Origin of the sequence: Haloferax larsenii, from assembly GCF_024730625.1 — an archaeon.
Lineage (GTDB): Archaea > Halobacteriota > Halobacteria > Halobacteriales > Haloferacaceae > Haloferax > Haloferax larsenii.
This window is the reverse complement of sequence record NZ_CP078063.1, coordinates 450,075-899,778: the sequence shown is the minus strand read 5'-3', so window position 1 is coordinate 899,778 and position 449,704 is coordinate 450,075. Positions and strand designations below refer to the sequence as shown.

Sequence of the window (449,704 nt, the reverse complement as noted above, 5' to 3'; positions counted from 1 at the left end):
GTTCTCTGTCTACGGTGTCGCTTCCAGCCACTGTCTCGGCGTTGGCCTCAGCAACTCTTCCGGCATCGGTCTCCGCGACTCTTCCGGCATCGGTCTCCGCGACTCTTCCGGCGTCAGCCTCGGCGACTGCCTCGGAATCAGCCTCGGCGACGGTCCGGGCGTCAGGTTCTGCACTCGCCTCGCCCGCGGCCTCCGCAGCACCCTCGTCCGCCGCGGCAGACTGCCCTCCGGCCTGACACGTGGGACAGAACTCCTCACCGTCGTACCGGAATATGGGGTCTCCGCACTGGTCGCAGTGCTTGTTGGTCATCGTCGCGCCCTTGAGGAGCAGTTCGCTCATCCGCTGTGTCGAGCGACGCTTTGCCTCGTCCTGCTCGTACTTCTCTCGAAGCCGTTGGCGCTCTGCCTCTTTGTCGAAGTCGCTCATGTCCAATCGGACGCCGCGTACGTCGAAAAACCCCACGGCGTCGGAGAGTTCGCTGGACGCCTCGTGAGTGGTGACTGCCTGCTTCCTACTCTCTACATGATTCGACGATTGTCGAATGAAAAATCGACAGACGGCGCGATGGTGTTCGTTCCGAAACGTTTACTCGGAATCCACGGCCTCGTTAATGTGGTATGACGAAAGTTAGCGTGATTGGCGCGGCCGGCACGGTCGGCGCTGCGGCTGGATACAACCTCGCGCTTCGTGACGTCTGCGACGAACTGGTGTTCGTGGACATCCCGAAGATGGAGGACAAGACGGTTGGACAGGCGGCAGACACCAACCACGGCATCGCGTACGACTCGAACACGGTCGTGAAGCAGGGTGGCTACGAGGACACCGCTGGCTCCGACGTGGTCGTCATCACGGCGGGGATTCCGCGACAGCCGGGGCAGACCCGTATCGACCTCGCGGGCGACAACGCCCCCATCATGGACGACATCGGTTCTTCCCTCGCTGAGTACAACGACGACTTCGTGTCCATTACGACATCCAACCCCGTCGACCTGCTCAACCGTCACCTGTACGAGACGGGCGACCGCGACCGCCACAAGGTCATCGGCTTCGGTGGCCGCCTCGACTCCGCACGCTTCCGCTACGTGCTGAGCCAGCGCTTCGACGCGCCGGTCAAGAACGTCGACGCGACCATCCTCGGCGAGCACGGTGACGCGCAGGTCCCCGTCTTCTCGAAGGTTCGCGTCAACGGCAACGACCCCGAGTTCTCCGCCGACGAGAAAGACGAGATTCTCGGCGACCTCAAGGAGTCCGCGATGGACGTCATCGAGCGCAAGGGCGCGACCCAGTGGGGTCCGGCGACCGGCGTCGCCCACATGGTCGAGGCCGTCCTGCACGACACCGGCGAAGTGCTCCCCGGTTCGCTCGTCCTCGACGGCGAGTACGGTTACGAGGACACCGCCTTCGGCGTCCCCGTCAAACTCGGCTCGAACGGCATCGAAGAGGTCGTCGAGTGGGACCTCGACGACTACGAGGCCGACCTCATGGACGACGCCGCCGAGAAGCTCCGCGACCAGTACAACAAAATCGCGTAAACTGGACGCTTCGGAGCGACTCCGCACTAAACTCCGGTCTAACACTGACTTTTTGGCCGCACTGGCCGACCCGCCGCGTCACGCTGACACACCTGCCTCTCTCGTCACGAACGAGACGCTCCCGCGGTACTCCAACGCGACAAAGGTTTTCTCACGTTCACCCGACAGTCCTCGTATGTCGACCGTCACCGACTCGTCTTTCGAGTCGCTGGAAACGCGGCGAATCACGATATTCCTCCTCGTCGCGTTCGGGCTTGCGGGTCTCACAGCACTGGTCGTCTTTTCGCTCGGTGGGCTGACCGACTCCCCCGAGGTAATTCCGGGCCTTCCACTCTGGCTCGTCCTCGTCAGTACGTTCTACATGTTCTCACCGGCCGTCGCAAACGTGGTCACGCGCGCTGTGACAGACGAGGGGTGGGACGACTTGCGACTCCGCCCTGCCATTCGGTCGAACGGTCGGACGTACCTCCTCGCGTGGCTCGCGCCGCTCGGCCTCTCGATTGCCGGTGTGGCGCTGTTTTTCGCGTTCTTCCCGGCGTACTTCGACGCGGACTTGACCGCCCTTCGGCAATTCCTCCCGCCAGGTGCGCCCATCGAGGTCGTGCTTGTCGCACAACTCGTGCAGGCGCTCGTCCTCGGGGCGACGCTCAACGCCGTCTTCGCCTTCGGCGAGGAGTTCGGCTGGCGGGGCTATCTCCTCCAGAAACTCCTCCCGCTCGGTCGCTGGCGCGCCATCGTCGGTCTCGGCGTGATTTGGGGCGCGTGGCACTGGCCGCTCGTCTCGCTGGGATACAACTACGGGGTCGGCTACGTCGGCGCGCCGTGGACTGGATTTCTGGCGATGGTCTGGATGACGACGGCGACCGGGACGTTTCTCGCGTGGGTCGCGCTCCGCGCGGAGTCAGTGTGGCCCGCTGCCGTCGCGCACGGCGTTATCAACGCGGTCGGCTCTCTCGGCGTGCTGTTTTCGACCCCGGAGACGCCCGCCCTTCTCGGGCCGACTGTCGTCGGGGCAGTCGTCGTCGTTCCGTGGACCGTGGTCGCCGTGGGACTTCTGCTTCGGTCGTCGGTGTTCGACGTCGACGCACTCGACTGAGGCTTCAAAGCCGTCGCCGAAGCTCGTCGGCGGTCTTCTCGCCGACACCCGGAACGTCTAGGAGGTCCTCGACTGACGCCTCGCGGATGCCTTCGACGCTTCCGAAGCGCGTCAGGAGTGCGCGCCGAGTCTTCGGCCCGATACCGGACACGTCGTCGAGGACGGTCTTCACCTCGTCGCGGAGGGTCTGGTGATACTGAACCGCAAAGCGGTGTGCTTCGTCGCGGACGCGTTGGAGGACGTGGAGGTGCGGCGCGTCGTCCGGCCAGTCGAAGGTTCGCTCGGGTGTGATGACCAACTCGCGGTCCTTGGCGATGCCGACCGCGGGCACGTCCCACCCCGTCGTTTCCAGTGCGTCGAGTGCCGCGTTCAACTGTCCTTTGCCGCCGTCGATGAGGAGTAAGTCGGGGTCAGGTCGGTCGTCGCGCCCCTCCAGTGCGCGGGTCGCCCGCCAGCGAATCAACTCGTGCATGTTGGCGAAGTCGTCGTTGCGCTCGGGGAGTCGCCGCCTCCGATAATCGCCGGTCTCGGCCGCGCCGTCGACGAAACACACGTCGCTTCCGACGACGGCTTTTCCCTGTGCGTGGCTCACGTCGAAGCCTTCGATTCGGGAGACGCGGCGCACGTCGAGATTCAATTCGCGGGCGAGCGTCGCGAGCCCGTCGTCGCGGCCAGCACGCCTGCGGGCGTTCTTCAGCGCGAGTTCGACCAGTTTCGCCTCGCGGCCTGCACCGGGCACGCGGACGCCGACGCCTTCGAATTCGAGCCAGTTCACCACGTCTCGGTCGTCTGGATGTTCCGAGAGGACGACCGCGTCCGGGAGGTCGCGCTCGGCGTAGAACTGCGCGAGGAACGCCGAGAGGACCGCTGCGGTTCGGTCCTCGCCTTCGGGTGCGTCGAGGTGGTGTCGCGTTCGGTCGACCAACTGGCCGCGTTCGGAGTGGAGACGGGCCACGGTCGCGTCGTCGCCGCGCAAGGCGACGCCGAGGATGTCTACTGCCCGTTCGTCTGACTGGGCGGCGACGGCTTCCTCGCCGCCACCGTGGAACGATTCGACTACGTCGAGGCGGTCCCGAAGGTTCGCGGCGCGCTCGAATGCCTCGTCCTGTGCGGCGGCTTCCATCTCGCGTCGCAAGGGGTCAGAGAGGACGCCCGTCTCACCCTGAAAGAACCGAACGGCCGATTCCACGTCTTCTCGGTAGGAATCGTGGGCTATCTCGCCCGTACACGGTGCCGTACAGAGACCCATCTCGTAGTCCAGACACGGCCGCTCTCGATTGGCGTACTTATGGTCCGAACACCCGCGAAGGCCGTAGGTCTCCCGGAGTGCCTTCACGACCGTCTCGACGCGTCCCTTGTCGGTGAAGGGGCCGAAGACGGTCGCCGAGTCTTCCGGGTCGCGCGTCACCTCGATTCGAGGCACGGGGTGGTCGGTCAACTGGACGAGTGGATACGATTTGTCGTCCTTCAGGCGAACGTTGTACCGAGGGTGGTGACGCTTGATGAGGTTCGCTTCGAGAAGGAGCGCCTGTGTCTCCGTGTCGGTCACGGCGAAGTCGATAGTCTCCGCCCGGTCGACCATCCGGGCGATTCGCTCGGAGCGAGGGTCTGCGTACGACCTGACACGGGCGCGAATGTCGACCGCTTTGCCGACGTACAGTACTGTCTCTCCGGCGACGAACTGGTAGACGCCGGGGTCGGCCGGTAACGCGTTTGCTCGCTCTGTGACCGCGCCTGCGTCCATCGTCGGGGCTTACTCCGCGAACGGCTTGAGGCTGACGCGTCGGGCCGTCACTCGGTGTCTGTGCTGCCGGTTTCTGCGTGTCGAAGACGACCTGTATCTCCCCTCGCCGAAACCTCGTGGCTGATACTGTTCAACAGTATTCAACAGACACCATGGTTGTTGGTTTATTATCGAGATTGATAATTATCACGAAAGTTACTCGTGTGAGGGTCGGCAACAACCGTGATATGCCAGTGGGAATCTTCGAACGTCTCCGCTCTTGGTTTGGCCGACAGACGCCGCTCACTGACGGTGGCACTGCGGCTGCGACTGCTGCACCGGATTTGAACGTCGACGACGACGTCCTTCTCGACGGCGTGGGCCTCCCGGCGTTCGTTCTCGACGAACAGGGACGAGTCGCCGCGTGGAACTCCGGCGTCGAGTCGCTGACGGGAACGTCCGACGACGCGGCACTCGGCCGGACAGACCTCGGCGAACTGTTCTACGGCGACCCCGCCCATTCGGTTCTCGCCGGGACAGTTCTCCAACAGCCCGAGACAGCGAGCGAAAACGACGGTATCGAACTCGACGACTCCTCGCGGATGCTCTACGCCGAGGAGGAGACGTTCACCGACGCGAGCGGTGCAACATGCCACGCGCGCCACACCGCGATGCCACTCTACGAGGGTGGCGACCTCGTCGGTGTCCTCCAGACCGTTCGGAACCGGACGGACGAAGTCGAGCGCCACCAGGAGGTCGCGGCGCTCGTCGAGGAAGTCGAGACGACACTGACCCAGTTGACGGCGGGGAACCTCGACGCTCGCGCGACAATCGAGCGCGAGGACGTCATCGACGACCAACTCCTCGTCGTCGTCGATTCCGTGAACGAGACGGCGCGCAAACTCTCGACGCTCGCGACGAACGTCGAAGAGGAGACGGACACGGCGACTGCGGCGGTCACTCGCGCTGCTTCCGCGGCGGACGCAATCGCCGAGAACGTCGAAGCCCAGCGGGAACTCCTCGACGAGGGGTCGACGCAGATGCAGCAGTTCAGCGCGACGATGGAGGAAGTGGCTGCCACGGCCGACGAGGTCGATACCGCGGCCGCCGAGGCTCGTCAGGCCACTGCAGAGGGCCGCGAAGCCAACAGCGAGGCGCGCGAGGCGACCGAGAGCGTCGTCACGATGGGTGACGAACTCGTCGACCGCGTGACCGAACTCGGCGAGCGGATGGACGACATCGAAGCCGTCGTCGAAGTCATCTCCGAGGTCGCAGAGCAGACGAACCTCCTCGCGCTCAACGCCAACATCGAGGCGGCACGCGCCGGAGAGGACGGCGACGGGTTCGCCGTCGTCGCAGAGGAGGTCAAGTCGCTGGCCGACGAGACCCGACAGCACACCGAAGACATCACCGAGCAAATCGAGGGTATCCAGGACCGAACCGACGACGCAGTCCACGCGGCGACCGAGTCCAACGACCGAATCGAACACGCAGACGAGAGCATCACCGAGATGCTGGAAGCGTTCGAAGAGATTGCCGAGGCTATCGACACTGCTGCCGACGGCGTCGCCGAGGTGTCGCGGGCGACCGACGAACAGGCCGAGTCGGTCGAGGACCTGACGATGACCATCGAAGACGTTCACGACCGAACCGTCGAGACCGAAGAGGCCGTCGAGAGCATCGTCACGGCGACAGAAGAGAGCACGCAGGCGCTGTCGTCGCTCGCGGTCGAAGTCGAAGAGCTGACTGGCGCACAGTCCTAAGCCGGAACCGACAGTTGGCCATTGCCGCGGGCAGTCGCGTGATGCGCCACTCGTAAGGGAGCCCCCGCCAAATGACGGGGCATGGCCGACACCGACGACAGTGTCCAGTTGTGGCTGGTCGAACGGTCGTACGACGACCGGGACCTCATCGTTCTCATCTACGCGACGACCGACGGCGAGTACGAACTTCGGAAGGAACTCGCGGCTGCCGTCATGCACCAGCGGCGGATGGTGACGACGGCCGCCATCGAAGCGCCGAAGAAGAACCTCGAACCCGTTACCGACGAGTCGCTTCAGGAGCGATACGCCGCCGAAGCGACGAAGATGGCCGAGTCGCACGCTCCCGACGACGAGGTCTGAGCGAAGACGTCTATCTTTCTTCGAGGAGAGAATCCCGCCGTTCACGGCGGGCGTGAATCCGACATGGGATTGACCAACCGCCGTCGATGGCTGGCTGAAACCCCAACGCTTAGCACACGCCGTCTCGTACACGTTACCAAGGGTTACGTCGGCTCTCGGAACTTGCGCGGGAGTACGAGACGCGCTGAAACCAGCGTCCCGAACATTTCGGGGCGTCGGTTCCCACGGGTCGGTTCTGCAACCGACTGCGGGGTTCGCGTCGTTCGTCAGCACGGGAACCCGGCCCACGGGTCGGGGAAGTGTGACCGAACCGACCGTGCCGTGAGGCATGACCGCTTGGGAGAGAGACGCCCCGAGAAACCGGGCGTCGATGACTCGCTTGCGGATGGGAGCGCCCGTGACAGCGCCACAGGACGCTCCCGAGCGAGGGACGAAACCCGTCTCACTGACCTCGGGAGAGAGGGTCCTAAAACCTGCTCGGCAACAGGCCGGGTTTCCTCGTGCGGGGGAAGTCCCGTCGTTTACGACGGGGAGGATGTCACTTGAACGAAGTCGCCGGTCTGCACGGAGCTATTGGGTCTCGACGGCGTACAACTGCTCAGTCAGGCTATCATTCCGTTATCCGAGTTGATTCTCGCACCTAAAACCCTATATCCCAGCACCACACAAGCCCGCCCATGGCCGCCATCGAACTGGACGGCGTAACGAAACGGTTCGGGGACGACAGTGGTGTCCTCGATTCACTTCGGTCCTCCACCGAAGCCGATGTCGTGACCGCCGTCAGAGACCTCTCGTTCACCGTCGAGGAGGGGGAGGTCTTCGGATTCCTCGGTCCCAACGGGGCCGGCAAATCCACTACGATAAACATGCTCCTCGACTTCGTGCGCCCGACGAGTGGCACAGTCCGTGTCCTCGGACACGACGCCCAAGAAGACAGTGTCGCCGTTCGTCGCCGTACCGGCGTCCTCCCCGAAGGATACGACGTGTACGACCGTCTCACCGGTCGCGAACACGTCGAATTCGCTATCGAGTCGAAAGAATCCGACGACGACCCCGACGAACTGCTCGCCAGAGTCGGCCTCAGCCAAGAAGACGCTGACCGCCGCGCTGGCGGGTACTCGAAAGGGATGTCGCAGCGCCTCGCACTCGCGATGGCGCTCGCTGGCAGTCCCGACTTGCTCATCCTCGACGAGCCATCGTCAGGACTCGACCCCGCCGGTGCGCGCGAGATGCGCGATATCGTCCGTGCCGAGGCCGACCGCGGCGCGACGGTGTTCTTCTCGTCGCACGTGCTCGGACAGGTCGAAGCGGTCTGTGACCGCGTCGGCATCCTCCGCGAGGGTGAACTCATCGCCGAAGACAGCCTCGACAGCCTCCGAGACAAACTCGAATCGGAGTCCGTCCTCAGACTGGAGGTCGACGGCGATGCGGACCTCGAAGCAGTCCGCGCCGTCAGTGGCGTCTCGTCTGTCGACCACGACGGCGACAAACTCGTCGTTGCCTGTGAGCCCGACGCCAAGACGAACGTCATCGAAGCCGTCGAATCGTCTGGTGCGACCGTCGCCGACTTCGAGACCGACTCGGCGTCGCTGGAGGACATCTTCCTCGCGTACACCGAAGACGACCGAGAGGAGGTCCCGGCATGACGCTCGAATCAGTCGCCAGAAAGGACTTCCGCGACGCGTTGCGCTCGCGGTGGCTCATGGGGCTGACGGTGTTCTTCGCGCTCCTCATCGGTGGTTCGACCGTGCTGTTCTACGGCGTCCTGCTCAAAGGAGCGGGTGCGAACTCCGAGTCGCTGTTCGGACTTACGACCGCGCCCGGTGGCCTGTTTAGCTTCTCCTACGCGGGGATGCTCGGGTTCGTCTTGGCGCTCATCGCGCTCGTGACCGCGCACGGCTCGCTCATCGACGAGCGCGAGTCCGGGTCGCTGAAGCTCCTGCTCTCGCTGCCGAACTCCCGCCGCGACGTGGTGTTCGGAAAGCTCGTCGGCCGGACGCTCGTCGTCGTCGCTTCGATGCTCGTCGGCTTCGTCATCGCGCTCTTCGCGATGCTCTTTACCGGCGCGCAGGTGGCGTTCGTCTCCTTCGCCGGACAGGTCGCCCTTTCAGGTCTGCTGGCGACGGCGTTCGTCTCCATCGGCATCTGGCTCTCGGCGTCGTCGAACACGCCGCGACAGGCGCTGTTCGGCACCATCGGCCTGTACTTCATCTTCGCCGTCCTCTGGTCTACGGTGGCGACGGGGATTCCGCGCCTGTTCAACTGGGCCGCGGGCAAGGTCCCCGGAATCGACCCGATGGCGGCCGAGCAAATCGTCCTCACGCGGCTGTTCATCAAGTACCTGAACCCGCTTCGGGCCTACGAGACGCTCATCGCGCAACTGTACGGGTCGGCCGCGGCCGCCCGTCTGTTCAAGGCCGGACTGCAGGAGTCGCTGGTTCTCCAGCCAATCCTCAAGGAGTCCATTCCGGTGTACCTCTCGGGGCCGTTCATCCTCGTGGTTCTGCTCGCGTGGATTGCGATTCCGCCGATTCTCGGCTACCGGTCGTTCCAGAAGTCCGACCTCTGATTCGGCTGCCGGTTTCTGACTCGGCTGCCGACCTCTACTTCGGCTGCCGACCTCTGATTCGGCCGCCGAACTGTTTCCCAGCTGCCGACCCGTTTTTGTAGGCTTACGCCGGCGGATACTCGATACCGCGTTCCGCCAACAACGCCGCGAACTCGTCTTCGTCGAGCGTCGGCACCCCGCGCTCGTCGGCGTCGTCCCGCTTCGACTGCCCCGGATTCTCGCCGACGACGAGGTAGTCGGTGTTGCCGGAGACGGAGCCAGTCACGTTGCCGCCGTGGGCTTCGACGAGTTCGCGGACGTCGCCTCGGCTCACGGCGAGCGCCCCCGTCACGACGAGGGTGAGGTCGGCGAGTTCGTCGCCGCCGGACTCGACAGACTCGGGTTCGACGCCGTGGTCGAGAAGCGAGCGAATCACGGCGCGGTTGTCCTCGTTCTCGAAGAAGTCGCGGACGCGGTGAGCGACCGTCTCTCCGATGTCGGGGACGGTCGTCAGCCGCGCTTCGAACTCGTCGAACCGGGACTCCGGAACGTCCTCACCGATGGGGAACTCGTCTATCGACCCGAACTCGCGGGCGAGCGCGCGGGCGGTCGCTTCGCCGACTTCGGGGATGCTCAGACCGACGAGGAACGAATCGAGCGATGGCTCGTTCGACTCTTCGATGGCCTCGACGAGGTTCCGGGCGCTCGTCTCGCCCCAGCCCTCTAACTCGACCAACTCCTCGACCGTGAGGTCGTAGAGGTCGGCCACTGATTCGACGAGTCCGGCGTCGACGAGTTGCGCCACGCGCTCTTCGCCGAGGCCGTCGATGTCCATCGCGGCCTTGATGGCGAAGTGGCCGATTGACGCCTCGCGCTGTGCGGGACAGGAGAGACCGCCGGAACAGAACGCCAGCGGGCCGTCGCGGTCGACGGGACTTCCACAGACGGGGCACTCGTCCGGGAACTCGTAGTGTCCGCTGGCGCTTTCGCCGGAGTCTGTCCGGCGGGCCGACGACTGTTGCTCGTCGGCTTCGACCACCTCGACGACTTGTGGAATCACGTCGCCAGCGCGCTTGACGCGGACGCGGTCCCCGACGGCGACGCCGAGAGAGTCGATTTCGTCCGGGTTGTGGAGAGTCGCCCGCGAGACGGTCACGCCGCCCACGTCCACCGGGTCGAGGAGGGCGACGGGCGTCAGGCGTCCCGTTCGGCCGACCTGCACGACGATGTCCCGAATCGTCGTCACCTCGTGACGGGCCGGGAATTTGTAGGCGAAGGCCCAGCGGACCGACCTGCTTTTCTCACCCAACTCCTCGCGGGCCGCCCGTGAATCGACCTTGATGACGGTCCCGTCGATTTCGTAGTCGAGGTCGTCGCGGGCCTCCAGCATGCGGTCGCGGTAGTCGATTGCTCCGTCCACGTCCTCGACGCGGTCGAGTTCGTCGGCGACGCGGAGGCCCCAGTCTCGGAGGTGGTCGAGCGACTCCCACTGCGAGTCGGGCGTCTCGCTCGCGTCGAGGATGTCGTAGAAGAACACCGCCATCGGGCGGTCGGCGACGACGCTCGGGTCGAGGTTTCGAATCGTCCCGGCGGCGGCGTTTCGGGGGTTGGCGAAGGGGTCATCGCCCGCCTCGACGCGGCGGCGATTCAGGTCGTTGAACGCCGGTTTGGGCATGTACACTTCGCCCCGAACGGCGAGTGTCTCGGGGTAGTCGCCCCGAAGACGGAGCGGAACCGTCGGAATCGTCTTCACCTGCGCGCTCACGTCGTCTCCGCGTTGGCCATCGCCGCGGGTGGCGGCGCGGACGAACTGCCCGTATTCGTAGACGACTTCGACCGAGAGGCCGTCGAACTTCGGTTCGCAGACGTAGGCCACGTCGCCAACCTCGCGACGGACGCGCTGGTCGAACTCACGTAAGTCCTCGGCGTCGGTGCTCTGGTCGATAGAGAGCATCGGTGCGACGTGTTCGACCGTCTCCAGCGCTTCGATTGGCTCGCCGCCGACACGACTCGTCGGGCTGTCGGTCGTGTCGAGGTCGAACGTCCCTTCGAGCGCGAGCAGTCGAGAAAAGAGGGCGTCGTAGGCGGCGTCAGAGATGAGCGGTTCGGCCTCGACGTAGTACCGGTGGTCGTGTTCGCGGATGGCGTCTCGGAGGAGTGACGCTTGCGCTTCTGCCTCCTCTCGTGGGAGTTCTTCGGCGGGTTCGAACTCCGTCGGCGGGTCGCGGAGATACGGGTTCGACTCGACGTCGGTGTCTGCCATTGTCCGTTGGGTCGAACGCAGGCGGCGTAAACACACCGGGGAAGCGATTGGTGGCTGACCGGGGAAACGATTGCTGACTAGTGACTCACCTACGTGCTCGATGACGGTAGATACTTCAAGTATGAATCTTCAGTGACAACAATGTCCGGAACGCTGAGACGTGACGACCGCGGTGTTTCGCAGGTCATCGCGACGATTCTTCTGGTGGCCATCGTCGTCATCCTCGCTGCGACGACATCGACGTTCCTCCTCGCCGAGGCGTCGTCTGCGCCGTCTCCAGCACCGACTATCGACGTTTCGCACAGACTCGTCGACGATGGTGAAATCGTCGCAGTCACGCTCGACGCGGGCGACTCCGTTCGGACCAATCGCCTCTACGTCATCGGCTCGAAAAAGCTCGATATCGGGAGCGCTCCCGGGAGCAGTACCGCGCCGAGAGACGCCTACGCAAGCACGCGCGAGAAGTTCACTGAATCGAGCGGCGGGAACCCGCCGCAGGTCGGCATCGGCGACACGTGGGAGGCCGGAGAGACGGTGTATCTCAATCCGGTCGGAGGCGACCCGAGTGGGACGACAATCGGTATCTACTGGAACACACAGCCGATAGAGGGCGTCAACCCCGGCACAGTCAACGGGGAAGACACGTACAAGCTATTCGAGTTCACCGTCTGAGAACGACGCTCCAGCGCGTCTGAAGCGACCTGCTACCGACGGTTGACGACCATCTCGACGGTGCCTTCCGGACGGAGGGTAATCGAGGGGTCGAATTCGAGTTCGTGCGTCGGGTCGACGGTCCACGACTGGGCGATGGTGGCGAGCGCGAGGCGGGCTTCGAGGAGCGCGAATCGGTCGCCGATACAGCGGCGCGGGCCGCCACCGAACGGGAAGTAGGCGAACTTCGGCAGGTCGCGTTTGAACTCGCTCGTCCACCGACTCGGGCGGAACTCCAGCGGGTCGTCGTAGAACCGGGGGTCGCGGTGGATGACCCACTGCTGAGCCGAGACGGTCTGGCCGGGTTCGATGTCGTAGTCGCCGAGCGTGTCCGGTTCGGCGGCCTCGCGGACCAGTTCCCAGACTGGCGGATAGATGCGCATCCCCTCTGTAATCACTTGCTCTGTGTATGGAAGGTCGTCGAGGTCCCCGAACGACGGGCTGTCGCCGTCGAGGACGCTATCGAGTTCCTCGCGGAGGGTGTCGGCCTGTTCTTGGTTGGTGCCGAGGAGGTGAAGCGTGTAGGTGAGCGCGAGCGCGGTCGTCTCGTGGCCCGCAAGCAGGATTGTGACCAACTCGTCGCGAATCTGCTCGTCCGGAAGCGGGTTGCCGTCCTCGTCGCGGAAGGTCAACAACAGCGAGACGATGTCGTTCGACTCGGGGTCGAGGTCGCCGTCACCGTTCCGGCGGTCCTCGATGATACTGCCGACGACTTCGGTGAGGTCGGAAAGCGCCTGTTTGTACCGGCGGTTGAGCGGCGTCGGCACCCACTGCGGTACGTCGACCGGGCGACGCATCGAGACCGACGAGTAGTCCATGACGGTTTCGAGCGCGTCGCCGACGGCCGACTCTTCTTCGCGAATATCCACGTCGAAGAGCGTCTTGGCGGCGATTTCGACCGTGAGGCTCATCATGTCCTCGTGGATGTCTCGCGTCTCGCCGTCTTCCCACGACGACAGCATGCGCTCTGTGTACTCGACCATGATTTCGCTGTACCGTTCGAGCATCTGCGGGAGGAACGACGGCTGCATCAGGTGGCGCTGTTGCCGCCAGAACTCGCCTTCGCTGGTGAGCAGTCCATCGCCGAGAACCGTCCCCAGCGACTCCTGAAAGAGTTCGCCCTTGATGTACTTCTGGTTCTCGTGGACGAGGACGTGTTCGACGAGTTCGGGGTCGCTCACCTGATAGAACGACATCCCGCCGATGTTGTACTCGGCGACGGGGCCGTATTCGCGGGCGACGCCAGTGATGAACTCCAGCGGGTCGTCCGCGTACTGGAACGTGTTGTGAACCACCGGGACGCCCGACGGACCCGGGGGCTGTTCGGTGTGTGTCTGCGGTGCTTCTGACATAGTTATAGAGACGGGGTCCTTCCGAATGGGGTTGCTGCCGATGCCCGCCGGCCCTTTATATGGTGGCTATCCAATACGGGTCAGCACTTTCGATTCCACTTTCCGCAAGTGTTCGGAGACGGTACTCGGTGAGCAGTCGAGTTCGGCGGCCAGTGTTTCGATAGACACCTGCCGCGGAATGTCGTAATATCCGTTCTCGACGGCGGTTTCGAGTACTTCGCGCTGGCGTCTGGTGAGTTCGGCTCGAACCCCGTTTCGAACCGGTTCGTAGTCGGAGAGTCCCTCCACGCAGAACGCGTCCCGAAACGACGCCGGTAGCGACGAGACGGCACCGGTGAGTTGGGTGTGCGTCCCGAGGACGTTGACGACGACGCCGTCGCGGGTGAGTCGAATCGGCGTGTCGAGAAGCAGGTCGTGTTCGTCGACGAGTTCGAGCAACCGCCGCACGTCGTCGTTCGGGTCGAGGTGGACGTGGCACGCGACACCGCCATCGGAGGTCTCTCCAACGTCGAAATCGACGATATCGGGGTGGTCTGCCAGCCGGGACTCCACGTCCGGTGGCGCGTCTTCGAGGATGCACAGCTCGACGACCGTCCCGTCGGGGCGGAGCCGAAGGTCCCGCAGTTCGCCGCACGGGTGCCGGTCGTCGACGGCAAAGAGGTCGTAGGGACTCCCGAACGGGTTTTGCTCGGCGTCGAAGTGAGCCCGGAGACACTTCATGTGCGTACTCACGCCCGCGAGCCTATGCAACTTCCTCTCTGTCTAAACTCGTTCAATCGTCGATGACAGTTCGAGGACCGGGCAACGCTTGCCGTGACTGTGAGTTATTCCCTTGTGTGGATTTATGCGTCTCATACATGACCCGAGGTTTCCGCACTCGCGGCCTGCACGCCGGACAGGACCCCGACCCGGCGACAGGGGCGCGGGCCCCGCCACTCTACCAGACCACGTCGTACATCTTCGACGACGCGGACTACGCTGCCGACCTGTACGCGCTCGAAGCCGACGGCAACGTCTACTCTCGTATCTCGAACCCGACGACCCGTATTCTCGAACGCCGACTCGCCGCTCTCGAATCGGGTGTCGACGCGGTGGCCACCGCCTCGGGGATGGCCGCCCTCGACGGCATCACGACCGCTCTGACCTCCGTCGGCGACAACGTCGTCCTCTCCGAAGAGATGTACGGCGGCACCTCGTCGTACTTCTCGAAGACCGCGAACAAACGCGGTATCGAAGCCAGAACCGTGCCGACGCTCGACGTGGACGCCTACGCGGACGCCATCGACGAGGACACCGCCTTCGTCCACGTCGAAACCGTTGCGAATCCGTCGCTGAAGACGCCCGACTTCGAGGCCATCGCCGACGTCGCCCACGAGAATCGGGTCCCGCTCGTCGTGGACAACACGTTTGCGACGCCCGCGCTCTGTCGTCCTATCGAACACGGCGCTGACATCGTCTGGGAGTCCACGACGAAGTGGCTCCACGGGTCCGGGACGACCGTCGGCGGGGTCGTGGTGGACGGCGGCACCTTCCCGTGGGACGCGGCCGACTACGGCGAACTCTCCGGCGAGAACCCCGGTTTCGACATCGACTTCGTCGAGCGATTCGGGGAGCGAGCGTTCGCCGAAGTCGTCCGCCACCGGGCGGTTAGAACCACCGGCGGGTGTCAGTCGCCCTTCGACGCGTGGCAGACGATTCAGGGCATCGAGACGCTGGCGCTTCGGATGGAAGCCCACTGCGAGAACGCCCGTCAGGTGGCCGAGTTCCTCCGCGAGCGCGACGGCGTCGCGTGGGTGACTTATCCCGGGTTCGAAGACCACGAGACGCACGACCTCGCCACCCGATATCTGGACGGGCAGTACGCGGGGATGGTCACGTTCGGACTCGCTGGCGAGGACGACGAGGCGGCCTACACAGCGGCCAAGACCGTCTGCGAGTCGGTCGACCTCGCGAGCTTCCTCGCCAACATCGGCGACGCGAAGACGCTCGTCATCCACCCGGCATCGACGACACACGCTCAACTCTCCCACGACGAGCAGCGTGCTGCGGGCGTCGGTCCCGACATGCTCCGCCTCTCGGTCGGTATCGAGGATGTCGACGACATCATCGCCGACCTCGACAACGCTATCGAAGAAGCGCAGTCCGCGACTGCGACGGCACAGGCGGAGCAACGGACACAGGCGACGGAGCAACAGACGCAGACGGCAGAGAAACAGACGCAGACGGCGGACCAACGGACACAGGAGGAACGATGAGTCGCACGCGAACCCCAATCGGTCGGCAGGTCGAATCGGACACCGTGAACGTCGGCGAGTTCCGCTTCGAGTCGGGCGAGGTCATCACCGACATGCAGGTCGCCTACGAGGCATACGGCGAGTTCACGGGCGAGAACGCGGTTCTCGTCTGTCACGGCCTCACCGGAAGCCAGCACGTCGCGGGGCGCGGCACCGACTCGGGCGTCTCCGGGCAGGCCAGCGCGTGGTGGTCCGACATCGTCGGCCCCGGCAAGGCAATCGACACGAACGAGTACTACGTCGTCTGCGTGAACGTTCCGGGGTCGTGTTACGGAACCAGCGGCCCGGCAAGTGAGGGTCCCGACGGGGAGCCGTGGGGAACCGACTTCCCGCCGGTCACCGTCGGCGACTGGACGCGCGCCCAGCGACTCCTTCTCGACCACATCGGCATCGGCAGACTCCACGCCGTCGTCGGCGGCTCGGTCGGCGGGATGAACGCCCTCGACTGGGCCGTGCAGTACCCCGACGACCTCGACAGACTCGTCGTCGTCGCGTCCGCGGCTCGCCTCGACCCGCAGTGTCTCGGCCTCGATGCGATTGCCCGTCGGGCCATCACGACCGACCCGAACTGGAACGGCGGCGACTACTACGGCGAAGACCGACCCGACCCCGAACAGGGACTCGGACTGGCCCGGCAAATCGGCCACCTGATGTACCTCTCGAAGGACTCGATGGACCGCAAGTTCGGGCGTCGGTCTGCGGGGCGCGGGGGTCGCGGAGACGCCTACCCCGCCGACCCGGCGGCGATGTTCTTCCCCTACCGCGAGGTGGAGTCGTACCTCGACTACCAGGCCGAGAAGTTCGCCGACCGATTCGACGCGAACTCGTATCTGTATCTCACCCGCGCGATGGACGACTACGACCTCGCGGAGGGCTACGAGTCCGACGCGGCGGCGCTCTCGGCGTTCGAAGGCGAGGCGTTGCTCCTCTCGTTTACGGGCGATTGGCACTTCACGACCGAGCAGTCCGAGTCGGTGGCGGAGGCCTTCCGCAGCGTCGACGTGCCCGTCGCGCACCACGTCGTCGAATCGGACCACGGCCACGACGCCTTCCTCGTCGAACCCGAGAAGGTCGGGCCGCCACTCGATGCCTTCCTCATCGCCGGTGTCGAGGGGCGGGCCGTCACCGACACCGCACCTGACGGGGGCGAACCGGACTCCGAGACGGACTTCGCGCCGGTCCACTCGTCGCTGTTCAGTCGCTAATCAGGCCGCCAACCGACTGTCGCTTTCAGCTGTTCGTCACCCGTCACGTGCGGCGTGGTTAGCATCGCGTGCCACCACATCTCAGACACCGGCGGGAATTGCGTCCGACACCCCGATTTACGCCCGTCCGCTCCGAGAGTCGAATCATGAGCGACGACGAGACGCCCGGGTTCCACACCCGGAGCCTGCACGCCGGACAGGACCCAGACCCCTCGACCGGTGCCCGTGCACCGCCACTCTACCAGACTACGTCGTACGTCTTCGACGACGCCGCCGACGCGGCCGCCCAGTTCGCCCTCGAAAAGCCGGGTCACATCTACTCCCGACTGATGAACCCGACCGTCGGGATGCTCCAAGAGCGCCTCGCGTCTCTCGAAGGCGGCGTCGGTGCCGCGGCCACGTCGTCCGGGATGGCCGCGTTCGACCTCGCGAACTTCCTGCTCGCCTCCGCGGGCGACAACATCGTCTCCGCCTCGTCGCTGTACGGCGGGACCTACACGTACCTCACCCACACGGTCGAGCGCCGCGGCGTCACCACGAAGTTCGTCGACACGCTCGACGTGGACGCCTACGAGGAAGCTATCGACGAGAACACCGCGTATGTCCATCTCGAAACCATCGGCAACCCCGCGCTCGTGACGCCCGATATCGAGGCCATCGCCGACGTGGCGCACGACCACGGCGTCCCGCTCGTCGTGGACAACACGTTTGCGACGCCGTATCTCTGCAACCCAATCGAACACGGTGCGGACATCGTCTGGCAGTCCACGACGAAGTGGATTCACGGCGCTGGGACGACCATCGGCGGTGTCCTCGTCGACGGCGGGACGTTCCCGTGGGAGGAGTACGCCGACGACTACCCCGAGATTGCGAAGCCGAACCCGGCCTATCACGGTGTCAACTTCGCCGAGACGTTCGGCGACGCCGCGTTCACCTACGCCGCCATCGCCCGCGGTCTGCGCGACCTCGGGAACGCACAGTCGCCGTTCGACGCGTGGCAGACGCTCGAAAAGCTGGAATCGCTCCCGCTGCGGATGCGGGCGCACTGCGAGAACGCACAGGCCGTCGCCGAGTTCCTCGACGACCACGAGAAGGTGTCGTGGGTGAACTACCCCGGTCTCGAATCGCACGAGACCCACGAGGAAGCGAGCGAGTACCTCGATGGTGGCTACGGCGGCATGATTACCTTCGGTCTCGCCGACGGCTACGAGGCCGCCAAAGGGACCGTCAACAACGTCGAACTCGCGTCGCTTCTGGCAAACGTCGGCGACGCGAAGACGCTCGTCATCCACCCGGCGTCGACGACCCACCAGCAACTCACCGACGAGGAGCAGGCCGCCGCGGGCGTCACGCCCGACATGGTTCGTCTGTCGGTCGGCATCGAGGACGTAGACGACATCATCGCCGACCTCGACCAGGCGATTCGGTCGGCGTCGGACTGAGTTCAGCGTCACGTTCCGTCGTCGGCCGAGGGTGAACTGGCCGACAGGACCACCGCTCCTTTTGTGTCTCAACAACAAGGACACGTCGTGGTAGAAGCACTCCTCTTCGTCGGACTCCTGGTCGCAGTGTTCGTCGGATTCAACATCGGCGGCTCGTCGACGGGAGTTGCCTTCGGCCCGGCCGTCGGGAGCCAGGTCCTCGGTAAACTCGCCGCCGCCGGGTTGATGACTGCGTTCGCCTTACTTGGCGGATGGACCATCGGTCGCGAAGTGGTCGCGAAGATGGGTGGCGAAATCGTCCCGCAGAGTGAGTTCACCCTCTTGGCGACCGTCGCAGTCCTCTTTTTCGTCGGTCTCGCTCTCCTCGTGTCCAACACGTTCGGCGTTCCGGCCTCCACGTCGATGACGGCCGTCGGAGCCATCGCTGGCCTCGGCCTCGCACGCGGCTCGCTCAACTCGGACGTGATGCTCGAAATCATCTCGTGGTGGATTGTCGCGCCGGTCATCGCCTTCTGGATTTGCGCCGTTCTCGGCCGCTACGTCTACCCCTATCTCGACGCGTGGCTCCAACTCGACCAGACGCCCGGCGCACTCGTCACCCTCGACCGTAGTTCGGTGATTCCGCGGGTTCGACTCGGTCCGAACACGACGATGCGAGAGTTCGGGAGTACCGTGCTCGTCGTCGTCGTCGCGTGTTACATGGCGTTCTCCGCTGGCGCGTCGAACGTCGCCAACGCGGTCGCGCCACTCGTCGGCAACGGCGCACTGGAGATGAACACGGGTATCCTCCTCGCTGGCGGCGCTATCGGTCTCGGGGCCTTTACCATCGCTCGCCGGACGCTCGACACCGTCGGCAACGACCTCACGGAACTGCCGATTCTCGCCGCGCTCATCGTCGAAACGGTCAGTGCGTCGCTTATCTCTTTTCTCTCGGCAATCGGCATCCCGGCCAGTCTCGCGGTCAGCGCGACGATGTGTATCGTCGGCCTCGGCTGGGGCCGCGCCACTCGGACCGTTACGCTCGGTGACGCACTCGGCGGCGAAGCCCCGCAAGTGTCGGTCAACGCGCTCACCGTCGAGCGAGAAGACGAAGTCCCGAAGATGGGTGAGGAAGCCCCCGACGAACTCTCCGCGCACGACCTGTTCGACCCCGGCACGACCGGTCGCGTCATCTTCTTCTGGATGCTGACGCCGTCGCTGTCGGCGATTGCCTCCTACGCGCTGTTCTCGTCGAACTTCTTCTGAGGCCGCAGCGGGTCGTCGGTTTCGCTGGCCATTTTGCAAGGTCATTTGTGACGAAAAACACCGTATGAGAACCGCTCACGCCGGTCGATTCCAGTCGGAATGAACAGCAAAGTCTAATGGTGTGGCCACCGAACCGCTTGTTGATGCCCACGGTAACCTACCTCAACTACGAAGCTCTCGACGACCAGGGATGGGACCTCGACGACGAGGACCTCTTCGAGAAGGCTGCTGACGCCGGTCTCGACGCTGAAGACTTCGGCGAACTCGAAGTCAACCAGGGCGAATACATCCTCGAAGCCGCCGAGGCGCAGGGCTACGACTGGCCCTTCAGCTGCCGCGCAGGTGCCTGTGCGAACTGTGCAGCTATCGTCAAGGAAGGCGACATCGAGATGGACATGCAGCAGATCCTCTCCGACGAGGAAGTCAACGACAAGAACGTTCGTCTGACCTGCATCGGTTCGCCTACTGCGGACGAGGTCAAGATCGTCTACAACGCGAAGCACCTCGACTACCTGCAGAACCGCGTCATCTAAGGCGCTAACTCAGTCTTTTCTTTGACGCTGCACGGGGAGCCACAGCTCTGTGATTCCTGCGACGCCAGACGCGGGAGGAAGTCAATACTCTCAGTTGAGTCCGAGGCTTAGTTTCAGTGCGTCGTCTACCTGACCCATCGTTCCCGCGTCCAGATTCCCGACGACCGAGTGAATCCGCTTCTCGATGGAGACGACCCGAATCTGGTCGAGACGGACCGACGAGTCCTTCTCGAACGGCGAGCTGTCAGCTTCGACCAGTACCTCGAACGGGTAGCCTCGGTACGTGCCCGTCGCGGGTGCGACGATGGTTGTACTCGCATTCGCGTTCCCGATGTCGTTCTGGACGACGACCGCTGGCCGTGTCTTCTTCATTTCGTGGCCTTCAGCGGGGTCCAACCGGACGATGACGACGTCACCGCGTCGAACTGCCGTCTCCTCGCTCATTCATCCAGTCCGTTCCACGCCTCGTCCGACGTGTCGTCCCACGCTTCGGCCAACGATTCCGCACTTTCCGACGCCTCTCGGTAGGCGGCGGCGAGTTCGTCCTCGTCGGGCTGGTCGTTTTCGACTTCTACTACGGCGACGGTCACGCGCTTGTTCGCGTACTCCGTCCCGAGGTAAATTCGACCCCGGTCGTCGGTGTCGTTGGTTCGCAGGTCTCGGGCGTCTACTTTCATCGTGTTGCCCACTATGACCCATTGCTGAATAACTCTTGCCCACTATTACCCACTACACGGGGTGGGTGAGACAACTGCTGAAAGAACCGCGTCATCTAAGACGCCAACTCAGTCTTTTCTTTCGACGCTACTCGGGGAGCGACAACTCCGGCACTTGCACTATCGACACTGAGAACCTTCCCGAACACCTAACTCCCCGGCAATCCGTCTGCCGGTATGTTCGGAATCGGAACGCTCCCCGACCTCCTGCGATTGGTGGTCGTCCCCGTCCTCGCGTGGACGGCGTGGCGCGACATTCGCACGCGGCGCGTCCCCAACATCGTCTGGTACCCGCTGGCGGCGTTGGGTCTCGTCTTGCTCGCGTGGGAACTCCTCGGCCACCTGCCACCGGAGACGGTCTTCGACCGCCTCTATCTCGTCCGCGTCGGCGTGAGCGTCTTCTTCGTCATCCCGCTTTCCTACCTGTTTTGGCGTCTCGGCGGCTTCGGCGGCGCCGACGCGAAGGCACTCATGGTCTTCGCGTTGTTGCTGCCGACCTTCCCGAGTTACGTCATCGGTGCGACTGAATACCCCCTCACGGAGACGACACTCGGCGTCTTCTCGATGACCATCCTGACGAACACCGTCATCATCGGCCTCGCGTATCCCATCGCACTCGCGGCCCGTAACCTCGCCGCCGGCGAGTTCGAACTCCCGCTTTCGTTCGTCGGGCGGCGCGTCTCGGTCCCCTCGTTGGCGACGGCGCACGGCCGTCTCTTCGAGTCACCCGACGGCATCACCCGAAACGGACTGGACCTCGACGCGCTCCGGATGTACCTGCGGTGGCGTGGTATCTCGCTTTCGGACCTCCGCGAGAACGCCGCGACCCTGCGTGACCCCGAAACTATCGGCGAGACGTTCGACCCGACGGACGGCGCGGTCCACCGCGAGGTGACGACCGACGGCGGCGTCTCCGACGTCGATGCCGAGTCCGCCGAAGACGCGACAGACGCCGACTTCGACGACCCGTGGGGTGCCGAAGCGTTCCTCGACGACATCGACGGGTCGGCCTACGGGACGACGCCCGAGAAACTCCGCGGCGGTCTCGAAGTCGTGGCGACCCGCGACGCGGTCTGGGTGTCGCCGGGCATCCCGTTCATCGTCCCGATGTTCGTCGGCCTCGTCGTCGCGTTCGTCTACGGGGACCTCCTCTTCGGCGTCCTCGGGGCCCTCGGAATCGTCTAATCGCAGACACGTCGGGCCATGACACGCGGATAACCAGGCGACGACGCATAAAGAGATAACACGCGGCATCCCGTGAGCCGAACCATGACGGTCGATGTCGACTTCGGCGACGACGGTCTCGTCCCGGCGGTGGCGCAGGATGCCGACTCGGGCGAGGTTCTCATGCTCGCGTACGTCTCGCCGGAGGCGCTGGAGCGAACCATCGAGACGGGGCGGGCGCACTACTACTCGCGGAGTCGCGACGAACTTTGGGAGAAAGGCGCATCCAGCGGCCACACACAGGAGATTCGCGAGGTTCGCGTCGATTGCGACGCCGACACGCTGTTGTACCTCGTCGACCAGAACGTCGGCGCGTGCCACACCGGCCACCGGTCGTGTTTCTACCGGACTGTCGACGGCGAGAACGTCGGCGAGCGCGTCTTCGACCCCGACGACGTCTACGACGAATGAACAGATGAACTTCGCACAGTACAGATGGTGAACGTCGTCGCCGTCGTCGCCGCGGTGCTCGGTCTCGTGTGCTTCGCACTCGGTGCGCGACTGCTCAAGAGCGACCTCGCCGCCCGTCGGGTGGCGCGCTCGGACGACCCCGAATTCGTCCTCGACCCGAACCGCGAGGACCCGCCTGACGACGAGATAGACGGCGACGGTCTCGAACGCGGCTTCATGTTGCTCGTCTTCGGCGGACTGTGCCTGCTCTTTGCGGCGCTCAGTCTGTGAGCGGCCGGTGCGATTTTTCCTGAGCCGGGTCAGTCTGTGAGCGGCCGGGCCATGAGCAACGCCGGATAGGATTCGTCGCCGACTTCGGTCTCGAATTCCTCGACCACTTCGAACCCTTTCGCCCGGTAGAACTGCTGTCCGACCTCGTTTTCGGCAAAGGTCTCTAAGACGAGACGGTCGTACTGCTCGGGAATTGCCGCAGTAACCGCATCGAGCAGTGCCGACCCGATGCCTTGCCCCCACCGGGACGGGTCGACGTAGATTGTCCACAATCCGGCTTCGTCGTCGCCGACGAACGACTTCGCCTCGGTGCCCCAGCGTGTGGCAGCGAAGCCGACGACAACCGGACCGCCACCGAATGGGGGTTCTTCGACTGCAACGACGTATCGCCCGGACTCGGTCTCGTTGAGCGTGGTCGCGTAGTCGAACTGCTCGCGAAGCCACTCCTCGCTGGGTTCGATTGTCGGGTCGGGAAGTGCCTCGTCCGGGAGGATGTGGTCGTAGGCTTCGACCCAGCAGCGCGCGTTCACCCGCCGGATGCCCCGCATCTCGGCGGTAGAACGTGGTGGTCGAACCTCGAACTCGTCGGCCATACGGTCGCTTTGCGGCGTCGGGTGAAAAATAGTCGTACGGCGTTACAATTCGTCCACTGCAGCGCGAAGCGCGTCGGCGGCTTCTTCGGCGAGTTCGGTCGCCCGCTCTTCGGTGTGGCCTTCGGCGTAGATGCGGACTTTCGGTTCGGTTCCGGAGGGTCGGACGAGTACCCACGCGTCGCCGTAATCGAGGCGGTAGCCGTCGGTCGTGTTCGGCGTCGCGTCGGCCGACTCGGCGTACTCGGCGGCGGCGTGCAGCATCGCCTCTAACTCGTCGTCGCTGTCGTACGAGAGGTTGATGCGAACGTTGTGGTAGTCCTGATACGGTGCGACAATCTCGCTCGCGGGGCGCTCGGCGACGAGTTCGAGGAACTTCGCCGCGATGTACGCGCCGTCGCGGACGAGGCGGTAATTGGGGAAGAAGACGCCGCCGTTGCCCTCGCCGGCGACGGGGACGTTCTCGCCCTCGCGCCAGAGTTCGCGGATTCGGGTGATGAGGTTCGTCGCGCCGATTGGCGTGAGTTCGAGGTCGGCACCGACTTCCTCGCACACGTCCACGAGTCGCTGGGAGACGTTGACGGCCGAGACGGTCACGTCGCCGGGTTCGAGGAACGCGGCGGCGAGCGCGGCAAGCGATGCCTCGCCGGAGATGACCTCGCCGTGTTCGTCCACGAAGATTGCCCGGTCGGCGTCGCCGTCGTGGGCGATACCGACGTCGGCGTCGGTCGCACGGACGAGGCGTTCGAGGTCGCGGAGGTTCTCGGGGACGGGTTCGGACTCGCGGCCGGGGAAGTGACCGTCGGGTTGCGCGTTGACCGTGCGGACCTCACAGCCGAGTTCGCGGAGGAAGTCGGGCGAGACGAGCGACCCCGCGCCGTGGCCGGGGTCGAGGGCGACGGTGAGGTTCGCGTCTGCGATTGCGTCGCGGTCGATGTTCGCGAGGAGTTCCTCGCGGTAGTCGTCGTTCGCCGTCTCGATGTGCTGTACCGAGCCGACGTCGTCCCACCTGCTCACGTCGAACTCCTCGGCGAGAATGTGGTCCTCGATGCGTTCTAACTGCTCGACAGAGAGTTCGACACCGTCGTCGCCGACGAGCTTGACGCCGTTGAACTCCGGCGGGTTGTGCGAGGCCGTGATGACGACGGCGGGGATTTCCTCCGTCTCACAGTATCGCACTGCGGCGGGCGTGGGAACCACGCCGAGGTCGTCGACGTCGACGCCGACGCTGGCCAGGCCGGACGATGCGGCGTTGACGAACATCTCTCCTGTCGTTCGCGTGTCGCGGGCGATGGCGACACGGTCGGTGTTCCAGACCGTGCCTGCGGCCTTTGCGACGCGGAGCACGAACTCCGGGGTGAGGCTCTCACCCACCACGCCGCGGGTTCCGCTGGAACCGAAGAGTTTCATCGAGTGTGTCTGTATCCCGGCGCGACAAAGCCGTTCCGAACTGATGCCTCACAGATTCCCTACAAGAGCATATTCCAATTGACACGAATGGGTTCGTGGCGGGCACAGTCACCGCATCCGGTGCGTTTAGGCCCGTCGCTCACCCACGGATGGGCATGTTCCCGGAGTTCGAAGTCGTCCCCGCCGTCGACATGCAAGACGGCGAAGTCGTCCAGCTCGTGCAGGGTGAACGCGGCACCGAAAAGACCTACGGCGACCCGGTCGAGGCCGCCCAGCGGTGGGTCGACGCTGGCGCGCGAACGCTTCACCTCGTGGACCTCGACGGTGCGTTCGAGGGCGAGCGCGCGAACGCGCCAGCGGTCGATGCCGTCCTCGACGCCGTGGACGTGCCGGTCCAACTCGGCGGCGGGATTCGAACTGCCGACGACGCCCGAGCGCTCTTCGACCGCGGCGTCGACCGCGTCATTCTCGGCACTGCGGCCGTCGAGAACCCGGACATCGTCGCCGAACTCGCCGAGGACTACCCCGACGGCGTGATGGTCAGTCTCGACGCCAAAGACGGCGAAGTCGTCGTCTCCGGGTGGACAGAAGGGACCGGTCTCGACCCCGCGGAAGCGGCCACGCGGTACGAAGACCTCGGTGCCGCGGCTATCTTGTTCACCGACGTGGACGTCGAGGGTCAACTCGAAGGTGTCCACCTCGACACCACCGCCCGCGTCGTCGATGCGGTCGATATCCCGGTCGTCGCGTCCGGCGGGGTTGCGTCGCTGGACGACATTCGCGAACTTCGCGACGCGGGCGCGGCGGCGACTGTCGTCGGGACCGCACTCTACGAGGGCCAGTTCACGCTCGAAGAAGCGATGGACGCCTGAGTTCGGTTGGGGCGTCGCGACGGCAGATGCCCGAGTTTCTCAGAACCGGATGTAGCGTGTGGCAACCTTAGCGAGGCTATCGACCGTCCCGTAGACGCCCACAGCCACGAAGAGCACCCCGATGAGGACGGTCTCCAAGCGGGACGTGTGGAGGAACGGCCCGCCGAGTGCGAGCATGCTGAGCGTCACGACGTCACGCTTCGGGTTCACGGTCGGTATTGGTACCGCCATCCGTATTGAACCCACGCCCACATACTGCTGTGGCTCATCGTTGGCTATCGTCGGCCCCGGCCCCCACCAGCGTCGCACCCACGGCCAGCACGACGAGCGTGATGCCGAGTGCGACTGCGACGTCGGTTCCGACGGTGAGCAAGAGCCCTCCCACGCAGATGGTGTACCCAGTCACCAGTGCCCCCTTCCGATGCATGAGCCACAGTATCCGTCGGAGAGTATGAATTTCCGGCAGACGGGCGTCAGACTGCCATTCAATCATTGACACGTTCATCGTTTAGCAGGTGGGTGACGCCCGTGAACACCGGTGCAGCACCTGCAACGACGCGAACCCATTTACGTTCGCCCACCCTCGAACGCGACATGAGCGACGCGGACAGAACTGCGGCCGTCTCCCGTGAGACCTCGGAGACGACTATCGACGTGACGCTGGCTATCGACGGCGATGGCGATGCGGCCGTCGATACCGGTATCGGATTTTTCGACCACATGCTGGAGGCGTTCGCCAAACACGGCCTGTTCGACCTGACGGTCCAGTGTGACGGCGACCTCCACATCGACGACCACCACACGGTCGAAGACGTGGCAATCGTCCTCGGCGAGGCGTTCGTCGAGGCGCTCGGCGACAAGCGCGGTATCGTCCGCTACGCCGACCGAAAAGTCCCGCTCGACGAGGCCGTCGCCTCGGTCGTCGTGGACGTGTCCGGACGACCCTATTTCGAGTTCTCCGGCGACTTCTCGCAACCCTACGTCGGCGAGTTCACGAGCCATATGGCCGAGCACTTCGCCATGTCGCTGGCGATGAACGCGGGTCTCACCCTCCACGCTGGCGTCGAGGGCGACAACGCTCACCACGAGGTCGAAGCGCTGTTCAAAGCACTGGCGCGCTCGCTCGACGATGCGACTCGCGTCGACCCGCGTCGGTCCGACACGCCGAGTACGAAAGGAAAATTGTAACGCCGCGTCAGGCTTTTCGAAGCATCTTCCCGTCTTCTTCCAACAGTCCGCGCTTGATTGCGTAGTCGAAGATGTCCGCGACCTGTTGGTCGTCGAGGTCGTAGGCACCCGACGCGAGGGCTTCGACTTCTGCTCGTTCCACCGGGAACTCGCGGTTCTGCAGGATGCGGATGACCTTTCGGAAGTTCGGCGGTTCGGGGCCGATATCCTCGGCGTCAGTTTCGTTCGACTCTTTGGCGTCGGTTTCGTTCGGCTCTTCGGCCAGCACGTCCTCGTCGGACGAGTCAGCAGCGTTGACAGCGGTTGTCTCGCCGTCAGTCGAGTCCTCGGTCTCTGTGCCCTCGTCTTTGGTTTTGTCTCCGTCTCCGTCTCCGTCTCCATCTTCGCCTTCGCTCGCGTCGCTGGCGTCGTAGTCGTCGGGTACCGACGGCGATGGCTCGGGTTCTGCTCCCACTGCCTCGGTGGCGCTGGCGTCGCCGACCGACCCCTCTGGCCCGGTGTTGGTGGTCACGTTGGCCCCGGTTTCGGCGGGTGCATCGTCGGCGACATCGACGCTGGCGTCGGCGTCGAGGCGGTCCAAGAGCGGTTTGACGGCGTCCGTGAGCGTCTCGCGGCAGCTCTCACAGAGGACGATTCGCCGCTGGTCGTCGGCCGGTGTGAACGCTGGCGGCAGCATCTCGAATACGCCGACAGCGTCGGCACCGCAGAAGTCGCACGTGCGTAGTTCGTGCATGGTCGAGTCGTCTTCGTGCCGACGGTTAAAGCCTCGTCTGACGCCTGTGGCCGCATCTCCTCGTGTCTCGTAGCCACACACCAAACCGCAAGCCCCCGACGTATCACTTAATGTGGCCGCCTACAAACGCACTCGATAACGAATGTTTGACGAGATTATGGAGAAGTTCGAAGGCAGTCCGAGTCAGCAGGCGGTCATCCGCCTGCTCTTGGAACGAGGCTTCTCCGTCAACGACGAAGGCCGAGTCGTCTCGGGCGGCATCGAGATTCCAAACACCGGAATCGCACGCGAGGCCGGTGTCGACCGCCGCGTCGTCGATTCGACCACCGATGCCATTCTGGCCGACGAAGAGTTGCGGCGTATCTTCCAGAACATCTCTGCGATTCCGAGTCTGATGGACCTCGCACCCGTCCTCGACCTCTCCGTGCTGACAGTCGAAGTCGGCAACGCCGACGCACCCGGCATCGTCGCAACCATCACGTCGGAACTCGCCGACGCGGGCATCTCCATCCGGCAGACGATAAGCGAGGACCCGGAGTTCACCGACGACCCCAAACTCTACATCATCACCGACGAGGCGATTCCCGGCGACTTACTCAACGACCTCTCGAACCTCGATTTCGTCCGGCGAATCTCCATCGCGTAGCTTCGACTGCGACGAAACTGCACATTCGTACGAGAAGACTCGATTTTGGACAAGTTTCATGTCCCAAATCGTGCTATAGTGGAACATGGATGAGTCGAATACCTGCCTGTGTTGTGGGGCACCGGTGTCGAAGACGCGCCACCTCTGTGGCGTCTGCGTCCAGAACGGCTGTACATCCTACGCCAACGCCTGCGGCCAGTAGCCGGTGGTCGCGACCTGATGGTCTCTCTTCTTGTGCGAATGCTTTTGAGTCCTGCACTGCCAACTCCGAGTCATGACTGACGCCTATCGTACCGTCGGCGGCCGGGCCGAAGCGCGATTCGAGGTACAGGGCTCGGAGTTTATCGGGTACATCTCGCCCGCCGAGACGGTCGAAGAGGCGGAGGCGTTCGTCGAGGAAATCAACGAGCGTCACCCGGATGCGACCCACAACGTCCCGGCGTACCGCGTTCCGGCAGGCGGCGCATCGTCGTCGGTTCCGGGTGGTGGGAACGTCATGCTTCGCGAGTACCAGAGCGACGACGGCGAACCGACCGGGTCGTCTGGCAAGCCGGCGCTCAACGTCCTCGTCCAGCAAGAGGTTCGCAACGTCGTTGCGGTCGTCACGCGCTACTACGGCGGGACCAACCTCGGCGTCGGAGGCCTCGCTCGCGCCTATTCGCGGGCCGTCAAAGAGGCGCTCGGCGAAGCCGGTATCGTCGAAGAGATTCCGCACGAGCGCTTCACGGCGACGGTCGACTACGACGACTCGGGGAGCGTCCGGGGCATCATCGAGTCGTCGGGTGTCGAGTTCGACGCCGACTACGACCAGCGCGTCTCCTTTTCGGTTCGCGTCCCGGTCGACGAGGCGGACGGCCTTCGGGATAGACTCCGAAGTGCGACGAGCGGCCGGGTCGAACTCGAATAAAAAGATCCGGACGTTCCGGCTGTGAGAGTTACTTAGTCGGTCGGTTCGGGCGAACCGGACGGCGTCGCCCGTTTTCCTTGGTCAGCCTCGCGGCGGTTCTTCAGCGCGAGCGCACCGAAGAGCAGGCCACCAGCCCCGCGCATCGCGAGGTCGACGATGACCGTCTCGGGTGCTGCGCCGACGAGACCGAGTGCGCCGCCGAGGTCGAACACGGCGTTCAGGAGCAGGCCGGGTGCCATGAGCAGGAACGCCGAGATGGCGTACAGACCGCGTTCGACGCGCGTCGCGCGACTGTAGAGGTACCCGATGACAGTCACACCAAGTCCGATGACGCCGACGAAGACGCCGAGGACGGGGATGACGACCTCGGGAACGAAGTACGAGAGTTCAGCGACGTCCGCTCCGGTGATAACCCGGGCAGCCTCCCCGCGACCGCGGAGGAGCAGGATGCCCGGCGTGAGTGCGAACGCGAACGGGACGATTGCCTTGTTGAGCGACAGCGAGAACGCCTTCGTCCCGGTTCGGAACGGATTCGACCGGGCGATACCACTCGCGGCGTACGCCGCCACCGCGACCGGCGGTGTGATGTCTGCAATCACCCCGAAGTAGAGGATGAACAGGTGAGCCGCGAGCAGCGGGATGTCCGAGGACTGCGCGATAGCCGGGCCGAGCAGCGAGACGAGGATAATGTACGTCACCGTTGTCGGCATCCCCATGCCGAGGATGATAGAGGCGATAGCGGTGAACAGGAGGAGCAGGACGATAGACCCGCCCGCAACCGCCTTGATGAGCGCCGTGAGGTTCGGCCCGAGCCCCGTCGCGCTGACGACGCCGGGGATGATACCCGCGGCGGCGACGGCGACGACGACTTCGGTCGAGGTTCGAGCGCCCGAGTCCATCGACTTACCGATGAACGTCACGTAGCGGAACGCTTTGACGTCTGCAAGCGACGGTCGGGAGACTGTCTCGGCGATTCGCTCGGACGCTTCGTCTGCCGCGTCGTCGAGTTGGAGCAGCGGTGTTTCGAGGTGCGGACGGAGGAGCATCGTCACGAGACTGACGAAGATGACGATGATGCCGAGGCTTCCTGCGGCCGAAAGCATCGCATCCACGAAGCCGAGGGCCTCACCGCTTTCGCCCATGATGGCACCGAAGATGCCGACGCCGGTCGTGAAGTACGCGCCGAACTGTGCGAGGAAGATGACCGCGATAGTTCCCACGAGTGGGACGCGGGTCCGCTCGTTGTACGCCGACACCACCGAGAGGAGCGCCATGATGGCGATGAGCGTGAACCACGCCGAGCGAGCGACGGTCAGACGCTCGACGAGGAGGTAGTACATCAAGAGGATGAGCGGGATGAGGTAGAACCACCCACGAGTGAGGTGCGTGCGGATGTCGATGATGTCGGCGGGGTCGAGACCGCCGATACCGGCCCGCGTCGCTTCGAGGTGGACCATCACCCAGACCCCGAAGAAGAACACGACGGCGGGGATGGCCGCCGCGATGATGATGTCGGCGAAGGGGACGCCGATGAACTCGATCATCAGGAAGGCGGCCGCTCCCATGACGGGCGGAAGAATCTGCCCGCCGGAGGACGCCGAGGCTTCGACAGCCCCAGCGAACTCGGAGCGGTACCCAGAGCGCTTCATCAGCGGGATGGTGAACGCACCGGTCGTCACCGTGTTCGCGATGGACGACCCGGAGATAGTTCCCATGAAGCCGGACGCGAGAATCGACGCCTTCGCCGGGCCACCCTTTCGGGTTCCCGTCGAGGCGTACGCGAGGTCGATGAACCACTGTCCCGCACCGGACATCTCCAGGAACGCCCCGAACAGGATGAAGATGTAGATGAACTGCACCGACACCGTGACCGGAATGCCGAACACTCCGTTTTCGGTGTTGTACCAGAGGTTCTGGATGATGTTCGCCCACGTTCCTTCTGGGATAGAGAGAACACCGATGAGGGGCATGTCCGGCGAGATGAGAAAGCCCCAGCGCGCGTAGACGATGAACGACGCGACGATGACCATCAGGTAGAACCCGAGGGAGCGTCGGGTCGCTTCGAGGACGAGCAGCACGCCCACGACACCGAGGAAGAACGGGTAGGAGACGTCGGCGAGCGGGATGCCAAGGGCGCTAATCGCCTCTGCAACGATTCCGAGCGGGCCGAGATATTCGGCCACGGTACGCCCTGCTTCCAGCCCGAAGACACGGAGTTGCTGAATCTCCTGCCACTCCATCACCATGTACGCCGCCGTCGCGGCAGCGAGGATGGCGAACAAGATGTCGAGCGGTGTCACGCGGTCGCGGTCGGGGTCGACTGCCAGCCAGCGAACGAACCGGCGGAGTCCCGCCGCGCCGCGCGTGATTGGATGGCTCTCACCGAACTGCGAGGCGAGCGTCGGCACGATGCGACCGAGTCGAGACGCAAACCTGCCGTGGCCCGTCGTCGGCGGGAAGAGGATAAACGCCAAGATGAGCGCGAAGGCGACGTGGACCGAGTTCACTTGCAGCAGTTGGAGCGCACCCAGCGACACCTCGCCCACGACGGGCAGGGTCGCCGAGAAGTCGAAGCCGCGGGCCGCCAGCCACGACTGGAAGGCCGAAAAGGAGATGGCGATAATCGAGGTGACGATGGCCGCCCAGCCGGTCAGCGACCGCTTTCGCTCGATGCCTTCGAGCATCTCTTGGGCTTCTTCCTCGGATATCTCCTCGTCTCCGGCTTGTAGCTCCTCTTCGGACAGCGCTTCGTCTTCGGATGTCGAGTCATCCTCGAACGTCTCTTCGTCTGTACCTTCGTCGCGGTCTTCCGGTGGTTCTCCGCCGTCTGTTCGGACCGGTGGTGAGTCGTCGTGACGGACCGACTGGTCAGACCGGACGTCGCCGCTATCGTCGTCGGGGTCGGCGGTTCGACCCTCGTCGTGTGTTCTCTTCGTCATTGATTGGTCAGTGGAGGGCGGCGTCGAGCACTGATTGCTCTGTCACGTGGAGACGAACAGAGCGGGCATCAGACAGTGCAACGAGGTCGTACGTGTGTTCACCCACGTGGAGCTTGTGACCGGCGATGTGGCCGGGCTTGACGTACAGCTCTCTGTAGCTCCCCTGTGGGTTGAAGACGAACGACCCGTTTTCCGTCGTCACGTTCGCTCGCGCGGGGAGACCAGCGCCGTACGATTTGAACTCCATCCTCGTCATCACGAGTGTTCCGTCCTGAACCGCGTAGGCGTCGAGGACACGCGTCTTTTCGACACTGTGCGTGTATTCGAGCGCGACAGTGGTGTTTTCTTCGACGGGGACGGTCTTGAGACGCTCGCCCGTCTCGGCGTCTTCGACGACGAGTGCCTGCCCGGCTGGAACGGCTGCGCTCACACCGACTGCGAGCGCGAGTACCGCGACTACGACGAGGATACGTGTGTGAATCGAATCAAGCATCGAAAGGATGGGTTGTATGTGGCGGCTCGCTCAGGTTAGTGGGCGATTAGCCGAAGTACGCCTGTGCACCGGGGTGCAGGTCGATGGACATGCCGTCCTGAGCGGTCTCCTTCGAGATGAAGTCCGTCTTGATGGTCAGGTCGTCGACGTTCTCGAAGATGGCCTCGGTGACCGCTTCGACCGTCGCCTCGGGCTGTTCGGCGTTGGTCGCAATCATCGCCTGGACCGAGACGGTCGGGGCGGGGTTTTCGAGACCGTAGGTACCGGACGGGATTTCGTCGTCCGCGTAGAACGGCGCGGCGTCCTTGACGGCCTGCCGGTTGTCGCCCTCGACGGGGACGATGTGGACGTCTTCGGTCGCGGCGAGTTCCTCGATAGCACCGACTGGCCAGCCGCCGACGACGAACGCGGCGTCGATGTCGCCGTTCTTCAGCTGGTCGGATGCCTGCGAGAAACCGGTGTTCTGCTCGGTGAAGTCTTCGATACCGAGGGCTTCGAGAATCTGGGTCGCGTTGACCTGCGTCCCGGAGCCGAGGTCACCGGTGTTGATGGTCGCGCCTTCGAGGTCCGACGGTTGCTCGATGCCCGTGTCGGCGAGCGTGACGATGTGGATGGTCTCAGGGTACAGCGTGGCGACGCCGCTGAGGTTCTCGACGGGGTTTCCGTCGAAGGCGTCGATACCCGTGCCGTTCTTTGCGAAGAACGCGACGTCGTTTTGAATCAGTGCGAAGTCGGCGTTCCCGCGGGCGAGGCTGCCGACGTTCTCGACGGACGCACCGGTCGACTGGACCTGAAGCGTGAAGTCCGTGTTCGCCTCGACGACGGACTTGAACTCGTTCGAGAGCGGGAAGTACGTGCCACCGGTTCCGCCAGCGTGCCACGACAGACGGCTCTCCGTCCCGTCACCGCCGGTTTCGGTGGTCGTCTCTGTCTCCGTCTCTTCGCCGTCCATGCCCTCGTCAGCGGTCGTGGTCGTCTCTTCGTCACCGTCTCCGCCACCGGTACAGCCGGCGAGACCTGTGATACCGATTGCCCCTGTCGCTGCGATGAACTCACGACGATCAAGTTTCCGTACCATACACTACTATTGGACTCAATAGATATATAGTGTTGTTCATGTTAATTACTGTAATGTGTATATTTTCACATTATTGTTGATAAATTATTGCTGTGGAACAATCTTTAAACTCTGAGAATAACGCACCTAGTACGATTAGACAGTTTTGCCTGTCGAATCGAACCAAACCGGCCTCTGTCACATAATTTCCACAATCTATTGATAGGATATGTACGAGTGATGTATGAGTTCTTCATAACTATTGTCTAACACCTCCAAGTAAATAGCCCGTCTCTCGGGGGTCACAAGACATCGGTCGATCGTCGGGGGCCGCGAGTTCGACTCGAAGTGAAGGGGTTGCCGCGTCGGGGGAATTCCCCCGATTCGTCTCCGTGCGAATGTCCCTCACAATAACTCTCTTGGGGTCGGTTTCGTCACGTCCGAGCCGAGTCGAACGGCGGCACTGTCGTGTGGTTTCGACTCGAAGAAAAGGGGTTGAAAATCAGTCGACGATGATGTCGGCGTCCGACGAGGTCGTACTCGACTCGGTTTTCGGTGACATCTGCTCTTCGTATCGAGTAATCCAGTCGGCAAAACAGGTCGGACAGAGTCGCTGGTCGTCGACGGCCGACCCATCGACTTGCAGGCGAACCCGTCGCGCGAGTGGGTCCTCGACTGCTCGGCCGCACCCGTCACACGAGTCGCTCACTGCCCGTCACCTCTCACGCCGCGAGTGTCGTCCATGCTTCGGAGGTGCGCGGGCGACGACTTATGGATTGCCCACGTAGAATCTCGACCAGTCTGCACTCGTCCGTTACGTGGTTCGGAACGCGCGGTCGCCAGCGTCGCCGAGACCGGGGACGATGTAGCCATCGTCGTCGAGGTAGTCGTCGATAGAGACCGTCAACAGGTCGACCTCGGGGAACTCGCCGTCGACGCGGAGGAGTCCGTCCGGCGCGGAGACGGCCGAGAGGACGAACAGTTTCTCGGGGTCGACACCGGCGTTTTCGAGGACGTGGTCGAGGACGGCGCACATCGTCGACCCGGTGGCGAGCATCGGGTCGGCCACGATGACGGTGTCGTCTTCGGTAATCTCGGGGAGTTTGACGTAGTCGATAGTGATGGGGAAGCCGCCTTCGTCGTCCATTCCGGCGTCTTCGTCGCGGCCCGCGGAGATGACGCCCTGCTTCGCTCGGGGGAACGCCTTGAGGAGTCCTTCGACGAACGGCGTCGCCGCGCGGAGGACGTTGATGATGACGACGTTGTCGAGGCCTTTGACGCGCTCGCCGGTCGTCTCTTCGAGCGGCGTCTGGATGGAGACGTACTCGGTCTCCATCGCGCCGTCGATGATTTCGTAGCCGCAGATACGGCCAAGCTTGACGAGGCCCTTGCGGAAGGCAACCTGCGTCGTCTCCACGTCCCGGAGGCGCGAGAGCGTGTCCTTGGCCAGCGCGTGCGTGATGAGGTACGCGTTGTCTCGGTCTTCGATGGGCATCTTACCGAAAATCGGACCCCCGAAGGACATAAATGCGGCTATCGGCCGCCAGCGGCCCCCTGCGGGTGGTTCACGAATCGAACGATATCGCGGTCTCCGGGCCTCGACGCTCAGTTAGTCACGAGATACGTCAGCGCCACGAGGACGAGCGCCGCCGAGGCGACGTTGACGAACGTGAACGCCGCGAGGTCGGCGTACGACAGACCGAACACGACGACCGTGGCGAAGACGGACGAGAGGACGACGTTCATCACGAGCAGCACGCGCGGGTCGCCTTCGCCCCACTCGATTTCACCGACGTCGTCGCTCATTGGCCCGCCTCCGGCTCTATCGTCATCTCTTCGGTCGTTGGCTCGGCTAACACGAGTTCGTCCCCCGGTTCGGTCGGGTAGCGAGTGTCGGTCACGGTTGCACCCGGTTCGAGGACGTGGTCGTCCAATGTTGCTGTCAACGCTTCCTCGTCCACGCCGCGGCCGATGAACACGAGTTCGGTGCGCTTGTCGCCGAACTCGTCGTGCCAGTCGAGTTCAGGGTGGTTGCGCCGATAGGTGTCCTGTTCGAACTCCGGCAGCGACGCAATCCACGGCCCGCTGGCGGTGACGTACGCCGAAGGACCAGCCTGACTGTAGGTGTAGTGAACGTCCTCCGCGCCCGCGACCCACAGCGACCCCTTCGCGCGGACGACCGACTTCGGGAGGTCGCCGAGGACCTCGGCGGCGCCCTCCGGGTCGAGGGGTGCCCGTCGGCGGTAGACGAACGAGGTGACGCCGTAGGTCGCCTCTGCGTGGGAGGTGTCGTCGTGAGTGTCGGTGTTGTGTTCGTGGTCGTCGTGGTGGCCGTGGTCGTGGCCGTCGGGGTGGCTGTGGTTCTCGTCTTCACTCGTGTTGTCTTCCTCGTCAAGAACTGCACGCCACCCGACCGGCGCGTCTGGGTCGTGGACATCGGACAGGAGCAGGTCTACGTCCACGGTGCTGTGGGTCGTCTCGACGACTTCGGCACCCGGACGCAGTGTCTCGACCACGTCGCGGACGCGCGACAACTCGGCGTCGGTGACGAGGTCACGCTTGTTCAGGACGACGAGGTCCGCGCTCTCGACCTGTTCGACGAGGAGGTCCGAAAGCGGTCGGACGGTTCCGTCGGCGTCCTCCGCCACGGTTCGCTCGGGGTCGCCACCGACGAAGGTGTCGGCGAAGAGCCGCGAGTCGACGACGGTCACAAGGCCGGAGACATCGTACAGCGCGGCCGCCCGGGATGTGACGAACAATCTGGCGACCGGTCCCGGTTCGGAGACGCCGGAGGCCTCGACGACGAGGTGGTCGAACGAGCGGTTCTGCGCAAGTCGAACGACGGCCGTCTCCAAGTCGTCCTGTAACTCACAGCAGATACACCCGTTCGAAAGCTCCGTCACACCGCCGCCGACGTCCAGTTCCGACTCGTCTGCGACCAGTTCGGCATCGACGTTCACCTCGCCCATGTCGTTGACGAGAACAGCGATGTCGCGGCCGCCAGCGTTCGTCAACAGGTGATTGAGGAGCGTCGTCTTGCCAGCCCCGAGGCTTCCGCCGAGCACTGTCACGGGGGTGACGTCCCGGGAAGTCATGGACGGGCCTTCCTCGCCATCGTATATCAAGTCGCGGGTATCCCACACGGTCAGTCATGAACGATACGCTTTTGTTTGATAACCAGTGTGTTGTTAACTAATGACGCTCGCCGCGCGCATCGAATCTTTTCTGGAACTCGCAGAAGAGTGGGCTCGCGGCCTCTACCACGGGATGGTTACGCATCCCGCCTACGAGAAGATAGAACAGCAGGCAGAAGACTACGAAGACGCCTTCATGCTGGCGTGTTTCCCCGACGCGTTTGGGATTCCGTCGCCGATTTCGTACTACACCGCCGAACTGCTCCCGTTCCTCGAAGACGAGTTCGAGGCGTGGGAACGGCGGATGTGGGACCGCGGGTCGCTTCTCGAACGCAAGGGCCACCAATATCACTTCTAACATGCGTAAGTTCGTCTTCTTCGGCGGGAAAGGCGGCGTCGGAAAGACGACGATGTCGAGCGCCTACGCGGTCAAGAGCGCCCGTGCTGGGGTTCGGACGCTCCTCGTCTCGACTGACCCGGCACACAGCACCCGCGACGTGTTCGACCAGGTCTTTTCTGACTCACCGTCGTCGGTCGAGGGCGAACCGAACCTCGACGCGATGGAAATCGACCCCGAGACCGAGGTCCGCGAACACCTGATGGAGACGAAGCGGGCGTTGAGCGACCAAGTGAGCCCTGCCATGGTCAACGAAATCGACCGGCAGATAGAGATGGCACACCAGACGCCGGGTGCCCACGAGTCGGCGCTGTTCGACCGCTTTATCGACGTGATGCGGAACGCCGACGAGTACGACCGCGTCGTCTTCGACACCTCGCCGACTGGTGGAACGCTTCGTCTGCTCTCCCTGCCGGAGTACCTCGATGGATGGATTCAGCGCCTCATCCACAAGCGCACGCAGTCTATCGAACTGTTCGAACGCGCGGCCATCGGGAACAACGAACCGCGGCGAATGATGGACGGCGACCCGATTATCGCGCGGTTGGAGAAGCGCCGCGACGACTTCTCGTTCGCGGCCGAGACGCTCCGCGAGGACGCGGCGTTCTATCTCGTCGTCAACCCCGACGAACTGTCGATTCGAGAGACAGAGCGGGCCGTCGAGCAACTCGACTCCTACGGTCTCGACGTGCGGGGCCTCGCAGTCAATCGGCTCACCCCCGAACCCGACCCTGACGAAAACGGCCGGGGTGCTCGGTTCCTCCGCGACAGGGTCGAGACCGAACGGAACCGACTCGCGCAACTCCGTGAGGACTTCGACGCGCCGCTCGTGGCCGAAATCGAGACACGCGTCTCGGAAGTGAAAGGCGACTTCCTCGGCGAGGTCGCGGACGAACTCGATATCGAGGTCGAACCGAGTTCGATACCGGCCGACTGAGACGCGCCTGCGGTTGGCCGTGTCGCCATCGACTACCTGCTGGTATCTATTTTCTTTTCAAAATCATTTTATGTTAATCGTTAACATTAAGGGTATATTATACGTGCCTGCCAGTGGGTCACACTAACATGGTTCAAGTCATTTGGCTGGTCGTCGCCGTACTTGCGATGTTCACGGCCGGGTATTTCGGCTATTCGCGCTATCTCGCGCAGTTCGTCGAACTCGACGATAGTCGAGACACACCCGCCCACAAGTACGAAGACGGACAGGAGTACGTACCGGCGAAAAAGCCGGTCTTACTGGGGCATCACTATTCGAGTATCGCGGGCGGTGCGCCGATTGTCGGTCCGATTACGGCGGGCGTGGTGTGGGGGTGGCTCCCCGCACTGGCGTGGATTGCTATCGGGAACCCACTGCTCGGTAGTGTCCACGACTTCGTGTCGCTGTCGAGTAGCCTGCGACACGAGGGCAAGTCTATCGGCTACATCATCGGCGAGTACGTCGGCGAGCGCGGCAAGAACATGCTGCTTTGGTTCGCGTTCCTGACCATCATCCTCGTCGTCGCGGTGTTCGCCCTCGTGGTGGCTATCGTCTTCAACGCCTACCCGGAGGCGGCGACGGCGAGTCTGGTGTACATCGCCCTCGCGGTGCTGTTCGGGATGTACCTCTATCAGCTGAACCTGCCGTTCCTCCCGGGGACGGTCGGATTCGTCGCAGCGATGTTCGCCGGCGTCTACGCGGGTATCCAGTTCCCCGTCGCGCTGTTCGAACCTGCGGCACGCGCACCGGCATCGACGTTCGTCCTGTTCGGCGAGATGAGTGGCTCGTGGCTCCCGGTCGCGGGGTCGTTCGGAGCCAACACCGCAGCGTGGATTCCGATTATCCTCATTTACGGGGCGTTCGCGAGCGCCCTCCCGGTCTGGGTCCTGCTGCAACCGCGCGACTACCTCTCGTCGTTCCTCCTCTACACGGGCGTCGGCGGGGCGCTCCTCGCGGTCATCGTCGGCACGCTGCTCGGTTCGTCCTCGCAACCGCTCGTGACGAACCTCGAACCGTTCTACGGCTTCATGGGTCGGACCGGAACGCCGTTGTTCCCGCTGTTGTTCATCACCATCGCCTGCGGGACCATCAGCGGGTTCCACTCGCTCGTCTCGTCGGGGACGACCTCGAAGCAACTGAACAAGGAGTCCGACGCTCGGGCGATTGGTTACGGCGGCATGCTCGGCGAAGGCCTACTCGCGACTGTCGCGCTCGCGACGGTCGCTATCGTCGCGCCCGAGGTGGGCAACGGTATCGGGCTCGCACTGCCGACGTTCGCCCAAGGTGGCGGCATCATCCTCACGAGCGTCGGCATCCCGGCGTCCTTCGGCGGGCCGTTCATGGCGCTCGTCCTCGTGAGCTTCCTGCTCACCTCGACCGACACGGCCGTCAGACTCGGGCGCTACATGATGGAGGAAATCGTGGGCACACCCGAGACGCAGGCACAAGCGCTGGCGACGAACCGCTGGGGCAACGCCGCGATACAGACGCTCCCGGCGTACGTCCTCATCGCCAGCGGGTCGTGGCTCACGCTCTGGCAGCTCTTCGGCGGTGCGAACCAGTTGCTCGCCGCACTGGCGCTCCTGACGGTGACCGTGTGGCTGGCTAATTGGGACGACTCGAAGCAACTCCTCAGCACCGGCGCGCCGATGGCGCTCATGGTGACCATCACGACCCTCGGACTGCTGTGGATTGCCATCCACGACAACATCTACGTGAAGTTCATGGACCCGAAGTGGATGGAGTCGGCTGGCCCGGTCGCGATGGCGTCGGCTGTCGTGCAGGTCGTCCTCGCGTTCGTGCTCATCTACTTGGCACTCTCACTCGCCAAGATAGGCTACGAGAATATCCAAGCCGTGCGGGGGTCGACCGGCGGTCGGCCAACGCCGAGCGACGACTGACGAACCTCCCGAGTTTCTTTTTATCGCCGAAGTCGCTCGACGAGTCGCTGCACCACGCCTTTCGAACTCGTCGGTGACGTGTCTGTCCAGAGAGTGAACGCAGCCACGGAGTCCGCGTTTCGGCTCGCGATGGCCGCTTCGTTTTCGGGTGCGACCACGGCGACGTTCATCTCGTAGTGGCCGTGGTAGCCGAATTTGATGAGCGTTCGGTCCGAGAAGTCGGCGACGAAGTCGTGAACGTCGGCGGGGATGTCGGGCGCGACGAGGACGAACGTGAAGTCGGTCCCGAAGTGCTCGGGACTCGGGTCGACCCACTCGTCGGCGAGGACGTGACCCAGTTCGACGAGGCGTTCGAGTTCGGCGACGGTCGCACTGTCGACTCGGCGGGCAAAGAGGTACTCCTTCGCGTGGTGGTTGGCGTAGTTGATAGACGGGTGGACGAACTGCTTTCGCGACTCCATCCGCATCGACCCGAAGAGGTCGAACTGCTCCCCGCGAACCGCGTCGTCTTTCTCCAAGTCGTAGTTGAAAAGCAGGCGGTCGGAGACGCGGTCGAGGTATTCGTCGTCCCAGTCGGGTGCGTCGGGGAGTGAGTCGGACTCGGGGCCGGGTTCTGCGTTGGACTCGGGGTAGGGTTCTGCGTCGGCCTCGGAGTTGGGGGCTGTCTCGGTCTCCGAATCGGAGTCACGCTCGCGAACTCCTGCGTGGTCTACGTCGCTCATTCGTCGTCGGGGTCGTAGCGTGCTGCATCGCCAGTCACCGCGGGCGCGCCGACGGCGAGCAGTTCGACTGGGTCGGACGCGTCCAAGGGGTTGTACGCGCGGTGTGGACTCTCGGGGTCGGCGACGAAGAGACCACCGGACGGAACCTCGAACGTCTCGTCGGGCGTCTCGACGAATAGCGTCCCAGAGAGGACGTAGAACGCCTCTTCTTGTTCTGTGTGGTAGTGATACATCAGTGGTATCTGGTCGCCGGGGGCCGCCCGAAAGTGGTTGAGCGCGACGTTTTCGGCACCGGCCTCGACGCCGATGCGTCGAAGTTCGCTCGGCCGGCCGGCGGTCGGTTCGACGTCGTCCGTGTCTACGACTCGGTATCCCATGTCACGGACCACCACGTTCGACCCTATAAGCCCGTCGTGACTCCCGGAAAACCAACATTTATTCCAGATTGTCACAAATGTCACCGTATGACAGGGACGGAGCGGGAGGCGTGCGGTCGGTGTTCGATGACGACCGTCGTCGATGCGGCCGGAAGCGAGGGTCACGACCCGTTCGGCGACGAGCGAATCGAACTCGACGAGTCCGAACTCCGGGCGGCGTCGCCGTCGGCGTGGTTCGAAGGCATCTCGAAGCGCCTCGACGCGCTCGCCGAGCGGATTATCTACAGGTGAGAGACGCGACTCTCGAAATACGATAGCGCGCCAACACGACAAGTCCCCTCGGAGAGTTTTTATTGTGGGGCACCTACCTCCGACAACGACATGGAAGAGAGCATCTCCGGGTTCAAGCGCCGCGGTTCCTGGGGCGAAGTCGTGGAGCACGGGGAGCGAATCACCCGTGCCCTCCACGATGCCGGCGTCGAGGGAGACGCCTTCACCGACTGGAACGAGTGGCGACCCAAGTCCCACGAGCGACTCGGTGAGGACGTCAACGAGAAGACGGCCCAACAGGCCAGCGTCGCCGAAGGCGAGGGGGAAAAGGCCGGGAAGACACCGAACGACGACCTCAAATCGGCGGGCGAGAAGCTGTCTCGCTCGTACGAGAAGGTCGAAGAGGGAGACAACGAGGCCGCCGTCGAGTCGTGGCAAGACTCCATCAACTACGTCGCCCACGCGGCCGACTCGGTCGGGCGGAAGGCGCTTCGGAAGGTCGAAGACACCGTCTACCGGAAGGTGATGACGCAACTCGCGCCGTACTACTTCGACAACGAACTCGTCAGCGCCAACATCCAGCAGGTCGGTCGCGGGACGGGCGACGAGGAGTTCGTCTTCGAGGTGAACGTCAACGACGACCACCTGAAAGAACAGGTCTCGGAGACGCTCAAGCAGTTCGAAGACGAGGTCGACCGCTGGCACATCGACACCGAAAAAGAGACCGAAGTCGCAGAGGCCGTCGAGGGCGTCGAGACGCCGGTGACAGACGAAAACAAGGACTCGAAATCGACGACGAACTGACGGCTCGCCCACCCCGATGAGACTGCGGTTTCCGGATGGTTTCCGGGTAGTTTCCGGGTAGTTTCCGGGCGGTTCCCGGGCGGTTCCACAGGGGTGTGTCGCCCGGCCGCGGTCTGGTTTTTCTCGCGCACTGGTGTTTCGGTTCGACAATACTGATACCGCTCGGCCGTGTTGGATGGTGTATGCCCGAACCGCTTCGAATCGAATCCGGGGAACTGACGGCTGACGAGATTCTCGATGCGCTCCGTGAGGGCCGCCGCGTCGTCGTCCAAACCGAGATGCTCGGCGGCGTCCACGAGGTGACGCTCCGTCACGACGGGTCTGTGTTCTACTGCGACACGCCGACGACACTCCACAAACACGAAGACGAAGACGGGATGCGGACGTGCGTGATGAACATGGGGTACGCCAAAGACGAGTAGTCGGGGTCGGCGGCGAAGGCGAGCGTGAGGGTTCGGTCGATTCGCCTCTAGGTGAGGCTTTAATCCGACGCACCCCGTACAGCTGTGCATGGCCGATGCACCGGATATGGACGACCTGATGGACACGGATGACCCGAATTTCGGGCACGTCCTCGCGTGCGTCTTCGGAATCCAGAGCCACGAGAGTCGGACGTATCTTGCACTCCTCGACAATCCCGGAAGCACTGTCGCGGAACTGTCGGAGGTTCTCGACCGCGACCGCAGCAACGTCAACCGCTCGCTGACGACGCTTCTGGACAAGGGACTCGCCGAACGGAAACGCCGACTTCTCGACCCCGGCGGATACGTTTACCAGTACACGGCGACGCCGCTCCCGGAGGCAAAAGAGATGATGCACGCCGCCCTCGACGACTGGGCAGAGGACGTTCACGCCCGCATCGAGGCGTTCGGCGAGTCGTAGCCGCGCGCATTCCGAAAAAGCGGTCGGCAGGTGCCGCCCGAACCCACCCGCTTTTATCCTTCTGGTGCCACCGCCCGAGCAATGAGCCTCGAACTCACGGCACCCACCCCCGAGGAGCCATCCGTCGCCGACGATGGCACCTGGCTCGAATGTATCGAGTGCGGCGCGCAGTTCGCGCCGTTCGAGGACGTCCGCTACACCTGCGACGACTGCGACGGACTCCTCGAAGTTCGCTACGCCACCCCACCCACGTGGGACGACTTCGACGGGCGCGGCGTCTGGCGCTACAACGCCGCACTCCCGTTTGAAGAGGGCGTATCCCTCCCCGAGGGCGCGACCCCGTTGCACGAAGTCCCCCGCCTCGAAGCGGCTATCGGCGTCGAGACGCTCCGCATCAAACACGAGGGAATGAACCCGACCGGGTCGTTCAAGGACCGCGGGATGACAGTCGGCGTGCGCGTCGCCAAGGAACTCGGCGTCGGCCGCCTCGCCTGTGCATCGACCGGGAACACCTCGGCAGCGCTCGCCGCCTACGGCGCTCGCGGTGGGATGGAGACGCTCGTCCTCCTCCCGTCCGGGAAGGTCGCCGCCGGGAAAATCGCGCAGGCCGCGCTCCACGACGCGCGCATCCTCGAAGTCGACGGCAACTTCGACTCCTGTCTCGATATCGTGCAGGACCTCGCCGCGCGCGGAGAGGTCTACCTCCTCAACTCGCTGAACCCCTTCCGCCTCGAAGGCCAGAAGACAATCGGTCTCGAAATCCTCGAAGAGTTCCACGAGGACTACGGCACCTACCCCGACCGCATCGTTCTCCCGGTCGGCAACGCGGGCAACACCTCGGCACTCTACAAGGCGTTCCGCGAACTCGTCCAGTCGGGCGCGCTCGACGCCGACGAGGTGCCAAAACTGACCGGCGTGCAGGCAGAGGGTGCCGCACCGATGGTCGAGGCCGTCGAAAACGGGTGGGACGACACGAAGCGCTGGGACGACGTCGAGACGAAAGCTACCGCGATTCGCATCGGCAACCCGGTCAACGCGCCGAAGGCGCTGCCCGGCATCCGCGAGACGGGTGGCACGGCCGTGTCGGTTTCCGACGAGGAAATCACCGAGGCGCAGCGCGACCTCGCGGCCGAGGGCGTCGGCGTCGAACCCGCCTCTGCGGCCTCGGTCGCGGGCCTGCGAAAGCTCCGAAACGAGGGTGTCGTCGGGGAAGACGAGCAGGTCGTCTGTCTCACGACCGGCCACCTGCTGAAGGACCCCGACGCGGCGTTCGAAGCGGGCGACGACCCCGAACCCGTTCCGAACGACACCGACGCGGTCCTCGACCACCTCGCCGAGTAGACCGCCTCGCCGTCGACACGGGCTGACGGCGTAGTCGACACGGGCTGACGGGAGACCGTGGCGGACGCGCGTCAGTTGTGCGTCTGACACATTCTTTTCATTCTGTGGTACGTTGTGCCACACGATGTCGCTCACCAGCATGCCGACCGGAACCGTGAGTCGGGACGGGACCGGGTCGCGAACGTACCCACTGGACGGGTCGGAATCCAGTGACACCACGGCCGAGTCCACCGTGACGCACCGTCGAGAACCAGCTTCCAGCACCGCATCCGTCGACGATTCGCCCGTCGGAGCAGCGCACACCGCGTCGCAGCCGTCTGGGTCGCCCAAAACTGCGCCAGCCACCACGGATGCGAGGTCACTCCGCCGCGAGAACGAGGCGCTCCGCGAGACCAACGCCCAGCTCAAGGCCCAACTCGAAGCGGCCTACGAGGACAAACAAAACGTCATCGACCGCTACGAACGAATCGTCAGCGAACTGCAATCGAGGTCGTCGCCGAGCGATGCATCTCTAAAGCGGCCGTCGAAGCAGTCGCCAAAGAAAGCGTCACGGAAGCGTCGGCGGGGCACCCCGCAATCACTTCCCGAACGTGTGATGGCCCACGTGTTGTCGGCCGTGGGACTCTACTGACCGGTTAGAGCGTGATGACGTCCACGTCGATGATGCGGTCATCGCCGAGGAGCGTTTCGCGGACGTCGTCAGGAATCTCGTCGTCGAGGTTGTAGACGGTCAGTGCCTCGCCGCCGGCTTTCGCGCGGCGAGCGTTGAACATCCCAGCGATGTTGACGTCGTTCTCACCGAGGACGGTGCCGATGAAGCCGATGACGCCCGGCTTGTCGTAGTTGCGCGCGACCAGCATGTAGCCGTGCGGAATTGCGTCGAGGCGGTAGCCGTCGATGCGGACGATACGCGGGTCCTCGCCCGCGAAGAGCGTTCCGGCGATAGTCATCTCCTCGTCGCCGTTGCGGACGGTGACCTCGACGAGACTCTGGAAGTCCTCAGACTGGCGAGACTTCGACTCGGTCACGTCGATGCCGCGTTCCTTCGCAATCTGCGGGGCGTTGACGGCGTTGACCTGCCATTCGAGCGGCGTGAAGACGCCTTTCAGCGCGGATGCCGTGACGAGTTCGACGTCCTCGGCGGCGATGTCGCCCTGATAGCTGACTTCGACTTCGCCGATACGACCATCGAGAAGCTGGGCGGCAATCTTGCCGGCGGTCTCCGCGATGTCGATGTACGGGCGAATGCGCGGGAAGGCGCTCTCGTCGACCGATGGCGCGTTGAGCGCGTTCATCACCGGCTCTTCGCGGAGCGCGGCAACGACTTGGTCGGCCGTCGAGACGGCGACGTTCTCCTGTGCGGCCGAGGTGGACGCACCGAGGTGTGGCGTGACGACGACATCGTCCACGGAGAGAAGCGGGTTGTCGGCCGAGACGGGTTCGTCGGCGAACACGTCGACCGCCGCGCCGTCGAGGACGCCGTCTTCGACTGCCTGCGCGAGGGCCGCCTCGTCGACGACGCCACCGCGGGCGCAGTTGATGAGGTAGCCGCTTCCCATCGTCTCCAGTTCGTCGGTGGAGATGAGACCTTCCGTCTCGGGCGTCAGCGGCGTGTGGACGGTCAGGAAGTCGGCGCGGGAGAGGCAGTCGTCGAATTCGACGAGCTCTGCACCGAGTTGCTCGGCGCGCTCTTGGCCGATGTAGGGGTCGTAGGCGACGATGTCCATTCCGAGGGAGTCGAACTTCTTTGCGACTTCCTGGCCGACGCGGCCGAGGCCGACGACGCCGAGGGTCTTGCCGTTGACTTCGTTGCCGAGGTAGTCGGATTTGGCCCACTCGCCGTCTTTCAGGCGGACGTGTGCCTGCGGAATCGAGCGAGCGGCGGCGAAGCCCATCGCGACGGTGTGTTCGGCGGCCGCACGGACGTTCCCTTCGGGAGCGTTGGCGACGATGACGCCGTGTTCGGTTGCGGCCTCGATGTCGATGTTGTCGACGCCGATTCCGGCACGACCGACGATGACGAGGTCAGATGCCGCCTCGAGCACTTCGGACGTGACCTGCGTTCCGGAGCGGACGATGAGTCCGTTCGCGTCGGAGACGGCTTCGAGCAGCGCGTCACCTTCGACTTCGTAGGCGGTCTCTACCTCGTAACCGGCCTCTCGTAACCGGTCCAGACCCGCGTCGGCAATCGGGTCTGTGACGAGTACCTTCATGCGCGTACGGAGTTACTCATGTGGGTTAAGAGTTGTCACAACGGCCGTTTTGGTGACAGTGTGAGTGTCTTGCATGGGAATGAATATGTGTGGATATTTTCACAACCTTCGGGATTCTGCCGACGCGGAAGCTTTGAAACCCCACGCGTCCGACGGACAGATATGCGAATCATCGCCTTCGACTTCGACGGCACGCTCTCGGACTCGGAGATGACCGTGTTGCTCGGCCGACGAAACGGCACCGCCGACGAGATGGCCGATATCACCGAACGCGCCATGAACGACGAGATTAGCTACGCGGAGAGCCTTCGCTCGCGCGCTCGCCTGCTCGAAGGGCTCGAAGAGGAACTCGCCGAGGAGGCCTACGGCGAGGTCGAACTCCGCCCGGGCGCGGCCGACCTCATCCAGCGACTCCGCGACTACGGCCACCACGTCGCCATCTTCACCGGCGGGTTCGAACGCGGCGTCCAGCGCGCACTCGAAAAAGAGGGGGTCGAAGTCGACGACATCGTCTCGAACCGCCTGCCTGTGAAGGGTGGCCGTCTCACCGGCGACGTCGAAGGCTCGCTCATCGAGGGGACGAAAGACACCGCGCTCGAAAATCACGCCGCCGAACACGACGTCCCACTCGACCGCACCGTTGCGGTCGGCGACGGCGCGAACGACCTGCCGATGCTCGAAATCGCCGGACTCTCGGTCGGTTTCGTCCCCAAAGACGCCGTCCGTCCGGCCTGTGACGTGGTCGTCTCCTCGATGGACCGACTCGGCAAGGTGTTCGAGGGCTACAACATCCTCGACGCCGACGACGCCTGATTGGCTGAACTCTGCTAACATTTATCACACTTCGAATCGTATCGGATTTCATGTCAATTAGTGACGTGAATACACCCGAGCTATGGGTAGCGGGGTTCGTTTTCGTGGCCCTCGCACTCGCCGCCCAGTTCGAGGGAGTTGTCCTCTTCGACTTCCGAACGCTGGGCATCGATAAATCGATTCCCGCCACCGTGGCAGTGGTGGGGACGATGTTGGGACTGTGGTGGTTAGAAAACGAGTAGCTTTTCGAGAATCGGTGTTCAATATTTAATTCGAATTTCAATTAAACAACTCACGCAGTACGATAACTTCCAACGACCGAATCAATCGCTCGACGGGCGAACACCGGTTGAGGAGGTCACTAACTAGACAGTGCCCAGTAAGTCGAAGCATCACTGACGAATAGTGTTCAAAACTCAGATGAGTTTCCGGTCGGTACGTCTCATGTATGGACCGCCGTACGCTCCTCCAGTCTGCCAGCACTCTCGTCATCGGTGGTTGCCTTGCTGGCTGTACTCGTTTTCCGCCTCGCTCGACTGCCGCAGCCGAGTGTGCACCGGGCTACCAGGCGACCGACATCGACGTTCCCACAGACCTGCCGGCAGCAACTGACGCTGGGGTCACACTCACTCTCACACCACAAACAGTGGCCCCTACAGAGGCAGTTACTGCCACCCTGCGTAATGGAACACAGACTGCGATTGACGTCTCTGCCACGCCCAGATTCACGATTCAGGGGTTGAACTCGAATGACGAGTGGACACACGCACTCGGCGTTGCGACGGACCACACGTGGACTGAGACCACCAACTCCCTCGCCCCGGGTGCTGTCGACCAATGGTCGTTCAAACCACAGCGTGGTGGCTTTCCAGAACCCTACGAACGGTGTCAGGCCTTTGTACCGGGAACCTATCGGGTCGTGTACTACGGCTGGGCAGCGTCGCGGCCACTACTCGCTGCAGAGTTCACCGTCACCGAGTCGTAGGTGCGTGATGTCTCACCCGACACTCACAGTTGAACGCCACTGCGACAGGGCGTAAAAAGGGCTCAGGAGTGTGCGATACGCCGCTCTGCTTGTTACGCTAGGGATACTCTCTTACGTTGGTGAGTCGCAGACGGCCGAGCGGCTAGCATCGAAGGACTTCGTTTCGCGGATGGGGAGTGTGGCTCGCTTCCAAGTCACTTCCAGCGGGGTCTCGACGGCAGTTTCCGTGCATGTACAATCGCTGCCGTCAAAGAGCGCGAGACTCCCTGGGTTGAAGATGGCATTCGTCTTGGCCGCTTTTGAGGACTCCTCAAGCTTCATTCGGTCCCGTCCGATGTTATCGCCTTGGCTGCTTTCGTAGGCGACGGCATCGATGGGGTTCGAGTACTCGTACGAGACACCGACTGAGCCAGTACTCAGTGCTAAACCTGTCGGGGAAACGACTAAGTGGGTGTGTAAAGCATCCTTTACTGTAAAGCACGCTTTACACACGGTGCTTTACACACAGCCATGACACAGGTCCAACAGACTTCGACACCTCGGCTCTCCAAGCAGCGACGGTATCGGTACTTGATGTACGCGTTCCTCCTCGGCGGCGTCGCCGTGGGACTCGGGCTTAGATCCCTCGACTACCACGTCCTCAGTGAAGCAGTCTACTGGGTCGGCATCGTCGGCGCACTCGTCGTCTGGAAAGGGACTTCGGTTACTCTCTTCGACGAGCGAGACAAAGCAATCGACCGACGGGCGAGTCAACTCACGATGACAGTCACTGCGGTACTCCTCATCGTCGGTGCGTCGGTCGTCCGACTCGGCACGCAACTTGGGATGGTGGACGCGCCCCCGATGGTCCACGGTGCGCTGTACGGCTACGTTTCGGTGGCCGTTATCTTCGGCCTCAGCTATCTCTGGGTCCGATACCGGCCATGAAGAACGCCGTGAGGGCACACCGAGAGGACGCGAATCTGAGTCAGGGAGAACTCGCGGAAGCGGTCGGCGTCACGAGACAGACCATCAACGCCATCGAACGCGAGCGGTACGACCCCTCGCTGGAACTGGCGTTCAAACTCGCCGCGCACTTCGAGTGTCGCGTCGAAGACCTCTTCGACCCGGAACTCGACGCCGATTCGACCGCGTAAAAAAGCCGCTTTTCTTCGCTGAATCTACCGGTTCAGCGTGTGAATCGCCTGTCCGAGCGCGTTCTCGGCGGCCTCCATGACCGCTTCGGCGAGCGTCGGGTGCGTGTGGATGGTCGAGGCGATGTCTTCGAGCGTCGCGCCCATCTCGATGGCGAGTGCGACTTCGGCGACGAGTTCGGACGCCTCGGGGCCGACGATTTGGGCACCGAGGACGAAGCCGGACTCCTCGTCGGCGACGATGCGCACGAAGCCGTCAGCGTGGCCCGTGGTGAGCGCGCGACCGGACGCGCGGAAGGGCATCTGGCCGACGACGGGCGTGAAGCCAGCCTCTTCTGCCTCCTCTTCGGTCATGCCGACCGTACCGATTTCGGGGTCGGTGAAGACGGCGGCCGGAACGGCCTGACTGTCGAAGGCGACGGGTTCGCCGGCGATGTGTTCGGCGGCGACGATGCCTTCCTTGGAGGCGACGTGGGCGAGCATCGGCGTGTCGGCGACGACGTCACCGACCGCGTAGATGTTCTCGGCTTCGGTTCGGCGGAAGTCGTCGACTTCGATGAAGCCGCGTTCGTTGGTCTCGATACCGGCGTTTTCGAGCTCCATCGTGTCGGCGACCGGCTCGCGGCCGACGGCGACGAGCACCTTGTCGGCGCGGTACTCGTTTTCGTCGCCGCCTTCCAGTTCGGTCGTGACGATGATGCCGTCGTCTTCCTCGCGCCAGCTACTCGCACCTTCGCCGAAGTGCATGTCGATGCCGAGGTCTTCCGCGCGTTGGCGGACGACGCGGGCGACGTCGGACTCGTAGCCCGGCAGGATGTCGTCGAGCATCTCGACGACGGTCACGTCGGAGCCGAGCTTGGCGAACGTCGTGGAGAGTTCCATGCCGATGTAGCCGCCGCCGACGACGACGAGGCGGTCCGGGATGGAGTCGGCCGCGAGAGCGTCGCGGGAGGACCACACGTGTTCGTCTTCGAACTCGAAGCCGGGAATCTGGATGACGCGCGACCCGGTGGCGATGATGCAGTGTTCGAACTCGATGGTCTCCGAGCCCTGTCCTTCGCCGCCGTGGGCGATGCGGACGGCGTTTTCGTCTTTGAACCGAGCGGTCCCTTCGACGAGGTTGACGCCGTTTGCCTTACAGAGCTTTTCGACGCCGCCGGTGAGCTGGTCCACGACGCCGTCTTTCCAGTCGCGCAGTTGCGACATATCGACGACGGGGTCGGCGTGGATACCCATCTCCTCGGCGTGGCCCGCCTCGTGGGCGAGGTCGGACCCCGTGATGAGCGCCTTCGAGGGGATACACCCGTAGTTCAGGCAGGTCCCGCCGTAGGCGTCGCGCTCGACGAGCGTGGTGTCGAGGCCCTGCTGTGCGGCACGGATGGCGGCCACGTAGCCGCCCGGTCCGGCACCAATGACCAGTACGTCGGTTCCGGTTGCGATGTCTCCGACGACCATTATTCGAGCACCAACAGCTTGGGGTCTTCGAGCAGTTCCTTGATACGGTTCGTGAAGCGGGCACCCTGTGCACCGTCGACGATGCGGTGGTCGAACGACAGCGAGAGCGTGAGCACCTTGCGTGGCACGATTTCACCGTCGATTACCCGTGGCTTATCCTTGATGGCTCCGACGGCGAGGATTGCCACTTCTGGGTAGTTGATGATGGGCGTGGCGTACTCGCCGCCGATGCCACCGATGTTGGTGATGGTGAAGGTGCCGCCGCGCATCTCGCTGGGCGAAATCTTGCGGTTGCGGGCCTTCTCGACGAGTTCGTTCATCTCGTCGGCGATTTCGAGCATGCCCTTGCGGTCGGCCTCGTCGACGACCGGAACCATGAGACCGGCGTCCGTCGCGGCCGCGACGCCGATGTTGTACTCGTCGCGGAGGACGATTTCCTCGTTCTCCTCGTCGAGTTGCGAGTTCATGTACGGGAAGTCCTTCAGCGCCGCGATGACCGCCTTCATCACGAACGGCATGTAGGTGAGCTTCGTGTCTTGCTCGGCCGCGACGGGCTTGAGCTGCTCGCGCAGTTCGACGAGCTCCGTCACGTCAACTTCGTCGTGGTGGGTGACGTGCGGCGCGGTGTACTTCGACTGCTGCATCTGGTCGGCGATGGCCTTGCGGACGCCCTTGAACGGGACGCGCTCGCCAGCGGCGGGGCCGGTGTCGGCCGTCTCGGCGCTCGCGGTGCCAGCCTCGGGTTCGGCGGAGACTGCCTGTGCGTCTGCGGCCTGCGCCTGCTGCTGTGCCTGGGCGTACTCTTGGACGGCTTCGGGAGAGACGAACGCCTGCCCGTCGCGGGTCTCGCTCGGGGGCACGGCGTTGATGTCGACGCCTTTCTCCTCTGCCATCGCTCGGGTCGCGGGCGCGGCGAGCGTCTTGTCGCGGTCGGCGCTCTCGGTCGTCACGGCCGCGCTTTCGCTGGATTGGACCGCCGCCTGTCCGTTGCCCTCGATGGAGCGCGGACTCTCGTCGGTCGCCTCCGCCGTTGCCTCGGATTCGGACTCGGCGGCTGCACGAACGTCGCCTTCGGTCACGCGGCCACTCGGGCCGGAACCGTCGACGGTCGAGAGGTCGACGCCGAGTTCACGGGCGAGACGCCGGACGCTCGGCGGTGCGAACACGCGACCGCCGGATTCGCCGTCGTCTTCCGCTTCTTCTGGTTCGGATTCGGTCTCTGGCTCGGGTTCGGCCGTCTCTTCGACGTCGGCGTCGTCACCGACCTGAATGGTGATGATGACGTTGCCGACGGGCACCATCTCGCCTTCCTCGGCGAGCAGTTCCTTGACCGTCCCGTTGAACGGGGACGGAACGTCGACGAGTGCCTTGTCGGTCTCGACCTCGGCGAGCACTTGGTCTTCGGTTACTTCGTCGCCGGGAGAGACGTGCCACGTTACGAGTTCGCCTTCTGCGACGCCTTCGCCAACGTCGGGGAGTTTGAATTCTTCGAGGGGCATTGGTTAGAAGTTCACAGTTTCGCGGATTCCTTCTTCGACGCGGGCCACGGACGGGAGGTAGTAGTCCTCCAGTGCGTACAGCGGGTACGGGACGTCGTAGCCTGCGACGCGCTTTACGGGTGCTTCCTGGTAGAGAAGCGCTTCTTCCTGAATCGTCGCCGTAATCTCGGCTCCGAGACCACCGTTCTTCGGTGCCTCGTGGACGGCGACCGCACGGCCGGTCTTCTTGAACGATTCGACGATGGCCTCGCGGTCGAGCGGCGAGATAGTTCGCATGTCGATGACCTCGGCGTCGATGCCCTCTTCGGCGAGGTTCTCGGCCGCTTCGAGCGTCGGGCGAGTCATCGCGCCGTAGGTGAACACCGACACGTCGGTCCCTTCTCTGCGGACGGCGGCCTCGCCAATGGGAACCGTGTAGTCGTCTTCGGGAACGTCACCGCGGAAGGCGCGGTAGATGAGTTTGGGTTCGAGGAAGATGACCGGGTCGGGGTCGCGAATCGCGGAGATGAGAAGCCCCTTCGTGTCGTACGGGGTCGAGGGGATGACGACCTTCAGACCGGCCTCGTGCGCGTAGAACATCTCCTTGGACTCGGAGTGCGACTCCGGCGCGCGGATGCCACCGCCGTAGGGTGCGCGGAGGACCATCGGGAGCGTGTAGCGCCCGCGGGTCCGGGTGCGGAACCGCGACATGTGGCTGATAATCTGGTCGTAGCCGGGGTACATGAAGCCGGAGAACTGAATCTCGGGGATGGGCTTGAGACCCATCGCGGCCATGCCGACGGCCGTGCCGATGATACCGGATTCGGCGAGCGGCGTGTCGATGACGCGGTTGTCGCCGAACTCGTCCCAGAGACCTTCGGTCGCGCGGAAGACGCCGCCGTTCTTGCCGACGTCTTCGCCCATGACTAACACGTCGTCGTCGCGCTGCATTTCGGTGTAGAGACCGTCCCGTACTGCCTGTACGATAGTAAGGTTCTGTTCCGTCATTCTCGGAGGAATCCTTCGTCGCCGAACTTCTCGTGGAGTGCCTGGAACTCCTCGTACTGTGCCTCGACCTCGGGGGTCATCTCGGCGTAGGCGTACTCGAACATCTCGCTCGGGTCCGGACGTGGGTCGGACTCTGCGGCGTCGATGGCGTCTGCGACCTGCTCTTTGACGCTCTCCTCGATGGCGTCGACCGACTCGTCGTCGAGTCGGCCCGTCTCGCGGAGGAACGTTTCGAGTCGCGGAATCGGGTCCTTCGCCTTCCACTTCTCGACTTCCTCGTCGTCGCGGTAGACCGTCGGGTCGTCCGCGGTGGTGTGTGCGCCGAAGCGGTACTGGACCGCCTCGATGAGCGTCGGTCGGCACTCGTCTTCCTGCGGGTTCTTGGCCTTGTCGAGGGCCGCCTGCGTCACGGCGTAGACCGCGAGTGGGTCCATGCCATCGACCTGAATCCCGTCGATGCCGTAGGCGACTGCCTTCTGTGCGAGGGTCTCGGATGCCGTCTGGCGCTCACGCGGGACGGAAATCGCCCACTGGTTGTTGTTACAGAAGAAGACGTTCGGCGTGTCGAAGACGCCTGCAAAGTTCAGCCCTTCGTGGAAGTCGCCTTCGGAGGTCGCACCGTCGCCGAAGTAGCACATAACCGCCTTGTCGGCTTCCTCACGGAGTTTGAGCGCCCAGCCAGCGCCCGTGGCGTGGGGAATCTGCGACGCGATGGGGACTGCGGGCGGGAAGATGTTCGCGCCCTCGGGCATCTCGTTGCCCTTCTCGTGGCCCATCCAGTAGAGCAGCGTCTGCTTCAGCGGAAGGCCCCGAACGAGTGCCGCACCGTGTTCGCGGTAACTCGGGACCATCCAGTCGTCTTCGGCGAGTGCAACGGCACTGCCGATTTGGGCACCCTCCTGGCCCGAAAGCGGCGGATACGTTCCCATCCGCCCCTGTCGCTGGAGGCTCACCGCCCGCGTGTCGAAGTGGCGGGCGAGTCGCATGTAGCGATACATCTCGACCATGGTCTCGTCGTCGATATCGGGTACATCGCCGACGACAGAGCCGTCCTCGTCGAGGACTCGTACTTGGTCCTGTGGGTCACGTTGAAGCACGCTCACGGGAGAACCCTCCTGTTCATAGCAAAATCGACACCCGCCGCCGTTATATTGTTTTCGTATATAATTTACTTTAACTCGGATTATCGCGCTCGCGGTCGTGCTATGTAAACTCACACGCGAGAAAATTGGACATCTTGACTTCTAAACGATTCTTCCTGATGGTCGTTAGCGTGAACCCGCACATCTCCGAGGAATAATCGGAAATATCCAGAAAATAGCACGAGTCATGTGACCTGCGGAGAGCGATTGGTATCGCTGACAGTCCGGATTTCTGACCGTTACTGACCAGCGGCCGCACGCGCCGCCTGCCGAGCCTCTTCGACGGACGACCCCTCGCGGAGGAGCGCGTCCACGAACAGTTCGCCCGCTTTGTACGACGACCGGACCATCGGGCCGGACGCACAGTACAGGAAGTCGAGTTCGTCTTCGGCGACTCGTCGCCACGTCTCGAACACGTCGGGGTGGACGTACTCGAACACGTCGAGGTGGCTCCGCGACGGTTGGAGATACTGGCCGAACGTGACGATGTCCACGTCGGCCTCGCGGAGGTCAGACAGGGTCTGGTACACCTCGTGGTGGTACTCGCCGAGACCGAGCATGATGGAGGTCTTCGTGTGGATATCGGATTCGTCAGTGACCTGCTGGAGGACCGACAGCGACTGCTCGTATCCGGCGCGGCGGTCACGAACCGGCCACTGGAGACGTTCGACCGTCTCGATGTTGTGGGCGATGACGTCCGGTTCGGCGTCGATAATCTTCCGAACGTGTTCCGGTTCGCCCTGGAAGTCGGGAATCAACACTTCGACGAGAATCCCGGGGTCGCGGCGTTTTATCTCCCGAATCGTCTCCGCGAAGTGGCTCGCCCCTTGGTCGGGGAGGTCGTCGCGGTCGACGGAGGTCAACACGACGTAGTCGAGACCGATTTCGGCGACCGCCTCGGCGACGTTGGCCGGTTCGTCGGGGTCGAGGGCTTCCATCCCACCAGTCTGGACGTCACAGAAGTTGCAGCCGCGGGAGCACCGGTCGCCCATGAGCATGAACGTCGCCGTGCCCGGCCCGTCGCGGCCGCTCCAACACTCACCGAGGTTCGGACAGTTCGCTTCCTCGCAGACCGTGTTGAGGTTTCGGTCGCGGAGCGTGGACTTGATGTCGGTGAAGCGCTGGCCCGAGGGAGGCCGCATCTTCAACCAATCGGGCTTCCGCCTCGTGCGCATGCCCAGTTCTTTCGCCCGCCCCGGCAAAAACGTGAGGGATTACATTGTCGCCCCGGTGTTGGCGGGGAATTCGACGCCATGTCCAGTGCTACCACACCAATCGAATAAGCGTTCAAATGACTACTACAATCACGGAAAAGTAAACGTTCGACTCAAATTCATCACGACTTTCGACCATAGTCCATGTAAAACCGTGCTAGATGTATCACGGAACTGAAAAACTTATATTCGAGTAAATATTTTAGAGTAGTATGAACTGGAAACACCGTCGCGACCTGTCGAAGGCCGAATCGAAGAAGCACGAGGCCACCGCGGGTACGAAGTGGTCGTTCATCGCCGCTCTCACCGTCGCTGCGTAAGCGACTGTCGGCCCCCACGACCCTGAACTGTCCCCGTATCGCCACTCGACTACTCCACCCCCCGGAGCCCCACCCGCTGTACAGCGCTGTCCCGCTGGCTGTTCTTTTTGTCCCAGTCGCCGAGCGTCGCCGCTAGATGGAGAAACGCCTTTCCCCCCGGACGACTCGGCTTCCAGTATGACTCTCGTCTCCGTCTCGCCCTCACCGCCGACACGACTGTGGAGGTGCATCTCGTGAAGGTCGTCGAAGCCGTCCCCGAGTTCGCCGACGCCTTCGGGTTCGACGAGTTCAACCAGATGCAACGCGAGGCGCTTCCGGCCATCTTAGAGACCGACCACAACGTCGTCGCGTCCGCGCCCACGGCAAGCGGGAAGACGGCGCTCGCCGAACTCGCCATCTGTCGCACGCTCCGCGACGAGGGGACCGCGCTCTTCATCGCGCCCCTCCGTGCGCTGACGACCGAAAAGGAGTCCGAGTGGGAACGCTTCGAAGAACTGGGCTACTCCGTCTACGTTGTCACCGGCGAGCGCGACTTGAACCCGCGTCGCGCGGCGCGCGCGGACATCCTCGTGATGACGCCCGAGAAGACCGACTCGGCGACGCGCAAACACGACTCCGCGCGCTACTCTTTCATCACGGACGTGGACTGCGTCGTCATCGACGAGGTCCACCTGCTCGACTCGGAGACCCGCGGCGGCGTCCTCGAAGTCACCGTCTCGCGCATGCGTCGCATCTGCGACCCCCGAATCGTGGCGCTCTCGGCGACGATGCCGAACATCGACGACGTGGCGGCGTGGCTGGACGCGCCCGACGAGACCACCTTCGAGTTCGGCGACGACTACCGCCCGGTGGACCTCCACGCGGGCGTCAAGACCTACACCCACGGCGAGAACTCCTTCGCCGACAAGTATCGCCGTCTCTATCGGGCGTTCGACCTTGCCGAGCCACATATCCGCGACGACGGGCAGGCGCTCGTCTTCGTCTCCTCGCGGCAGGACGCGGTTCGCGCGGCCGGGAAAGCCCGCGACGAACTCGCCAAACGCGACGTTCCTATCGGTGCCCGCGGCGACTACGACTTCCACAACGAGGCGAAGGAACTCGGTAACGACTCTCTCCGAAAGGGCGTCTTGGACGGCGTCGGCTTCCACCACGCCGGACTGTCGCGGGAAGACCGCGAGGCCGTCGAAGAGTGGTTCAAAGAGGGGAAGATTCAGCTCCTCTTCTCGACGTCGACGCTCGCGTGGGGTGTCAACCTCCCTGCGCGGTGTGTCGTCATCCGCGACACGAAGCACCACGACCCGCTCGAAGGCGAGGTCGATATCTCGCCGCTCGACATCCTCCAGATGCTCGGGCGCGCCGGTCGCCCCGGCTACGACGACGTCGGCTACGGCTGGGTCGTCTGCGACCACGCAGACCAGAACAAGTACCGTCGTCTCCTCCGTGAGGGCAAGGAAATCGAGTCCCGACTCGCCGAAGACCTCGATTCGCACCTCAACGCCGAAATCGCGATGGGAACCATCCGCGACCTCGACGACGTGATGTCGTGGTTGGAGACGACCTTCTACTACCGCCGGGCGCAGTCGAATCCGAGCGCCTACGACTTCGAGGACCTTCGCTCGCGCGTCCGCGACGTGCTCGACCGACTGGTGTCCCGCGGCTTCGTCGAAATGAACGACGACCTCGCCATCGACGCGACGCAACTCGGCCGCCTCACCTCGAAATACTACCTTCGTCTCGGCACCGCGACCCGATTCGCCGAGGTGGCGAACCGCGACCGAATCACCGCAGACGACATCCTCGAAGCGGTCGCCGGGGCCGCCGACTTCCGTCAAGTCTCTGCCCGCCAGTCCGAAGTGGACGCCATCGATTCGGTGCTTACCGGCGTCTCGACCTCACTCGATGGCGGCCCGCAAAAGGTTCTCGCCATCCTCCACGCCGGAATGGCCAACTCGACGCCGAGCGAACTCCGGAGCGACGCGTGGGTCATCCGCCAGAACGCGCTTCGCCTGCTCTCGGCGCTCCGTGAGTTCCTCGACACGTTCGCCGATGCCCGCGCCGCCAACCTCGCCCGCCGCGTCGAAGCACGGGTCGACCACGGCGTCAGCGGGGAGGCCGCCGCTCTCACCGCCGTCGACGGAATCGGTCCGCGTCGCGCCCGAAAGCTCGCAACCGGCGGTCTCGCCTCACCGACCGACGTGGTCGACGCCGGTGTGAAGGAACTCACTCGCGCGGGCCTCTCGCAGGGCGTCGCAGAGCGCGTCGTCAAGAGCGCGAAGAACCTCCCCGCGCCGGAAATCGACTGGGGTGCGTTCCCCGAATCCGTCACTCGCGGCGAGAGTGACATGCACGAGATTCGCATCACGAACTCCGCTGGCGGCGGGAAAGTCGGGATTCGTGTCACCGTCAACGGCGTCGAAATGTCCGAAAAAGAGTGCTACCTGACGGACGAAGTTGCTGTCCCAGTAGGCGTCTTCGGCGCGACCGACGACGAACTCGAATTCGCCGTCGAAGTCACCTTCCCCGACCTGCCGTTGCTCCCGATTCGGGAGACGCGGACGGTTCGGGTGGAGTAGTCGATACTCCGTCTTCGCTCAACTCACTTCTCGCCCAGCAACGCCGCCCGCAACGCTTCCGGCCCGTTCACGATTTCGTCCGCCCGCGACAGGTCTAACTCGGCGTTCTGGTCGCCGCGGTAGGCGATGGTGTACGCGCCCGACCGTACGGCCGCCTCGATGCCGTTGACGGAGTCTTCGACGACGACGCAGTCTTCGGGTTCGACGCCGAGTTCCTTCGCGGCCGCCTCGTAGATGTGGGGTTCCGGTTTGCCGGGCTTGTCGATGTCGTCGGCGGAGAGCACGAGGTCGAGGGGGTCGAGGTCGAAGCGCTCGCGGACGGTGGAAATCCAGTCCTGCGGGGCCGACGAGACGATGGCGACCTGTTTGCCTGCCGCGCGGAGGTCCGAGAAGAGTTCCTCCGCACCGTCCATCAGGACGACTTTCTCGCCGTAGAGGTCGACCGCGTTCTCGTTGTACGCCTCGACGAACTCGTCTTTGGTGACGGTCGTTCCGTACTCCGCGTCGAGGTAATCGTAGATTTCGCGGAAGCTCATTCCCGTGATTTCCTCGTGGGCCGGGTCACCGGACTCGATGGCCTCGGCGAACACCCAGTCGTCCTCGAAGGCGTGCCAGTACTGCTCGGAATCGACCAACACGCCGTCCATATCGAACAGCACCACGTTCGCGTCCATACCTCGGTCTGTGGCGCGGCCGACGAAAGGCCTTCGTGCCGCGGCATGGCTCGGATTCCCGATGCGGCATGGCTCGGACGTCCCGCCGCGTTCGTACATCAACCTTCGCGCGAAGGTTCAAATCCGAATTCGGGACCACCCCAGTCCATGGAATCTATCCGGGTCTTCGCCGGTGACTGTACCGTCCACTTCGAAGGGTCGCGCGAGCGGACACAGCGCGGCCGCGTCGTCGTGGTCGCCAAGCCAGACCGAACCGTCCTCGTCCACGACGCCTCTGGGTATCAGCCAGTCGCGTGGCTGACCCGTGCCGACTCGCTCACGGTCGAATCTGGACCGGGGTCGTTCGGCCTCGTCGCCCGCGCGGGCGAACAGGTTCTTACAGTCGAATCGCACGACGTACTCGGCCGCCCCGAGTACCCCGCGAGCGAAGCGGGCGTTCCGGTCGGAACCCACCCAGAGACGGGTGAACCGCTCGTCCGAACCAGCGGTTCGGTCACGGCTCTCGATTCGGGCGTCGAATTCTCGTTGCCCGCGGGTGCGACCGTCCGCGACGACACGTGTGACGACTGCGGCCTCCCGCTGATGCGCGTCGAGCGCGGGGCCGCTTTCGACATCTGCATCGACCGCCAGTGCGACCCGCTCGACGACCACGTAAAAGCTCGATTCGACGGCAAATGGGCCTGTCCGGACTGTGGGTCACCACTGCGAATCATCCGTCGAGGTGGGCGACTCCTCGCCGGCTGCGACGCCTACCCGGAATGCGAGACCGCCTTCTCGCTTCCAGCAGGTGTCGTCGTGGACGACTGCGAGTGTGGCCTCCCGATATTCGAGACTGCCCGCGGGCGTCGGTGTCTCGATTCGACCTGCGAGGTCGCATGACCGGGGACCCGCGTCGCCGCCCGTGGTCCCGGCGATGGCGACACGGTCTCCCACCGGTCTCGGCCGCTCGCATCGCAGGCCCTTTGTCGTCGCCCGCCCCCGACTCGGGTATGCAAGGACGCCTCGAAGACGGTGTCGTCCACCTCCCGGGCGACGCCCGACAGCGGTTCTACGACTCACGGGGGTACGGCCGACCGACGGGTGGCAACGACCTCGATGTCGCGCCTGTGGAGGCCGCACACCTCCTGTCCCGCGGTGATATCGACAGCGTGGATGGGATGGGTCTGCGTGACCTGCTCGCCCACACCGGAACCACGCTCGACTTTGTCGTGTACAAAGACCTCCGCGACCGGGGATTCTATCTCTCGCCTGCGCGCGAGGACTGGCCGGGCGTTGACGACCCGGCGGGAGCGGACTTCCTCGTCTACCCCCGCGGCAAGGGTCCGTGGGACGGCGACGTGGAGTATCGCGTCCGCGTCGTCGGCGAGCGCCAGCCGATTCCGGTCGATTCGCTCGGCGAGGTTGTTCTCGCCATCGTCGACGAGGACGGCGACCTGACGTACTTCGACACCGAGGGTGATTCGCCCGAGGGAACGGCCGCGGAGGACCTCCCCGCGGACCTCGACGCCGACCTGCTGTCGGACCGCGCGCTGGTCTCGACCGGGGTGGACCGCCTCTACCAGGACGGCTTCTTCGGTCAGCGCCTCTACGGCCGCAACGCCGACAGCGGGCCGCTCCAACTCTCGCTTCTCGAAGCGGCCTACCTCGCGCGACAGGGTGCACTCGACATCGACGCCGACGAAGTGGTCGAGCGCGGCCGGGAGGTCGAAGGCGACCGATTCGACCGCCGCCTGTCGGTCTACACTTCCCTTCGGGAGGTTGGAACGGTGCCCAAAAGCGGGTTCAAGTTCGGCTCCGACTTCCGCGTCTACACCGACTTCGAGACGGTGGACGACCTCTCACACTCCGAGTTCCTCGTGCGCGTGGTCACGCCCGACCACACGTTCGTCCCGCGGGACCTCTCGTTGGACGTGCGACTCGCCGGCGGTGTCCGCAAGCGAATGGTTTTTGCGCTAACCACCGCCAAGGGAGAGATAGACTGGCTTTCGGTCAGTCGGCTTACGCCATGACACGAGACGAACCCGCGGAGCGAATCCGCACCGACGGCGGTACAGCACAGGGAGCAGACGAAGTCGCTCTCGACCCGTGGGGCTCGTCGACCATCGCCGACTACCGGAAGTTGTTCGAGGAGTTCGGCATCGAGGAGTTCGACGAAGTCCTCGACGAGGTGCCGAACCCCCACTACCTGATGCGTCGCGGCGTCATCTTCGGCCACCGTGACTACCGCCCGGTCCTCGAAGCCATGCGCGACGGCGACGACTTCGCCGTCCTCTCGGGCTTCATGCCGACCGGCGACCCGCACATCGGTCACAAACTCGTCTTCGACGAGATAATCTGGCATCAACAGCAGGGCGGCGACGCCTACGGCCTCATCGCCGACATGGAGGCTCATTCCGCCCGCGGCATCGACTGGGAGGAAATCAACGAGCACAGCCGCGACTACCTGCTGTCGCTCATCGCGCTCGGGTTCGACACCGAGGAGGGTGAACTCTACCGGCAGTCGGACAACGACCGCCTCCAGCGACTCGCGTTCGAACTCGGAGGCAAGGCCAACTTCTCCGAGTTCGAGGGCATCTACGGCTTCGACGGCGAGACCAACATCTCGCACATGCAGTCGGTCGTCACGCAGATGGCCGACATCCTCTACCCGCAGTTGGACGAGCCACAACCGACGGTCATCCCGGTCGGCCCCGACCAGGACCCCCACGTTCGGTTCGCTCGCGACCTGACGACTCGGATGCGATTCTTCAAAGTCACCGAGGCGTTCGCGAGTTTCGAACTCGACGACACGGAGCGACTGGTCGTCGCCGCCGCCTACGACGCCCGCGAGGAGTACGCCGAAGACCCCGATATGCCGCGGTGCGGCGAAGCGGCCGACTGGGTCGCCGACGCCGACCTCGACGCGCACGGCGTTCTCGTGGCCGAGTCGGTCCGCGACTCGGCGGTCGAGAAGCTCGAAAATGCCGGGATGGAACCACTGCGCCGACGCATCCGCTTTTTCGCCCGACAGGCGACCGACGAGGCGTTCGAGGCGCTCATCGAGGATATCGAGGGCGAAAAACGCCGCTACGACCAGCACATCGACGCCTTCGAACTCGACGTTGCGGAGGCGGAGGAACTCGCCCGCGAGGTCGAGGCCAACCACGGCGGCTACGGCTTCATCCCGCCGTCGTCCATCTACCACCGCTTTATGACCGGCCTGACGGGCGGCAAGATGTCCTCGTCGATTCCGGCGAGTCACATCTCGCTGCTCGACGACCCCGAAGACGGCTACGACAAGGTCAAATCCGCCACGACCGGCGGCCGCGACACCGCCGAAGAGCAGCGCGAACTCGGTGGTGAGGCCGACAAGTGTCCTGTCTACGAACTGTACGCGTACCTCCTCACCGGCGACGACGACGAGTTCGCCAAGGAGGTCTACGACGAGTGTGTCAACGGGGAGCGTCTCTGTGGCGGGTGCAAAGAGCAGGCCGCGACGCTGATGCGCGAGTTCCTCGAAGACCATCAGGAAAAGCGCGAAGAGGCGAAGGACGTCCTCGATTCGCTCGATATCGACTTAGAGACGGAGCGACGAGGGGTTGCAGCTGAGCATTAGCGAAGCTGCAGCTCGCGGCGTCTGAAAGACGACGCGGTGTAGCCGCCGAACATTAGTGAGGCGGCTGCTCGTGAGGCGCGAAGCGTCTCACGGTGGTTTGTCGAGCAGAGCGAGACAAACGCCGAACATTAGTGAGGCGGCTGCTCGTAGCGCCCGGTGGGCGATACGGTGTTTCACCGAGCAGAGCGAGACAAACGCCGAACATTAGTGAGGCGGCTGCTCGCAAGCACCCACCCGGTTACAACCCGATGTCCTCACCGACGTCTCGTTCTTGTGCTTTGTTGTAGAGATACTCCGCGGTCGCCGCATCCAGAACCGCCGAGCCGACGCTTTCGACGACCAGAATCTCGTCGTCGCCGTCGCGGCCAGCAACTCCCTCGAACACGTCCGAGAGCGGGACGAGGTCGGACGCCGAGAGCCCCGCTTCGCGGATATCTCCAATTTCGGCGACTTCCTCGGGCACGTCGGCGAAGACCTGGGCTGCTCGGTCGAACACCACCGGGCCGAGTTCCTGCATCTCGCCGGTGTAGGCCCCGATGGCGACGACGAGCGTTCCGGGGTCGAGCCACTCGCCGGTGAAGACGGGTTCGACGCTGGTCGTCGCGGTGACGACGACGGTCGCATCCGAGACGGCTTCTTTCGGCGTCAACACCGCCTCGGCGGGTAGCCCCTCGTCGCGGAGGTCGGCCGCGCACGCCTCGCGACTCTCTTTGGTCGGCGAGAAGATGCTAATCGACTCGACTTCGGAGGCCGCAGCGATGGCGCGCGTCTGCCACCGGGCCTGCGTGCCCGCGCCGATGACACCGAGTCGAACCGGGTCCGCGGCGAGGTACTGTACGGCTAACCCGCCGATACAGCCCGTTCGGGCGTTCGTGAGCGTCGTTCCGTCGAGGAGCGAGAGTGGTAAGCCGGTCGTCGCGTCGGTCAGAACCACCTGTGCGTTCAGGGTGGGCAGTCCGTGTTCGTCGTTCCCCGAGTGGACCGAGACGAGTTTCGTCGCGTACACGTCGCGGCCGTGGATGTACGCGGGCATGGTCAGCGCCGTTCCGAGTGGTGGACACGAACTGGCTCCGCCGTCGGGGAGGTTCGGCCCGCTTCCGTCCCTCACCCGGTCGACGTCGATACCGACTGGAAAGTGTGGCCGGGCCGGCCGTTCCACCTCTCCCCGGCCTTGCTTCACGAACGCGTCTTCGACCACGGGAAACAACTCCGTGAGCGAGAGCAGGTCGCGAACGGCGTCGGTCGAGAGAATTCGGACCATACGTTCAGTACTCGTGGCACTGAGGTGAACTTTTTGCAGGATGGTGACTCACCTCGTGGTCTATGCTGCTGTGTGACAGACACACTCATGTTGGTGCACCAAATCAGAGACCACCATGCACGTTCTCATCGTCGGCGGCGGCGTCACCGGACTCGCTTGCGGGCACGCTCTCGCCGAACGCGGTGCCGAGGTCACCGTCTGTGAGGCGGGGACACTCGGCGGCGGAAGCACCGGACGGGCGGCGGGCGGGATTCGAACACAGTTCTCGACGCGGGTGAACGTGGAGCTCTCGCTGGCGAGTATTCCCGTCTGGGAGTCGTTCGACGACGAATTCGGGGTCGACATCGACTACCGGCGGCCGGGGTACCTCTTTCTCGCCCGAACCGAGGAGACGGCTGCGGCCTTCCGCGACAACGTCGAAATGCAGAACGACGCGGGTGCGCCGAGTCGCCTCATCGACCCGGAGGAGGCCTGCGAGTACGTCCCCGAAATTCGGACTGACGAGTTCGTCGCGGCGACCTACTCGCCCGCCGATGGCATCGCCGACCCGCACTCGGCGGTACAGGGATTCGCGGACGCGGTTCGCTCCGAGGGTGGTGACATCCGGACGAAGACGCCGGTGACAGACCTCATCCGGGACGGCGACCGCTGGTTGGTCGAGACGCCCGACGAGACACTCGAAGCCGACGCCGTGGTGAATGCGGCGGGCGCGTGGGCGACCCAGATTGCTGCGCTCGCGGATATCGACCTGCCAATCGCGCCGCGCCGCCGACAGATTGCGGTCGTCGAGCCCGAAGGCGACCTCCCCGAGGACGCGCCGCTTACTATCGACCTCGATACGGGGTCGTACTTCCGCCCGGAGCGTGAGGGAACCGCCATCGTCGGTGGGCACTTCTCGGAGTCGGACCCGGATGTCGACCCCGACCGATTCGACGAGTCGATGGACGTGGAGTGGGCGGTCGAGGCGACCGAGCGGGCCGACGACTGCGCGGCCTACTTCGGACCAGAGACGCGGATTCGAAACGGGTGGGCTGGCCTGTACGCCGTGACGCCCGACCATCACGCGATTCTGGACGAGGTCGAATCGGGGTTCGTCGTCGCGGCCGGCTTTTCGGGCCACGGGTTCCAGCATGCACCTGCGACGGGGGAGGCGGTGGCCGACATGTGCCTCGACGAGGACGCCTGCGAGGTGGACGTGTCTGCGCTGTCGCTCGACCGATTCGAGTCAGGCGAGACGCTCACTGAACAGAACGTGGCGTAAGAGGTCGTCAGAAATCCGTTTCAGCCGCTCATGTTGACGACGGCGCGGAGTTCTCCGAGTTCGCGAACGGGGTCAGCGACGTCGCGCGACGCGAGAACGCGAAACCGACCGCTCTCTTCGACGACCCGATAGGTCTGGGTGCCGTCGTCGAACTCGTAGGCCGGGTTCGACTGGACGAGCACGGCCTCGACGTCGTCCCTGTCGTCGGGGCGGTTCGGCGGTTTGACGATGAGCGACGCTTCTTCCCCGAGTCGAATCGTCTGCAGGTCAGCAGCCAAGTCTCGCATTCGTCTTCGTCGTCCGTGGGAGTGCTGCCGATATGAAGGTACCCTATCACCTCTGGCGAGTGAGCGGGAACGCCAGCGGGTACCCAGTCCGTCGTTGGCGACACCAGTGCAAGTCATGGCACCATCTCCCACGATTCCGGAATCGTTTTGAATGAACGCGGCATCCTCAAAGGTAATGACGACCGAACCTGTCAGTGATGGTGTCTGCGTCACTCGCGAACCGACCACCGACGGGTTCGGCTTCTTCTTTCTGACCGCCTGAGGTCGGCGGACTTCGCTCGGGCGTGACCGCGCCCGGCGGACGAAACCGACTCATTCGGTCAAACTCGCCAGACCGGCGAGGCTTCGAAACTGCTAACCGACTCCCAGACGGCTAACGCCACAACGAACCAGATGCGACTTCCGGAATCACAGGTCGCGGTGTTGAACGCCGCGAGCGCCACAGACGAACGGACGATAGCACAGCTAGCGGAGGCGACGGACCTGAAACCCGAGACGGTGACGGGTGCGGTCTTCGACCTCCGCGACGACGGCCTCGTCACGGTCACAGAGACCGTCGAAGAGGACGTCGAACTGACCGACGAAGGCGTCGAATACGCCGACGACGGCCTTCCAGAGATTCGGCTCTACCGCGCCGCCATGGACGTCGGCGGCGGCGACGCGGTCCAGATGGGCCAAGTCATCGGAGCCTCCTCGCTCGGCGGCCCACAGGTGGACATCGCGCTGTCGAACTTCGCGCGAAAGGGCTACGGCCACATCGACTCGGGCGAACTCGTCCCCGACGCGGACGCCAACCCCGACGCCGACGAGGAAGCGGCCGCCCTCTCGGCCCTCGTCGCGGGCGAGACAGTCGATACCGACGTGCTTGACCAACTCGAATCGCGGAACCTCGTCGTTCGCCACGAGCGAACCATCCGCGCCGTCACCCTCACCGACGAGGGCGTGACGGCGCTGATGGAGGGCGTCGAGGCGGCCGAGACGGTCGACCGACTCACGCCCGAGATGCTCACCTCCGGTGAGTGGGAAGACGTCGAGTTCACCGAGTACAACGTCGAAGCCGACGCGCCCGAAGTGCGCGGCGGGAAGAAACACATCCTCCGGCAGACCGCAGACCGGGTGAAGGACGTGCTCGTCGGCATGGGCTTTTCCGAGATGGAAGGTCCCCACGCCGACGCCGACTTCTGGATTAACGACTGTCTGTTCATGCCGCAGGACCACCCGGCGCGCACCCACTGGGACCGTTTCGCCCTCGACGTGCCGCCGATGGAGGACATCCCCGAGGACCTCATCGACCGCGTTCGCTCGTCGCACCTGAACGGTGTCGGCGACGACGGTGACGGCTATCACTCGCCGTGGAGCGAGGACTTCGCCCGCGCCGTCGCGCTTCGCGGCCACACCACGTCGCTGTCGATGCGCTACCTCTCCGGCCACGAAGTCGGCGAGTTAGAGCCACCGCAGCGGTACTTCTCGGTCGAGAAGGTCTACCGTAACGACACGCTCGACCCGACCCACTTGCTCGAATTCTACCAAATCGAGGGCTGGGTGATGGCCGAAGACCTCTCGGTGCGCGACCTGATGGGCACCTTCGAGGAGTTCTACTCCCACTTCGGCATCACGGACATCCAGTTCAAACCGCACTACAACCCCTACACGGAGCCGTCGTTCGAGCTGTTCGGCCGCCATCCAGAGACGAACGAACTCATCGAAATCGGGAACTCCGGCATGTTCCGCGAGGAAGTGCTTCGCCCGCTCGGCGTCGAGTGCGACGTCATGGCGTGGGGCCTCGCGCTGGAGCGCCTGCTGATGCTCATGTACGGGTTCGACGACATCCGCGACGTTCACGGAACGCTGTGTGACCTCGACTTACTCCGCGAGACGGAGGTGCTCCGATAATGCCTGTCGTAGACGTTCAACCAGACGAACTGCGCCGCTTGACCGGCCACGAAGAGAAGTCCGACGAGGAGTTCAAAGACGACCTGTTCGCGCTCGGCCTCGAATTCGAGGGCGTGACCGAAGACGGGGCGTTCCAACTCGAATTCGGCCCGGACCGACTGGACCGCCTCTCGGTCGAAGGCGTCGCGCGGTCGCTTCGCTACCAGTACGGCGACGCTCGCGGTGTCACCGTCCCGAAGACGAACGACCCTGACTGGACCATCGTCGTCGACGAGTCGGTCCCCGAAGAGCGCCCGTACGTCACGGGTGCGGTCGTCCGCGGTGTGGACTTAGACGAGGCCGCGCTCGACTCGCTCATCCAGTTGCAGGAGAAACTCCACGCGACGATGGGCCGCAAGCGCGCCAAGGGAGCCATCGGCATCCACGACCTGACGATGCTGAAAGGCGACGTGCTCTCGGAGCAGTCCACCGGAAACGCCATCACCTACACGGGAATCGAGCCCGACGGCGACACCTTCGTCGCGCTCGACTCCAACGAGGAACTCACCCCTGCAGAAGTGCTCGAACAGCACGACACGGGCCGGAAGTACGCCGACCTCGTCTCCGAGTACGAGCGCTATCCGGCTATCTACGACGAAATCGGCCTGTTCTCGTTCCCACCTGTCATCAACGGTCGCCGGACCGAGGTGACGACCGACTCCCGAGAACTCTTCGTCGAACTCACCGGGACCGACCAGTGGACTATCGACCGGATGTGCAACATCATCTGCTACGCGCTGGCCGCCCGCGGGGCGACCATCGAGGAAGTCGAAGTCGAGTACGAGGGCGGAACCGTCGTCCGCCCCGACTTCGAAGTCGAGACGAAGCGCGTCAGTCACGACCGAATCGAGACGGTCCTCGGCGTCGACTTGGAGATGGACGAGGTCATCGACCTCTTCGAGCGCTCCGGTCTCGACGCGGATGCGGAACTGGGCGATGAGACCGTCTACGAGGTCTCTATCCCGCCGTACCGCGTGGACGTGCTCCACCCGCTCGACCTCGTCGACGACGTGGGTCGCGCCTACGGGTTCAACGAACTCGAACCGCGCTACCCCGACGTTGGCACGGTCGGCCAGCGCCACGAGCGCTCTCGTCTCGAAGACGCCGCCCGGACCGCGCTCGTCGGCCTCGGATTCGAGGACCTGCTCAACTTCCACATGATTTCGGAAGAAGAGAACTACGAGCGCATGGACGTCGAACCCGGTTCCGGTAGTGTCCTCGGCGGCGGTGAACCCACCTCCATCACCGAACCCTACAGCGAGGACTACACCATGCTTCGGACGTGGGTACTGCCCTCGTTGACGATGGTTCTGGAGAACAACACCCACCGCGCGTACCCGCAGGACCTCGCGGAAATCGGCCACGTGGCCCACCGCGACGACGACGAGAACACCCGCGTCTCCGAGGCCCGCCACGTCGCGGCCGTCCTCGCCCGCCACGACGCGACCTACGAGGACGCAAAGGCCCGTCTCGCGACGCTCTGCAACGACTTTGGCGTCGAACTGGAGACGCCCGCGACCGAACACCCGTCGTTCATCCCCGGCCGCACCGCTTCGGTCGTCATCGACGGCGAGGAAGTCGGTATCGTCGGCGAGCTCCACCCGAAGGTCATCGTCGAGCACGACCTCGAACTTCCCGTCGCAGCGTTCGAGTTCGACTTGGCCGCGTTGCAGTAACGGCCTTCGTCCTGTTTCGTCACGCTTCGCCTACTTCGTCCTGCTGTCCCACTTCGTCCGTTTTGTCTCGCTTACCGACCCACGTTCTCGTATCAGCCGCCTTTCTCTTCGGCGCGCTCTTCAGCGAGGTTATCTACGCTCGCGCACTTCGGCGGAGTAATGAAAGTCCTCGTTACCGGCGTTCTTGGCCACCAGGGTCGCGCCGTCATCGAACACCTCCGCTCTGGCGAGTTCGGACGACACGAGGTGTACGGACTCGCCAGTGACCTCTCGTCGCCCCGTGCCCGCGACCTCCTCGACCGCGGCGTCCACGTCGTCGAGGGTGAACTGCACGACCGAGACCGAATGCGCGCACTCCTCGAAGGTGTCGACGGCGTGTTCTGTGTGACCGCCTCCGCGACCGACCCCGAGACGGAGACCGAACAGGGTCGCGCAGTCGTCGATGCCGCAGTCGATACGGGCGTCTCGCACGTCGTCTACTCGTCTGTCTCGCGGGCGAAGGGCGAACTTCCCGCGTCCGCCCAGCCGAAGTTCGCGGTCGAAGAGCACGTCCGAGACGCGGGTCTCCCAGCGACAATCGTCCGGTCGCCACTTTTCATGCAACACTTCCAGCGGCTCTCCGACGACATCGCCGCTGGGTCCCTCGAACTGCCGTTGTCACCGGAGACGACGCTTCCACTGGTCGATGCGAACGACATCGGACGGGCTGCTGCGGCGGCATTCGCCGACCCAGACCAGTTCGTCGGTGAGACTATCGACCTCGTCGGCGACGTCCTGACGCCGCCAGAGATTGCCGAGACGTTCTCCGACGCGCTCGGAGTACCCGTCGAGTTCGCCTCCATCACGCTCGGCGAGTACCGAGAACGGCACGGCGACGAACTCGCCGACGTGTACGAGTGGTTCGAAGACAGCGCGTCGGAAGACGTGACGCCGGACCTGTCCGCATTCGGCCTCGTTCCGCAGACGCTCGCCCAGTATCTGGCTGACACCGACACGTGGCGGTCCGCACCGGCGACGATGAAATAACGGGCAGTAATTTCAAACTAATTCTCATTCCTTTTGTGCATTTGGTCAGCTAACGATAGAAACCTTTAGGATGTATCCAGTTTCGGACTATTGCATGAACAATTATGAATTACATCCGGAGACGTTGGCGGTGACGCATGGCGAACGCGGGCAGGCCCCGGCCCCCGGCGTCGAGGATGTCGTCGTTCCGCTGCATCTGTCGTCGACGTATTCTATTCCCGATGTGGACCCGGACGCGGACCTGGAGACGCTCGACCCCGACGCTGGCGAGTATCTGTACTCTCGTCTGTCGAACCCGACGCGCAACGCGCTCGAACACCGGCTTGCGGCGCTCGAAGGCGGCGAGCACGCGCTCGCGTTCGTCTCCGGGACGGCGGCTATCGCCGCGACCATGACGGCGACGGTCAGCCCCGGCGACCACATCGTCGCGTTCGAGGACCTCTACGGCGGGACGAAGACGATGCTAACCCGGTTGTTCGACGAGCGTCTCGACGTCGAGGTGACTTTCGTCGATGCGACCGACACGTCGGAAGTCGAGGCCGCGATGCGCGACGACACGCGTCTCATCTGGATGGAGACGCCGTCGAACCCGCTTATGCACCTCTGTGACATCGAGGCGATTGCGGCTATCGCCGACGAGTGGGACGCCGTCTTCGGCGTCGACAACACCTTCCTCAGTCCGTACTTCCAGAACCCGCTGGCGCTCGGTGCCGACGTGGTCGTCCACAGCACGACGAAGTTCCTCAACGGCCATTCGGACTCTATCGGCGGTGCCGTCGTCACCAACCGCGACGACATCGTCGAGGAGATTACGTTCCTCCAGCGGGTCGGCATGGGGTCGATGCTCTCGCCGTTCGACTCGTATCTGAACCTCCGCGGCATCAAGACGCTCCCGCTGCGGATGCGCCAACACGAGGAGAACGCGATGCAGATTGCGGAGTTCCTCGAATCGCACGACGCCGTCACGCGCGTCCTCTACCCCGGTCTCGAATCGCACCCGCAACACGACCTCGCGGCCCGCCAGCAGTCCGGGTTCGGCGGCGTGCTCTCGTTCGAACTCGACACCGACCTCGACGGGACCGCCGAGTTCCTCGGACACCTCGACGAGTTCCCGCTCGCTGTCAGTCTCGGCGGCGTCGAGAGCCTTATCGAGCACCCGGCGACGATGACGCACTCGCCGTTGGCGCAGACCGAACGCGACCGTCTCGGTATCTCCGATTCGTTCCTCCGCATGTCTGTCGGCGTCGAACACGTCGACGACCTCCTCGCCGACCTCGAATCGGCGCTCTCGACCGTCTAAGACCGGTTCGACCGTCTCTCCCTCTCTTTTTGCCCCTCCTTTCCCGCTGGCGATCTCTCGGTCGCATTCCGTCCCCTCGGCGCTCTAACCGAGTTGTTTAACAGTCCGCCCGGTGGTAGGTACGCCAACGCAATGCCGAGCGGAGAATACGACCCGGAAACCGTCGAGGCGAACTGGCAAGAGAGGTGGGTCGACGAAGACCTGTACGCGTTCCCGGAGAGCGCGGTAGACCCCGACACTGTCTTCTCTATCGACACGCCGCCGCCGACGGTATCCGGAAGTCTGCACTGGGGCCACGTCTACGGCTCTATCCTGCAGGACTTCGTCGCGCGATTCAAGCGGATGCGCGGCAAGGAAGTCTACTACCCGTTCGGATACGACGACAACGGCATCGCGTCGGAACTCCTGACCGAGGACGAACTCGGTATCAAACACCAGGACTACGAGCGACGCGAGTTCCAGAAGCTCTGCCGCGAAGTCACCTCGAAGTACGAGGCGGAGTTCACCGAGAAGATGCAGCGTATCGGGACGTCCATCGACTGGAACCAGACGTACCAGACCATCTCGCCGGAGGTCCAGCGCGTCTCGCAACTGTCGTTCGTCGACCTGTACGAACAGGACCGACAGTACCGCCAGCGCGCGCCGGCCATCTGGTGTCCCGAGTGTGAGACCGCGATTTCGCAGGTCGAGACCGAAGACGACGAACAGGGCTCGCACTTCCACGACATCGAGTTCGACGTCGTCGACTCCGAGGAGTCCTTCGTTATCTCGACGACGCGACCCGAACTCCTCCCCGCGTGTGTCTCGGTGTTCGTCCACCCCGACGACGACGAGAACCAGCACCTCGTCGGCCAAGAGGCCGAAATTCCGATTTTCGGACAGCAGGTTCCCATCCTCGAAGACGAGCGCGTCGACTTGGAGACGGGGACGGGCCTCGTCATGTGCTGTACCTTCGGCGACCAGACCGACATCGAGTGGTATCAGGCCCACGACCTGCCGCTCCGCATCGCTATCGACGAGTCCGGCACGATGACCGATGTCGCTGGCGAGTACTCCGGCCTGTCGTCCGACGAGGCACGCGAGGAAATCGTCGCCGACCTCGAAGACGCGGGTGCGCTGCTCGACAAGCGCGCTATCACGCACACGGTCAACGTCCACGAGCGCTGTGGCACGAGCGTCGAGTTCCTCGTCAAAGACCAGTGGTACATCAAACTCCTCGACAAGCGCGAGGAGTACCTCGAAGCGGGCGAGGAGATGGACTGGTACCCCGAGAAGATGTTCACGCGGTACAAAAACTGGATTGAAGGTCTCCAGTGGGACTGGGCCATCTCCCGGCAGCGTTCGTCTGGGATTCCGTTCCCGGTCTGGTACTGCGGCGAGTGCGAACACGTCGTCGTCGCCGACCGCGAGGACCTGCCGGTGGACCCGCTTTCGGACGACCCGCCGGTCGATTCGTGTCCCGAGTGCGGCCACGACGAGTTCGTCGCCGAAGACGACGTGTTCGACACGTGGGCGACCTCGTCGCTGACGCCGCTCATCAACGCCGGGTGGGACTGGAACCCCGAGACGGAGGAGATGGAACTCGAACGCGACGAACTCTACCCGTTCGACATGCGCCCGCAGGGCCACGACATCATCTCCTTTTGGCTGTTCCACACGGTCGTCAAGTGCTACGAGCACACCGGCGAGGTCCCGTTCGACAGCGTGATGATAAACGGGATGGTCCTCGACGAGAACCGCGAGAAGATGTCGAAGTCGGTCGGCAACATCGTCTCGCCCGACGAAGTCCTCGACGAATTCCCGGTCGACGCCGCCCGCTACTGGGCCGCCGGAAGCGCCGTCGGCGACGACCTCCCGTATCAGGAGAAAGGTCTCGTCGCGGGCGAGAAGCTGATTCGAAAGCTCTGGAACGCGTCGAAGCTCGTCGAGAGCCTCACCGAGGACGCGCCCGACGAGTTCGACCACGACGACCTGAAGGCCATCGACCGCTGGCTCCTCGCGTCGCTCGACCGCGAAATCGAGTTCGTCACGGAGAAGCTCGACAACCGTGAGTTCTCGAAGGCTCGGGACCGACTCCGGAGCTTCTTCTGGCATACGTTCTGTGACGACTACCTCGAAATCGCCAAGCAGCGCCTTCGCGAGGGCGGGGACCCCTCGGCGGCCTACACGCTCCAGACCGCCCACCGGCGGTTCGTCCGTCTGTTCGCGCCGATTCTCGCACACATTACCGAGGAGCTCTGGCACGACATGTACGACGGCGAGAGCGTCCACGCGCAGTCGTGGCCCGACCCGCTCGGACTCGACGCCGACGTCGAGGCCGGTGAGACCGCCATGGCCGTCGTCGGCGCGCTGCGCAAGTACAAGAGCGACGCTCAGCTTTCGATGAACGCCAGCATCGACGAAGTCGAAGTCTACGGCACCATCGACGGCTTCGAAGACGACATCAGCGGCGTGATGCACGTCGATTCGCTCACCTCGACCGACGCGGAACCGCCTATCGAGTCCGTCATCTCGGGCATCGACCTCGACTACTCCATCGTCGGCCCCGAGTACGGGAGCAAAGTCCCCGACATCGAGGCGGCGCTCGCACAAGACGACTACGAACTCGTCGGCGACGAACTCCACGTCGCCGGCGTCGAACTCGGTCCCGACGCGTTCGAAGTCAACGAAGCGCGTACCTACTCCGGCGAGGGAGAATTCGTCGAGACCGAGGGCGCGCTCGTCATCGTGAAGAACGACGACTAAGCGTTCGCTGTCCTTTTTTCGAGTGTTTCGGCGGGTCTCGTCGCCCGTCTCACTTGGCTGTCGTCGTCAGTCGTCTCCACTCGACGTGAGCAGTCGTCTCCGTCCGACACCGAGTGCCTCAATTATTGTCTCGGCATCGTCGACGTGGGGGACGACCTGTGGATGGTTCGCGTTCGCGTCGTCTTCGTTGACTTCCTCGGGCTCCGGAACCGTGAGTTGCACGTCGGGCCCCGTCTCTAGGTCCGTGTCGAACTCCACCGTCTCGGTGCCGAACAGACGGTCGACGATGTCCGAACTCACGGTGACATCGGTGATTGCGTCGCGTTCGAGACGCGCTTGCGGCTCGTCTAACACCTCGTCGTAGACGACGAGCACATCGTCGTAACAGCGGTACTCGACCGTTCCGTACGTGAGATACCGCGTGGTCCCTCTGACTGCGGCGAACACCCCGGCGAGCGCGAGACACGCGAGCGCCCACGACTCTGCCCCAAAGACAGCCATCGCCACAGCAACAGCGTAGCACCAGAGCACGCCGCTCGAAAGGGTGTAGCGAACGCTTCGGTAGCCAGCGTCGGCGATGGCTGACACGCGCCCGAGTCGGACGCGGTGTGCTGGTTCTCCCTCGGGGACTGCGACCGGGACCGGTTCGATTTCGGTCTCTTCGCTTCCGTACAGTCGGTAGAACGCACCTCGTTTGTCGTCGTCGCGTTCGACTTGCAGCGTCCGGAGGTCGTACAGGAGCTTTCCGGCAGCGACGACAGTAACGGCAAGAACTCCACTCTCGACCGACCCGAGTAACGGCCCAGCGACGGCCAGAAGCACGGCGATTGCGACGAGCAATTTGAACGGAGACAGCAACACCGACCGCGCGGAGTGGTCGCGGTAGCCCTCTTTCACGAAGTACTGTGCTCCGGTTTCGACGCCCCGCCCGACGAACACTCCCAGTCCTCCGAGGAGGATTCGCCCGGCTGTCGCCTCGGTCACGACGGGGTCTATCAACCCGAATACCATGAACGCCGTTATCAGTTCGAGCGGCGCAAGCAGGAAGACTGTCACGAGCAAGACCGGAACGTTCCGGGGGTAAAACGGTGGGAACGGCCCCGGAATCGAGAGACTACCCCGCTTTTCCTGTAGTGGTCCGAGTAATCGATTGTCCTCGTCCATGGCGTTGTTCGGGCGTTTGGCAGCGAACGGGATTTTCACGCACGTCCAGAACAACACGGCCGCGACTTCGGCGACGAACACGCCGAAGAGCACCGACGGGGACCAGCCGAGCAACAGGACACCGACCGGAGCGACCGCGTTGGACGCGAGGACCGCGAGCGCCCCGGAATCGTGAGGGGAGGGAAGGCGCACAATCGGTCAACTGAGTGGGGAGAAAAACAGACTTCGGTTCGCTCCCGTCGTAAGTGGCCTGTCGCGGTCGACTTACAGGTCGACGCCGACCGCGTCGTCGATGGAGTCGAAGCCGTCACGTTCGAGGTGGTCGAGGAGTCCGCGGTTGATATCTCGCGCGAGAGACGGCCCTTCGTAGACGAGGCCCGTGTAGAGTTGGACCATCGAGGCTCCCGCGCGAATCTTCTGGTACGCCCCGTCCGCGTCGGAGACGCCGCCGACGCCGACGATTGGCACGTCGGTTCGCTCGGCGATGAAGCGAATGAGGTCGGTGGCGCGGCCTTCGATTGGCTTGCCCGAGAGACCGCCTCGTTCGGCCTGGTTGGGGTTCTGCAGCGAGTCGGGGCGGGTGGTCGTCGTGTTGCTCGCGATGATTCCGTCGAGTGCCAACTCGTCGACGACTTCGAGGGCATCTTCGATGGCCGGGTCCGGAAGGTCGGGCGAGAGTTTCACGAGAAGCGGGTCGGCACCCGCGTCTACGAGCGTTCCGAGAATCGCTTCGAGGGAGTCGCGGTTTTGGAGGTCGCGGAAGCCCTCGCTGTTGGGACACGAGACGTTGACGACGACGTAGTCGGAGCCGTCGGCGACGCGCTCGTAGGTGTACAGGTAGTCCTCGGGCGCGTCCTCGGCCGCGGTGACTTCGGAGAGCGCGAGGTTGACACCGACCGGGATGTCGGGACGAGGGCCGGCTTGGAGTCGGCGGCCGACTACGTCTGCGCCGTCGTTGTTGAGGCCCATTCGATTGATGATGGCCTCGTCTTCGGGGAGACGGAACATTCGCGGCCGTGGATTCCCGGACTGTGCTTTCGCGGTGACGCCGCCGACTTCGACGTGGCCGAAGCCGAGTGCGGCGAGGACGGTCGGGACTTCGGCGTTCTTGTCGAACCCGGCGGCGACGCCGACCGGGTTGGGGAAGTCGAGGCCGAACGCGGTCGTTTCGAGGCGTGGGTCCTCGACGCGGTACTGTCGTTCGAGGAGTGATTCGACGGGTGTTCCGCGGACTGCGCGAAGGAGTCCGTGGATAGTGCCGTGTGCAGTTTCTGGTGGGAGCGAAAAGAGGAACGGTTTGGCGAGGTGGTAAGGATTCATGCCTGTGGTGCGGGCGAGTCGCTAGGAACACTACTTCGCAGAACGGTCACGGCTGTCCGTCCTCAGAAGTCGTGTTCGACCTGCTCTGGGTCTGCTTTCTGGATGATGATTTTCCCGTCTCGGACACGAACGAATACCTCGTCGCCGATTTCCATGCCAGCGACCGCGAGTTCATCCTCGTGGAGGTTGACGTGGACGTTGTGGTACTCGCCGTTTTCGTCTTTGGCTCCACTCGGACTGAGCTTCTTTTTCCGGACCATCTGGGGGTCTATCCGTTGGTTCGCCGCAGGGAATACATAAGTGTTGTCTCCGCCCCTCAGATTGAGGGGGAAATCCCGGTTTCGGTGCTGTCTCGTTTCTAGATTGCAGACCAAATCGATACCGCTCTTCGAACTCGGCTCGACGGTGGAGTATATAAGTATGGCCCCGTCGTCGGTCGAAAACCGGCGATATATTTATCTTGTGCCATGTGGTTGGTTGCCATAGAGGTGGAAAATCATGGTACGCGAGGACGGTAAGCGGAACTTTGTGCTCCGAGAGGAGGACGGGACAGAGACGAGTGTATTTTCCGGAAGTATGCCCCGACAGGCAGCGCTCAAAGCAGCGCGACGCCTCGACCCGGCAGGCTCCGAAGACAATGCCCAGGCGAACGCGACAGAGATTCGCCTTCGCGAGAAGGGAACCGACAAGGTTCACATCTTCGACGCCTGGGCGTGGACGAGTGACGCCCCCGGTGACAAACCGGAATGGATGGAAGGCGAGATTACGAAAGGGAACGTCTCGAAGAAGGGAATCGAACACCTCGACGAGTAGGCGGTCGTCCCGAGTAGTCGGTCTGATTTTCTTTACGTCGTCCGCGTACGCGTGCGTGTAGGAAAAACAGGTGTCCGTAAGTCCACGTACTCCGTAGTCGATACGTCTTTGAGTGCGGCCCTGTCAGTTTCGCCTACGCGACCAACACCCGGTCAGACCGCACGTGCGATGCGAGGGATGAACGGCCGGCCTCCAGTCGCGTGATATCTACGCCTCCGAGCGACTGCTGTATCGTTTATGATTGCTCACGGCATGAAACCGCATGACGATGCGCCATCGGTTCGACGGCCTTTTATGTACCCGTGCCATTCGGAATAATGCGAAGAAGCGCACGGGGGCACTCCCCCCGACGGCTTCACTTTCGAACGCCCCACGACCCAAAGGCCGTCTGGCGCCTACCGGGATGATACACTCTCCCGGGGCCGCCGACGATACGACGGCCTTAAGTGGTCCAAGGCATTTCGGAAGAATGCGTACGACACACCGCGATTGCAGGGCGATTCAACGCGTCCTGCCACACCGGAAGCGAGCCAATGAAGTTCGACGGGTTTATACCCGACAACGGCATTGGTTCAAATCCGAAGGAAATGAGGATTCCGCCCCTGCGGTACGCCGCAAGACGGTATCTGATGTTAGCCCTAGTAGTTCGGTGACATCCGAACGGATGTCAACGAACTCGGACCTTTGAACGGTGATTTGACAGCATTACGCTGCCATTCACCCGCCAACACCCCGCGACCAGGTTTAAATGGTCGCGACCCATTCCGGTTGATCCTGCCGGAGGTCATTGCTATTGGGGTCCGATTTAGCCATGCTAGTTGCACGAGTTTAGACTCGTGGCGAAAAGCTCAGTAACACGTGGTCAAACTACCCTACGAAGACCCATAACCTCGGGAAACTGAGGCTAATAGGTCATAGGAGAGTCACGCTGGAATGCCGACTCTCCCAAACGCTCAGGCGTCGTAGGATGTGGCTGCGGCCGATTAGGTAGACGGTGGGGTAACGGCCCACCGTGCCGATAATCGGTACGGGTTGTGAGAGCAAGAGCCCGGAGACGGAATCTGAGACAAGATTCCGGGCCCTACGGGGCGCAGCAGGCGCGAAACCTTTACACTGCACGCAAGTGCGATAAGGGGACCCCAAGTGCGAGGGCATATAGTCCTCGCTTTTTCCGACCGTAAGGTGGTCGGCGAATAAGGGCTGGGCAAGACCGGTGCCAGCCGCCGCGGTAATACCGGCAGCCCAAGTGATGACCGATATTATTGGGCCTAAAGCGTCCGTAGCCGGCCACGAAGGTTCATCGGGAAATCCGCCAGCTTAACTGGCGGGCGTCCGGTGAAAACCACGTGGCTTGGGACCGGAAGGCTCGAGGGGTACGTCCGGGGTAGGAGTGAAATCCCGTAATCCTGGACGGACCACCGATGGCGAAAGCACCTCGAGAAGACGGATCCGACGGTGAGGGACGAAAGCTAGGGTCTCGAACCGGATTAGATACCCGGGTAGTCCTAGCTGTAAACGATGCTCGCTAGGTGTGGCACAGGCTACGAGCCTGTGCTGTGCCGTAGGGAAGCCGAGAAGCGAGCCGCCTGGGAAGTACGTCCGCAAGGATGAAACTTAAAGGAATTGGCGGGGGAGCACTACAACCGGAGGAGCCTGCGGTTTAATTGGACTCAACGCCGGACATCTCACCAGCTCCGACTATAGTAATGACGGTCAGGTTGATGACCTTGCCACGACGCTATAGAGAGGAGGTGCATGGCCGCCGTCAGCTCGTACCGTGAGGCGTCCTGTTAAGTCAGGCAACGAGCGAGACCCGCACTTCTAATTGCCAGCAACAGTTTCGACTGGTTGGGTACATTAGAAGGACTGCCGCTGCTAAAGCGGAGGAAGGAACGGGCAACGGTAGGTCAGTATGCCCCGAATGAGCTGGGCTACACGCGGGCTACAATGGCCGAGACAATGGGTTGCTATCTCGAAAGAGAACGCTAATCTCCTAAACTCGGTCGTAGTTCGGATTGAGGGCTGAAACCCGCCCTCATGAAGCTGGATTCGGTAGTAATCGCATTTCAGAAGAGTGCGGTGAATACGTCCCTGCTCCTTGCACACACCGCCCGTCAAAGCACCCGAGTGAGGTCCGGATGAGGCCACCACACGGTGGTCGAATCTGGGCTTCGCAAGGGGGCTTAAGTCGTAACAAGGTAGCCGTAGGGGAATCTGCGGCTGGATCACCTCCTAACGACCGAGACCACCCCGACGGGGTGGCTCACTTTCGATCTCCCGAGTTCCACGACGTCCGTTCGGACACCTTAGAACTACTAGGGCTGACACGGGCCCATAGCTCAGTGGTAGAGTGCCTCCTTTGCAAGGAGGATGCCCAGGGTTCGAATCCCTGTGGGTCCATGGTAAGCAGTACTCCACTCCGAAACAATCGTTCCCCTTAAGTGTGGGAAGACACTTCGGAAGAATGGATACTGACGACTGATGCACCAACCCGCGCAAGCGCGGTTGGGAAGGGTCGAAAACACGCCTCGGAGATCACCGAGGGTGTTTGATGAAACCGTGTGTACGTGCAATCCAGGCGTCCACTGGACCCGTTCTCCGGGTCACAGTGACATATATCAACTGGCTACTGTGCCAGCTGGTGGATAGCTCGGCTCGAGAGCCGATGACGGACGTGCCAAGCTGCGATAAGCTTCAGGGAGCCGCATGGAGGCTAAGAACTGAAGATCTCCGAATGGGAATCCCCACAGCAATTGCCTAGCGCAATGGGGAACGCTCCGAATTGAAACATCTTAGTAGGAGCAGGAAAAGAAAGCAATCCGCGATGTCGTTAGTAACGGCGAGTGAACGCGATACAGTCCAAACCGAAGCCTTCGGGCAATGTGGTGTACGGACTACCCATAACGGACCTGGATCTTACGTGAAGTCTTCTGGAATGGAGCGTGATACAGGGTGAAAACCCCGTAACGTAAGAGACAGGTCCCGGGGTTGTTCCAGAATAGCGGGGGTTGGATATCCCTCGTGAATTTTGCAGGCATCAACTGCGAAGACTAAATACTCCTCGAGACCGATAGCGAACAAGTAGCGTGAGCGAACGCTGAAAAGCACCCCGAAAAGGGCGGTGCAATAGGGCTTGAAATCAGTTGGCGATAGAGCGACGTGGCATAAAAGGTCGTTCGACGAAAGAACTGGGAGCGATCCCGTAGTATGACTCGAACGAAGCCGATGTTACGTCGTACGTTTTGAAAAACGAACCATGGAGTGCATCTGACTGGCGAGTCTAAGGGGTGAACCCCCGGAGGCATAGGGAAACCGATACGGCCGCAGTCTTTGACCAGGGCCACCGTCTTCAAGGGCGGGGAGCCAACCGGATGCGACCCGAAACCAAGTGATCTACGCCGGAGCAGGGCGAAGCGTGGCGAAAGCTGCGTGGAGGCCCGTTAGAGTTGGTGTCCTACAATACCCTCTCGTGACTCTGGTGTAGGGGTGAAAGGCCCATCGAACTTGGCAACAGCTGGTTCCAACCGAAACATGTCGAAGCATGACCTCTGATGAGATAGTTCGTGAGGTAGAGCGACCGATTGGGAATCCGGACTCCGAGAGGAGTTCGCTTCCCTGTCAAACTCCGAACTTACGAACGTCGTCGACTCAGGGAGTCCGGTGTGCGGGGTAAGCTTGTGCACCGTGAGGGAGACAACCCAGAGTTAGGTTAAGGACCCAAAGTGTGGATTAAGTGCGATTGAAGATTGTCTCGAGCCCTAAACAGCCGGGAGGTGAGCTTAGAAGCAGCTACCCTCTAAGAAAAGCGTAACAGCTTACCGGCCGAGGTTCGAGGCGTCGAAAATGATCGGGGCTCAAATCCACCTCCGAGACCTAACAGCGCCCATTAGGGCGATCTCGTAGGTTGGCATACTGTTTGGGTGGAAGCACGGGTGAGAACTCGTGTGGACCGAGCAGCAACGAAAATCATGGTCTCAGTAGCAGCGAGAGTCGGGTGTGAACCCCGACGGCCTTACGCGCAAGGGTTCCTCGGCACTGTCAATCAGCCGAGGGTTAGTCGATCCTAAGTCTATCCGTAATTCGAAATAGATGAAAGGGAAACTGGTTAATATTCCAGTACCTTCTTGCAGCGAAAGTCGACGCTTTAGGAAACACCGAGCGGGGCCTTCGCCCCGTCGAATCGTCGAAATCCGTGGAAGCCGTAATGGCACGAAGCGGACGAATGGCGAGATAGGGAAACTCGGCGGTACCTAGAGCCCGTGAAAAGACAAGCAAGAAGCTCGTACCGAGATCCGACACAGGTGCGCTGGCAGAGCAAGCCAAGGCCTGTCGGGATCAACCGACGTTAGGGAATTCGGCAAGTTAGTCCCGTAAGTTCGCGATAAGGGATGCCTGCTCTTGACCGAGCAGGTCGCAGTGACTCGGACGCTCCGACTGTCTAGTAACAACATAGGTGACCGCAAATCCGCAAGGACTCGTACGGTCACTGAATCCTGCCCAGTGCGGGTATCTGAACACCTAGTACAATAGGACGAAGGACCTGTCAACGGCGGGGGTAACTATGACCCTCTTAAGGTAGCGTAGTACCTTGCCGCTTCAGTAGCGGCTTGCATGAATGGATCAACGAGAGCGTCACTGTCCCAACGTTGGGCCCGGTGAACAGTACGTTCCAGTGCGGAGTCTGGAGACCCCCAAGGGGAAGCGAAGACCCTATAGAGCTTTACTGCAGGCTGTCGCTGAGACGTGGTCGCTAATGTGCAGCATAGGTAGGAGCCATTACACAGGTACCCGCGCCAGCGGGCCACCGAGGCAACATTGAAATACTACCCGTTAGTGACTGCGACTCTCACTCCTGGCGGAGGACACCGGTAGCCGGGCAGTTTGACTGGGGCGGTACGCGCTCGAAAAGATATCGAGCGCGCCCAAAGATTTCCTCACGCGAGTCGGAAACTCGTGGAAGAGCGCAAGAGCAAACGGAAGTCTGACAGTGTCATTCCCAACGAGTGACGCTGACGCGAAAGCGTGGTCTAGCGAACCTACGAGGTTCATTCATGGGACCCGTAGATGACAGAAAAGCTACCTTAGGGATAACAGAGTCGTCACCGGCAAGAGCACATATCGACCCGGTGGCTTGCTACCTCGATGTCGGTTCCCTCCATCCTGCCCGTGCAGAAGCGGGCAAGGGTGAGGTTGTTCGCCTATTAAAGGAGGTCGTGAGCTGGGTTTAGACCGTCGTGAGACAGGTCGGCTGCTATCTATTGGGGGTGTGAAGGAACTTGACGTGAACGTTCGTATAGTACGAGAGGAACTACGAATGGGTGCCACTGGTGTACCGGTTGTCCGAGAGGGCAGATGCCGGGCAGCTACGCACCACGGGGTAAGAGCTGAACGCATCTAAGCTCGAAACCCACACGGAAAAGAAGTTCCACTGAGGACACTCGTAGAAGACGAGTTCGATAGACTCGGGGTGTACGCAACGAGGCAACGAGTTGTTAAGCCCGCGAGCACTAACAGTCCAAGCCACATTCATACGCACTGAGACTCGGGAACGGGTCCAGGCGCAAACTGGATTGCACGTACACACGGAGACGAGGCCAGACCGATATTGGTATGGTATGAAGACGGTTCGATTCCGTCAATCGGCATTACGGCGGCCAGAGCGGTGAGGTTCCACCCGTACCCATCCCGAACACGGAAGTTAAGCTCACCTGCGTTCTGGTCAGTACTGGAGTGAGCGATCCTCTGGGAAATCCAGTTCGCCGCCCCTATTCATAGAAAGCCCACTGGACTGCTGTCCAGTGGGCTTTTTTCATTTACAGACGAGCGAGTGTGCAGCCGCACACTCACAATAAGTCTGCGAGCGGCAGCACTCTCGTAGACCTCTTCGCCTCTCCTCCCCCGCGGCTACTCGCGGACTAGAGATCACACCGTGAGCGGCATCGACGTGTGAACCGCCGCTGCACGTCTGCCAGCAGTGAGGCCCCCACAAAGCACCTGAGCGAGATACCACGGGAGAGCACGTCTTCCCGTACATCGTCAGGCTTAAGCACGAGACAGCGCTACGAAGAGGTGCGCCAAGGTGGCAGAGTCCGGCCGAACGCAGCGGCCTGCAGAGCCGCCCATCGCCGGTTCAAATCCGGCCCTTGGCTTTCTGACGACACAACACACAGAGTGACAACAGCGGTGTGTTTTGCTATCGAGTGAACGACGACAACCAAGCCAGATATGGTAATAGTTAACGTCTAACACACCGAACAGTCACCCGGTACTCGTCACCGAGAGGGGTGGAGGATTTCGCGGTGACGAGTACTATGGAGGAACAGGATGTCTTCAGCAACATCCCCGTCACCAACAGACGAGGCAAATGCGCTCGTCGCCCGACGCTTCCCGGAGGAAGTAGCGACAGAGGGCAAAATCGAGGTTATCGACGAAATCTGTGCGGAGAACGTCGTCGACCACAGCCCACTGGGGGACCGGCGGGGTCGCGAAGAACTGAAAGAACAGCTTAGAAAGTTAAACGAGGCGTTCGGTGACTTCTCGGCGACGGTCGAGGATATCGTCACGGAGGGTGACACGGTCGCGATGCGCGTCACCCTGCGCGGCACCCACGAAGGTGAATTCATGGGCTTTGAACCGACGGGCAAGTCCTTCGAGGCCGGGAACATGGTGTTCACCAGAATCGAAGATGGACTCATCGCCGAGCGGTGGGTTGAGCCAGACCTGCTCGGGATGTTCACGCAACTCGGTATCGTCGACGTCGACGTATCGGAAATGTAGATTCACCGAGCGGGCTTATTTTTGCTCGCCGAATCGGTTTGGAAGTTCCGCTGGCTTCACTTCGTCTTCGAGGTGTGCTTCGAGTGCTGCTTCGGTTTCGTCGTCGCCGAGTGACCGGGCGAGTTCGACCCCGCGGAGGGCAGTCTTCCGTTCTCGAACCCGGGCATCGACGGCGGAGAAACACTCGACACCTTGTTCAAGTTGGCTGAGCGCATCGGCGTCGAGTCCCGCCGACTGAAGTGCATCAGCAAGCTGCAACCGAACCCGGCCCTCTAGAGCCGTCGTCGGAGCGGTCTCGACTCCGGTTTCGAGATAGTCGATGCCACGGTCTATGTCTCCTTCAGCGACGAGGACGAGTCCAAATGCCGCGTTCGCACGGGCGTTCGGCTCTTCATCGTCGTGCGCTGTTGCACGTTCGAGTGCGTCGGCAGCGAGCGCTCGTGCGTCGGCGATATCGCCTCGACCGAGATGTGCACGGGCTTGGATAGTTAGGAGCTCTGTCAACTGTGATTCGTTGCCTTCGAGGAGGTTGGCTGCTTCGTCGGCGTGCTCGAGTACGTCGTCGTACGCTTCGAGCTCGAGGAGCACTTGAGAGAGACCGTGGTGGGAGTTCCCACGAATCCACCCCAACTCGTCGTCATCGAGTGAGTCGAAGACAGTAGTGAACCGGTCACGGGCAGCCTCCAGGTTGCCGCGGTCGAGTTCGATTTTGCCGTAGTTCGTCGACGACGATGCGGCACCCATCTCGTCACCGATGTCACGTCGTATCTCGAGTGCAAGTCGCGTATACCGCGCTGCCTTGTCGAGCGTCCCGTCGACGAGTTCGATAAGCCCGAGAATCGAGAGTGCCAGCGCTTCGCCCCATCTGTAGCCCTGTTCTCGTCGAAGTTGGTGGCTCTCTTGGGCGTGCTCACGTGCTTCGTCGTAGTCCCCAAGCACCTGTTCTGCCCGAGCGAGATTCGAGAGTGTGCTGGCGACTCGAACCGTATCACCGACGGAGCGACGTAGTTCGAGTGCGCGCTCGTAGTGCGTTCTGGCCCCCCCGAACTCCCCCGTGTGACTTGCAATCGACCCGAGCGCGTTCAGCACGTCGCTTCGCCCCACGTCGTCGTCGATTCGTTCGAAGCGGTCGAGCGCCGCCATCGCCATCTCACGTGCGCGCTCGAAATTACTATTGTGTCGCTCAACTTCTGAGAGCCCGGCGTATCCGTCCGCCCGGGCTCTGATAAGCGTCTCTTCGTCGAAACGGTCGTCGTCGTAGTCGCTGAGGGACTCGAACTCGCGCAGCGCGCGGTCGAGTTCGCCGCCGTTGACGAACATCCGAGCGCGCCACCGACGAACGTCGATACGCAACTCATCGTCACAGGCGTCGGGAACGCTGACGCGCGAGTAGTCAGTCTCGGCGTAGAGCGGGGAGAGCCGTGGGTTGTTGACGCCGAGTTCGAAGACGTTTCGAACGAGGCGGTTGCCCCACGCTCCGGGGTCGTCGGCAATCGTCCGAACGATATCTGCGGTCCCACCGAAAACCGATTGGACGGCTCTGCGGGCTTCGGCGTCGTCGGAAAGTGAAAAGAGGGCGTCGAGACACCGTTCGAACCGGCGGCGAGCGCGCCGCTCCGACTCGACTTCGAGGAGACGTTGGAGGAACTGTGTCGACCACGTCTCGTGGACGGTCCGAACCCGCTCGGGTTGGTCTCCGCCGAACGCCGAGTAGAGAACGGACCGTTCGAGCGCATCGAGCGCCGCTTCGACCTGTTGTTCTTCCGCGCCGGTTGACGCGAGGGCGTACGCAAGCGGTGTGTCGACACCGATACCCGACGCGTTCAGAAGGTTGACGAGGACGCCAACGTCGACGCCGACTTCCTCGTCGACTGCTCGAAGGTCGTCGTAGACGTTGTCGATGTCGTCGGCGAGACTCGTCGGCCCACCGGTGTCGCGCATCGCGGGTTCGACGTAGCGTGCGAGGCGGTGGAAAAAGAGGTACATCTCACCGGGGGCGAGTTCGTCGTCGTCACCGGGGCGCAGTTCCTCGGGGTCGATATCGACTGCTTGGTCGACCGTCGCTTCGAAGTGGTCGACGATTCGCTCACGCTCGCGCTCGTCAATCGGGGGAACAGTGACCTCCTCGATGGCGTGGATGCGGTGGGATTCCAGGCGGGCGGACCCCCGGAGTTGGCCGTCACGCCACTCGTTTTCGCGGCTGTCGAGGAGGAACGTCACGGTGGTGTCGTCTGCGAACTCCCGAACGAGTTCGAACACGGCGTTGGCCTCGCTTCGCGTCGCGTCTTCGACGACGACGAGTGCGTGACCGGGTGCATCCGCGAGGTACGACCCGAGATGCGCCGTCGCGGTCAGCGAGTCGCGCTCGCCACTCTTTCGGTAGAGGACGGGGCCGAGCTCGCGCTCGTACCAACGACAGGCGACGGACATACAGACGGTGCTCTTTCCGGACCCGGGTGGGCCGACAACGACGCGATCACGTCCATCACGGAGCGCATGGAATAGCTCTTCGGTGACGGTCTCACGCCCGCTCGACGTTGGACGCTCGCGGTCGAGCGCGTAGCCGACACGGACTTCTCCGAGGTCGAACCCCGCGCGCCAGCAGGCCAGCGGGGGCGAGATTCCGACACGGTCGAAGTAGTCGGCGGACAACCGAACGAGTCCCTGGGATTCGAGCGTCGTCGGGAGCGACTCGCCGCGGACTGACATCGCATTCGAAACTTCGGTGGCGTCGGTGTCGGTGTCAGTGCCAATGTGGATGTCGGCCTCGGTTTGGGTGTCGGTGTCGGCGTCGGCATCGGCGTCGGTGTCGGCGTCGGTAGCGCCGCCGGTGGCGTCAGAGAAGTCGGTTTCAGCATCGCGGTGAGCGTCGCTGCCACCCCCGTCGATAGCGTCGCGTTCGCGGGTGTCGTTTCCGAGTCGTCCTTCGAGGTCGAACGGAGATGCATCTTCCCACACCGATTGCGTGTGTTGGCGTGCCCACGTCACCGCCGCAGTCGACGTGTTACGGAGGACGCCACGAATCTGACCGCTGTCGTCGTAGATGACGACCGTCGACCGAGGGACCCCGTCGGCGACGGTGTGGCCAAACGCGTATGGCGGGACGTCGCCGACGCGGAGGTTGACGTCCGGCGTCGTCTGAATCGCTTCGAGAAGTTCCGGGAAGGCCCGCCAGAGCGCGGTCACGACTGCTTCGGGGACGACCAGTCGACACGCAGTCCCGCCGTTGATACACTCCGTCAGCCGTTCGACGAAGATTCGGTTCGGAAGTTGCGGAAACACCATGGTTCCGTATCCGGTCGCCGAAATCTCTTCGGCGAGGAGTTCGACCGGACGGTGGGGTGTGGCGCTGGCAGAGAGTTCGACGTCGGCGCCGAGAAGCGGCGTCGCCGGGAGTGGATAGTCGGTGGGGAGGTCGGACAGTACCGTGTCGAGTTCGAGCACGTCATCGACGTCGTTGCGGTACGACTCGAAGCGTTCCGTCAGGTACTGTCCCGTAAGGGACGTCGAGAACTCGGCGTTCGACTCCGTGACGAGTCCAGCGGCGACGAGGTCTCGAATCGCTCTATCGACGGTCGACCGCGAGTACGGGAGCGCCTCTGTCAATTCACGCTTGTCGAGGGACGAAGCGTCGAGCACCCGAAGGAAGTCGAAGCGGTCAGAGACGAGTTCGAGGTGCTCGGTCACGCGGTCTCTGTCGGGTGTCACTGTGCTCCTCCATCGTATCGCCAGTGGACACACAGACCGGCAGTCATGGTATCGGTGTTTTGGGGAGGGTCGCCAAAACCCTTCCCTGTCTCGGTATTCGGACCCTCAGTATTCGGGTGGGTGAAATGAACTTCGGCCGTCGGGTTTCCGGAGTCTCTCCGCGGAAAAGTAATCGTTATACGCCGTGTGGCCCATGCCGAAACCATGCAACGACGCGCCGCGGCTATCTCCGTCGTGTTCTTCCTGGTCATCGGTGCGGGTGCATACTCGCTCATCGCGACTGCATCGACACCGACGATCGGGTTCGAGAACCCAGAGTACTCGCTGGCACAGGGCGACGAGTTCACCGTAGCAGGCAGTGAGCAGACGTACACCGTGTCGGCTATCACCGAAGAAGAGGAGTCTGGCGGACACGGAGGCGGCACGACGCTCGTCCGGTCCGGCGAAATCACGTACGTGAACGACTCTGCCCGCTTCACCGAGACGTGGGACAACGGAAGCACCGTCACACTCGATGGTACGGACTGGCGTGTCGAGGTTCCCAACGCCTCCGACCCGTCCGAAGCGACGCTCGTCGAGCTTCGCAACAACACGGCCATCCTGATGAACGACCCGAACGCGGACAACGAGACCATCACCCGTGACGGCCAGAAGTACGTCGTCATCAACGACTCGGAACTCGTGCCCGCCGCGGAGTACTTCCCGGCCAACGAGACGCGCACCGTCGCCGAAGGTGACTCGGTCACCTACGACGAGACGCAAATGACTGTTGCCACGGTCGAGTCCTCGGGCGTCACGCTCGAATGGTTCGACTCCGAAGAAAACACCATCTCGGTCGGCGACGAGGCGAACGTCACCATCGGCGGTGAGAAGTTCCTCGCGCTCTTCCCCGACGACAGCACGCTCGTCCTCACGCAGAACTACGAGAGCTACGAGCGCCAGACCAAGGAGATAGACGAGTTCCACGAGACCGAAAACGGTCTGTGGGGCGTCTCCATCGCTTCGTTCTCGATGGTCATCCTCCTCATCGGTATGGCGTTCCTCCCGTCGCGGTACTAACCCACGCCGCCCGCTGTCACCGTTTTTCAGACCCGCTCGTCACGCCCAGCCACGCGACTGCCGCGCCGATACCGACAGTCGCGAGCGCCGCGAGTATCTGTATCGCCGCCGTGGCCGCGCCACCACCAGCGTAGCGCCATGGCATCCCCGCGAGTGTCCCGAGGCCGACGAGTGCGACGAACACACCGACGACAATCCACAGCCCACGTTGCTTCCACTGACTCGCCAGGCGTGTCATGATACCTGAGTATTCACCTTCTACAGAGAAAAACGAGACGGCGACATGCGGTATGGTCGTCGCGTCCCCGACGCGAAAAAACACTCGCGCGTGGAGGTGTTGTTCGAGGTGAAACGAAGGGGTTCAGCAGGGTGGACCGCCAGAAAACGCGGCTGGCGCTACCGCCGGAGGAAGTCGAGCAGGTGGTAGTCGTGGTCCGGCGTGTAGGTGCGGAACAGGAGGCTGTTCGTGAGCACCGACACCGACGAGAACGCCATCGCGGCGGCGGCGAAGACGGGTTGGAGTAGCCCCAGCGACGCCAACGGAATCATCGCCGTGTTGTAGCCGAGCGCCCAAAACAGGTTCTGCTTGATTTTCGCGAGCGTCCCCTCGGAGATGCGGATGGCCTTCACCACGTCGCGCGGGTCGTCGCGCATGAGCGTCACGTCGGCCGCCTCGATTGCCACGTCGGTACCGGACCCGAGCGCCGTGCCGACGAACGCGGCAGCGAGCGCGGGGGCGTCGTTGACGCCGTCGCCGACCATCATCACCCGCGTCCCGTCGGACTGGAGTGATTCGACGGCGTCGGCTTTGTCCTCGGGGAGGACGCTTGCGCTGACGTGTTCAGGGTCGATTCCGACTTCGTGAGCGACCGCGCGAGCGGTTCGCTCGTTGTCGCCGGTAATCATGTGGACCGTGGCACCGCGCTCGCGGAGGGCGGCGACGGCGTCGGCGGCGGACTCCTTTATCTCGTCGGCGTCGGCGACGACACCGGCGAGCGAGCCATCGACGGCGACGAGCATGGCGGTCTTCCCGTCGTCTTCGAGGTCCGCGAGGGCGTCTTCGGCTGGTGTGGGGTCGATACCCTCGTCCGATAGCAGTTTCCGGTTACCCACGAGGACGGTCCGCCCCTCGACCGTGGCGCGAATCCCGTGTCCGGGGACGTTCTCGAAGTCCTCGGGGTCGGCGAGTTCGATGCCGCGGTCTTCGGCACCCTCGACGATGGCGCGGGCGAGGGGGTGTTCGCTGTCGCGCTCGGCCGAGGCGGCGTACCGGAGGACCGCAGTTTCGTCGAGCGTTTCGTCCTCGCCAGTCGTGACGACGCCGGACCCGTCGGCGGCGGGGCCGAAGGCGACCACGTCGGTGAGGGTCATCTCGCCTTTCGTGAGCGTCCCGGTTTTGTCGAAGACGACCGTCTCCACGTCTTTGACGCGTTCGAGGATGTCGCCGCCTTTGAACACGATACCGTTTTTCGCGCCGATAGCCGTGCCGACCATCGTCGCCGCGGGCGTCGCGAGGCCGAGCGCGCACGGACAGGCGATGAGGACTGCCGACGCGAAGACGACGACGGCGAATTCGAACGTCGAGACGGCACCGCCCGCGGCGACTGGGCCGCCGGCGACCAGTCCCCAGAGGGGCAGCGACTGAATGACTCCCGCGAGCGTCTCGGGGAAGAGATACCAGACAGAGCCCCACAGGAGGGCGTTGACGATGACCGCGGGGACGAAGTACGCCGAGATGCGGTCGGCGAGGTTCTGAATCTCCGGCTGACGACCCTGTGCTTCCTTCACCAGCGAGACGATTTGCTGGATAGCCGTCTCGGAGCCGACTTTGGTCGCTTCGACGACGAGGACGCCGTTTTGGTTGACCGTCGAGCCAACCACCTCGTCACCGGGCTCTTTCGAGACGGGGACCGATTCACCCGTGACCATCGACTCGTCCACGGCTGAGTCACCTTCCACGACGACGCCGTCGGTCGGAATCTTCTCGCCCGGGCGGACTTTCATTCGGTCGCCGACTTCCACGGCGTCGAGTTCGACTTCGCGTTCGGTCCCGTCGTCGTCGACGAGGGTCGCGGTGTCGGCTTCGAGTTCGAGAAGCGACTGGAGCGCTGCCGAAGCCTGTCCCTTCGAGCGCGCTTCGAGGTAGTTCCCGAGCGTGATGAACACCAAGATGAGCGCGGCGGTGTCGAAGTAGAGACTTCCGGCGAGGAGGTCTGAGAGGACGGCGACGGAGTAGAGATACGCCGTCGACGACCCCATCGCGATGAGCACATCCATGTTGGCGGTGCGGTTCTTCACGACCGCGTTGTAGGAGTTGACGTAGAAATCGCGGCCGAGGACGACCTGCACGGGCGTCGCGAGCGCGAACGCGACCCACCCGAGTGGGAGACCAGTTCCGGGAATCGTCTCCGGGAGACCCGCGGCGGTGAACAATTCGACGACCAGCATGGCGAGAAGCGGTACCGAAAGCACTGCTCCGAAGAGCGTCAGTCGCTTCTGGCGTCGAATCTCCTCGGTTCGGGCCACGTCGCGGGCGCTTTCACCGTCGGTTCCCCCGTCGCTGTCACCGTCCTCGGCGTCCCGAATCGGCGTGTAGCCCGCGTCTTCGATTGCCTGATACAGGTCGTCGAGCGTCGCGTCGGCGGGGTTGTACGTCACGCGCGCCTCGTCGGTGGCGTAGTTGACCTCGGCATCGACGACGCCCGGAAGCGACTCCAGTGACGTCCGGTTGGCGTCGGCGCAGTTCGCACAGCTCATGCCACTAATGCCGATAGTTCGCGTCTCGGAGACGGCCTCGTAGCCGGACTCCGCGATGCGGTCGTACACCTCGGCGAGTGACACTCGCTCGGGGTCGTACTCGACTGTCCCCTCGTCGGTAGCGAAGTTGACGGTCGCGTCGGTGACGCCGTCGAGTGATTCGAGAGACTCCGCGACTGTGCGCGAGCAGTTCGCGCAACTCATGCCACGGATGTCCAGATGTGCCCTGCGGCTACTCATGATACTATACACTACGTGCCCCTCTCTTACCTCGATTGTGCCTTCAGAAGCGAAGGTCAAACCGGGTGAGAACCTTCGATTCGAAATCGATGAGCGAGGTCAGTTGTCCAGTCGGGAGGGTCAGCTATCCGACCGGGCGCCCGCTTCCATTCGGTCGTATCGCGACTGGAACCGGTCGAGACAGGACGAACAACAGAAGTGATAGAGCGTGCCGCCGATACGAGCGCGTTCGCCCTCGCTCGTCACGGTGTTGCCGCACTCCGCACACTCCAATGCGAATCCCGTTCCGTTGACTGTGGGCGTCCACTCGGCCGATTCGACGAGGCTGACGTCGTACTCGCGAACCGTCGAGAGGTCCACTAAGTCGTCGAGTTCGACACGAATCGACCCGCCGTCGAGTCGCGCGTGGAACGTCACGTCGCCGTCGGCGGTCACGAAGAGGTGCTCGACTGGGTCGGCCTCCCGAAGCGCGTCGCGGACGTCGCTGACGAACTCCGGCCGCACCGACAGACGGACCAGAACGGGCGTCCCGCCCGAGAGCGTCGAGTGGTCTACGTCGACCGTAAACCGCCGGATGACGCCTTCCTCGCGGAGTCGGTCGATTCGGTCGGAGACGGCCGGAGCCGAGAGTCCGACTTCGTCGGAGATTTCGCTGAACGGCCGCCGAGCGTCGTCGGCGAGGAGTTCGAGGATTCGAAGGTCGGTCTCGTCGAGACTACGCATGAGTGGTCGTTAGGACCGCGGGAACATAATGTGACTCCTCGATTTCGCTTTGGATTCGAAAGTAAAACCTCTCGCATGCCGAATCGACGAAAGGAAAATCGACTAAGGGAAGAAGCACGTCTCTTCGAACGATGAGCACGACTCTCACCGTTACGGGTATGACCTGCGAGCACTGCGAGGGGCGCGTCGTCGACGCGCTCGAATCTGTCTCCGGCGTCACCTCGGCGACCGCCGACCGCGAGACGGACACCGCGACCATCGAGGGCGACGCCGACGTGGATTCGCTCGTCTCGGCCGTCGAAGACGCCGGATACGACGCGGACGCGTAACTGGGTTCGGGCTCCGGCCACCTCGAAGGCAGACTGTAGGTACAAGAGGCTCGGTCCCAAAGCCAGCGTATGTCTCCTCCGAGCGACGACTTCCAGACGCCGCCGCGCGACCCCGTCGACGACGTTCCGACTGTCACCTGTTCGCGTTGTAACCGCGAGTGGGACCTCACCTACGAGCTAGACGAGTTGAAACTCGGAAACCAGTCGGTCGAGCAGTTCGCGCTCGACCACCGACGTCACACCGGCCACTTCCCCGACGACGTGACTCCGTGGGTCGCGTCGTGTCGGCAGTGCCCGGACGGCGAGCAGTTCCTCTCCGAGTCGCCCGCCCGCCGATGGGCGCGGACGCACACACGCCATACGACCCACGAAGTCAGCCTCGAACACGCCGGCGAGTCGACGATTCTCGACGCCGAGTAAGCAGTCGAAGCCGCCTCGTGGAGGGGATGGGACTATCTCTCAGTCACCAATCTCTGCACTCACTCCCGACTGGTGTCGGCAGGTCTCCCAGTAGTCGGTATATCGACGGCGTCGAACGAGAGTCGCATCTTCGTCTCCGAACTCTCCGAGGGAACCACTTCGAAGCCGAGTCCGAGATAGACGTGTATCGCCCGGCGGTTCTCGGGTGCGACGTGGAGCACGAGCGCGTCGTGACCGTTCGATTCGGCGTCCGCGACGACGTGGCGGCAGAGTTCGGTCCCGATACCGCGGTCGTGACTGTCGGGGTGGACGAACACGGCGAGTTCCGGTTCCGGGTCGTCACGCGGCGCGTAGGTCGCGTGACCGACGACCTCTTTGCCGTCGACGGCGACGTAGTTGCGCCCGCGCTCGACGAGCCCCTCCAGCCACTCGTCGATTCGGGCCGCTCCGGTCGGCGGCAGTCCTAACGACCGGTGCTCCGTTCCGTAAGAGAGATACATCTCGCGCAGTCGTTCCCAGTCGTCCGAGACGTAGGTGCGGGCGACCAGTCCAATGCCGTGTTTGTCGACGAATCGAGGGCACCGAGGCGGACAGTACGGCGTCCCAACACACTGGCTCGGGTCCCAGAGGGCGGTGTCCCCATCGCCGCGTTCGGCCGTCACGTCCATTACTGTGTGAATACGTGACGCACCACTGACGGTATGTACCCACGATTTCGCGGGGGTATATGCGACCATCCATACCGGGGTGATTTTCCCAAATTCCCAGTTCCATGGATTCGAAAATCGGTCTGGCTTTTTACCCATCTTCCAACCCAACACTCGCATGTGAGGTGACGGATGATGACCACAACCGGCCAAATCGAGATGCTCGGGAACCGGCTCGAATTCGACTACGCCGAGGGTGCGACCGGCTACGTGTTGGTCTTGACTCGGCTCATCACCGGGTACTGGTTCCTCCACGCGGGGGTCACCAAGTACCTCGCCGCCGAGCCGTTCGACGCGGGTGGCTGGCTGGTCAACGCCACTGGCGGTGCGCCAGCACCGGTCCACCAGTTCCTCGTCTGGGTCGGCCAGACGCCGTGGATGCTGGAGTTCACGAACATCATGATTCCGCTCGGTGAGACGCTCATCGGTCTCGGACTGCTCGTGGGCGCACTCACCCGTCTGGCGGCCTTCTTCGGCGGCTTCCTGATGGTGTTCTTCTACCTCGGGAACGCCGAGTGGGCACACGGCTTCGTCAACGGCGACCTGCTCGGACTCATGATGTTCGTCATCGTCGGCACTCTCGGTGCGGGTCGTATCCTCGGTCTCGACGCGTACCTCGAACAGACCGACTTCGTCCAGAAACACCCCGCGCTCAAGTACCTCCTCGGATGAGGAGTGAACTCTCAGCGACGACCACGTCGCCGATGTCCCGTCTCTTTTGCGACCACTGAGTTCTGTTTAGGGGCACCTAAAATTCGAAAGTAGTTTATCGCCTTAGGTTAGCCTAAAACGTATGAACGGAGACGAGACGAATTCGAGTGGGCCGACACGTCGTTCGATTATTCACAGCGCGGGAGCCATCGCGGGTGCCGGACTGCTCGCCGGGTGTATGGGACAGACGAGTTCGGAAGCCGATGCGGAGACGAAAACGTCGACGCAAACGGACGCGCCGACCGAGACCGATACACAGGAGACGACGAACGCGCCAGACGATTCGTACACCGTCTCCATCGAACCCGTCGGCGACGTTCAGTTCGAGTCCGTCCCCGAGACGTGGGTCGCAAACAACGGCAGTTGGGCCGACATGGGAATCGCCCTCGGTCTCGAACCGCCGAAGGCCGTCTGGCTGACGAGACGGTACCACACCCAGTACTACGACGCGATTCCGGGGCTGTCGGTCGATAAGAGCGACATGGTCTCGCTGTACCAAGACGGCGTTAGCAAGGAGCTCTTCTACGAACTCGACGCCGACGTGCACGTCATGGACCCGAACTTCCTGATGAACCGGTTCAAGGGCTGGACCCAAGCGGACGTGGACGAAGTCGTCTCCGAAGTCGCCCCGATGTTCGGGAACTGCATCTACGCCCAGCACTACCCGTGGCACGAGGACTACCGTTACTACTCTTTGTACGAAGGCTTCGAGAAACTCGCGCAGGTGTTCCAGCGCACCGACCGCTACGAGGCGTTCGTCGAACTCCACGACGAGTTCGAGACGAACCTCGAATCGGTCGTCCCGGCCGAGGGCGACCGCCCCGCCGGGGCGGTTCTCTGGGGCGTCGGCGACGAACCCGAGAAGTACTACCCGTACATTATCGGCGACGGAACCGGGTTCAAGCACTTCCGTGACCTCGGCGTGAAAGACGCCCTCGCCGCCTCCGACGTGAAGGACTTCCACGGCACGCGCGCCGCTATCGACCTCGAAACACTCCTCGAAGTCGACCCCGAGGTGCTCTTGCTCCGCGGCTACGAGTCGAAGACCCGCGAAGAGTTCGAGTCCACGGTCGTCGACTTCCTGCAGAACCACGAGACCGCGAGCGCGCTCACCGCCGTCGAGAACGGCGATATCTACCGTGCAGGCAGTCTGTATCAGGGCCCGATTACGAACCTCGTGCTCACCCAGCGCACCGCCGAGTCGCTCTACGGTGTGGACGAACAGCTCTACGACGCCCAGCGCGTCGCCGACATCGTCGCCGGGGAGTTCTGACGATGCCCGCTTCCGAGCAGCGTGAGACGACAGATACGGCCGACGTCGTGGTCGTCGGCGGCGGCCCCGCGGGCTGTGCAGCGGCGATATTCACCGCCCGATACGGTCTCGACACCGTGGTCTTCGACCGCGGGAACGCCGCGCTGCAGCGGTGTGCGTACGTCGAGAACTATCCCGGATTCCCCGGCGGCGTCGGCGTCGAGACGCTTCTCGACTTGCTGCACGCCCACGTCGCCGACGCGGGTGGCGAACTCGTCTCCGACATGGTCGTCTCGGTCGACCGCGCAGGCGACGACCACGAAGCCGAGACGCGATTCGTCGTCGAGACGCAAGATGGGCGACGCGTCGCCACCGACGCCGTCTTGGCTGCCGCGTGGTACGACGGGTCGTATCTCCGTGGTCTCGACGACGAAGACGCGATGTTCGAACGCCACGACCACCACGGCGAGGAACACGAACACTTCGACCCATCGTACTCGGACGAAGACGGCAGAACGCCGGTCGACGGGCTGTACGTCGCCTCTCCGTCCGGCCAGCGAAACGCGCAGGTCACAATTTCCTCGGGGCAGGGTGCACACGTCGCCCGATGTCTGCTCGAAGACCGCCGCCGCGAGCAGGGGTATCCCGGCATGCTCGCAGACCACTACGATTGGCTCCGCCCGGAGACGGAGTTCTCGGGCGAGTGGGGAGACCGAGACCGCTGGCGCGAGTGGTTCGACGGCAAAGTGCCCGAGGACTGCGACGTGAGCGACGACCGACTCGCCGACCTCCGGGAGTCCTACATCGACCGCGCGTTCGAGACCCGTCGGAGCGACGAGGAAGTCGAGGCGATGGAGGACCGCGGTATCGCACGACTCGTGGACGTAGTCGGCACCGACCGCGTCCTCGACGCCCTGCCCGAAGACGAGATTCGAGCGTATATCGACTCGACTGACGGTAAGCGAGAGTCGACCGATGAGGGAGCGGCGGTCGGCGAAGACCGAGAGGCAACCGATGAAGACCACACAACCGACAGCGGGGTGAACCAACTGTGAGCGACGCACACCGAACCGAGTCGCAGTCGGCGAACCCATTCGGATGGATAGACGGCTCGCTCGTGTCGCTCTGTCTCGCGTCGATTCTCGTCGTGTTCATCGGAGGACTCGTACAGGTCAGCCTCGGCGCGTTCTCGATGAGTCTCGCCGAGGCGTGGCAGGCCGTCTTCGACCCGGCGGTCGTCTCCAACCCCGGTGTGTGGATGTCGCTCCTCCTCGGTGGTGGGCTCCCCGACCTCACGAAGCAGACGCTCGTCGTCTGGACGATTCGCGTCCCGCGAGTCTTCGTCGCGATACTCGTCGGGGCGAACCTCGCCGTCTCCGGAGCTATCTTCCAGGCGATTACCCGCAACGAACTGGCGAGTCCGTTCATCCTCGGCGTCTCCTCCGGGGCTGGACTTGCAATCTTGCTCACACTCGTCGTCTTCTCCGGGTTGTCGGCGTTCCTCCCGATTCTCGCCGCACTCGGCGGGGCGACCGCGTTCGCCATCGTCTACGCCATCGCGTGGAAGAACGGCACGTCCCCGGTTCGACTGGTGCTGGCCGGTGTCGTCGTCGGCACCGTGTTCCAGAGCCTCCAGACAGGGCTGTTCTTCTTCGCCGACGACCTCGGCGTCGTCCAGTCTGCCCTCGCGTGGACCACCGGGTCGCTCACGGGGACCGACTGGGAACAGGTCAGAACCGCCCTGCCGTGGTCGATATTAGCCATCTTCCTCGCGCTCGCGGGGTCGAGACAGCTGAACGTCCTCCTCTTGGGCGAACAGACCGCGCGCTCGCTCGGGATGTCTATCGAGAAAGTTCGGTTCGCCCTCGCTGGCGTCGCCGTTCTCGCGGCCGCGGCGAGCATCGCCGTCGCCGGCATCGTCGGCTTCGTGGGCTTGGTCGTGCCGCACCTCGTTCGCAACATCGTCGGCAGCGACTACAAACGGCTCATCCTCGGGTGCGTCTTCGCGGGCCCCGCGCTGATGGTCGTCGCCGACGTCGGCGCGCGACTCCTCTTGAGCCCTTCGCAACTCCCGGTCGGGGTCGTCACTGGGCTCGTCGGTGGCCCGTACTTCCTCTACCTGATGCGAAAACAACAACAGCTGGGGGAGGTATGATGTCAGGGATGGAATCGGAACGAGACGCGGCCGCCGATGGCCAGACAACCGACGCCTCGGAAGCGCAGACGGAGGAGGTTGCAATGGCGGCTCCCGACGCCGCAGCGTCCGAGTCTGACGTCACCCGAGAGTCGAGCGAAACCGAGAGCGCGCTCGTCGGCGACAAGCTCTCGCTTTCGTATCCGACGAGCGATGGCCCGGTCGTCGAGTGCGACCGAATCGACATCCCGCGCGGTGAAGTGACGGCGCTTGTCGGCCCGAACGGGTCCGGCAAGAGTACGCTCTTGAAGTCGCTCGCCAAGCAACTGTCGCCCGACGAGGGACACGTCTACCTCGACGGCCAGAAACTCTCCGAGTACGACGACGGAGCCTTCGCTCGGGAACTCGGCTTGCTCTCACAGGAACACGACTCCCCCGGTTCGATTACAGTCGAGAAGCTCGTCTCGCACGGTCGGTACCCGCACCGTGGGTTCTTCGAGCAACTCGACGAGGACGACCAGCAGGCTATCGACCGCGCTATCGACCTCGCGGGAGTCGACCACCTCCGCGACAGACAGGTGTCGAGCCTGAGCGGCGGACAGCGTCAACTCGTGTGGATTGCGATGGTGCTCGCACAGGACACCGACGTACTCCTGTTGGACGAACCGACGACCTACCTCGACTTGCACCACCAGTTGCGCGTCTTGGAGACGGTTCGCCAACTCAACGAGGAACGCGGTGTCACGGTCGCCGTCGTCCTCCACGACATCGCACAGGCCGCCCGCTTCGCCGACTACCTCATCGCAATGCAGGACGGTTCGGTCTACGACTGGGGGCCGCCGACCGACGTCGTCACGGAAGAACTCCTCGCGGACGTCTTCCGCGTGGACGCGACGGTCACGTACACGCCGGACCCGAGCATCTTGCCGAATCGGTCGCTGTAACCGCTGTTCAACACCGACGGCGGAGCGTCGTCCGCAGTCTCGCTTTCTTCGGCCCACGGCGGCGGGCTCAGCGTCGTCTCGCCGAGCCGGCCGTAGGTCCATTCGAACTGCACGCGAACGGGGCCGTCGCTGGTGAAGTGGACGTACGTTACCATCGCATCGGCGACGAATCCTTGTTCGTCTACGTACGCCACGAACCGATAGTCTCGAACTGGGCCGTCGCTGTCGATGGACGGTCGCGTCTCGCCTTCGATGCGGTAGTACGTGTTCGTGCCACTGCGGACCTTCCCCGTGACGTTCGTCTTCAGCGTGGCGAGATACTGACCGACGAGCGTCTCGTTCCGCTGTCCCGGGTCGAACTCCATCGGCGGCGCGGACGCGTTGCCGCCGATACGACGAACGCGCTCGGTTCCGTTTTCGCGCTCGGCGACGTGCCAGTCGGTTCCGTCGTAGTAGACCGCTCGCAGGCGAACCTGTGTGCGACCCGCTTCGACGTTCTCGGCGACCAGATATCGGTCTCCGGCGACCGTGACGTCGGTATCGTACTGGACGCGCGTCCCGTTCGGGTCGTCGTCTCGGGGTCGGTACTCGTCTATCCACAGCGTGTACGACTGGTTTTTGAGGGTGGTCTGGTGGGCCGCACTGAGTGCCGTCAGGTTGGTGATTCCCGTCGGGCCGACGCCCGGAACGTCCGCGAGGTCGCCAGTGCCAACTGGTTCGAGTGGCGGTCGCCCTCGTTCCTCGGGGAACATCGGCGGCGACACCAACGTATCACCGAATCGCCCCGTCCCGTCTGCCGGTGTTGCGCTCACGGAGTCCGCTACGCCATCGCCAGATTGGGCTGTCGTTTGGGCCACGTTGCTTCCGGGTTGGCCGTCTTCGCCGAACGGACTATCGACGAGACCGAGTGCGACTGCCGCACCACTCACGAGAAGGATGGCGACGAGAAGTGTTGCAATTCCTCGGGTCGTCCGAGGTGTGTCGGGTATCAGGCTCCGACCGACGCGGACCCCACGGGCGACGGGACCGGCGACGCGACGCCCGACACGAGAAATGCGCCGTCGAACGTGCTCGACACGGTACCGCGTGCCCGTCCACCCTGACGGCTGCAGCCCATCGAGCGGTGCACCGAAGTGGCGCTCGCAGAGCGCGTCGGCCACGTGGTGGTCGAGCGCGTACAGGAGCATCTCGGAGAGCGCAGTCACGTCGAGGTGTCGAGCGTCGTATCTGTCGGCGAGTCGTGCCCCGCGACCGTCGTTTCCGAAGGCGGCGACCGCGTCGATTTCCGCCTTGGAAACGGTGGAGTCCGGAGAGCGGAACCTATCGCGACGGCGGCCGGAGACGGGGAGAATCGTCGTGCGTCGGCCGCCGCGAGTCGCCCGCACGACCGCGCCATCGACTCGCGTCTCGAACCCGCGGGCTGCCCAAAGGTCGGCGACGAACGCGAGACACGCCTGCGTGTCGAGGCGTCTGAGGTTGCTGGCGACGAGCGAGAGACGGGTCTGTTCGGACACGGATTGCTCGCCGCGTTCCCCCTGTCGGGGTTCCATCGTCTCTCCCGTGAGAGACGGGTCGAAGCGCCAAAGGCGCTGTTACGGACAACCGACAGGACGCATCGACGCGATAGAAATTAGCCAGTAACCGGGCTGAATACCGAATCGAAGACCGTCTGGACCGGTCCGGCTACACCGAGTACGTCGAAGACGACGAGGAGATAGTAGACGCTGACGACGAGCATGACCGCGCCGGTGACCCGGTTGATTGCCGTGGTGTGGCGAGCGAACCAGCGAGTCACCTGTCGGCTGTAGCGCTCGGAGACGAGTGCGAACGCGAGAAGCGGCGCGCCGATACCGAGGCCGAACGCGAGAAAGCCGAGCAGGCTCTCGGCGGCCGTGTCGAACAGGACCGGCACGCGAGCGAAGAACAGCGCGATGAATCCGGGATTACACGGGAGGATGATGGCTCCGAAGAAGAATCCGTAGGAGAACGCCGAGAGCGCCGGATGTCTGGTCTCCGGGGGTTCGATAGTGGGAATCCGGGTGAATATCTTCGCGTCGGCGAGGAGCGCGAGGCTCACGACGAACAGGATGCCGAACGCGACCGGGGAGACGACGGCGACGACGGCGGTGAGTGAAATCTCCAAGAGGAGCGAAAACAGGACGCCGACGCCGAGCATGAACGTCACCGCACCGAGCGTCACGAGCACGCCGAGGACGGCGATTGGGAGGCCGGTGGTCGCTGAGGTGTCGCCGGTCGTGCCGGCGTCGCTGCCACCCTGTCGGCTCTGCCGGGCCAAATACGCGAGAAACCCGGGATACAACGGGAGCGCACACGCTGCGGTCAGCGGCGTGCCGACGCCGATGACGAACAGTTCGAGGAGTTTCGTACCGAGCCCCATCAGCACTCAGAGACTTTCTCGCGGAGGAACTCGGTGGTCTTGTGGCCGTTCTTGAGACGGGTCGCCGTCCCGTCCGGACAGACACGAAGCATCGGGACGGTCGGCGCGCTCGCCATCGACGAGCCGAACTCGTCGGTGAGACTCTTGGTCACCGGTTCGGGCGAGACGGCGTATCGCCAGTCGAACCCGTGGCGCTCGGCGTGCTCGCGGACCTTCTCGGCGTCCTCGTTCGGGTCGATGTCGAGGGCGACAGTTACCACGTCGTCGCCGACCGCCTCGTGGAACGAAATCATCTCGTTTTGCTGTCGCAGGCAGTTCGAACACCAGACGGCGAACGTTTCGAGGAGGAGCGGGCGGTCGAGAAGCCCCTCGATAGTGAACGTCTCGCCTGTGAGTACGTCGGTGAGTTCGGTGGTTCGCCACGCGCCGTCACCGGCCGACCCACCACCGTCCCCACTACCGCTATTTTCACTGCCTCCGCCACTTCCGTCTCCGCCGCCTCCGCCCGCTGACCCCGACCCACCGCCGAGGCAACCGGCGAGGCCGACTGTCCCTGCACCCGCGAGTTGGAGGAATCGTCTACGGGTTCCCACTCGCGGTTGCTCGCGGGACTCCCGTCGAGTCTGTTTCCCACGTTCTCCTCCTCGACGACGTCCCACTCGCGATTGCTCGCGGGACTCCTGTCGAGTGTGCTCTCTTGTCATTGGTGTGTAGGAAGGGCGTCAGCGGGTAATTCTGCTCCGGAAGGGTAGCTAGCGCGCACAACCGCTTCGGGTGGCGTCATCGCTCCCGGGAGTGTGCCGCTGCCGGGGTGCGGGCGGGTTCGAAGCGGTCTCGGTAGTCTTCGACGTAGTCGCGGACAGTCCGCGGTGGCCGACCGAGGAGTCGTTCCACGTCGTCGGTCACGCGGCCAGCGAAGCCGAATCGCGCCGTGCTGTAAATGCCGACCATCAAGAGGACGTACGAAAGCGGGCGGTCTCTGGAGAGCATTCGACGGACGAACGCCGGAATCGACGGGTCGGCGTAGGTGATTCGGCGGTCGAGAACGTCGGTGAACACCGCTGCAACCTCGTCGTATCGGAGTGCCTCGGGGCCGGTGAGGTCGTAGGCCTGTTTGTCGTGACGGTCGTCCGTGAGCACGACGGCGGCGACGGCGGCGACGTCGCGCGCGTCGACGAAACTCGTCTCGCCCGAGCCTGCGGGGACGAAAATCTCGTCGTGTTCGACGACGTCCTGTCCGTGGACTTCGTGGAGGTTCTGCGTGAAGAACGATGCGCGGAGGAACGTCGAGCGAACCGCCGACTGCTGGATGTGGGACTCGATACGGTGGTGCGGGATGAGGACGTTCTTGTCCGCTCCGAGTGCCGAGAGATAGACCACGTGGTCGACCCGGACGCGACTCGCCGCGTCGACGAACGCCGTGACCTGTCTCTGTTCGACACCCGGCGGCCTGACGAGGAAGGTGGCGTCCACTCCGTCGAGCGCGGCCCCCCACGTTTCCGGTCGAGCGAAGTCGAACTCGACGACGTGCTCGTCGCTGTCGCTGTCGCTGTCGCCAGCCTCTCGAACTGACTGTGGCCGTCTCGTTCCGACACGCACCTCGACGTCGTCGCGCAACTCCCGGACGACGTGCTGGCCGACGGTCCCCGTTCCCGCGGTGACCAACACGCGTTGTGCTGTCACGCCGCCCCCACCTTCGGCAGGTCGTGGACGTACAGGTCGTCTTCGACGCAGTCGAGGAGGAATGTCGCCACGTCGCCGCGGTCGATTGACTCGAACCCGAGGTCGATGTCGCCGTGGCGGTACGCGCCGGTTGCGTCGCCATCGGTGAGTCGCGGCGCGCGCACGACGGTCCATTCGAGGTCGCTCGCTCGGACGCGCCGAACGTGTTCCGTCGCGTCGTCGAGAGCCTCGCCAGCGAGCACTTTCAGCAGCGTTCCCATCACCTTCCCCGAGAGGGAGACGGACTCGCCGTCTTTGCGGACGCCCGCGCCGACGAGCGTGACGTACCGGCTGACGCCTTCGTCACGCATCGCCGCGACGACGGTGTCGCCCGCGACGGTGAGCAGGTCGTCTGGCCCCGACTTCGTCTGGCCGAGGACCGAGACAACGGCGTCGGCGTCGCAGACGGCATCTCGGACACCGGTCCCCTCGTAGGCGTCGCCTTCGACGACCGTCACCGACTCGTCTGTCACCGGGAAGCGGTCGGCGCTCCTGACGAACGCGACCACGTCGTGTCCACGGGCGACTGCCTGTCGAACGAAGGGGACGCCGGTCCGACCGGAGGCCCCGAACACTGTGATTCGCATACCAACGATACGGATGTTGAAGTGAAATACTTGCAACTTCGAATCTTCGAAGTATCGGGGGTCTCAGAGCTTCTCAACCAGTCTGACTGCGCACTGGTGCGAGTGCTCATTACGGATGACGGCGTACGGAGAGGTGTGACTGAGATGCCGCCCACGAACGAGGATTCCTCCGCGTCCGAGACGCCGACCGAACCCGACACTGGCGAAGAACTCACGCCCGACACTGGCGAAGAGCCAACGGCCGAAATCGGCGAAGAACTCACCCGCGAGGAGGCGGCCGCGTTGCGAGCGTCGTTCGACCCCGAAGAGCGAGCGCGAATCGAGAATACGGTCGCGTCGCTGCTTTCGGTGCTCGGAAAAGTCCACGCGATGTCGATTCTCAGCGCCTTCGCGTTCGCGGACGGGCCACTGCGGTTCAGCGACCTCGAATCGGACCTCGACGTCCCGCCGAACACGCTCTCGACGCGGTTGCACGAACTCACGCAGGCGGGGTTGCTGACTCGGCGCGCCTACGACGAGATGCCACCGCGAGTCGAGTACGAACCGACAGAGAAGGGCAAAGCGCTGTTTCCGGTGTTCGCCCACCTTCACCACTGGGCCATCGAGTACGACGTCTGACCGTGATATCCTTACTCGCCGACGCGCTGGCTTCCGACGCCTTCGTTCCCGCCGAATTCGACCGCCACGTCGGCCGGTTCGCTCTGACAAACCGCGGTTTGTAGCCCTCGCTCGGCGACGTTTCCGGCGTGGGCGGCCGTCCGGCGAATGCTGTCGAGCGCGTGGGTGTACTGGTACTCGGCGTCGGCCGCGTCGAACAACTCGCGTTCGAGGGCGTCGACGCGCTCGAACACGTCGTCCCGCGCTTCGAGCACCGACTGGGCGTCCTCGACGCTCCCATCGTCGAAGACGGCGTCGACAGCCGACTCGACCGCGTCGCGGGCGCGCTGGGCGACCGCCGACACTTCCTCGGCGAGTGGGTCACCGAGCGGGTCGTCGACCGCGGTCGCGACGTCCGCGATTCGTTCGGCGTGGTCGGCGATGCGTTCTAACTCGCGTGCGGTCTCGTGGAGTCGAAACAACTCCCGGCGGGTCTCGCCGAGCGCGTCGACTTCGTCGAGGCGTTCGAGACTCCGGGTGAAGTGCCGCTCGACCATCGCGTACAGTCTGTCGGCGCGGTCGTCCTGGTCGGCACCGCCCACGGCGGGCGCGTCGCTCGTCAGTGCAGTGGTCGCCTCGCGGTGCATCGACAGCGCGACGAACTGTAGTTGGCGAATGGACTGCCGAACCGACACCTCTGTCGAGTCGAGGACGTTTCGCACGACGACGTGTGACGCCGACTCCTCGACGATAGTGACACCGACGAGGTTGCGAACGACGCTGCGGATGACTTGTTTCTGGCTGCCGGTGAACTCGCTACTGCCGGCGAGGACGACTTCACTCGGTCCGGCGGCGTAGGCCGCGCGGAGGGTCTGTTCGAGGTGGGCCGTGTCGCCGCATTCGGTTTGTATTTCCACTGCGGCGACCGTGTCCAGTTCGCTCTCTGGCGGCTGAATCACGAGCAGGCCGTCGATGTGCGTGTGGAGGTCGACGACCGTCCCGGCGGAGATACCGACCGAATCCGCCCAGTCTCTCGGCAGTGAGACCGTGAACGTCCCGTTGCTGACTTGTTGTATCTTACGTGTCTCCATGGTTCTCGGTGTGCGAGTCCGCGGCGGTGTCGGGGGACCAGTGGCTCACTGCCGCGGGCGGCCGACCGTTCGGGGGTCGGCTCGGTGCCACTTTCCTCACCCGAACTTGCCGCTGATGTAGTCTTCGACGCGTTGGCTCTGTGGGTCTTCGAACACTTGCTCGGTATCGCCGTACTCGACGAGTTCGCCGCCCGTCAGGAACACGGCGGTTTGGTCGGAGATACGCGCCGCCTGCTGCATGTTGTGGGTGACGATGACGACGGTGTACTGCTCCGAGAGGTCGTGGACGAGGTCCTCGATTTTCGAAGTGGCAATCGGGTCGAGTGCGGACGCGGGCTCGTCCATCAAGAGCACGTCCGGTTCGGTCGCCAGCGCGCGGGCGATGCAGAGTCGCTGTTGTTGCCCACCGGACAGTCCGAGTGCGTTGTCGTCGAGGCGGTCTTTGACCTCGTCCCAGAGGGCGGCTTGCGTGAGCGAGCGCTCGACCAGTTCCTCGACTTCTTCGTCGTCGCTCCGGCCGAGGAGGTTCGCGAGAAAGCCCGTTTCGAGGTCGCCGTGCTTTCGCGGCCCGTAGGAGATGTTGTCCCGAATCGACTTCGGGAACGGGTTCGGTGACTGGAACACCATGCCCACGCGCTTGCGGAGTTCGACGAGGTTGATGCCGTCCTGATAGATGCCCTCGCCGTCAAGTTCGACGGTGCCGTCCACACTGGCCGCCTTGATGCGGTCGTTCATCCGGTTGAGACACCGGAGGAACGTGGACTTCCCACAGCCCGAGGGGCCGATGAGCGCGGTCACGCTGTTTTCGGGGATGTCCATCGAGACGCCCTTCAGCGCGTGGTCGTCGCCGTAGTAGACGTCGAGGTCCTCGACGGCGAACTTCGCGTCGCCTTCGAACTCGTAGTCGGTCCACTCGTCGCGGGTCTTCTCTCGCGTCTCGCCAGCCGTGACTTCGAGTGGCTGGCCGGAACGCTGCATCTCGATGTCGCTCGTCTGCGCCGATTCTGCCGCCTGCTCCGTGTCTGTCGATTGTGTCGTTTCAGTCATTGGTCACTCGTGCTGTAATTTCCGCCGGAAGTAGTACCGGGTCGCGATACCCACCGCGTAGAAGCCTAAGACCACCACGAGCAGGATGAGCGCCGTCGCCCACCGGAACTGTTCGATGTTCGCGATGTTCGACGACTGCCCGACGCCCGCGGTGATAAGCGAGTACAGTTGGTACGGCAGTGCAGATGTCGCCTGCAGAAGTTCGGGGTTCTCCACGAACGGCGGCGACGAGATGAACTGGAAGCCGCCGATGACGTCCACCGTCTGACTGCCCGGCGGCGCGACGCTGCCGGACATAGTCAGGAGAATCGGCGCGGTCTCGCCTGCGATGCGGCCGACGCCGAGGATGATACCCGTGACGATACCGGGAAGTGCTGCGGGCAGGACGATGCTGCGAATCGTCTGCCACTTGGTGACGCCGAGGGCCGCGCTCGCGTCGCGGTACTCGTCGGGAACCGCCAGCATCGCCTCGCGGCTGGTGATGACGACGAGCGGGAGGAGCATGAACCCGAGCGTGAGCATCCCGGCCAAGAGCGACTTCCCGTTTCCGAGACGCGGAACGAGGAAGGCGAGACCGAACAGCCCGAAGACGATACTCGGGGTGCTCCAGAGGCCGTTCGTCGCGATTTCGACGACCTGCGTGAAGCGGCCGTGTTCGGCGTACTCGGTGATGAACACCGCCGCGCCGACGCCGAGCGGGACGGCGAACAGCACGGCTCCGATGACGAGCCAGATGGTCCCGGCGATAGCCGGGAGGACGCCGTTGACGTCGTTGAGAAGCGCGACACCGTTCATCACGAACGGCCACGAGAGCGGCCACGCGAACGTGAACCCGAAGAGGGTCGTCTCGGGTCCGGTTCCGAGGCCGAACGAGAGACCGTTGAACAGCCCCGGAAGGCCTTTGAACACGGTGAACGCGACGAGGAGGAACAGGACGGCGATGATAGAGAGCGCGTTCAGATAGACGAGGAGATACGCGCCCACGTGTCGGCCGCGAGCACCGAATCCGCCGTAGGATTTGGCGGCTCCCCACGCGACGAGGAGCGAACAGAACGCCGTAATCACCGGGATGGTGAACTCGGCGTTGAACGACGCAGACTGTTCCCATCCGAGGTCCCAGACCCACCCTGGGCCGATGAGACCGGTGACGAAGACAGCACCGGCAAACACCGCAAGCAGACCCGCCGGAAGCGTCGAGCCGATGTCTTCGCGGGGAAGCGCGGTGACGGCGAACGCCAACCCACCGGTGACGAACGCGACGCCACCCCAGCCGATGGTTCCGAGTCCGAACGTCTGAGAGGCGACGAGGCCACCGACGACGAACCAGATGCCCGAGAAGGCGACTGCCGCGACCAAGCCCGCGGACGGTCGCGGGTTGGTGGCGACGTAGCCGAGTCGCGACCCGACGCCGAAGCCGACGACGCCGAGACCGAGCAGTAGCAACAGCGCGCCGAGCAGCGCGACCATCGGGACGCCCGCGAGGGTGTCGGTAATCGTGACGAGTTCGAACAGCGCGGCGAGCGAGAGCGCGAACAGGATTGCGGCGACGCCTACCGCGGCCGCCGCGACCGCTTCTGTCTCGGAGGTGTCTTCGCTGACGAGTTCGGATTCGACTGCGCCGGCCATTATTCGGCACCTCCGAGCTTCTTCCGCATGCGCGCCTCGATGTACTGCGACCCGATGCTGAGGAACAGCACCGTGACGAACAGGATGACACCGGCGACGAACAGCGCCGAGAGTTGCAGGCCGTCGGCGTCACCGTAGTTCGCCGCGATGAGCGAGGTCAGGGTGTCGTTTCCGTAGAAGACGTTGTACAGTGGCTTCGTGAGGCCCGGACTCCCGCGGAGCATCACGGTCGCGGCCATCGTCTCGCCGATGGCGCGGCCGACACCGAGGAGTACCGCCGCCGACACGCCCGAGAAGGCGGCCGGAAGCGTAATCGAGGTCATCGTCTGCCAGTCGGTCGTGCCGAGCGCGAGCGACCCGCTTTTCATGGATTCGGGGACGCTGTTGAGGGCGTCTTCGGCGACCGAGACGACGGTCGGAAGCGCCATCAGGCCGACGACGACGCCGACGAACAGGTACGTCCCCTGTCCGACGATGGAAAACTGGTCCGACGCCCACGGGCTGAGGATAGTGAACCCGATGAATCCGTAGACGATAGACGGGATTCCGGCGAGAATCTCGACGCCCGGTTTGACGACTTCGCGGACCGCTCGGGGCGCGATTTCGCTCAGGAAGAGCGCGGCCGCGACGCCCAGTGGTGCGGCCACGGCCGTCGCGATGATGGTGACGAGGACGGTCCCGTGAATCATCGGCACCAGCGAGTACCGAATCGGTGGCGAGACCGGACTCCAGCGGGTGTCGATGAAGAGTCGAAGCCCGGGGATGGGGAGTCCGAACACCGTCACGGTCGCGTACTCGACGGTCGGCCACGCCTCGACGAAGATGAACACGAGGATGAGCCCGAGTATCAGAATCGTCGAGACGGTCGTCGTCAGCGTGAGGACGCGCGCGGTCAGTTCTTGATGTCTGAACCAGCCGTAGCCCGACGCGACGAGGAACACCACGAACGGGATGGCTGTGAGCGACGACACGGCGAGAAAGCCAACGAACGCGGCGAGAAGTGCCACCGAGGCGACCGTCACCGTGACGAGTGCCTCCGGGTCGGCTTCGTCGACGAAGTCACGCCCCCGCTGGACCTCACGCCGTGCTGCGGCTCGCAGGTCGCCGGCGTCTTTGTCTGGCAGTATGGTCATGATTGAAATTGAAATGAATGGTGAAGAACGAGTCCAGGCCTGTGCTGCGTGCGGACCGGGAGCTTACGCCTGGTCGGGCAGCTTCGCCTTCTCGGCTTCGAGGTCCTTCGTCGGAAGCGGGATGTAGTTGTTCGCCTCGACGAACAGCTCCTGGCCGAACGTCGTCAGGAACATGTTGATGAACGCCGCTTCGCGCTTGTCGGTGCCGTTGGGCGTCCCCTCCGTGATGGTCGTGTACTGGTGCAGGTCACGGTTGAGCGGGTAGGCGCTGTCGAAGATGGTGTTCTCGGCGTCCTTGTCGGGCTCGAAGAGCGTGCCTTCGAACTCGATACCGACGGGCTTGACCTCCGGACCGGTGAACGCGAGTGCCATGTACGCGATGGCACCTTCGTTCTGCTGGACGACCGTCTTGACCTGCTGGTTCTGCCCCTTCCGGGTGTCGACACCTTCCATCGACGCCTCGGCGTCACCGAGCATGTTGAGGCGGAACGAGGTGTCCGTACCGGACCCTTCCGCACGGCCGACGACGTAGATTTCCTTGTCCGGGCCGCCGACGTCCTTCCAGTTCGTGATTTCGTCCTGGTAGATTTTCTTGACTTCCTCACCGGTGAGTTCCGTGACACCGGCGTCGAAGATGTCCTTCGAGACGACGACGGGCTGGCCGTCGCGGCCGACGACGTGGTCGACGTACTTCTCGTCGCGCTCTGCTTCGCTGATTCCGAGTTCGGCCGTGATGGGACCGGAGGAGTTGCCGATGTCGACGAGGCCGTCGCGGACGGACTTACAGCCGGTACCGGAGTGGCTCAGGCCGATGCTGGTCGCAAACGGCGGGTTCGCCTGCGTCTCGGTCGGCTCGAAGCCGTACAGGCTCGCGAAGTAGTCTGCGAGGCGCATGTCTGGCTCACCGAGTTCGGACCAGCCGGGGACGGTGCCCTCGGAGCTCGAACCCCAGTACTCACCGTCGCTCGGCGGCGCGTTGGAGTTCCAGTAGGAACTGCCTTTGTTCGCGATGGGGTAGACCGTCGAGGAACCCTCGGCGGTGAGCATCTCCGGCTCGTTGTCTTCCGGCTTCGCGGTCTCTTCTTCGGTTTCGGGGGCGTCCGTCTCCGCTTCAGTTTCGGGAGCATCGGTCGCTGCGTCCGTCTCCGAACCCGTGGAACCGCTACACCCTGCCAGGCCAGCGAGGCCGGCGGCACCGGATGCGACGAGGAATTTCCGACGTGATACGCTCTCTGTAAGCTGCTTGGAGTCGCGCGCCATCACCAGCACCGACCCGTGATATAATAAAATGCGTTTATAATACTACTTTAGTCCAATAGTATTCGACTGTAGTAATAAAGAGCGGTATGACGCCGCTAATACAGCACGTGACCACTACAATCACGTATGATGGAACCCGAGTGCTACGTTCTGATATATATTCTCTGACCGATAGAATGTAGAATGCGGCGGTCAGACGACTCCAAATATGGACGACGGAGCCAGCGACACCCCGAAGCGCATCGTCGGGCTGTCGAAAGACGACGCCGTGGACGCACTCCTCGCCGAAGACGAGTCGCGTGACCCCGAGTACGTGCGCGCTGTCCTCGACCACGTGACTGACGACGACGGTGCTGTCACCCAGTCGGCCGTGGACAGTGCCGTGACGGACACGTCGATGATGCTTTCGACGGCCGAGACGCGCGTCGAACTGGCGGAAATCGCGCTCTCGGAGGCCGAAGAAGAAGCCAGCGACGTCGCCGACGTGGACGCTGTCCGAACCCGTCTCGACTCCTTCGAAGAGACCGTCACCGCGGCCGAAGAGCGAGTCTCTGCACTCGGGTCCGAACTGCAGTCGCTCTCGCACTGGCAACGCGACGACCGCCCTGTCTTCGACCTCGTGACCGAACTGCGGGATGTCGCCTCGGACGCCCAAACGGTCCAGATGGCGGCCGACGACACGCAACTCGAACTCGAAGACTTCGAACGCTGGCTGGCCGACCACGACCTGCGTCGGCGCGACCTCGACACCGACGTGGACGCGCTGGAGCAGTCGCTCGACGACATCTCGCGCACGCGAGAAAAATTGTCAAATGAGGAGTATAATGACGACGACGCGGCCCACGCGTGGTACGAGGCGGCGCTCCGGTGTCGCGTCGTCCCGCTCCTCGTCGCCGACGTGCGGGCGGAACTCGACGACTTGCGGGAGTTGGCGAGCCGAGACGACGTCGACGAGACCGGCGGCCTGGACGACATCGGCGAGCGACTCGACGACATCGACACCCGAGCTGAACGGCTCACCGAACAACTCGATTCGCTCGCACAGTCGGCGTGGACAGACCGCTACGGCGACGCCCTCGACGCGTTCCAGTCGGCTCTCGACGAGTTCGAACCCCCGGTCTCGTGGGGTGCGGTACAGGAGGCGCTCGACCAGTATCGGCAGGACCCGTCCGCGTAGCGACGATTCAGGCGACGACCTGTCTCTGAGGAGCGGAACAAACGTCTATTTCGGGTGGAACCGACGCGACCACTGCTTCGCGTCGAATATCTGCTTCAGGTCGAACGCACGGGCCACCCATTTCAGGTCGAATCCGACCACACTATTCGAGGTCGAACGAGAGGTCGCCGCGAACACGAAACATCTCGAATTCAAGGCCGAGCGGGACTTCGACCGACTGGGGTGTCTCCGGCGACACGGTCACGGTCGCCGACCCCTCGCGTTCGTTTCCACCCGACGACCCGACCACGTTGAGGGTTCGCGTCTGTGCTTCCGTGCTCGAATTACACATCTCGACGACGACGAGCGTCTTCCCGTCGTCGCCTTCCATGAAGTCGAAGTCGGTGATTTGGATGGGTTCTGTCGTCGCCATAGCTGGCTTACGACCCGATAGTGTAAAAACAATGACTTAAATTCCGGGGGTGACCCGCTTCTCGGAAAGACTGTCGTCGCGTGGTTTAATTCGCCGTCGGAACGTGGGTTCTCACCAGCATCCGGTGTTGACTCGTCGTGCCAGTGGGGTCCCTCTGACGAGACCCCGAGGGCGGCCGAGCGAGGCTCAGCCACCGAGGAAGCGCTGGCGCACTTCGTCGTCGCCGAGGAGTTCGGTCCCCGGGCCGTCGTAGGCGTTCTCGCCGTTGACCAGCACGTAGCCGCGGTCACAGCGGCGCAGCGCCTCTTTGGCGTTCTGTTCGACCATCAGGATGGCCGTCCCGGCGTCGTTGATTTCGTCGATTTTGTCGAACATCTCGTCGACGAGGTCGGGTGCAAGCCCCGCCGATGGCTCGTCGAGGAGGAGCAAGTCTGGGTCGAGCATCAGCGCGCTACCCATTGCGAGCATCTGGCGCTGGCCGCCGGACATGGTGCCGGCGCGCTGCCGCTGGCGCTCTTCGAGGATGGGGAAGCGGTCGAACACGGCTTCGAGCGCTTCGTCGGCCGACTCCTCGTCGATGTACGACCCCATTTCGAGGTTCTCGCGGACGGTCATCGTCGGGAAGATGTTGTCCGTCTGGGGAACGAAGCCGATGCCGCGACGGATGATTTCGGGCGTGTCGATGCCCGCTATCCGCTCGTCGCGGAAGGTGATGGTGCCGTCCATGTGGGTGGTCAGTCCGAAGACAGATTTCATCGCGGTCGATTTGCCAGCCCCGTTCGGGCCGACGATGGTCACGTACTCACCGTCGTCGACGTGCATGTCCACGTCGGTGAGAATCTGGAGGTCGCCGTAGCCAGCGTCCAACCCGGTAATTTCGAGCATTTAGACCTCCTCCCCGAGGTAGGCCTCGATGACGCGGTCGTCACTCTTTACGTCCGCCGGTTCGCCCGACGTGAGGACCTGTCCTTGGTGCATGACGACGACGCGCTCGCACGTCTCCATGATGACGTCGATGTCGTGCTCGATAAAGAGGAAGCTGTACCCCTGCGATTCGAGGTCGTGGATGCGGTCGAGAATCTTCTGTTCCAGCGTGGGGTTGACGCCCGCCAGCGGTTCGTCGAGCAGAATCATGTCTGGTTCGGTGAGGAGGACGCGGGCGAGTTCGAGCAACTTGCGCTGGCCGCCCGAGAGCGTCCCCGCCTTCGCGTCGAGGACGTGGTCGATTTCGAGGAATTCGGCCATCTCGGTTGCTTTCTCGCGGACGCGCACTTCGTCGGTGGCGAACTCGTCGCCGCGGAGCCACGCCTGCGTCAGGCGCTCGCCGCTCTGTCCGCGCGGTGCCAGTTGGAGGTTCTCGCGGACGGTCATCTCCGGGAGTTCCCGCGGAATCTGGAACGTCCGGACGAGCCCCTCCTGTGCGACTGCCGAGGGGCGCTTCCCGGTGATGTCGCCGTCGGCGAATTCGACGCGACCCGCGTCGGGGGTGAGCGCGCCGGTGACGCAGTTGAAGAACGTCGTCTTCCCCGCGCCGTTCGGGCCGATGAGGCCGGTGATACCCTCGCCGACGCGCATGTCGAGGCCGCCGATGGCGGTGATGCCGCCGAAGTGCTTTTCGAGGCCCTGTACGTCGAGAATCGGGTTGTGAATCTCAGTCATCGCTCGCACCTCCCCGGCCGAGATTGATGTCGTAGTCCTGTTCGCCGAGCATCCCCTCCGGCCGGTAGTAGAGGATGACGATGAGCAGCGCCCCGATGAGGATGAGCCGCAGCGCCGCGAGTTGCTGGGCGTACTCGCTCGGGAAGAAGTCGTCGAGGAAGCGCGTCCCCGAGTTGATGACCCAGAAGACCGCGGTTCCGAGGACGACCCCGCGATTATTCGCGGTGCCGCCGATGATGACCGCCGTGTAGGCGAAGAACGTCACCGTCGAGGCGAACTGGGTCGGGTCGATAAAGCCGATGTTGGCGGCCCAGAGGCCACCCGCGGCACCCGCGAGTGCGGAGCCGAACATCAGACTCTGAATCTTGTAGCGGAACGTCGGCTTGCCGAGCGCTTCGGGAACCGACTCGTCTTCGCGCACTGCGCGCAGGACGCGTCCGTACGGGCTGTTGACCGTGCGCTCGACCCAGAGGTACGCGCCCACGAGGAACGCGAGCGTGAACAGGAAGAAGAACCGGTCGTAGTCCAGTCCTCCTGCCGAGCCTGCAGTGGCGTCGTAGAGCCAAAACAGGTTGAGGAGCAGGTCTGCGGTCTCTCCGTCGGCCACGAGCGCGACGAGTGGCTGGCCGAGGTACCACAGCGTAAAGAGGAGCGCCGACGCGAGCGCGAGCAGCGCGCCGATGTGGTCGGTCTCCGTGAGCGCCGCCCGCCCCGCGACGACCGACCCGACCAGCAGCACGAACGCGATGGTGTTGTCCACGTTGAGGGCGAGCACGCCGAGGTCGACGACGAGCCCGGTCATCGTCGTGATGACGAAGACGACGCTCCCGGCGAGCGCGAGGGTCGCGCCGGTCCCGAGCAGTGCCGGACGGACACCGAGCGGGCGGACGACCTTGGCCGTGCGGTAGGCCGCGTAGCCGAGGATGGCCACCGACGGCAGGCCGAACAGCAGGAGGTTCAGCTGGAAGCTTCCCGTTCCGATGGGGAACACACCCGAGAGGGGTTCGTGAACCTCTCGGATGCCGAACGCGCCGTTGAACAGCCAGCGCTCGTTGTGGAAGACGGCGTTCAGGATGGTGGCGATGCCGAGCGCCGTGATGGCGAGGTAGTCCTCGCGGAGGCGTATCGTCGGGATACCGACCAGCAGCGAGACGAGTGCTGCGGCGGCCATTCCGACGACGAGCGCGACGAGCCACCCGAGCAGGTCGCCGCCGGGGACTCCCGCGAAGGCCGTGGCGAGACCGAGTCCCGTCAGGCCCTCGTAGGTCTCAGAGAGACCCGCTGGCATGGCGACGAAGACGGTGACGTACGCGCCAATCATGAAGTACGCCACGTGGCCGAAGTCGATGAGGCCGGTGAAGCCGAACTTCACGTTGAGTCCCAGCCCGAAGAGGCTGTAGATGGTGACGAACGTGAGCAGACTGATGAAGAAGTCAGCAAGCGCCATCAGACGTCACCCCACAGGCCCTCGGGCTTGACGAGCAAGACGCCGATGAGGATGACGAAGGCGATTGCGGTCCGGTACGTCGCGAACTCCGCGGGCAGGAGGAAGACGCCCACGTCCATCGAGACGCCGATGATGAGACTGGCGAGCACCGCCCCGTAGGGGGAGGTGATGCCACCCATGATGACGGCGGCGAAGATGGGAAGCAGGAGTGAAAAGCCCATGTTCGGATTCAGGTTGCTTGCGAACCAGCCCGTCAGGACGCCCGCGAGCGCGGTGAGAAGCGCCGCGAGAACCCAGACGACGAGCTGGACGCGGTCGATGTTGACGCCGCGAATCTCTGCGAGCGCCATGTTGTCGGCGGTGGCGCGCATCGCGCGCCCGGTCTTGGTCCCCTTCAAGAGGAGGTTCATGGCGAGCATCGTCACCAGCGTGAGGCCGATGATGACGCCGTATTTGATGCTGACGCCGACGCTCGTCGACCAGACCGCGGCGTCGATGGTGTGCGGTGCGCCCTGCAAGACCGTTGCGAGGGCGGCGAGGGCGACGATACCCGACGCGACGCCGAAGACGCGCGGCGAGACGAGATGCACCGTCTCGAAGGAGGCGTCGTCGCTCCGCCAGCGGTAGACGCCGACGCCGACCGCGGCCGCGACGACCACAATAGCGAGCAGCGAGAGCCAGCCGTATCCCCACTCACCGAGCGTGACGAGGTCGCCGGCCTGTCGCTGGACGGTCTGGACGCTCAGCCCGTTTCCGGTCAGGTAGAGTTCGACGTTGGTGTTGGTGACGCGCTCGGTGTCGTAGTTGATGTTCCCCGAGCCGACGAGGAACAACACGACGTTTCTGAGGACGAGCGCGAGGCCGAGCGAGACGATGACCATCGTGATGAGGTCGGCCCCTTTCGAGCGGAACCGCCGGAAGATGGCGACCTCGTAGATTGCCCCCGTACTGCCAGCGACGGCGACGCCGAGGATGCCCGCCGCGATGAGCGGGAGGCCGCCGAACTCGGGGACGAAGGGAATCGCCCCGGGTTTGTTGAGCGCGAGCGCGAGGTACGCGCCGATGGTAATCATGTCGCCGTGGGCGAAGTTCGGAACCTCCGCGATGGAGTAGATAAGCGAGAGGCCGAGCGCGCCCGCCGCGATAATCATCCCCGTGATGAGTCCTTGTAACAGCGCGTCGAGGAGGCCCGCCGATGCCATCAGCGACCCCCCTCCACGGCTGGCGATACGTCCGTCTGTCTGTGTCTGTGAGTCATGTCTGGTGAGTCCGTGAGAACCGGTTCGTTCCGAGGAGCGTCGCCGCGCCGACCGCGACGACGTTGAGTCCGGCGAGCAGGGCGAACCCGCTCGCGTACGTGCCCGTTGCGTCGCGCAGTGCGCCGGTAACCGCCGGAAGCACGAGCGCCGCGACGTTGCCCGCCGCGACGACGACTGCGATTGCGGCACCCTCGTGGACGGCGGCGTCGGCGGCGACCGAAAACACCGCCCCGAAGGGGACCGAGACGGCGAGCATCGCCGCCACGGGCAACAGCAGTGCGAGTGGTGAGGTGCCCAGTCCGGCGAGTCCCGCGAAGCAGGCCGCCGCGAGCGCCGTCGCTCCGGCGATGAACCACGGGTCGCCTATCGAGAACTGGAACACCGCCGCGCCGCCGGTCGCCCGCCCGACGGTGGCCGTCAGTAAGACCGCCACGTTGAGCGGGCCCGTAATTTGCAGGTCCGCGGCGTAGGCCGTGATGAACGTCGAGAGCGTGATGTACGAGGCGATGATGGCCACGTAGCACAGTGACGCCAGCGCCACCGCGAGGGTGAGCGTGGACGAGAAGGTACCGCGTGAGGTCCCCGATTTCGGGAGCGTGAGCGTGTCGTGGCGCTCCCGTGCGAGGACGACGAGTGCTGGAATCGCCAGCACCGCGCCGGGGCTGTGGAGCAATCCGCCGCTGAGGCTGTGGAGTAGCCCACTGCCGAATCCGTGGAGCAAGCCCGGCTCGACGAGCGCGGGTGCGACAGCGAAGCCGACCGCGCCGCCAAGCGTCAACATCCCGCCGTAGAGGCCCTGTTGCCGCGTCGCGGCCCGCCCCGAGTAGAGGCGGGCGATGTGGGTCGCGCCGACCGAGAGGACGAAGCCTCCCGCCAGCCCCCAAAGCGCGCGGAGCGCGAGCAGCGCGGCGAATCCCGACACCACGTCAAGCGCGAGTGCGAGCAGGGCGTGAGCCGCTGTCCCGTAGAGGAGCAGCCGCGTCGTCGCTCTCTGCGAGGTGAGGCGGCCCGCCGGAACCTGCACGAGGACGAACGCGGCGAGCGCCGCGCTCATCAGCAAGCCGATTTCCGTGAACCCGACACCGTAGGCGGCCATCAGCGCGTCGGGGACCGCGGCGTAGGCGAACACCACGTAGCCGACGCTGGCAACCGCGAGATGCGGCGTCAACCGAAGTGACCGAGTGGGTCGGGTCGTCATGTGTTAGTCCTCGTAGTCGTAGTGGTCGCGGGCGAATTCGGACGACACCTTGCCGAGCCGAAGGTCCCGAGCGATAGCCTCGGGGTCGCGCTCGTCGGGGTCGCCGTAGCCGCCCGCGCCGGGCGTTCGAACGCTCACGATTTGCCCGGGTTCGAGTACGTGCGTCGATTTCTCGGGCAGTTTCTCCTCGTCGCCGTCGATGAGGTAGGCCGCGCCGTTGCCGCCGGAGTCGCCGCCTGCGAGTCCGTACGGGGTGCTGCGGTGGCGCTCGGCGAGCAAGCTAAAGGTCGCGTGGTGGTCGCGGACCTGAATGTCCCGCCGGAGGCCGAGACCGCCGCGGAACTCGCCCGCTCCGCCCGAGTCCTGCCGGAGTTCGTAGCGCGTCACCCGAAGCGGGTAGGCCGTCTCCAGCACCTCGATGGGCGTGTTCATCGTGTTCGACATGTGGACGTGGACGCCGTCCATGCCGTCTTTGCCGGCGCGACCGCCGAAGCCGCCGCCCTGCGTCTCGTAGAAGGCATACGGCGAGTCGTCGCGCGGGTCGGTGCCGCCGAAGGTAATGTTGTTCATCGTGCCCTGCCCGGCCGCGACGACGCGCTCTGGCACCTCGTTCCCGAAGGCTCCGAGCACCACGTCCGTGACGCGCTGGGAGGTTTCGAGGTTCCCGCCGACGACGGCCGCGGGGAGCGTCGGATTGACGATGGTCCCCTCGGGCGCGTGGATGTCGATAGGCCGGTAACAGCCGTGATTCGGCGGGATATCCGGGTCGGTCACGCACCGAACCGCGTAGTAGGTCGCGCTCGCGGTGACCGCGAAGACGGCGTTTATCGGGCCGTCTGTCTGCGGCGCGGTGCCTTCGAAATCGACGTGGACCGAGTCGCCGTCGACCTCCAACTCCACGACGACGGGCAGGTTCTCGTTGCCCGCGCCGTCGTCGTCGAGCACGTCTTCGAACGAGTAGGTCCCGTCCGGCAGCGACTCGATTTCCGAGCGCATCCGGCGCTCGGAGTAGTCTTTAATCTCCGCGAGCGCTTCCGTGAGCGTCTCGACGCCGTACTTCTCGACCAGTTCGGTAAAGCGTCGTTTGCCGGTCTGGTTGGCGGCCTCCTGCGCTCGGAGGTCGCCGCGGCGTTCGTCCGGCGTCCGGACGTTCGACAGAATCATCTCCATGACCGGCTCGTTCACCTCGCCGCCGGCGAACAGCTTCACCGGCGGGATGCGAAGGCCCTCCTGGTAAATTTCGGTCGAGTCGGCGGCGACACTGCCCGCCCGCGACCCGCCGATGTCGGCGTGGTGGGCGCGGTTCGCCGCGTAGGCGACGATGTCGCCGTCGACGAAGATGGGCGTGACGAGCGTGAGGTCCGGGAGGTGTGCGCCCCCGCGGAAGGGGTCGTTGAGAATTATCGCATCGCCTTCTTCCAGCGTCTCGGGCGGGTAGCGGTCGATGGCCGCGGCCACCGAGAACGGCATCGCGCCGAGGTGGACGGGCATGTTCTCCGCCTGACTGATGAGTTCGGCGTCGGCGTCGAACATCGCACACGAGCAGTCGCGTCGTTCCTTGATGTTCGGCGAGTAGCCGGTGCGAATGAGGTTCGCGTTCATCTCCTCGGCGATGGCGATACAGGCGTTTCTGATGACTTCGAGCGTGACTGAATCGATACTCATTGGTTCACCTCCACGTGGAGACTGCCGAAGTCGTCGACCGACACCCGCTGGCCGGGGTGGATGACGACCGTACTCTCGACCCCGCTGACGACCGCGGGACCCTCGAACGAGGAGCCGATTGGCAGCGCGTCGCGGTCGTAAATCGGCGTCTCTGTGGGTTCGCCGTCGTAGACGACTTCGCGGGTGTCGGAGACAGCCGCCTCGACCGACCCACCCGTCTCCGCGGGTCTGAGGTCGGGCGTCTCGACCACGCCACGCGCCCGAAGCCGGATGGTGACGAGTTCGATTGGCTCTTCGGGGTAGGCGTGGCCGTAGCGCTGGCGGTGGCGCTCGTGGAAGCGCTCGGCAATCGTCTCCATCGCCGCCGCGTCGAGGTCGCCCTCGGGAACGGAGACGGAGAGTTCGAACGCCTGTCCCGCATAGCGCAGGTCCACGGTGCGCTCGAACTGCATCGCGTCCGCGTCGAGGTCCTCGGAGTCGAGGCGCTCGTGCCCCTCGGCGGCGAATTCGTCGAACTGGGAGTGCAGGTCCGCGGGCGACACGTCCGCCCACGGGCGCACCCGTGAAGTGCTGTAGTCGTAGAGGATGTCACTGATGAGCAACCCGAGCGCCGAGAGGACACCCGCCGTCCGGGGAACGATGACCTTCGGAATGTCGAGTTCTTCGGCGAGCTTGCAGGCGTGAAGCGGCCCTGCGCCGCCGAAGGCGACGAGACCGAACTCGCGGGGGTCGTAACCGCGTTCGACGGAGACGACCCGGAGCGCTCGCGCCATGTTGGCGTTGGCGACGTCGAGGATGCCCTGTGCGGCCTCCGTCACCGACATATCGAGCGGGTCGGCGATTTCCTCTTCGACGGTTCGGCGCACGTCTTCGAGTTCCACGTCGAGTTCCCCAGAGAGGAATGCGCCGGGGTCGATGCGGCCGAGAAGCAGGTTCGCGTCCGTGATGGTCGGGCGCTCGCCGCCGCGGCCGTAACAGATTGGGCCGGGGTCGGCACCCGCGGATTTCGGGCCGACGCGCAGCGCGCCACCGGCGTCAATCCACGCGATAGAGCCGCCGCCCGCCCCCACGGTGTGGATGTCGATGGTCGGAACCGACACCGGGTAGTCGCCGACTTCGGTATCGGTCGAGACCAGCGGCGTGCCGTCTTCGACGAGCGATACGTCGCAGGAGGTGCCGCCCATGTCCATCGTGATGAGGTTGGATTCGCCGGAGAGGCCGGAGACGTAGGTCGCGCCCTGTACGCCACCGGCAGGCCCCGAAAGCAGGGTGTTGACCGGGCGCTCGCGGGCGATGTCGGCGGTGATGATGCCGCCGTTCGACTGCATAATCTTCAGTTCCGCGCCGACGCCCTCGGCTTCGACCTTCGATTCGAGGTTGCCGATGTAGCGGTCCATCACCGGCTTGAGCGACCCGTTCAGCGCCGTGGTGAGGGTGCGCTCGTACTCGCGAATCTCGGGGAGGACCCCGCTCGAAAGCGAGTAGGTCGCGTCGAGACCTTCGTCGGCGAGGATGTCCCGAACGCGCTGTTCGTGGCTGTCGTCCTCGAAGGCGTACAGCAGACTGATGGCGACGCTGTCAACGTCGGCCTCGACGAGGTCGGCCGCGAGGTCGCGCACGTCCGCTTCGTCGAGTTCGGTGAGGACGTTCCCGCGCTCGTCGAGGCGTTCGCGCACCTCGTAGCGGCGGTCCCGTTCGACGACGGGCGTCGGCTTTTCGACCTGGAAGTCGTAGATGTCGGGCCGTGCCTGTCGGCCGATTTCGAGCACGTCGCGGAAGCCCTCGGTGGTGACGAGGGCGGTGTCGGCCCACTCGCCTTCGAGAACGGCGTTGGTGGCGACGGTCGTCCCGTGGGCGAGAAAGCCGATTTCCGAGGGGTCGAAGTCGTCGCGCTCGCTGACCTTTGTGAGGCCGTTGATGACGCCTTCGTCCGGATTCGACGGGGTCGATGGCGTCTTCGAGACGTTCACCGTCCCGTCGTGGATGGTGACGATGTCGGTGAACGTCCCGCCGATATCCACGCCGACCCGGCGCTCCTCACTCATAGGACCTCCGTACCGGTCGTGAGCGGGGGTCTCGCGACGGTGGGTGGTGGGACCTCCGCGACAGTCGTGACTGGGCTGTGTTGCGTACGTCGGAAAGATGGAACATGTGTGTTAGACGAGTTCGTCTGCCGGAATCGTGTCCTTGTTCGCGAACGTCCCGTCTTCGACTTGGACGATGACCATGTCACTCGCCACGTCCCCGTTGTCGTCGTAGTTGACGTTGCCGCTGGGACCGCTGTAGTCGACGTCCGTGCCGGCACCGATTTTCTCCGCGCCAGCGCCGAACTCGGTGTAGCCGACGGCCTCTCCGGGTGAGTTCGAGACCTCGCGCATCGCTTTCTTGACCTCGGCGGCGTCGGTGGTTCCGGCCTTCTCGACGGCGAGCGCGTACGAGACGAGCGCGTCGTAGGAGTTCCACGAGTAGGGGTCGAACACCTGTGCGTCGGGGTAGGCCTCTTGGTAGTCGGAGACGAACGACTCGGTCGCGCCGCCGCTCGGTGGCTTGGTCCGGACGCCGTACATGTCGTTCATGACCTCCGCGCCGACGTTCGAGATAACGTCTTCCGAGAGGAGACTAGTGTGTAGCACCCAGTTGCCGCCGTAGCCCTCTTCGGCCCACTGGCTGAGCATGGTGGTCCCGCTTTCGGGGTAGCCCGCAAACGCGACGAATCCGGGGTCGTCCTCGAACGCCTTCGCGAGGACTTGCTGGTAGGACGACTGGCCGGATTCGTACCCGACCGTGGTCGTGGTCGTCCCCGAGAACGACGATTCGAACGTATCGGCCAGCGCCTCGCCGAAGTCGTTGTTGATGAAGATGACCGACGCCTTTTCGACGCCTTGGTCTTCGATAATTCTCGCCATCACCTTGGCGACGAAGCGGTCGTTCGTCCGCGTCCGGAACACGAGGTCGTCGTCGTCGAGCGTGCTGATGCTCGGTGACGAGGACGCCGAGGTGATGTGCAGGACTTCGTTCGGGATTGTGACCGACTTCGCGATGGAAATTGTGACGCCCGAGGAGACCGCGCCGATGACCGCGCTCACGCCGTTGGTGTCGACGAGCTTGTTCGCCGCGTTCACACCCTGCGTCGAGTCGGTCCCCGAGTCCTCGTCGTGGAGTTTGAGTTCTCGTCCAAGGGGACCGCCCGCCGCGTTGATGTCCTTTTGCGCCATCCGCAGCGCGTTCATCATCGGACCGCCGAAGTCCGAGAGGTCGCCGCTGAACGGGATGACTACGCCAACGTCGACCGGTTCGGAACTGGACTCGTCGCCGTCACCGCCGCTTTCGGTGGTGTCGCCGCCGGAGTCACCGCCACCGCCTCCGTCGCTTCCGCCGGTGTTTCCGCCTTCTTGAACGTCTTCTTGTCCGATACATCCCGCCAGCCCAGCGACGCCCGCCATTCCAGCGAGCCGCATGAACCGCCGCCGTCTGAGTGCGTCTTGGAATCTGTCACCCTCTGACATACCAAAGGCTCTGTAAGGTGGGCCTATATAGTCTATTGTTACCGTGTCTCATGGCGTGTGTGCGCCGTATGAGGTGGTGTCGGCCGCGTATGAAATGTTATGAACGAGTATGAAGAATGAATAAATAGTCGGCGTTACTTGGGTGTCTCGGTCATCAGCACCTTCGTAAGTCCCTCTTCGATATCGACGGTGAAGGGGAGATTGACGACGCTCCGTTCGATAAACCGAGTCATAAACCACCGGAGTTGCTCGGACGGGTAGACGACGTGGTAGGTGTTCTCCTCGCTCCGGCGGACTGTGAGGAACCCACAGAGCGAGAGCCACTCCAGTAGCTCACCGAGTGAGTCGAACTCGCCGTCGTACTCGTGGGCGTGGTAGTCCGATACTTGGTCGGCACCTTCGAGGAACTCCGGGTCGGGTTTGCCGTCTTCACCCTCGACGAAGTCGAGAAAGCAGTGCAGGAAGTCGATGTCGAGGAGGACGTGTTCGCCCCCCGAGAGCATCTCGTGGTAATCTTGCAGATTCGCGCTGGTGTCGGTGGTCGCCGCCTGAAAGTTCGCGGCGTAGAACGCGAGCGCCCGGCGAACCATCTCGCTTTGCCCGACGCCGGTGCGGCTCGTCAGGTCTTCGAGCGCCGCCCGAGCGTCGGCGTCGAGTGAGACCGTCACCCTGTCGTGTGACATACGGTATCAGTGGGGACTCTGGTTGGTATAGTTCACGCAATCACTCTCCGAGTTGAAATTTTTGCCACCGAGGCGGATTCGGGGACTGACACCGCCTGACTGTCACTCGCTGTGTCGTCCATTTGGAACGACGACCCCGGCTTCGGCGGCGGCGTCTCGAACTGCTGGTGGGAAGAACTCGGACGCGTATCCGCCTTCGTCTCCGCGCGGAACTCGGTTGCCGCAGATGTCGATTCGGGTGCAGTGGGAACGCTCGTCGCTATCCGTACAGAGCCAGTACTGAAACAGCCGACCCGAGTCGTCGCGGCCGACGAGTTGGACGCCTGTTGTGTCGGCCTCGGCACCGACCGGTTGCGTGTTCACGATTCGGAGGTCTCCTGCGGGTGAGACGAGCCGCGAACCGCAACGCGGACAGCGCCCGTCGTGTGGTTCGTCGCCGACGTACCAGTACGAGTGCCCGCAGTCGTAACACGAATGCGGCGCGTCGGTGAGGGTGGCCCATCGGTCGCTCATCCAATTTGTCCTTCGTTCGCAAGCCCCCTCAGTCCTCGCTTGGAGTATTCCGAGCGTCGGTGCTCCGCAGCGTACGCTGCCGACAACAAGTTGGAATATTCCAACCAAGGCTATAGGGGTGGAGACGTAAACTGCAGGGACATGCGCGAGTTCGTCTTTACTATCGAATACGAGGAGGGCGTCGACGAGTTGATGGACCTCTTCATCGAGAATCCGGGGTTGCACTCGAAGACGATGGCCATCCACGCGACCAGCGAGTCGATGTGGCGCCTCGACCGGCTTACGGGACCGACTGACGTCCTCGAACAGTTCGACGACATCACCGAATACGTCACTCACTGCGACGGCGTCAAGGGAATGTGTGGTGCGCCGGTCGTCGAGTGGGATTTCGAAGTCCTCTCTCGCACTCCCGACAAGCGAATCGTCTACTCCTTCCGCGAGGAGGGCGACGGCGTCCACTCGATTCCGCACATCGCGGCGAAGCACATCGGCGATGGCCTTCTGATGCAAGCCGAGCGTCGGGGCAACCAGTATCAGTGGCGACTCCTCATCGACGACGACGACACCGTCGGCGAGATTTACGAGGAGGTCCACGACGCGCTGAGCGACGACCTCTCGCTTAGCGTCCAGCGCATCAGCGAACCCGAGTGCTGGCTCGAGGCGGGCGTCGGTTCGGACGGCCTCCCGCCGGAGCAACAGGCCGCCCTCGAAGCGGCGGTCGAATACGGGTACTACGAGACGCCGCGACGCCACACCGTCCAAGAGATTTCGAACGAACTCGACGTGCCGAACTCGACGCTCCAGTACCGCCTGACGCGCGCCGAGGCGTGGCTAGCCCAGCAGTTCGTCTCCGACGCGCTCGGGACCGAAGTCGAAGACCGCATCGACCCCGCCGAACTCGAACTCAGTGCCTAGTCGCTCTCCACCCCTGAATTGGTACATTCCAAACGAGGTGTCATCGGCTCTAATCTCCTCTAGGGAAGTGTGGCAAAGGACACATTCAGCGACATCACCGGCTTGCCGGACGACCTCGGAATCGAAGACGACCTCGCCCGGTCGAACCAGCGCGCCTCGATTCGCGTCGACACCCGCCGGTACGGGAAGCCCGTCACTATCGTCGCCGGACTCGACCTCCCGGCGGACGAACTCGCGTCGCTCGCGTCGACGCTAAAACGTCACCTCGCGGTCGGCGGAACGGTTTCGGACGACGGCGCTATCGAACTTCAAGGAGAACACGGACCGCGCCTCGAAGCCGCTCTCCGCGACGAAGGGTTCGACGTCGAGACCTAAGCACTCGCCCGTAGCTTAGTCGGGAAGCGGCGGCCACGTCGGTGCGACCGTCTCTTCGACGAGTTGCGTTTGCGCTCGCCTGAGTCGCTCGGACGCCGACGAGGGAGAGATACCGAGTTCCGAAGCGATTTCTTCGAGCGACGTTCGGCGCGGGATTTCGAAGTAGCCGCGTTCGTAGGCGATTCGAAGCGCCTCCTGTTGGCAGTCGGTCATCCCGTTTCCGGGTGACTCAGACTCGCCGTCGCGCGTGAGACGACACAGTCGAAACCCGGCGTTCCGCCGCCAGAACGACGAGAACGCGCCGAACTCCTCGCGGTCGGCGAACCATCCGGTCTGCTTCCACCCATCTTTCTGGACTTCGATTCGCTCGATGATGGCCTCGGCTCTGGCGAGCGCTTCGAGTTCGCCGAGGTCGTCGATAGCGTCTCCGAGTTGTGCTTCGAAACTGAGGGCTGGCCGCGCCTGATAGCGTCGCGTCGCTCCGGCCGTCCCGACGAGCGACCACTCCGCGACGTCGTGGGCATCGTCGAACGCCTGTTCGACGGCCTCTTTCGTCCCGTCGGTCGCGGTGACGATGAACATCGGACGCGGGCCGTGGTTGAACTGGAGTTGGAGGACCACCGTCGCTTCAGGTACCGCCGCGGCGACCCCAGTGAGCGGGAGTGCATCGCAGTAAATCTCGAACTCGGCGACGAGTCCCATGGACTCCGGTCCGTCTCGATAGCCATGGACGTGTCGAAGCGGAATCGCGGCGCACTCCCCCGATATTCTCGCCACCAGTTAAACGGCCGTACCACTGAGAGAACGGCTTAGCCGGGGTGCGCTCCAACACGGAGTGCAATGCAGACATCACACTTATTCGACGAAACCGAGGTTGCGTACGAACGACACGGCGACGGACAACCGATGCTGTTACTCCACGGGGGAATGGCTCCCACGGAGTACTGGCACCCAGTCCTCCCGCATCTCGACGACTACGCCGCGGTCGTCCCCCAGCGACCGGGCTTCGGCACCTGCCTCGACGACCCCGACGAGACGAGTGCTGCCGACGTACTGGCGCGAGAGGTCGACTACGTCCGGGCACTCGCCGACGCCGTCGATGGCGAACCAATCCTGTTCGGGCACTCTTTCGGCGCGCTGACGGCTATCGAGGCAGCCAGCGAGATGGACGTCGAGGCGGTCGTCGCCTACGAACCGGCGATTCTTCCCGAGGGCTTCCGACGCGAGGCCGACCTCGCCGACCGAATGGCGGAGTTAGTCGAGGCGGGTCGCCCCGAAGAGGCTATCAAACGCTACATCGAGATGGTGCTCCACCCGGGCGGCATCGACGACCTCGACGCGTGGCTCGACGACTGGCCGGTGTGGCCCCAGTGTGTCGGTCTCGTCGAGGAGGTCATTCGAATGAATCGCGCCGTCGAACAGTACCGACTCCCCGACCGACTCGACGTGGACGCCCCGGTTCTCGTTCTCTCTGGGACCGGCGGCCCGGACTTCCTCCGCGAGAGTGCCCGCAATGTCCACGAGGTACTTCCCCGGAGTCGGCTCGTCGAGTTCGACGGCGTCAGCCACAGTGGCCCCAGTGAGAGACCGGAACGCGTCGTCGCGGCAGTCGATTCCTTCCTCACGACGTAGCCCGGCAGACTGTCCAGTTGGAATGTCCCAAACGAGATTCCAATAGCCAGACGCCGGAACGAACAGGTACCTCAATGTCCGAGACGAAGCGAATCAGTTGGCGTTCCGCGGGGAGTCGTGTCGAGTCGTCCGCAAACAGCGAGTCACGCGACGTCGAGCGAACGCGAGACGAGTCGGCGATGGACGACGACGACCTCGTCTACGACGAACAGCACGGCGAGTGGGTCGACCCCGAGACGGGCGAAGTCGTCCGCGAGGGCGCCGTCGACCGCGGTCCCGAGTGGCGCGCGTTCGACGCCGCAGAGCGCGACCAGAAATCCCGCGTCGGGTCGCCGACGACGAACCTGATGCACGACAACGGGCTGTCGACCAACATCGGCTGGCAGAACCGCGACGCATACGGGAACTCCCTGTCGTCGCGGCAGCGCCAGAAGATGCAGCGACTGCGCACGTGGAACGAGCGCTATCGCACCCGCGACTCGAAAGAGCGGAATCTCAAGCAAGCACTCGGCGAAGTCGAGCGCATGGGTTCGGCCCTCGGTCTCCCGGACACCGTCCGCGAGACTGCGTCGGTCATCTACCGCCGCGCACTCGATGACGGCCTGCTTCCGGGTCGCTCTATCGAGGGCGTCGCCACGGCGGCCATCTACGCCGCCGCCCGACAGGTCGGCGTTCCGCGGTCCCTCGACGAAGTCCGGCACGTCTCCCGCGTCGACAAATTGGAACTCACGCGAACCTACCGCTACATCTCTCGTGAACTGGGACTCGACATTCGGCCGGCGGACCCGGCGCAGTACCTCCCGCGGTTCGTCTCCGAACTCGGCGTCGACGATGCAGTCGAGCGATACGCCCGGACGCTCCTCCAGACGGCGAAACGAGAGAGCATCCACAGCGGAAAGAGCCCGGTCGGACTCGCCGCCGCGGCCATCTACGCCGGTGCGCTCATCGCCGACGAAGAACTGACCCAAAGCGAAGTCAGCGAGGCGACCGACATCAGCGAGGTGACGATTCGAAAGCGCTACCGCGAACTGCTCGACGCGACCGGCGAAGACGGCTTACACAGCATGCGGGCGGGCGCGACGGCGTAACGTCTCTTCTCTCGGACCCAATTCGGCGGTCGCGTTCCGTTTCCCGGACTCGACAGACGAGTCTTCGATTGACCTCACTGCGTTTCACGAGTTCGGCTCGATGGGAGTTAGGAGTCACACTGGCAGCGCGAGCGCCCCAGACCGACTCGACAGCTCAGTAGCGTTCGAACACACGCCGCGGTCTCGCCTCCTCGATACCCGAAGTACAGTGCTACTGCGAGGAGAATCCCTGCATACACTCCGCTGAATACGACGGCAACCTGGGCTGGATGCTCGGCGGGGACCACCAGCCATCCCAGTACGACCAGTCCCCAGAGCGCGAGTCCTTGTCGAGCGGCTTGTCGCCACCCCTGACTCTGTGACGGTGTCGATTCCGCGTCTGCTCGGGCGTGAGACTCACTCGTTCGAACGTGTTCGGATGTCACTGTTCGTGTTCAAAAACGAGTGAGGCCTCCTTGCAAACTCGGTTGGTATGTCCCAATCCCAACTGTCACGGCGCGCGTTCCCCGTCGTCCCCAGCGACGGCGTCAGTCCCTTCCCCGAACAGAGCCGAACTACCCGGTCATCTTCGAGTGAATCGGCACGCTCGCCAGACCGACCCCCTTCGATTCACTCGACACTGCCAGTTTCCCGTGCCAGTCGTCGCCCTCGCGAGTGACGTGCAGCGAGACCGGCTTCGACGCCCCGCGCCGCCGGTAGAGGTCGAGTATGACCGGGAGGACCGGCAGCCGACCTTCCCGTTCCGAGAGCGCGTACTCGCCGAAGGTGATTTCGACCGACTTCGTGCCGTCCTCTGGGTTCGGCGACCACTGCGAGCAGGTGTACGAGCCGATGAGCCCGAGTCGCTGCATCTCGTCTAACGTCGCTTCGACCGAGCCATCTGCGCCGGGTCGGGAGGGAAGACGTTCCGAGGCGCGGGCGAGTACCGCGGCCTGCTCGGACGACTCCAGCCGGTAGTGCAACTCCGTTGCCATGCTTTCGAGCAGTCGCAGACAGAGTTCGTCGGGACTCGACGTCGTCTCCGCGAGTTCGAAGTAGGCGTCCATGACCGCCGTCTCGACGGCCCGGTGCCCGGTATCGCTGAGCGCTTCGAACACCGAGGAGGCGACGCGGTGGCAGAACTCGATGCGTTCGGTTTGCTGTCCGCCGTCAGCCTCGGTTTCGAAGACCGGTGCCCCACGTTCCTGTTCGGTTCCGGTTCCCCACGCCCCGCTGGGTCGAGCCGACGCCATGCGGGCATCGTCGCTTTGCGACACAATCAGGTCGTAGTACGGCACGCGGGGGTCGTATCGCCGGAGTGCGGACCGGTACTGCGTCGCGGCCCGAACGGCGTTTTCGGCGGTCGTTCGGTCCTCGAAGGTGAGTCCGGTAGTCGGAACGGGCTGTTCACCTGTCCGCCCGCAGACGATGACGTAGCTGCCGTCGTCCGTGGCGAGTTCTTCGATGTGGTTCCGAATTTCGACGAGTGTTGTTCCAAACATTGGATGGGGGACAGTAGGGTTCTTGGTGTGCGTTGCTGGCGGTGTTCGGCTCGCGTTACAGGTCTCCGTTGACGATGTCTGCGACGCGCTGGCGGTCGAACAACTGTTCTGCTTCGGGAATCTCCGGGTACGGCTCTCCGGGCGAGTAGCCTGGCCACTCGCCGAACTGCTCGGGATAGAGCTGTTTCGCGGTCAGTTCGAGTTGGAACAGGTTCGTGAGTGGGCCCTGGAAGCGGACGCCACCGGCGAAGAAACGGTCGTTCTGAATCGCAGAGAGTTGGCTGCCGACCGGGTCGTTTGCGACCTCCTCGCGGATGTCGTCGATGTAGTAGCCCGGCGACATACCCCAGAGATGCAGGATGACGTCGGGGTCGGTTTCGAGCATGGTCTCGTAGTCGAACATGCCCCACGTACCCTCCCACTCGACGTCGGCGAAGGCGTCGGTCGCACCGAGCGGTCGCGTGTCCGCGTGCCAGAATCCCGGCGCGTTCAGCTTGTACGCATAGAACGTACCGTTGATGAGCGTGACCCGAGCAGCCGTCGGACGCTCCGATTCGGGCGGGAGCGACGATTCGATGTCGCGCAGCATGTCGTCGTAGACCGCCCGCAGCGCCTCGTAGCGCTCCTGTTCTTGGTAGACTGCGGCGACCTTCTCGAACAGGTCCCAGAGAGAGTAATACTGGTAGTCGTCGGCGTAGGCCGAGACGGGCTCGTCGTGGAGTCCGCTGTGGTAGTTCCCGAACCACGGGGCGACGTTTTCGGCAATTTCCGCAACGTCGTCGGTGTTCCACTTGTCCTGGTTTTTGACGACGTACGACGGGTCGATGAAGTGAACGTCGCTGTCGAGTTCGTACAGCATCTCCTTGTCGACGCCGTTCGAAAGCGGGTCCGGAAGGCCCTCCCACTCTAGCGAAACGCCGTCGAGCCGGCTGTAGAACGTGTCCAGTGCCGGGCCTGCGAAGCTGGGTGCGTAGAGCGAATTGACGGTGTCTGCCTTACCCAGTGCGACGGCCATGTCCGCGTAGTGGGAGAAGATGACCATCGCATCCTCGGGTGGTGACTCGAACTCCACGTCACCCACAGGAGACATCGACACCGAGTACCCCGACTCCGGTTCGGCGGTTTCCGTCACCGTCTCGGGCTGGCTCGTCGTCGCGGCCGTTTCGGACGTCTCTGTCTCGGTCGAATCGCCGTCGCCGCTCGCTGTGCAGCCAGCGAGCAACCCGCTACCAACGACACCAGCATATGCCAGATACTCGCGGCGCGTCGGGCCGCTCTCACCTGCATTTTCTCTCTGCATATTGTTTAGGCTAACCTAAACCAATTTACCTTCTTCGATTTTTAGGCAGACCAAAATAGTGTGGGTTGCGCGATTCAGTCTCGAATGGATGCGTCTGCCCGATGTGTTGTGGATTGATTCACGCCCTTCTCCTCGGTGTCGTTCACTCGTCGAGGTCTGGCCCGTCGGTCGTTTCGAGCAGGTCCGTGTCCAATTCGACCGCGTCTCGGTCTTCTCCGAACTGGACGGCGAATATCGTCCGGAGGACGACCACGAGGTTGTTCTTCGTCCCGCGGCCCCAGATTGCGACCTCGATGGTCTCCGTGTCGTCGACCGGACGCTCGACGCTCACGAGTGTGACTTCGTCGTTGACGAGCAGCAAGCGGGAGACGTGTGAATCCGTCCACGCCCAGAGCGTTTCGACCACACCCGTCTCTGACGGGACGGTCTCCACGTCTTCGGTCTCGTCCGCAACGCTGACGAGATGAACGTCTGCACCACGGTTTTCGGCAGCGGTGAGCGACTCGACGATGTCAGTCGACAACAGTGAGGCGTCGGTCATGAACACGATTTCGGCGTTCGCGTCGGCGACGAACTCAGCGATACGTCGGTCGATGTTCTCCGTTCCGGTGACCGTCCAGACGCCAATCTGTTCGGTCATCGTTCCCGTGGGATTCAGCCGTTCCAACGTCGTCGAAAGCTCCTCGGTCAGGTCTTCGTACTTCACCTCGAACTTCCGGACCGTCGTCTCGCGGGAGACGGGAATGAACTGCTTCGGCGTCCCGTAGCGGATGTCCACCAGCCCCATCTCGTGGAGTGACTCCACCGCGTCGTACACCCGCGACCGAGGGACTTCGACCGTGTCGCTTACTTCTTTCGCGCTCCCTCGGCCGAGTCGAAGCAAGCCAACGAACGTGCGGGCCTCGTACTCGGTCAGAGAGAGTTCTGTCATAAGCTCGATTGCCCTATCTTCCGTTCGCTCTCGGTCGAAGGAAACCATGAGAATAGTAGGAGTCATCGGATATTCAAAACAGTTGGACTAAATTAAACGAGAGTTGCTTAATACGTATAGATTCGTGAAAATCTGGCACTTGAGACCAAAACACAGTGTTGTTTTGATCTGAGTTCTAGTGTTTCTTTATCTATCTGACGTTCGTTGAGACGTGCATGAGTACGATCGGGTCTGCCGAGCGCTCTCCTGCATCTACCGACGAGCTATTCGATATCCTCGGCGACCACCGTCGCCGAGCAATCATCGCCGAACTCGGCTCCCAAACTAGTCCAGTCACTCTCTTCGGCCTCGCGGGAGCGCTTTCGCAGCGCGACCCATCGCACCGCGGTCTCGTCGACGAGGAACTCGTCGTCGTGCTGCACCACGTCCACCTCCCGAAACTCGACAGGGCGGGACTCGTCGAATACGACCCTTCGCTTCAACTCGTGACGTTCGAGTCTTCTATCTCGGATGTCGGAGAGTCGGTATCGGACGTCGAATCCGAACTCGACGCGATGCGTGACGCGCTGGCGTGAGTCGGAGAACGCCGCCGAGACGGTCTGGAAGAGCGGCTACAGACGCTCGACGAACGTGTCGAACGCGCCGCTTTCTGCGTGAACGTGGCAGTAGGTACCGAGCGTCTGGTACTCGAAGAGGCCGTCTGAACTGTCCTGAATGCCGCTTCCTCTGACGACGTCGAAGGCGAACCGCGCGTCCGAGTCGACGTCTGCACTGGAGTAGTGGAACTCGTGGCCGCGGAGTCGACCACTCTGACTCGCGGTGAGCGTGTCCGTCTTCGCCTGCAGTTCCACGTGGTCGAGCGCCTGATAGCGGTCGCACATCGTCACGGACGCCGGGAGTACGCCGGCCATCTCGTAGGTTTCGTCGTCAGTCGTCAGCGACTCGGTGAGCGCCATCAGTCCGCCGCACTCGCCAAATACGGGCAGGCCGCCGGCGGCGCGGGTGGCGATGTCGTCGAGTGCGGGGCTCTGTTCCAGCTCGGGGCCGTGGAGTTCCGGATAGCCGCCGGGGAGGTAGACGCCGTCGCACTCTGGAAGTGGGTCGCCCGCGACGGGCGAGAACGTCACCACGTCGGCCCGCTCTCGGAGGCGTTCGACACTCGCTGGGTAGGCGAAGCAGAACGCTTCGTCGCGGGCGAGTGCGACCCGTGCGCCGGTCTTTTCGGGCGGCTCCTCGGAGGCTGGTTGCGGCGGCGCTCGCGCGGCATCGACCAACTGCTCGGGCCGAAGGAACTCGGCAGCCTCCGACAGCGCCTCCTCGTCCAGTGGCGACTCGTCGCCCATGTGAAGCCCCAGATGTCGGTCCGGAATTTCGAGGTTCGACCGCGGCGGAATGCGACCGAAGTAGTCGATACCCGGCGGAAGGGCGTCTTTGATTCCGTCTTCGTGACGGCCGCCGTGTGCTCGCTGGGCGACGATTCCGGCGACGTCGATGTCGCGGCCGGCGTGCTCGGCGTATTCACGGAAGCCGTGTGCAGTGGCCGCGACGCTTTCCATCCCGGCTTTGGCATCGACGACCAACACGACTGGGATGTCGAGTGCTTCGGCGACCATCGCGGTGCTGGAGCCATCGCCGTCGTACAGCCCCATCACGCCCTCGACGACGCAGATGTCTCCCTCGCCGCGGTAGTAGTTCCGGCGGACGCCGTCGTCGCCTTCGAGCCACAGGTCGAGCGTCCGCGACGGTCGTCCGGCGACCTGCTCGTGGTGACTCGGGTCGATGAAGTCGGGTCCGGCCTTCGCGGGCTGGACACTGTACCCTGCGTCTTGGAGCGCCTTCACGATAGCCAGCGTCGCGACTGTCTTTCCGACGCCGGAACTCGTGCCGCCGAGGACGAACCCCTTCATGCTCGTTCTTCCTCCGCGATAGGCGCGCGAACCGCAAGTACGGACAGGTCCGAGTACGGCGTCGATTCGGGACCGCTCCCGCCTGCGGACTCACTGAGTTCGCCGAGCGTGGTTCGCGTGATGTGTTCGCCGTCGTGGGTCAGTCGTTCGAGGACGAGCGCTTCCAGCGACTCGTCAGCACCGGAGTCGAGCAGGAACTCGGCGATGTCGCCCGGCATCAGGTCGAACGGCCGCGGCAACACGAGGAGGTGTCGCTCGCCGACGACTTCGGCCAGTCGGTCGAGGTCGGCATCGAGCGACCCGCTCTTGTGGAGCGTGACGAATCGGGTGTCCTCCATCGGCGTTCGCGCGCGACTCGCGGCGATTTGGAGCGAGGAGATACCCGGAATCGCCTTCACGGGTCGCTCGACGACCTGCTGGACCTTCCCGAGGAACTGATAGCCCGAGTGGTTCGGGTCGCCCATCAGCACCGCGGTCCCGCGCTCACCGGCCGCGACGCGCTCGGCGAACTCGCTCAGGGCTTCGGCTTCGTCGGCGTAGCCGCAGGTGAGCAGGTCGGCGTCGGTCTCGTCGGCGACGAACTCGACGACCGTCTGGAAGCCGACGACGACATCCGCTTCCTGAATGGCTCGCAGGCCACGCGGCGTCAGATACTCCAGGTTCCCGGGTCCGATGCCGACGCCGTAGACCGGATTGTCAGCCTCCTCGATGGGTGGTTCGGGTTCGGCAGCCGCAAACGTCGCTGGGTCCGGTCCCGAATCGAGGTCGTACGGGTCGTCCTCACTCTCGTACGAGTCGTCCTCACTCATGAGCGGTCAGGTCCACCTCGCCGTCACGTGCGTCGCTTGCGACGTGAATCAGTTCGTTCGTCAGGGCCGCCGCGAGGCCGCTTCCCCCTCGCTTTCCGACGTTCGTCACGGCGGGGATGTCGTACTCGTCGGCAATCTCGCGGATGCGCTTGCGGCTCTCCTCGGCTTTGACGAAGCCGACGGGGGTGGCGACGATGGCCGCCGGTCGAGTCCCGTCTTCGATGCAGTCGCAGAGCGCCAACGCGGCGGTCGGTGCGTTGCCGACGACCGCAATCGCGCCCTCGTAGACGCCCTGTTTGTCGAGTTCGAGCACCGCGGCCGCGGTCCGGGTCATGCCCGTTTTGGCGGCGAGTTCGGCACCGTTGCCGATGGCCTTCTGCACCGGGCAGTCGTGGCCGCGGCCGGTGATTCCGGCTTTCGCCATCGTGATGTCTGTCACGATTGGCTGTTCGTCGAGGACGGCACGCGCGCCAGCGACGACCGGGTTGTTCTGACAGCGAATGAGATGCTGGAACTCGATGTCGCCGGTCGAGTGGACCGCCTTCTGCCGCAGTCGGTCGTTCAGCGTCTCGTCGGGGACGAACGTCCGGACGATGTCCATGCTCGTCTCCGCGATATCCATCGCTTCCTGCGTCGTTGCACCGAGGTCCGCGTAGGCTTCTTTTTCAGTCATTGGTCTGCGTCACCGCGTTGGTCGTGTTCGCTTCGAGGTCGCCCTCGACGGAGAGGTTGATGTCCTGTAGCTGTTCTTTCACGTCGGCGTCGGCGTCCCAGAGACCGCGGTCGATGGCCTCGATGAACGTCTCGGTGATGCTTTCGAGCGCCCACGGGTTCACGTCGCGCATCCACTCCTGTCGGTCCTCGTCGAAGGCGTAGGCCTCGGCGAGGCTCTCCCAGAGGGTGTCGCTGACGACGCCGGTCGTCGCGTCCCAACCGAGCGCGACATCGACCGTCGTCGAGAGGTCGCCCGCGCCCTTGTAGCCGTGTTCTTCCATGCTGTCGAGCCAATCGGGGTTGAGGACGCGCGCCCGCATCGTCTTGCGGACCTTCTCCTCGTTGGTGTAGATTTGCGGGTTGTCCGGGTCGCTGGAGTCGCCGACGTACGAGGTCGGGTCGCTGCCGGAAATCTCGCCGACGGCGGAGACGAACCCGCCGTGGAAGGCGTACCAGTCCGACGAGTCGAACTCGTCTTGCTCGGCGGTGTCTTCGATTTTCACCGTCGCTTCCACCCCGCTCAGGCGTCGTTCGAACGCTTCGTGGGCTTCGGTCACGCGGCCGCGACTCCCGAGAGCGTAGCCGCCCCATTGGACGTACACGTCCGCGAGGTCGCTTCTGTCGTCCCAGTTGCCTTCGTCGACCGCCTTGTTCGTCCCCGCGCCGTACCCGCCGGGCGTGGTCGTGAAGACGCGATGCTTGGCCAGTTTCTCGGCCTCGTCCGCGTCGAAGCCATCGTCTTCCAACTCCTCGGCTTCCTCCTCGACGTGCTTCTTGACGTAGTTCATCTCGTGCGGTTCGTCGAGTTCGACGACCGCGTCCACGGCGTCGTTGATGACGCTCGCGGCCTGCGGGAAGGCGTCGCGGAAGAGTCCCGAAACGCGGGTCGTCACGTCGATTCGCGGGCGACCGAGTTCGTCGAGCGGAATCGGCTCCACATCGTCGATGCGGCCCGCGTCGGTCCAGACCGGTTCGACGCCCATGAACGCGAGCACCTGTGCGATGGTCTCGCCGCGGGTTCGAACCGTCGGCGTCCCCCACGCGACGACGCCGAACTCTTCTGGATACTCGTCGTGGTCGTCGTGGTGGCGTTCGAGCACGCCGTCAGCGACGCGACTGCCCACTTCCCACGCCGGTTTGGCGGGCACCTTCCGGGGGTCGAGCGTGTAGAAGTTCCGGCCTGTCGGGAGCAAGTCCACGCCGCCACGAGTCGGTGCGCCGGAGCCGCCCGGTTGGACGTATTCGCCGTCGAGCGCGTTCGCAGTCTGCGGAATTTCGTCTTCCGCGGCGGCGATTCGCGGGGCGGCCTCCTCGCAGATGAACGCCAACACCTCGCGGAGGTCGTCGTGCGCGCCGCGCTTCGCTCGCGCGTCGCCGAGTTGGTCGATATCGACCACGAGCAGGTTCATGTTCACCTCGTCGTCGGTGTCGGCGTCGACCTCCGATTCGGGCACGTCGAAGTCGTGTTCCGCGAGGGTTTCGACCAGTTCGACACACTGGTCGTAGACGTGGTCGGCCGCCTCCGAGAGGTACATCCCGAGGTCCTCGTCGTAGGTCCCCGGTTCGTCTCGCATCTGGTCGTAATCGACGCCCATGACGCCCGCGACGCTCGCCCGGAGACTCGGCGTGTCGGCGTTCGGCAGTCGCGTGAGGGCGACGAGGTACTCCACGAGACGGTCGTTCTCCGGGGGTTCGCTCATCGTGTGCAGCCCCAGCCGAATCTGGGTCGTCTTCACGTCGGTCAGGTACTCGTGGATGCGCTCGACGAGGTCGTCGAAGTCGTCTTTTGCACCGATATCGTCGGCGTCATCGAACCCGAGTTCGACCGCGAGGTCCAGTTCGTCGACCGCTTCCACGACGAGTTCGCGGAGGTGGTCGCCGCGGTCGGGTCGCGCCTCGTCCATGCCCGCCTCGCGGTACTCGCGGGCGAGTTCTTCGAGGTCGGCGAGGTCGTCGTAGGTGCCTGCGGTCCGCATGACGGGCGTCAGGTAATCGACGATGGCCGCGTACGAGCGGCGCTTGGCCTGCGTCCCCTCGCCGGGGTTGTTGATGATGTACGGGTAGACGTTCGGGAGGTCGCCGACCAACTGGTCCGGGGCGCTCTCGCCGTTCAGGCCGACCGTCTTGCCGGGCAGCCATTCGAGACTCCCGTGGGTGCCGAGGTGGACGACGGCGTCGGCCTCGAACTCGTTTCGAAGCCAGCCGTAGAACGCGAGGTAGTCGTGGGGTGGCTGAAGGTCCGAATCGTGGTACACCTTCGAGGGGTCCATTCCGAAGCCGCGCGGCGGTTGGACCGTCACGAGGACGTTCTCGAACTCGACGCCCGGAATGGCGAAGGGTCGCTCCGGCGGTTCGCCCCACTCTTCGACGAGGTTGTCTTGGAAGCGCTCGTCGGTCTCCTCGAACCACTCGCCGTACTGGTCGGGAGAAACCACGTCGACACTCAGGTCCCGAACGTCCTCGGGCGCGACCCAGCGGTCGTCGAGAGTGAGTTGCGACGTGAGTTCCTCGATGAGCGCCTGCCCATCGGTCGGCACGTCACCCACGGAATAGCCGCGCTCCCGCAGTTCGGACAGGAGATTGACCGTACTCGCCGGGCTGTCCATCCCGAAGGCCGTGCCGATGCCGTCGTCGCTCGGCGGGTAGTTGTGGAGGACGACGGCGACGTTCTTCTCGTCGTTCGAGAGGTGTCGAAGGTTCGCCCAGTTGACTGCGAGTCGGGCGACGTGGTCGACGCGGTCCTCGATAGGGAAGTGCTGTTTCGGCGCGCTACCGACGCCCGCCTCGTCTTCCATTCGCTCCTTTCCGCTAATCGGGTGGGTGATGACGTTGCCGTCGAACTCCGGCAGGGCGACCGACAGCGCGAGTTCGAAGCCCATCACGCCGGTGTCGCTGGCTTCGTACCGCGAGCGCGACCGCATCGTCGTCATCGCCTGCAACACGGGGACGCCGAGTTCCGTGAGGAACACGTCTTCAGCGCCGTCGCCTTCGTCGGACGCGCTTCGGCCGCGCTCGCTCATCGACAGCGAGAACATGAACGAACTGACGACGGCATCGACGAGCGGGCCATCGTCGTCGGAGAACCAGTTTCGCGCGACCCACTCGGCGTTCTCCTGTCCATCCTCGTCGGTGGCGGGGTTACAGAACGCCGGGAGGACGTTGGCGCCGAGCGATTCCAGTCGTTCGACCATCGCGTCGACGTACCGGGTGTTCGCGTGCGTCCAGTGGGACTCGTAGAACCACAGACCAATCGTCGGCTTGTCGTCGTCGTGAGTGTCGAGTAGTTCCTCGTACTCGACGCCAGGGTAGTCCGGGTGGTAGACGCCTTCAGTCGGCAGTTCGACCGGGTCGTCTGGTGCCGCGTCGAAGTCGTCGTACTCGGTGGCGAGGAACCGACAGAGGTTCTCGATGTTCACCACACCGCCGCGTTCGAGGTAGTCGTAGGCTCGGTCGCGGTCTTCCTCGGCGACGGTCGTATCCTGGAGGGCGAAGGCGTCGCCGGTCGATTTGACGACGAGTGGGACGCCCGCCTCGGCCAGTCGCTCGACGGCGTGGTCGTAGCCGGGCATGCTGTCTTCGGACCCGTGCAACCAGAGCACGACCGCCGTCGCCGACTCGACTTCGTCGACGAACGCGTCCACGTCGGTCACGTCGTCGAGGTCGCTCGAAGACCGGACGACGAGGTCGAGTCCGTCCAGTCGCTGGGCGGCCTGTTGGACCGCACCCAACTCGTTTTCGGTCGCCGTGTACAAGCCGATTGTTGGCATTCTTAGTAAAGCATTATTGCCCTACTACAAGTAAGGTTTCATGACTTCATGAAGACGCAGTCGCTTCCGTTCCCGGCAATCGTCGGGCAAGCGGAGTTGAAGCGGGCGCTCTTGGCCGTCGGCGTGAACGACGAACTCGACGGGCTGCTCGTCCGCGGTGAGAAGGGAACGGCGAAATCGACCGCCGTCAGGGCGCTCTCTGAGTTGCTTCCGAAACAGGCAGTCGTCGCGGACTGCCCCTACGGATGCCCGCCGGACGACCCGGACCGACAGTGCGAGTCGTGCCGCGAGCGCGACGACCACGACGTAGAACTGCGCTCGGTCCCGCTCGTCACCCTTCCGCTCGGCGCGACCCGCGACCGGGTCGTCGGGACGCTCTCGGTCTCGGACGCGCTCGCCGGAGAGGCCTCGTTCGACCCCGGGTTGCTCGCTCGTGCGAACCGCGGCATCCTCTACGTGGACGAGGTGAACCTCCTCGACGACCACCTGGTGGACCTCCTGTTGGACGCGGCCGCGAGCGGTGTCAATCGCGTCGAACGCGACGGCGTGAGCATCGAACACCCCGCCGAGTTCACGCTCGTCGGGACGATGAACCCCGAAGAGGGCGACCTGCGCCCGCAACTTCGGGACCGATTCGCGTTGCAGGCGACTGTCGTCGGAAGCCGCGATATCGACGAGCGAGTCACGATTATCGACCGCGCACTGGACCGCGGCCACGACTCGTCGGCAGTCGGTTCCGAGCCACCTGCGGCCTCCGACGCCTACCGCGACGAGACCGAAGCCTTGCAATCGCAGGTCCACGACGCGGCGGACCTGCTGGACGCCGTCTCGCTCCCGACTGACTTCAAGCGCGACATCGCCGAACTCTGTCTGGACGCGGGCGTCGAAGGCCATCGAGCCGACATCGCTATCGCCCGCACAGCCCGAACGCTGGCCGCCCTCGACGGCCGCACCAAGGTCATCGAGGGTGACGTTCGCGAGGCGGCCGCGCTCGCGCTCCCCCATCGCCTCCAGAGCCGCCCGTTCGACGACGCGCCCGACACCGACGAGATTCTCGACGACCACTTCGACGACGAAGAGGGGTCGGGAGAGGGTGACGCCGAAGGCGACAACGCGGACGGCGACGAGGGTTCCACCGGCGACGCCGACGCCGACAGTGAGACGGACGCTGATAGCGAAACAGACCCCGACAGCGAGACAGGTCCGGGTGACGAGGGAAACGGAGGTGAGGAGAGCGACAGCGACAGTAATCGCGGCGACGCTCCCTCGGACGACAGTGGCTCCGACTCCCGAGACATCGAGACGGCCCCAAACTCCGACCGTGACGGCGACGATAACGACGACCACGGCAGCGACTCCGACCGCGACGGCGACGACAACTCCCCGTCGGACGCGGATTCTGACGACGAAGACGACGCACCCGAAGCGACGCCCCTCCTTCCCGGTCAGCAACGCGCGTCAATCGGCGAGGTCGACCAGCCGCCACTCGACGACACGGAGCTACGGGCAGAGACGCCCGGCGGCGGAACCCGGGCCACTGTCGGCGAATCTCGGCAGGGTCGCGGGTCACGAGTTCGAACCGAACCGGCGACGAACTCCGGCGACATCGACGTAGCCGCCTCGGTCCGGGCGGCGGCGACAGGCGGGCGAACCAGCGTCACCGAAGCGGACCTCAGAACCTCCGTCAAACGAGGCTCGGCCCGCTCGCTCGTCGTCTTCGTCGTGGACGCGAGCGCGTCGATGCGGTCGGCGATGCGCCAGACGAAAGGGACGGTGATGGCCCTCCTCGAAGACGCCTACCAGCAACGAGACGAAGTCGCGTTCGTCGCGGTCGCTGGCGACTCGGCCGAAATGCTCCTCCCGCCGACCAACAGCGTGACACTGGCCGCCCGCCACCTGAAAGAACTCCCAACCGGCGACCGAACCCCGCTTCCGTCCGGATTGGACGCGGCCCATCGACTCGTCACTCACGCGAAGGCGGACTCGTCGCTCGTCGTCGTCGTGACCGACGGCCGAGCGAACGTCGCCGACGGCAGTCCGACCGGAGAGACGCGGTCGGCGGCGCGGCAACTCGCAACCAGCGATGCCTCGGTCGTCGTCGTCGATGCCGGAGACGACGGCGTCGGTGTGACCGACATCCTCGTCTCCGAGACGGGCGGCCAGCGAATCTCGCTTTCAGAACTCTCGGCAGAACGAGTGACGGACGCCGCGACGCCGGAACAAGAGTAACGCCCGGGAAGCTATTCTAGCGTTCCCGAGTGCAGGCGGTACGCTCCGTGCGTGACTTCTTCGTCGTGGTATTCGACCGGCTCTTCGACCACTGCGAGCAGGCCGTCGCCGACTGCGAGCGCCGTCGGAATGCCCGATAGTGTGGTCGTCTCGCTGTGTCCCTCTTCGACATCGAAGACGTGGACGCCGTGGGTCTCGGCACTTCTCCGTCGGAAATTCTGGGCCGAAGGGATGAGTGCGCGTTCTCCGACTGCTTCGACACCGCGGGCGAACCCGCCAACCTCACGGGACCACAGTATCTCGCCGTTCTCGACAGCGAACGCGGTGTGTTCCTGTGGGTGTCTCGCGTCCGGGTCGCGCGTCGATTCGGCGAAGGTGTTGCCCGTCACGAAGACCGCGACGCCGTCGGCGACGCACACGTGGTTCGGATAGGCGTACACCGTTTCGTCGCCGATTGGTTCCTTCACTGCGAGGTCGACCGCCCACCGCTCTCTTCCGTCGGCATCGAGCAGATAGCCGCGCTTGTCGCCGTGGCAGCAGACGGCGATATCGTCGCCCGCGAACGCAACGTCGCCGACGCGGCGCTCCGCGTCGAGTTCGGGGTCCCACGTCGTGACTGAGTCACCCGTCTCGGCGTCCAGCACGACGAGTCCATCTTGCTCGGGTTCGGGACAGCGATTGTAGGCGACTGCGACGCGCTCGCCGTCAGTATCCAGCGCGATTGGCGAGGCGGCGGCACGGTAGCGCCATTGGACCGCGCCGTCGTGGTCGAATCCGAGGACGACGCTCGACCAGACCCGCTTCTCGCCGTCGCGTTCGTACCGTCTGGCGGCGGCGACGACTCGGGTCTCCGTGACCGCGACATCGACGACGTACGGGAGGAAAAACAGCGACTCTTTCGTCGCCGTGCCGATGTCGTCGGTCGTCGCGTACGACCAGCGCTCTGTTCCCGTCTCTGGGTCGAAGACGCGGATTGTGCCGTCGCCGCCGCGTTCGCCGACCACGAGACGGTCGTCGGTTGCGGCCATCGAGACGATGCGGTGGTCGCCGGTTGCGTCCCACTGCACACGGTCGAGAGCCGAATCGAACGCCACGACTCGACCGTCTGCCGTCCCGGCGACCACTCGACCGTCGGCCGCGGCCACGGCTGACCGCGCCCAGTTGTGTCGGCTTCGGGCGGCGTCGAGAGGACCGAGTTCACGATGATTCGTGAAGCCAACCATCGCGTTACTCCTCGACTGGGAACGTGTCGTGGAGGTCGTGGTGCGCCTCGCCGAGGTCGTCGAGGAGCGAGTCCGTCTGGGTGCGGAGTCGCCGAAGCGACCGCTCGGCGTCTCGGACGGCGATGACACGCCCCCGGAGGTAACCGGACTTCGGGTCGTCGTTCGGCGTCTGCGTGGCTTCCTCTTCGAGGTCGACGAGGGCGGCGTCGAGATGTCGCTGTGCCTCGTCGAGAGTGGTCGCGTTTGCGAGCGCCTGAATCGGGCCGGGTTCGTCGAGGTAGCCTTCGAGTTCGGCCTCGGCGTGTCGTTTGACGCTCTCGTCGGTCGTGCCGGTGATGTTCATCAGTGCGAGTCGGAGTGCTTCGAGTTCAGCGCATGCCATGGTTAGAGTGATTGGTGGACGAGGTCGGAGACGATGCGGTCCCGTTCGAGGTGGGACGAAACGATGCGTTCTGTGTCGTCGGGCGTCACGCCGCCGTACCAGATGCTATCCGGGTAGACGGCGACGATTGGGCCGTCGCCACACTGCCCCAGACAGGAACTGCGCGAGACGTGCACGTCGCAGTCGTCGGTGTCCCGCGACTGCTGTCTGAGGCGTTCGAGAACTGTCGCCGCGCCGCTCGCAGCGCAGGTCTGGTTCGTACAGACGGAGACGTGTTTCTCGGGTGCGTCGTGGACGTGCGGGTCGTCGTCGACGTCGCTCCGGTCGGCGTGTTCAGCCTGATGGACCAGCGAGCGGAGCATCGCGCGAGCGCCGCCTTGGTCCGCTTCGTAGCCCGAGAGTTCGACTTTGTACTTGCAGGTGTCACACGACATCTGCACGCTTCCCGTCCGGGCCTCCTGACAGCGGTCGGCGAGGACGTCCACGACACGGTCGTCCGTACCGAGGGGGCCGGACGCACCGGCGTCGACGTAGGGGTACTCCTCGTCGAACGTCTCGGCTTGCTCCACGATTCGTTGGGTCAGGACGCCGTCGCCGAGCATATACGGGAGAACGACGATGGCGTCCGGCCGGTCCTTTGCGACGGTGTGAAGCGTCTCTTTGAGGCGGGGTGTCGTGACGCCGATAAACGCAGATTCGACGCGAGTGAACTCCCGGCCTTCGTAGAGTAGTCGGGCCAGTTTGTGTACGTCGCCGTTCGAATCCGGGTCGCTCGACCCGCGTGCGCACAGGACGACGGCCACGTCGTCAGCCTCGCGGTCGACGCCGAGGTCGGTCTCGACGGCCCGAGCGCGGTCGTCGAGCAGGTCCACGATGGAGGGGTGGATGCCGAGGTGCGACCCGACGTGGAAGCTCAGGTCGTCGTACTGCGCGCGGGCCGTTTGAACAGCCAGCGGAACGTCGTTTTTGACGTGACTGGCGGCGAACAGCGACAGCGGAACGACGGTCATCGACTGACACGTGGGTGCCAGCGTCTCGATGGCGTCTTCGATTGCGGGTTCGGCAAGCTCGATGTACGCCGCGTCAACCGGGAGCGACAGGTGTGATTCGAGCTTGGAGGCGAGCGCCCGAACCTGCTCGTTGGATTTCTCTCGGCGCGACCCGTGACCGACGAGGAGGACCGCTTCGTCGTCGAGTGAGGGGTGGTCGAGACTCATGTCTGGCCGGATTCGAGTGGTATCATGCTCGGTTGGACTCGGTGGTCGTCATGCGTTTTCGGCCTCTTCGAGACTTCGCGTGAGCTTCTGCCGACGTGTCGGTGCGAACAGGTTCGTCTCGTCGCTGCCGTCGTAGACCCACGTCCCGAAGTCTCCTGCGGCGTCGTCGTCGATGCCGAACCAGTAGCCGCCCGAAGATGTTTCGCTGATGTCGCCGGTCGGCGCATCCACTGGACAGGAGTCGAGCAGGTGGTCGATTCGTTCCAACAGATTCCGGTCGTCGTGGACGAACGAGATGCCGACCGTGCCGCTGGAGGACTTGAAACAGACCGTCCCACAGCTTTCGAGGAGACCCCGGAGCAGTTGCTTTCTGGCGTCCTCGAACACGTCGAATCGGTACCCGCCAGCGTCGTCGCCGACGGGGAGGCCGAACGCGCCGGTCGCGTTCGCGACGACTGCGCCCTCGACCGCGACGAGGTACTCGTCTTTCCGGCGGGTGACGGAGGTGTTGTGCGCGTAGGGGTGCGCTGTCTCCTGTTTGTCGATATCGCCGCCGCCAGCGATTGCGACGAGACGATTCGCACACGTCTCGTCGTTCGTGTGAATCGTCGCGGTCTCGGGTTCGATATCACCGCTTCCGGCGACGTGGCCCCAGAGATAGGCCGTCTCGGGCGCGCTCTTCAGCAGGTCGTCGGCGGGGTCGACGTCGATATCTGTTTCTGTGTCGATATCGGTGTCGCTCATGTCTCTGCCTCCCGAATCACGATGGCATTTGGCGGACACGCTTGCGCCGCGAGATTTGCGTCGTCGATGTCGCCATCGACGGTCGCAACGACTCTGTCGCCGTCCCGAGAGACCGACACGACATCCTCCGCGTTCGGGTCGACCGTGGCGAGTCCGTCGTCGTCTTCGACGAATCGCTCGTCGCGGGTGAGACAGGCGAAGATGCCGTCGCAAGCCGTTCGGTCGATTTCGATTTCGAACATCTCAGTACTCGTATTTCTGTTCGTAGCCGCGGGGCGTCACCATCCGTCCGTCCCAGACGTACGTCTCCTCGTTGCCGACGAGCAGCGTCGTCGTCATGTCCACGAGGTCGGTCTCGCCGAGTTCGGGGAGGTCTTGGAGTTCGACGATTTCGACTTCCTCGTCGTCGCGGCCCGCACCGTGGACGATACCGACCGGCGTCTCGGGGTCGCGGTGTTCGAGGAGAATCTCGCAGCACTTCTCGTAGTTCGACCGGCGCTTGCGACTCCACGGGTTGTAGATGACGATGGTGAAGCCCTCTTTCGCGGCCGAGTGCAGGCGCGACTCGATGGTCGGCATCGAGGTCAGGTGGTCAGAGAGGCTGATGGTGACGGTGTCGTTCACCAAGGGTGCGCCCAGTCGGGCCGCACAGGACTGCGCGGCGGGGACGCCAGCAACCACGTCGAAGTCGACCATGCTCGCGGTCGCGCCCTTCGATTCGAGGATTTCGAGCGCGAGACCGGCCAGCGCGTAGACGTTCGGGTCGCCGCTACCGACGATTGCCACGTCGTTTCCGGCGAGCGTTCGGTCGACCGCCTCTTCGGTTCGGGAGACTTCGCCGCACATCGGCGTCGAGTAGATGTCCTCCGCGCTTTCGACGATATCGTCCGGGAGGAGTTCGATGTAGGTCGTGTAGCCGACGATGTGGTCGGCCTCGCGGAGTGTCTCTTTCGCCAGCGTCGTCATCTCGCTCGCTCGGCCGGGACCGAGGCCGACAGCGACGAGTTGGCCGGGTTCGCCGTCGAAGTCGTCGATGGTCGCTTCGACCTTCTCGTCGGTCTGTTCTTTCTTCGAACTGCCGCATTTGGAACTCGACGAGGTGTCCGACTTCTTCGACCCGCCGCATTTGGAGGTCGAGGAGTCGCGTGATTCGGTCGAAGCCGACGTGCCGCCGCACTTCGAGGCCGACGACTCACTGGAGTCGGTCGTCTTCGATTCGGTCGTCTGTCCGCCGCACTTCGATTCGGATGCTGTGTTGCTGTCGCTCATGGGTTAGAAGTCGTCGACGTCGCGCCCACCGCGGGGCGTGACGAGGTACGTTTCGTAGTCGTTGCTCCAGGGTTCGGTCTCGTGGGTGCCGATGAGAATCGACGTGCCCATCCCGCCGACGTCCTCGTCGTGGGATTTCGCGTCGCCGAGGGTCGTAATCGAGAACGTCTCGTCGTCGAGGTTTCGTCCGGCTTCACCGCGACCGGCGTCGTTGAAGATGCCGACCGGAACGTCGTCGGCGCGTTCCTCACGGACGATGTCGATAGCGCGGGTGTAGTTCCGCCAGCAGTTGTACAGGACGATGACGAAGTTGCTGATGGCGGCCGCGCGCAGTTTCTCCTCGATTTCGTCCCACCCGCGCCACTTGTCGGACAGCGAGATGGTACAGAAGTCGTTCGACAGCGGCGCGCCCATCATCGCCGCGCCGCCGAGGGCCGCGGTCACGCCGGGAACGATTTCGATTGGCACGTCCGTCGCGTCGTCGGCGTCGGCCATCGTGAACACGAGGTCGGACTTGCCGTAGACGTTCGGGTCGCCGCCGGAGACGTGCGCCACGTCCTCTCCCGCGCGAACTCGCTCGAAGGCCTCGCGGGTCAGTTCGACCTGCTGGCCCATCGACGAGCGGACGACTTCGGGTCCCTCGTCGCTGTCCTCGGGCGGGAGCGTGTCGTCGTCGCGGAGGAACTCCTGATACAGGTTCGACGCGACCACGCAGTCCGCCGTCTGGATGACTTCCTTGGCGCGCTGGGTCATGTGCGCCGGGAGGCCGGGGCCGATGCCGACGACGTAGAGGGTTCCGTAGTCGTCGGGGACATCGCCGTGACTGTCTGTCGTCGTCGCCGCGCCGTCGGTCATCGTCTCCGCGCCGTCGGTCATCGTCCCACCGCCACCGTCACCGCGTCGTCGTAGCGCTGCTTTTCGACGACCAGTTCGTGGTCGCGGCCACCGGCAATCGCGCTCGCTTCAGCAATTCCCGGCCAGCCGATGAGTTCCTTCGACCGCGACGGTGTCGGGCCTTCGAACTCGGTCAGCGTCTCCTTCTCGAAGTAGACGACGCCCGCGCCGATTTCCTGCGCGGCGTCGAGCATGCCGGGTTCGTCGGCCTTTCGCGTGCCGGTGGCGACGAAGTCCACGTCGTCCCAGTCGCAGTCGGCGTCGTCGAGCGCCTGTTCCCACGCGGTCAGGAACTGCGCTTTCTTCGCGCCGGAGACGCTGCCAGTTCCGAGGACGACGCCGTCGTCGCCGTTTCGCTTCAGGACGGTCACGTCGTCGTCGACGAGGACTGCTTTCGGGCCGTCGAGTCGAGCGACCGGGCCGAGTTCGTCGTTGAGGACGGCGAGGTTCGTCGCAACGGTCGAATCGCCGTTGACGACGTGCGTGTCGAGCGCCTTCGCCTTGCTCTCGACGCCCTGCTTTCCGGCCGCCTCGGAGGCGGTCGTCATCGCGGGGACTGCGCCGAGTTTCGAGAGGTCGTAGGCGACCTGATTCGCGCCGTGGTGGCCGCCGGTGAGCGGAATCGCCCACGTCAGTTCTTCGTCCACGACGACGACCGCAGGGTCGTCCCACTTGTCGTCGAGGAGGCCGGCGGTCTTTCGCATGGCGATGCCGCTGGCCATCAGGCCGACGAAACAGTCGTATTCGCCCCAGTGCTCGGCGAACACGTCGCCGTGGTAGGGCAGAATGTCGATGCGGTCGTAGTCGTCGGCGAGTTCGGCCTTGATTTCCTCGGCCGTCTCCATCTTTCGCTCGAAACTGACGATGCCAATCTCGCGTGCGACTTCGCCGTCGCTGTCTGGTGTTTTACAGTGTCCGCTTCCGGAATCAGAGTCACTCATCGTGTATCACGCTCCTGTGGTTCAGAATCGGTGTCGGGGTCGTCGTTCGGTGCGTCGCCGCCGCGTGCCCAGTCGCCGTAGAGGAACGACCGCTCGTAGTCCGAGCCGGTGACGGCGTCGCCAATCATGACGAGGGCCGAAGCACGATAGCCCGCGTCTTCGACCTTCTCGCCGATGGTCTCGATGGTTCCTTCGATAACGTCCTCGTCCGGCCACGAGGCGTGATAGACGACCGCGACGGGGGTGTCCGGGTCGTGGCCCTCGTCGAGGAGGCGGTCCATCGTCTCCGCGACGGCGTGGGTGCCGAGGTAGATACAGACCGTGGTGTCGCCGAAGCCGACGAAGTCGCTGATGTGGTCTTCTTCGGCCGTGAGCGTCCGACCCTGCGGTCGGGTGAAGACGACGTGGTTGGCGACTTCGTTCAGCGTCAACTGCGTGCGAAGCGTCGCGCTCGCGGCGAACGCGGAGGTGACGCCCGGAACGAGGTAGGTCGGGACTCCTTCCTTCGCCAGCGCGTCCATCTGCTCTAGGGCGGCCCCGTATATCGCCGGGTCGCCGCTGTGGAGTCGGACGACCGTCTCGCCGGATTCGTAGGCGTCGGCCATCAGCGGAATCAGCTCTTCGAGGTCCTTGCCGACGCTGTTGACCTGTTCGGCGTGGTCGCAGTACTCATCGAGGAGTTCGCTGTTGACGAGCGACCCGGCGTGAACGACGAGGTCCGCTTCCTCGACGAGTCGGCGTCCGGCGACCGTGAGCAGTTCGGGGTCGCCCGGTCCGGCACCGATGAAGGGGATGCCTTCGTTGTCGGTGAAGCCGGTGTCTGCGTCGCCGTCGGCCGTCACACCGACCCCTCCGAGTCAACGCCGTCGAACTCCGCGGTCGCAACGTCGCGTTCAAGACCCGCTCGCTCGGCGTAGGCCAGCGTGTAGTAGTCGCGTTCTTCGAGTTCCTCCGGGTCGGAGGTGACGAGCGTCTCGCCCTGTTCCATGAAGAGCCGACGGCCGAATTTCACGTCGTATCCGGCTTCAGTCAGCCCCTCGTAGGTCGCGGGGGCGTCGGTGACTTTGAACAGAATCATTCGGTCGGGGCCGGTTGGAACCGCACCGTTTGCCGCCTCGCGGAGCGCGAGCCCGGTTCCCGACTCGATTTCGACGCCCAGCGCCGTTGCGAACGCGGTCATCGCGCTCACGCCGGGGACGACTTCGAGTTCGATTTCGGGGTGGAACGCGTCGAGCGTCCGGCGGAGGTGGCCGAACGTGGAGTAGACGTTCGGGTCGCCGAGCGTCACGAACGCGACATCCTCGGATGCGGCTCGCTCTGCGACCTCTGCGGCGGCCTCCTTCCACGCGCGTCGGAGTTCGTCCGGGTCGCGCGTCATCGGGAAGTCGAGGTCGCCGATTCGCTCTTCGGGGACGTGATTCAGCGCGACCGTCCGGGAGAGTCGCCCCGGGGAGTAGACGACGTCGACCGATTCGAGGAGTCGCTTTCCTTTGACGGTCACGAGGTCGGCGTCGCCGGGACCGAGACCGATTCCGTAGACGGTCATCAGTCCATCCCTCCGGCGTCACGCCGGCCGACGATGATGTAGACGGGGTTGTTCGACCGGAAACTCGTCGCCCCGGCGAGTTCGTACCCGTGGCTCACCTGCATCTGGACGACTTCGTCGAGGAGGTCGCGCTCGCGGAACGCCTCGATTGCCGCGCCCGTCGGTTCGACCCGCGAGACGTTCATCACGATTCGGTCTACGTCGGTCTCGACGGCGTGGTCCAGCACCGCCTCGAAGTTCCGGCTTCCGCCGATGAACATCGCGTCGGCGTCTTCTGGAAGTCCTTCGGGGGCTTCTGCCTCGCGGAGCGTCACGTCCGCGTCGTACTCGTTCGCGGCGAGATTCTTCTCCGTGACCTCCAGTCGGTTCGGTTTTCGCTCGACTGCCGTCACTCGTCGGACTCGCTGTGCCGCCTCGATGGTGACGGAGCCGGTACACGACCCGACGTCGACGAAGTGGTCAGTCGGGCGCAAGCCGAGTTTGTCGAGTGTCACCGCTCTCACCTCGGGTTTCGTGGGGCCCGCCTTCGCGTCGTGCGGGAGTTGTAGGCGTGACATTTGCGCTAACAATCTGGACGCCGTTTGAAAACAATTGTGCTTGTACTACAGAAAACACAGTTTCATAAAATCTGCCCTCTGAGTTATTAAAATAAAATTGCGTTAGAACAACTCCTGTTGACTTACCTCGAAAGTTTTACAACCCTGTTTGTGGTTACTCAACCTGAATTTAGAATGGCATCCACTGCCAACACAGTTCACGGGCGAGTCGAACAGGCGCGGGTCGAACTGACACCGGTTCAGATGGCTGCGGGGATGCTCTTCGTCGCCGCACTCGGCTATACACTGCTGTTCGTGCAGGACCCACTCGTGCACGATTCGATGCACAACTTCCGTCACGCGGCCGGTATCGCCTGCCACTGACCATGCTCGCGGAGTATCTGACGCGAGGCGTGAAAGCGGGGCTTGTCGCCGGCGTCGTCTTCGGCCTGTTCATGGCCGTCGTCGCTAACCCGCTCGTCGTCTACGCCGACGAGATGAACCACGCCGCAGCGGACGTCGATGGCGGGCACGAGCACGAATCTGAGGCTGCTCACGCCCACGGAGACGAAGGCGACCACGCTCACGAGGATGGAAGTGGGCACGAGCACGAGGACGGAAGCCACGGTCACGAAGAAGCAGGTCACGGTCACGAAGCAGGAGGCCACACCGACGAGGGCGAGTCCCACGCCGACGGCGGTGAGGGCCACCACGACACCGCCGTTTCGATGGCGGTCAACAAGGCGGTGAGCGTCGTTTCCGGCGGTCTCTGGGCTGTCCTGCTCGGCGGCGCGTTCTTCGGTATCGCGTTCTACTTCCTCGAACCCGCGATTCCGGGGGCCGGCGCGGCCAAGAGCTACGCGATGGGACTTGCCGGATTCGTCACCGTCTCGGGTGCTCCGTGGCTGGTGTTGCCGCCAGCGTCACCCGGTGCGCAGCAGTCGCTTCCAGTCTCGACTCGAATCCCGCTCTACGCCGGGATGATGGTCGCTGGCGCACTCACCTGCCTGTTGGCTGGATACGTGTACAACCGACTGCGGGCGTCGAACGGCCGCAGTGTCGCCATCGTCGGCGGGCTACTCCCCTTCGGTATCCTCGCGATTCCGGCCGTGTTGGCTCCGACGAACACGATTCAAGGGGCACTTTCGCCCGAACTTCGGACCGGGATGACTGGTCTGTTCGTCTTCGGGCAGGTCCTCGTGTGGCTGCTCCTCGCGACGACGCACGCACAGCTTCGGTCGGCGAACACATCCCAGACCGACCCTTCGGCTGCGAGCCGTGGGGCGACGCTCTCAGCCGACTGATGGAGGACCGAACCGACGAGGTCAGAGAACACGGATTCACGGACCACGTGCTGGTCTGTACGAACAGCCGGGATTCCGAGTACGCGGCCTGCGCAGAGGCTCACGGCCCGGCCGTGTACGACGCGGTGAAATCGTGGCTGCGCGACCGCGGCGTGTTCTGGTCGCACGTCTACGTCGCCGAGACGAGTTGCCTCGGCCTGTGCAGCGCCGACGGTGCCGCGATTGCGATTCACCCGCGAAATCGCTGGTACTCCGACGTTCGACCGGAGGACGTCCCGGAGTTGCTGCGCGACGAGTTCGGAGAGGAGGCCGACGCGCTCGGTCAGCGTGGTGACGTCGACGCGTCGAACTAACCCGAACTCGACTGTCTCACATCTCGGAGCTAGGCTTTTCACGCGGCCCGTCGAACCTCTGGTTATGTCAATACAGTTCGAACTCGACACGCAGGAAGCGACGTTCCACAGTCCGCTCGAAGAGTTCGAGCAGACGACGGTCGAAACCGAGATTCGGGTCGACCCGCTGACCGGGCGCACCACGCGGGTCGTCGCTGACAACTTCCTGCTCCCCGAGGACCCCGAAATCGACGACTCGGTCCTCGACAGTGAGGGCTGTTTCTTCTGTCCAGGCACGGTCGAGGAAGCGACGCCCACCTATCCCGAGTGGGTCGGGACCGACCGCGGGAAAAGCGGCGAAGCGACCTCCTTCCCGAATCTGAATCCGTACGGGTCGTACTCGGACGTCATCGCGCTCACCGAGGAGCACTTCGTCCCGATAGACGAGTTCACCACAGCGCAGTTCGCCGACGGACTCTGTGCGGCGTTCCAGTACGTTCGTGACGTCTTCGACCACGACGACGACGCCCGATTCGCCTCGGTGAACATGAACTTCCTCCGCCCCGCCGGGTCGAGTCTCATCCACCCGCACATGCAGACGCTCGTCGACGACCGCGGGACGAACGAACAGCGCCGCGTCGCCGACGCCGCCCGCGAGTTCTACGAGGAACACGACGAGTCGTACTGGTCGGAACTCGCAATCCAAGAACGCGGTGGCGACCGATACGTGGCCGAGACCGGCGGCGTCCATTGGCTCGCCCCCTTCGCGCCGAAACACCACCGCCACCTCCTCGGCGTCGCGGCACAGATTCATACCGGCGTTCCCGACCCCCGCGGCGATGTCGCACACGACTTCGCAGAAGGCCTCGTGAACGTGCTCTCGTACTACGCCTCGGTCGGCCTGAACAGCTTCAACGTCGCCATGTTCATCGAGCGCGACGACCCCGCGTTGCCGCCGGTGATGAACATCACCGCCCGGTCGGTGTTCGACGAGTACTACTGGAGCGACGCGACCTACTTCACCTCGCTCCACGACGAGAGCGTCGTCGACGTCGACCCCGAAACCTACGGGTACGAGGCGCACAAGTTCTTCTGACCGGCGAGGGCGACTGGAACGGGGACACGGGCGCCTTCCGTTACTGCGTCCAGACCGTCTTGTGATTGACGAACTCTTTGATTCCCGCTTCGGAGAGTTCGCGGCCGTAGCCGGCGTCTTTGATGCCGCCGAAGGGGACTCTTGGGTCGGACTTCACCATCTCGTTGATGTAGACACACCCGGCTTCGATGTCGCGCGCGAGACGCTGGCCCCGCTCCCTATCTTCGGTCCAGAGACTCGCGCCGAGACCGAATCGGGTGTCGTTCGCTTTCTCGATGGCCTGCGCTTCGTCGGCGACTTTGTACACGGCCGCGACGGGGCCGAACGTCTCCTCGTTGTCGGCGGGGCACCCGGCGGGAACACCAGTCAGGATAGTCGGCGGGTAGTACGCGCCCTCGTGGTCGAGTGGTTCGCCACCCGTCAGCACTGTCGCCCCGGCATCGACGCTCTGCTGGACTTGGTCGTGGAGTTCGGCCATCAACTCGGGGTCGGCCTGTGGGCCGATATCCGTCGCCTCGTCCATTGGGTCGCCGATAGTGAGGGCTTCGAACGCCTCGACCAGACTCTCGACGTACTCGTTGTAGACTGCCTCGTGGACGATAAATCGCTTTGCGGCGATACAGGACTGGCCGCCGTTTTGGGTTCGGGCTTGGACGCCCGTCTCGACCGCCGCATCGAGGTCGGCGTCGTCGAGGACGATAAAGGGGTCCGACCCGCCGAGTTCCAAGACGGTCTTTTTCAGGTGCTTCCCGGCGGTTTCGGCGACTGCCCGGCCTGCCGGTCCGCTTCCGGTGAGCGTCGCTGCGCGCACGCGGTCGTCAGAAAGCACGTCGTCGACCTTGTTCGACCCGATGAGTAGTGTCTGGAAGACGCCGTCTGGATAGCCGGCCTCTCGGAACACCTCTTCCAGTGCGAGCGCGCACCCGGGCACGTTCGAAGCGTGCTTGAGCAGGCCGACGTTCCCGACAGTCAGATACGGCGCGGCGAAGCGGATGACCTGCCAGAACGGGAAGTTCCACGGCATCACGGCCAGTACCGGACCGAGCGGGTCGTGGACGGTCGTGACCTCGGTACCCGGTGGGCTGGGGTGGTGTTCGTCCCCGAGATAGGCGCTCGCGTGCTCGGCGTAGTGGTCGCAGGCCCACGCGCACTTTTCGACTTCGCCGATGGCTTGCGAGATGGGCTTTCCCATCTCGTTCGTCATCAACTCAGCGTACCGGCGCTTGTTCTCTCGCAGGACGTCCGCGGCGTTCGAGAGGAGTTCCTCGCGTTCGCGAATCGGTCGCTCGCGCCACTCCTCGAACGCGTCCATGGAGCGGGAGAGCGCCGCTTCGACATCCGTGTCATCGTCTTCCTCGTAGGTGTCGATTCGGTCGCCCGTCGCGGGGTTTCTCGATTCCATACCTGTACTGTTCACTGAATACACATGACTGTTAATTATGTTTGGAGTATGATGGAAGGGCCGAAGAACGCATTCGACGCTAGGAGTCCAAAAGAGGCTGGCTTGTTGCATGGTCTCCGCTCTGTTCGCCGTCGAGAGCGTCACCCACGTTTCGCTCGTTCGTTGGTGGCGCTGCAGCCGGGCTGATTCTTGCCGATAGCCATTTTCCAATGCGCCCATAGAATTCCTATATATGAACAATACCATTTAATATAGTAAAACAACGTTTATGGCATCTCAATGGGAAATTTTTATAATAATAGTTTATTTACCGGTGAGATTCTGATACATTCTACTAATTTGGCTATAATTTACCGCTATATCCATTTCGTTGGGTGGGATGCTACTATTTGCCAAAATAGTCGTCTAACACGGGCCTGGTTCGTGTAACGTGCTATTGTTGCTGATGTAGTATTGCTCAAAACATGCAAATATGTGGTTTTAAACGTGTTGCTGGCTTGGACGAACGTCTTCGCTCTCACCGTGACACCGACTTGCGTGGGGCCGCTTGGACTGCTAGCACAGTATCACTTCGCTTTCTGTTCGTTAATAGAAAACGCTCTGACAGTGAGGAACGGAATCGGCATATAACAAATACGTGATTGGTTGGGTGGCGGTGTAAAGTGGGTTTTAGGTGCACATGCTTAGTATTTCTGAGTCTTATACGATATTTACATCTGAAAAATGGACTTTCTGCTTTTGCTTTCTATTACAACAGTACAGTTGTAATGGTTGAGAATATCATAAAAATACAAACTCTGCTACATTCTCTCACGGTCGTTCGGTATTAGGAAACGAACTATCCCGATTCTACACGTGGTCATGCTGTCGTGTGGGCGTCTCGATTTTACTCTGTTCCCGATACCGACCGGTACAACGCTTATACCTCTGGTCAGCGCTGGAGTGGTAACAGACTGAACGCACTGTTTCCGAAATCTGTTGTTCGGTATCCCTGCTCGCAGTCTCCCCGCGTGCGACAGTCCCCGCCACGGCGCTTTCCTCCCGATTTCGTGGTCGTCTCTCCCTGCTACTGTGCAGTGTCTCGCATCTCGGAATCTGACACTCCGTCGCCGTCTCGTCACCGTGTTTTCCGATTCGCTCGACCGAATACCCAACAGAGGAGTAAGATGGCAACTGGGGCTTCAGCGTTCGGTATCGGTTAGCTCGTACTGGCGTTTCCGCGGGTCCAAAATACTCGCCCGGACACCCACGAGGTCCGCTTCTCGAAGTCGGTGGAGCGCATTTCGAACCGTCCGAGAGGCCAGCGGCGTTCGACTGGCGATTTCGGTACTCGAAAGAGGGCTGTCCGTCTGTTCGAGAACACCGTAGACGCGGCTTGCGCTCGGTGGCATCTCGTCGAGATGCTGTCGTTCGTCTCCCATCGAACTGGATGGCGACGGGGTGAGGTGTTCTTCGTGTCGGGTCGTCATCTCGTCGTTTCGGTCGTGTTGTTCTGTCGTGTCTGTCTATCGTATTCTGTGCATCTTGCCACGCTCACTGGACCGGTTGACTGCGACGCGGACTCTGTCTGTCACCGGTCGGCGCCGGTAGGCAGTTCACGTTCCAACCGTGACATCTCCCGTGCGTGCCAGTCGTCGAACACTGGACAGGACTTTTCTGCTGCTGCCAACTCGAAGACGAGTGACTGTCTAAGTTCGTGGTTACATGCGGCCGAGAACCGCTGTCGGTGTGGACAGTAGCCGCAGCACTCGGGGAAATTCATGTGTTCTTCTGACATGGTATTGTGTCGCACTCACTCGTGCATAAATATTTTGCTACCCGACACCAGGCCGACGCGTCGAATCCGGTGTCAGGTCGCTGTTTGGGTCGTCCGGTGCGGTCTAAAACGAGCTATTCGTCTTCCGGGACTGCAACGACGGGGACGTCCGTGTGCAACATCACCGATTGGGTCGTGCTTCCGAGCAGAGCCTTTCCGACCGGAGTCCGCTTCCGCGACCCGATTACGATGTAGGTTGGGCTCCGTTCCTCGACCGTGTCCAGAATGGCCGATGCGGGGGTTCCGATTCGACCCAACAGCCTGACACCGTCGGTGTTGCCCAGAGTCTCTTCGACAATCCGCTGTGCCACCTGCTTTGCGTCGTGGACCGCATCGTCACGAAAGTAGTCGTCCGCCGATTCTGCCCGTTGCTCGAACGACTCCTCGGGAAGCGCGTGGAGTACGAGCAGCTCCTCGCCGTGGGCTTTGGCGAGGTTGTTTGCAACGGTGACGACGTCGTCTGGCGACTTATTACCGCTCACAGCAGCGAGTACAGCCATACCTGTACTAGTGCGGACATCCGGGATAAATGTTCACGTCGGTCGAATGTGGGATGCAGGGACGGAGCGCGCTCCAAGTCACTCCAATCGTGCACTCCAAGTCACCTCAGTCGCGTCACGTCCACATCGTCAGAATCGCTACCCCGGCGACGATGGTCACTGTCCCGACGAGGACGCGCTTGCTAAATAGCTCGCCGTCTCGGACGAATAATCCCGTCAGTAAGAGGACGAAGAGCGGTGACGCGTTGAATATCGGCGTGACGACAGTCACCTGTCCGAGACTGAGCGCGGCGTACAGCGACGCCAAGCCGAGACTGGAGACGACGCCGGCGGCGACGAAGGTGAGTGCGTCCCGGCGCGGGACAACGAGCGTCTCCAGTCGCCCCGTGGCGACGATACCACCCGCAACGAGAACGAACGACGTGGTCAAGTTCACCGCCGCACCGATTGTCGGTTCGGCGACGAGGTTGGTCCCGATTTTCCGGAATATCTGAACCGTCCCGTAGGTGAGCGCACCGAAAAGCGGGAACAGGAGGTCCGTCCTGCGAACGCGAGTGAATCCGTCGCCGCGGACTGACGCGAGGACGACACCGCCTGCGACGGCGAGCATCACCCCCACGTATCCGGGAAGTGGAAGGCGTTCGCCGAGTAACACGATAGCCAGTCCGACCGACACGAGGGGGTTCATGTTGGTAATCGGGGAGACGAGGTTCGCGCCGACGCGCTGGATTCCGATGTAGTTGGCGAGCCGACCCAGCGCCGGCGCGAAGATGCCCGCGAGGATGAACCAGCGCCACGACCACAGGTCGACGGACACGTCGTACCAGGCGAGACTCAGCCCCCACAGCACCACCACGTTCACGGCCATCGTGATGACGAGCGCGACGAGTGGACTCGATTCCCTCACACCGACCCGGACGAGAACCGTTGAGACGGCGAACGCGAACGCCGTCACGAGCGCGAACAGAACGGGGAGTACCGCTTCCATCTATGTCTAGGTCCCAACCCGGACCGTCGCGCCCATGGTCCGAAGCTTCTCGATGGCCGAGACGGCAGCGAGGTAGCTCGTCTTCGGATTCGTCGGTGACGGGACGTTGCGCACTGTCGTCTCGATCGACCCCATTCCGCCCGTCGCCTCGATGTGGTGGACGTTGTTCGACTCCTCGGGGTCGGCAACGATTCGAACCGTCGTCTCGTCCGGCCCGATTCCCGCGAGGCTCAGTGCCATCGCGACGTTGATGTTCGACGGGAATGCGAGCGCCGCTTCCGTCGCGGGTCCCTCGAACACCGTCGTCGCCGAGTCGAGCGCCGACAGGTCGATGTCGTTCTCGACGAGGTATGGTGCCCCTTCGAGACCGCTGGGGTTCTTCGTCGTCGTCAGCGAGACTGTCTCCAAATCGCCGGTCAAGGCTGCGGCTTTCACCGCGTCGAGACCCGCGATAGCCCCGGAGGGCACGTGAACGACCTGTCCTTCCTTCTCGGCAGTTCGAACGACCTGCTGGCGTAGCTCGGACGCAGCGAGCGCACCGGCACTCAACAGCAGAACGTCGCACCCGGATTCGAGGCTCGGAACGGCTACGTCGGCGACAGCGGACTGCCCGGCGGCTTCGACCACGAGGTCCACGCCCTCGAACAGGTCCGTGAAATCGTCGACCGGTTTCGGGGCGTCGTCCACCGGAAACTCGTCGACGACGGACTGGCGCTTCTCCGCGTTTCGGTCGTAGATACGGGTGAGGTCGGCGTTGATGGTCCCGTCGGCGAACGCACGGGCGACTTCTGTACCGATGGTTCCGCAACCGAAGAGGCTCACTCTAAGCGGCATAGTACGTTCGTTGTAACACGGTAGCAAAAGTCATTCGGGAACGGCGGACTCTGCGGCCGGTGGACTCTCAGTAATCAGTGTCTGTTGCCGTCGCCGACAGTCAGAGTCCGTCGGTGACGAACTCGGCTGCACGGCCGGCGACGGACGTGATTCCCCGGACCGACCGACCGAGGTCGGCGCGGATAATCGTCCCCGTCATAGGTCGTGAGTTCTCCCGGGACGCCAACAGTACGTAGGGACCGGTGTAATCCTCGGGCGTCGGAACGATATCGAGCGGGTGGTTGGAGGCGTCGAACTCCTCGGCCGTCACGATTGCTCGGTCGCCGCCGAGCGTGTCGGTTGCGCTGAGCTCTGTCGGGACGTATCCCGGTGCTACTGCATTGACTCGGACAGTGGGTGCGAGTTCGAACGCGAGCTGTCGAACGATGCCCGCGATTGCGTGTTTCGAGGGGACGTACAGGATACCCCCACCGTCGGAGTTGAAACTCGCCTGCGAGGCGGTGAAGACGATGCGTCCCTCGGTCTTGGCGAGTTCGGGGAGTGCGGCGCGGGCGCCCAACAGATAGCCGAGCACGTTGATTTCGAACAGTTCGGCGAAGCTCGCGCCGATGTCGTCGGCGTCGAGATCCGGGAGCGAGACGTTGTCGTCGAAGACGCCGGCGTTGCCGACGAACACGTCGAGTCGGCCGAACTGGTCGACGGTCTCCGAGACTGCCCGCTCGTTGTCGTCGAGCGACGTTACGTCGCCGTGGATGGTGAGTACGCCGTCACACTCGCGTTCGAGGGCGTCGAGTCGGTCGCGGTCGACGTCGAGGACGGCCACGTTCGCTCCTTCGTCGAGGAATCGTTCGACCACTGCGCGACCGAGTCCTGAGGCACCACCCGTAATCAATGCTACTTGCTTGTCGAGCCACGTCATTACACCGACGAAGGGAGACCAGAACCATAAGTGTGTGCAGGGGACGAATGTTCGCCGGAGAATCCGCGCGCGGCGTGTGCCGCGCTCGGTGTCCTCGTGCTAGTGTGCGTTTCTAAAGACGAAAATGGATGCTGTCGGTTTAGGGGAGGTATTCGAGGTTGTAGAGGTTGTCAATCTCCACCGGCTCTTCGATCCATCCCATGTCGGCGACGAGCTGATTGATTTTCTTCAGGCTCTCGGTGAGCGGCTGGACGCTGTGGGTGTAGTTGGGAAGCGATACGTAGGTCTCCTTCGGCGTCTGGACGTATCCGGCGTCGTGAATCGCCCGCTTCGACTCTTTGACGTTGTTGTTGTAGTAGTCGACTGCTGTCGAGTAGTCCTGCAAGAACTTCTCGACGACGTCGGGATTCTGTTCGATGAACTGGGTCGAGAACCACAGTTCCATCAGGTCGTGTTCCCAGCCGACCGTGTCGATGACGCTAAAGATGGGCTTCAGGCCGTGCTTCTGCTTCCCCAGCATCTCGAACACCGGCGGGAATATCGCGGTATCGACCTGTCCTTTACTCACCGCTTCTCCCATTGACGGGAACGGGACCTTCACCAGTTCGACGTCTTCGTCCGGTACGAGGCCGACCTCTCGAATCGCCGACTGCGCCCACAGGTCACACCAGGACTTGAACGCACAGATACCGACTTTCTTCCCTTCGAGCGATTCCTTGTTCAGTCCGTCCATGCCCGAGTCGGGTCGGGCGAGGAACTTCTCGTGGAACGTGTCTTCCCGCTCTTGTGTGATGTTTGCGACGACAGTGAGTGGGAGGCCCTTGTTCGTAGAGAAGATGGCGGTGACGGCCGCTGAAGTCCCGGCTTGTAATTCACCCGCTTGGAACGCTTGCAAGCGTTGGTTGTTCGCGGGGAACGCCTTGAACTCGGCTTCGTACGCGCTCCCCCAGTGGTCGAGGATATCGGGCATCGCATCCATCAGCCACAGCGGTTCTTCCGACGCGATTCCGTGTCCAAGTGTGATCGAGACTGTCGACGACCCGCCGCCGGTGACGCTGCCCAGACAGCCGGCGAGGCTGCCTGCGGCGATTGCGGTGCCGGTCGCTTTCAAAACGTCTCGCCTGTTTGCATGAGTGTCTCTCACAGGCATCGTAAAATCAAAAACGACAACCGAATATAACTCTACCGGAAGATATCTCCGGATATATTCGTGGATTTATCCCGTTATATGGGGGCTATTTATACTGGATTGGGCCCGTGCCCCTGTGAAACGCCACTGGTTTCACTCGGTCGGTGGTTCCATCAGTTCCACGTAGTTTCCGTCTGGGTCGCGCATGTAGGTTATCTGTGCCCCGTTTCCGACCGTTTTCGGTTCGTTGACGAACTCGGCGTCGTCGCACAACTCCTCGTAGAGCGCCCACACATCGTCGACTTCGAGACAGAGGTGAGCAACACCGACGTCGTGGCCCGACACCGTCTCGTGGATATTCTCGTTCGGCGGTTCGTCGTAGGCGATGAGTTCGATGAAGAACCCGCCCGCATCGAGGAACGTGATGTCCCCTTCGACGCCGTCGACGCCGACGATGTCGCTTTGCACCTCGCTGACCGGAAACTGTCTGTCGACGTCGAGTCCGAGCAGGTCGCTGTAGAACGCGAGCGCGTCGTCCATGTCCGAGACGTTTAGTCCGTAGTGTATGGCAGTACCTACCATCGTTCCACCTGAATACATAGATTTCTCAACGATAACTGTTTGGACGCGGCCAATACGGTGAAATTACGGACGGCACGGAGGGCGAGGTGTTTGATAAGGGCAAAATTTATGCTGGCTCGAAGCGGTCTTTGACACGCGATGTCACACGGTATTGACGAATCACAGTCTACTAGCCAGACAGAGTTCGGTCGAGTGAAGGCGCTCCTCGAACGCATGGGCGAGACCCTCGAAGACGGCGAGGTACCGATGCAGATACTGAACGACGACGCCGTCCACCAACTGGAGCTCGAACGAATCTTCGGCCAGACGTGGGTGTACGTCGGCCACGAGTCCGAGGTTCCCGAACCGGGGGACTACCGCCAGCGGACTATCGGCGAGGACCCGTTCATCTTCGTCCGCGGCGAGGACGGCGACTTCCGCGTCCTGTTCAACAGTTGCCGACACCGGGGGGCGAACGTTTGCCGGGCGGAGAAGGGAAACACCTCGCACTTCCGGTGTCCCTACCACGGCTGGACGTACAAGAACACGGGCGACCTCGTGGGCGTTCCGCAGAAGGCCGCGGGGTTCGACCACATCGAGCCGGAGAACCGCGGTCTCCACGAGGCCCCGCACGTCGAGGAGTACAACGGTCTCGTGTTCGCCTGCGTCGCGCCGGACGTCGAGCCACTGGAGGAGTTCCTCGGCGGCGCGACGTGGTTTCTCGACATGTACTTCGACCTCATCGACATGGAAGTCATCGGCGACCCCCACCGTTGGGAGGTCGAAAACGACTGGAAGACGCCGACAGAGAACTTCTACGGAGATAACTACCACATTCCGATGGGCCACAAATCCGCCATCGACGCGGGCGTGGGCAGCGACACGGCGACGGGTGAAAAAGAGAGCAACCTGTACGGTATCGCCGACTGCGACGGCCACGGGTTCAGCTTCTACCAAATCGAGTCCGAAGAAGACAGCTACTGGGGGCACCCGCCGGAGGTCGTCGAGACGTTCAATCACGACACGCTCGACGCCGACCAACACGAAGTCGCACGGAAGTCCGGCGTGACGCTGGGAACGATTTTCCCGAACCTCTCGTTTATCTTCCTCGGCGGCCGCGACGACCCCGAGAAAGATTCTGTCGGCACCTTCCTGCTCCGAAAGTGGGAGCCGCGAGGGGCCGGAAAGATGGAGGTCGTCAACTGGATTCTCGCCCCGAAGGACGCCTCTGACGAGTACAAAGAGCGCGTCTACGAGGTCGGCATGTCGAACTTCAGTCCCTCCGGCAACTTCGAAGTCGACGACGTCGGCATCTGGTACGGCATCGACGAGGCCGCCGGCAGCGTCTTCGCCCGCCAGAACGACGACGTGAACACGCTGTTCACGATGGGTCGCGGCGAGAACCCGGCGGCGACCGTCTACGAGGAGTGGGTCGGCCCCGGAACCGCATACCTCGAAGGTGGCATGACCGACGAGAATCAGCTCGACTTCTACCGGACTTGGCACGAGGCGATGACCTCGGACGGGGGGATGTAGATGAGCGAATCCATCTCGAACCCGGCGCTCCGGGCCGAATGCGAGGAGTTCCTCTACCACACGGCCGAACTGCTGGACGACCGCAAGCTCACCGAGTGGCACGACCTCGTGACCGAGGATATCGACTACCGCGTCCCCATCCGCACGACCCGCGAGCGGTCCAATCCCACGGAGTTCAGCGACACCTCGTTCCACATGAAGGAAGACTGGGGGACGTTAGAGGTTCGGACTGAGCGGATGCAGAGTGACTTCGCGTGGTCGGAAGACCCACCATCGCGGACGCGTCGTCACGTGAGCAACGTCCGTATCGTCGACGACGACGGTGAGGAGGTCAAGCTCAAGAACAACCTCCTCGTCTTCCGACAGCAGGGAGACGAGACCGAACCGGACATCCTTTCGATGGAGCGCCACGACACGCTCCGACGCACAGATAAGGGGTTCAAACTCGCCGAGCGGGTCGTCCTGCTCGACCACACGATAATCCCGACGAACACGCTCTCGATAATCCTATGACCGACACGACCGACACCCCGACCGTAACACTCCGGGACGACGACCGAACGGTTTCCATCACCCGGGAACTGACGCCGGCAGGAGAGCGGCTCCTTCTCGAGACGGACGACGGCTCGATACGCCTCGACGCACTCGCACTGGAGAGCCTCACCTGGCAGGAAGACGAGTTCTTCGCCGACCTGACCGGCGTCGAATACGCCCCGGGGGAGAACCCGGCTTCGACCGACGAAACGCTACAGATTGGCAACGAGTACACCGTCGTTCAACTCACCGTGTTCGACACCGACGACGGGCCGCGCCTCGAAATCGATTCGCCCAAGCTTGGCTACTCGTGTCGGCTGAGCGTCTCGGAGTTGGTTGCACTGAGCCGAAAAGACATGTCGCTGTTTTCTGACCTGCTCCACACGCCGATGGGTCCCGTCGATGACCACGACGACGACCCGCTGTTCCACTAGCTTCGACGCACGTTTTCGTTCAGATTTCGACGTGAAAGTTCACTGATACTCACGAGCACGTTCGATGAACGACGCGGTGAGGTCTGCGACCTGCCGTTCGCTCCCCGTAAAGAAGTGGTCGGCGGCGATTGGCTCGACTTCGACGAGCGGGCTCGCTGTCGCCGTCTCGGCGATTTCCTCCGCTTCTGCTGGGGTGACGTTTCGGTCCGAAGAGTGTGGAACCAGGAGTATCGGAATCTCGATGTCTGGCGTCCAGTCGATGGTCGCGCACTTGCTCTCCGGCGACCGGTACGAGAGGAACGACTCGGCAGTCATCGGGATGTACTCGATGTCACCGCCGACCGGTCGGGGCAGCGCGACGATTTCGTTGCCGCGGCCGGCATCGACGAGGTCGCGGGCGTTGCTGACGAAATTCTCGTACGCCGCGTCTGCGTCGTCGGTGAGTGCCTCGAAGTAGCTCCGCGTCGACCGTTCCCGGATGTCGGCGAAGGGTGCGGCGAGGATGACTGCGTCCACGTCCTGGTCGTTTCGCTTCCCTTGGAAGTACGCCGCCTCGGTCGCGCCGAGACTCCGGCCCCAGATGACGACTTCCGTCGCGCCGTTGTCCGTCGCCCAGTCGACCGCACCCGCGATGTCGCGGTCGAGCTCGGCGAAGTCTGACGTCTCGTAGCCCTTTCCGCTGTTTCGCTTGTTGATAGAGACACACCGAATTCCCTCCCGGGCGAGCGGGTAGGCGACCGGAGAGATGCCCGCACCGAGTGCGAATCCGCGCAGTCCGTGCAGGAAAATGACGCAGGTGTGTTCACCGTGGAACGTCTCGGATTCGCTCGTAATCTCGAATCCGTCGAGTTCCATTCCGTCGTCGGCCTCGTAGTTAATCGCGCGGAGGTCGATGTCCTCCGGCGTCGGCTCCATTACTGGCATGGTAACACGTGATTCGATTGTGGGCGGACACTATGATTCTTGTGCAACCCACAGTGTTCCCTACCAAATTTTCCGGGAGACGTACTCCGCGGCCGGGTCGGTACGCACGTCGAGGACGACGTGTTCGTCTGCTTCGAGCGCCGATTCGAGCGCCGGACGAACCTCATCGGGGTGTTCGACGGCGACGCCCCGCACTCCGAACGACTCCGCCATCGCCGCGATGTCGGTCGTCGGGATGTCGGTCGCGATCTCGGCGTGTCCGTCGGAGCGCTGGTAGTTCCAAATCATCCCGTACTTTGCGTCGTTCATGACGACCGTGACGGCGTCGGTCTCGGTGGCGACGGCCGTCGCTAACTCCATGTTGCACATCAGGAACCCACCGTCACCGATGAGATTGACCACCTGTCGGTCGGGCTCGACGAGCTTTGCGGCGTTCCCCGCCGGAACGGGGAACCCCATCGAATCGTACAGCCGAGAGTGCTGGAAGGAGTTCGTCGCCCGGTATTCGAAGGCGTCGTTCGGCCACGCACCGCCCGCCGCCCCCGCGTCGCCCGTGATAATCACGTCGTCGTCGGCCACGTCACGAAGTTCGGCCATGATGACGAGTGGGTGGATTGGCGTCTGGTCACGGACGGCTTCGAGGTACGCGTCCACCTCCTCGGTGACGCGCTCGGCCTCGGCGCGGACGGTGGCTCGGTAGTCGGGGTCGGTCGCCCCTGCGGTTTCGGACAACACGTCTGCCGCCGCGCCGAGCACCGCCGAGAGGTCGCCGTTGACGAACGCTGCCGCGTCCGACTGCGGGAACTCGACCGAACCGGAGTCGAAGTAGACGATGTCCACGTCGTCGGGTGTGCGGTCGTCGAGCACGGCGGCCTCGTGGGAACTCGGCCGGACGCCGACGGAGAGAACCGCCTCAGCCTCCGACAGGGCGGTGACCGCGGCCGGGTGGTCGGACATTCCGACCGTGCCCGCGAACGCCTCGTGGTTGTTCGGGAACGAGTCGGGGTAGTGTCGCGGACAGACGACTGGACAGTCGAGCGCGTCGGCGACCGCGACGAGCTCGTCGGTCGCAAACGCCCGGAGAACACCTTTTCCGGGGTAGAGAACTCGTTTTTCGGCGCGTTCGATAGGTTCGAGCGCGTCGACGACTGCCTCGGCCGACGGCGGCGTTTCGGAGATGTGTGTCCATTCGAACGCCGATTCGGGGATGTCAACTGTCTCCATGAGGATTTCTTCGTCGATGCCAACGAACACCGGTCCGGGCCGACCGGTCGTCGCCACGTCGAACGCCCGGTTGAGCGCCGCGGGCACACGCTCGGGGTCGTGGACCTGCGTGCTCCACTTGGTCGCCGGCTCGAACGCCTTCTGGACGAAGTAGGGGTCGTCGACGCCGTGCAGCGACTCGGTTGGCGCGTCTTCCGGCAACACCGCACTCACGAGAACCATCGGTGACGCGGCGGTGTACGCCTGTGCGACACCTGTCAGTGCGTTCGTCGCACCGGGTCCGGCAACGGTGATTGCGACACCAGGGCTCCCGGTTAACCGCCCGTAGGTGTCCGCCATGACGGCCGCGTTGTACTCGTGGCGTGCCGTGACCACGTCGATATCGCGTTCGAAAAGTCCATCGGCGATGTCTACCGTCTGGTTGCCGAGCAGTACGTACGTCTCAGAAACGTCGTTCTCCGCGAGCACGCGTGCTACGGAGTCTCCTCCCTTTGTCATCGTTCACCATTCGAACAGGTGCCACGATAAAACTTGCTCCCAGTCGTTTGAATCAGTTGATAGGAATCCCCCCGCTCCTGCCGGAACCGACAGATACACTTTTTGCGCTTGTCGTCACTATTGATAGCACGCATGATGCATGGGTTCGAGCGAGCAGAACAGTGCGGTATCGTCGAGGGCGAGAGACTATGAAAACTGAATCGACAAACAGGAGCGAGTTCGGGTCCGTTCCAGAGGGTGTCAAAGCGACTATCGGGGTGCTCACTCGGAGCTCACCGGTCCTCGCTCTCTTGTTCCTCTGGCAAGCACTCGGATTCGTCGGAGCGTTGCCGGTGTATGTTCCCGCGCCGACGACTATCGTAAACCACCTGTTTGTGATGTTTGCGGAGGGGACACTCGTCAAGAATGCGTGGGCAACGCTTCAACTCGTCTACGTGGGGTTCTTCGGGGGCGCTGCACTCGGAATCGTCCTCGGTGTCCTCACCGGTCGGATTACCATCTTCGGGCGGCTGTTCGACCCGCTCGTCTCGATGACCTATCCGATTCCCAAGATTGCGTTGTTCCCCATCTTCGTGATTTGGTTCGGTATCGGGTTCATGTCGAAGGCCATTGTCGTGTTCCTCGCCGCGTTCTACCCCGTGTACATTCACACGTTCGACGGGGTTCGAGGCGTCCCGGAGCTCCACGTCTGGTCGGCGCAGAACTTCGACGCGTCGCGGTTCCAGATTCTCACGGAGGTCGTCATCCCCGACAGCCTCCCGCAGATTCTCTCGGGGCTGCGCGTCGGGCTCGCGCTCGCGTTTATCGTCGTCTTCTCGGCCGAACTGATTCAGTCCGACCTCGGTCTCGGACAGCTTGCACTACAGGCTAGGCAGTTCAACAACTACGAACTCATGTTCAGCTCAATCTCCGTGATTGCGCTGTTCGGGGTCTTCCACGACCGCCTGCTGCTTTTGATTCGTCGCCGACTCCTCTACTACCAGGAGGGTGATGAGCGATGAGCGTCCAATCTCGCGGTGAGGCGTGGTTCAGTCGCCTGAACGACTGGGCGGAACAGGCGACGTTCCCGATTGGATACCTCTCTATCCTCGGGTTACTCGTCCTCTGGCAGCTCGGTGCGCTCCTCGTCACGTCGTCGTTCGGGCCGCCGCTCATCCCTCGCGTCGAGGTCGTCGCGGTCCAACTGTACACCATGCTCGTCACCGAGGGCACCGCGTACTCGGACATCTTTGCGACTCTCTTTCGGGTGTTCGTCGGCTTCACCGCCGCCATCGCCGTCGGGATTCCGATCGGGCTGTGGATGGGCTCTGACGACCGCGTGGAGTTCGTCCTCGACCCCCTCATCAGTACGCTCTACCCGATTCCGCGCATCGCGTTTTACCCCTTGCTCCTCGCCATCCTCGGCCTCGGCCACGCGCCGAAGTTGGTCATCATCTTCATCGAGTCGCTCATCCCCATCCTGCTCGGCTCGTACTACGGGGTTCAGAGCGTGAGCAAACTCCACATCTGGTCCGGCGAGAACTTCGGTGCCTCTCGCACCCAGATTTTCCGCGACATCGTCCTTCCCGCGAGCCTGCCATACATCTTCTCGGGGATTCGGATGGCGATGCCGATCGCGCTCATCGTGACTGTGGTGACGGAACTCGTCGCATCCAGCCAGGGAATCGGCTACCTCATCATCAGAGCACAGGGGTCGTTCGAGTACGAGACTGTGTTCGCGGGCGTCGTGCTCATCTCGATTCTCGGCATCGTCTTCGACCAGGTTCTGGCGCGCCTCCGCGAACGCCTGCTCTTCTGGGCGGGCGACGTCAGTATCGACATGTAACCACGCTGCTCGGATTTTCTGTTCACCGTCTTTTCGCATCGGACGCAACTCAGGCCTCTGACGGGGCGCGCTGTCGATTTCTCTGAGTAGACGTGTCCTCCGCCTCGTGTCTTTCCGGCCCAGTCACGGCCGTATGACGCCGACTCGTTGTCGCACGCCTCCGAGAAGGCCTCGTCGAGTTCACTCCAGTGTTACCACGCGAAGTGCGCGTCCATCCAGTGTCGAGGCGACACTGCAACGGTGCGTGTCGAGGCGACACTGCACGTAGCACGGAGTTAGAAACTGAAAACGTCGTCAGGCGGTGAAAATAGTGTGTCGCGTCTTCAGACGAACCGATGGTTTGCTACCCATGACTGCTGCGTCGGTGGTTCTGTGCTGGCGGTTCGACGGTTACGATTAGACGATGTCTTCGACGACGGTGCCATCTTCGACGACGGGCGTCCCGTCGAGGTAGACGGTACATCCCTTCTGTGCGATGTCGTAGTGGCACGGCGCGTACCGGTCGATGTGCGTGTTCGGTCCCGTGCTCCAGAGCATGTTCCCAGACCAGACGCGCCCCTCGCTCGCACTGACACCCGTCTCGTCGGGCTTCCGGTCGTGAAGTGCCATGTCGTAGAACTTCCCGTTGGGGTTCAGTCCCCAGCCGAAGTGACTCGTCGCAAAGACGTCAGGGTCGTCGTAGCTCTCCATGTGCCCACGCATCAGTTCAGCGTCACCACCCTCGCCGTTGATTTCGACGATGTAGTTGTCTTCGACGACACACTCGATAGCCGAGTTCACGTAGTCCGCGAACGGAACGACGTTGTAGTCGCCGGGCGCGATGACGATGGTTCCCTCGACGTTCGTCGGGTAGTTCGACACCATGTTCTGTCCCCAGACGTCCCACTTGCCCGGCGTGTCGACGAAGCCGTAGGAGTCGAACGCCGTATCTGACTCGACCTGCATCGTCACGTCCGTACCGTGGTCGGACGTGATACGCATCTCGTCGGTCTCCGCGAGCAGTTGGCTGTGCTTTTGGACTTTCTCTTTGACCGCCTGTGCCTCCTCTTCGGTCCACGGCATGAGACGACGGAGGTAGAACGGTTCACGAGCACCGACCCGGAGAATTCGGGTTCCGGAATCGCGAATCTCCGTCCGCTCCGGTACGTGAATGAACCCTTCGAGCGTGAAGTCGAACACCATATCTGCGTTCTTGCACGCCTCGACGGGGCCTTCCGGCAGACGGAGCGTACCGCCCTGTCCGGTCGAGATTTCTGGGCCAACAGAGTTGCGCCCGTACTCGGGAACTTGTACCTCGAACACGTCGGCGCCGAGGTCTTGGGCGGCCGCGAATCCCGCCCCGACGTACTCCCGGGGGCTCTTCACGTCTGTGACCAATGCGACGGTCTCGGAGTCGTTTACCTGACAATGCTCCATCTGCCTCCGGAACAGAGGCACTAGTAAGCCTGCTTTCTCCATACGCACCGTTACAGACTGAGAGAACGATAAAAACTGTTGCGGATGTTACTAGTTAACTTACATTTCGACGGTGGAGTTTCGGGCGAACTGCGTCTGGTTGACCCGACTGTGAGGTCCCGGTTTGCACCAGGTATCTAACCGGTGCCTCTCGGTTTGCCGAGCACATGGTGGCTTGGGAGGTACATGCCACGGGCGTACACTGCCATGTTAGTGTGTCTCTGCCAGAACCGTAAGCTAGTTACCAGTGGGCGTAATCCTCAGATTCGTATGGTTGTCGAGAACATGGGCTTAGACCATATAGCCATCAAAGTACGCGACATCGAGAAGTCCGTTGCATTCTACCGAAACGTCCTCAACATGGAGGTTTCAGACCGCATCGGAGACAGCGTTGCATTCCTTCGCACGCCGAGCGTCGCAGCGCAAGCACAGCACCACGAAATGAACATTACGCAGATGTCCGACGCCGAACTCGACGTGCTCGAAGAGCGCGGCGAACTCGAGTTAGACCTGCACGACTTCGAGGAGGAACTCCCCGAGGACGGCCCACCGATGCTGCCGACGACGGGGCCGATTTACCACATCGCGTTCGAGGTTCCCGACTTCAAGGCGCTCAAGGCCGCCGAAGAAGGGCTTCGTGAAATCGACCACCCGATTTATCGCGGCCCCGGCCGGCACGGTCCCGGTGACAACTTCTTCCTCTACTTCCCGGACCCCGACGGCTATCCAATCGAACTGACCGCGAACATGGAGGACGCACCCGAGGAGGGTGGCAAACCCGCCCGCCGGTGGCCGAAGAACGAACACACGTGGAACGTGTGGACTGGCTCTGAAGAGCTGAAAGAGGAATAGCGGCACAGCCGCCGTCTCGTCGAAATCGACGGGTATCGACGTTTTTCTTCGCAGTACTCGACCGCTGCTGACTCTCCTCACGTAGGGGTCTTTCGGAATTCGAGCGTCTGCTCACGTAGTTACGTTTCCCGAATTCGCACCGCTGTTCACACTGTCACTTCTTCTTGAATCATTCCCCAGAGCTGTTGCCGGAGTTCGGTGAACTTCTCTGTCTCTCGGATGTCGCTTTCCCGCGGACGCTCGAAGTGCTCGCTCACGTCGATAATCGATTCCACGCTGCTCGGTCGGGAACTCAGCACGACGATTTTGTCTGAGAGGTACAGCGCCTCGTCGATACTGTGGGTGACGAACATGCATGTTTGTCCGGTCTGACTCCAGATATCGAGCAGTTCGTGCTGCATCATCTCTCTCGTCTGCGCGTCGAGGGCTCCGAACGGCTCGTCCATCAGGAGGACAGAGGGGTTGACAGCGAGGACGCGCGCCATCGCAGCCCGCTGTTTCATGCCGCCGGACAGGGAGTTTGGATAGGCGTCTTCGAACCCCGACAGCCCAATCATCTCGATGTACTCTTCTGCCTCTCGTTCGCGCTCTTCTTCTCCGACGCCGAGTACCTTCATGCCCCACGTGATGTTCTCTTTGATGGTCATCCACGGGAACAGTACGCTCTCTTGGAACACCATCCCACGAGAGGGGTCTGGAGACGTTACCTGCGTCCCGTTTACCGTAATCGTCCCGGATGTGGGCTCGATGAACCCACCGAGCATGAACAGCAGTGTACTTTTCCCACAGCCAGACGGGCCGAGAACGCTCACGAAGTCTCCTTCTTCTATCGTGAGCGACACGTCGCCGACTGCAACGACGTCTTCGTTGTACACCTTTCGAACCGAGTCAATATCTATCATGCCTCTGCTGCGGATGAGGTGATACTAGTATTTAATCCTCATGGAGGATTCGGCAGTTTTCGCACGCCGAGTCCGGTGGTTCACTGTTCTCCATAACGAAACTCTGCGTTGGCGACTCCGACGACCCACCGCCGGCTGAATCGACTCAGTATGGCTGCCTAGGGTGCATGTCATTGTCTCACGTTGCTCGTTCGGCAATGCGAAACGGTGAAGTAGCACGAATTTGAATGTTAACTATGAGCACGCATGCGGATGTCCCGGTCAAGTCCATCGCGCGGATGGCGGAGTTACTTCGAACGCTCCAACTACTCGATGGGGCTGGTGTCTCCGAGCTAGCCAGGGAACTCGACGTTTCCAAGAGCACTGCGTACAACCACCTGAAATCACTCGAAGAGTACGGGTACGTCGTTCAAGAGGACGACGTCTACTACGTCGGCCTCGGCCTGCTCGACCACGGAGAGTACGCCCGTCAGCGACAGCCCGGATACCAGTTAATCCGACAGAAGGTTCGGGAGGCAGCCGACGAGACGGGTGAACTGTGCCAGTATCTCGTCGAGGAACACGGACTCGGCGTGTTCGTAGTCCGGGAGTCGGGTGACCACGCAGTCGAGACGAGCACCCGAATCGGGAACCGCGTGTATCTCAACCACGTGACCGCCGGAAAGGCTCTCCTCGCGTATCTACCCGAGAATCAGGTCTCGGAGGTTATCGACCAGCACGGCCTCCCTGGAAAAACCGAACACACCATTACCTCGGTCGAAAGCCTCCAAGCCGAACTCGAAGCGATTCGTGAGCGTCGGTACGCCATCGACCGAGACGAACACCTGAGGGGTCTGTACGCTATCGGCGTCCCCGTTCGACTCGACGACGGACAGCCCATCGGTGCGATGAGCGTCGCCGGCCCCGCCAACCGAATTAACCACGAACAGCGGGCCGAGGAGATTGCACAAGTGCTCTTGGAGAAAGCGAACGAAATCGAACTTACACTCAAGCATTCGCCGGTGTAGTCGCGGCCGGCCACTGTTTATCGATACCGAACGTATCCGGAACTCCGACCGAACCTTCGGAGTGGTAAATATAATGATTCTAAACGTCGTGTCTGCAATAGATACAAATCACGCTCCAATATGTGTCAAATGTAATCAAATGGCAGTCGATTGTGGGGCTCAGAGTGTTCGTTATCGGAAAACATCGCCTGTCGATGTCACTCGTCGCTGGCGACAGTAGAACATTACAAAAGTACGTTTGTAATGGCACACGAACGCTTCCAATCTGCTGTTAGACAACTGGTGATTCTGATTCTGGATTAGAAGATAATAAAATTTCCACTATTGATATAATAAATTCATTTTGTACAATTTAAAATAGTAATGTGCAAAATAAGAATTACTATTGGGACTTGATAGCTAAATAGTGATTTTTGTTCTAGATATATAATGTAGTATTTCCATTTCCAACCACTGAAATATATCTGGAAAGTTTATTGTAAGGCATATGAGAATCCATTTGCATATATTATGCAATATCATATATTTTTCTAGTGCGCAGTGTATTTCTCTACGGGTATTGTAAAATTCATACAATAGTGTGTCGATAACATTGACCAATGAAAAATGTAATTTGAAAACTTCAATATTATACTAATATTATATTAGTATTGGCGGGTTCACATTGTCGTCTAACTGCAATTGCTCCTCACTGCCGCGCCAGCGTCCTTCGTCCTCGGCGAGTGTCCACCCAGCAGCCTCGGCGACCCCCCCCTGCTACTGACAGGTACTCCCACCCCAGCTATTCGCCGAGTTCTCGGTCTTCGTCGGTCGGCGTACGATGCTAACCCTCCGCTGGTGCCTCGTCCAAGTCTCGTCGATGTGTTCTCAGTCAGTCTCGTAGGTGCTCTCGATAGTTCTCTCGTGAGCATTTCGCCGGTACGCTGACAACGCACGGGTGACAACAACACACGACGAATGGCGCACCCAGACGAGCCGGACGACCGGGTCGAGACGCTCCTCGACGAGATGACGCTTCGAGAGAAAGCCGCCCAACTGGCCGGCACCTACGTCGGAACGATGGAGGAGACGCAAACCATCGCGGACGCGACAGAGATGGTTCGCGAACACGGACTCGGTTTCGTGACGCCGTTCGGCTACGGGGGGTCTCCGCATCGTGACCTGTCTACGGTCGTCGAAATCGCGAACGAACTCCAGCGCGTCGCTCGCGAGGAGACGCGACTCGGGATTCCGATTCTCATCCCCATCGACGCGATTCACGGCAACGCCTACGTCGAAGAGACGACCGTCTTCCCGCACAACCTCGGTGTCGCGGCGGCCCGCGACCGCGATCTCGTCGAACAGATTGGCGAAATTACTGCGACCGAAGTCGCTGCCACCGGAGCGAGCCTCACGTACGGCCCGACCTGCGATGTCGCTCGCGACCCGCGGTGGGGGCGAACGTTCGAGACCTTCGGCGAATCGCCGGTTCTCTGTGGCGAACTCGCTGCTGCGAAGGCGCGGGGGATGCGTGGTGCGCCAGTCGACGTCGCAGCCATGGCGAAGCACTTCCCCGCTTACGGCGAACCCGAGCGCGGTGAAGACGGCGCTCCGGTCGATAGGTCACTCTCGTCGCTCTATCGGGACTTCCTCCCGCCGTTCGAGCAGGTCATCGAAGCCGGCGTCGAGGGTATCATGCCCAGCTACAACTCCATCAACGGTGAGCCGTCACACGGGTCGCACTACTGGCTCTCGGAGGTGCTGCGCGACCAACTCGGATTCGACGGCTACGTCGCCTCGGACTGGAACGGCGTCGACATGCTTCATCGGGACCACCGGGTGACCGAGTCGCAGCGCGAGTCGATTCGTCGGTCGTTTACCGCCGGTGTCGACGTTCACTCGTTAGGCGAAGTCGACCACGTCGACCACGTCGTCTCGTTGGTCGAAGCCGGTGATATCAACGAGTCCGAACTCGACACGTCTGTCCGGCGGGTGCTCGAACGCAAGGCCGAACTCGGCCTGTTCGACGACCCCTTCGTCGATTTCGACGAGGCTGCCGAGACAGTCGGACGCGACGACCACCGTGAAGTCGCCCTCGAAGCCGCCCGGAAGTCGATGACGCTCCTGCGGAACGACGGCGGGTGTCTGCCCTTCGACCCGGACGGAGACGAGATTCTCGTCACCGGGCCGAACGCCGACGAGCTGACACATCAGGTTGGCGGATGGAGTCTCACCGAATCGGACGAACTCGACGGGACGACCGTTCGGGAGGGTATCGAGACGCTCGTCGGTTCGGAGACGACAGTCACCTACGAACGTGGTGCCGGGGTCGCCGACTCGGACGACCTCGATTCGGCAGTCGCGGCGGCCGAAGACGCCGACGCCGCGGTGGTCGTCCTCGGAGAGAACTGGTACATCCACGAGTTCGGGCTTCAGAACGTAGACGGCCCGGCAGACCGATTCCCGAACCGCGCCGAACTGACGCTCCCGGACGCGCAGCGGGAACTCCTCGAAGCTGTCGTCGAGACCGGAACGCCCACCGCACTCGTCGTCGTCGCTGGCCGACCGCTCGCACTCCCGTGGGCGGCCGAGAACGTCGATGCAATCTTGCAGGCGTACTACCCCGGCGCGGATGGTGGTCTGGCAGTTGCCGAGACGCTCTTCGGCCACCACAATCCGAGTGGAACGCTTCCGATATCGGTGCCGCGCTCGGCGGGGCACCTTCCGGTCCGGCACAATTACCTCCCACACCCACACCCAATCGGTGCCGACGAACACATCTCCTCGTACGACCCGCTGTGGGCGTTCGGTCACGGACTCTCGTACACGACATTCGAGTACCACGACCTGTCTGTGAGTTCCGAATCAGTCTCGAACGGCGACTCGTTCGAGGTGTCCGTGCGACTGGAGAACACTGGCGACCGAGCGGGCGACGAGGTCGTGCAACTCTTCGGCGGCCGTGAGCACGCGTCTGTCGTGACTCCCGTCGAGGAACTCGTCGACTTCCAGCGCGTTTCGCTCTCTCCCGGCGAATCCGTCACAGTATCTTTCGACGTTCCCGTCGACGCCTTCGACGTCGTCCACCCCGACGGTGTAAGCCGATTCGAGCCGGGGACACTCACGCTCAGATGCGAGTCACGGACTGCGTCTGTCGAAGCAATCCATGGCTGAACGGCGTGTGTTCCGAATACAGGGCTCGAACTCACCGCTGACAAATATTCACAAATAAAAAAGATTACTTCGGCTGTTGCGAAGACTTCGTTCTGAATTAGACAATCTTATCACCCAAAAGCAACAATCGTTCGCCTATGAATGGGTCTAACCAAGACTGGTGGCCGAATCAGTTGAACTTGGAGATTCTCGACCAGAACGCCCGCGACGGCAGTCCGCTGGGCGACGACTTCGACTACGCCGATGAGTTCGAGAAACTCGACCTCGAAGAAGTGAAGTCGGACATCGAAGCGGTGCTGACGACGTCCCAGGATTGGTGGCCAGCGGACTACGGTCACTACGGACCGCTCATGATTCGGATGGCGTGGCACAGCGCCGGGACCTACCGTACCAGCGACGGTCGCGGCGGTGCATCCGGTGGGCGACAGCGATTCGCGCCCCTCAACAGTTGGCCGGACAACGTCAACCTCGACAAGGCACGTCGCGTGCTCTGGCCGGTCAAGCAGAAGTACGGCCGCAAACTCTCGTGGGCTGACCTGCTGGTTCTGGCCGGAAACGTCTCTCTGGAGTCGATGGGATTCGAGACGTACGGTTTCGCCGGCGGACGCGAAGACGCCTTCGAACCCGACAAGGGCGTCGACTGGGGTCCCGAAGAAGAGTGGCTCGGTGACGAGCGCCACGACGAAGAGGGCAACCTCGAAGGCGACCTCGCTGCGGACCACATGGGTCTCATCTACGTGAACCCGGAGGGTCCCGGCGGCGACCCTGACCCGGAGAAGGCGGCAGAATACATCCGGCAGTCGTTCAAGCGCATGGCGATGAACGACGAGGAGACGGTCGCGCTCATCGCCGGTGGCCACACCTTCGGGAAGGTCCACGGCGCTGCGCCCGACGACCACCTCGGCGAGGAGCCGGAATCGGCACCCATCGAACAGCAGGGTCTCGGCTGGGAGAGCGACTACGGCTCCGGCAAAGGCCCCGACACGATTACGAGTGGTCTCGAAGGTCCGTGGACCGACGCGCCGACCGTGTGGGACAGCGGCTTCCTCGACAACCTGTTCGAGTACGAGTACGAACTCACCAAGAGCCCCGCCGGTGCGTGGCAGTGGACGCCGATTGACGAAGAGGCACAGGACAGCGCGCCGGACGCGCACGACCCGTCGAAGAAGCAGACGCCGATGATGCTGACGACGGACCTCGCGCTCAAGGAGGACCCGGACTACCGGGAGATTGCCAAGCGCTTCCACGAGAACCCCGACGAGTTCCAGGAAGCCTTCGCGAAGGCGTGGTACAAGCTGACCCACCGCGACATGGGCCCGCCGGAGCGCTTCCACGGTCCAGAGGTTCCTGACGAGGAACTGATTTGGCAAGACCCGCTCCCCGATGCTGACTACGACCTGATTGGCGACGAAGAAATCGCCGAACTCAAAGAAGAGATTCTGGCTTCGGACCTCTCGGTCTCCGAACTCGTCAAGACCGCGTGGGCGTCGGCGTCGACGTACCGCGACAGCGACAAGCGCGGTGGTGCAAACGGCGCTCGCATCCGTCTCGAACCGCAGCGCAGTTGGGACGTAAACGAGCCGGAGCAACTGGAGACGGTGCTTTCGACGCTCGAAGGCATTCAGGAAGAGTTCAACGGCAGTCGGTCCGACGACGTGCGGGTCTCGCTCGCCGACCTCATCGTCCTCGGTGGGTGTGCCGCCGTCGAACAGGCGGCCAGAGATGCTGGCTACGACGTCGAAGTTCCGTTCGAACCCGGCCGAACCGATGCGACGCAGGCGCAGACCGACGTCGAGTCCTTCGAGTGGCTCGAACCGGACGCCGACGGGTTCCGCAACTACCTCACCGACGGTGACGAGCAGGACCGCTCGGCGGAAGAATTGCTCGTCGACAAGGCCGACCTGCTGACGCTGTCGGCCGACGAGATGACCGTCTTGGTCGGCGGCATGCGCGCGCTGAAGGCCAACTACCAGGACTCCGACCTCGGTGTCTTCACCGACCAGCCAGAGACGCTGACCAACGACTTCTTCGACGTCCTGCTCGACATGAGCTACGAGTGGGAACCGGTCTCGGAGGACAGAGAGGTCTTCGAGCTGCGCGACCGCGAGACCGGCGAGGTCGAGTACGAGGCCTCCCGCGTCGACCTCGTCTTCGGCTCGAACGCCCGACTTCGTGCCATCGCCGAGGTCTACGGCGCTGACGACGCAGAAGAGCAGTTCGTCCACGACTTCGTCGATGCGTGGCACAAGGTCATGAGCCTCGACCGCTTCGACCTCGAATAAGCGTCGACCGCTTCGACCTCGATTCGACGCCTCGTTCGACGCCTTCGGCGCTGTCGGCGGCGTTTTCGCTATTTTCGCTATTTTCGCTGTTTCTGTCGTCTCCGCTATTTTCATCCCCTCGGCGTCGACTCTGCGCACTCGTGTCCGGATGCTGGCTGATACGGGGTGTTAACCCAGTGTGGACCCAATGACAAGTATGTCGAACCACGAGGCTGCTTTCGAAATCGAATCCCCGGCAGACGCGACTGCGACTCGGCGTATCTTGGCACACGCCTACGACACGATTCGGGAGGAATCGCGCACCGTCCGAGAGGGGACGGAAGACGCAACTGAACTCCTCGATTCGTTCCAGGAACTCCGAGATGCGGTGCAGTCTCAGTCTCCGGGTCGGTTGACTATCACCTACCACAGTTTCGACGAGGAGTTCGATTCGTCGGAATCCCGCGACTGAAGCCGTCGTCGTCCCACCGGTGTTTTCTCGTAGTGCCGGATGTACTGTTGGTCGCTTCCCTATTCTGTAGTACTCATCCGCAGAAGCCGCGTGTTCTGAAAATAGCCGTCGCTCTCGAAGGTGTGAGTCCAAAGAGAAAACGTCGTTACACAGTGTCGCCGGTCAGGCGACGACGTGAAACGAGCTTACGTCCGAAGGACGTTCTTCGCGCGGGGACCCTTAGGGGCCTGTTCGATATCGAATTCGATTTCCGTCCCTTCCGTAAGATCGTCGCCGCCAACGTCTTCCATGTGGAAGAACACGTCGTCGTCCGAATCGTCCGTCGAGATGAAACCGTAGCCGCCAGTGTCGTTGAAGAAATCAACTTTACCGTTTGCCATTACAGATGTACACAAACAGAACACACGGTTAATACTTCCGCATTTGTTTTCCAAAATCCGAATTAGAAAAACGAAAACGAACAAAAGAGATTAAAATCTGGATACTTGTCTACTTCGGCGATTCTAGGTGGCAGGTGCATCTGATTCAGCAGAACGAACCGGTGCTTCCGACGAATCGGTAGTTCGCACTGGCGACGTTCGTCGTTCGTGACGTTCGGTCCACGTGGTCGGCGTGGATACCAGCCCTTTTGGGTTGCAAGCATCACCAGTCAGTATGCCCTTTTCTTTACCATCTCTGGTGGGTCAGTTCTTGGTCTCTACTCCTCTGACTGTCGGGATGCTCGTCGTCTTCGCGCTCATCCTCCTCGCACTCGTACTCTTTGCGACCGAGTGGTTCCCAATCGACGTCACCGCTATCTTGCTGATGGTGCTCTTGATGGTTCTCGAACCGTGGACACAAATCACTCCACGGGAGGGAATCTCGGGATTCGCTAACCCGGCGACGATTACCGTTCTCGCCATGCTCATCCTGAGTACTGGCGTCAACCGAACCGGTATCGTCCAACTCATCGGTCGCAAGATGGCGGCGTTCGCTGGGGCCGACCGACGCAAGCAACTCGCTGCGACGGTCGGTATCACCGGCCCCGTCTCGGGTGTCGTCAACAACACGCCGGTCGTCGCGATTCTCGTTCCGGTTATCAACGACCTCGCACACAACGGCAAGACCTCGCCGTCGAAGCTTTTGATGCCACTGTCGTTCGCGTCGATGCTCGGGGGGACGCTCACGCTCATCGGCACGTCGACGAACATCCTCGCGAGTGATATCGCGGCGCAAATCGGTGCGGAGTCTCCCGAACTCGGCTTGCACGCGTTCGGGATGTTCGAGTTCACCAAACTGGGCGTGCTCGTCTTCGCGGTGGGTGCCATCTATCTGATGACAGTCGGCGTTCGACTGCTACCCGAACGAATCCCTGCCGACGAAGACCTCGTCGAAGAGTACGCCATCCAGGAGTATCTCGCAGACGTCGTCGTTCCCGCGAACTCGCCGCTAATCGGACAGACGGTCGAAGAGGCGCTGGGAGACGACGAACTCGACATCGACGTGTTACAACTCATCCGATACGGCGAGCGTTTCTCGGGCCCACTCGCCCGGAAAGAGATTCGCGAGAGCGACACACTCCGACTCAGAACGAATCGAGAGACGCTCGAACAAATCATGGACGCCGAGGGGCTCAGGCTCACTGGCGGCCCGCAGTCTGAAGGCGACCTCCATCCCGGGGAGGAAGAACCGGTCCTCGTCGAAGTCGTCATTCCGTCGGGGTCGTTTCTCGTCGGCGAGACGCTCGCGAGTTCGACGTTCCGGCAACGCTACGATGCGAACGTCCTCGCCTTTCGAACCCGGGGTGACGTCGTCCGCGACCGATTCGAGGATATCCGTATTCGCGTCGGTGACACCCTCTTAGTGCAGGCTCCACCTGATAGCCTCACCCGACTCGTCGAAAACGAGGACTTCATCGTCGCCCACGAGTTCGACGAGGTGTCCTATCGGAGCGAGAAGATTCCGTTTGCGGCCGCCATCATCGCCGGGGTCGTCGCGCTGCCCGCGTTGAACATCTTGCCAATCGTCGTCTCGGCGCTCGCCGGCGTCGTCGCGATGGTCTTCTCTGGCGTCCTCAAGCCGACGGAACTCTATTCGTCGGTCGAGTGGAACGTCATCTTCCTCCTCGCGGGTGTCATCCCGCTCGGCTCCGCACTTCAGCAGACGGGCGCGGCAGCACTCCTCGGGGATGCTGTCGCCTCGACGGCGACGTTCTTACCGGCGCTTGGTGTCCTCTGGGTGTTCTACATCGCGACCGGACTGTTGACGAGCGTCATCAGCAACAACGCGAGCGTCGTGTTGATGATACCCGTCGCTGCCAGTGCCGCCCAATCGATTGGTGCGAACGCGTTCGCGTTCGTCCTCGCCGTGACGTTCGCCGCCTCGACGGCGTTCATGACGCCGGTCGGCTACCAGACGAATCTCTTCGTGTACGGTCCCGGTGGCTACAAGTTCTCCGACTTCATCCGCGTCGGCGCGCCACTACAGATGCTGCTCTCGGTCGTCACCGTCCTCGGAATCGCGTTCTTCTGGGGGGTGCACCCGTGAGTTCGCAAGGTGCGTGAGGTGAGCGTGCCCGAAGGCCCGAAACACGCTCACCGACTTCGGCCGAGTGAGAGAATCTGCTCTTGGTATCGGTAGCCGAGCACCGAGAGCGCGACGAGAAGCACTAACAGTCCGACCATTGACTCGATTCTCGACTCGGCTAACTCCCCTCCAGCGACGTTTACAATCAAGAACGCGGGGAGCCGACCGACGAATGCGAGTACGACGAGTGTGCGAATCCGGATAAGCGAGAGCCCAGCGATAAAACAGATAGCGTCGTCTGGAAGTCCCGGAATGAGAAAGAGAACAAACACTGCCATCACGCCGCGCTCGTCTATCATCGAATCGAATCGCTCGACGATATCCGGGTCGACGACTCGTTCGACGTAGGCACGACCGACTCGTCGCGCGATGACGAAGGCGACAAAGCTCCCGAGTGTGATTCCGATGATACTGTAGAGGGTCCCCCAATAGCCGCCGAAGATGTAGCCACTGGCGAAGCCCATGACTTGCCCCGGAATCGGTGCGACGACCACCTGTAGCGCCTGCAGCGCGATGAACACTACTGGGGCAAACACGCCAAACGAGAGGATGAACGCTTTCAGTCGGGAGACGCTCGTGAATAGTCCGATCTGGTCGTGGATGGTGTAGAGCACGCCTCCTCCGACCGCCACGACTATCAGGAGGTGGACTGCGACGCGTGACTTACTCACATCGGGGTTGAGAAGTGGCATATTACGGTTGTCTGTCGACTCGGGGTTTCACATCGCAAAAGCGACGCCTGCGATACTGTACGCGCCGCCGGCTGGGTGTCTCATATCACCTCCATCGCTTGATGAGTAACAGTGACCCGAAGACACCGAGTGCAGCGAGGGCGACGATGGGACCGAATCCAGGAACTGGCGTACTACTGACGTCCGCTTTCTCCTGGACCTCTGGGTCGTTCGGCGCGTAGTCGCGGCTATCGACAACGCCGTCGTTGTCGCTATCGCTCTCGGCTGTGGGGGTGGGTGTTGCTGTGGGAGTCGGCGTTGCTGTAGGGGTCGGTGTTGCTGTGGGTGTAGCCGTGGGAGTCGGCGTCTCTGTAGGTGTAGGCGTTGCTGTGGGCGTGGGCGTGGGCGTGGGCGTGGCTGTGGATGTCGCTTGGTCCATAGCCGGAGGCTCGTAGCTCACTTGGATGGTCTGTTCGTCTATTCTGTCACTCGCCCATGGGTCGTGGTCGGTAAAGACGACGCGAACCTCGAGTGACTGCGCATCGAAGCTCTGCACAGAACTATCGGGTATCTGGTAAACGTACGTGTACGGGTCTTGGTTAGGGAGCGTTTCGGTCGTATCCAACTCGACGTCGTTACCGTCCTCACCGACGAGCGTGACGGTAAACCGGGGTTCGATATCCGGGTCGTCGTCAGACTCATCGTTACAGCCAAAGCACTTCGTGTCTGCGACGATTTCGATATTAAACGACGACACAGCTCCATCGCCGTCGTTGTCGACCGCGTCGATCACGCTAACCGATTTGATAGATGCTTCGTCTGCGACTACGATTCCGACGGGAACGAGTAACGTGGCCAATACGACGAGTACGGCGACTGGCCGAGCGTCACCCATCACCGAACACTCCCTCAATCAGCATGGCCGACGGTGTGTGTGATGCCACGGTAGTGTGGGCCCAGACCCAGTACCTGTGTTCCTCGAAGGCGATTTGTGGATTGCGTGAACTCATCATTTTCCGGGGAGTCTGTGTGGTTTCGTAGCCGATTCGATAGGTGTGAATTCGACATTATTTATAATTAGTATATTTGTTAACATCCATCATACCTAATCTGAAATAATGATACAAAATTTATATTATACGTCGAAAATCAGCTTTTGAATTGATTTCGTGTGGTGTATTCTCGACGGCGTGATTTTGTTCTGTGCCACCCGATATGTCTCACGCGCATCTCGACTCGGACGCGTCGGCTCGGATGGTCGCAGGCGGCGAGTCGCCGGCGTCGACAACGCGTGTTGGATACCAGAACGCGGTCTATGCGGTGGGTGGATGCGAGCAACCATACTTCGAGATACATTGGAAAACCTGTCGAACAAGCCGAATTCGCGTAGTCTGAATCGAGCTGTGGCCGACACCTGCTGTCGGTATCTCTCCACAGAGTACACCCCAGTGACACGAGAACTCTCAATTCCGATATTCACCCGGAGTGTTCATATATGCGGCACGTGAGCGACAGACACCCACCAGTATAACTGAAACTCATCTACTACTATGATTGGTGACGCATGAACGGCACGGGGGGACGTGGTATCGACCGGGGACAGGCCGGAATGGGAACACTCATCGTCTTTATGGAAGATTCAAGGCTAAAACCCCGCCCTTCAGGGCGGGGATACAGCCGACAACTCCTCCACTAACCACGCCCGATGGAAGTACTGGATATTCCACGTCCAGTCGTTGCTTTTAATATACAATCTTCCATAACTGGTTATGAACACAGCCCGATGCTGGAAACAACTCGCACATATCGAGCGAAAATCGTCAACCACCAGCAGGTGAGTGACGACCTCGATGACTGCGGGCACTCAGCATCCAAACTGTGGAACGTCGCCCGATACTACACGCAAGGCCGATGGAACGACGACGGGGAAATCCCCGACGACGGCGAACTTAAATCCGAACTCAAGGAACACGAACGATATAGTGACCTACATTCTCAGTCAAGTCAGCGAGTTCTCGAAGAACTTGCTGAGTCGTTCACCAGTTGGTACAAAGCACGCCAACGCGGAGACGAGAACGCCAACCCACCCGGCTACCGAAAACACGGCGACGAACACCCACGCTCCACCGTGACGTGGAAGCAGAAAGGAATCAAGCACGACTCCAAGCACAACCAAATCCGTCTGAGCAAAGGCTTCAACCTGAAGAACCACCGCTCAGACTTCATTCTCACAGAGTACGAGACGCGACCGGACGTGACCGTGGAGAACATCCAACAGGTTCGAGCCGTCTGGAACGGCAACCGTTGGGAACTTCACCTTGTCTGCAAGGTTGAAATCCCGGTCGAGGACGCCCCCGGAGACAATACGGCGGGCATCGACCTCGGTATCAAGAACTACCTCGCTATCGCCTACGACGATGGTGATGCGGAACTGTATCCGGGGAACGTGCTGAAGCAAGACAAGCATTACTTCACCCGTAACGAATACGGCACAGAAGGTGAGAACGGGGCATCGAAGCGTGCCCTTCGTGCCCGTCAGAAGTTGTCTCGGCGGAAAAATCACTTCCTGCACGCCCTCGCCAAGCACATCGTCGAGCAGTGCATCGACCACGAGGTCGGTCGTATCGCCATCGGTGACTTGAGCGAGATTCGCGAGGAGGACGGCAAGGCTCGGAACTGGGGGAAGCGCGGGAACAAGAAGCTCCACGGTTGGGAGTTCGACCGCTTCACGCGCCTGCTTGAATACAAGGCCGAGGAACACGGCATCCTCGTTGACCGAAAGAGTGAGCGAGACACGAGCAAGACGTGTTCGTGCTGTGGTCGGAAGCGTGACGCGAATCGGGTGGAACGTGGTCTGTACGTCTGTGAGTCGTGCGGGACGACGATGAACGCGGACATGAATGGCGCGGTGAACATTCGCAGAAAGATAACTCAGAATCCCCCAACTGGGGATATGAGTAACGGTCGTTTGGCACGGCCAGTAGCCTACCTGTTCAACCAAACCTCTGGGTCGTTCCACCCAAGAGAACAGGTGAGTTGCAAACCCTAATATCCCAACGCTCGGGAATCCTCGTCGCCAGACTCCGTCTGGCGGGCAACCAGAACGCTCCGCGTTCTGGTGACGCCCTTTAGGGCGGGGAGGATGTCAACGCGATGTTACTGGTCGCGGTAATCGCAAGCGGGACGCTCATCGATACGGGCAATGTCCTTCACGCGACGGCAGAACAGGCGGGACAAGAAAACACTAGTCAGGTGAAGAACCGACTTGACGTCATCGACGTTCTCGGCACGGTCACGAGCCAGAAAGAGGAGACCGACGGAATCGAGATCGAGGGCATTGGAGGCAACCAGACTATCGTCGATTCTGGTGCAGTACTCACAATTTCGCTCCGGTATGGTGATGGACGGGCCAATTTGACGAGCTCCGGTACTGGGACGCTTCAGCTCAACGGCGGTGAGTCACTTCGCGTCGAGAAGGTCGATAGCTCGACTGTCCGAATCACGAACGTCGACTCGGGAGCGTCGATTTCGTTCGACCCAGCGGACAACCTTCAGTTGGAAGCTGAGGACGTAGAGAGTGATGAAGACTTCGTGTATCTCGAGTACACGTACGATGACCCTCACTACGGGCAGACGACTGAGGTCGTATTTGACATCGAAGACACAACCAAGAGCTCATACAGCGTCGAATTTGCGCCACGAACTCGGTCGTACGTCAGACTGGGGGAGTACACTCTGGAACCTGAAAACATCGCTGTCATCACCGACGGCGAATCAGTGACTGTCGACTCGGCATCTGGTGACCTCACTAACGGCGACGGCGACGTTCTTGTCGTCTCTGCGGGTGACGTGTTGACATTCTCTCCCGACGCCGACGCACAGTCGTTCAGTATCACACACGAGGCGAACGGGACGACGCTCACCGTCGACGCGGAAGGGTACCTGAATTCCACTGACGGGGACATCGTCCTCGATGACGACGGGAAGTTAGTCAGGACAGAGGACGACGGTGACAACTCGTTCTACAAACCAGCCGGTCGATACGTCTTCACGCGAGGGTTTTTGAACCCCGGAGACAGCTACGTGCTGTCGGAAATCACGCTCACCGTCCGCCCCGGACCGAAAGCCAGCGGTATCGACCTCTCCGAGACGACGATTTCGTTGCTGACACCCGATACCGCGGCCACGCTCGTCTACGGGTCGACGACGGTCGAAACACAGGAGTTCACGGCCGACGCGGTACACGACGACGACAGCACGCATCCGGTGTTGAACGAAGACGACTTCTTCGATATCGTCATCGACCCGGGCGACGTCTCCCAGGGTTCGACCGTCATCATCGAGATGACGACGCCTTCGGGCGCGACGACGTACGTGCGGCTCCGCGTTCCACGCCCGCTGGCATCGGAACAGACACTCAATCTGAAGTGACGGGCGAGGCGGGGTGTTTGGGACCTTCTCGTCATCGTATCTGTCTCATGTTGCCTTGATGACTAACGTGTAGAACCCCTGTTCCAGCGGCGTCTCTGCGCCCGCGAGTAGTTACACGACTTTCGGAGCTGGAGGATATCCGCCTCGTTCGTCTCCAGGCCGTCCTCGATCTCATCGGGCCGATAGTCGAAGGCAGCTTGCATCTCGTCTACAACGTCTCGATTCAGGTACTACTCACCACTCATCCCACCCGCGTCTGTTGAATCCAAAGCGTCATCAAAAACGACCGACCCGACGGGACTCACGCGAGCGGAAGCGAGTGTGAGTACGTCGGGGGAGTGAGCGAAGCGAACGGACCCGACGGGAATGCGTCGTCGCGCGTGACGAATCTGTTTTAATCGAGGCGTTGTCTGGCGATTAGGTACTCTCAGTTCTGACTACTCCAGATACTCTTCGACGTGCTCAACGACTCGGTCTACAAACGCCTCTTCGAGACGTCCCTGCCACGCGACGAAGTCCTCTTTGCGAGGTGAGTGAACTGCCCACGGAGAGACGAACGAGTCGCGAGGAACACCACCGACTTCCCACAGGTCATCGGTGAGCGGGAGTGAATCGTCGTACTCTTTCGTCGAGATTGCAACCGCGATGTACTGCTGGTCACCGAACGGGTGAGAGTCGTTGTTGACGATGAGCCACGGTCGTTGCCTGTCGTCGCCGAGTTTGAACGGGTCAGAACTCCGGGCGACATCACCGCGCTCTGGCTGCATCTATTGTTCGTCCTCGTCTCGCTCGCTCGGATGCTGTGTCTCCGGGGCTACCGAGTCCCACTCGTCGGCGTCGATGCCGCCGTCTTCGTCGTTCAGCCTGTCGGTCGTGGTGTGTAGGTCGTAGGCGGCGGCGACGCGTTCATCGTCGTCCGTGATTGCCCAGAACTCACCCTTGTGACGGACGAGGTTGCGTGCTTTCAGTCGCGAGAGTGAAGTGCCCACTGTGTTCGGGTCTTCACTGATTGCTGTCGCAATCTCGGAGCGCGTGAACGCTTGGTCGCTGTGGGTGTAGAGATACGCGACCACCTGTTCCGGGACGCTTGGCCCTCGTGGGAGGTCACCAGATTCGAAGTCGTCGATGCTCACGGGCATATTTCGGAATTAGTGTGCTGATGTAATGAGTGTACTGCCGTACTTTGTGTGCTGGAACCTCGCTGGGAGAGTTCGTCGCGCTACGTGACGAAACTTGTCGGTGAGAACATATGCGTATTCGACGGCTAGAGTGCTCGCTCTTTGGTTCTGAAGCGTTACAGAAGTATACGGACCCGACGGGCTTTCGTGCGAGAGACAGATGGAGTCTATATTTCAGTGGTTTTGAGGGGCTGTACCGTTCATTTTCAACATGGTCAGTAGACCGTATTTTGGATTCAGTTCGTTCGAAATCTGAACGTCGGTATTCGACCTCTCGGATAGAACGACTCGTTGTCAAATCTCATCGCTAGTGGTAGACAATGAAGACTCGCACAGCAACACTTGTTCATCTGGTTAAATAGACGATTTACAAACGCCGGTCTTGACAACCGCCATTCGAAATTTTCTGGGTCACTCTGTACGTGCTGCGGTGTGTTCTCAATCTTGTTCAATCAGTATATGAATAGTTATACATGCTCTCGCCCTGTATAACGAAAAAATGCGGACGAAGAAGCTCCCAAAGGAGGCACCCGGAAAGTACGTCGACTACCATCCACGTCCGTATTACTCACCAAACTCGCTTCCTCCAGAGCCGAAAATCGAGATTCCCGACGAGATACACGACCTCGTCGCCGACGCAGCGTATCAGATTGGTCGCGTCGATGGCATCAGTTCAACAGTCGATTTCGCGGCCGTCCTCTACACGACGCTCATCCGAATCGAAGCGGTCGAGTCGGCTCGAATCGAGGGTGCTGAGGTCGATTATCAAGACGTCGCTGCGTTCCACACGAAACACGAAGACAGCACCGATGCCGAACCGCAAAGCAAGGACTTGCGTGAAGCGCTGAACTACGAAGACGCGCTCCTGTACGGTATCGAGCACATCGAACGTGGTGAAGAAATCACGCTTGAATTGATTAAGCGTCTCCACGAGATGCTCCTCGACGGTGTGCGTAACGAGGGCGATGTCGTCGGAGAGTTCCGCGACCACATGGTTCGGCTCGATAGCCCGAATCCAGCTAAAGATCCGTTCGTTCCTCCATCGTCGTCGTCGCTCGACCGTCTCATGTCGTCGCTCGTCGAGTACGTTGGGATGGACAGCGACTATCATCCACTCGTCGACGCCGCTATTGTCCACTACTTCTTCGAGACGGTTCACCCGTTTTCAGATGGAAACGGTCGCCTCGGCCGGCTCGTCATCATCCTCTATCTGGTCGATCAAGGCTACATCGAGAGTCCGTACATCTACCCGAGTGCTTACTTCAACCGGAACAAGGTCGAGTACGTCGAGAAGATGCGCGCCGTGAGCGAGCAGGGCGAGTGGGTCGAGTGGATTAATTTCTTCCTCGAAGCACTTCGGTCGCAGGCCGAAGAGTCGTACGACCGTACGTGGGCGCTCAAAGAACTGCAGACGAAGTACGAGACGGAATTCGGTGGGAACACGTCGACGGACAGGTTCGCCCGCAAGTTACTCGAAGTTCCGTACTTCACGGCGAACGACATCGTCCGGGAGCTAGACGTATCCCGCGGGACGGCGTACAACGTCATCGAGAACCTCGAAGATGCTGGCCTCATCGAAGAAGTGACTGGGGCCGAGTGGGGTCAAGAGTACAAGGCGGTCGAAGTGTTCGACGTGTTCGAGTAAACGACGCGACTCTCAATTCGTTGAACGAAATCTACGTGAGTTCGTCATACTGGTAGTCAAAGTCACCGCAGCCATGCGATTAGAAGAGGGACGGACCCGACGGGATTCCCACGAACGGCAGTGAGTGGGAAGTCGTCGGGGGAGTGAGCGAAGCGAACGGACCCGACGGGAATGCGTCATCGGTTGTGACAGAATTGGTTTAATCAGTGCGCAGTCTCGCGATTTGGTTCGCCTCGCCCTCAAATAACTCGGACGTCGCCACCGTCGTCCATGATGTCGCTTCGACGAAGCACGAGAATCGATTCGTCGTATCCCTGTTGTGCTACTGCCCCTTCTATCGCTGCTGCTGCAACCTTGTCGTCGGTGAGAACGACGACCCGTGAATGGCCACTTCGGAGAAACTCGATTGCTAATCCGGCGAATACAGTATCAGCTTTCTCTACTTCGTGTTCGTTCTTGCCAGACTTCCGGGCAATCTCTCTTCGGACGTAATCCATCGCTGCGACTGCATCGGAATCGGTCGGTGATGGTGGATTAATCTTGGTCGCCCACCCTTCTTGCATGGCTGTTTCTACTCGGTCCGCGATGTGCATCGTGCTCAGTTCCTCGACAACACGTTGGGGAACTTGCAAGGTTAGCTGATGCCGTGCAGCGAACTTCTGTAGTTTCTGGAACTTCGGATTCTCCGGGCCACCCACGGCGACGAAGAGGTTCGTGTCGGCGAGGACGAAGTCGTCCGGGTGGAGGTCACTACTCTCCATCAAACTCCAGTTCGTCAGGGTCAGGCGAGATGAGTTGTTCGAAGTACGGGTCGTACTCTCGGCCAGCCTCCAAGACGGGCCGAACTGCATAGATGATGGCCATCCCTTCGACTGGCTGGACGTCCATCTCTTTGGCCGCCATTCGTTGGGTGAGTTTTCCAGCGTAGTACTCTGCTGCTGCTCGGACCGCTCTTACGAGTCGTCCGACGCCGTACCGATTGTGGAAGTATTCGGCATCGTCGTCGAATTCCGTGAGTGCGACTGCGTGGAGTAGCGTCGGGGTAATCGCGACTTCGCGGCCGTCGACGAATGCGAACGGTTCCGCGGTGAGTTGGTGGGGGCGCGTGCTCTCGTCGCGGTCGACGACGCCGAGTCGTTCGAGTCGTTCGACGTCGTCGTAGGCCGTTGCACGAGCGAGCCCCAGTTCGTCGATGAGGTCCTGGATGGTTGCTGGCCCGTAGTAACAGAGGTAGACGTACTCGCGGGCGAGGCGTGGGTTCTGCAGCAACGTCGTGGCTGCCAGCAACCCATCGAAATCGTCGAACGACTGTGGTGGCGCGTCGTCGTCGATTGGTGGGGTGTCTCTACGGTCAGAGAGAGTGGGCATACGTAAAGTACGAAATCTATGTATTTTAGATTTGTGTTGGTGGTGCTCGTTCTCTGGAGTGCGAGTCCGTCACGCTACGTGACAAAACCTGTCGGTGGGAGAATATACGATTCGACGGGTAGAGCGCTCGCTGTTTGGTTCTAAAGCGTTCCAGAACTGTACGGACCCGACGGGACTCACGCGAGCGGAAGCGAGTGTGAGTACGTCGGGGAAGTGAGCGAAGCGAACGGACCCGACGGGATTTGAACCCGCGACATCTTGGTCCGGAACCAAGCACTCTGTCCACTGAGCTACGGGCCCTCAGTGAAGAGTGGTACACGATACCAACGTAAAACGGTTGTGGAACCCGCGCCGCCGGTCGATTACGCGGGAGTCGGGTCGGCGTCGACGACGCTCTGTTTCCACGTGCCGCGGGTGAACCACGCCGTGGCCGCAATCGCCCCGATAATCTGCCCGACAGCCATCCCCAGCCAGATACCGGTTTCGGCGAAGCCGAATTGGAACGACAGCAGATACACAGTGGGGATGCGGCCAAGCCAGAGCGCCAGCATCGAGAACGTGAGCGCAGTCTTCGTGTTCCCGGCCCCGCGGTACGCGCCGAGAACGACCTGCAGGACGCCGATGAAGCCGAATTCGAAGGCGCGAATGCGGACGTACTCGACGCCGAGGTCGATAGTCTGGGCGGCCGACTGAGTCCCGGTGGAGATGAAGAACGCGACCACTGGCTCGGCGAAGATGTACGCGAGGACACCGGTGACGACCATGACGCTCGCGCCGACTTTCGCCGCCAGCCAGACAGCACTCTCTGCGCGTTCGGGTTTCTGTGCGCCCAAGTTCTGGCCGACGATAGTGTTCGTCGCACGGCCGAGTCCGAGCGCGGGGAGGAACACGAGCGACGTGAGCCGGTTGCCGAGGCCGAAGGCAGCGACGACCTCAGGGGCGAAGGTGACGACCATCGCGGTGAGAGTGATGAATCCGAGGGCGGTCGCCGACTGCTCGATAGCGCTCGGGACGCCGATACTGACGATTTTCTTGATGAACTTCAGTTGCGGGCGGAAGTCCGAAAGCTGGACGTCGGGACCGGCGGAGGTGCCGAAGATGATGTAGATGCCGATGACGGTGGCGACGGCACGGGAGAGGACGGTCGCTATCGCCGCACCGGTGACGCCGTAGCCGTCGAATGCGGTCGCCGCAAAGAGCGTCGATTCGAGACTTCGGAGGCCGAACATCCCGAACAGCGGGTTCGACTCGAAGCCGAAGATGAAGATGGGGTCGATGAGGACGTTGATGACGACGCTGATGAACATCACGACCATCGGGGCGCGGGTGTTGCCGTAGCCGCGCATGAGCGCCGAGAAGACGAAAAAGCCGAAGAGGAACGGCAAGCCGAGGAAGAACACCCGCATGTAGTCGCCAGCCAGCGGAATGACCTGCCCGGCGGTGCCGGGCGAACTCGGGAGGATGCCGAGCATCGCGTCGGTGGCGAAAAAGCCGATGACACCGACGGTGATTGCGATGACGGTGATAAACGAGAGCGTCTGCCCGGCGACGGTTCCGGCGGAGCCTTCGCTCTTCGCGCCGGTGTACTGCGCGACGAGCGTGCTTCCGGCGACAGTGAATCCGCCACCGACGGAGATGAGGAGGAAGATAAGCGGGAACGCGAGGCTGATGGCGGCGACGGCGTCGGTCGAGAGGCGGCCGAGCCACACCGTGTCGGCGAGGTTGTACGCCACCTGAAGGAGTTCGGTGACGATAATCGGCCACGCGAGGGCGAACATCGGACGTTTGAGGTCACCTTCGGTGAGGGAACCTCCTTCGGGGACAGACACAGATACTCTGAAACACGGGGTGTGCGTTTCAAAGCGTCGATAGGTGGTACGGGCTGCCGGTTCGACGCGAATCCAGCGACGCGTCGGCGACTGGCGTCACACAGACGAGTGCGCAGACGCGAGTCACGACTCGGCAGGAGGCAGCGAGAAAAGCGAGTGGTGGGTTCGAGACGTTACGGCGCTTCGCCGGTTTCGATGGAGAAGTCGGCCTTCGGGTAGGCCACGCAAGTCAGGGTGTACCCGTTGTCCATCTCGTCGTCAGAGAGCGTCTCCTGTTTGAAGTGGGTGACGTACTCGTCGGCGGGACCGTCGGTAATCTTCCCGGCGCAAGAGACACACTGTCCCTGGCGACACGCGTACGGGAGGTCCATCCCGGCGTCTTCACCCTGGTCGAGCACCGTCTCGTTGCTCGCGAGTTCGATGGTCTCGCCCTGTTTGACGAACTCGACTTCGAAGTATTCGACTTCGTCTTCGGGCATGTCGGCGGGGCTCTGTTCTTCTTCGGCGGCCTCGTCGCCTTCGAGTTCGCCACCTTCCTCGCCACCAGCGACTGCGCCAGCGACTCCGCCGCCACCGATAGACCGGTTCATCGGCTCGGGGAAGTCAGTCTCTGGAACGGTCGCCGCACGGCGCTCGAGGACCTCCTGTGTGATGTCGGCGGTCGGCTCCCAACCGGTCCCCTTCGAGAAGTGCAGGGCGACGGTGAGGAGTACCAGGACCAATCCGGCCCCGACACCCACCAGACTGATGACTGCCATGAGGGCGGATATGGAGTGAGGGGTTAAGGAAATTGTGATTATGTCGGCGGCCTCCGACGGCGATTATTGCGACGCTGCGGGCGCTCTCCGGTAAATTCCCAAAATATAGTGGGCGACCTACGCGGTCGGGTGTGTGGTCTGTCTGCGACCACGCCCGCGACTGAACGCGTTATTCGTCTTTTCGGGCGACTTCGTGGCGACCGAACCCGTAGCGGAGGCGGTTCGCGAGACGGCGCGAGAAGCGGTCGTCGGCGCGGGAGCCGAACCGCTCGGCCAGCGACTGGTAGATAAGCGGGACGGGGACTTCCTGTTCGAGGGCTTCCTGAACCGTCCACGTTCCCGTCGAGCCACCGGCGATGTGGTCGTCCACGTCGCCGAGGTCGGTTCCTTCCTCGCGGAAGGCCTCTTCGCAGAGTTCGAGCAGCCACGAGCGAATGACTGCGCCGTTGTTCCACGTGCGCGAAACGGATTCGAGGTCGAGGTCGTAGCGCCCCTCGGCGAGGAGTTCGAAGCCTTCGCCGTAGGCCTGCATGAGGACGTACTCGACGCCGTTGTGGACCATCTTCACGTAGTGACCGGAGCCGGATTCGCCCATTCGGTCGTGGCCGTCGGGACCGGTCGCGACGGCGTCGAAGACGGGCGTCATCTCGTCGTAGGCCCACTGCGGGCCGCCAATCATGAGCGAGAAGCCGAGTTCGGCACCGGCGGGGCCGCCGGAGGTACCGCAATCGAGGTACGCCGCGGAGCAGGCCTCTGCGCGACGAACCGACTTCTCGAAGTGGGAGTTGCCGCCGTCGACGACCACGTCGTTCTCGTCGAGGTGAGGGTCGAGGTCGTCGAGGGTCGCGTCCACCGCGTCGCCCGCGGGGACCATGAGCCAGATTCGTTTGTCGTCGCCGAGTCGGTCTGCGAGGTCGGCGACGCTGTCGGCGGGCTCTGCACCCGCGTCGGCGGCCGCCGCGACTGCCTCTTCGGAGAGGTCGAACGCGACGACGTCGTGCCCGGCATCGAGCACTCTGTCGACGACGATGCGCCCCATCCGGCCGAGGCCGATGACGCCTAGTTGCATGCGACGGACTCCGATTCGGGGGGAGGTAGTGGTTGTGGTTTCCCGCCCGTGAGAGAACGCCGTCAGACCCGTTCGAGAATCGTCTCGGCGAATCTCTCACCGGCCGCCGAGTCGACCCTGAAGAACAACTCCGGTTCGATGAGTTCGACTTCCAGAAGTTGGAAGTCGCCGTCGCGCTCGACGCCATCGACCCGCGCGTACAGTGGTTCTTCACCCACCTCGTCGGCGACCGCGTCAACCACGTCACCGGCCTGTCTGAGCAGTCCCTCACCGGGCGTCTCGACGTGGACGCTCCCGCCGTGTTTCTCTTGGACACGGTAATCGCCGGCTTCGGGACGCTTGACCACCGCGTGGCTGTACTCGCCGCCGAAGAACACGAGCGACCACTCGCCGTCGGTGATGTCGGGAGCGAACGCTTGGACGAGCACGTCTTTTTGCGCGACGAGGTCGTCGACCCACGACTGCTCGTCGGCGGCCGCGTCGCGGGGGATGCGCTTCGTCTCGAACGCCCCGGCGCTCACGGCGGGCTTGACGATAAGTTCGTCCCACCCTCGGCGGTCGAAGACGCTCCCGAGGTCCACGTCGCCACCGGAGTCGACGTACTCGGTCGGCAGTGTCGAGACGCCTCGCGCTTCCAAATCGCGCAAGTAGAACTTGTGGCCGTTCCACCGCAGCATGTCCGGGTGGTTCCACACGTCGCAGTCGGCGTCAGAAAGGGTGTCGACCCAGTCGTCGAACGCCGCCGGCCGCCTGTAGTAGTCCCAAATCGACCGAACGACGACGGCGTCGTAGTCGCTCCACTCGACCGAGTCGTCGGACCAGACGACCGGGTCGGCTGTCACGCCCCGGTCGCGAAGCGCCGCGAGGAACGAGGCGTCGTCGTCGACGAGCGAGGGGAGGTCGGCACAGGTGGCGAGGGCGAGAGTAGTCACGACAAATGGTGACGTGTGACTAGCGATAAACGTTCCGTCAGCAACGGCAGACGCCGAGGTTTTTACCGGGCCGCGCGAGGGGCCGGTATGGACGAACGCATCCACGAGCACGCCGCGGTGCTCGTCGATTGGAGCGCGCGAATTGAGGCCGGCGACGACGTGGTCGTGTCGGTCGGCGAAGGTGCCCACGACCTCGCGGTCGCCGTCGCTGAAGCCCTCGGCGAGCGCGGCGCGAACGTCGTGACGACGTACTCCTCAGAGGAGATTCAGCGGGCGTACCTCCACGCCCACGACGGCGACTTCGAACTCCCCGAACACGAACTCGCCCTCTACGAGGCGGCCGACTCGGTGCTCTTCCTCGGCGGCACGCGAAACACGGCGGCGACGGCCGACGTGCCGACAGAGACGCGACAGGCCTACAACCGTGCCGCCAGCGAGGTGCGCGAGGCGCGCATGGACGCCGACTGGGTCTCGACGGTCCACCCAACCCGCGCGATGGCTCAGCAGGCCGGGATGTCCTACGAAGAGTACGCCGACTTCGTCTACGACGCGGTCCTCCGCGACTGGGAGAAACTCGCCGACGAGATGGCGAACATGAAGGAGATTCTCGACGACGGCTCCGAGGTCCGCATCGTCAAGGAAGACACCGACCTCACGATGTCTATCGAGGGCCGGACCGCGGTCAACTCCGCCGCCTCCGTCGCATACGATTCGCACAACCTCCCGTCGGGCGAGGTGTTCACTGCCCCCGTCGAAGACGCCGTCGAGGGCGAGGTGTTCTTCGACGTACCGATGACGCTCGAAGGCCAGCGCGTCGAGAACGTCCACCTCACGTTCGAAGGGGGCGAAGTCGTGGACTTCTCCGCGGGCGCGGGCGAAGCGGCGCTCGCCGGTATCCTCGACACCGACGAGGGCGCACGTCGCCTCGGCGAACTCGGTATCGGCATGAACCGCGGCATCGACCGCTTTACCGACAGCATCCTCTTCGACGAGAAGATGGGCGACACCATCCACCTCGCGGTGGGTCGCGCCTACGGGTCGTGTCTCCCCGAGGGCGAGGACGGAAACCAGTCTGCGGTCCACGTGGACATGATTACGGATATGAGCGAAGACTCGTTCGTCGAGGTCGACGGCGACGTCGTCCAGCGAAACGGCGTCTTCCGGTGGGAAGACGGGTTCGACGGGTAACCCACCCCACTCGCCGACACGTCACCTGTCTCGTGTTTCTCGATTAGGATAGCGTTTGTCATCGACCCACGACTTCAGTCGTGGGCTTGTCCGTGGACTCCCGGTCTGACGACGAAACATCGTAGGCGGTGTAATCGCCGTTCCCGTTCAGCGTCCCAGACTTGAGGGCGAGATGACCGTCGCCCAACCCATCGGGACGTTTGCCCGATGGTAAAGTTAGCAACTTGAGACCGATGTTCTTCGCTGCGTTGTAGTCGCCGTCAACCGAGTAGCCACACTCGTTGCACTCGAACCACCCGTCCGAGTTGCGGTTCGTGCTGGACTGATGCCCGCACTTCGAGCAGGTCTGACTCGTAAACGCGGGCGGTATCTGCTCGACGCCGATTCCGTACTCGCTGGCCTTGTACGTGAGCATCTCTTGGAATTCACGGAACGCCCAGTTGTGCAGCTGACGCGTCACTTGGTCGTTCCTGTTATCCATCCGCTCGCGGATGTGGGTCAATCGTTCGACGGCGATGTACGAACAGTCGTGGGCGTCGGCTTCCTCCACGATGCGTCGAGAAATAGTGTGCAGGCGATTCAGCACGAAGCGGTTTTCTCGCCCCGACAGTCGCCGGAGTACCTGCTTAGCGGAACGAGTGCCTTTGTGCTGAAGGCTACGGCGCACGCGGAAGTAGTGGTTCTGACCCCACAACAGTTCGCCACCATCGTAGAACGACCCCGTACTCGTCACGGCGACGTTCTTCAGGTTCAAGTCCACACCCAGTACCTTGTCACCGTCGCGTTCTTCGACCTCATTCTTGATGACGATGTGGAGGTAGAACGCATCCTCGTCCTCGCGGTAGTGGAGCGTCCCCATCCGCCTCTCGTAGTCGTCATCATCGAGGTAGGACTTCTGGTAGTCTCCGAGAACGTAGTCCACGGCGACTCGCCCGTGGATGGTGGAGAGAGTGGCCGACCTGTCTTTGATAGTCAGCGTTCGTTTGTCGTAGACGGCGGACGGCTCGTTGAATCGGGGGAGCGGTCGGCTGTTGCCCTTCTTCCAGTCTGCGACGGTAGATTTCATCGACTCGACGGCTTTCGAGTACGCCCGGACACAGAGGTTCGCGGGGAGGTCTGTCTCGTCTCGCAAGTCGTGGTACACTTCGTCGTGTATCTTCGACTTGTTGCAGATGAGGTAGCCGTCGTCGTTCCTACCGTGTTGGACGGTGTAGTTGCAGGCGTGGTTGAACTGCTCGATGGTCTGATGGAGGTCGTCCTCTCGGTCGTCGGGAACCGAGAGTTTGACCGGAACGGTTCGCTTAACCTCCATCTGTAAATTCACATACAGGGTGGTTTTTTTATAAATTCTACGACTGGCGTGGGGGAGTCAGACTGCTATTGCTCGTGGTTTGATTCGAGGGTTGTCGGATTCCTCCCACGGCTAAAGCCGTGGGCTTCCTCCTTGACTCTGTGTGAGCTACGCCGAGTAGATGCTGTTTGGTAACACACTTCCTACTAAAATCGGCTCGGTGGCTAGCTCCTCACATGTCAGTTTCTGACGAAACACGACGCCGATTTCTCCACCTCGCTGGCAGTGGCACTGTGGTGAGCCTCGCTGGCTGTCTCGGTGGCGATGGCGAGCAAGCGGAGACGACCACCACGGCGACGGAGACGACGACCGAAGCAGAAGATGAGGGAGACGAGCACGACGAGGAACTTCCGGAAGGCGTCTCCGAAGAGGAGTTCGTCAGTGGACCGGTCCCAGAGGAGTATCGGACTGCGCTCTCGCAAGCAGACGAGGGACGGAACCCCGACGAACTGTTCACAAAGGAGGCGACGCAGTTTCAGGAGGCAACCGACGCGGTCGAAGCAGGACTGGCCCAAGAGGGTCAAGACTGCGGGAACTGCGCGGAGTACATCCCGGACAAGAACGGCGACGGATTCGGTGCCTGTGCTCGCGTCGAGGGATACATCGACCCCGCCGACTGGTGCTCACTCTGGGAGTCAATCGAGGAGGCGGAAGCTGAAGCAGACGGTGGTGGCGGCGAAAGCGGAGATGGAGGAGACGACGATGCTGGGGGCGGCGCTGGTGGTAACGGGGAGTACGCCCTGTAATCACTCTTCGGCGATGCCGACGTGCGTCAGTGCCTCACCACAGTGCGGACACAACTGTTCGTGGACGCTGTGTCCGGAGCGGTAGCCACACGAGGGACACTCGTACCACGTTCGTTCGACGAGCGCGGTCGGCTCCGTCTTCGCGAGTTCCATCGGCGCTGCTTTGACGAGGTCTCGTGGACGGGCCTCGACGAGAGACCGCGGTTCGGCTTCGACGAGTTCACGCGAGCGAGCCTCGACCAACTCCCTCGACCCTTGCTTGACCAACGCTTTCGGTCTCTGTTCGACCAGTGCTTGCGTCTTCGCTTCGACCAATTCCGGTGACTCGCGGGTGCTGGTATCCTCCATCACGGTGATGGATACAGTGTGTCTAAAGTTAACTGTTGTCATACTATGGATTAGGCCTCAATACCCGAAATTCGACCGCGACGAGCCGATTCACGGGTGAGGCGACCGAGACGCGCTTTCGACGTACTTTTTATCCGCGACCGTTTTCATCCGCGCATGGCAGAATTCATGGTCGTCGTCGCCGACCCCGATTCCGGCGAGACCTACCAGGTCGACGTCGAAGGACAGGACGCAAACCGATTCCTCGGCCGTGACCTCGGCGACGAGGTCGACGGCGATGCCGTCGGCCTCGACGGCTTCACGCTCGAACTGACCGGTGGCTCCGACAAGGCTGGCCGCCCGATGCACCCCGACGTCCCCGGCGGCAACCTCAAAGAGGTCCTCGCCGAGGACGGTATCGGCTTCAACCCGTCCCGCGAGGGCGAGCGCAAGCGCATCACGGTCCGCGGTCGCGAAATCAACGAAGAGACCGTCCAGATCAACGTGAAGGTCGCCTCCGGTGACGGCGACGTCGCCGCCGCCTTCGGCGAGGGCGACGACGAAGCAGACGAAGAGTAACGCAGTTTTTCCCTTCTGTCTCACGTGCCATCGCAACTACCCTCCGACCATCCGTCGGTCCAGACGTTCCGGTCGAATCTCGCGCGGAGCGGCGGCACCCGCCGACCCTGTCTCCGCGTTCCAGACGACGCCGCGGTCGAAGACGGCGACTTCGTCAGACTCCACCTCGACGGGACCTCGTACCACGCTCGCGTCTCGTCGGACGCCTCGGGGCTCATGATTCGCGGCGCGTACGACAACAAGCGCCTCGCGCGCATGCCCGGCGATGGTGAAAATCGCCTCGTCGAGTGGTGTCGCGAGAACGACCGCGACCCCGGCGAGGCCGTCGAATTCGACGAACTCGACGCGGGCTACCAGTACGGTCTTCGCGTCCCCGGCGTACGGACCGTCTATCGCGTCGTCGAGCGCCCAAACGACTCGCTTTCGAACATCGCCGAGAAGTTCGGCCGGTCAGACGAGTAACGTTCGCGGTCGCTCGGCGAGGTCCCCACCCACGCTTCAGTCTGACGTCCGCTTCTCACCCGGTGATGGCGTGTCAGACGGTGAATCCGTGTTCTATCGCCACTCGTCTCCGTCCTGTCTCTCAAAATATGTGACAATTGCTAACATACTTTTTACCAGATAATTATTCACAACATTTATCTCCGTTCTGTCGCTCACGTGAATTTATAGTAATGCCGAATTTTGAACCAACTCGTCGTACCCTTCTCTCCAGTACCGCAGCCGCGATGACCTTCGGTCTCTCGGGGTGTATCACAGGTGACAAGCAGACTTCCAGTGGCGGTTCCGGTGCCGAGGGTGGCGAGTCTGGCGGCGACAGCACGTCGTCGAAGTCCTACGACTTCGACCCGGCGAATCCGGAGTTCCCACAGCCGATGGCGGCGCTGATTCAGTCGGGCTTCGAGACTGGTTCGCTTTCGGACCTGAAAAACATGGAGACGCGCGAGGAGCCTCGCTACGGAGAGCCCGTCAAAGAGACGCCGTCTTCCGAGAGCGAGCTTCTCGACCCCGACAAACTCGCGTTCGCGATGACGCCGACGGAGGACCCGGCGGCCTACCGGACGACCATGCAACCGCTGATGGACAACATCGCCAAGGAGACGGGCAAGGACGTCGAATACTTCCCGCTCCAGTCGTACGCCTCGCAGGTCGAAGCGATGCGCTCCGAGCGGCTCCACGTCGCCGGCTTCTCCACCGGCCCGACGCCCTTCGCGGTGAATCTCGCTGGCGCGGTTCCGTTCTCGCTGCAGGTCTCTGACGAAGGTGACTTCGGCTACCGTCTCTGGCTGGCGACGCAGGCCGACAACGACGACATCGACGCGCTCGAAGACCTGGAGGGCAAGCGCGTCGCCCATTCCGAGCCGTCGTCCAACTCCGGTAATCAGGCACCCCGCGCACTCTTCGCAAACCAGGGCGTCGTCCCCGGCGACGACTACGAAGTCGCGTACTCCGGCGGGCACGAACAGAGTGTCCTCGGCGTGGCGAACGGTGACTACGACGCCGCCCCGGTCTGCAGTACGTGTGTGACACGCGTCGCGAACTCGGGCAACCTCGACCCCTCGAAAATCAAGGTCGTCTGGGCGAGCAACCCGTTCCCGACGACGAGCTTCACGTATCGGTACAACCTCACGCCGGAGATTCAGGAGGGTATCCGCGCTGCGTTCATCGACTACGACTACTCGGACACCAAGATTGCGGAGACGTTCGAGGGCCGCGGCAAGTTCACGGAAATCGACTACGCGACTGCCTACGACATCATCCTCCAGATTCAGGAGAACAACGGCGTCGAATACGAGACGGGCAACCTCGGCGAATAACGCCACTACACGATTTTCATGTTACATGTCAAAGACGTAGAGAAGGTGTACGACTCCGGTGACCGCGCACTGAAGGGGTTGTCGATGGACGTGAGCGGTAACGAAATCGTCTCCATCATCGGACCGAGCGGGGCCGGAAAGAGTACTCTCATCCGCTGTATCAACAGGCTCACCGAGCCGACGGACGGTGAGATTTGGCTCGACGACACCGAGATAACCGGCCTGTCGGGGTCCCAACTCCGCGAGACGCGCCGCGACATGGGAATGATTCACCAGGAGTTCAACCTCGTCGAGCGCCTGACGGTGATGGAGAACGTTCTCTCGGGGCGACTCGGCTACATGAGCACCTGGGACGCCTTCCGCCGAAACTTCGACAGCGAAGACATCGCGACCGCACGTGAGGTTCTTCGGCGCGTCGGTCTCGAAGGCGTCGAGAACGACCGCGCAGACGAGCTATCCGGCGGACAGCGCCAGCGCGTCGGCATCGCCCGTGCGGTCATCCAGCGGCCCAAGATTCTCCTCGTGGACGAACCAACGAGTGCGCTCGACCCCGAGACGTCGGTCGAAGTGATGGACCTCCTCACCGAAATCGCTCGCGAGGACGACATTCCCGTCCTCATCAACATCCACGAGGTCGATTTGGCGACCGAGTACGCCGACCGAGTCGTCGGACTGAGCGACGGCGAACTCGTCTTCGAGGGCGCGGCGGACGAACTCGACGAGCGTGCACAGGATATCATCTACCGCGGCGGCCAATCGCGTGCCGAACGCGATGCGGCCAAAGCGGAGCGTGCACAGCACGCGGGGGAGTAAGCGATGGCAACGCAATCCGGTTCGGTAGACGGCAAGTGGGAGCGCCCGACTGCGTTCTACAACCGGACGACAAAGTACGTCGTCTACGTCCTCATCACGGGGTTTGTCCTCTATAGCTTCTGGAACATCCGGGTCTCTCCCGACCGATTCCTCCGGGGTCTCGGAGGCGGGGTGACGCTCGTCTCGAACATGCTCCCGCCGGCGGCGACGCCGATGCAGTTCGACCTGATGGTGCAGGGAATCGTCGAAAGTATTCTCATGTCGATTATCGCCACGACCATCGGAATCATCGTCAGCGCACCCGTGGCGTTCATGGCGGCTAACAACCTCGCACCGCGACCAATCTATCTCGTCGGGCGGAGCATCATCGCCGTCACGCGGTCGTTCCACGAACTCATCGTCGCCATCGTCATGGTGAAGGCGGTCGGGTTCGGCCCGCTCGCGGGCGTCCTGGCACTGGCGTTCAAGACGGTCGGATTCTTCGCGAAGCTTCTCTCCGAAGAGATAGAGGACATCGACACCGGTCAGATGGACGCTATCGAGGCCGTCGGAGGGAGTCGCATGCAGGTGTACCTCTACAGCGTCCTCCCGCAGATTATCCCCCGAATAATCGGTCTGTCCATCTACCGACTGGACATCAACCTCCGCCATAGTACCGTCGTCGGCATCGTCGGCGCGGGCGGAATCGGGATTACGCTCCTCAACTCCTTCCAGAAGTACGACTACCAGTACAGTTCGCTCATCATCCTCGTCATCGTCGGCATCGTCATGATAGGCGAGGCCGCGAGCGCCTACGCCCGCCGGAGGGTCCAATAGATGGCGAGCAAATCCGAGTTCAGTGGCGCCGACGGTGGTGCCGAGTGGGAGCGGTTCGACACGCGGCAGCGACTGGTCCGCTACTTCCTCACACTGGGCGTCCTCGTGATTCTCGCCGCCGCGTGGCGGTCGATGGACATCAACTACGGATACGTCGCGTCCGCGCCGAACGAGGTGATGGACCTCTTGACGCGGATGTACCCGCCGAACGTCACCTACACCAGCGAAATCGTGGGGCCGCTTCTCGAAACCATCAACATCTCGATTCTCGGGACGGCGCTCGCAATCGTGATGGCGCTTCCCGTGGCGTTCCTCAGCGCGAGCAACACGACACCCAACCGATGGACGTACCTGTTCGGCAAGTTCATCGTCTCGTTCACTCGGTCTGTCAACGTCATCATCTGGGCGCTCATCTTCGTCGTGCTGTTCGGTCCGGGCGCGCTCGCGGGCGTGCTCGCGATTGCGGTTCGCTCCGTGGGCTTCACCGCGAAACTCCTCGGCGAAGCAATCGAAGAAATCGACCGCGGCCCGGTCGAAGCAATCTCCGCAACCGGTGCCTCGACGTTCCAGATGTTCATCTACGGCATCGTCCCGCAGATTAAGCCGGCGTTCATCAGCGTCGCGACCTTCCGTTGGGACATCAACGTTCGAGCGTCGACCATCATCGGATTCGTCGGCGCGGGCGGCATCGGCGTCGCGCTCCAGACGAATATTAACTACTTCAAGTGGGACGCGGTGTTGACTATCCTCATCGCGATTCTCGGAATCGTCCTCGTGAGCGAGGGCATCTCCGCGTATCTCCGCGGCAAGGTGAGCTAAGTCACGGCGGGAGTGAACGTCGCTCCCCGTCCCATCTCGTCCGGAGACACGCCGCTTTTACCGCCTGCCTCCCCACACCGGGTATGAGCAAGTTGGACGAGTTCCTCGCAGGCGAGCGTCTCGACGACGTGGCGCTCTATCTTACCCACGAGTATCTCGACAGCCAAGGCAAGATTCCGAATATGGGCGAAGAAGTCGAAAACGGCTACGTCCTCGTCGTTCCCGGCGACAACGGCCGCCGCGCCTTCGCGGCCGGAACCGGCATGGACGCGATGGAGTTCGCCCAGACCGCCATGGGCTCTGACGGCGACATCGACGGCGACCTGAGCGGTGGCGTCTGCCCGGACACTGCCACAGACGAGAACCACGAACCGAAGTTCATCTTCTCGTTCGCCGAGGCGCAAAACGAGGAAGTTGGCGGCCTCTACGAGGAGGGCGACGTCATCCACGCCTACGCGAAGTGCGAGTGCGGAACGGCCTACTCGGACCGCTGGGTCGTCGACGACGCGTAAGGGACCGGTCTCTGCCGACTGATTCTACTCCGAAGTTTCGGCGTCAGATTCGGCGTCAGCGTCAGCTTCGGCGTCAGCGTCTGCGTCAGTGTCGGAACCGGCGTCAGCGTCGGCGTCTTCTCCTGCTTCGTCCTCACCCTCGGCAGGTGTCTCGGCGACGCGCTCGAACGCGTCGAGGATGACGCGCTTCGTCGTCGCACCCTGCGTCGTCCAGTGGTGGGCGTAGTCGAGCATGTCGTCGTAGATGTCTGGCTTACACCCGGCGGCCTTAGGGTGGCCGCCGCCGTTGACGAGCCCGGCGACCTCGTGAGCGCGTTCGAAGTCCTCAGACCCGCGGATGCTCGCGCTGCCTGCTGGCTTGACGATGACTGCGGCGTCGGCACCTTCCTCACGGAGCGCGTCCGCGACTTCGTTCTGCGAACAGCGGCCGTAGGTGATACCGACGGTCCAGTCGCCGACCGATTTGAACTCAGCCCGCGAGACGGCCGTCTCGATGAGGTTCTCCTTTTCGACCCGGCGGTGGGCGATGTACTCCTCGACGATGTCGGGGAGGTCTGCGCCGTACGCGCCGACGATGGCGACGTACTCCTCTTTGCCCGTCCAGTAGGCGTAGTCCGCGAGGTCCTGACTGCGCTCGTCTTCGTTCAGCCAGAGGTCGTGGTCGCGGGTGACCGCCGCCAGTTCGACGAACCGGTCGTCGAACTCGTAGTCGAGTTCGCGGAGGGCAACGTCGGTCGAACACTCCTCGTCGGACTCGCCGACAACGAGGTCTACACCTGCCGCACGGACCTGTTCGGCGACTTCGGGCTTCCACTGGTGGTGGTCGAACCAGCGAATCGACCCGGCGACCTCGGCGAGTGCTTCGAGTTCTTCTTCGACGTACTCGTAGCGGTCGGGACAGAGGTCACAGACGAACACGTCGATGCCCTCAGGGGCGTACTCGGCGACGCGAAGCAGGTCGTCTTCCAGCGAGTAAGGGCTCGACCCCATGAGCGCCACCGGCGACTGGGGTCGGTCGTCTTCTTCTTCGTCGTCTGCCTCGTCGGCTTCGTCGACCTCGCCGCGCGCTTCTGCGAGGCGGTCTTCGATGCGTTCCTCGAAGTCAGTCACGTCGAGCGCGGCGTCGTAGACTTCGCGGAGGAGTGCGACACAGCCGAGCCCGTCGGCGTCGGTGTCGGTGACGACCGCCACCTCGGCGTCTTCGAGTTTTTCTTTCGCACGCTCTTCGGCCCGCTCTTCGTCGAGGTCGTCGGGGTAGAAGAATCCGGTTCCCGGGAGCACTGACTTCCGGGGGAGTGAGAGTCGAGAACTGTCGATAAGCTCTTCTTCCATATCTGCGCCTCGCCCCCGACGGGGAAAACTCCTGCCGATTCCCGCGGTTCCCGTCAGGCCGCCTCGTCCGCATCGACCGCGTCGTCGTCGCCGTCGAGCAGTGGGTCGGCCTTGTCGGTCTCCAGTTGGCGCACCGTGAGAACGGGAACCGGACAGCTTCGGACGACGCGCTCGGCGACGCTGCCGATGAGGAACCGGTTTTCACCGTGTCGCCCGCGCGTCCCCATCGCGACAGCGTCGGCATCGACCTCGCGGGCGTAGTTCGAAATCTCCGCGGCGGGTCGGCCTTCGCGGACTGCGACCGTCACGTCTCGCTCCGTCTCTGCTTTCACCTCGGCGAGTGCCTCTTCTCCCCGCTCGGTCAACGCATCGCGCATCTCGTCTCGGAGGCGCTCCGGTGCCGTCTCCACGTCGCCCGCGTCGATGACGTACAGCGCGTGGACCGACGCGTCGAACCGCTCTGCGAGGTCGAGCGCGACTCGGACCGCCCGCCGGACGCTCGCCGAGCCATCCGTCGCGATGACCATCGTGTCGAACATGCTCACGGGTTCTTCGTGGGACGGCATAAAACCAGTCCGGGACTGTGTGGGTCTTCGTGAGGTGTCGGTCTCCGGCACGGTGAGGTGGTTTTTTGTCATCCCCCGACGGACGTGCTCACATGCCATCGCGCCCGCTCTCTATCGACCTCGTCCTCGTTCCGGTCGACCAAAGCGAGGAGGCGACGCGCGCGGCCGAGTACGCCGTCGCAATCGCGGCCGAGTACGACGCCGCGGTCCACGCAGTCCACGTCCTCGGCGAAGACGTCGTCCGCGCTATCGAGCGAGGGGCCGTCGACGAGGACGCCGTTTTCGAAGAGAGCAGAGCCGTCACCGACACCGTGTCGGGAATCGCGGACGACGCCGACGTTTCCGTCTCGACGTCGGTCGCCTACGGGTTCTCGACGACGAGCAAGCTCCTACACCCCGGGAGCGTCGTCCTCGACACTGCGGAAGAACTCGATTCAGACTTCATCGTCGTCCCCCGCGAACCCGTCTCGGGAGACCCCGGCGAGGTGTTGGCGAAGGCCGCCGAATACGTCCTCTTGTACGCCAGCCAGCCTGTGCTTTCGGTCTGAAGGTCGCCGGTCGCCAGCCTATTCGTCGGAGGGGTTGAGCCGAATCGTCATCTCCAACTCGAAGCTCTCGGCGTCGCTCGTCTCGAAGCCGACCGTCTTGTACAGTCCCACCGCCGCGCGGTTCCATCGCTCGACCGTGAGCCACACCTTTTCGACGCCGGACTCCCGGCCGTAGCCGAGCAGCGCCTTGATGAGTCGCGTGCCGATTCCGGCCCGCTGGTACTCTTGATGGACGAAGATTGCGAGTTCGTACGCGTCTCCGTCGGGGACGAGCGTCGCGTGCCCTGCGACTTCGTCGCCGTGCCACGCGATGGCGTTCAGACACTCGTCGTCGAGGATGTTGTCGAGCCAGTCGCGGATGCGGTCTTCCCGGCCGGGCGGGATGCCCTGCGCCCGGTCTGACGGGTCGAACGAGTCGTACATCTCAACGAGCGCTTCGAACTCCGCCTCGTCGCCCTCGTACGGCCGAACCTCGATCGTTCGCTCCTCGCGGTCCGTGAACGAAAGCGGCGGTGCCTCGTAGGGGTCTGCCACAGCGTCTGAGTAGGTTCGCGTGTTCATCGTACCAGCGTAACGGTTACGTGGGAGTTGAGGAGGACGAACTCCGCGATGCTCCCGACCTGTATCTTCCCCATCGGACTCGTCTGGCCGCCGCCGAGAACGAGTTGGTCGAAGCCTTCGTTTTCGGCCTTGTCGACCAGTGCGCTTCCGGGGTCGCCTTCGAGATGCTGAATCGGCGCGTCGAGATTGAACTCGTCGAGGACTGTCGTGACTTTCTGTTCGATGTCCTCGCGCGAGTGCTCGACAGACGGGTTCTCGACGATGGCGACCGTCAGGTCGTCGCCGGTGTCGGCCGCCCGTTCCGCCGTCTTCTCCAGCGCTCGGATGGAATCGTCGCTGCCACCGATACCGAGCAGTACTTTCATGCCTCCTACACTCGCGGCGGTGTTTGAAAACCCTTCCCCGCCGACGGGTCCATCGGCGTCACGAGCGACCGTCGCGGAACGCTTTTCGGCCATGCCGCGGTAGCCCGCGGTATGACAGACGACGTCGCCGATGCTGACGGCGTGGACGCCGACGCCGATGCCGACGCTGACTCCGACGAGTCACACGACGGGGAGACAGCGGCCGGACGGCAGACTAACGGCGAGATGGACGCCCCGGCAGAGACAAATTCGGGCGCAGACACGGTGGCGGGTTCGAACGCCGACATGGTTGATGAGGCCGACTCTGATGCAGAGACTGATTCCGGCTCCGACTCCGACTCTGAACCAGACATCCCGAAGGACGTACAGAAGTACGCCCGATTCAAGAAAGTCGACGGCGCGCAGTACGACCGCGTCAACGACTTCCTCCGCGAGCGGACCTACGTGACCGCCCGCGAGTGGGCTATCGCGCGCCTCTGTGCCGACTTCCGAACCGAGACGGGCGTCGAGATGACGAAAATCGGCGAGAACCTCCCCGAACTCGTCCCCTTCATGACCGACACCTACACCCCGCAGGCGGTCAACCAGGCCCGGTCGGCGTTCCGCGACAAGGTTCGAAAATCGGGTGCGACGTTCCTCTACGGCGCGATGTCCGGCTTCTTCACCGCCGAGGAACTCGACGAGATGATGTACGAAGTCACCGAAATCGCGAAGTTCCTCTTGGAAGTCGAGGGCGTGGACCTCTCGGTCGAAGAAGAACTCGAAGCCGAAGAGCGGATTTCGAGCGTGATGCGCGAAGTGCGCGAAGCGAGCACGGAACTGCGAAAAGACGAACTCTCCGACGACTAAGGAAAGAGCGGGTCTGGGTCGGACTGGACGAGTTCGACGCGCCGGTCTGCTTCGACGGGTCGGACGTAGAGGCGTAACTCTCCCTGTTCGCGCGCCTTCTTCGCCATCACGTCCACCGCGTCCACGGCGTAGTAGAGCGGTACGACCACGGCTTTCCCCGCTTCTGCGGCCTGAATCACGGAGACGGCGAACACCGTCCCGTTCTCGCGGGCGCGGTACACGTCGTACCTGTCGAACGCGGTGTCTTCGACCCACTCAGAGAGCGTCTCGAACTCGCTGCCCGGTACGAGGACGTCGAACCCGACGCGGTCCGTCGCGTCCGGCAGGTTCGCCGGTGGGAGCACGGTTACGTCACCGGGATGGAGGACGAGTGTCTCCCAGCCTTCAGACTCGTACTCCTCGGCGGTCGCTTCCGCGTCTTCGACCACCGTCTCCCAGAACGACAACACTCCTTCGAGTGCGTGTGGGTCTCCCGCGTTCGGCCCGCGCGTCCGCGGCGGCGTCTGCTCGTCGGTCATGCGTGTCGTTGTCTCGGTGGGTCCGACGGGAAAAGGATTCGCTTGTCCAATCGGACGCCGACGGAAAGCCTATACACCAGTCTGCAGATGACGTGACACATGCGACGGCCCCTCCGCGTCGCTCTCGGTTCGCTCCAACTCCCCATCGCTGGCATCGGTGCCGCCCTCGTCGCGTTCTCGCTGTGGAACGTCTACACGCTCCCGCCGCCGCCCCCCGAGAGCGACGGCTTCGTGCAAGGACTCGCGGGGTTCTTCTTCCTCGTCATCGCTCTGTCGGGGTTCGTCCTCGCCGCAGTGGGGTTGCTCGTCCCGCCCGGTCCGGGATACGGAATCAACTTCGCTCGGGGACAGCGATTGCTGTTCGCCTACGCGCTGGTCGCTCCCGTCGCGGGCGGCATCGCGTTTCTCACCCCCGTCGTCGTCGGATTCGGCGCAGGCGGTGTCATCGAGTGGGCGTTCACCCTGTCGTTTCTCGTCATCGCGAGCGCGCCGCTGGCGATACTCCTCGGTCTCGGGTGGAAAACCGCCGCTGTCGCGGTGACGCGATACCGGGCGTGATGGGGCTGCTTCGTCGGCCTACACTCGGACGTTCTCGCCCGCGACGTCGCCGAATTCCTCGCCGTCCCAGACCGTCTCGCCACGGACCATCGTCCACTCGGGGAAGACGCCGGTGAAGCCCTCGAAGGGCGTCCACCCGCACTTCGAGTGGAGGTCGTCGCCGCGAATCTCCCTGGCGGCGTCGAGGTCGTAGAGCGCGAGGTCGGCGTCTGCGCCTTCCTCGATGCGGCCCTTCTGCGGCAGGTCGAAGATGTCGGCCGGGTTGGCCGCGACGACGTCCCGAACGCGCTCCAGCGACAGGTCGCCCTCGACGGCGGCCCCCAAGAGGAGCGGCACCATCGTCTCGACGCCGGGGACGCCACTCGGCGCGTCGAGAAGCGACTGGTCTTTCTCGTCGGTCGTGTGGGGTGCGTGGTCGGTTGCAACCACGTCGATGTGGCCGTCGGCGAGACGCTCGAACATGGCTTCGCGGCGTTCCTCGGAGCGAAGTGGCGGGTTCATCCGGCCGTAGGTGCCCAGTTCGTCGCAGTCGTCGCGCGAGAGGAACAGGTGGTGCGGCGTCACTTCGCAGGTCGCGCCACCCTCGCGGGCGGCGTCGACGCCTTCGGGCGTGCTCGTGTGGGCGATGTGAATCTGCGCGCCCGATTCGCTGCCGACGCGGACGGCGCGTTCGACGGCGGCGGCCTCTGCCTCGGCGCGGCGGTAGGCGCTCCACGCGTCGGAGTCGGCGTCTCGCCCCGCGCCGCCGAGGTCGCCCTCGATAGCCGATTCGTCGAACAGGGTCGCGTCTTCGGCGTGGACGGTCACCGGGACGCCGGCCTCGGCAGCGCGCTCGGCGGCCGAGGCGAACAGGTCAGCGTCGATGCCCATGTCGCCGGTCGAGTCGGCGAGGAACACTTCACCGAGCGCGAAAAGCGGGCGGTCGAAGAGACTGTCGGGGTCCCAGTCGGGGGTGACGCCGCCGTTGATGCCGTAGTCGATGCACGCGCCCGCTGCGCGGTCGGCCTTCGCGTCGAAGCCCTCGCCGGTCGTCGTCGTCGGGTCGGTGTTTGGCTGGTCGGCGATGGTCGTCACGCCGCCCGCGGCGGCGCTTCGGGAGCCGGTCTCCCACGTCTCTTTGTGTTCGAAGCCGGGTTCGCGGAAGTGGACGTGAACGTCGATAGCGCCCGGAAGCAAAAGGTTCTCGTCGGCGTCGATGGTCGATTCGCCATCGACGGGGTCGAGGTCGCCCACGGCGACGATTTCGCCGTCTTCGACGCGCACGTCGACCACGCGCCCGTCGGCCAGAGTCGCGTTCGAGATTCGCATAGGTGGGGCTGCCACGTGCGACGCCCTAAGTCCGGCGGTTCGGGCGACGATGCGGGTGGATATCTCCCCTTAGGCTCGGTCGCCAGCGCCCTCGACGTCGAGGTCTTCGGCCGCCTCGATTTCTCGCTCGGCGTCGCCGACGAACGCGTCTTCGAGCGCCCGACACACCGCGTCTGGGTCTGCGGGGCCGCCAGCGTCGTCTACGCTACCGACCGACTCGGGGTCGAAGGGGATGTCGAGGGCGTCGTAGATGGGGTCGAGCACGGCGGCGATTTCGTCGCGGTCGGTGACGACGACGACGCCGGAGACGAGGGCGGCCGACTTGCGGACGCGCTGCGCGATGCCGCTGAGTTTGCCGCCAGCCTGCACCGAGTGCTCGCCCGGACAGTACGACTCGGGTGGTTCGCCGCGCCGGGCGTGGACGCCGAGCGACCGAAGCGCCCGGACGACAGCGGTCGTCGCCGCCTCGTATCGGTCGTCGAGACCGGTGCGGGCGTCGTCGAGGGGAACTGCGTAGGCAAAGGCGACTGTCGTCCCGGTGTAGGCGACGGCGCGCCCCCCGACCGACCGCTCGATGGCGGGGAACCCGTGCGACTCGGCGGCCGCGACTGCGTCGTCGTAGCGGTCGGCGCGGGCGTCGCGGCGGCCGAACGCAATCTGTCGGTGGGGCGTCCACGCGCGGAAGGCCGGCTCGCCGGTCGCTCCCGTCTGGTCGAGCATGGCGGCGGTAACCGCCCGGTCGGTGTCGGGGGTCTTCCCCCGGCCGCGGATGACGCGCATAGCTGTTCGAAACACCCCGACGTACCTAAGGACACCCGTCCCGTTCCGACGACCATGCTGCGCCTGCCGCGGTCGATGCTCACCCGCTACGAGCGCTTTTCGCTGTACAACTCGCCGTATCCAGCCCACGACAGCGGCTGTGCAATCGACCTCTACGGCCCGGAAGCGGGGTCGGGCACCCCGTCACCAGTCGCAGGCGTCGTCCGCGAGACGCGAACCGTTCGCGCCCCCGACAAACCGTACGCGCACGACGAGGAGTACCTCATCCTCGTCGACGTCGACGCCGAAGCCACGGGGCTCGGATGGGCTGGCTCGCCCGACGCCGACCCGCGAGAGGACCTCGTCGCGCGCATCCTCCACGTGGCTCCCGAGGTCCGGGCGGGCGACGAACTCGCCGTCGGCGACTCACTCGGCCGACTCGTTCGCTCCGGCTTCTTCGCCCCGTGGGTTTCGAACCACATCCACCTCGGCTTTCGCACGGGTGACGCGAATCCGCATCGCGCACAGGGGTCGCTTCCGGTCGTCGCCGACGTGGACGTGTCGGCTCTTCCATGGGACGGCCGCGGAACCGTCGTCGAGGTCGGCGAGACGTTCGTGAGACTGGACGCACCTACTCGAAATGGCGAACACGGCGCGGGCGAATTCGTCGGTCTCGCCAGCGACGAGGGCGTGGTCCTCGACGGCGGTGTCGCCCACTACGGTCTGGGCGGGACGCTCTCGCCAGTCGCTGACGAGACGCCACTGTCGCTTCTCGGGACTGAGGTCGGTCGGACAGACGGACGAGACGTTCCGTGGGGGTCGTTCGACGTGTTCGCCAACGGCGACCGCGTCACGGGACTGTCGCTTTTCGCCTCACAAGTCGAGTTCGACGCGAAGGTGGTCTGTTCCGACCACGAGTTCGAACTCGGTGACGACGTGACCGTGACGATTCGGCCGAGTGAGAACCCGATTCGGCTCGACTGAGCATTTGATTCGCCCCGACTGAGAATCCGGTCGACTCGACCGAGAATCTAATCGACTCGTCTGACAAACGTGCTGGCAGTTTCTTACCGGTAATGATATGGTATGTTAGTCGCTAAAGGCCGATATCGATGTGGTGGGCAGAGACACCTCCAGAGACGGCTGAACTCGAACTGGGGTCCGGTCCGTAATGGGTGCGGACGCAGGAACAGGGTACGAAGTGGAACTTGGGTTCTCACTCGACGGAGTGCACCTCGGGTCGATACTCGCCGAGACCGACGACCTCCAGATTCAGTTCGTCGGTGGGATTCCGACGTCGAGTGAGCCAGTTCCCTACTTCGTCGCGCTCGGAAGCGACGCTCCACTCGTCGACGAGTGTCTGGATACACACCCCGGTGTCGAGCGGTTCGAGCTAATCGCCGCAGACTCGAACGAGCGTCTCTATCGCTGCTGGTGGCGGTCCGAAGAAGAAAACGTCATCTCGACTATTCGGGACTTCGACGGCATCGTCCGTCGCATGGAAGGGACCAAAGACGGCTGGACGCTGTCGATTTTCTTCCCGACCAACGAGCGAACCGCTGAATTCCACGACGCGTGTCGCGCTCGCGGCCTCGACATCGACGTCAAGCGAGTCGAACCGAGTCACGTCGACAGACGCCGCTTGCACCGGCGGACGCTCTCGAACAAGCAACTCGACGCGCTCCAACTGGCGTTCGAACGGGGATATTTCGAGACGCCGAAGGAGGCGTCACTCTCGGAAATCGCTGCCGAACTCGGAATCTCTGAACAGGCACTCTCGCAACGACTGCGTCGCGCGACGCGACACGTCGTCGAATCACTTCTCGCGAGCGAGCCGACTAGCCAGGTTGGGTCTGACTGAGACGCTCACGTAGGAACATCGAGTGAGTATCTGGAAGGAGAGATCGGCCGCACGCGGGTGCGGCCGCCGTGCCGAGGACAGCCAATGTCGCTCGTGTGGTGGTGGTGGGTTGTGGGGAGAGCGAGCGACGTGCCCGTTGGGTGCCTCCGACATGGTAACAATGGGGTATCAATCATTTACCTTTGCCTCTTGTCTGGTCAAGTGTTATTTATAAGTCTTCGAATAATTCGAGATACTCGGAAACGAACGACCGAATCTCGTCGTACGTCGGTGGTACTCCGTTCCGGACGAAGTGCCCGGCGACGGCGTTTCCGACGACGAGCGTCGACGCTTTGCTCAGGTCGAGGACGTGCCCGAGGGCGAGTCCCGCGTTGAAGTGGTCGCCGGAACTGGTCGTGAGAATCGGGTCGTCGGTTCGCGGAACCGCCACGGAGACGGCTTCTTCCTCGTCGACGAGGTGGGCAGCGTCGATTCCGTGGCCAACGAACCGAGAGACGTCGAGGTGGTCGAACGCGGCGCGGGCTTCCGTCTCGAAATCCGTTTCTTCGACTCCGGCGAGTTGCGCGAGATAGCGCGTCTCGTACCGGTTCGCGGAAACCACGACGTCGACGACGTCGTCGAGCGCAGAGACGCGGTCGATACCGGCGGCGACGACAGCCGGTTCTCGCTTTCGGAGGTCGCCGGGGTCTAAAAGCAGCGTCTCCGGGGGGGACGAGAGCGTCGGCCACAGGTCTTCCCGTAGGCCGCGTACCACGTCGGGAAGTTCGGGCATCTCCGACCAGTATCCGACGCCGAGGAGTTCGGCCCCGTCGACCAGTTCGACGAGTCTGTCGTGGCCGACTTTCGTTTCGATGTCTGCCCAGTCGAGCGTCATCGACCCCCCAATCTCGCTGAGCATCAACTTCCCGTCGTCGAACTCGATGGCGTCGGTGTACCCCGGTTCGCCGAGTGTCTCCAGCGGGAACTCGCCGAACTCGTCGACGAACGGTTCTTCCGGCGGTTCGCCGAGACAGCCGACGATGGCCGGGTCGTACCCGAACTCGCCGAATGCGCGGGCGAGGTGGCTCGTGTGGCCACCGGTTCTGACACCGTCTTGTATCCACTCGAACGTGAGCGAACTCTCGGCTTCGACCGAGTCGTTCACGCGCTCGGCGAAGGCACTCAGGGTCGGTAGTCGTTCGTACGCTGTCGCCGACTGTCGCTCGGAGACGAACTCCCGAACGCGGTCGATATAGCCGTCGAATCCAAAGACGACGCGCCCGCCGTCGACCGTCTCCGGCAGTTCGTCTCGGCAGGAGTCGACCGCCTGCCTCGTCGCCTCGTCTGGTCGAGTCATACCACGCCTTCGAAAGCGCGTAGATTAGGTGTTTACCTCGGCGGCAACGCTGGCGATTACTTCATCGGAAACGCTGGCGACGGCGGCACTTTCGACGCCGTCTCATCTGCCGTCTTCGGTCGTGATTTCGAATCGAGCGCCGCCCTCGTCGCTATCGAAGAACCAGACGCTCCACCCGTGGGCGTTGACGATGCTCTGGACGATGTTGAGGCCGAATCCGGTTCCGTCGGGGTTCGTGGTGTACCCTGCTTCGAAGACGCGCGCTCGGTCTTCGTCCGGGATGCCCGGCCCGTCGTCTGCGACGTAAAACCCCGCTCTGTCGTCAAGTTCGCCGATTCGAACCGTCACGTCGTCGCCGCCGTGTCGAATCGCGTTCGCGAGCAGGTTTTCGAACAGTTGCCGGAGCCGTCCTTCGTGTGCCCGCAGATGCATATCCGTCTCGAATTCGAGTGTCGCCTCCGGCGCGTCCGCCGCGGCGATATCCCACGCGTCGGATGCGACGCGGCGAAGCGAGAGGTGTTCGACTTCGTCGACCGTCTGACCGTTTCGCGCCAGTGCCAGTACGTCTTGGACGATGTCCTCGATTCGGTCGAGTGCGTTCTCGACGCGGCCGAGTTCGTCACCGTCGTAGTTCTCCTGTGCGAGTTCGAGGTAGCCGTTTGCGACGCTGAGCGGGTTCTGGAGGTCGTGGGAGACGACCGACGCGAACGACTCCAGTTGCTCGTTTTGCCGCGCGAGTTCGCGCTCGCGCCGCCGCAAGAGTTGTTCGCGTTCGACTCGGTCGAGTGCCGCCCGTGCGTTCGCCGCCAACACCCTCGCTAACGGGATTCGCTGGTCTGACAGTCGCCCTTCGTCGACTGCACCGACGAAGAGGACCCCGTGGTCCGGTATCGGAACGAGCAGTTCTTCGGTGATGTCCGTATCCGGGTCGAACCGTTGCGGGTTCGAATCGACTTCGTCGTAGTACCGGAGTTCGCCCGACTCGAACACTTCCCACGAGAGGCCCGTTCCGCGCGGAAGCGGCGGTATCTCACCGAAGAGCGCTTCCGCCGCGTCGGTAAACGCCACGGGGTCGAGCGTATCGTCGGATTCGTTGTACAGCATGACGCCGCTGACTTCGTAATCGAGGACTTCCCGTGCGGCGTCACAGACGGCTTCTCCCACCGCTTCGCGACTCGTCGCGCTCGTCAGTTGGCGAGTCGATGCGTGGAGGGCGTTGAGTCGCTCTTCGTATCGCTTGCGCGCCGTGATGTCCGTCGAGATACCGACCGCACCCGTCACCGACCCGTCGCTGGCGGTAATCGGCGAGATAGCGAAGTCGACGACGTAGTCGTTGCCGGGCAGGTTGAGTTGGAGCTCGAACCGCTCGATTCTACTCTCTCCGCGGAGGATTGCGTCGAACGCGTCCGCCAGCAGTTCGTACTGCTCGTCGTCGAGTAACCCAACGTCACAGGCGACAGAAAAGTGATTGCCGACGAGCGACTCCTTCGGAAGGTCGGTCCGAGAGAGGGCGATGTCGTTGACGTACTGGAGCACGCCGTCTTCGTCGACGACGTAGGCTCCTTGCTGGATGCTCTCGATTATCGTCTCGTAGCGTTCGAGGCGCAATTCGCGCTTTCGCTGGTCGTCGATATCGCGAGTCGTGACCACGAAGCCGTCGACGGACGTGTCGGTCTGATTGCTCGCGACCGACTCCAACCACCGCCACGACCCGTCGGCGTCCTCGAACCGGTACCGAATCGGCTCTTTCGTGTCGTCGCCGGTGCGGAGCGACTCCGCGAGTATCTCCTCGATTTCGTCTCTGTCGTCGGGGTGGACCTGGTCGACGACGTGCTCGCCGACCAGTTCTTCTTGGTCGTAGCCGAGAACGCGTTCGACGGCTGGGCTCTGATAGCGGATGGTGCCATCCGAGCCGATGACGGTGATGATGTCTCGAACGTGCTCGACGAGCGCCTGAAATCTCGCTTCCGTCTCGTGTTGCTCGCTCTCGTCGCGGACCGTGACGAGGACGCCGTACTCGTCTCGGTATTCGATATCCTGTGCGTTAGCCGAGCACGCGTGTATCTGGCCGTCGCCGTCGACCATGCGCACGTCGTAGTTGTTGGGAGCATCTTCGCCCCGTCGGCGTCGTTCGTATATGTCTTCGGTTCGGTTGCGGTCGTCGGGGTGGATGATATCCAGAAGGCCGACCTCGGCGATTTCGGCGTCGTCGAGACCGACTAGCTCGGTGAATCGTTGGTTCCAAAACTTGTAGCCATCGTCTTGAACGATGAAGATGGCGTCGTGGCTCTGCTCGACGATGGTGCGGTAGAGTGACTCGCGCTCGTCGGACTCGCCAGCCCACTGTGAGAACTCGGATACGCGCTCGATGCGGGCCGCGAGCGCGTCGGCACCACCGTTCGTCACCGGCTCCTCGGCGACGAGCGCGCTACTCTGTGCCGTCACCGTGGCGGCGCTATCCGACTCACCGGCGAGGAAGAACACGGGAATATCTCCTACGCGGTCACGAATCTCGGAGACGAAGCCGGTGTCGGGCTCTCCTCGAACGACGACGCTGACGACCGCGCCGTCGAGTGCATCGACCACCGACGACCGCTCCGAGAAGACGTCGACTGTGAGTCCGCGTCCTTCGATGGCGGGTGTGAGCTGACACTCGCCGCCTTCGTCGACGAGCAGGACACGGGACTCGCTCATACCACCTAGCACTTTTTGGCGAGTGTATATATCTCACGTCACTCGTCGGCAGCCTCGGAGCATGAATGGTAGTTTCTCCCACTCCTGGGTGGGCTGCCTCGACCGTCGGTTACATGGTAATCCCAAAGAGACGTTCGTGACATGGACGACTTTCCCGCCGACGCCGCTGCGGTCGTCCAGCGGCACATCGAAGACGAACACGGCTATCTCTCGTGGCTCAACACCCGCGTCGACGCCATCGAGCGTGGCCGCCTCGTGATGACGATTCCGTACGACGAGAAGCTCACGAACACGGTGTCGCCGCCGACGATTCACGGCGGTATCGCGGCCACACTCATCGATACTGCTGGCGGCATCGCCCTCCGAACCATGCTCGACGACCCACTCTCTGGCGGCGTCGCGACGATTAACCTCAACGTCAACTACCTCCGCCGCGCCTCGGGCGACCTGACCGCCGTCGCCGAAGTCGTCCGCGCCGGTGGGAGCGTCGGCGTCAGCACCATCACCGTCGTCAGCACGGACCCGAAAAAAGACGAAGACGTCGCGCGTCGGCAGTCCCCCTCGACCGAGTGGGACGACGCCGTGGCGACGGGACAGGGCGCGTATCGGCTGTTCCGAGAATAAGCTGAATTCTGCGGACGCCTCTTTGTCCTCCTATTCGAACACTACCTCTTCCTACTCGAACGCTCCTTTCTCCTCCTATTCGAACACTACCTCTTCCTATTCGAACACTCCTTTGTCCTCCTACTCGAACGCTATCTCCTCGATAGTCGTCGTCTCGCCGAACAGCCAGTCTGCGTGTTCGACGGCGTACTCCTTGTGGTCCGGGTCGAGGTAGCCGAGTGCGTCCGTGACGAGCATCGGTCGGTAGTCCCGAAGCCCGGCGCTGCCGGCGGTGTGGAGGACACAGACGTTCGCGAGCGTGCCGCAGATGAGCAGGTCGTCGATGCCGTGTGACTCCAGCCACCCTTCGAGTTCCGTCTGGTAGAACGCGTCGTAGGTGTGTTTCTCGACGACCAAATCGTCGTCGCGAACGTCGAGTTCGTCGACCAACTCGGCGTCCCACGTCCCCTCGACGACGTGTTCGCCCCAGCGTTCGAACTCGTCGTAGTAGTGGGCGTCTTCGAACTGCTCCGGCGGATGTACGTCGCGGGTGTAGACGACGCGAGCACCGGCCTCGCGGGCGCGTGAGACAACCGTCTTCACGTGGTCGAGAGCACTCTCGCTTGCCGGGGCGAACAGGCTCCCGTCAGGATGGCAAAAGCCGTTCTGCATGTCGACGACGATAACCGCGGTTCGTGTCGGGTCGAGTGGCATACGTGGGGCTAATGGCGGCAGACGCAAAACGCTACGCTCTGTCGAGACACGAAGGCAAACTCCGATTCAGTTTCCCCCGGCGAATCGGACAAGGTACTTCCCTTCCGGGACTAAGTTGGGGGTATGCGAACCACCGGTCTCCGCGTCATCTTCGTCGCAGCCCTGTTGGTCCTCGCTGGCTGTGCCGCCCCGACGGCGACGCCAGGGGCCGACGATTCGTCGACTGCCGACACGCCCGCTCCCGACAGGGAGGGCTTTGCCGACCCCGACAGTGACGTCCTCGGGTGGGAAAACGGCTACTGGTTCGACGAACCCATCGACGTCGACCAGTCCGACGGCCTGAACGACTCCGAACTCGAAGCCTACGTCGCACGCGGGATGGCCCGCGTCGAACACATTCGAGAACTCGAATTCGACTCGACGGTTCCCGTGAGCGTCATCAGTCGCACGCAGTACCAACGCGACAACGCAGGCCGTTCGGGGTCGGCCGACTCCGAGTTCAACCGCTGGAACGACCAGGTGTGGGAAGCGCTCTTCGTCACCGGCGAGTCAGAAGGCAGCGCCTCGGCGATTAGCAACACGACCGGAAGCTCCGTCCTCGGCTTCTACTCGCCCTCTGACGACGAAATCAAGATTGTCACCGACTCCACCGGTGCGCCGACAATCGACAACGCGACGCTGATTCACGAACTCCACCACGCCTTACAGGACCAGCACTTCGACCTGACCGACGAGCGCTACCGCAGCCAGACCCAAGACGGTGACCTCGCTATCGACGGCGTCGTCGAGGGCGACGCGAAACTCGTCGAACTCATGTACACCGACCGCTGCGAGGCCGGCACGTGGGACTGCGTGAAGACGCCCAAAGCAGGTGGTTCCGGTGGTGGCTCTGGCGGTTCCGGCCCCAACCTCGGCGTCCTCCTCACTATCTTCCAACCGTACTCTGACGGTCCGGTCTACGTGAACGAACTGTACGACTCGGGTGGTTGGGCGGCCGTCAACGACGCCATGCGCAACCCGCCTGCCTCCTCCGAGCAGGTCATCCACCGAACCGACGAGGAACCGCGGCCAATCGAATTCGAAGACACCGGGACGAACGGTTGGGCCACCTTCCCCGACCAAGGAGTCGATGGCTCCGACACCCTCGGTGAGGCATCCATCTACGCGATGTTCTGGTATCAGGCCCGGACGAGCGGTGCCGACACCGTGAACGTGCGCTCGCTACTCGACACTCGTTCCGCGTACGACACGTACAACTACGACGCCAGACCCTCGGCTGGCTGGGCCAACGACCGGCTGTTCCCGTACCGGAACGAAGCCGACTCCGAGACCGAGTACGGCTACGTCTGGGTGACCGAGTGGGACACCGAGAAAGACGCCCGCGAGTTCGAGCGAGCGTACCTGAACATCCTCAAATCGCAGGGCGTCGCCCAGCAGAACGACGGCGTCTACGTCATCCAAGAGGGGCAGTTCGCTGACGCCTTCCGCGTCGTTCGGTCCGGCGACCGGGTCGTCATCGTCAACGGGCCGACCCCCGCGGACGTGGACGAAATCAGACCCGGGTTGGCGGCGTAACCTCCCACGCTGGGCGAGAGGCTTTTTCCTCCGCCGACCCTGTCCTCTCGCATGCATCGGTCCCAACTCGCCGCCCTCCTCTCTGTGTTTCTCCTCGTCGTCGCCGGGTGCTCTGCACCCGTCTCGACGCCGGGGGCGTCACCCACAGACGCGCCTCCCACTGAGACGACGGACACGTCTTCCACGTCCTCGTGGCCCGATGACCCGCCGACCGACCGACTCGGTTGGGAGGCGGGCTACTGGCACAACGAGAGCATCGACGTGAACCAATCTGACGGCCTCAACGCGACCGAACGCGAGGCGTTCGTCGCTCGGACGATGGCGCGCGTCGAAGTCGTGCGTGATTTGGAGTTCACCGACCCGGTCCCGGTCGAAGTCATCTCGCGCGCGGAGTACCGCAATCAGTCGGACGACGCCTCGGACCCAGTTCACGCCGACTGGAACGACCAAGTCTGGGAGGCGCTCCTCCTCGTCGGTGAGGACCGCACCATCGAACAGGTGTTCGACGAGATTTACGGCGGTGCGGTCCTCGGCTACTACTCGCCTTCGGAGGACCGAATCGTCATCGTCAGCGACAGCGACACGCCGGCCATCGACCGCCGGACGCTCGCACACGAACTCCACCACGCCTTGCAGGACCAGCACTTCGGCATCAACGGGTCGCCAGCGACGCAGGATGCTCAACTCGCCGAGAACGGTCTCGTCGAAGGCGACGCCCGGTACGTCGACCGCCTGTACGAAGACCGCTGTGACGCGGGCGAGTGGGAGTGTGTCCCCCGCCCCGAGCGGAGTTCCGGAGGCGGGTCGCTGGACTTCCCGGTCTTCCTGACCATCTACACGCCGTACAGCGAGGGACCGACGTTCGTCACCGAACTCCACGAACGCGGCGGCTGGGAGGCCGTCAACGACGCCTACGAGAACCGGCCAGTCTCGACCGAACAGGTGTTGCACCCCGAGCGGTATCCGGACGAGCGCCCGGTCGAGGTGACAATCGAGGACCGGTCGTCGGCCGACTGGACGCGGTACGAAACCGACCCCGTCGGTGACACCGTCGGCGAGGCGTCCATCTTCGCCATGTTCTGGAAACACGGGGCTATCGACAAGACGGACCTCCAGCGCAACCCCGGGCCATACTCGGCGTACAACTACACGAGCGCCCCCTCTGCGGGCTGGGGTGGCGACCTCGTCGTTCCGTACCGCCCCGCGTCGGACGAGGTGGCCGAGGCGAACCCGAACGACCGCGGCTACGTCTGGAAGACCGTCTGGGACACCGAGAAAGACGCCGAGCAGTTCGAGAGAGCGTATCTGACGACGACGCTCAAACTCCGACTCGGCGCGACGCGCGTGGCTCCGAACACCTACGTCGTCGAAAAGGGGCCCTTCGCCGACGCCTATCGGGTGACGCGACGGGGGAACACAGTTACAATCGTGAACGCGCCGACGGTCGAGGAACTGGACGAGATTCACGGGTGAGCGGAAGGAAGGGGAGCGGAGGAGAGGAGAAAGAACTTGGTTCTCCATTGACAAGAAATCTCCATGTCCCGCCGCGTCGGTTTGTTCGCTACCGTCTCCATCTCGCTTGTCTTCTTCGTCGCCGTCTTCCTCTTCGCTACCGGGGTGTTCGTCCCGTGGGCGAACAGTTGCGGCCAGTCGCTGATGGTCACTCCGGCGGACAACGTCTCCGAGGACGCTGCTGTCGTCCCGTACGACTCGCTTGCTCCCGAGGAGCAAGCACTGTTCGACGACGCGCTTTCCGAGTCGCATGCCGGATTCGACGGCCGCTCGTGGAGTGTCGGAAACGGGTACGTCGAAAAAGACAATACGACCTATTCTACGGGCATACTCGTTTGCTGACCGACTCGTTGGCCATCGCGGTGCAGAACATCCCGCTTCGGCCGCTGTACCCGAGTATACACCTTTTTCATCGGCGGGGCGGAATCTCAGCTAATGAGTGACTTCGATATCGTCGGTCCCGAGGCCATCCGCGAGGGCGTCGCGACCGACGCCTACTTCCAGCGGACCGAGGCCGCACTTCGACACGCGGGCAAGAACCCCCGCGTCGTCGCCGAGGTGACGGCGGACCAGTTCCCCGACGGGGAGTTCGAACTGCTCGCGGGCGTCAAAGACGCCGCGGCGCTTCTCGAAGGCTACGACGTCGACGTGGACGCCATGCACGAAGGTCGCCTGTTCGACGGCGGGCCGGTGATGCGAATCGAGGGCGACTACCTCGAATTCGCCCGTCTCGAAACGTCGCTTCTCGGGTTCCTCTCGCACGCCTCCGGCTGTGCGACGGCCGCCCTCGAAACCCGCGTCGCCGCGCCCGACTCGACGGTGTTCTCGTTCGGCGCTCGGCACGTCCACCCCTCCATCGCCGCGATGGTCGAGCGAAGCGCGCTCGTCGCCGGACTCGACGGTTTCTCGCACGTCGCCGCGGGTGAGATTCTCGGCAAGGAGGCGTCGGGGACGATGCCCCACGCGCTCATGATTGCCTTCGGCCGCGGGAACCAAGCCGAGGCGTTCCGCGCTTTCGACGAAGGGGTTCCAGAGGACGTGCCACGCGTCGCGCTCTGTGACACCTACGGCGACGAAACCGAGGAAGTCCTCCGTGCGGTCGATACGCTCGGCGACCGTCTCGAAAGCGTCCGACTCGACACCACCTCGTCCCGCCGGGGCGACTTCCGACACATCGTCCGCGAGGTTCGCTGGGAACTCGACGAACGCGGCCACGACGACGTCGGTATCTTCGTGAGCGGTGGTCTCGGCCCGGCAGAACTTCGACATCTCCGCGACGAGGTCGAAGGATTCGGCGTCGGCGGCTACATCTCGAACGCCAACCCGGTTGACTTCGCGCTCGACATCGTCGAAGTCGACGGCGAACCCGCGGCGAAACGCGGGAAGCTCTCCGGGACGAAAGAAGTCTATCGCACCGCCGACGGCGGCCACCACGTCGGCCTCCGGGGTCGCCCCGGGCCGACGGACGGCGAATCGCTGCTCGAACCACTCATCCGCGACGGCGAACTCGTCCGCGACTTCGATATCGACGGGGCGGCGCTCCGTGCGCGCGAAGACGCCGAGCGCGTCGGCTTCGGCGACGACTAACTGCGTCGCGCGTCGCAATTTGACCGGTTCAACCTCTCTCGATTCGAACGGTTCGCTCTCCCGCGATTCGAACAACTCCTGTCTTGATGCTCCGAACAGCGCGGCCGCTCTTCGGACTCGCGTCTCCAGAGTGGCACCCACTGAAGAAACAGCGGTCGCTGTGCGAGGGGAAGTGTGTGAGACCCGCCGAGTCCCGTCTTAGAGGGCTTCGACGCTGCCTCCGTCGTCACGCTCGCGGAAGACCTGCCCCTCGAAGAGCGTGACCATCGTATCGTCGTCCTGCCACGCGAGCGGTGACAGTCCCGCCTTTCGGCAGGCGTTGGTGAGGAACTCTTCTTTCGACCAACCGAGTTCGATGGGAAGCGTCGGGTACATCCATCCGTGGGTCCCGCCGGCGTCGATGGCGACGCCGTGTTTCCCGAGTTCCATGTCTGCGACTGGGTCGTTCGTCAGCGTGTAACTGTTGACGATGCAGACGGAGATGTTCAGGTTCGGCAGTTCGGGTGATTCGATTTCGGTTTGACACGAGTCGCCGGAGGCCGCCTGAATCGCGGCATCGACGATTGCGTGACCGAGTTGGTCACTTCCGCGGTAGGCACCGGCACAACCGCGGAGTCGCCCACGTCCGCGTGTTGATTTGATGCGTACGAATGCCCCGGTTCGTGCGTAGAATGCATCCCGCATACTGCCCGGCTGTTCTCGTTGCCCATGAAGAACGTACGATTCGACCGACTCCCGCGCCAATTCGACCGCCCGTGCCCCATCCTCGTAGGTGAGGTGCACGGTCTGCGCCTCGGACATAGTACCACTCAAGGGTTCCGGCGACTTCAACGCTTCCCTCGAGTGTTAACGTGCTGTTACGACGCTTAATGGGGGCATAATGGGTCGTTATCACACGGTATCGGACCCCCAATCGAACCGCTTATCCGAGGGACGAAACTAGAGTAGACCGGCAGAGAGAGCCCGGCTCCCGTGCCCGTTCGGGCATGAGGAAAGTCCCCCCACCGTCCGGATAGGTGACCGGGCGCAAGCCCGGAGTCGGAGACGGCTGGCTCTGGAACAGAAACGAGACCCCTCGACCCGACCGATGATGCGTGCGAACCGACCCGAGAGGGAAGGAAGATAACCCGCAGAGGGCCGACGGTCGAGAATGGATGGAACGGTGAATCCTCACTGGTGCAAGTCCGCGCCGCGAAGGTAGTCCGGACGGCACGCTCGGGTTCGCCCGACGTGCCCTCAGGCTTCGGCCTGGGGAGGACGCGGACGCTAAGCCGAATGCTGGGATGAACAGAAGGGGGCTTACTCCTCTCAGCCGCTTTCGACCGCAGAGCGACAGCGCCGTCCACGACCGTCAAGAACTTTCTTGCCGACTCGCCGCGCCACAGTATGTATGCGCCGTCTTTCGCTCGTTGCTGTCTTCCTCGTCGTCCTCTCTGGGTGTACGGCACCCATACTCCCCGCAGACGACGTGACGACGCAACCAGCCAGTCCGACCGACACGACGACGGCCGAACCCGCGTCGCCGTCGCAGCCCTCGACGACGGAGACTCCCGCTTCGACGACCACCCCGGCTGTCACACCTGCTGCCGGGTACGGCCCGTGGGGTTCTGAACCGGTGGTCGTCGCCGTCGAGGGACCGAACGACGGCCGCGACTACGCCTCCTTCGTCCGAGAGGCAGCAGCGTACTGGGAGACGAACGATGCGAGGTACCTCGGCTACGAGGTCGACTTCGAGGTGGTCGCCGACGCCGAGAACCCCGATATCATCGTCCAGTTCTCGGGCACGGTTCCCGACTGTGGCGGGCAGGCTGACGCCGTCGGGTGTGCGCCCTACATCACCGACAGTCGGCAGATAGACCGCCCGGAGACGATTTACGTCAAGACCGGGTTCAGCGACGACTCGACGGTCGAAATCGTCGCCCACGAGTTCGGCCACTCGCTCGGTCTCGTCCACGGCGACGAACCGGAGGAGCTGATGAACGCCTCTGGAATCCTCTACACGCTCCCGCTGACGGACGCCATCGAGAAGTCGTTCCCGTGGGACGACCCCAACTTCACGGTCCACATCGACGACTCCAATGCGAAAGACCCCGAGAAAGCCCGCGAGCAGGTGCAACACGCCCTCGATTACTACGAGGCGGGCGCACCGGGCATGCCGGATAACATCTCGTTCACCTTCGTCGACGACCCCGAAGACGCCGAAATTCGCGTCTCGTTTTCGGACTCCTCGCCCTGTCGGGAAGGTGCCGCCTCCTGCTCTTCGGTCAGTGGGTTCGACCCTGACGGCGACGAGGCCCTCGAAACGTACAACCACTTCCGCGTGGTCCTCGTCGACCTCGACACCGAGGCTGTCGGGTGGCACACCGGCTACTGGATGGCACACTTCTTCGGTGCCGAAGACGACGCCGACAAGCCAGACCCGTTCCGGAACGCCTCCTACTACGATATACGAAGCGAGTGGTGGGAGTAGGTTCGCGGTGATAGAGTCGTAGAGAGGAGTGAGCGCCTGACTGGCTTGGATGACGGAGAATTGAAATACCGCCGACACAAACCCGGCGAACGTGTCTCCGCCAGACAGACAGACGCCGCCGCTATCTGCCGTCTCGTGGTCCCGAGACGACGCTGACCGTTGGGAAACGGTCTTCTACTATTCGTTTGCCGGATTTTTCGGCGGTCTTCTCCTCCTCGGGGTGCTGCTGTTGCTCGTCGTTACTCCCAGTACCGTCTTGGATGGTGACCCCGGTCACCTGCTACTTCCGCTCCTCGCTTTCCTCTTCGGCGGGCCGTTCTCGCTCGTCACCATCAGCGTCGCCGCCTCGGAGGACTCGCTCGATACGCTTCTCCCGGTCATCGACAGATATCGCCCCAAACCGCTGCTCGTCGCCAGCGTCGCGGGGGCTGTCGCGTTCGTCCTCGCAGGTTTCTTCCCGCCGCTGTTTTACGGGTATCTCGTCGGCTTCGTCGTCCTCGCGGTCTTCGTCTCGGTTCGTCGGACGGCAGGCACGCTCGATGTCGCCAATGGAACTCTCAGCGTGCCGAAAAAGCAGGGTAGCGAGCGCGTGTACGACCTCGACGGGCTTCAGTCAGTGACGACACACCGACTCGGTAGCGTCGTCGTGTTCAGATTTCGGTTCGACGGGTCGCGGAGCCTGACTGGACCGTCGTGGCTCGCAGTCCCTGCGGACCGCGCGGGCGAGGTGCACGCCGGACTGACGCACCTCACCGGTCGTGAGACAGAATCGTCGACCGTCTCGCCCGCTGCTGCTGCGGTTCTCGGCCTGTTTGGCGTCGGTTCACTCGCGCTCGCGGCAGGTCTGTTTGTCGCCTCCCTAAGCGCTTCTGATGGTGACCTCGTCGCGCTCGGCTACATGGCGGCCTTTCTCGCGTTCTTCGGCGTCTTGTTCCTCTTTGTCGCCGTTCGCTCCCAGCGATGACGGTCAGAGACGGACTCGACAATCGAAACGGCCGGGGGCTTCATTGGCGCTGACGACGTAGTGTGGGTGTGACCCCCACTGACGGGTACGACGATACCCGTAGTACGTTCGACGAGAACGCGTTCCGCGACGCACTCGCCGAGTTCGGCGGCACAGAATCGGAGCGCCGGGTCGTCGCACGGCAAGCCCGGGACCTCGTGGATTCGGGGCAGGCCGCAGACGACCGCGGTGCTTCGCTCACCGTCGACGAAATCGTGCGCAATCTACGCGACGCACCGAGAGGCACACCTGCGACGCGCTGGAACTGGTGGCTCGGCGCGCTCGAAGCCGCCTACGGTGGCTACCACGAGTTTCAGGTCCGGCGCATCCCGAAAGCCTGAGGCTCCGCTGTCGGCGTACTCGACCTGTCTGCCCTCCTCCATCACGGACGTTCTCGATAGCGTCCACACCACGCCACAGACTGTTTAGCGGCCGCGACGTCTCGTAGCACGTTCCCGCCACAGATTCACCCATAGTTGTGTATTTTGTTGCCTCTGTGGGGTCATAGTCTCCCGAATAGTACCGTTTCGTCTCCGTTCCAAACCAAAGCAGATTACACGCTTGTTTCTGAAAAGACGTGTAGCGCGACCAAACCAACCCTCCCGAAAACGTTACTCTACAATGACAGATATATACGACGTGATTATCGCTGGTGCGGGCCCCGCGGGTGGACAAGCGGCGCGAGACCTCGCATCTCGTGGATACGACGTTTGTGTACTCGAAACGGAGTCAGAAGACGAATTCCCAAGCCGGAGTAACAAGTCGACTGCGGGGACGTTCCCGTCGACGATGGCCTCGTTCAACATCCCAGACGAGGTCGTGATGAACTTCACCGACGACGTGGTCTTGGAGTCGCCGAACCACCACTTCCGGCGGCACCAACCCGGCGCTGTCCTCGAATTCGCCGACTTCAAGAACTGGCTCGTCGACGAGTCCAGAGCCGACGGTGCCGAGTACCGATTCGGTGCTCGCGTCTCCAAACCGGTGATGGAAGGCGGCGAAATCGTCGGCGTTCAGTACAACGGCGGCGAGGAAGTCCGCGGCGACATCGTCATCGACGCGACCGGCCCGAGCGCGCCGCTCGCGAAGGAACTCGGCGTCTGCGAACTCAAGCGTGAGAAGCAGGCTATCGGCATCGAGTTCGAGTTCGAAGGGATGGACATGAATCCCGACGGGTACGCCGACCTCCGAGACACGATGATGCTTCGCCTCGACCACGACATCGCCCCCGGCGGCTACTCGTGGATTTTCCACACGGGCGAAGACACCGCCAAGGTCGGCGTCTGTTACCTCCAGAACGAAGGTCACCGCAAGAACGCCCAGACCGGGTTCACCATCGACGACTACCTCCAGTACTGGGCCGACACCGACCCGCGATTCGAGAACGCGAAACGAATCGAAGGCATCCAGCACCGCGGGTCCGCCCACATCCAACTCCCCAGCCGCATGAGCACGGACAACTTCATGGCCATCGGCGACACGGTGCCGACCGTCGACCCGCTCTGGGGCGAAGGCATCGACAAGTGCATGCGTTCGGGTCGGATGGCAGCGGCGACCGCCGACCGGGTACTGACCCACTCCGAGCGCGACACGTCCGCGTCGGAACTCGCCATCTACGACAAACTGTGGCACGACCGCGTCGCACCGAAGGCGAAAAACCGGCTGTTCATGACGGAGATGCTCTACCGTGCGTCCAACGAGCGCTACGACGAATTCATGGAAGACCTGCACAACATCTCCCAGAACCGCCTGGAATCCGCGAACAAGGGCAACCCGCTTGCCATGCTCAGACTGCTGAAGTTCGAAGATATCTCTATTCTGCTGTCGACGGCGAAACACTGGTTCTCGAAGTAACTGCCCTCCTAGACGTCCCCGTTTGTCCGCTCTTATGCTTCGTCGTCGAGCACCGCGAGCGCGTCGTCGAGGGCGTCGCGCGCTGCTGCGACGTGGTCGTCTGCCTCGTCGTCTTCGGTCGTCTCGACGTTCGACAGGAGGTGTTCGACGTGGCCGAGACGAGTTCGAACGACTTCGTCGTCCGGCAGTGGTCCGACCGTGAGGTCGCCGGCGACGGCTTCTGCTTCACCCAGCCATCTGCTCGCGTCTTCGCGGACTGGGCGGGTTGCCGTCGCCGCGAGGTTGTCGTGGAGGTCGGAGACGAGACGGTCGAGCGTCGAATCGGTCATGCCACGAGGGTCGTGCCCGACGGAAAAAACGGCAGCGACGCGGCGGGTGGTGGACCGACGAACAAAAGCCCTTCCAGTCGATACGTCTCCCCAATGCAACTCCAATTCCTCGGCGGGGCCGAGGAAGTCGGTCGGAGCGCGATTCTCGTCAACGACTCGTTGCTTCTCGACTACGGGATGCTGACCGGGAACCCCCCGCAGTTTCCCGTCGGCTCTGTCGACCCCGATGCGGTCGTCGTCTCTCACGGCCACCTCGACCACGTCGGGACGGTCCCCGCGCTCCTCTCGGGCGACGACTGGCCGGCAGTCCACTGGACGCCGCCGACCTACGAACTCGCCCTCACACTCGCACGCGACACGCTGAAATTACACGGCGGCACGTACGACTGCCCGTTCACCGAGACGCACATTCGTCGGATGACCCAGCAGTCGGAACCGCACGCCTACGGTGAGACGTTCGAGGCCGCGGGCCACGAAGTCACGTTCTACAACGCCGGTCACATCCCCGGGAGCGCCCACGTTCTCGTCGACGACGGCGAGACGCGACTGCTCTACACGGCCGACTTCCACACCGACGACCAGCGGTTGGTCGCCGGGACCACCGACCGCCCCGACGCCGACGTTGTCATCTGCGAGTCCACGTACTCCGACGTGGAACACGACGACCGGGCGACGGTCGAAGAGCGGTTCGTCGAGTCGGTGCGGACGACCATCTGGGAGGGCGGCACCGTCGTCGTTCCGGCGTTCGCTATCGGGCGCACGCAGGAGATTCTCATGGTGCTCGACGCCCACGACATCGACTGCTATGTCGACGGCATGGGCACGCGCGTCCTGAAGATGCTCCGCAACTACCCCGACTACGTCCGGGACGCAGCGGCGCTCAAGCGGGCGAAGTCCAACGCGCGAATCGTCTCGGGTCGCGACGGCCAGCGGCGGCGCATCGCCCGGCAGAACTCGGTCATCGTCACGACCAGTGGGATGCTCTCCGGCGGCCCGGCGATGACGTACATCCCCGAGATTCGGCAGGACCCGACGAACAAAATCTGTCTCACCGGCTATCAGGTCGAGGGGACGCCCGGGCGCGAACTCGTCGAACGCGGCCGCTGCGAACTCAACGGCGGGGTCGTCCCGGTCGCCGCCCGCGCGGAGATGTACGACTTCTCGGCCCACGCGGACAAACACGGACTCCGTGCGTTCCTCGCCGACTACGAGGACGCACCGGTCTTCGTCAACCACGGCGACCGCTGTGCGGCGTTCGCCGAGGAACTCCGCGCCGATGGATACGACGCATCGGCTCCTGCGGTCGGCGAAGCCGTCGATGTCTGACCCGCGGGACGCAACGGAAAATCAGTCGTGAGGGTTCGTTTTGGGGTCAGCCGTTGCTTCCCCCTGTCGGGGCACCCCCCGCTTACGCGTCGTCTTCTTCCGGAACCTCTATCGACCGGCTTGCAGCGACACACGCGGAGACGCGAAGTCGAGTTCGTTTCGGACGGAGCCGTTTGAGTACGGAAAAGCGGCTCTCGTTGGACGAGTCCGATGCCATATTTTTAGGTTGGCCTAAAGAATCATAGGCGTTTCGGTCGGGTCCTGTGTGGCGGCCACACGACGGACGTCGCGACACTCGAACACTGGGTTCGACCGCTTTCGAGCCGCTTTCCGACCGGTCGTCGTATCGAACTGCTCTGATTGAGACCCCGTCTAGGTGGCTGCTAATCCTGTCATGCGTGTAATAACTAATGCCGAACGTGCTGTCTAGTGACATGGACCCCGAAGTCTCGGTGGCGTGCCTCCCTCCGTCCTTCGGGGCCATCCCCTCGGCCTTCTTGACTTCCTCGTCTGAACGCTCCCGGCTCTCCCTCTCGCTGCGCTCCTCCCAGTACAGTCTGCGCCAGCCACACTCGACACGCCCATCCACAGATGATACCCATTCGCCTCATCGTCGTCATCTCGCTCCTCGGTCTTCCGGTGACGGCCAGTGCTGGGTATTCGGTCTCGTCGGCGACGGTCGCCGACCCGCTCGGACCGGATGTCGACCGCCTCTTGTCGGTCTTCGATTCGGCGTCAGTCCTCGAATCGTCGCCTGTCCTCGACTCCTCACCCAGAGCGCGTCCTGCTGAGTCGCCTCGCTCTGCCGACGGCGACACCGAGACTACCGGCGCGCCTGCAACCCCCTCGTGGTCCGATACTGACAGCGACGGACTCGACGACCGATTGGAGTCGTCGCTCGGGACGAACGCGACCGACTCCGACACCGACGGCGACGGCCTCGACGACTGGGACGAGGTCGTTCGATACGAGACGGACCCGGTCGTCGCGGATACAGACGGCGACCACATCGCCGACGGAACGGAACGCCGACTTGGACTCGACCCGACCGAGTACGACCCCGTCTCTTCGCCTGCCGAAGACGGACGTCCGTCCAGCGCAGATTCTGACGGCGACGGTCTGGCCGACGACCTCGAACGCCGAATCGGGACCGACCCGCTGGTCAAAGATACCGACGGCGATAGCTTCAGCGACGGCGTCGAGGTGTACGCCTCGCCCCGCATCCTCCCCGGAGCGAACCCACTTCGGAAGGACCTCTACTTCGAGGTCGACGCGTACCACACTGTCACCGTCAATCGAACGGCACTGAATCGGACCGCCGCGTTCTTCGCGACCGCGCCGGTCGAAAACCCCGACGGAACGACTGGGTTCGAGGTCCACTTCGTCGTCGACGAGACGAACCTCACGACGCTCTCGGCGGCGAACGTCCACGACCACGAAACCGTCGTCGCCGACTTCGACCGCCGGACTCGCGGCTATCAGTACATCTTCCTCACGGAATCGGTCTCTATCGGTGAGCGTCGCGTCCGCGCCTCCGCCAACTACGGCCGCATCGCCATGGACGGACGAGAACAGTCTGACCGCCTCTATGTCCACGAGATTGGTCACTTGCTCGGCGTCCACGGCCACGACGGTCCGGGGGTAGACACCTACGAAACGTCCATCGAGGAGTACCCGAGTATCATGTCGTACACGTATCTCAACTCCAACCACACGGTACGGATGGCGACGGGTGACGAGTCGCCGAAGTCGAACGACGACTGGGAAGACATCAGAAATCGGTTCACGCGATGGATAGACACCAGCGGGATTGAGTCTACTCAGGACCGACGGTCACTGGCTTCGAGTCGCTCTCGACGGCGGTCGAACTCCTCGTCGTCGATGTCGCCGCGGGCGTAGGCTCGGCGGAGTTCGTCGAGGGCGTCGTCGCCTTCACTGTTGCTCTGGACGGCACGATAGACGAGTACGCCCCCGCCGACGAGCACTGCGAGGACGAGCATCTGGCCGACGAGACCCATACCCCACATCCACCACGGAGTCGCCATGCCACCGCCGCCGTGCATCCAGGTGTCGTGCATCCACGCGCCGCCCCAGCCCATCGGTCCCCGGCCGAACAGACCGGCCAGGCCGAGGAGCGCGGGGAGGACAAACAGCGCAGCGAGTGCGAGGAGGACGATACCGACGAGTCGTGCCGTGCTCGTTCGTGTTGTTGTCATGGTTAGCTCCTGCGCCGGGTTCGCGCCGACGTCTACTGTCCAATACGCTCGCTTACCTTACGTCGATTTTCGTTCAGTGTGTGCGGGTCGATGTCGGGTTTGTATTTCGAATCCAAGGCTGCATCCGGCAGGCAGTTTCGATGCCGAAGTGAGCGGCGGCTAGTTACTGCCTGCCGTGGCTTTTCTCGCCGGTTTCACAGCGTGACAGTCGCCGGTTCATACTTTAGCCCACACGTCGATATTCGTGTATGACTGAACGACTGAACGTTCTCGTCGCGGATGAGAACGAGCCACTTCGCGAGCGTCTCGCGGAGGCACTACCCAGGGTGGTGGGGGACGAGGACGTTGCGGTCGACACCGCCGAAGCCGGCGACACCGAGGCGGTGTGGGATGCCCTCGAAACGTCACGCGTCGACTGTGTCGTCGTCTCGACTCGGATGACGAACGGGGACGGCGACTCGCTCTCGTCGGCGGTCCAAGTCGAGGGTGTTCCAGTCGTCTCCTACGAGCGGACGAACCCGTCCGATATCGACATCGAAAACCTCGGTCGAGTCGTCTACGACGCCGCCCGAAACAGCGTCGGCTCACTGAACCATCGGGCACTGTTCGAGGCCGTCAACGTCGGTCTCGCAGTTCGTGACCTCGAAACCCTCGAACTGGTCGATATCAACCAACAGTACGCCGACCTCCTCGGCGACGACCCCGAGTCGCTTCTCAACACGTTTCCGATAGATATCACCGCCGACGTACCCAACTACACGGCCGAGCGAGCGCGAAACGAGGTCAATCGGGCCATCCAGACGGGGAGTAACGTCTTCCTGTGGCCGATAGAAGGCGCTGGCGACGAGGCCATCTGGATTCGGGTGAGTCTCACTGTCGCAGAGCTTTCGGGGCGTCGCCGTCTCATCTCGACGGTCGAAGACGTGACCGAGGAACAGCGGCGCGAGCGCGAACTCGAATCACTCAAGCACGCGGTCGATTCGGTCGATGCCGGTGTCACGATTACGGAAGACAGCGTCCACAAATACGCCAACGAGGCCGCTGCGCGTATCTTTGGCTATCCGGATGCCGAGTCACTCGTCGGCCTTTCGTGGACGGAACTGTACGACGATTGGGAGGTGACTCGCATCCGTGAGTTGGTCCAGCCGGAACTCGACGAGACGGGGAAGTGGCAAGGTGAAGTGCAACTCAAACAGCTTCCGGGTGATACGATTCCAGTTCGGTTGTCCATCACAGCCCTCCCGGACGAACGCTACGTCGTGGTCTTTCAGGACCTGACCGAACAGAAAAAACGGGAGCGAGAGCTCGAACGCAGTCGGGACTTCCTCGAACGGACACAGCGAATCTCGAAAGTCGGTGGGTGGGAACTCGACCTCGAAACGAACACGTTGGCGTGGACCGAGCAGACGAAACGCATCCACGAGGTGCCGCTGGACTACGACCCGTCGCTGGAAGACGCGTTCGAATTCTACGTCCCCGACGACAGAGAGCGCGTCCGAACCGTCGTCGAACGGTGTCGCGACGACGGCGTTCCGTGGGAAGAGGAGTTCCAGATAGTCACGGCCAAGGGAGCCGAGTTGTGGGTCCGAACGCGTGGCGAACCAGTAATCCGAAACGGTCGCGTCGCCGCCCTCCGTGGGACGATTCAGGACGTCACGACCCGACGGAATCGCGAACAGGAGTTAGAGCGGACGAACGCGGAGTTGGAGGCGCTGAACCGAATCGTCCGCCACGACATCCGAAACGACATGACCGTCATCGTGGGGTGGGCCGAGTTGCTCTCCGACCACGTCGACGAATCCGGAAACGACATCCTCCAGCGCATCCTCTCGACCGGTCGTCACACGATAGAAATCACCGAGGTTGCACGCGACCTCATCGAGACGATGAGCGGTGGCGTCGTGGAGACACACCCCGTCGGACTCGCCGAGACGCTCGACCGCGAACTCGCGTCGATTCGCCACGCGTTCCCGCAGGCGACCTTCGATGTCGACGGAGAGATACCCGACGTCGCCGTTCGGGCGAATCCGCTTCTCGCATCGGCGTTCGGAAACGTCCTCAACAACGCCGTCCAGCACACGGGCGAAGAAACGATGGTCACGGTCTCCGTGACGGCCGACGACGACGTGGCAACCATCGAAATCGCCGATAACGGACCGGGAATCCCGGACAACAGAAAGGATATGGTCTTCGGAAAAGGCGAGAAGGGACTGGACAGTTCGGGAACCGGACTGGGGCTCTATCTCGTCTACAAACTGGTCGATTCGTACGGCGGCGAGATTCACATCGAGGACAACGACCCGACTGGAACCGTCGTCATCATCGAACTCCCGGTTGCGACTCCTGAGTGAGCCGCCCACGGGTCTCCGAACCTCGCTTTCGCCACGGGCGGGCAATCGAGACGGTCGGCGTCGCCAAACTGGACTTCAGTCTTCGATGCCCAACTCGTCGAGCAGCGTGTCCAGCGAGTAGCTCTGGAGCGCCCGGTGACTGTCGCGCATCGTCGCGATGACGAACGTCGAGTTCGTCTGTTCGACCTCCGGAATGGCCTCGAAGTCGCTGATGAGTCGCTCGACTCGGTCGGAGTTCGCGAGGTGGGCGACGACGATGAAGTCCGTCTCGCCCATCGTGAAGTACAGTTGTGTGACGCCTTCGATGTCCAGTAGTTGATTCCCCACTTCTTCGTACGGGCCCGTGTAGTCGGCCAACACTTCGATGACGACGGTGACGCCGAGGCCGAACGCTTCGAGGTTGATATCGTAGAGGTCGTTCTCGATGACGCCGTCGTCTTTCAGGTTGTTCAGTCGATAGTGGATGGTCGACACCGGGATGCCCGTCTCCTCGTGGAGTCGCTCCGGGCTCCCCGTTCCGAGGTCCGCGATGGCCTTTAGCAGGCGCACGTCGCGCTCGTCCATGCCTACATGCGTGCGTGCGGCGATGTAAGTCCTTACGCTGTCCTCTCGATTCGCCTGAACTCTGACACAATTCGACCATGAGCTACATTCTCATATATGAAACGAACTCAAAGAAAATTCTGAATGAAAAATACAATCTATAACGTTTTCTTTGTAGAAGAGTTTAACAAGGGTGGGGCAAATCATTGAGACAGATTCGACTATGACGCGAACCATTTGGAGAAACATACCATCGACGCCCGTGCTGTTCGCCGCGCTCGCGGTGATGTGGGGGACGTCGTTCGTCGCTATCGAGGTTGGCCTCGATTACTTCCCGACGTTGACCTTCGCGGCTATCCGCTACGAACTGGCCGGACTCGTGATGCTGGCGTACGCCGTCTACTCGACCGACCGCTGGCGGCCGAAGACGCGGGACGAACTCCTCGCGACCGCCATCGGCGCGGTGTTCATCATCGCCGCCTATCACGGCCTGCTCTACCTCGGTGAACACTACATCCCCGGCGCAATCGCCGCGATTATCATCAGTCTCTCGCCGATTCTGACTGCGGTCTTCGCCAGCAGTATCCTCTCGACCGACTCGCTCGGAAAGACCGGGATGCTCGGTCTCGTCGCCGGGTTCGTCGGCGTGGTCCTCGTCGCCGACCCCGGTGCAGGGGGCTTCGACTCCGCACAGAGCTACGGGATTCTCCTCGTCTTCCTCGGTGCAGTCGCCTTCTCTCTCGGTGCAGTGTTGACTCGGCCACTCCGCACTGACCTCCCGGTTCAGTCGATGCAGGCGTGGACGATGTTCGTTGGCGGCGTCATCCTCCACGTCGCCGGTCTCGTCCGCGGTGAGTCGTTCGCAGCAATCGAGTGGGCGCCTGTCGGAATCGCCTCGTTCCTCTATCTGACGCTGGTCTCCGGCGCGGTCGCGTTCCTCATCTACTTCGAGCTCCTCGACCGCGTCGGCCCGACGGAACTCAACCTCATCGGCTACCTCGAACCCGTCGTCGCCGCGGTCATGAGTTGGGTGCTCCTCGGTCACGCCATCGACGCGACCGCACTCGTCGGCTTCGTTTCCATCTTCGCCGGCTTCGCACTGCTGAAAAAGCAGGTACTCCTCGGTTTCGTGGCGACGGTCAGGCGACGTGTCGCGGTCTGAAACCAGTTAGGGAAAAAACATTACCTTTCTCGTTACTATCTTAGCTTGTGACCGATTCCCGACTCGCTGCCGCGCTCGACGACTTCTTCGAGCGATTTCTCGTCGTCTATCCCATCGTTGGTCTGATTCTCGCACTCTTTCTCGCCGGCGCGCTCGTGCAGCGACAGGTCCCTGACCTCGCGGGGGCGTTCGAGCCATATCGCCTCTTCTTTCAGATAGCCATCGCCGGCCTCGCTGTCGCCTTCTTTCGAAACACTATCGGTGCGCGGTCGTACGGTCTGTTCGCCCCTGCGAGTATCGCATTCGTCTTAGTTCTCGCTGGTCCGTTCTGGGGTGTGCTCGTCTTTCTGAACGTCTTTATCATCTCTCTGGCCACGGCGTTCGTCGTCTCTCCACTCCGTCTCGGTTCGGCACCCCGGCTTGCGACCCAACTCGTCGTCGTCGGCTTTTCGCTCGCGCTCTTTCGCGTTCTCGGTGCCCTCCCGGAGTTGAACCCCTACTTTTCGGCGACGTCGGTGTTTTTCCCCACGATAATCACCGTCTGGTTCGCCGACCGCTTCGCCCGCGACGTCGACGAACGGGGGTGGCCTATCCCGTCGCTGCGTCTCGCCTGGACGATCGGTGCGATTTTCCTCGCGTATCTGGTGATGTCCTCGGAGGCGCTCCTCTCGTATCTGATGACGACCCCAACCGCGTGGAGCGTCCTCGTCGGGGTCAACATCCTCGTCGGGTACTACTCCCGGTTTCGACTCACGGAGTACGTCCGGTTCGGTGACCACTTCGGCGGCGCACTCGCGGGGCTGGTCGCTCGGGGAACGACCATCAAAGACCGGTTCCGTGGTGACGAGTCCCCTGTCGAGTATCACGGCGTCGACGAGGTCCTCTCGATGAACGAGCGAAACCGATACATCGCGCGGTACAACCCGCCGGCCGTCGCCGGACAGGTCGAAAAGGCGACGATAAAACAGCGACTCCACCGTCTCGGAATCCCTGCGCCCGAGACCTACGCCGTCGCAACGCGGGTGAGCGACCTCCACGCGCTCTCCGAGGAGATGGCTTCACGCGACGAGTTCGTACTCAAACCGGGCGACGCATCGGGTGGGGAAGGAATCGTCGTCGTCTCGGGGCGGAACGACGACGGCACGTTCGATACCTCGATGGGGTCTCTGTCACGGTCCGACCTCAGCGCTCACGCCCACCGCATCGTGCAGGGACAGTACACCGGGTTAGAGCTTCGTGACAGTGCGCTCCTCGAAGAGCGCATCGTTCCCGCACCGTTCTTCGAGACGCTCTGCGGCGGCGGCGTCCCCGACGTTCGGGTAATGGTCTTCCGCGGCATCCCGGTCATGTCGATGACTCGATTGCCGACCCGTGAGTCCGACGGTGCTGCCAACCTCCACAAAGGCGCCGTCGGTGTCGGCCTCTCGATAGCTGACGGGCGGAGTATCCACGCCTTCCAGCAGAGTCGAAACCGCACGCTCGACGTGCATCCCGATACGGGTGCTGACATCTCGGACGTGGCTATCCCGAACTGGAACGCTGTGCTCGTCACCGCCGCCGAGGCGGCGACAGTGTCGAACCTCGGCTACTGCGGCGTCGATATCACGCTCGACGAGGCGGGTGAGCCCGTCGTCTTCGAGGTGAACGTTCGCCCCGGGCTTGGCATCCAGAACGCGACCCAGTCGGGGTTGAAGGGTCGGATTCGTGCCCTCGAACAGCTTCCGTCATCTTACGACTTCCTCGACGTGCGGCGGGCCGTCGCGCTCGCACGAACGTGGGACCGAGCCGGGTGGCCCGCCGACCTCGAATCCGTCGTGACGCCCGACGAGGTTTCGGGCGTCGTCCGTGAAACGGAGGTGAACGTGGATGCGTAGGGTCACGACCGCGTTCGGACTCCTGCTGGTGTTCGTTCCCGGCGTGTTGTTCTTCCTGTCGCTCCCGAACGTCGGGGGGGTCTCGGGACCGCTGGTGTTGTTCGTCGGGATTCCCGTCGTCTTCTGTTGTTTCCTCGGCTACCAAATCGTGCGATACTACGCTGGGCAGGGGTGACTCCCTACTCGGCGTCCACGACCGACCCCGTCTCCCAGCCGACGAGTCGCAACACCGACTCGCGCTGGACGACGAGGAAGCCGGTGAGAATCACGCCGAAGCCGAGTATCGTCGCTGCCGAGATGGTTTCACCGAGGAACGCCCACCCTGCGAGGGTCGCGACGACCGGAACCGCATAGGCGACGAGGTTCCCACGCACTGGCCCGGCCTCCGAAAGCAGCGCGAAGTACACCGGATAGGCCGCGGCGGTCGCGGGCATTCCGACGTAGAGGATGGCCGCGACGATGGTCGGCGACCACGGAACCTGCGCGGGCGACTCCCCGAGTCCGAAACTCACCGCGTGGATGCCGACTGCGGCGAGCGCCATCGCCCACGCGGTCAGCGGAATCGTCCCGATAGTCGGGCCGACGCGTTTCATGAGGACCGTCCCGAGCGCGACCGAGACCGCCGCGCCGAAGACGAGCGCTTGGCCGATGCTTCCCGCCCCGCCGCTGAGGACGCTTCCGGGGCCGACGATGACGACGACGCCGAGCAGTCCGAGCACGATGCCGGCGCTGTCGAACACGCCGACGCGCTCGTCGTCGAGGAGGAGAACGGCGAACACCGGGGAGGCCACCGGGACGAAACTGTACATAACCGCGGCCGCGCCGGTCGTCGCGTGCTGCTGGCCGAGGAAGAGAAGCACGTTGTTCGCGCCGAGGACGAACGCGGCGCTGGCGACGATGCCGAGCACGTCGGCGCGGTTCCGTGGTATCCAGTAGCCGCCACGGGCGGCGACGAGCGCGAGGAGAGCCACGGCAGCAACGTCGACGCGGAAGGCCGCGAAGAGCACCGGCGGTACCGGGCCGAGTGCAGCCTTGATGCCGACGAACGAGGTGCCGAACAGCACCGCCGCGGCGACGAAGAGGACGAACGTTCGACGACGGCTCACGCCACCACCCCCCGCGCTGTGACCGGCGTTCGATTCGCCGGGTGAGCGCGGGAGGTCGTGTGCGGTCGACGCGCGATGCGTGGACGGCGTTGAGGCGTCATCGCTAACACGTTCACTACTGTTCGCCTGTTACCCATATGTCTACCGATTGCGCCTGTGGATGTACGAACAACTACTTCGTAGGCGAATTGGTGTAATATAGTGCGAAATCAGTCCACTAAGTACCATGGTTTTCTTTGCCGTGGGTCGTGTTGTCTCACTCTCTCCCGTCTCCTCGTCGGGTCTCGATTACGGGCGTCGCAGACGCTCTGGAATCTCGTTGCTGTGTGAATCGTCTTGGAAATAGGAGCGCCTGCAGTCGAAATCGGCGGCCGAAACTCGGCCGTGGTCGTCAGTCGTCTCGGGCCGCTTCGACGCGGTCAGCGTGCTTTTCGAGGTCGGCAGCGACTTTGCGGGCGTCTTCGGGAGAGAGCGTGACACGGTCGGCGTGGGTTGGAAGCGACTCCAGTTGTGTCCCGTCGAGTTCGAGTTCGAGCGTGATTTCGTCGGGGTTCTTCCGCGGCGAGGTGACGTTGAGGACCGCGAACGCCGACTCTTCGAAGTCGTGGCCCTTCGCCGTCCCGTCGACGAGGTCGAGGGTCGTGTAGGCGTTGACCTTCAAGATTCGGTCTGGCATAGATGGAAGTTCGGTGTCGTCGTAGATAGCTGGCAGGGTACAGAAACGGGTGAAACGAACGCCCCGGCGTCGCCGTCAGTCGTCGCTCGTGATTGGCGTGCCGTCGGCGTGGGTCGGTGCAGGTCCGGCGTCGAGGCTGTCTTCCTCGGCGTACGGGTACCACGTGCGCTTCGTGTTGTGCATCATCGGGTCCTCGTAGCTGGTCTCTTCGGGTTCGACGAGGTCGGCGAGTTCGTCGTCGTCGTGGCGCTGGATGAAGTCACGGAACGTCTCGTCGCCCTCGCGGCGTTCCTCGAAGGACGCGAGGAGGTTCTTGATTGCGCCGGGAACCTCGTCCACGGGGACGCGTTGGGTGACCCAGCGGGCGAACTGCGGTTCTTCGCCGAGGCCGCCGCCGAGACCGATGTCGAGCGCTTCGACCGGGTCCCCGTTTTTGCGGGTCTTCATACCGCGGAGACTGACGTCCGCAATCTGGGGCTGAGCGCACGAGGCCGTACAGCCCGAGAGGTGGATGTGGAACTGGTCGACGCCCTCCGGGAGTTCGACGTTCTGCTTCAGCCAGCGCGCGAAGCGAACCTGGCGGTTCTTCGTCTCCACGATGGAGAGCGAACAGAACTCGGTGCCCGTACAGGCGACAGAGCCGCGCATGAACGGGGAGGGGTCCGGCGAGTAGTGTTCGAGCAGGTCTTCGGCGAGGAACTCATCGAGTTTCTCGTCCGGGACGTCCGGGATGATGATGTTCTGACGCTGGGTCAGACGTGCCGCACCGGAGCCGTACTTCTCGGCGAGGTCGGCGAGTTCGAGCACGTCGTCTGCGCCCATGCGGCCGACGAGGACGTTCAGGCCGACGAAGTTCTTCCCGTCTTTCTGCTTGTGGATGCCGACGAGGTCGTTGCGACCGTCGCCACCGGCGTTGTAGGTGTACTGGTCGCGCACGTCTTCGCCTGCGGTCTCCAGTTCGAAGTCCACGTAGTCCTCTTGGAGGACCTCGCGGACCTTCTCGGTTCCCCACTCGTCGACGAGGAACTTGATGCGGGCGTTGTACCGGTTCTCGCGGTCGCCGTGGTCGCGGAAGAGCGCCGACAGACCGCCAGCGACCGCCGCGGCGTCTTCGGGGGCGACCCACACGTCGATGTCGCGGGCGTGTCGCGGTTCGTTGCGGGCGAGGCCGCCGCCGACGCGGACGTTGAAGCCGACCGTGCGCTCGCCGTCTACTTCCTTGTACGCCGGTTCGAGCGCGAGGTCGTTGATGTCGCCTTGGCCGGAGCCGTCGGCGGACCCCGCCACGGACACCTTCCACTTCCGCGGGAGGTTCGAGTGGTCGTCGTCACCTTTGAACGTCTCGTTGAGTTCCTTGATGACGGGCCACGCGTCGATTATCTCTTCGGCGTCGTTACCGGCCATCGGGTTGCCGACGATGTTCCGCCACGAGTCACCACAGGCCTGCTGAGCGGTCAGCCCGTTGGCTTCGAGTTTCTCGAAGAGTTCCGGCACGTCTTCGAGTTTTATCCAGTGCAGTTGGATGGCCTGCCGGGTCGTGATGTCGGCGTAGGCGTCGCCGAAGATGGGGTTCGTTCCCGGGCCGGTCGCGTACTCCTTGGCGACTTCGCCGACGACGCGGAGTTGGCCGGGGTCGAGACGGCCGTTCGGCGTCCCGATGCGGAGCATGAAGTACGACTCCTGACCGTTCCGCTGGTGGTACAGTCCCCACCATTTGAAGCGCTCGAACCACGCGTCCCGTTCGTCTTCCGGGATGGAGTCCCAGCCTTCTTCTGCGAACTCGAACAGATGCTCTCGTATCTCGTTACCGTAAACCTCTGATTTCCAGCGCTCGACGTCCGTGGGCATTCGTACGAGTATCCATGTGTTCCCCTACGTAAGGCCCCGAGCGTACCGTCAACCCTTCCCGGTGCTGCCTAAAAGCGGCAACTATTGCAGGCTAGTTCTCGTTGCCGCCGTGAGCCGGGAGAACGACGTTCTCGCGGTCTAAATCGACGTATTCGCCGTTCTTGAGCCGGCCGACTGGAATCCACCCGGGGACACCGGTCTCGCCGCACTGGATGCACTGGCCGTAGACGGTGGCCGTGATGGTTCGGCCGTCGACGCCGACTGACTGGAAGTTCTCGACGACGAAGTCGGGAACCGTACACGAGCAAAACTCCGGGGCGTCGAGACGCCAGAGCTCACTCACGCTCACTTGCCGACTGTCGTTTACCGAGACCCACGCGCCATCGTCGAGCACGCGCAGAGAAACACTCATACACCAGCTTTGGGAACGCAGGTACCTATGCCAGACGGCGGCCGCAATCCACGCTTCGGAACGCGACGACGGCGACTCTCGGTTCTCTGCCGACGTCTGGTGGTTTCCCCCGATTTCGGCCGTCTGAGATAGTGGCAAGCGGTTCCGGTACCCGGGAGTACGGGTACACGTTACAGGTGCGGATTGGCTTATGGGTGTGCCCTCGTTACGGAGGGATGATGAGTGACCGCCCCAGCGCTGCCCGACAACACGCCTCCGCCGACGCGGCCCCCGAACTGTTCGAACCAACGGAGGACGACGAATGACAAACGCCGAATTAGAATCAGAAACAGACCCTGACGCCGAAGCGGAACAGGAACGTCACGACGAAGACGAAGAAATCGACCCGGCCGCCCACCTCAAAGACCTCGAAGACGGCGCTGGGTGTACGGAAATCTGGTCGCACCTTTCGGAATCGCGAGACGAATAACCGCTTTCGCTTCGGATTTCTGAGGACACTTGCGCGCGAATCTCGCCAGTCGGGGTGATGTTTTTATCCGAGAGCGCAAAACCCGTTTGTAGATGACGAACGACGAACGCCCCGGGACGCACCGAGTCCGGGCAGACCGTGCCGAGCCGGTCGGTGCCCCCGTCGTCCGTGGCGACCCCGCCGTGACGGGCGAGCGGGCCTCCGAGGCGGTTGGCTTCGACCCCGACGACCCCGAGAGCGTCGCGGAGGCTGCTCGAACGGTTCGGTCGTTCGCCGAGTCCTCGGCGGGCGACGACCACGTGTTGATGCTTCGCGGGGCGGCCGCCTGTGCCGCCCTCGTTCGCGGTGTCGGCTCGTACAAACGCGCCGCAGAACGCGCCGGTGGTGACGTTTCGGTCTCGTTCATCCGAAAGTGGGCGCGCGTCCACGACCTACCGCAGTCGGTTCGCCGCCACGTCGCACGCGGCCGGATTGCACCGACCGCCGCAAAGCACATCGCTCGCGTCTCGGGCGACGCGCGACTCCACCTCGCGTGGGCGACGCTCGACGCCGGATTGACCGTCCGAGAGGTCCGACGACTCGCCAGTGAAATCAACAACGGCCAGTCGGCGACAGAGGTCTTGGAGGCCCACGGCGTCGACCTCGGGACGCTCGACGTGTCACTCCCGCCGGCGGTCTACCTCGAACTTCGCCGACGTGCCTCGCTGGACGACGTCGACCCCGGAACTGTCGTCGCCGACGCGCTCGACGATTACTTCGACTGAAGGAAGCGTCGCGCGGCGTCTCCAATCACGTCGCGGGCAGTCTCGACTTCGTCCCATGCAATCGTCTCGTCCGGGAAGTGCGCCTGGTCGATATCGCCCGGCCCGAACAGCACCGTCGGAATCCCCGCGTGGACGTAGTGCCGTGAGTCGGCACCGTAGGTCGCTCCGGCGGGGTCGTCGTCGAGGTCGGCCGCCCGAAGCGCGCTTTGGACCGCTTCGACGACGGGTTCGTCCGGGCTCACTTCGGCGGCTTCGAACTGGATGGAAAACCGCTCGAACGTCGGGGGGTGCTCGGATAACCACTCGTCGTCCGCGACGACCTCGGCCAATCGTTCTTCGAACTGCTGTTCGACCTCGGTGACGCTCTCGCCGGGTGCAACCCCCAGTCGCCACTCGGCAGTCAGCGTCCCGGCGACGGTCGATGCCCACGACCCGGCTTCGACGCGCCCGACGCAGACGGGCCACGGAATCGGATGGTCGTACAGCGGATGCGTCACCGTCTCACACCGCTCCGCTTCGAGTTCGAAGAACGCTCGTCGAATCGCTTCGAACTTCGGGAGTACGTCGACGCCGCGCCACCGCGACGCTGCGTGGGCGGTCCGGCCGGTGAGTCGCAAGCGCTTCATCACCGACCCCTCGGTGGCGAGGATGGGTTGCAGTCGCGTCGGCTCCGCGACGAGCGCCGCATCCCGCTCGAACGGATAGGGATTGTCGAGGGCGGCCGCCGCCGCGCCGATACCGCCTTCTTCTTCACCGACGACGCTTTCGACGACGAGTCGGCCGTCGAGGTCGAGGTCGCCAGATTCGACTGCCTCGCGAACGTCGAGCGCCGCGAACACACACGTGGCGAGACCGGACTTCATGTCGGCCGCCCCGCGGCCGGTGACCGTCCCGGCTTCGTCGTCCCACCGGGGTAAGAAGGGGTCGTGCGTCCACAACTCGGCGTCCGCCGGGACGACGTCGACGTGGCCGTTCAGGACGAGTGTCGGGCCTGCCTCGGGGTCGCCGAATTCGAACACCCCGGCGACGCTCGGGCGGCCGCGAGTGGCGATGTCGCTCGGGTCGTCGGGAAACGACGGGTGCTCGGCGAGTTGCTGCGGGTCGGCAGTCCACTCGTAGGTGTCGAACCCGAATTCGCCGAGACGGTTTTTCACCCACGTCTGTGCAGGCTCCTCGGCTCGTTCGACGCTTTCGAACCGAAGGAGCGTGTCGACAAAGTCCCGAAGGTCCATGGTCGATACACGGCAACGGGGTACAAAGCAGATTGGGTACGAAAATAAACGCTTATCAGTGTCCCCACTTAAGGAGCGTTCGAGGGCTGGTAGCTCAGTTAGGCAGAGCGTCTGGCTTTTAGCGGGGCTACGCACGTCGCGTGGTTTCGGAAGACACCAGACGGTCGGGGGTTCAAGTCCCTCCCAGCCCGTTCTTAAACTCGCGAGCGACAGTGAATTCCTTCGAAAATGTAATACTGGTCCCACCAATCGGGTAGTGTCCACGATGCCGACCAACCCTCCGGGTGGTGGTGACGCCGACAGCACCCTCCACGTCCGCCCCTTCGGCTACGTCGAACCCCACCCAGTCGTCTGCCGCATCGGCGACGAAGACCTCTTTCTCGGCAACAAACACGCCGCAGACCCCGAGGCACACGACCACGCCTTCGACTTCGTGGTGTCGGCCACGGAGGACGCGTATCCGGCGACGACGCATCATCGACCGCTCGTCGATGGGCCGGGCAACGACTGGCAGGACTTCGAGAGCGCCGTCGAGACTGTTCGCCGACTGAGAGGCGAAGCGGGGAGCGTGTTGGTTCACTGTACGGCGGGTATCTCGCGGAGTAGCATGCTTCTCGCGACGGCACTCGCGGCAGAATCAGACACCCGGTTCAGTGATGCACTCGCACGTGTACAAGAGGCGCGCCCGCACGCGATTCCCCACCCGGCGCTACACGAACTCGCGGTGACGTACCTCGCGGCGACTCCGTGACGGAGAGTCGTCGTCAGGGCTGGCGGATGCGCACGTCGAGTGGCGGTTCGACGGTGACGAGTTCGTGGAACGTCCCGCTCTTCTTGAACCCGAGGACCACCTCGTCTACGTCCGTGTCTTCGTCCAATAGCAACTGAAGGTCGTTCGGCTGAATCTCGGTACTCATGATTCTCCCCCTATCTGTCTACTGATAGAACGTTCTGGTACACAAGTATTCTGGCTAGATGTGCTCAATTAGAACAATACCACTACCCACAATATTCAGGGTTACAACCGCTTAAACTCAAAATATTTGTTATTTTAACGACTTTTGACACTGGTCATCCTTGTTTGAATACAACACCACTCCCTGTCTTCGGATAGGTCCACTCGACGTTGTCGTACGGGCATCCGAACCGGCAACTACCGCACTCCAGACAGTTCTCGTAGGCAATCGACGGGACCCCGTCACTGTCGTCGTCGACGGTCCAGACGGCGGCCGGGCAGACCGAGGTACATTCGTTCGTCGTACACTCGGTGCAGATGTCGGCGTTCTCGATGCCGAGGTGTGACTCACCCGAGTCGCGATACTTGACCGTGTAGAGTCGGTCCTCTGTGCTGACATCTGGAACGTGTGGGTGTGCAGTGCTCATGATAACATCCTCCGGAAGCGCCACGCGCGCTTTGCCGCGCCGACCCACCCGCCGGTCGCGTCGAGCAGTCGCTCGCGGGCCGCGTCGGTATGGGCTTCTTTCGACGAGCGGTCCATCTTGAAGTACTCCGTCTCCGCGTCGGCCAGCGCCCGCGGCAGGTCCTCGAAGAGGAACTGCCGGTCGGTAGCGATGGTTCGGTGGAACCAATCGTAGTGACGCAGGTTCTCGACGACGAACGAGTCTTCGAGGTCCCGCGGGTACGCCGCCAGCGCCGCCTCGTCGGTTCGGCCGTCTTCGATGGCCGCCGCGATTGCCTTCCCCGCGTGGTAGCCGCTTTCGACGGCCATGTTGGTCCCTTCGAGGTGGACGCCGCTGTTCAACACGAGGCCCGCGGCGTCGCCGACGACGACCGCCCCGTCGTAGACGAGGTCGGGCATCGCGTCGGCTCCGCCCTCCGGAATCGCGTGCGCGGAGTATTCGATGCGACGACCGCCGCGAACGAGCGGGGCGACTGCCGGGTGCGACTCGAAGGCGTCGAGGGTTGCCTCGGGCGTCTGGCCCTGTGCCGCGTCTTCGATGCGGTAGGCGACGCCGACGCTGACGGTTCGTTTGTTCGTGTAGACGAACCCGCCGCCGACAGCCTCGCCGACGGCACCCTCGCCGAAGTAGTGGTACGCCGCGCCTGCGTCCCCGTCGAGGTGGAATCGGTCGTCGATGGTCTCGCGGTTCAGTTTGAACACCTCTTTTACGGAGACGGCGACGTCCTCGCGGTCCGGCCGGTCTTTGAGCCCGGCTGTCTCGCTGACGAGTGAGTTTGCCCCCTCCGCGAGGACGACGACTGGCGCTCGAATCTCACCGTCTGGGCGGTCGGTTCGCACGCCGACGATGGTGTCGCCGTCGCGGAGCACGTCGGTAACTGTCGTCTCGGTGATGAGCGTCACCCCCGCCTCCTCAGCCTGCTTCGCGAACCACTCGTCGAACCGCCGGCGGAGGACGGTGTACGAGTCGTTGTGCGGGTCGTCGCTCCACGCACTGGGTCGCATCGAGACGGCCGTCTCGTCGCCGTCCGCCGAGAGCATCGAGAACTTCTTTTCGGCGATGTAGCGTTCGAGCGGCGCGTCGTCGATGTCGACCAACTCGCGGATAGTCGGGGTGTAGAGCACCCCGCCGAAGACGTTCTTCGTCCCCGGTGCGGGACCGCGTTCGAGTAGTAGCACGTCGAGGCCTTCGCGGGCCATCGTCAGCGCCGCGGCGGTCCCCGACAGTCCCGCTCCGACGACGATAGCGTCGTACGTGTCGTCGTAGTTCGGCGTCTCGGTCTGGTGGTTCGGTTTCTGTAGCGTCGGCTCAGATTCGCTCATGCTGTGACCTCCTGTTTCGCCCGAACGAGCGCCGTCAACTCCGGGAGTACCTCGTGGAGGTCGCCGACGATGCCGTAGTCGGCGTTTTCGAAGATGGGCGCGTTCGGGTCGGTGTTGACAGCGACGACCACGTCGCTGTCGTTCATACCTTCGAGATGCTGGACCGCTCCGGAGATTCCGGCGGCGACGTAGAGTTGCGGCCGGACGGTCTTGCCCGTCTGACCGACCTGTCTTGCGGGCTCGACCCACCCTTCGTCGACGGCGGCGCGAGTCGCGGCGACCTCGCCACCGAGTGCGTCGGCCAGTTCTTCGATGGGCGCGAAGTTCCCTTCACACCCTGCTCCGCCGGCGACGACGACGTCGGCGTCCGTGATGTCGACCACGTCGCCGACGACGCGCTCGATAACCGTCGAGAGCGTGTCTTCCTCCGCGACGACGACATCGACTTCTTCGACGGCGGCTGCTGGGTCGGTAACCGGCTCGGTCGGGTCTCCGGCGTCGAAGACGCCGGGGCGGACGGTTGCCATCTGCGGCCGGTGTGCGGGACACTTGATAGTCGCCATGGCGTCGCCGCCGAAGGTCGGGCGACTGGCGAGCAGCAGCCCTTCGTCGTCCACGTCGAGTTCGGTACAGTCGGCGGTGAGTCCGGCGTGTGCTGGCACGGCCACGCGACCCGCGAAGTCGCGGCCGGTGTGACTCCCGCCGATGAGGACGATACTCGGCTTTCGCTCCTCGACGAGCGCTCGGAACTGCTCGCCGTAGGGGTCCGCCCGATACGGTTCGAACACCGGGTCGTCGGCGAGGAGTGCGCGGTCAGCGCCGCGGGAGACGGCCGCTTCGGCGAGGGCTGAGACACCGTCACCCATCACGAGCGCGACGAGGTCCTCGCCGGTCTCGTCGGCGAGTTCGCGGCCCTTCGCCAGCAGTTCCCACGAGACGGGCGCGACCACGCCGTCGTGCTGTTCGACGAACACCCACACGTCCTCGTACGCCTCGATGTCGACGCTCATTCAGACCACCTCCTCGATGTGTTCGTACAGGTCGTCGACGCTGTCGACGACGACTCGCTCGCGCTCGACGGGCGAAGCGGTGTCCATCCCGCCGACTTTGGTCGGCGAGTTGGCGAGGCCGACTTGGTCTTCGATGCCGAGGTCGGACGCCGTCCACTCGACCGGCTCGAACTCCGTCTCGGCGAAAATCTTCCGGTGAAGTCCCGCCGGACGCGGTTCGTTCGCGCCGAACTCCATGGCGACGACGACCGGCAGTTGGGCGGCGACGCGCTCGTAGCCACCCTCTACGTCTCGTTTTCCGACGAGCACGCCCTCGTCGGGTCGTGGCTCCAGTGACTCGACGTAGGTGAGTTGCGACCACCCGTTGTGGGCGGCGATGCCGGGCGGCACCTGTCCGGTCGAGGAGTCAGTGCTCTCTTCGCCGCAGATGACGACGTCGGCGTCGAGTTCTGCTGCTGCCCGCGCGAGTGCGAGACTCGTCGGCCACGTGTCGCTGCCACCGAAGGCGCGGTCGGTCAGCAACACGCCGCCGTCGGCACCGGCACCGACCGCAGTCTGTAAGACTGCCTTGGCGACTGGCGGTCCCATCGTGATGGCCGTGACCGTCCCACCGACCGCCGCTCGCAGTTCGAGCGCCGACTCGACGGCGTTGCGGTCTGGACTGTTGAGGACCGCGGGCGCGTCGGAGCGATTCAACGTCCCCGTATCGGGGTCTATCGTGACGTCGTCGGCGTCGGGTACCTGCTTGACACAGACGACGATGTTCCATCCGTCAGTCATGATTGGACGGCGCCGTCGTGTGCGGCGCTCAGGTTTGATATACGGATGACGAGACTACATACGGGGGCTATCATTCTCGAAAGATAGGAACGGAGGTCGGCTATTACGGGCCGCTCGACGTATCTCTCGACTGGAGGATTACAATGTACACTCGCATTCTCGTCCCAGTCGATGGCAGTCCAGTAGCGGCCCGTGCGGTGAGTCACGCACTCGGCCTCGCCAAGCTAGCCGACGCGGAGATTCACGCTCTCTACGTCGAAAACACCGCCGAGAAGGAGGACGACGAGGAGAGCGTGGACACTGACCGAGGACGACGCGCACTCGAAGACGCGCGCGAACGCGCCGACGAACACGGAATCCCGGTCGAGACGACCGTCGCGGAAGGCGACCCGGTCGAGACCATCGCTGAGTACACCGACACACTGCGCGCGGACCTCGTCGTGATGGGCACACACGGGCGTGAAGGTGTCAACCGACTTCTCAACGGGAGCGTCGCTGAACGCGTCGGTCGGCAGGTGTCTGTCCCGGTGATGACGCTCCGACTCGGACACGGCGAACAGTCGGTGAACTCACCGCTCGAAGCACAGCGAATCGCTCGCGAGAAACTCGAACTCACCGGGCACGACGGCGCAGTCGTCGACTCACCGTCTCAGCAGTCGACGACGTGGGTCGTCCCCGCGACCGACGACAGTGGCGAGTACAACGTCCACATCGACGCCGCATCTGGCCGTGCGAACGTCGTTCACCTCGGCTGAGCGGCGTTACTCGAAGTCCAGAAGCGTCGCCGCCTCGTCGAGGAACGACTCGTAGACGCCCATCGCGTCTTCGATGGGTTCGGGCGAGGTCATATCGACCCCGGCGGTCTGCAGCACGTCGATGGGGTACTCGCTGCCGCCGAGTGCGAGCGCGTCGCGGTAGTCGGCCGCGGCGGACTCACCTTCTTCGCGGATTCGTTCGACGATTGCGGCGGCCGCAGAGATACCAGTCGCGTACTGGTAGACGTAGTAGTTGTAGTAGAAGTGCGGAATCCGCATCCACTCACGGGCGATGTGGTCGTCCGTCTCGGCGTTCGCGTAGTACGTCGATTTGAGGTCGCCGTAGAGTTCGTCGAATCGGTCGGGCGTGAGCGCGCCGTCTTCCTCGGCAATCTCGTGAATCTGGAGTTCGAAGTCCGCGAACATCGTCTGGCGGAACAGCGTCGAGCGGAAGCGTTCGAGGTACTCGTCGAGGACGTGCATCCGGAGTTCGTCGTCGTCGACGTTCTCCAAGAGATACTCGGTGAGAAGTGTCTCGTTGACCGTGGAGGCGACTTCCGCGACGAAGATTTCGTAGTCGGCGTCGTGCCACGGCTGGGCTTCCTGTGCGAGTTCCGAATGCATCGAGTGACCCAGTTCGTGCGCGAGCGTGAACATCGACGCCGCGTCGTCCTGGTAGTTCATCATGATGAACGGCTGGGTGTCGTAGGTACCGGCGGAGAACGCTCCGGCGCGCTTGCCGCGGTTTTCGTACACGTCGACCCAGCGGTCTTCGAGGCCTTCGGCCATCCGCGACTGGTACTCCTCGCCGAGCGGTTCGACAGCCTCGATGATGTACTCTTTCGCCTGCTCGTACGGGATTTCGGGGCCGTGGTCGCCGGTCAGCGAGACGTAGAGGTCCCACATCTGCAACTCGTCGGCACCGATGGCCTGCCGCTTTAGGTCGGCGTGGCGCTGCAGGTGGTCGAGGTTGTCGCGGACGGTTTCGAGGAGGTTGTCGTACACTTCGACCGGGACGTTGGGGCCGTCGAGTGCGGCCTCACGAGCGGTCTCGTAGTTGCGGATACGCGCCGTCTTCACGTCCTTCTTGACGCTGTTTTTGAGCGACGCGCCGACCGAATTTCGAACGTCCGCCCAGCGGTCGTAGAACTCCTCGTGGACGGTCTTGCGGAACTCGCGGTTCGGGTGCTTCTGGAGCTTCGTGAAGTTCCCCTGCGTGATTTCGACGGATTCGCCGTCCGGTTTTTCGACCGTCGGGAACTCCATGTCGGCGTTGGCGAGCATCGAGTAGATGTCGCTCGGCGACCCGGTGACTTCCGAGAGGTCGGCGAGCACTTCCTCGACCTCGGCGGAGCGAGTGTGTTCCTTCGCCCGAAGCACGTCGTCGAAGTAGTGTTCGTAGGCTTCCAGCGCCGGTTCCTCCTCGATGAACGCCTCGATGTCGTCCCAGTCGAGTTCTTGCAGTTCGGGGTCGAGGTAGCTGACGGCGCTTCGCGCCTTCGACGCGAGTGCCTGTGCGCGGGCGGATTGCGCCTGGTACTCCTGATTTCGGGTGTCCTCACTGCTTCGGAGATTCGCGTAGGAGACGACCATCGACACCTCGCGGAGCACCGACTCCATCGTTTCGAGAAGTTCGAGCAGCGTCTCCGGGTCGTCGGTCACGTGCCCTTCGTACGCCGCCAGTTCGGGGATGCGCTCGGCGACCTCTTCGTAGGCCGCGTCCCACTCCTCGTCGGACGTGTAGATGCTGTCGAGGTCCCACTTGTACTCCTCGTCGATGTCGCTCCGCTCGGGAACCGAACTCATATTCGCTCGGTCGTACCCTCGGCTGGTAAGCCTTGTCAATCGACCGGCGGCGGAGAGAAACCGGGAGCGGTATCGACCTCAGTGACGCGTCGCGCGCGCCTGTCGTACCTGTGCCCCGTCGCGTACCATATCCTCGCAGTGCGGGCAGACTCGTGGATTCTCCATGCCGGCGGGTGCGAACACCCGGACATAGCCTTCTGTCACAAAAGATTCGCAGTTTTGACACTTTGGCATGGCAATCGCCGATACTACGTCAAATTAGTTATTGGTTGTGGGCAACATTTTTATTGGAGTTTCAGACGACCGGCGCAAGTCACTTGAGACGACGCCGTGTGGGTGGTCCATGGACGACATCTCCCCTGCGGCCCGCGACGTGTTCGCTCGCACGTGGACCGACGACCGACCGTGGGAGTTTCTCTCGCGACTGACTGCGCTCGGCGACCGAATGGCCGGAACTGACGGCGACAGGCGCGCCGGCGAACTCGTCGCCGAGGCGTTCGAAGACGCTGGCGTCCGCGACGTGGAGTACGACCCCTTCGAGATGGCGTGTTGGACGCGCGGGAAGACGACACTCACTGTGGCCGCCCCCGACTCCCGCTCGTTCGAGGCCGTCGCCCTCCCGTACGCGCCATCCGCAGACGTGTCGGGACCACTCGTGGACGTGGGCTACGGGACGCCCGACGAGATAGACGAGACGGACGTCGATGGCGCAATCGCCGTGGCGAGTACGACGACGCCCGCAGGCGGCCGATTCGTCCACCGGATGGAGAAGTTCGGCTACGCGCTCGGCGCCGGTGCCGTCGGCTTTCTCTTCGTCAACCACGTCCCCGGACAACTCCCGCCGACCGGCGCGCTCCGCTACGACGAGGAAGCGCCCGCCCCTGCCGCGGGTGTGAGCAAGGAAACCGGTGTCTGGCTGCGCGACTACGCCGAACGCGGCGGCGAAGCCCGCCTGACAATCGACGCGGAGACGACACCCGGCGAGAGCCGAAACGTCGAGGGTCGCGTCGGCCCCGACACCGACCGCGAACTCGTCGTCTGCGCCCACTACGACGCCCACGACATCGCCGAGGGCGCACTCGACAACGGCTGTGGCATCGCAACTGTCGTCACCGCCGCCAGAATCCTCGCGGCGATGGACCTCCCGCTCGGCGTTCGCGTCGTCGGCGTCGGCGCGGAGGAACTCGGACTCACCGGCGCAGAACACCTCGTCGACCGCCTCGACCTCGATAGCGTCGCCGCGGTCGTCAACGTCGATGGTGCAGGACGGTTTCGCGACCTCGTGGCGATGACCCACGCCTCCGAATCGACGGCCGAGGTGGTGTCCCGCGTCGGCGACGAGTCGAATCATCCGATTCGCGTCGAGGAGGAACCCCACCCGTTCAGCGACCAGTGGCCCTTCGTCCGCGCTGGCGTCCCGTCGGTCCAACTCCACAGCGACAGCGGCGAACGCGGGCGGGGATGGGGCCATACCCACGCCGACACCCGCGACAAGGTCGACGAGCGAAACATTCGCGAGCACGCGATGCTCACCGCACTTGTCGTCCGGGAACTCGCGTCAGAGGCCGCCGCAGGTACTGTCTCGCGTCTCGACGACGACGAACTCGCCGCAGCCTTCCGGCACGCGGACTTCGAGGTCGGGATGAAAGCGGCGGGTATCTGGCCGACTGGCTGGGACTAATCGCCGGCGGCGACTCCCGGTCTACTCCTCGCTCGTCTCGCTCTCGACGTTCAACGCTCCTTCTTCGGCGGTCGTCGCCGCCCGCCACCACACGAGTTCGAACTCGATGCTCTGTTTCGCCTCGGTGTCGCCTTGCGACCAGTCGGATTCACCTTCGAGTTTGAACGTAATCGGCTCGGCCGGCGACATCGTCACGTTTCGACCGCCGAGTTCGAGCGATACGTCTCCCTCACCGTCGAGTTGGTCGGCGAACTTCCGAAGGTAGTTTGCAATCTCTGCGCGACTCATCAACGCCTCAGTCTCCAGTTCTCCCATGCGCGACGATACGACGGGAACGCGCATAAAGTGACGCGCAGGTGCTACGTTTGCACTACTCGGCGTTCGGGTGGAGTCTCGCTGTGATTCGGTTCAACAGACGGCTGGCAACTCGTCCAGCGAGTCGAGTTCGTAGGTCGGGTCGGCGGCGAGTTCGTAGCCGTCCCGATGCGGGCGGCGGATGAACGCCGAGTCGATGCCAGCGCGGGTGGCGGCGACGATGTCCACGTTGCTGTCGCCGACGTAGAGCGCGCTTTCGACCGCTAATTGGTCCATTGCACGCTCGATGTAGTGGGGGTCTGGCTTCTTCACGCGCGCCCCTTCGACCGTCGGGTCCCGGCCGAACGCCACCTCGAAGCGGTCGGTCAAGTCGTACACGTCGAGGATGTGCTCGATAGTCTCGTGTTGGTTGTTGCTCACGACCGCGAGCGGGTGGTCGAGGTCGTCGAGCGCCCGCACGTCACTGTACAGTGGTTTCGTGCCGTTCTCCAGACAGTCGCGCTGCATCGCGGCGGCGTGGGCTTCGTGACTGGTCCAAAATTCGTCGGTGGGAACGCCGTGGATGCGACAGATGCGACGCAGACGCGTGAGTCCGCCGTGGATGACGCCATCGACCGCCTCGGTCGTCGGGTCGACGTCGAACTCCGAGAACGCCTGTCGGACCGCTTCGCGTTTGACCTCCAAGAGCGTCGGCCGAGTCAGTACGCCGTCGTTGTCGAAGATGACAGCGTCGTAGCACATGTGGGGACAATCGCACCCCAGTGAAGATAGCCTTGCTATGTGGGGCACGAACCACTCGGGAGCGCTATTGACCGCCACACAAACTGGCTATTGCTCCGAAATTCCGTCGCGAATCCGCGTTCCGACGCGCCACCCGATTCGGTCGGAAAGCGCCCGTTCGCCGAACGCCTGTACTGCGCTTTCGGCCGCGTCGGCGTCGACCTCGAACTCGACGCCGGGGTAGTCGACGGCCGTGAGGACGAGTGGTGTCGGCGGTGCTGGCGGGACGCCGTCCGGCCCCTGTAGGTGCTCAGAACTGAACACGTGGTCGAGCTTTTCCCTCGGTGCGGCACCCGTCGCGATGGCTCGCACGAGTGAGACGACCCGCCGGACGAGTTCGCGGGCGAACCCCCCGGCTTCGATACGGAACAGGAGGAAGTCGCCGTCTCGCCACACCTCGCCGTCGAGCGTCCGCACGGTTCCGACCTCGTCGGGCGTGAGGTTGTGAAAGTCGTGCTCGCCGCAGAGTTCGTCGAACACGGTCGCCGCGAGGTCGTCGTCGACGGCGTCGCTCGGGGCGTGCAGGTCGTAGACGTACTCCCGGTGGGAGGGGTGGTGTCTGGCGTGGAAGTCGTCGGGAACGTCGGCCGCGGCCCACGCCCGAATCGTTCCGGGGAGCTCGGCGTTCAGCGCCCGCGGCGTACACCACTCGGGGCACTCGAAGGCGACCGTCTGAGCCAGTGCCGAGACGCCCGCGTCGGTTCGGCCCGAGGCGGCGTAGCCGACTGGAACCGCGTCGGCATCGCAGATTCCGAGGGTGCGGCAGGCGTCGAGGAGAGTGTCTTCCACGGTTGGAACGTCAGGCTGTCGCTGGAACCCGTGATACGGGCGGCCGTCGTATGCGACGCGGAAGGCACGCATATGCCTGCGTTCTTCGCCGGACTATTACTCTGCTTCGACCGGCGAGTCCTCAGCGCGGACGGTGAACACCGGCACGTCGGACAGGCGAAGCACGCGCTCTGTGACGCTCCCGATGAGATACCGCTCCAGCCCGCGGCGGCCGTGGGTCCCCATCACGATGAGGTCGACGTCGGATTCTTCGGCGTACGAGAGAATCGTTCGGTGCGGCGTCCCGTGTTGGACTTCGGTCACGACGTCGACGCCCGCGGCCTCTGCTTTCTCGACTGCTTTGGAGACGATTCGCTCGCCTTCGTCCTCGTAGGCACCGATGAGGCCACCGGAGTCCAACTGCGTCGCGTGGAGTACGCGCTCGTCGACGACGTAGAGCGCGTGGACCGTCGCGTCCATACGGTCTGCGAGGTCGACGGCTCGCTCCAGTGCCACGTCGCTCGGGGCGCTCCCGTCTAAGGGGACCAATATCGTGTCGTACATGTCGAGCGTGTCTACGGCAGGGGTGCACAAAAGACCCTTCGCGGCTCCCGGTGCGCGAGAATTTGGAGTGTTCGAGGCGCGGGTCGCGACCTACTCGTAGTCTTCGTAGGTCGGCGCGTCGCTCTCACCGGGGAAGTCGTCGACGGGCGCGGTCGTCTGGTCGCCGCTCTCCATGTCTTTGATAGTCACCTCGTCGTTTTCGAGGTCTCGCTCGCCGACGATGACGACGTACTCGGCGTTGATGGAGTCAGCGTAGGACATCTGTGCACCGAAGCTCCGACCGGCGACGTCCGTCTCGACGACGTTCCCCGACGCGCGGAGGTCGCGGGCGATACGCGATGCGACGTCGCGGGTGTCGCCGACGGTCAGGACGTAGTAATCCGTCGAGAGCGCTTCCTCGGGCCAGACACCGGCGCGCTGGCAGAGGAGTTGGAGCGTCGCGTTCCCGATTCCGACACCGACTGCGGGCGTCGGCTGGCCGCCGAAGGACTCGATGAGGTCGTCGTAGCGTCCGCCACCGAAGGTCGCACGCGAGACCTCGCCCGTCGAGTCGAAGCACTCGAAGACGACGCCCGTGTAGTAATCGAGGCCGCGGGCGGTCGTCAGCGACACTTCGCAGTAGTCGCCGGCACCGAAGTCCTCGGCCGCCGCGAGGACGTTCTGGAGGTTCTCGACCGCCGCAGCGACGTCGTCGCCGCCGAAGTCGGCGATTTCGTCGAGGTCGCCGCGGTCCAGCAGGTCGGCGAACTCGCTCGCCTGGTCGTACGAGAGGCCCGCATCGGACAGGAGACCGAGATACTCCTCGCGTTCGACCTTCTCGGATTTGTCGACGGCGCGGATGGCGTCTCGCACGTCCACGTCGGCGTCGAACGAGCGCAGGAGGCCGCCGAGGATGTCGCGGTGAGAGACGCGGAACTCGAAGTCGTCGGCGGTGAGTCCGAGGTCGGTCAGCGCCTCCGCCGCGAAGGCCAGAATCTCGGCGTCGGATTCGGGTTCGGTCGAGCCGAAGATGTCGGCGTTCGTCTGGTAGAACTCGCGGAAGCGACCCTGCTGGACCTGCTCGTAGCGCCAGAACGGACGGGTCGAGACCCACTTGATGGGCTTCGACAGCGCCTGCTGCTTGGCGACGACCATTCGGGCGACCGTCGGCGTCAGTTCGGGTGTCAGCGAGATGTCGCGGCCGCCTTTGTCCTCGAAGGCGTACAGCTCCTCGACGATTTCCTCGCCGGACTTGTCGACGTACATCTGGGTCCGTTCGAGGTGCGGCGTCCCAATCTCGCGGAAGCCGTAGCGGGCGGCCGTCGTCTCGACGGTGTCGATAACCTCGCGTCGAGCCGACATCTCTTCGGGGTAGAAATCACGAAAGCCCTTGAGTCGGTCGTACATGCCCATTCGTTGGCGAAGGCGCCGCTTGAAACCTGTTGTTCCGGGCAGTCGTCGCGTCCCCCCGACAGCCGGAGCGCGTCAGCCGAAGAGCGCGAGCAACCCACTCACGTCACCAATCGCGATGAGCGAGACGCCCGCGACGGCGAGGAACGCGGCGGCGAGGCGCGTGCCGAACTGCGCTTCGCGGAGGAGGACGCCACCGAGGATGACGGCGATGACCGCTTGCGTGTTGACGATGGGCGACGCGATGCTCGCGGGAACCATCCCGAAGGCCGTCGAGGTGACGTGTTCACCGAGGGCGACGAGCGCGCCCGCTGCGGCGAACTTCGGCAGGTCGCCACGAACGCTGGTCCAGTTGCGGAGCGCGACGGGAAGCACCGCGAGGCCAGCCCCGGCGAAGAGAATTGGGACGAACACGCTCGTCGGGATGGCGAGTTCTTGGAGGGCGACGCGTTTTCCCACGTCGCTGGCGGCGTAACAGGCCGCACTCGCCAGCGCGAGTTGTGCGGGCCGGGAGCGAACTGCTCGTCTGAGGGGGTCGAGCAACGCGCCGCCTTCGTAGTTCGCCACGTAGACGGCCGCAGTCGCGACCGCGACGCCCGCGACTTGCAGGCCCGTGAGGAACTGATTCAAGAAGAGAATCTCGATGGGGAGGACGAACACCGGAACGAGCTTGTTTATCGGCGCGACGTAGGACACGTCCCCGGATTCGAGCGCGTCGACGAACAGGATGAACGCGACACCGACGAGCGCCGCGGTTCCGGCCACGATGGCGACACCCGACGCCCCGATGGTTGCGAGCGACGGCACAGCTGCGGGGTCGAGCGTCGCCGCCGACACGGGCAGGTACCACGCGACGGCGAAGACGTTGACGACGACGGTGATGACCGCACCCGGGTACCCTGGGAAGTAGCGCTTCAGCACGAAGATGTAGACGCCCCAGACGAACGCCGCGAGAACGGAGTAGAAGATTCCCGGGTCCATGACTCAGTTCCAGAGAGACGCGGTGAAAAGCGACGCGATACGGACCTCGACTGCCTATCGTCGGCCGTGCACGTAGCTCTGGACGTGGTCCGGGAACACTTCTTCGACGGCCTCTTGGCCGTGTTCGGCGGCGATGAGCCGACGCAGTTCGCCCTCGTAGTCGGCTTTCGGAATCTGTTCTGAGGGGCCGGTTTCGACGTCGAGGTGCGTCTCGACGAGGCGGTCGACCGCGTTGCGGCCGAACCCCGAAAGCGGCGAGAGATAGTCCACGCCGTGTCGGTCTTCGAGGCTCTGTGCCTGCGCTCGCGAGATAGACGGAACCCTATCGTCGCGGCGCGTCCCGTCGGCGACGGCGTCGAAGTCGAGGCCGCACACCGATTCGAGCGCGTGCTCGTGGACGTCTTGAATCCCGTTTCGGGGGTAGCCGTCGGCGACCATCTGCTCGGCTGCCGCGTCGGCGACGTCCGAGTCGAGTTCCAGCGTCTCGAACTCGTAGCCGAGTTCGAGGGCCGCGTCTTTGGCGTGTTTCCAGTCGTCGGTGACGCCGAAGTGCGCCGTCACGAGCGTGACGTCGTAAAACGAATCGAGGAGCAGCGCGGCGAGCGAAGAGTCTTTCCCGCCGCTGTAGAGGAGCGCGAGGTCCACGTCGTTATCGACGCCGGATGTTGAAGCTCTTGGATTCGGGCTTGAGCTCCTTCAGCAGGGCCTTCATCTTGTCGTCGTCGATGCGGCCCTGAATCCGCCCGCTCTGGGCGAGCGCGACAATCTGGCGTTCGACCTTCTCGGCGAAGTCCGGCTTGGACATCTGGACCGCGTTGAGTCGCTGCCGAGCTTCGTCGGTGAGGTACTGCTTCAGGAGCGCCTGCTTCTGCTGCTCAGCGCGCTGTTGGGCCGCCTCTTCGGCCTGCTGCTGTTCGGCCGAGCCCTGCTGGCCTGCCTGCTCTTGGAGCTCCTGCATCTTCTTTTTTCGAAGCTCCTCCAGTCGCTCATCGTCTGGGCTGCCACTCATACTCTAGGCCACGGTCTGACATCTGAAAACCATTACGGACCCCGCGCACAGACGGCTCTCGGCGGTGATACGCAGCGAAGAAGAACACTCGGTGAAGGAATCGGCGTCGTCTACGCGTAGCGCTCGAGTTCCGGACGGTCGAGGTCCGCGAGAACGTCAGAAGCGGCGTTGTCGAGGAAGCTCGTCCCCTCGGCCGTGATACGGCGACCTTCGCCCTTGGCGGTCTCGATGAGGCCTTCCTCTTCGAGCTGCTGGAGGAGCGTGCGGATAATCTTCTTCCCGGAGGAGTCGCTGTGCGTGCCAGCGACGCGGTAGCGGTTGGAACCGCGCTTGCGGCCGCCGTACTCGGTCGAGAGACGGTCGACGCCGACTGGGCCGTTCATGGCGACCTTGCGGAGCAGGCTCGCGCCGCGGATGAACCAGAAGTTGTCCTGCTGTGGGGGCAGTTCTCGGGTCTGGCCGGTCTTTGCGAAGGCCATCCAGTCGGGTTGCTCGATACGGTCCTCGAGTCGTCCGGCGACCTCTTCGATGAGGGCGTCCGCCGGGACGTCATAGATGGTTACCATGGCTATTCGTTCATAATCGCGGCGTTTAAAGGCATCGTATTCGCCCGATACGGGCGGTTGGAGGCTCGTGCGGCCCGACGGGCGTGTGTGGCTGACTCACCCCCGATTTCGTGCGTTCGGGGTCGGCGACGCTTCGGCTTCAGGTCCGGTGACGCTCGGTTTCAAGTCCGCCGACCACGGGCACTTTCGACGCCCATCACCAGCCCACCGAGGAGCGTCGGCACCCAGTAGATGAAGCCACGGAAGAGGACGACGCCCGCAGTCGCAACGTCGAACGAGACGGCCGAACTGGCGGCCGCGACGAGGATTGCCAGCGTCCACTCGATGCCTCCTGCGCCACCCGGAAGCGGCGTCACACCCGCAATCGCCCCAATCGGGACGACGAACAGGGCGATAGAGAACGCGATTGGCGCGCCGATGGCGTGAAACGCGAGCCAGAGGGCGAGCATCTGACAGAACCACCCGAACCCGGAGAGGCCGAGGGCGATTGCAAGCCCACGGGGGTTTCGGCCAACGCGCTCGATAGACCGGAAGAACCCGTTGATTCGGCGCTCGATACCGTCTGCGGTCGGAACTGTGAGCCGAGGGACGTACCGGGCAACCGTCCTGATAACCGGCGTGAGCGCTCGAATCACGCGGTGTTCGAGTTCGTATCGACGTTGCCACGCCGTGTACACGGCCGCCGGAACGCCGACAGCGAGCGCGATGACTGCGACGAGCGCGATTTCGAGGTTGCGTCCGAGTGTGACCTCGGTCGCGTAGTATCCGGCACCGATGAGCGCGATAGTGATAGACGGCACGAAGTTGAGCGTGTCCACGCTCGCGATTGCCGCCAGTCCCGTCTCGTACTCGGTGTCGGTACTCCGGGAGATGAGGAGTGCGGTGACTGGTTCGCCGCCAGCCTGTCCGAACGGCGTGATGTTGTTGGAAAACATCGCGCCCGCGAAGACGAGAAACGACCGGGGAACGGAAATGTTGATACCGAGCACGCCGAGCACCGTCTTCAGCGACGTTCCCCACGAGGCCAGCCACACGAGCGTAATCGCGAGGATGCCAGCGAGGAAGACGGGGTCGGCCATCGTCAGCCGGTCGACGAGTTCGTCCACGCCCGCGAAGTAGAACAACACGGCGAAGACGACGAATGCGCCGGCGAAGCCGAGGAGGGTCGCGCGGATATTTTCGCGGGCCATCTGCCGGGTGTGCGTCTACGACGGGCATTAAGCCTCCGGATTAGGGGCGCGGTTTCGACCTCCGGAGGCGGGTTTCGGTCGTATCGACCGCCCCGGATAGATGGACATTTCCGCCCCGGGCTACACCTCGGGAGTATGGACGAGCGCACCGCCTTGCGAATGCTCGCTGCGGACCTCCCCGACGCGGGCGACGACGCCGCCGTCGTCGACGGGTTAGTGGTCACGACCGACATGCTCCACGAAGTGACCGACTTCCCGTCTGGGACGACCCGCTACACTGCAGGCTGGCGAGCGGTCGGTGCCTCACTCTCCGACGTTGCGGCGATGGGCGCGACGGCGACCTGTGCAGTCGCCGTGTACGCCGCCCCGGAACTCGACGAGACCGACCTCGCCGACTTCCTCGACGGGGCGCAGGACGTGTGCGACGCTGTCTCCGCAGAATACGTCGGCGGCGACTTGGACACCCACCAGGAGTTCACGACTGCGACGACCGCCATCGGCCGCACCGACGACCCGGTCCTTCGCTCCGGTGGTCGACCCGGTGACTTGCTCTGTGTGACGGGCGAACTCGGCCGGTCGGCGGCCGCCGTCAGATTGTTCGAATCGGGTGACGTCGAACGGGCGAACGACCTCTTCCAGTTTACCCCACGTGTCCGCGCTGGTGTCGAACTCCGGGAGTTCGCCACGTCGATGATGGATTCGAGCGACGGTCTCGCCCGTTCGGTCCACCAACTCGCGGAGGCGAGCGACTGCGGATTCGACCTCGACTGGGACGCGCTTCCCGTCCACGACGCGGTCCGGGAGGTCGCGACCGACGACGCCGACCGCAGAGAACTCTCGACGTACTTCGGCGAGGACTTCGAACTCGTGTTCACGATTCCCGAAGCCGAACTCGACGCCGCCCGCGACGCGGTCGACCTGCCGCTCACCGTAGTCGGACGCGCCACTGACGGGTCAGAAGTCGTCGCCGATGGCGATACGGTTCCGGACCGAGGCTACACTCACGGTGGCGACTGACGGGCGGAACTGGAAACCAAGCCAAAGTCCGCAGCGAGAATATTCTACGCGGGGATGAACTGAATCGGAACCAAGAGGAAACACGCCGCGCCGAGGGCGAACGTGAAGACGCCGACCGCGATGCGCTTGGGGCCGAGCGGCGTCTCGTCGACTGGATTCGCCGGGCCGTTGTACGCGATGAACGTCGAGAGGAGACCCCAGAAGAACCAGAGCCCGACGGAATCGTTGATGCCCATGTTGCGCACGTAGTGGAGGTATCCGGCGATACCGAACAGGAGCAGGGGGACCGCGGCCGCGACCGACTCCTGTCGCTCGCCGAGCATCGCCCGCAGCATGTGTCCACCGTCGAGTTGGCCGACAGGGAGCAAGTTGAGGACGGTGAAGAACATCCCGACCCATCCGCCGATGACGACGGGGTGGACGGTGGTCCGCGGGTCCGGGTACTCAGTCGGTTGGTCGAGTGCGGCCGCGATTGCGTCCAAAAGCGGCGGGTTGTTGAACACGATGATGTCACTAGACCCCGACAGCGCCCACTGCGGGACGGTCATCGGTTCGAGCGAGAGTCCGATGGCGGTGACGACGATTGTCGCTGCGAGCCCGGCGAGCGGCCCGGCGACGCCGATATCGAACAGCGCCTTTCGGTCGGGCATCTGTCCGCGCATTCTGATAATCGCCCCCAACGTGCCGAACGGGAAGATGAAGGGGATGAGATAGGGGAGAGACACGTCCACGCCGTGGTATCTGCCGACGAGATAGTGGCCGAGTTCGTGAACCGAGAGCACGCCGAGAATGGCCGCGGTAAAGGGCCACGCTTGCAGTGCGAGAAGCGGATTGGCGGTGAGGTCCGACATCGGAACGTAATACCACGCGTACGCACCGACGAACAGGGTCGAGAGAATCGTCGCGAAGAAGAGAGCTACGTTCTTCCACGGGACGCCGTCGATACCCGGTGAGATTGGCTCGACGACGACTACGTCACCGCGGCCCATCGAAGACGTCTGGACCTGCACTTCGTAGCCTGCATGGCGGAAGTCGGGCCAGACTTCGCGAACGAGCATCTGCTCGGGGACGAGCGACTGCCCGTAGTAGATAATTCGGTCGCCGTCGGTCTGTGTTTCGTGAACGTCGAAGACTGTCTGGAGGGCCTCGACCGGCGGGCTATCCGCCGACTCGAACTGTTCCATCGAAGCGAGCTACGGGTGGAGCGTGCATAAATCCCGTGACGACACTGTCGTGAGCGGTTTTCACTCTTGCACTCGGCTCTCGATTAGTCGGTCGGCTAGAAAAACGAACTGTCGAGAGCATCACGGGACATCTCGACGGGGCTGGGGGAGCTGGCCCCGTGGGGGATTCGGGGCCGGAGCGTGGGGTTGGTGATTGTGCAGGGGGCTTAGTGCGTGAGTGGGGTCACGCGGTTGCTATACGGGGACACATGGTGTCTGTGCGGGGACACATGGTGTCTGTGCGGGGACACGTGGTGTCTCTGGGGGCGTTCGAGCCTGTGGGGGGCTTCGAGCTCACTTAGGCCGTCTCGACGCGCCACGTCGTCGCACTCGTGTACGACCACTTCTCGATGGTCAGGTCGGTCGCGGAGTCGCGAAGCTTGACCATCAGCGCGCCGATTTCCTTGGGGGAGAGACCGACGTCGTCCGCGATGAACTTGCTCTTGAAGTACATCTCGCCGTCCTTCGCACGGTCGGCCAGATACTGCTTGAGTCGGTCTTCTTTGGAGCTACCGTCTGTGGAGGGAGTTGCTGTCGCGCTCATCTGATACACCTCACTCACCTCTATACCTGCTGGGGGTGTTATAAAGGAAGGACCGTTGGAATTAGTTCGGTCGCTTTCAGCTTGAATAGACGAAAACGGTACATTTTATGAATCTTTTAGAGACGTTTAGATTCTTTAGAAGCACTCCTAAGAGATTTATTCACTCATAGAAAACCCGATACTATACTGGGTAAAATGCCCCTGAATCTCCCGATTTCAGGGGCGTTTTGCGGCAACAATATCTGGTAGTTGGTCGATGTCTGACGAACGCGTCGCCGGCCGACAATCAGTCAGGGAGACAGAGGGTCAGCGTTCGTGACGCCAGAACTGGTCTTCGACCGTCGTCTCTTTCTTGAAAATCGGAACCTCGTCTTTCAGCCGGTTGATGCCGTCTTCGACGGTCCGAAACGCCTCTTCTCGGTGCCCTGCGAGGACGACGACGAACACGATGTCTTCGCCGTCTTCGATGACGCCGACCCGGTGGTGCATGAGAACGCGTTCGACGCCGTCTCTGTCTTCGAGTTCCTCGGAAATCGTCGCCATCTTCGACTCTGCGACGCCGTCGTACTTCTCGAATTCGAGGCTCGTCGTCCGTGGGTCGTCTTCTCCGTCTTTCGCCCGAACTCGCCCGGTGAAGGTGGCGATTGCGCCCGCGTAATCGGCTCGTGGGTCCCGTTTCACCTGCTCGACGAGTGAGTCGAGCGTGACGTGCGGTTCGAACCCGTCGATTTCGTGAGCCAGTTCGTCGAGGTCGAGGTCGCTGAACGCCTCTGCTTCAGCCACGATGTTTTCGGCGTCCGCGCCGCCGAGTGCGACCGTCGGCAGTGTCGTCTCCGAGAATCCGGAGACGAGGGCATAGTCGTATTCCGAAGCTACCTCGTCGAGCAGTTCGTCGAGGGGACGGTTCGACCCGGTACCGACCCAGTTCCCACCCGGTGTGAGCCCGTACGCGCCGTCGACTGCGTCTGGGGGATTCTCGTCGGCCTCTCCGCTCGGGAGCGATTCGATAGTTGCTACGCGCCCGTCGAGCCGCGAGGCGAGTCGCTCACAGAGCGTCGTTGCCCCTGACCCGACGACACCGAGTACCTGCATACCCGGTGAGACGGTCCGAACTGGTTTAAGAGTGCTCCGAGGGTGCGGTCTCCGGGTCGGAAGTCGCGTCGCTGTCCGATGTTTCGTCGCGACCGGTCGGTCGCGTCCGGTAGAGGTACAGGGCGATACCGAACCCAGCGAAGCCACACGCAGTCGCAACCCACGGTGCAACTGCTCCGAGCGTGGTGTCGGCCGTCGCCGGGAGCGTGTCGTACTGCCAGAGCGCCCACCCGACGGAGAAACACGCCACGAGCGCCCAGTTGAGTCCGCTCCGGCGGTCGAACTCCCCACGTCGATGGCGGATGAAGAGGGCCCCGAGCGCGAGTATCCACCCGACGACGAGGAGCGTAACCGTCTCCACGGTGACGAGTCGCATACCGGTAGTGGCCGCGAGAGGGGTTTAAAGTCCTCGACACGGGCGTCTCGCACTTGATAACCCTTAAGATGCGCTCCCGGATACCCGTGTGCAATGAGAGTCGTCATCTCCATCGGCGGTAGCGTACTCGCGCCGAACCTGGATGCCCGGCGCGTCGAGGGCCACGCCTCCGTCGTCGAAACACTAGCACGAGAGGGGTGCGAAATCGGTGCGGTCGTCGGCGGCGGCGGTGTCGCCCGCGACTACATCGGTGCCGCCCGTGACCTCGGCGCGAACGAGGTCCAACTCGACCAAATCGGAATCGACGTAACGCGAATCAACGCGCGTCTCCTCATCGCGGCGCTCGGGTCGCAGGTCGACCCCAAGGTACCCCACGATTACGAGGACGCGGGCGACGCCATCCGTCGCGGCGATATCTCGGTGATGGGCGGCGTCATGCCCGGCCAGACCACCGACGCCGTCGCGGCCGCACTCGCCGAGTACGTCGACGCCGACCTGCTCGTCTACGCGACCAGCGTCGACGGCGTGTTCAGTGCCGACCCGAACGAAGACGCCGACGCGACGAAGTTCGAGGAGATGACGGCAAGCGAACTCGTCGACGTCATCGGCGACATCGAGATGAACGCCGGGTCGTCCGCACCCGTGGACCTCCTCGCGGCGAAACTCATCGAGCGCGCGAAGATGCGCACTATCGTCCTCGACGGGACGGACCCCGAGCGAATCGAACCGGCCGTCCTCCGCGGCGAGCACACCGGGACCGACATCATCCCCGAGGGCGGCGACGAACCGACCTACTGGGCACAGTGAGATGAGCGCAGAGGCCCCTTCAGACGAGACGGACGCACAGGACGACGGCTTCCACGACTTCTGGGCCGACGACGTCGCCGACGAAATCGAGGCCCGCGACCCCGACGAGCCAATCGTCATCAAAGGCGGCGTCTCGCCGTCCGGCGTCGCCCACCTCGGCAACTTCAACGAAATCATGCGCGGCTACTTCGTCGCCGAAGTGCTCCGCGAGCGCGGCCACGAGGTTCGGCAGGTCTTCACCAGTGATGACAAGGACCCGCTCCGAAAGCTGCCGCGCAAACTCGCCGACGAAGACGGGAACATCGTCGGCCTCGGTGAGGTGGACGCCGGCGCGCTCGGACGCAACCTCGGCAAGCCATACACCGCTATCCCGGACCCGTTCGGCGAGACCGACTCGTACGCCGCCCACTTCGCGTCGCTGCTGAAGGCCGATGCCGACCGCCTCGGCGTCCCCGTCGAGATGCTGTCGAACACCGAGATGTACGAAAACGGCGACTTCGACCCCGTCGTCGAACACGTCCTCGAAAACATCGAGACGGCGCGCGAAGTCCTCTCGGAGTACCAGTCGAAGGTCGACGACGACTACGTCCCGTTCAACCCGGTCTGTGCCGAGTGCGGGAAGATTACCGAGACGGTCACCGACATCGACCTCGACGCGGGTACCGTCGAGTACGTCTGTACCGACATGACCGTCGGCGACAACACCATCGACGGCTGCGGTCACGAGGGGACGGCGACGTTCCGCGAGGGCAAGTTGCCGTGGCGCTTCGAGTGGCCCGGCCAGTGGCAGGTCCTCGGCGTCGACCACGAACCGTTCGGCAAGGACCACGCCGAGGGGTCGTGGCCCTCCGGCAAGGATATCGCCGAGAACGTCCTCGAAATCGAACCGCCGGTCCCGATGGTCTACGAGTGGTTCACGCTCAATGGCGAGGCGCTGTCCTCGTCGGCCGGGAACATCGTCACCGTCCCGGAGATGCTCGAACTCCTCGAACCCGAGGTGCTGCGGTACTTCTTCGCGCTCAACCCGCGGAAGGCTCGTGACCTCGACCTCACCCGTCTCGACCAGTTGGTCGACGACTTCGACCGCTTCGAGCGCGCGTACCACGGTGAAGTCGACGACGAGAACCTGACGCGCTTCGCCAAGCGCGCGTACCCCTTCGTCGTTGACGACGTGCGCGAAGACCGGATTCGCCTCCCGTACACGTTTGCGGCCGTCCTCGGTATGACCGACGACGAGGACCTGCGAATCAAAATGGCCCGCAACGAGGGCTTCTTCGACGAGGACACCCCCGAAGACGTCATCGACGAGGCGCTCGAACGCGTCGAACTCGCCCGCCACTGGGCCGAGAAGATGGACAATCAGTACAACTACCGCCTGCAGGTCGAGTTGCCGGCGTTCGACTTCGACGCGGATATCGAAGCGGCGCTCGACGACCTCGCAGACTTCGTCGCCGACGGCCACGACGGCGAGGAGATTCAGGGCGAAATCTACGAGACGGCCCGTCGCCACGACATCGAGATGGGCGACTTCTTCGCCGCCGGCTATCGTCTCTTCTTCGACGACACGCAGGGGCCGCGACTCGGCGAATTCCTCGGCGAGTTAGAACAGGACTTCGTCGTCAAGCGTCTCCGAAGAGAAGACTGAGGCGTTTCGCGTTCCGTTTTTCTCCGTTATCGGCGTCCGACGAGCAGTGCGCCTGCCGCGAGTGCGACGAGCGCGCCGACCGCCGTCACGGGACCGAATCCGGGGACAGGCGACTCGGTCGTCGACGCCGAGGTGGTCGTTTCAGCCTGCTTCACGACGACACCCTCGGCCTCTGCGAGCGTGCCCGAATCGTCGGCGACGGTCACGGTGAACGTCGAATTGGTCGGGATGTCGCTGAAGTCGAACGTCGCGGTGAAGTTACCGTCCTCACCGACCGACACCTCGCTGGTCTTCAGGAACGCCGGCTCGGTGTCGCCGGATGCACGGACTCGGACGGACAGGTTCTTGTCGGCCGAGAGGTCAGACGTGCCTTGGATAGCTGCGTCGTCGCTCGACGTGACAGTCACCTGCTCGCGGTCGCTGACGATGGAGACCGAATCGTCCTGTGCTGTCACGACTGACGCACCTCCGACGAGCGCTCCGATGACGACGAGTGTCGCCACGAACGCGCGACTTGGAGAGCTGATTGAGTCGAACATAGTCATCCAACCGTACACGATATTGTGAAAAGCCACTGACGAAATGTCAAGTGGCTCTTTGAGTCACCCGGAAGGAACCGGCGGTGAGTTCCAACGGTGTGGGCTCAGTTCTCCTCGATGGCGTCGATAACGACTGCACCGACGACGACGAGACGCGGGTCGATGGTGTCGCGTTCGATGTCGATGGTGTACTTGTCGCGGAACGAGAACTGCTCGCCGACCGACCCGACTGCGGTGCCAGCGGCGTCTTCGATACGGTAGGAAAACGGAATGAGTGTCGAGATGACGCGGCGGGCGATGGCCATCGGGACGTTGTCCTCGACGATGCGCCCCACGACGTTCCCGTCCGGCCCGAGGAGTTGGTAGGTGTGCTTCGCGAACGAGAACGCGCCGCGCTTCACCGCCCCTACTCGCTCGCCGGTCTGGCTATCGACGATGTCGTAGGCGGCGGACACGTCGAGGACGCTGTCTGCTTTCACGCGGAAGCGCTCGTCGCCCGTGTCGTAGTCGTTGAGTCGGAAGTCCTCCTTCAATTTGAACTTCTTCTTCTTCGCCGAGAGAACTGGCTCGTCGTCCTCGTAGACCACGTATTTCGTGCCGATGGAGACTTTCTGCCGGACTTCGTAGCGGGAACTGTCGAACATGCTCTGTTGTGGTCCCGGCACGGGGTAAAAACCCTTCTGGGGGACGACTTATGTCGTCATCGCGCGTATCGTGGCCTGCAGAATCCGTTCCCCGAAGGACGACCCGCGGCTTCGGCCGCAGTGATTTCACATGTCTCTCATCGACTTCATCCGGTCAGTAGAACAGTCCGCAGACGAAATGGAAGTCGAACTCGAAGAGTTCGACGCAGACTCCGAACAGGCAGCCGTGTCCGACGAGGACTCCTCGGGCGGGCGCTCGCTGGGTCGATTGCTCGTTCTTGCCCTCGTCGCGGCCGGCGTCGCTTACGTCGTGTACCGCCTTCGCTCGTCGTCGTCCGAGTCGTTCACCGACATCGAACTCGACGATGACGACGAACACGCGAGCGACAGCGACGACGCGACAGTGACCGTCGAACACGAGTCCGAAACCGACGCGGACGACGGTGAGTTCGACTTCGACGCTGACGCCGACGAGAGCGATGCCGGCGAAAGTGACGAGCACGCCGCAGACGAAGACGAGCAGGCTGCTGCCGACGACGACGCCGTCGAAGTCGAAGTCGAGTTGCCCGACGACGACGAGACCGAGGACGCGTAAAACTCGCCGACCACGGTAGCACCGTAACCCGAACGCCTTTTGGTTCGCGCCGCCTCCCTTCGAGCGATGAATACGCTGCTGTGGGTCTTCGCCGGACTCATCGCTTACTCCCTCCTCACGGCGGTGTTGCGAACCCGGGGTATTCTCCCCGAATACGTCCGCGTACAGGGTCCGCTCACCACCGTTCACACGCGTCGCGGCCGCGAGCTACTCGACAAACTCGCCGCGCCCAAACGCTTCTGGCGCGCGTGGAGCAACATCGGCCTCGGCGTCGCGCTCGTCATCATGGTCGGGACGTTCGTCCTCCTCGTGTTCCAGGCCATCCTCATCGTCCAGCGCCCGCCCGCTCCCTCCGCGGTGAACCAACCGCAGAACTTCCTCGTCATCCCCGGCGTCAACGACTTCCTGCCGCTTTCGGTCGCGCCGGAGATTCTCTTCGGGCTTCTCGTGGGCCTCGTCGTCCACGAGGGCGGTCACGGCATCCTCAGCCGAGTCGAAGATATCGAAGTCGAGTCGATGGGAATCGTCCTCCTGACGATTCTTCCGGTCGGTGCCTTCGTCGAACCGTCCGAAGAGAGCCAACGCCGCTGTGACCGGGGCGGAAAGTCCCGAATGTTCGCCGCCGGCGTGACAAACAACTTCGTCGTGACGATTATCGCCTTCGCGCTCCTGTTCGGTCCGGTCATCGCCTCTATCTCTGTCGCGCCCGGCGTCGCAGTCGCCGGCGCGTACAGCGGTTCTCCCGCTGCGGCGGCGGGTATCTCCGGCGGCGACCGTGTCACCGCAATCGACGGCACGCCGGTCAACACGACACAGGACCTCGACGCGGCACTGCTCGCGTCCGACGACGGAACCGTGGACGTCGAAGTCGACGGCGAAAAGACAGTCTCGGTCTCTCGAAAACTCATCATCGCCGGTTCCGTCGCAGGCAACCCGGCGAACCTCACGGTCGAGCAGGGCAGTGACCCAATCACCGTCAACGCGGTCAACGGGACGCCAGTGAGCACGCAGGCCGATTTCGTCTCGGCCGTCGGCGACAGTCGGTTCGCTCGAATCGACACGTCGGCCGGTGAGCGCGTCATCCCGGTCGGCGCGTACATCACGAACATCGCCGAAAACGGGCCGCTGTACAACGCGACCGAGACGACAGAGCCGCTTATCGTGACCGCGTTCGACGGCAAGCGCATCGTCACGTCGGCCGACTTGCAGGCGGCACTCGACGAGACCGACCCCGGACAGACCGTCTCTGTCGAGGTCTATCAGGACGGGTCGTTCGAAACCGTGGACGTGACGCTCGGTGAGAACCAACAGGACGGAAACGGCTTCCTCGGCGTCAACATCTTCGGAACCAGCGGGCTTCTCCTGACGGACTTCGGCGTCCGCGAGTACCCCGCAGGGACGTACCTCTCACTGCTCGGTGGTGACGGCGGCGAGGGCGGGAATGCCGTCGGCAGCGCCTTCGGCGAGTCGCCGCTGCAACTCGTCTACGTCTCGCTGTTGCTTCCGCTCGCGTCGGTCGTCCTCGGGATTCCGAACTTCCCCGGCTTCACCGGGCAGGTCATCAACTTCTACCAGGTCGGTGGCCCCTTCGACTTCCTCGGCGGCGGCGTCTTCCTCTTCGCCAACCTCCTGTTTTGGACGGCGTGGATTAACCTCCAACTGGGGCTGTTCAACTGTATTCCCGGCTACCCGCTCGACGGTGGCCGCATCTTGCGGACCGCGACCGAGGCGGTCGTCTCCCGGCTTCCGGTCGACGACTCACACACGGTCGTTCGGACCATCACGACCTCCATCGGACTCGTGATGCTCGCGTCGCTCTTGCTCATGATATTCGGGCCGACAGTCCTCGGCGGGTAACGCACTCGCCGCGACAGAGGCCTACTCACCGCGACAGAGGCCCACTCACCGCGACCCAAACCCACTCGCCGCGACCCGACCCCGTCTCGGAGTCGCACGCGAGGACTGCACGCGAATCAATCCGTCGTTCCCGGATTCAGAAAAGACTCGCAACTTCAATACCGGATGACTCCTAACGCCCCTGTATGGTAGAGGCCCCACAGACCGACGAGGGCTGGTTCGCGCTGCACGACTTCCGAACGGTCGATTGGGACGCGTGGCGGGACGCGCCCGAGCACGAGCGCCGTCGCGCAATCGAAGACGGTGTCGCATACCTCGACTCCCACGAAGCGGTCGAAGACGACGAGGCCGGTGCGACGGCCGTCTTCTCCATCCTCGGCCACAAGGCCGACTTCGTCGTCGTCCACTTCCGGCCGACGCTGGACTCGCTGTCGCGCGCCGAGCGCCGCTTCGAGCAGACGGCACTGGCCGCGTTCACCGAGCAACCGACCTCGTACGTCTCCGTCACCGAGGTTTCGGGCTACGTCTCGGACGACTACTTCGAGGGCAACGAAGAGGACATCGACACGGGACTGCTCCGGTACATCGAGGGCAAACTGAAGCCCGACATCCCGGACGACACCTACATGGCGTTCTATCCGATGTCGAAGCGCCGCGGCGAGAAACACAACTGGTACGACCTGCCGTTCGACGAGCGCCGGGAACTCATGTCCACCCACGGCGACACGGGCCGCAAGTACGCGGGCAAAATCAAGCAGGTCATCGCCTCCTCGGTCGGCTTCGACGACCACGAGTGGGGCGTCACGCTCTTCGGCGACGACCCGACGGACATCAAGGACATCGTCTACGAGATGCGCTTCGACGAGGTGTCGAGTCTCTACGGCGAGTTCGGCCAGTTCTATGTCGGGCGTCGCTTCCCGCCGTCGGACCTCGGCGCGTTCCTCGCGGGCGACGCCGTCCCGACGAGCGAGTTCGGCGACGAATCGCATCACCACGCCCACGCGCACGACGAAGGCGGACATCACCACGGTGAGGGCGGTCATCCCCACGGTGGCGGTGAAGGCGGACACCACCACGGCGGTGAAGGCAGCCACCACGGCGGCGGTCACGGCCACGGTGAGAGCGGCCACCACGGTGGCGACCACGGCCACGGCGACTCGGACGACGAAGCCGACAGCGAAGACATCCGCGGCCAACTCGAAGACCTGAACATCTACGCTGGCCAGCCGCACGGCGAGGACGTGTACGCGACGGTGCTGTACTCCGAAGCCGACTCCGAGGAACTCTTCGACGAAGTCGAGGGGCTCCGAGGCAACTTCGACCACTACCCGACGCACGTCAAGACCGCCGTCTACGAGGCCAACGACCGCGACCGGACCGCAGTCGTCTCCATCTGGGAGACGGCGTCGGCCGCCGAGACGGCTGCCGGGTTCCTCTCGGAACTCCCCGGTATCGTCGAGCGCGCCGGCGAAGAGTCCGGCTTCGGGACGATGGGGATGTTCTACACCGTCAAGCCCGACTACCAGACGGACTTCGTCGAGAAGTTCGAGACCGTCGGCGGCCTGCTCGAAGACATGGACGGCCACTTCGATACGGACCTGATGGTCAACCTCGAAGACGAAAACGACATGTTCATCGCCAGTCAGTGGCGCTCGCAGGAAGACGCCATGGGCTTCTTCCGCTCCGACGAGTTCCGCGACACGGTGCAGTGGGGCCGTGACGTGCTGGCAGACCGGCCGCGACACGTCTTCTTGGCGTAGAGACGCTGCCGAACAGCGGTTTTCTTTTTCTCACTCGGTTGCGGTCTCACGCGACTGGTTCGACCGGAACGTCTCGGTGGACGAGTCCGTCTGCGTCACGACTGCTTCGGTCTCGACCAACGCGTTCAGTCGGCGTTCGAACTCTTCGTCCGAGAGTTCCCCTGCTGCATAGCGTTCCCGGAGCACTTCGATGGCGGATTCGTCGTCGACAGGGTCGTATCGGGTTGGCTCCTGGCGTCGCGTCTGCTGGTAGTTCTCGGATGACTCCTCACCCAGAACTCGTCGTCGAATTCGCCGACCCGCGTAGGCAACGAGCATGGCCGCTGGCGTGGCGAAAAAGAATATCGTCAACGCCAGTTGCGCGTTAGCAGACACAATCAAAATCGCCAGCATGAGCCAGAAGCCGGTGACGAGCCCGAAAAGCGGGGGACTTCGAGCGACGGCACCTGCCTCCTTCGAGAGCAGCGCTCCGATTCGTTCGAGGGCCATTAGCCGAAACTGTCTCTCGAACTACAAAAAAGTACGTTGCTGAAGTGTGTGAGCGCGCAGGTAGGCGATTACAGGAACTGGCCGCGGCCTCGACCTCGCCCCCTGCCGGGGTTGTCCTCGTCGTGACCATCGGGGTCGTTGCCGTGGCCGCGGTCGTGGTCTTCGCCGTCGTCGCCACCGCGACCGCGCTCTTCGGGCGTGTAGACGTACAGACAGTCGTTTTTGTACGAACGGCCGAACTGGTCGGCGTCTTCACAACAGAGGACGCGGCCGTCGTCGAGGACGGAGACGTTGTCGACGTTGATGAGCGCGTCGTCGGCGATATCGGCCGGGTCGCTCGCGTCCGAGCCGACGATGACGGGTTCGAGCGTCGAGACGTTGTAGTCGGATTCGAGTTCCGCGCGGTAGACGACGCCGCCGTCGACGCGGTCGAGTTGGATATCGCCCTGGTCGTTCGACATGTCGTCGTTGAGCTCCGAGACGCCGAAGTAGACGTAGTCGCCGGGACGAGCACCTTCGACGCTGTCGATGCCTTCGGCCTTGTTGAACTCGATGCTGGCTCCGATTTCCTTCGCGGCCGCGCGGGTCTCGATGAAGGGGACGCGACGGAGTTCCTCGTCGACTCCGTCGGGGCCGCGGCGTTCGTACTGGTCGGCCCACTCGACGATTTCCTCGTCGGTGACGTAGTCGCGGTTGCCGTCTTCGACGACCGCCTTGTCCGCCGCTTCGAGGATGTCGGGCGTCACTTCGTCGCCTTCCTCCCAGTCGGTGTGGCTTTCGAGGTAGTCGACCTGCGTGATGTCGTCGTACTCGGCAATCCACGATTCGACTTCGGCGTTGCTCGCGTGACCGAGTTCGACCCACTCGATTTCGAGGTCCACGTCGGTCGGTGGGCGTTCGACCGCGGCGTCTCTGTTCGTCACGTACGGCGCGTAGAGCGTCCCGGCGACATCCATCGGGTCGTCGTAACTCGGAATCGGTCTGTCGGAGACGAATTTGTAGATACCTTTGCTGTCGCCGTCGGAGGCGAGGTAGACCGTCCGCTCGTCGGTCTGCACGTCGGGACACTCCCACGCGGCGCGGCCCATCACGTAGTACTTGACGGGTTCGGGCGTCTCGGCGGCTGGCTCGCGGAAGTCGACGATGTAGCCGTAGCGGTACGGGTTCGGGTAGGTGTCGCCGATGGGCGTCAGGTCGTTGCCGGAACCGGACTGGTCGACCGGGTCTGCACCGAGGTAGTACGCGAGCAGTTCGACACCGGTAATCGCCCAATAGCCCTGGACGTACCACGAGTCGTCGTAGTACTCGTCGACTGCGGACTGAATCTCCGACGGGTTGGGACGGTTCCAGAACTCGTGTGCGCCGCGGAGTCCCGTTCCGGTCCCCTGCTCGACGATGTCGCCGACCGAGGCGGTCATCGAGACGCGCGGGTGACCGTAGTTCTCCTCGGCGGAGAGCATCGTGTTCCACGGACTGTGGTCGCCGTAACAGTTGATTCGGGTCCCGCCGAGTTCGCGGAGTGCATCAGTGTTGGCGAGGTTCAGTGCGTTTTCGAGGTCGGCCTCCCACTCGCCGTCTTCGGTCTGGCTGAGCGGAATTCGGGAGATGTTGCCCGGACTGGCCTCCCAGTTGGTAAAGAGGTAGCCCTCGGTTCCGTCGTCGTTCGTCGGGATGAACTGGTTGCAGTCGGGCGTGAAGCCGGCGTCGGCGTACTGTGACCCGCTGAAGTTCTCGCTCGTGATGTTCGTTCCGTCGGGCGTCTGCGGGACACCGAGCAGTTCCGTTCCTCCGTTTATCGGGTCGCGCTCGCGGCCCAATAGCTCGTAGTCGCCGGCAGCAGAGCGAACTGCTCGTCGCTCTTCGTTCGACTCCGGCGTCGAGAGTTCGTCGAATTCGTTTTCGCCGTCGAAGGTGAACTGGAAGCCGGAGAAGTAGCCGATACCGGCCTTGTCGTACGGGGCCGGGTTCTCGCGGTCCGGATGCTGGAGACTGTACAGAAGCGTTCCGTCGCCGAACACGCACGGACCGGTTACTTCGGCACCGAACGCCGTCGTCGAAAACCGCGTAAGGTCCCCCCGAACCAGCGGTGCCCGCGGCGTATCAGGGTCTTCAGATTCCGTTGCTTGCCCAACGCCAGCCACGCTGGCCCCCAGCGCAGCAGCGACCGACGTTGCCATGAGATTTCGTCGAGTGAACTCGACCATGCACGTGTGTTCTCTCTATCATCTCTTGTTTAATTTTATAATTCTCTCACTATGGATTATTTTCCACCCCGGAGCAGTCCATTGATTATATAATAGTTGGGAGTATGATGTGTCGAAAATTCTCACGCGTCTGGCGTCACTGAGTGGCCGTTCTGTTCGCGTTCTGCGACACCGTCGCGAATCTCTCGTGCACGACGCCGGACGGCCGCGACGTATCGTTCGATTCGCGCGCGTTTCTTCCCGTAGAACGATGCCACCCAGTTTTTGTCCGTGTACGGTTGGGTCAGGAAGTACGCCGCCAGCGTGTCTCGGCCGGCTTGGATGACCTCTGGCGGAACGCCGCGCTCGCCGGTTCCGGCCTCGACGAAGCCGTTCACGTCGAAGTACACGTCAGCGTAGAGTGTCGCGAGGTCCGGGTCGTCGAACTCGATTCCCTCGTGTTCCGGCGCTTCGAATCGAAAGCGTCTGTCGCCGGTCTCGGCGTCGCTGTACTCGACGATTCGAACGTCGAGGACGTACTCTTTGTACAGCATCTCCGAATCGACTTCGGTGGTGGTGTGTTCCGGTTTCGACATAGATGGGTGTGGCCCTCGCCGACGTCGAGTGGCCGTGCCGACAGCGTTGGCTCGCCACCGTGTAGTAGATTTATAAGTACAGTATATATCACAACAGAGATGTCAACGGTTCTATCTACCTGTTCGGAGACGCGCTGAAACGCTGTCAACCGAATCGTTGCGCCGAGTCGCGTCGCGGTCAGCGACCGCGAAGTGCGTACCCGACGGCTCCGACGATGCCCGTCAGGAGTGTGGCGACCACCCAGCCGGTCGCATCGTCGCCGCGCTTTCGTGCGTTGAGGTGCACGAGCCACGCCAGTGCGACGTGAGCGACCGCGGTGAGGCCGAGGAACGTTCGGAGGTTCACACTCAGGCTTCGTTGCGAGCGCCTTCTGCGACGCGCTTGTCGAGACCAGCGTCGCGGATGTCGTCGCCGTCGACGGAGGAGCGAAGCGCGTCCATGCCGTCGAAACGGTCGATACCGAAGTTGTCCTCGTAGAGGTCGATGACGCGTTGCATCTCCTCGTCGGTGAGCTTCGGTACGTCGGAGGCGGCGGCCCACTCGGTGATGTCGTCTTTGGTGCGGAACGTCGGCGTGACCGACGCCGTGGCGTCGAAGCCGAGGAGGAAGGCGATAGACGCCTGTGCCATCGTTCGCTCACGGTCGCTCGCTTCGACCGCTCCCTGCCGTCTGCTCGCTTCGCTCGCAGAGACGCCGTCGCGTTCGAGGAATCGCAGTTCTTCGAGCTTCTCCCAGCCGGTCTCGTACCACTCGTCGGGGCGGAAGCCGCGGTGGTCACCGCTACCGAGCTCGGTCTCGGGACGGACCTGTTCGTTCAGGAGCCCCGAAGAGTGCGGGACGCGACCGATGAGGCTCGTCGACGACCCGGTCTCTTCGATTGTGTCGAGGAAGTGGTTGCCGACGTCCTGTTCGAACGCGTTCCAGACGATTTGGAGGGCGTCGAACTCCTCTTCGATAGCCATGTCACCCTCGGCGAGCCAGCCGATGGAGGGGCCGAGCGCCCAGCCGGCCGCCTTGATGAGGCCCTCTTCTTTCAGTTCGTCCAGCGCTTCGAGCACGTCGGGCGTGACTTCGTCGACGTTCGCGTTGTGGAGTTGCAGCAGGTCGACGTACTCCATATCGAGTCGGTCGAGGCTCTTTTCGGTCGCCTCGCGGACCCACTCGCCCGTGATTTCTTTCGGGAGTTCGCCGTGACCGGCCTGCGGGTGGTTGTAGAAGTCGTAGCCGATTTTGGTGGCGACGGTGACTTCGTCGCGGTAGTCGGCGAGCGCTTCGCCGACGACCTCCTCGGAGTGGCCATGACCGTACACGTCCCCGGTGTCGAAGAACGTGATTCCCTGGTCGATGGCGTGGTGAATCATCTCGATGGAGTCGTCGTCCGAGCGGTCGCCCCACCAGTCGGTCCCGACGACCCACGCACCGAAGCCAACCTCGCTCACTTCGATGCCGGAGGTGCCGAGTTCGCGGTAGTGCATGGACGGCCCTTCGTATTCCGGTGACTTATTGGGTGTGTTTTGTTCCCGCAGACTGGGAGCGAGTCGCCTGCGCCCGCTCGGATTCGACGCGATTCCGGTGAACCAAAGCCAGATGATATTGCCCGTATAGCGCCTGTGTCGGGCTTCCGACAACCGAACCCCTATGAACGTCGACTGACAACGAGACGGTGATGACGAAGGTCCAGGTTTCGCTTCCGGACGACGCCGAAGATGGGTTACAGGCCTTCATCGACGACGTAGACGAACGCTTGTCTTCGGAGGAAGACACGTGCCAGGTCGTCAGAGACACCCTTATCGACCTCTTCGGCGACCGCGAAGCGTGGGAGCGCTGGCAGAGTGGGAAGCCGGTCTCGCCGGCGACACGCGTTCGACTGCAGGGGTACGACCCGTGTAACGCGACGCTCGAAGCCGAATACTACGCCGAGAAAGACGAAGCGAAGTTCCAGCGCTCCAAGCACCTGCAGTGGCTCTGGCGGCAGTTCGACGCCACCCCGATGGCCGACAACGTCGACTTCGCGCTTCGGTTCCGACAGATGCTCGCCAACCACCTCTTCGAGGAGGCTGGCGACAACCTCCGTATCTTCAAGGGCGTCACCTTCTCGTACGGTCACAACATCACCGTCGGCGACAACACGGTCATCCACGACGACGTCCACCTCGACGACCGCGGGAAGCTCACCATCGGCGACCGCGTCTCCATCTCCGACGGCGTCCACATCTACACGCACGCCCACGACGTTGTCGACCAAACGGAGGTTCGAAACTACCACACCGACATCGGTGACGACGTTCGGCTCACGTACGACGCGATGGTGAACGCCGGGAATCACGTCGGCGAGAACGCCATCGTCGGCGCGCGCGCCATCGTCAAGAGCGACGTTCCCGCCCACCACATCGTCGTCGGCGCGCCAGCCAAGAGCGTGAAGGTGAAACCCGGGTTCGAAGACGTTGCGGAGCCTCTCGAAGCGGGTGGCGAACGCCGCGTTGACGACCGCGAGATTCCTTACGACCTCCCAGAAGACCGCGACACGTTCGACGAATTCGGCCGCGACATCGGCGGCCCGGTGAACCCGCACCGCACCGAGTAGCACCGGTGGCTGTCGAACAGAACCGACCACGACGTCCATCGTTCCTCCTTCACCCCCGACCTTCGATTCGACAGCACCACCGACTCGCGGTTGTCGGATGTTCGGGAATTTTGTTCACTGACTAACAGACCGACAGTAATGACACCTGACCGAAGGACCGATATAGCATGCTAACGTAAGTCAAGGTGTGATGGACGTCTGGGGTTGGATCGTCGTCTACGCGCTCGGGTTGACCATCCTCCAGCTACTGGTCTATCGCTACCTCGTCGACGGTGGCGAGCCGACGATGGGTGACGGAAGCGGCCGCAACGGCGACCACGGAGACCGGTATGCGCACCCCGAAATCGCGGTTCCCTTCGACGAGCGTTCGAGCGTCGGGGTGCAGCGGACCCCGACCGGCGAGCGAATTTGTCCCAGCTGTGGGGCCGAAAACGAGTCGGACGCGACGTTCGAACTCTGCTGGAACTGTACGCGCCGCCTTCGCTGACGGGCGGCGGCCGAGTCCATTTTAGTGCCCTCCACCCAAGAAGCAGCTATGGCCGACGACACGGACATCCACGACGACCTCGACGCGCTCGCGTGCGACATCGAGCGGGCGATTCTCGAATTCGACGCCGCGCTCGAACGCCACGCGCAGGTCCGCCAACGCGTCCGTGAGCCTGTCTTCCGTTCGGAGACGACGACGTTCGACGACGTGCAGGACTTGTTTTTCTGAGGCTGTTTGTTCGGGTCGGCTGTGGGAGATGTCTCGGAGAAATGCGTCGACCGGGAGTACCGCGAGTGAAACGAGTGGTACGTCGGTGAGGCGCAGCCTCACCGGGACTGAGCAAACCGGAGGGTTGCGAAGGTCGGTCGGCAAACGACCGCAGGGAGTCCCGTGAGCAACGCGAACGGGACGTCGGCAAGACGTGTCTTGCCGGAAGTGCGCCGACCGGGAATTGAACCCGGGCTCCGAGCTTGGGAAGCTCGTGTCCTACCACTGGACCATCGGCGCTCACTTCGTTCGCTTCGGGGCTGACTTCACTTCGTTCAGTCACCCATCGGCGCGCTTCGCTTCGCTTGCGTCCCGTGCGTTGTCTCACTACGCTCGACAACACATCGGCGCTCACTGAGGCAAAAATCCGTAGACGACGGGGGCACTTGAACGTAGCGTTTCAGTGGGTTACCGGTGGGATGAAACTGGACACCCGTCCACTGTCTTCCCGTGAAGAGTGACTATTTGGCCCCCGAGTCCCAATCGGGGTGCATGACAGACGTCGACGTTCTCTCGGAGGACGCACCGCTCGACCTCCGCTTTTCAGACGCCGAACTCGAAGCACACCGCGAGCACATCACCTCGTTCATCAGCGACACCGTCGACGCGGCGGGTGCCGATGGCGCCGTCCTCGGTCTCTCCGGCGGCATCGACTCGACGCTCACCGCCTTCCTCGCCGTCGAAGCCCTCGGCGAAGACGGCCTGCACGGGCTTATCATGCCCAGCGTGGCGAACGCCGAAGATATGATGAGTGACGCCGAGGCGGTCGCCGAAATGCTCGGTATCACCTACGATGTCGTCGAAGTCCAACCCATCGCCGAGAAGTTCTTCGACACGTTCCCCGAGGCTGCGAACGACCGAATGGCCGCCGGGAACGTCTACGTCCGCACGCGTGGCATCCTCAACTACTTCGTCGCGAACCACGAGAACCGCGTCGTCCTCGGGACGGGCAACCGCTCGGAGGCGATGACGGGCTACTTCACCAAGTACGGCGACCAGGCGGTCGACTGCAACCCTATCGGGAACCTCTACAAACAGCAGGTCCGCCAGCTCGCGGCGCACGTCGGCGTGCCCGAGGACCTCGTGATGCAGACGCCGTCGGCCGAGATGTGGTCCGGCCAGACCGACGAGAGCGAACTGGGGCTGACCTACGACGTTCTCGACGCGATTCTCGCGCTGCACGTCGATGGTCCGCTGTCGAAGGCTGCGACCGTCCGAAACTTCGACGTGACCGAGGAGCAAATCGACCGGGTGGTCGAACTGTACGAAGGGAGTGCTCACAAGCGGTCGATGCCCCCTGCCCCCGACGAACTCTCGCTCTGAGCAGTCCTGCGTTTCGTTCTTAGTTGTCCCGCGATGCTGCGATGTCGTCTACGTTTGCCTCGTGGAGCGTGGCGAACGCCTCGGCTTCCGCGTCGAACCGGTCTGCATCGAGTTGGGCAGCGTCGCGTCCGCGGTCCCGGAGTCGCGCTTTGATGATCCGGAGAGATTGGTGGTCGTTGTCGGCTATCGACTCGGCGACTGCTCGGGGGTCGTCCACGATTCGAGAGACGAGACCCATCTGAAGCGCCTCTTCGGCATCGACGACGCGACCGGAGAGCGAGAGGTCCAGCGCGTGCCCCTCACCAACGATTCGCGGGAGGCGGACGGTCCCACCCCACGCACCGAAGAGGCCGAGCCTGACACCCGGCTCGCCGAGCGTCGCCCGGGGTGTCGCGACGCGAACGTCGCACGCGAGCGCGAGTTCCACCCCGCCGCCGCGGGCCGCTCCGTCGATTGCGGCGACGACCACCGACTCGCTCCCCTCGATGGTGTCGGCGACGCGCTGGCCGAGTTTGGCGAACGCTTCGGGGTCGTCGAGGTCGGCCACGCTATCGAGGTCTGCACCGGCGCAAAATGCCGGCCCGGCTCCGCGGAGGAGGACGACAGGTGTGTCCGCACCCTCGATAGCGGCCTTCAGGTCTTCGAGGTCTGTCGGTCTGAGGGCGTTTCGCTGCCCCGGTCGGTCGATAGTCACGACGCGCAGGTCGCCGTCGTCCGCCGTCTGTATCATACCAGCGTTGTGCCGTGGTTTTCCAAAGGTCTTTGCCCTCCCAACCGTAACCCTCGGCTGATGGACAACGCCGTGCGAGCCCGTGAGGCTGCGCGTGAGGCCCTCTCGGACATCGAACCCGACGCCCTCCGTGCGGCGCTGGACGAGCGCCTCGACACCGCCTCGATGACGCCGGCGGTGCTCACTTTCGTGAGCGGGCGGGCCGTCGAACCGAACGTCGACCTGAACGGCATGGCCGAACGGGCCGCCGGAGTGCAGCTTATCTACGAGGGGCTTCGACTCACTCGCCAACTCGCGCACGAGGAGCCGTGGGTCACACTCGATGCTGCAGACGACGACACCGACGCCGACCTCGACATCCTCGCGGCCGACGTGCTGGTGTCGCGCGGGTTCTACCTCCTCGCCCGGACTGAGGCGGCAGACCACGCCGTCGAGACGGTCCGCGCGTTCGGGCGCGACCAGACCCGACTTCGGTCGGCACCCGAGGGCGAGCGCCAGTCGCTCGACAGCAACCTCGAAGTCAACATCTGTACGCTCGCCGTGGTCGCCGGAACGACCGCCGTCGGGTCGCCGCCGCCGACTGCGCTGGTCGAGTACGCGGCCGAATTAGCAACGCGCCACGACGAGGGCTTCTCGGCAGCGGCTGAGACGGTCTCCGAAGCGACTGTGGACCGTATCGCGGCGCTGTATCGCGGTGGCTCGGGCGACGACCCAGTCACCTCGACAGCCGACCGCTAATCGACATACGCTACCACGGTTCCGGGCCGGTTCGAATCGAAACCCCTAAAGAGTAACCCGGACAACGAAGGAATGCGTGCCTGGGTAGCTTAGCGGTAAAGCGCGTCCTTGGTAAGGACGAGAGCCCGGGTTCAAATCCCGGCCTAGGCTCTTCTCGAATTTCTACACTTCGAGCGGCGCGTCTCGTCGCGCCGCGGACGAGAAATTCGTGTGAGCCACGCGAGATTTGAGCAGCGAGCAAATCTCTGATTTGCGAGTGAGTTCAAATCCCGGCCGAGGCCCAGACACTCAGGGGTCTTGCACGTTGATTTACTGTCGGACTGGTGGGAGAGGAATTATATGGGAATGGTGTCAAAATATCTGAAAGATGGGGTTTCGATCTGCAGATGAGCAGGCAAGGGAGAGTAATCGGTCTTCGTCTGTTCCCTCAATCCAAGAGCTAACACAAGACACGAGGCCTGACCGGGGCCAGAAAAGCGGGGCTCGTACACGACAAGAGTTCGAACGGCGCTTTGGACTCGACATGTACATGGATGGGCAGGAGGTCATTGTCCAGCGTCTTGTCCAAAGCCACGGCGCGAACCAAGTACAGCAGTGGGCTGATGAGGGGATGACTATCGAGACGATGGGGAAGCCACGCGATATGCGCGCGTTCCGCGAGCGCCAGAAGAACCGCCCCGCGGAAGTTCCGAAGGATATCGAACGCCGAAACGCGAAATCAGTTCAGCGTAGCCGCGGTGCCCACCATGAGGCGTCGAAAGCTGGCGACACGCAGGTCCCTGATTCGGTTCGAGACGTGATTTCCTCGTCGGGCCGGCAGCTCGACACCTCGATTCAGCACGCGATGGAAGAGCGTATGGGTGATACCCTCGGCGATGTACGGATTCACACCGGACCACGGGCTGCGAAAGCCTGTGAAGACATTAACGCTCGTGCGTTCACCGTCGGGAATCATGTTGCGTTCAATCATGGTGAATACGATCCGACTTCGCTCGAAGGACAATATCTGTTAGCCCACGAACTAACACACGTTCGTCAGCAGAATGGGCAGTCAGGCATTCACAGGATGCCGAAATACGAGGAGATCGTAGATAAACTCCGAGAAGTAGTTCAAAACTCAGACCGATATCCAGGTGATGAGGCGTTTGAAGGCGACCTTGAGGAAACACTGGAAGAAATAAATGACACGTGGCTGCGCCAGAAGCTCGAAGAAAACTCTGATTTCACGGTCGAGGACGTGAAAACAGCGATGTACGCCCCCGGACTCGATGAACAACTCTCTCGGGAATTGGCTCTCTTGCTACAGACGGATAAGTGGGAAGCGGGAACGACATTTGACAAGGGAGTTCATGACTGGAAGCATATTGTGGCACGGCACGTTCATCCAGATGCTTCGGGAGAGTGGCCTATTGATCCTGGTTCGGAGATTAGTACAGAACGAAGTGCCACGGCGTTCCCCAGTCAGATGGATGAGTCAACGATTAAGAGTATAATCGAGAATGCGATTCACGGTGCCTCGAAAGAGGATATTTCAATCCAGGCCAACGGATATAGAACGGTCAAATACGATGGGACAGAGTTACCATCTGGAATCGAGTGTGTCAAAATTGTATACGATAGCAGTGGGCAAATCGTAACCGCATATCCAGTAGATGGAGATGGCGTGGAGGAGTTACCATGAGTACACCAACAAAAACAGAGACCGATGGACCAGTTGAAGTGAGCATTGTCACTGCTGACGGCCCTGAGATGATATCGACTGGCGGTGGTGCGATTAAGATTAGTGCTGGTGGGACTCGGATCAACACATACGAAAACGAGGCGGAGAAGGCTTGGAATGACTGGGCTCCCGAGTTCGTTGGGGACTTCCTTGCTCTTGATTTGCCTGCACTGTTAGAGATTGGCGGACGGCTCTATTCAGGAGATGTTGAAAGGTATGACACTGTGGAATACCTTCTGGAAGGTCACCGGTCCTATTTCGTATTTGAACCAGTCGGCGACGAGACGGTCCGGGTTGCGTTCCAGACTCGTGAACAAATCGATTCAAGCCTTGATGTTCCTTATCCGACACCAAAGAGTGCACGGGGCTACGTCGTCAATACTGAAGAATTTTGTAAGTCTCTCCTGCAGTGTGCACGAGAATTCCAACAGAAGGCGAGTGAATTTGGCGTCGCAAAGGACGGGTTCTCGAACCAAATCTCTGAAGTGGAATCCATGCTAAAAACGGCGTGAAGTAGACTCCTTCGAAGAACAATGGAATGCTGAACTAGTCAACGAAGCGATGGAGCAGTTGCTGGGTAATCGCCACCCTTCTGCCACAAACTCACCCACCAACACCCCCACCATACCGACGCAACACCCGAGAGAGCACATCCCGTTCGGCTCGCCGAAGCAACACCGACGCCGTACTCTCCGCACACTCTAACTCCGCTGCAACGTCCGCAAGCGTCGCTTCACGCGGAACCTCGTAATAGCCCAGTTCTAGTGCCGTACTCACAGCCGCCAACTGACGGTCAGTCAACGTTCCGGCGAGCGTCCCGCCACGGCGGTCGTAGGTACCGATTTCGTTGACCGTCACGTCGACGTCCGAGGGCATCGTTTCGAGGAGGTCGCGAATATCGCTGCCGTCGCCGACAATCGTCATCTCCATCGCGGCCGTGTCGTCGAACCTGACTGGGGGCACGACGATGAGTTGCCGGTCGGCGAAGGCTTCGCGCCACGCCCGCGTCTCCGGGCGGGTCTCCTCGCAGGCCCAGACGTACGCGGAATCGTCGTCGATAGGGGTGATTCGACAGTCGATAACCGTCTCAATCTCGCGGACTGCCCTTCGGTACGGTGCTAACTCCGCTTCGATGTAGTAGAGCGCGTATTCGATACCCTCGTCGGGGCGGACGCGCCAGGTGAGCATCTCCTCGTACTGGACGACATCCTCCGTGCGGATGAACTCCTGTATCGGATGGAGCATCCAATCCGGCAAGGAGAGTCGCAGGTCGATATATCGCATGCCAGTTCTCCGAAGCTACTCGGTCGAGTATAAAAAGAAGCTAGGAGCTTCGCCGTAGTATCGAACACACTTCCCCTCGAAGAGATACGTATGACGGCACACGGCACGAGCGCCGGCGACGAATCGTCCCCACCGACTCCGTCCGGCGTTCCGCTACTCGGAAACGGACCCGCGTTCTCCCGAGACCCGGTCGGGGCGATGGAGGAGTGGGCGTCGCTCGGCGACTTGGTTCGGCTCGAAGTCCCGGGGCAGACGACGTATCTCGTCACCGGGGCGGAGCTAATCGAGCAAATCCTCGTCACCGACCACGAGAGCTACACCATCAGCCCGGCGCAACACGAGACCTTCGAGGGAATCGAGGACCACGCAGTCACCGTGACGACCGGGGAGCGATGGACGCGACTCCGGCGAGTCATGCGCCCGGCGCTCACCCACGGCGCGGTCCAGCGCTACGCCGACCGAATCGTCGAGACGACCGAGGACTACGTCGAGGAGTGGGACGACGGCGAGCACATCGACCTCTACCGAGAGATGCGGCTGTTGACCGTGAACGTCCTCGCCGATGCGCTTCTCGACGCTGACGTGCGCGGGCGGGAAGCGGTCGTCATGGACGCCGCCGACGCGCTGGTCGACCGGGCGAACCTCCGCAGACTCGGCCAGTTACTCCCCGACTGGGTTCCGACGCCGACCGACCGCCGGTTCGAGCGAACGGTCAGGGAACTCGACGCATTCGTCGACGACCTCATCGCCGAGCGTCGGAACACGGGACTGGGAGAGGACTTCTGTTCGGTCTTACTCGACGCGCACGACGCGGGAACGCTCTCAATCGACGAAGTCCGCCACAATCTGGTCGCGATGCTGCTCGCGGGGCACGATTCGCCGTCAATCGCGCTCACCCACGCCTTGCGACTGCTCGACGACCACTCCGACGTGCGGGACGCGCTACTCGCAGAGTCTGGCGACGTTCTCGGCGGCGATGGCTCGGCGAGCGGGGCGTACGCCGACCTCGAACGGACTCAAAACGTCGTGTCCGAGACGTTACGGCTCTACCCGCCGACGCTCGCGGTGACGCGGCAGGCGACCGAGCCGGTAACGATTGCTGGCTACGACCTCCCGGCGGGGGCACAGTTTCTGCTTCCGCAGTGGCCGGTCCACCGAGACGAGCGATACTGGGACGAGCCGACGGTGTTCGACCCGTCGCGATGGCAAGAACCCGAATCCCGCCCGGGATACGCCTACTTCCCTTTCAGTGCCGGACCTCGCAATTGTGTCGGGATGCACTTCGCCCGCACCGAACTGACGCTCATATTGGCAACGGTACTCGACAGGGTCGAGTTGGACGTTTCGATGGACGGCCCGTTAGCGTTCGCGCCGTCGCTCCAGCTTAGGCCCGAGACGGACATCGAGGCGACTGTCCACCGTCGGTAGCGATGGGCTGACTGGATTGTCTGATTCGACCAGCCCGCGTACTTTCGCCGACGAACGACTGGGTTTCGTACGCAATCGCCTCGTCGCACGCGTCTTCACTTCTCCACGTGCCCCCACGATAGACATTTACACGCACGCACTGTCACGTGAGCCATGACACGGCTCTCGTTGCGGTCGAATCCGACTCGCTGGCGCTGGGTGTTGTGGGTGCTGTTGGCAGTCGGATTCATGCTCGTCAGTTTCCACAGAGTCACGTCGGCCGTCCTCGCGGACGACCTCTCGCGGGCGTTCGACACGACCGGAGCGGAACTCGGACTGTTGCACGCCTCGTTTTTCTACATCTACGCGGGACTGCAACTCCCAGCGGGTATCCTCGTCGACCAGGCGGGGTCGCGCCGAGTCGCTGCCGCGGGATTGGGTGTGATGGCCTTCGGAGTGTTCGGATTCGCGCTCGCACCGACCTACGGGCTCGCGTTCGCCTCGCGGGCGCTGCTCGGATTGGGCGGGAGCGTACTCTACACGGCCACGCTTCGGTTCCTCGCCAACTGGTACCGACCGGACGAGTTCGCCACCATGACTGGATGGACAGTCGCAGCAGCAGGCTTGGGTGGCGTGCTCGCGACGACACCCTTGGCCATCGCCATCGAGCAGGCCGAGTGGCGGATGGTCCTTCTCGGCGTGGGTGTCGTCGGCGTCGGGCTCGCGGTACTGACGTACGTCGGAGTCCGTGACCGCCCCCGGGATGCGGGCTTCGAGCCGCTCGACGGTGTCGAGCCGCCGATGTCGGACATCGAATTTGCTACCGTCGTCGAGAACACGAAACGAGTCCTCAGAGAGCGCGAGACGTGGCTGATGGGCACGATGCTCTTTCTGGTCATCGGGACCAACTTTACCGTCCTCGGACTCTGGGGCGTTCCGTACATCGCTGACCTCTACGACGTGTCGGTCCAGACAGCCTCGATGTTCGTCTTCGTCGGCAACGTCGGCTTCCTGCTCGGGTCGCCGCTCATGGGGTCGCTCTCCGACCGATTCGGCCACCGGACACTCTTCATTCTCGGGTCGTGTGTGGTCTTCACCGTCGCGTACGGTCTCATCTTCCTTCTTGTCACACCACCGCTGCTCGTCGCCGGGGGGCTGCTCTTCGCCGCCCTGTTCGTCATGGGTGGTGTCGTCATCGCCTTCACCGTCGCCAAGGAGCGTCACGAGGCGGAAGCCAGCGCGACGGCGACGGGCGCGATAAACAGTCTCGGGTATTTCGGGGCCGCCGTGTTTCCGGCGGTGATGGGCTACGCACTCGACGCCTACTGGACCGGCGAGACCGTTGCCGGAGCGCGGGTCTACACGCCAGCGGGCTACCGTGTCGCCTTCGGTATCGCCGCCGCTGCGGGCGTCGTCGCCATCGTGTGTGCCTATCTTCTCCACCGAAGTGAGTCCCGAGTCGAGTCCGCAGCGATGGAGCAAGCCGAGCCGACGGACTGAACAGTCGGGGGGTGGCGAAGAGACTCTAAAACAGAGTGACGCAGCGACTACCGCAGGTCGCGGACGAACCGCTCTGGCACGTGGTCGAGGAGGTGGTCGGGCATCGCCGCGACGAGTCGCTCGGCCGCGACGACCATCGGCTTCCGGAGGAGGACGTAGACCCCCGAGATAGCGACTGCGGCGATGACGAGTAGCTCGACGAGACCATCGAAGACGACGACCGGCGGGACCGCCAGTACGAGCGTCAACGCGAGGTCTTCGGGCGAGCCATCGTAGCGAATCAGTCGCTTGGGCTTCAGCCAACGTCCGTTCCAGTGGTCGTAGACCGCGCGGTCGGACGTGCCGAGCCACGGCTTGAGTTCGAGTCCGCCGCCGAGAACGTCGGAGGCGGAGTGGACGGCGGCCGCCGCGAGGAACAACGCGACGGCGAGGCTCGTCGTAGTCGGATTCACCGCGGCCACTGCCAGCGCGGGCACGGCGAGTGCGCTGAAGTAGACGGGGAAGTGGAGGGTCTTTCGGTGCCCGGCGTACAGGTCGAAGTCCGGGAACAGGCCGCCGAGAGCGGCCGCGAGAACCGGGATAATCCCGGCCTCGGGGACCAACGCCCACACGGCGGTGCCGAGAGCGACACCCGCGAGGGCGTGAGTGGTGGCCATCATCGGTACCGGCCGGTACGTAACCTGAAGGAAAAACGGTGTCGGTGGTCGTGCTAGCTCTTATCAAGGACGGTTGAAACGCCGTTTTGGCTCGGAGACGTGCCGAAGCGTTTCCCCGGGGCGCTCGGCGTCGACCCCCAATCGGCTGGGTGCCCGAGACGCGAATCGACGTGAACGCCGACCATATAACAACCCAAAATAAGTTTCTTAACTATATTATGTGAATATGTTTGAAAAATTATCAAACACAAATACTATATGATTGATTATATGCTTGAGGTATACCGATGATGCACCGATGACGTACTAACGTCGGTGACTGAATAATCTCAGTATAGTTTCTGAAACGGGCACAGACAGTAGATAAGTGCTGCAGAAAGGCAAACAACCAACTGTGTCCGTTCTATGGGTCTTCTCCCCTCTATTGAGTCCATATCCCGGATAAACTGCCGCAGAGCGGCTCTGTGGGTGTGGTCGCAGACTGACGTCGAACTACCAGTATTATCGGAAATATTAGTAATACTGGTATCTGTCTTATTTTACAATATTGGGTGCTATTCGATTGAATAAATTAGTATTTTGTTTTCTTATACATCGGGTTGTCGAGTGCCATTACGGGCATACGTTCGTAACGCTCATCGGCGTCGAAAGCAGTGCCAGAATCGACTCGTGTGCTGTCGCGACCAGCGGTGTGTAGTGCTGTCCGATACTCTCCATTACAAACGTACGACTGTAATCACAACTCTCGGCTGATGGTTTGGCGTTCTTCCCCACTGGAGCCCTCCCACCGACAGGAGATAATTTCGTATTACGAAACAAACTACTCGAAATTCGGTCGCGACGATTCAGCGACGACGACTTCAGAATCGTCGACTCAGGGAGTGATGTAGTCAAAACCGAGCGATACAGTGGCCCAAGACCAGCTTGGACCCAATTCGCGACTCGACAGCCATCAATTGCAGTCTGTTACTATTACGAAATCCATACGCCGAGAAGTCTCACGTTTCGACGTCACCGCGAGCCTTGACCGACCGCTCGCAGAGATGCAGTCCACAAATATGTCTAGTTGGACATGATTGGCCGTAGATTTATTATGACATGTGTGACATTGACTCAACAGGATACGTTCGACGGCACAGCGGACAGAGTGGTGTCGTCGGGGACGGTCCGCTCGAACAATGAAACAGAGCAGACGAGATTACCTACGGAACACGTCAGCCTTGCTCGCGCTTCTCGGTGGCGCGGGGACGGCTGTAGCAGCAGAGAACCCCCCGAAGTGGGACCCTGAAGCGACCTACACGTCTGGTGACCGCGTCACTCACGACGGCTATATCTGGGAAGCGAAGTGGTGGACGAGAGGCGACGAACCGTCCACCGACGCGAACGTGTGGAAACAAATCGAGGAAGCGGGCGGCGGAAACGAGTTGAAAGCTTCGTTCACCGCGAGCGACCTCGTCATCAACCCCGGTGAAACGGTCGAATTCGACGCGAGCGGCTCGGCCGACAGTGCGACCCAGTACGACTGGGACTTCGGCGACGGAAGCACCGGCTCCGGGAAAGTCGTCTCCCACACGTTCGACTCGGCGGGCGAGTACACGGTCAAACTGACCGTCACAGACGACTCCGGTGCGAGTGGTTCGACGACGAAAGTCATCACCGCGAGCGATGGCGGGATGCCGACCGACAATCGCGTCGTCGGCTACTACATGCAGTGGGCGCAGTGGGACCGCGAGTACACGCCCGGCGACATCCCCCTTGACAAGGTCACTCACGTCAACTACGCCTTCCTGACTGTCAACCAAGACGGGTCGGTCGATTACATCAACGAAAACGCGGCGAAGCGAGTTCTCGAACCCGAGTCGTGGCACGACCACACCGGATTCGACGAACTCGTCGACGACCCGACGACCGAGTTCCTCTTCTCTATCGGTGGCTGGAACGACTCGAAGTACTTCTCGAACGCGGCCGAGACCGAGGCGAGTCGCCAGCGCTTCGCGAAGACCGCCGTCGAAATCATGCGTGCGCACAACTTCGACGGCCTCGACATCGACTGGGAGTACCCCGGCGGTGGCGGGAAGTCGGGCAACATCGTCCGCGACGGCGACAAGAAGCGCTACACCGACCTTCTGGCTGCGGTTCGGGACGAACTCGACGCGGCCGAAGAGGAAGACGGCCAAGAGTACCTCTTGACGTCCGCGCTGTCGGCCGACCCGCAGAAAAACGAGGGACTCGACCACCAGCGGAACTCGGAGCTCCTGGACTTCCTGAACGTCATGACCTACGACTTCCACGGAGCCTTCGACGAGTACACGAATCACCAGAGTCCGCTGTACTACAAGGACAACGACCCATCGCCGCGTGCACAGGACTTCAACGTCGACGCCGCGATGACCTACTGGGCGAACACTGCCTTCGATAGCTCGCAGCTCTCGATGGGGCTTCCGTTCTACGGTCGGAGCTTCGGCAACGTCGCGAGCAGCGACAACGGCGGACTCTACCAGTCCTTCGAGGGGTCGCCAGACGGAACGTGGGGCCAGGACAACGGTATCATGGAGTTCTGGGACATCAACCAGAACCTCGAACCGAGTTCCGAGTACGAGTACCACTGGGACGACACCGCCAAGGTCCCGTGGATTTACTCCAGTAGCTCGGACGTACTCGTCAGCTACGACAACCCGAAATCCGTCGGCATCAAAACGGACTACGCCCTCGAAAACGACCTCGGCGGGCTGATGTTCTGGGCCTTCTCGGGTGACAAAAACGAGGTGCTCCTCGACACGCTCCTCGAACACCTCTGACATCGCCTCCACGATAGCCTCGCCTGAACACGTACTACTCTCCTGCACCTCCTCACGAGGTGCGTCCTGTAGCGGCTGCAAAATCTCTCGGAGTTAGACTAAAATTTATTTTTCATTAAAGTTTAATAATATCTGTCCTGTACAGTGCCTGTCGCCAGCACGTTGGCGAAGGGAACACCACAATGAGACAGAACAGACGAGATTACCTACGGAACACGTCAGCCTTGCTCGCGCTCCTCTCGGGTGCGAGCGTAACCGCATCGGCAGCAGACACACCGCCCGCTTGGGACCCCGACGTCGCGTACACGGGTGGCGACCGCGTCACTCACGACGGGTATATCTGGGAAGCCAAGTGGTGGACGAAAGGTGACGAGCCATCTACCGACTCGAACGTGTGGAAACAAATCGAGGAAGCGGGTGGCGGAAACGGGCTGAAAGCCTCGTTCACCGTCAGCGACACCTACGTCGAGCCGGGTGTCGAGGTCTCGGTCGACGCAAGCGGGTCAGACGGGAGCCCATCCAGTTACGAGTGGGACTTCGGCGACGGGACGACCGCCTCTGGACAAACCGCATCGCACACGTACGACTCGGAACAGGAGTTCACGGTCACACTCACCGTGAGCGACGGCGACGCGAGCGACACCACCTCGAAACAAATCACGGTCTCGGAGAACGCCCCGTCCGAGGAGTTCAGCGTCGTCGGCTACTACCCGAGTTGGAAGGGCAACGAGGACTACCAGTACTATCCCGAAGACATTCCGTTCGACAAGGTCACGGACGTCCTGTACGCCTTCCTCGACGTGAAACCGGACGGCAGCGTGGTTATCCCGGACAGCGAAGTCGACCACGAAAGCCTGCTTCAGTCCTTTGCCGACCTCAAGCAAGGCCCGGCGTCGGACACGAATCTCAAGCTCTCTATCGGCGGGTGGGCGCTCTCGCCCGGGTTCGAAGACGCCGCCGCAACCGAGGAGAACCGAACGCGATTTGCGAACACCGCAGTCGCGCTCATGCGCCAGTACGACTTCGACGGTATCGACATCGACTGGGAACACCCCGGTCCGAACCGCGGGGTCTGTGAGTGCGGCAGCGCCGAGGGGCCGGCGAATCACGTCAAACTGCTTCAGGCAGTCCGAGACAAACTCGACGCAGTCGAGAACGAAGACGACCGGACGTACTACCTGTCGGTCGCAAACGGCGGGTCCGACTGGAACGCCTCGCTCATCAAGCACCGCGAGGTCGAGCGCGTCGTCGACGACATCTACATGATGGCGTACGACTTCACCGGCGTCTGGCACGAGACTGCGGGATTGAACGCGCCGATTTACGGCACGCCCGACGACTACCCACCCTCGGGAGACGCCCAGCAGTACACTATCGAGACGACGCTCGAAATCTGGAAGAACAAGGGCTACTGGGTCGACTGGATGCAGTGGGAAGACTACGGCGAGCCTGTCGAGGACCCCGCGAGCCTCGTGCTCGGCATGCCGTTCTACGGTCGTGGCTGCAAGGTCGATAACGGCATCTGGGACACGTTCTCGCTCTCAGACTGGCAACAGGGCGACCCGCAGCACCAAAACGAGGTTATCCCGCCGGGAACGTGGAACCACCTCCTCGGCCCCGACCAGGCCAACACGGGTGCGTTCGATTACGGCGACCTCGAAGAGAACTACGAAGGTGCCGCTGGCTGGGAGAAGAACGTCAACGAGCAGGGACAGGTGCCGTGGCTCTGGAACGAAGAACAGGGGATTTTCATCAGCTACGACGACCCCGCATCCATCGAAGAGAAGGTCAAACTCGCGAAGTCCAGAGGGCTCGGCGGCGTGATGTTCTGGGAACTCTCGCAGGACTACAACGGCACGCTCCTCGACACCATCGACCAGCAGGTGAACCAATGATGTCCATCGACCAGCAGGTGAACCAATGACGCGGAAGCGACGGTCGATACTTCGGTCGCTCGCGGGACTGACCGGTGTCGCCGGGCTCTCGTCCGTTGGAATCCGTTCAGTCGCAGCGGCGAGCGACCCGCCGCAGTGGGACCCGGATTCGGTCTACACCGACGGCGACCGCGTCACCCACGACGCCTACATCTGGGAGGCGAAGTGGTGGACGAAAGGCGACGAACCGAGCGAGGACGCGAACATGTGGAAGGGAATCGAAGCCGCCGACAACGCGGGCGACCCTCCGACTGCCGCCTTCGACGTGAGTTCCACGTTCGTCCAACCCGGCACCGAGGTCAGTTGCGACGCCAGCGCTTCGACCGGCGACCTGCAAAGCTACGAGTGGGACTTCGGTGACGGAACGACGAAGACCGGACTGACCGTGTCTCACGCCTACGACAGCACCGGCGAGTACACGATTTCGCTGACCGTGACAGACGCCGATGGCGACACGGCCGACGCGACGAAGCAACTCACGGTCGACGCCGACGGCGTCCCCTCGGCGAACCCGATTCCGGACCGCATCTTCGCCCCGTTCGTCGATATGATGCTGGAAGACCAGCTTTCGCTGGCCGAAAACGTCGAGGCCGCCGGAACCGAGTACTTCACCCTCGCGTTCGTCCTCGCCGACGGAGATGCCGACCCGGCGTGGGCCGGAAGCCAGAAAGTCGGCGAACCGAGCAACTGGCTCGACGTCGGCACGCAACTCACCGAACTCCGAGACCAACACGGCGGCGAGGTCATCGTCTCCTTCGGCGGTCTCAACGGGACGTACCTCGCCGAGGCGATTTCGAGCGCGAGCGAGTTGAAAGACGCCTACGCGACGGTCGTCGAGACGTACGACCTCACGTTTATCGACTTCGACGAGGAGTCGCTTATCAGCCGCGACGAAGAGGCGATTCGCCGCCGCAACGAGGCGCTCGTCATGTTGCAAGAGGAGTACCCAGACCTGCGCGTCTCCTACACGCTTCCGGTGATGCCCTCGGGCTTCCCGGACCACTCCTCGAACGACGTACTGTTCGTCCTCGAAGACGCCGTCTCGAAGGGCGTCGAACTCGAAGCGGTCAACCTGATGGTGATGGACTACGGCGCGGACATCGAGCCGAACGCCGAAAACGCCATCAGCGCGGCCGAGAACGTCCACGCGCAACTCGGCGACCTCTACCCGGACAAATCGGCCGCCGAACGCTGGCACATGCTCGGACTCACGCCGATGATTGGCGTCAACGACATCGGCGGGACGTTCTATCAGGAAGACGCGCAGCAGGTCCTCGACTTCGCACAAAACAACGACCTTCGGTGGCTCTCGTTTTGGGAACTCGTCCGCGACAACGGCGAGGGCGACAAACTCTACGAGAGCTCCCTCATCGAGCAGGAGCCGTTCGAGTTCTCGTCCATCCTCAATCCGTTCACGGCCGACCAATGACGCAGAACCACACGACTCACCCATGACACACCAACCATTCACGACCAATCCATGACACAGCACCGTCGAACCTACCTCAGAAACGTCTCGGCACTCGTCACGTCAGTCGCTGGCGTCGGCGCAGCATCGACGACAGTCGCGGCCGAGTCCCCGCCAAAGTGGGACGACTCCACGCTCTACGAGGAAGGCGACCGCGTCACCCACGACGGGTACATCTGGGAAGCCGACCTCTCCTCACGAAACGCCGAGCCGTCCGAAGGGTCGGCCTACTGGACCAAAGTCGGTCCCGCAGACGGCGGCGATGGAGGCGGCGAGACTCTCACTGCGGCGTTCACTATCGACGACGCGACGGTCACACCGGACACCTCGGTCTCCTTCGACGCGAGTGACTCCACCGGGAGCATCGACAGCTACGACTGGGACTTCGGCGACGGCGAGAGCGCGACGGGGAAGACCGTCTCGCACTCGTTCGGCTCGACCGGGTCGTACACGGTCGAACTCACCGTCACCGGTACAGACGGCGCGACCGACGCGACGAGCAAGACCGTCACCGTCGAGTCGTCCGATGGCGGCGGTGGAACACCGGCTGACGGTCTTCCGTCGAGCGTGTTCGCACCGTACGACCACGTCTCCACGAAGCCCGAAACGGCCCCGATAGACCACGCACAACAGGCCGGAACGAACTACTTCCATCTCGCGTTCGTCCTCGCTGGCCCGGACGGACAACCGGCGTGGGACGGCGACGCGAACAAACTCGTCGGCGAGTCGTCTGTCGGCGGCTACATCGACGACATCCACGACGCTGGCGGTGAGGCCATCATCGCCTTCGGTGGCGCGGCGGGACCGTATCTCGCCGACGGGACCGACGACCCGGCGGTTCTCGCCGACCGCTTCGAGGCAGTCGTCGATGCGTACGGCGCGACCCATCTGGACATCGACGAAGAGGCGTTTGCCATGGACACGGTAAAGCGCCGGAACGAGGCACTCGCGACGCTTCAGGAACGTCGCCCCGAGGTCAGCGTCTCCTTTACGCTCCCGACATCGACGAAGGGACTGACCGCACAGGGCACAGACGTGCTTCAGGACGCCATCGACAAGGGCGTCACCATCGACACGGTGAACATCATGACGATGAACTACGGCTGGGTCGAGCCGAGCGGCGACATCGTCACCCAGTCGGCCAGTAACCTCCACGACGACCTCGGCGACCTCTTCCCCGACAAATCGGCCGCCGAGCGCTGGAGTATGGTCGGCATCACGCCGATGATTGGCGTGAACAACGTCGGCGGGACGTTCACCCAGTCGGACGCGGAGCAGGTCCTCGACTTCGCACAGAACAACGACGTCGGCATGCTCTCGTTTTGGTCTATCGACCGGGACAACGGCACCGGCTCGGGTGAGGTCTCACCCGTGAAAAGCGGCATCGACCAAGAACCGTACGAGTTCTCGTCGCTCTTCGCGCCGTTCACGAGCGAGTGAGCGGCTCGGACAGCCACCGTACGGTTCACCCGAAGCTATTTCTTGCAACCCAATGATGTGTCCGGTGATGAACGACACACCGAGCCGTCCCTGTGTCGCTGACGCCGCGTCACGACACCGGACACGTCACAATCTGCGTGGCACGACGAACGAGACGAGACACCTCGACGCAGGTCTCCGAAATTGGGAAGTGACAGCGTAATGCGCGCCATCGCTGTCCATCGCGGCGAAGAATCGCCGCGTGTCATCGACGTTCCGACGCCAGAGCCCGACCCCGGCGAAGTGCTCGTCGAGACACTCAGAGTCGGCGTCGACGGCACCGACCACGAGGTCATCAAGGGGACACACGGCGGGTTCCCGCCGGGTGACGACTACCAAATCCTCGGCCACGAGGCTATCGGCGTCGTCGTCGACCCGACTATGACCGGCTTCGACGTCGGCGACCTCGTCATGCCGACCGTGCGTCGCCCGTCGAACGGGACGAACGAGTACTTCGAGCGCGGCGAACCCGACATGGCCCCCGACGGGAAGTACGTCGAACGCGGTATCGTCGACGCCCACGGCTACATGTCCGAGTACTTCACGAGTCCGGCGGAGTTCCTCGTGGAGATTCCGGAGTCGCTCGCCCCACACGGCTTCCTCGTCGAACCGATGAGTAACGCGGAGAAGGCACTCGAACACGCCTACGCGACCCGGTCGGCGTTCACGTGGGAACCGGAGTCGGCGCTCGTCCTCGGAAACGGCCCGCTCGGACTGTTGACGCTGGCGCGACTCGCCCGCGACGTGGACGACCTCTACTGTCTGGGTCGTCGGGACCGCCCGGACCCGAGCATCGACATCATCGAGAAACTGGGCGCGACGTACGTCGATTCGCGGGAGACCCCGGTCCCCGAGATTCCGGCCGAACACGGACACGTCGATATCGCCGTCGAGGCCACCGGCTACGCGAAACACGCGTTCGAAGTGCTCGACGCACTCGCGCCGAACGGCGTGGGCGCGCTGCTCGGCGTCCCCGGTGACTGGTCGTTCGAAATCGAAGGCGGTCGGCTCCACCGCGAGATGGTGCTGCAGAACAAGGCGCTCGTCGGGAGCGTCAACTCTCACATCCCGCACTTCGAGGACGCCATCGAGACGGTGTCGTCGCTTCCCGACTGGTTCGTCGACGACATCGTCACGGAAGTCGTTCCCGCAGAAGACCCGAGTGCCGCCTTCGAGCGAAACACCGACCAAATCAAGACCGCCGTCGAGTTCGTCTCGCCGTCGGAACGCTAATCGTCGCGGCCGCGACCTCAGAGCGACTCTTTGGTCTGTCGAACCGTTCCGAGGAGCATGCCGGGGATGTTCTCTTCGAGTCGTTTGCTGCTCAGTCGGTCCGCGTGGCCGACGACGTACACGGCGGCCACCTCGTCTTGGTGTTCGAAGGCGACTGCCACTCCGTTTTGATTCGGATGCTGCTCGCCGCGTTCGATGGCGATGCCGCGCTCGCGGACGTTTGCGAGTTCTTCGGCGAGTACGTCCGGGCCAGTTATCGTGTTGTCCGTGCGCGCGGGAAGCCCGGCAGCCTCGACGACTTCTGTGCTCTCCTCGTCGGTGAGATGTGCGAGAATGGCTTTCCCCGGTGCGGTGCAGTGGAGGTGGTCGTCCATCTCGACCGCGTCCGACCGGTCGCTGGTCGATTGGTAGAGATTCACGCCGTACGGTCCCTGTTTGACGAACAGTCCGGCCGTCTCGTTCGTCGTCTCGGCGAGTTGGTCGATGAGTTCGTTGGCGGCGCGGTAGAGTGGCGAGCGCCCGCGGATGCGGCTTCCGAACAGGACGAACCGATACGACAGCGTGTATTCGACGCCGACCTTTCGCACGTAGCCGAGTTCCCGCAGCGTCGCGAGGTGCTTGTACGTCGTACTCCGCGTGAATCCGAGCGTCTCGGCGAGGTCTGAGACTCGGACCGGTCCGTCACGGTTCGCCATCTCTTCGACGAGGGCGAACGTCTTTTTCGGCGCGGAGAGCGTCGGCACCTGGCTCCGGTCGGTCATATCCCGAAGTCGAACAAGAGCGGTTTAACGGTTTCGTGGCGGGGCGAAACGCTGCCTCTGGCCGGGGACGCTACCAGTCGGTGATACTGCCGTCTTCGTTTCGCCACGTCGGGTTCTGCCACTCGACGTGGGCTTGTGAGCGCGATTCGATGGTCTCCTCGTCGATGGTGATGCCGAGTCCGGGGTCGTCGAGCGTGTCGAGGTAGCCGTCGTCGAAGTTGAAGACGTTCGGGTCTTCGAGGTAGTCGTACGCGGGCCCGAGGTCGGGCGAGTGGATGTCGAAACCGTGGTCTTGGACGACGAGATTCGGGATGTACGTATCGACCTGTAAGGAGGCCGCGAGCGCAATCGGACCCAGCGGGCAGTTCGGGGCGACACCCACGTCGAACGCCTCGGCCATGGTCGCGAGTTTGGCCACCTCGGAGATACCTCCAGCGTGGGAGACCACCGGCTGAATCAGGTCGACAGCGCCGCCCCGAAAGAGCTCTTTGAAGTCCCACCGCGAGTAGAGCCGTTCGCCCGTCGCAATCGGCACCGGCGACTGGTTGGCGATTGCGGGGAGGTGGTCGACGTTCTCCGGGAGCACCGGTTCCTCGACGAACATGAGGTCGAGGTCAGCAAGGCGGTTGGTGAGGGTCTTCGCCATCGACTTCGAGACGCGGCCACGGAAGTCGACGCCGATATCGACCGTGTCGTCGACGGCCTCGCGGACGTTGCGAATCCGGTCGACGACGCGCTCTATCGACGCCGCCGTCTCGATGTGTCGCGTCTGGTTCGTCGCGTCCATCTTCAGCGCCGTGTAGCCCGTGTCGACGAGGCGGTTCGCTTCTTCGACGACGTCGGCAGGGCGGTCGCCGCCGACCCACTGGTACACCCGAATCTTGTCTCGGCTCTTGCCGCCGAGGAGTTCGTAGACGGGCGCGTCGTAGTACTTGCCCTTGATGTCCCACAGCGCCTGGTCGATGCCTGCGATGGCGCTCATGAGAATCGGGCCACCGCGGTAGAACCCGCTTCGATACAACGCCTGCCAGTGGTCTTCGATTCGAAGCGGGTCTTCGCCGACCAGGTATCCATCGAGCATCTCCGAGACGGCCGTCTTCACCGTCTTCGCCCGCCCCTCGACGATGGGTTCGCCCCAACCGACGATTCCCTCGTCGGTCTCTATCTTGAGGAACAACCAGCGCGGAGGGAGTTCGTAGAGGTCGTACCCGGTGATTTCCATGGTTCGGTATTTCGACCATGGTGTAATAACTTCTCGTGGTACCGCCTCGGGTCGCCCGACGGCGTCGGATATGTCGATTCTTCGTTAAACGTGGCAGACATAACAATGAATTATAAATAGTGTGATTTCTATAGTGGTACTGTCTCATGGAAGACACTAGCAAGCGTATCCTGTCTCGGAGGCAACTCCTCGCAGGTGCCGGCGCCGCGACGGCGACGGGCCTGACGGGTTGTCTCGGGCAGTTCACCGGCACGACCAGCCAGACTAGCGAAGATGTCACGCTCAAGGCTCGCCACTTTGCGACCAGCGGCGTCGAGAAGTTCTACGAGAAACACGCCGCAAAGTTCGAAGAAGAGACGGGCATCTCCGTCGAAATCGAGACGATGGGCTGGGGCAACGCGAAGCAAAAACAGCTCAACAGCATCACCAGTCGCGACGGTCCCGACGTCGAGGAAATCGCCTCGACGTGGATGCCCCAGCAGGTCCAATCCGACGCGTGGATGGACCTCAACGAACTCGACGTCAGTCTCGACGGCGTCTACGACCAACCGACGAACGTCGCCCAACACGACGGAATCACCGCCGGTTTCCCGTGGTTCTGGGGGCCGCGCGGCCACCTCGTCCATCAAGGAATGCTCGACGAGGCCGGAATCAGTGAACAGCCGTCTTCGTGGGACCAACTCGTCGAGCAGAGCAAGCAGTTCAAAGAGTCGTTCCCCGACAAACACCTGTTCGGACTCCCCGGCGCGAATAACTGGGCTGTGACCCAGTATTACGCCATGTTCGTCTGGCAGGCGGGCGGCAAGCTACTCTCCGGCGACAAGTCGGAAGCGGTGTTCAACAGCGAGGAAGCCGTCGAGGCGCTCAACTTCTACAAGGACCTCGCGACGAAGCACGAGGTCGCGCCGAAGGCGTCCGCCGAGTGGGACGGCCCCGCCCGCGACAGCGCCTTCATCAACAAGCGCATCGCGGGGACGTGGAGTTCGCTCAACACGGTCGACAAGGTCGTCTCCGAGGGCGACGCGACCCGCGACTCCATGGCGGTGTACAAACCACCGGCAGGGCCGAACGGCCAGTCCGCGACGTTCTACGGGGTGAACCTCGTCGGTATCCACCCGTGGACGGACTATCCGGACGAGGCCGCAAAGTGGCTGAAGTACCTGATGAAGCCCGCCGTCAACGCCGACATCGCTTCGATGACCGGCTTCCTGCCGACGATAAAAAGCGGCTTCGACCAAGAACAGTTCTCTGGACCGCTGTACCAGACGTTCGCCGACGAGGTCCTGCCGGGCGCGAAGACGTTCCCGCAGGTCATCGGCTGGGGCGAAGTCGAAGGCACCATCAAGAACGCCGTCACCGACGTGCTCACGAAGGGCGTCAGCGGCGACTGGAGCGAAGGCGACACCCAAGCCGCCCTCGACAAGGCAGTCCAGCAGGCGAACAACGTCCTGAGCGAAAACTGACCACGACACAGCGAGGACACCACGAACCACGCACTGACGCGCCAACACCAGCGAACCGCCACACGACACAGAACCAAGCCGATATCACACCACACTCCAACGCGTTGGTCCCCCACAGCCAGTATCAGCCACCATGAACCCTCCTACATTTGAGAACATATATATGAACCAGTTGAGAAGTGATGACACATGTTAGAACGGGCCAAAAGCGGTTTCACGAGAGCCGTCCCGAACTGGGTGCAGGTACGGATACCCAGACTCGGCGACGACACGCGATTCGCCTACAAACTCCTGCTACCGGCGTTCCTGATGATGGGGATTATCCACTTCCTCCCTATCGTCTGGGGATTCTACATCAGCTTCGTCCAACTCGACGCGTCGTACGTGTCGAACTGGTGGAACGCGCCGATAGTCGGGTTCGAAAACTACGCCAAGATATTCAACCCCAACACCATCGTCGGTGCCGAGTTCTGGACCTCGCTCCGGCAGACACTCGTCTTCACCGTGGGGTCCGTCATCGGCATCTACACGCTCGGACTGGGGACGGCACTGCTTTTGAATCGGGACTTCCGCGGGAAACTCGCCGCGCGGACGCTCGTGTTGGTCCCGTGGATTGCGCCCGCCGTCGTGACCGTCCTGACGTGGCAGATGATGTTCCGCACCGACACCGGGATGATAAACCACATCCTGCGGTCGGTCGGGCTCATCGACGGGTCGTTCTTCTGGCTCATCGGTCCGCGGTCGATATTCGCCATCACCGCCGTGTGGACGTGGCAAAACTTCCCGTGGGCGGCGATTATGCTCTACGCGGGGCTCCAGTCGATTCCGGAGCACCTCTACGAGGCCGCCGAAACCGACGGTGCGGGGCGGTGGGGCAAGTTCCGGTACATCACGATGCCGCAACTCAAGCCCGTCTCGGTCGTCATCGTCCTCCTGATGGTCGTCTGGACGCTCATCAACTTCACCGTCCCGTACGTGCTTCTCGGCGCGAGTCCGAGCGACTCCGGAAAGGTGCTGATGTTGTTCATCTACAACTACGCCTTCTCCAACTGGTCGTTCGGCCTCGGCGCAGCGATGAGTACGGTCCTCTTCATCGTCGCCATGATTCTCGCGTACATCTACTACACCCGCGTCATCGGCGGCGAGTTCGAGGGAGGTGCAATCTGAGATGTTGAGCGCACTTCGACGCGAAGACGAAGGCGGTCGTATCCCGGAGACGTGGCGGTTGTCGACCGACGGCCGCGAACTCCTCTTCGACGCCTTCACGCGGTTCGCACTCGGATTGGTGCTCCTGTTCGCGCTCTTTCCCATCTGGATGATGGTGATGAACAGCTTCAAATCCCGGAGCCAGGTGATGACGGAGAATCCGACGCTGATTCCCAGCGAGTTCCACGTCTCGAACTACTTCGAGATGTGGCAGCGCTTCCCGCTGTTGGATTACTTCCTGAACAGTCTCATCATCGCCAGCGTGACGACGGTTGTCACCATCCTCATCGCCAGCCTCGCCGCCTACGCGTTCTCGCGGTACGACTTCCCGGGGAAGGGGAAGCTCGAACTGTCGATTCTGGGGACGCAGATGATTCCCGGCGTGCTCATCCTCCTGCCGATGTACCTGCTTTTCATCAACATCCAGATGCAGGTCGGCATCCCGATGAAAGACACGTATCACGGGCTCATCTTCCTCTACTCGACGTTCACCATCCCCTTTGCAATCTGGATGCTTCGCGGCTACTTCGACACCATCCCGAAGGCGCTGGGTGAAGCGGCCCGCATCGACGGCTGTACCCGACTCGGCGCGCTCTTCCGCGTCGTGATGCCCTTGGCCGCCCCCGGAATCGCCGCCACCTCGATGTTCGTGTTCCTCCTCGCGTTCAACGAGGTGCTGTTCGCGTCCGTCCTCGGCTCCGACACTGTCACGCCGTTCGCAATCGGTATTCAGGAGTTCCAGACGCAGACCCAGACCTACTGGGGACAGATGATGGCGGCCTCGACGGTGGCGACGATTCCGCTGTTGTTCCTGTTCGTCCTGTTCCAGAAGCCCATCGTCTCCGGACTGACCTCCGGCAGCGTGAAGCACTGACTCTCCTCCCGATTTTTTCGACTGCGTGAGACAGTAGCACTAAGACCATCCCCTGCGACTGTCCGGCCGAATGACAGACAACGCCTCGATAACGGAGCGCCGCGTGCAGGCGGTGCCGCTCGAAGAGAAAGTCGGCCAGTTGTTCGTCGCCGGATTCGACGGCATCGAGCCGACCGACGACATCGAACAGCTCGTCGCGTCACACCACCTCGGTGGCGTCATCTACTTCAGTCGGAACATCGATTCGCCCGAGCAGGTCGCGTCGCTCTCGGACCGCCTCCAGACCATCGCACGCGATGCCGGTCAACCACCACTCCTCATCGCGACCGACCAGGAAGGCGGCGTCGTCTCTCGATTCGACTGGGGAGCGCAGTTACCCAGCCAGATGGCACTCGGTGCGACACGGGACCCGGACACGCTTCGAACGGCGGGTGAGACGGTCGGCGAAGAGCTCGCGTCTCTCGGTATCTCGATGAACTTCGCGCCGGTCCTCGACGTGAACAACAATCCGGAAAACCCGGTCATCGGCGTCCGGTCGTTCGGCGACGACCCCGAACTCGTCGGCGAACTGGGCGCGGCGCTCGCATCGGGGTTCCAGTCTGCTGGCGTCGCCGCCTGCGGGAAACACTTCCCCGGTCACGGAGACACCGAGACCGACTCGCATCGGTCGCTTCCGGTCGTCCCACACGACAGAGACCGCTTGGAAGCCGTCGAGTTCGCTCCGTTCCGCCGCGCTATCGACGCCGGTATCGACGCGCTCATGACGACGCACATCGCGTTCCCGGCGATTACGGGCGACGAGACGCTTCCGGCGACGCTCTCGGAAGACGTTCTCACGGGTATCCTCCGCGAGGAGTTCGGATTCGACGGCCTGCTCGTCTCCGACTGTCTGGAGATGAACGCTATCTCGGAGACGGTCGGTACGGCCGAGGGCGCAGTGCAGGCACTCGACGCGGGATGCGACATCGTGCTCGTGTCGCACTCGCCGGAGCGCCAACGCGACGCCATCGAGCGCGTCGTCGCGGCCGTCGAGTCCGGTGAGATACCCGAGTCTCGAATCGACAGCGCGTTCGAGCGGGTACAGCGATACAAGCGCCAGCAGTTCGGGGATGGGCGTACAGGCTCGGGGGACTGGCAAGCAGCGGTCGAGCAGTCCCGCACAGTCGCAGGACAACTCGCGCGGGAGGCAGTGACCGTCGTCCGCGACCGTCCCGAGACGGTCCCGTTCGACGCGTCCGAACCGATTCACTTCGTCGGCTTCGCGGGGTCCGCCCAGTCGGACGCCGAAGACGACCGATACGACCCAGCCGACCTCCTCGCGTCGCTCGCGCGACACGACGTGGAGGTCCATTTCCATCAGATTGTGGACCCTGCGGGGTACGACCACCCGTTCGACGGTGGCGAGCAGGTCGCTGTCGCGACGTATCACGCGCGGTCGAATCCCGAACAGGCGCGAGTCGTCGGCGAGATAGCCGACGCGGGAACTGAGTTGGCCGTCGTCTCAGTTCGCGACCCATACGACCTCGCTGCATTCCCCGACGTCTCGACGTATCTCACGAGCTACGGATACTCGCCCGCGATGCTGGACGCCCTTGCGGACGTGCTCCTCGGGAAAGCAGCGGGCCGCGGGACGTTGCCCGTGACGATTCCGGGCGTCCAATAAGCAAACGTGGAGGACGAGTCGGACGAGAAGGCGGACGAGAAACTGGCGAGAAAACAAACGAGAAACCGGACGGACGAACGCGAGTCTGCTACGCTTCGGCGACGACTTCGATTTCGACTTTGATGTCGACGGGGAGCTTCACGACTTCGACCGCGCTGCGGGCGGGGTACGGAGACGAGAGCAGTTCGCCGTAGACTTCGTTGACGCGGTCGTAGTAGCGCATATCGTTGACGAAGACGGTTGCTTTCACTACGTCGTCGAGCGTCGCACCGCCCGCACGGAGGACGGCCTCGACGTTTTCGAGCGTCTGTCTCGTCTGTTCGCGGACGTCTTGGCTGACTACCTCTCCCGTTTCGGGGTCGATGGGTCCCTGTCCGGAGACGTGGATGGTGCCGTCAGTTTCGATGCCTTGGGAGAACGGGCCGATGCTTGCGGGGGCGTCGTCGGTGGTGAGTTCGCGCATTGGTGATGTGGAGTGAGGAAATGCTCCAAAACTCAGTGGAGGTAGTTCTGTGCCTGTTCGTGAAGCGGGGCGAACCCTTCGGCGGCCTTACAGCCGACTCGCTTGCCGAGCGTCATTCCTTCGGCGCGGAGGCTATCGACTAGGTTGTCGAATTCGGCGTCGATACCGCCGTGTTCGACGAGGAAGTCGACTTGCGACTCGTGTTGTTCGAGCGCCTCGATTTTCGCATCGAGATACCCGGAGACGTCGACGAACGTCTCGGGTTCGAACGACGAGGTCGGCTTTCCGAAGTAGTAGATGTTGTCGGGGTCGCACGGTTCGTAGTCGGTCTCGGCGAGCGGGAGCGACGCCATGTAGTACGCGTCGGTCACGAGGCGGGCGGTCGCCTGATGGTCCGGGTGCAAGTCGTCCTGGAAGTGCGTGAGGACGATATCGGGGTCGTGCTTTCGGAGCGTATCGACGAGGACGAACCGGTCTTCGAGCGAGTACTCGATACGGCCGTCTTTGAATCCGAGGAACTCGACTTCGTCGACGCCGAGGACCTCGCCGGCGGCGCGCGACTCCTCGGTTCTGACCGCCGCGACGTCTTCTTCGGTGTCGCTTCCGAGCCCGCCGTACTCGCCGCGGGTCATGTGGGCGACCGTGACGTGGTCGCCGCGTTCGGCGTGCTTTGCGAGCGTTCCGCCACAGAAAATTGCAGCGTCGTCTGGATGTGCGACTATTGCTAACACGTTCATCGCGATTGTCAGTGCGTCGAACTGATTAAAATAAGTTACTCTCCGCCGTCAGTTCTCGACGTTGGCGACGATTCTGTCGACGACGTAGTCGGCCTCCTCGTCGGTCAGACACATGGGGTTCGCGACGACGATGCCTTCGTCGAGTCTGTCACTACCGAGGTAGACGCGCGGGTTCTCTGCGCGGAGGCGTCGGACGAGTTCGAGTGCGGTCGTCTCCGAAGAACTGTCGACGTCGACGACGACTTCGGGGGCGACGCTGACGTCGCTGCCGCCCGTGACGTGTGTCCCGAAGCCAGCGTCTTCGAGACTGTGTGCGATGTCGTCGGCGCGACGCTGCCACTCACTCTGTGTCTCGGTCTGTTCTTCTTCGAGGAAGGCGTCGAGTGCGTAGATGAGGCCAGCGAGCTCCTCCTTTCCGACCTTCATCGGGCGGCCGATTCCCTGCCGAGGCACGCCAGCGAAGTTGTCGAGGTCGACGAGTCGCTCCGGCGGCGACCACGCCGCTTCGGCGACGTGCATGTCGAGGTGCTGCATGGCAATCGACTCGATGTACTCCTGTTTGCCGGCGATGATTCCCGTCGTCTGCGGGCCGCGGATTCCCTTCCCACCGCTGAAGACCACCATGTCGGCACCCTGGTCGATGAAGCGAGAGAAGTTCGACCGCGGCGGAAGTTCGGCGGCGGCATCGACGATGACCGGGATGTCGTGGTCGTGGGCGATGTCGGCGACGACATCGAGCGGCGGTTCGGTGTAGGACTTCTCGATGTAGGCGATAGCCGCCGTCTCGTCGGTGATGTTCGATTCGAGTTCCCACGGTTCGACGCTCGTCGACCCGGTTCCGAGATGTAGGTCGTTGGTCCCGACGTCGACGATGGTCGCACCTGCGGTCCGAAGCGCGTGGTCGTAGCCGGTCCTGTGCGTTCGGGGCATCAGAATCTCGCCCGGCAGCCCCTCGGTATCGGGGAGTTGCTCCATCGCCGCGACGTCATGTCCGGCGATTGCCGCAGCGGCGCAGAGACACAACCCGGCCGCAGCCCCGCTGGTGACGTATCCGGCTTCAGCACCAGTCACCTCCGCGATTCGGTCCGACGCCGCGGCCTGCAAGTCCCCTAACTCGACGAAGGCCGACGCGGCACTGTGCATCGCTTCGAGGGCTTCGTCTCTGATGAGGCTCCCGCCGATTCGTGTCTTCGTCCCGGCCGCGTTGACCACTGTCGGGACGTCCAACTCTCCGTAGATGGAGTCGGTGTGACTCCGGTAACGTTGCTCTGTCATTGTGGCTCACTGGAAACGAACGAGTCGTTAGTGACTCCAGATACTCTGCTGTGTCATCTGCCCGGCACATAAACATTCGCTTCGCCTCAACGACGGCGACATTTCGACGACTGTGGGTAGTGATGACAAAGCATTATATAGTTTGAATCTAAAGGTTGGGGAGAAAGCATGTCACAGTTAGAGCTGCGTAACCTCCGGAAGGAGTTCACCGGAGGTGGAGAGGATATCGTCGCGGTAGACGATGTCGATTTAACACTCGACGATGGCGAGTTTCTGGTGCTTGTCGGTCCGTCCGGGTGCGGCAAGTCGACGACCCTCAGAATGATAGCCGGGTTGGAGTCGGTCACTGCGGGTGACGTTATCATCGATGGGGAGTCGGTGCGGGAGTTAGAACCCCGCGAGCGCGACATCGCCATGGTGTTCCAAAATTACGCGTTGTATCCGCACATGACGACCCGAGAGAACATCGGGTTCGGCCTGAAGATGACGAGCGACCTCGACTCAGCCGAACGAAACCGGCAGGTCGAAAATGTCGCCGAATCGCTAGGAATCGAAGAACTGCTCGACGACTATCCGAAAGAGCTCTCGGGCGGGCAACAACAGCGCGTCGCGCTCGGCCGGGCAATCATCCGCGACCCCGAAGTGTTCCTGATGGACGAGCCGCTGTCGAATCTCGACGCGAAACTTCGGACGCAGATGCGAACCGAACTCAAAGCGCTCCAAGACGACCTCGGTGTCACGACCGTCTACGTCACCCACGACCAGACGGAGGCGATGACGATGGGCGACCGAATCGCCATCCTCAACCACGGCGAGTTACAGCAGGTCGGCACGCCGCTGGAGTGCTATCACCAGCCAGCAAACAAGTTCGTCGCCGGATTCATCGGCGCGCCCTCGATGAACTTCCTCGACGCATCGGTCGAAGGGAGTCGGCTCAGACACGCGCTTTTCGACTACGAACTTTCGAGTGCGACTGCCGACGTAGTCGATGGCCACGACCGAGTGACGATGGGTATTCGACCGGAGGACATTCGCGTCGTCGACGACGCGGACGTGGACAACCCAGTCGCTGCCGACGTCCACCTCGTCGAGCCGCTGGGAGACATCTCACACGTCACGCTGAACGTCGGCGAACAGCAGTTCACCGCCGTCGTTCCGGGTGGGCAGGCGTTCGAACGGGGCGAACACGTCACGCTCCAGTTCCCCGAGGACGACCTCCACCTGTTCGATGCGGACTCCGGCCAAGCGCTCAAAAACAGTTCGCAGTCGGCCGACGACGAACTCGCAATCCACGCCTGAGCATCCAGTTGCACACGACGGCCCGCGCGACGAGCACCGGTGTGTCTCGCTGAGTCGACAGACTCCGACACGGGGGCGATGAGTGTAACCACTCAGTTGTGGTTTCTAATCTCCGGCACCGTGAATAGTCAGAAAAAATTTTAGAAGAAGATATACTCAGAATTATGATGTTAGCAGAGAGGAACTGCCTATTTGAGTTCTAACGCCAGTTATAGCTTCTTATAGGCTGATATGGGGCGTCTCTGCTAACTGGAGGATGTATAGGGATACAATTCTTGACGAGAATCGAAAAACTCGCGGAGACTGTATCTAATCACTAAAATCGGCAAATTTGAGTAAACCATGGCTTCCACAGACCGCCTCGGATGCTACTTTGTATATATTATTTTTGACTGTATAGTATGAACTGATACTTTGGCAGTTTACTCTGCATTCTATTTGAAACGACACTCTTGTTTCTCTTAGGGGGCGGGGAGAGGGAAGAGGTTCGACACGTGTCACCTTCGCAGTCGACTCGAATCCGGCTGACACCAGTCGAACAAGGGGCCACCTTTTAGCCGTCTGGTGTGTATCGTATTATCATGAAGTTCGTTATCGTGGGGTATGGTCGCGTCGGAACACGAACCGCCCGTATCCTTCGGGAGGAAGGTCACGCCGTCACAGTCGTCGATAACGACGAGACGAAAGTCGACCGCGCTCTCGACGAGGGGTTCGACACCATCCTCGGCGACGGCGGTACAGAGAGTGTTCTGAAGCAGGCCGGAATCGAAGAGGCCGATGCGGTGGGTGGACTCACCGGCGACCCCAACATCAACTTCGCCGCGTGTATGCTCGGCAAGGAGTTCGGCTGCCGGACGGTCATGCGAATCAGCGAGGACTACAGACAGGAGATATACGAGCGCTACGCCGACGACGTAGACGAGATTATCTACCCCGAACGCCTCGGTGCCGCGGGTGCGAAAACCGCGCTCCTCGGGGGCGATTTCAACGCTCTCGGCGACCTGACCGACAAGTTGCGACTCGCGACGGTGACGGTCCCGGAGAACGCTCCAATCGTCGGCGAACACGTCGCGAGTATCGACCTCGGAGCCGACGGTCGAATCTACGCCCACGGCAGGAAGCGCGAACCGATGACCATTCCACTGCCCGGGACTGTCGTCGAACCCGGCGACCACCTGGCGCTGCTCACCGAGCGCGACGAACTCGAAAGCGTTCGGACGCGACTCCTCGGCTGAACGGGCCGACGGCTCTCCGTCTCGGTCGATTCTTTCTTTCGCAGAGAAACGGCGTCGTGGTGGCGACGCCGCGCGCCGTGCCGGGGGGTGCCAGAACGGTTTGGTGTGCCGGGCGCGCGGGTGGGAGGATGGGAACTGAGGCCGAATGTGCGCGCCCATCTGACGGATGTGTATCACCGACCATAAACTTACGTCAGACGGACGTTCTGGCTCCCTCTCCCGTACGTTTGTACGATGGCAACTCGCCGTCCCGTCGTGTAAAACCGCCCCTGAAAATAACGGGTCAGTAGACGAGTTTCCCCTCGACGAACTGCCGAACTCGGTCGTCGGATGGTGACTCGAACACGCGGTCTGTCGCCCCCGACTCGATGCAGGTCCCGTCGAGGAGAACCGCCGTCCGGTCCGAAACGCGCTGTGCCTGCTGCATGTCGTGTGTCGCCAACGCGACGGCGATACCGCGGTCGCGGGCGGCCCGCATCGCCGCCTCGATGACGGCGGTGTTCCGCGGGTCGAGGTTCGACGTCGGTTCGTCGAGGAGCAACACGTCCGGGTCGGGGGCGAGCGCGCGGGCGATGGCGACACGCTGTGCTTCGCCCGCCGACAGCGACCCGGCATCTCGGGACGCTTTGTCTGCCATCCCGACCGTCTCAAGCGCCGTGGTCACTGCCTCGTCGTAGTCGGCAGGTCCAAGCACCCCCGAGACTGCGTTGGCCACTCTCTCCTTCCACGACCGCCGGACGCGGAGTCCGTACGCCACGTTGTCGGCGACGCTCGCCGAGAACAGACTCCGGTTTTGAAACCCCATCCCGATTCGACGCCTGACTTCGAGTCGGCGCGCGTCCGACATCGACCACACGTCGTCGCCGTCGAACTCGACGACGCCGCTGTCGGGACGGTCGAACATCGCGAGGAGGCGAAAGAGCGTGGTCTTTCCCGTCCCCGAGGGGCCGACGACGGCGAGTATTTCGCCGGGTTCGACGCCGAGAGAGACATCTTCCAGAATCGCCCCGTTTTCGAACCCGTGGGTGATGTCGGCCGCGACGAGACCGTCTGTCATCGCCGCCCTCCACTCGGGGTTCGGTCGCGGAAGCGCGCCCCGAGTGCGTTGACCGCGAGCACGAGCGCCAACAGAATCCCGCCGAGAGCGATACCCGTCTCGATGTTTCCTTTTCGCGCCTCGACTGTGATAGCGGTCGTGAGCGTCCGCGTGAACGACGTGCCGTCCGAGAAGACGATGTTGCCGCCGACGATGAGAACTGACCCGACCTCGCTGATGGCGCGACCGTAGGCGGCGAGGAGCGCCGTCACGATGCCGTAGCGCGCCTCTCTGACGACGAGCAGAGCCACGTCGGTCGATGTCCCGCCGGAGGCGAACGCGGCGTCTCTGAGGTCCTGTGGGACCGACTGAATTGCAGAGAGCGCGACGCTCACCAGAACCGGCAGGGCGAGCACTGTCTGCGAGAGAATCATGGCCTCGGGCGTAAACAGCAGTTCGAACTCCCCGAGCGGCCCGGACCGCGAGAGTGCCAAGAGCACGAGCAGTCCGACGACGACGCTCGGAAAGCCCATCCCGGTCGAGATGATTGATGTGACGACCGTCTTTCCGCGGAAGTCGCGGAAGCTCACAGCCAACGCCATCGGGAGGCCGAGCGTGGCGCTGACGAGCACTGCCGCGGTGCTCACGTACAGCGAGACGAGTGTGATGCTCACCAGATACGTGAGGTTCAGGTCGCCGAGGCCGAACACGGGATACGGTGGGGTCGGACCGGACTAAAAGTCCTCGGGGACGCTCTCAGCGACCCACTGCTCGAACTGGGCATCCGAGACGGACGCCGAGGCGTTGCCACCGTCTTCGTATTCTTCGGGGACGTACTGGCCGAACTGCGGCGACTCGGACAGGGCGTTCGGGAAGAACAACTGCGAGCCGTCGACTGTGTACGAGTCGATGATGTCCTGTCCCTCGGGACTCGTCAGGAACCCCGCGTACGCCATCGCCAGCGAGTAGTTCACGTCGGGGTACTTCGCCGGGTTGACCGGGATGACGCCGTAGGGGTTCTTCAGAATCGTCGGCCCGCCCTTGAGTGGCCCTTGAACGAGGATTTCGAGGTCTATCTTACTCTTCGTCGCGAGGAACGTCCCGCGGTCAGAGAGCGTGTACGCGCCGGACTGGTCGGCCTGCACGAGCGTGTCGCCCATCCCTTTCCCGATTTCGCGGTACCATTTCCCCGCTGGGTCGACGCCCGAGGCGTCCCAGACGAGCAGTTCCTTCTTGTTCGTCCCCGAGTCGTCGCCGCGAGAGACGAACGTCGCCTTCGACTCCGCGATGGTAGCGAAGGCGTCAGCGGCGCTCTCCATCCCTTTGATTCCCGCTGGGTCGTCCGCCGGTCCGACCACGACGAAGTCGTTGAACATGACGTCGCGCCGGTTGACGCCGTAGCCCTCTTTCAAGAACTCGTCTTCTGCACCGCGGGCGTGGACGAGAATCACGTCGGCGTCGCCGTTTCGGGCCGTCTCGATTGCAGCACCCGTCCCCTGCGGGATGGTCTTGACTGTCGCGTCGAACTTCTCTTCGAACACCGGGTTGAGTTCGTCCAACAGCCCCGTGTCGTACGTGCTCGTCGTGGTCGCGAGCGTCAACTCCTGTTTCGACCCACTCGACCCACTCGACCCACTGCCGGATTCGGACTGGGAGCCACTCTCACCGTCTGCCGCCTGCGGAGGCTCCGCGTCTCCGGTACACCCACTGAGTCCGAGAATCGCACCGACACCGGCCGCCTGCAAGAAGCGCCGTCGCTGAATTGCCATGCAGTGTCGTGTGCTGAACAGAAATTAACTGTTTCCCAGCCGATGAAATCGCTTCACGTTTCATTTCTCGCCTTCTGTGACCGATTGTGTGAACTATCGGTTGCGTCGGTTTCTTCTCGGTCGCCGTCTTGGACTCGACTATGACGTGGGAGTCGCTTTTCGACCGTGCCGCTGATTCCGAGACGACAGAGAGCGATATCGCCGAGGCGCTTCGCGCCCGCCGAGAGGACGATGAGTGAGACCGACCCGTCTCCGACTCGCGTCGTCGCGGACGCCGACGTGCTCGCCGCTGACCTCCTCGTCGGCGGTGCCGCCCGTGACGCGCTCGACCATCTCCGGTCGCACTCGTGGATGACCCTCGTCGCCAGCCCGGCACTCCTCGACGACGCCGAGGCGGTCATCGCCAGCCTCGCCGACGAGGAACTGGCCGCAGACTGGCGCGCCAGAGTGGGCGAGTGGGCCGAACTCGTCGACCACCCCGAGGGCGACCAGCCTGCGCTCGCCGCCGCCTATCGAGGTGGCGCGATGCATCTTCTCACCTTCGACGAGACCCTTCAGTCTGCCACGGCTGGCGCAGCTTTGAGCGGCCGCTTCCCGGTGAGTATCCGCGAGCCACGGGCGTTCGCGACGCTCTTTGCTCCCGAAAGCCTGTACGCAGAAGTCGAATCCGGTGAGTATCCCGGTCCCGACCGCGACCCCCGAGCCTGACCGCGACTGCCGGGTCAGACCGACTTCGAGTCGGCGACGTGTCGCGTCAGCCGCCAGCTGTGAAAGAACACCGCGTTGCCCCTACGTGGGTCGCTGTGCGACCTTCACGATACGCCGAACCAGCCACCGAGGGAGGAACCGAACGAGGACCGACCCGAGCCAGTTTTGCGTGCCGGGGACGACGACAGCCTTCCCGGCGTTCATGCCGCGAATTCCCGCCTTCGCAACCTTCCGAGCGTCCATCACGCCACTTTCGAGGAGTCGAGAGTCTTCCATGTCGGCGCGCGACTGGAAGCCTGTCTCTGTCGGTCCGGGACACAGCGCCGTGACGGTCACGCCGGTCCCGCGGCACTCTTCGGCCAGCGCCTCGGAGAACGAGAGGACGTACGCCTTCGTCGCATAATAGACGGCCATCAGTGGACCGGGCTGGAAACTCGCGGTCGACCCGAGGTTGAGAATCTGCCCCGACTTGCGGTCGAGCATGCCCGGCAGAAACAGCTTCGTGAGTTGCGTCAGGGCCGTGACGTTCACCTCGATTTCGTCGACTTCGCGGTCGAGGTCGATGTCCACGAAGGGGCCGAACGTCGCGAACCCGGCGTTGTTGACCAGCACGTCAACCTCGATTTCGCGGTCACGCAGGGCCTCGAAAATCTCCCGTGGTGCGCCCCGCTCGGCGAGGTCTTTCACGAGGACGACGACTGCCGTTCCGTAGGCGTCGTTCACCTCGGCGGCGAGTTCGCGGAGGTCGGCCTCGCTTCTTGCGACGACGACGAGGTCGTGTCCGTCTGCGGCGAGGAGGTCGGCGAGTTCGCGTCCGATGCCGCCGGATGCACCGGTGACGAGTGCGACTGGGGCGTCGCGGTCGGGGAACGTCATGCCCTCTTTGACGTGCCCAATGGTAACAATTACTTGGGTGGCTACTGCTCGACCACACACCCCAGTGTTTCCAGTTTTCGCGTCGCCGCCGCGAGGTCGGCTTCTTTCACGAGCACGTGGTCAGTCGAGTACGACGACAGCGCGAATATCGAGACGTCTTCCTCGGCGAGGGCGGTTGCGACCGCCGCCAGAAACCCGACGAGTTCGAACGGCAGCACCATCTCGAAGGTGAGGCGCTTCCACCCGTGTTCGGCCTCGACGACGGTTGATTCGTCGATGGTTCCCGTCTCGGCTACCACCGTCGTCTCCGTCTCGTCTCGAATCGTCGCGAACGCACCGGGGTCGCGTCGCGTCGTCTTGTAGACGGTGTACGTCTCGTCCGAGACGGTGACTGTGCCGCCTTCGAAGAAGTCTGCGGGATTCATACCCGACTCTCGGTGTTCGCGTGTGTAAGGTTTGTCTCGCTATCGCTCGGCGTGCCACCGTCGGACGCGCTGCGCCCGACGAGATATCCTTCGCTTACTCCGTTCGCTCAGGATACCACGTCGCAAACTTCGCTAACGCCCGCCCGCGGTGCGAGATTCCGTTTTTCTCCGTCGCCGTCATCTCCGCGAACGTCGTTCCGTCGTGTTCGAAGATTGGGTCGTAGCCGAAGCCACCGTCGCCGCGAGGTGCGACGATTCGCCCGTTCACGACACCTGTAAAGAGCTTCACCGGCAGGGCTTCGGTCTCCTGTGCGTCCTGTTCGGCACCGCGGGCGGCCGCGACAGTTCGGTCGTCGCGGTCGATTGGGTCGGGGCTCGCTTCGAACTCCGCGCCGTCGCAGTACGCGAGCACACAGCGGAAGGAGGCGCGACGCGGCTCGTCGAGTTCCGCGGCGGCCAGTCGGTACACGGCTTCGACGCCCAGCGTGTCCTCGGCGTACGAGGAGTATGGGCCGGGGAAGCCGTCGAAGCCGTCGATAAAGAGTCCGGCGTCGTCCACGAGGACGGGTTCGCCGGCGTAGCGGTAGGCTTCGCGGGCACCGTGGGCCGCGATGGGGCCGAGTTCGGCCGCCTGAACCTCGGTGTAGTCGAAGTCCAGTTGGGTCACGTCGTCGTCGAGGTAGTCGAGGGCCTCGCGTACCTTGCCCTCGTTCGTAGTGACGTACCTGAGCATACCCGCTCATCTGCGGGCGGGGTGGGAAAAGTCGTCGGTGTTGCGCGCGCGATTAGTCGACGATGACTTCGACTGGGCCGTCGTCTTCCGCCGCTTCTTCTTTCTTTTTGCCCTTCTGTTGCTCGTTCCAGAGCAGACCACCGGCGACGAGGAGGACGACCCACGAGCGCCAGCTCGCGAGATTCAGCGTGTAGCCGATACCGAACGGTTTCTCGACGAGCATGCCCTCGCCGGGCTGCCAGTACGACGACAGCAGGCGGCCGACGCTCGGACGCTCGAAGTTGTACGGGATACCAAAGAGAGTTCCTCGTTGCGGTTTGTCTGCCATACGAGACGAATACGCTCGCGCCGGATAAATCGTTTTGCCCTTCCGACGTGTTTTGGTGCGGCGATTTCGACCCCAACAAATGAGGGATGGTAACACGATTCTGCGGGGCGGCGGTAAGGGACCAGTGACTCGCTACCGATACCGTCCGCGTGACTCCACCTGTCGGAGTCGAGAAAGAACCTCCGCGGAGCCGACTTCCTCGTAGCCCGCTTCGAGTGCGTCGAGGAGTGGTGCGGCGTCGTCGGTCGTCCCCTCGACGCTCTGTGCGAAGACGTGGAGGTCCATCGCGTGGTCTTCGACGTGCCCCGAGTGGAACCCGAGGCCGAAGTCGATGAGGTAGACGCGCGTGTTCCCGTCGGCGTCGGTACCGACGCGAACGTTCCGCGTCGTGGGGTCGCCGTGGACGATTCCCGCTTGATGCAGTCGAGCGAGATACTCGCCGACCGTTCGAACCGCGTCGGGGTCGAGTTGTTCCGCGAGGTCGGCTTCACCCACCTTCTGAAAGGTGATGACGCCCTCGACGGGGTCGATATCGCGGACGACTGGTGTTCGAACCCCGGCGCGGCGGGCATCGCTCGTCAGCCGTGCCTCGGCCTTGGTGCGCTCGCCGCGCAGTCGGTCGTCGAGTTTCGCGTGGCGGTAGGTCTTCGGGACGCGGCGTTTCACCACGTCGTCGGTGCTGATATCGACCGTCGCTTCCGCCCCGCGAATCGCACCGTCGTCGGTGTAGGCGCGCGCGACCGATTCGTCGTCGCCGCGCCACGTCACGTCGACTTGGTCCGGGCGGAAGTTCGGGTCGACCGAGGACTCGCTGATTGGGAGCGTGTCGCCCGCTTTGAGCATCCGCGCGCCGAGGACGGCAATCATCCCGGCGTTGTCGCCGAGGAACTGCGGGTCGGGGGCGTGGAACTTCGCGCCGCGCTGTTCGCACATCTCGGCGAGCATCTCCCGCAGGCGGGCGTTGTGGCCGACGCCGCCGCCGAGGACGAGTTCGTCCGTCCCCGTAAGCGAGAGCGCGCGCTCGGAGACTTCGGTCAGCATCGCGAAGATGGTCTCTTGGAGTCCGACGCAGATGTCGGAGACGGGTGTCCCGGCGTCTGCCTCTTCCTTCGCGGCGCTCATGATACCCGAGAAGGAGAAGTCCATCCCCTTGACGACGTACGGCAGGTCGACGTACTCGCCGTCTTTCGCCGCCTTCTCGACTTTCGGCCCGCCGGGGTGGGTCCAGCCGACGTGACGGGTGAACTTGTCGATGGCGTTGCCGACGCCGGTGTCCATCGTCTCGCCGAGGACGCGGTACCGACCGTTGTGGTAGCCGAGCAGGTGGGCGTTCGCGCCCGAGGCGTTCAGACAGACGGGCGATTCGAAGCCCGACTGGTAGCGCCCGATTTCGAGGTGAGCGACCATGTGGTTGACGCCGACGAGCGGCACGTCGAGTGTCTGCGCCACGGAGCGGGCGGCAGTCCCGACGATACGGAGACACGGCCCTAAGCCGGGGCCGCGCGAGAACGCGACACCGTCGACGATGGGGCCGTCGCCGTCGTGGCGCTCGGCGGCGTGCGCGAGCGCGGTGTCGACGACGCCGGGGATGGCGTTCGCCATGTGTTCGGCCGACTCGCGCGGGTGAATGCCGCCGCTGTCGGGCTGGTAGGGGTCAGATTCGATAAAGACGTGGTCGGAGGCGGGGTCCGGCGTGCGGTCGGTTCCGTGACCGAGTGCGGCGGGGTCGTCGGTTTCGAAAACCGCTGCGCTCGCGGCCCACGCTGTTCCTTCGATTCCGAGAATACGCATCGAGAGTTGGTCGAAAACGGCGATTCGAAACCGAGATTAGGCCTCTTCGGCCTCGGCTTCGGCGTCGGTAATCTTGTTCCGTTCGAGCATGTGCTCCTGTTCGACGTCGCGCGCGAACTCGGGGCTCTCGTAGACCTTGGCGTAGCCAGCGGTCTTGCGCATGCCGAACTTCGTGTCGAGTTCGTGGACGACGACTTCGTCGGAGTCCTTGTTCAGTTTGGCCGCGAGAGAGTCACGAACCGACAGCCGCGACGGCGTCGCTTCCTCGTGGACAATCTCGAATCGGACGTCCGTCCGATGCAACATGGGGTTCTCCTCCTCGGAGATGATTTCGATATCCATGGTTCAGTTACCAGTACATCCCCCCGAAGCAAGTAAAAGGATTTCGAAGGGAGAGGGAGAGACCGGTCCTCAGGCGTCGAGTGGCGCGAGGACGGCGTCGATATCACCCTCGAACTGGGTGAGGAGGTCCTGCATCTCGGTCTTCGCCGCGTCTGTGACCCGGATTCGGACCATTCCTTCGTCCGGTTGGCCGTAGACGACAGTCGAGTCCAGCGGCGCGGCGAGGACTGCGGGGAGGGTCGCGAGGTCTTCTTCGCCTTCAACCAAGAGCGTCGTCGGTTCGTCTGCGGCGAGCGCGTCGACGAGCGCATCGACGAGTGCGCGCGAAACCGTGCCCGGTTCGTTCGCGACTTCGACGAGTCGGCCCGTCTCGACGGCCCGGCGAATCTCCTCGTCGACCGCCTCGCGTTTCGTCTTTCCATCGACGACAGCGACATCCGGCGCTCGTCCTGCGCGTCGGAGGTGGTAGGTGACGACGTCGCCGACGGCGACGAGCGGTGTGTCTCGCTCCTCGCTGGCGGCGTCCGCGAGCAACTCCTCGGCCTCGGTGTAGACGGGGCCGAACGGCTCTTTGAACGCCGCGCGAAGTTCCGTCGGCAGGGTGAGCATCTTAGCGGACCTTGAGCGCGTATCCGCCGGGTTCGCTGACGTTCATCTCGTCGGCGATTTCGCTCTCTTCGGGGTGGGTGATGACGACGTAGCCCGCCCAGTCTTCGGTGAGGCTCGTCGACCCGCAGTTGTCGCAGGTCTGTGAGTCGGGGTCGTTGACGTAGTGGCACTCACGGCAGGCGAGACGCTTTCGCGCCATCAGTTACCCTCCGCCGACGCCTCGCTCTGCTGGCGCTTCGCTTCGAGCCAGCCGTGCTTGCCGAGCCCCGGCTGTTTCGCGGTGAGTCCAATCTTGGAGTCCCGCGGGTTGCGCTCGTCGATGCTCTTCGTGACGATACGGGCGCGCACCTCGTCGTCCACGGCGAGCGTCTGGTTGGACTCGGTGGAGGCGAGCTGCTGGTTCTCGCCGTCGTAGGCGAGGTATTCGTCGGAAATCTGCGAGACGTGGAGCAGGCCGTCCACCGGACCGATACCGATGAACGCACCGAACTCGACCACTTCGACGACGATGCCGTCGACGACTTCCTGCATGTCGGGGTCGTAGGTGATGGCGTCGAATTCGGCCTCGTAGTAGACGCCCGGCCGGTTGGGGAGTACGGTCCCCTCGCCGATGTCGTGGACGTTCACGACGCTCACGACGCTCCCGACGTCTTCGTCCATTCGTCCTTCCAGTTTGTCCTGCAACAGTCGCTTGACCCGCTCGGGCGTGACGTCGCCCAGGTGGCGTGGCGGGACTTCGACTGTGTCTTTGAGTCGTACCCGTTTGTACATAGTTTCGTTAAGGTTCCGTGATTGCCAGTGTGGCGTGCCCGCGGATACCGACGACGGGAATCCCGCAGTCGAGTATCCGGTCACGGAGGGGCTTGTCGTTCGTGACGACGTAGTCGATGTCGCCCGATTCGGCGAGTTCGACGACCGCGTCGTCGGCGTACGATTCCTCGGTTTCGACCGCTCGGCACCGAGTCGCCAGGTCCGCACCCACGCTCGCGGCGACGGCCTCGGTTCCCCCGCCCGTCGAGAGCTTCTCCAGCTCGCCGAGGACGGCCGTGGGGACCACGAGGTCCACGTCGGCCGAGAGTAACCGGTCGAGTTCGTCGAACACGCGAACGTCGAGTTCGACCGGCATCATGAGTGCGTTCGTGTCCATGACGACTACGGTGGCGCTCACGTCACTTGAGGGTCCCGATACCGATGAGACGCCAGCGCGCGCCGACACGGCGGTTGATGGCTATCTTCGCACCCTCGGCGGCGCAGACCGGCCGCTTGAGAGACACTTCGGCCTCGCCGGTCCGTGCACTCGTGACGGCACCAACGGTGGTCGCGGTGCCGACGGTGAGCATCAGCGGTTCACCGGTCGAAATCTCCTCGACGTCGTCTTGGTCGACGCCGACGACGCGGTCGAGCAGTTCGACGTCCATCGTGAACTCCTCGCGCGTCGGCGGGAGCGTCCCGGGCTCGCCTGCGAGTTGGCCCGCGAGGGCGTCACCCTTGGTCAGGCTGGGGTCGAGTCCGGTCCCGACACCACACAGCCCGCCGGGGCGAACTTCGTCGACCATGTTGCCGCCCGCCTGCAGCGAGCGAATCTCGGTCGTGATGGGTCGCCACTCGGTCTGGCCTTCCTCTTCGACCTCACGGCCGGGTCGGAGTTCGATTTCGTCGTCCGCTTCGAGCTTTCCGGCGACGACGCTGCCGCCGATGACGCCGCCCGAGAGGTCTTCCCACGTCGTTCCCGGACGGTTGATGTCGAAGCTCCGTGCGACGTACATCTGGCTGTCTTCGCTCTCGTCGCGCTCGGGCGTCGGAATCTCTTCCTCGATGGCCTCGATGAGGAGGTCGAGGTTGACCTCCTGCTGGGCGCTGACGGGAACGATTGGGGCGTCTTCGGCGACCGTGCCCTCCACGAACTCCTTGATTTGTTCGTAGTTGTCGATAGCGCGCTCGCGGTCGACGAGGTCGACCTTGTTCTGCGCGATGACGATGTTCTCGATGCCGATGATGTCGAGCGCCATCAGGTGCTCTGCAGTCTGCGCTTGCGGGACGTCTTCGGTCGCGCTCACGAGCAGAATGGCGCCGTCCATGATGGCGGCACCGGAGAGCATCGTCGCCATGAGCGTTTCGTGACCGGGCGCGTCCACGAACGAGACGGTACGGAGCACCTCTGTGTCTTCGCCGTCTTCGGTCGTCTCTTCGACCGTGTAGCATTCCGGCGGCTCTTCGCCGGGTGTCTTGCGGAACGTTGCGTCAGCGTATCCGAGGCGGATGGAGATGCCGCGTTTCATCTCCTCGGAGTGCTGGTCAGTCCACGAGCCGGACAACGCTTGAACGAGCGTCGTCTTGCCGTGGTCGACGTGACCGACGAGTCCGATGTTCACCTCCGGTTGTTGTGGGTTTTGCGTCACCATTGACCTCCTGAGAGTAATCTTGCGTGAACTTCGCCCCGAGCGCCTGATAAAGGTGCTGTTCTCGAAGCGGTCGCTCTGGGGCCACGTCGGGCGGTCACACGCGACGTGGGTGGTTCGGAGACGGCGTCGGAATGAAGTTCGAGCGCCTTCGGCAGCGGCGGGTTCGCGAGCTCACTCGGTCGCTTTGACCAACGCTTCGAGTTCCGCGCTGTAGTCCGCTGGCGTGAGACCGAGGTCCAGATTGACCGAGACCTCGATGGCTTCGGTCGGCGATTTCGTCACGTCGAGTGCGAGGTTCTCTCCGGGGTGTGCTCCGCCTGCGATGAGCAGGGAGCCGTCGTGTTCCCAGACCGCGAGCAGACCGGTGACGCCGAGCTTCCGACCTTCGATTTCGACGGATTTCTCGTCCGTCAGCGGGAAGTTGATTCCCTCGAACGGGAACGCTGCCGTGTAGTTCGTCACGTTCGCCGTCTCGCCCGTGTCGACTGTCAGTTCCGCGTCCGATGCCTGCTCGATGTCGACCAGCCCGGCCGATTCGAGCTGTGATTCGAACTGTGCTCGCGCCTGCTTTTCGACCTGTTCGACCACAGGCCCCATCGCCGCGTCGGGGATGTTGGCCAAACTGGGATCGAGCGTCACGCGGGACGCGAAGAACATCGAGAACTGCCCTTCGGCTTGTCCCAGCGTCTTTTCTTTCAACTCGGCGGCGAGCGCGGCGTCCTCGTAGACGAGCGTGTGGAACGCGGCGGAGACAGTCACCGGCCCGAAACTCTTCTCGAACGCCGGGTCCTGCGTCTGTTCGTCTATCTGCTTCCAGCCACCGTCGGCTAACTTCGATTCCGGCACCTTCGGCGGCCCTCGCGCGGCGGAGGCAGTCCCACTCGAACTGCATCCCGCCAGCCCGACCAGCCCTGCGCTGGCCGCTGCACCGAGGTACGTTCGTCGTTTGATTCGTTGGGTTGCGTCGTCCTGCCCGGACATTGGTCGGTGTTGCCCCGTCTTCGGTCAAATACTTTCGCCAACGTGACACTCACAAATTGTGACTTGTCTGTCGGGAAGCGACGCGGTGCGGGCCGTCGGACGCTCCCCGAGAGCGAGACTTTTTGCCTTCGACACCGCAGTGTCAGGCGTGTCTCCGCCGGTGTCGTCGCCGTCCGAGTTCGCCTTCGAGGTCGCGCTGTGTGCCGCCCTCGAAACGACGACAGACTGGCTTCCGGCCCGCCAACTCGGTGCGTCAGTCGCGTCGCCGGGGAGTCGAATCATCGACGTGTGTGCCGTGGTTCCGGGGCCGGCGTTCGACGACCGTGCGCGAATCACGAACCGGACGATTCCGGCAACAGCTATCGAGAGCGACGTAGGTACCGGTCGCGCCGTCTTCTGGCGCGACGGCTTCGACTGTCACCCCGCACGCGCTCGCCGGGCAACCGACGCCGCCGTCGATGTCGGCTTCTTCGAGTCCGAGGTTCGCCGCGGCCGTGAGTACGTCCGCCGCGCGGCGCGCTACCCCGACGACTGGTTCTCCCGTCTCGTCGGCATCGAGAACAAACCCGACCTCGGCGAACCCGGCGACCTGTTGCGGCAACTCCGTCTCGACGTGAGTCTCGGCCTCTTCGACGAAGTCGTCCTCGCCACCGAGAGCTACGTCACCGGCGCGCACTTGAATCGCATCCCCGAAGAAGTCGGTGTCTGGCGGTTCGACCCCGAAACGGGCGAGCGGGAGGTCGTCCGCGAGGCCGACTCACTCCGCGCCGACGGCCTCGGCGTCGAACCCGTCGAGTACCACTCACTCCACACCGACGTTGCGCTCGTCTCGCCCGCCGACAAGCAAACCGCCCGCCTGCGACTCGCGGAGCGGGCCTACGGCAAGGGCTGGCGCGCGTACGACCTGCCGGGGTGCGCGAACGCCGCGGTCGACGACGACGGTCGCCCGGTCTGCGAGCACTTCGGCCGCGTGGTCGACCCCGGTTCGGAGTGCGGCGGCGACTGCCGGGCGTTCGAGTCAGCCGACCCGCCGGAATTCGACCGCGCGGAACTTCGTGAGCGTCGAACTGGCTGGGTTTCGGACCCCTCCGGTGTCGCGCGCAGGCAGGCTGGACTCGACCGGTTTCGGTAGCCTCCCCTCGGCTCACTCCGAGTCGGCGCGGCGCTCCATGTAGTTCCAGTAGGTAACGAGGAGCGCGCCGAAGACGATGACGAGCAGTATTTGGAGACCGGCCTCGACGAGTGCCAATTCTCCCGTTTTGACGTAGTTCACTCCCGTGTTCGTCGCCGCGGCGGCGACGCCCGCGATGAGAAAGTAGTTGAACGTCATGTCCTCTCTGAGGGGTCGAAATCTCACGCGCTTCCCTCCGCGTTCCCGGACGCCGCAAACAACCACAACCCTACCGAACCGAGACAAATCGAGAGGGCCATACCCGACGCTTCCGCCCCGCGCGTAAAAATCTGGTTACAATTCGTACACTTCGCCATCGACCGCCAGCGGTTCTTCGAATGCCTCCTCGGGCGGGTAGTAGTGCGCGACGTGGACCAGTCGCGTCACGTCGGCGTCGAGGTCCTCGCCGAGGGCGATGGCTCCCTCGCGGGTCATGTGCTTCGTGCCGAAGGTTCGCGGGACGCCGTCCTCGTCGAAGTCGTCGCCACCGGCGGGGTGGTACTCACAGAGCGACGCGGGGACGATGGCCTCCGCGAGGAGCAAGTCCGGATTATCCAGGACCGCCCGCGACTCTTCGGGAATCGCGTACGTCGAATCACCCGATATCGAGAGCTTTGCGCCTGTCTCGGGGTCCTCGATAGCGACCCCGTAGCAGAGAAGCGGCGGGTGGACGACCGGAACGAAGGTCACGTCGAACCCGCAGGCCCGAAACGATTCGAGGGGCGTCTGGTCGTGTACGTCGATTCGGTCGAGGTAGTCGAACTTCGAGCGAATCGTGTCGGCGACGCTCTCGTCCGTGACCGGGTCGATTTCGTCCGCGGCGTGGACGTCGAGGTCGTCCAGCAAGCGGTAGACGTTCCCGAGGCCGTCGAGGTGGTCGAAGTGGACGTGGGTGACGAGCGCCTCGTCCGGGAGCGGCGTCTCCTGTGTGAGAAACTGGTGCCGGAAGTCGGGACTGAAGTCCACGAGCAGCGACTCGTCGGTTCGCTCGTTTTCGACGTGAACCGAAAAGCGCGTCCGCTCGATGCCCCGCTCGCGGGCCTCGCGGCAGGTGTCGCAGTCGCAGCCGACGGTCGGCGTCCCGGTCGTGTCGCCGGTGCCGAGGAGGGTCACGCGCATCGATTCAGAGAAGGGAGATGCCGGGGCTTAAACGTGGCCGACGGCGGCGACTCGCTGTCCTCGAATCGCTCTGCAAAAACGCTCGGCGAAAATCCGGTCTTACTGCGCCGCGCCAGCGTCTTTCTGCGTCTCGCCTTCGTGTTCGTGCGAATGGTCGTGGTCGTGGTCGTGACCATCGTCAGACCCGGCGACGAGTTCCGACGAGTCGGACATCATATCGAGGTTCTTCAGGTTGTCGCGCTCTTCGAAGTCGGCGACGGCCTCCAGCAGGTCGTCCTGCGTGAGTTCCATGCGTTCTTCGGTGAGCGCTTCGAGCACGGCTTCGCGGAGGACGAGACGGAGGTCAGAGCCGGTGAGTCCCTCGGTCACGTCGGCGATGGCTTCGGGGTCGAACTCGTCGATGTCCATCCGGTTCGTGATGACGCGGAGGATGTCCGCGCGCATCCCGTAGTCCGGCTTGGGGAAGTTGACGATTTCGTCGAAGCGCCGCCACGCCGCCGAATCGAGCTGGTCGGGGTGGTTCGTCGCCCCGATGAGGATGACCTCATCACGAATCAGCGAGATGTCGTCGATGCTCTTGAGCAGCGTGTTGACGGCACGCTTGAGTGCGGCGTGTTCGTCAGACCGGCGCGTCTTGGCGACCGAGTCGAACTCGTCGATAAAGAGGATACACGGCGAGAGTCGCTTTGCGACCTCGAAGGTCTTCTCGACGTTCTTGGCCGTCTCACCGAGGTACTGACTCGTAATCATCGAGAGTTTGACCTCGACGAAGGGGAGTCCGAGTTCGTGCGCGAGGGCACGGGAGACGGTCGTCTTCCCGGTTCCCGGCGGGCCGACGAACAGAATCTTCCCAATCTCACGGAGGCCGATTTGCGCGAGGTACTCGCGGTGCTCGATGGCCTTCATGAGCTTGTGAATCTCGCCCTCCTGGTCCGAGGTGAGCACGAGGTCGTCGAGCGTCATCTCGATTTCCTCGGGTGCGCGGACCTGCACGAGGTCCAGCATCTCGGCGTCGTCTTCGTCGTCGAAGTACTCGTCGAGGAGGCTGTCTATCCAGACCCGGTCCGCGTGGATGGGTCGCGTCTGGTCGCGCGCCTCTTCGTGGGTCACGTCCACGTCGTCGCGTTCTTCGACCGATTTCGCGATAGTCGGGTTCGTCACCAACCGGTCGTGGTCGGCTCGTTTGACGAACCACTCCAGCGCCATCTCGGGTTGCGTCAGCGAGAGTCGCCCGGAGAAATCCTCACGTTGGGTGAACATGAGGTCCGAAATCGCATCCCACGGATGTTCGACTCCCGTCGCCTTGCGCGCGATGGAGTCCGTAACCACGAGTGGTCGCTCGATACCCCCCGCAGCGCCCTCGTCCTCCTCGCCGGTTTCGGCCCAGAAGACGCGGCGGTACCGCGGAGGGAGGTCGTTCTCATCAAGCGTTCGGTCGTCGGTGTAGAGGTGTGCAGTCAGCAGAAACTCGACAACCTCGAGCGCCCGTTCACTCATCCGCACAAAGTTGCCGGGGCAGACGCATAAGAGCGTCGGAGTAGCGTTCGCAGCGAACCGGCGCTCGACACCGCCCACGTGCCTCTTATCTCCCCCCACGTGTCTCTTGCCCCCCATCCGCGTGTTCTTTCTCACCTCCTACGTGTCCCTCGTCGAGTGAAAATCGATGGTGACGACGCCGATTTCGGCGCTGACGCTGCTGACGAGTAAACTTTTGACAATCATTTATGAGTTCTAAACTATTTATGGTGTTCGAACACGCATTGTGTGGCATGCCAGAACCAGTCATCGCGGCCGCATACCGAACGCCGTTCGGCAAGTCCGGCGGTGTGTTCGAAGACGTTCGAAGCGAAGACCTCTCGATTGCTCTCATCGACCACATCCTCGACGAGCACGACGTCTCTGCGGACGACGTCGAGGACCTGATGTGGGGCGTCGCCCAGCAACGAACCGAGCAGGACAACAACGTCGCACGCGTCATCGCGCTCCTCTCGGAACTCGGCGAGGGAACACCCGCGACGACTATCAACCGCTGGTGTGCGTCGTCGATGCAGTCGATTATCTCCGCGTCGGACGCTATCGCCGCGGGTAACCGCGAGTGCATCATCGCGGGTGGCGTCGAGAGCATGTCCCGCGTCCCGATGGACGGCGACTCCTACCAGCACCTCCACCCCGAACTGAGTGAGGCGTACAACGTCTTCCAACTCCAGATGGGGATGACCGCCGAGAAGGTCGCAAACGAGCACGACGTCTCTCGCGAGGAACAGGACAAGTTCGCCCTCCGCAGCCACGAGCGCGCTGCCGAAGCGACCGAGACCGGCCGCTTCGACGACGAAATCGTCCCCATCGAGACCGAAGACGGTGTCGTCACCGAAGACGAAGGCATCCGCCACGACACCTCTCTGGAGGCGCTCGGCGGTCTCCCACCGGCGTTCTCGGGCGACGGCTCGGTCACGGCCGGCAACTCCTCGCAGATTACCGACGGCGCAGCAGCCGTCCTCGTGACCTCCCGCGAGTTCGCCGAGGAACACGGTCTGGACGTACTCGCTTCCGTGGGCACGAACAACGTCGCCGGCGTCGACCCGACCGTGATGGGTATCGGTCCGGTTCCGGCCACCCGCGGCCTCCTCGAACGCGCCGGACGCGACATCGACGACTACGGACTCGTCGAAATCAACGAAGCGTTCGCCAGCCAGTGTGAGTACTCCCGTCGCGAACTCGGCATCGACGAGGACAAACTCAACGTCAACGGCGGCGCAATCGCCCTCGGACACCCGCTCGGTGCCTCCGGCGCGCGCCTCCCCGTGACGCTCATCCACGAGATGATAAAGCGCGACGTGGACCGCGGCCTCGCCTCGCTCTGTGTCGGATTCGGTCAGGGTGCGGCAATCGAGTTCAGCCGGTAACGCCTCTCTCGCGTTTTTTGGTCCAGATTTTTGCGGGATGACTATCGGATTCAATAGAAAACCGAACTAGCTCTATTTTGCAGCGCTCTCGGTGACGACTCACTGCTGTTGGACAACCCGCTTTCGGGCGTACACCGGAACCGTGTGCTCGAACTCCTGTTCACCGAGCGCGTACGTCACATCGACGCTCCGCGGCGTCATCGTTACGAACGTCGGGAAATCGATAGTTGGGTTAGAGATGACGTCGCCATTTCGGTCGAGAACTGCCCTCACCGCGACGAACGCGACTCGGTCTTCGTCCTTGCCGATGTTCATAACACCAGCGCGCACCGTATCGTCGTGGCTCAACGACTCTTGGACGTATGTTGCCGCGGCTTGCGCACCTGCCGAGAGACACTGGGTTTCACCCCAGCGCTCGAAAGGCGTCGTTTCGTAGACTGGTTCGCGCTTAGACGTCTCACGGTGTTCTGCCTCTTCGTCGTTCGTACGCTGCCACCCGGCAATATATCGAACTGCGTCTTCTTGGGGGAGATACGAGACGTTCTCGTCGTCTTCGACGGTCCGGGTACTGATGTCTGCGGGACCTTCCCCGCGGGTCGGTCCGTACGGCTCCGGCGTCTTTCCGATTCTCCGCACCTCCCACGCGAGTTCTTCGACACTCTTTGCGACACACCCGCTGAAGAGGGTCGATGAAAGCGTCGCACCGGTTGCAAGGACTCTCCGCCTATTCACATTGTTTGGTTGTCACTTTTGTGTAAATGCTTTCCGGGTTGGAAATCCGATTTCACGACCGCTCACGACGAGTCGCTTTCGGACGCCCCGAACGAGAGAACCGACGTTTCGAGGGCTATCCCCACGAGGAATACGACCACACCGGCAGTGACGAGAAAGCCTGCTGCATCGACGTTGGCCGGTTCGAGTTTGAAGAACAGCGACAGCAACACGAGGTGGGCGCTCGTGACGAACGCGAGTTTCGCGTTTTGTTCCATAGACGAACCGACATTTTTGGGCCAGCCGTAAATGGCTGTACCTTCAGTCGTCCGCCGGTGTTGCTCCGCTTCCGTCACCCACCGCCGACTCCGGTACGACGCCGCTCTCGTCCCACCCGCGAAGCTCGTAGTACTCCGAGAGTGCGCGTGGGAAGCCGGGAATATCGTAGGGGAGACGGTCGTCGTCGCGGTCGAAGCCGCGCTGGTTGTTGAAGTGGCGTTCGAGCGTGACGATGCGCGAGCCGACTTCCTGAAGGTGGTCGTAGGTCGTATCGAACAGCGTCGCCAACGTCTCTTCGTCGATGAAGTCCCGCGAGAACTTGCAGACGACGCCGCTGTCGAGGACGGCGTTGTGGTTTTCCTTCTTCACGAGGCGTTCGGGCTTGTCGTCGAGGCCGTGCGGTTCGACCGCTTTCGACTTTTCGACGTAGGGGTACTCCAGCGCGTAGAACGAGGCGTACATGTGGTCGGCACCGCGGTTCGAGGTGGCGAAGGAGAGGCCCTGTCCGTGGAGGTGGCGGCCGTCGTGGGCCGGGAACTCCATGCCCTTGACCGACCAGTCGTGGACGCCGAGGTCGTCCGCGACGCGGTGGGTTCCCTCCGCGAGCAGGTCGCCGACGCCCTCACGGTGGCCGATTTGCTCGACGAGTTCGTGAATCAAGTCGACGTTGCCGAACTCGTCTTCGGCCATCAGGTACGCCGCGATGGTGTCGCCACAGGAGATGGTGTCGAGACCGAGGCGGTCACACAGGTCGTTGGACTTCATCACGTCCACGATGTCGTCGACGGCGCAGTTCGACCCGAAGGCCATCACCGTCTCGAACTCGGGGCCTTCGGTTTCGACGCCGCGTTCCTCGTCTTTCGTCGGAAGCTTACAGGCGAAGGCACACTGCGAGCAGGTCCCCTTCTTGTACTTCTTCGACTCCACGGCGTCGCCGTTGATACCCTCGACACCCTCGAACTCGCGCTCGGAGAAGTAGCGCGTTGGGAACGCCTCGACTGCGTTCGCGTAGTCGGTCCCGGCGGTCGTTCCCTGTCGCTTCATCGAGTGGTCGGAGGTGGCCGCGTCGCGGTGGACGTCCATCGCCACGTCCGGGAACTCCACGACGGGCGTCTCGCCGCCCGCGAACGTGACGGCTTTGAGGTTCTTCGACCCCATGACCGCGCCGAGGCCGCCGCGACCGAAGGCCCGCGTCTCGGTCGTCATCACCGACGCGAATCGGACCTCGTTTTCTCCCGCCGGACCGATACAGATGGTCTGTTCGGCGTCGAGGTCCCACTCCGACGCAGCGTACTCGGTGACGTCGGGAACCTCCGCGCCTTCGAGTTCCGGCACGGACTCGAACTCGACGCTGTCGGGGCGGACGTGAACCGCGAGTAACTCGTCCGCCTCACCGGTGAATTCGATGGCGCTGTAGCCGGTTCCGACGAGGTTTCGCGAGAGAAACCCACCGGCGTTCGAGGAGACGAGCCCGTTCGTCAGCGGTGACAGACCGGTCATGCTCACCCGCCCGGTGAAGCTCATTCGAGACTGTTGCATCGGCCCGGCGGCGAGAACGAGTCGGTTCTCGGACCCGAACGGTTCGGCGTCGAACGGAATCCGGTCGTGGGCGAGTTTCGTTCCGACGCCGCGCCCGCCGAGATACGATTCGAGAATCCCGTCGATGGACGACGTCTCGGTCACGCGGTCGGTCAGGTCGACCGAACACAGTGGGCCCTCCAAGTGTCGCATGCTCGTGTTTCGACAGGGATGTGAATAATCGTTCGTGTATGTTTGAGAATCAACAACTCTGTCTGTCAGATGCGACCCAACTATGGCCGGAGACGGTCGCTACCCCCGCCATTGTTTGGTTATCCATAATGAACGTTCTTGCGAAATTCGTCACGTTCTTACCCTCGTCGTGAGCAACAGGTGACGATGAATCTCTCGACGGCCGTCGTCTCTGGGGTGGTGGCGGCGCTCGCTGCCGCGGGCGTCGCGTCGATGGGGGTCGTTCCGAGGCCTGAACTCGGTGCCGTGGTCTGGTACGTACTGGTCGCGTTGACCGTCGGGTACTGGGCCGTCTTCCTCCGGTGGGCCCGAGCCTAATCCGGGCGCTCGTCGAACGACACTGACAAAAAGCGGCTCCAACCGAGCTATTCGGGGTGGACGAACGACTCGGCCTCACGAACAGCGTCGCGCTCGCCGATGATAGTGATGCGGTCGCCCTGCTGGAGTGTGAAGTCCGCTGCGGGAACGCTCGTATCGCCGTTTCGAGAGACGAGCGCGATGAGACACCCGTCGGGGAGTTCCGGTCCGACTTCTTTGATAGTCCGGCCGACGAGGGTCTCGGCGGTCATCTCGACCTCCTGTACGTCGCCGGAGCGACCGATTTCGCCCATCCAGTTGGACATCGACGGCCGTTCGATGTAGTTGTCCATCGCCTGCGCCGTGGCGATGGTCGACGAGATAGTCCGGACGCCGAGTTCTTCGAACGCTTCGACGTTGTCGGGGTTGTTCGCCCGCGCGAGGACGCTCTCGGGTTCGAACTTCGAACTCGCGAGTTGCGACACCAGCAGGTTCACGTCGTCGTCACCGGTGGCGGCGACGACGACCTTGGCGTTACCAGCGCCGGCCGACCTGAGTACGTCCGTGTCGGCTCCATCACCGTGATGGACGGTAAAGCCCTGATTGCGGGCGGTCTGTACTACTTCTTGGTCCTCTTCGATGAGGACCACGTTCTCTCCACGGTCTGCGAGGCGTTCGGCGAGCGCGCGGCCCACCTTTCCGCCTCCGATGACAAGTACACGCATTGGAATGACGTCGAGGTATTCTGCTATCTGACGGGCGAGTCCAGCCTCGAACACGACGGTCACGAGGATGACGAGAAAGACGGTGCCGACGAGAATGTCGGCGGCCTCCGTCAGTCCCGACGCCCGCAGTTGGATGGCGAACAGCGTCGCCACGGACGCAGGGATGATACCGCGCGGACCGACGAGGCTCATGAACCACTTCTCGCCCGTCGTGAAGCGGTCGCCGCGGGCTGAGAGGAACACGAGTGCTGGCCGGAGAACGAGGGCGACGACGGCGACGACGATGATGCCGCCGACGCCGAGGTCGAGGAGGGTCCCGAAGTCCAGAAGCGCCGCGAGGGCGATAAAGACGAACGAGAGCACGAGCAGGGTGATATCACCCTTGAACGCGGCAATCTCCTCTTCGTACGGTATCTCTACGTTTCCGAGGAGGATACCGGCGGTCGCCACCGCGGCGATGCCCGCCTCGGTGGCGATTAAGTCGGCCGCGCCGTAGGCGACGAGTGCGCCCGCGAGCGTGAGGAGTCGAGCGTTCTGCGGTGCGTTTCCGGGCGAGAGGTCCACGTACCGGAGCACGTAGTACAGCGTCCCTGCAACGATTGCACCGACGACGACGCCGATTCCTAACCGCTCTGCGAACAGCGCCACGAGGGCGTTCGGGTTAGTGACGCCTGCGAGGATGGCCTCGAAGATGACGACGGCGACGATAGCAGCCGTCACGTCGTTGACGATGCCCTCGGTGTCGAGCGCCGCGCCGACTCGGTCACGCACCGGAACGACTTCGAGAATCGGCGCGATGACCGTCGGTCCCGTCGCGACGAGCAGTGCGCCGACGAGGAACGACACCATCCACGGTGCGCCGAGCGCGTAGTGGACGGCGAGGCCGGTCCCGACGAACGAGATTACCGCGCCGACGGTGACGAGTTTGAGCGTCGCTGCCGGTGCCTCTCGAAGCTCGTCGATTCGAAGGTGGAAGGCACCTTCGAAAACGATGATAGCGACCGAGAGACCGACGATTGCCTGCAGTGCGTTCCCGAACGAGTCGGGAGTGATAACCTGCAGAAACTCCGGGCCGAGCAAGATGCCCGACGCGATGAGGAACACGACGCTGGGGACCTGAAACCGGTCTGCAAGCACCTGCGAGACAACGCCGACGCCGATGATTGCGGCGACGAGCGGTATGAGATGCGCTCCACCTGCGGCGGCCACTTATATCGCCTCCATTGATTCGGTTGTTGTGGTGACGGAAGATAAAAGCATACATCCCGGACGGCATTCCCGCCGCCATGGACAATAGATTGTGAGAAAAACAGCGATATAATATTACTATCTGAGATTCTACTCGGTCGTCGCCTGTTCGCTCCGATGTCGCTCTTCGGTCCGATGGTTCGACTCCTCGTAGATGAGGTTCACTTGGTCGGCGTACCGGTCGAGGATGTTCCGGCGCTTCTTTTTCATCGTCGGCGTCATCAGGTCGTTATCTTCGGAGAACTCTTCGGGGACGACGCGGAACTGCTTTATCTTCTCGTAGGACTCGAACTGCTGGTTGACGCGTTCGACTTCGTCGTCGATGCGCTGTTTGACTTTGTCGTGCCGACAGATGGCCTTCGGGTCGTCCGGCAGGTCGATGCCTTCCTCGTCGGCCCAGGACTGTAGCCCGTCGAAACTCGGGACGATGAGCGCGGAGACGAACTTCCGGCCGTCGCCGAGAACCATGCACTGCTCGACGACGTCCGAAGAGGCAAAGGCGTCCTCGATTGGGCCGGGAGCAACGTTCTTCCCGGTCGAGAGGACCATAATCTGCTTGGCACGCTCGCGGAAGGCGAGATAGCCGTCGGGTCGGTGTTCGACGATGTCGCCGGTGCGGAACCAGCGGTTTCCGTCGTCGTCTTCTTCGAACGCCGATTCGGTCTCTTCCGGGCGGTTCCAGTACCCCTCCGTGACACTCGGCCCTCGGACGAGAAGTTCCCCGATATCGCCGCCTGCGTCACCGAGCGTGTCGCCGACGACCGTCTTGTCGAGTTTCACCTCGACGTTGCGAAGCGGGTAACCGATAGTTCCAATCTTCGGCTCCTCGGGTGGGTTGACCGAGATGACCGGTGAGGTTTCGGTGAGACCGTACCCCTCGAAGATTGGGAGCCCCATGCCGTGGTACAGCGCACAGAGTTCGGCCGAGAGGCTGCCGCCCCCGCTGATGAAGAACTCCATGTTGCCGCCGAGTGCGTCCCGGACCTGTTCGAAGACGAGCCGGTCCGCGAGTTGGTGTTTGAGTTCGAGCAGGTAGCCGGGTGCCTCGGACGTGTGGTATTCTTTGCCGACACCGACCGCCCACTCGAAGATGCGCTTCTTGAGCGGCGACTCGCTGGCTTGCGTCCGAATCGCGTCGTAGAGTTTCTCGTAGACCCGCGGGACGCTCGTGCCCGTCGTCGGCTGGACGAGTTGGAAGTCGTCGCGGAGCGTGTCCGGGCTCTCGGCGTAGGCGACTGTGGCACCCGCCGCGAACATCATGAAGTGGCCGGCCATTCGCTCGAAGACGTGCGCCAGCGGGAGGAACGACAGTGCGACTGCGTCCGAACTGATGAACGGGGCGTCGTCTCTCCCGGGGTGGGGGCCGAAGCGGCGGTAGCTCTCGTTGACGTTCGACCGGAAGTTCCAGTGGGAGAGTTTGACGCCCTTCGGCTGGCCGGTCGTCCCGGAGGTGTAGATGAGGCTCGCGAGGTCTTCCGGGTCGCGGGCATCGAGCCACGATTCGTACGTTTCCTCGTCGAACACGTCTTCACCGCGGCGATACAGTTCGCCGAGCGTCAGAATGTCGTCGCGGTCGTCGTGGCCCTCGAGCTCGTCCATGACGACGACGAACTTGAGGTCCAGGTCGTCTTCGACGGCGAGCACTCGCTCCAGTAACTCCTCGTTTTCGACGACGACGGCGTTCGCGCCGGGGTCAGAGAGAAGATATCGGACCTGTCGCTCCGACGACGAGGTGTAGACCGTGGTGACGACGCCGCCAGCGGCGAGGACGGCGAAGTCGGTCTGCGCCCACTCCATGCGTGTGTGCGCGAAGAGCCCCACGCGGTCTTCGGCGTCGAGGCCGAGGTCACGGAATCCGGCGGCGAGCTTCCTGACGATGTCCTGCATGGACTCGTAGGTCAGTTCGGCGAAGTCGTTGCGGGGTGCTTTCGGGACGACGCCTTCGCTCACCAGCGACCGCTCGTAGACACCACCTTTGTACCGCTGTGCGGGGCGCGCGGCGTTTCGCGCCACACTCTCCTCGAACATTCGGGGGAGGGTCGTTCGACCGATGACGGGGTCATCGAACGCTGCCTCCGCGTCACGCCAATCCATATCCTATTAATAATGAATCAACATTTAAAACTATGTACGTTCGGTCGGTTTACTTGCCGCAGAAACGGGTATGGGCCGCGATTACTCGCTTCCGACGTAGTCGAGGTAGCCGAGGACGCCGCGGGCGTTCAGCCGTTCTTCGTCTTGTGCTTTGCGGACGCCCCAGACCTCGTCCATTTGGGTGTGTTCGACGAAGTGCTCGATAACCGCCTCGTCGTCGTCGAGTTCGTCGCGCTTCTGTCGAATCGCTTCGACCCACTCGACGAGGGTTCGTTTGTACGATTCGGCCAACTCCTCGGTGTATTCTTCCGACCCAAAGTGGCCGAAGCAGATGGTATCGGGTGCGATGTCTTCGATGGTTCGCACGTCGTCGAGGGCCTTTTCGAGGTGGAACTGCGAGGGCGGCGTCGTCTGCCGAACCGTTTGCGTGTTCGGTTCCCAAATCCCCATCGCGTCGCCGACGAACAGGGCATCGTCGCCGCTGTCGTGGTACATGACCTGATGCGGTGCGTGACCGGGGGCGTGGTGGACGGTGAGCGTGCAGTCGCCGAGGTCGATTTCGTCGCCGTCGGTGAGTCCCTCGACGCGGTCGTCGTCGATTGGGAGCGGTTCGTCGTAGAAACGCCACTGGTCTTCGACGGCGGCTTTCGTCCCCTCGACGAGTCGCGTCGGGTCTACGAGGTGCGGCGCGCCGATTTCGTGGGTCATCACCGTCGCATCGGGGTAGCGCTCTGCGAGATACCCCGCACCGCCCGCGTGGTCGAGGTGCACGTGCGTCGGCAGGATGTACGCGAGGTCGTCGACGCCGACTTCGTCGAGCATGGCGAAGATGTGCTCGCGGTCGGCGGCGATGCCCGTGTCGACGAGCGCCGGTCGCTCGGCGTCGATGAGATAGACCGAGCCGTACTGTTCGACCTCGTACATGCCCGTATCGACGTAGTAGATATCAGTGCTGTTCGGCACCTGTTCGATGTCGCCAATCGCCATAGTTGACGGGCGTCACGGGAGCGGAAAAGCGTTCGGCCACTAGACACCCAATATGTTGATTACCCCTGACGGTCAAGGCCGGTTTATGTCTGAGCGCCACGGCGAATCGCTCGAAGACGTCGACATCGCCGACATTTCGCCGAAGGCGTGGCGACTACTGCGGGTTGCGGCGGGCTACAACCAGCGTGCGGTCGAACGCGAGGTCGACAACCTGATGCAGGCGCACATCTCGATGCTGGAGTCCGGTAGCCGTGGTCTCTCTCAGTCTCGCCGCCGTGCATTGTTTGCTCTCTACACTGCTGAACTCGACGCCGAACAGGTCGACGCCCTGTTGGAACACTTCTAAGCCGACCGATTCCGACTCCGCTGGAGTCACGACGCTCTCACGTCTGTTCAGTCTCTCGTCGTGAGTCCCGCGACTGTCGGTGCGGGAGGTGACTACTCTGGTGCCGTACTGCTACGTCCGTGAGCCGAGTCGACAAAGAACGGCCAGTTGCTACCGCATTGAAAATGATTAAGTATGAGTGTCTTTAGCAACAGAGTGTATCAATGATACGCAGCCTCACAACGTCCTCTCGCGGCAAAACAATCATTTTCCTAATCGCATTCGTCGCCTCCTTGGCGCTGGCCTTCGGTCCATCGTTCGAGGGGCTTTCGACCAGAGGCCAGTACGCGCTCGCGACGATGGTCTTCGCCGGGGTGCTCTGGATTACTGGTGCACTCCCACTTGCCGTAACGGCGCTTTCCATTCCGGTACTACTGACGGCGTACGGTGTCTACGACGACATCGACCCGGCACTCGCAGGATTCGCGGACCACCTCATCTTCCTGTTTATCGCTGGGTTCATGTTGGCGAACGCGCTCCAAAAGTACAATATCGACCGCCGAATCGCGCTGTGGCTCATGGCGGTGATGGGGTCGTCGCCACGTCGACTCATCCTCGCTATCATGGTCGCGACGGCGTTCCTGTCGATGTGGGTGTCGAACACCGCGACGACTGCGATGATGACACCAATCGCACTGGGCGTCCTCGCACAGGTTCTCGGGCGTGACGATGTGTACGACACAGACGCCGACGGGGACGAATTCTCCAACATGCAGATTGCGACGCTACTCGGGACTGCATACGCTGCGTCTGTCGGCGGCGTCGGGACACTCATCGGCACTCCTCCGAACGCAGTCGTCGCCACGCAACTCAACGCGCTCCTCGGCTACGATATCGGTTTCGCCGAGTGGCTGTTGGTCGGCCTCCCAATCGTTGCCATCACGCTTCCGTTGGTCTGGTTCCTCCTCACGTTCCGCCTTTACCCACCAGAAATCGACGACGTCGAGGGTGCTCGCGAGAAGGCGCGCGAGTATCTCGCCGAGGAAGGCGCGCTCTCGACCCGTGGGCGACGCGTCGCATACATCTTCGCCATCACGGCGGGGCTGTGGGTCGTCGGCGGCCTCGACATCATGTTCGAGGGTATCCTTTCGGACCCCGTGTTCAACACGCTCTTCGGGACGGACGAGGGGATGACGCTCCTCGGCGTTGCCGGTCACCAGGGTCTTCTCTACTACGTGATGGTCGGCATGTTCGCGATTCCATCGCTCGTGCTGGCAGACACGATGGAGTGGGACGAACTCGTGGAAATCGACTGGGGGACGATTCTCCTGTTCGGTGGCGGAATCTCACTTGCCGACGCGTTCGCCACGACCGGGGCGACGAAGTGGCTCGCAGAGGCCGTCTTCGGCTCACTCACGGGCGCACCCATCGTCCTCGTCGTCGGTGCCATCGTCTTGCTCGTCATCTTCCTCACGGAGATGACCTCGAACACCGCGACGGCGACGATTATCGTCCCGGTTCTCATCGGTATCGGGAGTATCTTCGCGGCGACGCTCGGCCTCTCAGAAGTCAGCGCCGCCGTCTTCTTGGCAGTCAGTGGCGCAATCGCTGCCTCCTTCGCCTTCGCGCTCCCCGTCGCGACCCCACCGAACGCTATCGTCTTCGGGAGTGGTCACCTCAAGCAGTCGCACATGATGCGCGCTGGGACGGTACTCAACATCGTGATGACTGGCGTTTTGACCGTGCTCATCTGGATGATGTTCCAGTTCGTCTGGCCGATGTTCCTCTGGTAGTCACCCGATTTGGGTGGCTACTCTCGGGTCACTGTCAGTCGGTTGCTGCGGACGCGGCACCTGACTCGCTTTGCTCGGTGGCCCCGACAACCGGCGACTCCCACACCACAGAACAGAGGCTCGAAAGCAGGTACACACCACCGATACCCGCGACTGCGACGATGGCGCTGGTCCGGTCGGCGACCACCCCGCCGATAAGCATGAACGGAACCGTCAGGAGACCGAAGAGGAGCGAGAACGCCGAGAGGACGGTCGCCCGACCGAACGAGTCCGTCCGGTCGTTGATGTACTGATTCGCAATCGGACGCATGATGGATTTCGACGCCTGAAGCACGAAGAACGTGGGAATCACGACGGCGGGGACGAGCGTCGGAATCAGCATCGAAACCACCATCGCCGACGAGACGAGCGCGAGGACACCCTTCGTTCCGAGGCGAGACGAGAGCGACCCAGCGGAGTCGCTTGCAACTGCCGAGACGAGCGTGAACGAGGCGTACATAACGCCGAGCACGGCGGAGTCCGGAAGCGGTTGTCCCGCAATCGTAAGCGACGAGACGGTCGCTTCAATCGCGCCGGCAGTCGCCGGTTGGATGAACTCCTCTGTCGCGCGAATCGCAGCGAACAGCAGTCCGACGAAGAGGACGAACGACCGCAAGGGAATCGAGAGCAACTGTGTTCGCGCGGCCGAAAGCGCGCTCGTCGGCGAGAGCGTCTCTCCTTCGAGGTGTCGATTCGGTGGGAGTGTCACCAACACGAGCGCACCGAGCGCGCTCATACACGCCGCGGCGACGAACGGGTAAATCTGGTTTACGGCGTAGAGAACGCCGCCCAGCACCATCGTCACCGACCCGACGAACTTCCGAAGCGCACCGGCGCGTCCTCTGACGCTGGTGAACGATTCCGCGTCGGCTTCTTCGAGAAGTGTGTCGTAGAGCCACGCGTCGCCGCTTCCCGACTGGAACGTCTCGGCGAGTCCGAGCGTCGCAAAGATGGCGACGAAGACCGGAAATCGCTCCGCGAAGACCAGTCCCGCCGGAACGCTCGCAAAGAGCAACTGGCTGATGACGAGGCTGTTTCGACGACCGACGCGGTCTCCGATGTAACCCGTCGGCACCTCGCCGAGAATTTTCGCGAGTGCGGTCGCAGTCCCAGTGATTCCAATCTGGACGAACGTGAGGTCTCGGGACAGCAACAACAGCGTGTACACTGGGAACATGAACCCCGGCGACGTCGTCGCTTTGTACAGGTAGTATTTGGAGATGACACGAGAGTCCCCCGTCAAGTTCATATAGTAAATTTGACAACGATGTTCTGACAAGAAGGTTCTGATGCGCGACGTTTCCGAATTCAACGCCGAACACGGACTCGAACTCTCGCCCGAACTTCGGATGCTCGACCTCTCTTCGGAGGTCGGTGAACTCTCGAAAGAGGTCGTCGATGCGCAGGACTACGGCCAAACCGAGTTCGAGCGAACCGACGACCTCGTCGACGAGTTCGGCGACGTGTACTACTCGCTGTTGTCGCTGGCGGCCGAACTCGACATCGACGCCGAGGCGGCGCTCGCTGCGAGTCTCGACAAGTACCAAGAGCGGATGTCGGCGAGCGGCGACGCAGGCTCCGGTGAGTAAGTCGGTGAACTGAGCCGCCTTCTGGTCGGCGACCCCGTCCCGAATCGAACCGCGCGATGCGATACGATTTTCCCGCATACACGAGAACCACGAACCAATGATAGACAGGAAACTGCTCCGTGACGACCCGGAGCGTGTCCGAGACGCACTCGACGCCCGCGGCAACGACGGGGTCGACGTCGACCACGTCCTCGACGTGTACGACGAGTGGCGCTCGCTGAAAGCAGACGGCGACGACCTGCGACACGAGCGAAATGAGGTCAGCCAGAAGATTGGCACGCTCAAGCAGGAGGGCAAAGACGAGGAAGCCCAGGAGGCTATCGAGCGGTCGAGCGAACTCAAAGAGGAACTGCAGGAACTCGAAGCCCGCGCCGACGAACTCGAAGCAGAACTCGACGAGGCACTCCTCGAAATCCCGAACCTCCCGCACGAGTCGGTCCCGGTCGGCACCGACGAATCGGAGAACGTCGAAGTTCGCCGCGAGGGGTTCGACGACCTGCGTGACCTCCCGGACGAGGTGACACCACACTACGACCTCGGCGAAGAACTCGACATCATCGACGAGGCTCGCGCCGCGAAGACGACCGGGTCGGGCTTTTACTTCCTCAAAGGCGAGGGCGCGATGCTCGAACACGCGCTCATCCAGTTCATGCTGGACGTCCACCGCGAGCAGGACTACGTGGACCTCTTCCCGCCGGTCCCGGTGAAGACCACCTCGATGGTCGGCACCGGCCAGCTTCCGAAGTTCGCCGACGACGCCTACCGCATCGGCGGGTCGGAGACCGAGGACTACGAGGACGACGACCTCTGGCTCTGTCCGACCGCCGAAGTCCCGGTCACGAACATGTACCGCGACGAGATTCTGCTGAAGGACGACCTGCCGCTGAAGCATCAGGCGTACACGCCGAACTTCCGCCGCGAGGCCGGTGAACACGGCACCGAGACGCGCGGTATCGTCCGTGTCCACCAGTTCAACAAGGTCGAACTCGTCAACTTCGTCGAACCCGAGGAGTCGTACGACCGACTCGAAGCCCTCCTCGACGAAGCGGCCGAAGTCCTCGAACGACTCGGCCTCCCGTACCGCGTGCTCTCGCTTTGTACCGGCGACCTGACCTTCGCCTCGGCGAAGACCTACGACCTCGAAGTCTGGGCACCCGGCACCGAGTCGGACGACAGCCCCGACGGCTACGGCGGCCGCTGGCTCGAAGTCTCGTCGGCCTCGAACTTCGAGGACTTCCAGGCGCGTCGCGCCGGCCTTCGCTACCGCCCCGAGCGCCACGAGTCGGCCGAGTACCTCCACACGCTCAACGCGTCGGGCACGGCGGTCGGCCGCATCATGGTCGCGCTGCTCGAATACTACCAGAACGAGGACGGCACCGTAGACGTGCCCGAAGTCCTCCAGCCCTACATGGGCGGCCGAGAGGTCATCGAGGGCCACGAGCCGGTCGGTGAGGCGGCCGTCGGCGCTGGCAAGAAAGACTAACGCGGTTTCTGCGGTCTCTGCAGTCTCCGCGGTCTCTTATCCGACATCTCCTCTGTCTCGACGGCCTCGTTCTCTCTTAGTTTGGCGTGCGTGTGAACGTCTTCAACTCGACTAACTTCCCCTCTCGCGCTCGAAACCGGTCGAGAAAGACGAATAGCTCGTCGCCGGAGTTATCTTCGAGGTGGCCGCGGACGACGATTTCGTCGCCGTGTTTCGACTGGATGTACTGGTCGATGACGTGGGTCGTGTCCGTCTGCGGCCGCCCGTCGCGCATGAACGAGACGAATTCCTCGCGGCCGTCGAGAGTCATATCTTCCCGGTCGTGGACGAACGTCGGGCACAGAAGCTCCTGAAGCGTGTCGTACCCGTGGTCGTCGAGCGCCGTGTAGTACAGTCGCGCGAGATACGTGGCGTCGGGATGCACGGCGGGTGTTCGGGTTCGGATGGGAAGAATCCGCCGCCTGCGGAGCGTCGTCACCTGCTGCGTTACGTTCGGGTCGCTTTGCTGCATCACGTTCGGGACGCTTTTCTCTCAGACCCGCCTACGACCGGTGTGGACCTGCACGTTCGATACGAGGGCGACGACGACCCGAAGAAGTGCACGGCGAAGAAGCTCGAACGGTTCGACATGGCCGACCTCCACGGCTCGGACCGCGCGACACCCTACGGCGTCGTCCTCAACCCTCACGCAGAGAAGGCACTCTCCCCCGCCGACAAGGATACGGGCGCGCTCGTCGCGCTCGACTGCTCGTGGGAGTCGGCCGGAGAGGCGATGTTCTCGCTGCCCGGCGAGCACCGCGCACTGCCGTATCTCGTCGCCGCCAACCCCGTGAACTTCGGGCGACCGATGCAACTCACGACGGTCGAAGCCCTCGCCGCCGCGCTCGTCATCTTCGGCGAGAAGCCGCAGGCCGAGGAGATTCTCTCGAAGTTCAACTGGGGACACACCTTCCTCGAACTCAACGAAGAACCGCTTCGTCGCTACTCGGAGTGCGAGGATTCGACCGAGGTCGTCGAGATTCAGCAGGAATACCTCGATATGGGTGAGTGAGCGCTTGTCGTTCTGGGACTGCACTTACCGCCCTTTCGCCCACGCCCCAACAGCCCCGGCGATGGCGCTGTCGATAGCGAACAGCAGCGTCAGGACGATGCCCGCGACGAGGACGCCGAGACCGCCGAGGAGTCCACCGAGCGGCCCACCGGCCAGTCCGAGCAGCCCGCCGAGCGCCGCCGCGAGAATGGACACGACGATACCCGCGACCGACCCGGCGACGAGTCCGTGCCACGCGCCGTTGCCGAGTGTCCCGCCAGCGAGGTAGCCCGCCGCGAAGCCACCGAGGAGTCCGGCCCCGATTTGTCCGAGAACCGGAATCGAGAGTCCTCCGGTTCCGACGACGAGGATGACGACGAAGCCGACGGCGACCGCTTTCCAGTTGGTCATGGCTCGACGTAGCGTGCCGTCAGGTATGAGCTTCGTGGCAAAGTCGTGCCCAACCTGACGAAACCGCGCCCAGCCGTGCGACGCCCAGCCACGCCAGATTCAGCGTCCGAGGCGTCGAAACCCAAACGGACGCGCTTTTACGCCTCGACCGTGTAGCGAGTTGCAATGATTTTCGAGTCTCTCCCGACCACGCCCCGGTCGGACGAACTCATCGATAAGGCCTTCTCGCGGGCCGCGCGCACGGGGCGAGCGAAGCAGAATAAGTTGGAGGCTCAGCAGTCGATGCTCCAGACCGCCTCGAATATTCTCTCGGACAACCTGGAGAACGTCGTCGTCGAATGGCCGGACTTCGAACTGGTCGACCCGTTCTACTACGAACTCGCCGACGCCATCGTCGACGTCGACGAACTCCGACAGAGTCTCTCGGAAGTGATGTGGGCCTCGCGCCAAATCGACACGCTCGCTCGCGAGTACCAGTCGAAGCTCCGCAAGACCGACGCCGACACCGCGCGCAAGCACCGAAAACAGGCGTTCGCTCGCATGGCCAGCATCGTCGAGGAAGTCGAAGACGACCTGCTCCGCCTCGGTGAGGCACGCGACGCGCTGAAGACGCTTCCCGACATCCGCCCCGACGAACCGGCACTGGTCGTCGCTGGCTACCCCAACGTCGGAAAGTCGTCGTTCGTCAACGACGTGACCCGCGCGTCGAACGAAATCGCCCGGTATCCCTTCACGACGAAGGGCGTCCAAATCGGGCACTTCGAACGCGAGCGCATCCGCTACCAGATTATCGACACGCCGGGGCTTCTCGACCGCCCGGAAGAAGACCGCAACGACATCGAGCGACAGGCCGTCAGCGCGCTCGAACACCTCGCCGACGCCGTCCTCTTCGTCGTGGACGCGAGCGGGGAGTGCGGCTACCCAATCGAGTCGCAACTCGAACTCCGCGACGCCGTGCAGACGCGCTTCGAACAGCGTGACATCCCGGTGCTCACCGTCTGCAACAAGAGCGACCGCTCGACCGACGTCGAAGCGGACCTGTACATGAGCGTCGAGACGGGCGAAAACGTCGAGGAGGTCCTCGACGCCGCCGTTGAGGCCGTCGGCTTCGAACCCGATATCCCGCCGTCGCGTAACGAGTAATCCGATATCGAACACTGAACCGATATCGAACACTGAACGCGGGTTTGTATCGAGGTCGAACCTAACCCGAGTTCGGACTCGGACGCTGTTTTCACAGACGGAGTGTAAAAAGAAGTAGATGAGGCCGCTTACTCGGCCGTGTAGACCATCTCGACCGTCGCCGAGACGGTCACCGGACCGGGCGAGAGTTCAGTCGGTGCGGAACTGCCGCGGGCGTCTTCGGCGAAGGCGACCGGGTACGGGCCGGGCGAACTGCTGCCGCCGACGTTCGCAGTGTGGACGCCCGTGATGGACAGGTCGGCGGCGCTGGCGACAGCGTCGGCGTCAGACTTGGCTGAATCGACAGCCTTCGTCAGGGCCTCCGAGCGGAGTTCGTCGCGCGTTTCGTCGGTGAGCGTGAACTGCACGCCGCGAATCTCGGACGCACCGGCACCGACTGCGAGGTCGATGACTTCACCGGCGCGGTCGGGGGCGACTTCGACGGTCAGCGAGTGGACGGCGCGGTAGCCGACGAGTTCGCGGTCCTCGCCGCCGTAGTCGTACTCGGGGTAGATGCGGAAGCCGGAACTCTGAATCGAATCCTCGGCGATGCCCGCTTCGGTGAGCGCGTCGCGGACGGCGGCGACGTCTTCGGCGACGGTGCCGCGGGCTTCGTCAGCCGAATCTGCGGTGGCTGTGACGCCCACGGAGATAACCGCGAGGTCGGCTTCTGCTGTGACCTCACCGGTACCGGTGGTCGAGATAGTCGTCGCGTCGGTTCCCGCTTCGCCGCCCGTCGTCTGGAGCGGGGCGGAGAGACACCCTGCGAGCAAGACGAGGCTCGCAAAGAGGAATGGTGCGATGATGCGTCGGTTCATATCTCTCCTGACGTCAGGTGAGATATTCAACTCGCGCTAGAGACAAAGAGTCGTTGTACTCTTCGAAAATTCGGAGACGCGAGCGCGACTTAGCTGTCGACGGCGACGTAGCGCACTTCCACGTCGATTTCGCTCGCGGCCCACGGCGTCAGTGGATCGGGCGCGACCGCGTTGATTCGCTCTGTGAGTTCGGCTTGGACTTGCGGTGGGTCGCCCCACGGGTCGTAGCCGACGGTCACGACGACTGCCGACGGTTCTTGCAGCGGCCCGCCGTCGTATCTGACGTCGAGTTCTAACAGCCGAGCGTCTGTGTCGTCGAGAACGTCCTGGACCGCCGCCTCCGCGTCGGCTTGGAAGCCCGAGTTTCGGTAGGTCGTGTACGTGACCGTTCCGAGGAACGACGAGAGGACGAGCAACCCGACGCCGAGGGCTGCGATGCGGAACAGCGTGGTCCGCCGGGCTTTGCTCTGACGGAACCAGCGTTCGGGGCGGTAGCCTTGCTGCCAGAGGACGGCGATAGCGACGAAGTTGACAGAGAGAAAGTTGACGAGGACGAGGATGGCCGAGCCGACCACCGACTCCGGCGTCCCCCACGCGATACCGATACCGACGACAGCCGTTGGTGGGACCAACGCGGCGGCAATCATGACGCCCACGAGGGCCGTCGAAACGCCCGACGAGAGTGAGATTGCTCCGGCAGCACCCGCCCCAAGGGCGATGGCCAACGAGAGCACGTCAGGTGAGAGCCGTTCGCTGACCTCGGGAATCGCGAGTACCTCGGGAGTCGCAAGCGGGACGGCCCCCGTCTCTTTGAGAACGAGGGCGAACAACGCTGCCGACCCGACCGCGAGAATGCCACCGAATCCCTGCAGACGGACGCCGCGGACGAACATCTCGTCGTCGTCGACGACCGTGCCGACGCTGGCGGCCATCGCCGGGCCGACGAGCGGTGCGATGACCATCGACCCGACGACGACGGCGGGCGAATCGAGGAGCAACCCGGCGGTGGCGACGACCGCCGAGATAACCGTCATGACGACGAACGTCGGCAACGACGGCGCGAGGTCGTCCGCCTTGGACGCCAGTTCGTCGCGCGAGATACGGTCGCCGTTGTCTTCGTCTTCTTCGTACTTCTCTTGGAGCTGGTCGAAACGGGTCGATGCGACCGTCTCGGCACTCACGACGACCGTGTAGGCGTCGCGCTCGACACCCGCCTCTCGCAGTCGCTCTAACACCGGCTCGACGGCTTCTTTGGGAACCGGGAAGGTGACGACGGCGACGAAGTCCCGGCCGGACGTCTCCTCGGAGACGGCGTAATCGACGCCCTCCTCGTCGAGCGTCCGTAGGACCGTCTTGCGCTTGCCGGTCGGCACCAGTACTTGGACGAGGCGCACGCTCTCACCTCTCTCCGGGCGGGCAAATAAACACGGGTGCTCGCGTCGTTCGTCCCCGCATCTGACGGCTGTTCACTCGGGTCGGAGGCGCTGCAAGACAGGCATCGCTTCGACCTGTTCGTCAGAGAGCGCGCTCCAGTCGATTCCAGTCGGCCGGGCGTACGGCGTCTCGGTTCGAATCGTTCGCTCCGGCGTGACGACGATGTCCATCGGCACGTCGTGGGCGTCGGGGTCGGGAGCGTCGTCACGAACCTGCATCTCGTGGACTGTCGTCGCGATAGTCGTCTCGTCGGAGACGGCACCGAGCCCCCGGAGGACCGCGAATTCGAGGTCGCTGAAGCCCTCTCCTTTGCCGATTCGTGCACCGGCCTCCGTGACGGCGACCGACCCCGAGACGACGAGGTCGATGTCGGGGAGGTCGTCGGGGCCGACCGTGTCTGCGTACTGCTCGACGTGCGAGACGGTCGGGGCGCTGTCGAGGTTGTCGTCGTCGATTTTCTCTGGGTCGAGCTCGTAGAAACACTGCTCGTCGCGGAGGCGTGGCACGGCCATGTAGACCGTCTTTCCCTCGCGAAGCGCACGCCGCCGAACTGGAAGTTGCGGCGCGTCGGGGTTCGCCTTTATCGCCGTCGACTCGGCCCATTCCGGCGTCTCGGAGAGTCGGGCCGCGGCGTCACCCGCGCCGGCGTAGTTCGGAATCCGACCGTGGGGTGGAAACGGGAATCGAGCCTCACCTGACTCTTCCAGTCGGTCCCAGACCGCCTCCCGCAACGCGTCTTTGTCCATCGTACTCGCGTGTACTCGACAGTCCGAGGAATAGGCTGCGTGTTCGAACCTTCATCTACGCGAAACGATTTTGCAGTATCTTCACGAACGTTTGTGTATGTTTGTCCGCGCCGCGAGACACGAGGACGTACCGGACATCGCCCACATCTGCGCGACCGGGTGGCGTGATGCGACCGCCGACATCGTCGCCGACGAGAACGTCGAGGCGACGGTCGAAACGCGGTTCGAGACGTCTCGGCTGGAACGCGAGGTTCGACGCGCGGACGACATGCACGGGTGGGTCGTCGCCGTCGAAGACGGTCGAGTCGTCGCGGCCGGTGGTGGGGGACTGACGGGGACGAAGTCGGGCGAGGTCTTCGCGCTCCACGTCCGGCCGGACGCTCGGGGAAGCGGCGCTGGCACGGCGCTCTTGCGGACGATAACGGCCCAACACGTGGTCAGCGGGGCTCGCGAACAGTGGGCATCCTGTCTCGACGGCGACGAGGAGACACTCGCGTTTTATCGCGCACGCGGGTTCGACGTCACTGGGCGAACAGCACACGACGCGCTCCCGACCGAATCACTGCAACTCGTCAGAGAAATCTGAGCCGGTTCGATGCCGTCGTCGCTCGAACACCCGGCAGACGGACTCGTCTAAACTGTACCTCCTCCGAACTCATTCGAAGTCGGCGGCCGACCGCGACAACAGTACCTTCCGGAGGACGGTGTCGGCACCGCGTCGGACGCGCTCGGAGGCCGCTTGAGGGCTGATTCCAAGTTTGTCTGCCACGTCTGTGAGCGTGGTTCGACGGGGGACTTCGAAGTAGCCGTTTTCGACGGCGACCACGAGCGCCTCTTGTTGTTCCGCGGTGATGTCGAGGGTGTACACATCGGTTTGCTCCTCCGCAAGCGAGTAGATTCGCTTGACGTGGAAGTCTATCTCTTCTGTCTGGCTGAGGTTGTGAAACTCCGTAAGCCCGGCGTGGTCGTTGAAGCGCAGGCGGAAGAACCACGGGTCGTTGCCGTACGCTTCGAGGATAGTCGCTTGGCTCTCGGTGAGGATATTGGTGAGGCTGGAGATGGTGTCGCCCCAGAAAACGTGATACAGGACTCTGTCGCCGACTCGTGCGACCGCAGTCAGGTCGTCGACGATTCGGTTCTCCCGGACGCTCGCTTCGAACGCCTCGAAATCTGTTCCCTCTGCCCAGAAGAACGGCATGACTTCTCCGCCGGTCGGGACGACGCGTTCGAGGTCGATGTGGATACCGTCTTGGACGGCAGTCACCCGACCGAGGTCGAAGTCCTCGGCCTCAATCGTTAATTCGACGACTACGGCCATAGATGGCATACATTCTCTTGGGGGTAACTTGAATCCCGATGAGTGTTCGCTGTGTGACTCCAATGAGAAGCAGCGATTGTCGAGGTCTGTCTTAAAGCGCCTGACTACGAAAGCACAACGAGAAACCTCGGGAGTTCGTAATTATAGAGCGGGGAATGTCATGAACGCACAACGACACCGTCAGCCGAACGCGACCGCTGCGTCACGGGGGGAGACCGACGCGTCGGCGGGCGGTGTTTCGACTCGAACTCGCCGGCAGCGGACGCAGTCTGTGGTGGTACTTGCGGCCGTGTTGCAGCGAGCTACCGGAAGCGACGTCAACGACCGACGCTCACCGTCGGCGTCTGTCGAGTGGCCAGTGGTGCCGGCTCAGCGTGTGCCGGTTCTGGTGCGGCCATGACAACCACCCCTCGTCTGGACGAGGTATTCGGTGCCCTTGCGAGCGTCCATCGCAGGCGTCTCTTGATGGACCTCCGAAACGGGCACATCCCACACCTCCAACGGGCGACGCGAGTCGTTGCGGATGGTGGCCGCACCGACTCCGAGCAACTCGAGGTGGCGCTGTTTCACACCCACCTCCCGAAGCTCGACGACGCCGGCTTCGTCACGTGGAACCGACAGACCGGTACTATCGAACCGGGACCGCGTTTCGACGACGTCGAACCCGTGCTCGAACTGCTCTCGGAGAGATACGACCGGATAGCCGAGCGCTGACCCGCTGGCCCTCTGACCACATGGCTGAGCGCTGACCAGATGGCCGACTGCTGAACTCCCGTTTTCGTCGTGGCGCGCTTCCGCCCTTCTTATCTGTCGTGACGGCGAACCGCAGGTATGTTCCAAGACCGACCGAATTACGACGAAGTCGTCCTCGTCGGGCGGTCGAACGTGGGCAAGTCGACGCTGATGCGCGAACTCACGGGCCACAACAAGTTCACGACCGGGAAGAAGCCCGGCGTCACCCGGAAACCCAACCACTTCGACTGGACCTCCGAGAAGTTCATGTTCACGGACCTCCCGGGATTCGGGTTCATGTCCGGCGTCGACGCCGACACGCGCGAGGCCATCAAGACCGACATCGTCCAGTACATCGAGGAGAACGCCGACGACATCCTCGCGGCCGTTCTCGTCGTGGACGGAAAGAGCGTCGTCGATATCATCGACCGCCACACGACCGACGACTCCATCCCCCACGACGTGGAGATGTTCTACTTCCTCGACGAACTCGACATCCCGACGGTCGTCGCGGTGAACAAGATGGACAAAGTCGACGACAAAGACGAACGCCTGGACGACCTCTGTGACCGACTCGGCCTGTTCCCGCCGTGGAAGCAGTACCGCAACGTCATCGCCCCGATTACCGCGAAGCGCGGCGACATCTCGAATCTCGAATCGGCGCTCCGTTCTCACCTCCACGAACAGGGTCGCGACGACCTGTTTAAGTTCCTCTGAGGCGGTCGCCTTTCGTTAGACGACCCGGTTTTTCAACGTCTCACCGCCTTCGATGTGGGCGACGTTCTCGCGGACGAGCGCCGCGATATCCTCGTGATACGCGCCCGTCGCCGCGCTGACGTGCGGCGTGATGAGCATTTCGTCGAAGTCCCACAGCGGCGAGTCTTCTGGCAGCGGCTCTTCGTCGAACGCGTCGAGTGCAGCACCGGCAATCGCCCCGTCTTCCAGCGCCGACACGAGGGCGTCTGTCTCGACAACCGGCCCTCTCGCGACGTTCACGAGATACGCGTCGTCGCGCATCGTTTCGAACTCCGGCGCGGCAATCATCCCGGTCGTCTCGCGGGTAAGCGGGACCGAGAGCACGACGAACCGAGCCCCCTCGATGGCTTCGTGGAGTCGGTCCGGCGTGTAGACGGTCGAGACGTTCGGGACCGACTCTCCAGACCGGCGAACGCCGACGACGTCCATGCCGAGGGCAGCGGCCCGGTCTGCGACACCCCGGCCGAGCGTTCCGAGGCCGACGACACAGATTCGTTCCCCGCTGAGTGTGAACGACTCCTCGTAGGAGGGGCGTCGCCAACGGTGCTCGTGCTGGGCGTCGCGGTAGGTGTGAAGCCGGCGCGCCAGCGTCAACAGGTACCCGAGAACTGTCTCGCCGACGGTCGTCCCGTGGATTCCGGTGCTGTTGGTGAGGAACGTCCCCGCCTCGTCGTAGACGCCGACGGGGAACTCGTCGTATCCGGCGCGGATGCAGTGGACCCAGTCGGCGTCGAAGAACGCGTCGCGGTGGCCGAACGAGACGACGGCGTCGCCCGGCCCGAACTGTTCGCCGTCCTCGACGAGTTCGACCGCCGGGTCGAGGTCGGACAGCGCGTCGACGAGTAACTGCGGTGGCATCGCCTTCCGGACCGACTCGTCGAGCGCAATGCGTTCGATGTGCATGACTGGTGTGTCACGTCGCCGGACGAAGGAACTTGCGCCCGACGCTACGCCGTCTTCGACCACGGCGGCGGCAAGAGCGCGTCGGTGTCCGGATGCTCGCGTTTCCACTCGCCCCACGTCGTCACCGTCGACGGGAGAATCTCCATTCGCTCGCCGGACTCTGGACCGCAGATTGCCTTCGCGAGAATCTGACTCCAGTAACTCCCGGTCGCTTCGTCGTAGAGTACGAGGTTCCCAGAGTTTCGGACTTCGGCCTCGCCCGAAGTGGCCGAGGCGCCGAACGTCCGCCCGTCTTCGACGCTGGCGTACCCGTAGACGGCGGGTGGCTGCCAGAGGTGTCCGGAGACCTGAAACACCGCTTCGTCGCCATCGACACGCCGCTCGGCGACCATCCCCGATTGGCAGATCGGGCAGTAGGTCACCAACACAGGCTCGCCGCCGAGGGTGTCGTTGACGACTTCGTGCCACCACAGGATTGACAACGCGTAGGCGCGGGCCTCGCCGTTGCGTTCGACTCCGACCACGTAGCCGTCTTCCGAGAGTCCCGGGCCGACTTCGTAGCCGAAGCGGTACTTCTCGGCGACGGCGAGGTCGTTCCAGTTGGGACCGGTCGCCGGTTCGAGGACGGCTTTGATGCCGATAAACGGGTTCGGCGGGTCGCCGCAGACGCTTCCGGGGAATCCGTGTTGCACTATCGGGTCGGGGTTCTCCGGTGCCGGAAAGCCCGCAATCGGTGGGCGAGCGTTCCCCTCGATACACCCGGCGAGGGTGGCGGTCGCTCCCGTCAGGAGGCCGAGAAACGCCCGTCGATTCATACCGCATCTGCGGCCGCAGTGGGGGAAACAGCGACGGGGTCGTGCGTGGGCGTCGCACGGGGTGTCGTGGATGCAGGAAATCGTGTTGTGACGTGGAGGTCCCGCAGCGCAACGTCGTCACTCACTGGTCGGCACCGTCAGAAAGTGGCTCAGGTGTTAGTGAGGGTCGTCACAAGGGGCTCGGTGGGGGTAACCCTCATCATCGCCACCACATCGTCCTAGCTGCACAGGAGTGAAAAGCACTTCCACATGCGAACGGGCGATTCTCACGAACGATACAACTGCAACACGACCAGAAAGACGAGCAAAAGCGGGATAATCGGGGCTGCAACTTCGAGCGGAACCAAGAGCAGCACTATCGCGGACATAATCACGAACTCCAGCACCACCAACAAACTGAGCACTTCGACTGGATTTGCCATCGTTCGGAACGAGACCCTGTGACGGTGCTCTCCCCACCGTGGCATCAATGTGGCGGCCACGCGAGACGGCCCTCAAGTATCCTCTCAGCCGTCGTCGCCCGCGTCCGCCCCCGACGACGTGGACTCGTCCCACCGGGCGAGTTCGGCGTGCTCGGACGCCACGCGCTCGACACCGTCCGAATCCAGTCTCCCCTCCTCGGTGACGACGCCATCGACGAGGTCCGATGGAACACGTTCGAACAGGGGATTCGACACCGTAATCGTCAGGTCCCCGTCGTACAACGCGCCACCTTCCTCGCCGACGACGGTGTCGTCGCCGCGAATCTTGTCGCGGGCGCAGACGGCGAAGACGGGCACGTCGGACCGCGATGCAGCGAGTGCAATCGGATAGCTCCCAACCTTGTTCACTACGTCTCCGGACGAGAGCACCGCGTCGGCACCGACGAGGACGGCATCGACAGCCCCGTCCGCGACGAAGCCGGGAAGCGCGGCGTCGGTCGTGAGCGTGATTTCGAGTCCTTTCTTCGCCAGCGATTCGGCGACGGTGACGCCTTCGAGACCGGGGCGCGACTCGGCGACGAGGACACTCGGCCCCGCGTCTTCGAGTGCTGCGCGGACGGTCCCTGAGCGCGAGAGCGTCGCCACGTGGTCGTAGCCCGCTTCTCGAAGCAGTTGCGCAGCCTCCGCCGAGGCGACGTCGTCGGCTTCTGCTGCGGCGTCGATTTCCGCCGCGGCTCGTTGGCATAGCGCTTTCGTGTCGCCAGCGGCGTCGGCCAGTACGCGGTTCACGCGATTCGTGACGGCGGCCATGCTGGGCCGGGCGTCGCGCAGACTGCGGCCGAACGAGACGAGTACTTCCCACGATTCGGCGTCTGAGGCGGCGTCCCGAAGGACTTCGAGCGCCCGAAGTGACACCCACGCCGAGCCGTGGGCGTCGTCTGTCTGGACGGTTTCGAGCGTCGGTGCGACCCGGCGGTACGTCGGCCACAACTCGGGGACCGTGTCGCGCTCGCAGATGACCGGGGCGTGGACCCACTCCACCGCGGCGAGTTCTTCGTTCGGAGCGATGTCGCGGTGGTTCACGTCGAACATGAACGCGTGGACGGTCCACTCGCGCTCGCCGTCGGTGATGTGCATCGGTTGGGCGGTGTTGGCCAGCGTCGCGTCGGTGACGCCGACTTCCTCTTCGAGTTCTCGTCGCGCGTCGTCTTCGGCGTCGTTCGGGTCGCCCTCGACGTATCCCGAGACGCCAGCCCACTTGCCGCTGTAGGTCCCGACGGCGTCGCTGCGGCGAGTGAGCAGGATGCGCCCCCGATTACGGAGGAACGCGGTGGCGACGTGTGCCATATCCTGAAGTACGCTCGGCAGTGACAAAATGACTATTCTCCCGTCGCGCCATGTGGGAGACATGTATCTGGCCATCCTGAGCGATACGCACGTCCCGGGCAGAGCCGAGACGATTCCGACGTGGGTCGAAACCCGCGTCGAACGCGCCGACCTCGTGATTCACGCGGGCGACTTCGACTCGTCGCAGACGCTCGAACACATTCGCGACCTCGCCACGGAGTTCGTCGGGGTTCGGGGAAACGTCGACCCGCCGACTATCGACCTGCCGTACGTGGATATCGTCGAGGTCGCCGGGGCGACGTTCGTCGTCACCCACGGAACGGGGACGCGAACCGGATACGTGTCGCGGGTCGCGCAGACGGTCATCGACGCCGCCGGACGGGACGCAATCGGTATCGCCGGCCACATACACGAAGTCGTCGACGAGGTCGCCAACGGCGTCAGAGTCCTCAATCCGGGGACGGCGACCGCACCGGACCCGAGTGACGATGCGACGATGATGGTCGGAACCGTCGAGGGCGGGAGCCTCTCGGTCGACGTCGTCAGTGAGGGTTGACGGCCTGCCTCGGTGAGGTCGTCGGCCCTGCCACGGTGAGGTCGTCGGCCCTGCCACGGTGAGGTCGTCGGCCTGGCTTCGGCTTCGGTCAGTCGTCTTTCGGCTGGGTGTAGAACTCCGAGACGTCGTATTCGTCGTATCGCAGCCGCTCTTCGGGCGAGTGGAAGTTCGGTTCGAGACCGGCGAACTCGACGCCACAGGCGAACGTCCCGAAGCGGTCGCGGTAAAAGGAGACGTGAAACGCGCCGAACTTCGTCATATCGACCGGCGTCGGACTCGTCTCCGACCCCTCGGCCAGTAGATACAGTTCCGCGAAGAGAACGTGGTTGTTCAGCCGAAACGACATCTTCTCGCCAGTCAACGGATGGACGTCTCTGTCGACGCGGTCACGAACTTCCTGCGGAACGCGCCCCACGTATTCGAGGTACTCCTCGACCGTGTGTCTCCCCATCGGGTCTATCGGCCGGTCGTCCATGCGCTGACCTGTGTTTGACACATATTAACAATGTCGCGGGTTCTCACGTGTCTGGCGGTCCCGATACCGGCCCCCTTCGCCAGCATCCCGTGGTTTTTCACCGCCGTCGCCGTCCCCTCCCGTATGGAGTTGTTCGCCGTTCCCGACGTGCCCGAGATTCGCGAGGGCGACGACCTCGCGCACATCATCTCCGAGCGCGTCGACCTCCGCCCCGACGACGTCGTGTGCGTCGCTTCGACTGTCGTCTCGAAGGCCGAAGGGCGGTTCGCCGACCTCGACGACTTCCCGGCCGGCCCGCGGGCGCGAGAACTCGCAGACCGCCTCTCGGAACTCACCGACGAGGAGAAGGACCCGCGGTTCGCGCAGGCGGTCCTCGAAGAGAGCGTCGACCTCGTGATGACCGAACCGTTCCTCTTGACCGAGACGCGGTTCGGGCACGTCGGCGTCAACGCCGGTATCGACCGGTCGAACGTCCCCGACCACGACCTCTTGTTGCTCCCGAAGCGCCCCAGCGAATCGGCCGAACGCATCCGCACCGGTCTCGACGCCGAGCGCGTCATCGTCTCCGACACGTCGGGGCGACCCTTCCGTCACGGGCAGCGGGGTGTCGCACTCGGCTGGGCGGGCATGGCCCCCTCGCGCGACTGGCGCGGTGAGACCGACCGCGACGGGCGCGAACTCGGCGTCACGGTCGAGAGCGTCGTGGACGAACTCGCCGCCGCCGCAAACCTCGTCCAAGGAGAGGGCGACGATGGGACGCCCGTCGTCGTCGTTCGCGGCTTCGAGTGGGGCGACCACGGCGAGAGCCACGCCCACTACCGCGACGTCGAGGGCGATTTCGTCCGACAGGCGCTCCGCGGATGGACCTACGACCCCGATACGAACTGACCGAACGCTCACTGTCACACCATGCTCGGACTCGAACTCACGCCGGAACATCCGGTATCTGACCTCGTCGAACTGGGAACACAGGCGGAACGCGAGGGCTACGACTCGCTGTTCGTCTCGTGTCACTACAACAACCGCGACCCCTTCGCAGTCCTCGCGCGACTCGCGGCCGAGACTAACGAGATTCGCCTCGGCCCCGGTGTCGCCAACCCCTACGAGATGCACCCCGTCACGCTGGCCGCGAAGGTGGCAACCGTCGCCGAAGCCTCGGACGGTCGCGGTCTCCTCGGTATCGGACCCGGCGACCCCTCGACCCTCCGAAACCTCGGTCTCGAAGACCAGCGCGGCCTTCGTTCCGTTCTGGAGGCGTTCAAAGTCGCACAGGACCTCTGGGACGGAAAGCGCGTCACCCACGACGGGACCTTCGAAGCGACCGACGCCGGTCTCAACTTCGACGTCCCCGGCGAGATTCCGGTCTACGTCGGCGGCGAAGGGCCGCATATGTGCCGGATGGCGGGCAAGCACGCAGATGGCTTGCTCTTCAATGGCTCCCATCCCGACGACCTCGCATGGGCACGCGAACAGGTCGATATCGGCCGCGACGACCGCCCAGACTCGCGCGGCGAGTTCACGCTCGCGGCCTACGCCAGCGTCTCCATTTCGGAGGACGAATCGGCGGCCCGTGATGCGGCACGCCCACCGGTCGCGTTCATCACCGCCGGAGCAGCCCCGCCGGTCCTCGACAGACACGGTCTCGATGCCGAACTCGCCAGCGACATCGGCGACAAGATTTCGGCGGGCGACTTTTCGGAGGCGTTCGGCCTCGTCACCCCGGCGATGATAGACGCCTTCTCGATGGCTGGCACGCCGGACGAGGTGAGCGAGCGGATGGCCGCGGTGCTCGACCACGCGGATGGAATCGTCGTCGGGTCACCAATCGGACCCGACCTCGAAGAAGCGATTTCGTTGGCTGCGCGGGCGTTTACCGAGAGCCGGGCGTAGTTCCGAAACCGAGTTCGGCACCCAGTGCGCCGAGGACGACGTAGGCCAGTGCGCCGACCGCCGCGAGGATAAACAGGTTGCCGAAGACGACGAGAATCGGCGAGAGCGGATCGTTCAGTGCGACGCTGGAGAAGTTCACGAGCAGCTCGACGACGCTCTGCAACAGTGCCACGATGAAGTCCGTGAGGGTTGCCATAGATGACTCTGAGGATTCAGTGATAAAGACTGTGTGGATTTCACACGATTTTGCAGGTCGGCACCGATAAGGCCCGCCCGTCCGCACGTCGGGCTATGTCGAACCGCTCGCTCGACGACTTCGCTGGCGGCCCGGACGATGACGACGAATCTACCGCTCCGGCGTCCGACGACGCTGCCGAGTTGGTGTCCGACGACCCTACCGAATCCGTACCTGACGACCCCGAAACAGAAGCGGATGCTGACGCTCCCGACGCTCCCGACGCTCCCGACGCCCCCGAATCTCTCGCAACCTACCGCTGGACGCCCGATGGAACGCCGTGCCCTGTCTGCGGCGACACGGTGGAAAAACGGTGGCTCGACGACGAGCAGTACGTCTGTCACGACTGCAAAGACTGGTAGCGCTTTCTGAACGCCCTACCCCAGTCGCCCGCTTCGCCGACCGAATCCGCGCACGAACGCGTCCTCGTCGATAGCGAGGACCGTCGGCCGACCGTGCGGGCAGGTGTAGGGCGTCTCGCACGACCCGAGTCGGGAGACGAGACGCGTTGCCTCTTCGACCGAGAGGTCGTCACCGGCTTTTATTGAGGGATGACACGCGAGGTCTTTCAGCAACTCGTCCCGCGGGTCCCGCGCGTCGCCCGCTGCGAGGTCAGAAACCACGTCAGCCAGCGCGTCGGGGGAAAATGGCCGCCCGAGTGGGGCCGGAACCGCTTCGACGCGGTAGGTTCCCCCGCCGAAGTCGGCGACGCGGAAGCCGAGTCTTTCGACGGCGTCTCGATTCGCCTCCAGCAGCGCCGCTTCGGGTGGCGACAGCGACACATTCGCTGGTGGGTCCACCGGGACGGAATCGACGCCTGCTGACTCGACGGCTGCCCGCAGGCGCTCGTAGTTCACGCGCTCGTGGGCGGCGTGCTGGTCGATTACGAGGAGTTCGTCGCCGACCTCACAGAGGACGTAGAGGTCGCGGAACTGTCCGATGACGCGCACGTCGTCGAATACGGACTCTGCTTCGACCGGCGACAGCGACGAGTCGAGGTCCATCGCCACCTCGCCGCTCCGGCGCAGGTCGGCGGTCGAAAGGGCGTCTGTGACGCTCGATTCGACCGCGTCGGCGACCACGTCGGCGTCTCTGAACTCGACGTCAGATTTCGCGGGGTGGACGTTGTGGTCGACCCACGACGAGGGAAGCGAAAGGCGCACGACAGCGACGGGTTCGCGGTCGTCCGGGAGGAGCGTCCCGTAGGCGTCGGATACGGCGCGGCGAATCCGCGACTCGGCGAGGGCGCGACCGTTCACCGAGACGTGGACGTGGTCCCGTCGGGCGCGACTCACGAGCGGGTGACAGAGGACGCCGTCGATGGCGATATCGCCGGGTTCGGTCCCAATCCGGACCTCGCGGCTGGCGTCGAACGTCGAGGCGTGGCTGGCGACCTCGCGGCCGTAGACGGCGAGCAAGGTGTCCGTGAAGCGGTCGGTCCCCGGCGTCGTGAGCGTCTCGCGGCCGTCGTGCCGGAGGACGAACCGCACGTCGGGTCGGACGAGCGCGTACCGGGTGACGACACGCGAGAGACGGGCGAACTCGGCTTTCGCCGACGCGAGCGCCTTCTTCCGGACGGGGCGCTCGGCGAACAGGTCCGTGACTTCGACGGTAGTTCCGCGGGCGCGACCCGCCGCAGTGACCGACTTTTTGCCCCGGTCGACGACCACTTGCGTCCCTCGCGGGCCACCGGCGTTGGTCGTCAGTTCCAGTCGGGAGACGGCCGCGATGCTTGGGAGGGCTTCGCCCCTGAACCCCAGTGTCTCGACCGTTTCGAGGTCTGCCGCGTCGTCCAGCTTACTGGTCGTGTGGCGCTCGACGGCGAGCGCGGCGTCGCGCTCTGTCATCCCGCTCCCGTCGTCGCTGACGCGGATTCGGTCTGTTCCGTCGCCACCGACTTCGATTTCGACGGTTTCTGCACCCGCGTCGAGGGCGTTTTCCACGAGTTCCACGACGACGCTCGCCGGGCGAGTGACGACCTCTCCCGCCGCGATTTGCGCCCGCGTCTGTCGGTCGAGTTCGTGAATCATCTCATTTCATCTCATCTCATCTCATTCGAGTCGGCCTTTGAGGTCCGACAGGAGGTTCAGCGCCTCCAGTGGGGTGGTATCCACGAGGTCGGCGTCTCGGAGTTCGGCGGCAACTTCGTCGAGCGTATCGTCTCTGGCGGCGGTGTGAGTTGCACTCGAACCGGCCCTCGAAGTCGATTTGCTGCTGGGTTCGGCCGGCGGCCCGGATGCCCCGGAGGACTCCCCATTCGACGTATGGTGGTTGTTGCCAAGTCCGTCAACGTACGCCGCGAGAGTCCCACCTTCGCCATCACTCGCCGCCTCAGCAACCCCTTCGTTTCGAGTCGAGTTCGAGACGACGGATTCGGTCGGCGTTGGGTCGGCGGTGGCGTCGTCGGGAGTGTCGGGAGTGTCGTGGGCGTCGTCGGCACCGTCGGCGTTCGACTCGGAAGCGTCGGCAGCAACGTTGGCATCGACGAGGCCGCGGGCGCGGTCCACGACAGCCGGTGGAACGCCCGCGAGTTGGGCGACCTCGACTCCATACGAGGAGGACGATGGCCCTTCCGCGACGCTGTGGAGGAACGTCACTTCGCCATCGGTCTGTGTTGCCGTGAAGTGGAGATTGAACACGCCCGAGCGCTCCGAGGCGGCGTCGGTCAGGTCGTGGTAGTGTGTTGCGAAGAGCGTCATCGCGCCGACTTCGTCGTGGATGAACTCCGTGGTGGCGCGGGCGATGGCGAGACCGTCGGCAGTCGAGGTCCCCCGGCCGACTTCGTCGAGGAGCACGAGCGAGTCCTCGGTGGCGTTGTGGAGGATTTCGGTCAACTCGCTCATCTCGCGCATGAACGTCGATTGGCCGCCGGCGATGTCGTCGGAGGCTCCGACGCGGGTGAACACGCGGTCGACGACCGGCAACCGGGCGGCTCTGGCGGGGACGAAACTCCCCAGCTGCGCGAGGATGCAGACGAGCGCGACCTGCCGCATGTAGGTCGATTTCCCCGACATGTTCGGGCCAGTGACGAGCGCGACGCCCCCCTGTGGGAGCGAAGTCGGGTTCGGGACGAACTCGTCTTGCGTGCGCTCGACCACGGGGTGGCGACCGGCCTCGATTTCGATGCCGCCGTGGCCCTCTGAACCGTCCTCACGGAACTCCGGCCGCGTGTAGTCGTTGGCGACGGCCACGTCCGCGAGGGTGCGAAGCACGTCGAGGTCGGCGAGGGCGTCCGCAACTGCCTGAATGCGCTCGGATTCGGCGGCGACTTCGGCGCGAACCTCGCAGAACAGGTCGTATTCGAGCGTCTCAGCTCGCTCGGTGGCGCTGAGAATCTCGTCTTCGCGCTCCTTCAGTTCGGGCGTGTAGAAGCGCTCGGAGTTCTTCAGGGTCTGTCGGCGGACGTAGTCGTCGGGTACCTTGTCGAGGTTCGGATTCGTCACCTCGATGTAGTAGCCGTGGACCTGATTGTAGCCCACGTCGAGCGAGTCGATGCCCGTGCGCTCTCGCTCCTGTGCTTCGAGGTCAGAAACCCACTCGCGGCCCTCGGTGGCGGTCCCGCGAAGGTCGTCGAGTTCGTCGTCGAACCCCGACGCGATGACGCCGCCTTCGGTAATCTCCTGCGGCGGGTCGTCTACGATGGCGCGGTCTATCAGGTCCCGAACGTCCCCGAGGTCGTCCAGTGAGTCGCGGAGGTCGGCGAGGCGGCCCGAATCGACGCTGTCGAGCGTGGCGCGAATCTCGGGAACGCGGTCGAGCGTCGTCTGCAACGACCGCAGGTCGCGGGCGTTCGCGCGCTCTCGCGAGACGCGGGCGACGAGTCGTTCGAGGTCGTAGACGGCCGAGAGGTGCTCACGCAGGTCCGCACGCGTGAGGGCGTCGTCGGCCAGTTCGCCGACTGCGTCCAGTCGTGCTTCGATAGCGTCTCTGTCTACGAGCGGGCGGCGAAGCCACGCTTCGAGGCGACGACGACCGAGTGCGCAGGCCGTCTCGTCGAGGACCGAAAAGAGGGTGCTTCCCGCGTGTGCGCTTCGCGAGTCGAACAGTTCGAGACTGCGGATGGCCGTCGCGTCGAGTTGCAGGAACTCTCGGGGGTCGAAGCGCGTGATGCGAGTGACGTACTCCAGTTTCGAGTCACCCTGTGCGTACTCGGCGTAGGCGAGAAGGGCACCGACAGCGCGGCGCTCCACGTCGGCTTCGACGACCGCATCGGGGCGGGAGACGTACGACGAAAGCGTCTCTGTCGCCGCCTCGATGTCGAAGGCGTCGGAGTCGAACGGCGTCTCCATCGGGTCGAACGACGGGTCCGGGAGGTCGCAGTTCGGCCCGACGACGAGTTCGGCGGGCGCGAGTCGGTCCAGTTCTTCGAGCAACAGCGCGCGGTCGGCACCCGTGACGAGGCACTCGCCGGTCGAGACATCTACGACCGCGAGACCGTAGTCGTCGCCGTCGCGGGCGACAGCGCCGAGGTAGGTCGCTCGCCCGGCTTCCAGCAGTTCCTCGTCGACGACGGTTCCGGGGGTGATGAGCTGTGTGACGGCGCGGTCCACCAGTCCAGAGGCTTCGGAGGCGTCTTCGACTTGGTCGGCGAGCGCGACGCGATACCCCGCGTCGAGCAGGCGTTCGAGATAGCCAGCCGCGTTGTCGATGGGGATACCCGCCATCGGCCACGTCCCGGTCGAGTCCTCGCGCTGGGTGAGCGTCACCTCGCAGGTCCGCGCGACCGTCTCTGCTGCCTCGCAGAAGGCCTCGTAGAAGTCGCCGACCTGAAACAACACGAGGGCGTCGTCGTGCATCTCACAGAGGTCGGCGTACTGCGAGAGCATCGGCGTCAGGTCGTCTCGGACCGCCAGCATCGCGTCTGGCGCGCCGTAGACTTCCTCACGCTCGGCGTCCGTGTTCATATCCGGTACGGAGTCGCCGAACGACAAAAGCACCCGGGAACCCGGTGTTCGGATTCGCCGTCTCTATTGGGGTGTGGTGTGCACACATCCAGCAACGTTACGTGGACTGACGCAATAGTTCATGACAGAGGTCCCGTCGACCATCTCGGAGCGGCAGGCGGGACACCCCGCATATCAATGACTGATGTACATGCAGACGCCGACTTCGACCGCGAGCAGTCGGTCGAAGCGGTATCCGACCTCGCCGCGCGTATCTCTGAGAACGTCGAACGAGTCATCGTCGGCCACCACGATGCCATCGAAGACATCGTCGTGACGATGTTCGCTCGGGGCCACCTCCTCTTGGAGGACGTTCCCGGCGTCGGCAAGACGATGCTCGCCCGGGCCATCGCCACGTCTATCGAGGGCTCGTTCGAACGTATCCAGTTCACGCCCGACCTCTTGCCGTCCGACGTGACCGGCGTGAACGTCTTCAACCAGAAGACGAACGAGTTCGAGTTCCGCGAGGGGCCGGTCTTCGGGAACGTCGTCCTCGGCGACGAAATCAATCGCGCCCCGCCGAAGACCCAGGCCGCGCTCCTCGAAGTCATGGAGGAGTTGCAGGTCACTGTCGACGGCGTCACGCGACAGGTTCCAAACCCCTTCACCGTCATCGCGACCCAGAACGACGTCGAACCCGACCGGACCTACGACCTCCCGCTGGCCGAACTCGACCGCTTTATGAAGAAAATCCACCTCGGCTATCCGAGCGAGGCCGAAGAGACCGAACTGCTCGGCCGACTCGCCGGACACCACCCAATCGAGTCGCTCGAACCTGTCGCGACGGCCGCCGAAGTTCGAACCGCCCGCGAGGCGATTTTAGATGTGCGGGTGAGCGAACCGGTCCGCCGATACGTCTCGCGACTCGCCGCCGACACCCGCGACCGGGCGAACCTGGGTGTGAGTCCGAGAGGGTCGCTCGCCCTCGTTCGGGCCGCACAGGCCCGCGCTGCGCTCGACGCCCGCGACTACGTCGTCCCCGACGACGTGCAACGTGAGGCCCAAAGCGTCTGGGCACACCGCATCCGAACCACCGGCAGCAACGACGGCCGAGATGTCGTCGAACGCGCACTCGATTTCGTTCCGGTCGAATGAGACCCACACTCCGAGGCTGGGCGGCGCTGGTCGTCGTCGCACTGGGTGTCGGCAACGCCGTCGCGTTCGGCCCACGAGCGCTCGACGCCGTCGTCGTTCCCGTCGTCGTCGCGCTCGTCGTCGGCGCGGTGCAGGTGTGGCGTATTTCGCCGCCGCGAGCAGTGCGTTCCTCGCCGGAAGACGGCTTCCCCGGCGAGACGCACACAGTCACGCTCGACATCGAGTCGAACCGCCCGTTCCCGGCGACGACGACCGACGCGCTCTCTGACGGGCTCGACGGCGACTCGAACACCCAGTCGCTCGTCGGCGACGGGACCATCTCGTACGACGTGACCTACCAGTCTCGCGGGCTGGCGACTATCGGCCCGGCGTCCATCGTCGCGACCGACATCCTCGGGTTTTTCACTCGAACGTTCACCGTCGGCGGGACGACCGAGATACTGGTCTATCCGCGACTCAGGTCACTGTCCGCGACGGCCCGCAGAGACCTCTCGTTGCTCTCGCACTTCGGTGCGAGCGACGAGCGCGGCGAGTTCGACCGCCTCCGGCCGTACGTCCCCGGCGACTCGCTTCGAGACGTTCACTGGAAGTCGACTGCTCGGTCCGGGAACCTCGTGGTGAAGGCGTTCGCCGACCACGCCGACCCCGACGCGGTCGCCGTCTCGGTCGGGAGTATCGAAGGCCGCGTCGACGACGTGGCCGAGGCGACGGCCTCGCTCTGCTGGTCGCTTCTGGACGCTGGCGTGCCGATTCACCTCACGTCGCCCGGCGGAACTATCGATGCTGCCCCCGGCGACCAACGTCACGTCCTCGCCCACCTCGCGCAGATGGACGCCGGGTCGGTGCCAGATGAGAACGCAGGAGTTGTCGTTCGCGGCGACGTCGGCCAGACGCACATCGCCTTCGGCGGGCACGAGACGACGTTCGAACGGCTCAGCGCCGACCCGAGTGCGTCCGACGAGATGCTGTCGTCGCTGCAACTCGACGACGACGCTCGCCGGGGGGCTACTGCATGAGCACCGACACGCGCACTGGGCGGGGGTCGAACCAGTCGTCGCCGAGTCGCCCCGGCGCCCCCGGCGCTCACTCGACGACTGAGGCCGGAGAATCGACTCTCTTGGGCGTTCCGGTGTCGATGTTCGCAGTGGCCGCCGCGTTCGTCTTGTTGGGTTCGTTCCTCTCGGTGCTCTACGAGGTGACGGACGTCGTCGGCGGTCGAAGCGAGTTCATCCTCATCGCGGGCGTGACGGTGGTCGCCGCAACTGCCATCGCCCGACTCTTCCGCCCGCGGGCCGCGTTCGGACTCACCGCGGTCCTGCTCGGCGTCGGCTTCCTCGCGTACATTCTCGCCCTTCCGAAGAGCCAACTCGCGTTGCTCTCGCCGGAACAACTCGTCGCCGACTCCGTCGCGCTCTTGAGCGGCTTGTCGGTCCTACGGTTGCTCTCGGCCGACGTGTGGGCGCTCGCCGTGACGCCCGCGCCGACGTTCCTCGCGTGGTATCTCGCCGTCCGCGGTCGGATTGCCCCGGCAGTCGCCGTCGCTGGCGGCGGACTCGGGATGTTCGTCTTGACCGGTGACGCGAGCGGGGCGCTCACGCTCGCTGGCGTCGCCGCGGGCATCGCCGCCCTCGGATTCGACAGCCTCGGCCGCTACGGCGTCGGTGGCGGGCAACTCGACGTGCTCGCCATCGTCCTCGCTTCGATGATTGTCCTCTCGGCGACTGTCACGGTCCTCCCCGGAACCGGTGGGTCGCCTATCCTCCCCAGTCACGGCGTCGCAGAACAACCGACTGTCGAGGCCAACCTCGTGAGCGCGACCGACCGCATTTCCGTCGTCGGGAGCATTAGCCTCTCGCCGGACGTGCGGTTCGAAGTCGAGAGTACCGCCCCGTCGTACTGGCAGACTGCCTCGTTCGACCGCTATACCGGCGACGGCTGGGTCAGAACCGGTGATACGAAGCCGTACACCGGCGGCCGACTCAGCGGTCCAGAGGGACCATCGAGACTCGTCCAACAGACGGTCACGCCGAAGACGCCACTCGACTCGATGCCCGCTGCGTGGCGACCGGTCGCCGTCAGCGGTGACGTGGAATCGGAGACGGTCGTCACCCAACAAGGGAACTTCCGGCCGACGCGGACTGTCGGGACCGACGAAAACTACACCGTGACGAGCGAGGTGCCGCAGTACACGCCGGCCTCGCTGCGCCGCACCGGTACCGACTACCCCGACGAGATACGCGAGCGCTATCTCGGACTGCCGGACAGTACGTCAGACCGAGTTCGTGAGCGGGCCGCCGAAATCACGGCCGAAGCCGAGACGCCTTACGACAAGGCTGTCGCGGTCGAGACGTGGCTACAGGAGAACAAGCGGTACTCGTTGCAGGTGTCGCGGCCGGAGGGTGACATCGCCGAGTCGTTCCTGTTCGAGATGGACGCGGGTTACTGCACCTACTACGCGTCGACGATGGTCGTCCTCCTCCGCTCGGAGGGTGTCCCGGCGCGGTTCGTCACCGGCTACACGACGGGCGAGCGCGTCGGCGACGACGAGTACGTCGTTCGCGGCCTCGACTCGCACGCGTGGGTCGAGGTGTACTTCGAAGACACTGGCTGGGTCCGCTTCGACCCCACGCCCGCCGCGCCGCGTCAATCTGCCGAGTCGCAGGCGCTCACCGACGCGCGCGAAGAGGGACAACCCGGCGTCGACACCAACGAGACGGAACCGCAGGCGACCGACCAAGAGGAGATTACGCCAGTCCCCTCGGAGACGGCGAACACGACAGCGGCGAACGGAACGTCGAACGTCGACCTGCCGCCGAGTCTCGACGAACGACTCGGAATCACGCCGACAGCCGAGGCGACAGCAGCCGAGCCCGACGACACAGAAGATGGGCTCGTCCCGACGCTTCCGTCGCGTGAGACGATGCTCGTCGGCCTCGCTGCTGCTGTCGGCGTCGTCGCCGGTGCGCGTCGGACGCGCGCGCCAGCCCACGTCCGACTCGCGGCGCTTCTCGTCTACCAGCGGCGGACGGACTCACCAACGAGAGACGTGTTCCGCGCCTACGACCGCCTCGAACACGTGCTGGCTCGCGAGTACCGGCCGCGACGCCAAGGAGAGACGGTTCGGCACTACCTCGATGCGCTCTCCCGTGTCGGCCTCGACGAACGCACTCGGCAGGTGGGGCGGCTCTACGAGCGTGCCAAGTACGGTGACGGCGTCGCCCGAGCGGACGCCGACGAGGCGATTTCGGTCGCCGACGCCGCCGTTCGGTCGCGTCTGCCGGTCGTCAGACGATTGCTGACCTGAACCTCGTTCTTTTTCATCCCTGCGTTCAGACAGTGGTGCAATGGCGACACGACAGGCGGTCTTTGCACTCCTGTGTGCCGTGTGCTGTGTCTTCGCGGCTGTCTCCCCCGCGATGGCAGCCCCCGACGGCACAGCCACCGGGCCGGGTCTCGAACCACTGGTCCAGCAGGGCGTCGAACCCGATAGCACTCGTATCGTCGTCGAAGTAACGGAAGACGGCGACGCGCGGTGGGAGATTCAGTACTGGACGCGCCTCGACGACCAGAACACGACTGACGCGTTCGCCTCGCTCGAAGACGACATCGATGCGAACCCGACGGACTACACCTCGGCGTTCGCCGACCGAATCAACGGGACCGTCGACGCGGCGTCGAACTCGACCGGACGCGAGATGTCGGCGACGAACGTCTCGGTCGCCGCGGAGACGCGGTCGCTTCCGGACAGTTTCGGCGTCGTCACCTACTCGTTCGAGTGGTCGAACTTCGCGGCGGGCGACGGTGACTCACTCGTCGTCGGCGACGCTATCGAGGGCTTCTTCCTCGATTCGGGCTCGCGGCTCATCCTCTCGTGGCCCGACGAGTACGGCCCGACGACGGTCGCCCCGACAGCCGACGATACGCGCGAAAACACCGTTATCTGGCGCGGCTCCGACACCGAATTCGTCTCCGGCGAACCGCGTGTCGTCCTCGAAGTCGGCGGCGGCGCACCCGCGACGAGTCCGACCGCGACGCAGACGGCGGTCCAGACGCCTGCGACCGGTGACGGTCCCTTCCCGACGACGGGCGCACTTGCGGCACTCGCGCTCGTCGGAGTGCTCGTCGTCGGCGCTGGGTTCTATCTCCGGTCGCGCGGCGTCTTCGGCAGTGGCGGCGCACGCGACGGAGCCGGTGGAGACGAAGCGGCAGTTGTAGCGTCCGCCACTCGCGACGCAGACGCAGAGACCGACGTATCGCAGGCTGCGCCGAGCGAGTCGGCAGGCGAGGCCACTTCGGACGACGCGGACACGACTGCGGAGGCGGATGCAACCGAGGACGCCGAGGACGCCGCCGACGCCGAGGACATCCCTTCGGAACTGCTCAGCAACGAAGAGCGCGTCCTTCGACTCATCGAGTCTCGCGGCGGCCGAATCAAACAACAGGAGGTCGCGAGCGCGCTGGATTGGACCGACGCGAAGACCAGCAAGGTCGTCCGCGGGATGCGCGACGAGGGAACTATCGAAGGCTTCCGCCTCGGACGAGAGAACGTCCTCCGACTGCCGGAAGCGGACGAACCCGACGACGCTTAAAAATATTACGACCATTTACCCGGTTTTATCGCACCTAACCGACCGACGGCGGTGCATCTGCTCGACGCGTCGAATCGGTGTTGAACCGCGTTGATTCGCACGGACGAACATCCGTTTATATCAGAATGTGGGACGAAGGTGGGTGTAATGAGCCGACGATTTGCTGTGCTCGTCGTTGCTGCGGTGCTGATTGTGAGTGCGAGCGCACCGCTCGCGCTCGCGTCTTCTGCAAGCGTGAGCCACAACAGTGCCGCCGTGACCGACGAGGCTGTTGCCTCGGCCGCCCAAGACGGGTCGGAAAACGAGACGACACCTAACGAGACGGCAGCCGACACCGAGACTGCACAAAACGAGACGAACGACGGCGAGTTCGTTCCGCCGGGACAACGGCTCGCGGGCGTCATCGGTGTCCAGGGCTCCGAAACCGACGGTGTCATCGAGCGCCGGGCGTTCGAGACGCGGCTGTCGAACGCGAATTCGAACGCTTCGAAAGCCGGCGTCGTCGCCGACCAGGTCGAGACGGTCCGCGAGCGACTGACGGAACTCGAACAGCGCCGCGACCGACTCGAAGCGCGGCACGAAAACGGGTCGATTCCGGAGGGTCGCTACCGCGTGCAGATAACCCGCGTCGTCGCCGACATCGAGCAAGCGAAGTCCATCCTGAATCAGACGGCCGACGCCGCGGCGACGATTCCGGAGGAAGACCTCAAGGATACGGGCGTGAACACGACGGAACTCGACAGACTCCGTGACAACGCCAGCGAACTCACCGGCCCCGAAGTGGCCGAAATCGCGCGGAACCTCACTGGCGACAACCCCGGTAAGGGACTCGAACGAGCCGAGAAAAACCGCAAGAACGGCGACCGTGGGAAAGCTAACGGAGACGGTGCCGGCAATGGCTCCGATGCAGGCGACGGAGACGGTGCTGGCAACGGCGCGGGTGCGTCTGACAGGAACTCTAGCAGCGACGACGCCAACCCCGGACAGGGCGAGAAAGCGGGAGACAAGTCGAATTCGAGTTCTGGAAACGGACAGGACAACGCGCCAGACACGCCGCCAGGACAGGACAAACAGGCGAAAGACGCAGAGACTGGCGGGTCGGCCAGTGACGACGGGTCGTCGACGAGCGAAGACGGCGATTCGACCACTGACGACGACTCGCCAGATGGGTCCGCGACAGACGACACTGAGACGACCACCGACGACGGTTCGGCCACCTGATTTCTGCGACCGTGACAGTGGCTCCCGATACTGTTTAATATCCCCATCCTGTAATTCCACACTGTAATGTCGGAAGTCTGCTCGACGTGCGGGCTCCCTGAAGAGCTCTGCGTCTGTGAGGACGTCGCTAAAGAGTCTCAGGAGATCGTCATCCGCATCGACGAGCGTCGCTACGGAAAAGAGGTTACAGTCATCGAGGGATTCGACCCCAAGGACGTCGACATGGATAGCCTGTCGTCGGACTTGAAGTCGAAATTTGCCTGCGGTGGGACGGTGGAAGACGATTCCATCGAACTCCAAGGCAACCACCGCGGCCGCGTGGAGGACTTCCTCCGCGGAAAGGGATTCAACGTCGCGTGACTGTACTCTAACCACGCCCGTCGTCGAGTACTTTTCAGAAAGTTACCATCGAAGAGCGGCCGCGCCGGTCTACGGCGGAGGTAGCTAGTCGTCTGCGTCTGATTCGAGCGGGCCGTCCCACGCGTCGAGTCCGCCAGCCATGCTCTCGATTGTCGCGTCGTTCGTCCCCTCGTAGGCGGACAGCAGTCTGACCGCTTGGAGACTCGCCTCTCCTCGCGGGCAGACCGTGACGATATGGTCGGCCTCCGAGAGTCGGTCGAGATGCGAGTAGAGGTCCGAAAGCGGGACGTTCAGGCTACCGGGGATGTGCTTCAGCGCGAACTCGGGCGGTGTGCTCACGTCCACGACGAGCGGCGGGTCGTCGCTGTCGAGGCGCTCAGCCACCTCTTCGGGTGAGATTTCGCTGTCCACCGCCTACAGCACCCCCTTTTCGCGCGCGAGAAGGATTCCTTCCATGGTCGCGTCGTTCGTCGGCGCTTCGAGCGCGCGGTCGAGTGCGTCCTCGACCGGAACGGCGTGGACCGACAGGAACTCGTTTTCGTCGAGGTCGCGCTCGACGGGGGTGAGTCCCTCGGCGAAGACGAATCCGCGGCGGTGTCGGAGGACGCCGGTCGAACACCACACGTCGCCGAGAAGGGAGGCGGAGTCGGCAGCGAACCCGGTCTCTTCGCGGAGTTCGCGGACGGCGGCGTCGCTGAAGGACTCGCCGTTCTCGACGATACCCGCGGGGAGTTCGAGTTGCGTCTGTCGAACCGTCGGGCGGTACTGCTCGACGAACACGACCTGGTCGTTCGCGACCGCGACGACGACGACCGCAGTCGCCAGTTCTGCCCAGTAGTACTGCTTCGTCGTTCCGTTCGGCTGTTCGACGAGGTCGTAGCCGCCGGTGTACCAGCCGGTCTCGTACTCGGTTTTCGACTCTAATACCGTCCACTCGGGGTCGGGAATCGGTTCGTGGCGGCGGCCGTCGTCGGGGCGTCGGTTGTCTTGGGAACCGTCGTCGGTCATTGGTCTTCGTGGGTCGCCGACGGACTTGTAGCCGACGGGACGCTGTCAGTTCTCGGTCGAATCAGTTCGGAGTTCTCGGGCGACTCAATCTTCAGCCGAATCGACGGCGGCCGACTCCTCGCCGAGAATCGCGTCGCGGTAGACGCGACCGAAGGCGTTGCGCCGAAGCGTGCTCACGGCGGCGTCGCGCTCTTCTTGGAAGGTCGTGGCGACGACCTGCTCGGCGAACGGAATCGCGTGCCACGCGACGCGCTCGACGTCGGGGTTGCCCAGTTCGACGACCTCGTACGCCGCGTTGTCGGCGCGCCAGTCGTCGAACTCCTCGCGCGAGCCGACGTGCACCGCGAGCGACTCGGCGAAGAGCGCGTTTCGGACCGTCTCGATGACGTCTCCCGTGACGCGGTCGCGGTACTCCTCGCGGTCGAAGTCCATCGCTTTCGCCGTCTCTCTGACGACGACCTGTGCGGTCGGGCCGACGCGGTCGAATTCCCGCTCGGCTTCGTCCAGTGTCTCGGGGGAGATGGTCCCGTGGGTCTCCATCAGCCCCTGGTTTGGGTGCCGGACTTACGACTCTTTCTCGTCGGGAGCGTCGTCGCCAGCGGAACCTGCGGCGTCGTCGCCAGTGGAGGCTGTCGCGTCGTCGCCGTCAGACGCTGCGGCTCCGTCCCCATCGTCTTCACCGGTGCGCATCTGTTCGGTCATGGCTTTGGCCTCCTCGAAAATCCGTGCCGCGTCGCCCGTGAGGTTCGGCCCGCCACCGCCGCCGCCGAACTGCTGTCTGCCACGGTCGTGACTGTGTGTGTGGTCATGGTCGTGCGCGTGGTCGTGACCGGCCATGTGCTCGTGACCGTGGTCGTCGAAGGGCGACGGTCTCGACCCGCTGCGGTCGACGGTGTCTTCGAACACTTCGTCGAACTCGCGTTCTTCGGCTTCGTCGGCGACGAGTGGCCCGAGTGTGTCGGGGTTCATCGATTCCCACGAGGGTTCGTGTTCGTCGAGCCACGTCTCGTGGTCGTCACCGTGGACGATGGCCTGTAACGCGAGGTGGTTCGCGAGATGTGTCTCGTCACGTTGTGGCGCGTCGCAGACCGGACAGGCGTATCCCATGCCCACCGGTAGTGCGTGAACGTACCAAAATGCGTCGTCGTCCGTCAGGGTGAGAAGGGAGTCGCGGCCATTGTGCGTGGTGTGGGCGCACAGATTGCCGACGGGCCGCGATTTGGTGGTTGGAGTGTGTGGTTGTGGTGGTGATGGTGATACCGATTGGCGATGCTACGCTGCAGGCGTGACGATAACCGTTCCGTCGGCCCAGATGGTCACGTCACAGGATGCGTACCGAAACCGGACTCGTCCGCGTGATGGCGACTGCGTCTCACGGCTAGTTGCTGCCTCTGACGTAGTTGCTGCCTCTGACATCGATGCCACGGCCGGCGAGTGAAAAAGCCGGCCGAGAGCATCGGGGTTTACTACGTCCGTGAGTGGAGGAAGGTCGAGTGCGTCGACGGCTATCGCTTCGGCTGTGGCTGTTACGACAGTCACAGCCAGCGTATCTTGCCCGTTCCAGTCGTGCCGTGCGACGACTTCGTCAGTTGTGCCCGTATTCCATCCCTCGTCGCTGCCCTGTATCACGCGTGCCTCGTCCATGGTTCGATTCGCGTCGGCGTCTCGCCGACAGATGGCCTAATGCGGGTGTGGGATATATCGTTCCCTGCTATCTGGCTAGTACTGGTTCAACCTCGCACTCTAGGTACCTAGAGTCGAAGGTGAGAACCACGTGGTACACTGGGATGTAATTGGTATTTTATAGACGAATCCACTGTGTGCGCTCAGTCGAACAACTCGTCGACCAGTTTTCGCTCCGCAGCGCGGAGGTGGTACTGGAAGGTCGGCGCGCTGATGTCGAGTGCCTCGGCGAGCCCTTCCGCGGTACTCTGGCGTGGCCATTCGTAGAACCCGGCGAGATACGCCGCCCGAATCGCCTCGTACTGGCGGTCGGTCCACTCGTCGCGCATCATCGTGGTGAACGTCGCCGGCGACTCGGCTTGTTTCGTCTTCGTCCGCCGAGACAGCAGTGTGGTTCCGGGGTAGTCGGTGGCTATCGCCTCGACGAACGACCGAACGTGAATCCGTTCCGGTACGTCTACCGTCACCGTCGTCTGTGTGCCGTCCGACCGGAGTTCTCGAAGCTCCGCCTCAGAAGCGTACAGCGTCTCGAAGAGCGCTTCCCGCGGGAGACGGAGTTCGAACAGACCACCGTCTTCGTCCGCAGAGAGCAAGCGAACGTTCGTCGCGACGTTTGTTCCGGCAGCGACCATCCCCCCGTGGTCCGCGTCGGCGGTGACGAACGCGACGAGCGAGCCGTCAGACTGGGGGAGAAGTCCAGTGAGTGTCACCTCGGAGTCGATGCGGTTTGCGAGGCGAGTGAGAGACAGGCGGTCACTGCCGAGTTTGACCTCTACTTCGACCCGACGGTCTGCCAACATTGCTCCCGCACGCCCCGTGGACGCGACAGCGTGGGCGACAGTGTCTCCTAACTCTTCGAGCAGGAGTCGGTCACTGTCGACGAACGCGTCGGTCGTGGCTCCGTGGACGACGAACAGCGCCTCGACTCGTTCGTCCGCGACAGCGGGAATCACGGCGAGCGAGCGGAACCCGTAGGTGAGCGCGTCGCCGCGGTGACTCCCCCAAGCGTCGTCGTCGAGGACGTCGTCGACCCGCTGCATCGACTTCGTCTCTATCGCCCGTTCGAGCAGTCCAGAGAGCGGTTCGACGTTCGCAATCTCGCCGAGTCTGTCAGCGTAGGCGGTGTCGGCACTGTGGACTGCATCCGGTTGCGGTTCGAACTCGTCACCAACCTCGTGGGGTTCGAGGTGCCAGACGACCGCGTACTGGTCGGCGCCTGCGAGGTGTTCGCCGACTGCGGCGAGCGCGTCACGACGGGTGGGTGCTTTGATGAGCGACTGATTGACGTTTCGGATGGTCGTGTTTATCTGGTCGAGTTCTCTGAGCGTCTCGTTCTGTTCGGCGAGTCGCTGGTCGCGCTCACGCAACTTCTCTTCGGCCCGGATTCGTTCGAGCAACTCTTCGACGGTCGCCGTGAGTAAGCTCACGAGTTCCACGTCCACGTCGGTCGGTGCGACAGTTCCCTGGTGGCCAGTGACGAGAATTCCGTGGCGGCCGAGCGGGGCTGCGATGACGCGCTCGACGCCGTCGACGACCCCGCCGTCGGGGGCGACTTCGACTACGCGCACGTCACCGTCGACGAAGGCGTCCCACACGCCGCCCTGATTGATGCCGTCGCCCAGTGGTTTGTCGCCGAGGCCCGTCCCCGCTTCGCCGACTCTCGTGAGCCTCGTTTGCTCGTCGTCGAAGACGAACAGTTCGGTACGGGCGTCGCCGAGTACTTCGTCGCAAGCCCTGACTGCTGCTTCGAGGACTGCACCGCGGTCCGGAGCCGTCATCATCTCTCGCGTCCGCTCGTGTAACGTCGCGAGCAGTCGCTCGTAGCGGTACCGAGCCGTCACGTCACGAAGGACGCCCACAGAGCCAATCGCTGTGCCGTCGACGACGAGCGGCGTCCGGTGGTCTTCGACGCGGACGGTCGAGCCGTTCTGCGCCGGCAGTTCGAATTCGACCGTCTCACCGGACGACGAAGCGAAGCCGGTCGCTTCTCGCTCCGTCAGGCCGAGTTCGTCGGCGAGTTGACTGGCTGACACCCCGATGACGGCGTCGCTTTCCAGGCCCGTGAGTCGCTCGAACGCCGGGTTGACGGCCGTAAACCGGCCGTCGTCGTCTAAGGCGTACACCGCGTCGCCGACGGTTTCGAGCATGCGGGCGTACTGTTCGACCTTCGCTTTCCGCTCTCGTTGTTCGGTGATGACGGTGAAGTACACCGACAGCCCCGTCTCGGATGGATAGGCTCTGACTGCGTACCACGTCTCCGTGTTTTCGGAGTACGCCTCGAACTCTCTCGGTTCCTGCGTCCGCATCGCCGCCTCGAACTCCGGTTGGAACGACGAGGACTCCGGAACGAGGTCTCGAAGCGGCCGACCGATGAGGTCTATCGTCGGTTCGTCCATCACGTCTTTGGCCCGCGCGTTGACGTAGGTCAACCGCCAGTCCGTGTCGAACGCGATAACCCCCTCGCCGACGCGGTCTAACACTTCTGTCAGAACGTTTTTGAGTTCGTGGCGGTCGATTGCAGCGCCGACGATAGCTGCGATGTTTTCCAAGAAGTGGATGTCGTCGTCGGAGAACTGTCCGGGGGCGGTCGCGTGGACGCACAGCACTCCCCACCGGTCCGCATCGACGCCGATTGGGACGCTCATCCCGCTTTCGACACCGCGCGGAACAACGTCCTCCACGGGGTCGAATCGCTCGTCCGAGGCGAAGCTATCGACGACGACTGACCGACCGCGGCGGAACGTCTCCGAGACGAGCGTTCCTTCGGTGTCGTCGAGGACTGTCTCGACGGATTCCGTGGCTGTCTTTGCTTCCTCTGTTTCTCCCTCTGACGCCGCAGCGACACTGAACTGCTGTTGCTCTTCGACGTGTTCCAGTACCAGCACAGACTCCGCGCCGAGCACTTCGCCGACACGACTCACGAGGAGTTCGAACACGCCGTGGAGGTCCAGCGTCGTGAGGGCGAGCGTGCCCACTTGGGAGACGACCTGCTGTTGGGTGAGGCGAGTCCGATTCGACCGCTCGACGCGGTAGTCGGCGATTGCCTGTTCGACGCGGAATCCAAGCCACGCCATCGTCTCCGGGTCGTCAGTTCGATAGATGTAATCGGTCGCACCCGTGTCGATAGCGTCGGACACGCGGTCCTGGTCGTCGCTCGCGACGATGACTGGGATACCGCGGTCGATTCGGCGAATCTCGCGAAGCAGTTGGAGGCCCCCGCCGCTCGCGAGAGGAGTCGTCAAGACGACGCAGTAAATCTCGTCTTGACTCGCGTCGAACTCCGTGCGCGCTGTTTCGGTATCCGTGGCGTGGCACACCGAGAGGTCCTCGGTGCGCGTCCCGAGCGACGATTCGAGCGTTTGGACGAACTCGCTGTCGTCGCTAACACAGAGCACGGTTGCGGACGGTGACACAGTCGATGTACGACGCAATCTATGTTAAGGTATACCATAGAACAGGTTGCGGTACTCTCACCCGGACTTCCACTCGTCGAGGTCGAGGACCATGATGTAGGCGTCTTCGCCGTTCGAGTAGTAGCCGGGATTCCGTCGAGCGGCCTGAAAGCCGACGCTTCGGTAGAGGTCGAGCGCCGGTTCGTTCGAGACGCGAACTTCGAGTTTGACGACGGCCGCACCCGCCATCACGAGCCTCGTCAGCGCGCTGACCAGCAGGTGCCGTCCGAGACCCCGTCCACGTGCCTCGGGACGAACCGCGAGGTCCTTGACGTGGCCGATGTCGTTGCCGTGATTCGGCATCACGTCCGCGACGACGTAGCCGAGGACCTCGTTGCCGCGGGCAGCGACGAGAAACGCGGGTTCGTCGACGAACAGTTCGAACGCCGAGTACGGCCACGGCTCGTCGAAACACGTGCGCTCGATACGGAGCACGTCGAGTAAGTCGGCGCGGTCGGCCCGCCGGACGACTACGTCGTCGAGGCGAGCGTCGTCGAAACCCGTCACGCGCGCCGCTACGTGGTGGGCATGCAAAAACACGCGGGCTCGCCTTCGACAGCAGGGCTCGCCTCGGCGACAACGCCGTCGCTCGGCGGTCGAAAAATGTGAGAAGTGTTGGGTGTGGCGTTAGTCGTCCGCGGGGGCAGCGCCGCCTTCGGCCTGCTGCTTCGTGAGGGGCAGCTTGCCACCGGCAGCGAGGATACGGCGCTCACGCTCGGAAGCGTTGAGCTGCGCCGTCGCCTCCCAGTCGTCGTTCACGCGGATGGTGAACTCCTTCTGACCGGATTCGACTGCGGCGGCCACGTCGTCGACGATTTCGACGTCGTCGCCCTGTTCGATCTTCGCGTAGGTCTCCTCGTCGATGGCGAGGGGGACGATACCGAAGTTGAACAGGTTCGCCTTGTGGATGCGAGCGAACGACTGCGCGAGAACGGCCTCGATGCCGAGGTACATCGGACACATCGCGGCGTGCTCACGCGAGGACCCCTGACCGTAGTTCTCGCCAGCGACGAGGACGCCGGTACCGGCTTCCTTGGCGCGCTGGGCGAACGTCTCGTCGACACGCGAGAGCGTGAAGTCCGAGAGGCGCTCGATGTTCGAGCGGAACTTGAGGATGTCGGACGTCGCCGGAATGATGTGGTCCGTCGTGATGTTGTCCTCCATCTTCAGGAGCGTCTCACCGGAGATGTCGGCACCGAGCGGGTCCTGAAGTGGGACTTCGCCGATGTTCGGGCCCTTGATGAGTTCGTCGTCGATGGCGTCTTCGGCGTAGATGAGGTCCGTCTTGGAGCCGTCGTACTCGTCGGGGAGTTCGACGCCGGGCGATTCGAGGTCGCCGAGTTTGTCGGCGAGGTCGCGTGGGTCGATGATTTCGCCTTCGAGTGCCGCGGCGGCGGCGACCTGCGGCGAGCAGAGGTAGACGTTGTCGTCCTCGATACCGGAGCGACCCTCGAAGTTGCGGTTGAAGGTACGCAGAGAGATAGAGTCGGAGGCGGGCACGTGGCCGATACCGATACACGGACCACAGGTCGCCTCGGAGACGTTGACGCCGGCGGCCATCATCTCGGCCGTCCAGCCTTCGCGGGCCAGAATCTCACCGGCCTGCTTCGAACCGGGTGCGACAATCATTTCGAGGTGCTTTGCGACTTCGCGGCCTTCGAACATCTTCGCGGCCGGGAGGATGTCCTCGTAGCCACCGTTCGTACAGGAACCGACGAGGACCTGCTCGACCTTCTTGCCAGCGACTTCGCGGACAGGAACGACCTTGTCCGGCATCGACGGGCAGGCGATGAGCGGTTCGAGGTCCGAGAGGTCGATGACGATTTCGTCGGCGTATTCCGCGTCGTCGTCGGCCGTCAGCTCGACGTACTCGTCGCCGCGGCCCTGGCGTTCGAGGTAGTCTTTGGTCTTTTCGTCCGTCTCGAAGATGGACGAGGTCGCGCCGAGTTCCGTCCCCATGTTGGTGATGGTCGTGCGCTCGGGCACGCTGAGCGACTCGGCACCGGGACCGGTGTACTCGAACACCTTGCCGACGCCGCCCTTGACGGTCTCGCGTCGGAGCATCTCGAGGATGACGTCCTTCGCGGAGGACCATTCGGGGAGTTCGCCTTCGAGGCGGACGTTGACGACTTCCGGCATCTCGACGTAGTACGCGCCGCCACCCATGGCGACGGCGATGTCGAGGCCACCGGCACCGATTGCGAGCTGACCGAGGCCACCGGGCGTCGGCGTGTGCGAGTCGGAGCCGAGGAGCGTCTTGCCGGGTGCGGCGAAGTTCTCCTTGTGGACGTTGTGGCAAATACCGTTGCCGGGGCGGGAGAAGTGGGCACCGTATGTCCCAGCCGCGGAACGGAGGAAGCGGTGGTCGTCCGTGTTCTTGAAGTCGAACTGGTAGGTCTGGTGGTCACAGTACTGGGCAGCGAGCTCGGTCTGTGCCTCGTCGAGCTCGAGTGCCTCGAACTGCAGCCAGACCATGGTCCCAGTCGTGTCCTGCATCAGAACCTGGTCGATTTCGATTCCAATCTCCTCTCCGGGGGTGAGGTCCCCCTCGACGAGATGGTCCGATAGAATCTTTTCCGTGAGCGTCTGTCCCATAACAGGCGAATGTCGATGGGCCTCGAATATAAATCCCGCGTACTTCCCTATCTTCGAACGTGAAGGATACCGCAGTCTGACGGTTTCTACCGTCTAAGGACGATTAAACTCCTTGGTGGTTGCCCCATGCCACTTGTCATCAGACAGGTGGTGGTGACAGGTTTCATCGACGCTCCGGCCTGAGCGGTCGTCTCGACTGGGTCGCCGAAGTTCGGCATCGTTTTAGACGCCGTGGACTCGCATTCGAGTATGTACCGCGCCGGTTCATTCGTCGCACAGCACATCACGCCCGTCTCCGAGGACCAGGTCCAACCGAACGGCGTCGATTTGACGCTCGAAGCCCTTCTCGAACAGGTCGAACCCGGGCGTATCGGCCGCGAGGGCAAGACCATTGGCGAGCGTCGCGCGCTCGACGTCACCGACCCCGAGACAGAGGCCTACCACCTCGAATCGGGTGGGTACGTCCTTCAGTACGCCGAGACGGTCCACATCCCCGAGGGCCACGTCGGCTACATCTACCCCCGGTCGTCGCTGATGCGGAACTCTTGTATGCTGAACACGGCCGTCTGGGACGCCGGATACGAAGGGAAAGGCGAGGGACTGCTACAGGTCCACCACCCAGTCGAACTCGAACGCGGCGCGCGCGTCGCCCAAATCGTTCTCGCCGAGGCAACCCACGACGACACCTACGACGGGAGCTATCAGGGCGAGCGAACCGAGTAGCGTTCGACACGGGCCCGCAATTTCGACGACACCCTATCGGTGTGCCAGACCAACCGTCTCGTTTCCCCGACGTTCCGTAGAATGACGAATTCGTTTCAAGTTCGCGTGCCACGTACCTACCAGTGCGGAGGGGAGACGTCCGGGCCGAGCGAGGGGCGACCTGTGGACTACCCGCCTCCGCGTTTTCCTCCCTGTTTCGATGCACATCGACCGACGGGACCGTGCTCAACCACGATTCGTTCGCTCCCGACGCCGTCTGCGACCCAAATTTCCAAACACACATTCTCCGACCCAAAGGCACATTTACGCACGAGTCTAATTTCCCCCCACTAACCGATGTCACGGAGTCCATCTCTCCCAGAACGTCCTCATCTCGATCTGGACCCCGACATGTCGGAAGCAGAACGTCTCTCTGCGCTCCGGCAGCATTTCGAACGGATGGTCGAGGTCAACCGCGAACTCGACGAGCGCCTCCAGGCCGTCGACGAGAAGCGGGCCGAACTGGTCGACGAAGTCGAACAGATAAAAGCACGTAACGACGCGCTGAAGACCGCCTCGTACTACATCGCCACGGTCGAAGAGGTGACCGACGACGGCGTCGTCATCAAACAGCACGGCAACAACCAGGAGGTGTTGACCGACCTCGCGCCGAACCTCACGTACGAGGACCTCGAACCCGGCGACCGCGTCGCCATCAACGACTCGTTTGCCATCCAGACCATTCTGGACGACGAGACGGACGCCCGCGCGCAGGCGATGGAAGTCGTGGACTCGCCGACCGTCTGCTACGACGACATCGGCGGCATCGACGAGCAGGTCCGGGAAGTCCGCGAAGCGGTCGAACAACCGCTCGAAAACCCCGAGATGTTCGAGAAGGTCGGCATCGACCCGCCGTCGGGCGTTCTCCTCTACGGGCCGCCGGGCACCGGGAAGACAATGCTCGCGAAGGCCGTCGCCAACGAGACCAACGCCTCGTTCATCAAGATGGCCGGGTCCGAACTCGTCCAGAAGTTCATCGGCGAGGGCGCTCGCCTCGTCCGCGACCTGTTCAAACTCGCCGCCGAGCGCGAACCAGTAATCATCTTCATCGACGAAATCGACGCCGTTGCATCCAAGCGCACCGACTCGAAGACCTCCGGCGACGCCGAGGTCCAGCGGACCATGATGCAACTGCTCTCGGAGATGGACGGCTTCGACGACCGCGGCGAGATTCGCATCATCGCGGCGACCAACCGCTTCGACATGCTGGACGAGGCGATTCTCCGTCCCGGTCGGTTCGACCGCCTCATCGAAGTTCCCAAGCCCGACGTCGAAGGTCGCCGTCGCATCCTCGACATCCACACGCGCGACATGAACGTCGCCGACGGCGTGGACTTCGACGCCCTCGCCGAGGAACTGGACGACTACTCCGGTGCCGACGTCGCCTCGCTCGCCACCGAGGCGGGCATGTTCGCTATCCGCGACGAGCGAACCGAAGTGACGGAAGCCGACTTCCACGCGGCCCACGAGAAACTCGAAGAAGTCGAAGAGTCCGGCACTGGTCCCATCTCCGGATTCACCGACTACCAGTACTGAGCAGACCCGAACTGGTGCCTTCGATACGGAGTCAGAACTAATTCGGGCGTCCGATACGGAGTCGGCACCAAATCGGAGTCGAACTACGGAGCCGTCTCCGACTTCGGCACCCAGTATTGAGACCATCCCGGCTTTACTTCCGATTTGTCCGTTCGCATCCGTAACCCCCTTTTTAGCTGGCGCGTTCGTTCAGACATGAGCATCATCCGCGTCGTCCGCGGGGTCGGTACGGCCCCGACGGAGATGGCGTCCTACGACGCCGCCCTCGCCGCCGCCAATATTCACAACTACAACCTCGTCGCCGTCTCGTCTGTCGTTCCCGCGGACGCGACGGTCGAAGAAGTCGACGTCGCGCCCGACCTCGGTCCGGCAGGTAACCGCTTGACGGTCGTCGAAGCCCGCGAGACGACATCCACGCCCGGTGAGACGGTCGTCGCCGGCCTCGGGTGGGCGACTGGGTCCGGTCCCGGTCTGTTCTACGAGGCCTCGGGAACCGACGAAGACGCCGTCCACACAGCCGTCATCGAGGGTCTCGATGCCGGTCGCGGGCTTCGAGAGTGGGAGTTCGACGACGAACAGGTCGCGCTCACTGCGGCGGAACACGAGGGCGACGGCTACACGACCGTCGTCACGGTTGCGGCGTACGGCGATAGCGAATCTATCTTCTGAGGCGTCACCACCGCCGAGACCCCCCTGTTCCTGTCTGACGTGTGACCGACGCACTAATCAGGGGTGGTGACAATCCACTGCTGATGAAGGGGGAGGAAGCGTTCGACTACTCACCCGGGCGAATCGCGGCGGTCTACGCTGTCTTCGGGTTCGTCTGGGTCTTCGTGAGCGACTACTTCGTCGAACACCTTCCGAACCACGCGCTCCTCCAGACCTCGAAGGGATTGGTGTTTGTCGCTCTCTCTGCGGGACTCGTGTACGTCCTCGTCAATCGCAGTCACACCGAACTCGCCGAGACGACCGCCCGCCTCGAAACGACGCTGACGCAGACGAGCGTCCTGCATCGAGTCCTTCGGCACGACATCCGAAACGCCTGCACGGCGATTTTGGGGTACACGGAACTCGTCGAACCGCGCTCGGACGCCCCTGACGACATCGACCCCGTGGTGTCGATTCAGGCGCGCGCACAACGGCTCGTCGAAGTGAGCGACGAGGTATCGCTGCTTCGCTCGGTCGAAAAAGCGGAGGGAATCGAGGTCGAAATCGACCTCGTTCGCGCCGTCACCGACGCGGTCGAAGACACGAAGCTCGAACATCCGGACGCGGCGGTGTCTGTCGATATTCCACCGGCGGTCGTCGTCGAAGCACACCCGGCATTGCCGCGAGGAATCGCCGAACTCCTCGACAACGCCGCCGTCCACGGTAACGACGACCCAGCCATCGAGATTTCAGTGACGCGGACCGGCGAGGAAGTCTGTGTTACCGTCGCCGACGACGGTCCCGGAATCCCGAAAGTCGAGCGCGACGCCATCATCAACGGGGCTGAGACGCCGCTAACGCACACGACCGGCATCGGGTTGTGGCTCGTCTGGGCCGCGGTCGAGGCCTCAGGTGGCTCGCTCGACGTCGAGACGCGCTCGCCTCACGGGACTGTCGTCTCTATTTCCATCCCGACAACGGCTGACGAGTCGGCTGTGGGACTCGGGACGATACCGACCGCGTGGTCTCTTTGACCAGTGGTACCCCGACTCATGGATGACGACGGGTTTTTACACGTCCTCCCCGTAGCCATGACGACTGATGAACGGGAACAACCCATATGCGGGCGCTCCCGGCGTCCCTGGTGCCGGCCGGACGTCTGATGCTGTCGAACTGACCCCGGAGCAGATGGATTCGCTCCGGCGGGCTGTCGCCGGCATCGTCTCACGCACCGAGTCGTATCTCCCCGAGGGGTTCGCCGTCGGGTCCGAACTCTCGACGACCACCGGGGGGCCGATGGCCACGGTGGCCGTTCACCCGCCTATCGGCCACCCGGTCAGCGCTGGCTTCTCTCCCGACACTGAGGACCTCGACACCGGTCTCACCGACGAGGACCGCGACGAGGTCGCCCGGGGTCTCGCCGCGAGCGCCGCCTTTCAGGTGATGAGCGCCGTCGGCGACGACATGACCCCGGCGGCTCGATAACGGCCGTCTCTCACTGTTTCGACCTGCGTCCGTCTTCCGACACACGTCCGAGACTACTCTGTCGGTCGCTCTTTACTCGTCGGAATCGCAACAACTCACTTCACCCGGAAGCGCGTAGGTGACGTATGGACCCACTCAAGCAATACCCAGACGAGATTGGGCCGACCGCGATTATTCTCATCGGGTTGATTCTGGTCATCATCCCCGAACCCGCAACATCGGCCTTCGGCGTCGGGTTGATGTTGTTCGGCGCGGCCTACTGGGTTTGGGAGTGGAACCGACCGTGAGGAAGACTGCCCGTTAGATACCGCGGTAGCGACGCCCCGCCGTCGTGGGTTCGTCTCTGTCCGATTCGCGTGTCGCGTCGAGGCCCACGTTGTTGGCGTCGAGACTCACATTGTTGGCGTCGAGACTGACATCGGGAGTGGACGACCGCACCGCGTCGGTCGGTGCGGCGACGAACAGCCCATAGGCGAGGACGAGCGCTGAGACGAACCCTCCTGCACCGGTCGTCAATGAGAGTGGTTGGCCGGTCAATGCCCCCACGGTGACTCCCAGGAAGAGCGGAACCGGGAGCGCCGCGAGGATGACGTCGTAGCGTGTCTCTGAGACGATGCTGTCGCTATGGGATGTTCGTTTGCGCATGATTCCACCTCACTGTACCCTATTGGATAATAGAACAAATTTGTTACGGCGCCGGCGGGCGATTCGGGGTGGTTTTGGGGCGGTCGGTCGGCTTCGAGCGAGCCCTATTTCCCCCAGAAGGGGTCACGCCGCCGATGCTTGTCGAGGTAGCCCGAAAGCGCCTCCAGTTCGTCCACCGGGATGTCGTCGCGGAGTTCCTGTTCGAGAATCTTCGCGTGCTTCTCGGGGACTTCGATCCAGAGTTCGTCGCCCTCGTCGATTTGGCGGCCGACGGTCGGGCCGTCGATGGCGACGCTGACGCGGGAGCCGGCACGGGCGCTCGATACGTCCTCGCCCTGTTCTTGAATCCCGGAGAGTTGGCCGACCCGGTTCGGCTCGCCGTCTTCCCACTTGACGACGTTCATGTTGTTCTTGATGGTCCCGGACATGATTTCGACGCCGACGACGGCGGGGTTGTTCTGCCGGAAGACGTGATCTTCGAGGATGCGGAAGCGACACGGCCGGACGATTTTGTCGAGAATCGTCTCCTGCTGTGCGCGCTTCATCTCGTCGACGTACTCCTCGTACTCCTCGATGAGTTGGTAGATGACGTCGTCGTCGAAGAGTTTCACGTCGCTCGTGTCGAGTTCGTCCTGCGCGTTCGAGAGCACGTCCACGTTGAATCCGAGGATGACTTCGTGCTCGGGTTCGCGGGCGGTCGAAGCGACGGCCACGTCACGCGGGGCGATGTCGCCGACTTCGGCGCGGAGGATGGGCACTTCGGCCTCTTGGAGGGCGTTCGCCATGGCTTCGAGGCTGCCGAGTGTGTCGGCCTTGACGACGACGCCCTCCTCTTCGGTCGTGACTTCGATGTCGGCGAGTTCCGCTTCGACTTCGCGGATGACCTCGTCCACGTCGCGGTCGCCGACGACGCGCACCGGCGCGCCGGCCATCGCGTCTTCGAGGTCCGGGGCGGCAATCTTGACACCGGCCGCGGCACCGACTTCGTCCACCTTGTCGAAGCGCTTCTCGGTGCGAATCTCGGCGTTCGGCCGGGGTTGCAGCAGGGCGCGAACTTCCGTCACGATGGGTTCGTTTGCCCCGCCGACGACGATGGTATCGCCCGCGTGGATGGTCCCGTCGTAAAGGACGACGTCGAGCGTGGCACCGAAGCCGCGTTCTTCCTTGACTTCGAGGACGGTCCCGTAGCCGGGACCGGCCACGTCGATGGCCATCTCGTCTTTCATGTAGCGCTGCGAGAGACCCATGAGGACGCCGAGGAGGTCCGGAATCCCCTCGCCGGTCATCGCGGAGACGGGGACGACGCCGATGTTCTTCTGGAAGTTCTGGACGCGCCAGTAGAAGTCCGACGAGAAGCCTCTGTCGGAGAGTTGGCCGATGAGTTCGTAGAGGCTCTCGTCGAGTTTGGATTTCGCGCGAGAGGATTGGGACTCCAGCGACTTCTGGATTGGTTCACCCTGTTGTGGGTTCCACCCGGGTGTCGTGTCGACCTTGTTGGCGGCCACGATGAACGGTGTCCCCGTTCGTTTGAGGATGTCGATGGCCTCCTCGGTCTGTGGTTGGAACCCGTCGTTCACGTCGACGACGAGGATGGCGATGTCGGCCAGCGCGCCCCCGCGGGAGCGGAGGGTGCTGAACGAGTGGTGCCCCGGCGTGTCGATGAAGAGCAGTCCCGGCAGGTCGAAGTCGTCGGGGTTGACCAGGCTACCGGCCATCTGCGAGACCGTGTCTAACGGGACCGCGGTCGCGCCGATGTGCTGGGTGATAGCACCGGCTTCCCCCTCGCTCACGGCCGACCCGCGAACCTTGTCGAGGAGACTGGTCTTCCCGTGGTCGACGTGGCCCAGGACCGCCACGATGGGTGTGCGAAGCGTATCGGATTGTGACGTCGAATCAGTATCGGACATGGAGAATCGCCCCGGAGAAAGTTCCTTACGGGAATCGAGTCGGTGACTCAAGTTAAGTCCATCGTCACGCACGCCCGTAAACCATGCTGCGTGAGAGCACAGAACGTCACCGAGGACCGCAGACGGAGCCTCGTTCCCCCGATTGTTCGACAATACGGAGATTCCCCGTCGGTCACTCGTCAGACGCCCCCGTGGCGTTTATGTGAGGGGACGAGGTAGGTCCGTGCATGGCCGACATACTCGCCGAGAACCTCTCTGGAAAGGCCGTCATGGGGTCTGATGGGACGGAACTCGGGATGCTGTACAACATTACGATGAATCTCAAGTCGGGTGAGCTACACAACTTACTCGTCGAGCCGAACGAGCAAATCGCGCCGAGCCGCGTCGGATTCGACCGCGACGACCACGGTCGGTTCCTCATTCCGGTCAACCGCGTGCAGGCTGTGAAAGATTACATCGTCGTCCAACGCTAGGCAGATGCGAATTCTCGACACGTCTGCGTTCATTCACGAGTATCACACCGACGACGAGACGGCTTCTATCCCGCTCGTCAAAGAAGAACTCACCGGCGAGCACGCCTTCCGATTCGACGCGCTCGAAGGTGCGGGCATGTACGTCCACATCCCCGGACAGGGCACCGTCGACAAGGTCCTCCGCGCCGGCGGCGAAACCGGCGACAAGGGCGTTCTCTCCGAAACCGACGCGCGCCTCATCGCCGCCGCGTTCGAACTCGACGCCATCCTCGTCACCGACGACTACGCGATGCAGAACGTCGCCGAACATCTCGGCGTCGAAGTCGAAGTCATCGCACAGGACGGCATCGCAGAGCAGCGCGACTGGAAGTTCCAGTGTCAGGGCTGTGGCCGCGAGTTCGACGAAGACAAAGAGCGCTGCCCAATCTGTGGGATGGGCCTCTCGCGCAAGAACCCGGCGTAAGACGGCGCGAGCGTTTTTCCTTCGAACTCAGCACCTACCGGGAGCCGGGCGTCTAGGCCGACGCCGACTCGGATTCGGTCCCTCGAACGGCTCTCGAACAACCCTCGAACAGCTCTCGAACAACCCTCGAACAGCCCGCAACCGAACTACACCAACCCGGTCGTCTGCGCGTAACTCACGACGAACTGCACTGCGTTGAACAGGCCGTGGACGACGGCCGCGACGGCGAGGTTGCCGCTTTTCTCGTAAATCGCCGCGAGGACGCCGCCGAGGACGAACACCATCCCGAGTGAGACGAGCGCGCCCGCCCCCGTGAAGGACCACACGTGAATCGAAGCGAAGACGGCGCTCGACAGCACGATGGCCGGAAGCGGCCCCCAGAGCCGCCGGAGTTCACCGAAGACGACGCCGCGGAAGATGAGTTCTTCCGCCGGACCGACGAGGACGATGGTGACGACGGTCAGATAGAGGAAGTACATCGGATTCTGCGCGCCCTGCTGGGCGATGACGCTGTCGCCACTCTGGACGTTGAGGGCGCTCATGAGCGCCGACCCACCGAGATAGACGCCGAAGAGCGCGACGAGACCACCGGCAATCCACAGGAGGTCGCGTTTCGACGGCGATTCGAGTCGGATGAGTTCCCAATCGTCGCGGGCGGCGAGATAGCCGAGGCCGACAGCGCTGAAGCCGACGAAAGTGCCAGCGCTCTGGAGTGCTTCGAGAAGCGGGTCCGAGGAGTCGAGAAATCCGCTGGCGAGTCCGTGCGCGACGGACCCGAAGACCGCGCCGACGATGAGGGTGAGGGCGACGACGATGATGATGCCCCCGTACGCCTGCAGGTGGTCGGCCGGGGTCGCCGACGAGCGGGCGGTATCGTGTGCCATTGGAACCCCTTGGTAAGCGCGTCAGATAACCGGTTCGGCTCTGTGCGCCGAGCGCACGGTCGCCGTCCGCTCGACAGCGGCGTCGATTGGTATTTGGTCTCACTGGTCACACAACCTAACACGCTCGGCGTCCAATATACACAGATGAGCGCGGCACGACAGCTCTCGGACCTCCTCGCGACCGGCAGTGAGTTGTATATCGTCTGCCACAACAACCCTGACCCGGACTGTCTCGCCAGCGCGCTCGCGCTGGGTCGAATCGCGGTGGCCGCGGGTATCGAAGAGACCCACATCTTCTACAACGGCGAGATATCTCACCAGCAGAATCGCGCGTTCGTCAACCTCCTCGACGTCGACCTCAGAAAGCTCGACCCGGAGACGGTGACCGACCGGCCACCAGAGTCGTTGCTCGCGTTCGTCGACCACTCGACGCCCGGTGCCAACAACCGGGTTCCGGTGGGAACGCCACTGGATATCGTCATCGACCATCACCCCGCAGACGACGTCGAGGCCCGGTTCGTCGACCACCGCGAAGCGGCCGGCTCTGCGGCGACGATTCTCACGGAGTATCTCCGCGAACTCGACGTCGAGGTCAGCGAGCGCCTCGCAACGGCGCTCATGTTTGCAATCCGCCGCGAGACGCTCAACTTCCTCCGAGGAGTCACCCGCGCCGAGTACGAAGCGGCGGCGTACCTCCACGACGCCGTCGATACCGAGTTAATCCGCCGGTTGTCGTCGCCGTCGGTCACCGGGGCGACCCTCGACGCCATCGCGATGGCCATCGAAAACCGGACGATTCGACGCGCCGTGCTCGTCTCGAACGTCGGGCGGACCACAGAACGGGATTCGCTTCCGCAGGCGGCCGATTACCTCGCAACCTTGGAGGGCGTCGAGACGGCTATCGTCTTCGGCATCATCCGCGACGCGATTCACCTTAGCGCGCGGTCTCCAGATCCGCGTGTTCACGTGGGAAGCGCGCTCAAGACAGCTTTCGAGGACGTCGGAAGCGCCGGCGGACACCACGATGTCGCGGGCGGGGAAATCCCACTCGGCATCTTCGCCGACTACACGAGCGACGACGCGACGCTGGTCGACATCGTCGAATCGGTCGTCACGACGCGACTCTTCGACGCGCTCGACCTCGACGGCGATTCGGAAGGGTAGTCCCCGACCGTACCTGCCGAGCGGTTCGTCCTACCCGCCGAGCGGTTCGTCCTACCCGCCGAGCAATTCGTCTTACTCGACGACCAGTTCTTCCTTGTCGGCGACGGCGTCGGCTTCTTCGAAGTCGCCGCCACCGAGCAGGCCGCGAGCGGCGCGTTTGCCCCACTCGACTGCTGGCTGGACGAAGGTGTCCACGCTCGCGAGCTCGCCGTACATGACACACGCAGCCTCCATCGCGTAGAGGAGTTCACCCAGTCCGTACTCGTCCACGCGGTCGATTTCGATGCGGACGTTCGGGCGACCGGCCGCGACGAGACTGGCTTCGGTCGCCTCGAACTCGGCGTCGAGGAGGTCGCCGAGCGACGACCCGCCGAGGTACGCGAGGCCATCGAGGTCCGTCTCCGGGATGGCCACGTCGTCGCGCTCGGTGGCGCGGACGAGCGTCACGAGTTTGTCGTTCGGACCGGCGCGGTACAGTTGGAGTTGCGAGTGCTGGTCCGTCGCGCCGAGAGCGCGAAGCGGCGTCTGGCCGAGACCGTCCTTGCCGAGGGATTCGGCCCACAGTTGCGCGAACCACTCGGAGAACGTTTCGAGGGATTCCGCGTAGGGCATCATCGCGTTCGCGGACATCCCGCGCTCGGCGAGGGCGTAGGAGACCGCTCCGTAGGCGTAGGCGGGCGAGTCGAAAAGCGAGTCCGAGAGGCGCGCTTCCTGTGCGGCCGCGCCCGAAAGGAGTGCTTCGATATCGTGGCCGCAGATTGCTGCAGCGGCGAGACCGACCGTCGAGAGAACCGAGAAGCGACCGGGAACGCCGTCCGGAACCGGAAGCGACGGGAGGTCGTGTTTCTCCGCGAGGTCGCGGAGGTTGCCTTCCTCGCCGGTCGTGACGAAGGTGCGGTCGGCCCAATCGACGCCCGCGTCGGCCATCTCCTCGCGGACGACGAGGAAGTTCGCCAGCGTCTCGGCGGTCGTGCCGGAGCGAGAGACGACGTTGACGACCGTCTTCGAGAGGTCGAGGTCGTCGAGGAGCGACTCGACAGCCTCGGGGTCGACGTTGTCGAGGTAGTAGGCGTCGACGTCGCTGTCGAGCGCGTCAGTGAGTGTGGCCGCGCCGAGCGCGCTTCCGCCGATGCCGACAGTGACGATTGCCTCGGGGTCGTCGAACCGGGAGACGGCGTCGCGAATCGCGGCGGGATCGGTGCGACTCGGGAGGTTCAGCGCTTCGTAACCGTGTTCGCTGTCGGCGCGGCCCTGTTGGATTCGGTCGTGGGCGGCGGCGACCCGCTCGTCGAGGCGTTCGAGCGACTCGCGAGAGAGGCCGTGGACCGATGCCGTGTCGAGGACGTTGCCGAGGTCGACGTGCATGCGAACACGCGCGTCGGCCGGCGTGAAAACGACACCGGTCGCTTTAATCGCGGCCGCTGCCAAGGGCGACCAATGGCAGACGACTACGGCGGCGTCTTCGGGGCGTTCCCGTACGCGTTCCGGCACAGCGAGTCGTTGGTGTTCAAACTCTACGTCCTCGTGGGTGCGCTCGCGTCGGTCATCGTCTCGTTGTTCGTCGCCTTCGGACTGGTCGTGCTCATCGGACAGACGGCCGCCGTCCCCGGTGGTTCGCTCACCCTCTCGCGGTCGTTCTACGTGCTCGTCGGGCTGTTCCTCGTCGCCCCGCTCGTCGCGCCGGTGTTGTTCGTCGCCCGCCGCCACCGTCGAAGCGGGTCGGATAGTCGCTACGACCTGAGCCTCGCGCTCGCCGGGTTCGTGTTCATGGTGTCAATCTACGTCGGCCTCGTCATCTCGGTGCCGACCGACCTTCAGACCGCGCCTCAGCCCTTCACGCTCGGTCCAGTCACCATCTCCGCGCTCGTCCCGGTCGTCGAACTGCTCTACGACCTCCCGCCGCTGTACGGTCTCGTTCCACCGACCGCGTGCGCCCTGCTGGTTTACGGTGTCCACCGGGTTCTTCGCTGAGGAGACGCCTGTTCAGCCACCGATAGCTGCGAGGTCGTCGCGGTAGACGTACACGAGCCCCGACCCGACGAGCGCCGCGGCGACGAGGGCAGCGACAGTTACGTAGTTGGCGCTAGCGGCCTGTTCTCCGGCGACAGCGGCGAGCGCGAACGTCGGCAGTCGCCCGACGGCGACGAGGACGAGAAGCGTGCGCAGTCGAATCGGTGAGAGACCGGCGATAGCGCACAACGCGTCGTCCGGGAACGTCGGCAGGAAAAACAGGACGAAGAGGCCGACGACGCCCTGTCGCTGTGCGAAGTCGTCGAAGCGAGAGAGGACGTCGGCGGCGACGACGCGCCCGACGAAGGGGCGGCCGAAGTGGCGTGCGACGAGAAACACCACGGCGCTCCCGAGGACGACGCCAGTCATGCTGTAGACCGTGCCAGCGACACCGCCGAAGAGGTAGCCGCCGACGGAGGCCAGTACTTGCCCCGGAATCGGCGCGAGAATCACCTGTGTGGTCTGGATGCCGATGAAGACGACCGGTGCGAACGGTCCCGTCGCGGCGATGGCGTCTCGAACCCACGCCGGGTCCGTGAGCGATGGGGCGAATTCGGCGATGGCGAGCGTTCCCACGACGAGCGCGAGCGCGAGCGCAGACAGGCGAACGATGGCTTCGTTCCTGTCCTCGCGGGAGTCGAAGACGCGGCGAGTCACAGGAACGACGCGGTCTTGACGCGGGCGTTCATCGCGTACTTCTTCACGTACTGCTTCGCCGACGTGCGCGTCCCGTTGGCGACGGTTCGACCGGCGCGAATCGCGTCGAGAATCCCCCCGGTCGTGAGGTCGTCACCCTTCGGAAGCGACACCGTCGTGGACGCGCGGCCGACCAGCGAGGCTTTGTGGGCGTCGCTTCCCCCCGTCCCCGGAAGCCCGTGTCGCCGAGCGTACCGCCGTGCCTGCCCGTTTCTGAACCCAGTGAGCGTGTGGGCGTTGTACACTTCGATGGCGTCGACGTCGGCAGTTTGGATGGCCCGTCGGGACGCGCCGTGTCGGAACTTCTGGAATGGATGCGGGACGACTGCGAGACCGCCGCGGTCGTGAATCTCGCGTGTCGTCTCCGCGAGTGGTCGTCCGGGTGACAGCAACTGGTCGATACCGAGCGCGAGCAGGTGCCCGTCGGCGGTCGATACCTCCACGCCGGGGACGACGTGGACGCCGTACTCGTGGGCGATTTCGAACGCCCGCGCGAGGGAGGCCACCGAATCGTGGTCGGTGATGGCGATGGCGTCGAGACCGGCCGCAGCAGCCCGGTCGAGGACCGCTTCGACCGACGTGTGGCAGTCGTACGACGCCTCCGTGTGTACGTGGAGGTCGACCGAGACGGTCGTCCCGTGGTCGCCCATACTCATACGAGGCCGAACTCCAGCGCGAGACAGAGGGCGACGGTTATCGCGCCGGCGACGCCCACGATGAGGTGCCCGGCGTCAGTCTTGTACGCCTTGTAATCGGACGTCATGAGCGGGCAGACGGCGATGATGGTCGCACCGGCGACCCAGCCGTTCCACAGGGGAACGAACTGGAACAGGAAGTAGTTCGCCAGCACGACGAGGTGGGTGTGGACCACGGTCGTCCCGTGGTAGTACGAGGTGCCCGAGTCGTCGCCGAAGCCTTCGCTGTTGTGTCGAATGAGACGCAGGCCGCCGAACGCGAGAACGACGAACCCGACGACGGAACTCACGATGGCGTTCGGTGCCAACGTGACGTGGTACAGGAGTGCGCCCGAGACGAGGTAGGTGAAGATGTCGATAAAGGAGTCTATCTGTCGACCGAACGCCGACGTGCTCCCGGTCTTTCGGGCGTAGTAGCCGTCGGCTTTGTCGAAGGCGAAGCCGACGAGGACGGCGAGGATGGCCCAGTTCGGTTCGTTCGACACGAACAAAATCGCGCCGACCCACGCCCAGAAGAGCGCGCCGAGGCTCAACCAATCGGCGGTCCCGAGCCGAGAAATCATGTTGTCTCCTGTCGACGACCGCACGACCTCGTTCGCGCGTGCGTCGAGTGTGTCCAGTCCCCCGCGGAGCGCTGACCTGAGTTCGTCCGTCATGCCTCTCTACGCGACTCTCTCGACCGATTCAGTATAAATTTAATCTCTATAGTATATATTATCCTAAGAAATATATACTAACGTTCCCGAATAGAGCGCTCAATAGCTATGGGCTCTCTGAGACGGACCGCCGGTTCCACGGGCCGATTCGGTAGTACGACCGTGTTCGCTCGACGCGGAACCCGTTCGCCTCGAACGTCCACTGCGACGGGCGGTTGTCGCGGGCGACGAGCGCGTGGACGGTGTCTGCACCCCGGTTCTCGGCTTCGGCGACGGCGCGTGAGACGAGTGCCGTGGCGATTCCCCGGTTCCGTGCAGCGGGGTCGACGAACACCCGGCGGATGTAGCCACCCGGAATGTGAAGCCGTTTTTCCAGCGGTTTGACGTGGTACGTCAGCCCGGGGTCCCCGAGAAAGAGGTACCCAACAAGGTCGTTTCCGTCGAACGCACAGATTGCCTGTTCGTCGTCTCGGAGTTCGGAGAACGCCTCGTACGTTTGCTCGTGCGGTCGGGCGTCGTCGGGCGCGAGCGCGCGAATGCCGATAGCGGCGTCCGGTTCGCGACTCGGGCGGTCGTCAGCCGTCTCGGTGACGTACTCGTCCATCTGCGTCCCCGTGATACCGAGGGATTTCAGCGTCTCGTAGACTCTGCGCGCCGTTTCGGTCCGAGTCAACCGCCAGAGCGCGGGCATCGTCTGTCGGGTCAGCGTCGCGGGAGAAAAGCCCACCGCCGGAGTGGGTACATGTCACAAACCACGCCGACAGCGCCCGAAACGGGGAAAAGGCGCGATTGCATAGGGCGGGTAATGACCGAGTCCGAACGAGAAGGGACGTTCCTCGTGACCGCAGCAGACGACCAATCGGCGGTACTGAAAGACGTCCACTCCGGGCAAGTACACACGCTCTCGTCCAATCCCGGGGTCTCCGAGGACGAAGCCGTCCGCGGAACCGTCGCGCCCGACCCGCCGATGAACGTCTCGTGGCAACTCGTCGACGTCGAGACGCGCTGGACCGTCTCTGTCGAGCGCTCGTCGGAGTCGCCGACGGCGAACTCGAAAGACATCGCCAGCGACAACCCAGACGGTGAACTCGTCAAACAAGAGCGCGCCGGGACGGGCGAGATTCACGTCCTCTCGGTCCCCGACGACATGACCGACCAGGCTGTCGACGACATCCTCGACGACCGCGAAGGCCTGCTCTCGCGGGCCGCCCGGCTCGACGTGAACCGAGTCGAAGTCCGCTCTGCACCGGGCGTCGTGGCCGTCCGCTACATGCCCTGAGAACGGGCGCTACTGGCCCGAAAGACAGCGACTACTGTTTTCGCTGCGTTCCGGTGGACGAGGCTGGACCGTCTTTGCTCTGGACGCACCAGCCACCGTTGACGCTGCCTTCGCGTTCGACGAATTCGAGGTCCGTTTCCGAGGTGAGGACTGTCGCGCCGATTGGTTCGAGGTCCTCGACGCGGAGCGTCAGCGTCAGGGAGTCGCCGCAGCACCCGACGTCGAGGAACTCCTCCCACTCGTCGCCGACGGCGACCTCGTCGTGGACGCGTTTGAGATAGTTCACGAACCGGTCGGCGGTCAACTGGTCGTGGCCCCACGCGCTCAATTCGTCGGGAAAGGAGACGACGATAGTGCTCGCGACCGATTCAGTCGTCGTTTCGAGAGACATGTGTCACGATTATCGGTCAAAGAGCATGGGTCTATCGCGGGTTCGCTGGGTGTGCGTCAGACCGCGGGATAAGAAGCCTTATTCAGCATCGCTCTGGACCGGAACCCATGGTCGAGTTTACGGTACCGGAGGTAGATTTTACCCGGTACACGAATCGCCAACTCGCGGCCGTGCCGCTTACGGTCCTCGCGGTGGCCCTGTTGGTCATCGCCGGGTGGTACGCCATGACCGGCGCGCCGGTCACACCCGGTGTCGATTTCACCGGTGGCACAGAACTCCGAATCGCGACGGACGCCTCACAAGACGAAGTGAGTGCGGCCTTCGAGGCGACTCCCGAGTCGGTTCGGTCAGTCGCCGCCGGTGGGAGCGCCGACAGCAACACCTACGTCGTAACGTTCCAGTCGGGAGCTGCGACGACGGCGGATATCGAAGCGCAAGCCGAAGCTGCGGGCTTCGAAGTTCGCTCTATCGACGCCGTCTCCGCTAGCTTCGGAGCCGACACGCAACTGCTCGCACTCGGTGGTGTCGGCGTCGCCTTCCTCGGTATGAGCATCCTCGTGTTCCTGATGTTCCGCACGTTCGTCCCCTCCATCGCCGTGGTCATCTCGGCGTTCTCCGACATCGTCATTCCGGTGGCGCTGATGAACCTCCTCGGCATCGAACTGTCGCTCGGAACCGTCGCTGCCCTCCTCATGCTTATCGGGTACTCTGTGGACTCTGACATCCTCCTGAACAACCACGTCCTCCGGCGCTCGGGTGACTTCTACGAATCCACCTACCGCGCGATGCGAACCGGTGTGACCATGACGCTCACCTCCATCGCCGCGATGATTGTCATGACGATTACGGCGACGCTGTTCGGCATTCAACTGCTCGCCGCCATCGGAACGGTGCTCGTCTTCGGTCTCGCGGCCGACCTGATGAACACCTACATGCTGAACGTGACCCTCCTTCGCTGGTGGAAGTTCGAGGGGGTGGCCCGATGAGCACGCTCCGCGACAACTGGCGTGTCATCCTGCTCGTCGTTGCAGTCGTTGCATCGACGTTCGCCCTGTTTTCGCCCACTGTCGGTGGTCAGCCCGCAGTCGGCGAAGAGAACTCCCTGACGAACGTCAAGTACGGACTGCAGCTCAACGGCGGGACGCGTATTCGCGCACCGCTCGTGGGCATCACGGCCGAAGACGTCGAGTTCGAAAACGAAACCGACCGCGTCGTCGAACAGCAGGTCGCCGCCGAGTTGTCGGGCGCTGACGCTGCGGACGTTATCGCCCGACGCGGGGCCGAGTCCAGCACGGTCGAAGTGACCATCGAGAACGTCACGACCGACCGGTTGGCGGCCGCCCTCGACGCAGCGGGGTACGCTCACGGTGAGGTTCGAGACGGCGTCACCGAGACGACCCGACAGGAGACGGTCCGTGTCCTGCAATCGAAGATTAACGAAGCTGGCCTCTCTGGCGGGAGCGTCCAACAGGTAACGACCGCGACAGGTGAGCACTTCATCCTCATCGAAGTGCCGAACCGCGACCCCTCGTCTGTTCGCGAACTCGTCGGTGAGCGCGGGACGGTCCAAATCGACATCTACTACCCGACCACGCAGAACGGTTCGCGCGTCTACGAGACGCGAGAGGCCGTCCTGACGCAAGCGGACTTCACCTCCATCGGGACCGCTCAAGAACCCCAGACGGGTGGCGGCTCGTTCGTCCCGGTCTCGGTCAAAGACGACCCGGCACCGGACTTCCAGCAGGCTGTCAAGGAGACCGGTCTCGCCCAACCCGGCGGGACGCGGTGTACCTACAACGACGACCCCAACACGACCGAGGGCTGTCTGCTCCTCGTCGTCAACGGTGAGGTCGTCAACGCCTTCGGGATGAGTCCAAGTCTGGCCGACTCCATGCGTAACGAGGAGTGGGCCGAAGCACCGAGCTTCCAGCTTCAGACGCGCAACACCACGGAGGCTCAGCAGGTCGCTATCAACCTCCGCGCTGGTGCGCTTCCGGCGAAGCTCGACCTCTCGGGCGACGACGGGGGAACGACCTCGTTCATCTCGCCGACGCAAGGTGAGAGCTTCAAGAGCGATTCGCTCTTGACCGGTATCGTCGCCGTGTTAGCTGTCGCTGGTGTCGTCTTCGTCCGCTACGGCAAGCCTGAGGTCGCGCTTCCGATGATTGTCACGGGGCTCTCTGAGGTGTACGTCCTCCTCGGATTCGCCGCGGCAATCGGCTATCCGCTCGACCTCTCGGTCATCGCCGGCTTCATCGCCGTCATCGGTACCGGTGTGGACGACCTCATCATCATCGCCGACGAGGTCATGGCCGAAGGCTCCGTGACGTCGCGGAAGGTCTTCCAGTCGCGCTTCCGCCGCGCCTTCTGGGTTATCGGTGCGGCCGCCGCGACGACCATCATCGCGATGAGCCCGCTCGCCGTGCTCTCGCTCGGCGACCTCCAGGGCTTCGCTATCTTCACCATCCTCGGTGTCATCGTCGGCGTGCTCGTCACTCGCCCCGCGTACGGTGACATCCTGCGCCTGCTCCTGACCGAGGACAGATAACCCACATTCACTGACGGCATCGCCCGTCAGTGGCTGCCCGATACTGATTCTATTTCGACGCCGTTTTTCTGAACTATCTCCCAAAATTCATCCTTGTTTTGCATCAGTATCCGATGTTGATTATTCTAACATCCGTATAGCGTTCGACAGAATAATATAGAGCCGACCTAAACTATTGATCGAAGAGATACCCCAAAAACCGCCGCCCGTCGGTAATCACGGTGCGATACTCGAACCATGGACGATACTCCTCTCCAACACGACGACACGGACGCGAAAACGACGACGCAGAAGGAGCTGTCGCGACTCGGACTTCCGACAGACAACGTGGAGTACGAGGCAATCGTCGCACCATACGACGACGCGCCCGACGAGTGTACGATCTTCCCCGCCGGGATCTCCGAGGAAGAACTACTGACGACGTGGATTTCCGCACAGGAAGGCTCGTACGTCTCGCTCGACGAGATGGCGTAAGCCGTCCGGACGCCCCCACTCGATTTTCGACTCTTTTGTTCAGGATTCAGAAGTCCCCGAGCGACGCCTGTTCGTGCGCCGCCAACAGGTCGGCACAGGTCGCCCACGACTTGCGTGCGCAGTCCGGGAGAATACCGTGTTCGCGGACGAACTCGCGTAAGAAATCGCGGGTCGTCTGGTCGCTCGGATAGCCGCTTCCGACCTCGCCGTACTCCTCGGCGATGGCTTCGACGCGCCGGTCGCGTTCGACTTTGGCGACGATGCTCGCCGCCCCCACGATAGCGTGTTCGTCGTCGGCGCGGTGCTGGGCGTGAACCTCGACGGACGCGCCCGCCTCGGCGACGCCGTCGCGGACGCGACGCCCGAACCGGGATTCGCTCACGTCCCCCGCGTCACAGACGAGTTCGTCGGCATCGACCGCGACTGCGGCGGCCGCCTCGACCTGCGCCCGAACGGTGAGCAGGTTCATGTCCGTCTCGGGGTCGTCGATGGTCTCGGGTTCGACGAACGCGACGCCGACCGAGATGTCGTCTCGCTCTCGCAACTCTGCGGCGAGTTCCTCGCGCCGGGCGGGAGTGAGACGCTTCGAGTCGGCGATTCCCTCGGGCAGCGTCTCCGGGTCGGCCCGGACCGCCGCGGCGACCATCGGACCGAGTACGGGTCCCTTTCCGGCCTCGTCGACGCCGATTTGCATATCTGGTCGGGTCTTGGGGTGGAGAATTAGAGGTTGCGGTCTGCGACGATTTCACCCCATCCAGCGAGTGTCGGTACGCAGACGACGAGGATGACTGCGAACGCGAGGCGAGCCACATCGAGAGCGGGGGGCATCGCCTTCGAAGAATCAACTTGTCAACAAATTCCTCCTGTTCAGTTCTTGAAGAACTCGTCGTCCTCGAAAGGTTCGTCTTCGCCTTCCACCGCAATCACGTCGAGCGCGGTGACGACCGCGTCCGTGTCGAGGATGCCAGCGAGACTCGGGTTCGTCCGGCCTTCGTCGCCTGAGACGAGTTCCTTGATGTAGAGGCCGCCCTCGCCGTGGATTTCGACGGTCGCGTGGCGGGCGTCTTCGAGTTCACCGGTCGCGTCGTAGACCTGTCGCGTGCGCGTGAGACTGGCGCGGCGGTGGTCGACGCGGTGTGGCGTGTACTGCTCGATGGTCGCGCCCGTGAGTTCCTCCAGTGCGGCCTGCAAGTCCTCGGCGGTCACGTCGTCGTCGAACTCGACGGCGGCGCGGTACTCCTTCGAGGCGTCGAGTTTCTTGACGCGCTCGACCATGTCGTAGGTGGCGAGTCGAAGCCCCTCGACTTCGATTTCGCCGTCGGCCATGGCGTTCACGTCGCCTTCGAGTCGTTCCACGTCGATGTTGCGGCGACGGGGTTCCATGATTTCGACGACGAAGGGACGGCCCGTCCCGAGCATCAGCGCGTCTACGTCCTCCCGGCCCGCGCCGTGGAACTTCGCGTCCACGCCGTCCATCACGTCCATCGCGACGGGGGCGACGAAGCCCTCGACGCTGTGTTCGTAGAGGTAGCCGGAGCCACCGCAGTAGTCACACGGCTCTTTTCCTTGGTATCCCGAACCGTCGCACTCGCGGCAGGGCCACTCAGTCTGCGGGATGTCGCGTTCGAGTTTGCGGTAGCGGCCGTAGACGAACGCGGAGTTGATTTGCGTCTCGACGGTGTCGGCTTCGAGGTCGAGGAGGAACTGCACGTCCGGGCGGGTGAAGTCCACCTCGGTGCCGGTGAGTCGGCCGACGCGCTTTCCGACCTCGCGGTTGAACTCGGATTTGAACAGTTCGCCCGCATCGTCGGGGAGTCCAGCCCCCTCCCGCAGGAGAATCTCGTTTTCTTCGACCAGCGGCGGGGCGCGCGTGCCGACCTGATAGGTGTCGACTTCCACGTCTTCGATGGCTTCGGCACAGCGTTCGGCCCAGTCGTCGAACTCGGCGCACATGCCTTCGCAGACCCAACAGGTCTCGGTCTCGACTGCCTCGTACGGTTCGTCGTCGTCGAGGGCGGCGGCGATTCGGAGCGACTGCCCGCGTTCGGCGTTCGTCAACCCGAAACTTCGGTCGGCGAAAGCCCTGCCGAGACAGGCGTCGCAGACCGGCCCACTCTCGGCGAGTGCTCGGGTTTCCTCAAGGATGCTCATATCCCGACTCACTCGTGGGGGCCGTAACTACCTTACTTTGTGTCCCGGTGGTGGGCCGATTACTCTCGTATCTGAGATGTGTGCCAACACGTATCGCGAGAGGTGTTATCTCCGGTCCGAGAAAATTCATGTACGCCGAGATGGTAGCCCGTGCAACACCTGGGTCGAAGGTAGATATCTCGTGTCTGTAGGAAATCAAACACATCGGAACGTCGGATTGTTCGCGCTGCTCGCCGTGCTGTGGGGGACGTCGTTCATGGCTATCGAAGTCGGGCTGGAAGTACTGCCGCCCGCGCTCTTTGCCGCCCTTCGCTACGACATCGCCGGTCTCGTCTTGTTCGGCTACGCTCTCGTCGCCGCCGAAGACTGGCGTCCTCGCGGCCGCGACGAATGGGTCGTGGTCTTCGTCGGAGGGGCGCTTCTCATCGGTGTCCACTTCACGCTCCTGTTCTCCGGGCAGCGGTACGTGACGAGCGGCGTCGCGGCTATCGTCCTCAGTCTCTCGCCAGTCCTGACGCCGCTTTTCGCGTGGACGATGCTCCCCGAGGAGCGACTGGACTTCTTCGGCTTCCTCGGCGTCTTCCTCGGCCTCGTCGGAACCGTCGTCATCGCCGTCTCGTCGGGGTCGGTCGGCGGTCAACTGCTCGGCGTGGTACTCCTCTTCCTCGCCGCCGCGAGTTGGGCGTTCGGCTCCGTGCTCGTCAAGCGCCTGCCGGGCAACCCGCCGGTCGCACCGATGCAGGCGTGGATGATGCTTCTCGGGTCGGGTATGCTCCACGCCGTCAGCCCACTGCTCGGCGAACCCGGACTGGCACAGGTCGCGTGGTCCCCGCTTGTCGTGGGGGCGCTCCTGTTCCTCGCGGTGCTGTGCAGTGCCGTCGGCTTCATCATCTACTTCGTGCTTCTCGACCGTATCGGAGCCGTCGAGATTAGCCTCGTCAGCTACGCCGTCCCCGTCGTCGCCGCAGTCAGCGGGTGGGCCGTCCTCGGTGAGAATATCGGTCCTGCGACGATTACCGGCTTCCTCTTTATTCTCGCCGGGTTCGCGTTCATGAAACACAACGCACTCGCCCCGGTGGTCCGCGATATCGGCGTCCGCGCTGGCCTCGTCGCCCCGAAGCATGTGTCGGACCGCGACCCCGTTCCCGCAGACGACTGACGCTCTGGTTCCGGCTGTTCCTGTTTGAGTTCGCGTCTGCTGTTCCTGTTCGAGTTCGTGTCCGCTGATGAGATTCTGGTACTGGTGTCGCGTATAACAAAAAGAGTCGCCGACGGCGGGCCACCGCTGTCGGCAGGTTGATACTGAAATCGACTGCAGTCGACGTTAGTTGTCGGTGGTCGTCGTCGACTCGTTCGTCGCAGTCGTCGTGGTGTTGCTCGTCGTCGTCGCCGTCGTGTTGGTCGACGTCGTCGTCGTCTCGTTGACCGCGGTCGTCTCGGTCGAGGTGACAGTCTCGTTCGTCGCGGTTTCGGTCGCCGTCTCGTTGGCGGCCGTCGTCGTCTCGTTCGTGGCAGTCGTCGTCGCCTCGGGCGTCGAGGTGTCGAACTCGTGCGTGGCGAGGACTTCTTCGGTTCCGGCGCGGCCGACCCAGACGACCTCGACGGTCGACCCGGACTCGGCAGATTCGATTTCGACGAAGTTACCGACAGAGAGGGGGTACGGCTGGGTCTCTTTCTCGTCTGCGACCCACGTCGTCGCACGCTCGTCGTCGACGGTCACGTACACTTCGGACGTGTGTTCGTCTTTGACTTTGTCGCCGCCCATGTGGACAGCGCGGAGGACGCCGCTTTCGACCATGAAAGAGATATCAGGCTTTGGGACCGGGGCCGGTTCGGCGGTCGTCGTTTCGCTCGTCTCGGTCTTCTCAGAGCCGGACGGCGAGGAACCGCCGAGACAACCGGCGGTGAGGAGAGCTCCAACGCTTGTGGCGCTTGCGAGGAATCTTCGTCGTTCCATACGCCGGATTTTGTGAGGGAGTATAAATGTCTTCTATTTTATATTTTGTGGGTCGATACCCTTCCCCAAGGCCGTGAGTACCAATGTCGTGATATAGACAGTTAGAGAAGTCCGAGCCGTCCGAGTACCCAGAGCGCCGCGAGCGTGGTGGCGACGCCGAGTGCGACGAGAAGGAGGGTCACGACGAGGACTGCACCGAGGAGGAACCGGCGGTCTGCCTCGCGTGTTTCGGGTGTCTCGTATCGGGATTCGAGGAGGCGGACGTTCCGGGCGTTGGCCTTCCAGGCTGCGTCGAACACGTCGCCGACGAGGGGAAGCGACCCGACGGTCGCATCGAGGAGGACGTTTCCGAACATACGGGCGAGCGTCTCCCGGGGCACACCGATGAGCGCCGCCTCGACGAGGATGTACGCCGACAGTGCCGCCCCGGTTGCATCGCCGACGCCCGGAACGAGGCCCAAGAAGGGGTCGAGGCCGACCCGGTAGTTCGTTCCCGGAATCTCGAACGCCTCGTCGAGGTAGTAACTCACCGTCCGAAGGCGCTCCATGGTCGCTTCCACGTCCTCGTCGGCACTGTCGACGATTGCGTCGGCGTCACCGAGGTGTCGGCGGTCGTCGGGTTGTGTCGAGTTCACGGAGTCGTCCACAAGACGCGAGTCGCGCGGCGCGAACTTGAGCGTGGTGTCGGGTGCGGTCGCAATCGGTGTCGCGCCGGAACCGGTCGAACTGAGCGTGGCGTCGAAAACAGCAAGAATGAGCGTGGCGCACCGCCCCCCACGGTATTGGGCGGTCACGCCGAGTAGACCAGCGAGGAATCAGGCAGCCGTGTCCGGCAGCGTGGTCGATACCGACCACGTGCCGGGACGCGAGGAGTTAGAGACCGACCTCCATGGCGCGCTCGACGACGCCCTCGCCGTACATCTCGACCAGTTCTTCGTGTTGGTCCGGCCGGTTCTCGTACACGTCTTGGAACAGGCTGATGGGAGTCATCGCGGCCTGATAGGTCGCTTCGTCCCACATGCGGTCGGTGGCGATATCGACTTCCGTGTCGCCGATGCGGAGCGTCGTCGACCGCTCCATGGCGATTGCGCCGCGACCGGCCGCTTTGGCCGCCTCGAACTCCTCCATGGAGTCGACGATGTCGTCCATGCTCGGAATGTAGGCGGTCATGTTCAGCAGTTCCTCGTGTAACTCGTCGCTGTCGAGCACCTGCGTGGACCCGCCGACGGTGAGTTCGTAGCCGTCGGTGGTCTCCGAGAGCAACACGCGGTCGCCTTCGTACACTTCCACGCCGTCTTCGGAGTCGAGTTCGACTTCACCATCGCCGGTGTCGAGGAGCCAACTGCCGGTCTTCGGCGGCAGCGGCGACTGGTTCGCCTCGACGACCTGTCCGGGCGTCAGCGACCAGATGCCGAGCATCCCCTTCGCCTGATTGTCCTGCATGCGCTCGTGATAGCCCTCGATGTCGCGGATGTCGTCGTAGGGGCCATCGACTGCGATGAGGCCGGCGGCACTCGCACCACGCGAGGTGTTGTGCCGGAGTTCGGGCCACTCGGGGAGTGCGCCCGTCGGCGTGATCGCACGCATGTCCTTCGTGTAGTCGACTTCGCCGTCGACGAGGAGGAACAGGCGTTCGAGGTTGTTCGTCGGCTTGCCCATCTCCTCGCGGAGGGTGCCCATGGCGAGTTCGGCCTGCCCGCTCTCGATGATGACGGACATCTTGAGGCTCCCCTCTTCGAGGCCGTGCTCGTTTTCGACGATGGTGAAGAACTCGTCGGCCTTCTTCCAGTCGTCGATGTCGCCGACTTCGGGGATGACGAAGCCGTCGATGTGCTCGATTGCGCCTCGTTCGGGGTCGGCGACGTCGAGCATGTGCTGGAAGCCCTGATAGCGAGTGGTCGGACTGTCGCGGTGCCAGACCATGCGCGGGTGAATCTCGCCGGGGAAGTCGGCTCCGTGTTCGGAGACGACGTCGATGATGTTCTCGACGCCTTCGTCGCGCATCGAGGGCGCGGTGGCGTCTTCGTTGTCCGGCACCCACACGTCTGGGGCCTGCATCCCGCGGAGTTGGGCCGCGCGGCGGAGCATCTTGGCGGAGTCCTCCTCGCCTTCGACCGCCGTGGGCGAAGTGAAGAACGTCCGCACGAAGTCGCGCTCGTGTCGTCGCTCAGTCATCGTCGTTCGTGGTGATGGGGTCGGCTTGTTCCTCGCTGAATCCCTCCGAGGATTCGATGCGGCGGCGCGCCTCGGGGTCGAACTGCGTCTCGATGTCCTGATACCGCGAGACGAACGACAGTTCGTGGTGGCTCTCGGTCGGGTGGCCGAGGTAGCGCTGTTCGAGGTCGAACTGACCTTCTTCGTCCTGTTCGGCGAGCTTCTTGAAGTCCTCGTAGACGGCGTGTGCGCCGGAGTGGAGACCGAACAGCGTGATGAAGATGTACTTGTAGCCGAGGTCGCCCAGCTCTTGGAACGTGAGCGGGTCTTCCTCTTCGGACCACGCGAACGACGACGAGTAGTTGAACGCGAGCTTCAGGTCCGGGTGCGTCTCGTGGATGGTCTCGGCGTAGTTGACCGCGTCTTCGCGCGACGGGTTCGGCATCTCGGGCCAGACGAGGTCGACGCCCGCGTCGGCGTAGATACGACCGCGTTCGAGGTGTTCTTCCCAGTCGCCGTTGGCGGAGCCGTAGGCGTCCGTGCGGGCGATGATGACCGTGTCGTCGCTCTGCTTCGCATCGACAGCGGCCTCGAAGCGGGCGCGAGCCTTCTCGCGGGAGACGATTTGCTTGCCCGCGATGTGACCGCAGCGCTTGGGCGTCGTCTGGTCTTCGATGTGGATGGCGGCGACGCCGGCCTTCTCGTACTCGCGGACGGCGCGTCGGACGTTGTGGATGCCGCCGTAGCCGGTGTCACAGTCGGCGATGACCGGGAGATTCGTCGCCTCGACCATGCGCTTGGCGTTTTCGACCATTTCGGTCATCGTGACCATCTCTAGGTCCGGGAAGCCGAACTGCCCGAGGACGGTCGAGTAGCCGGACATGTACGCGGCGTCGTGGCCGGTCATCTCGGCCAGTCGCGCGTCGAGGGCGTGGTACATGCCGGGTGCGAACACGAAGTCCTGCGTGTTCAGCATCTCGCGGAGTTCGCGGCCTTTCTGGTTGTCAACATCCTGTGCGAAGACGTCGTCGTCGAGTTCTGTCGGGTTCATTGGGTGAGGGGATTACTGCGTGTCGGTCGGGTTCTGCATCGCTCGCTCGATACGGTTCAGTTGCGTACGGAGCGCGGCGAGTTCGCGCCGAATATCCGTCATCTCGTCTTCCTCACCCGGCTCTTGGATGAAGGGGACGAGCGGCGCGTCCATGTTCTCCTCGTTGTTGGGGTAGCGCCGCGAGGGACGGGTCGTGCGAGTAGTAGTCGTCTGGCGGGTCGGCGTGTCGGTTCGGGTCGTGTTTCGTGGATTCGTCATCGGTTACGTCGGTGGTGTCGGCGGTCGGTAGCGGGCGATTCTCTGCGTGGTCGAACTGCGGTGAGATGCTGCGGAGCGTACGGATACTGCCATTGTTCGTTGCCTCGCTTGGTGGGAGTCGGGAGCAATACTAAAAGTTAATGATTTATAATGATAATATTCGTTAATGACTTTATTCTGTGCAGTCGAATTTTAGGCCTTAATTTGGTACTTCATGGCACACTAGACACTCCGGAGTGATGGCAGGACACACCCCAAGTGCACGCGGAACTGCAACGGCGACCCACAGGTTCCGCGTCCACACTGCTTAATCGGGTCCACGTCAGACACCCCAGCAACGAATGCAATCGGCGATAGAGATACGCGACTTGACGAAATCCTACGGAGATGTCAGGGCGCTCGACGGCGTCGACCTCGACGTCCCCGAGGGCTCGTTTTTCGGCTTGTTGGGACCGAACGGTGCGGGAAAGACGACGTTCATCAACATCCTCGTCGGTCTCGTCCGAAAGTCGGGCGGCGAGGCGCGCGTGTTCGGCCACGACGTCGAAGCCGACTACCGCGAGGCACGCGACTGCATCGGCCTCGCGCCACAGGAGTTCAACGTCGACCGCTTCTTCCCGATTCGGGAGGTGCTCGAACACAAAGCCGGCTATCACGGCATCTCACAGGCCGACGCCAAAGAGCGGGCCGACGAGGTCCTCAAGCGCGTCGGCATCTACGACAAGCGAGACACACGATTCGACTGGCTCTCCGGCGGAATGAAACGCCGGTTCATGCTCGCGCGGGCGCTCATCACCGGCCCCGACTTGCTCATCCTCGACGAACCAACTGCGGGGGTGGACGTCCAACTCCGCCACGAACTCTGGGAGACGATTACGGACCTCAACGACCGCGGGACGACCATCTTGCTCACGACCCACTACATCGAGGAGGCTGAGCGTCTCTGTGACGAGGTCGCCATCCTCGATTCGGGGCGCGTCCTCGAAGTCGCCAGTCCCGACGAACTGATGGACCGCGGCACCGACGACATCGTAGTTCAACTTCGTGACCCGCCGACGGCGGTCCCCGACTTCACGGCCGACGACGACCGGGTCGATGCCGTCGAACTCGATGGCTCGCGTCTCGTCGTGACGGCCCAGCAGGGCGGCCTCGTGGCTCCCGACGTGGTGCAGGCGCTCGACCGCGACGGTCACGAAATCGTCGACCTCGAAATCTCTCGCACGTCGCTCGAAGAGGTGTTCGTCGAGATGACGAGACAGGGTGAGGGCCGCGCCACCGCGGAGGTCCAGCAATGAGCCTCACGAGCCTCGACGTGACCGGCTTCTACGCCCTCCTCCGGCGCGAAGTCCTCCGGTTCGTCCGCCGACCCCGAAATACGTTCGTCCCGCCGTTTATCACCAACGTGCTGTACTTCTCGGTGTTCGGCGTCATCCTCGGCGAGCGCATCGACCAGATTGCGGGCGTCCCGTACATCCTGTTTATCCTGCCCGGTCTCATCGTGCTCGGAGCCGTCTCGAACGCCTTCGAGAACGCGTCGTTTTCCATCTTCCACGGTCGCTGGAACCGCTACATCGAAGAGGCACTCACCTCACCGCTGTCGTACACCTCGATGGTCGGTGCGTACGTCCTCTCCAGTGCGACTCGCGGGATTCTCGTCGGCGTGCTCGTCGCTCTCATCGGCGTGTTCTTCACGGCTGTCGGTGTGGCGCAACCGTTCTATCTCGTCGCCTTCATGCTCGTCATCACGCTCTTGTTCGCGGGTCTCGGCGTCATCGGTGGTCTCTGGGCCGACGACTTCGACGACCTGACGATGATGAACCAGTTCATCCTCCGGCCGCTGGTCTTCTTCGGCGGCGTCTTCTACTCGCTCAACGAGATTCCCGAGATGTTTCGGCAGGCGTCGCTCCTCAATCCGATGATTTACATGGTCAACGGCGTCCGCTACGGCTTCCTCGGCGTCACCGAAGTGGACCCGAACCTCTCGTTGGGAGTCCTCTCCGCACTCACGTTCGTCGTCGTCGCGGTGAACGTCGCTCTGTTCCGGCGTGGGTACGGTCTCACTGACTAATACTGTCGCGAGATTCCTACTTTACCACTCGCAGACCACGAGTAACCAGTTTATTTCTATGATTTTGTTTTTACAAATGACAAGTATTTTGACAGTCGGTTTGGTAGTTTGGGTCGCTGTATGGTATCCAAACCCTCCAACGCGACGACGAGGAAGACGGTATACATCCTCGCTCTCGTCGCGGCCGTCCTAGTTGGAGCATTCCTCGCCCCCATCGTTTCCGATGCGGTCGCCCCTGAACCCGACAGGGTTGCGGTCATCTCGGTCGATGGGTACATCTCCTCTAACACAGCTGACCAGCTGGAAGAGGACCTCGAAGAAGTGCGAGAGAACGAATCCATCAAGGCTGTCGTCCTAAAGGTCGACAGTCCTGGTGGCTCAGCATCCGCCTCTGAGCGGATGTACCTCGCGGTGAACCGGACTGCAAAGGAGATGCCGGTCGTCTCCAGCGTCCAAGGAATGGGCGCGTCCGGTGCGTACTACACGATGCTGCCGTCGGAGCACATCTACGCGACCCCATCGTCCATGGTCGGGAGCGTCGGTGTCCGCGGGTCGAAACCAATGCCATCTGGCGGGAACGAGATTCGAACGGGCCCGGACAAGGCATCCACGACGATGGACCAGCGTGAGGCTCAAATCGAGACGCTCAAGCGAGGCTTCGTCGGCAGTGTGATGAAACACCGCAGCGACGAACTCACGATGTCTCGCCAGGAAGTCGCCTACGCGAAGGTCTACACTGGTGCTCGCGCGTCCCAGAACGGGTACGTCGACGACATCGGCACGCTGCAGAAGGCCATCGACCACGCGGCCAACGAAGCTGGTCTCGACAGCTACGAAGTCGTCGAGAAGGAGCCAGCAAACCGCTTCGGAATCTTCCTGTTCAGTGAACGGAACGGCAACGCGACCGTTGTCGTCGAGAAGAGTCCCGTCGGATACGATGGCGTTCGAACGTCGGAGTTCCTGATGGTGTACGGTCAGGTTCAGTACGAAGATGAGGTGATTGGAAATGTCTCAGCGTAACCTCCTCGGCGGTGTGGCCGTCTTCGTGGTTGTCGTCGCCCTCATCGTGGTCGGCGCAGCCATCGTGCCGTACGCACAGGCGTTCACGAGTAGCGAACAGACGAATACGACTAACGTTGCGAAACAGCAGTACGACGCGAGCGAACTCGTCGTCACGCCCGCGCCCGACGCCGGGACGGTGAAGATGGACGCCAACACGGAGTCTAAGACGGTCGTCATCGACGTCGCTCACGAAAACGACGTGAGCGAAAAGGGCATCCAACCCCTCGTCGATGCACTCGTCGCCAACGGACACAACGTGAAGTATCTGACCCGCGACGACGCGCGGCAGAACTTCAACTCCACGCTCCGTAAGGCCGACGCGTTCGTGGTCGTCAACCCCGAACGGACCTACAAGACCAAGCAGCTCGACGCGCTTCGGAAGTTCGAAGACGCCGGCGGCCGAGTCGCCCTTATCGGTGACCCGCAGTCCGCACAGGGCATGAGCCTCTTTGGTCTCTTCGCACCCATGCCGCGCGGTGGGTCCGGCGGTGACGCTGGACTGACCTCCGATTACGGTATCACGTTCGGGTCGTCGTCGCTGTACAACATGCACGACTACTACCTGAACCACCAGAACGTCTACGCCACGCCGCAGAGCAACAGCTCGCTGACGGAAGGCGTCGACAAGGTCGTCTTCCGCGACGCTGCACCGGTCTCCCTCTCGTCTGACGCCGGTTCGGCTGTCCTCGCCACGGGCGACCAGACGAGAATCGAGACTTCGCGTCAGTCGGGGCCGTTCACCGTCGCCGTGCAGGGTGACAACGTCGTCGCCATCGGTGACTCCGACTTCATGTCCACCCAATCGGCCTACGAGGCCGACAACGAGGTCCTCGTCGGCAACCTCGCCGACTTCCTCGTCACTGGTGACAAGACCGAAGGCGCTCCGGAACCGGTCTCGACCGGCCAGAACTCCGGTCCGCCGCGCGCCCCCGCGTAAGCTCGCTCTCTGAACACGCGCAGCCATCATTTTTCATTTTCTCGACCGCAGAGCGGACGCTCACGTCGGACGCTGCGACGTAGGGACAGCATCTCACTCCTCGTCGCCGCCGTCTGTCGTCGCCGCTGGTTCGACTCCGTCGCTCGCCTTGAGACGGTCGACGAGGCGGTCGAGCACCTCGGGCGGAATCGCCTCCACGTCACCCGATTGGACGCCCCAGAGCGTCGCGTACAGCCCGCCTCGTGCGACCAGTTCGTCGTGCATGCCGGATTCGACGACTCGCCCGTCGTCGAGGACGACGATGCGGTCGGCGTGTCGAATCGTCGAGAGGCGGTGGGCGATGACGAGCGTCGTTCGCCCTGCGGTCAATCGGTCGAGCGCGCGCTGAATGAGTAGCTCAGTCTCGGTGTCGACGGCGCTCGTCGCCTCGTCGAGGACGAGAATCCGCGGGTCCTGAAGCATCGCGCGGGCGATAGACAGACGCTGGCGCTGGCCGCCCGAGAGTTTCACGCCGCGCTCGCCGATTCGGGTGTCGTAGCCGTTCGGAAGCCGCGAGACGAAGTCGTGGGCTTCGGCCGCTGTCGCGGCCGCGACCATCTTGGACTCGCTCGTAGCGTCGAACGTCCCGTACAGGAGGTTCTCGCGGACCGTCCCGTCGAAGAGGTAGACGTCTTGGCTGACGTAGCCCGCTGCCGACCTGAGGTCCCGTATCGGGACGGTCCGAACGTCGCGTCTATCGACTCGGACCGCGCCGTCTGTCACCTCGTACAAGCGCAAGAGGAGTTTTGCGGCGGTCGACTTTCCCGCACCGGTGGGGCCGACGAGTGCGACTGTCTCACCGGGTGCGGCCGTGAACGACACGTCTTCGAGCACCTCGCGCCCGTCGGCGTAGGCGAACGAGACGCGGTCGAATTCGATGTGCCCTTCGATGTGGTCGAGAGCCGCGGCGTCGGGGTCGTCGGCGACGACGACCTCGCGGTCTGCGAGGTCGAAGATTCGCTCACCCGACGCACGGGCGTTCTCGTAGGCGTTGACGATTCGCCCGGCTCCCGAGAGGGGGTCGATGAACCGCTGAGTCATAAAGAGGAACGTGACGAACTCGCCGACGAGGAGGTCACCGGTGAAAGGCGCTGGCGGGCCGAAGATGAGCCAGACGCCGCCGATGGCGAAGGTGGCTGCGAAGGCGACGCCCGCGAGGAGTTCCATCGACGGCTGGTAGAGGTAGTCGAGTCTGACCACGGCGAGCGCGCGCTCGTAGTAGTCCATCGACGCCTCGGCGACGCGTTCGGTCTCGTAGGGTTCGGTGGTCGAGGCTTTGATAACCTCGATTCCGGCGACGTTGTTCTCGATGCGGGTGTTGAGCGCGCCGACGCTCTCGCGGAGCGACCGGTACATCGGCCGAATCGTCTGCATGAACCAGACGGTGAAGACGGCGAGAAGCGGGACGGCCACGAGCGTCACCACTGCGAGTTGGGCGTTCAGGTAGAACAGCACGCCCGCGATACCGACAACCGCAACCACGAGTTGCAGGCCGCCGGAGAGCGTGCTGTCGAGGAACGTCCGGAGGTTTCGCACGTCGCTGTTGAGAATCGACAGGAGTTCGCCGGTCTGCTTGTCGTCGAAAAAGGCCATGTCGAGCCGCTGGAGCGCGTCGTAGGTGTCGACGCGAACGGCGTGCTGGACGCGATTCGAGTAGACTGCGAGGCCGAGCCCTGCACCCACGAGAGGCCGACACCGGCGGCGAACGCCCCGATGACGAGCCAAAAACTCAGCCAGAACTGCCCGGCGACAGTCGATGGAATCCACTCTGCCGGAACGAACGGGAGTCGATACGGCGCGTTCTGGAAGAACACGGCGTCGATGGCGACGCCCAGCACCAGCGCCGGAACGACGCCGACCAGCCGACTGAAGACGCTCGCTATCAGCCCGGCGACGAACCACGGGAGGTTCTCCCGACCGTATTCCCTGAACAGACGGACCATCGGGTCGCGTCCGGATTGGTGGCTCACTTACCGGAGGTTAGCGTCCAGCAGATGTCAGGAACCCACGACTGAAGTCGTGGGCTTGTCAGTGGACTCCCGCTCTAACTGCGTAATGCAGTAGGTCGGAATCGACCGTTCGCGTTCACCGTCCCTGACTTCAGCGCCACCTGACTGTTGGCGCGTTCAGCACCAGACTTGAGCCAGTGCTGAACAAGACGCCACCCGATGTTTCGAGCGGCGTTGTAATCGCTGTGCACCCGTTTTCCGCACTTCAGACACTCAAACTCGTCACCATCCCGATTGTCTTCGTGCGTGAACCCACACTCGCCATGACTGCACCGCTGAGAAGTGTACGCGGGGGCCACATTGTCCACGTCGATGCCGTATTCTTCGGCTTTGTATTTGACGTGGCGTTGGAGTTCACGGAACGCCCACTGCTGGAACTTCGAAGCGTTCGAGATACGCTTCCGAATGTGTTTCAGGTTCTCGAACGCGATAGCCGTACAGTCGTTCTCCACGGCTTCCTGAACGATTTCTTTGGAGATGCGGTGCAAGTAGTCGGCGCTCCACCGAGCGAACCGTGACCCGATGCTTTTGATGGTAAGGTGGGCCGAGCGAGTCCCTGTCTGTTGCAGGTTTCCACGCCGACGCTCGTACTCGTCACGGCGGTGATTGAGGTAGTCTGCGTTGCCGAGGAACGCTCCTGTGCTGGTAACGGCGACGTATCCGTCCACGTTGAGGTCTACACCGAGAACCACTCCGTTCTCGGATTCTTCATCGCAAGAAGGTTCTACGTCTTTCTTGACGGCGACGTGGAGATAATACGTATCGTCACGCTTGTGAAGCGTTGCTTCGGCTTTCTCCCATTCATCCGTCCAGTAACCCTCGAACGGCGTACCTTCCTCGTTGACGGGTGTGACGTATTCCGCAGTCACACGGTCGTCAACGGTGGCGAGGGAAACGTGGTCATCGTTGTACGTGATCGTTCGACCGTTATACACGACCACACTTCCTCGGAACTCAGGTTTGCTTGCCTTCTCACCGTCTTCGATGATTCTGTGTTTACAGTTGCCGAGTGCGGTGGCCGCGAGGTTTCTCGCGCTTTGAACGAGACTGGATTGCAGGGAGAGTTGGTCACGAACGTCAGAATACGTCTCGTCGTGGAGCGTGTTCTTCGTGTCCGTGATGTTGTAGGGGTTGTCGTCCCATCCGTGGTCTGCGACGTGTTGCGCCGCTTGTCGGAACTGCTCGAACGTCTCATCGAGAACGCTGTGGTCCTCGTCGGAAACGTCGAGTTTGACTTGGATGTTCCGAACAACCTCCATACATCATTAGGATAGGTAGAGATACTTAAAACAACATATTGAGTTGGGGGAGTCGGGTTTGCTATCGAGTGTGGTTAGTCGGGCGTATCGTCGGCTTCCTTCCACGACTAAAGTCGTGGGTTTCCGCCTTGAAATTTCTATGAACCGCCGGTCCCTCCTCGCTTCGATTGGCGCGACGACCACGGCACTCACTGCAGGGTGCATCTCGTCGCTCGAAGAGACGCTCGGCCCCTCGGTTCGTCTCGGGTGGTTCGGCGTCCACAACATCGACACCGAACCCCACGAGTTCGACCTGCTGGTGATTCGAGACGGAACAGAAGTCCACTACTCGTCTCACGACGTTCGGGGGCGAACAGGCAGTTTCAACGACGGCGCAGTCGCGGATTGCGATTGGGGCGACGTCCCGGGCGATTACGAGGTGGCCGTTCGTGTCGACGACGGAGATTGGAACGAACGGTCAGTCACGTCGCGCGACGCGGACTGCGTCGTCGCGAACGCCCAGTATCTCGACGACTCCGAGCCCTCGAAATACCGCGACGGACACAGCCTCACGATTTCCGTCATCGAGGAGTGCAATCCCGACCACTACGACCGGATGTGTTCCTTCGTGACTCGATAGCCGGGTGCTACTCTCGCCGTCATGAGTGGACAGTCCTAAGACGCTCTCGGGCGGACTCCGTCTATGCGCCAATTCATCGTCCTCGGCCACGACGCCCCGACGACGCCCGACTTCTCGCTCGACGACATCGCGGGCGGTGCGGGTCGCCTCGACGTACTCTGTCGCTGTGTCAACTCCGCGTTCTTCCTCTCGCACGCGATTCGCGAGGACGTGCGCGTCCACCTCGTCCTCGGCGACGAGTACACCGTCCGCTTCGAAGGCTCCGAGTTGCGGCGGCTCAACCCCGACGAGCGCTCGACGGCCGCCCTGATTCGCAAGGCGCTGGAGAAACGCGACGAAGCGATTGGCCACATGCCCGCGGAGTCGTCGCCGGGGGTCTCGATTCGCCGGATGGGCTTCGAGACCACGCTGGAGGACGCCGCGCGCGACGCGACCGTGGTGGAGTTGCACGAAGACGGCGACCCGGTCGTGGATGTCGAACCCCCGGAGAATCCGCTGTTCGTGCTCTCGGACCACAACGACTTCACCGAGGCTGAGGCCGAGTTGTTGGCCGAGGCGTCGGACCAGCGGGTTCGACTCGGCCCCGAGGTGCTGCACGCCGACCACTCGATTACGGTGGCGCACAACTACCTCGATACGGCGGGCTATTCGCAGTACTGAGTCGTATGCTACACGGTCTGTCAGTTGTAGCTAATCACAACTGTTAAAGCCGACCGTGGCTTGCGTCAGAATGCGGGCCGGTGGGGTAGCTTGGTATCCTTCGGCCTTCGGGTGGCCGTAACCTCAGTTCGAATCTGAGCCGGCCCATACTGTATATACCCCTTTTCCCGCATTTTCTTACACTTTCCAGCCACTGCTGGGGGTGGTCGCAGTGATGCTACTCGAGTCCGCGAGTGACACGAGTAGCTGTCTCAACTGCGGGTCACACGTCACGTCTGACTTCCGGCGAGTCTACGGTGATTCCGAAGACCGAGTCCACCGCTGCCGCGAGTGTGATACGCTCGTTCGTCTCCACCGTGGGAGTGGTGCTGGGCTTGAGGTCAAGATTCCAGATCCTCAGCATTCGCTCGGCCGTCACGGTGGTCAACCTGAGAGGTGGTCGAAGTGACGCCTGTCGGCTTCGTCCGCGCCTCGAGGCTCTACCACGTCGAGAGTCGGACGGCCGTTCGTCACCCTGCACTCGACGCAACAGATACCGACGTTCGTAGAGCGATCGGAGGTGGCTCAGCGTGACCGCCGAGTGTCCAACCTGCGGCCACGATAGCGAAAAGCTCCATCGTTGCGAGCGCTGCGGCCGTGATCTCGTCGGAGATGACCGCTGATGAGCCACGTAGCCTCTGCACCCCACGAGACTCGTGGCAATTTGCTGTACACGGAGTACGAGGACTCTCCCTATTGGGCCGTCCGTCAGCTGTACAACCACATCGACGGCGGTGCGAAAGGTATCGAGGTAGAGATACCACGATACGAAGCGCCAGGTGCGGAGACATGGACGGTCTCGCTCGGGTTCCACGAGTCCGGGTTGTCTCCCTCGAAGCGCGATACGGTCAACTCGCTCCTCGAGTACGACATCAACGCCTACGGCGAAGGACAGCGAAAACTCCCGATCATTATTCAACCTCGTCTCGCGTGGGACGATGAGAACCGGCCGAACAGCGTTCCTGCGAACCTTGGCCGTGCAACCAACGTCAAACTGAACAACACTGTCAACGTCGAACTCGACGAGATTCCTCACCTGATTCGGGAGATACTACGCGCAGTTTGCGAGAAAGTCGGGTTCGACTGGTCTCGACGATACTTCACGGAGACGCCTCACGAGTATTCGACCATCACCCAGCACGAGCGCTACATCCGTATCATTCGGGACATGGCGAAGAAACTCGTCCACAGCGACGGGGTTTTCATGAAGCTCTTCATGCTCGTCGCGGACCTGGAAGGCTCTCACGTCGTCTACGATTCGAACAACGAGAAGGTCGTTGGCTACAACCACCAACTCCGATTCGACCGGAAGGCCATCGAGGAGATATCGAAGAACAGTCGTCACCGACCGCGCGGGATGCAACTCAAGCACTACCATCCCGAACACGTGCGAAAGAAGTCGAGTGACGACCCACTGTACCACCCGAAACTCGGTGCGCTCTACAAGAAGAATCTGAACCAAGACCAATCGGTTCGATGGAGCGACCGCCACGAACTCGTCGACGACCTGGAAGAGAAAATGATGAACGTGCTCGAGTGGGCAGGCGTTCCAACGAAGCCGGGGTCATGGTGCGTTGAGGACGACCACTTCGTTCCCGAAGAATCCGACCGGCGAATCGCATTCTGGGATGACCCGACGCCGGAGATCGAGGCGTCTCAGGAGTCGGTTATCATCCGGACGCTCCAAGAGCTCGAAGACTCTGACCGCGACGTACTGGAATACGTCGCCATGGCAGACGGGGGAACTGTCGACGAGGCCGCCGAAGAGACTGGCTGGTCCGAAGCGACCGTCTACCGCGTGCTCCAGAGACTCAGTGGCCTCCTCGAGTGCGACAACCGTGTTGTCTCGTGGGTCTCTTCAAAGATGTCCCAACAGGTCCGTGAAATCGTCTCTGTTACCGAGGACGTCGTAGAGTCCAACGCTCGGCTCATCGAGAACGTCCTCTCTGTCGACCCACGTGACCTGGAGCGCTCCGGCCGCGCTCTTCAGAACTGGCTCAACCGATACGGTGCCGAAGTCGTTCAGGGGATGGACGATCGCTCGAAGCGAGTGAAGATTCGCGTTCGGTCGATTCTGACCGAGTCGAAGAACAGCACGGCGAAAGGCGAGTACCTGCCCGACGTGATCGACGCCGGCTACTCCGCATGGTGTGACGCCGGACTCGACGCCGGACGGTTCTACAACGCCATCATCGAGTACGACCAGGCATACGGTCCAAAGCAGTCCGCAATCGCGAGTCAGCACCTCAGATAGACTGGCCCTCGTGAGTGGCAACACTACTCGCCGTCTCTTTCTTTTATATACAATACCCTGATTTCCCCCGAAGCCATCATTTCGGGTGGAGGCTACGACACCGGCGAGCGGCGGCAACGCACCGGTTCCGCCGCGGGTCGGTCGCACTGCGTGCGACCATCCCCTTAGCGAGTGTGACTAACGTCACAACTTCAAAAAATAACCTTCCGCCTGTGTGGTTCCAGTTGACGCATTCGAAAGTCAGGCGCGAAGTGCGGTGGGACTCGGGGCGGAAAAAGTTAATCCGACAGACAAAGTCGGTTATTGTCAAGTGATTAAACGTGTCTGAAGATGAACTAGATGGCGATAATTCGGTAACGAGACTAATTGGAAGTGCCAAATTGCTCCAAGAAGTATCTAATTTTGATGGCCTTCTCACATGGGGTGAAGAGAACCACAATATCCGAATGATGGATGATATCTTGGAGGGTTATCGTCTCCTAACCCGGTCTACTCTTCATGCACTTGGATACTCGTATTTGGTGCAAAGTGGGCCAGTAGAAATTGAGAAGGACTACCTGTTCCTGAAAAGTCTCAGGGAGTTGGGTGACATCGACAAGGTCCAGAGTGACTGTGAAGCCGCAGCACTCAGCCGGAAAATCAATCAGCATAACCGCCAACTTGCGCTTGCAACAACCTCAGATGAACTCAAAGATCGGCTTGTTCGAACGACTGAGGAATTAGTACAACCCCTTACGCAACAGCTCCCAGATAAAGTTCATGCAGCTCCCGATACGCTAAGTGTGAACCAAGCGGCTACGTGGGCTGCCGCTGAACAGTGTTTCACGTTCCTCGTTGATCAGCGTGAAAACATGCCGTGGGGGCTATACGTTAGTGACTTTGATATTCTTCTCTCCGACCAGTCAGAACTGGATGCAGGAATTCAGGGATACACCCTAGGGCTGGAATACCTCTGGCGACTATTCGCCGACCGGCTCCAGATTGATGCTTCAATATTTGATGACCTGCATCAAATTGATGAATGGAAGAAAATCGACGAGAGATTCTACGGGAAACTACAGCGGCAGTTCTTCCAGCCGTTCAGCGAGAAACATGGGGTAGAACTTGGGGATTCACCACTGAGGCTCACTGAGCCTTTCCCAAAAGACGAAATAGCACACCTGTTTGCCGATGACCGAGTCCCAGTTATTGGAAAAGAAGAGCAGATGAAGCAGCTCTTGCTGTGGGAACACGCAGAGCGACTTGATGAACATAGCTTAGATAAGGGTGCGTTCTTCGTCTCGATTGTTGAAGGAATTGCACGAATCAGGCAGCAACTCGACAGACCTGAGCCTGTTTTTGTCCGCCGGTTTGTCCATCCTGATCCAGATGTAGATGGGAAGAACTTCTCTTACGCTGTACGAGTGGACCACCCGCATCTACTGGGTTCGAACGGAATGAGGGGCTGGGCGACATTCGTCCGACTCGGAACAGACTATTCTGGATATGGCACCTCACAGTACAAGCGAACCGAAAAGCGACTTGAAGTCCTTTCATCAGATGGTTTAGTTGAAATAGACGAGATGAGGATTGGTGAAGAACAGTTCAAAAATTCACTGAGAAAGAATCACGGAGGGATTTCTCCTGACATCGAGACCGACTCCCGAATCTCGCGGGAACCGAGGTATGCTGGGCTAACTGTTGAAGAGATATTGGCTGGTGAATCAGAGAAAGTTGAATTCAAGCGGGAATTTCCGGGGACAGATAAGATGGGTAAAGAGATTGCTGCACTCGCAAACACGGCTGGTGGAGTGGTCGCTATTGGCGTAAATGATGATGGGTCAATCTACGGGGTTGATGATATCGAGAGCCTCCAACTTCGTGTTGCGAACTTAGCTACCAGTGAGAAATTCCGCCCACCGATATATCCTGATTTTAAAGTTTTAGAAATCTCTGACGAATCAATATTGATTATTGAGGTTGAAGAATTGGACCGACCGTGTGCAGTGGATTACCGGTACTATGCCCGTGTCGGGACAAGTGTTGAGAAACAGCTTTTTGAGGAATTGAAACAGCGGTTTGGTAGATAGGTGTTAGTTGGGCCGAACTTGCACTGTTGAAACCCACAGTCGCTGGTAGTTTGTTGAGACCGTACTGGGTACAGGTCGGGGGTCCATCATTATACTTTATACAGGCTGCACCAGAAGCAAGAAGAAGAACTGAGAATATGGCGAGTGGAAGTCAGTTAGCTGAGGAGGCTAGAAAATCACGGACTTCCATAGTCTTCCTCATCCTCTCTGCCTCGTCAATCTACTACTCCACTCAGGTTCACCTGAACTACCCTCCCAACTGGTGGAACAAATATATCGCGGGAGCAGGAGTCGCATTCTTCGTTATCGCCATGTTCTTGATGTACCAAGATCACCAGCACGAATCGGACTACAGAGACCTTCTCAAGCGAGAAAAACGTGCCGACGTCCTATCCAAAGAAGCCGAAGTCGACGAACTTCAAGAAGAACAGGCTGAAGCTAAACAAGAAGCTGAGACCCCAGCAAATATCGCTAAAGAAGGGGAACCTCTTCCAAGGAGCTAGAGGAGACTCAGAGTAACATGACTCAATCACTAGAATTCGACAAGATTAGGGATTTCATACGCCTCTTCCACTACCAGTACTCCGAAGAAACCCTGCTACCCGAGATCTGTGATGTTACTCTCTTCCAGGAAAAATTCTCAGAGAGATACGGTACTATCGGAAACTGGGAATTCCCTTCGAGAGATCGAGGTCACTCCGGCCTTGAGTACAATCAAATCGGACAACGTAGCCTGACACCCATCGAGATTCTAAATTCCGAACACCCACTCGACATTATCCAGAGCTATGTCCGCCGCTTGAGGCTAGGAGAGCGTCACTACATTCTTAGCCAGTTGAATCAAAAGGCTGAGAACAATGATATCGAGACAATCCCGTTCGATGAGCCCACCCATGTGAACTTTCAGGAGTGGTGTAGCCAAGTCCGGCAACCTGACCATCTCTTCCTCCCACTCGACACAGAATTCCACAACACCGTTTTCGACTGGCGGCAGAGAAACGACTATAACATCGATATAGGTGAAGCAGCTGAGATAGCGATTTCCGGACGGAGTGTGGTTAAAATCCACTGGGTGCCCCTGTCCTCCGGCATCAAACACGGATATCTGCTCAGTAGCGAAGGCCTGGATATAGTTCAGAAGTGGTTCGGCGACTCACCAGATCCTTCCGGGTTCAGCTACGATTCTCAATACAATATCCTGAGTGAAAACCGGCCTCTGATGGTGTACATTGGTGATGAGATTGTCGAGGATGAAGAAGAGAACACCGAGAAGTTCAGGGAGAAAGTGGATTTCCTGTACAGGGCCGTCGTATCGGAATTGATGGTGGAAAGTAATCACGCCGTCCGTCTCCAGCCGACAAAATCGCTGTCTAACGATTGATCTACTGAGTTTTAGATTCTAAGTAGACTTCTTTATAGAGACTACAGTCTCTACAATGGATGACTCTAACAGAGCCATAAATCAGAAGATTTGGCGGGGGTGGATCTTCATCTGTGCCGAATTACGGTGTCCACCTGCACCGTAGAACTGGAGCCTGAGCGCATCGGCTTCAAGGGAGCGCATATTCCGAACTCGAATCCCGCCTCCCCCAGAGCCACCAGTCGCTTCGTAGAGTACGAATACGTACAAGCCACCTTCTCGCCGAAGTTGAGCATGGTAATCCTCGAAGACTCGAAATCGACCGACTTTCCCACTTCTCCGATTCATCATTGCGGCTTTGATTTCGACGGGGCGGCCGTCGTCGGTCTCGGCATCCTGCCAAGATGAGTGCGCAGGCTCGAGACCGTACCTCTGTCGAGCAGCATGCTCAGCGAGTGCGCCGTAGTGGGCCGCTTTCTTACTTCGGTTCGTCATGACCTTTGACCCACGACGTCTTCGCGCCGATATCCTCGAGGACAGAGACCAAAATTCCGGTTCCACGGGGGACGGGCCACCACCGGGGGACCGCCAATCGGCTCCACTGTGTAAGTAAGTATGCGACCACGGGGGGTGTGTGGTGGTGGTGATGGTCTGGGGTCGATGTCGTCATGCGCTTTCTCCATCTGGGGCCGCCACGAGGTCTCGATGTTGTCCCTTCTGCCACTCTCGCACTCTGTCGCCAACCCAAGAGGTCGAGTACGGAACGAGGTACTCGGTATCTTGGCTGTTCTCCTTGCCGATATCGGCGTAACTCATCCCGTCGTCGTTCCACGGGCGGGCGGCACGGATTGCTGTCGAGATTGCTTCCTTCCGCCTCGCGTCGTCGGCAGTCTCGATATCGTCCTGGTCGTCGTCAGACTCATCCTCGAGGTCGACGGCGAACGAGGAAGCCTCGTGTTCGTCGTACCGTTCGGCAGTGTCAGTGATGCCCTTGTACTCGGCCACTTCTTCGAATCTGTCTGTCGTGCCAGTCGATTCGAGGATTTTCACACGGCCGGGGTCAGCGCGAGACGGCTTCTCGAAGATTGCGGAGTAGAGTCGTCGGAGGTCTTTCGCGGTGTCCGCGCGGGTGTGGCCGACGATGAGTACCGAACCACGTTTCGCGTACTTGTCGCCGGATTCCTTCTTTCGGACGTACTTGAGCGCCTTGGCGAATCGGTCGGCAGACTGCGCCTCAGCACCGCGAGAGGTGAGCGACTGACTTCCCTCGTCGATGATGGCGAGAACCGGACCATCGAAATTCGCCATCTCGTCGAGCATCTCCCGAGCACCCGAGATGTGTGTCCCACCGTCCCACTTGATGTTCGTGACGACCTTCCCGCCAGTGACGGCTTTCCAGATACGACCGATATCGAGCGTCATCGCAGTCTTCCCGGAACCGGGTGGGCCGAGTACAGCACCGATTGCACCCTCGTCGGTGAGCATCCGGGCCATTCGGGTGAGACCTTCGTCGCCGTCTTTCGTCCTATCGACGAGACCGACCATACCCTGTAACTGCGATACGTTTCCGAACTCGTAGGCCGTGTTTATCGAGCGCGTCGCGGAAGAGGAGATGATAACCTCGGCCATGCGAGTATCGAGGAAGTTGCCCGCGCGGTCTGCCCAGAGTGAGCAGTAGTGGTTGAGGATATCGAGTGTGTGAGCGTCGTCGACGAGACCGGCGAACCGGCGGACGTACTCGGGTCTCTTGTCACCGAGTTCGCCCCGGAGATAGGTTCGGCCCTGTGCGGCGGCGTACTGGTCGTTTTTGCTATTGCTCATGGGCTTCCTCCGTCGTTGAGCATCGGGTCAACGGGCTCGAGGGCGTCACTGTCACCGTCGAACACGATGTCCATGCCAGCGAGGTCGTCCTCGAAGTCGTCGCTCGCGTCGTCCGACGAAAGTCGGTCGGGTAAGAGGTCCTCCGGTAGCGTCTCCGCAATCACTTCGTCGATAGTCTGACCGCCCATGTTCGGAGCGAGATGTCCCTCGAGGGCAGCGTTCTGTGCGGCCGCGCGTTGGCGGTCAAGTATCCGCACTATCGAGATGAGATTGTTCCTGATGTGCTGGCCGCGTCGGGCCTCCGGCTCGAGGTAGTTCATCATCTCGTTGATGATGTTGAGGGCCTCGTCGATGTCGTGGTGACCGACAATGTGTGAGTGCGGCCGCATCCCGCGCCACGTTCCGACTGCGAGGTTTCGCTCGTCGTCGTAGTGGTAACACTCGTAGGATTCGCCCTTGCTCTCAGTAAGCGGGTTGAGGCTTCCTGCCGCGACTTCCATCTCGACAAATTGGTCTTCTGAGAGTTCCCAGTGCTCTACTTTCTCGTCGTTACCGCCGTCGATGACGGCGAGCGAGACGGTCGGCGGGTCGGGTATGAGGTCGTCGATTTTTCCACTCGCGACGAGCGCGGCGATACCTGCGATAACGAACATCCCCACGGCGAGCGGTGTCCACTGCGGGAGTGCCACGTCGCCAGCGTAGACGGCCGCGGCACCGATACCGCCGAGTTTGAGGGCGTCGTTTCGCTTCATTAGAGCAACCTCTCCGCGGTCATCTCCTTGTCTTCGCGCTTCTTCTTCACGTACAGGAACGTCCCTGCGGCGGTGACGATTGCGGCCCCACCGACAAGCGCATTCGCAGTTCCCCACTTGACGGGTGGGTTCCCAGCTCGTACTGCGTCACTTCGGAGCGCGACGATTCCATCAGCGTTGCTCGAGGAGATCGTCACCGCGCTGGCTCCGTTGAAGTCCTCGGCGTTGAATTTCACCGTCGTCGTTCCGGGGGTCAGGGTCAAGCGGCGCATTCGGGCTTTCCCTGCCGCTTCGCCTTCTCCTTCACTAAGGATTCGCGAGAGTTTCCCGGCGTCAGTGATGGCTATTCGGGTCGGTAGTTCCGATTTGAACGTGATGTAGAACGTCCCGTTCTCGAATCGCCAATTAGTGATTGACGTCGTTTTCGAGAGTTCGATTGTTCGGTCTACTTCTGGCGTGCTCGACGGCGTGGCCGTCGTGGTCTGGTTTGCTTCCTGTGCGGCTACGGTGCCGGCAAGTGCGGGCGTTGCGACTGCGGTCAAGGTCAAGATAAGTATGAGTGTGATTCGGCGCATGGTTCGCTTCGGAAGGAGTCTCAGATGTGAGTTGTTTCGCGGGCGATTCGTGGTTAGTTACTTCCGAGTAGGTATATCGCTACGGCGGCGAGCGCCGCCATGATTCCTGTGTCTGTTCCCGAGAGTGAGCCGTCAATTAGACCACCGCCACCGCCGGATGGTTGGGATTCCTCATACATCTCGATGAGTTCGAGATAGCGGTCCTCGCGAGCCTGCCACTCTTCTTTGGTGATGTAGTTGGTGTCGTCGTGAGGTTGCGTTTTGGTGTAGTCAGCAGAACTTGACTCGTTCCCCTCCGGGTCCCGGAACGTGACTATCTCGAACGGTTGGTCGAGGAGAACCGTCTCGTACTGCGTTTCGTCGACGGTCGCCTCGTAGTCGATAGAATCGACGTTCGTGATTGCCGTGTCGAGTTGGGCAGACAGGTCAGCGTCCCACGTACTGTCACCGTTGTCGGTGAAGTCGTCAGCAGTGACGGTGGCCGTCTCTCCAGCAGTGGTGTGGATGAGGTACTCGGTGGCCTCGAACGGTTCGGACGTGAACGTGACGACACCGCCATCTATGCCAGAGTTGTAGGCGTCCCACGTACCCTGACCGAGGCTTACGTCGTAGGTGAGGTAGTACGAGTAACTGTCACTGGTCGGGTCGACCGTGCCGGTCGAGAGTGTCGTCTCACCCGTAACACCAAGATCTCCGTACAGCGTCGCGCCGATGTTCGGGAGGTAGACTTCTACCTCCTTTTCCATCTCGACAGCGATGTTGAGCGCCATCAGGTCAGCGATAGCCTGATTGAAGTCAGCGTCGTCGGACTTGAGAGCAGCGAGTTCGCTGGACGTGAGAAGATCCGTCGTGTCTAGTTCACCGGACTGAACTTGACCGTAGATGTTGGAAACCCACGTACCGAGACCAGTGCGGACGTTCTGGAACGCGGTTTCGAGGTCGTTCAACAGAGTGCTCCACGTTTCGTAGTGGAGGTAGTCGAAGTCTGCGGCGTCAGCGAGCACATCGACGCGAACGTCATCGGGGTTGTCCGAGGTGTCGTCGTGGATGAACTCTACCGGACTCCAGTGTGCTGTGCCGCCAGTGCCAGTCCACTCACCGCCGGAGAGGTCCCATCCGTCGGCAGAGAACTCGATGTTCTGTACCTGAAGGGTGGTCCCATCGGCGTGCGTGTACGCCGTGGTCGTGGAGTCATTCCAGTTGTTCCACGTCGAGTAGCCAGACGTGGTGGCGATTTTGAAGAAGTCGTCTTTGGCGACGGAGCCGTGATTCTCACAGGCCGTGAGCACGGAATAGAACTCGTTTACCGACTCGTTCCACGACTTGAGGAAGTTTCCGACGACCGTGGTTTCATAGGCGTCGACGGCGGCAGTCGCAGCATCGAGAGTCGCAGACTCGGTTTCGCCATTGTTGATGGCTTCGATTGCAGCGATTTTGCCGTCGCCGTAGGCAGCGTCTTCGATGCCTATGAGGATGTTTTGGTTGTCGATGAACGTGCTTTTGTTGTTCGACTCGCGAGCCTGTGCGGTGTTGTAACACTCGGTTTCGAGAGCTGAGGCAGTCAGGCCGTCAGCAGGTGCATCCGATCCGATTACCTCGAACTCACGCAGTGCCCACCCGAGGACGACTGCGCCACCGAGCGCAGCAGCGCCGATGACGATTGGTGCGATTGCTTCGGATTCTTGAACAGGCCCATCATCGAGAGACATCGAGCCGATGCCGCCAACGGCGAGACCGGTGGTTACCCCCGCGCCCCTGATGAAAGTTCGCCGCTTCATGCGCTACCCCCGACTGTGACCAGCAAGCCGATGAGCAAGACGTTCAGGAAGAACGACGCGCCTGCGAACAGTTCGAGTCTCATCGTAAGTTAGTCCCTCCCGGCGACGAACAGCAAGGCGAGAACCAGAATAGCGCCCGCACCGACCGACGAACTCCCGCCGTCGAGCCACCCACCACCAGACGACACCTCAGCGACGGTGCCGATGTCGATAGCGGCCGTCTCGATGTCCGACGAGTTCCCTTCGACGAGGACGCGGTAACTCGAGTAGTTCGCCGTGTCGATGGAGGTGTACTCGTACATCTCCGTCGAGTTGGCAGCCGCCTCGATCTGCACCTTGTCGACCTGCGTCTCGGTGCCGTTGTCGATGCCGTAGACGGTGACGTTCGCCGGCCCAGTCGCGTTGTACGTGTCGTTGTCGAGCTCGACGTACAGTGAGCGAGTGTCGTTCGTCACGTCGAGGGTTTCGTTGGCGAGTTCGTCGTCGGTGATGTTCGTGAAGTTGGCCGTATCAGTCGTCACCGTCGCGGCCGCGCCACCCGCGAGGGCGAGCGCCCCGATCGACGCGATGACCATGACCAGGAGACCGACCGCACCGATGTCTTTCCACGTCGCCGTCATTCGTCGAACACCTCAGTCACGCCGAGGTGGTCGGTGACGACGACAACGCCCGCAGCGCCGACGGCGATGTACCCGAGACCGACGTTGCTACCGAGCAGGTCGGCCATATAGTTCGTTCCGAGCAGTTCCGTTGCACCGTAGTTGATGGAGCCGACGGCCGCGCCGATCGTGGCGGCCATCTCGGCGTCGAGGTCGAGGTCCACCATTACAGAATCCACCCCGAGACGAACTGCCCGGTCAGGCTAATCCCCACGTAGAGGACGCCCCACAGGTCTTGCGACTGCACGAAGCTACTCACATCGGGTATGAACACCCATGCGACGAGAAGTCCGATAGAGCCGATGACGGACACGTAGTACCACTGGTCGAGTTTCTCTGCGTCTTCCTTCAGCGTCGAGAACGAGGTATTGTCGTTCGTTGCGACCGTGAAAATGAACGCGGCCGCGGTGAGGAGCGTCGCCAGGGTGACGCCGCTCCCACCGAGGTTGAACGCCACGTCGGAGAGTGTCACGTCGAAAAGCGACCACGATGCGATTCCAGCCATTGCCGATGCCCCGATGAACGTCGCCATCGTCGCGGCGGCGTCTTCAGGGTCGAAAGCCATCTTTGACATGTTACGAAGACGGCGGCCACCCGTTCTGCAATAACACTCAGCAAATCCTGAGTATTGGGCAACTCAACCCTATCGGGGTTCTCACCCCGTCCGAAGGATTAAGTACAGACGGGTGGCCGACCGCCGTGAAGATGTTCAGAAAACTTCGGAACCACGACGGAACGCCACTGATTGCGCTGGACAAAGACGAGTTAGAGATGGATGGTGTCCTCGAGGACGGTCAAGCATCGGATGGGAAGCAGATGCACGTGCAGCGACTTGGTGAGGGAGTGTATGTGGTTCGCGATGTTTCGGATGGAGGGATTGCGGAATTCCCTGAGTTAATGTTCAAATGACAGTCTCTATATTTTCTGCACTGAACAAACTTCGACGGTGGCATATGACCAATTCCTATTAAGTGAAAAGTTTCTCAGCATTTCCTAATACGAATAGGACAACATATACCATGAAAATTCCAATGATTGTCAAGTCACCATGGCAAAGTCTTAAGCCTGAGGCAACGATGGACAGGATGAATAAAATCACATACCCTACTGATAGAACCGTCACAAGTAGTGTTTTACCTAGTCGGTTATCCGAAATTTGTTCCTGTAAAACATCTTTGGCGGTTTTCTCACTTTCGTTATTCTTGTCCTCTGTCTCTGCCTGGTCTATCAAGTAGTAGATTATTCCTCCACCAACAGCTGCGATTATTGCTCCGACAAGATAGAGTGATTGAGGAAGCCCTGTATACACAAAATCTGAATAACCAACCGAAAATTTATATGTGCAAATTGGAAGGGATTGGAACCGTGCAGAGACGTAAAACAAGACGAATGCTGGGAGAAATAACGCCATTTTCTGGTTTTCGGTTATAATTTTCTCTAACCAGTCCATCATATTTTATCGGCTATCTTCACTGCCAACACGTCCGAGCATCAAGACGACAATAATCTGGATACACATCCACGTCACGGAAACTAACATCTCTATTGTCTGCTCATCTGCTCGGTGGAATAGTTCTGCTACGGAATCCCTCTTTTCTTGGATTTTGTCGCTTGATAATATTGAGTCTGCAGCACTCCTAACCCCGGAAGAGATGTTTCCACTATAGTTTGAGACGTATGTCGCAAGAAGATCGTAATATGTCGCCTCTACATTGTCTGCTACTTCTAAATCTCCATCTTCAAGATCCTCTTCTTCTGCTGTCGCGGCTTCCACATCTCTTGTGGCTGCCACGACCTTGTACATGTCCAAAACTGCAGTTTGGTTAAGAGACTCAACCTGGCGGAACAATTTTGGGTTAATTGAAATTGCAGCCGCTTGTTCAAGATTGCTGAAATCCAAAGAAGAGAATACCTGAGTCAGTTTTCGGTCAATTTCCTGATATTTGTCAATTGCCTCATATAATTTCCTGGTGTTGGTGTTTATCTGAGATAATGTTTTAATTGCAGAATCTAGGTCTTGTGTGGGTTGTCTGAAGGAATCATCTTCTTTGTCATCTCTGCCATCGTCTGCTTCGTCACTCATTGTAACCTGTTCCACATTATAAGAAAATAAATCATCAGGTTAGCACAATGAATCGGGTGAATCTCACGTGATGAATTATTAATCAGACTTTGAATTTGTCTTGTACTCTCTTGCTTGAATTATCGACCGAAACACCCATCACACAATGGGTGGCCGGTCTCCTCGATGCGTCGAACCAACCAATATTCGACCAGTAGCATCGTACGGAGGGGTCTTCGACTCCGCCCCCACGGGGTTGCCCGCGAATGTATACAGCATCCTCAATGTATGCACCTTTGTCGACGTCGACAGCAGTCACCGTGCATAGATTCGGACCGATTCGACCAGGTGCCCATCACGGTTGAGGTCGTGGGTCACCCGGAGTATAAGAAGAATCGACTCTCGTTCACTCCAGATTCACGCAAATCGACCCCCGGTGCATACGGTGATTCATAAATGACCAAGCGAACCAGCCTGAAGCTCACCGACGAACGACAATTGCTCTTAGACCGAGCTACAGAGATCGTTGCCAACGGTCTTGATGACGACCCGCCGATGTCGGTTGTACTTGATGCAGCGTTGACTCATTTGGTGGAATCGAAGGAGAACCTCGAGGATGTTCGAGACCGCTACCCACCGCAAGAGGTGAAGGACTGCTGCAATACTTCTGTTCTCGGGCTTCGGTACCGGACAAGTATCGAGAGTCGTTGGAGGTGAGCGACTGAAGGTTAACAGCTATCTCAACAAAGACTGGTAAAGTGGTTTTGAGTCGTTCAGTCGTTAGCAGGCACAGGCGGTTCCAATTCACCGATGTCGTAGTAGTACATCCGGAGATTCTTTTTGAGGTCGTCTCGGAGGTACTCCTCAACTGTTGTCATCAATTTCTCTGCAGTCACTTGATCGTTGTTAGCAACTGAATTGAGGAGTGCTGGTCCGAGCTCTTTTCCAAATCGCGTGTTGTCGAGCGGTTCTCCCTTCCACATTAGGGGCTCAGGTGACTCACCGTAGGCAACTAGTACCTCCTCAAGGCTAGGCCACTTCTCACCTCGCTGGTTTGCAAGGGCTTTGCGGTCATCGTGGAGTAGGTCGAGATGCGATTGTGGTGTATGAAGTTTGGGGTGGTCAATTGAGGCACCAAGGTGTTCCAGCCGTTCGTCACAAAACGGGAAATCGAAATCCCGGCCGTTGAAAGATACAAGATACCCCGCATCTATTTCGTCAAGCCAAGTGTACGCCTCTCGGATTAGAGCAGCTTCGTCAAGCGCGGGCTTTCGATGAAGAAGCTTGTACTCGGCATTCGAGAGTGGTGTCCCCCGTTCGTGGACGGCAAGCCCGATGGAGACTACCTCACCTTGAGAAGCGTCCCAGTGGGTTGTCTCGATATCAAACGTTGCGATACGGTCATAACCGAGGTCGTTTCTGTTAAACCTCATCAACCAATCCGTGTTGCTATTATATATTGAACATCTGGATAAACGAATTTTTGAATTGCGATGGAAAGTCAGGACCAGTTCAGAAACACACTCCTCGACTGGAGGCACGAGAATTATCGTTCACCGCGAGTTTAATCTCGCGTTGCTCGATTTCGGTGCGCCCATATGTTCCCGAGATAATCCGAAGTGTAGAGAGTGTCCTGTGAACAAGAAGTGTGAATATTATGATGATACTGGATGAGAATACCCCACCAACTAATTGGTCGCTATGAGTATTGAGAATAGTGACATTACGATTGCACAAAAAAGACGTCGGCTTTTTGTTGCTAGAGCCCGACATCTAATACAGTGAGTGGAGAACACGTGACGAAGCCAAAAGTCCTCGACCTGTTCTGTGGCGCAGGTGGTGCCTCTATGGGGTTTGTCAAGGCCGGGTTCGATGTAGTTGGTGCCGTAGATGCTGACGCAACGGCATTAGACACTTACGAGACAAATCTCTGTAATAAGGATCTGGACAGTTACCCCGGTTCTGTCTCTTTTGACGAACCGCTCCAAGCAGATCTGAGCCGAGAGTATGAGGACGCGAAAGTCGGCGGGGATCTACCATCGGTCACATTTGGTGATATTCTAGAGTTCTTTGACCTCGAGTCTGGCGAGGTAGACGTTATTTGTGGGTGCCCTCCCTGCCAAAACTTCAGTAGCCTAAGAGATACTGAACCTTGGCCAGACGGAAAACCGAAAGACAGCCTTCTTCGGGCATTTGTTGAACACGTTCAAGAAGAAGTTCCAGACTTTGTTGTCTTCGAGAATGTAAGTAACATCATGAACGCCGGGGACGATTTTCCCGGAGCGTACGTTGATTGGCTGATTCGGCAGATGGAAACTACGACTCGCGAGGGAGACTCAGAAGATGTCGGTGGATACGGCCACGATCTTCGGGTCGTTAACGCAGCCGACTACGGTGTCCCACAAAAGCGAAAACGTACGATTGGACTCTTCGCTTATGGTGCACCGAATGAAGACGTTCGGCTACCTGAAGCGACTCACGCCAAGAATCCACCCAGAGATAGCAATCTGAATGAGTGGAAAACGGTTCGGGATACAATCCGTCGCGACGATCTAAAGGAAGATTTAGAACTTGGACAGAAGCAAGTCGGAATTGACGGTTATCCAGATGACCCAGCACACCGTGCACGCCGCCACCGAAAAAGTACGGTTGAAATGGCAGAAGCAATCCGCAAACATGGCGGTAGTTGGATGGACCTCCGGGGCACCGACGAAGAACACCGCATCAAAAAGTGTCACGAAGACAGGGAATCTGGGGCATCTTCCGCTTACGGGATTATGGAATGGGACGAACCAGCGCCAACACTGACAACAAAATGTACGACCCCAAGTTCTGGGAGATTCACTCACCCCTCACAGAATCGTGGAATCACTTTCCGTGAGGCTGCATTACTGATGGATTTCCCACGTTGGTTCGAGCTTCCTTCAAGAAACGAGGATGCAGAAACAGTAGTTGGAAACGCTGTCCCCCCAACTCTAATCACGAAAGTTGCAGAAGAGATTCGGACTAGTAGGCAACGTCATACTACCGTTACTCAATAGCGACATTCGCAATCTTCTCTGCCTCTCCTCGTCATTCGAGTATTCGTTTTTTCGTTATTCCTCTCGCTTTTTACGAATACACCCGTTGCTGCGAATGTCGATGAAACAACCAGAAGACCTCAAAGGCGATTACATCGGTAGAACTGCCTCAGACGACAATGAGGCACCAGATTTCGAGGAGGTGCCCATTTGGATTGACCCGAGTAAGGATGGGTCGCAGTCTGGAACAGTGTTCGACAACGATGTTCCAGACCCGGATCTCAACTCTTTCGCGGTCATCGAACGCGGGAACGATAAGATCCTGCAATATGGACGCGTGAGTAGCGGGTACGAGTACAGTAGTCGAGCTGAACCGGGCATCCAGCAGCGAGATAAATCAATGGGTTACGAGGCACGAGAAATTCGGGAGAGCCCTCTCGATGAAGACGTATTCCGAGTAATTCGAGTCGAACTTCTCGGAGAAGTCAAATTTAAGGACGAGAGTGAACTCAAAGACCCGGACGAGAAGCGCTGGGAGCTTCGGAGACCAACCAAGCTACCTCAGGTCGGACAGAAAGTGTACGAACTCGGAGCATCCGAACTAGCAACTCTCCTCGAGATGCCCTCGGCAGAAGACGGCCTTGAGATCGGGTCAATTGAGTCGGGTGGGGAATCTGTCCCCTTCCGATTGGACCAGAAGTTCATATCAAGACACGTTGCGATCCTAGGAAGAACTGGCGTCGGTAAAACTCACACCGGCCACGTCATCATCGAAGAGATGATTCGACACAATCGTGACGAACAGGGTGTCCCTGTTGTCACCTTCGACGCCGAGGACGACGTCGGAAATATGGCCGAAGATGTCGGTGGGATCACGCTAAAACCCGAGGACGATACGATGCACGTCCCATTCCAAGTTATTGGCTGGAGTGAATACAGCCGATTTCTTGGCTCGATGGCGACTGAGAAACAGAGACAGGTCATCGCGAGAGCGTACTCACGAATTCACCGTGAAGCGCTCGAAAACCTAGAAAACGACGGTGAAATCGGAGTTGGGATTCGTGAATTCAAGCAGTACGTAATCGAGTCCGCTTCTAACTTCGACTACAATCGGACAGAGCAAGCAGTAATCAGGGCCACTTCGGTGATAACTGGCAGTTCGGTTCTTTCCGGTAGTATGAACGACTGGGAGGACTTACTCCGTGAGAATCCAATTGTGAACATCGATATTAGTGGCCTCGGTGATTCAAATCGTGGTATCGTCGTTTCTGCGGTAGCTCGTCTGTTGCGTATTCTGCGCACTGAGAACCAAGTCCCTCCGTTCATGCTTGCAATCGACGAAGCACACGAGTTCGTCCCTTCAGGTACCTCTAATCAGTCTACAGCTGTCGTTAGGGACCTCGTCAAAACTGCCCGACACATCGGTATCGGTGTGATGCTGATGACGCAGTCTCCATCGGAGCTCGACAGTCGAACGCTTCGAACGTGTAACACTTACATTACGTTGGCCCTATCCAAACCAGAGGTGAATGAAATAAAGGGTCTGTTGAGTGACCTCTCAGATCGGTCTCTAACTCAGATTCCAAACATGGAACGTGGACGAGCCTTCGTGGGCGCTGCACGCGATATAATGACGCACACAGTCCCGGTCGAGGTTCGTGGCCGCGAGACAGAAGGTGGTACGCCAACGCCAAATCTGTTCGAACGTTCAGAGACGTGGTTCGATCAGTCCGGTGGCCGACAGCAAGAAGAATAACAACGAGCACTATCGCAAACCATGACCGAACAAAGTATCCGGACCCTGATTAAAGAGGTACTGTCGAAAGTCGATGGGGGAGTTACCGTCGAAGAACTCCAGAGTCTACTGAAAGACGAGTACGGTGTTGACCGTGGAGAACGCTCTCTGCAGTCACTGCTCAAGCGGATGGTCGAAGCAGAAGACCTCGAGAGGGGACGAGTATCTACTGATGGTCCAGGCCGTCCCCCGTATTATTATTTTGTCCCCTCGAAAACTGATGATGAGAAAACATTAAGGCTCGGAACCGACATCCCAGACTATACTGCACTCAATGACCAGGAGGATTTAGTCCCGATGGACCTTCGGTCTCGTGGAGACATCTCTCTGCAGGAAGACGAACTGAAAAGCATTTCCGACCTCCCTGATGGTGTCTATTGGGATATCGTCGAAACCCAACTGGACAATTCAAAGCTCGTACAACGAATCAAGGAGGCTGCCCCCGAAATCGCAGATTTAGACCCCCTCGAGACGATATTGGACATGGTCGAGTGGACCGTTGATCAAATAAATGTCCTCGGTGAGAAACTGTGGGAATCTCATCAGGCAGGCGCCACGGGTCAACTCCGTGCTACTCGCGACCTATACGACGACCTCGCGGGTTGGGCCAAACGATATTTCCACGAGTTCTGGCAGTTAACTCGGTTTGACACGCAAGGCCCCGACATTCTTCGCATACCCGATCGTGACAGGTTCATCAACGCGGTAGACCGTGACGAGCTGAACTCTGTCAAAGCTAAATTCGATCGTAAAAAGGCAGCGAGCCGGTTGAAAAACCGACTGTTCGGCGACCGTCTCATCTGGAAGACGGAAATCGACGAGAACATCGTTGACGTAGTAGGCACTGACTCATCTGTAGCCAGAGTCTCGCTCCCGAATCGCTCTAGGCTTACGCCGGACACGGTCTTCGAACTGTACGCTGGCGCCGCAGCGCTAAATCACGACGAACGACGGTTCACCGATTTCGATTTCGACCCTAAGAACCTCAAAGAGTACCGTCAGAGAGAGGCCTTCAAAAAAGGGCTCTTGATGTCTCAGGACGCCATTCCACAGTTAGCCGAGAGCCAAGTTAAAAAAGCGAGATTCGCTGCACTAGACCTTAGACAGTACCTGGAGGTCACCCGAGTAATCAACGACATGGTCAACTGGCGGCCTCATGGCGACGTCAACGACAAATTAGGAGATTACACCGGCCCCGACGTGATGTACATGGATGGTCGCTTAACCCCGATCGTCCACCTTATGTCAGAGTTCACGTCCGACGACCTCTACGGTGAGTTGGTGCGAAGGCAGATGCGACAATTTGCTCGTGTGGCTAATCTCGCACACGACGACAACTGGGAAACAAATACGACTTTTGCCGGTGTGGTCAAAGAACCGGGAATTTCGTGGTTTTCACCAATTATCTTCTGGTTCCTCGAAACACAGTGTGATGATGATGTCGAGCGCGACCTGACGGGTACGATTCGCAACGTCTGTCAGCCGCCTCTCTCCGACGTGGTCCTTCCACACATCCTATTCCGTGGGTTATCCGAGGAGAATGGTGTACCCAACAGAGATGAAGTGTACACCACATTCAGAGTCTTGAGACGCTTCTTCGATAATTCCGTTCCTAAGCGAGATCTCCCCCCGGTCGGGATCGACGGAGAGCTGATAAATGTCGATTCAATCGACGGCTGGATGTCGTATTTCGAGGAAGTACAACGGCGGAAGAAAGAATTCAACAGAGAGACAATCGACCTAGAAAAGTATCGTAAGTTTGGATTTGCGAGTGCGTGTGCCAATGTCGGTAGTCTGATGTGCTACGCAGGACCGCCAAACTTGTACACCAGTCACCAGCGAACTCCGATTCGACTTCCCCGTATAGAGGTGCTCGTCAACCCTGCTGGAGATTCAGAAGATAAAATGAGGAAGGCCGTTTCAGCATTCGCGTCAAAGAACTACTCTGACGATGAGCACGCGATTGAGGGCTACGACCGGCTGTCTGAAGTACCGGTTGTCGTTCCACGAGTCATCGTCGAATCGGACAAAATTGCCAAATACGCTCGAGACAGAATCAGCGACGACGTCACGCACAATATCTATAAAGCAGTTCAGGAACTGAGCGAGTAGTTTCTGGTCATCCTATTTTAGCCCAATAGTCTGGCCTTACTTTGTCTGGGGGTCTAGGCTTCGGAATTGGCCGAATCAAACCCGCATTCACCTTCCCTTCGAGATACAACTGACCCCATCCAGTAATCTCGAACATATCAGCATCGGCATCGTCAATGAACGGTGCTGCCAACCCAGCATGACATAGAACGCGACATCGCTCTCTCACTTGGTGCAATGTCGTCTCGTCACCGAGCTCCCAGTGAATCGTATCTGGTGACCCCCAATCGTTCTCAAGGAGATACTCGAGAATCCTATCGTCCCAAATCGTCATCCAGTCTCCTGATTTACGTATCATGCAGTCTACGCGGATGCGGTGCCCTCCCCACCGTTCTCCCCGTTGAGTTCTTCGGCATCAAGATCGCCCTCAAGATAGTCCTCACCAATCGGAGTGATCACGTACACGCCGTTCCCGAGATGCTGCAGCATTCCCTTCTCTTTGAGACGTCGGAGCCGCCGAGAGACCTGAGACCGAGAGACTTGGAAATACCCGGATTTGTCTAGCTCACTGGGACTCGCAGAACCGTTCTCCTCGATATACTCGAGAATTCGGTCGTCCCAGATAGTCATCCACGAAGCCGATTTCCTCATTAACGGTGCATATGCGAACATTCAGTTACTATTCTACTGGTTGTTGCATAAAACCACAGATTGTTCATCCATGCACCGACCACAGCATTTATGCAGTGATGCTTGATACAGGAGTACGCGGAGCCAGAGGACGTGCCTTCGGCTGGTGGCGTTCTCTGTAAAACCTGAGTACGGTGTTGGTACCACCGCCCTCAGGATGCTCCGTCCATAGCCATGACGGAAGCAAGCAACGCGGGGCTGGAACCCCGCATAGCAATCGATGCGGTACTGTTTGAAAAGAGCGACGAGTGCGCGAGTCGTCAGACGGGGACAGTGGACGGCCATTCGCTGAGAGGTCCCTGCTTCGCCTGCAACAACGTTCGCGCTCTCGACGATGACGGTCACTGTTCTGAGTGTCGTCTCGTCGAAGAACGACTCGCTGCACCAGAGACCAAAGTCGACTCGCGGGTGAGTAGCCATGACTGAGCGTCGTCGTGACCCCGGTGCGCTCAAACCGCGAGAGGCAGCGAGCCGGTATCTTCGCCGACGTCGTGCTGACTCGACGGACGCGAGTGTCGATTCGTGGAAGTACCGCCTACGCTTGTTCGTCCAGTGGGCGGAAGGCGTCGGCATCGAGACCGTGAGCCAGTTCCGCGGGTATGACCTGGACGAGTACTTCGAGTTGCGGAGTGCAGCAGTTGCACCGGCCACCCTCGAAGGCGAGATGTGGACGCTTCGGAAGTTCTTCGAGTACCTCGAGCAGCTCGAAGCCGTCGACGACGGTATCGCACAGTCGGTCCGGATTCCCGATATCGACGACGAAGACCGGACGGACGACACGCAACTCGAAGCACCGGATGCGATTGCACTCCTCCAGTTCTACAGACAGAGCGACGTCCACCGAGCGAGTCGGAATCACGTCTTCCTCGAACTGGCGTGGTACACCGGGGCCCGTCAGGGTGGGATTCGTGCGCTCGACCTTCGTGACCTGTTCCTCGACGAGGATTACATCGAGTTCCGTCACCGTCCGGAGACGGACACACCACTGAAGAACAAGCGGAACGGTGAGCGCCCGGTGGCAATCCCGACAGAAGTCTCAGAGGTGATTCGGGAGTACGTCGATGGAAAGCGCTACGACGTCCACGACGAACACCAGCGACAACCCTTGCTCGCAAGCATGGACGGTCGACCGAAGACCAACACGATTCGGATGTGGTCGTACCTCGCGACACTTCCGTGTCTTCACGGTCCGTGCCCGCACGGACGAGATTCCGATACCTGTGAGATGACCAAGTTCGCACATGCGAGTAAGTGTCCGTCCTCGAGGTCGCCACACAAGATTCGGACGGGCTCGATTACGTGGCAGTTGGACTCTGGACTTCCTCCGGAGATTGTTGCGGAACGAGTGAACGCTGGTATCGACGTCATCAAGAAGCACTACGACGCGGCCACCGCGTTCGAGCGGATGGAGCGCCGTCGGCGGCAGTACATCGACCACCTGGAGATCGACCAATGATCTCGATTTCGAACCCCGTTTTCGATTCAGTCGAGAGCATCGTTGTCCGTCGTGGTCTGGGGGTTAGGTCCGCACTGAGCCGGCCCATATTCTCCCCACCTCTCACAGACCACGAGCGACAGCGAGTGGTCCGAGAGGTGGTGGAGATCTCACCCGGTGAAGATTCGAATCAGGGAACGAACGAAGTGAGTGACCGTGGTTCACGCGAGCATAGCGAGCGTGAAGATGCGAGACGGAGTCTCGCTGGATTCGAATCTGAGCCGTTCCCGCGAACGGAGTGAGCGGGTGCTTGTGACGAGCGAAGCGAGTCACAGTGGCCCATTTCCACCCCACCTGTCGTAGGGTCGTTTCGTCACCAAATTCCCCGAAATAGACGCTGGAAACCACCGCTGCTCTCGACAAGATACTCCAGAATTCTCTCGTCTCAAATCGTCATCCAGTCACCCGATAACGAATTCCGGAGTGATGAGTGTGGCACCAAGAAACCCGACCAGTAAGAACATTGTTGTGAGGCGAAGCACACCGGCCGTCTTCCGTCGGTGTTTTGGAAGGGACTCAGCCATCCCCGACAGGGTGAACCCGGCGACGAGGACGAGTATCCAACTGCTCGATGTGGAATTCGGGGGCAGACTGAAATACAGGTACGTGACCAAGAAGACGACTGCTCCGGAGAACTGAATGAGCGCATTTGGACGGCCGGAGGGTTCACTGAACACAACGTCAGTGATTATGGAGGGCATCAAACAAGTACTCAAATTCGAGGCCTAAATAGTAGGTGTGTTGACTTCTTCTTCACCACAGGACTCGACAGTTGCAACAGTGTACATCCACTTTTCTCCACGATGAAATGACGGCTACCAACAAGGTTATGACACTCATTTCACACCTTTTCGTATGGATAGGCGGTCTCTGATTAAGGCCCTCCCACTCGGTTTGATTTCACTTTTGTCTGGGTGTAGTGGGCATCCGCTTCCGCCCCCACGAGGGACGGTAATTGGTCGAACCGTCGTTGGTCAGCGTGAGGGGCGCAGCGTTCGCATCGGGAGTGTGAACCAGAGTCCCCGAAGCAACTCGGATAGTCCAGAAACGACCGGCGCACCTATCGGATTCGTTCTGAACGATTCGACGTACGAGGACGTGTCTGAGGCGTACGACGACGTAGAATGCTACGTTTCGATTCGCCACGAAGGATACGACGGACTCAGAAACGTTCCCGCAACGGGCGACGTCATCCACTACGCTACTGACAGAACGCTGTTCAACGCGGCCCAATTTGGCGACTTTGTCGTCATCACGACAGGCCTCGATAATTCACTCACGGGATTCCATCGTATCGTCAGAAGCGGCCGGGTCGTTCGCAAACCTACACAAGTGAGTGACACTGACGCCGATGTTGCCTCCGAGTATCCGGGGTACATCGTCTTGAGCCACAACTTCGAGAGTGGCGCTTCACGAAAACGATATCTGGCGACTCGAAACGTGTACTCGAACGTCGAACGCGGCCAGACGAGTACATTCGGACTCCAGCGTGAGTCGACCCCCTCTGGAACACACTACCTCTATCTGGACGCTCTCGACCCATCTCACTCGTGGACTCTCTTATAGCTCGATTTATTTCCTCGCCTCTACACTTCCGAGTCGTGAACACGAACGAGCGAACCGTCTCTCGTTTTTTCGTCTTCCTCGGCGCAGTCGTCGCGGCCGTGTTGCTCCTGCGAGTCTACTACGTGCTCATCGACTACCTCGGACACGAGGGCATCGTGGACAACGTGCTCTCGCTGCAAGTCCAGTTCATCGTCGCCGCGGCCGTGTCTATCGTCCTATCGCAACTGCTTCGCATCTCTCGCTTCGTCGCCGACCAACTCGAACACAGAACGAGGCTCGTCACGGAGCCGAACGAGAAAGTGTTCTACGCCGGATTCGTACTCGTGTTCTGTCTGTTCCAACTCGTCGGGGCGATACAGGCGATATTCCGCCCGGCCGTGTACACCATCGTTCTCGAATCCCTCTTCGATTGGTCGCTCAACGTCGAACTGCGGCCGAACAACACGGTCGTGCTCGGAATCCTGTCGAGTCTCTCTATCGGTGCGTACTCACTGTTCATGGACTGCTGGGCGTTGCTTTGGAGTGGCGAGTTGGACGACTTCTAGACGCACGCGCTTCTTTCGGCTCTCTGTCTCGCTTTCGACCATCGTGCTCACGCCCGAGTGTCACTCACTTCTGACCACCTCGTTTATCCCCACCTGTCCCCTCCATTCGACGATGACTGACGCCCTCTCCTTCGACGTGACCAGCGTCGAGGACGTCGCCGCCAACCGCGACGAAGTCGTCTCGGCGGTGCAAGCCCACGCCGGGACAATCGCGCGCGAACTCGCCATCCTCCAGGGCGGCGACTACGGACAGGAGACGTTCAAGACACGCCGTGGAACGTGGACGCTGAAGTACGAAGCCGGTGCCATCCAGTACCTTCGATTCAAGGGAAAATCCGGCGGCGAGACCTACGTCGTCTCGACCAAGCAACCCCCCGAGCCGAAGCCGTTGGCGACGGCGATGCAGGACTACCCGGCGTTCGTCGAGGCGTACAACGAGCACGTCGAATCGCTCGACGGCGTCCTCGACGACGTGCCGACCGAGTTCCCGTCGGTCACGACGACCGAAGAACTCGTCTCCGAGCGCGACCGTATCGTCTCGACCATTCGCGAGGTATCGAACACCATCGCGGGCGAACTGACGCGATTCGACGGCGAGTACGGGACCTTCGCACAGCGCGTCAACGGAACCCGCTGGGAGCTGAAATGGGACGGCCCGCAGGCGTCGTATCTCCGGGTCGGCGGTGAAGGTGGCGTCTATCTGGTCTCGCAGTACCAGCCACCGTCAGCACCGGACGTGCGGGAACTCGCCGAGGGCTTTGTCGGATTCGTCGAAGCGTACAACGAGTACGTCGAAGAGTTAGAAGCTGACTTGGCGACGGTCTCGTTCGAAGACGCGACGTGACGTAACGCATTTTGTGGTCAGGGTGCGGCGGTGTCCAGGTCCTGCCGAACCCATCGCCTGCGCTGTATTTCCGAACGCTTATCGCGCTCGTTTCGCACATCAACACCGATGGCGAGTCAATCGAGTGGACGAGTGGGAATTGCGCTCGTCCTCGTCGGAGTCGTGGCTGTCGTGGCGACAGTCGGTCTGGGTGCAGCCTTCGCGCCCGACATCGGTGCCGCGACGAACAGCGACGACGCGCAGCAAGCCCGAACGACGCTTGTCGGGTCACAGGGTGGTGGGCCCGGACTCCACGAAGACGGGAGCGTCTACCTCCTCAACGACACCTCCGTCTCGTGGCGCGTCGCCGACGCCGATAGCTACTTCGACGTGACGAAATTAGAAGACGGCCGCATCGCCGCGGGCTTCATGCACAGCGGCTACGAGGAGTGTGGCCCGTACGAATCACCGTGTACCCACACCGGGTATCGAATCATCGACCCTGACGCAGAGGGCGGCGCACAGACCGTCGAGGAGTGGAGTTTCCCCGTTCGGTCGCGCGCGAACAGCGAGGTCCACGACGTGGAAGTCCTCGACTCGGGCGAGATACTCATGACCGACATGGACCGCGAGCGCGTCTTTACGGTCCGTGACGGCGAGGTGACGTGGCAGTGGAACGCCTCGTCGATGTACGACGCCCCCGCCGACCCGACCAAGACCGACTGGCTCCACATCAACGACGTGGACGTCATCGGCGAGGACCGCTATCTCGTCTCGGTCCGGAACGCGAACCAGTTGGTCATCATCGAGCGCGGTTCGGGCGTCGTCGACGTCATCAACGAAGACGACGACGGCGACGGCAAGGGCGACCCCGAGGTCATGCTCCGCCAGCACAACCCGCAGTGGTTGGGCGACGGTGCAGTTCTCGTCGCCGACAGCGAGAACAACCGCATCATCGAACTCCACGAGAACGACGCTGGCGACTGGGAAATCGCGTGGTCGGTTCGGAGCGCACAGGGCGTCTCCTTCCGGTGGCCCCGCGACGCCGACCGCCTGCCGAACGGCAACACGCTCATCACCGACTCGGCGAACCAGCGCATCGTCGAGGTAAACCGCACCGGGACAGTCGTCTGGAGCGTCAAGACCGACCTCATCCCGTACGAGGCAGAGCGCCTCCCAGTCGGTGAGACGGTCGGCGGCCCACAGTCCGATGCGGCACTGGATGACGAACACGAGTCCGAGGAGATTCCGGTCCTCTCGCCGCTCCTCACGGGCATTCGAGCGAGCTATCCGCTTCCGTACTGGCTCGCCGAGGGGCACCTCGCGGGCGTCCTCTTCGGACTGCTCTCGATGTGCGCCGGGTCGGGTATCGTCGTTCGGAATCGAATCGACTGGTAATTCGGAATCGAACCGACTGGTAATCGCCACTCTGTCACCTCCTTCACGGGGGTGACCGCGACACTTTTGCACCCGCCGTGGCCACGTCCCCCCATGGCAGACGACGACCTCGCGTGGGAGACGACCGACACGCGAATCGACTACACGTGTCCGGGGTTCGACATCCGGATGGACGACGTTCGGCTTCCCGACGGCACGGAGACCGATTTTCACTACGTCGACGAACCGCCCGCGGTGGTGATTCTTCCCTTCACCGCCGACGGCGACGTGGTCGTCATCGACGAGTGGCGGCAGGCGGTCGAGCGAACCAACCGGGGCCTCCCGGCCGGTGGAACCGAGGCGGGTGACGACGACTACGAGGCCGCCGCACACCGCGAACTCACCGAGGAGACGGGCTACGTCGCCGAAACGATGGAACCGCTCGTAACCGTCGAACCCGCCAACGGCATCGCCAACTCGGTGTTTCACTACTTCGTCGCCCGCGGGTGTGAAAAACAGGAAGCCCAACGACTCGATTTCAACGAGAGCATCCGTCCGACGACCGTGGCGTACGACGAGTTGCTGCAGTCGGTCAGAGACGGTGACGTTCGAGACGGACGGACCGCGCTCGGGGTCCTCCACTACGAGTTGACACAGGGGTAGTCGCGGCCGCGACGGTGGGAGTCGGGTGACTCGTCGCCCAATGCGGGAAGGATTTTCACGACAGGGGTCTTACCACTCGTTCGTGGTTACTACGACGCGCCTCTTCGATTCGGTTTGGTCCCTCGCTGCGGCGCTCACCGTCGGTGGCGGTGGGCTCCTCGTTGGGACGATACTTGTCATCGTGACGCAACTCACGATGGTCAGCGCTGGCATCGAACTGACTCCCTTCATGCTCATCGTGATGTCGCTCATCCTGTTGCAGGGCATCGCGTTCGGGGGCGTTGCGCTTCTCTACGCGCGCTTCCGCGGCTTCGGTATCGGCCACTTTGGCGTCCGAGTCCCCTCGCTCCGTGAGGTCGCCGCTATCGTGCTCGGGTACGTCCTCGCACTCGGTGCGGCCTTCACTGGTGCCTTCCTGATTCAGACGATTGGCGTCGAAGCCGGGTCGAATCAGGTCACCGAAATCGCCACGCAAGACCCCGAAGTCCTCCTCCTTCTCGTCCCGGCGTCGTTCCTCCTCATCGGTCCGGGCGAGGAACTGCTGTTCCGCGGCGTCGTCCAGAACCGTATCCGCGAGTCGTTCGGCCCCGTGTCGGGTATCGCCCTCGCGAGCGCCATCTTCGCCGCGATTCACTTCGTCGCGTTGACCGGCGGCGCGAGTGCCCGCCTCGTCACTATCGGCATCCTCTTTTTCCCGAGTCTCGTCTTCGGGACGGCCTACGAACTGACCGATAACCTCGTGGTGCCCGCGCTCATCCACGGCACGTACAACGCGACGCTGTTCACCATCGCCTACATCGCGTTCAAGGTGATGGAGATGAATCCCGACGCGATGCCCTCCGTGCTGTTCTTCTGAGTCTCGGAGTCCGAGGTTAGGGCTCTCCCGACTCGTATTCTGCATCGTCAGTGTCGAAAAAGCCGGAGTACGAACTGTCCTCGGTACTCCCCGGCGGCGACCCGACGTAGACGCCGACTTTGTCGATATCCGGGTGGAGCGTCACGTCCGGGTCGCACATCGTCGAGACGGCGAGATACCGAAGCGGTTCGTCGCCGTCGTTGACGACACAGTGTGCGCCGGATTCGTCGGCTGGACAGGGGACGTAGTCGCCGTCGCGGAGCGTGTACGTCTCGCCGCCGAGGCGGAGCGTGCCGGTCCCCGAGAGGACGTACAGCGCCTCTTCGTTGGCCGCGTGGTAGTGGTACGACCACGGCTGACTACCGGGTGGGAGTTCGTAGAGGCTACACCCGAGTTGGTCGCTCCCGGCCGCGTCGCCTAGTTGTTTCTGCTTGAACGTGCCTTCGACGCCCTCGTGTTCGACCCAGTCGAGGTCGGACTCGTTTCGGGGGTGCATACGGGGTGCCCCACGGCGTCGAGAAAAAGTGTTTGTGGGCTGTCGGAGCAGGGACCGTGTGGTCGCTGGCTGCGGGATTCCGGGTCAGTTCGGGTGCCCTCGCCCGAGGTCAGTTCAGTTGTTCAGCGTGACCTCTCCGTTAGCCGCCGAGCCGTCGTGTTCCGTCGTCGTGGACGTCGACTGTTGGCTGGTAGTGTCTCCCGACGCCGACTGCTGGCTGCTCACGTCGGTGCCAACTGACTGTTGACCGAGGGTGACGTCGGATGCCGAGTCGCTGGAGTCGAACTGGCCGACGAGCGACTGGAGTCTCTGTGCGCGCTCCGAGAGCGCTTCCGACGCGGATGCAATCTCCTGGGTCGTCGCCGTCTGCTCTTCGGCCGCCGCCGAGACGTTCTGCGCCTCGGAGGCCGTCTTGTCGCTGAGGTTCGTAATCTCGTCCATCGTCGTGACGACCTCTTGGGTCGACTGCGCCTGTTCGTCGGTGGCGCTGCTGATAGACTGGATGGCGTCGTTGCTCTCTTCGATTTTGCCGACGATTTCTTCGAGCACGTCGACGGTCTCGCCGACCGTCTCACGGCTGGATTCGACCTCGGCTCGGGTCTCGAAGGTGTCTTCGGCGACGTTTTCGGTGGACGTTTCGATGTCCTCGATGAGTGATTCGACTTCCTGGGTCGCGTCGGCGGTCTCTTCGGCGAGCGTCTTCACTTCGCTCGCGACGACGGCGAACCCTTCGCCCGCATCGCCAGCGCCCGCCGCCTCGATAGAGGCGTTGAGCGCGAGGATGCTCGTCTTCTCGGCGATATCGTCGATTAGCTCGACGACTTCGCTAATCTCCGTGACGGACTGCTGGAGGTCTTCGACTTCGGAGACGGTCTCGGCCGAACGCGACTCCAGTTGTTCCATCTTCTCGATGGTCGAACTGGCGGCTTGCCGGCTCTCTTTGGCGCGGTCGACGGTCCGCCGCGACTCGCGAGCAATCTCTTCGGAGGACGACGCAATCTCCTCGATGGTCGCAGAGAGGTTGCTCAGTTCGGATTCTGCGGCGTTGAGGTTCCGGTGTTGCGTCTCGTTGCTCGCGGAAATCTCTTCGATACTCTCGGCGACGTCGGCGCTGGTGACTTTCACCGCGTTCGCGCTCGCGGTGACGTCCGAACTCTCGTCGTCGACCTGCGCGGCGAACGTCTGTATCTGGGTGATGACCGAGTCGATGGAGTCCATCATCTCGTTGAAGCCCTCACCGATGCGCTGCATCGCGTCGTTTTGACTCTCCGCGTCGACGCGGACGGTGAGGTCGCCGGCTGCGGCGTTCTCCATCGCCTCACCGTACACCTCGGCCTGCTGTTCGAGGTCGGTCGTGAGCGCGTCGAGTTGCGAGCGCTGTTCTTCGGCTTCTTGGCTCTTTGCCTCCGCGTCGGCGACGAGTTCTTTCATGTCCTCGACGATAGCGAGCGTCGCGGTGCCGCCGATTGCGAACACGGCAACAGTCGCGGTCATAAGCGGCCCGGTCACGAGGTCAAACACCGCTGCGTAGATACCTGCTTTTTCGAGTGCGAGGCTGAACGTCCACATCACGCCCAGAATAGACCCGAACGAGAACGTGAGCCAGAATGGTGCTTCTGCGTCGCTGTCGCGGTAGTTGAGCCACCCCAGCGCTGCTGCACCGATGAAGCCGAGCATCCCGATGGCGTCGAAGATTGGAGCGATTCCGACCATCGTTATTCACCCGCCGTGATGACTTCTTTGCGACGGACGTACGCTGCTGCGAGGAACATGACGCCTGCTAAGCCGATTCCGACGCCGTGTTCGACGAGGTTCAACACTGGTTCGAGGGCGAACGTTTCGAGGTTCGTCGCCAGCATCCCGACGACGAGCAACACGTAGCCCGCGGTGAACAGTTTCGTCTCGCTCCTGTACTGCGTGACAACCGGTATGAGTCCCACTAGGGACACGACCAGCCCAGTTACTTCGAGTGGTGATAATTCAGCCAACATTCGTCAGAACACTCGGAAGGGAGTATTTTAAATTAGTCGTCCAATTATTCGATTTTGATAATGGTAATCGAGTAAAACAAAACATATGTTAACTTATCATTTCTAGTTGTCATCTATTGCCGGTTCCCAGTGGTATATATGTGGTCTCAGGTCGCCGCCTCTCGCACGCGAACGCAACCCTTACCGCCGCGCTCACGGAAGCACCTCCATGCGCGACCACTTCGAAATCCGCGACGGGGACCTCGCCGGCCGTATCGGCCGTCTGGAAGTCCCTCGCGCGGGGGTCACTGTCGAGACGCCGGCCCTTCTGCCGGTCGTCAACCCGAATATCGATACGATTCCGCCCGCAAAACTCGAATCCGAGTTCGGCGCGGAGATTCTCATCACCAACTCCTACATCATCAAGAAGAACGACCACCTCCGCGAGGAGGCGCTCGACGTCGGTCTTCACGACATGCTGGACTTCCACGGAGCCATCATGACCGACTCGGGGTCGTTCCAACTCGCCGAGTACGGTGAAATCGACACGACGACCGAGGAGATTCTGCAGTTCCAACACGACATCGGCACGGACATCGCGACGCCCGTGGACATCCCGACGCCCCCGGACGTCGACCGCGAGCAGGCCGAAGAGGAACTCGAAGTCACGAAACAGGCTATCGCCGACGCGGAAGCCACCGAGACGGGCGATATGCTTCTCAATGCCCCTGTTCAGGGGTCGACCTACCCGGACCTTCGCGAGGAAGCCGGCCGCCACGCCGCCGCCTCCGACCTCGACGTGTTCCCGGTCGGCGCAGTCGTTCCGATGATGAACGCCTACCGCTACGCCGACATGGTTGACGCCGTCGCGGCCGCCAAGCGCGGCCTCACCGTCGACGCTCCCGTCCACCTGTTCGGCGCGGGCCACCCGATGATGCTCGCACTCGCAGTCGCGCTCGGCTGTGACCTGTTCGACTCGGCGGCCTACGCGCTCTACGCCCGCGACGGGCGCTATCTCACGGTTCGCGGGACCGAACACCTCGAAGACCTCGAATACTTCCCGTGTACCTGTCCCATCTGTACGGAGTACTCCCCCGACGACCTGCGGGCGAAGGAGTCGAAACCACAGGAGAAACTCCTCGCCGAGCACAACCTGCACGTCACGTTCGCCGAACTCCGGCGCATCAAGCAAGCCATCCGCGACGGCGACCTGATGGAACTCGTCGAAGAGCGCGCTCGCTCGCACCCCGCGATGCTCGACGGCTACCGCGCGCTTCTGGACCACGTGGACCAACTCGAACGCGAGGACCCGGCCTCGAAAGGGGCGTTCTTCTACGCCTCCAACGAGAGTGCCCACCGCCCCGAGGTCGTGCGTCACCACGACCGACTGGACCGCCTGACCGCCGAGGGCGACGTGCTTCTCACCGAAGGCGGGACGCCGTCGAACGACGAGTACGATTCGGCCTGGCGGGTCGTCCCGCCGTTCGGTCCCTTCCCGCGGGCGCTCTCCGAGACCTACCCGCTTACGGCCGAAGTGCCAGACAGACTCGACCGCGACGCCTACGAGCAGGCCGCTCGCGGCGTCGCCCGACTGGCCGACGTGAATCCCGACGCGTCGCTCACGCTCGCCCACGACGACTGGCCCGCGTCGGCGCTCGAACTCGTCCCCGAGTCGGTGAACACGGAGTCGCTCGCGGCCGTTACCGAGCGACTGGCGAAGGAAGCGATGGCCGACGGAAGCACCCCCGACGCCGACGAGTAACCGGACACCCGTCGCCGCATGGTCGCGCCGCAGCGTCCCGGCGTCTTCGGAATCGGTCGATGGCCTTAGGTTCTCTCGACGTGTCACGAGAAACGATGGAGGCTGTCCTCTGGTACGTCCTTACCGGCACGCGCGGTGGTGAGAACCGCGTGCGTATCCTCCGTACTATCGATTCACAGCCGCAGAACGCGAACCAACTCGCCGAGGAACTCGACCTCGACTACAAGACCGTCAGACACCATCTCGACGTCCTCATGGACAACAACGTCGTCCAGCGCAGCGGCGACGACTACGGCGCGGTGTACCTCCCCTCGGGACGGTGCCGCGCGAACTGGGAAACGGTCGAGCAGATAATCGAGCAGGTGAACTGAATATGGAGAGATTTGGGAAAGTGTATATCTGGCTGACGGGGGAAGGAACGAACGAATGAGTATCTGGGTTGACGTCGCGCGGGTCGCCGCCGCGGTCAACGTCGTCGTGCTCCTCGCACTGTCGACGATTTGGGCGCGGAACTACGTGACCTTCCGGTCGAAGCACGCCCTCGGTCTCCTCGTCTTCGGGGTGTTCCTCCTCGCAGAGAACGCACTGGCGCTCTACATGTACATCCTCGACCCCAATCTGTCGGGATGGTTCAGTACGGAGGTCCCCGTCATCGTCTGGCGGCTTATGCTGCTGCTTCACGTCTTCGAGACGATTGGACTCGCGTTCCTCGCGTGGATTACGCTCGACTGACGGGAGACCGTGACGAGCGGTGACGCGGAGCGACGCGCCGAAATTCAGTCGTTCGACTTCCGCTCGTGGGTCGGGTGTTCCGAGATGAAGACGCTCGTGTGGTCCGGGATGTCCTCTGTGACCCACGAGTTCGCACCGATACTCACGTGGTCGCCGATGGTGACTGCACCCAGTACTTTCGTTCCGGCGCCGATGACGACGCTGTCGCCGATATCCGGGTGGCGCTTGTAGCCTTTCTTCAGCATGTGCTGGTCGTTTTCTTCTTCCTCGAAGTGTAGCGCCCCGAGCGTCACGTCCTGATAGATTCGCGCCCAGTCGCCGATAGTGACCGTCTCGCCGATGACGACGCCGGTTCCGTGGTCGATAAAGAAGTAGTCGCCAATCTCCGCGCCGGGGTGGATGTCGATACCGGACTCCATCTTCGCGTACTCGGTTAGTTCGCGGGCGTACTCCGGCGCGCCAGCCTCGTAGAGGACGTGTGCGACGCGCTGGACGATGATGGCCTGCATCCCGGGGTACGACCGGATTATCTCGACGTAACTCCGCGCCGCCGGGTCGCCTTTGTACGCCGCTTCGACGTCCTTTTTGAGGGTCGCGCGGAGGTCGGGAAGGCGGTCGAGGAGCGTCTCGACCATCTCTGCGGGGTCGCCTGCGCCGTCGGTCTCGGCGTCTTTCTCGCCCGACATCTCTTGGAGGTAGGGTGCGATACCGCGGTAGCAAAGCGATGCGAACTCTCCAATCGTGTCTTCGAGCGCGGACTCGTCTTCGACGAGGTCGCCGCCGTTCCACGCGCGGGGAAAGATGAGTCGCTTGAGCAGGTGGACGTCGTCGCGCATGTGGTCGCGTCGGGGAAACACGAGCGACGTATCGGTCGGGAAGGGGTCTGTGTCCGCGCGATAGGAGGCAAAGAGGGCGCGGTGGGCATCACCGGTGTAGGTGTAGGACATTTGTTGGTCTCACTAGAGCGCTCTCCCGTATTTATTATCGGGATAGTAGCTCGCTTAGTGAGCCATATAACACGCACAACGGTGACTGTTGCGGACGCTCCAGTTCCGTTCTACGGGTGGAAATCGCCGTACTGGGGCGACATCGGGGAGAGATTTGGGTGACAGTTCGGAAAATTACCTTTTACGTGTTCGCCCCCGATTCAGACATGCGACGCACACTCGCACTGTTGATGGCACTCGTCGTCGTCGCTGGGGGCGTCCCAGTGGCCACGGCGGCACAACAGGAGACTGCGACGGTCTCCTTCGAAGACCAAACGACCGCTGGAACGACCGTAACAGTCGACACTGTCACCCTGCCCGAAGGCGGGTTCGTGACGATTCACGCCGCGTCGCTCTCCGATGGTGAAGTCCTCGGGAGCGTCGTCGGCTCGTCGACCTATCTCGAAGCAGGCACACACGAGAACGTGACCGTCCGCCTCGACGAACCGATAGCCGAGTCGGGAACCTTCGTCGCTATGCCGCACAAGGATACGGACGGTGACCGCGTCTACTCGTTCGTCGCCGACAACGGCGAGACTGACGGCCCGTACACCGCCGACGGCGGGGCAGTCGTCGACGACGCGATGGTGAACGCCAGCGCGTCCGTCTCGATGTCCGACCAGCCGACGACCGGTGACACCGTCGTCGTCGACCGCGTCGAACTCTCCCAGGGTGGCTTCGTGACGATTCACGACGCGACCGTGACCGACGGCGAGGTCTTCGAGAGCATCCGTGGAACCTCTGAATACCTCGGTCCCGGTGTTCACGAGGACGTCCGTGTCGAACTGGACACGCCCGTGACCGAGAACACGACGCTCGTCCCGATGGCGCACCGCGACACCGACGGTGACGAGATGTACACCTTCCCGGAGACGGACGGCGAAACCGACGGCCCGTACACGGCTGACGGAAGCGCCGTCGTCGACACCGCGATGGCGATGCCCTCTGACACGGCCACCGTCGAGTACAGCGAGCAGGCTACCGGTGGCTACTCCATCGTCGTCGACTCCGCGTTCCTCCCCGAAGGCGGGTTCGTGACGATTCACGACGGCACCGTCACCGACGGCAAAGTCTTCGAGAGCATCCGCGGAACGTCGATGTACCTCGAACCCGGCCTGCACCGCGACGTGCGGGTTACGCTCGACTCGCCGCTGAACGAGACGACGACGGTCGTCCCGATGGCCCACCGCGACACCGACGGTGACGAGACGTACACCTTCCCCGAATCGGAAGGCGAGAACGACGGTCCCTACACCGCTGACGGTGGCGCAGTCATCGACAGCGGCAACGCGACCGTCTCCGCGAGCGTCTCGTACACTCCCGCGACCTCCAACGGCATGACCGTCACTGTCGACCGCGTCGAACTCTCTGAGGGAGGCTTCGTCGTCATCCACGACCCTGCACTCTCCGGCGGCGCGGTCTTCGACAGCGTCATCGGCGCTTCGGAGTACCTCCCCGCTGGCGTCCACGAGGACGTGACGGTGACGCTCGACGAACCGATGCGCTCCTCGCAAGTCCTCACGCCCATGGCGCACAAGGACACTGACGGCGACGAGATGTACACCTTCGACGAGTCTGAAGGCGAGGCCGACGGCCCCTACGTGGCGAACGGCGGCGCAGTCGTCGCCAGCGCGGACACCACGGTGAATGCAGTGGTGTCTGCGGCTGACCAGTCCGGCGACGGCACGACCGTGATGGTCGATTCCGTCACGCTCCACAACGGCGGCTTCGTGACGATTCACGACGCGACCGTGACCGACGGTGAGGTCTTCGAGAGCATCCGCGGGACCTCCGAGTACCTCGGCCCCGGGACGCACGAAAACGTCGAAATCACCCTCGACGAACCGCTCGAAGAATCTGGCACGCTCGTCCCGATGGCGCACCGCGACACCGACGGTGACGAGACCTACGACTTCCTGACGAGTGACGGCGCAGACGACGGCCCGTACGTGGCTGCCGGGAGTGCAGTCGTCGATACGGCCGCCTACACCGTCGAGGGCATGGAGACCGAGATGGACTCCGACGAAGAGATGGACTCCGACGAGGAGATGACCACGGAGACCATGGCGGACGACTCGACGACCGAATCGATGGGTGACTCGGAGATGGGTGACGACTCGTCCACCGACGTGCCCGGCTTCGGTATCGCCGTCGCGCTCGTGGCGCTCGTCGCCGCGGCGCTCCTGGCGCGTCGCCGCTAACCCCGCTGACGAAACCAACTCCCCATCGCCCGATTTTTCGTACGCCGCGCGGGCGGCCACCCGTCACCACCCACGCCCACTTCGGACGGCGACTCCCCTTCCAGTCCGGGCAGTAGGCCCTTCCAACCTCGGGGACTCACCCTCCCCGGGAGCCAACGCCCCTCCCCGCGCGGCACCAGCCCCGTTTGGGGCTTTTTGTTTTGTTGAAACGAGTAGCGTCTGGTTCTCCAACAGACCGCTCTGAATCCAGCGATACACTGCTACAGGATGTTTATGTTCCGGACACCCTTTGAGACGGGCAATGGCCGAGGAACATCGCTCCGAAATGCTCGATCATATCGGTGGGTTCGAATCAATCTCCATTGAGGAGGCCACCTCGATTCTCGGCGAACAAACCCGGATGGAGATAATAGTCGAACTCGGAAAGGCCTGGGACGAGAGCCGTCATCAACAACAAAAACTCCGTTTCACAGAGCTGATGGAGGCGGTTGGCTTGACCGACAGCGGACAGTTCAACTACCACCTCGACAAACTGGTCGGCTCGTTCGTTGCCAAGTCGGACGACGGCTACTGGCTTCCCAACCCTGGAATGCAATTATACCGGCTGATCGTCTCAGGGACGTTCACAGAACGAGAGGTACGCAAGCACATCGATGTCGACGACTGCCCCTCGTGTGGTGGAACGGTCCAAGCAACGTATCGCAACGACAACGCTCTGGTGTTCTCCTGTAGCGGTTGTACCACGGGATATGCAGTGATTCCGTTCTCCCCTCGCGGGTTCACTGACCGAACCGACGATGACGCTCTCCAGGCCGCCTTTCGGTCGTTCTATAGCGAGCTCCGACTCGCGAGACAGGGCATCTGCCCGGCCTGTGACGGTCCTGTGGAGACCAAACTCGTCGACGACCTGAACGACCGTCTCGATTCACTGTCTGTCGGTGGCGTAATCAGTAGCCTGAGATGTACTGTCTGCAATAACTACTACTACTCGGACCTGTCTTCTGTTGCCCTGACGACGGACGAGGTACGGCAGTTCTTGATCGATGGTGGACTCGAGCCGCCGCTCGTTCGAGAGTGGCACGACGTGACGGTCGCAGCCGACGAATCGGTGACTGTAGTGCAAACAGACCCGCTTCGGGTCGAAATCACGTTCGCTGTGGAAGACGAGAGGATAGACCTGACGTTCGATAGCGATCACCAAGTCCTCAGTTCGACCCGGTCTGTCGAGTGAAGCTCGCTTCTGAAAATTCGTTCACAGAATACTCATTCAGATAGCACTTTTCAGGTCAGCCACGGTATCTGTGTGTATGTCAAGTACTATTTCAGATGGCGGCTCCGCCGAAACTGACGAGCAGAACCGATTAGATCCCACATTCATGGGAATCGGGATGTTCCTCGGTTCAGCACTCGGATTAGCAGCCGGGTTGACCATCGACATGCCAGCTCTCGGGGTTGGAGCCGGTATGATGCTGGGGATGTCGAGCGGAATTATGTTCGGGTTCTTGAAGGGAGACGAGTAAGCTTCGCCACGAGAGGAAGCGCCTCCAACCGATTTCGCCCTCCCGTGCCGGGTTTTGTTGCGGTGGGCTTCGTCGAGTTACCATTCAGCGGCAGCGACGAGGATATCTGCCAGACACTCAGCTTAGACATTGGCTTCCG

General features: G+C 62.7%; 446 protein-coding genes, 7 tRNA genes, 3 rRNA genes, 1 other RNA gene and 2 pseudogenes (1 of these 459 running past the window's edge). 216 read left to right on the top strand and 243 right to left on the bottom strand.

Features of this window, described 5'->3' with window-relative positions; translation table 11 throughout:
* Positions 1-427: the 5' portion of an Sjogren's syndrome/scleroderma autoantigen 1 family protein gene (locus tag KU306_RS04650; protein WP_258303023.1), read on the bottom strand. 296 nt of this gene lie to the left of the window's left edge; the window shows 427 of its 723 coding nt (coding positions 1-427); its start codon is at positions 425-427; its stop codon lies off the left edge, out of view.
* A 191-nt stretch (positions 428-618) separates the two neighbouring features.
* Here KU306_RS04650 and mdh point away from each other — a divergent pair, with 191 nt between their 5' ends.
* Both mdh and KU306_RS04640 read left to right on the top strand, forming a co-directional pair.
* Positions 619-1,533 (top strand): malate dehydrogenase, encoded by a 915-nt coding sequence (gene mdh / locus KU306_RS04645; protein WP_007543949.1) that lies wholly within the window; start codon positions 619-621, stop codon positions 1,531-1,533.
* A gap of 175 nt (positions 1,534-1,708) precedes the next feature.
* The gene (locus tag KU306_RS04640) at positions 1,709-2,629 is read left to right on the top strand and encodes a CPBP family intramembrane glutamic endopeptidase (protein WP_258303022.1); all 921 of its coding nucleotides are present in this window, start codon (positions 1,709-1,711) and stop codon (positions 2,627-2,629) included.
* A gap of 4 nt (positions 2,630-2,633) precedes the next feature.
* On the opposite strand, the gene KU306_RS04635 is transcribed toward KU306_RS04640, so the two are convergent.
* Positions 2,634-4,373, bottom strand: coding sequence for an excinuclease ABC subunit C (locus tag KU306_RS04635; RefSeq protein WP_258303021.1), 1,740 nt, complete (start codon positions 4,371-4,373; stop codon positions 2,634-2,636).
* A gap of 227 nt (positions 4,374-4,600) precedes the next feature.
* Between KU306_RS04635 and KU306_RS04630 the strand changes: the two genes are divergently transcribed.
* The 4 genes from KU306_RS04630 (at position 4,601) to KU306_RS04615 (ending at position 9,044) form a co-directional block, all read left to right on the top strand.
* Positions 4,601-6,115, top strand: coding sequence for a methyl-accepting chemotaxis protein (locus KU306_RS04630; RefSeq protein ID WP_258303020.1), 1,515 nt, complete (start codon positions 4,601-4,603; stop codon positions 6,113-6,115).
* 81 nt (positions 6,116-6,196) lie between these two features.
* Entirely contained in the window at positions 6,197-6,475 is a 279-nt protein-coding gene (locus KU306_RS04625; protein ID WP_007543941.1) for a DUF7967 family protein, read from the top strand.
* 677 nt (positions 6,476-7,152) lie between these two features.
* Positions 7,153-8,121 (top strand): ABC transporter ATP-binding protein, encoded by a 969-nt coding sequence (locus tag KU306_RS04620; RefSeq protein WP_258303019.1) that lies wholly within the window; start codon positions 7,153-7,155, stop codon positions 8,119-8,121.
* Positions 8,118-9,044 carry an ABC transporter permease gene (locus tag KU306_RS04615; protein WP_258303018.1) on the top strand — a complete coding sequence of 309 codons (927 nt, stop codon included), beginning with the start codon at positions 8,118-8,120 and terminating at the stop codon, positions 9,042-9,044. The genes KU306_RS04620 and KU306_RS04615 overlap by 4 nt, the downstream gene beginning before the upstream one ends.
* Positions 9,045-9,147: 103 nt before the next feature.
* Here the strand turns inward: KU306_RS04615 and ligA are convergent, their stop codons facing one another.
* Positions 9,148-11,286, bottom strand: coding sequence for an NAD-dependent DNA ligase LigA (ligA, locus tag KU306_RS04610; protein WP_258303017.1), 2,139 nt, complete (start codon positions 11,284-11,286; stop codon positions 9,148-9,150).
* A 141-nt stretch (positions 11,287-11,427) separates the two neighbouring features.
* Between ligA and KU306_RS04605 the strand changes: the two genes are divergently transcribed.
* Positions 11,428-11,958: a type IV pilin domain-containing protein gene (locus KU306_RS04605; RefSeq protein ID WP_007543934.1), complete on the top strand. Its 531-nt coding sequence runs from the start codon at positions 11,428-11,430 to the stop codon at positions 11,956-11,958.
* Positions 11,959-11,990: 32 nt separating this feature from the next.
* Here KU306_RS04605 and KU306_RS04600 read toward each other — a convergent pair whose 3' ends face one another.
* The gene (locus KU306_RS04600) at positions 11,991-13,349 is read right to left on the bottom strand and encodes a cytochrome P450 (RefSeq protein ID WP_258303016.1); all 1,359 of its coding nucleotides are present in this window, start codon (positions 13,347-13,349) and stop codon (positions 11,991-11,993) included.
* A 66-nt stretch (positions 13,350-13,415) separates the two neighbouring features.
* Positions 13,416-14,069 carry a helix-turn-helix domain-containing protein gene (locus KU306_RS04595; RefSeq protein ID WP_258303015.1) on the bottom strand — a complete coding sequence of 218 codons (654 nt, stop codon included), beginning with the start codon at positions 14,067-14,069 and terminating at the stop codon, positions 13,416-13,418.
* A 137-nt stretch (positions 14,070-14,206) separates the two neighbouring features.
* Here KU306_RS04595 and KU306_RS04590 point away from each other — a divergent pair, with 137 nt between their 5' ends.
* The 5 genes from KU306_RS04590 (at position 14,207) to fer (ending at position 20,068) form a co-directional block, all read left to right on the top strand.
* Positions 14,207-15,604: an O-acetylhomoserine aminocarboxypropyltransferase/cysteine synthase family protein gene (locus KU306_RS04590; RefSeq protein ID WP_258303014.1), complete on the top strand. Its 1,398-nt coding sequence runs from the start codon at positions 14,207-14,209 to the stop codon at positions 15,602-15,604.
* Positions 15,601-16,848, top strand: a complete 1,248-nt coding sequence (gene metX, locus KU306_RS04585; protein ID WP_258303013.1) for a homoserine O-acetyltransferase MetX — start codon at positions 15,601-15,603, stop codon at positions 16,846-16,848. Before KU306_RS04590 ends, metX begins: the two co-directional genes overlap by 4 nt.
* A gap of 146 nt (positions 16,849-16,994) precedes the next feature.
* The gene (locus KU306_RS04580) at positions 16,995-18,290 is read left to right on the top strand and encodes an O-acetylhomoserine aminocarboxypropyltransferase/cysteine synthase family protein (protein WP_258303012.1); all 1,296 of its coding nucleotides are present in this window, start codon (positions 16,995-16,997) and stop codon (positions 18,288-18,290) included.
* Between the two features lie 126 nt (positions 18,291-18,416).
* On the top strand, positions 18,417-19,535 hold the full coding sequence (locus tag KU306_RS04575; RefSeq protein ID WP_193788130.1) for an inorganic phosphate transporter: 1,119 nt from the start codon (positions 18,417-18,419) through the stop codon (positions 19,533-19,535).
* 143 nt (positions 19,536-19,678) lie between these two features.
* Positions 19,679-20,068, top strand: coding sequence for a ferredoxin Fer (gene fer, locus KU306_RS04570; protein WP_007543924.1), 390 nt, complete (start codon positions 19,679-19,681; stop codon positions 20,066-20,068).
* Between the two features lie 90 nt (positions 20,069-20,158).
* Here fer and KU306_RS04565 read toward each other — a convergent pair whose 3' ends face one another.
* Both KU306_RS04565 and KU306_RS04560 read right to left on the bottom strand, forming a co-directional pair.
* Complete coding sequence (locus tag KU306_RS04565; RefSeq protein ID WP_258303011.1) at positions 20,159-20,512, bottom strand: type II toxin-antitoxin system PemK/MazF family toxin; 354 nt, start codon at positions 20,510-20,512, stop codon at positions 20,159-20,161.
* Positions 20,509-20,745 (bottom strand): hypothetical protein, encoded by a 237-nt coding sequence (locus KU306_RS04560; RefSeq protein WP_007543922.1) that lies wholly within the window; start codon positions 20,743-20,745, stop codon positions 20,509-20,511. The genes KU306_RS04565 and KU306_RS04560 overlap by 4 nt, the downstream gene beginning before the upstream one ends.
* 216 nt (positions 20,746-20,961) lie before the next feature.
* Between KU306_RS04560 and KU306_RS04555 the strand changes: the two genes are divergently transcribed.
* From KU306_RS04555 to KU306_RS04545, 3 genes are all read left to right on the top strand, one after another.
* Entirely contained in the window at positions 20,962-21,969 is a 1,008-nt protein-coding gene (locus KU306_RS04555) for an A24 family peptidase (protein WP_258303010.1), read from the top strand.
* Between the two features lie 84 nt (positions 21,970-22,053).
* Positions 22,054-22,419, top strand: coding sequence for a phosphoribosyl-AMP cyclohydrolase (gene hisI / locus KU306_RS04550; RefSeq protein ID WP_007543920.1), 366 nt, complete (start codon positions 22,054-22,056; stop codon positions 22,417-22,419).
* Positions 22,420-22,443: 24 nt separating this feature from the next.
* On the top strand, positions 22,444-22,689 hold the full coding sequence (locus KU306_RS04545) for a hypothetical protein (protein ID WP_007543919.1): 246 nt from the start codon (positions 22,444-22,446) through the stop codon (positions 22,687-22,689).
* A gap of 29 nt (positions 22,690-22,718) precedes the next feature.
* Here the strand turns inward: KU306_RS04545 and KU306_RS04540 are convergent, their stop codons facing one another.
* A complete protein-coding gene (locus KU306_RS04540; RefSeq protein WP_007543918.1) occupies positions 22,719-23,282 on the bottom strand; it encodes a GNAT family N-acetyltransferase in 564 nt (187 codons plus the stop codon).
* Positions 23,283-23,324: 42 nt separating this feature from the next.
* Entirely contained in the window at positions 23,325-24,689 is a 1,365-nt protein-coding gene (gene glmM, locus KU306_RS04535) for a phosphoglucosamine mutase (RefSeq protein ID WP_007543916.1), read from the bottom strand.
* 155 nt (positions 24,690-24,844) lie between these two features.
* Here glmM and hisA point away from each other — a divergent pair, with 155 nt between their 5' ends.
* Complete coding sequence (gene hisA, locus KU306_RS04530) at positions 24,845-25,561, top strand: 1-(5-phosphoribosyl)-5-[(5-phosphoribosylamino)methylideneamino]imidazole-4-carboxamide isomerase (protein ID WP_007543915.1); 717 nt, start codon at positions 24,845-24,847, stop codon at positions 25,559-25,561.
* 39 nt (positions 25,562-25,600) lie between these two features.
* Here hisA and KU306_RS04525 read toward each other — a convergent pair whose 3' ends face one another.
* Together KU306_RS04525 and KU306_RS04520 are read right to left on the bottom strand one after the other, a co-directional pair.
* Positions 25,601-25,792 (bottom strand): hypothetical protein, encoded by a 192-nt coding sequence (locus KU306_RS04525; protein WP_258303009.1) that lies wholly within the window; start codon positions 25,790-25,792, stop codon positions 25,601-25,603.
* 34 nt (positions 25,793-25,826) lie between these two features.
* Positions 25,827-25,988 (bottom strand): hypothetical protein, encoded by a 162-nt coding sequence (locus KU306_RS04520; protein WP_160163443.1) that lies wholly within the window; start codon positions 25,986-25,988, stop codon positions 25,827-25,829.
* A gap of 167 nt (positions 25,989-26,155) precedes the next feature.
* Here KU306_RS04520 and hisB point away from each other — a divergent pair, with 167 nt between their 5' ends.
* A complete protein-coding gene (gene hisB / locus KU306_RS04515) occupies positions 26,156-26,749 on the top strand; it encodes an imidazoleglycerol-phosphate dehydratase HisB (protein WP_007543907.1) in 594 nt (197 codons plus the stop codon).
* A 7-nt stretch (positions 26,750-26,756) separates the two neighbouring features.
* On the opposite strand, the gene KU306_RS04510 is transcribed toward hisB, so the two are convergent.
* On the bottom strand, positions 26,757-27,482 hold the full coding sequence (locus KU306_RS04510; protein WP_258303008.1) for a hypothetical protein: 726 nt from the start codon (positions 27,480-27,482) through the stop codon (positions 26,757-26,759).
* Between the two features lie 142 nt (positions 27,483-27,624).
* Here KU306_RS04510 and trpY point away from each other — a divergent pair, with 142 nt between their 5' ends.
* Complete coding sequence (trpY, locus tag KU306_RS04505; protein ID WP_007543904.1) at positions 27,625-28,128, top strand: TrpY family transcription regulator; 504 nt, start codon at positions 27,625-27,627, stop codon at positions 28,126-28,128.
* A 274-nt stretch (positions 28,129-28,402) separates the two neighbouring features.
* A complete protein-coding gene (locus KU306_RS04500) occupies positions 28,403-29,035 on the top strand; it encodes an IMPACT family protein (RefSeq protein WP_258303007.1) in 633 nt (210 codons plus the stop codon).
* Positions 29,036-29,067: 32 nt separating this feature from the next.
* Here KU306_RS04500 and KU306_RS04495 read toward each other — a convergent pair whose 3' ends face one another.
* The 7 genes from KU306_RS04495 to KU306_RS04465 all read right to left on the bottom strand — a co-directional run bounded on the left by KU306_RS04495 (position 29,068) and on the right by KU306_RS04465 (position 36,619).
* The gene (locus tag KU306_RS04495) at positions 29,068-31,974 is read right to left on the bottom strand and encodes a TRAP transporter permease (protein ID WP_258303006.1); all 2,907 of its coding nucleotides are present in this window, start codon (positions 31,972-31,974) and stop codon (positions 29,068-29,070) included.
* Positions 31,975-31,981: 7 nt separating this feature from the next.
* A complete protein-coding gene (locus KU306_RS04490; protein WP_258303005.1) occupies positions 31,982-32,467 on the bottom strand; it encodes a DUF1850 domain-containing protein in 486 nt (161 codons plus the stop codon).
* Between the two features lie 46 nt (positions 32,468-32,513).
* Positions 32,514-33,545: a TAXI family TRAP transporter solute-binding subunit gene (locus KU306_RS04485; protein ID WP_258303004.1), complete on the bottom strand. Its 1,032-nt coding sequence runs from the start codon at positions 33,543-33,545 to the stop codon at positions 32,514-32,516.
* A 481-nt stretch (positions 33,546-34,026) separates the two neighbouring features.
* Complete coding sequence (locus KU306_RS04480) at positions 34,027-34,233, bottom strand: DUF7569 family protein (RefSeq protein WP_007543896.1); 207 nt, start codon at positions 34,231-34,233, stop codon at positions 34,027-34,029.
* Between the two features lie 105 nt (positions 34,234-34,338).
* Positions 34,339-35,019, bottom strand: a complete 681-nt coding sequence (gene upp, locus KU306_RS04475; protein WP_007543894.1) for a uracil phosphoribosyltransferase — start codon at positions 35,017-35,019, stop codon at positions 34,339-34,341.
* A 110-nt stretch (positions 35,020-35,129) separates the two neighbouring features.
* Positions 35,130-35,330 carry a DUF8107 family protein gene (locus tag KU306_RS04470; protein WP_007543892.1) on the bottom strand — a complete coding sequence of 67 codons (201 nt, stop codon included), beginning with the start codon at positions 35,328-35,330 and terminating at the stop codon, positions 35,130-35,132.
* Positions 35,327-36,619, bottom strand: coding sequence for a CobW family GTP-binding protein (locus KU306_RS04465; protein WP_258303003.1), 1,293 nt, complete (start codon positions 36,617-36,619; stop codon positions 35,327-35,329). The genes KU306_RS04470 and KU306_RS04465 overlap by 4 nt, the downstream gene beginning before the upstream one ends.
* Positions 36,620-36,719: 100 nt before the next feature.
* On the opposite strand from KU306_RS04465, the gene KU306_RS04460 reads away from it, so the two are divergent.
* The 3 genes from KU306_RS04460 to KU306_RS04450 all read left to right on the top strand — a co-directional run bounded on the left by KU306_RS04460 (position 36,720) and on the right by KU306_RS04450 (position 39,932).
* Positions 36,720-37,016 (top strand): DUF7990 family protein, encoded by a 297-nt coding sequence (locus KU306_RS04460; protein WP_007543888.1) that lies wholly within the window; start codon positions 36,720-36,722, stop codon positions 37,014-37,016.
* Position 37,017: 1 nt separating this feature from the next.
* Positions 37,018-37,992: an ArsA family ATPase gene (locus KU306_RS04455; protein WP_258303002.1), complete on the top strand. Its 975-nt coding sequence runs from the start codon at positions 37,018-37,020 to the stop codon at positions 37,990-37,992.
* A gap of 128 nt (positions 37,993-38,120) precedes the next feature.
* Positions 38,121-39,932 carry a carbon starvation CstA family protein gene (locus KU306_RS04450; RefSeq protein ID WP_258303001.1) on the top strand — a complete coding sequence of 604 codons (1,812 nt, stop codon included), beginning with the start codon at positions 38,121-38,123 and terminating at the stop codon, positions 39,930-39,932.
* Between the two features lie 20 nt (positions 39,933-39,952).
* On the opposite strand, the gene KU306_RS04445 is transcribed toward KU306_RS04450, so the two are convergent.
* Positions 39,953-40,654, bottom strand: a complete 702-nt coding sequence (locus KU306_RS04445) for a DUF8052 family protein (RefSeq protein WP_258303000.1) — start codon at positions 40,652-40,654, stop codon at positions 39,953-39,955.
* Positions 40,651-41,031, bottom strand: a complete 381-nt coding sequence (locus tag KU306_RS04440; RefSeq protein ID WP_049918826.1) for a cupin domain-containing protein — start codon at positions 41,029-41,031, stop codon at positions 40,651-40,653. The genes KU306_RS04445 and KU306_RS04440 overlap by 4 nt, the downstream gene beginning before the upstream one ends.
* A gap of 87 nt (positions 41,032-41,118) precedes the next feature.
* On the opposite strand from KU306_RS04440, the gene KU306_RS04435 reads away from it, so the two are divergent.
* The 6 genes from KU306_RS04435 (at position 41,119) to KU306_RS04410 (ending at position 44,959) form a co-directional block, all read left to right on the top strand.
* Positions 41,119-41,322: a DUF8007 family protein gene (locus KU306_RS04435; RefSeq protein ID WP_258302999.1), complete on the top strand. Its 204-nt coding sequence runs from the start codon at positions 41,119-41,121 to the stop codon at positions 41,320-41,322.
* A 90-nt stretch (positions 41,323-41,412) separates the two neighbouring features.
* The gene (locus tag KU306_RS04430) at positions 41,413-42,105 is read left to right on the top strand and encodes a DUF5828 family protein (RefSeq protein WP_258302998.1); all 693 of its coding nucleotides are present in this window, start codon (positions 41,413-41,415) and stop codon (positions 42,103-42,105) included.
* A 182-nt stretch (positions 42,106-42,287) separates the two neighbouring features.
* Entirely contained in the window at positions 42,288-42,527 is a 240-nt protein-coding gene (locus tag KU306_RS04425; protein ID WP_007543877.1) for a DUF8001 family protein, read from the top strand.
* 88 nt (positions 42,528-42,615) lie between these two features.
* On the top strand, positions 42,616-42,987 hold the full coding sequence (locus KU306_RS04420; RefSeq protein ID WP_007543876.1) for a helix-turn-helix domain-containing protein: 372 nt from the start codon (positions 42,616-42,618) through the stop codon (positions 42,985-42,987).
* Between the two features lie 81 nt (positions 42,988-43,068).
* Positions 43,069-44,328, top strand: coding sequence for a threonine synthase (gene thrC / locus KU306_RS04415; RefSeq protein WP_007543875.1), 1,260 nt, complete (start codon positions 43,069-43,071; stop codon positions 44,326-44,328).
* Between the two features lie 124 nt (positions 44,329-44,452).
* Entirely contained in the window at positions 44,453-44,959 is a 507-nt protein-coding gene (locus KU306_RS04410; protein WP_049918824.1) for a hypothetical protein, read from the top strand.
* A gap of 4 nt (positions 44,960-44,963) precedes the next feature.
* Here KU306_RS04410 and serA read toward each other — a convergent pair whose 3' ends face one another.
* Positions 44,964-46,541, bottom strand: a complete 1,578-nt coding sequence (gene serA / locus KU306_RS04405; protein WP_258302997.1) for a phosphoglycerate dehydrogenase — start codon at positions 46,539-46,541, stop codon at positions 44,964-44,966.
* 162 nt (positions 46,542-46,703) lie between these two features.
* Here serA and serB point away from each other — a divergent pair, with 162 nt between their 5' ends.
* From serB to KU306_RS04385, 4 genes and pseudogenes are all read left to right on the top strand, one after another.
* Entirely contained in the window at positions 46,704-47,354 is a 651-nt protein-coding gene (serB, locus tag KU306_RS04400; protein ID WP_258302996.1) for a phosphoserine phosphatase SerB, read from the top strand.
* Positions 47,355-47,404: 50 nt separating this feature from the next.
* The gene (locus KU306_RS04395; RefSeq protein ID WP_007543866.1) at positions 47,405-47,596 is read left to right on the top strand and encodes a hypothetical protein; all 192 of its coding nucleotides are present in this window, start codon (positions 47,405-47,407) and stop codon (positions 47,594-47,596) included.
* 46 nt (positions 47,597-47,642) lie between these two features.
* A pseudogene (locus KU306_RS04390) lies at positions 47,643-47,723 on the top strand (IS6 family transposase); the annotation flags it as partial.
* A gap of 79 nt (positions 47,724-47,802) precedes the next feature.
* A complete protein-coding gene (locus KU306_RS04385) occupies positions 47,803-48,339 on the top strand; it encodes a hypothetical protein (RefSeq protein ID WP_258302995.1) in 537 nt (178 codons plus the stop codon).
* A 111-nt stretch (positions 48,340-48,450) separates the two neighbouring features.
* Here KU306_RS04385 and KU306_RS04380 read toward each other — a convergent pair whose 3' ends face one another.
* Positions 48,451-48,660 (bottom strand): hypothetical protein, encoded by a 210-nt coding sequence (locus KU306_RS04380; protein ID WP_258302994.1) that lies wholly within the window; start codon positions 48,658-48,660, stop codon positions 48,451-48,453.
* A gap of 189 nt (positions 48,661-48,849) precedes the next feature.
* On the opposite strand from KU306_RS04380, the gene KU306_RS04375 reads away from it, so the two are divergent.
* Both KU306_RS04375 and KU306_RS04370 read left to right on the top strand, forming a co-directional pair.
* Positions 48,850-49,266 (top strand): DUF2178 domain-containing protein, encoded by a 417-nt coding sequence (locus tag KU306_RS04375; protein WP_049918821.1) that lies wholly within the window; start codon positions 48,850-48,852, stop codon positions 49,264-49,266.
* Positions 49,263-49,475 (top strand): helix-turn-helix transcriptional regulator, encoded by a 213-nt coding sequence (locus KU306_RS04370; RefSeq protein ID WP_258302993.1) that lies wholly within the window; start codon positions 49,263-49,265, stop codon positions 49,473-49,475. Before KU306_RS04375 ends, KU306_RS04370 begins: the two co-directional genes overlap by 4 nt.
* Before the next feature lie 24 nt (positions 49,476-49,499).
* Here KU306_RS04370 and lpdA read toward each other — a convergent pair whose 3' ends face one another.
* The 5 genes from lpdA to lipA form a co-directional block, all read right to left on the bottom strand.
* Positions 49,500-50,927, bottom strand: coding sequence for a dihydrolipoyl dehydrogenase (gene lpdA / locus KU306_RS04365; protein ID WP_258302992.1), 1,428 nt, complete (start codon positions 50,925-50,927; stop codon positions 49,500-49,502).
* On the bottom strand, positions 50,927-52,426 hold the full coding sequence (locus KU306_RS04360; RefSeq protein WP_007543855.1) for a dihydrolipoamide acetyltransferase family protein: 1,500 nt from the start codon (positions 52,424-52,426) through the stop codon (positions 50,927-50,929). The genes lpdA and KU306_RS04360 overlap by 1 nt, the downstream gene beginning before the upstream one ends.
* A 3-nt stretch (positions 52,427-52,429) precedes the next feature.
* Entirely contained in the window at positions 52,430-53,413 is a 984-nt protein-coding gene (locus tag KU306_RS04355) for an alpha-ketoacid dehydrogenase subunit beta (RefSeq protein WP_007543853.1), read from the bottom strand.
* Positions 53,410-54,516 (bottom strand): pyruvate dehydrogenase (acetyl-transferring) E1 component subunit alpha, encoded by a 1,107-nt coding sequence (gene pdhA, locus KU306_RS04350; protein WP_258302991.1) that lies wholly within the window; start codon positions 54,514-54,516, stop codon positions 53,410-53,412. The genes KU306_RS04355 and pdhA overlap by 4 nt, the downstream gene beginning before the upstream one ends.
* Positions 54,517-54,794: 278 nt before the next feature.
* Complete coding sequence (gene lipA, locus KU306_RS04345) at positions 54,795-55,697, bottom strand: lipoyl synthase (protein WP_007543849.1); 903 nt, start codon at positions 55,695-55,697, stop codon at positions 54,795-54,797.
* 625 nt (positions 55,698-56,322) lie between these two features.
* Between lipA and KU306_RS04340 the strand changes: the two genes are divergently transcribed.
* Positions 56,323-58,662 carry a DEAD/DEAH box helicase gene (locus KU306_RS04340; RefSeq protein WP_258302990.1) on the top strand — a complete coding sequence of 780 codons (2,340 nt, stop codon included), beginning with the start codon at positions 56,323-56,325 and terminating at the stop codon, positions 58,660-58,662.
* 23 nt (positions 58,663-58,685) lie between these two features.
* On the opposite strand, the gene KU306_RS04335 is transcribed toward KU306_RS04340, so the two are convergent.
* Complete coding sequence (locus tag KU306_RS04335; RefSeq protein ID WP_258302989.1) at positions 58,686-59,336, bottom strand: HAD family hydrolase; 651 nt, start codon at positions 59,334-59,336, stop codon at positions 58,686-58,688.
* Positions 59,337-59,483: 147 nt separating this feature from the next.
* Here KU306_RS04335 and KU306_RS04330 point away from each other — a divergent pair, with 147 nt between their 5' ends.
* The 3 genes from KU306_RS04330 to KU306_RS04320 all read left to right on the top strand — a co-directional run bounded on the left by KU306_RS04330 (position 59,484) and on the right by KU306_RS04320 (position 62,931).
* Entirely contained in the window at positions 59,484-60,215 is a 732-nt protein-coding gene (locus KU306_RS04330; protein ID WP_258302988.1) for an endonuclease NucS domain-containing protein, read from the top strand.
* 110 nt (positions 60,216-60,325) lie between these two features.
* A complete protein-coding gene (gene endA, locus KU306_RS04325) occupies positions 60,326-61,345 on the top strand; it encodes a tRNA-intron lyase (protein WP_258302987.1) in 1,020 nt (339 codons plus the stop codon).
* Entirely contained in the window at positions 61,342-62,931 is a 1,590-nt protein-coding gene (locus KU306_RS04320; RefSeq protein ID WP_258302986.1) for a tryptophan--tRNA ligase, read from the top strand. The genes endA and KU306_RS04320 overlap by 4 nt, the downstream gene beginning before the upstream one ends.
* 238 nt (positions 62,932-63,169) lie before the next feature.
* On the opposite strand, the gene KU306_RS04315 is transcribed toward KU306_RS04320, so the two are convergent.
* The gene (locus tag KU306_RS04315) at positions 63,170-64,192 is read right to left on the bottom strand and encodes an ornithine cyclodeaminase family protein (protein ID WP_258302985.1); all 1,023 of its coding nucleotides are present in this window, start codon (positions 64,190-64,192) and stop codon (positions 63,170-63,172) included.
* Positions 64,193-64,307: 115 nt separating this feature from the next.
* Between KU306_RS04315 and KU306_RS04310 the strand changes: the two genes are divergently transcribed.
* Positions 64,308-65,453: an NAD(P)/FAD-dependent oxidoreductase gene (locus tag KU306_RS04310; protein WP_258302984.1), complete on the top strand. Its 1,146-nt coding sequence runs from the start codon at positions 64,308-64,310 to the stop codon at positions 65,451-65,453.
* 20 nt (positions 65,454-65,473) lie between these two features.
* Here KU306_RS04310 and KU306_RS04305 read toward each other — a convergent pair whose 3' ends face one another.
* A complete protein-coding gene (locus tag KU306_RS04305) occupies positions 65,474-65,740 on the bottom strand; it encodes a hypothetical protein (RefSeq protein WP_074793054.1) in 267 nt (88 codons plus the stop codon).
* 393 nt (positions 65,741-66,133) lie between these two features.
* Here KU306_RS04305 and pheS point away from each other — a divergent pair, with 393 nt between their 5' ends.
* The 5 genes from pheS (at position 66,134) to KU306_RS04280 (ending at position 74,419) form a co-directional block, all read left to right on the top strand.
* Positions 66,134-67,633: a phenylalanine--tRNA ligase subunit alpha gene (pheS, locus tag KU306_RS04300; protein WP_258302983.1), complete on the top strand. Its 1,500-nt coding sequence runs from the start codon at positions 66,134-66,136 to the stop codon at positions 67,631-67,633.
* A complete protein-coding gene (pheT, locus tag KU306_RS04295; RefSeq protein ID WP_007543829.1) occupies positions 67,633-69,348 on the top strand; it encodes a phenylalanine--tRNA ligase subunit beta in 1,716 nt (571 codons plus the stop codon). The genes pheS and pheT overlap by 1 nt, the downstream gene beginning before the upstream one ends.
* Positions 69,349-69,507: 159 nt before the next feature.
* Positions 69,508-70,374, top strand: a complete 867-nt coding sequence (locus KU306_RS04290; protein WP_007543827.1) for an NmrA family NAD(P)-binding protein — start codon at positions 69,508-69,510, stop codon at positions 70,372-70,374.
* A gap of 94 nt (positions 70,375-70,468) precedes the next feature.
* Positions 70,469-71,674 carry a trans-sulfuration enzyme family protein gene (locus tag KU306_RS04285; protein WP_049918819.1) on the top strand — a complete coding sequence of 402 codons (1,206 nt, stop codon included), beginning with the start codon at positions 70,469-70,471 and terminating at the stop codon, positions 71,672-71,674.
* A 132-nt stretch (positions 71,675-71,806) separates the two neighbouring features.
* The gene (locus KU306_RS04280; RefSeq protein ID WP_258302982.1) at positions 71,807-74,419 is read left to right on the top strand and encodes a valine--tRNA ligase; all 2,613 of its coding nucleotides are present in this window, start codon (positions 71,807-71,809) and stop codon (positions 74,417-74,419) included.
* Positions 74,420-74,485: 66 nt separating this feature from the next.
* Here the strand turns inward: KU306_RS04280 and KU306_RS04275 are convergent, their stop codons facing one another.
* From KU306_RS04275 to KU306_RS04265, 3 genes are all read right to left on the bottom strand, one after another.
* A complete protein-coding gene (locus tag KU306_RS04275) occupies positions 74,486-75,775 on the bottom strand; it encodes a DUF6498-containing protein (protein WP_258302981.1) in 1,290 nt (429 codons plus the stop codon).
* Between the two features lie 72 nt (positions 75,776-75,847).
* On the bottom strand, positions 75,848-76,903 hold the full coding sequence (locus KU306_RS04270; protein ID WP_258302980.1) for a quinone-dependent dihydroorotate dehydrogenase: 1,056 nt from the start codon (positions 76,901-76,903) through the stop codon (positions 75,848-75,850).
* Positions 76,904-76,965: 62 nt separating this feature from the next.
* Positions 76,966-77,163, bottom strand: a complete 198-nt coding sequence (locus KU306_RS04265; protein ID WP_004059056.1) for a hypothetical protein — start codon at positions 77,161-77,163, stop codon at positions 76,966-76,968.
* 238 nt (positions 77,164-77,401) lie between these two features.
* On the opposite strand from KU306_RS04265, the gene KU306_RS04260 reads away from it, so the two are divergent.
* From KU306_RS04260 to KU306_RS04230, 7 genes are all read left to right on the top strand, one after another.
* Positions 77,402-77,716 (top strand): non-histone chromosomal MC1 family protein, encoded by a 315-nt coding sequence (locus KU306_RS04260; RefSeq protein ID WP_049918818.1) that lies wholly within the window; start codon positions 77,402-77,404, stop codon positions 77,714-77,716.
* Between the two features lie 761 nt (positions 77,717-78,477).
* Positions 78,478-79,950, top strand: a 16S ribosomal RNA gene (locus KU306_RS04255).
* Between the two features lie 94 nt (positions 79,951-80,044).
* Positions 80,045-80,116, top strand: a tRNA-Ala gene (locus KU306_RS04250).
* 217 nt (positions 80,117-80,333) lie between these two features.
* Positions 80,334-83,245, top strand: a 23S ribosomal RNA gene (locus KU306_RS04245).
* Between the two features lie 117 nt (positions 83,246-83,362).
* Positions 83,363-83,484, top strand: a 5S ribosomal RNA gene (gene rrf / locus KU306_RS04240).
* Together the 16S, 23S and 5S rRNA genes with 2 tRNA genes alongside form the textbook arrangement of a ribosomal RNA operon.
* Before the next feature lie 305 nt (positions 83,485-83,789).
* Positions 83,790-83,865 (top strand) — tRNA-Cys (locus tag KU306_RS04235).
* Positions 83,866-84,040: 175 nt separating this feature from the next.
* A complete protein-coding gene (locus KU306_RS04230) occupies positions 84,041-84,493 on the top strand; it encodes an ester cyclase (RefSeq protein ID WP_258302979.1) in 453 nt (150 codons plus the stop codon).
* A 15-nt stretch (positions 84,494-84,508) separates the two neighbouring features.
* Here the strand turns inward: KU306_RS04230 and KU306_RS04225 are convergent, their stop codons facing one another.
* A complete protein-coding gene (locus tag KU306_RS04225) occupies positions 84,509-88,201 on the bottom strand; it encodes a tetratricopeptide repeat protein (RefSeq protein ID WP_258302978.1) in 3,693 nt (1,230 codons plus the stop codon).
* A 204-nt stretch (positions 88,202-88,405) separates the two neighbouring features.
* Between KU306_RS04225 and KU306_RS04220 the strand changes: the two genes are divergently transcribed.
* Positions 88,406-89,260, top strand: coding sequence for a hypothetical protein (locus KU306_RS04220; protein WP_258302977.1), 855 nt, complete (start codon positions 88,406-88,408; stop codon positions 89,258-89,260).
* Positions 89,261-89,276: 16 nt separating this feature from the next.
* Here the strand turns inward: KU306_RS04220 and KU306_RS04215 are convergent, their stop codons facing one another.
* The 3 genes from KU306_RS04215 to KU306_RS04205 form a co-directional block, all read right to left on the bottom strand.
* Positions 89,277-89,498 carry a DUF8123 family protein gene (locus KU306_RS04215; protein WP_049918626.1) on the bottom strand — a complete coding sequence of 74 codons (222 nt, stop codon included), beginning with the start codon at positions 89,496-89,498 and terminating at the stop codon, positions 89,277-89,279.
* A 158-nt stretch (positions 89,499-89,656) separates the two neighbouring features.
* Positions 89,657-92,257, bottom strand: coding sequence for a heavy metal translocating P-type ATPase (locus KU306_RS04210; protein WP_258302976.1), 2,601 nt, complete (start codon positions 92,255-92,257; stop codon positions 89,657-89,659).
* Between the two features lie 120 nt (positions 92,258-92,377).
* Positions 92,378-92,980, bottom strand: a complete 603-nt coding sequence (locus tag KU306_RS04205; protein WP_258302975.1) for a winged helix-turn-helix transcriptional regulator — start codon at positions 92,978-92,980, stop codon at positions 92,378-92,380.
* Between the two features lie 131 nt (positions 92,981-93,111).
* Between KU306_RS04205 and KU306_RS04200 the strand changes: the two genes are divergently transcribed.
* Complete coding sequence (locus KU306_RS04200) at positions 93,112-93,309, top strand: heavy-metal-associated domain-containing protein (protein WP_007540697.1); 198 nt, start codon at positions 93,112-93,114, stop codon at positions 93,307-93,309.
* A 69-nt stretch (positions 93,310-93,378) separates the two neighbouring features.
* A complete protein-coding gene (locus KU306_RS04195) occupies positions 93,379-93,729 on the top strand; it encodes a DUF8062 family protein (RefSeq protein WP_007540699.1) in 351 nt (116 codons plus the stop codon).
* Positions 93,730-93,788: 59 nt separating this feature from the next.
* Here KU306_RS04195 and KU306_RS04190 read toward each other — a convergent pair whose 3' ends face one another.
* A complete protein-coding gene (locus tag KU306_RS04190) occupies positions 93,789-94,397 on the bottom strand; it encodes a GNAT family N-acetyltransferase (RefSeq protein WP_258302974.1) in 609 nt (202 codons plus the stop codon).
* A 174-nt stretch (positions 94,398-94,571) separates the two neighbouring features.
* Between KU306_RS04190 and KU306_RS04185 the strand changes: the two genes are divergently transcribed.
* From KU306_RS04185 to KU306_RS04165, 5 genes are all read left to right on the top strand, one after another.
* Positions 94,572-95,108 carry a DoxX family protein gene (locus KU306_RS04185; RefSeq protein ID WP_049918627.1) on the top strand — a complete coding sequence of 179 codons (537 nt, stop codon included), beginning with the start codon at positions 94,572-94,574 and terminating at the stop codon, positions 95,106-95,108.
* A gap of 121 nt (positions 95,109-95,229) precedes the next feature.
* A complete protein-coding gene (locus tag KU306_RS04180) occupies positions 95,230-96,420 on the top strand; it encodes an ABC transporter substrate-binding protein (RefSeq protein WP_258302973.1) in 1,191 nt (396 codons plus the stop codon).
* Positions 96,421-96,422: 2 nt separating this feature from the next.
* On the top strand, positions 96,423-97,454 hold the full coding sequence (locus KU306_RS04175) for an FAD-dependent oxidoreductase (protein ID WP_258302972.1): 1,032 nt from the start codon (positions 96,423-96,425) through the stop codon (positions 97,452-97,454).
* Positions 97,451-98,554, top strand: coding sequence for a FecCD family ABC transporter permease (locus KU306_RS04170; RefSeq protein WP_007540710.1), 1,104 nt, complete (start codon positions 97,451-97,453; stop codon positions 98,552-98,554). The genes KU306_RS04175 and KU306_RS04170 overlap by 4 nt, the downstream gene beginning before the upstream one ends.
* An 83-nt stretch (positions 98,555-98,637) precedes the next feature.
* Positions 98,638-99,477 carry an ABC transporter ATP-binding protein gene (locus tag KU306_RS04165; RefSeq protein ID WP_241429815.1) on the top strand — a complete coding sequence of 280 codons (840 nt, stop codon included), beginning with the start codon at positions 98,638-98,640 and terminating at the stop codon, positions 99,475-99,477.
* Positions 99,478-101,107: 1,630 nt separating this feature from the next.
* Here the strand turns inward: KU306_RS04165 and KU306_RS04160 are convergent.
* The 4 genes from KU306_RS04160 to KU306_RS04145 all read right to left on the bottom strand — a co-directional run bounded on the left by KU306_RS04160 (position 101,108) and on the right by KU306_RS04145 (position 104,184).
* Positions 101,108-101,875, bottom strand: a complete 768-nt coding sequence (locus tag KU306_RS04160; RefSeq protein ID WP_258302971.1) for a cytochrome C biogenesis protein — start codon at positions 101,873-101,875, stop codon at positions 101,108-101,110.
* Complete coding sequence (locus tag KU306_RS04155) at positions 101,875-102,468, bottom strand: TlpA family protein disulfide reductase (RefSeq protein ID WP_258302970.1); 594 nt, start codon at positions 102,466-102,468, stop codon at positions 101,875-101,877. Before KU306_RS04155 ends, KU306_RS04160 begins: the two co-directional genes overlap by 1 nt.
* A gap of 187 nt (positions 102,469-102,655) precedes the next feature.
* Positions 102,656-103,558, bottom strand: coding sequence for an NmrA family NAD(P)-binding protein (locus KU306_RS04150; RefSeq protein WP_258302969.1), 903 nt, complete (start codon positions 103,556-103,558; stop codon positions 102,656-102,658).
* Complete coding sequence (locus KU306_RS04145; RefSeq protein ID WP_007540720.1) at positions 103,555-104,184, bottom strand: NAD(P)-dependent oxidoreductase; 630 nt, start codon at positions 104,182-104,184, stop codon at positions 103,555-103,557. Before KU306_RS04145 ends, KU306_RS04150 begins: the two co-directional genes overlap by 4 nt.
* Before the next feature lie 144 nt (positions 104,185-104,328).
* Between KU306_RS04145 and KU306_RS04140 the strand changes: the two genes are divergently transcribed.
* Positions 104,329-104,802 carry a winged helix-turn-helix transcriptional regulator gene (locus KU306_RS04140; RefSeq protein WP_258302968.1) on the top strand — a complete coding sequence of 158 codons (474 nt, stop codon included), beginning with the start codon at positions 104,329-104,331 and terminating at the stop codon, positions 104,800-104,802.
* Between the two features lie 11 nt (positions 104,803-104,813).
* Here the strand turns inward: KU306_RS04140 and KU306_RS04135 are convergent, their stop codons facing one another.
* The 5 genes from KU306_RS04135 to KU306_RS04115 all read right to left on the bottom strand — a co-directional run bounded on the left by KU306_RS04135 (position 104,814) and on the right by KU306_RS04115 (position 110,938).
* Positions 104,814-105,872, bottom strand: a complete 1,059-nt coding sequence (locus KU306_RS04135) for a phosphate uptake regulator PhoU (protein WP_258302967.1) — start codon at positions 105,870-105,872, stop codon at positions 104,814-104,816.
* A 96-nt stretch (positions 105,873-105,968) separates the two neighbouring features.
* A complete protein-coding gene (gene pstB / locus KU306_RS04130; RefSeq protein WP_258302966.1) occupies positions 105,969-106,919 on the bottom strand; it encodes a phosphate ABC transporter ATP-binding protein PstB in 951 nt (316 codons plus the stop codon).
* Positions 106,920-106,922: 3 nt separating this feature from the next.
* Positions 106,923-108,545, bottom strand: a complete 1,623-nt coding sequence (gene pstA / locus KU306_RS04125) for a phosphate ABC transporter permease PstA (protein ID WP_007540727.1) — start codon at positions 108,543-108,545, stop codon at positions 106,923-106,925.
* Positions 108,545-109,678, bottom strand: a complete 1,134-nt coding sequence (gene pstC, locus KU306_RS04120) for a phosphate ABC transporter permease subunit PstC (protein ID WP_007540729.1) — start codon at positions 109,676-109,678, stop codon at positions 108,545-108,547. The genes pstA and pstC overlap by 1 nt, the downstream gene beginning before the upstream one ends.
* A 63-nt stretch (positions 109,679-109,741) precedes the next feature.
* A complete protein-coding gene (locus KU306_RS04115; RefSeq protein WP_007540731.1) occupies positions 109,742-110,938 on the bottom strand; it encodes a PstS family phosphate ABC transporter substrate-binding protein in 1,197 nt (398 codons plus the stop codon).
* Between the two features lie 208 nt (positions 110,939-111,146).
* On the opposite strand from KU306_RS04115, the gene KU306_RS04110 reads away from it, so the two are divergent.
* Entirely contained in the window at positions 111,147-112,115 is a 969-nt protein-coding gene (locus KU306_RS04110) for a halo transducer protein (protein WP_258302965.1), read from the top strand.
* A 142-nt stretch (positions 112,116-112,257) separates the two neighbouring features.
* On the opposite strand, the gene KU306_RS04105 is transcribed toward KU306_RS04110, so the two are convergent.
* The 11 genes from KU306_RS04105 to KU306_RS04055 all read right to left on the bottom strand — a co-directional run bounded on the left by KU306_RS04105 (position 112,258) and on the right by KU306_RS04055 (position 124,457).
* The gene (locus tag KU306_RS04105; RefSeq protein WP_007540735.1) at positions 112,258-112,527 is read right to left on the bottom strand and encodes a hypothetical protein; all 270 of its coding nucleotides are present in this window, start codon (positions 112,525-112,527) and stop codon (positions 112,258-112,260) included.
* Positions 112,528-112,713: 186 nt separating this feature from the next.
* Positions 112,714-113,412 (bottom strand): ABC transporter ATP-binding protein, encoded by a 699-nt coding sequence (locus tag KU306_RS04100; protein WP_258302964.1) that lies wholly within the window; start codon positions 113,410-113,412, stop codon positions 112,714-112,716.
* The gene (locus KU306_RS04095) at positions 113,413-114,186 is read right to left on the bottom strand and encodes an ABC transporter ATP-binding protein (protein WP_007540738.1); all 774 of its coding nucleotides are present in this window, start codon (positions 114,184-114,186) and stop codon (positions 113,413-113,415) included. It lies immediately after the preceding gene.
* Positions 114,179-115,633 carry a branched-chain amino acid ABC transporter permease gene (locus KU306_RS04090; RefSeq protein ID WP_007540740.1) on the bottom strand — a complete coding sequence of 485 codons (1,455 nt, stop codon included), beginning with the start codon at positions 115,631-115,633 and terminating at the stop codon, positions 114,179-114,181. The genes KU306_RS04095 and KU306_RS04090 overlap by 8 nt, the downstream gene beginning before the upstream one ends.
* Positions 115,633-116,835, bottom strand: a complete 1,203-nt coding sequence (locus KU306_RS04085; RefSeq protein WP_258302963.1) for a branched-chain amino acid ABC transporter permease — start codon at positions 116,833-116,835, stop codon at positions 115,633-115,635. Before KU306_RS04085 ends, KU306_RS04090 begins: the two co-directional genes overlap by 1 nt.
* A 52-nt stretch (positions 116,836-116,887) precedes the next feature.
* Positions 116,888-118,090, bottom strand: a complete 1,203-nt coding sequence (locus tag KU306_RS04080; RefSeq protein ID WP_258302962.1) for an MFS transporter — start codon at positions 118,088-118,090, stop codon at positions 116,888-116,890.
* Positions 118,091-118,093: 3 nt separating this feature from the next.
* On the bottom strand, positions 118,094-119,755 hold the full coding sequence (locus KU306_RS04075) for a hydantoinase B/oxoprolinase family protein (RefSeq protein WP_258302961.1): 1,662 nt from the start codon (positions 119,753-119,755) through the stop codon (positions 118,094-118,096).
* A complete protein-coding gene (locus KU306_RS04070; RefSeq protein WP_258302960.1) occupies positions 119,752-121,800 on the bottom strand; it encodes a hydantoinase/oxoprolinase family protein in 2,049 nt (682 codons plus the stop codon). Before KU306_RS04070 ends, KU306_RS04075 begins: the two co-directional genes overlap by 4 nt.
* Before the next feature lie 111 nt (positions 121,801-121,911).
* Positions 121,912-123,261 carry an ABC transporter substrate-binding protein gene (locus KU306_RS04065; RefSeq protein ID WP_241429814.1) on the bottom strand — a complete coding sequence of 450 codons (1,350 nt, stop codon included), beginning with the start codon at positions 123,259-123,261 and terminating at the stop codon, positions 121,912-121,914.
* 134 nt (positions 123,262-123,395) lie between these two features.
* Entirely contained in the window at positions 123,396-123,944 is a 549-nt protein-coding gene (locus tag KU306_RS04060) for a ribbon-helix-helix protein, CopG family (protein WP_258302959.1), read from the bottom strand.
* A gap of 102 nt (positions 123,945-124,046) precedes the next feature.
* Positions 124,047-124,457 (bottom strand): hypothetical protein, encoded by a 411-nt coding sequence (locus KU306_RS04055; protein ID WP_258302958.1) that lies wholly within the window; start codon positions 124,455-124,457, stop codon positions 124,047-124,049.
* A 141-nt stretch (positions 124,458-124,598) separates the two neighbouring features.
* Between KU306_RS04055 and KU306_RS04050 the strand changes: the two genes are divergently transcribed.
* Positions 124,599-125,372, top strand: a complete 774-nt coding sequence (locus KU306_RS04050) for a helix-turn-helix domain-containing protein (protein ID WP_007540758.1) — start codon at positions 124,599-124,601, stop codon at positions 125,370-125,372.
* A 69-nt stretch (positions 125,373-125,441) separates the two neighbouring features.
* On the top strand, positions 125,442-125,747 hold the full coding sequence (locus KU306_RS04045) for an SUI1 family translation initiation factor (protein ID WP_007540760.1): 306 nt from the start codon (positions 125,442-125,444) through the stop codon (positions 125,745-125,747).
* Between the two features lie 15 nt (positions 125,748-125,762).
* On the opposite strand, the gene KU306_RS04040 is transcribed toward KU306_RS04045, so the two are convergent.
* Positions 125,763-126,449: a helix-turn-helix domain-containing protein gene (locus KU306_RS04040; RefSeq protein WP_258302957.1), complete on the bottom strand. Its 687-nt coding sequence runs from the start codon at positions 126,447-126,449 to the stop codon at positions 125,763-125,765.
* Positions 126,450-126,587: 138 nt separating this feature from the next.
* Between KU306_RS04040 and KU306_RS04035 the strand changes: the two genes are divergently transcribed.
* Positions 126,588-127,379: an alpha/beta fold hydrolase gene (locus KU306_RS04035; RefSeq protein ID WP_258302956.1), complete on the top strand. Its 792-nt coding sequence runs from the start codon at positions 126,588-126,590 to the stop codon at positions 127,377-127,379.
* 179 nt (positions 127,380-127,558) lie between these two features.
* A complete protein-coding gene (locus KU306_RS04030; protein ID WP_241429816.1) occupies positions 127,559-128,467 on the top strand; it encodes a transcription initiation factor IIB in 909 nt (302 codons plus the stop codon).
* Positions 128,468-129,021: 554 nt separating this feature from the next.
* Here KU306_RS04030 and KU306_RS04025 read toward each other — a convergent pair.
* The 3 genes from KU306_RS04025 to KU306_RS04015 all read right to left on the bottom strand — a co-directional run bounded on the left by KU306_RS04025 (position 129,022) and on the right by KU306_RS04015 (position 132,227).
* Positions 129,022-129,948 carry a DUF7551 domain-containing protein gene (locus KU306_RS04025; RefSeq protein ID WP_007540768.1) on the bottom strand — a complete coding sequence of 309 codons (927 nt, stop codon included), beginning with the start codon at positions 129,946-129,948 and terminating at the stop codon, positions 129,022-129,024.
* Between the two features lie 55 nt (positions 129,949-130,003).
* The gene (locus KU306_RS04020; RefSeq protein ID WP_258302955.1) at positions 130,004-131,248 is read right to left on the bottom strand and encodes an ABC transporter substrate-binding protein; all 1,245 of its coding nucleotides are present in this window, start codon (positions 131,246-131,248) and stop codon (positions 130,004-130,006) included.
* A 142-nt stretch (positions 131,249-131,390) separates the two neighbouring features.
* Positions 131,391-132,227, bottom strand: a complete 837-nt coding sequence (locus tag KU306_RS04015) for a TrmB family transcriptional regulator (protein ID WP_258302954.1) — start codon at positions 132,225-132,227, stop codon at positions 131,391-131,393.
* A gap of 167 nt (positions 132,228-132,394) precedes the next feature.
* Between KU306_RS04015 and KU306_RS04010 the strand changes: the two genes are divergently transcribed.
* Positions 132,395-132,754 carry a DUF7344 domain-containing protein gene (locus KU306_RS04010; RefSeq protein WP_007540776.1) on the top strand — a complete coding sequence of 120 codons (360 nt, stop codon included), beginning with the start codon at positions 132,395-132,397 and terminating at the stop codon, positions 132,752-132,754.
* 36 nt (positions 132,755-132,790) lie between these two features.
* Here KU306_RS04010 and KU306_RS04005 read toward each other — a convergent pair whose 3' ends face one another.
* Genes KU306_RS04005 through cobN form a run of 4 tightly spaced genes read right to left on the bottom strand, consistent with a single transcriptional unit; the run spans position 132,791 to position 139,376 of the window.
* Complete coding sequence (locus KU306_RS04005) at positions 132,791-134,086, bottom strand: cobyrinic acid a,c-diamide synthase (protein WP_258302953.1); 1,296 nt, start codon at positions 134,084-134,086, stop codon at positions 132,791-132,793.
* A complete protein-coding gene (locus KU306_RS04000; RefSeq protein WP_007540795.1) occupies positions 134,083-134,895 on the bottom strand; it encodes a cobalt-precorrin-7 (C(5))-methyltransferase in 813 nt (270 codons plus the stop codon). Before KU306_RS04000 ends, KU306_RS04005 begins: the two co-directional genes overlap by 4 nt.
* Positions 134,888-135,568, bottom strand: coding sequence for a precorrin-8X methylmutase (locus KU306_RS03995; RefSeq protein ID WP_258302952.1), 681 nt, complete (start codon positions 135,566-135,568; stop codon positions 134,888-134,890). The genes KU306_RS04000 and KU306_RS03995 overlap by 8 nt, the downstream gene beginning before the upstream one ends.
* Positions 135,561-139,376 (bottom strand): cobaltochelatase subunit CobN, encoded by a 3,816-nt coding sequence (gene cobN / locus KU306_RS03990; RefSeq protein ID WP_258302951.1) that lies wholly within the window; start codon positions 139,374-139,376, stop codon positions 135,561-135,563. Before cobN ends, KU306_RS03995 begins: the two co-directional genes overlap by 8 nt.
* A 48-nt stretch (positions 139,377-139,424) precedes the next feature.
* On the opposite strand from cobN, the gene KU306_RS03985 reads away from it, so the two are divergent.
* Positions 139,425-141,605, top strand: a complete 2,181-nt coding sequence (locus KU306_RS03985; protein WP_258302950.1) for a VWA domain-containing protein — start codon at positions 139,425-139,427, stop codon at positions 141,603-141,605.
* An 11-nt stretch (positions 141,606-141,616) separates the two neighbouring features.
* On the opposite strand, the gene KU306_RS03980 is transcribed toward KU306_RS03985, so the two are convergent.
* The 11 genes from KU306_RS03980 to cbiT are packed head-to-tail and all read right to left on the bottom strand — an operon-like array spanning position 141,617 to position 150,378.
* The gene (locus KU306_RS03980; RefSeq protein WP_258302949.1) at positions 141,617-142,828 is read right to left on the bottom strand and encodes an outer membrane protein assembly factor BamB family protein; all 1,212 of its coding nucleotides are present in this window, start codon (positions 142,826-142,828) and stop codon (positions 141,617-141,619) included.
* A 4-nt stretch (positions 142,829-142,832) separates the two neighbouring features.
* On the bottom strand, positions 142,833-143,210 hold the full coding sequence (locus KU306_RS03975) for a DUF3209 family protein (RefSeq protein WP_258302948.1): 378 nt from the start codon (positions 143,208-143,210) through the stop codon (positions 142,833-142,835).
* Positions 143,211-143,212: 2 nt separating this feature from the next.
* On the bottom strand, positions 143,213-144,427 hold the full coding sequence (locus KU306_RS03970) for a CbiX/SirB N-terminal domain-containing protein (RefSeq protein ID WP_258302947.1): 1,215 nt from the start codon (positions 144,425-144,427) through the stop codon (positions 143,213-143,215).
* A 48-nt stretch (positions 144,428-144,475) separates the two neighbouring features.
* Complete coding sequence (locus KU306_RS03965) at positions 144,476-145,171, bottom strand: cobalamin biosynthesis protein (protein WP_258302946.1); 696 nt, start codon at positions 145,169-145,171, stop codon at positions 144,476-144,478.
* Positions 145,168-145,413 carry a ferredoxin gene (locus KU306_RS03960; protein WP_258302945.1) on the bottom strand — a complete coding sequence of 82 codons (246 nt, stop codon included), beginning with the start codon at positions 145,411-145,413 and terminating at the stop codon, positions 145,168-145,170. Before KU306_RS03960 ends, KU306_RS03965 begins: the two co-directional genes overlap by 4 nt.
* Position 145,414: 1 nt before the next feature.
* Complete coding sequence (gene cobJ / locus KU306_RS03955) at positions 145,415-146,440, bottom strand: precorrin-3B C(17)-methyltransferase (RefSeq protein WP_258302944.1); 1,026 nt, start codon at positions 146,438-146,440, stop codon at positions 145,415-145,417.
* A 3-nt stretch (positions 146,441-146,443) separates the two neighbouring features.
* Positions 146,444-147,295 carry a precorrin-3B C(17)-methyltransferase gene (locus tag KU306_RS03950; RefSeq protein ID WP_258303372.1) on the bottom strand — a complete coding sequence of 284 codons (852 nt, stop codon included), beginning with the start codon at positions 147,293-147,295 and terminating at the stop codon, positions 146,444-146,446.
* 17 nt (positions 147,296-147,312) lie between these two features.
* A complete protein-coding gene (gene cbiG / locus KU306_RS03945; RefSeq protein ID WP_258302943.1) occupies positions 147,313-148,275 on the bottom strand; it encodes a cobalt-precorrin 5A hydrolase in 963 nt (320 codons plus the stop codon).
* Positions 148,272-149,117 (bottom strand): cobalt-precorrin-4/precorrin-4 C(11)-methyltransferase, encoded by an 846-nt coding sequence (locus tag KU306_RS03940; protein WP_007540818.1) that lies wholly within the window; start codon positions 149,115-149,117, stop codon positions 148,272-148,274. The genes cbiG and KU306_RS03940 overlap by 4 nt, the downstream gene beginning before the upstream one ends.
* Positions 149,114-149,821, bottom strand: a complete 708-nt coding sequence (locus KU306_RS03935) for a cobalt-factor II C(20)-methyltransferase (protein ID WP_258302942.1) — start codon at positions 149,819-149,821, stop codon at positions 149,114-149,116. The genes KU306_RS03940 and KU306_RS03935 overlap by 4 nt, the downstream gene beginning before the upstream one ends.
* Positions 149,821-150,378 carry a precorrin-6Y C5,15-methyltransferase (decarboxylating) subunit CbiT gene (gene cbiT / locus KU306_RS03930; RefSeq protein ID WP_258302941.1) on the bottom strand — a complete coding sequence of 186 codons (558 nt, stop codon included), beginning with the start codon at positions 150,376-150,378 and terminating at the stop codon, positions 149,821-149,823. The genes KU306_RS03935 and cbiT overlap by 1 nt, the downstream gene beginning before the upstream one ends.
* 174 nt (positions 150,379-150,552) lie before the next feature.
* Here cbiT and KU306_RS03925 point away from each other — a divergent pair, with 174 nt between their 5' ends.
* From KU306_RS03925 to KU306_RS03910, 4 genes are all read left to right on the top strand, one after another.
* A complete protein-coding gene (locus tag KU306_RS03925; protein ID WP_007540824.1) occupies positions 150,553-150,741 on the top strand; it encodes a CbtB domain-containing protein in 189 nt (62 codons plus the stop codon).
* A 2-nt stretch (positions 150,742-150,743) separates the two neighbouring features.
* Positions 150,744-151,661 (top strand): CbtA family protein, encoded by a 918-nt coding sequence (locus KU306_RS03920; protein WP_258302940.1) that lies wholly within the window; start codon positions 150,744-150,746, stop codon positions 151,659-151,661.
* Positions 151,661-152,014, top strand: coding sequence for a (2Fe-2S) ferredoxin domain-containing protein (locus tag KU306_RS03915; RefSeq protein WP_007540829.1), 354 nt, complete (start codon positions 151,661-151,663; stop codon positions 152,012-152,014). Before KU306_RS03920 ends, KU306_RS03915 begins: the two co-directional genes overlap by 1 nt.
* Positions 152,015-152,078: 64 nt before the next feature.
* Complete coding sequence (locus tag KU306_RS03910) at positions 152,079-153,089, top strand: hypothetical protein (RefSeq protein WP_258302939.1); 1,011 nt, start codon at positions 152,079-152,081, stop codon at positions 153,087-153,089.
* A 40-nt stretch (positions 153,090-153,129) separates the two neighbouring features.
* Here the strand turns inward: KU306_RS03910 and KU306_RS03905 are convergent, their stop codons facing one another.
* The 8 genes from KU306_RS03905 to KU306_RS03870 all read right to left on the bottom strand — a co-directional run bounded on the left by KU306_RS03905 (position 153,130) and on the right by KU306_RS03870 (position 161,259).
* Entirely contained in the window at positions 153,130-154,491 is a 1,362-nt protein-coding gene (locus KU306_RS03905; protein ID WP_258302938.1) for an NAD-dependent succinate-semialdehyde dehydrogenase, read from the bottom strand.
* Between the two features lie 1,181 nt (positions 154,492-155,672).
* A complete protein-coding gene (locus tag KU306_RS03900; protein WP_258302937.1) occupies positions 155,673-155,960 on the bottom strand; it encodes a helix-turn-helix domain-containing protein in 288 nt (95 codons plus the stop codon).
* A gap of 421 nt (positions 155,961-156,381) precedes the next feature.
* Positions 156,382-156,807 carry a universal stress protein gene (locus KU306_RS03895; protein WP_258302936.1) on the bottom strand — a complete coding sequence of 142 codons (426 nt, stop codon included), beginning with the start codon at positions 156,805-156,807 and terminating at the stop codon, positions 156,382-156,384.
* 115 nt (positions 156,808-156,922) lie between these two features.
* Positions 156,923-157,795, bottom strand: coding sequence for a DMT family transporter (locus KU306_RS03890; protein ID WP_258302935.1), 873 nt, complete (start codon positions 157,793-157,795; stop codon positions 156,923-156,925).
* Positions 157,796-157,801: 6 nt separating this feature from the next.
* Positions 157,802-158,629: an aspartate dehydrogenase gene (locus KU306_RS03885; protein WP_258302934.1), complete on the bottom strand. Its 828-nt coding sequence runs from the start codon at positions 158,627-158,629 to the stop codon at positions 157,802-157,804.
* 100 nt (positions 158,630-158,729) lie between these two features.
* Positions 158,730-159,548: a 3-(cis-5,6-dihydroxycyclohexa-1,3-dien-1-yl)propanoate dehydrogenase gene (gene hcaB, locus KU306_RS03880; protein WP_258302933.1), complete on the bottom strand. Its 819-nt coding sequence runs from the start codon at positions 159,546-159,548 to the stop codon at positions 158,730-158,732.
* Positions 159,549-159,687: 139 nt separating this feature from the next.
* A complete protein-coding gene (locus tag KU306_RS03875; protein ID WP_258302932.1) occupies positions 159,688-160,698 on the bottom strand; it encodes an ABC transporter substrate-binding protein in 1,011 nt (336 codons plus the stop codon).
* A gap of 132 nt (positions 160,699-160,830) precedes the next feature.
* Positions 160,831-161,259 (bottom strand): VOC family protein, encoded by a 429-nt coding sequence (locus KU306_RS03870; RefSeq protein ID WP_258302931.1) that lies wholly within the window; start codon positions 161,257-161,259, stop codon positions 160,831-160,833.
* A gap of 138 nt (positions 161,260-161,397) precedes the next feature.
* Here KU306_RS03870 and KU306_RS03865 point away from each other — a divergent pair, with 138 nt between their 5' ends.
* The 3 genes from KU306_RS03865 to KU306_RS03855 are packed head-to-tail and all read left to right on the top strand — an operon-like array spanning position 161,398 to position 163,742.
* Positions 161,398-162,774, top strand: a complete 1,377-nt coding sequence (locus KU306_RS03865; protein ID WP_258302930.1) for an aromatic ring-hydroxylating oxygenase subunit alpha — start codon at positions 161,398-161,400, stop codon at positions 162,772-162,774.
* Complete coding sequence (locus KU306_RS03860) at positions 162,775-163,287, top strand: aromatic-ring-hydroxylating dioxygenase subunit beta (RefSeq protein ID WP_258302929.1); 513 nt, start codon at positions 162,775-162,777, stop codon at positions 163,285-163,287.
* On the top strand, positions 163,284-163,742 hold the full coding sequence (locus KU306_RS03855) for a hypothetical protein (RefSeq protein WP_258302928.1): 459 nt from the start codon (positions 163,284-163,286) through the stop codon (positions 163,740-163,742). Before KU306_RS03860 ends, KU306_RS03855 begins: the two co-directional genes overlap by 4 nt.
* 39 nt (positions 163,743-163,781) lie before the next feature.
* Here the strand turns inward: KU306_RS03855 and KU306_RS03850 are convergent, their stop codons facing one another.
* Positions 163,782-164,666, bottom strand: a complete 885-nt coding sequence (locus KU306_RS03850; protein WP_258302927.1) for an alpha/beta hydrolase family protein — start codon at positions 164,664-164,666, stop codon at positions 163,782-163,784.
* Positions 164,667-164,726: 60 nt separating this feature from the next.
* Positions 164,727-166,388, bottom strand: coding sequence for a thiamine pyrophosphate-binding protein (locus KU306_RS03845; protein WP_258302926.1), 1,662 nt, complete (start codon positions 166,386-166,388; stop codon positions 164,727-164,729).
* A gap of 188 nt (positions 166,389-166,576) precedes the next feature.
* Here KU306_RS03845 and KU306_RS03840 point away from each other — a divergent pair, with 188 nt between their 5' ends.
* Positions 166,577-167,389, top strand: a complete 813-nt coding sequence (locus KU306_RS03840) for an ABC transporter permease (protein WP_258302925.1) — start codon at positions 166,577-166,579, stop codon at positions 167,387-167,389.
* Complete coding sequence (locus KU306_RS03835) at positions 167,386-168,213, top strand: ABC transporter permease (protein WP_258302924.1); 828 nt, start codon at positions 167,386-167,388, stop codon at positions 168,211-168,213. Before KU306_RS03840 ends, KU306_RS03835 begins: the two co-directional genes overlap by 4 nt.
* Positions 168,214-168,609: 396 nt before the next feature.
* Here the strand turns inward: KU306_RS03835 and KU306_RS03830 are convergent, their stop codons facing one another.
* Entirely contained in the window at positions 168,610-169,629 is a 1,020-nt protein-coding gene (locus KU306_RS03830) for a 2,5-dihydroxypyridine 5,6-dioxygenase NicX family protein (protein ID WP_258302923.1), read from the bottom strand.
* Between the two features lie 309 nt (positions 169,630-169,938).
* Between KU306_RS03830 and KU306_RS03825 the strand changes: the two genes are divergently transcribed.
* Positions 169,939-170,520, top strand: coding sequence for a VOC family protein (locus KU306_RS03825; protein WP_258302922.1), 582 nt, complete (start codon positions 169,939-169,941; stop codon positions 170,518-170,520).
* 146 nt (positions 170,521-170,666) lie between these two features.
* On the opposite strand, the gene KU306_RS03820 is transcribed toward KU306_RS03825, so the two are convergent.
* Complete coding sequence (locus tag KU306_RS03820) at positions 170,667-171,422, bottom strand: ABC transporter ATP-binding protein (RefSeq protein WP_258302921.1); 756 nt, start codon at positions 171,420-171,422, stop codon at positions 170,667-170,669.
* A 236-nt stretch (positions 171,423-171,658) separates the two neighbouring features.
* Here KU306_RS03820 and KU306_RS03815 point away from each other — a divergent pair, with 236 nt between their 5' ends.
* The 4 genes from KU306_RS03815 (at position 171,659) to KU306_RS03800 (ending at position 178,312) form a co-directional block, all read left to right on the top strand.
* Positions 171,659-172,429: an IclR family transcriptional regulator gene (locus KU306_RS03815; protein WP_258302920.1), complete on the top strand. Its 771-nt coding sequence runs from the start codon at positions 171,659-171,661 to the stop codon at positions 172,427-172,429.
* A gap of 957 nt (positions 172,430-173,386) precedes the next feature.
* On the top strand, positions 173,387-175,579 hold the full coding sequence (locus KU306_RS03810) for a glycoside hydrolase family 3 N-terminal domain-containing protein (protein WP_258302919.1): 2,193 nt from the start codon (positions 173,387-173,389) through the stop codon (positions 175,577-175,579).
* A gap of 137 nt (positions 175,580-175,716) precedes the next feature.
* Entirely contained in the window at positions 175,717-177,861 is a 2,145-nt protein-coding gene (gene katG / locus KU306_RS03805) for a catalase/peroxidase HPI (RefSeq protein ID WP_258302918.1), read from the top strand.
* Positions 177,862-178,057: 196 nt separating this feature from the next.
* Positions 178,058-178,312: a hypothetical protein gene (locus KU306_RS03800; protein ID WP_007540839.1), complete on the top strand. Its 255-nt coding sequence runs from the start codon at positions 178,058-178,060 to the stop codon at positions 178,310-178,312.
* 185 nt (positions 178,313-178,497) lie between these two features.
* Here KU306_RS03800 and KU306_RS03795 read toward each other — a convergent pair whose 3' ends face one another.
* The gene (locus KU306_RS03795; protein WP_007540843.1) at positions 178,498-178,692 is read right to left on the bottom strand and encodes a cold-shock protein; all 195 of its coding nucleotides are present in this window, start codon (positions 178,690-178,692) and stop codon (positions 178,498-178,500) included.
* 337 nt (positions 178,693-179,029) lie between these two features.
* Here KU306_RS03795 and KU306_RS03790 point away from each other — a divergent pair, with 337 nt between their 5' ends.
* Positions 179,030-180,838, top strand: coding sequence for an SLC13 family permease (locus tag KU306_RS03790; protein WP_258303371.1), 1,809 nt, complete (start codon positions 179,030-179,032; stop codon positions 180,836-180,838).
* A 47-nt stretch (positions 180,839-180,885) separates the two neighbouring features.
* Here the strand turns inward: KU306_RS03790 and KU306_RS03785 are convergent, their stop codons facing one another.
* Positions 180,886-181,548, bottom strand: coding sequence for a TVP38/TMEM64 family protein (locus KU306_RS03785; RefSeq protein WP_241429817.1), 663 nt, complete (start codon positions 181,546-181,548; stop codon positions 180,886-180,888).
* A gap of 106 nt (positions 181,549-181,654) precedes the next feature.
* On the bottom strand, positions 181,655-182,443 hold the full coding sequence (locus KU306_RS03780) for a chitin deacetylase (protein ID WP_258302917.1): 789 nt from the start codon (positions 182,441-182,443) through the stop codon (positions 181,655-181,657).
* 888 nt (positions 182,444-183,331) lie between these two features.
* Here KU306_RS03780 and KU306_RS03775 point away from each other — a divergent pair.
* Both KU306_RS03775 and KU306_RS03770 read left to right on the top strand, forming a co-directional pair.
* Positions 183,332-184,597 (top strand): RNA-guided endonuclease InsQ/TnpB family protein, encoded by a 1,266-nt coding sequence (locus KU306_RS03775; RefSeq protein ID WP_007540850.1) that lies wholly within the window; start codon positions 183,332-183,334, stop codon positions 184,595-184,597.
* Positions 184,598-184,701: 104 nt separating this feature from the next.
* The gene (locus tag KU306_RS03770; RefSeq protein WP_258302916.1) at positions 184,702-185,979 is read left to right on the top strand and encodes a hypothetical protein; all 1,278 of its coding nucleotides are present in this window, start codon (positions 184,702-184,704) and stop codon (positions 185,977-185,979) included.
* A 62-nt stretch (positions 185,980-186,041) separates the two neighbouring features.
* Here KU306_RS03770 and KU306_RS19115 read toward each other — a convergent pair whose 3' ends face one another.
* The 3 genes from KU306_RS19115 to KU306_RS03760 form a co-directional block, all read right to left on the bottom strand.
* Positions 186,042-186,182 (bottom strand): hypothetical protein, encoded by a 141-nt coding sequence (locus KU306_RS19115; RefSeq protein ID WP_484494625.1) that lies wholly within the window; start codon positions 186,180-186,182, stop codon positions 186,042-186,044.
* A gap of 234 nt (positions 186,183-186,416) precedes the next feature.
* Entirely contained in the window at positions 186,417-186,746 is a 330-nt protein-coding gene (locus KU306_RS03765) for a hypothetical protein (RefSeq protein WP_007540854.1), read from the bottom strand.
* Complete coding sequence (locus KU306_RS03760; RefSeq protein WP_007540856.1) at positions 186,747-187,118, bottom strand: hypothetical protein; 372 nt, start codon at positions 187,116-187,118, stop codon at positions 186,747-186,749.
* Between the two features lie 538 nt (positions 187,119-187,656).
* On the opposite strand from KU306_RS03760, the gene KU306_RS03755 reads away from it, so the two are divergent.
* The gene (locus tag KU306_RS03755; protein ID WP_258302915.1) at positions 187,657-188,802 is read left to right on the top strand and encodes a Fic family protein; all 1,146 of its coding nucleotides are present in this window, start codon (positions 187,657-187,659) and stop codon (positions 188,800-188,802) included.
* Positions 188,803-189,041: 239 nt separating this feature from the next.
* Here the strand turns inward: KU306_RS03755 and KU306_RS03750 are convergent, their stop codons facing one another.
* From KU306_RS03750 to KU306_RS03720, 7 genes are all read right to left on the bottom strand, one after another.
* Positions 189,042-189,563: a PIN domain-containing protein gene (locus KU306_RS03750; RefSeq protein ID WP_007540860.1), complete on the bottom strand. Its 522-nt coding sequence runs from the start codon at positions 189,561-189,563 to the stop codon at positions 189,042-189,044.
* Positions 189,553-190,170 carry a DUF7437 domain-containing protein gene (locus KU306_RS03745; RefSeq protein WP_258302914.1) on the bottom strand — a complete coding sequence of 206 codons (618 nt, stop codon included), beginning with the start codon at positions 190,168-190,170 and terminating at the stop codon, positions 189,553-189,555. Before KU306_RS03745 ends, KU306_RS03750 begins: the two co-directional genes overlap by 11 nt.
* Before the next feature lie 227 nt (positions 190,171-190,397).
* A tRNA-Arg gene (locus KU306_RS03740) sits at positions 190,398-190,470 on the bottom strand.
* Positions 190,471-190,532: 62 nt separating this feature from the next.
* Positions 190,533-191,999, bottom strand: a complete 1,467-nt coding sequence (locus KU306_RS03735) for an MATE family efflux transporter (RefSeq protein WP_309138740.1) — start codon at positions 191,997-191,999, stop codon at positions 190,533-190,535.
* Positions 192,000-192,172: 173 nt separating this feature from the next.
* A complete protein-coding gene (locus tag KU306_RS03730) occupies positions 192,173-192,757 on the bottom strand; it encodes a 2Fe-2S iron-sulfur cluster-binding protein (protein ID WP_007540870.1) in 585 nt (194 codons plus the stop codon).
* A gap of 169 nt (positions 192,758-192,926) precedes the next feature.
* Positions 192,927-193,826, bottom strand: a complete 900-nt coding sequence (gene gnd, locus KU306_RS03725; protein ID WP_007540872.1) for a phosphogluconate dehydrogenase (NAD(+)-dependent, decarboxylating) — start codon at positions 193,824-193,826, stop codon at positions 192,927-192,929.
* 62 nt (positions 193,827-193,888) lie between these two features.
* Positions 193,889-194,758: an ATP-grasp domain-containing protein gene (locus tag KU306_RS03720; RefSeq protein ID WP_258302913.1), complete on the bottom strand. Its 870-nt coding sequence runs from the start codon at positions 194,756-194,758 to the stop codon at positions 193,889-193,891.
* 87 nt (positions 194,759-194,845) lie between these two features.
* Here KU306_RS03720 and KU306_RS03715 point away from each other — a divergent pair, with 87 nt between their 5' ends.
* Complete coding sequence (locus KU306_RS03715; RefSeq protein WP_258302912.1) at positions 194,846-195,946, top strand: aminopeptidase; 1,101 nt, start codon at positions 194,846-194,848, stop codon at positions 195,944-195,946.
* A 58-nt stretch (positions 195,947-196,004) separates the two neighbouring features.
* On the opposite strand, the gene KU306_RS03710 is transcribed toward KU306_RS03715, so the two are convergent.
* On the bottom strand, positions 196,005-197,258 hold the full coding sequence (locus tag KU306_RS03710) for an RNA-guided endonuclease InsQ/TnpB family protein (protein ID WP_258302911.1): 1,254 nt from the start codon (positions 197,256-197,258) through the stop codon (positions 196,005-196,007).
* 215 nt (positions 197,259-197,473) lie between these two features.
* On the opposite strand from KU306_RS03710, the gene KU306_RS03705 reads away from it, so the two are divergent.
* A complete protein-coding gene (locus KU306_RS03705; RefSeq protein WP_007540878.1) occupies positions 197,474-198,043 on the top strand; it encodes a high-potential iron-sulfur protein in 570 nt (189 codons plus the stop codon).
* Here KU306_RS03705 and KU306_RS03700 read toward each other — a convergent pair whose 3' ends face one another.
* Positions 198,044-198,391: a rubrerythrin-like domain-containing protein gene (locus tag KU306_RS03700; RefSeq protein ID WP_007540880.1), complete on the bottom strand. Its 348-nt coding sequence runs from the start codon at positions 198,389-198,391 to the stop codon at positions 198,044-198,046. It lies immediately after the preceding gene.
* A gap of 156 nt (positions 198,392-198,547) precedes the next feature.
* Between KU306_RS03700 and KU306_RS03695 the strand changes: the two genes are divergently transcribed.
* From KU306_RS03695 to KU306_RS03665, 7 genes are all read left to right on the top strand, one after another.
* The gene (locus KU306_RS03695; protein WP_007540883.1) at positions 198,548-198,949 is read left to right on the top strand and encodes a 30S ribosomal protein S6e; all 402 of its coding nucleotides are present in this window, start codon (positions 198,548-198,550) and stop codon (positions 198,947-198,949) included.
* Positions 198,950-198,973: 24 nt separating this feature from the next.
* A complete protein-coding gene (locus KU306_RS03690) occupies positions 198,974-199,411 on the top strand; it encodes a DUF7112 family protein (protein WP_258302910.1) in 438 nt (145 codons plus the stop codon).
* Between the two features lie 266 nt (positions 199,412-199,677).
* Positions 199,678-200,766, top strand: a complete 1,089-nt coding sequence (gene phnD, locus KU306_RS03685; protein ID WP_007540887.1) for a phosphate/phosphite/phosphonate ABC transporter substrate-binding protein — start codon at positions 199,678-199,680, stop codon at positions 200,764-200,766.
* An 18-nt stretch (positions 200,767-200,784) separates the two neighbouring features.
* Positions 200,785-201,579, top strand: a complete 795-nt coding sequence (gene phnC / locus KU306_RS03680; RefSeq protein WP_007540888.1) for a phosphonate ABC transporter ATP-binding protein — start codon at positions 200,785-200,787, stop codon at positions 201,577-201,579.
* 3 nt (positions 201,580-201,582) lie between these two features.
* On the top strand, positions 201,583-202,395 hold the full coding sequence (gene phnE, locus KU306_RS03675) for a phosphonate ABC transporter, permease protein PhnE (protein ID WP_258302909.1): 813 nt from the start codon (positions 201,583-201,585) through the stop codon (positions 202,393-202,395).
* A complete protein-coding gene (phnE, locus tag KU306_RS03670) occupies positions 202,396-203,214 on the top strand; it encodes a phosphonate ABC transporter, permease protein PhnE (protein WP_007540892.1) in 819 nt (272 codons plus the stop codon). It begins immediately after the preceding gene.
* An 83-nt stretch (positions 203,215-203,297) separates the two neighbouring features.
* Positions 203,298-203,726: a DUF5807 family protein gene (locus KU306_RS03665; RefSeq protein ID WP_258302908.1), complete on the top strand. Its 429-nt coding sequence runs from the start codon at positions 203,298-203,300 to the stop codon at positions 203,724-203,726.
* 24 nt (positions 203,727-203,750) lie between these two features.
* Here the strand turns inward: KU306_RS03665 and KU306_RS03660 are convergent, their stop codons facing one another.
* Both KU306_RS03660 and KU306_RS03655 read right to left on the bottom strand, forming a co-directional pair.
* Positions 203,751-205,058 carry a DHH family phosphoesterase gene (locus tag KU306_RS03660; RefSeq protein ID WP_258302907.1) on the bottom strand — a complete coding sequence of 436 codons (1,308 nt, stop codon included), beginning with the start codon at positions 205,056-205,058 and terminating at the stop codon, positions 203,751-203,753.
* 53 nt (positions 205,059-205,111) lie between these two features.
* On the bottom strand, positions 205,112-205,597 hold the full coding sequence (locus tag KU306_RS03655; RefSeq protein WP_241429824.1) for a universal stress protein: 486 nt from the start codon (positions 205,595-205,597) through the stop codon (positions 205,112-205,114).
* Between the two features lie 119 nt (positions 205,598-205,716).
* Here KU306_RS03655 and KU306_RS03650 point away from each other — a divergent pair, with 119 nt between their 5' ends.
* Positions 205,717-206,172, top strand: a complete 456-nt coding sequence (locus tag KU306_RS03650; RefSeq protein ID WP_007540900.1) for a universal stress protein — start codon at positions 205,717-205,719, stop codon at positions 206,170-206,172.
* A gap of 18 nt (positions 206,173-206,190) precedes the next feature.
* Here the strand turns inward: KU306_RS03650 and KU306_RS03645 are convergent, their stop codons facing one another.
* Together KU306_RS03645 and KU306_RS03640 are read right to left on the bottom strand one after the other, a co-directional pair.
* Positions 206,191-206,733 carry a GNAT family N-acetyltransferase gene (locus tag KU306_RS03645; RefSeq protein ID WP_007540902.1) on the bottom strand — a complete coding sequence of 181 codons (543 nt, stop codon included), beginning with the start codon at positions 206,731-206,733 and terminating at the stop codon, positions 206,191-206,193.
* Positions 206,730-207,098 carry a universal stress protein gene (locus KU306_RS03640; protein ID WP_007540905.1) on the bottom strand — a complete coding sequence of 123 codons (369 nt, stop codon included), beginning with the start codon at positions 207,096-207,098 and terminating at the stop codon, positions 206,730-206,732. Before KU306_RS03640 ends, KU306_RS03645 begins: the two co-directional genes overlap by 4 nt.
* A 111-nt stretch (positions 207,099-207,209) precedes the next feature.
* Between KU306_RS03640 and KU306_RS03635 the strand changes: the two genes are divergently transcribed.
* A complete protein-coding gene (locus tag KU306_RS03635; protein WP_258302906.1) occupies positions 207,210-207,947 on the top strand; it encodes a DUF5806 family protein in 738 nt (245 codons plus the stop codon).
* Here the strand turns inward: KU306_RS03635 and KU306_RS03630 are convergent.
* The gene (locus tag KU306_RS03630; protein WP_007540909.1) at positions 207,944-208,465 is read right to left on the bottom strand and encodes a DUF7529 family protein; all 522 of its coding nucleotides are present in this window, start codon (positions 208,463-208,465) and stop codon (positions 207,944-207,946) included. The two genes, KU306_RS03635 and KU306_RS03630, sit on opposite strands and share 4 nt — an antisense overlap.
* 99 nt (positions 208,466-208,564) lie before the next feature.
* Between KU306_RS03630 and KU306_RS03625 the strand changes: the two genes are divergently transcribed.
* The gene (locus tag KU306_RS03625) at positions 208,565-209,023 is read left to right on the top strand and encodes a hypothetical protein (RefSeq protein WP_007540911.1); all 459 of its coding nucleotides are present in this window, start codon (positions 208,565-208,567) and stop codon (positions 209,021-209,023) included.
* 18 nt (positions 209,024-209,041) lie between these two features.
* Here KU306_RS03625 and KU306_RS03620 read toward each other — a convergent pair whose 3' ends face one another.
* The gene (locus tag KU306_RS03620; RefSeq protein WP_258302905.1) at positions 209,042-210,331 is read right to left on the bottom strand and encodes a dihydroorotase; all 1,290 of its coding nucleotides are present in this window, start codon (positions 210,329-210,331) and stop codon (positions 209,042-209,044) included.
* Between the two features lie 69 nt (positions 210,332-210,400).
* Positions 210,401-211,111, bottom strand: coding sequence for a lipoate--protein ligase family protein (locus KU306_RS03615; RefSeq protein ID WP_258302904.1), 711 nt, complete (start codon positions 211,109-211,111; stop codon positions 210,401-210,403).
* 54 nt (positions 211,112-211,165) lie between these two features.
* Between KU306_RS03615 and KU306_RS03610 the strand changes: the two genes are divergently transcribed.
* Positions 211,166-212,074 (top strand): DUF8155 domain-containing protein, encoded by a 909-nt coding sequence (locus tag KU306_RS03610; RefSeq protein ID WP_258302903.1) that lies wholly within the window; start codon positions 211,166-211,168, stop codon positions 212,072-212,074.
* Between the two features lie 187 nt (positions 212,075-212,261).
* Entirely contained in the window at positions 212,262-212,951 is a 690-nt protein-coding gene (locus KU306_RS03605; RefSeq protein ID WP_007540919.1) for a helix-turn-helix domain-containing protein, read from the top strand.
* 208 nt (positions 212,952-213,159) lie between these two features.
* On the opposite strand, the gene khk is transcribed toward KU306_RS03605, so the two are convergent.
* Both khk and KU306_RS03595 read right to left on the bottom strand, forming a co-directional pair.
* The gene (gene khk, locus KU306_RS03600) at positions 213,160-214,287 is read right to left on the bottom strand and encodes a ketohexokinase (RefSeq protein WP_258302902.1); all 1,128 of its coding nucleotides are present in this window, start codon (positions 214,285-214,287) and stop codon (positions 213,160-213,162) included.
* 102 nt (positions 214,288-214,389) lie between these two features.
* Positions 214,390-216,981, bottom strand: a complete 2,592-nt coding sequence (locus KU306_RS03595) for a sensor histidine kinase (protein WP_258302901.1) — start codon at positions 216,979-216,981, stop codon at positions 214,390-214,392.
* A gap of 141 nt (positions 216,982-217,122) precedes the next feature.
* Here KU306_RS03595 and KU306_RS03590 point away from each other — a divergent pair, with 141 nt between their 5' ends.
* The gene (locus KU306_RS03590) at positions 217,123-217,605 is read left to right on the top strand and encodes a PaaI family thioesterase (RefSeq protein WP_007540925.1); all 483 of its coding nucleotides are present in this window, start codon (positions 217,123-217,125) and stop codon (positions 217,603-217,605) included.
* Positions 217,606-217,725: 120 nt separating this feature from the next.
* On the opposite strand, the gene KU306_RS03585 is transcribed toward KU306_RS03590, so the two are convergent.
* A complete protein-coding gene (locus tag KU306_RS03585; protein WP_007540927.1) occupies positions 217,726-218,298 on the bottom strand; it encodes a cysteine hydrolase family protein in 573 nt (190 codons plus the stop codon).
* Between the two features lie 123 nt (positions 218,299-218,421).
* Here KU306_RS03585 and KU306_RS03580 point away from each other — a divergent pair, with 123 nt between their 5' ends.
* The 4 genes from KU306_RS03580 to KU306_RS03565 all read left to right on the top strand — a co-directional run bounded on the left by KU306_RS03580 (position 218,422) and on the right by KU306_RS03565 (position 222,972).
* A complete protein-coding gene (locus tag KU306_RS03580; protein ID WP_258302900.1) occupies positions 218,422-219,873 on the top strand; it encodes an Hvo_1808 family surface protein in 1,452 nt (483 codons plus the stop codon).
* Positions 219,874-219,924: 51 nt separating this feature from the next.
* Positions 219,925-221,346, top strand: a complete 1,422-nt coding sequence (locus tag KU306_RS03575; RefSeq protein WP_258302899.1) for an Hvo_1808 family surface protein — start codon at positions 219,925-219,927, stop codon at positions 221,344-221,346.
* 63 nt (positions 221,347-221,409) lie between these two features.
* On the top strand, positions 221,410-221,727 hold the full coding sequence (locus tag KU306_RS03570) for a DUF7979 domain-containing protein (RefSeq protein ID WP_258302898.1): 318 nt from the start codon (positions 221,410-221,412) through the stop codon (positions 221,725-221,727).
* Between the two features lie 93 nt (positions 221,728-221,820).
* A complete protein-coding gene (locus tag KU306_RS03565; protein ID WP_258302897.1) occupies positions 221,821-222,972 on the top strand; it encodes a nicotinate phosphoribosyltransferase in 1,152 nt (383 codons plus the stop codon).
* Between the two features lie 198 nt (positions 222,973-223,170).
* On the opposite strand, the gene KU306_RS03560 is transcribed toward KU306_RS03565, so the two are convergent.
* Positions 223,171-223,773 carry a TIGR00296 family protein gene (locus tag KU306_RS03560; RefSeq protein ID WP_007541475.1) on the bottom strand — a complete coding sequence of 201 codons (603 nt, stop codon included), beginning with the start codon at positions 223,771-223,773 and terminating at the stop codon, positions 223,171-223,173.
* Between the two features lie 150 nt (positions 223,774-223,923).
* On the opposite strand from KU306_RS03560, the gene rnpB reads away from it, so the two are divergent.
* From rnpB to KU306_RS03535, 5 genes are all read left to right on the top strand, one after another.
* Positions 223,924-224,286, top strand: an RNA gene (gene rnpB, locus KU306_RS03555) — RNase P RNA component.
* A gap of 76 nt (positions 224,287-224,362) precedes the next feature.
* Positions 224,363-225,442 (top strand): matrixin family metalloprotease, encoded by a 1,080-nt coding sequence (locus tag KU306_RS03550; protein ID WP_258302896.1) that lies wholly within the window; start codon positions 224,363-224,365, stop codon positions 225,440-225,442.
* A 91-nt stretch (positions 225,443-225,533) separates the two neighbouring features.
* On the top strand, positions 225,534-226,406 hold the full coding sequence (locus KU306_RS03545) for a hypothetical protein (RefSeq protein WP_258302895.1): 873 nt from the start codon (positions 225,534-225,536) through the stop codon (positions 226,404-226,406).
* A 68-nt stretch (positions 226,407-226,474) separates the two neighbouring features.
* Positions 226,475-226,786 carry a WNWW family protein gene (locus KU306_RS03540; protein ID WP_258302894.1) on the top strand — a complete coding sequence of 104 codons (312 nt, stop codon included), beginning with the start codon at positions 226,475-226,477 and terminating at the stop codon, positions 226,784-226,786.
* A 280-nt stretch (positions 226,787-227,066) separates the two neighbouring features.
* Positions 227,067-228,299 (top strand): digeranylgeranylglycerophospholipid reductase, encoded by a 1,233-nt coding sequence (locus tag KU306_RS03535; RefSeq protein WP_258302893.1) that lies wholly within the window; start codon positions 227,067-227,069, stop codon positions 228,297-228,299.
* Positions 228,300-228,331: 32 nt separating this feature from the next.
* Here KU306_RS03535 and KU306_RS03530 read toward each other — a convergent pair whose 3' ends face one another.
* Positions 228,332-228,628, bottom strand: coding sequence for a DUF8152 family protein (locus tag KU306_RS03530; RefSeq protein ID WP_258302892.1), 297 nt, complete (start codon positions 228,626-228,628; stop codon positions 228,332-228,334).
* A gap of 93 nt (positions 228,629-228,721) precedes the next feature.
* On the opposite strand from KU306_RS03530, the gene KU306_RS03525 reads away from it, so the two are divergent.
* Positions 228,722-229,954, top strand: coding sequence for an MBL fold metallo-hydrolase (locus tag KU306_RS03525; protein ID WP_258302891.1), 1,233 nt, complete (start codon positions 228,722-228,724; stop codon positions 229,952-229,954).
* An 82-nt stretch (positions 229,955-230,036) separates the two neighbouring features.
* Here the strand turns inward: KU306_RS03525 and KU306_RS03520 are convergent, their stop codons facing one another.
* Complete coding sequence (locus KU306_RS03520; RefSeq protein ID WP_007541488.1) at positions 230,037-230,171, bottom strand: hypothetical protein; 135 nt, start codon at positions 230,169-230,171, stop codon at positions 230,037-230,039.
* A 374-nt stretch (positions 230,172-230,545) separates the two neighbouring features.
* Between KU306_RS03520 and KU306_RS03515 the strand changes: the two genes are divergently transcribed.
* Positions 230,546-231,853 (top strand): hypothetical protein, encoded by a 1,308-nt coding sequence (locus tag KU306_RS03515; protein WP_258302890.1) that lies wholly within the window; start codon positions 230,546-230,548, stop codon positions 231,851-231,853.
* Here KU306_RS03515 and KU306_RS03510 read toward each other — a convergent pair.
* Entirely contained in the window at positions 231,775-232,170 is a 396-nt protein-coding gene (locus KU306_RS03510) for an SHOCT domain-containing protein (protein WP_258302889.1), read from the bottom strand. The two genes, KU306_RS03515 and KU306_RS03510, sit on opposite strands and share 79 nt — an antisense overlap.
* Positions 232,171-232,418: 248 nt before the next feature.
* On the opposite strand from KU306_RS03510, the gene KU306_RS03505 reads away from it, so the two are divergent.
* On the top strand, positions 232,419-234,521 hold the full coding sequence (locus KU306_RS03505; RefSeq protein ID WP_258302888.1) for a sensor histidine kinase: 2,103 nt from the start codon (positions 232,419-232,421) through the stop codon (positions 234,519-234,521).
* Between the two features lie 75 nt (positions 234,522-234,596).
* Here KU306_RS03505 and KU306_RS03500 read toward each other — a convergent pair whose 3' ends face one another.
* Positions 234,597-235,085 (bottom strand): Lrp/AsnC family transcriptional regulator, encoded by a 489-nt coding sequence (locus KU306_RS03500; RefSeq protein WP_007541496.1) that lies wholly within the window; start codon positions 235,083-235,085, stop codon positions 234,597-234,599.
* A gap of 202 nt (positions 235,086-235,287) precedes the next feature.
* On the opposite strand from KU306_RS03500, the gene KU306_RS03495 reads away from it, so the two are divergent.
* Genes KU306_RS03495 through KU306_RS03485 form a run of 3 tightly spaced genes read left to right on the top strand, consistent with a single transcriptional unit; the run spans position 235,288 to position 238,275 of the window.
* Complete coding sequence (locus tag KU306_RS03495) at positions 235,288-236,226, top strand: DMT family transporter (protein ID WP_007541497.1); 939 nt, start codon at positions 235,288-235,290, stop codon at positions 236,224-236,226.
* Between the two features lie 47 nt (positions 236,227-236,273).
* Entirely contained in the window at positions 236,274-238,100 is a 1,827-nt protein-coding gene (locus tag KU306_RS03490; protein WP_258302887.1) for a sugar-transfer associated ATP-grasp domain-containing protein, read from the top strand.
* On the top strand, positions 238,093-238,275 hold the full coding sequence (locus tag KU306_RS03485) for a hypothetical protein (RefSeq protein WP_007541502.1): 183 nt from the start codon (positions 238,093-238,095) through the stop codon (positions 238,273-238,275). Before KU306_RS03490 ends, KU306_RS03485 begins: the two co-directional genes overlap by 8 nt.
* Positions 238,276-238,279: 4 nt before the next feature.
* Here the strand turns inward: KU306_RS03485 and KU306_RS03480 are convergent, their stop codons facing one another.
* The 4 genes from KU306_RS03480 to KU306_RS03465 form a co-directional block, all read right to left on the bottom strand.
* Positions 238,280-239,206, bottom strand: a complete 927-nt coding sequence (locus tag KU306_RS03480; protein ID WP_007541504.1) for a DMT family transporter — start codon at positions 239,204-239,206, stop codon at positions 238,280-238,282.
* 391 nt (positions 239,207-239,597) lie between these two features.
* Positions 239,598-239,882: a DUF6360 family protein gene (locus KU306_RS03475; RefSeq protein WP_074793307.1), complete on the bottom strand. Its 285-nt coding sequence runs from the start codon at positions 239,880-239,882 to the stop codon at positions 239,598-239,600.
* 75 nt (positions 239,883-239,957) lie between these two features.
* Positions 239,958-241,730: a nitrite/sulfite reductase gene (locus KU306_RS03470; RefSeq protein ID WP_258302886.1), complete on the bottom strand. Its 1,773-nt coding sequence runs from the start codon at positions 241,728-241,730 to the stop codon at positions 239,958-239,960.
* 91 nt (positions 241,731-241,821) lie between these two features.
* Positions 241,822-242,142: a DUF8134 family protein gene (locus tag KU306_RS03465; protein WP_074793305.1), complete on the bottom strand. Its 321-nt coding sequence runs from the start codon at positions 242,140-242,142 to the stop codon at positions 241,822-241,824.
* A gap of 301 nt (positions 242,143-242,443) precedes the next feature.
* Here KU306_RS03465 and KU306_RS03460 point away from each other — a divergent pair, with 301 nt between their 5' ends.
* Positions 242,444-242,611 (top strand): hypothetical protein, encoded by a 168-nt coding sequence (locus KU306_RS03460; RefSeq protein ID WP_258302885.1) that lies wholly within the window; start codon positions 242,444-242,446, stop codon positions 242,609-242,611.
* Positions 242,612-242,703: 92 nt separating this feature from the next.
* Positions 242,704-243,375 carry a DUF7119 family protein gene (locus KU306_RS03455; RefSeq protein ID WP_007541514.1) on the top strand — a complete coding sequence of 224 codons (672 nt, stop codon included), beginning with the start codon at positions 242,704-242,706 and terminating at the stop codon, positions 243,373-243,375.
* On the opposite strand, the gene KU306_RS03450 is transcribed toward KU306_RS03455, so the two are convergent.
* Positions 243,363-244,607, bottom strand: a complete 1,245-nt coding sequence (locus tag KU306_RS03450; RefSeq protein ID WP_007541516.1) for a M20/M25/M40 family metallo-hydrolase — start codon at positions 244,605-244,607, stop codon at positions 243,363-243,365. The two genes, KU306_RS03455 and KU306_RS03450, sit on opposite strands and share 13 nt — an antisense overlap.
* An 83-nt stretch (positions 244,608-244,690) precedes the next feature.
* Between KU306_RS03450 and KU306_RS03445 the strand changes: the two genes are divergently transcribed.
* Both KU306_RS03445 and KU306_RS03440 read left to right on the top strand, forming a co-directional pair.
* A tRNA-Lys gene (locus KU306_RS03445) sits at positions 244,691-244,798 on the top strand.
* 74 nt (positions 244,799-244,872) lie between these two features.
* Entirely contained in the window at positions 244,873-245,358 is a 486-nt protein-coding gene (locus tag KU306_RS03440) for a protein-tyrosine phosphatase family protein (protein ID WP_258302884.1), read from the top strand.
* A 13-nt stretch (positions 245,359-245,371) separates the two neighbouring features.
* Here KU306_RS03440 and KU306_RS03435 read toward each other — a convergent pair whose 3' ends face one another.
* The 5 genes from KU306_RS03435 to KU306_RS03415 all read right to left on the bottom strand — a co-directional run bounded on the left by KU306_RS03435 (position 245,372) and on the right by KU306_RS03415 (position 249,141).
* The gene (locus KU306_RS03435) at positions 245,372-245,524 is read right to left on the bottom strand and encodes a hypothetical protein (protein WP_160163426.1); all 153 of its coding nucleotides are present in this window, start codon (positions 245,522-245,524) and stop codon (positions 245,372-245,374) included.
* A 154-nt stretch (positions 245,525-245,678) separates the two neighbouring features.
* Positions 245,679-245,990: a ferredoxin family protein gene (locus KU306_RS03430; protein ID WP_007541519.1), complete on the bottom strand. Its 312-nt coding sequence runs from the start codon at positions 245,988-245,990 to the stop codon at positions 245,679-245,681.
* Positions 245,987-247,351 (bottom strand): FAD-dependent oxidoreductase, encoded by a 1,365-nt coding sequence (locus KU306_RS03425; RefSeq protein WP_258302883.1) that lies wholly within the window; start codon positions 247,349-247,351, stop codon positions 245,987-245,989. Before KU306_RS03425 ends, KU306_RS03430 begins: the two co-directional genes overlap by 4 nt.
* Positions 247,348-248,361 carry an electron transfer flavoprotein subunit alpha/FixB family protein gene (locus tag KU306_RS03420; RefSeq protein WP_258302882.1) on the bottom strand — a complete coding sequence of 338 codons (1,014 nt, stop codon included), beginning with the start codon at positions 248,359-248,361 and terminating at the stop codon, positions 247,348-247,350. Before KU306_RS03420 ends, KU306_RS03425 begins: the two co-directional genes overlap by 4 nt.
* Positions 248,362-249,141 (bottom strand): electron transfer flavoprotein subunit beta/FixA family protein, encoded by a 780-nt coding sequence (locus tag KU306_RS03415; protein ID WP_258302881.1) that lies wholly within the window; start codon positions 249,139-249,141, stop codon positions 248,362-248,364.
* Positions 249,142-249,284: 143 nt separating this feature from the next.
* Between KU306_RS03415 and KU306_RS03410 the strand changes: the two genes are divergently transcribed.
* Complete coding sequence (locus tag KU306_RS03410; RefSeq protein WP_258302880.1) at positions 249,285-249,896, top strand: universal stress protein; 612 nt, start codon at positions 249,285-249,287, stop codon at positions 249,894-249,896.
* 6 nt (positions 249,897-249,902) lie between these two features.
* Here KU306_RS03410 and pepF read toward each other — a convergent pair whose 3' ends face one another.
* Positions 249,903-251,702 carry an oligoendopeptidase F gene (gene pepF / locus KU306_RS03405; RefSeq protein ID WP_007541528.1) on the bottom strand — a complete coding sequence of 600 codons (1,800 nt, stop codon included), beginning with the start codon at positions 251,700-251,702 and terminating at the stop codon, positions 249,903-249,905.
* Between the two features lie 78 nt (positions 251,703-251,780).
* Entirely contained in the window at positions 251,781-251,936 is a 156-nt protein-coding gene (locus KU306_RS19030) for a DUF7563 family protein (protein ID WP_425499537.1), read from the bottom strand.
* Positions 251,937-252,045: 109 nt separating this feature from the next.
* On the opposite strand from KU306_RS19030, the gene KU306_RS03400 reads away from it, so the two are divergent.
* Entirely contained in the window at positions 252,046-253,383 is a 1,338-nt protein-coding gene (locus KU306_RS03400) for a M28 family metallopeptidase (protein ID WP_258302879.1), read from the top strand.
* A gap of 21 nt (positions 253,384-253,404) precedes the next feature.
* Here the strand turns inward: KU306_RS03400 and KU306_RS03395 are convergent, their stop codons facing one another.
* The 10 genes from KU306_RS03395 to KU306_RS03350 all read right to left on the bottom strand — a co-directional run bounded on the left by KU306_RS03395 (position 253,405) and on the right by KU306_RS03350 (position 260,945).
* On the bottom strand, positions 253,405-253,698 hold the full coding sequence (locus KU306_RS03395; RefSeq protein ID WP_258302878.1) for an amphi-Trp domain-containing protein: 294 nt from the start codon (positions 253,696-253,698) through the stop codon (positions 253,405-253,407).
* A 93-nt stretch (positions 253,699-253,791) separates the two neighbouring features.
* On the bottom strand, positions 253,792-254,439 hold the full coding sequence (locus KU306_RS03390; RefSeq protein WP_258302877.1) for an HAD family hydrolase: 648 nt from the start codon (positions 254,437-254,439) through the stop codon (positions 253,792-253,794).
* 87 nt (positions 254,440-254,526) lie between these two features.
* Positions 254,527-255,339 carry a tRNA pseudouridine(38-40) synthase TruA gene (truA, locus tag KU306_RS03385; protein ID WP_258302876.1) on the bottom strand — a complete coding sequence of 271 codons (813 nt, stop codon included), beginning with the start codon at positions 255,337-255,339 and terminating at the stop codon, positions 254,527-254,529.
* 24 nt (positions 255,340-255,363) lie between these two features.
* Positions 255,364-255,810, bottom strand: coding sequence for a universal stress protein (locus KU306_RS03380; RefSeq protein WP_258302875.1), 447 nt, complete (start codon positions 255,808-255,810; stop codon positions 255,364-255,366).
* 90 nt (positions 255,811-255,900) lie between these two features.
* Positions 255,901-257,196: a histidine--tRNA ligase gene (gene hisS, locus KU306_RS03375; RefSeq protein ID WP_007541541.1), complete on the bottom strand. Its 1,296-nt coding sequence runs from the start codon at positions 257,194-257,196 to the stop codon at positions 255,901-255,903.
* Positions 257,197-257,274: 78 nt separating this feature from the next.
* A complete protein-coding gene (locus KU306_RS03370; RefSeq protein ID WP_258302874.1) occupies positions 257,275-258,180 on the bottom strand; it encodes an EamA family transporter in 906 nt (301 codons plus the stop codon).
* 54 nt (positions 258,181-258,234) lie between these two features.
* Positions 258,235-258,825, bottom strand: a complete 591-nt coding sequence (locus tag KU306_RS03365; protein ID WP_007541544.1) for a DUF7411 family protein — start codon at positions 258,823-258,825, stop codon at positions 258,235-258,237.
* A gap of 4 nt (positions 258,826-258,829) precedes the next feature.
* Positions 258,830-259,189, bottom strand: a complete 360-nt coding sequence (locus KU306_RS03360; RefSeq protein WP_007541546.1) for a DNA-binding protein — start codon at positions 259,187-259,189, stop codon at positions 258,830-258,832.
* 110 nt (positions 259,190-259,299) lie between these two features.
* Positions 259,300-259,755, bottom strand: coding sequence for a 30S ribosomal protein S19e (locus KU306_RS03355; RefSeq protein WP_007541548.1), 456 nt, complete (start codon positions 259,753-259,755; stop codon positions 259,300-259,302).
* Between the two features lie 161 nt (positions 259,756-259,916).
* A complete protein-coding gene (locus KU306_RS03350; RefSeq protein WP_258302873.1) occupies positions 259,917-260,945 on the bottom strand; it encodes a lysylphosphatidylglycerol synthase transmembrane domain-containing protein in 1,029 nt (342 codons plus the stop codon).
* 135 nt (positions 260,946-261,080) lie between these two features.
* On the opposite strand from KU306_RS03350, the gene thiL reads away from it, so the two are divergent.
* Positions 261,081-261,962, top strand: coding sequence for a thiamine-phosphate kinase (gene thiL, locus KU306_RS03345; RefSeq protein ID WP_258302872.1), 882 nt, complete (start codon positions 261,081-261,083; stop codon positions 261,960-261,962).
* A 44-nt stretch (positions 261,963-262,006) separates the two neighbouring features.
* Here thiL and KU306_RS03340 read toward each other — a convergent pair whose 3' ends face one another.
* From KU306_RS03340 to KU306_RS03325, 4 genes are all read right to left on the bottom strand, one after another.
* Positions 262,007-263,146 carry a site-2 protease family protein gene (locus KU306_RS03340; RefSeq protein WP_258302871.1) on the bottom strand — a complete coding sequence of 380 codons (1,140 nt, stop codon included), beginning with the start codon at positions 263,144-263,146 and terminating at the stop codon, positions 262,007-262,009.
* A gap of 337 nt (positions 263,147-263,483) precedes the next feature.
* Positions 263,484-263,729, bottom strand: a complete 246-nt coding sequence (locus KU306_RS03335; RefSeq protein WP_007541556.1) for a DUF7123 family protein — start codon at positions 263,727-263,729, stop codon at positions 263,484-263,486.
* Positions 263,730-264,035: 306 nt separating this feature from the next.
* On the bottom strand, positions 264,036-264,821 hold the full coding sequence (locus KU306_RS03330) for a molybdopterin synthase (protein WP_258302870.1): 786 nt from the start codon (positions 264,819-264,821) through the stop codon (positions 264,036-264,038).
* Between the two features lie 25 nt (positions 264,822-264,846).
* Positions 264,847-265,197, bottom strand: a complete 351-nt coding sequence (locus KU306_RS03325; RefSeq protein WP_007541559.1) for a hypothetical protein — start codon at positions 265,195-265,197, stop codon at positions 264,847-264,849.
* Between the two features lie 93 nt (positions 265,198-265,290).
* On the opposite strand from KU306_RS03325, the gene pyrH reads away from it, so the two are divergent.
* Together pyrH and lysS are read left to right on the top strand one after the other, a co-directional pair.
* Positions 265,291-266,004 (top strand): UMP kinase, encoded by a 714-nt coding sequence (gene pyrH / locus KU306_RS03320; protein ID WP_007541561.1) that lies wholly within the window; start codon positions 265,291-265,293, stop codon positions 266,002-266,004.
* Between the two features lies 1 nt (position 266,005).
* Positions 266,006-267,649: a lysine--tRNA ligase gene (lysS, locus tag KU306_RS03315; protein ID WP_258302869.1), complete on the top strand. Its 1,644-nt coding sequence runs from the start codon at positions 266,006-266,008 to the stop codon at positions 267,647-267,649.
* A gap of 26 nt (positions 267,650-267,675) precedes the next feature.
* Here lysS and KU306_RS03310 read toward each other — a convergent pair whose 3' ends face one another.
* Both KU306_RS03310 and KU306_RS03305 read right to left on the bottom strand, forming a co-directional pair.
* A complete protein-coding gene (locus KU306_RS03310; protein ID WP_258302868.1) occupies positions 267,676-268,188 on the bottom strand; it encodes a BGTF surface domain-containing protein in 513 nt (170 codons plus the stop codon).
* 104 nt (positions 268,189-268,292) lie between these two features.
* Positions 268,293-268,832 (bottom strand): LURP-one-related family protein, encoded by a 540-nt coding sequence (locus KU306_RS03305; RefSeq protein ID WP_074793283.1) that lies wholly within the window; start codon positions 268,830-268,832, stop codon positions 268,293-268,295.
* Positions 268,833-268,962: 130 nt separating this feature from the next.
* On the opposite strand from KU306_RS03305, the gene KU306_RS03300 reads away from it, so the two are divergent.
* The 3 genes from KU306_RS03300 (at position 268,963) to KU306_RS03290 (ending at position 273,044) form a co-directional block, all read left to right on the top strand.
* The gene (locus KU306_RS03300; RefSeq protein ID WP_258302867.1) at positions 268,963-269,427 is read left to right on the top strand and encodes a hypothetical protein; all 465 of its coding nucleotides are present in this window, start codon (positions 268,963-268,965) and stop codon (positions 269,425-269,427) included.
* 66 nt (positions 269,428-269,493) lie between these two features.
* Positions 269,494-271,284 (top strand): site-2 protease family protein, encoded by a 1,791-nt coding sequence (locus tag KU306_RS03295; RefSeq protein WP_258302866.1) that lies wholly within the window; start codon positions 269,494-269,496, stop codon positions 271,282-271,284.
* Between the two features lie 185 nt (positions 271,285-271,469).
* Positions 271,470-273,044: a heme-binding protein gene (locus KU306_RS03290; protein ID WP_258302865.1), complete on the top strand. Its 1,575-nt coding sequence runs from the start codon at positions 271,470-271,472 to the stop codon at positions 273,042-273,044.
* Between the two features lie 30 nt (positions 273,045-273,074).
* Here the strand turns inward: KU306_RS03290 and KU306_RS03285 are convergent, their stop codons facing one another.
* From KU306_RS03285 to KU306_RS03265, 5 genes are all read right to left on the bottom strand, one after another.
* Entirely contained in the window at positions 273,075-273,533 is a 459-nt protein-coding gene (locus KU306_RS03285; protein ID WP_007541585.1) for an SHOCT domain-containing protein, read from the bottom strand.
* A 68-nt stretch (positions 273,534-273,601) separates the two neighbouring features.
* Positions 273,602-275,737, bottom strand: coding sequence for an alkaline phosphatase PhoX (locus tag KU306_RS03280; protein WP_258302864.1), 2,136 nt, complete (start codon positions 275,735-275,737; stop codon positions 273,602-273,604).
* A 122-nt stretch (positions 275,738-275,859) separates the two neighbouring features.
* On the bottom strand, positions 275,860-276,312 hold the full coding sequence (locus KU306_RS03275) for a hypothetical protein (protein WP_007541589.1): 453 nt from the start codon (positions 276,310-276,312) through the stop codon (positions 275,860-275,862).
* A 178-nt stretch (positions 276,313-276,490) separates the two neighbouring features.
* Positions 276,491-276,658, bottom strand: coding sequence for a hypothetical protein (locus KU306_RS03270; protein ID WP_258302863.1), 168 nt, complete (start codon positions 276,656-276,658; stop codon positions 276,491-276,493).
* 2 nt (positions 276,659-276,660) lie between these two features.
* Positions 276,661-277,788, bottom strand: a complete 1,128-nt coding sequence (locus KU306_RS03265) for an aldo/keto reductase (protein WP_258302862.1) — start codon at positions 277,786-277,788, stop codon at positions 276,661-276,663.
* A gap of 191 nt (positions 277,789-277,979) precedes the next feature.
* Here KU306_RS03265 and KU306_RS03260 point away from each other — a divergent pair, with 191 nt between their 5' ends.
* From KU306_RS03260 to KU306_RS03250, 3 genes are all read left to right on the top strand, one after another.
* Positions 277,980-278,897, top strand: coding sequence for an acyltransferase (locus KU306_RS03260; protein WP_007541594.1), 918 nt, complete (start codon positions 277,980-277,982; stop codon positions 278,895-278,897).
* Between the two features lie 190 nt (positions 278,898-279,087).
* Positions 279,088-279,384, top strand: coding sequence for a DUF7577 domain-containing protein (locus tag KU306_RS03255; RefSeq protein ID WP_007541596.1), 297 nt, complete (start codon positions 279,088-279,090; stop codon positions 279,382-279,384).
* Between the two features lie 48 nt (positions 279,385-279,432).
* Positions 279,433-279,612: a hypothetical protein gene (locus KU306_RS03250; RefSeq protein WP_007541597.1), complete on the top strand. Its 180-nt coding sequence runs from the start codon at positions 279,433-279,435 to the stop codon at positions 279,610-279,612.
* A gap of 208 nt (positions 279,613-279,820) precedes the next feature.
* Here KU306_RS03250 and KU306_RS03245 read toward each other — a convergent pair.
* Positions 279,821-279,891 (bottom strand) — tRNA-Gly (locus KU306_RS03245).
* A 252-nt stretch (positions 279,892-280,143) separates the two neighbouring features.
* Between KU306_RS03245 and KU306_RS03240 the strand changes: the two genes are divergently transcribed.
* Positions 280,144-280,974, top strand: a complete 831-nt coding sequence (locus tag KU306_RS03240; protein WP_258302861.1) for an NAD+ synthase — start codon at positions 280,144-280,146, stop codon at positions 280,972-280,974.
* Positions 280,975-280,993: 19 nt separating this feature from the next.
* Here the strand turns inward: KU306_RS03240 and KU306_RS03235 are convergent, their stop codons facing one another.
* Positions 280,994-281,704, bottom strand: a complete 711-nt coding sequence (locus KU306_RS03235) for an enoyl-CoA hydratase/isomerase family protein (RefSeq protein ID WP_258302860.1) — start codon at positions 281,702-281,704, stop codon at positions 280,994-280,996.
* 60 nt (positions 281,705-281,764) lie between these two features.
* Here KU306_RS03235 and KU306_RS03230 point away from each other — a divergent pair, with 60 nt between their 5' ends.
* From KU306_RS03230 to KU306_RS03215, 4 genes are all read left to right on the top strand, one after another.
* The gene (locus KU306_RS03230; RefSeq protein WP_007541604.1) at positions 281,765-282,442 is read left to right on the top strand and encodes a DUF7114 family protein; all 678 of its coding nucleotides are present in this window, start codon (positions 281,765-281,767) and stop codon (positions 282,440-282,442) included.
* A 78-nt stretch (positions 282,443-282,520) separates the two neighbouring features.
* Positions 282,521-282,592: transfer RNA gene (locus tag KU306_RS03225), tRNA-Thr, on the top strand.
* Positions 282,593-282,809: 217 nt separating this feature from the next.
* Positions 282,810-284,123 carry an eCIS core domain-containing protein gene (locus tag KU306_RS03220; protein WP_425499536.1) on the top strand — a complete coding sequence of 438 codons (1,314 nt, stop codon included), beginning with the start codon at positions 282,810-282,812 and terminating at the stop codon, positions 284,121-284,123.
* The gene (locus KU306_RS03215) at positions 284,120-284,674 is read left to right on the top strand and encodes a hypothetical protein (protein ID WP_258302858.1); all 555 of its coding nucleotides are present in this window, start codon (positions 284,120-284,122) and stop codon (positions 284,672-284,674) included. Before KU306_RS03220 ends, KU306_RS03215 begins: the two co-directional genes overlap by 4 nt.
* Before the next feature lie 91 nt (positions 284,675-284,765).
* Here KU306_RS03215 and KU306_RS03210 read toward each other — a convergent pair whose 3' ends face one another.
* Entirely contained in the window at positions 284,766-285,446 is a 681-nt protein-coding gene (locus KU306_RS03210; protein ID WP_258302857.1) for a helix-turn-helix domain-containing protein, read from the bottom strand.
* Positions 285,447-285,536: 90 nt separating this feature from the next.
* On the opposite strand from KU306_RS03210, the gene KU306_RS03205 reads away from it, so the two are divergent.
* Positions 285,537-286,874, top strand: a complete 1,338-nt coding sequence (locus KU306_RS03205; RefSeq protein WP_258302856.1) for a cytochrome P450 — start codon at positions 285,537-285,539, stop codon at positions 286,872-286,874.
* Between the two features lie 153 nt (positions 286,875-287,027).
* Positions 287,028-288,353, top strand: coding sequence for an MFS transporter (locus tag KU306_RS03200; protein ID WP_258302855.1), 1,326 nt, complete (start codon positions 287,028-287,030; stop codon positions 288,351-288,353).
* Positions 288,354-288,400: 47 nt separating this feature from the next.
* On the opposite strand, the gene KU306_RS03195 is transcribed toward KU306_RS03200, so the two are convergent.
* Positions 288,401-289,012, bottom strand: coding sequence for a metal-dependent hydrolase (locus tag KU306_RS03195; protein WP_258302854.1), 612 nt, complete (start codon positions 289,010-289,012; stop codon positions 288,401-288,403).
* A 1,175-nt stretch (positions 289,013-290,187) separates the two neighbouring features.
* Here KU306_RS03195 and KU306_RS03190 point away from each other — a divergent pair.
* The 5 genes from KU306_RS03190 to KU306_RS03170 all read left to right on the top strand — a co-directional run bounded on the left by KU306_RS03190 (position 290,188) and on the right by KU306_RS03170 (position 297,921).
* Positions 290,188-291,807 (top strand): glycosyl hydrolase family 18 protein, encoded by a 1,620-nt coding sequence (locus KU306_RS03190; protein WP_258302853.1) that lies wholly within the window; start codon positions 290,188-290,190, stop codon positions 291,805-291,807.
* A 182-nt stretch (positions 291,808-291,989) separates the two neighbouring features.
* Positions 291,990-293,702, top strand: coding sequence for a glycosyl hydrolase family 18 protein (locus KU306_RS03185; RefSeq protein WP_258302852.1), 1,713 nt, complete (start codon positions 291,990-291,992; stop codon positions 293,700-293,702).
* Between the two features lie 25 nt (positions 293,703-293,727).
* A complete protein-coding gene (locus KU306_RS03180) occupies positions 293,728-295,170 on the top strand; it encodes a PKD domain-containing protein (protein WP_258302851.1) in 1,443 nt (480 codons plus the stop codon).
* Positions 295,171-295,221: 51 nt separating this feature from the next.
* Positions 295,222-296,649, top strand: a complete 1,428-nt coding sequence (locus tag KU306_RS03175; protein WP_258302850.1) for a PKD domain-containing protein — start codon at positions 295,222-295,224, stop codon at positions 296,647-296,649.
* A gap of 201 nt (positions 296,650-296,850) precedes the next feature.
* Positions 296,851-297,921 (top strand): glucose 1-dehydrogenase, encoded by a 1,071-nt coding sequence (locus KU306_RS03170; RefSeq protein WP_258302849.1) that lies wholly within the window; start codon positions 296,851-296,853, stop codon positions 297,919-297,921.
* A gap of 17 nt (positions 297,922-297,938) precedes the next feature.
* Here KU306_RS03170 and KU306_RS03165 read toward each other — a convergent pair whose 3' ends face one another.
* Positions 297,939-298,682 (bottom strand): IclR family transcriptional regulator, encoded by a 744-nt coding sequence (locus KU306_RS03165; RefSeq protein WP_258302848.1) that lies wholly within the window; start codon positions 298,680-298,682, stop codon positions 297,939-297,941.
* A gap of 70 nt (positions 298,683-298,752) precedes the next feature.
* A complete protein-coding gene (dgoD, locus tag KU306_RS03160) occupies positions 298,753-299,904 on the bottom strand; it encodes a galactonate dehydratase (protein WP_007541638.1) in 1,152 nt (383 codons plus the stop codon).
* Positions 299,905-300,050: 146 nt separating this feature from the next.
* On the opposite strand from dgoD, the gene KU306_RS03155 reads away from it, so the two are divergent.
* From KU306_RS03155 to nagZ, 4 genes are all read left to right on the top strand, one after another.
* The gene (locus KU306_RS03155) at positions 300,051-301,367 is read left to right on the top strand and encodes an extracellular solute-binding protein (protein ID WP_007541639.1); all 1,317 of its coding nucleotides are present in this window, start codon (positions 300,051-300,053) and stop codon (positions 301,365-301,367) included.
* Between the two features lie 189 nt (positions 301,368-301,556).
* The gene (locus KU306_RS03150) at positions 301,557-302,534 is read left to right on the top strand and encodes a carbohydrate ABC transporter permease (protein WP_049918676.1); all 978 of its coding nucleotides are present in this window, start codon (positions 301,557-301,559) and stop codon (positions 302,532-302,534) included.
* A gap of 1 nt (position 302,535) precedes the next feature.
* Entirely contained in the window at positions 302,536-303,447 is a 912-nt protein-coding gene (locus tag KU306_RS03145) for a carbohydrate ABC transporter permease (protein ID WP_007541643.1), read from the top strand.
* A 70-nt stretch (positions 303,448-303,517) separates the two neighbouring features.
* Positions 303,518-305,110 carry a beta-N-acetylhexosaminidase gene (nagZ, locus tag KU306_RS03140; protein ID WP_258302847.1) on the top strand — a complete coding sequence of 531 codons (1,593 nt, stop codon included), beginning with the start codon at positions 303,518-303,520 and terminating at the stop codon, positions 305,108-305,110.
* Positions 305,111-305,198: 88 nt separating this feature from the next.
* Here nagZ and KU306_RS03135 read toward each other — a convergent pair whose 3' ends face one another.
* The 3 genes from KU306_RS03135 to KU306_RS03125 are packed head-to-tail and all read right to left on the bottom strand — an operon-like array spanning position 305,199 to position 307,585.
* Positions 305,199-305,573: a Rid family detoxifying hydrolase gene (locus tag KU306_RS03135; RefSeq protein WP_007541647.1), complete on the bottom strand. Its 375-nt coding sequence runs from the start codon at positions 305,571-305,573 to the stop codon at positions 305,199-305,201.
* Positions 305,574-305,605: 32 nt separating this feature from the next.
* Positions 305,606-306,310: a PIG-L deacetylase family protein gene (locus tag KU306_RS03130; protein ID WP_007541651.1), complete on the bottom strand. Its 705-nt coding sequence runs from the start codon at positions 306,308-306,310 to the stop codon at positions 305,606-305,608.
* Between the two features lie 48 nt (positions 306,311-306,358).
* Positions 306,359-307,585 carry an aminotransferase class V-fold PLP-dependent enzyme gene (locus tag KU306_RS03125; protein ID WP_007541653.1) on the bottom strand — a complete coding sequence of 409 codons (1,227 nt, stop codon included), beginning with the start codon at positions 307,583-307,585 and terminating at the stop codon, positions 306,359-306,361.
* Positions 307,586-307,753: 168 nt separating this feature from the next.
* On the opposite strand from KU306_RS03125, the gene KU306_RS03120 reads away from it, so the two are divergent.
* Positions 307,754-308,884 (top strand): ABC transporter ATP-binding protein, encoded by a 1,131-nt coding sequence (locus tag KU306_RS03120; RefSeq protein WP_007541656.1) that lies wholly within the window; start codon positions 307,754-307,756, stop codon positions 308,882-308,884.
* A 581-nt stretch (positions 308,885-309,465) separates the two neighbouring features.
* The gene (locus KU306_RS03115) at positions 309,466-310,119 is read left to right on the top strand and encodes a potassium channel family protein (RefSeq protein ID WP_007541658.1); all 654 of its coding nucleotides are present in this window, start codon (positions 309,466-309,468) and stop codon (positions 310,117-310,119) included.
* A 283-nt stretch (positions 310,120-310,402) separates the two neighbouring features.
* Here the strand turns inward: KU306_RS03115 and KU306_RS03110 are convergent, their stop codons facing one another.
* Genes KU306_RS03110 through KU306_RS03100 form a run of 3 tightly spaced genes read right to left on the bottom strand, consistent with a single transcriptional unit; the run spans position 310,403 to position 312,924 of the window.
* Positions 310,403-311,176 (bottom strand): ABC transporter ATP-binding protein, encoded by a 774-nt coding sequence (locus KU306_RS03110; protein ID WP_258302846.1) that lies wholly within the window; start codon positions 311,174-311,176, stop codon positions 310,403-310,405.
* Positions 311,173-311,865, bottom strand: coding sequence for an ABC transporter permease (locus tag KU306_RS03105; protein ID WP_258302845.1), 693 nt, complete (start codon positions 311,863-311,865; stop codon positions 311,173-311,175). The genes KU306_RS03110 and KU306_RS03105 overlap by 4 nt, the downstream gene beginning before the upstream one ends.
* A gap of 24 nt (positions 311,866-311,889) precedes the next feature.
* A complete protein-coding gene (locus KU306_RS03100) occupies positions 311,890-312,924 on the bottom strand; it encodes an ABC transporter substrate-binding protein (protein ID WP_258302844.1) in 1,035 nt (344 codons plus the stop codon).
* Between the two features lie 231 nt (positions 312,925-313,155).
* Between KU306_RS03100 and KU306_RS03095 the strand changes: the two genes are divergently transcribed.
* The gene (locus tag KU306_RS03095) at positions 313,156-313,632 is read left to right on the top strand and encodes a PIN domain-containing protein (protein WP_007541667.1); all 477 of its coding nucleotides are present in this window, start codon (positions 313,156-313,158) and stop codon (positions 313,630-313,632) included.
* Positions 313,633-313,713: 81 nt separating this feature from the next.
* On the opposite strand, the gene KU306_RS03090 is transcribed toward KU306_RS03095, so the two are convergent.
* The 12 genes from KU306_RS03090 to KU306_RS03035 form a co-directional block, all read right to left on the bottom strand.
* Positions 313,714-314,508 carry an SDR family NAD(P)-dependent oxidoreductase gene (locus tag KU306_RS03090; RefSeq protein WP_258302843.1) on the bottom strand — a complete coding sequence of 265 codons (795 nt, stop codon included), beginning with the start codon at positions 314,506-314,508 and terminating at the stop codon, positions 313,714-313,716.
* Positions 314,509-314,549: 41 nt separating this feature from the next.
* Positions 314,550-314,933: an ACT domain-containing protein gene (locus KU306_RS03085; protein ID WP_258302842.1), complete on the bottom strand. Its 384-nt coding sequence runs from the start codon at positions 314,931-314,933 to the stop codon at positions 314,550-314,552.
* A gap of 94 nt (positions 314,934-315,027) precedes the next feature.
* Positions 315,028-315,666 (bottom strand): non-canonical purine NTP pyrophosphatase, encoded by a 639-nt coding sequence (locus KU306_RS03080; protein WP_074793170.1) that lies wholly within the window; start codon positions 315,664-315,666, stop codon positions 315,028-315,030.
* Positions 315,667-315,718: 52 nt separating this feature from the next.
* Positions 315,719-315,994 (bottom strand): DUF5808 domain-containing protein, encoded by a 276-nt coding sequence (locus tag KU306_RS03075; RefSeq protein ID WP_007541674.1) that lies wholly within the window; start codon positions 315,992-315,994, stop codon positions 315,719-315,721.
* A 132-nt stretch (positions 315,995-316,126) separates the two neighbouring features.
* Positions 316,127-317,785, bottom strand: a complete 1,659-nt coding sequence (locus KU306_RS03070; protein WP_258302841.1) for a bifunctional N(6)-L-threonylcarbamoyladenine synthase/serine/threonine protein kinase — start codon at positions 317,783-317,785, stop codon at positions 316,127-316,129.
* Between the two features lie 36 nt (positions 317,786-317,821).
* The gene (locus KU306_RS03065) at positions 317,822-318,127 is read right to left on the bottom strand and encodes a 30S ribosomal protein S24e (protein ID WP_004059326.1); all 306 of its coding nucleotides are present in this window, start codon (positions 318,125-318,127) and stop codon (positions 317,822-317,824) included.
* A 69-nt stretch (positions 318,128-318,196) separates the two neighbouring features.
* Positions 318,197-318,736 carry a GTP-dependent dephospho-CoA kinase family protein gene (locus tag KU306_RS03060; protein ID WP_258302840.1) on the bottom strand — a complete coding sequence of 180 codons (540 nt, stop codon included), beginning with the start codon at positions 318,734-318,736 and terminating at the stop codon, positions 318,197-318,199.
* A gap of 1 nt (position 318,737) precedes the next feature.
* Complete coding sequence (gene spt4, locus KU306_RS03055; RefSeq protein ID WP_007541684.1) at positions 318,738-318,935, bottom strand: transcription elongation factor subunit Spt4; 198 nt, start codon at positions 318,933-318,935, stop codon at positions 318,738-318,740.
* Positions 318,935-319,507, bottom strand: a complete 573-nt coding sequence (locus tag KU306_RS03050) for a DNA-directed RNA polymerase (protein ID WP_007541686.1) — start codon at positions 319,505-319,507, stop codon at positions 318,935-318,937. The genes spt4 and KU306_RS03050 overlap by 1 nt, the downstream gene beginning before the upstream one ends.
* A 7-nt stretch (positions 319,508-319,514) precedes the next feature.
* Positions 319,515-319,883 carry a PIN domain-containing protein gene (locus KU306_RS03045; protein ID WP_258302839.1) on the bottom strand — a complete coding sequence of 123 codons (369 nt, stop codon included), beginning with the start codon at positions 319,881-319,883 and terminating at the stop codon, positions 319,515-319,517.
* A 22-nt stretch (positions 319,884-319,905) separates the two neighbouring features.
* Positions 319,906-321,135, bottom strand: coding sequence for a translation initiation factor IF-2 subunit gamma (locus KU306_RS03040; RefSeq protein ID WP_258303421.1), 1,230 nt, complete (start codon positions 321,133-321,135; stop codon positions 319,906-319,908).
* Between the two features lie 174 nt (positions 321,136-321,309).
* Positions 321,310-322,119: a DUF6517 family protein gene (locus KU306_RS03035; RefSeq protein ID WP_007541693.1), complete on the bottom strand. Its 810-nt coding sequence runs from the start codon at positions 322,117-322,119 to the stop codon at positions 321,310-321,312.
* A gap of 148 nt (positions 322,120-322,267) precedes the next feature.
* Here KU306_RS03035 and KU306_RS03030 point away from each other — a divergent pair, with 148 nt between their 5' ends.
* Positions 322,268-323,251: a DUF5787 family protein gene (locus KU306_RS03030; RefSeq protein WP_258302838.1), complete on the top strand. Its 984-nt coding sequence runs from the start codon at positions 322,268-322,270 to the stop codon at positions 323,249-323,251.
* A 12-nt stretch (positions 323,252-323,263) separates the two neighbouring features.
* Here KU306_RS03030 and KU306_RS03025 read toward each other — a convergent pair whose 3' ends face one another.
* The 3 genes from KU306_RS03025 to KU306_RS03015 form a co-directional block, all read right to left on the bottom strand.
* A complete protein-coding gene (locus tag KU306_RS03025; RefSeq protein ID WP_258302837.1) occupies positions 323,264-323,476 on the bottom strand; it encodes a hypothetical protein in 213 nt (70 codons plus the stop codon).
* Positions 323,477-323,584: 108 nt separating this feature from the next.
* Positions 323,585-324,409 carry an MBL fold metallo-hydrolase gene (locus KU306_RS03020; protein ID WP_258302836.1) on the bottom strand — a complete coding sequence of 275 codons (825 nt, stop codon included), beginning with the start codon at positions 324,407-324,409 and terminating at the stop codon, positions 323,585-323,587.
* Positions 324,410-324,508: 99 nt separating this feature from the next.
* Entirely contained in the window at positions 324,509-325,906 is a 1,398-nt protein-coding gene (locus KU306_RS03015) for an ATP-binding protein (protein WP_258302835.1), read from the bottom strand.
* 272 nt (positions 325,907-326,178) lie between these two features.
* Between KU306_RS03015 and KU306_RS03010 the strand changes: the two genes are divergently transcribed.
* Positions 326,179-327,312, top strand: coding sequence for a thiolase family protein (locus tag KU306_RS03010; RefSeq protein ID WP_049918678.1), 1,134 nt, complete (start codon positions 326,179-326,181; stop codon positions 327,310-327,312).
* Between the two features lie 99 nt (positions 327,313-327,411).
* Here the strand turns inward: KU306_RS03010 and KU306_RS03005 are convergent, their stop codons facing one another.
* The 3 genes from KU306_RS03005 to KU306_RS02995 all read right to left on the bottom strand — a co-directional run bounded on the left by KU306_RS03005 (position 327,412) and on the right by KU306_RS02995 (position 330,033).
* Positions 327,412-328,044 carry a hypothetical protein gene (locus KU306_RS03005; protein ID WP_007541707.1) on the bottom strand — a complete coding sequence of 211 codons (633 nt, stop codon included), beginning with the start codon at positions 328,042-328,044 and terminating at the stop codon, positions 327,412-327,414.
* A 62-nt stretch (positions 328,045-328,106) separates the two neighbouring features.
* Positions 328,107-328,301, bottom strand: a complete 195-nt coding sequence (locus KU306_RS03000) for a hypothetical protein (protein ID WP_258302834.1) — start codon at positions 328,299-328,301, stop codon at positions 328,107-328,109.
* Positions 328,302-328,344: 43 nt separating this feature from the next.
* On the bottom strand, positions 328,345-330,033 hold the full coding sequence (locus KU306_RS02995) for an aldehyde ferredoxin oxidoreductase family protein (protein WP_258302833.1): 1,689 nt from the start codon (positions 330,031-330,033) through the stop codon (positions 328,345-328,347).
* Between the two features lie 186 nt (positions 330,034-330,219).
* On the opposite strand from KU306_RS02995, the gene KU306_RS02990 reads away from it, so the two are divergent.
* The gene (locus tag KU306_RS02990; RefSeq protein ID WP_169317604.1) at positions 330,220-330,390 is read left to right on the top strand and encodes a hypothetical protein; all 171 of its coding nucleotides are present in this window, start codon (positions 330,220-330,222) and stop codon (positions 330,388-330,390) included.
* A 47-nt stretch (positions 330,391-330,437) separates the two neighbouring features.
* On the opposite strand, the gene KU306_RS02985 is transcribed toward KU306_RS02990, so the two are convergent.
* From KU306_RS02985 to KU306_RS02975, 3 genes are all read right to left on the bottom strand, one after another.
* Positions 330,438-332,303 (bottom strand): cation:proton antiporter domain-containing protein, encoded by a 1,866-nt coding sequence (locus KU306_RS02985; protein ID WP_258302831.1) that lies wholly within the window; start codon positions 332,301-332,303, stop codon positions 330,438-330,440.
* A gap of 129 nt (positions 332,304-332,432) precedes the next feature.
* The gene (locus KU306_RS02980) at positions 332,433-334,436 is read right to left on the bottom strand and encodes an AMP-dependent synthetase/ligase (RefSeq protein WP_007541715.1); all 2,004 of its coding nucleotides are present in this window, start codon (positions 334,434-334,436) and stop codon (positions 332,433-332,435) included.
* Between the two features lie 81 nt (positions 334,437-334,517).
* On the bottom strand, positions 334,518-335,423 hold the full coding sequence (locus KU306_RS02975) for an MBL fold metallo-hydrolase (RefSeq protein ID WP_258302829.1): 906 nt from the start codon (positions 335,421-335,423) through the stop codon (positions 334,518-334,520).
* A gap of 85 nt (positions 335,424-335,508) precedes the next feature.
* Here KU306_RS02975 and KU306_RS02970 point away from each other — a divergent pair, with 85 nt between their 5' ends.
* Positions 335,509-335,769, top strand: a complete 261-nt coding sequence (locus KU306_RS02970) for a hypothetical protein (protein WP_258302828.1) — start codon at positions 335,509-335,511, stop codon at positions 335,767-335,769.
* A 203-nt stretch (positions 335,770-335,972) separates the two neighbouring features.
* A complete protein-coding gene (locus tag KU306_RS02965) occupies positions 335,973-337,541 on the top strand; it encodes an SLC13 family permease (RefSeq protein ID WP_049918679.1) in 1,569 nt (522 codons plus the stop codon).
* 34 nt (positions 337,542-337,575) lie between these two features.
* Here KU306_RS02965 and KU306_RS02960 read toward each other — a convergent pair whose 3' ends face one another.
* Entirely contained in the window at positions 337,576-338,829 is a 1,254-nt protein-coding gene (locus KU306_RS02960; protein WP_258302827.1) for an MFS transporter, read from the bottom strand.
* 40 nt (positions 338,830-338,869) lie between these two features.
* On the opposite strand from KU306_RS02960, the gene KU306_RS02955 reads away from it, so the two are divergent.
* Both KU306_RS02955 and serS read left to right on the top strand, forming a co-directional pair.
* On the top strand, positions 338,870-339,169 hold the full coding sequence (locus tag KU306_RS02955) for a MazG nucleotide pyrophosphohydrolase domain-containing protein (RefSeq protein ID WP_007541727.1): 300 nt from the start codon (positions 338,870-338,872) through the stop codon (positions 339,167-339,169).
* Positions 339,170-339,266: 97 nt separating this feature from the next.
* Positions 339,267-340,652, top strand: coding sequence for a serine--tRNA ligase (serS, locus tag KU306_RS02950; protein ID WP_007541729.1), 1,386 nt, complete (start codon positions 339,267-339,269; stop codon positions 340,650-340,652).
* A 76-nt stretch (positions 340,653-340,728) separates the two neighbouring features.
* Here the strand turns inward: serS and KU306_RS02945 are convergent, their stop codons facing one another.
* Positions 340,729-341,076, bottom strand: a complete 348-nt coding sequence (locus KU306_RS02945) for a nuclear transport factor 2 family protein (protein WP_309138754.1) — start codon at positions 341,074-341,076, stop codon at positions 340,729-340,731.
* Positions 341,077-341,205: 129 nt separating this feature from the next.
* On the opposite strand from KU306_RS02945, the gene KU306_RS02940 reads away from it, so the two are divergent.
* Positions 341,206-341,703 (top strand): DUF367 family protein, encoded by a 498-nt coding sequence (locus KU306_RS02940; RefSeq protein WP_007541733.1) that lies wholly within the window; start codon positions 341,206-341,208, stop codon positions 341,701-341,703.
* Between the two features lie 24 nt (positions 341,704-341,727).
* On the opposite strand, the gene KU306_RS02935 is transcribed toward KU306_RS02940, so the two are convergent.
* Positions 341,728-342,093, bottom strand: coding sequence for a DUF5518 domain-containing protein (locus KU306_RS02935; protein ID WP_258302825.1), 366 nt, complete (start codon positions 342,091-342,093; stop codon positions 341,728-341,730).
* A gap of 165 nt (positions 342,094-342,258) precedes the next feature.
* Between KU306_RS02935 and KU306_RS02930 the strand changes: the two genes are divergently transcribed.
* Positions 342,259-343,236: an NOG1 family protein gene (locus KU306_RS02930; RefSeq protein WP_007541736.1), complete on the top strand. Its 978-nt coding sequence runs from the start codon at positions 342,259-342,261 to the stop codon at positions 343,234-343,236.
* 128 nt (positions 343,237-343,364) lie between these two features.
* On the opposite strand, the gene KU306_RS02925 is transcribed toward KU306_RS02930, so the two are convergent.
* The 3 genes from KU306_RS02925 to KU306_RS02915 all read right to left on the bottom strand — a co-directional run bounded on the left by KU306_RS02925 (position 343,365) and on the right by KU306_RS02915 (position 346,273).
* A complete protein-coding gene (locus KU306_RS02925; RefSeq protein ID WP_007541738.1) occupies positions 343,365-344,093 on the bottom strand; it encodes an SIMPL domain-containing protein in 729 nt (242 codons plus the stop codon).
* An 89-nt stretch (positions 344,094-344,182) separates the two neighbouring features.
* Complete coding sequence (locus KU306_RS02920; RefSeq protein ID WP_082229603.1) at positions 344,183-345,487, bottom strand: TIGR00341 family protein; 1,305 nt, start codon at positions 345,485-345,487, stop codon at positions 344,183-344,185.
* A 72-nt stretch (positions 345,488-345,559) separates the two neighbouring features.
* Positions 345,560-346,273 carry a 5-formyltetrahydrofolate cyclo-ligase gene (locus KU306_RS02915; protein WP_258302824.1) on the bottom strand — a complete coding sequence of 238 codons (714 nt, stop codon included), beginning with the start codon at positions 346,271-346,273 and terminating at the stop codon, positions 345,560-345,562.
* Positions 346,274-346,370: 97 nt separating this feature from the next.
* On the opposite strand from KU306_RS02915, the gene KU306_RS02910 reads away from it, so the two are divergent.
* A complete protein-coding gene (locus KU306_RS02910) occupies positions 346,371-346,859 on the top strand; it encodes a GNAT family N-acetyltransferase (protein WP_258302823.1) in 489 nt (162 codons plus the stop codon).
* Positions 346,860-346,928: 69 nt separating this feature from the next.
* On the opposite strand, the gene KU306_RS02905 is transcribed toward KU306_RS02910, so the two are convergent.
* On the bottom strand, positions 346,929-347,591 hold the full coding sequence (locus tag KU306_RS02905) for a helix-turn-helix domain-containing protein (protein WP_258303420.1): 663 nt from the start codon (positions 347,589-347,591) through the stop codon (positions 346,929-346,931).
* Between the two features lie 396 nt (positions 347,592-347,987).
* On the opposite strand from KU306_RS02905, the gene KU306_RS02900 reads away from it, so the two are divergent.
* Positions 347,988-348,305, top strand: coding sequence for a DUF7344 domain-containing protein (locus KU306_RS02900; RefSeq protein WP_258302822.1), 318 nt, complete (start codon positions 347,988-347,990; stop codon positions 348,303-348,305).
* Positions 348,306-348,422: 117 nt separating this feature from the next.
* The gene (gene engB, locus KU306_RS02895) at positions 348,423-349,040 is read left to right on the top strand and encodes a GTP-binding protein EngB (protein ID WP_007541749.1); all 618 of its coding nucleotides are present in this window, start codon (positions 348,423-348,425) and stop codon (positions 349,038-349,040) included.
* Positions 349,041-349,055: 15 nt separating this feature from the next.
* Here the strand turns inward: engB and ddh are convergent, their stop codons facing one another.
* The 3 genes from ddh to KU306_RS02880 all read right to left on the bottom strand — a co-directional run bounded on the left by ddh (position 349,056) and on the right by KU306_RS02880 (position 352,566).
* The gene (gene ddh / locus KU306_RS02890) at positions 349,056-349,982 is read right to left on the bottom strand and encodes a D-2-hydroxyacid dehydrogenase (protein ID WP_007541752.1); all 927 of its coding nucleotides are present in this window, start codon (positions 349,980-349,982) and stop codon (positions 349,056-349,058) included.
* Positions 349,983-350,026: 44 nt separating this feature from the next.
* Complete coding sequence (locus KU306_RS02885; RefSeq protein ID WP_258302821.1) at positions 350,027-350,797, bottom strand: DUF3179 domain-containing protein; 771 nt, start codon at positions 350,795-350,797, stop codon at positions 350,027-350,029.
* Between the two features lie 506 nt (positions 350,798-351,303).
* A complete protein-coding gene (locus tag KU306_RS02880) occupies positions 351,304-352,566 on the bottom strand; it encodes an eIF2B alpha/beta/delta subunit family protein (protein ID WP_258302820.1) in 1,263 nt (420 codons plus the stop codon).
* Positions 352,567-352,627: 61 nt separating this feature from the next.
* Here KU306_RS02880 and KU306_RS02875 point away from each other — a divergent pair, with 61 nt between their 5' ends.
* Positions 352,628-353,122: a metallophosphoesterase family protein gene (locus KU306_RS02875; RefSeq protein ID WP_258302819.1), complete on the top strand. Its 495-nt coding sequence runs from the start codon at positions 352,628-352,630 to the stop codon at positions 353,120-353,122.
* A gap of 88 nt (positions 353,123-353,210) precedes the next feature.
* Here KU306_RS02875 and KU306_RS02870 read toward each other — a convergent pair whose 3' ends face one another.
* On the bottom strand, positions 353,211-353,597 hold the full coding sequence (locus KU306_RS02870; RefSeq protein ID WP_007541772.1) for a homing endonuclease associated repeat-containing protein: 387 nt from the start codon (positions 353,595-353,597) through the stop codon (positions 353,211-353,213).
* A gap of 123 nt (positions 353,598-353,720) precedes the next feature.
* On the opposite strand from KU306_RS02870, the gene KU306_RS02865 reads away from it, so the two are divergent.
* Positions 353,721-354,485: a coenzyme F420-0:L-glutamate ligase gene (locus KU306_RS02865; protein WP_258303419.1), complete on the top strand. Its 765-nt coding sequence runs from the start codon at positions 353,721-353,723 to the stop codon at positions 354,483-354,485.
* A gap of 21 nt (positions 354,486-354,506) precedes the next feature.
* Positions 354,507-355,487: a 5,10-methylenetetrahydromethanopterin reductase gene (locus KU306_RS02860; protein WP_258302818.1), complete on the top strand. Its 981-nt coding sequence runs from the start codon at positions 354,507-354,509 to the stop codon at positions 355,485-355,487.
* Here KU306_RS02860 and KU306_RS02855 read toward each other — a convergent pair.
* The gene (locus KU306_RS02855) at positions 355,468-355,683 is read right to left on the bottom strand and encodes a DUF8024 family protein (protein WP_007541777.1); all 216 of its coding nucleotides are present in this window, start codon (positions 355,681-355,683) and stop codon (positions 355,468-355,470) included. The two genes, KU306_RS02860 and KU306_RS02855, sit on opposite strands and share 20 nt — an antisense overlap.
* A gap of 95 nt (positions 355,684-355,778) precedes the next feature.
* Here KU306_RS02855 and KU306_RS02850 point away from each other — a divergent pair, with 95 nt between their 5' ends.
* Positions 355,779-356,084 carry a DUF7573 domain-containing protein gene (locus tag KU306_RS02850; protein ID WP_258302817.1) on the top strand — a complete coding sequence of 102 codons (306 nt, stop codon included), beginning with the start codon at positions 355,779-355,781 and terminating at the stop codon, positions 356,082-356,084.
* Positions 356,085-356,099: 15 nt separating this feature from the next.
* Here the strand turns inward: KU306_RS02850 and mutL are convergent, their stop codons facing one another.
* Together mutL and mutS are read right to left on the bottom strand one after the other, a co-directional pair.
* A complete protein-coding gene (gene mutL / locus KU306_RS02845; protein WP_258302816.1) occupies positions 356,100-357,752 on the bottom strand; it encodes a DNA mismatch repair endonuclease MutL in 1,653 nt (550 codons plus the stop codon).
* Between the two features lie 21 nt (positions 357,753-357,773).
* Positions 357,774-360,626 (bottom strand): DNA mismatch repair protein MutS, encoded by a 2,853-nt coding sequence (mutS, locus tag KU306_RS02840; RefSeq protein WP_258302815.1) that lies wholly within the window; start codon positions 360,624-360,626, stop codon positions 357,774-357,776.
* A 177-nt stretch (positions 360,627-360,803) separates the two neighbouring features.
* Here mutS and KU306_RS02835 point away from each other — a divergent pair, with 177 nt between their 5' ends.
* The 6 genes from KU306_RS02835 to yciH all read left to right on the top strand — a co-directional run bounded on the left by KU306_RS02835 (position 360,804) and on the right by yciH (position 367,930).
* Positions 360,804-361,760 carry an AAA family ATPase gene (locus tag KU306_RS02835; protein ID WP_258302814.1) on the top strand — a complete coding sequence of 319 codons (957 nt, stop codon included), beginning with the start codon at positions 360,804-360,806 and terminating at the stop codon, positions 361,758-361,760.
* A complete protein-coding gene (locus KU306_RS02830) occupies positions 361,757-362,776 on the top strand; it encodes a DUF58 domain-containing protein (RefSeq protein ID WP_258302813.1) in 1,020 nt (339 codons plus the stop codon). Before KU306_RS02835 ends, KU306_RS02830 begins: the two co-directional genes overlap by 4 nt.
* On the top strand, positions 362,773-365,064 hold the full coding sequence (locus KU306_RS02825; protein ID WP_258302812.1) for a transglutaminase TgpA family protein: 2,292 nt from the start codon (positions 362,773-362,775) through the stop codon (positions 365,062-365,064). The genes KU306_RS02830 and KU306_RS02825 overlap by 4 nt, the downstream gene beginning before the upstream one ends.
* A 40-nt stretch (positions 365,065-365,104) precedes the next feature.
* Positions 365,105-366,349, top strand: a complete 1,245-nt coding sequence (locus KU306_RS02820; RefSeq protein WP_258302811.1) for a helix-turn-helix transcriptional regulator — start codon at positions 365,105-365,107, stop codon at positions 366,347-366,349.
* 147 nt (positions 366,350-366,496) lie between these two features.
* Positions 366,497-367,570: a hypothetical protein gene (locus KU306_RS02815; protein ID WP_258302810.1), complete on the top strand. Its 1,074-nt coding sequence runs from the start codon at positions 366,497-366,499 to the stop codon at positions 367,568-367,570.
* A 66-nt stretch (positions 367,571-367,636) separates the two neighbouring features.
* Positions 367,637-367,930: a stress response translation initiation inhibitor YciH gene (gene yciH, locus KU306_RS02810; protein WP_007541796.1), complete on the top strand. Its 294-nt coding sequence runs from the start codon at positions 367,637-367,639 to the stop codon at positions 367,928-367,930.
* Between the two features lie 84 nt (positions 367,931-368,014).
* Here yciH and KU306_RS02805 read toward each other — a convergent pair whose 3' ends face one another.
* The 8 genes from KU306_RS02805 to KU306_RS02770 all read right to left on the bottom strand — a co-directional run bounded on the left by KU306_RS02805 (position 368,015) and on the right by KU306_RS02770 (position 376,668).
* Positions 368,015-368,341 (bottom strand): rhodanese-like domain-containing protein, encoded by a 327-nt coding sequence (locus KU306_RS02805; RefSeq protein WP_074793122.1) that lies wholly within the window; start codon positions 368,339-368,341, stop codon positions 368,015-368,017.
* A gap of 3 nt (positions 368,342-368,344) precedes the next feature.
* A complete protein-coding gene (locus tag KU306_RS02800) occupies positions 368,345-368,938 on the bottom strand; it encodes an NUDIX hydrolase (protein WP_258302809.1) in 594 nt (197 codons plus the stop codon).
* Between the two features lie 84 nt (positions 368,939-369,022).
* Positions 369,023-369,478, bottom strand: a complete 456-nt coding sequence (locus KU306_RS02795; RefSeq protein ID WP_007541801.1) for a DUF5809 family protein — start codon at positions 369,476-369,478, stop codon at positions 369,023-369,025.
* A 24-nt stretch (positions 369,479-369,502) separates the two neighbouring features.
* Positions 369,503-370,045, bottom strand: a complete 543-nt coding sequence (locus KU306_RS02790) for a DUF5810 domain-containing protein (protein ID WP_258302808.1) — start codon at positions 370,043-370,045, stop codon at positions 369,503-369,505.
* Between the two features lie 165 nt (positions 370,046-370,210).
* Positions 370,211-370,582, bottom strand: a complete 372-nt coding sequence (locus tag KU306_RS02785) for a HalOD1 output domain-containing protein (RefSeq protein WP_007541805.1) — start codon at positions 370,580-370,582, stop codon at positions 370,211-370,213.
* Between the two features lie 182 nt (positions 370,583-370,764).
* A complete protein-coding gene (locus KU306_RS02780; RefSeq protein ID WP_258303418.1) occupies positions 370,765-374,016 on the bottom strand; it encodes a GAF domain-containing protein in 3,252 nt (1,083 codons plus the stop codon).
* A gap of 75 nt (positions 374,017-374,091) precedes the next feature.
* Complete coding sequence (gene rimI, locus KU306_RS02775; RefSeq protein ID WP_007541809.1) at positions 374,092-374,580, bottom strand: ribosomal protein S18-alanine N-acetyltransferase; 489 nt, start codon at positions 374,578-374,580, stop codon at positions 374,092-374,094.
* Positions 374,581-374,700: 120 nt separating this feature from the next.
* Positions 374,701-376,668, bottom strand: coding sequence for an aconitate hydratase (locus tag KU306_RS02770; protein ID WP_258302807.1), 1,968 nt, complete (start codon positions 376,666-376,668; stop codon positions 374,701-374,703).
* Positions 376,669-376,899: 231 nt separating this feature from the next.
* On the opposite strand from KU306_RS02770, the gene KU306_RS02765 reads away from it, so the two are divergent.
* The 6 genes from KU306_RS02765 (at position 376,900) to KU306_RS02740 (ending at position 381,386) form a co-directional block, all read left to right on the top strand.
* Positions 376,900-377,391 carry a deoxyuridine 5'-triphosphate nucleotidohydrolase gene (locus tag KU306_RS02765; RefSeq protein ID WP_258302806.1) on the top strand — a complete coding sequence of 164 codons (492 nt, stop codon included), beginning with the start codon at positions 376,900-376,902 and terminating at the stop codon, positions 377,389-377,391.
* 336 nt (positions 377,392-377,727) lie between these two features.
* Positions 377,728-378,966, top strand: coding sequence for a proteasome-activating nucleotidase Pan2 (gene pan2, locus KU306_RS02760; RefSeq protein WP_008326551.1), 1,239 nt, complete (start codon positions 377,728-377,730; stop codon positions 378,964-378,966).
* Between the two features lie 195 nt (positions 378,967-379,161).
* Entirely contained in the window at positions 379,162-379,635 is a 474-nt protein-coding gene (locus tag KU306_RS02755) for a pyruvoyl-dependent arginine decarboxylase (protein ID WP_007541817.1), read from the top strand.
* Positions 379,636-379,718: 83 nt separating this feature from the next.
* On the top strand, positions 379,719-380,648 hold the full coding sequence (locus KU306_RS02750; protein WP_258302805.1) for a sensor histidine kinase: 930 nt from the start codon (positions 379,719-379,721) through the stop codon (positions 380,646-380,648).
* Between the two features lie 67 nt (positions 380,649-380,715).
* Positions 380,716-381,099, top strand: coding sequence for a DUF5811 family protein (locus KU306_RS02745; protein ID WP_007541821.1), 384 nt, complete (start codon positions 380,716-380,718; stop codon positions 381,097-381,099).
* A 125-nt stretch (positions 381,100-381,224) separates the two neighbouring features.
* A complete protein-coding gene (locus KU306_RS02740) occupies positions 381,225-381,386 on the top strand; it encodes a hypothetical protein (protein WP_007541823.1) in 162 nt (53 codons plus the stop codon).
* A 13-nt stretch (positions 381,387-381,399) separates the two neighbouring features.
* Here the strand turns inward: KU306_RS02740 and KU306_RS02735 are convergent, their stop codons facing one another.
* Together KU306_RS02735 and infB are read right to left on the bottom strand one after the other, a co-directional pair.
* Entirely contained in the window at positions 381,400-381,744 is a 345-nt protein-coding gene (locus KU306_RS02735) for a DUF8015 family protein (RefSeq protein WP_007541825.1), read from the bottom strand.
* A 104-nt stretch (positions 381,745-381,848) separates the two neighbouring features.
* Positions 381,849-383,651 (bottom strand): translation initiation factor IF-2, encoded by a 1,803-nt coding sequence (gene infB, locus KU306_RS02730; protein ID WP_258302804.1) that lies wholly within the window; start codon positions 383,649-383,651, stop codon positions 381,849-381,851.
* A gap of 227 nt (positions 383,652-383,878) precedes the next feature.
* On the opposite strand from infB, the gene KU306_RS02725 reads away from it, so the two are divergent.
* Positions 383,879-384,124, top strand: a complete 246-nt coding sequence (locus KU306_RS02725) for a PRC-barrel domain-containing protein (protein WP_007541830.1) — start codon at positions 383,879-383,881, stop codon at positions 384,122-384,124.
* Between the two features lie 4 nt (positions 384,125-384,128).
* Positions 384,129-384,587 (top strand): NOB1 family endonuclease, encoded by a 459-nt coding sequence (locus KU306_RS02720; protein WP_007541832.1) that lies wholly within the window; start codon positions 384,129-384,131, stop codon positions 384,585-384,587.
* Positions 384,588-384,733: 146 nt separating this feature from the next.
* Here the strand turns inward: KU306_RS02720 and KU306_RS02715 are convergent, their stop codons facing one another.
* Positions 384,734-385,471, bottom strand: coding sequence for a CPBP family intramembrane glutamic endopeptidase (locus KU306_RS02715; RefSeq protein WP_258302803.1), 738 nt, complete (start codon positions 385,469-385,471; stop codon positions 384,734-384,736).
* A 144-nt stretch (positions 385,472-385,615) separates the two neighbouring features.
* On the opposite strand from KU306_RS02715, the gene KU306_RS02710 reads away from it, so the two are divergent.
* Complete coding sequence (locus tag KU306_RS02710; RefSeq protein WP_258302802.1) at positions 385,616-386,635, top strand: DHH family phosphoesterase; 1,020 nt, start codon at positions 385,616-385,618, stop codon at positions 386,633-386,635.
* A 72-nt stretch (positions 386,636-386,707) separates the two neighbouring features.
* Here KU306_RS02710 and KU306_RS02705 read toward each other — a convergent pair whose 3' ends face one another.
* A complete protein-coding gene (locus tag KU306_RS02705) occupies positions 386,708-388,000 on the bottom strand; it encodes a glucose-6-phosphate isomerase (RefSeq protein WP_258302801.1) in 1,293 nt (430 codons plus the stop codon).
* 72 nt (positions 388,001-388,072) lie between these two features.
* Between KU306_RS02705 and KU306_RS02700 the strand changes: the two genes are divergently transcribed.
* On the top strand, positions 388,073-388,606 hold the full coding sequence (locus KU306_RS02700) for a DUF8056 family protein (RefSeq protein WP_258302800.1): 534 nt from the start codon (positions 388,073-388,075) through the stop codon (positions 388,604-388,606).
* Between the two features lie 12 nt (positions 388,607-388,618).
* Here the strand turns inward: KU306_RS02700 and KU306_RS02695 are convergent, their stop codons facing one another.
* The 4 genes from KU306_RS02695 to KU306_RS02680 all read right to left on the bottom strand — a co-directional run bounded on the left by KU306_RS02695 (position 388,619) and on the right by KU306_RS02680 (position 391,383).
* Complete coding sequence (locus KU306_RS02695; protein WP_258302799.1) at positions 388,619-389,302, bottom strand: TVP38/TMEM64 family protein; 684 nt, start codon at positions 389,300-389,302, stop codon at positions 388,619-388,621.
* Positions 389,299-389,997, bottom strand: coding sequence for a PHP domain-containing protein (locus tag KU306_RS02690; protein ID WP_258302798.1), 699 nt, complete (start codon positions 389,995-389,997; stop codon positions 389,299-389,301). The genes KU306_RS02695 and KU306_RS02690 overlap by 4 nt, the downstream gene beginning before the upstream one ends.
* A complete protein-coding gene (locus KU306_RS02685) occupies positions 389,994-390,692 on the bottom strand; it encodes a CDP-alcohol phosphatidyltransferase family protein (protein WP_008326495.1) in 699 nt (232 codons plus the stop codon). Before KU306_RS02685 ends, KU306_RS02690 begins: the two co-directional genes overlap by 4 nt.
* A gap of 106 nt (positions 390,693-390,798) precedes the next feature.
* On the bottom strand, positions 390,799-391,383 hold the full coding sequence (locus KU306_RS02680) for a GNAT family N-acetyltransferase (RefSeq protein ID WP_007541845.1): 585 nt from the start codon (positions 391,381-391,383) through the stop codon (positions 390,799-390,801).
* Positions 391,384-391,497: 114 nt separating this feature from the next.
* On the opposite strand from KU306_RS02680, the gene KU306_RS02675 reads away from it, so the two are divergent.
* Positions 391,498-391,971 carry a DUF5812 family protein gene (locus KU306_RS02675; protein WP_007541846.1) on the top strand — a complete coding sequence of 158 codons (474 nt, stop codon included), beginning with the start codon at positions 391,498-391,500 and terminating at the stop codon, positions 391,969-391,971.
* 31 nt (positions 391,972-392,002) lie between these two features.
* On the opposite strand, the gene KU306_RS02670 is transcribed toward KU306_RS02675, so the two are convergent.
* The gene (locus KU306_RS02670; RefSeq protein ID WP_007541848.1) at positions 392,003-392,362 is read right to left on the bottom strand and encodes a DUF7968 family protein; all 360 of its coding nucleotides are present in this window, start codon (positions 392,360-392,362) and stop codon (positions 392,003-392,005) included.
* 107 nt (positions 392,363-392,469) lie between these two features.
* Here KU306_RS02670 and secF point away from each other — a divergent pair, with 107 nt between their 5' ends.
* The 3 genes from secF to KU306_RS02655 all read left to right on the top strand — a co-directional run bounded on the left by secF (position 392,470) and on the right by KU306_RS02655 (position 395,384).
* Complete coding sequence (gene secF, locus KU306_RS02665; protein WP_007541850.1) at positions 392,470-393,348, top strand: protein translocase subunit SecF; 879 nt, start codon at positions 392,470-392,472, stop codon at positions 393,346-393,348.
* Positions 393,345-394,910, top strand: coding sequence for a preprotein translocase subunit SecD (gene secD, locus KU306_RS02660; RefSeq protein WP_258302797.1), 1,566 nt, complete (start codon positions 393,345-393,347; stop codon positions 394,908-394,910). Before secF ends, secD begins: the two co-directional genes overlap by 4 nt.
* 237 nt (positions 394,911-395,147) lie before the next feature.
* On the top strand, positions 395,148-395,384 hold the full coding sequence (locus KU306_RS02655; RefSeq protein ID WP_007541854.1) for a DUF7511 domain-containing protein: 237 nt from the start codon (positions 395,148-395,150) through the stop codon (positions 395,382-395,384).
* Positions 395,385-395,430: 46 nt separating this feature from the next.
* Here the strand turns inward: KU306_RS02655 and rnhB are convergent, their stop codons facing one another.
* Complete coding sequence (rnhB, locus tag KU306_RS02650) at positions 395,431-396,078, bottom strand: ribonuclease HII (RefSeq protein WP_258302796.1); 648 nt, start codon at positions 396,076-396,078, stop codon at positions 395,431-395,433.
* A gap of 173 nt (positions 396,079-396,251) precedes the next feature.
* Positions 396,252-397,535: a tRNA pseudouridine(54/55) synthase Pus10 gene (locus KU306_RS02645; protein WP_007541857.1), complete on the bottom strand. Its 1,284-nt coding sequence runs from the start codon at positions 397,533-397,535 to the stop codon at positions 396,252-396,254.
* Between the two features lie 181 nt (positions 397,536-397,716).
* Here KU306_RS02645 and KU306_RS02640 point away from each other — a divergent pair, with 181 nt between their 5' ends.
* Complete coding sequence (locus KU306_RS02640) at positions 397,717-398,694, top strand: DMT family transporter (protein ID WP_258302795.1); 978 nt, start codon at positions 397,717-397,719, stop codon at positions 398,692-398,694.
* 165 nt (positions 398,695-398,859) lie between these two features.
* Here the strand turns inward: KU306_RS02640 and KU306_RS02635 are convergent, their stop codons facing one another.
* The 5 genes from KU306_RS02635 to KU306_RS02615 all read right to left on the bottom strand — a co-directional run bounded on the left by KU306_RS02635 (position 398,860) and on the right by KU306_RS02615 (position 402,955).
* Positions 398,860-399,492, bottom strand: coding sequence for a hypothetical protein (locus KU306_RS02635; RefSeq protein WP_258302794.1), 633 nt, complete (start codon positions 399,490-399,492; stop codon positions 398,860-398,862).
* 101 nt (positions 399,493-399,593) lie between these two features.
* Positions 399,594-400,286 carry a DUF4112 domain-containing protein gene (locus KU306_RS02630; RefSeq protein WP_425499535.1) on the bottom strand — a complete coding sequence of 231 codons (693 nt, stop codon included), beginning with the start codon at positions 400,284-400,286 and terminating at the stop codon, positions 399,594-399,596.
* A 79-nt stretch (positions 400,287-400,365) separates the two neighbouring features.
* Positions 400,366-401,667, bottom strand: coding sequence for a malate synthase AceB (gene aceB, locus KU306_RS02625; RefSeq protein ID WP_258302793.1), 1,302 nt, complete (start codon positions 401,665-401,667; stop codon positions 400,366-400,368).
* A complete protein-coding gene (gene aceA / locus KU306_RS02620) occupies positions 401,660-402,697 on the bottom strand; it encodes an isocitrate lyase (RefSeq protein ID WP_007541867.1) in 1,038 nt (345 codons plus the stop codon). The genes aceB and aceA overlap by 8 nt, the downstream gene beginning before the upstream one ends.
* A gap of 12 nt (positions 402,698-402,709) precedes the next feature.
* Positions 402,710-402,955, bottom strand: a complete 246-nt coding sequence (locus tag KU306_RS02615; protein ID WP_007541869.1) for a hypothetical protein — start codon at positions 402,953-402,955, stop codon at positions 402,710-402,712.
* A 341-nt stretch (positions 402,956-403,296) separates the two neighbouring features.
* Between KU306_RS02615 and KU306_RS02610 the strand changes: the two genes are divergently transcribed.
* From KU306_RS02610 to KU306_RS02595, 4 genes are all read left to right on the top strand, one after another.
* Positions 403,297-404,250, top strand: coding sequence for an ABC transporter ATP-binding protein (locus KU306_RS02610; RefSeq protein ID WP_258302792.1), 954 nt, complete (start codon positions 403,297-403,299; stop codon positions 404,248-404,250).
* Positions 404,247-405,023 carry an ABC transporter permease gene (locus KU306_RS02605; protein ID WP_007541873.1) on the top strand — a complete coding sequence of 259 codons (777 nt, stop codon included), beginning with the start codon at positions 404,247-404,249 and terminating at the stop codon, positions 405,021-405,023. The genes KU306_RS02610 and KU306_RS02605 overlap by 4 nt, the downstream gene beginning before the upstream one ends.
* A gap of 120 nt (positions 405,024-405,143) precedes the next feature.
* Entirely contained in the window at positions 405,144-406,043 is a 900-nt protein-coding gene (locus KU306_RS02600; protein WP_007541875.1) for a S49 family peptidase, read from the top strand.
* Positions 406,030-407,022, top strand: coding sequence for a DUF4350 domain-containing protein (locus KU306_RS02595; RefSeq protein WP_007541876.1), 993 nt, complete (start codon positions 406,030-406,032; stop codon positions 407,020-407,022). Before KU306_RS02600 ends, KU306_RS02595 begins: the two co-directional genes overlap by 14 nt.
* 93 nt (positions 407,023-407,115) lie before the next feature.
* Here the strand turns inward: KU306_RS02595 and KU306_RS02590 are convergent.
* Positions 407,116-409,004, bottom strand: a pseudogene (locus tag KU306_RS02590) (ABC transporter ATP-binding protein).
* A 101-nt stretch (positions 409,005-409,105) separates the two neighbouring features.
* Positions 409,106-410,329, bottom strand: a complete 1,224-nt coding sequence (locus tag KU306_RS02585) for an RNA-guided endonuclease InsQ/TnpB family protein (protein ID WP_258302790.1) — start codon at positions 410,327-410,329, stop codon at positions 409,106-409,108.
* Between the two features lie 139 nt (positions 410,330-410,468).
* Here KU306_RS02585 and KU306_RS02580 point away from each other — a divergent pair, with 139 nt between their 5' ends.
* From KU306_RS02580 to KU306_RS02545, 8 genes are all read left to right on the top strand, one after another.
* On the top strand, positions 410,469-410,948 hold the full coding sequence (locus tag KU306_RS02580; protein WP_007541880.1) for a hypothetical protein: 480 nt from the start codon (positions 410,469-410,471) through the stop codon (positions 410,946-410,948).
* 63 nt (positions 410,949-411,011) lie between these two features.
* Positions 411,012-411,608 (top strand): tRNA (pseudouridine(54)-N(1))-methyltransferase TrmY, encoded by a 597-nt coding sequence (gene trmY, locus KU306_RS02575; RefSeq protein WP_074793485.1) that lies wholly within the window; start codon positions 411,012-411,014, stop codon positions 411,606-411,608.
* A 74-nt stretch (positions 411,609-411,682) separates the two neighbouring features.
* Positions 411,683-411,755, top strand: a tRNA-Pro gene (locus KU306_RS02570).
* A gap of 67 nt (positions 411,756-411,822) precedes the next feature.
* Complete coding sequence (locus tag KU306_RS02565) at positions 411,823-412,056, top strand: DUF7563 family protein (RefSeq protein ID WP_258302789.1); 234 nt, start codon at positions 411,823-411,825, stop codon at positions 412,054-412,056.
* Positions 412,057-412,269: 213 nt separating this feature from the next.
* Positions 412,270-413,901, top strand: a complete 1,632-nt coding sequence (locus KU306_RS02560) for a helix-turn-helix transcriptional regulator (protein WP_258302788.1) — start codon at positions 412,270-412,272, stop codon at positions 413,899-413,901.
* Positions 413,902-414,221: 320 nt separating this feature from the next.
* Positions 414,222-415,970: an AlbA family DNA-binding domain-containing protein gene (locus tag KU306_RS02555; protein WP_258302787.1), complete on the top strand. Its 1,749-nt coding sequence runs from the start codon at positions 414,222-414,224 to the stop codon at positions 415,968-415,970.
* A gap of 137 nt (positions 415,971-416,107) precedes the next feature.
* Positions 416,108-416,473 (top strand): hypothetical protein, encoded by a 366-nt coding sequence (locus KU306_RS02550; protein WP_258302786.1) that lies wholly within the window; start codon positions 416,108-416,110, stop codon positions 416,471-416,473.
* Between the two features lie 17 nt (positions 416,474-416,490).
* Positions 416,491-417,351 carry a hypothetical protein gene (locus KU306_RS02545; protein ID WP_258302785.1) on the top strand — a complete coding sequence of 287 codons (861 nt, stop codon included), beginning with the start codon at positions 416,491-416,493 and terminating at the stop codon, positions 417,349-417,351.
* 81 nt (positions 417,352-417,432) lie between these two features.
* On the opposite strand, the gene KU306_RS19110 is transcribed toward KU306_RS02545, so the two are convergent.
* The 8 genes from KU306_RS19110 to KU306_RS02510 all read right to left on the bottom strand — a co-directional run bounded on the left by KU306_RS19110 (position 417,433) and on the right by KU306_RS02510 (position 423,489).
* Positions 417,433-417,825 (bottom strand): PD-(D/E)XK family putative nuclease, encoded by a 393-nt coding sequence (locus tag KU306_RS19110; protein WP_484494624.1) that lies wholly within the window; start codon positions 417,823-417,825, stop codon positions 417,433-417,435.
* A gap of 171 nt (positions 417,826-417,996) precedes the next feature.
* Positions 417,997-419,151: a hypothetical protein gene (locus tag KU306_RS02540; RefSeq protein WP_258302784.1), complete on the bottom strand. Its 1,155-nt coding sequence runs from the start codon at positions 419,149-419,151 to the stop codon at positions 417,997-417,999.
* The gene (locus KU306_RS02535) at positions 419,148-419,903 is read right to left on the bottom strand and encodes a DUF8125 domain-containing protein (RefSeq protein ID WP_258302783.1); all 756 of its coding nucleotides are present in this window, start codon (positions 419,901-419,903) and stop codon (positions 419,148-419,150) included. Before KU306_RS02535 ends, KU306_RS02540 begins: the two co-directional genes overlap by 4 nt.
* A complete protein-coding gene (locus KU306_RS02530) occupies positions 419,903-420,478 on the bottom strand; it encodes a DUF8063 family protein (RefSeq protein ID WP_258302782.1) in 576 nt (191 codons plus the stop codon). The genes KU306_RS02535 and KU306_RS02530 overlap by 1 nt, the downstream gene beginning before the upstream one ends.
* 53 nt (positions 420,479-420,531) lie before the next feature.
* Positions 420,532-422,256 (bottom strand): Env/VP5 family phage fusion protein, encoded by a 1,725-nt coding sequence (locus KU306_RS02525; protein ID WP_258302781.1) that lies wholly within the window; start codon positions 422,254-422,256, stop codon positions 420,532-420,534.
* Between the two features lie 89 nt (positions 422,257-422,345).
* Positions 422,346-422,876, bottom strand: a complete 531-nt coding sequence (locus KU306_RS02520; RefSeq protein WP_258302780.1) for a hypothetical protein — start codon at positions 422,874-422,876, stop codon at positions 422,346-422,348.
* Entirely contained in the window at positions 422,873-423,082 is a 210-nt protein-coding gene (locus tag KU306_RS02515) for a hypothetical protein (protein ID WP_258302779.1), read from the bottom strand. Before KU306_RS02515 ends, KU306_RS02520 begins: the two co-directional genes overlap by 4 nt.
* Positions 423,082-423,489, bottom strand: coding sequence for a DUF8023 family protein (locus KU306_RS02510; RefSeq protein ID WP_258302778.1), 408 nt, complete (start codon positions 423,487-423,489; stop codon positions 423,082-423,084). The genes KU306_RS02515 and KU306_RS02510 overlap by 1 nt, the downstream gene beginning before the upstream one ends.
* A 131-nt stretch (positions 423,490-423,620) precedes the next feature.
* Between KU306_RS02510 and KU306_RS02505 the strand changes: the two genes are divergently transcribed.
* Entirely contained in the window at positions 423,621-423,824 is a 204-nt protein-coding gene (locus KU306_RS02505) for a DUF8053 family protein (RefSeq protein ID WP_258302777.1), read from the top strand.
* Positions 423,825-423,882: 58 nt separating this feature from the next.
* On the opposite strand, the gene KU306_RS02500 is transcribed toward KU306_RS02505, so the two are convergent.
* Positions 423,883-424,368 (bottom strand): hypothetical protein, encoded by a 486-nt coding sequence (locus KU306_RS02500; protein WP_258302776.1) that lies wholly within the window; start codon positions 424,366-424,368, stop codon positions 423,883-423,885.
* A gap of 3 nt (positions 424,369-424,371) precedes the next feature.
* Positions 424,372-424,998, bottom strand: coding sequence for a hypothetical protein (locus KU306_RS02495; protein WP_258302775.1), 627 nt, complete (start codon positions 424,996-424,998; stop codon positions 424,372-424,374).
* A 435-nt stretch (positions 424,999-425,433) separates the two neighbouring features.
* On the opposite strand from KU306_RS02495, the gene KU306_RS19025 reads away from it, so the two are divergent.
* Positions 425,434-425,694, top strand: a complete 261-nt coding sequence (locus KU306_RS19025) for a DUF7386 family protein (protein WP_425499534.1) — start codon at positions 425,434-425,436, stop codon at positions 425,692-425,694.
* Positions 425,695-425,750: 56 nt separating this feature from the next.
* Here the strand turns inward: KU306_RS19025 and KU306_RS02490 are convergent, their stop codons facing one another.
* Positions 425,751-426,410 carry a ribonuclease H-like domain-containing protein gene (locus KU306_RS02490; protein ID WP_258302774.1) on the bottom strand — a complete coding sequence of 220 codons (660 nt, stop codon included), beginning with the start codon at positions 426,408-426,410 and terminating at the stop codon, positions 425,751-425,753.
* Between the two features lie 348 nt (positions 426,411-426,758).
* Between KU306_RS02490 and KU306_RS02485 the strand changes: the two genes are divergently transcribed.
* From KU306_RS02485 to KU306_RS02475, 3 genes are all read left to right on the top strand, one after another.
* Positions 426,759-428,018 (top strand): DNA cytosine methyltransferase, encoded by a 1,260-nt coding sequence (locus tag KU306_RS02485; RefSeq protein ID WP_258302773.1) that lies wholly within the window; start codon positions 426,759-426,761, stop codon positions 428,016-428,018.
* A gap of 100 nt (positions 428,019-428,118) precedes the next feature.
* Positions 428,119-429,753: an ATP-binding protein gene (locus KU306_RS02480; protein ID WP_258302772.1), complete on the top strand. Its 1,635-nt coding sequence runs from the start codon at positions 428,119-428,121 to the stop codon at positions 429,751-429,753.
* 21 nt (positions 429,754-429,774) lie between these two features.
* A complete protein-coding gene (locus KU306_RS02475) occupies positions 429,775-431,904 on the top strand; it encodes a hypothetical protein (protein WP_258302771.1) in 2,130 nt (709 codons plus the stop codon).
* Positions 431,905-432,246: 342 nt separating this feature from the next.
* Here KU306_RS02475 and KU306_RS02470 read toward each other — a convergent pair whose 3' ends face one another.
* On the bottom strand, positions 432,247-432,513 hold the full coding sequence (locus tag KU306_RS02470; protein ID WP_258302770.1) for a helix-turn-helix domain-containing protein: 267 nt from the start codon (positions 432,511-432,513) through the stop codon (positions 432,247-432,249).
* A gap of 478 nt (positions 432,514-432,991) precedes the next feature.
* Here KU306_RS02470 and KU306_RS02465 point away from each other — a divergent pair, with 478 nt between their 5' ends.
* On the top strand, positions 432,992-434,029 hold the full coding sequence (locus KU306_RS02465) for a tyrosine-type recombinase/integrase (RefSeq protein ID WP_258302769.1): 1,038 nt from the start codon (positions 432,992-432,994) through the stop codon (positions 434,027-434,029).
* Between the two features lie 440 nt (positions 434,030-434,469).
* Here the strand turns inward: KU306_RS02465 and KU306_RS19105 are convergent, their stop codons facing one another.
* Entirely contained in the window at positions 434,470-434,769 is a 300-nt protein-coding gene (locus KU306_RS19105) for a DUF8011 family protein (RefSeq protein WP_484494623.1), read from the bottom strand.
* Between the two features lie 307 nt (positions 434,770-435,076).
* Between KU306_RS19105 and KU306_RS02460 the strand changes: the two genes are divergently transcribed.
* From KU306_RS02460 to KU306_RS02435, 6 genes are all read left to right on the top strand, one after another.
* Positions 435,077-435,634: a hypothetical protein gene (locus KU306_RS02460; protein WP_258302768.1), complete on the top strand. Its 558-nt coding sequence runs from the start codon at positions 435,077-435,079 to the stop codon at positions 435,632-435,634.
* 35 nt (positions 435,635-435,669) lie between these two features.
* Entirely contained in the window at positions 435,670-436,179 is a 510-nt protein-coding gene (locus KU306_RS02455) for a hypothetical protein (RefSeq protein WP_258302767.1), read from the top strand.
* A gap of 112 nt (positions 436,180-436,291) precedes the next feature.
* Positions 436,292-437,023 carry a profilin-fold protein gene (locus KU306_RS02450; RefSeq protein WP_007541892.1) on the top strand — a complete coding sequence of 244 codons (732 nt, stop codon included), beginning with the start codon at positions 436,292-436,294 and terminating at the stop codon, positions 437,021-437,023.
* A gap of 108 nt (positions 437,024-437,131) precedes the next feature.
* Positions 437,132-438,400: an aryl-sulfate sulfotransferase gene (locus KU306_RS02445; RefSeq protein ID WP_258302766.1), complete on the top strand. Its 1,269-nt coding sequence runs from the start codon at positions 437,132-437,134 to the stop codon at positions 438,398-438,400.
* A 93-nt stretch (positions 438,401-438,493) separates the two neighbouring features.
* Positions 438,494-439,042, top strand: a complete 549-nt coding sequence (locus tag KU306_RS02440) for an NUDIX hydrolase (RefSeq protein ID WP_007541896.1) — start codon at positions 438,494-438,496, stop codon at positions 439,040-439,042.
* 82 nt (positions 439,043-439,124) lie between these two features.
* Positions 439,125-439,898 (top strand): CPBP family intramembrane glutamic endopeptidase, encoded by a 774-nt coding sequence (locus tag KU306_RS02435; RefSeq protein ID WP_258302765.1) that lies wholly within the window; start codon positions 439,125-439,127, stop codon positions 439,896-439,898.
* A 16-nt stretch (positions 439,899-439,914) separates the two neighbouring features.
* Here the strand turns inward: KU306_RS02435 and KU306_RS02430 are convergent, their stop codons facing one another.
* The 3 genes from KU306_RS02430 to KU306_RS02420 form a co-directional block, all read right to left on the bottom strand.
* Complete coding sequence (locus KU306_RS02430; RefSeq protein WP_007541899.1) at positions 439,915-440,394, bottom strand: cupin domain-containing protein; 480 nt, start codon at positions 440,392-440,394, stop codon at positions 439,915-439,917.
* 114 nt (positions 440,395-440,508) lie between these two features.
* Positions 440,509-442,107: a methyl-accepting chemotaxis protein gene (locus KU306_RS02425; RefSeq protein ID WP_258302764.1), complete on the bottom strand. Its 1,599-nt coding sequence runs from the start codon at positions 442,105-442,107 to the stop codon at positions 440,509-440,511.
* A 2-nt stretch (positions 442,108-442,109) separates the two neighbouring features.
* Positions 442,110-442,385, bottom strand: a complete 276-nt coding sequence (locus tag KU306_RS02420) for a hypothetical protein (protein WP_049918685.1) — start codon at positions 442,383-442,385, stop codon at positions 442,110-442,112.
* Positions 442,386-442,593: 208 nt separating this feature from the next.
* Between KU306_RS02420 and tgtA the strand changes: the two genes are divergently transcribed.
* From tgtA to KU306_RS02405, 3 genes are all read left to right on the top strand, one after another.
* A complete protein-coding gene (gene tgtA / locus KU306_RS02415) occupies positions 442,594-444,126 on the top strand; it encodes a tRNA guanosine(15) transglycosylase TgtA (RefSeq protein WP_258302763.1) in 1,533 nt (510 codons plus the stop codon).
* Positions 444,127-444,221: 95 nt separating this feature from the next.
* Complete coding sequence (locus KU306_RS02410; protein WP_007541907.1) at positions 444,222-444,497, top strand: ArsR/SmtB family transcription factor; 276 nt, start codon at positions 444,222-444,224, stop codon at positions 444,495-444,497.
* A 55-nt stretch (positions 444,498-444,552) separates the two neighbouring features.
* Entirely contained in the window at positions 444,553-444,858 is a 306-nt protein-coding gene (locus tag KU306_RS02405; protein ID WP_007541909.1) for a DUF8036 family membrane protein, read from the top strand.
* A 44-nt stretch (positions 444,859-444,902) separates the two neighbouring features.
* Here the strand turns inward: KU306_RS02405 and epsC are convergent, their stop codons facing one another.
* Entirely contained in the window at positions 444,903-445,805 is a 903-nt protein-coding gene (gene epsC / locus KU306_RS02400; RefSeq protein ID WP_007541911.1) for a serine O-acetyltransferase EpsC, read from the bottom strand.
* 230 nt (positions 445,806-446,035) lie between these two features.
* Between epsC and KU306_RS02395 the strand changes: the two genes are divergently transcribed.
* The 3 genes from KU306_RS02395 (at position 446,036) to KU306_RS02385 (ending at position 449,565) form a co-directional block, all read left to right on the top strand.
* Positions 446,036-448,045 carry a DUF7282 domain-containing protein gene (locus tag KU306_RS02395; RefSeq protein WP_258303416.1) on the top strand — a complete coding sequence of 670 codons (2,010 nt, stop codon included), beginning with the start codon at positions 446,036-446,038 and terminating at the stop codon, positions 448,043-448,045.
* 301 nt (positions 448,046-448,346) lie between these two features.
* A complete protein-coding gene (locus KU306_RS02390; protein WP_258302762.1) occupies positions 448,347-449,276 on the top strand; it encodes a DUF7351 domain-containing protein in 930 nt (309 codons plus the stop codon).
* A 76-nt stretch (positions 449,277-449,352) separates the two neighbouring features.
* A complete protein-coding gene (locus KU306_RS02385) occupies positions 449,353-449,565 on the top strand; it encodes a hypothetical protein (RefSeq protein ID WP_258302761.1) in 213 nt (70 codons plus the stop codon).
* The last annotated feature ends 139 nt before the right edge of the window (positions 449,566-449,704 follow it).

What these genes read in the sequence shown, in the direction of transcription:
- KU306_RS19115 (WP_484494625.1), bottom strand. Translation starts at nt 186,182, where the DNA reads ATGCAAGCTGCCTTCGACTATCGGCCCGATGAGATCGAGGACGGCCTG.
- KU306_RS04020 (WP_258302955.1), bottom strand. Translation starts at nt 131,248, where the DNA reads ATGCAGAGAGAAAATGCAGGTGAGAGCGGCCCGACGCGCCGCGAGTAT.
- KU306_RS03970 (WP_258302947.1), bottom strand. Translation starts at nt 144,427, where the DNA reads ATGAGTCTCGACCACCCCTCACTCGACGACGAAGCGGTCCTCCTCGTC.
- yciH (WP_007541796.1), top strand. Translation starts at nt 367,637, where the DNA reads ATGTCGGAAGTCTGCTCGACGTGCGGGCTCCCTGAAGAGCTCTGCGTC.
- KU306_RS03520 (WP_007541488.1), bottom strand. Translation starts at nt 230,171, where the DNA reads ATGGCATCGGACTCGTCCAACGAGAGCCGCTTTTCCGTACTCAAACGG.
- KU306_RS04190 (WP_258302974.1), bottom strand. Translation starts at nt 94,397, where the DNA reads ATGGACGTGACGGCCGAACGCGGCGATGGGGACACCGCCCTCTGGGAC.
- cbiG (WP_258302943.1), bottom strand. Translation starts at nt 148,275, where the DNA reads ATGAGTGACTCTGATTCCGGAAGCGGACACTGTAAAACACCAGACAGC.
- KU306_RS04440 (WP_049918826.1), bottom strand. Translation starts at nt 41,031, where the DNA reads ATGGGATACCGAGTCGTAGACACGGACGACGTCGAACCGACCGCCGGC.
- KU306_RS03280 (WP_258302864.1), bottom strand. Translation starts at nt 275,737, where the DNA reads ATGGTCGAGTTCACTCGACGAAATCTCATGGCAACGTCGGTCGCTGCT.
- khk (WP_258302902.1), bottom strand. Translation starts at nt 214,287, where the DNA reads ATGACTCGACCAGACGAGGCGACGAGGCAGGCGGTCGACTCCTGCCGA.
- trmY (WP_074793485.1), top strand. Translation starts at nt 411,012, where the DNA reads ATGCGCCAATTCATCGTCCTCGGCCACGACGCCCCGACGACGCCCGAC.
- KU306_RS04640 (WP_258303022.1), top strand. Translation starts at nt 1,709, where the DNA reads ATGTCGACCGTCACCGACTCGTCTTTCGAGTCGCTGGAAACGCGGCGA.
- KU306_RS02925 (WP_007541738.1), bottom strand. Translation starts at nt 344,093, where the DNA reads ATGAACCGACGCATCATCGCACCATTCCTCTTTGCGAGCCTCGTCTTG.
- KU306_RS03510 (WP_258302889.1), bottom strand. Translation starts at nt 232,170, where the DNA reads ATGACAACAACACGAACGAGCACGGCACGACTCGTCGGTATCGTCCTC.
- KU306_RS04310 (WP_258302984.1), top strand. Translation starts at nt 64,308, where the DNA reads ATGCACGTTCTCATCGTCGGCGGCGGCGTCACCGGACTCGCTTGCGGG.
- KU306_RS03715 (WP_258302912.1), top strand. Translation starts at nt 194,846, where the DNA reads ATGGACGAACGCATCCACGAGCACGCCGCGGTGCTCGTCGATTGGAGC.
- KU306_RS03985 (WP_258302950.1), top strand. Translation starts at nt 139,425, where the DNA reads ATGAAGACGCAGTCGCTTCCGTTCCCGGCAATCGTCGGGCAAGCGGAG.
- KU306_RS04035 (WP_258302956.1), top strand. Translation starts at nt 126,588, where the DNA reads ATGCAGACATCACACTTATTCGACGAAACCGAGGTTGCGTACGAACGA.
- KU306_RS04490 (WP_258303005.1), bottom strand. Translation starts at nt 32,467, where the DNA reads ATGCTTGATTCGATTCACACACGTATCCTCGTCGTAGTCGCGGTACTC.
- KU306_RS03625 (WP_007540911.1), top strand. Translation starts at nt 208,565, where the DNA reads ATGCGACGGCCCCTCCGCGTCGCTCTCGGTTCGCTCCAACTCCCCATC.
- KU306_RS02870 (WP_007541772.1), bottom strand. Translation starts at nt 353,597, where the DNA reads ATGGACGACCGGCCGATAGACCCGATGGGGAGACACACGGTCGAGGAG.
- KU306_RS03010 (WP_049918678.1), top strand. Translation starts at nt 326,179, where the DNA reads ATGCCAGAACCAGTCATCGCGGCCGCATACCGAACGCCGTTCGGCAAG.
- glmM (WP_007543916.1), bottom strand. Translation starts at nt 24,689, where the DNA reads ATGAAACTCTTCGGTTCCAGCGGAACCCGCGGCGTGGTGGGTGAGAGC.
- KU306_RS03300 (WP_258302867.1), top strand. Translation starts at nt 268,963, where the DNA reads ATGTCTCTCATCGACTTCATCCGGTCAGTAGAACAGTCCGCAGACGAA.
- phnE (WP_007540892.1), top strand. Translation starts at nt 202,396, where the DNA reads ATGGCGAGCAAATCCGAGTTCAGTGGCGCCGACGGTGGTGCCGAGTGG.
- metX (WP_258303013.1), top strand. Translation starts at nt 15,601, where the DNA reads ATGAGTCGCACGCGAACCCCAATCGGTCGGCAGGTCGAATCGGACACC.
- KU306_RS03700 (WP_007540880.1), bottom strand. Translation starts at nt 198,391, where the DNA reads ATGGAGGATACCAGCACCCGCGAGTCACCGGAATTGGTCGAAGCGAAG.
- KU306_RS03635 (WP_258302906.1), top strand. Translation starts at nt 207,210, where the DNA reads ATGACAGACGACGTCGCCGATGCTGACGGCGTGGACGCCGACGCCGAT.
- KU306_RS03595 (WP_258302901.1), bottom strand. Translation starts at nt 216,981, where the DNA reads ATGAGCGAGTCCCGTGTCCTGCTCGTCGACGAAGGCGGCGAGTGTCAG.
- KU306_RS03495 (WP_007541497.1), top strand. Translation starts at nt 235,288, where the DNA reads ATGACGCGAACCATTTGGAGAAACATACCATCGACGCCCGTGCTGTTC.
- KU306_RS03795 (WP_007540843.1), bottom strand. Translation starts at nt 178,692, where the DNA reads ATGGCAAACGGTAAAGTTGATTTCTTCAACGACACTGGCGGCTACGGT.
- KU306_RS02740 (WP_007541823.1), top strand. Translation starts at nt 381,225, where the DNA reads ATGGACCCACTCAAGCAATACCCAGACGAGATTGGGCCGACCGCGATT.
- KU306_RS03210 (WP_258302857.1), bottom strand. Translation starts at nt 285,446, where the DNA reads ATGCGATATATCGACCTGCGACTCTCCTTGCCGGATTGGATGCTCCAT.
- KU306_RS04185 (WP_049918627.1), top strand. Translation starts at nt 94,572, where the DNA reads ATGACCACAACCGGCCAAATCGAGATGCTCGGGAACCGGCTCGAATTC.
- KU306_RS03145 (WP_007541643.1), top strand. Translation starts at nt 302,536, where the DNA reads ATGTTGAGCGCACTTCGACGCGAAGACGAAGGCGGTCGTATCCCGGAG.
- KU306_RS02580 (WP_007541880.1), top strand. Translation starts at nt 410,469, where the DNA reads ATGAACCGCCGGTCCCTCCTCGCTTCGATTGGCGCGACGACCACGGCA.
- KU306_RS02510 (WP_258302778.1), bottom strand. Translation starts at nt 423,489, where the DNA reads ATGTCAAAGATGGCTTTCGACCCTGAAGACGCCGCCGCGACGATGGCG.
- KU306_RS19030 (WP_425499537.1), bottom strand. Translation starts at nt 251,936, where the DNA reads ATGCCAAAGTGTCAAAACTGCGAATCTTTTGTGACAGAAGGCTATGTC.
- cobJ (WP_258302944.1), bottom strand. Translation starts at nt 146,440, where the DNA reads ATGAGCGACAGCAACACAGCATCCGAATCGAAGTGCGGCGGACAGACG.
- KU306_RS03840 (WP_258302925.1), top strand. Translation starts at nt 166,577, where the DNA reads ATGAAAACTGAATCGACAAACAGGAGCGAGTTCGGGTCCGTTCCAGAG.
- KU306_RS04205 (WP_258302975.1), bottom strand. Translation starts at nt 92,980, where the DNA reads ATGCGTAGTCTCGACGAGACCGACCTTCGAATCCTCGAACTCCTCGCC.
- KU306_RS03935 (WP_258302942.1), bottom strand. Translation starts at nt 149,821, where the DNA reads ATGACCGTCTACGGAATCGGTCTCGGTCCCGGCGACGCCGACCTCGTG.
- KU306_RS04420 (WP_007543876.1), top strand. Translation starts at nt 42,616, where the DNA reads ATGGCCGATGCACCGGATATGGACGACCTGATGGACACGGATGACCCG.
- truA (WP_258302876.1), bottom strand. Translation starts at nt 255,339, where the DNA reads ATGCGTGCCTTCCGCGTCGCATACGACGGCCGCCCGTATCACGGGTTC.
- KU306_RS02545 (WP_258302785.1), top strand. Translation starts at nt 416,491, where the DNA reads ATGACTCAATCACTAGAATTCGACAAGATTAGGGATTTCATACGCCTC.
- KU306_RS02885 (WP_258302821.1), bottom strand. Translation starts at nt 350,797, where the DNA reads ATGAATCGACGGGCGTTTCTCGGCCTCCTGACGGGAGCGACCGCCACC.
- KU306_RS02560 (WP_258302788.1), top strand. Translation starts at nt 412,270, where the DNA reads ATGAGCCACGTAGCCTCTGCACCCCACGAGACTCGTGGCAATTTGCTG.
- KU306_RS03820 (WP_258302921.1), bottom strand. Translation starts at nt 171,422, where the DNA reads ATGATAGATATTGACTCGGTTCGAAAGGTGTACAACGAAGACGTCGTT.
- KU306_RS02900 (WP_258302822.1), top strand. Translation starts at nt 347,988, where the DNA reads ATGACAACCACCCCTCGTCTGGACGAGGTATTCGGTGCCCTTGCGAGC.
- KU306_RS04030 (WP_241429816.1), top strand. Translation starts at nt 127,559, where the DNA reads ATGGACGACGACGACCTCGTCTACGACGAACAGCACGGCGAGTGGGTC.
- hisB (WP_007543907.1), top strand. Translation starts at nt 26,156, where the DNA reads ATGAGCGACGCGGACAGAACTGCGGCCGTCTCCCGTGAGACCTCGGAG.
- serB (WP_258302996.1), top strand. Translation starts at nt 46,704, where the DNA reads ATGCGAATCATCGCCTTCGACTTCGACGGCACGCTCTCGGACTCGGAG.
- KU306_RS03920 (WP_258302940.1), top strand. Translation starts at nt 150,744, where the DNA reads ATGCTCGCGGAGTATCTGACGCGAGGCGTGAAAGCGGGGCTTGTCGCC.
- KU306_RS02535 (WP_258302783.1), bottom strand. Translation starts at nt 419,903, where the DNA reads ATGAAGCGAAACGACGCCCTCAAACTCGGCGGTATCGGTGCCGCGGCC.
- KU306_RS03165 (WP_258302848.1), bottom strand. Translation starts at nt 298,682, where the DNA reads ATGACCGACCGGAGCCAGGTGCCGACGCTCTCCGCGCCGAAAAAGACG.
- KU306_RS03090 (WP_258302843.1), bottom strand. Translation starts at nt 314,508, where the DNA reads ATGACGTTCCCCGACCGCGACGCCCCAGTCGCACTCGTCACCGGTGCA.
- KU306_RS04180 (WP_258302973.1), top strand. Translation starts at nt 95,230, where the DNA reads ATGAACGGAGACGAGACGAATTCGAGTGGGCCGACACGTCGTTCGATT.
- KU306_RS04540 (WP_007543918.1), bottom strand. Translation starts at nt 23,282, where the DNA reads ATGGCCGACGAGTTCGAGGTTCGACCACCACGTTCTACCGCCGAGATG.
- KU306_RS04545 (WP_007543919.1), top strand. Translation starts at nt 22,444, where the DNA reads ATGGTGAACGTCGTCGCCGTCGTCGCCGCGGTGCTCGGTCTCGTGTGC.
- KU306_RS19110 (WP_484494624.1), bottom strand. Translation starts at nt 417,825, where the DNA reads ATGACGAACCGAAGTAAGAAAGCGGCCCACTACGGCGCACTCGCTGAG.
- KU306_RS02750 (WP_258302805.1), top strand. Translation starts at nt 379,719, where the DNA reads ATGAAGGGGGAGGAAGCGTTCGACTACTCACCCGGGCGAATCGCGGCG.
- cobN (WP_258302951.1), bottom strand. Translation starts at nt 139,376, where the DNA reads ATGCCAACAATCGGCTTGTACACGGCGACCGAAAACGAGTTGGGTGCG.
- KU306_RS04115 (WP_007540731.1), bottom strand. Translation starts at nt 110,938, where the DNA reads ATGGCGCGCGACTCCAAGCAGCTTACAGAGAGCGTATCACGTCGGAAA.
- KU306_RS02965 (WP_049918679.1), top strand. Translation starts at nt 335,973, where the DNA reads ATGATACGCAGCCTCACAACGTCCTCTCGCGGCAAAACAATCATTTTC.
- KU306_RS04000 (WP_007540795.1), bottom strand. Translation starts at nt 134,895, where the DNA reads ATGAGTGAGGACGACTCGTACGAGAGTGAGGACGACCCGTACGACCTC.
- KU306_RS04090 (WP_007540740.1), bottom strand. Translation starts at nt 115,633, where the DNA reads ATGGCGCTTGCTGACTTCTTCATCAGTCTGCTCACGTTCGTCACCATC.
- KU306_RS04065 (WP_241429814.1), bottom strand. Translation starts at nt 123,261, where the DNA reads ATGTCAGAGGGTGACAGATTCCAAGACGCACTCAGACGGCGGCGGTTC.
- KU306_RS02495 (WP_258302775.1), bottom strand. Translation starts at nt 424,998, where the DNA reads ATGAGTGACGAAGCAGACGATGGCAGAGATGACAAAGAAGATGATTCC.
- epsC (WP_007541911.1), bottom strand. Translation starts at nt 445,805, where the DNA reads ATGTCCTACACCTACACCGGTGATGCCCACCGCGCCCTCTTTGCCTCC.
- KU306_RS02855 (WP_007541777.1), bottom strand. Translation starts at nt 355,683, where the DNA reads ATGGCAACCCTCACGGACTTCATCGTGGCACTGTTGCAGAGCGTCGTC.
- KU306_RS04620 (WP_258303019.1), top strand. Translation starts at nt 7,153, where the DNA reads ATGGCCGCCATCGAACTGGACGGCGTAACGAAACGGTTCGGGGACGAC.
- KU306_RS03845 (WP_258302926.1), bottom strand. Translation starts at nt 166,388, where the DNA reads ATGACAAAGGGAGGAGACTCCGTAGCACGCGTGCTCGCGGAGAACGAC.
- hisA (WP_007543915.1), top strand. Translation starts at nt 24,845, where the DNA reads ATGTTCCCGGAGTTCGAAGTCGTCCCCGCCGTCGACATGCAAGACGGC.
- KU306_RS04140 (WP_258302968.1), top strand. Translation starts at nt 104,329, where the DNA reads ATGCCGCCCACGAACGAGGATTCCTCCGCGTCCGAGACGCCGACCGAA.
- KU306_RS02565 (WP_258302789.1), top strand. Translation starts at nt 411,823, where the DNA reads ATGCTACTCGAGTCCGCGAGTGACACGAGTAGCTGTCTCAACTGCGGG.
- KU306_RS03860 (WP_258302929.1), top strand. Translation starts at nt 162,775, where the DNA reads ATGAGCGAATCCATCTCGAACCCGGCGCTCCGGGCCGAATGCGAGGAG.
- thiL (WP_258302872.1), top strand. Translation starts at nt 261,081, where the DNA reads ATGGACGAGCGCACCGCCTTGCGAATGCTCGCTGCGGACCTCCCCGAC.
- KU306_RS03460 (WP_258302885.1), top strand. Translation starts at nt 242,444, where the DNA reads ATGACAAACGCCGAATTAGAATCAGAAACAGACCCTGACGCCGAAGCG.
- KU306_RS04500 (WP_258303007.1), top strand. Translation starts at nt 28,403, where the DNA reads ATGACTGACGCCTATCGTACCGTCGGCGGCCGGGCCGAAGCGCGATTC.
- KU306_RS03870 (WP_258302931.1), bottom strand. Translation starts at nt 161,259, where the DNA reads ATGGTAGGTACTGCCATACACTACGGACTAAACGTCTCGGACATGGAC.
- KU306_RS04265 (WP_004059056.1), bottom strand. Translation starts at nt 77,163, where the DNA reads ATGGTCCGGAAAAAGAAGCTCAGTCCGAGTGGAGCCAAAGACGAAAAC.
- KU306_RS02725 (WP_007541830.1), top strand. Translation starts at nt 383,879, where the DNA reads ATGGCCGACATACTCGCCGAGAACCTCTCTGGAAAGGCCGTCATGGGG.
- KU306_RS03015 (WP_258302835.1), bottom strand. Translation starts at nt 325,906, where the DNA reads ATGAGTGAACGGGCGCTCGAGGTTGTCGAGTTTCTGCTGACTGCACAC.
- KU306_RS04590 (WP_258303014.1), top strand. Translation starts at nt 14,207, where the DNA reads ATGACCCGAGGTTTCCGCACTCGCGGCCTGCACGCCGGACAGGACCCC.
- KU306_RS04270 (WP_258302980.1), bottom strand. Translation starts at nt 76,903, where the DNA reads ATGAATCCTTACCACCTCGCCAAACCGTTCCTCTTTTCGCTCCCACCA.
- KU306_RS03110 (WP_258302846.1), bottom strand. Translation starts at nt 311,176, where the DNA reads ATGACAGACGGTCTCGTCGCGGCCGACATCACCCACGGGTTCGAAAAC.
- KU306_RS03645 (WP_007540902.1), bottom strand. Translation starts at nt 206,733, where the DNA reads ATGAACACGCGAACCTACTCAGACGCTGTGGCAGACCCCTACGAGGCA.
- KU306_RS04070 (WP_258302960.1), bottom strand. Translation starts at nt 121,800, where the DNA reads ATGAGTGAGGAGCGCCGGGTCGGCGTGGATATCGGCGGGACGTTCACC.
- KU306_RS02715 (WP_258302803.1), bottom strand. Translation starts at nt 385,471, where the DNA reads ATGGCACACGATACCGCCCGCTCGTCGGCGACCCCGGCCGACCACCTG.
- KU306_RS02675 (WP_007541846.1), top strand. Translation starts at nt 391,498, where the DNA reads ATGACCGAGTCCGAACGAGAAGGGACGTTCCTCGTGACCGCAGCAGAC.
- KU306_RS04320 (WP_258302986.1), top strand. Translation starts at nt 61,342, where the DNA reads ATGACACGAGACGAACCCGCGGAGCGAATCCGCACCGACGGCGGTACA.
- KU306_RS02785 (WP_007541805.1), bottom strand. Translation starts at nt 370,582, where the DNA reads ATGGACGAGGCACGCGTGATACAGGGCAGCGACGAGGGATGGAATACG.
- KU306_RS03325 (WP_007541559.1), bottom strand. Translation starts at nt 265,197, where the DNA reads ATGCGACTCGTCACCGTGGAGACGGTTACGCTCCTCGTCGTCGGGTGG.
- KU306_RS03360 (WP_007541546.1), bottom strand. Translation starts at nt 259,189, where the DNA reads ATGAGTGGCAGCCCAGACGATGAGCGACTGGAGGAGCTTCGAAAAAAG.
- KU306_RS03310 (WP_258302868.1), bottom strand. Translation starts at nt 268,188, where the DNA reads ATGTTCGACTCAATCAGCTCTCCAAGTCGCGCGTTCGTGGCGACACTC.
- KU306_RS03095 (WP_007541667.1), top strand. Translation starts at nt 313,156, where the DNA reads ATGAGTGAGACCGACCCGTCTCCGACTCGCGTCGTCGCGGACGCCGAC.
- KU306_RS03605 (WP_007540919.1), top strand. Translation starts at nt 212,262, where the DNA reads ATGGGTGCGGACGCAGGAACAGGGTACGAAGTGGAACTTGGGTTCTCA.
- KU306_RS03135 (WP_007541647.1), bottom strand. Translation starts at nt 305,573, where the DNA reads ATGCGCGAACTCACCACCGACGACGCCCCCGCAAGCATCGGCCCGTTC.
- katG (WP_258302918.1), top strand. Translation starts at nt 175,717, where the DNA reads ATGAATGGGTCTAACCAAGACTGGTGGCCGAATCAGTTGAACTTGGAG.
- KU306_RS02425 (WP_258302764.1), bottom strand. Translation starts at nt 442,107, where the DNA reads ATGGTCGGAATCGCTCCAATCTTCGACGCCATCGGGATGCTCGGCTTC.
- KU306_RS02955 (WP_007541727.1), top strand. Translation starts at nt 338,870, where the DNA reads ATGCGCGACGTTTCCGAATTCAACGCCGAACACGGACTCGAACTCTCG.
- KU306_RS03875 (WP_258302932.1), bottom strand. Translation starts at nt 160,698, where the DNA reads ATGCCTGTGAGAGACACTCATGCAAACAGGCGAGACGTTTTGAAAGCG.
- KU306_RS03960 (WP_258302945.1), bottom strand. Translation starts at nt 145,413, where the DNA reads ATGTTCGAAATCGAAATCGACCGAACGGCTTGCGACGGCATCTTCGCC.
- KU306_RS04335 (WP_258302989.1), bottom strand. Translation starts at nt 59,336, where the DNA reads ATGGACGCGAACGTGGTGCTGTTCGATATGGACGGCGTGTTGGTCGAT.
- ligA (WP_258303017.1), bottom strand. Translation starts at nt 11,286, where the DNA reads ATGGCAGACACCGACGTCGAGTCGAACCCGTATCTCCGCGACCCGCCG.
- pstB (WP_258302966.1), bottom strand. Translation starts at nt 106,919, where the DNA reads ATGACTGAAACGACACAATCGACAGACACGGAGCAGGCGGCAGAATCG.
- KU306_RS04085 (WP_258302963.1), bottom strand. Translation starts at nt 116,835, where the DNA reads ATGGCATCGGCGGGCCTCCTCGACGCGCTGTTACAAGGACTCATCACG.
- KU306_RS02825 (WP_258302812.1), top strand. Translation starts at nt 362,773, where the DNA reads ATGAGCACCGACACGCGCACTGGGCGGGGGTCGAACCAGTCGTCGCCG.
- KU306_RS03910 (WP_258302939.1), top strand. Translation starts at nt 152,079, where the DNA reads ATGTCAATACAGTTCGAACTCGACACGCAGGAAGCGACGTTCCACAGT.
- KU306_RS02835 (WP_258302814.1), top strand. Translation starts at nt 360,804, where the DNA reads ATGACTGATGTACATGCAGACGCCGACTTCGACCGCGAGCAGTCGGTC.
- nagZ (WP_258302847.1), top strand. Translation starts at nt 303,518, where the DNA reads ATGACAGACAACGCCTCGATAACGGAGCGCCGCGTGCAGGCGGTGCCG.
- KU306_RS03470 (WP_258302886.1), bottom strand. Translation starts at nt 241,730, where the DNA reads ATGCCCACGGACGTCGAGCGCTGGAAATCAGAGGTTTACGGTAACGAG.
- KU306_RS03580 (WP_258302900.1), top strand. Translation starts at nt 218,422, where the DNA reads ATGCGAACCACCGGTCTCCGCGTCATCTTCGTCGCAGCCCTGTTGGTC.
- KU306_RS04410 (WP_049918824.1), top strand. Translation starts at nt 44,453, where the DNA reads ATGTCGCTCACCAGCATGCCGACCGGAACCGTGAGTCGGGACGGGACC.
- KU306_RS04055 (WP_258302958.1), bottom strand. Translation starts at nt 124,457, where the DNA reads ATGAGCGACCGATGGGCCACCCTCACCGACGCGCCGCATTCGTGTTAC.
- KU306_RS04060 (WP_258302959.1), bottom strand. Translation starts at nt 123,944, where the DNA reads ATGTCACACGACAGGGTGACGGTCTCACTCGACGCCGACGCTCGGGCG.
- KU306_RS04510 (WP_258303008.1), bottom strand. Translation starts at nt 27,482, where the DNA reads ATGCACGAACTACGCACGTGCGACTTCTGCGGTGCCGACGCTGTCGGC.
- KU306_RS03290 (WP_258302865.1), top strand. Translation starts at nt 271,470, where the DNA reads ATGGTAGAGGCCCCACAGACCGACGAGGGCTGGTTCGCGCTGCACGAC.
- KU306_RS02680 (WP_007541845.1), bottom strand. Translation starts at nt 391,383, where the DNA reads ATGCCCGCGCTCTGGCGGTTGACTCGGACCGAAACGGCGCGCAGAGTC.
- KU306_RS04560 (WP_007543922.1), bottom strand. Translation starts at nt 20,745, where the DNA reads ATGAAAGTAGACGCCCGAGACCTGCGAACCAACGACACCGACGACCGG.
- KU306_RS03640 (WP_007540905.1), bottom strand. Translation starts at nt 207,098, where the DNA reads ATGAAAGTACTGCTCGGTATCGGTGGCAGCGACGATTCCATCCGAGCG.
- hcaB (WP_258302933.1), bottom strand. Translation starts at nt 159,548, where the DNA reads ATGACGTGGCTCGACAAGCAAGTAGCATTGATTACGGGTGGTGCCTCA.
- KU306_RS03890 (WP_258302935.1), bottom strand. Translation starts at nt 157,795, where the DNA reads ATGGAAGCGGTACTCCCCGTTCTGTTCGCGCTCGTGACGGCGTTCGCG.
- KU306_RS03000 (WP_258302834.1), bottom strand. Translation starts at nt 328,301, where the DNA reads ATGGAACAAAACGCGAAACTCGCGTTCGTCACGAGCGCCCACCTCGTG.
- dgoD (WP_007541638.1), bottom strand. Translation starts at nt 299,904, where the DNA reads ATGGAAATCACCGGGTACGACCTCTACGAACTCCCTCCGCGCTGGTTG.
- phnE (WP_258302909.1), top strand. Translation starts at nt 201,583, where the DNA reads ATGGCAACGCAATCCGGTTCGGTAGACGGCAAGTGGGAGCGCCCGACT.
- KU306_RS02720 (WP_007541832.1), top strand. Translation starts at nt 384,129, where the DNA reads ATGCGAATTCTCGACACGTCTGCGTTCATTCACGAGTATCACACCGAC.
- KU306_RS03190 (WP_258302853.1), top strand. Translation starts at nt 290,188, where the DNA reads ATGAAACAGAGCAGACGAGATTACCTACGGAACACGTCAGCCTTGCTC.
- KU306_RS02480 (WP_258302772.1), top strand. Translation starts at nt 428,119, where the DNA reads ATGAAACAACCAGAAGACCTCAAAGGCGATTACATCGGTAGAACTGCC.
- KU306_RS03855 (WP_258302928.1), top strand. Translation starts at nt 163,284, where the DNA reads ATGACCGACACGACCGACACCCCGACCGTAACACTCCGGGACGACGAC.
- KU306_RS04635 (WP_258303021.1), bottom strand. Translation starts at nt 4,373, where the DNA reads ATGGACGCAGGCGCGGTCACAGAGCGAGCAAACGCGTTACCGGCCGAC.
- KU306_RS03570 (WP_258302898.1), top strand. Translation starts at nt 221,410, where the DNA reads ATGTCCCGCCGCGTCGGTTTGTTCGCTACCGTCTCCATCTCGCTTGTC.
- phnC (WP_007540888.1), top strand. Translation starts at nt 200,785, where the DNA reads ATGTTACATGTCAAAGACGTAGAGAAGGTGTACGACTCCGGTGACCGC.
- KU306_RS04135 (WP_258302967.1), bottom strand. Translation starts at nt 105,872, where the DNA reads ATGGAGACACGTAAGATACAACAAGTCAGCAACGGGACGTTCACGGTC.
- KU306_RS03080 (WP_074793170.1), bottom strand. Translation starts at nt 315,666, where the DNA reads ATGCTCAGGTACGTCACTACGAACGAGGGCAAGGTACGCGAGGCCCTC.
- KU306_RS04145 (WP_007540720.1), bottom strand. Translation starts at nt 104,184, where the DNA reads ATGCGAATCACAGTGTTCGGGGCCTCCGGTCGGACCGGCGTCCCCTTC.
- KU306_RS03335 (WP_007541556.1), bottom strand. Translation starts at nt 263,729, where the DNA reads ATGAGCGCGACAGCAACTCCCTCCACAGACGGTAGCTCCAAAGAAGAC.
- KU306_RS03810 (WP_258302919.1), top strand. Translation starts at nt 173,387, where the DNA reads ATGGCGCACCCAGACGAGCCGGACGACCGGGTCGAGACGCTCCTCGAC.
- KU306_RS02450 (WP_007541892.1), top strand. Translation starts at nt 436,292, where the DNA reads ATGACTGACGCCCTCTCCTTCGACGTGACCAGCGTCGAGGACGTCGCC.
- spt4 (WP_007541684.1), bottom strand. Translation starts at nt 318,935, where the DNA reads ATGGCGCGAAAGCGTCTCGCCTGCCGTGAGTGCCACTACGTCAACGAC.
- KU306_RS03395 (WP_258302878.1), bottom strand. Translation starts at nt 253,698, where the DNA reads ATGGGAGAACTGGAGACTGAGGCGTTGATGAGTCGCGCAGAGATTGCA.
- KU306_RS02880 (WP_258302820.1), bottom strand. Translation starts at nt 352,566, where the DNA reads ATGGCACACGTCGCCACCGCGTTCCTCCGTAATCGGGGGCGCATCCTG.
- KU306_RS03585 (WP_007540927.1), bottom strand. Translation starts at nt 218,298, where the DNA reads ATGCCACTCGACCCGACACGAACCGCGGTTATCGTCGTCGACATGCAG.
- KU306_RS04485 (WP_258303004.1), bottom strand. Translation starts at nt 33,545, where the DNA reads ATGGTACGGAAACTTGATCGTCGTGAGTTCATCGCAGCGACAGGGGCA.
- KU306_RS02975 (WP_258302829.1), bottom strand. Translation starts at nt 335,423, where the DNA reads ATGGCGATTGGCGACATCGAACAGGTGCCGAACAGCACTGATATCTAC.
- KU306_RS03505 (WP_258302888.1), top strand. Translation starts at nt 232,419, where the DNA reads ATGACTGAACGACTGAACGTTCTCGTCGCGGATGAGAACGAGCCACTT.
- lpdA (WP_258302992.1), bottom strand. Translation starts at nt 50,927, where the DNA reads ATGGTCGTCGGAGACATCGCAACCGGAACCGACGTACTGGTCATTGGT.
- KU306_RS03730 (WP_007540870.1), bottom strand. Translation starts at nt 192,757, where the DNA reads ATGGCAGTCATCAGTCTGGTGGGTGTCGGGGCCGGATTGGTCCTGGTA.
- KU306_RS04430 (WP_258302998.1), top strand. Translation starts at nt 41,413, where the DNA reads ATGGAAGAGAGCATCTCCGGGTTCAAGCGCCGCGGTTCCTGGGGCGAA.
- KU306_RS03665 (WP_258302908.1), top strand. Translation starts at nt 203,298, where the DNA reads ATGAGCAAGTTGGACGAGTTCCTCGCAGGCGAGCGTCTCGACGACGTG.
- KU306_RS03350 (WP_258302873.1), bottom strand. Translation starts at nt 260,945, where the DNA reads ATGGCCCGCGAAAATATCCGCGCGACCCTCCTCGGCTTCGCCGGCGCA.
- KU306_RS04175 (WP_258302972.1), top strand. Translation starts at nt 96,423, where the DNA reads ATGCCCGCTTCCGAGCAGCGTGAGACGACAGATACGGCCGACGTCGTG.
- KU306_RS03150 (WP_049918676.1), top strand. Translation starts at nt 301,557, where the DNA reads ATGTTAGAACGGGCCAAAAGCGGTTTCACGAGAGCCGTCCCGAACTGG.
- KU306_RS04015 (WP_258302954.1), bottom strand. Translation starts at nt 132,227, where the DNA reads ATGGTTTCCTTCGACCGAGAGCGAACGGAAGATAGGGCAATCGAGCTT.
- KU306_RS04260 (WP_049918818.1), top strand. Translation starts at nt 77,402, where the DNA reads ATGGTACGCGAGGACGGTAAGCGGAACTTTGTGCTCCGAGAGGAGGAC.
- KU306_RS03340 (WP_258302871.1), bottom strand. Translation starts at nt 263,146, where the DNA reads ATGGAACAGTTCGAGTCGGCGGATAGCCCGCCGGTCGAGGCCCTCCAG.
- KU306_RS02645 (WP_007541857.1), bottom strand. Translation starts at nt 397,535, where the DNA reads ATGAGCATCCTTGAGGAAACCCGAGCACTCGCCGAGAGTGGGCCGGTC.
- KU306_RS03230 (WP_007541604.1), top strand. Translation starts at nt 281,765, where the DNA reads ATGGACAACGCCGTGCGAGCCCGTGAGGCTGCGCGTGAGGCCCTCTCG.
- KU306_RS03975 (WP_258302948.1), bottom strand. Translation starts at nt 143,210, where the DNA reads ATGGCATGCGCTGAACTCGAAGCACTCCGACTCGCACTGATGAACATC.
- KU306_RS04370 (WP_258302993.1), top strand. Translation starts at nt 49,263, where the DNA reads ATGAAGAACGCCGTGAGGGCACACCGAGAGGACGCGAATCTGAGTCAG.
- KU306_RS04565 (WP_258303011.1), bottom strand. Translation starts at nt 20,512, where the DNA reads ATGAGCGAGGAGACGGCAGTTCGACGCGGTGACGTCGTCATCGTCCGG.
- pstC (WP_007540729.1), bottom strand. Translation starts at nt 109,678, where the DNA reads ATGACCATACTGCCAGACAAAGACGCCGGCGACCTGCGAGCCGCAGCA.
- KU306_RS03630 (WP_007540909.1), bottom strand. Translation starts at nt 208,465, where the DNA reads ATGACCGACGAGCAGACGCCGCCGCGGACGCGCGGGCCGAACGCGGGA.
- secF (WP_007541850.1), top strand. Translation starts at nt 392,470, where the DNA reads ATGGTCGAGTTTACGGTACCGGAGGTAGATTTTACCCGGTACACGAAT.
- KU306_RS04380 (WP_258302994.1), bottom strand. Translation starts at nt 48,660, where the DNA reads ATGAAGCTTGAGGAGTCCTCAAAAGCGGCCAAGACGAATGCCATCTTC.
- KU306_RS02600 (WP_007541875.1), top strand. Translation starts at nt 405,144, where the DNA reads ATGGTATCCAAACCCTCCAACGCGACGACGAGGAAGACGGTATACATC.
- KU306_RS03250 (WP_007541597.1), top strand. Translation starts at nt 279,433, where the DNA reads ATGGCCGACGACACGGACATCCACGACGACCTCGACGCGCTCGCGTGC.
- KU306_RS04525 (WP_258303009.1), bottom strand. Translation starts at nt 25,792, where the DNA reads ATGGCGGTACCAATACCGACCGTGAACCCGAAGCGTGACGTCGTGACG.
- KU306_RS04580 (WP_258303012.1), top strand. Translation starts at nt 16,995, where the DNA reads ATGAGCGACGACGAGACGCCCGGGTTCCACACCCGGAGCCTGCACGCC.
- KU306_RS03450 (WP_007541516.1), bottom strand. Translation starts at nt 244,607, where the DNA reads ATGGACCTTCGGGACTTTGTCGACACGCTCCTTCGGTTCGAAAGCGTC.
- KU306_RS03655 (WP_241429824.1), bottom strand. Translation starts at nt 205,597, where the DNA reads ATGTTCGACACGATGGTCATCGCGACGGATGGCTCGGCGAGCGTCCGG.
- KU306_RS03620 (WP_258302905.1), bottom strand. Translation starts at nt 210,331, where the DNA reads ATGCGAATCTCGAACGCGACTCTGGCCGACGGGCGCGTGGTCGACGTG.
- KU306_RS02390 (WP_258302762.1), top strand. Translation starts at nt 448,347, where the DNA reads ATGGCCGAGGAACATCGCTCCGAAATGCTCGATCATATCGGTGGGTTC.
- KU306_RS02595 (WP_007541876.1), top strand. Translation starts at nt 406,030, where the DNA reads ATGTCTCAGCGTAACCTCCTCGGCGGTGTGGCCGTCTTCGTGGTTGTC.
- KU306_RS03895 (WP_258302936.1), bottom strand. Translation starts at nt 156,807, where the DNA reads ATGGCTGTACTCGCTGCTGTGAGCGGTAATAAGTCGCCAGACGACGTC.
- KU306_RS04445 (WP_258303000.1), bottom strand. Translation starts at nt 40,654, where the DNA reads ATGAGCGACGTAGACCACGCAGGAGTTCGCGAGCGTGACTCCGATTCG.
- KU306_RS04075 (WP_258302961.1), bottom strand. Translation starts at nt 119,755, where the DNA reads ATGAGTATCGATTCAGTCACGCTCGAAGTCATCAGAAACGCCTGTATC.
- engB (WP_007541749.1), top strand. Translation starts at nt 348,423, where the DNA reads ATGTTCCAAGACCGACCGAATTACGACGAAGTCGTCCTCGTCGGGCGG.
- thrC (WP_007543875.1), top strand. Translation starts at nt 43,069, where the DNA reads ATGAGCCTCGAACTCACGGCACCCACCCCCGAGGAGCCATCCGTCGCC.
- tgtA (WP_258302763.1), top strand. Translation starts at nt 442,594, where the DNA reads ATGCGCGACCACTTCGAAATCCGCGACGGGGACCTCGCCGGCCGTATC.
- KU306_RS04305 (WP_074793054.1), bottom strand. Translation starts at nt 65,740, where the DNA reads ATGCGAGACTTGGCTGCTGACCTGCAGACGATTCGACTCGGGGAAGAA.
- KU306_RS03355 (WP_007541548.1), bottom strand. Translation starts at nt 259,755, where the DNA reads ATGGTAACCATCTATGACGTCCCGGCGGACGCCCTCATCGAAGAGGTC.
- KU306_RS02865 (WP_258303419.1), top strand. Translation starts at nt 353,721, where the DNA reads ATGGAGTTGTTCGCCGTTCCCGACGTGCCCGAGATTCGCGAGGGCGAC.
- KU306_RS03610 (WP_258302903.1), top strand. Translation starts at nt 211,166, where the DNA reads ATGCTGCGCCTGCCGCGGTCGATGCTCACCCGCTACGAGCGCTTTTCG.
- KU306_RS02930 (WP_007541736.1), top strand. Translation starts at nt 342,259, where the DNA reads ATGATTTTCGAGTCTCTCCCGACCACGCCCCGGTCGGACGAACTCATC.
- upp (WP_007543894.1), bottom strand. Translation starts at nt 35,019, where the DNA reads ATGCCCATCGAAGACCGAGACAACGCGTACCTCATCACGCACGCGCTG.
- KU306_RS03660 (WP_258302907.1), bottom strand. Translation starts at nt 205,058, where the DNA reads ATGGAAGAAGAGCTTATCGACAGTTCTCGACTCTCACTCCCCCGGAAG.
- KU306_RS03260 (WP_007541594.1), top strand. Translation starts at nt 277,980, where the DNA reads ATGACGAAGGTCCAGGTTTCGCTTCCGGACGACGCCGAAGATGGGTTA.
- KU306_RS04395 (WP_007543866.1), top strand. Translation starts at nt 47,405, where the DNA reads ATGTCAATTAGTGACGTGAATACACCCGAGCTATGGGTAGCGGGGTTC.
- KU306_RS03070 (WP_258302841.1), bottom strand. Translation starts at nt 317,785, where the DNA reads ATGCGTATTCTCGGAATCGAAGGAACAGCGTGGGCCGCGAGCGCAGCG.
- KU306_RS03195 (WP_258302854.1), bottom strand. Translation starts at nt 289,012, where the DNA reads ATGATGGCCACCACTCACGCCCTCGCGGGTGTCGCTCTCGGCACCGCC.
- KU306_RS04385 (WP_258302995.1), top strand. Translation starts at nt 47,803, where the DNA reads ATGGACCGCCGTACGCTCCTCCAGTCTGCCAGCACTCTCGTCATCGGT.
- KU306_RS04425 (WP_007543877.1), top strand. Translation starts at nt 42,288, where the DNA reads ATGCCCGAACCGCTTCGAATCGAATCCGGGGAACTGACGGCTGACGAG.
- KU306_RS04455 (WP_258303002.1), top strand. Translation starts at nt 37,018, where the DNA reads ATGCGTAAGTTCGTCTTCTTCGGCGGGAAAGGCGGCGTCGGAAAGACG.
- KU306_RS03885 (WP_258302934.1), bottom strand. Translation starts at nt 158,629, where the DNA reads ATGCCGCTTAGAGTGAGCCTCTTCGGTTGCGGAACCATCGGTACAGAA.
- KU306_RS03755 (WP_258302915.1), top strand. Translation starts at nt 187,657, where the DNA reads ATGCGGACGAAGAAGCTCCCAAAGGAGGCACCCGGAAAGTACGTCGAC.
- KU306_RS02850 (WP_258302817.1), top strand. Translation starts at nt 355,779, where the DNA reads ATGTCGAACCGCTCGCTCGACGACTTCGCTGGCGGCCCGGACGATGAC.
- KU306_RS02525 (WP_258302781.1), bottom strand. Translation starts at nt 422,256, where the DNA reads ATGAAGCGGCGAACTTTCATCAGGGGCGCGGGGGTAACCACCGGTCTC.
- KU306_RS03465 (WP_074793305.1), bottom strand. Translation starts at nt 242,142, where the DNA reads ATGAGTGTTTCTCTGCGCGTGCTCGACGATGGCGCGTGGGTCTCGGTA.
- KU306_RS04230 (WP_258302979.1), top strand. Translation starts at nt 84,041, where the DNA reads ATGTCTTCAGCAACATCCCCGTCACCAACAGACGAGGCAAATGCGCTC.
- KU306_RS04215 (WP_049918626.1), bottom strand. Translation starts at nt 89,498, where the DNA reads ATGACACGCCTGGCGAGTCAGTGGAAGCAACGTGGGCTGTGGATTGTC.
- KU306_RS19105 (WP_484494623.1), bottom strand. Translation starts at nt 434,769, where the DNA reads ATGCCCTCCATAATCACTGACGTTGTGTTCAGTGAACCCTCCGGCCGT.
- KU306_RS03770 (WP_258302916.1), top strand. Translation starts at nt 184,702, where the DNA reads ATGTTACTGGTCGCGGTAATCGCAAGCGGGACGCTCATCGATACGGGC.
- KU306_RS02585 (WP_258302790.1), bottom strand. Translation starts at nt 410,329, where the DNA reads ATGGAGGTTGTTCGGAACATCCAAGTCAAACTCGACGTTTCCGACGAG.
- KU306_RS02635 (WP_258302794.1), bottom strand. Translation starts at nt 399,492, where the DNA reads ATGGAACGACGAAGATTCCTCGCAAGCGCCACAAGCGTTGGAGCTCTC.
- KU306_RS03330 (WP_258302870.1), bottom strand. Translation starts at nt 264,821, where the DNA reads ATGCAGGTACTCGGTGTCGTCGGGTCAGGGGCAACGACGCTCTGTGAG.
- KU306_RS02915 (WP_258302824.1), bottom strand. Translation starts at nt 346,273, where the DNA reads ATGGACAAAGACGCGTTGCGGGAGGCGGTCTGGGACCGACTGGAAGAG.
- KU306_RS02710 (WP_258302802.1), top strand. Translation starts at nt 385,616, where the DNA reads ATGAGCGCGGCACGACAGCTCTCGGACCTCCTCGCGACCGGCAGTGAG.
- KU306_RS04315 (WP_258302985.1), bottom strand. Translation starts at nt 64,192, where the DNA reads ATGGTCCGAATTCTCTCGACCGACGCCGTTCGCGACCTGCTCTCGCTC.
- mdh (WP_007543949.1), top strand. Translation starts at nt 619, where the DNA reads ATGACGAAAGTTAGCGTGATTGGCGCGGCCGGCACGGTCGGCGCTGCG.
- KU306_RS03425 (WP_258302883.1), bottom strand. Translation starts at nt 247,351, where the DNA reads ATGAGCGAATCTGAGCCGACGCTACAGAAACCGAACCACCAGACCGAG.
- KU306_RS03120 (WP_007541656.1), top strand. Translation starts at nt 307,754, where the DNA reads ATGTCACAGTTAGAGCTGCGTAACCTCCGGAAGGAGTTCACCGGAGGT.
- KU306_RS03045 (WP_258302839.1), bottom strand. Translation starts at nt 319,883, where the DNA reads ATGGACACGAACGCACTCATGATGCCGGTCGAACTCGACGTTCGCGTG.
- KU306_RS04600 (WP_258303016.1), bottom strand. Translation starts at nt 13,349, where the DNA reads ATGTCAGAAGCACCGCAGACACACACCGAACAGCCCCCGGGTCCGTCG.
- KU306_RS02995 (WP_258302833.1), bottom strand. Translation starts at nt 330,033, where the DNA reads ATGCGACACTTGGAGGGCCCACTGTGTTCGGTCGACCTGACCGACCGC.
- KU306_RS03075 (WP_007541674.1), bottom strand. Translation starts at nt 315,994, where the DNA reads ATGGCAGACAAACCGCAACGAGGAACTCTCTTTGGTATCCCGTACAAC.
- KU306_RS03100 (WP_258302844.1), bottom strand. Translation starts at nt 312,924, where the DNA reads ATGGCAATTCAGCGACGGCGCTTCTTGCAGGCGGCCGGTGTCGGTGCG.
- KU306_RS03205 (WP_258302856.1), top strand. Translation starts at nt 285,537, where the DNA reads ATGACGGCACACGGCACGAGCGCCGGCGACGAATCGTCCCCACCGACT.
- KU306_RS03575 (WP_258302899.1), top strand. Translation starts at nt 219,925, where the DNA reads ATGCATCGGTCCCAACTCGCCGCCCTCCTCTCTGTGTTTCTCCTCGTC.
- KU306_RS03410 (WP_258302880.1), top strand. Translation starts at nt 249,285, where the DNA reads ATGTACACTCGCATTCTCGTCCCAGTCGATGGCAGTCCAGTAGCGGCC.
- secD (WP_258302797.1), top strand. Translation starts at nt 393,345, where the DNA reads ATGAGCACGCTCCGCGACAACTGGCGTGTCATCCTGCTCGTCGTTGCA.
- KU306_RS02745 (WP_007541821.1), top strand. Translation starts at nt 380,716, where the DNA reads ATGAACGGGAACAACCCATATGCGGGCGCTCCCGGCGTCCCTGGTGCC.
- pheS (WP_258302983.1), top strand. Translation starts at nt 66,134, where the DNA reads ATGCGACTTCCGGAATCACAGGTCGCGGTGTTGAACGCCGCGAGCGCC.
- KU306_RS02700 (WP_258302800.1), top strand. Translation starts at nt 388,073, where the DNA reads ATGGCAGACGACTACGGCGGCGTCTTCGGGGCGTTCCCGTACGCGTTC.
- KU306_RS04520 (WP_160163443.1), bottom strand. Translation starts at nt 25,988, where the DNA reads ATGCATCGGAAGGGGGCACTGGTGACTGGGTACACCATCTGCGTGGGA.
- KU306_RS02470 (WP_258302770.1), bottom strand. Translation starts at nt 432,513, where the DNA reads ATGACTATCTGGGACGACCGAATTCTCGAGTATATCGAGGAGAACGGT.
- KU306_RS03065 (WP_004059326.1), bottom strand. Translation starts at nt 318,127, where the DNA reads ATGGATATCGAAATCATCTCCGAGGAGGAGAACCCCATGTTGCATCGG.
- KU306_RS02615 (WP_007541869.1), bottom strand. Translation starts at nt 402,955, where the DNA reads ATGACGAATCCACGAAACACGACCCGAACCGACACGCCGACCCGCCAG.
- KU306_RS03900 (WP_258302937.1), bottom strand. Translation starts at nt 155,960, where the DNA reads ATGACGACCCGACACGAAGAACACCTCACCCCGTCGCCATCCAGTTCG.
- KU306_RS04595 (WP_258303015.1), bottom strand. Translation starts at nt 14,069, where the DNA reads ATGAAGTGTCTCCGGGCTCACTTCGACGCCGAGCAAAACCCGTTCGGG.
- pheT (WP_007543829.1), top strand. Translation starts at nt 67,633, where the DNA reads ATGCCTGTCGTAGACGTTCAACCAGACGAACTGCGCCGCTTGACCGGC.
- KU306_RS04330 (WP_258302988.1), top strand. Translation starts at nt 59,484, where the DNA reads ATGGAATCTATCCGGGTCTTCGCCGGTGACTGTACCGTCCACTTCGAA.
- hisS (WP_007541541.1), bottom strand. Translation starts at nt 257,196, where the DNA reads ATGTACGACCGACTCAAGGGCTTTCGTGATTTCTACCCCGAAGAGATG.
- KU306_RS03305 (WP_074793283.1), bottom strand. Translation starts at nt 268,832, where the DNA reads ATGTTCGACAGTTCCCGCTACGAAGTCCGGCAGAAAGTCTCCATCGGC.
- KU306_RS03390 (WP_258302877.1), bottom strand. Translation starts at nt 254,439, where the DNA reads ATGTGCTACGACGCTGTCATCTTCGACAACGACGGCGTACTGACTCGG.
- KU306_RS02795 (WP_007541801.1), bottom strand. Translation starts at nt 369,478, where the DNA reads ATGGAGACCCACGGGACCATCTCCCCCGAGACACTGGACGAAGCCGAG.
- KU306_RS03115 (WP_007541658.1), top strand. Translation starts at nt 309,466, where the DNA reads ATGAAGTTCGTTATCGTGGGGTATGGTCGCGTCGGAACACGAACCGCC.
- fer (WP_007543924.1), top strand. Translation starts at nt 19,679, where the DNA reads ATGCCCACGGTAACCTACCTCAACTACGAAGCTCTCGACGACCAGGGA.
- KU306_RS04080 (WP_258302962.1), bottom strand. Translation starts at nt 118,090, where the DNA reads ATGACGACCCGACCCACTCGGTCACTTCGGTTGACGCCGCATCTCGCG.
- KU306_RS02505 (WP_258302777.1), top strand. Translation starts at nt 423,621, where the DNA reads ATGTTCAGAAAACTTCGGAACCACGACGGAACGCCACTGATTGCGCTG.
- KU306_RS04375 (WP_049918821.1), top strand. Translation starts at nt 48,850, where the DNA reads ATGACACAGGTCCAACAGACTTCGACACCTCGGCTCTCCAAGCAGCGA.
- KU306_RS04290 (WP_007543827.1), top strand. Translation starts at nt 69,508, where the DNA reads ATGAAAGTCCTCGTTACCGGCGTTCTTGGCCACCAGGGTCGCGCCGTC.
- KU306_RS02970 (WP_258302828.1), top strand. Translation starts at nt 335,509, where the DNA reads ATGTCTGAGCGCCACGGCGAATCGCTCGAAGACGTCGACATCGCCGAC.
- phnD (WP_007540887.1), top strand. Translation starts at nt 199,678, where the DNA reads ATGACCTTCGGTCTCTCGGGGTGTATCACAGGTGACAAGCAGACTTCC.
- KU306_RS03535 (WP_258302893.1), top strand. Translation starts at nt 227,067, where the DNA reads ATGACAGATATATACGACGTGATTATCGCTGGTGCGGGCCCCGCGGGT.
- pstA (WP_007540727.1), bottom strand. Translation starts at nt 108,545, where the DNA reads ATGGCCGGCGCAGTCGAATCCGAACTCGTCAGCGAAGACACCTCCGAG.
- KU306_RS04210 (WP_258302976.1), bottom strand. Translation starts at nt 92,257, where the DNA reads ATGAGTAGCCGCAGGGCACATCTGGACATCCGTGGCATGAGTTGCGCG.
- KU306_RS02830 (WP_258302813.1), top strand. Translation starts at nt 361,757, where the DNA reads ATGAGACCCACACTCCGAGGCTGGGCGGCGCTGGTCGTCGTCGCACTG.
- hisI (WP_007543920.1), top strand. Translation starts at nt 22,054, where the DNA reads ATGACGGTCGATGTCGACTTCGGCGACGACGGTCTCGTCCCGGCGGTG.
- KU306_RS02395 (WP_258303416.1), top strand. Translation starts at nt 446,036, where the DNA reads ATGGCACTCGTCGTCGTCGCTGGGGGCGTCCCAGTGGCCACGGCGGCA.
- KU306_RS04605 (WP_007543934.1), top strand. Translation starts at nt 11,428, where the DNA reads ATGTCCGGAACGCTGAGACGTGACGACCGCGGTGTTTCGCAGGTCATC.
- KU306_RS03615 (WP_258302904.1), bottom strand. Translation starts at nt 211,111, where the DNA reads ATGCGCGTCATCCGCGGCCGGGGGAAGACCCCCGACACCGACCGGGCG.
- KU306_RS02475 (WP_258302771.1), top strand. Translation starts at nt 429,775, where the DNA reads ATGACCGAACAAAGTATCCGGACCCTGATTAAAGAGGTACTGTCGAAA.
- KU306_RS03760 (WP_007540856.1), bottom strand. Translation starts at nt 187,118, where the DNA reads ATGCCCGTGAGCATCGACGACTTCGAATCTGGTGACCTCCCACGAGGG.
- KU306_RS03255 (WP_007541596.1), top strand. Translation starts at nt 279,088, where the DNA reads ATGGACGTCTGGGGTTGGATCGTCGTCTACGCGCTCGGGTTGACCATC.
- KU306_RS03215 (WP_258302858.1), top strand. Translation starts at nt 284,120, where the DNA reads ATGAGTACACCAACAAAAACAGAGACCGATGGACCAGTTGAAGTGAGC.
- KU306_RS03515 (WP_258302890.1), top strand. Translation starts at nt 230,546, where the DNA reads ATGATACCCATTCGCCTCATCGTCGTCATCTCGCTCCTCGGTCTTCCG.
- KU306_RS03745 (WP_258302914.1), bottom strand. Translation starts at nt 190,170, where the DNA reads ATGCCCACTCTCTCTGACCGTAGAGACACCCCACCAATCGACGACGAC.
- KU306_RS02465 (WP_258302769.1), top strand. Translation starts at nt 432,992, where the DNA reads ATGACTGAGCGTCGTCGTGACCCCGGTGCGCTCAAACCGCGAGAGGCA.
- KU306_RS03825 (WP_258302922.1), top strand. Translation starts at nt 169,939, where the DNA reads ATGGTTGTCGAGAACATGGGCTTAGACCATATAGCCATCAAAGTACGC.
- KU306_RS02670 (WP_007541848.1), bottom strand. Translation starts at nt 392,362, where the DNA reads ATGTCTCTCGAAACGACGACTGAATCGGTCGCGAGCACTATCGTCGTC.
- KU306_RS02405 (WP_007541909.1), top strand. Translation starts at nt 444,553, where the DNA reads ATGAGTATCTGGGTTGACGTCGCGCGGGTCGCCGCCGCGGTCAACGTC.
- KU306_RS04220 (WP_258302977.1), top strand. Translation starts at nt 88,406, where the DNA reads ATGCAACGACGCGCCGCGGCTATCTCCGTCGTGTTCTTCCTGGTCATC.
- KU306_RS03430 (WP_007541519.1), bottom strand. Translation starts at nt 245,990, where the DNA reads ATGAGCACTGCACACCCACACGTTCCAGATGTCAGCACAGAGGACCGA.
- KU306_RS04010 (WP_007540776.1), top strand. Translation starts at nt 132,395, where the DNA reads ATGAGTACGATCGGGTCTGCCGAGCGCTCTCCTGCATCTACCGACGAG.
- KU306_RS04280 (WP_258302982.1), top strand. Translation starts at nt 71,807, where the DNA reads ATGCCGAGCGGAGAATACGACCCGGAAACCGTCGAGGCGAACTGGCAA.
- KU306_RS03285 (WP_007541585.1), bottom strand. Translation starts at nt 273,533, where the DNA reads ATGGCCCTCGAACGAATCGGAGCGCTGCTCTCGAAGGAGGCAGGTGCC.
- KU306_RS02490 (WP_258302774.1), bottom strand. Translation starts at nt 426,410, where the DNA reads ATGAGGTTTAACAGAAACGACCTCGGTTATGACCGTATCGCAACGTTT.
- pan2 (WP_008326551.1), top strand. Translation starts at nt 377,728, where the DNA reads ATGTCACGGAGTCCATCTCTCCCAGAACGTCCTCATCTCGATCTGGAC.
- serS (WP_007541729.1), top strand. Translation starts at nt 339,267, where the DNA reads ATGATAGACAGGAAACTGCTCCGTGACGACCCGGAGCGTGTCCGAGAC.
- KU306_RS03950 (WP_258303372.1), bottom strand. Translation starts at nt 147,295, where the DNA reads ATGACCGACGGCGCGGCGACGACGACAGACAGTCACGGCGATGTCCCC.
- KU306_RS03175 (WP_258302850.1), top strand. Translation starts at nt 295,222, where the DNA reads ATGACACAGCACCGTCGAACCTACCTCAGAAACGTCTCGGCACTCGTC.
- KU306_RS03925 (WP_007540824.1), top strand. Translation starts at nt 150,553, where the DNA reads ATGGCATCCACTGCCAACACAGTTCACGGGCGAGTCGAACAGGCGCGG.
- KU306_RS03590 (WP_007540925.1), top strand. Translation starts at nt 217,123, where the DNA reads ATGGACGACTTTCCCGCCGACGCCGCTGCGGTCGTCCAGCGGCACATC.
- KU306_RS02605 (WP_007541873.1), top strand. Translation starts at nt 404,247, where the DNA reads ATGAGCCTCACGAGCCTCGACGTGACCGGCTTCTACGCCCTCCTCCGG.
- KU306_RS04625 (WP_007543941.1), top strand. Translation starts at nt 6,197, where the DNA reads ATGGCCGACACCGACGACAGTGTCCAGTTGTGGCTGGTCGAACGGTCG.
- KU306_RS03850 (WP_258302927.1), bottom strand. Translation starts at nt 164,666, where the DNA reads ATGCCAGTAATGGAGCCGACGCCGGAGGACATCGACCTCCGCGCGATT.
- KU306_RS04355 (WP_007543853.1), bottom strand. Translation starts at nt 53,413, where the DNA reads ATGACGGAACAGAACCTTACTATCGTACAGGCAGTACGGGACGGTCTC.
- KU306_RS03865 (WP_258302930.1), top strand. Translation starts at nt 161,398, where the DNA reads ATGTCACACGGTATTGACGAATCACAGTCTACTAGCCAGACAGAGTTC.
- KU306_RS02910 (WP_258302823.1), top strand. Translation starts at nt 346,371, where the DNA reads ATGTTTGTCCGCGCCGCGAGACACGAGGACGTACCGGACATCGCCCAC.
- KU306_RS04285 (WP_049918819.1), top strand. Translation starts at nt 70,469, where the DNA reads ATGAACAATTATGAATTACATCCGGAGACGTTGGCGGTGACGCATGGC.
- KU306_RS02420 (WP_049918685.1), bottom strand. Translation starts at nt 442,385, where the DNA reads ATGTTGGCTGAATTATCACCACTCGAAGTAACTGGGCTGGTCGTGTCC.
- KU306_RS03765 (WP_007540854.1), bottom strand. Translation starts at nt 186,746, where the DNA reads ATGCAGCCAGAGCGCGGTGATGTCGCCCGGAGTTCTGACCCGTTCAAA.
- serA (WP_258302997.1), bottom strand. Translation starts at nt 46,541, where the DNA reads ATGAAGGTACTCGTCACAGACCCGATTGCCGACGCGGGTCTGGACCGG.
- KU306_RS04195 (WP_007540699.1), top strand. Translation starts at nt 93,379, where the DNA reads ATGTCTCCTCCGAGCGACGACTTCCAGACGCCGCCGCGCGACCCCGTC.
- mutL (WP_258302816.1), bottom strand. Translation starts at nt 357,752, where the DNA reads ATGATTCACGAACTCGACCGACAGACGCGGGCGCAAATCGCGGCGGGA.
- KU306_RS04630 (WP_258303020.1), top strand. Translation starts at nt 4,601, where the DNA reads ATGCCAGTGGGAATCTTCGAACGTCTCCGCTCTTGGTTTGGCCGACAG.
- KU306_RS03965 (WP_258302946.1), bottom strand. Translation starts at nt 145,171, where the DNA reads ATGAGCGACACCGATATCGACACAGAAACAGATATCGACGTCGACCCC.
- KU306_RS04050 (WP_007540758.1), top strand. Translation starts at nt 124,599, where the DNA reads ATGCGCGAGTTCGTCTTTACTATCGAATACGAGGAGGGCGTCGACGAG.
- KU306_RS03695 (WP_007540883.1), top strand. Translation starts at nt 198,548, where the DNA reads ATGGCAGAATTCATGGTCGTCGTCGCCGACCCCGATTCCGGCGAGACC.
- endA (WP_258302987.1), top strand. Translation starts at nt 60,326, where the DNA reads ATGCAAGGACGCCTCGAAGACGGTGTCGTCCACCTCCCGGGCGACGCC.
- KU306_RS03650 (WP_007540900.1), top strand. Translation starts at nt 205,717, where the DNA reads ATGCCATCGCGCCCGCTCTCTATCGACCTCGTCCTCGTTCCGGTCGAC.
- KU306_RS03440 (WP_258302884.1), top strand. Translation starts at nt 244,873, where the DNA reads ATGCCGACCAACCCTCCGGGTGGTGGTGACGCCGACAGCACCCTCCAC.
- KU306_RS03710 (WP_258302911.1), bottom strand. Translation starts at nt 197,258, where the DNA reads ATGGAGGTTAAGCGAACCGTTCCGGTCAAACTCTCGGTTCCCGACGAC.
- KU306_RS04110 (WP_258302965.1), top strand. Translation starts at nt 111,147, where the DNA reads ATGGACGACGGAGCCAGCGACACCCCGAAGCGCATCGTCGGGCTGTCG.
- KU306_RS03180 (WP_258302851.1), top strand. Translation starts at nt 293,728, where the DNA reads ATGACGCGGAAGCGACGGTCGATACTTCGGTCGCTCGCGGGACTGACC.
- pepF (WP_007541528.1), bottom strand. Translation starts at nt 251,702, where the DNA reads ATGAGTTCGGTTCCCGAGCGGAGCGACATCGACGAGGAGTACAAGTGG.
- KU306_RS02550 (WP_258302786.1), top strand. Translation starts at nt 416,108, where the DNA reads ATGGCGAGTGGAAGTCAGTTAGCTGAGGAGGCTAGAAAATCACGGACT.
- KU306_RS03915 (WP_007540829.1), top strand. Translation starts at nt 151,661, where the DNA reads ATGGAGGACCGAACCGACGAGGTCAGAGAACACGGATTCACGGACCAC.
- ddh (WP_007541752.1), bottom strand. Translation starts at nt 349,982, where the DNA reads ATGCACATCGAACGCATTGCGCTCGACGAGTCGGTCCGGAAGGCGATG.
- KU306_RS03455 (WP_007541514.1), top strand. Translation starts at nt 242,704, where the DNA reads ATGACGAACGACGAACGCCCCGGGACGCACCGAGTCCGGGCAGACCGT.
- KU306_RS02445 (WP_258302766.1), top strand. Translation starts at nt 437,132, where the DNA reads ATGGCGAGTCAATCGAGTGGACGAGTGGGAATTGCGCTCGTCCTCGTC.
- KU306_RS04160 (WP_258302971.1), bottom strand. Translation starts at nt 101,875, where the DNA reads ATGGGGCTCGGTACGAAACTCCTCGAACTGTTCGTCATCGGCGTCGGC.
- KU306_RS04105 (WP_007540735.1), bottom strand. Translation starts at nt 112,527, where the DNA reads ATGGCGACGACAGAACCCATCCAAATCACCGACTTCGACTTCATGGAA.
- KU306_RS04025 (WP_007540768.1), bottom strand. Translation starts at nt 129,948, where the DNA reads ATGTTTGGAACAACACTCGTCGAAATTCGGAACCACATCGAAGAACTC.
- KU306_RS03750 (WP_007540860.1), bottom strand. Translation starts at nt 189,563, where the DNA reads ATGGAGAGTAGTGACCTCCACCCGGACGACTTCGTCCTCGCCGACACG.
- KU306_RS03240 (WP_258302861.1), top strand. Translation starts at nt 280,144, where the DNA reads ATGACAGACGTCGACGTTCTCTCGGAGGACGCACCGCTCGACCTCCGC.
- KU306_RS02515 (WP_258302779.1), bottom strand. Translation starts at nt 423,082, where the DNA reads ATGGTGGACCTCGACCTCGACGCCGAGATGGCCGCCACGATCGGCGCG.
- KU306_RS03155 (WP_007541639.1), top strand. Translation starts at nt 300,051, where the DNA reads ATGGAAGACACTAGCAAGCGTATCCTGTCTCGGAGGCAACTCCTCGCA.
- KU306_RS03085 (WP_258302842.1), bottom strand. Translation starts at nt 314,933, where the DNA reads ATGAATCCCGCAGACTTCTTCGAAGGCGGCACAGTCACCGTCTCGGAC.
- KU306_RS04615 (WP_258303018.1), top strand. Translation starts at nt 8,118, where the DNA reads ATGACGCTCGAATCAGTCGCCAGAAAGGACTTCCGCGACGCGTTGCGC.
- KU306_RS02875 (WP_258302819.1), top strand. Translation starts at nt 352,628, where the DNA reads ATGTATCTGGCCATCCTGAGCGATACGCACGTCCCGGGCAGAGCCGAG.
- lipA (WP_007543849.1), bottom strand. Translation starts at nt 55,697, where the DNA reads ATGCGGCCTCCCTCGGGCCAGCGCTTCACCGACATCAAGTCCACGCTC.
- KU306_RS03475 (WP_074793307.1), bottom strand. Translation starts at nt 239,882, where the DNA reads ATGCCAGACCGAATCTTGAAGGTCAACGCCTACACGACCCTCGACCTC.
- KU306_RS02440 (WP_007541896.1), top strand. Translation starts at nt 438,494, where the DNA reads ATGGCAGACGACGACCTCGCGTGGGAGACGACCGACACGCGAATCGAC.
- KU306_RS02860 (WP_258302818.1), top strand. Translation starts at nt 354,507, where the DNA reads ATGCTCGGACTCGAACTCACGCCGGAACATCCGGTATCTGACCTCGTC.
- KU306_RS03830 (WP_258302923.1), bottom strand. Translation starts at nt 169,629, where the DNA reads ATGGAGCATTGTCAGGTAAACGACTCCGAGACCGTCGCATTGGTCACA.
- KU306_RS03200 (WP_258302855.1), top strand. Translation starts at nt 287,028, where the DNA reads ATGACACGGCTCTCGTTGCGGTCGAATCCGACTCGCTGGCGCTGGGTG.
- KU306_RS03980 (WP_258302949.1), bottom strand. Translation starts at nt 142,828, where the DNA reads ATGGTTGGCTTCACGAATCATCGTGAACTCGGTCCTCTCGACGCCGCC.
- KU306_RS04040 (WP_258302957.1), bottom strand. Translation starts at nt 126,449, where the DNA reads ATGGGACTCGTCGCCGAGTTCGAGATTTACTGCGATGCACTCCCGCTC.
- KU306_RS03185 (WP_258302852.1), top strand. Translation starts at nt 291,990, where the DNA reads ATGAGACAGAACAGACGAGATTACCTACGGAACACGTCAGCCTTGCTC.
- KU306_RS03790 (WP_258303371.1), top strand. Translation starts at nt 179,030, where the DNA reads ATGCTCGTCGTCTTCGCGCTCATCCTCCTCGCACTCGTACTCTTTGCG.
- KU306_RS03995 (WP_258302952.1), bottom strand. Translation starts at nt 135,568, where the DNA reads ATGACTGAAAAAGAAGCCTACGCGGACCTCGGTGCAACGACGCAGGAA.
- KU306_RS03220 (WP_425499536.1), top strand. Translation starts at nt 282,810, where the DNA reads ATGGGGTTTCGATCTGCAGATGAGCAGGCAAGGGAGAGTAATCGGTCT.
- rnhB (WP_258302796.1), bottom strand. Translation starts at nt 396,078, where the DNA reads ATGCAAATCGGCGTCGACGAGGCCGGAAAGGGACCCGTACTCGGTCCG.
- KU306_RS03060 (WP_258302840.1), bottom strand. Translation starts at nt 318,736, where the DNA reads ATGCTCACCCTGCCGACGGAACTTCGCGCGGCGTTCAAAGAGCCGTTC.
- KU306_RS02655 (WP_007541854.1), top strand. Translation starts at nt 395,148, where the DNA reads ATGGACGATACTCCTCTCCAACACGACGACACGGACGCGAAAACGACG.
- KU306_RS03500 (WP_007541496.1), bottom strand. Translation starts at nt 235,085, where the DNA reads ATGGACGAGCGCGACGTGCGCCTGCTAAAGGCCATCGCGGACCTCGGA.
- KU306_RS03550 (WP_258302896.1), top strand. Translation starts at nt 224,363, where the DNA reads ATGCGCCGTCTTTCGCTCGTTGCTGTCTTCCTCGTCGTCCTCTCTGGG.
- lysS (WP_258302869.1), top strand. Translation starts at nt 266,006, where the DNA reads ATGAGCGCAGAGGCCCCTTCAGACGAGACGGACGCACAGGACGACGGC.
- KU306_RS03125 (WP_007541653.1), bottom strand. Translation starts at nt 307,585, where the DNA reads ATGACAGAGCAACGTTACCGGAGTCACACCGACTCCATCTACGGAGAG.
- KU306_RS04100 (WP_258302964.1), bottom strand. Translation starts at nt 113,412, where the DNA reads ATGCTCGAAATTACCGGGTTGGACGCTGGCTACGGCGACCTCCAGATT.
- KU306_RS03525 (WP_258302891.1), top strand. Translation starts at nt 228,722, where the DNA reads ATGCAACTCCAATTCCTCGGCGGGGCCGAGGAAGTCGGTCGGAGCGCG.
- KU306_RS02735 (WP_007541825.1), bottom strand. Translation starts at nt 381,744, where the DNA reads ATGCGCAAACGAACATCCCATAGCGACAGCATCGTCTCAGAGACACGC.
- KU306_RS02990 (WP_169317604.1), top strand. Translation starts at nt 330,220, where the DNA reads ATGAATCTCTCGACGGCCGTCGTCTCTGGGGTGGTGGCGGCGCTCGCT.
- KU306_RS04470 (WP_007543892.1), bottom strand. Translation starts at nt 35,330, where the DNA reads ATGAGCGACGACGTCGGTGAAATCGAGTGGGGCGAAGGCGACCCGCGC.
- KU306_RS02610 (WP_258302792.1), top strand. Translation starts at nt 403,297, where the DNA reads ATGCAATCGGCGATAGAGATACGCGACTTGACGAAATCCTACGGAGAT.
- KU306_RS03780 (WP_258302917.1), bottom strand. Translation starts at nt 182,443, where the DNA reads ATGGGTGACGCTCGGCCAGTCGCCGTACTCGTCGTATTGGCCACGTTA.
- KU306_RS04360 (WP_007543855.1), bottom strand. Translation starts at nt 52,426, where the DNA reads ATGCCCCTCGAAGAATTCAAACTCCCCGACGTTGGCGAAGGCGTCGCA.
- KU306_RS03235 (WP_258302860.1), bottom strand. Translation starts at nt 281,704, where the DNA reads ATGATACAGACGGCGGACGACGGCGACCTGCGCGTCGTGACTATCGAC.
- pyrH (WP_007541561.1), top strand. Translation starts at nt 265,291, where the DNA reads ATGAGAGTCGTCATCTCCATCGGCGGTAGCGTACTCGCGCCGAACCTG.
- KU306_RS03800 (WP_007540839.1), top strand. Translation starts at nt 178,058, where the DNA reads ATGTCGAACCACGAGGCTGCTTTCGAAATCGAATCCCCGGCAGACGCG.
- KU306_RS02685 (WP_008326495.1), bottom strand. Translation starts at nt 390,692, where the DNA reads ATGACGGACGAACTCAGGTCAGCGCTCCGCGGGGGACTGGACACACTC.
- KU306_RS02755 (WP_007541817.1), top strand. Translation starts at nt 379,162, where the DNA reads ATGAGCATCATCCGCGTCGTCCGCGGGGTCGGTACGGCCCCGACGGAG.
- KU306_RS03265 (WP_258302862.1), bottom strand. Translation starts at nt 277,788, where the DNA reads ATGCACTACCGCGAACTCGGCACCTCCGGCATCGAAGTGAGCGAGGTT.
- KU306_RS02905 (WP_258303420.1), bottom strand. Translation starts at nt 347,591, where the DNA reads ATGGCCGTAGTCGTCGAATTAACGATTGAGGCCGAGGACTTCGACCTC.
- KU306_RS02690 (WP_258302798.1), bottom strand. Translation starts at nt 389,997, where the DNA reads ATGAGTATGGGCGACCACGGGACGACCGTCTCGGTCGACCTCCACGTA.
- KU306_RS04450 (WP_258303001.1), top strand. Translation starts at nt 38,121, where the DNA reads ATGGTTCAAGTCATTTGGCTGGTCGTCGCCGTACTTGCGATGTTCACG.
- KU306_RS04495 (WP_258303006.1), bottom strand. Translation starts at nt 31,974, where the DNA reads ATGACGAAGAGAACACACGACGAGGGTCGAACCGCCGACCCCGACGAC.
- KU306_RS03050 (WP_007541686.1), bottom strand. Translation starts at nt 319,507, where the DNA reads ATGTACAAACGGGTACGACTCAAAGACACAGTCGAAGTCCCGCCACGC.
- KU306_RS03815 (WP_258302920.1), top strand. Translation starts at nt 171,659, where the DNA reads ATGAGCACGCATGCGGATGTCCCGGTCAAGTCCATCGCGCGGATGGCG.
- infB (WP_258302804.1), bottom strand. Translation starts at nt 383,651, where the DNA reads ATGTCCGATACTGATTCGACGTCACAATCCGATACGCTTCGCACACCC.
- KU306_RS03400 (WP_258302879.1), top strand. Translation starts at nt 252,046, where the DNA reads ATGGACGACATCTCCCCTGCGGCCCGCGACGTGTTCGCTCGCACGTGG.
- KU306_RS02820 (WP_258302811.1), top strand. Translation starts at nt 365,105, where the DNA reads ATGGCGACACGACAGGCGGTCTTTGCACTCCTGTGTGCCGTGTGCTGT.
- KU306_RS02430 (WP_007541899.1), bottom strand. Translation starts at nt 440,394, where the DNA reads ATGCACCCCCGAAACGAGTCCGACCTCGACTGGGTCGAACACGAGGGC.
- KU306_RS04200 (WP_007540697.1), top strand. Translation starts at nt 93,112, where the DNA reads ATGAGCACGACTCTCACCGTTACGGGTATGACCTGCGAGCACTGCGAG.
- KU306_RS04465 (WP_258303003.1), bottom strand. Translation starts at nt 36,619, where the DNA reads ATGACTTCCCGGGACGTCACCCCCGTGACAGTGCTCGGCGGAAGCCTC.
- KU306_RS03435 (WP_160163426.1), bottom strand. Translation starts at nt 245,524, where the DNA reads ATGAGTACCGAGATTCAGCCGAACGACCTTCAGTTGCTATTGGACGAA.
- KU306_RS03560 (WP_007541475.1), bottom strand. Translation starts at nt 223,773, where the DNA reads ATGTCCGAGGCGCAGACCGTGCACCTCACCTACGAGGATGGGGCACGG.
- KU306_RS03020 (WP_258302836.1), bottom strand. Translation starts at nt 324,409, where the DNA reads ATGCGCGTGACCCTCCTCGGCACCGGCGACACGACCGGGACGCCGACC.
- KU306_RS03530 (WP_258302892.1), bottom strand. Translation starts at nt 228,628, where the DNA reads ATGACCGATTCGACGCTCGACCGTCTCGTCTCCGACCTCCACGACAAC.
- KU306_RS02800 (WP_258302809.1), bottom strand. Translation starts at nt 368,938, where the DNA reads ATGACCGACGACGGTTCCCAAGACAACCGACGCCCCGACGACGGCCGC.
- aceA (WP_007541867.1), bottom strand. Translation starts at nt 402,697, where the DNA reads ATGAACCCGACAGAACTCGACGACGACGTCTTCGCACAGGATGTTGAC.
- KU306_RS04555 (WP_258303010.1), top strand. Translation starts at nt 20,962, where the DNA reads ATGTTCGGAATCGGAACGCTCCCCGACCTCCTGCGATTGGTGGTCGTC.
- KU306_RS03420 (WP_258302882.1), bottom strand. Translation starts at nt 248,361, where the DNA reads ATGAGCGTCGACATCGAGGCGTACGAGGACGTGTGGGTGTTCGTCGAA.
- KU306_RS02935 (WP_258302825.1), bottom strand. Translation starts at nt 342,093, where the DNA reads ATGACCAACTGGAAAGCGGTCGCCGTCGGCTTCGTCGTCATCCTCGTC.
- KU306_RS02410 (WP_007541907.1), top strand. Translation starts at nt 444,222, where the DNA reads ATGGAGGCTGTCCTCTGGTACGTCCTTACCGGCACGCGCGGTGGTGAG.
- KU306_RS03170 (WP_258302849.1), top strand. Translation starts at nt 296,851, where the DNA reads ATGCGCGCCATCGCTGTCCATCGCGGCGAAGAATCGCCGCGTGTCATC.
- KU306_RS03380 (WP_258302875.1), bottom strand. Translation starts at nt 255,810, where the DNA reads ATGTACGACACGATATTGGTCCCCTTAGACGGGAGCGCCCCGAGCGAC.
- KU306_RS03565 (WP_258302897.1), top strand. Translation starts at nt 221,821, where the DNA reads ATGAGTGACTTCGATATCGTCGGTCCCGAGGCCATCCGCGAGGGCGTC.
- KU306_RS02540 (WP_258302784.1), bottom strand. Translation starts at nt 419,151, where the DNA reads ATGAGCAATAGCAAAAACGACCAGTACGCCGCCGCACAGGGCCGAACC.
- KU306_RS03835 (WP_258302924.1), top strand. Translation starts at nt 167,386, where the DNA reads ATGAGCGTCCAATCTCGCGGTGAGGCGTGGTTCAGTCGCCTGAACGAC.
- KU306_RS03905 (WP_258302938.1), bottom strand. Translation starts at nt 154,491, where the DNA reads ATGGAATCGAGAAACCCCGCGACGGGCGACCGAATCGACACCTACGAG.
- mutS (WP_258302815.1), bottom strand. Translation starts at nt 360,626, where the DNA reads ATGAACACGGACGCCGAGCGTGAGGAAGTCTACGGCGCGCCAGACGCG.
- KU306_RS03295 (WP_258302866.1), top strand. Translation starts at nt 269,494, where the DNA reads ATGAATACGCTGCTGTGGGTCTTCGCCGGACTCATCGCTTACTCCCTC.
- KU306_RS02530 (WP_258302782.1), bottom strand. Translation starts at nt 420,478, where the DNA reads ATGCGCCGAATCACACTCATACTTATCTTGACCTTGACCGCAGTCGCA.
- KU306_RS02500 (WP_258302776.1), bottom strand. Translation starts at nt 424,368, where the DNA reads ATGATGGACTGGTTAGAGAAAATTATAACCGAAAACCAGAAAATGGCG.
- KU306_RS03705 (WP_007540878.1), top strand. Translation starts at nt 197,474, where the DNA reads ATGTCAGTTTCTGACGAAACACGACGCCGATTTCTCCACCTCGCTGGC.
- KU306_RS03275 (WP_007541589.1), bottom strand. Translation starts at nt 276,312, where the DNA reads ATGTCGAAACCGGAACACACCACCACCGAAGTCGATTCGGAGATGCTG.
- KU306_RS04005 (WP_258302953.1), bottom strand. Translation starts at nt 134,086, where the DNA reads ATGAAGGGGTTCGTCCTCGGCGGCACGAGTTCCGGCGTCGGAAAGACA.
- KU306_RS02520 (WP_258302780.1), bottom strand. Translation starts at nt 422,876, where the DNA reads ATGACGGCGACGTGGAAAGACATCGGTGCGGTCGGTCTCCTGGTCATG.
- KU306_RS03370 (WP_258302874.1), bottom strand. Translation starts at nt 258,180, where the DNA reads ATGGACCCGGGAATCTTCTACTCCGTTCTCGCGGCGTTCGTCTGGGGC.
- KU306_RS04095 (WP_007540738.1), bottom strand. Translation starts at nt 114,186, where the DNA reads ATGACTGAGATTCACAACCCGATTCTCGACGTACAGGGCCTCGAAAAG.
- KU306_RS02770 (WP_258302807.1), bottom strand. Translation starts at nt 376,668, where the DNA reads ATGGGACAGACGCTCACGGAAAAGATTCTATCGGACCATCTCGTCGAG.
- KU306_RS19025 (WP_425499534.1), top strand. Translation starts at nt 425,434, where the DNA reads ATGACCAAGCGAACCAGCCTGAAGCTCACCGACGAACGACAATTGCTC.
- KU306_RS03415 (WP_258302881.1), bottom strand. Translation starts at nt 249,141, where the DNA reads ATGACTGACGGATGGAACATCGTCGTCTGTGTCAAGCAGGTACCCGAC.
- KU306_RS03775 (WP_007540850.1), top strand. Translation starts at nt 183,332, where the DNA reads ATGCTGGAAACAACTCGCACATATCGAGCGAAAATCGTCAACCACCAG.
- KU306_RS02385 (WP_258302761.1), top strand. Translation starts at nt 449,353, where the DNA reads ATGTCAAGTACTATTTCAGATGGCGGCTCCGCCGAAACTGACGAGCAG.
- KU306_RS02790 (WP_258302808.1), bottom strand. Translation starts at nt 370,045, where the DNA reads ATGGGATACGCCTGTCCGGTCTGCGACGCGCCACAACGTGACGAGACA.
- KU306_RS03130 (WP_007541651.1), bottom strand. Translation starts at nt 306,310, where the DNA reads ATGAACGTGTTAGCAATAGTCGCACATCCAGACGACGCTGCAATTTTC.
- KU306_RS04165 (WP_241429815.1), top strand. Translation starts at nt 98,638, where the DNA reads ATGGCGGCTCCCGACGCCGCAGCGTCCGAGTCTGACGTCACCCGAGAG.
- cbiT (WP_258302941.1), bottom strand. Translation starts at nt 150,378, where the DNA reads ATGTCACGCCTACAACTCCCGCACGACGCGAAGGCGGGCCCCACGAAA.
- KU306_RS04460 (WP_007543888.1), top strand. Translation starts at nt 36,720, where the DNA reads ATGACGCTCGCCGCGCGCATCGAATCTTTTCTGGAACTCGCAGAAGAG.
- KU306_RS03485 (WP_007541502.1), top strand. Translation starts at nt 238,093, where the DNA reads ATGCGTAGGGTCACGACCGCGTTCGGACTCCTGCTGGTGTTCGTTCCC.
- KU306_RS04435 (WP_258302999.1), top strand. Translation starts at nt 41,119, where the DNA reads ATGACAGGGACGGAGCGGGAGGCGTGCGGTCGGTGTTCGATGACGACC.
- KU306_RS02815 (WP_258302810.1), top strand. Translation starts at nt 366,497, where the DNA reads ATGAGCCGACGATTTGCTGTGCTCGTCGTTGCTGCGGTGCTGATTGTG.
- KU306_RS03035 (WP_007541693.1), bottom strand. Translation starts at nt 322,119, where the DNA reads ATGTCCGGGCAGGACGACGCAACCCAACGAATCAAACGACGAACGTAC.
- aceB (WP_258302793.1), bottom strand. Translation starts at nt 401,667, where the DNA reads ATGACTGAGCGACGACACGAGCGCGACTTCGTGCGGACGTTCTTCACT.
- trpY (WP_007543904.1), top strand. Translation starts at nt 27,625, where the DNA reads ATGTTTGACGAGATTATGGAGAAGTTCGAAGGCAGTCCGAGTCAGCAG.
- KU306_RS02980 (WP_007541715.1), bottom strand. Translation starts at nt 334,436, where the DNA reads ATGGATTGGCGTGACGCGGAGGCAGCGTTCGATGACCCCGTCATCGGT.
- gnd (WP_007540872.1), bottom strand. Translation starts at nt 193,826, where the DNA reads ATGCAACTAGGCGTCATCGGCCTCGGCCGGATGGGGCGCATCGTCGTC.
- KU306_RS02705 (WP_258302801.1), bottom strand. Translation starts at nt 388,000, where the DNA reads ATGCACGTCGACCTCGGCAACGTCCTCGACACGGCATCGGTCCACGGC.
- KU306_RS02960 (WP_258302827.1), bottom strand. Translation starts at nt 338,829, where the DNA reads ATGAACTTGACGGGGGACTCTCGTGTCATCTCCAAATACTACCTGTAC.